General features: G+C 40.1%; 436 protein-coding genes, 2 tRNA genes and 2 pseudogenes (1 of these 440 only partly in view). 205 read left to right on the top strand and 235 right to left on the bottom strand.

Annotated elements, in window-relative coordinates:
* From HT99x_RS02205 to HT99x_RS02185, 5 genes are all read right to left on the bottom strand, one after another.
* A protein-coding gene (locus HT99x_RS02205; protein ID WP_075066972.1) for a coiled-coil domain-containing protein crosses the window boundary here: on the bottom strand, positions 1 to 4940 show its 5' portion. The gene continues 229 nt to the left of window position 1, outside the view; the window shows 4940 of its 5169 coding nt (coding positions 1–4940); the start codon lies at positions 4938 to 4940; the stop codon falls past the left edge of the window.
* Positions 4941 to 5141: 201 nt separating this feature from the next.
* Positions 5142 to 5414: a hypothetical protein gene (locus HT99x_RS02200; RefSeq protein ID WP_075066971.1), complete on the bottom strand. Its 273-nt coding sequence runs from the start codon at positions 5412 to 5414 to the stop codon at positions 5142 to 5144.
* Positions 5415 to 5505: 91 nt separating this feature from the next.
* Positions 5506 to 5928 carry a hypothetical protein gene (locus tag HT99x_RS02195; RefSeq protein WP_075066970.1) on the bottom strand — a complete coding sequence of 141 codons (423 nt, stop codon included), beginning with the start codon at positions 5926 to 5928 and terminating at the stop codon, positions 5506 to 5508.
* Between the two features lie 132 nt (positions 5929 to 6060).
* Positions 6061 to 6417, bottom strand: a complete 357-nt coding sequence (erpA, locus tag HT99x_RS02190; protein WP_075066969.1) for an iron-sulfur cluster insertion protein ErpA — start codon at positions 6415 to 6417, stop codon at positions 6061 to 6063.
* A gap of 74 nt (positions 6418 to 6491) precedes the next feature.
* Complete coding sequence (locus HT99x_RS02185; protein ID WP_075066968.1) at positions 6492 to 7190, bottom strand: DUF6776 family protein; 699 nt, start codon at positions 7188 to 7190, stop codon at positions 6492 to 6494.
* Positions 7191 to 7504: 314 nt separating this feature from the next.
* On the opposite strand from HT99x_RS02185, the gene HT99x_RS02180 reads away from it, so the two are divergent.
* Positions 7505 to 7936 (top strand): CopD family protein, encoded by a 432-nt coding sequence (locus tag HT99x_RS02180; protein ID WP_075066967.1) that lies wholly within the window; start codon positions 7505 to 7507, stop codon positions 7934 to 7936.
* On the opposite strand, the gene HT99x_RS02175 is transcribed toward HT99x_RS02180, so the two are convergent.
* Complete coding sequence (locus tag HT99x_RS02175; protein ID WP_075066966.1) at positions 7933 to 8097, bottom strand: rubredoxin; 165 nt, start codon at positions 8095 to 8097, stop codon at positions 7933 to 7935. The genes HT99x_RS02180 and HT99x_RS02175 overlap by 4 nt on opposite strands.
* 230 nt (positions 8098 to 8327) lie before the next feature.
* On the opposite strand from HT99x_RS02175, the gene thiD reads away from it, so the two are divergent.
* The 5 genes from thiD (at position 8328) to HT99x_RS02150 (ending at position 15523) form a co-directional block, all read left to right on the top strand.
* Positions 8328 to 9164, top strand: a complete 837-nt coding sequence (thiD, locus tag HT99x_RS02170) for a bifunctional hydroxymethylpyrimidine kinase/phosphomethylpyrimidine kinase (RefSeq protein WP_075066965.1) — start codon at positions 8328 to 8330, stop codon at positions 9162 to 9164.
* Positions 9165 to 9441: 277 nt separating this feature from the next.
* A complete protein-coding gene (hemL, locus tag HT99x_RS02165) occupies positions 9442 to 10725 on the top strand; it encodes a glutamate-1-semialdehyde 2,1-aminomutase (protein WP_075066964.1) in 1284 nt (427 codons plus the stop codon).
* Positions 10725 to 12275, top strand: a complete 1551-nt coding sequence (locus HT99x_RS02160; RefSeq protein WP_075066963.1) for an AAA family ATPase — start codon at positions 10725 to 10727, stop codon at positions 12273 to 12275. Before hemL ends, HT99x_RS02160 begins: the two co-directional genes overlap by 1 nt.
* Positions 12268 to 12486 carry a hypothetical protein gene (locus HT99x_RS02155; protein ID WP_075066962.1) on the top strand — a complete coding sequence of 73 codons (219 nt, stop codon included), beginning with the start codon at positions 12268 to 12270 and terminating at the stop codon, positions 12484 to 12486. The genes HT99x_RS02160 and HT99x_RS02155 overlap by 8 nt, the downstream gene beginning before the upstream one ends.
* Before the next feature lie 100 nt (positions 12487 to 12586).
* The gene (locus HT99x_RS02150; protein WP_075066961.1) at positions 12587 to 15523 is read left to right on the top strand and encodes a RasGEF domain-containing protein; all 2937 of its coding nucleotides are present in this window, start codon (positions 12587 to 12589) and stop codon (positions 15521 to 15523) included.
* Positions 15524 to 15580: 57 nt separating this feature from the next.
* On the opposite strand, the gene sfsA is transcribed toward HT99x_RS02150, so the two are convergent.
* Complete coding sequence (gene sfsA / locus HT99x_RS02145) at positions 15581 to 16342, bottom strand: DNA/RNA nuclease SfsA (protein WP_075066960.1); 762 nt, start codon at positions 16340 to 16342, stop codon at positions 15581 to 15583.
* Between the two features lie 217 nt (positions 16343 to 16559).
* On the opposite strand from sfsA, the gene dksA reads away from it, so the two are divergent.
* From dksA to HT99x_RS02130, 3 genes are all read left to right on the top strand, one after another.
* Positions 16560 to 17096: an RNA polymerase-binding protein DksA gene (gene dksA, locus HT99x_RS02140; RefSeq protein WP_445971428.1), complete on the top strand. Its 537-nt coding sequence runs from the start codon at positions 16560 to 16562 to the stop codon at positions 17094 to 17096.
* A complete protein-coding gene (locus HT99x_RS02135) occupies positions 17077 to 17784 on the top strand; it encodes a nitroreductase family protein (RefSeq protein WP_200957142.1) in 708 nt (235 codons plus the stop codon). The genes dksA and HT99x_RS02135 overlap by 20 nt, the downstream gene beginning before the upstream one ends.
* Before the next feature lie 80 nt (positions 17785 to 17864).
* On the top strand, positions 17865 to 18167 hold the full coding sequence (locus HT99x_RS02130; RefSeq protein WP_075066959.1) for a hypothetical protein: 303 nt from the start codon (positions 17865 to 17867) through the stop codon (positions 18165 to 18167).
* 10 nt (positions 18168 to 18177) lie between these two features.
* Here HT99x_RS02130 and HT99x_RS02125 read toward each other — a convergent pair whose 3' ends face one another.
* The 5 genes from HT99x_RS02125 to acs form a co-directional block, all read right to left on the bottom strand.
* The gene (locus tag HT99x_RS02125) at positions 18178 to 18516 is read right to left on the bottom strand and encodes a phasin family protein (protein WP_075066958.1); all 339 of its coding nucleotides are present in this window, start codon (positions 18514 to 18516) and stop codon (positions 18178 to 18180) included.
* Positions 18517 to 18604: 88 nt separating this feature from the next.
* Entirely contained in the window at positions 18605 to 19075 is a 471-nt protein-coding gene (gene phaR / locus HT99x_RS02120) for a polyhydroxyalkanoate synthesis repressor PhaR (protein WP_075066957.1), read from the bottom strand.
* 22 nt (positions 19076 to 19097) lie between these two features.
* A complete protein-coding gene (gene phbB, locus HT99x_RS02115) occupies positions 19098 to 19853 on the bottom strand; it encodes an acetoacetyl-CoA reductase (RefSeq protein WP_445971427.1) in 756 nt (251 codons plus the stop codon).
* A gap of 9 nt (positions 19854 to 19862) precedes the next feature.
* Positions 19863 to 21041 carry an acetyl-CoA C-acyltransferase gene (locus tag HT99x_RS02110; protein WP_075066956.1) on the bottom strand — a complete coding sequence of 393 codons (1179 nt, stop codon included), beginning with the start codon at positions 21039 to 21041 and terminating at the stop codon, positions 19863 to 19865.
* 47 nt (positions 21042 to 21088) lie between these two features.
* Positions 21089 to 22945 (bottom strand): acetate--CoA ligase, encoded by a 1857-nt coding sequence (acs, locus tag HT99x_RS02105; RefSeq protein WP_075066955.1) that lies wholly within the window; start codon positions 22943 to 22945, stop codon positions 21089 to 21091.
* Positions 22946 to 23126: 181 nt separating this feature from the next.
* Between acs and HT99x_RS02100 the strand changes: the two genes are divergently transcribed.
* Positions 23127 to 23402 (top strand): hypothetical protein, encoded by a 276-nt coding sequence (locus HT99x_RS02100; RefSeq protein ID WP_075066954.1) that lies wholly within the window; start codon positions 23127 to 23129, stop codon positions 23400 to 23402.
* 47 nt (positions 23403 to 23449) lie between these two features.
* On the opposite strand, the gene pgi is transcribed toward HT99x_RS02100, so the two are convergent.
* The 3 genes from pgi to pcnB are packed head-to-tail and all read right to left on the bottom strand — an operon-like array spanning position 23450 to position 26861.
* On the bottom strand, positions 23450 to 25015 hold the full coding sequence (pgi, locus tag HT99x_RS02095; protein WP_075066953.1) for a glucose-6-phosphate isomerase: 1566 nt from the start codon (positions 25013 to 25015) through the stop codon (positions 23450 to 23452).
* The gene (gene folK / locus HT99x_RS02090) at positions 25015 to 25518 is read right to left on the bottom strand and encodes a 2-amino-4-hydroxy-6-hydroxymethyldihydropteridine diphosphokinase (protein ID WP_200957141.1); all 504 of its coding nucleotides are present in this window, start codon (positions 25516 to 25518) and stop codon (positions 25015 to 25017) included. The genes pgi and folK overlap by 1 nt, the downstream gene beginning before the upstream one ends.
* Positions 25515 to 26861: a polynucleotide adenylyltransferase PcnB gene (gene pcnB / locus HT99x_RS02085; RefSeq protein ID WP_083482936.1), complete on the bottom strand. Its 1347-nt coding sequence runs from the start codon at positions 26859 to 26861 to the stop codon at positions 25515 to 25517. The genes folK and pcnB overlap by 4 nt, the downstream gene beginning before the upstream one ends.
* Positions 26862 to 26949: 88 nt before the next feature.
* On the opposite strand from pcnB, the gene HT99x_RS02080 reads away from it, so the two are divergent.
* Positions 26950 to 27591 carry a class I SAM-dependent methyltransferase gene (locus tag HT99x_RS02080; RefSeq protein WP_075066952.1) on the top strand — a complete coding sequence of 214 codons (642 nt, stop codon included), beginning with the start codon at positions 26950 to 26952 and terminating at the stop codon, positions 27589 to 27591.
* A gap of 7 nt (positions 27592 to 27598) precedes the next feature.
* On the opposite strand, the gene wip (HT99x_RS02075) is transcribed toward HT99x_RS02080, so the two are convergent.
* Complete coding sequence (wip, locus tag HT99x_RS02075) at positions 27599 to 28996, bottom strand: Dot/Icm T4SS effector Wip (RefSeq protein ID WP_075066951.1); 1398 nt, start codon at positions 28994 to 28996, stop codon at positions 27599 to 27601.
* A gap of 432 nt (positions 28997 to 29428) precedes the next feature.
* Here wip (HT99x_RS02075) and HT99x_RS02070 point away from each other — a divergent pair, with 432 nt between their 5' ends.
* A complete protein-coding gene (locus HT99x_RS02070) occupies positions 29429 to 29572 on the top strand; it encodes an O-methyltransferase (RefSeq protein WP_158003405.1) in 144 nt (47 codons plus the stop codon).
* Between the two features lie 96 nt (positions 29573 to 29668).
* On the opposite strand, the gene wip (HT99x_RS02065) is transcribed toward HT99x_RS02070, so the two are convergent.
* From wip (HT99x_RS02065) to sodC, 4 genes are all read right to left on the bottom strand, one after another.
* Positions 29669 to 31114 carry a Dot/Icm T4SS effector Wip gene (gene wip / locus HT99x_RS02065; protein WP_075066950.1) on the bottom strand — a complete coding sequence of 482 codons (1446 nt, stop codon included), beginning with the start codon at positions 31112 to 31114 and terminating at the stop codon, positions 29669 to 29671.
* 173 nt (positions 31115 to 31287) lie between these two features.
* Entirely contained in the window at positions 31288 to 32172 is an 885-nt protein-coding gene (locus tag HT99x_RS02060) for an ankyrin repeat domain-containing protein (protein WP_075066949.1), read from the bottom strand.
* A 194-nt stretch (positions 32173 to 32366) separates the two neighbouring features.
* Positions 32367 to 34013: a Dot/Icm T4SS effector Wip gene (wip, locus tag HT99x_RS02055; protein ID WP_075066948.1), complete on the bottom strand. Its 1647-nt coding sequence runs from the start codon at positions 34011 to 34013 to the stop codon at positions 32367 to 32369.
* 150 nt (positions 34014 to 34163) lie between these two features.
* A complete protein-coding gene (gene sodC / locus HT99x_RS02050) occupies positions 34164 to 34721 on the bottom strand; it encodes a superoxide dismutase family protein (RefSeq protein WP_075066986.1) in 558 nt (185 codons plus the stop codon).
* 118 nt (positions 34722 to 34839) lie between these two features.
* Between sodC and trhO the strand changes: the two genes are divergently transcribed.
* Positions 34840 to 35652 (top strand): oxygen-dependent tRNA uridine(34) hydroxylase TrhO, encoded by an 813-nt coding sequence (gene trhO / locus HT99x_RS02045; RefSeq protein WP_310886092.1) that lies wholly within the window; start codon positions 34840 to 34842, stop codon positions 35650 to 35652.
* A gap of 66 nt (positions 35653 to 35718) precedes the next feature.
* Here the strand turns inward: trhO and HT99x_RS02040 are convergent, their stop codons facing one another.
* Positions 35719 to 37722 carry a sodium-translocating pyrophosphatase gene (locus HT99x_RS02040; protein ID WP_075066947.1) on the bottom strand — a complete coding sequence of 668 codons (2004 nt, stop codon included), beginning with the start codon at positions 37720 to 37722 and terminating at the stop codon, positions 35719 to 35721.
* 167 nt (positions 37723 to 37889) lie between these two features.
* Here HT99x_RS02040 and ppa point away from each other — a divergent pair, with 167 nt between their 5' ends.
* The 3 genes from ppa to HT99x_RS02025 all read left to right on the top strand — a co-directional run bounded on the left by ppa (position 37890) and on the right by HT99x_RS02025 (position 40692).
* Entirely contained in the window at positions 37890 to 38435 is a 546-nt protein-coding gene (gene ppa / locus HT99x_RS02035; RefSeq protein ID WP_075066946.1) for an inorganic diphosphatase, read from the top strand.
* 117 nt (positions 38436 to 38552) lie between these two features.
* On the top strand, positions 38553 to 39689 hold the full coding sequence (locus HT99x_RS02030) for a hypothetical protein (RefSeq protein WP_075066945.1): 1137 nt from the start codon (positions 38553 to 38555) through the stop codon (positions 39687 to 39689).
* Between the two features lie 172 nt (positions 39690 to 39861).
* Positions 39862 to 40692 carry a hypothetical protein gene (locus HT99x_RS02025; RefSeq protein ID WP_075066944.1) on the top strand — a complete coding sequence of 277 codons (831 nt, stop codon included), beginning with the start codon at positions 39862 to 39864 and terminating at the stop codon, positions 40690 to 40692.
* A gap of 25 nt (positions 40693 to 40717) precedes the next feature.
* Here HT99x_RS02025 and alr read toward each other — a convergent pair whose 3' ends face one another.
* The 5 genes from alr to rpsF form a co-directional block, all read right to left on the bottom strand.
* Complete coding sequence (alr, locus tag HT99x_RS02020) at positions 40718 to 41803, bottom strand: alanine racemase (RefSeq protein ID WP_075066943.1); 1086 nt, start codon at positions 41801 to 41803, stop codon at positions 40718 to 40720.
* Complete coding sequence (gene dnaB / locus HT99x_RS02015) at positions 41800 to 43197, bottom strand: replicative DNA helicase (RefSeq protein WP_075066942.1); 1398 nt, start codon at positions 43195 to 43197, stop codon at positions 41800 to 41802. Before dnaB ends, alr begins: the two co-directional genes overlap by 4 nt.
* A gap of 82 nt (positions 43198 to 43279) precedes the next feature.
* Positions 43280 to 43735, bottom strand: coding sequence for a 50S ribosomal protein L9 (gene rplI / locus HT99x_RS02010; RefSeq protein WP_075066941.1), 456 nt, complete (start codon positions 43733 to 43735; stop codon positions 43280 to 43282).
* A gap of 80 nt (positions 43736 to 43815) precedes the next feature.
* Entirely contained in the window at positions 43816 to 44055 is a 240-nt protein-coding gene (gene rpsR / locus HT99x_RS02005) for a 30S ribosomal protein S18 (RefSeq protein WP_075066940.1), read from the bottom strand.
* An 11-nt stretch (positions 44056 to 44066) separates the two neighbouring features.
* The gene (gene rpsF, locus HT99x_RS02000) at positions 44067 to 44453 is read right to left on the bottom strand and encodes a 30S ribosomal protein S6 (RefSeq protein WP_075066939.1); all 387 of its coding nucleotides are present in this window, start codon (positions 44451 to 44453) and stop codon (positions 44067 to 44069) included.
* Positions 44454 to 44727: 274 nt separating this feature from the next.
* Between rpsF and HT99x_RS01995 the strand changes: the two genes are divergently transcribed.
* Together HT99x_RS01995 and HT99x_RS01990 are read left to right on the top strand one after the other, a co-directional pair.
* Positions 44728 to 45366: a LysE family transporter gene (locus tag HT99x_RS01995; RefSeq protein ID WP_075066938.1), complete on the top strand. Its 639-nt coding sequence runs from the start codon at positions 44728 to 44730 to the stop codon at positions 45364 to 45366.
* A gap of 13 nt (positions 45367 to 45379) precedes the next feature.
* Positions 45380 to 46240 carry a GNAT family N-acetyltransferase gene (locus HT99x_RS01990; RefSeq protein ID WP_083482934.1) on the top strand — a complete coding sequence of 287 codons (861 nt, stop codon included), beginning with the start codon at positions 45380 to 45382 and terminating at the stop codon, positions 46238 to 46240.
* Here the strand turns inward: HT99x_RS01990 and nudC are convergent.
* The 3 genes from nudC to HT99x_RS01975 form a co-directional block, all read right to left on the bottom strand.
* A complete protein-coding gene (gene nudC / locus HT99x_RS01985) occupies positions 46237 to 47055 on the bottom strand; it encodes an NAD(+) diphosphatase (RefSeq protein WP_075066936.1) in 819 nt (272 codons plus the stop codon). The genes HT99x_RS01990 and nudC overlap by 4 nt on opposite strands.
* 161 nt (positions 47056 to 47216) lie before the next feature.
* Positions 47217 to 48470, bottom strand: a complete 1254-nt coding sequence (locus HT99x_RS01980; protein ID WP_259565185.1) for a methyltransferase — start codon at positions 48468 to 48470, stop codon at positions 47217 to 47219.
* A 49-nt stretch (positions 48471 to 48519) separates the two neighbouring features.
* Complete coding sequence (locus HT99x_RS01975) at positions 48520 to 49698, bottom strand: MFS transporter (protein ID WP_075066934.1); 1179 nt, start codon at positions 49696 to 49698, stop codon at positions 48520 to 48522.
* Between the two features lie 107 nt (positions 49699 to 49805).
* Between HT99x_RS01975 and HT99x_RS01970 the strand changes: the two genes are divergently transcribed.
* From HT99x_RS01970 to HT99x_RS01960, 3 genes are read left to right on the top strand one after another with little or no spacing between them, the layout of a single operon-like run.
* Complete coding sequence (locus tag HT99x_RS01970) at positions 49806 to 50675, top strand: LysR substrate-binding domain-containing protein (protein ID WP_075066933.1); 870 nt, start codon at positions 49806 to 49808, stop codon at positions 50673 to 50675.
* Positions 50676 to 50734: 59 nt separating this feature from the next.
* Complete coding sequence (locus HT99x_RS01965; protein WP_075066932.1) at positions 50735 to 51916, top strand: aminoacetone oxidase family FAD-binding enzyme; 1182 nt, start codon at positions 50735 to 50737, stop codon at positions 51914 to 51916.
* A 54-nt stretch (positions 51917 to 51970) separates the two neighbouring features.
* A complete protein-coding gene (locus HT99x_RS01960) occupies positions 51971 to 52822 on the top strand; it encodes an HDOD domain-containing protein (protein WP_075066931.1) in 852 nt (283 codons plus the stop codon).
* A 19-nt stretch (positions 52823 to 52841) separates the two neighbouring features.
* Here the strand turns inward: HT99x_RS01960 and rlmB are convergent, their stop codons facing one another.
* Both rlmB and rnr read right to left on the bottom strand, forming a co-directional pair.
* Positions 52842 to 53588 (bottom strand): 23S rRNA (guanosine(2251)-2'-O)-methyltransferase RlmB, encoded by a 747-nt coding sequence (rlmB, locus tag HT99x_RS01955; protein ID WP_075066930.1) that lies wholly within the window; start codon positions 53586 to 53588, stop codon positions 52842 to 52844.
* Positions 53589 to 53596: 8 nt separating this feature from the next.
* Complete coding sequence (gene rnr / locus HT99x_RS01950; protein ID WP_075066929.1) at positions 53597 to 55882, bottom strand: ribonuclease R; 2286 nt, start codon at positions 55880 to 55882, stop codon at positions 53597 to 53599.
* A 51-nt stretch (positions 55883 to 55933) separates the two neighbouring features.
* Between rnr and HT99x_RS01945 the strand changes: the two genes are divergently transcribed.
* A tRNA-Leu gene (locus tag HT99x_RS01945) sits at positions 55934 to 56020 on the top strand.
* 43 nt (positions 56021 to 56063) lie between these two features.
* Here the strand turns inward: HT99x_RS01945 and HT99x_RS01940 are convergent.
* The 8 genes from HT99x_RS01940 to HT99x_RS01905 all read right to left on the bottom strand — a co-directional run bounded on the left by HT99x_RS01940 (position 56064) and on the right by HT99x_RS01905 (position 63012).
* Positions 56064 to 57353 (bottom strand): adenylosuccinate synthase, encoded by a 1290-nt coding sequence (locus HT99x_RS01940; protein WP_075066928.1) that lies wholly within the window; start codon positions 57351 to 57353, stop codon positions 56064 to 56066.
* Between the two features lie 21 nt (positions 57354 to 57374).
* Positions 57375 to 57560, bottom strand: coding sequence for a DUF2065 family protein (locus tag HT99x_RS01935; protein ID WP_075066927.1), 186 nt, complete (start codon positions 57558 to 57560; stop codon positions 57375 to 57377).
* A 149-nt stretch (positions 57561 to 57709) separates the two neighbouring features.
* Positions 57710 to 58621 carry a protease modulator HflC gene (gene hflC / locus HT99x_RS01930; protein ID WP_075066926.1) on the bottom strand — a complete coding sequence of 304 codons (912 nt, stop codon included), beginning with the start codon at positions 58619 to 58621 and terminating at the stop codon, positions 57710 to 57712.
* A 2-nt stretch (positions 58622 to 58623) separates the two neighbouring features.
* Positions 58624 to 59841 carry an FtsH protease activity modulator HflK gene (gene hflK, locus HT99x_RS01925; protein ID WP_075066925.1) on the bottom strand — a complete coding sequence of 406 codons (1218 nt, stop codon included), beginning with the start codon at positions 59839 to 59841 and terminating at the stop codon, positions 58624 to 58626.
* 2 nt (positions 59842 to 59843) lie between these two features.
* Positions 59844 to 61154 (bottom strand): ribosome rescue GTPase HflX, encoded by a 1311-nt coding sequence (hflX, locus tag HT99x_RS01920; protein WP_075066924.1) that lies wholly within the window; start codon positions 61152 to 61154, stop codon positions 59844 to 59846.
* Positions 61155 to 61186: 32 nt separating this feature from the next.
* Positions 61187 to 61450 (bottom strand): RNA chaperone Hfq, encoded by a 264-nt coding sequence (gene hfq / locus HT99x_RS01915; RefSeq protein WP_075066923.1) that lies wholly within the window; start codon positions 61448 to 61450, stop codon positions 61187 to 61189.
* 160 nt (positions 61451 to 61610) lie between these two features.
* Positions 61611 to 62327, bottom strand: a complete 717-nt coding sequence (locus HT99x_RS01910; RefSeq protein WP_075066922.1) for a TPM domain-containing protein — start codon at positions 62325 to 62327, stop codon at positions 61611 to 61613.
* Between the two features lie 94 nt (positions 62328 to 62421).
* Entirely contained in the window at positions 62422 to 63012 is a 591-nt protein-coding gene (locus tag HT99x_RS01905) for a LemA family protein (protein WP_075066921.1), read from the bottom strand.
* Positions 63013 to 63139: 127 nt separating this feature from the next.
* Here HT99x_RS01905 and HT99x_RS01900 point away from each other — a divergent pair, with 127 nt between their 5' ends.
* The 3 genes from HT99x_RS01900 to HT99x_RS01890 all read left to right on the top strand — a co-directional run bounded on the left by HT99x_RS01900 (position 63140) and on the right by HT99x_RS01890 (position 65276).
* Positions 63140 to 63916 (top strand): queuosine precursor transporter, encoded by a 777-nt coding sequence (locus HT99x_RS01900; protein ID WP_075066920.1) that lies wholly within the window; start codon positions 63140 to 63142, stop codon positions 63914 to 63916.
* Positions 63917 to 64098: 182 nt separating this feature from the next.
* Positions 64099 to 64266 carry a hypothetical protein gene (locus tag HT99x_RS01895; RefSeq protein ID WP_158003404.1) on the top strand — a complete coding sequence of 56 codons (168 nt, stop codon included), beginning with the start codon at positions 64099 to 64101 and terminating at the stop codon, positions 64264 to 64266.
* 128 nt (positions 64267 to 64394) lie between these two features.
* Entirely contained in the window at positions 64395 to 65276 is an 882-nt protein-coding gene (locus tag HT99x_RS01890; RefSeq protein ID WP_075066919.1) for a hypothetical protein, read from the top strand.
* 64 nt (positions 65277 to 65340) lie between these two features.
* Here the strand turns inward: HT99x_RS01890 and miaA are convergent, their stop codons facing one another.
* From miaA to orn, 7 genes are all read right to left on the bottom strand, one after another.
* On the bottom strand, positions 65341 to 66273 hold the full coding sequence (miaA, locus tag HT99x_RS01885; RefSeq protein WP_075066918.1) for a tRNA (adenosine(37)-N6)-dimethylallyltransferase MiaA: 933 nt from the start codon (positions 66271 to 66273) through the stop codon (positions 65341 to 65343).
* Complete coding sequence (locus HT99x_RS01880; RefSeq protein ID WP_083482931.1) at positions 66266 to 66526, bottom strand: CBU_0592 family membrane protein; 261 nt, start codon at positions 66524 to 66526, stop codon at positions 66266 to 66268. Before HT99x_RS01880 ends, miaA begins: the two co-directional genes overlap by 8 nt.
* A 299-nt stretch (positions 66527 to 66825) precedes the next feature.
* A complete protein-coding gene (mutL, locus tag HT99x_RS01875; protein ID WP_075066917.1) occupies positions 66826 to 68445 on the bottom strand; it encodes a DNA mismatch repair endonuclease MutL in 1620 nt (539 codons plus the stop codon).
* Positions 68445 to 69638, bottom strand: coding sequence for an N-acetylmuramoyl-L-alanine amidase (locus HT99x_RS01870; protein ID WP_083482930.1), 1194 nt, complete (start codon positions 69636 to 69638; stop codon positions 68445 to 68447). Before HT99x_RS01870 ends, mutL begins: the two co-directional genes overlap by 1 nt.
* A complete protein-coding gene (gene tsaE, locus HT99x_RS01865) occupies positions 69589 to 70077 on the bottom strand; it encodes a tRNA (adenosine(37)-N6)-threonylcarbamoyltransferase complex ATPase subunit type 1 TsaE (RefSeq protein WP_075066915.1) in 489 nt (162 codons plus the stop codon). The genes HT99x_RS01870 and tsaE overlap by 50 nt, the downstream gene beginning before the upstream one ends.
* Positions 70074 to 71564, bottom strand: coding sequence for an NAD(P)H-hydrate dehydratase (locus HT99x_RS01860; RefSeq protein WP_259565170.1), 1491 nt, complete (start codon positions 71562 to 71564; stop codon positions 70074 to 70076). The genes tsaE and HT99x_RS01860 overlap by 4 nt, the downstream gene beginning before the upstream one ends.
* Positions 71561 to 72130 (bottom strand): oligoribonuclease, encoded by a 570-nt coding sequence (orn, locus tag HT99x_RS01855; RefSeq protein ID WP_075066913.1) that lies wholly within the window; start codon positions 72128 to 72130, stop codon positions 71561 to 71563. Before orn ends, HT99x_RS01860 begins: the two co-directional genes overlap by 4 nt.
* Positions 72131 to 72232: 102 nt before the next feature.
* Between orn and rsgA the strand changes: the two genes are divergently transcribed.
* The 3 genes from rsgA to HT99x_RS01840 all read left to right on the top strand — a co-directional run bounded on the left by rsgA (position 72233) and on the right by HT99x_RS01840 (position 74943).
* Complete coding sequence (gene rsgA / locus HT99x_RS01850) at positions 72233 to 73207, top strand: ribosome small subunit-dependent GTPase A (protein ID WP_075066912.1); 975 nt, start codon at positions 72233 to 72235, stop codon at positions 73205 to 73207.
* 83 nt (positions 73208 to 73290) lie between these two features.
* A complete protein-coding gene (gene asd / locus HT99x_RS01845) occupies positions 73291 to 74148 on the top strand; it encodes an archaetidylserine decarboxylase (protein ID WP_075066911.1) in 858 nt (285 codons plus the stop codon).
* A 30-nt stretch (positions 74149 to 74178) separates the two neighbouring features.
* The gene (locus tag HT99x_RS01840; protein ID WP_075066910.1) at positions 74179 to 74943 is read left to right on the top strand and encodes a hypothetical protein; all 765 of its coding nucleotides are present in this window, start codon (positions 74179 to 74181) and stop codon (positions 74941 to 74943) included.
* A 14-nt stretch (positions 74944 to 74957) separates the two neighbouring features.
* Here HT99x_RS01840 and epmA read toward each other — a convergent pair whose 3' ends face one another.
* Together epmA and efp are read right to left on the bottom strand one after the other, a co-directional pair.
* Positions 74958 to 75935, bottom strand: a complete 978-nt coding sequence (gene epmA, locus HT99x_RS01835) for an EF-P lysine aminoacylase EpmA (RefSeq protein ID WP_235528450.1) — start codon at positions 75933 to 75935, stop codon at positions 74958 to 74960.
* Complete coding sequence (efp, locus tag HT99x_RS01830; RefSeq protein ID WP_075066908.1) at positions 75935 to 76501, bottom strand: elongation factor P; 567 nt, start codon at positions 76499 to 76501, stop codon at positions 75935 to 75937. Before efp ends, epmA begins: the two co-directional genes overlap by 1 nt.
* Before the next feature lie 66 nt (positions 76502 to 76567).
* On the opposite strand from efp, the gene epmB reads away from it, so the two are divergent.
* The 4 genes from epmB (at position 76568) to HT99x_RS01810 (ending at position 80362) form a co-directional block, all read left to right on the top strand.
* A complete protein-coding gene (epmB, locus tag HT99x_RS01825) occupies positions 76568 to 77590 on the top strand; it encodes an EF-P beta-lysylation protein EpmB (RefSeq protein ID WP_075066907.1) in 1023 nt (340 codons plus the stop codon).
* A gap of 51 nt (positions 77591 to 77641) precedes the next feature.
* Positions 77642 to 79297 (top strand): cyclic-di-GMP receptor FimW-related protein, encoded by a 1656-nt coding sequence (locus HT99x_RS01820; protein WP_075066906.1) that lies wholly within the window; start codon positions 77642 to 77644, stop codon positions 79295 to 79297.
* Between the two features lie 76 nt (positions 79298 to 79373).
* Positions 79374 to 79886: a hypothetical protein gene (locus HT99x_RS01815; protein ID WP_139016623.1), complete on the top strand. Its 513-nt coding sequence runs from the start codon at positions 79374 to 79376 to the stop codon at positions 79884 to 79886.
* A 119-nt stretch (positions 79887 to 80005) separates the two neighbouring features.
* Positions 80006 to 80362 carry a hypothetical protein gene (locus tag HT99x_RS01810; RefSeq protein ID WP_075066904.1) on the top strand — a complete coding sequence of 119 codons (357 nt, stop codon included), beginning with the start codon at positions 80006 to 80008 and terminating at the stop codon, positions 80360 to 80362.
* Here HT99x_RS01810 and parC read toward each other — a convergent pair.
* The 4 genes from parC to HT99x_RS01790 form a co-directional block, all read right to left on the bottom strand.
* Positions 80359 to 82611, bottom strand: a complete 2253-nt coding sequence (parC, locus tag HT99x_RS01805) for a DNA topoisomerase IV subunit A (protein WP_075066903.1) — start codon at positions 82609 to 82611, stop codon at positions 80359 to 80361. The genes HT99x_RS01810 and parC overlap by 4 nt on opposite strands.
* Before the next feature lie 190 nt (positions 82612 to 82801).
* Positions 82802 to 84694, bottom strand: coding sequence for a DNA topoisomerase IV subunit B (gene parE / locus HT99x_RS01800; RefSeq protein WP_075066902.1), 1893 nt, complete (start codon positions 84692 to 84694; stop codon positions 82802 to 82804).
* A 131-nt stretch (positions 84695 to 84825) separates the two neighbouring features.
* On the bottom strand, positions 84826 to 85167 hold the full coding sequence (locus HT99x_RS01795) for a DUF1249 domain-containing protein (RefSeq protein WP_158003403.1): 342 nt from the start codon (positions 85165 to 85167) through the stop codon (positions 84826 to 84828).
* Between the two features lie 53 nt (positions 85168 to 85220).
* Complete coding sequence (locus tag HT99x_RS01790; RefSeq protein ID WP_075066900.1) at positions 85221 to 85859, bottom strand: NUDIX domain-containing protein; 639 nt, start codon at positions 85857 to 85859, stop codon at positions 85221 to 85223.
* Positions 85860 to 86000: 141 nt separating this feature from the next.
* On the opposite strand from HT99x_RS01790, the gene HT99x_RS01785 reads away from it, so the two are divergent.
* Together HT99x_RS01785 and HT99x_RS01780 are read left to right on the top strand one after the other, a co-directional pair.
* Positions 86001 to 86654 carry a methyltransferase domain-containing protein gene (locus HT99x_RS01785; protein WP_075066899.1) on the top strand — a complete coding sequence of 218 codons (654 nt, stop codon included), beginning with the start codon at positions 86001 to 86003 and terminating at the stop codon, positions 86652 to 86654.
* Positions 86655 to 86665: 11 nt separating this feature from the next.
* Entirely contained in the window at positions 86666 to 87994 is a 1329-nt protein-coding gene (locus HT99x_RS01780) for a TolC family outer membrane protein (RefSeq protein ID WP_259565159.1), read from the top strand.
* On the opposite strand, the gene HT99x_RS01775 is transcribed toward HT99x_RS01780, so the two are convergent.
* Positions 87971 to 88957, bottom strand: coding sequence for an ankyrin repeat domain-containing protein (locus tag HT99x_RS01775; RefSeq protein ID WP_075066897.1), 987 nt, complete (start codon positions 88955 to 88957; stop codon positions 87971 to 87973). The two genes, HT99x_RS01780 and HT99x_RS01775, sit on opposite strands and share 24 nt — an antisense overlap.
* Positions 88958 to 89064: 107 nt before the next feature.
* On the opposite strand from HT99x_RS01775, the gene HT99x_RS01770 reads away from it, so the two are divergent.
* Positions 89065 to 90030 carry a hypothetical protein gene (locus HT99x_RS01770; RefSeq protein ID WP_075066896.1) on the top strand — a complete coding sequence of 322 codons (966 nt, stop codon included), beginning with the start codon at positions 89065 to 89067 and terminating at the stop codon, positions 90028 to 90030.
* Positions 90031 to 90260: 230 nt separating this feature from the next.
* Positions 90261 to 93146, top strand: coding sequence for a coiled-coil domain-containing protein (locus tag HT99x_RS01765; RefSeq protein WP_075066895.1), 2886 nt, complete (start codon positions 90261 to 90263; stop codon positions 93144 to 93146).
* Positions 93147 to 93185: 39 nt separating this feature from the next.
* Here HT99x_RS01765 and waaA read toward each other — a convergent pair whose 3' ends face one another.
* A complete protein-coding gene (gene waaA, locus HT99x_RS01760; protein ID WP_200957140.1) occupies positions 93186 to 94499 on the bottom strand; it encodes a lipid IV(A) 3-deoxy-D-manno-octulosonic acid transferase in 1314 nt (437 codons plus the stop codon).
* A gap of 146 nt (positions 94500 to 94645) precedes the next feature.
* On the opposite strand from waaA, the gene HT99x_RS01755 reads away from it, so the two are divergent.
* The 6 genes from HT99x_RS01755 to HT99x_RS01730 all read left to right on the top strand — a co-directional run bounded on the left by HT99x_RS01755 (position 94646) and on the right by HT99x_RS01730 (position 99032).
* On the top strand, positions 94646 to 95419 hold the full coding sequence (locus HT99x_RS01755; RefSeq protein ID WP_075066893.1) for a glycosyltransferase: 774 nt from the start codon (positions 94646 to 94648) through the stop codon (positions 95417 to 95419).
* A complete protein-coding gene (locus HT99x_RS01750) occupies positions 95416 to 96165 on the top strand; it encodes a polysaccharide deacetylase family protein (RefSeq protein ID WP_075067748.1) in 750 nt (249 codons plus the stop codon). Before HT99x_RS01755 ends, HT99x_RS01750 begins: the two co-directional genes overlap by 4 nt.
* A gap of 138 nt (positions 96166 to 96303) precedes the next feature.
* Complete coding sequence (locus HT99x_RS01745; protein WP_139016671.1) at positions 96304 to 97089, top strand: hypothetical protein; 786 nt, start codon at positions 96304 to 96306, stop codon at positions 97087 to 97089.
* A gap of 96 nt (positions 97090 to 97185) precedes the next feature.
* A complete protein-coding gene (locus tag HT99x_RS01740; protein WP_075067750.1) occupies positions 97186 to 97761 on the top strand; it encodes an ankyrin repeat domain-containing protein in 576 nt (191 codons plus the stop codon).
* A 144-nt stretch (positions 97762 to 97905) separates the two neighbouring features.
* Positions 97906 to 98334, top strand: coding sequence for an antitoxin Xre/MbcA/ParS toxin-binding domain-containing protein (locus HT99x_RS01735; protein WP_075067751.1), 429 nt, complete (start codon positions 97906 to 97908; stop codon positions 98332 to 98334).
* Positions 98334 to 99032: an RES domain-containing protein gene (locus HT99x_RS01730; RefSeq protein WP_075067752.1), complete on the top strand. Its 699-nt coding sequence runs from the start codon at positions 98334 to 98336 to the stop codon at positions 99030 to 99032. Before HT99x_RS01735 ends, HT99x_RS01730 begins: the two co-directional genes overlap by 1 nt.
* A gap of 5 nt (positions 99033 to 99037) precedes the next feature.
* Here HT99x_RS01730 and HT99x_RS01725 read toward each other — a convergent pair whose 3' ends face one another.
* From HT99x_RS01725 to HT99x_RS01665, 13 genes are all read right to left on the bottom strand, one after another.
* Entirely contained in the window at positions 99038 to 99223 is a 186-nt protein-coding gene (locus tag HT99x_RS01725; RefSeq protein WP_075067753.1) for a hypothetical protein, read from the bottom strand.
* A gap of 61 nt (positions 99224 to 99284) precedes the next feature.
* Complete coding sequence (gene rfaD, locus HT99x_RS01720; protein ID WP_075067754.1) at positions 99285 to 100229, bottom strand: ADP-glyceromanno-heptose 6-epimerase; 945 nt, start codon at positions 100227 to 100229, stop codon at positions 99285 to 99287.
* A complete protein-coding gene (gene hldE, locus HT99x_RS01715) occupies positions 100226 to 101671 on the bottom strand; it encodes a bifunctional D-glycero-beta-D-manno-heptose-7-phosphate kinase/D-glycero-beta-D-manno-heptose 1-phosphate adenylyltransferase HldE (RefSeq protein ID WP_075067755.1) in 1446 nt (481 codons plus the stop codon). The genes rfaD and hldE overlap by 4 nt, the downstream gene beginning before the upstream one ends.
* Before the next feature lie 95 nt (positions 101672 to 101766).
* Complete coding sequence (locus HT99x_RS01710; protein ID WP_075067756.1) at positions 101767 to 102474, bottom strand: lipopolysaccharide kinase InaA family protein; 708 nt, start codon at positions 102472 to 102474, stop codon at positions 101767 to 101769.
* Positions 102461 to 103291 (bottom strand): glycosyltransferase, encoded by an 831-nt coding sequence (locus HT99x_RS01705; protein ID WP_075067757.1) that lies wholly within the window; start codon positions 103289 to 103291, stop codon positions 102461 to 102463. Before HT99x_RS01705 ends, HT99x_RS01710 begins: the two co-directional genes overlap by 14 nt.
* A 12-nt stretch (positions 103292 to 103303) precedes the next feature.
* On the bottom strand, positions 103304 to 104587 hold the full coding sequence (locus tag HT99x_RS01700; RefSeq protein ID WP_083483010.1) for an O-antigen ligase family protein: 1284 nt from the start codon (positions 104585 to 104587) through the stop codon (positions 103304 to 103306).
* Entirely contained in the window at positions 104518 to 105597 is a 1080-nt protein-coding gene (gene waaC / locus HT99x_RS01695) for a lipopolysaccharide heptosyltransferase I (RefSeq protein ID WP_075066459.1), read from the bottom strand. Before waaC ends, HT99x_RS01700 begins: the two co-directional genes overlap by 70 nt.
* On the bottom strand, positions 105594 to 106628 hold the full coding sequence (gene waaF / locus HT99x_RS01690) for a lipopolysaccharide heptosyltransferase II (protein WP_445971441.1): 1035 nt from the start codon (positions 106626 to 106628) through the stop codon (positions 105594 to 105596). Before waaF ends, waaC begins: the two co-directional genes overlap by 4 nt.
* A gap of 142 nt (positions 106629 to 106770) precedes the next feature.
* The gene (locus HT99x_RS01685; RefSeq protein WP_075066460.1) at positions 106771 to 106980 is read right to left on the bottom strand and encodes a zinc-finger domain-containing protein; all 210 of its coding nucleotides are present in this window, start codon (positions 106978 to 106980) and stop codon (positions 106771 to 106773) included.
* A gap of 62 nt (positions 106981 to 107042) precedes the next feature.
* Entirely contained in the window at positions 107043 to 107966 is a 924-nt protein-coding gene (locus HT99x_RS01680; RefSeq protein WP_075066461.1) for a branched-chain amino acid transaminase, read from the bottom strand.
* 78 nt (positions 107967 to 108044) lie between these two features.
* Positions 108045 to 110933: a bifunctional [glutamate--ammonia ligase]-adenylyl-L-tyrosine phosphorylase/[glutamate--ammonia-ligase] adenylyltransferase gene (gene glnE, locus HT99x_RS01675; RefSeq protein WP_075066462.1), complete on the bottom strand. Its 2889-nt coding sequence runs from the start codon at positions 110931 to 110933 to the stop codon at positions 108045 to 108047.
* Between the two features lie 6 nt (positions 110934 to 110939).
* Entirely contained in the window at positions 110940 to 111389 is a 450-nt protein-coding gene (locus HT99x_RS01670; protein WP_075066463.1) for an NfeD family protein, read from the bottom strand.
* A gap of 3 nt (positions 111390 to 111392) precedes the next feature.
* Complete coding sequence (locus HT99x_RS01665; RefSeq protein ID WP_075066464.1) at positions 111393 to 112316, bottom strand: SPFH domain-containing protein; 924 nt, start codon at positions 112314 to 112316, stop codon at positions 111393 to 111395.
* Between the two features lie 149 nt (positions 112317 to 112465).
* Here HT99x_RS01665 and HT99x_RS01660 point away from each other — a divergent pair, with 149 nt between their 5' ends.
* Positions 112466 to 113620: a PilT/PilU family type 4a pilus ATPase gene (locus HT99x_RS01660; protein ID WP_102134651.1), complete on the top strand. Its 1155-nt coding sequence runs from the start codon at positions 112466 to 112468 to the stop codon at positions 113618 to 113620.
* 20 nt (positions 113621 to 113640) lie between these two features.
* On the opposite strand, the gene speD is transcribed toward HT99x_RS01660, so the two are convergent.
* The gene (gene speD / locus HT99x_RS01655) at positions 113641 to 114438 is read right to left on the bottom strand and encodes an adenosylmethionine decarboxylase (RefSeq protein ID WP_075066465.1); all 798 of its coding nucleotides are present in this window, start codon (positions 114436 to 114438) and stop codon (positions 113641 to 113643) included.
* 234 nt (positions 114439 to 114672) lie between these two features.
* Between speD and HT99x_RS01650 the strand changes: the two genes are divergently transcribed.
* Complete coding sequence (locus HT99x_RS01650) at positions 114673 to 115860, top strand: trypsin-like peptidase domain-containing protein (RefSeq protein ID WP_075066466.1); 1188 nt, start codon at positions 114673 to 114675, stop codon at positions 115858 to 115860.
* A 73-nt stretch (positions 115861 to 115933) separates the two neighbouring features.
* Positions 115934 to 116425, top strand: a complete 492-nt coding sequence (locus HT99x_RS01645) for a hypothetical protein (RefSeq protein ID WP_075066467.1) — start codon at positions 115934 to 115936, stop codon at positions 116423 to 116425.
* A gap of 3 nt (positions 116426 to 116428) precedes the next feature.
* Here HT99x_RS01645 and HT99x_RS01640 read toward each other — a convergent pair whose 3' ends face one another.
* The 4 genes from HT99x_RS01640 to HT99x_RS01625 form a co-directional block, all read right to left on the bottom strand.
* Positions 116429 to 117589 (bottom strand): acyl-CoA dehydrogenase family protein, encoded by a 1161-nt coding sequence (locus tag HT99x_RS01640; protein WP_075066468.1) that lies wholly within the window; start codon positions 117587 to 117589, stop codon positions 116429 to 116431.
* A gap of 4 nt (positions 117590 to 117593) precedes the next feature.
* Positions 117594 to 119786 carry a thiamine pyrophosphate-dependent enzyme gene (locus HT99x_RS01635; protein ID WP_075066469.1) on the bottom strand — a complete coding sequence of 731 codons (2193 nt, stop codon included), beginning with the start codon at positions 119784 to 119786 and terminating at the stop codon, positions 117594 to 117596.
* A 239-nt stretch (positions 119787 to 120025) separates the two neighbouring features.
* Positions 120026 to 120703 carry a ribulose-phosphate 3-epimerase gene (gene rpe, locus HT99x_RS01630; protein ID WP_075066471.1) on the bottom strand — a complete coding sequence of 226 codons (678 nt, stop codon included), beginning with the start codon at positions 120701 to 120703 and terminating at the stop codon, positions 120026 to 120028.
* A 63-nt stretch (positions 120704 to 120766) separates the two neighbouring features.
* Positions 120767 to 121342 (bottom strand): acyloxyacyl hydrolase, encoded by a 576-nt coding sequence (locus tag HT99x_RS01625; RefSeq protein ID WP_075066472.1) that lies wholly within the window; start codon positions 121340 to 121342, stop codon positions 120767 to 120769.
* 231 nt (positions 121343 to 121573) lie between these two features.
* Here HT99x_RS01625 and HT99x_RS01620 point away from each other — a divergent pair, with 231 nt between their 5' ends.
* Positions 121574 to 122140 carry a TetR family transcriptional regulator gene (locus HT99x_RS01620; protein WP_075066473.1) on the top strand — a complete coding sequence of 189 codons (567 nt, stop codon included), beginning with the start codon at positions 121574 to 121576 and terminating at the stop codon, positions 122138 to 122140.
* Between the two features lie 127 nt (positions 122141 to 122267).
* The gene (locus HT99x_RS01615) at positions 122268 to 124121 is read left to right on the top strand and encodes a PfkB family carbohydrate kinase (RefSeq protein ID WP_075066474.1); all 1854 of its coding nucleotides are present in this window, start codon (positions 122268 to 122270) and stop codon (positions 124119 to 124121) included.
* Here HT99x_RS01615 and djlA read toward each other — a convergent pair.
* From djlA to HT99x_RS01600, 3 genes are read right to left on the bottom strand one after another with little or no spacing between them, the layout of a single operon-like run.
* Positions 124085 to 124909, bottom strand: coding sequence for a co-chaperone DjlA (gene djlA / locus HT99x_RS01610; protein ID WP_075066475.1), 825 nt, complete (start codon positions 124907 to 124909; stop codon positions 124085 to 124087). The genes HT99x_RS01615 and djlA overlap by 37 nt on opposite strands.
* 1 nt (position 124910) lies before the next feature.
* The gene (gene murU, locus HT99x_RS01605; protein ID WP_075066476.1) at positions 124911 to 125600 is read right to left on the bottom strand and encodes an N-acetylmuramate alpha-1-phosphate uridylyltransferase MurU; all 690 of its coding nucleotides are present in this window, start codon (positions 125598 to 125600) and stop codon (positions 124911 to 124913) included.
* A gap of 13 nt (positions 125601 to 125613) precedes the next feature.
* Positions 125614 to 126639, bottom strand: coding sequence for a phosphotransferase (locus HT99x_RS01600; protein ID WP_158003386.1), 1026 nt, complete (start codon positions 126637 to 126639; stop codon positions 125614 to 125616).
* A 227-nt stretch (positions 126640 to 126866) separates the two neighbouring features.
* Between HT99x_RS01600 and HT99x_RS01595 the strand changes: the two genes are divergently transcribed.
* The 4 genes from HT99x_RS01595 to rsmA all read left to right on the top strand — a co-directional run bounded on the left by HT99x_RS01595 (position 126867) and on the right by rsmA (position 132553).
* On the top strand, positions 126867 to 129353 hold the full coding sequence (locus HT99x_RS01595; protein WP_075066478.1) for an LPS-assembly protein LptD: 2487 nt from the start codon (positions 126867 to 126869) through the stop codon (positions 129351 to 129353).
* A 134-nt stretch (positions 129354 to 129487) separates the two neighbouring features.
* Positions 129488 to 130783 carry a peptidylprolyl isomerase gene (locus tag HT99x_RS01590; RefSeq protein WP_075066479.1) on the top strand — a complete coding sequence of 432 codons (1296 nt, stop codon included), beginning with the start codon at positions 129488 to 129490 and terminating at the stop codon, positions 130781 to 130783.
* Complete coding sequence (pdxA, locus tag HT99x_RS01585; RefSeq protein ID WP_075066480.1) at positions 130770 to 131753, top strand: 4-hydroxythreonine-4-phosphate dehydrogenase PdxA; 984 nt, start codon at positions 130770 to 130772, stop codon at positions 131751 to 131753. The genes HT99x_RS01590 and pdxA overlap by 14 nt, the downstream gene beginning before the upstream one ends.
* Positions 131750 to 132553: a 16S rRNA (adenine(1518)-N(6)/adenine(1519)-N(6))-dimethyltransferase RsmA gene (rsmA, locus tag HT99x_RS01580; RefSeq protein ID WP_075066481.1), complete on the top strand. Its 804-nt coding sequence runs from the start codon at positions 131750 to 131752 to the stop codon at positions 132551 to 132553. Before pdxA ends, rsmA begins: the two co-directional genes overlap by 4 nt.
* On the opposite strand, the gene HT99x_RS01575 is transcribed toward rsmA, so the two are convergent.
* The 3 genes from HT99x_RS01575 to HT99x_RS01565 form a co-directional block, all read right to left on the bottom strand.
* The gene (locus HT99x_RS01575; protein ID WP_075066482.1) at positions 132550 to 132996 is read right to left on the bottom strand and encodes a hypothetical protein; all 447 of its coding nucleotides are present in this window, start codon (positions 132994 to 132996) and stop codon (positions 132550 to 132552) included. The two genes, rsmA and HT99x_RS01575, sit on opposite strands and share 4 nt — an antisense overlap.
* Before the next feature lie 130 nt (positions 132997 to 133126).
* The gene (locus HT99x_RS01570) at positions 133127 to 133642 is read right to left on the bottom strand and encodes a L,D-transpeptidase family protein (protein ID WP_075066483.1); all 516 of its coding nucleotides are present in this window, start codon (positions 133640 to 133642) and stop codon (positions 133127 to 133129) included.
* A 76-nt stretch (positions 133643 to 133718) separates the two neighbouring features.
* A complete protein-coding gene (locus tag HT99x_RS01565; RefSeq protein ID WP_083482891.1) occupies positions 133719 to 134930 on the bottom strand; it encodes a cation:dicarboxylate symporter family transporter in 1212 nt (403 codons plus the stop codon).
* Between the two features lie 300 nt (positions 134931 to 135230).
* On the opposite strand from HT99x_RS01565, the gene HT99x_RS01560 reads away from it, so the two are divergent.
* Complete coding sequence (locus tag HT99x_RS01560) at positions 135231 to 136853, top strand: ABC-F family ATP-binding cassette domain-containing protein (protein ID WP_075066484.1); 1623 nt, start codon at positions 135231 to 135233, stop codon at positions 136851 to 136853.
* 108 nt (positions 136854 to 136961) lie between these two features.
* On the opposite strand, the gene mscL is transcribed toward HT99x_RS01560, so the two are convergent.
* The gene (gene mscL, locus HT99x_RS01555; RefSeq protein ID WP_075066485.1) at positions 136962 to 137345 is read right to left on the bottom strand and encodes a large-conductance mechanosensitive channel protein MscL; all 384 of its coding nucleotides are present in this window, start codon (positions 137343 to 137345) and stop codon (positions 136962 to 136964) included.
* Between the two features lie 181 nt (positions 137346 to 137526).
* On the opposite strand from mscL, the gene HT99x_RS01550 reads away from it, so the two are divergent.
* Both HT99x_RS01550 and HT99x_RS01545 read left to right on the top strand, forming a co-directional pair.
* Positions 137527 to 137751, top strand: coding sequence for a hypothetical protein (locus HT99x_RS01550; RefSeq protein WP_139016602.1), 225 nt, complete (start codon positions 137527 to 137529; stop codon positions 137749 to 137751).
* A 99-nt stretch (positions 137752 to 137850) separates the two neighbouring features.
* Complete coding sequence (locus tag HT99x_RS01545) at positions 137851 to 138147, top strand: hypothetical protein (RefSeq protein ID WP_075066487.1); 297 nt, start codon at positions 137851 to 137853, stop codon at positions 138145 to 138147.
* Between the two features lie 43 nt (positions 138148 to 138190).
* On the opposite strand, the gene HT99x_RS01540 is transcribed toward HT99x_RS01545, so the two are convergent.
* Positions 138191 to 138928: a LuxR C-terminal-related transcriptional regulator gene (locus HT99x_RS01540; protein WP_075066488.1), complete on the bottom strand. Its 738-nt coding sequence runs from the start codon at positions 138926 to 138928 to the stop codon at positions 138191 to 138193.
* A gap of 183 nt (positions 138929 to 139111) precedes the next feature.
* Here HT99x_RS01540 and HT99x_RS01535 point away from each other — a divergent pair, with 183 nt between their 5' ends.
* Positions 139112 to 139642: a TIGR00645 family protein gene (locus tag HT99x_RS01535; protein ID WP_075066489.1), complete on the top strand. Its 531-nt coding sequence runs from the start codon at positions 139112 to 139114 to the stop codon at positions 139640 to 139642.
* An 88-nt stretch (positions 139643 to 139730) separates the two neighbouring features.
* On the opposite strand, the gene HT99x_RS01530 is transcribed toward HT99x_RS01535, so the two are convergent.
* From HT99x_RS01530 to HT99x_RS01520, 3 genes are all read right to left on the bottom strand, one after another.
* Positions 139731 to 140636: a bifunctional methionine sulfoxide reductase B/A protein gene (locus HT99x_RS01530; protein WP_075066490.1), complete on the bottom strand. Its 906-nt coding sequence runs from the start codon at positions 140634 to 140636 to the stop codon at positions 139731 to 139733.
* Entirely contained in the window at positions 140608 to 140877 is a 270-nt protein-coding gene (locus HT99x_RS01525) for a thrombospondin type 3 repeat-containing protein (protein ID WP_139016603.1), read from the bottom strand. Before HT99x_RS01525 ends, HT99x_RS01530 begins: the two co-directional genes overlap by 29 nt.
* An 83-nt stretch (positions 140878 to 140960) precedes the next feature.
* A complete protein-coding gene (locus HT99x_RS01520; RefSeq protein WP_075066492.1) occupies positions 140961 to 141221 on the bottom strand; it encodes a hypothetical protein in 261 nt (86 codons plus the stop codon).
* A 137-nt stretch (positions 141222 to 141358) separates the two neighbouring features.
* On the opposite strand from HT99x_RS01520, the gene HT99x_RS01515 reads away from it, so the two are divergent.
* From HT99x_RS01515 to HT99x_RS01500, 4 genes are all read left to right on the top strand, one after another.
* Positions 141359 to 143032 (top strand): hypothetical protein, encoded by a 1674-nt coding sequence (locus HT99x_RS01515; protein ID WP_075066493.1) that lies wholly within the window; start codon positions 141359 to 141361, stop codon positions 143030 to 143032.
* A 71-nt stretch (positions 143033 to 143103) separates the two neighbouring features.
* Complete coding sequence (locus HT99x_RS01510; RefSeq protein ID WP_075066494.1) at positions 143104 to 143403, top strand: BufA1 family periplasmic bufferin-type metallophore; 300 nt, start codon at positions 143104 to 143106, stop codon at positions 143401 to 143403.
* Positions 143400 to 143966, top strand: a complete 567-nt coding sequence (locus HT99x_RS01505) for a YceI family protein (protein WP_075066495.1) — start codon at positions 143400 to 143402, stop codon at positions 143964 to 143966. Before HT99x_RS01510 ends, HT99x_RS01505 begins: the two co-directional genes overlap by 4 nt.
* Positions 143967 to 144029: 63 nt before the next feature.
* Positions 144030 to 145730 (top strand): DUF885 domain-containing protein, encoded by a 1701-nt coding sequence (locus tag HT99x_RS01500; RefSeq protein WP_235528444.1) that lies wholly within the window; start codon positions 144030 to 144032, stop codon positions 145728 to 145730.
* A gap of 84 nt (positions 145731 to 145814) precedes the next feature.
* Here HT99x_RS01500 and HT99x_RS01495 read toward each other — a convergent pair whose 3' ends face one another.
* Complete coding sequence (locus HT99x_RS01495) at positions 145815 to 146051, bottom strand: hypothetical protein (protein ID WP_075066496.1); 237 nt, start codon at positions 146049 to 146051, stop codon at positions 145815 to 145817.
* Between the two features lie 176 nt (positions 146052 to 146227).
* On the opposite strand from HT99x_RS01495, the gene HT99x_RS01490 reads away from it, so the two are divergent.
* Both HT99x_RS01490 and HT99x_RS01485 read left to right on the top strand, forming a co-directional pair.
* On the top strand, positions 146228 to 147196 hold the full coding sequence (locus HT99x_RS01490; RefSeq protein WP_075066497.1) for a hypothetical protein: 969 nt from the start codon (positions 146228 to 146230) through the stop codon (positions 147194 to 147196).
* A 134-nt stretch (positions 147197 to 147330) separates the two neighbouring features.
* Positions 147331 to 150708, top strand: coding sequence for an ankyrin repeat domain-containing protein (locus tag HT99x_RS01485; protein ID WP_075066498.1), 3378 nt, complete (start codon positions 147331 to 147333; stop codon positions 150706 to 150708).
* 228 nt (positions 150709 to 150936) lie between these two features.
* Here HT99x_RS01485 and HT99x_RS01480 read toward each other — a convergent pair whose 3' ends face one another.
* The 4 genes from HT99x_RS01480 to HT99x_RS01465 all read right to left on the bottom strand — a co-directional run bounded on the left by HT99x_RS01480 (position 150937) and on the right by HT99x_RS01465 (position 153263).
* Positions 150937 to 151557, bottom strand: a complete 621-nt coding sequence (locus HT99x_RS01480) for a hypothetical protein (RefSeq protein WP_075066500.1) — start codon at positions 151555 to 151557, stop codon at positions 150937 to 150939.
* Positions 151558 to 151577: 20 nt separating this feature from the next.
* Positions 151578 to 151808: a hypothetical protein gene (locus tag HT99x_RS01475; protein WP_075066501.1), complete on the bottom strand. Its 231-nt coding sequence runs from the start codon at positions 151806 to 151808 to the stop codon at positions 151578 to 151580.
* A 79-nt stretch (positions 151809 to 151887) separates the two neighbouring features.
* Complete coding sequence (locus HT99x_RS01470; RefSeq protein ID WP_259565123.1) at positions 151888 to 152454, bottom strand: HdeD family acid-resistance protein; 567 nt, start codon at positions 152452 to 152454, stop codon at positions 151888 to 151890.
* A 2-nt stretch (positions 152455 to 152456) separates the two neighbouring features.
* A complete protein-coding gene (locus HT99x_RS01465) occupies positions 152457 to 153263 on the bottom strand; it encodes an alpha/beta fold hydrolase (RefSeq protein WP_075066503.1) in 807 nt (268 codons plus the stop codon).
* 135 nt (positions 153264 to 153398) lie between these two features.
* Here HT99x_RS01465 and apaG point away from each other — a divergent pair, with 135 nt between their 5' ends.
* The 6 genes from apaG to HT99x_RS01435 all read left to right on the top strand — a co-directional run bounded on the left by apaG (position 153399) and on the right by HT99x_RS01435 (position 159090).
* The gene (apaG, locus tag HT99x_RS01460) at positions 153399 to 153779 is read left to right on the top strand and encodes a Co2+/Mg2+ efflux facilitator ApaG/CorD (RefSeq protein ID WP_075066618.1); all 381 of its coding nucleotides are present in this window, start codon (positions 153399 to 153401) and stop codon (positions 153777 to 153779) included.
* Positions 153779 to 154591 carry a symmetrical bis(5'-nucleosyl)-tetraphosphatase gene (locus HT99x_RS01455; protein ID WP_075066504.1) on the top strand — a complete coding sequence of 271 codons (813 nt, stop codon included), beginning with the start codon at positions 153779 to 153781 and terminating at the stop codon, positions 154589 to 154591. Before apaG ends, HT99x_RS01455 begins: the two co-directional genes overlap by 1 nt.
* A 225-nt stretch (positions 154592 to 154816) precedes the next feature.
* Entirely contained in the window at positions 154817 to 156046 is a 1230-nt protein-coding gene (coxB, locus tag HT99x_RS01450; protein ID WP_075066505.1) for a cytochrome c oxidase subunit II, read from the top strand.
* Between the two features lie 14 nt (positions 156047 to 156060).
* Positions 156061 to 157662 (top strand): cytochrome c oxidase subunit I, encoded by a 1602-nt coding sequence (gene ctaD, locus HT99x_RS01445; RefSeq protein WP_075066506.1) that lies wholly within the window; start codon positions 156061 to 156063, stop codon positions 157660 to 157662.
* Complete coding sequence (locus HT99x_RS01440) at positions 157659 to 158195, top strand: cytochrome c oxidase assembly protein (RefSeq protein ID WP_075066507.1); 537 nt, start codon at positions 157659 to 157661, stop codon at positions 158193 to 158195. The genes ctaD and HT99x_RS01440 overlap by 4 nt, the downstream gene beginning before the upstream one ends.
* A gap of 10 nt (positions 158196 to 158205) precedes the next feature.
* Positions 158206 to 159090: a cytochrome c oxidase subunit 3 gene (locus tag HT99x_RS01435; RefSeq protein ID WP_075066508.1), complete on the top strand. Its 885-nt coding sequence runs from the start codon at positions 158206 to 158208 to the stop codon at positions 159088 to 159090.
* A 28-nt stretch (positions 159091 to 159118) separates the two neighbouring features.
* Here the strand turns inward: HT99x_RS01435 and HT99x_RS01430 are convergent, their stop codons facing one another.
* Entirely contained in the window at positions 159119 to 159340 is a 222-nt protein-coding gene (locus HT99x_RS01430) for a twin transmembrane helix small protein (protein WP_075066509.1), read from the bottom strand.
* Here HT99x_RS01430 and HT99x_RS01425 point away from each other — a divergent pair.
* Genes HT99x_RS01425 through HT99x_RS01405 form a run of 5 tightly spaced genes read left to right on the top strand, consistent with a single transcriptional unit; the run spans position 159339 to position 163196 of the window.
* The gene (locus tag HT99x_RS01425; RefSeq protein WP_075066510.1) at positions 159339 to 160058 is read left to right on the top strand and encodes an SURF1 family cytochrome oxidase biogenesis protein; all 720 of its coding nucleotides are present in this window, start codon (positions 159339 to 159341) and stop codon (positions 160056 to 160058) included. The genes HT99x_RS01430 and HT99x_RS01425 overlap by 2 nt on opposite strands.
* The gene (locus tag HT99x_RS01420; RefSeq protein ID WP_075066511.1) at positions 160051 to 160638 is read left to right on the top strand and encodes a redox-active disulfide-containing membrane protein; all 588 of its coding nucleotides are present in this window, start codon (positions 160051 to 160053) and stop codon (positions 160636 to 160638) included. The genes HT99x_RS01425 and HT99x_RS01420 overlap by 8 nt, the downstream gene beginning before the upstream one ends.
* Complete coding sequence (locus HT99x_RS01415) at positions 160631 to 161650, top strand: COX15/CtaA family protein (RefSeq protein ID WP_200957125.1); 1020 nt, start codon at positions 160631 to 160633, stop codon at positions 161648 to 161650. The genes HT99x_RS01420 and HT99x_RS01415 overlap by 8 nt, the downstream gene beginning before the upstream one ends.
* Positions 161643 to 162548, top strand: coding sequence for a heme o synthase (gene cyoE, locus HT99x_RS01410; protein WP_075066512.1), 906 nt, complete (start codon positions 161643 to 161645; stop codon positions 162546 to 162548). Before HT99x_RS01415 ends, cyoE begins: the two co-directional genes overlap by 8 nt.
* Positions 162549 to 162557: 9 nt before the next feature.
* Entirely contained in the window at positions 162558 to 163196 is a 639-nt protein-coding gene (locus HT99x_RS01405) for an SCO family protein (RefSeq protein WP_075066513.1), read from the top strand.
* On the opposite strand, the gene HT99x_RS01400 is transcribed toward HT99x_RS01405, so the two are convergent.
* The 5 genes from HT99x_RS01400 to HT99x_RS01380 form a co-directional block, all read right to left on the bottom strand.
* Positions 163162 to 163746, bottom strand: coding sequence for a synaptobrevin family protein (locus HT99x_RS01400; protein ID WP_075066514.1), 585 nt, complete (start codon positions 163744 to 163746; stop codon positions 163162 to 163164). The two genes, HT99x_RS01405 and HT99x_RS01400, sit on opposite strands and share 35 nt — an antisense overlap.
* A 61-nt stretch (positions 163747 to 163807) precedes the next feature.
* The gene (locus HT99x_RS01395) at positions 163808 to 165088 is read right to left on the bottom strand and encodes a F390 synthetase-related protein (protein ID WP_075066515.1); all 1281 of its coding nucleotides are present in this window, start codon (positions 165086 to 165088) and stop codon (positions 163808 to 163810) included.
* Between the two features lie 152 nt (positions 165089 to 165240).
* Complete coding sequence (locus tag HT99x_RS01390) at positions 165241 to 166632, bottom strand: hypothetical protein (protein WP_075066516.1); 1392 nt, start codon at positions 166630 to 166632, stop codon at positions 165241 to 165243.
* A 210-nt stretch (positions 166633 to 166842) separates the two neighbouring features.
* Positions 166843 to 167655 carry a metal ABC transporter permease gene (locus HT99x_RS01385; RefSeq protein WP_075066517.1) on the bottom strand — a complete coding sequence of 271 codons (813 nt, stop codon included), beginning with the start codon at positions 167653 to 167655 and terminating at the stop codon, positions 166843 to 166845.
* Entirely contained in the window at positions 167648 to 168400 is a 753-nt protein-coding gene (locus tag HT99x_RS01380; protein ID WP_075066620.1) for an ATP-binding cassette domain-containing protein, read from the bottom strand. Before HT99x_RS01380 ends, HT99x_RS01385 begins: the two co-directional genes overlap by 8 nt.
* Before the next feature lie 93 nt (positions 168401 to 168493).
* Here HT99x_RS01380 and HT99x_RS01375 point away from each other — a divergent pair, with 93 nt between their 5' ends.
* The gene (locus HT99x_RS01375) at positions 168494 to 169447 is read left to right on the top strand and encodes a metal ABC transporter solute-binding protein, Zn/Mn family (RefSeq protein ID WP_075066518.1); all 954 of its coding nucleotides are present in this window, start codon (positions 168494 to 168496) and stop codon (positions 169445 to 169447) included.
* Here the strand turns inward: HT99x_RS01375 and ubiA are convergent.
* The gene (gene ubiA, locus HT99x_RS01370; protein ID WP_075066519.1) at positions 169438 to 170310 is read right to left on the bottom strand and encodes a 4-hydroxybenzoate octaprenyltransferase; all 873 of its coding nucleotides are present in this window, start codon (positions 170308 to 170310) and stop codon (positions 169438 to 169440) included. The two genes, HT99x_RS01375 and ubiA, sit on opposite strands and share 10 nt — an antisense overlap.
* A gap of 53 nt (positions 170311 to 170363) precedes the next feature.
* Between ubiA and HT99x_RS01365 the strand changes: the two genes are divergently transcribed.
* From HT99x_RS01365 to HT99x_RS01355, 3 genes are all read left to right on the top strand, one after another.
* Positions 170364 to 171518, top strand: a complete 1155-nt coding sequence (locus HT99x_RS01365) for an FAD-dependent oxidoreductase (RefSeq protein ID WP_075066520.1) — start codon at positions 170364 to 170366, stop codon at positions 171516 to 171518.
* 161 nt (positions 171519 to 171679) lie between these two features.
* A complete protein-coding gene (locus HT99x_RS01360) occupies positions 171680 to 174748 on the top strand; it encodes a 2'-5' RNA ligase family protein (RefSeq protein ID WP_075066521.1) in 3069 nt (1022 codons plus the stop codon).
* Between the two features lie 94 nt (positions 174749 to 174842).
* Positions 174843 to 175787, top strand: coding sequence for an ankyrin repeat domain-containing protein (locus HT99x_RS01355; RefSeq protein ID WP_075066522.1), 945 nt, complete (start codon positions 174843 to 174845; stop codon positions 175785 to 175787).
* Here the strand turns inward: HT99x_RS01355 and HT99x_RS01350 are convergent.
* The gene (locus HT99x_RS01350; RefSeq protein ID WP_158003387.1) at positions 175775 to 176725 is read right to left on the bottom strand and encodes an EamA family transporter; all 951 of its coding nucleotides are present in this window, start codon (positions 176723 to 176725) and stop codon (positions 175775 to 175777) included. The two genes, HT99x_RS01355 and HT99x_RS01350, sit on opposite strands and share 13 nt — an antisense overlap.
* Positions 176726 to 176842: 117 nt before the next feature.
* Between HT99x_RS01350 and HT99x_RS01345 the strand changes: the two genes are divergently transcribed.
* On the top strand, positions 176843 to 177352 hold the full coding sequence (locus HT99x_RS01345; RefSeq protein WP_075066524.1) for a hypothetical protein: 510 nt from the start codon (positions 176843 to 176845) through the stop codon (positions 177350 to 177352).
* On the opposite strand, the gene rocD is transcribed toward HT99x_RS01345, so the two are convergent.
* The 7 genes from rocD to HT99x_RS01310 all read right to left on the bottom strand — a co-directional run bounded on the left by rocD (position 177349) and on the right by HT99x_RS01310 (position 185534).
* A complete protein-coding gene (gene rocD / locus HT99x_RS01340) occupies positions 177349 to 178548 on the bottom strand; it encodes an ornithine--oxo-acid transaminase (RefSeq protein ID WP_075066525.1) in 1200 nt (399 codons plus the stop codon). The two genes, HT99x_RS01345 and rocD, sit on opposite strands and share 4 nt — an antisense overlap.
* On the bottom strand, positions 178541 to 179425 hold the full coding sequence (locus tag HT99x_RS01335; protein WP_075066526.1) for an arginase family protein: 885 nt from the start codon (positions 179423 to 179425) through the stop codon (positions 178541 to 178543). Before HT99x_RS01335 ends, rocD begins: the two co-directional genes overlap by 8 nt.
* A 30-nt stretch (positions 179426 to 179455) precedes the next feature.
* Complete coding sequence (recG, locus tag HT99x_RS01330) at positions 179456 to 181543, bottom strand: ATP-dependent DNA helicase RecG (protein ID WP_075066527.1); 2088 nt, start codon at positions 181541 to 181543, stop codon at positions 179456 to 179458.
* A 12-nt stretch (positions 181544 to 181555) separates the two neighbouring features.
* Positions 181556 to 183667, bottom strand: a complete 2112-nt coding sequence (locus tag HT99x_RS01325; protein WP_075066528.1) for a RelA/SpoT family protein — start codon at positions 183665 to 183667, stop codon at positions 181556 to 181558.
* A gap of 29 nt (positions 183668 to 183696) precedes the next feature.
* The gene (gene rpoZ, locus HT99x_RS01320; protein WP_075066529.1) at positions 183697 to 183906 is read right to left on the bottom strand and encodes a DNA-directed RNA polymerase subunit omega; all 210 of its coding nucleotides are present in this window, start codon (positions 183904 to 183906) and stop codon (positions 183697 to 183699) included.
* Positions 183907 to 183999: 93 nt separating this feature from the next.
* Positions 184000 to 184623 (bottom strand): guanylate kinase, encoded by a 624-nt coding sequence (gmk, locus tag HT99x_RS01315; protein ID WP_075066530.1) that lies wholly within the window; start codon positions 184621 to 184623, stop codon positions 184000 to 184002.
* A gap of 59 nt (positions 184624 to 184682) precedes the next feature.
* Positions 184683 to 185534 carry a YicC/YloC family endoribonuclease gene (locus HT99x_RS01310; protein WP_158003388.1) on the bottom strand — a complete coding sequence of 284 codons (852 nt, stop codon included), beginning with the start codon at positions 185532 to 185534 and terminating at the stop codon, positions 184683 to 184685.
* A gap of 210 nt (positions 185535 to 185744) precedes the next feature.
* Here HT99x_RS01310 and rph point away from each other — a divergent pair, with 210 nt between their 5' ends.
* Entirely contained in the window at positions 185745 to 186461 is a 717-nt protein-coding gene (gene rph, locus HT99x_RS01305; protein ID WP_075066532.1) for a ribonuclease PH, read from the top strand.
* A 47-nt stretch (positions 186462 to 186508) separates the two neighbouring features.
* On the opposite strand, the gene HT99x_RS01300 is transcribed toward rph, so the two are convergent.
* Positions 186509 to 187306 carry an exodeoxyribonuclease III gene (locus tag HT99x_RS01300; RefSeq protein WP_075066533.1) on the bottom strand — a complete coding sequence of 266 codons (798 nt, stop codon included), beginning with the start codon at positions 187304 to 187306 and terminating at the stop codon, positions 186509 to 186511.
* A 66-nt stretch (positions 187307 to 187372) separates the two neighbouring features.
* Between HT99x_RS01300 and pyrE the strand changes: the two genes are divergently transcribed.
* A complete protein-coding gene (gene pyrE / locus HT99x_RS01295; protein ID WP_075066534.1) occupies positions 187373 to 188023 on the top strand; it encodes an orotate phosphoribosyltransferase in 651 nt (216 codons plus the stop codon).
* A 106-nt stretch (positions 188024 to 188129) separates the two neighbouring features.
* The gene (locus HT99x_RS01290; protein ID WP_075066535.1) at positions 188130 to 188861 is read left to right on the top strand and encodes a DUF4124 domain-containing protein; all 732 of its coding nucleotides are present in this window, start codon (positions 188130 to 188132) and stop codon (positions 188859 to 188861) included.
* Here HT99x_RS01290 and deoC read toward each other — a convergent pair.
* The 5 genes from deoC to HT99x_RS01265 form a co-directional block, all read right to left on the bottom strand.
* Positions 188833 to 189555 carry a deoxyribose-phosphate aldolase gene (gene deoC, locus HT99x_RS01285; protein ID WP_075066536.1) on the bottom strand — a complete coding sequence of 241 codons (723 nt, stop codon included), beginning with the start codon at positions 189553 to 189555 and terminating at the stop codon, positions 188833 to 188835. The two genes, HT99x_RS01290 and deoC, sit on opposite strands and share 29 nt — an antisense overlap.
* Complete coding sequence (locus tag HT99x_RS01280) at positions 189556 to 190959, bottom strand: phosphomannomutase/phosphoglucomutase (RefSeq protein WP_075066537.1); 1404 nt, start codon at positions 190957 to 190959, stop codon at positions 189556 to 189558.
* Positions 190960 to 191076: 117 nt separating this feature from the next.
* Positions 191077 to 191535, bottom strand: a complete 459-nt coding sequence (gene dut / locus HT99x_RS01275) for a dUTP diphosphatase (RefSeq protein WP_075066621.1) — start codon at positions 191533 to 191535, stop codon at positions 191077 to 191079.
* Complete coding sequence (coaBC, locus tag HT99x_RS01270; RefSeq protein ID WP_075066538.1) at positions 191513 to 192736, bottom strand: bifunctional phosphopantothenoylcysteine decarboxylase/phosphopantothenate--cysteine ligase CoaBC; 1224 nt, start codon at positions 192734 to 192736, stop codon at positions 191513 to 191515. The genes dut and coaBC overlap by 23 nt, the downstream gene beginning before the upstream one ends.
* Positions 192737 to 192818: 82 nt before the next feature.
* On the bottom strand, positions 192819 to 196571 hold the full coding sequence (locus tag HT99x_RS01265; protein WP_075066539.1) for a RhoGEF domain-containing protein: 3753 nt from the start codon (positions 196569 to 196571) through the stop codon (positions 192819 to 192821).
* A 184-nt stretch (positions 196572 to 196755) separates the two neighbouring features.
* Here HT99x_RS01265 and rpmB point away from each other — a divergent pair, with 184 nt between their 5' ends.
* Together rpmB and rpmG are read left to right on the top strand one after the other, a co-directional pair.
* Entirely contained in the window at positions 196756 to 196992 is a 237-nt protein-coding gene (gene rpmB / locus HT99x_RS01260; RefSeq protein ID WP_075066540.1) for a 50S ribosomal protein L28, read from the top strand.
* 11 nt (positions 196993 to 197003) lie between these two features.
* Positions 197004 to 197168 (top strand): 50S ribosomal protein L33, encoded by a 165-nt coding sequence (gene rpmG, locus HT99x_RS01255; RefSeq protein WP_075066541.1) that lies wholly within the window; start codon positions 197004 to 197006, stop codon positions 197166 to 197168.
* Between the two features lie 134 nt (positions 197169 to 197302).
* Here rpmG and HT99x_RS01250 read toward each other — a convergent pair whose 3' ends face one another.
* Positions 197303 to 198475: a DesA family fatty acid desaturase gene (locus tag HT99x_RS01250; protein ID WP_075066542.1), complete on the bottom strand. Its 1173-nt coding sequence runs from the start codon at positions 198473 to 198475 to the stop codon at positions 197303 to 197305.
* 105 nt (positions 198476 to 198580) lie between these two features.
* Between HT99x_RS01250 and HT99x_RS01245 the strand changes: the two genes are divergently transcribed.
* The 6 genes from HT99x_RS01245 (at position 198581) to HT99x_RS01220 (ending at position 204952) form a co-directional block, all read left to right on the top strand.
* Positions 198581 to 199237 (top strand): ATP-binding cassette domain-containing protein, encoded by a 657-nt coding sequence (locus HT99x_RS01245; protein WP_083482897.1) that lies wholly within the window; start codon positions 198581 to 198583, stop codon positions 199235 to 199237.
* Positions 199234 to 199992, top strand: coding sequence for an ABC transporter permease subunit (locus HT99x_RS01240; RefSeq protein ID WP_075066544.1), 759 nt, complete (start codon positions 199234 to 199236; stop codon positions 199990 to 199992). The genes HT99x_RS01245 and HT99x_RS01240 overlap by 4 nt, the downstream gene beginning before the upstream one ends.
* On the top strand, positions 199989 to 201320 hold the full coding sequence (locus tag HT99x_RS01235) for a GldG family protein (protein WP_075066545.1): 1332 nt from the start codon (positions 199989 to 199991) through the stop codon (positions 201318 to 201320). Before HT99x_RS01240 ends, HT99x_RS01235 begins: the two co-directional genes overlap by 4 nt.
* Positions 201321 to 201390: 70 nt before the next feature.
* Complete coding sequence (locus HT99x_RS01230) at positions 201391 to 202314, top strand: cupin domain-containing protein (protein WP_075066546.1); 924 nt, start codon at positions 201391 to 201393, stop codon at positions 202312 to 202314.
* A gap of 76 nt (positions 202315 to 202390) precedes the next feature.
* Positions 202391 to 203572 carry an RsmD family RNA methyltransferase gene (locus HT99x_RS01225; protein WP_075066547.1) on the top strand — a complete coding sequence of 394 codons (1182 nt, stop codon included), beginning with the start codon at positions 202391 to 202393 and terminating at the stop codon, positions 203570 to 203572.
* A 30-nt stretch (positions 203573 to 203602) separates the two neighbouring features.
* Positions 203603 to 204952, top strand: a complete 1350-nt coding sequence (locus HT99x_RS01220; RefSeq protein ID WP_075066548.1) for a SulP family inorganic anion transporter — start codon at positions 203603 to 203605, stop codon at positions 204950 to 204952.
* Here HT99x_RS01220 and HT99x_RS01215 read toward each other — a convergent pair.
* From HT99x_RS01215 to HT99x_RS01165, 11 genes are all read right to left on the bottom strand, one after another.
* Positions 204942 to 205190 carry a YfhL family 4Fe-4S dicluster ferredoxin gene (locus HT99x_RS01215; RefSeq protein ID WP_075066549.1) on the bottom strand — a complete coding sequence of 83 codons (249 nt, stop codon included), beginning with the start codon at positions 205188 to 205190 and terminating at the stop codon, positions 204942 to 204944. The genes HT99x_RS01220 and HT99x_RS01215 overlap by 11 nt on opposite strands.
* Positions 205191 to 205193: 3 nt before the next feature.
* Entirely contained in the window at positions 205194 to 205679 is a 486-nt protein-coding gene (coaD, locus tag HT99x_RS01210; RefSeq protein ID WP_075066550.1) for a pantetheine-phosphate adenylyltransferase, read from the bottom strand.
* Entirely contained in the window at positions 205666 to 206763 is a 1098-nt protein-coding gene (hemE, locus tag HT99x_RS01205) for a uroporphyrinogen decarboxylase (protein ID WP_075066551.1), read from the bottom strand. The genes coaD and hemE overlap by 14 nt, the downstream gene beginning before the upstream one ends.
* Before the next feature lie 128 nt (positions 206764 to 206891).
* Complete coding sequence (locus tag HT99x_RS01200; protein ID WP_075066552.1) at positions 206892 to 208406, bottom strand: AAA family ATPase; 1515 nt, start codon at positions 208404 to 208406, stop codon at positions 206892 to 206894.
* 16 nt (positions 208407 to 208422) lie between these two features.
* Positions 208423 to 209493 (bottom strand): 3-dehydroquinate synthase, encoded by a 1071-nt coding sequence (gene aroB, locus HT99x_RS01195; RefSeq protein ID WP_158003389.1) that lies wholly within the window; start codon positions 209491 to 209493, stop codon positions 208423 to 208425.
* Between the two features lie 138 nt (positions 209494 to 209631).
* A complete protein-coding gene (aroK, locus tag HT99x_RS01190) occupies positions 209632 to 210156 on the bottom strand; it encodes a shikimate kinase AroK (protein ID WP_075066554.1) in 525 nt (174 codons plus the stop codon).
* Between the two features lie 150 nt (positions 210157 to 210306).
* Positions 210307 to 212403 carry a type IV pilus secretin PilQ gene (locus tag HT99x_RS01185; protein ID WP_075066555.1) on the bottom strand — a complete coding sequence of 699 codons (2097 nt, stop codon included), beginning with the start codon at positions 212401 to 212403 and terminating at the stop codon, positions 210307 to 210309.
* A gap of 14 nt (positions 212404 to 212417) precedes the next feature.
* Entirely contained in the window at positions 212418 to 213023 is a 606-nt protein-coding gene (locus HT99x_RS01180) for a pilus assembly protein PilP (protein ID WP_075066556.1), read from the bottom strand.
* Entirely contained in the window at positions 213007 to 213615 is a 609-nt protein-coding gene (locus HT99x_RS01175) for a type 4a pilus biogenesis protein PilO (protein WP_075066557.1), read from the bottom strand. Before HT99x_RS01175 ends, HT99x_RS01180 begins: the two co-directional genes overlap by 17 nt.
* Positions 213612 to 214286 carry a PilN domain-containing protein gene (locus tag HT99x_RS01170; RefSeq protein ID WP_075066558.1) on the bottom strand — a complete coding sequence of 225 codons (675 nt, stop codon included), beginning with the start codon at positions 214284 to 214286 and terminating at the stop codon, positions 213612 to 213614. The genes HT99x_RS01175 and HT99x_RS01170 overlap by 4 nt, the downstream gene beginning before the upstream one ends.
* Positions 214283 to 215353 carry a type IV pilus assembly protein PilM gene (locus HT99x_RS01165; RefSeq protein WP_075066559.1) on the bottom strand — a complete coding sequence of 357 codons (1071 nt, stop codon included), beginning with the start codon at positions 215351 to 215353 and terminating at the stop codon, positions 214283 to 214285. The genes HT99x_RS01170 and HT99x_RS01165 overlap by 4 nt, the downstream gene beginning before the upstream one ends.
* Positions 215354 to 215681: 328 nt before the next feature.
* On the opposite strand from HT99x_RS01165, the gene HT99x_RS01160 reads away from it, so the two are divergent.
* The gene (locus tag HT99x_RS01160) at positions 215682 to 218117 is read left to right on the top strand and encodes a PBP1A family penicillin-binding protein (RefSeq protein ID WP_075066560.1); all 2436 of its coding nucleotides are present in this window, start codon (positions 215682 to 215684) and stop codon (positions 218115 to 218117) included.
* 10 nt (positions 218118 to 218127) lie between these two features.
* Positions 218128 to 218910, top strand: coding sequence for a PhzF family phenazine biosynthesis isomerase (locus HT99x_RS01155; RefSeq protein WP_075066561.1), 783 nt, complete (start codon positions 218128 to 218130; stop codon positions 218908 to 218910).
* Between the two features lie 201 nt (positions 218911 to 219111).
* On the opposite strand, the gene HT99x_RS01150 is transcribed toward HT99x_RS01155, so the two are convergent.
* The 6 genes from HT99x_RS01150 to HT99x_RS01125 form a co-directional block, all read right to left on the bottom strand.
* Positions 219112 to 219747, bottom strand: coding sequence for an alanyl-tRNA editing protein (locus tag HT99x_RS01150; protein ID WP_075066562.1), 636 nt, complete (start codon positions 219745 to 219747; stop codon positions 219112 to 219114).
* A gap of 115 nt (positions 219748 to 219862) precedes the next feature.
* Positions 219863 to 220816 carry a malate dehydrogenase gene (mdh, locus tag HT99x_RS01145; protein WP_075066563.1) on the bottom strand — a complete coding sequence of 318 codons (954 nt, stop codon included), beginning with the start codon at positions 220814 to 220816 and terminating at the stop codon, positions 219863 to 219865.
* An 82-nt stretch (positions 220817 to 220898) separates the two neighbouring features.
* On the bottom strand, positions 220899 to 222206 hold the full coding sequence (locus HT99x_RS01140) for a malic enzyme-like NAD(P)-binding protein (RefSeq protein ID WP_075066564.1): 1308 nt from the start codon (positions 222204 to 222206) through the stop codon (positions 220899 to 220901).
* Between the two features lie 97 nt (positions 222207 to 222303).
* Positions 222304 to 222546, bottom strand: coding sequence for a 50S ribosomal protein L31 (gene rpmE, locus HT99x_RS01135; protein ID WP_075066565.1), 243 nt, complete (start codon positions 222544 to 222546; stop codon positions 222304 to 222306).
* Positions 222547 to 222703: 157 nt separating this feature from the next.
* The gene (locus tag HT99x_RS01130; RefSeq protein WP_075066566.1) at positions 222704 to 222979 is read right to left on the bottom strand and encodes a hypothetical protein; all 276 of its coding nucleotides are present in this window, start codon (positions 222977 to 222979) and stop codon (positions 222704 to 222706) included.
* Positions 222980 to 222996: 17 nt separating this feature from the next.
* Entirely contained in the window at positions 222997 to 223365 is a 369-nt protein-coding gene (locus tag HT99x_RS01125) for a hypothetical protein (RefSeq protein ID WP_075066567.1), read from the bottom strand.
* 271 nt (positions 223366 to 223636) lie between these two features.
* On the opposite strand from HT99x_RS01125, the gene HT99x_RS01120 reads away from it, so the two are divergent.
* The 3 genes from HT99x_RS01120 (at position 223637) to pnuC (ending at position 225803) form a co-directional block, all read left to right on the top strand.
* Entirely contained in the window at positions 223637 to 224068 is a 432-nt protein-coding gene (locus HT99x_RS01120) for a hypothetical protein (protein ID WP_139016605.1), read from the top strand.
* Positions 224065 to 224865, top strand: a complete 801-nt coding sequence (locus tag HT99x_RS01115) for an undecaprenyl-diphosphate phosphatase (RefSeq protein WP_075066569.1) — start codon at positions 224065 to 224067, stop codon at positions 224863 to 224865. The genes HT99x_RS01120 and HT99x_RS01115 overlap by 4 nt, the downstream gene beginning before the upstream one ends.
* Positions 224866 to 225200: 335 nt before the next feature.
* Entirely contained in the window at positions 225201 to 225803 is a 603-nt protein-coding gene (pnuC, locus tag HT99x_RS01110) for a nicotinamide riboside transporter PnuC (RefSeq protein WP_075066570.1), read from the top strand.
* Here pnuC and HT99x_RS01105 read toward each other — a convergent pair.
* Positions 225790 to 227919 (bottom strand): EAL domain-containing protein, encoded by a 2130-nt coding sequence (locus HT99x_RS01105; RefSeq protein ID WP_075066571.1) that lies wholly within the window; start codon positions 227917 to 227919, stop codon positions 225790 to 225792. The genes pnuC and HT99x_RS01105 overlap by 14 nt on opposite strands.
* Before the next feature lie 131 nt (positions 227920 to 228050).
* On the opposite strand from HT99x_RS01105, the gene HT99x_RS01100 reads away from it, so the two are divergent.
* Complete coding sequence (locus HT99x_RS01100; RefSeq protein WP_075066572.1) at positions 228051 to 229130, top strand: Glu/Leu/Phe/Val dehydrogenase dimerization domain-containing protein; 1080 nt, start codon at positions 228051 to 228053, stop codon at positions 229128 to 229130.
* 112 nt (positions 229131 to 229242) lie between these two features.
* Positions 229243 to 231183: an aminotransferase class I/II-fold pyridoxal phosphate-dependent enzyme gene (locus tag HT99x_RS01095; protein WP_075066573.1), complete on the top strand. Its 1941-nt coding sequence runs from the start codon at positions 229243 to 229245 to the stop codon at positions 231181 to 231183.
* Here HT99x_RS01095 and HT99x_RS01090 read toward each other — a convergent pair.
* Together HT99x_RS01090 and HT99x_RS01085 are read right to left on the bottom strand one after the other, a co-directional pair.
* Positions 231158 to 231472 carry a chaperone modulator CbpM gene (locus HT99x_RS01090; protein ID WP_075066574.1) on the bottom strand — a complete coding sequence of 105 codons (315 nt, stop codon included), beginning with the start codon at positions 231470 to 231472 and terminating at the stop codon, positions 231158 to 231160. The two genes, HT99x_RS01095 and HT99x_RS01090, sit on opposite strands and share 26 nt — an antisense overlap.
* Positions 231473 to 231475: 3 nt before the next feature.
* Positions 231476 to 232396, bottom strand: coding sequence for a DnaJ C-terminal domain-containing protein (locus tag HT99x_RS01085; RefSeq protein ID WP_075066575.1), 921 nt, complete (start codon positions 232394 to 232396; stop codon positions 231476 to 231478).
* Positions 232397 to 232578: 182 nt separating this feature from the next.
* On the opposite strand from HT99x_RS01085, the gene HT99x_RS01080 reads away from it, so the two are divergent.
* Together HT99x_RS01080 and HT99x_RS01075 are read left to right on the top strand one after the other, a co-directional pair.
* The gene (locus HT99x_RS01080) at positions 232579 to 232824 is read left to right on the top strand and encodes a hypothetical protein (RefSeq protein ID WP_075066576.1); all 246 of its coding nucleotides are present in this window, start codon (positions 232579 to 232581) and stop codon (positions 232822 to 232824) included.
* A 102-nt stretch (positions 232825 to 232926) separates the two neighbouring features.
* Positions 232927 to 233547 (top strand): translesion error-prone DNA polymerase V autoproteolytic subunit, encoded by a 621-nt coding sequence (locus tag HT99x_RS01075; RefSeq protein WP_075066577.1) that lies wholly within the window; start codon positions 232927 to 232929, stop codon positions 233545 to 233547.
* A gap of 248 nt (positions 233548 to 233795) precedes the next feature.
* Here the strand turns inward: HT99x_RS01075 and HT99x_RS01070 are convergent, their stop codons facing one another.
* Positions 233796 to 234656 (bottom strand): M48 family metalloprotease, encoded by an 861-nt coding sequence (locus HT99x_RS01070; RefSeq protein ID WP_075066578.1) that lies wholly within the window; start codon positions 234654 to 234656, stop codon positions 233796 to 233798.
* A gap of 97 nt (positions 234657 to 234753) precedes the next feature.
* A complete protein-coding gene (locus HT99x_RS01065; RefSeq protein ID WP_158003391.1) occupies positions 234754 to 235464 on the bottom strand; it encodes a polysaccharide deacetylase family protein in 711 nt (236 codons plus the stop codon).
* 191 nt (positions 235465 to 235655) lie between these two features.
* Between HT99x_RS01065 and HT99x_RS01060 the strand changes: the two genes are divergently transcribed.
* A complete protein-coding gene (locus HT99x_RS01060) occupies positions 235656 to 236849 on the top strand; it encodes a phospholipase effector Tle1 domain-containing protein (protein WP_075066579.1) in 1194 nt (397 codons plus the stop codon).
* A gap of 49 nt (positions 236850 to 236898) precedes the next feature.
* Positions 236899 to 237606: a carbonic anhydrase gene (locus HT99x_RS01055; RefSeq protein WP_075066580.1), complete on the top strand. Its 708-nt coding sequence runs from the start codon at positions 236899 to 236901 to the stop codon at positions 237604 to 237606.
* A gap of 270 nt (positions 237607 to 237876) precedes the next feature.
* On the opposite strand, the gene HT99x_RS01050 is transcribed toward HT99x_RS01055, so the two are convergent.
* Positions 237877 to 238638, bottom strand: coding sequence for a hypothetical protein (locus HT99x_RS01050; RefSeq protein WP_075066581.1), 762 nt, complete (start codon positions 238636 to 238638; stop codon positions 237877 to 237879).
* 333 nt (positions 238639 to 238971) lie between these two features.
* Between HT99x_RS01050 and HT99x_RS01045 the strand changes: the two genes are divergently transcribed.
* Complete coding sequence (locus HT99x_RS01045) at positions 238972 to 239376, top strand: hypothetical protein (RefSeq protein WP_075066582.1); 405 nt, start codon at positions 238972 to 238974, stop codon at positions 239374 to 239376.
* Positions 239377 to 239382: 6 nt separating this feature from the next.
* Here the strand turns inward: HT99x_RS01045 and HT99x_RS01040 are convergent, their stop codons facing one another.
* The 3 genes from HT99x_RS01040 to HT99x_RS01030 form a co-directional block, all read right to left on the bottom strand.
* Positions 239383 to 241314, bottom strand: a complete 1932-nt coding sequence (locus HT99x_RS01040; RefSeq protein WP_075066583.1) for a DEAD/DEAH box helicase — start codon at positions 241312 to 241314, stop codon at positions 239383 to 239385.
* 97 nt (positions 241315 to 241411) lie between these two features.
* Positions 241412 to 241618 (bottom strand): cold shock domain-containing protein, encoded by a 207-nt coding sequence (locus tag HT99x_RS01035; RefSeq protein WP_075066584.1) that lies wholly within the window; start codon positions 241616 to 241618, stop codon positions 241412 to 241414.
* Positions 241619 to 241851: 233 nt separating this feature from the next.
* Entirely contained in the window at positions 241852 to 245286 is a 3435-nt protein-coding gene (locus HT99x_RS01030) for an acyl-[ACP]--phospholipid O-acyltransferase (protein WP_075066585.1), read from the bottom strand.
* Positions 245287 to 245463: 177 nt separating this feature from the next.
* On the opposite strand from HT99x_RS01030, the gene HT99x_RS01025 reads away from it, so the two are divergent.
* Entirely contained in the window at positions 245464 to 245754 is a 291-nt protein-coding gene (locus tag HT99x_RS01025) for a hypothetical protein (protein WP_075066586.1), read from the top strand.
* A 51-nt stretch (positions 245755 to 245805) separates the two neighbouring features.
* On the opposite strand, the gene HT99x_RS01020 is transcribed toward HT99x_RS01025, so the two are convergent.
* From HT99x_RS01020 to HT99x_RS01000, 5 genes are all read right to left on the bottom strand, one after another.
* Positions 245806 to 246228: an OsmC family peroxiredoxin gene (locus tag HT99x_RS01020; RefSeq protein ID WP_075066587.1), complete on the bottom strand. Its 423-nt coding sequence runs from the start codon at positions 246226 to 246228 to the stop codon at positions 245806 to 245808.
* A gap of 87 nt (positions 246229 to 246315) precedes the next feature.
* Positions 246316 to 246531, bottom strand: a complete 216-nt coding sequence (locus tag HT99x_RS01015; RefSeq protein ID WP_075066588.1) for a hypothetical protein — start codon at positions 246529 to 246531, stop codon at positions 246316 to 246318.
* 14 nt (positions 246532 to 246545) lie between these two features.
* Entirely contained in the window at positions 246546 to 247019 is a 474-nt protein-coding gene (locus HT99x_RS01010) for a DUF4442 domain-containing protein (protein ID WP_259565077.1), read from the bottom strand.
* A 130-nt stretch (positions 247020 to 247149) separates the two neighbouring features.
* Complete coding sequence (locus HT99x_RS01005) at positions 247150 to 247431, bottom strand: hypothetical protein (RefSeq protein ID WP_075066590.1); 282 nt, start codon at positions 247429 to 247431, stop codon at positions 247150 to 247152.
* Between the two features lie 7 nt (positions 247432 to 247438).
* Entirely contained in the window at positions 247439 to 247687 is a 249-nt protein-coding gene (locus HT99x_RS01000) for a ribbon-helix-helix protein, CopG family (RefSeq protein ID WP_075066591.1), read from the bottom strand.
* A 279-nt stretch (positions 247688 to 247966) separates the two neighbouring features.
* Here HT99x_RS01000 and HT99x_RS00995 point away from each other — a divergent pair, with 279 nt between their 5' ends.
* The gene (locus HT99x_RS00995) at positions 247967 to 248332 is read left to right on the top strand and encodes a hypothetical protein (protein WP_139016606.1); all 366 of its coding nucleotides are present in this window, start codon (positions 247967 to 247969) and stop codon (positions 248330 to 248332) included.
* A gap of 54 nt (positions 248333 to 248386) precedes the next feature.
* Here the strand turns inward: HT99x_RS00995 and HT99x_RS00990 are convergent, their stop codons facing one another.
* The 3 genes from HT99x_RS00990 to HT99x_RS00980 form a co-directional block, all read right to left on the bottom strand.
* On the bottom strand, positions 248387 to 249361 hold the full coding sequence (locus HT99x_RS00990; protein WP_075066593.1) for a hypothetical protein: 975 nt from the start codon (positions 249359 to 249361) through the stop codon (positions 248387 to 248389).
* A 60-nt stretch (positions 249362 to 249421) separates the two neighbouring features.
* The gene (locus tag HT99x_RS00985) at positions 249422 to 249646 is read right to left on the bottom strand and encodes a hypothetical protein (RefSeq protein WP_075066594.1); all 225 of its coding nucleotides are present in this window, start codon (positions 249644 to 249646) and stop codon (positions 249422 to 249424) included.
* A gap of 248 nt (positions 249647 to 249894) precedes the next feature.
* Positions 249895 to 251973: a sodium-translocating pyrophosphatase gene (locus HT99x_RS00980; protein ID WP_259565074.1), complete on the bottom strand. Its 2079-nt coding sequence runs from the start codon at positions 251971 to 251973 to the stop codon at positions 249895 to 249897.
* Between the two features lie 299 nt (positions 251974 to 252272).
* On the opposite strand from HT99x_RS00980, the gene HT99x_RS00975 reads away from it, so the two are divergent.
* Positions 252273 to 254627 carry an ankyrin repeat domain-containing protein gene (locus tag HT99x_RS00975; RefSeq protein ID WP_075066595.1) on the top strand — a complete coding sequence of 785 codons (2355 nt, stop codon included), beginning with the start codon at positions 252273 to 252275 and terminating at the stop codon, positions 254625 to 254627.
* 41 nt (positions 254628 to 254668) lie between these two features.
* Here the strand turns inward: HT99x_RS00975 and cydB are convergent, their stop codons facing one another.
* From cydB to HT99x_RS00960, 3 genes are all read right to left on the bottom strand, one after another.
* Positions 254669 to 255685 (bottom strand): cytochrome d ubiquinol oxidase subunit II, encoded by a 1017-nt coding sequence (cydB, locus tag HT99x_RS00970; RefSeq protein WP_075066596.1) that lies wholly within the window; start codon positions 255683 to 255685, stop codon positions 254669 to 254671.
* Positions 255682 to 257088, bottom strand: coding sequence for a cytochrome ubiquinol oxidase subunit I (locus tag HT99x_RS00965; protein WP_075066597.1), 1407 nt, complete (start codon positions 257086 to 257088; stop codon positions 255682 to 255684). The genes cydB and HT99x_RS00965 overlap by 4 nt, the downstream gene beginning before the upstream one ends.
* Positions 257089 to 257293: 205 nt before the next feature.
* The gene (locus tag HT99x_RS00960) at positions 257294 to 257764 is read right to left on the bottom strand and encodes a universal stress protein (protein ID WP_075066598.1); all 471 of its coding nucleotides are present in this window, start codon (positions 257762 to 257764) and stop codon (positions 257294 to 257296) included.
* A 146-nt stretch (positions 257765 to 257910) separates the two neighbouring features.
* On the opposite strand from HT99x_RS00960, the gene HT99x_RS00955 reads away from it, so the two are divergent.
* Positions 257911 to 258861 carry a TerC family protein gene (locus HT99x_RS00955; RefSeq protein WP_102134650.1) on the top strand — a complete coding sequence of 317 codons (951 nt, stop codon included), beginning with the start codon at positions 257911 to 257913 and terminating at the stop codon, positions 258859 to 258861.
* 94 nt (positions 258862 to 258955) lie between these two features.
* Positions 258956 to 259639 (top strand): peptide deformylase, encoded by a 684-nt coding sequence (def, locus tag HT99x_RS00950; RefSeq protein ID WP_075066600.1) that lies wholly within the window; start codon positions 258956 to 258958, stop codon positions 259637 to 259639.
* Between the two features lies 1 nt (position 259640).
* Here the strand turns inward: def (HT99x_RS00950) and HT99x_RS00940 are convergent, their stop codons facing one another.
* The 7 genes from HT99x_RS00940 to HT99x_RS00910 form a co-directional block, all read right to left on the bottom strand.
* Complete coding sequence (locus tag HT99x_RS00940; protein WP_075066601.1) at positions 259641 to 260351, bottom strand: HAD-IA family hydrolase; 711 nt, start codon at positions 260349 to 260351, stop codon at positions 259641 to 259643.
* A gap of 7 nt (positions 260352 to 260358) precedes the next feature.
* Positions 260359 to 260766, bottom strand: a complete 408-nt coding sequence (locus HT99x_RS00935; RefSeq protein ID WP_075066602.1) for an HIT domain-containing protein — start codon at positions 260764 to 260766, stop codon at positions 260359 to 260361.
* Positions 260756 to 261544 carry a 3-deoxy-manno-octulosonate cytidylyltransferase gene (kdsB, locus tag HT99x_RS00930; RefSeq protein ID WP_075066603.1) on the bottom strand — a complete coding sequence of 263 codons (789 nt, stop codon included), beginning with the start codon at positions 261542 to 261544 and terminating at the stop codon, positions 260756 to 260758. The genes HT99x_RS00935 and kdsB overlap by 11 nt, the downstream gene beginning before the upstream one ends.
* 73 nt (positions 261545 to 261617) lie before the next feature.
* Positions 261618 to 261995 (bottom strand): YbgC/FadM family acyl-CoA thioesterase, encoded by a 378-nt coding sequence (locus tag HT99x_RS00925; RefSeq protein ID WP_075066604.1) that lies wholly within the window; start codon positions 261993 to 261995, stop codon positions 261618 to 261620.
* Positions 261996 to 262003: 8 nt separating this feature from the next.
* Positions 262004 to 262231, bottom strand: a complete 228-nt coding sequence (locus tag HT99x_RS00920; RefSeq protein WP_075066605.1) for a hypothetical protein — start codon at positions 262229 to 262231, stop codon at positions 262004 to 262006.
* A 76-nt stretch (positions 262232 to 262307) separates the two neighbouring features.
* Positions 262308 to 263330, bottom strand: a complete 1023-nt coding sequence (locus tag HT99x_RS00915; RefSeq protein ID WP_075066606.1) for a hypothetical protein — start codon at positions 263328 to 263330, stop codon at positions 262308 to 262310.
* Positions 263317 to 265764, bottom strand: coding sequence for a hypothetical protein (locus HT99x_RS00910; protein ID WP_075066607.1), 2448 nt, complete (start codon positions 265762 to 265764; stop codon positions 263317 to 263319). Before HT99x_RS00910 ends, HT99x_RS00915 begins: the two co-directional genes overlap by 14 nt.
* A gap of 145 nt (positions 265765 to 265909) precedes the next feature.
* Here HT99x_RS00910 and HT99x_RS00905 point away from each other — a divergent pair, with 145 nt between their 5' ends.
* Positions 265910 to 266536, top strand: a complete 627-nt coding sequence (locus tag HT99x_RS00905; RefSeq protein WP_075066608.1) for a S24 family peptidase — start codon at positions 265910 to 265912, stop codon at positions 266534 to 266536.
* On the opposite strand, the gene HT99x_RS00900 is transcribed toward HT99x_RS00905, so the two are convergent.
* From HT99x_RS00900 to HT99x_RS00890, 3 genes are all read right to left on the bottom strand, one after another.
* The gene (locus tag HT99x_RS00900) at positions 266533 to 266823 is read right to left on the bottom strand and encodes a hypothetical protein (RefSeq protein WP_075066609.1); all 291 of its coding nucleotides are present in this window, start codon (positions 266821 to 266823) and stop codon (positions 266533 to 266535) included. The two genes, HT99x_RS00905 and HT99x_RS00900, sit on opposite strands and share 4 nt — an antisense overlap.
* Positions 266824 to 266926: 103 nt before the next feature.
* Positions 266927 to 267406 (bottom strand): nicotinamide-nucleotide amidohydrolase family protein, encoded by a 480-nt coding sequence (locus HT99x_RS00895; protein ID WP_075066610.1) that lies wholly within the window; start codon positions 267404 to 267406, stop codon positions 266927 to 266929.
* An 11-nt stretch (positions 267407 to 267417) separates the two neighbouring features.
* Positions 267418 to 268662, bottom strand: a complete 1245-nt coding sequence (locus tag HT99x_RS00890; protein ID WP_075066611.1) for an MFS transporter — start codon at positions 268660 to 268662, stop codon at positions 267418 to 267420.
* Between the two features lie 329 nt (positions 268663 to 268991).
* Here HT99x_RS00890 and HT99x_RS00885 point away from each other — a divergent pair, with 329 nt between their 5' ends.
* Positions 268992 to 269543 carry a YfiR/HmsC family protein gene (locus HT99x_RS00885; RefSeq protein WP_075066612.1) on the top strand — a complete coding sequence of 184 codons (552 nt, stop codon included), beginning with the start codon at positions 268992 to 268994 and terminating at the stop codon, positions 269541 to 269543.
* A gap of 165 nt (positions 269544 to 269708) precedes the next feature.
* Positions 269709 to 270050, top strand: a complete 342-nt coding sequence (locus HT99x_RS00880) for a hypothetical protein (RefSeq protein ID WP_083482902.1) — start codon at positions 269709 to 269711, stop codon at positions 270048 to 270050.
* 24 nt (positions 270051 to 270074) lie between these two features.
* On the opposite strand, the gene HT99x_RS00875 is transcribed toward HT99x_RS00880, so the two are convergent.
* Positions 270075 to 270251 carry a hypothetical protein gene (locus tag HT99x_RS00875; RefSeq protein WP_158003392.1) on the bottom strand — a complete coding sequence of 59 codons (177 nt, stop codon included), beginning with the start codon at positions 270249 to 270251 and terminating at the stop codon, positions 270075 to 270077.
* A 572-nt stretch (positions 270252 to 270823) separates the two neighbouring features.
* Between HT99x_RS00875 and HT99x_RS00870 the strand changes: the two genes are divergently transcribed.
* Together HT99x_RS00870 and HT99x_RS00865 are read left to right on the top strand one after the other, a co-directional pair.
* Entirely contained in the window at positions 270824 to 272035 is a 1212-nt protein-coding gene (locus HT99x_RS00870; protein WP_075066613.1) for a Ppx/GppA phosphatase family protein, read from the top strand.
* Positions 272029 to 272781 (top strand): HAD family hydrolase, encoded by a 753-nt coding sequence (locus HT99x_RS00865; protein WP_259565059.1) that lies wholly within the window; start codon positions 272029 to 272031, stop codon positions 272779 to 272781. Before HT99x_RS00870 ends, HT99x_RS00865 begins: the two co-directional genes overlap by 7 nt.
* Positions 272782 to 272784: 3 nt before the next feature.
* On the opposite strand, the gene HT99x_RS00860 is transcribed toward HT99x_RS00865, so the two are convergent.
* Genes HT99x_RS00860 through HT99x_RS00850 form a run of 3 tightly spaced genes read right to left on the bottom strand, consistent with a single transcriptional unit; the run spans position 272785 to position 275432 of the window.
* Entirely contained in the window at positions 272785 to 273792 is a 1008-nt protein-coding gene (locus tag HT99x_RS00860; RefSeq protein WP_075067785.1) for a hypothetical protein, read from the bottom strand.
* Between the two features lie 13 nt (positions 273793 to 273805).
* Complete coding sequence (locus HT99x_RS00855) at positions 273806 to 274333, bottom strand: GNAT family N-acetyltransferase (protein ID WP_075067786.1); 528 nt, start codon at positions 274331 to 274333, stop codon at positions 273806 to 273808.
* Position 274334: 1 nt separating this feature from the next.
* Positions 274335 to 275432: a hypothetical protein gene (locus tag HT99x_RS00850; protein WP_075067787.1), complete on the bottom strand. Its 1098-nt coding sequence runs from the start codon at positions 275430 to 275432 to the stop codon at positions 274335 to 274337.
* Positions 275433 to 275584: 152 nt separating this feature from the next.
* On the opposite strand from HT99x_RS00850, the gene HT99x_RS00845 reads away from it, so the two are divergent.
* Positions 275585 to 275932 carry a tRNA-binding protein gene (locus HT99x_RS00845; RefSeq protein ID WP_075067788.1) on the top strand — a complete coding sequence of 116 codons (348 nt, stop codon included), beginning with the start codon at positions 275585 to 275587 and terminating at the stop codon, positions 275930 to 275932.
* Positions 275933 to 275936: 4 nt separating this feature from the next.
* On the opposite strand, the gene HT99x_RS00840 is transcribed toward HT99x_RS00845, so the two are convergent.
* A complete protein-coding gene (locus HT99x_RS00840; RefSeq protein ID WP_259565054.1) occupies positions 275937 to 276920 on the bottom strand; it encodes a transposase in 984 nt (327 codons plus the stop codon).
* Between the two features lie 95 nt (positions 276921 to 277015).
* Entirely contained in the window at positions 277016 to 277243 is a 228-nt protein-coding gene (locus HT99x_RS00835; RefSeq protein WP_075067510.1) for a hypothetical protein, read from the bottom strand.
* Positions 277244 to 277691: 448 nt separating this feature from the next.
* Between HT99x_RS00835 and HT99x_RS00830 the strand changes: the two genes are divergently transcribed.
* The 7 genes from HT99x_RS00830 to HT99x_RS00800 all read left to right on the top strand — a co-directional run bounded on the left by HT99x_RS00830 (position 277692) and on the right by HT99x_RS00800 (position 285529).
* A complete protein-coding gene (locus HT99x_RS00830) occupies positions 277692 to 278447 on the top strand; it encodes a hypothetical protein (RefSeq protein WP_139016651.1) in 756 nt (251 codons plus the stop codon).
* A gap of 90 nt (positions 278448 to 278537) precedes the next feature.
* Complete coding sequence (locus tag HT99x_RS00825) at positions 278538 to 281342, top strand: alpha-amylase family protein (RefSeq protein ID WP_075067512.1); 2805 nt, start codon at positions 278538 to 278540, stop codon at positions 281340 to 281342.
* 92 nt (positions 281343 to 281434) lie between these two features.
* Positions 281435 to 282664, top strand: a complete 1230-nt coding sequence (locus tag HT99x_RS00820) for a hypothetical protein (RefSeq protein WP_075067513.1) — start codon at positions 281435 to 281437, stop codon at positions 282662 to 282664.
* Positions 282654 to 283568 carry a metal ABC transporter solute-binding protein, Zn/Mn family gene (locus HT99x_RS00815; RefSeq protein ID WP_075067514.1) on the top strand — a complete coding sequence of 305 codons (915 nt, stop codon included), beginning with the start codon at positions 282654 to 282656 and terminating at the stop codon, positions 283566 to 283568. Before HT99x_RS00820 ends, HT99x_RS00815 begins: the two co-directional genes overlap by 11 nt.
* Positions 283561 to 284310 carry a metal ABC transporter permease gene (locus tag HT99x_RS00810; protein ID WP_158003423.1) on the top strand — a complete coding sequence of 250 codons (750 nt, stop codon included), beginning with the start codon at positions 283561 to 283563 and terminating at the stop codon, positions 284308 to 284310. Before HT99x_RS00815 ends, HT99x_RS00810 begins: the two co-directional genes overlap by 8 nt.
* Position 284311: 1 nt before the next feature.
* A complete protein-coding gene (locus HT99x_RS00805; RefSeq protein WP_075067516.1) occupies positions 284312 to 284752 on the top strand; it encodes a transcriptional repressor in 441 nt (146 codons plus the stop codon).
* Positions 284753 to 284986: 234 nt separating this feature from the next.
* Complete coding sequence (locus tag HT99x_RS00800; RefSeq protein ID WP_075067517.1) at positions 284987 to 285529, top strand: hypothetical protein; 543 nt, start codon at positions 284987 to 284989, stop codon at positions 285527 to 285529.
* 24 nt (positions 285530 to 285553) lie between these two features.
* On the opposite strand, the gene HT99x_RS00795 is transcribed toward HT99x_RS00800, so the two are convergent.
* Both HT99x_RS00795 and HT99x_RS00790 read right to left on the bottom strand, forming a co-directional pair.
* A complete protein-coding gene (locus HT99x_RS00795) occupies positions 285554 to 286717 on the bottom strand; it encodes a toxic anion resistance protein (protein WP_075067518.1) in 1164 nt (387 codons plus the stop codon).
* 8 nt (positions 286718 to 286725) lie between these two features.
* The gene (locus HT99x_RS00790) at positions 286726 to 287304 is read right to left on the bottom strand and encodes a hypothetical protein (RefSeq protein WP_139016652.1); all 579 of its coding nucleotides are present in this window, start codon (positions 287302 to 287304) and stop codon (positions 286726 to 286728) included.
* Positions 287305 to 287433: 129 nt separating this feature from the next.
* Here HT99x_RS00790 and HT99x_RS00785 point away from each other — a divergent pair, with 129 nt between their 5' ends.
* Genes HT99x_RS00785 through HT99x_RS00750 form a run of 8 tightly spaced genes read left to right on the top strand, consistent with a single transcriptional unit; the run spans position 287434 to position 294807 of the window.
* Entirely contained in the window at positions 287434 to 288189 is a 756-nt protein-coding gene (locus HT99x_RS00785; protein ID WP_075067520.1) for an SPFH domain-containing protein, read from the top strand.
* Positions 288190 to 288816, top strand: a complete 627-nt coding sequence (locus HT99x_RS00780; protein WP_075067521.1) for a DUF4178 domain-containing protein — start codon at positions 288190 to 288192, stop codon at positions 288814 to 288816.
* Positions 288806 to 290149: a DUF4178 domain-containing protein gene (locus HT99x_RS00775; protein ID WP_075067522.1), complete on the top strand. Its 1344-nt coding sequence runs from the start codon at positions 288806 to 288808 to the stop codon at positions 290147 to 290149. Before HT99x_RS00780 ends, HT99x_RS00775 begins: the two co-directional genes overlap by 11 nt.
* 2 nt (positions 290150 to 290151) lie before the next feature.
* Positions 290152 to 290319 carry a hypothetical protein gene (locus HT99x_RS00770; protein ID WP_158003424.1) on the top strand — a complete coding sequence of 56 codons (168 nt, stop codon included), beginning with the start codon at positions 290152 to 290154 and terminating at the stop codon, positions 290317 to 290319.
* Between the two features lie 13 nt (positions 290320 to 290332).
* Positions 290333 to 290557, top strand: a complete 225-nt coding sequence (locus tag HT99x_RS00765; RefSeq protein ID WP_075067523.1) for a DUF350 domain-containing protein — start codon at positions 290333 to 290335, stop codon at positions 290555 to 290557.
* Position 290558: 1 nt separating this feature from the next.
* Positions 290559 to 292061, top strand: coding sequence for a polyamine aminopropyltransferase (locus HT99x_RS00760; RefSeq protein ID WP_075067524.1), 1503 nt, complete (start codon positions 290559 to 290561; stop codon positions 292059 to 292061).
* Positions 292051 to 293694, top strand: coding sequence for an FAD-dependent oxidoreductase (locus HT99x_RS00755; protein ID WP_075067525.1), 1644 nt, complete (start codon positions 292051 to 292053; stop codon positions 293692 to 293694). The genes HT99x_RS00760 and HT99x_RS00755 overlap by 11 nt, the downstream gene beginning before the upstream one ends.
* A gap of 48 nt (positions 293695 to 293742) precedes the next feature.
* Positions 293743 to 294807, top strand: a complete 1065-nt coding sequence (locus HT99x_RS00750) for a hypothetical protein (protein ID WP_075067526.1) — start codon at positions 293743 to 293745, stop codon at positions 294805 to 294807.
* Between the two features lie 149 nt (positions 294808 to 294956).
* On the opposite strand, the gene fabV is transcribed toward HT99x_RS00750, so the two are convergent.
* From fabV to HT99x_RS00735, 3 genes are all read right to left on the bottom strand, one after another.
* Complete coding sequence (fabV, locus tag HT99x_RS00745; RefSeq protein ID WP_075067527.1) at positions 294957 to 296168, bottom strand: enoyl-ACP reductase FabV; 1212 nt, start codon at positions 296166 to 296168, stop codon at positions 294957 to 294959.
* Between the two features lie 100 nt (positions 296169 to 296268).
* On the bottom strand, positions 296269 to 296706 hold the full coding sequence (locus tag HT99x_RS00740; RefSeq protein WP_139016653.1) for a hypothetical protein: 438 nt from the start codon (positions 296704 to 296706) through the stop codon (positions 296269 to 296271).
* 13 nt (positions 296707 to 296719) lie between these two features.
* Positions 296720 to 297346 carry an NUDIX hydrolase N-terminal domain-containing protein gene (locus tag HT99x_RS00735; protein ID WP_075067529.1) on the bottom strand — a complete coding sequence of 209 codons (627 nt, stop codon included), beginning with the start codon at positions 297344 to 297346 and terminating at the stop codon, positions 296720 to 296722.
* Between the two features lie 297 nt (positions 297347 to 297643).
* Between HT99x_RS00735 and HT99x_RS00730 the strand changes: the two genes are divergently transcribed.
* The gene (locus HT99x_RS00730) at positions 297644 to 298519 is read left to right on the top strand and encodes a caspase family protein (RefSeq protein ID WP_075067530.1); all 876 of its coding nucleotides are present in this window, start codon (positions 297644 to 297646) and stop codon (positions 298517 to 298519) included.
* Between the two features lie 39 nt (positions 298520 to 298558).
* On the opposite strand, the gene HT99x_RS00725 is transcribed toward HT99x_RS00730, so the two are convergent.
* Positions 298559 to 299317, bottom strand: coding sequence for a TSUP family transporter (locus HT99x_RS00725; RefSeq protein ID WP_075067531.1), 759 nt, complete (start codon positions 299315 to 299317; stop codon positions 298559 to 298561).
* A gap of 346 nt (positions 299318 to 299663) precedes the next feature.
* Between HT99x_RS00725 and HT99x_RS00720 the strand changes: the two genes are divergently transcribed.
* The 7 genes from HT99x_RS00720 (at position 299664) to HT99x_RS00690 (ending at position 308747) form a co-directional block, all read left to right on the top strand.
* Positions 299664 to 301196, top strand: coding sequence for an ankyrin repeat domain-containing protein (locus HT99x_RS00720; protein WP_075067533.1), 1533 nt, complete (start codon positions 299664 to 299666; stop codon positions 301194 to 301196).
* A gap of 142 nt (positions 301197 to 301338) precedes the next feature.
* Entirely contained in the window at positions 301339 to 304788 is a 3450-nt protein-coding gene (locus HT99x_RS00715) for a RasGEF domain-containing protein (protein ID WP_075067534.1), read from the top strand.
* Positions 304789 to 304880: 92 nt separating this feature from the next.
* The gene (locus HT99x_RS00710; RefSeq protein WP_075067535.1) at positions 304881 to 305603 is read left to right on the top strand and encodes an IQM protein middle domain-containing protein; all 723 of its coding nucleotides are present in this window, start codon (positions 304881 to 304883) and stop codon (positions 305601 to 305603) included.
* Between the two features lie 150 nt (positions 305604 to 305753).
* Positions 305754 to 306116 carry a DUF1428 family protein gene (locus HT99x_RS00705; protein WP_075067536.1) on the top strand — a complete coding sequence of 121 codons (363 nt, stop codon included), beginning with the start codon at positions 305754 to 305756 and terminating at the stop codon, positions 306114 to 306116.
* A gap of 77 nt (positions 306117 to 306193) precedes the next feature.
* A complete protein-coding gene (locus tag HT99x_RS00700) occupies positions 306194 to 306733 on the top strand; it encodes a tetratricopeptide repeat protein (protein ID WP_075067537.1) in 540 nt (179 codons plus the stop codon).
* Positions 306734 to 306879: 146 nt separating this feature from the next.
* Positions 306880 to 307533, top strand: a complete 654-nt coding sequence (locus HT99x_RS00695) for a hypothetical protein (RefSeq protein ID WP_075067538.1) — start codon at positions 306880 to 306882, stop codon at positions 307531 to 307533.
* A 149-nt stretch (positions 307534 to 307682) separates the two neighbouring features.
* The gene (locus tag HT99x_RS00690; RefSeq protein ID WP_075067539.1) at positions 307683 to 308747 is read left to right on the top strand and encodes a hypothetical protein; all 1065 of its coding nucleotides are present in this window, start codon (positions 307683 to 307685) and stop codon (positions 308745 to 308747) included.
* Here HT99x_RS00690 and HT99x_RS00685 read toward each other — a convergent pair.
* The 5 genes from HT99x_RS00685 to HT99x_RS00665 form a co-directional block, all read right to left on the bottom strand.
* On the bottom strand, positions 308739 to 309818 hold the full coding sequence (locus HT99x_RS00685; RefSeq protein ID WP_075067540.1) for a hypothetical protein: 1080 nt from the start codon (positions 309816 to 309818) through the stop codon (positions 308739 to 308741). The genes HT99x_RS00690 and HT99x_RS00685 overlap by 9 nt on opposite strands.
* 157 nt (positions 309819 to 309975) lie before the next feature.
* Positions 309976 to 311007, bottom strand: a complete 1032-nt coding sequence (locus HT99x_RS00680) for a U-box domain-containing protein (protein WP_075067541.1) — start codon at positions 311005 to 311007, stop codon at positions 309976 to 309978.
* Between the two features lie 85 nt (positions 311008 to 311092).
* Complete coding sequence (locus HT99x_RS00675; RefSeq protein WP_075067542.1) at positions 311093 to 311716, bottom strand: DUF1963 domain-containing protein; 624 nt, start codon at positions 311714 to 311716, stop codon at positions 311093 to 311095.
* A gap of 105 nt (positions 311717 to 311821) precedes the next feature.
* On the bottom strand, positions 311822 to 313360 hold the full coding sequence (locus tag HT99x_RS00670; protein WP_075067543.1) for a hypothetical protein: 1539 nt from the start codon (positions 313358 to 313360) through the stop codon (positions 311822 to 311824).
* Between the two features lie 47 nt (positions 313361 to 313407).
* On the bottom strand, positions 313408 to 314586 hold the full coding sequence (locus HT99x_RS00665) for an FAD-dependent oxidoreductase (RefSeq protein WP_075067544.1): 1179 nt from the start codon (positions 314584 to 314586) through the stop codon (positions 313408 to 313410).
* A gap of 282 nt (positions 314587 to 314868) precedes the next feature.
* On the opposite strand from HT99x_RS00665, the gene HT99x_RS00660 reads away from it, so the two are divergent.
* Complete coding sequence (locus tag HT99x_RS00660) at positions 314869 to 316458, top strand: protein kinase domain-containing protein (protein WP_075067545.1); 1590 nt, start codon at positions 314869 to 314871, stop codon at positions 316456 to 316458.
* Here HT99x_RS00660 and HT99x_RS00655 read toward each other — a convergent pair whose 3' ends face one another.
* Entirely contained in the window at positions 316459 to 317517 is a 1059-nt protein-coding gene (locus HT99x_RS00655; RefSeq protein WP_075067546.1) for a hypothetical protein, read from the bottom strand.
* Positions 317518 to 317613: 96 nt separating this feature from the next.
* Positions 317614 to 319206, bottom strand: a complete 1593-nt coding sequence (locus HT99x_RS00650) for an F-box protein (protein WP_075067547.1) — start codon at positions 319204 to 319206, stop codon at positions 317614 to 317616.
* Positions 319207 to 319493: 287 nt separating this feature from the next.
* Here HT99x_RS00650 and HT99x_RS00645 point away from each other — a divergent pair, with 287 nt between their 5' ends.
* The 4 genes from HT99x_RS00645 to HT99x_RS00630 all read left to right on the top strand — a co-directional run bounded on the left by HT99x_RS00645 (position 319494) and on the right by HT99x_RS00630 (position 322410).
* Positions 319494 to 320438, top strand: coding sequence for a zinc-binding dehydrogenase (locus tag HT99x_RS00645; RefSeq protein WP_075067548.1), 945 nt, complete (start codon positions 319494 to 319496; stop codon positions 320436 to 320438).
* Between the two features lie 195 nt (positions 320439 to 320633).
* The gene (locus tag HT99x_RS00640) at positions 320634 to 321005 is read left to right on the top strand and encodes a PRC-barrel domain-containing protein (protein WP_075067549.1); all 372 of its coding nucleotides are present in this window, start codon (positions 320634 to 320636) and stop codon (positions 321003 to 321005) included.
* 124 nt (positions 321006 to 321129) lie between these two features.
* The gene (locus tag HT99x_RS00635; RefSeq protein WP_075067550.1) at positions 321130 to 321360 is read left to right on the top strand and encodes a DUF1653 domain-containing protein; all 231 of its coding nucleotides are present in this window, start codon (positions 321130 to 321132) and stop codon (positions 321358 to 321360) included.
* Between the two features lie 114 nt (positions 321361 to 321474).
* Positions 321475 to 322410 carry a protein kinase domain-containing protein gene (locus HT99x_RS00630; protein ID WP_075067551.1) on the top strand — a complete coding sequence of 312 codons (936 nt, stop codon included), beginning with the start codon at positions 321475 to 321477 and terminating at the stop codon, positions 322408 to 322410.
* 458 nt (positions 322411 to 322868) lie between these two features.
* Here HT99x_RS00630 and HT99x_RS00625 read toward each other — a convergent pair whose 3' ends face one another.
* Both HT99x_RS00625 and HT99x_RS00620 read right to left on the bottom strand, forming a co-directional pair.
* On the bottom strand, positions 322869 to 323933 hold the full coding sequence (locus HT99x_RS00625) for a hypothetical protein (protein ID WP_139016654.1): 1065 nt from the start codon (positions 323931 to 323933) through the stop codon (positions 322869 to 322871).
* Between the two features lie 759 nt (positions 323934 to 324692).
* Positions 324693 to 324971 carry a hypothetical protein gene (locus tag HT99x_RS00620; RefSeq protein ID WP_075067553.1) on the bottom strand — a complete coding sequence of 93 codons (279 nt, stop codon included), beginning with the start codon at positions 324969 to 324971 and terminating at the stop codon, positions 324693 to 324695.
* A 251-nt stretch (positions 324972 to 325222) separates the two neighbouring features.
* On the opposite strand from HT99x_RS00620, the gene HT99x_RS00615 reads away from it, so the two are divergent.
* Complete coding sequence (locus tag HT99x_RS00615) at positions 325223 to 326182, top strand: alpha/beta hydrolase (RefSeq protein ID WP_445971440.1); 960 nt, start codon at positions 325223 to 325225, stop codon at positions 326180 to 326182.
* A 117-nt stretch (positions 326183 to 326299) separates the two neighbouring features.
* Positions 326300 to 327028, top strand: coding sequence for a protein kinase domain-containing protein (locus HT99x_RS00610; RefSeq protein WP_075067596.1), 729 nt, complete (start codon positions 326300 to 326302; stop codon positions 327026 to 327028).
* 112 nt (positions 327029 to 327140) lie between these two features.
* Here HT99x_RS00610 and HT99x_RS00605 read toward each other — a convergent pair whose 3' ends face one another.
* Positions 327141 to 327986: an efflux RND transporter periplasmic adaptor subunit gene (locus HT99x_RS00605; RefSeq protein ID WP_158003427.1), complete on the bottom strand. Its 846-nt coding sequence runs from the start codon at positions 327984 to 327986 to the stop codon at positions 327141 to 327143.
* A gap of 146 nt (positions 327987 to 328132) precedes the next feature.
* On the opposite strand from HT99x_RS00605, the gene HT99x_RS00600 reads away from it, so the two are divergent.
* The gene (locus HT99x_RS00600; protein ID WP_075067594.1) at positions 328133 to 328333 is read left to right on the top strand and encodes a hypothetical protein; all 201 of its coding nucleotides are present in this window, start codon (positions 328133 to 328135) and stop codon (positions 328331 to 328333) included.
* Positions 328334 to 328347: 14 nt separating this feature from the next.
* Here HT99x_RS00600 and HT99x_RS00595 read toward each other — a convergent pair whose 3' ends face one another.
* The 4 genes from HT99x_RS00595 to HT99x_RS00580 all read right to left on the bottom strand — a co-directional run bounded on the left by HT99x_RS00595 (position 328348) and on the right by HT99x_RS00580 (position 333117).
* Positions 328348 to 329910, bottom strand: coding sequence for a serine hydrolase (locus HT99x_RS00595; RefSeq protein WP_075067593.1), 1563 nt, complete (start codon positions 329908 to 329910; stop codon positions 328348 to 328350).
* Between the two features lie 76 nt (positions 329911 to 329986).
* Positions 329987 to 332344: an AAA family ATPase gene (locus tag HT99x_RS00590; RefSeq protein WP_075067592.1), complete on the bottom strand. Its 2358-nt coding sequence runs from the start codon at positions 332342 to 332344 to the stop codon at positions 329987 to 329989.
* A 93-nt stretch (positions 332345 to 332437) separates the two neighbouring features.
* Positions 332438 to 332905 carry a hypothetical protein gene (locus HT99x_RS00585; protein ID WP_075067591.1) on the bottom strand — a complete coding sequence of 156 codons (468 nt, stop codon included), beginning with the start codon at positions 332903 to 332905 and terminating at the stop codon, positions 332438 to 332440.
* Entirely contained in the window at positions 332890 to 333117 is a 228-nt protein-coding gene (locus HT99x_RS00580) for a hypothetical protein (protein ID WP_075067590.1), read from the bottom strand. Before HT99x_RS00580 ends, HT99x_RS00585 begins: the two co-directional genes overlap by 16 nt.
* A 143-nt stretch (positions 333118 to 333260) precedes the next feature.
* Here HT99x_RS00580 and HT99x_RS00575 point away from each other — a divergent pair, with 143 nt between their 5' ends.
* Entirely contained in the window at positions 333261 to 334085 is an 825-nt protein-coding gene (locus HT99x_RS00575) for a hypothetical protein (protein ID WP_075067589.1), read from the top strand.
* A 108-nt stretch (positions 334086 to 334193) separates the two neighbouring features.
* Here HT99x_RS00575 and HT99x_RS00570 read toward each other — a convergent pair whose 3' ends face one another.
* Positions 334194 to 335642, bottom strand: a complete 1449-nt coding sequence (locus tag HT99x_RS00570; RefSeq protein ID WP_075067588.1) for a protein adenylyltransferase SelO family protein — start codon at positions 335640 to 335642, stop codon at positions 334194 to 334196.
* 410 nt (positions 335643 to 336052) lie between these two features.
* Here HT99x_RS00570 and HT99x_RS00565 point away from each other — a divergent pair, with 410 nt between their 5' ends.
* The gene (locus HT99x_RS00565) at positions 336053 to 337930 is read left to right on the top strand and encodes a PAS domain-containing protein (protein ID WP_083482999.1); all 1878 of its coding nucleotides are present in this window, start codon (positions 336053 to 336055) and stop codon (positions 337928 to 337930) included.
* A 419-nt stretch (positions 337931 to 338349) separates the two neighbouring features.
* On the opposite strand, the gene HT99x_RS00560 is transcribed toward HT99x_RS00565, so the two are convergent.
* The 5 genes from HT99x_RS00560 to HT99x_RS00540 form a co-directional block, all read right to left on the bottom strand.
* Positions 338350 to 339582 carry an MFS transporter gene (locus HT99x_RS00560; protein WP_075067586.1) on the bottom strand — a complete coding sequence of 411 codons (1233 nt, stop codon included), beginning with the start codon at positions 339580 to 339582 and terminating at the stop codon, positions 338350 to 338352.
* 98 nt (positions 339583 to 339680) lie between these two features.
* Entirely contained in the window at positions 339681 to 340940 is a 1260-nt protein-coding gene (locus HT99x_RS00555) for a hypothetical protein (RefSeq protein ID WP_075067585.1), read from the bottom strand.
* Positions 340941 to 341063: 123 nt separating this feature from the next.
* Entirely contained in the window at positions 341064 to 341825 is a 762-nt protein-coding gene (locus HT99x_RS00550; RefSeq protein WP_075067584.1) for an ABC transporter permease, read from the bottom strand.
* Positions 341822 to 342769, bottom strand: a complete 948-nt coding sequence (locus tag HT99x_RS00545; RefSeq protein WP_075067583.1) for an ATP-binding cassette domain-containing protein — start codon at positions 342767 to 342769, stop codon at positions 341822 to 341824. The genes HT99x_RS00550 and HT99x_RS00545 overlap by 4 nt, the downstream gene beginning before the upstream one ends.
* Positions 342770 to 342873: 104 nt before the next feature.
* Positions 342874 to 343827, bottom strand: coding sequence for a MerR family transcriptional regulator (locus HT99x_RS00540; protein ID WP_075067582.1), 954 nt, complete (start codon positions 343825 to 343827; stop codon positions 342874 to 342876).
* 113 nt (positions 343828 to 343940) lie between these two features.
* On the opposite strand from HT99x_RS00540, the gene HT99x_RS00535 reads away from it, so the two are divergent.
* Both HT99x_RS00535 and HT99x_RS00530 read left to right on the top strand, forming a co-directional pair.
* On the top strand, positions 343941 to 344702 hold the full coding sequence (locus tag HT99x_RS00535; protein ID WP_075067581.1) for a methyltransferase domain-containing protein: 762 nt from the start codon (positions 343941 to 343943) through the stop codon (positions 344700 to 344702).
* A gap of 174 nt (positions 344703 to 344876) precedes the next feature.
* Positions 344877 to 345641 carry a cell division protein ZapB gene (locus tag HT99x_RS00530; RefSeq protein WP_075067580.1) on the top strand — a complete coding sequence of 255 codons (765 nt, stop codon included), beginning with the start codon at positions 344877 to 344879 and terminating at the stop codon, positions 345639 to 345641.
* Between the two features lie 40 nt (positions 345642 to 345681).
* Here the strand turns inward: HT99x_RS00530 and HT99x_RS00525 are convergent, their stop codons facing one another.
* Entirely contained in the window at positions 345682 to 347004 is a 1323-nt protein-coding gene (locus HT99x_RS00525; protein ID WP_075067579.1) for a YoaK family protein, read from the bottom strand.
* A gap of 206 nt (positions 347005 to 347210) precedes the next feature.
* On the opposite strand from HT99x_RS00525, the gene HT99x_RS00520 reads away from it, so the two are divergent.
* Positions 347211 to 347456 (top strand): hypothetical protein, encoded by a 246-nt coding sequence (locus HT99x_RS00520; protein WP_075067578.1) that lies wholly within the window; start codon positions 347211 to 347213, stop codon positions 347454 to 347456.
* 299 nt (positions 347457 to 347755) lie between these two features.
* Complete coding sequence (locus HT99x_RS00515) at positions 347756 to 349525, top strand: ATP-binding cassette domain-containing protein (RefSeq protein WP_075067577.1); 1770 nt, start codon at positions 347756 to 347758, stop codon at positions 349523 to 349525.
* Positions 349526 to 349636: 111 nt separating this feature from the next.
* On the opposite strand, the gene HT99x_RS00510 is transcribed toward HT99x_RS00515, so the two are convergent.
* Positions 349637 to 349828 carry a hypothetical protein gene (locus HT99x_RS00510; protein ID WP_075067576.1) on the bottom strand — a complete coding sequence of 64 codons (192 nt, stop codon included), beginning with the start codon at positions 349826 to 349828 and terminating at the stop codon, positions 349637 to 349639.
* A gap of 147 nt (positions 349829 to 349975) precedes the next feature.
* On the opposite strand from HT99x_RS00510, the gene HT99x_RS00505 reads away from it, so the two are divergent.
* From HT99x_RS00505 to HT99x_RS00475, 7 genes are all read left to right on the top strand, one after another.
* Entirely contained in the window at positions 349976 to 350323 is a 348-nt protein-coding gene (locus tag HT99x_RS00505; protein WP_075067575.1) for a hypothetical protein, read from the top strand.
* A gap of 185 nt (positions 350324 to 350508) precedes the next feature.
* The gene (locus tag HT99x_RS00500) at positions 350509 to 351867 is read left to right on the top strand and encodes a hypothetical protein (protein WP_075067574.1); all 1359 of its coding nucleotides are present in this window, start codon (positions 350509 to 350511) and stop codon (positions 351865 to 351867) included.
* A gap of 101 nt (positions 351868 to 351968) precedes the next feature.
* Positions 351969 to 352709 (top strand): L,D-transpeptidase family protein, encoded by a 741-nt coding sequence (locus HT99x_RS00495; RefSeq protein ID WP_158003426.1) that lies wholly within the window; start codon positions 351969 to 351971, stop codon positions 352707 to 352709.
* 233 nt (positions 352710 to 352942) lie between these two features.
* Positions 352943 to 353830, top strand: a complete 888-nt coding sequence (locus HT99x_RS00490; RefSeq protein ID WP_075067572.1) for a hypothetical protein — start codon at positions 352943 to 352945, stop codon at positions 353828 to 353830.
* A 110-nt stretch (positions 353831 to 353940) separates the two neighbouring features.
* Positions 353941 to 354906 carry an efflux RND transporter periplasmic adaptor subunit gene (locus HT99x_RS00485; RefSeq protein WP_075067571.1) on the top strand — a complete coding sequence of 322 codons (966 nt, stop codon included), beginning with the start codon at positions 353941 to 353943 and terminating at the stop codon, positions 354904 to 354906.
* A gap of 12 nt (positions 354907 to 354918) precedes the next feature.
* Complete coding sequence (locus tag HT99x_RS00480; protein ID WP_075067570.1) at positions 354919 to 358074, top strand: CusA/CzcA family heavy metal efflux RND transporter; 3156 nt, start codon at positions 354919 to 354921, stop codon at positions 358072 to 358074.
* A 224-nt stretch (positions 358075 to 358298) separates the two neighbouring features.
* The gene (locus HT99x_RS00475; protein ID WP_075067569.1) at positions 358299 to 359117 is read left to right on the top strand and encodes a hypothetical protein; all 819 of its coding nucleotides are present in this window, start codon (positions 358299 to 358301) and stop codon (positions 359115 to 359117) included.
* 107 nt (positions 359118 to 359224) lie between these two features.
* Here the strand turns inward: HT99x_RS00475 and HT99x_RS00470 are convergent, their stop codons facing one another.
* Entirely contained in the window at positions 359225 to 359428 is a 204-nt protein-coding gene (locus HT99x_RS00470; protein ID WP_075067568.1) for a hypothetical protein, read from the bottom strand.
* 563 nt (positions 359429 to 359991) lie between these two features.
* On the opposite strand from HT99x_RS00470, the gene HT99x_RS00465 reads away from it, so the two are divergent.
* The 6 genes from HT99x_RS00465 (at position 359992) to HT99x_RS00440 (ending at position 365606) form a co-directional block, all read left to right on the top strand.
* Positions 359992 to 362031, top strand: a complete 2040-nt coding sequence (locus HT99x_RS00465) for a hypothetical protein (protein WP_075067567.1) — start codon at positions 359992 to 359994, stop codon at positions 362029 to 362031.
* 141 nt (positions 362032 to 362172) lie between these two features.
* Positions 362173 to 362904: a nucleotidyltransferase domain-containing protein gene (locus HT99x_RS00460; protein ID WP_075067566.1), complete on the top strand. Its 732-nt coding sequence runs from the start codon at positions 362173 to 362175 to the stop codon at positions 362902 to 362904.
* Positions 362888 to 363751 carry a TIGR04222 domain-containing membrane protein gene (locus tag HT99x_RS00455; RefSeq protein WP_075067565.1) on the top strand — a complete coding sequence of 288 codons (864 nt, stop codon included), beginning with the start codon at positions 362888 to 362890 and terminating at the stop codon, positions 363749 to 363751. Before HT99x_RS00460 ends, HT99x_RS00455 begins: the two co-directional genes overlap by 17 nt.
* The gene (locus tag HT99x_RS00450; RefSeq protein WP_075067564.1) at positions 363739 to 364608 is read left to right on the top strand and encodes an MbnB/TglH/ChrH family RiPP precursor modification enzyme; all 870 of its coding nucleotides are present in this window, start codon (positions 363739 to 363741) and stop codon (positions 364606 to 364608) included. Before HT99x_RS00455 ends, HT99x_RS00450 begins: the two co-directional genes overlap by 13 nt.
* Positions 364589 to 364840, top strand: a complete 252-nt coding sequence (locus HT99x_RS00445) for a hypothetical protein (protein ID WP_075067563.1) — start codon at positions 364589 to 364591, stop codon at positions 364838 to 364840. The genes HT99x_RS00450 and HT99x_RS00445 overlap by 20 nt, the downstream gene beginning before the upstream one ends.
* A 100-nt stretch (positions 364841 to 364940) precedes the next feature.
* Entirely contained in the window at positions 364941 to 365606 is a 666-nt protein-coding gene (locus tag HT99x_RS00440; protein WP_075067562.1) for a gamma-glutamylcyclotransferase, read from the top strand.
* A 90-nt stretch (positions 365607 to 365696) separates the two neighbouring features.
* Here HT99x_RS00440 and HT99x_RS00435 read toward each other — a convergent pair whose 3' ends face one another.
* From HT99x_RS00435 to HT99x_RS00400, 8 genes are all read right to left on the bottom strand, one after another.
* Positions 365697 to 366800, bottom strand: coding sequence for a hypothetical protein (locus HT99x_RS00435; RefSeq protein WP_075067561.1), 1104 nt, complete (start codon positions 366798 to 366800; stop codon positions 365697 to 365699).
* Between the two features lie 554 nt (positions 366801 to 367354).
* Positions 367355 to 367849 carry a deaminase gene (locus tag HT99x_RS00430; RefSeq protein WP_075067560.1) on the bottom strand — a complete coding sequence of 165 codons (495 nt, stop codon included), beginning with the start codon at positions 367847 to 367849 and terminating at the stop codon, positions 367355 to 367357.
* 9 nt (positions 367850 to 367858) lie between these two features.
* On the bottom strand, positions 367859 to 369061 hold the full coding sequence (locus tag HT99x_RS00425; RefSeq protein WP_075067559.1) for an MFS transporter: 1203 nt from the start codon (positions 369059 to 369061) through the stop codon (positions 367859 to 367861).
* A 150-nt stretch (positions 369062 to 369211) separates the two neighbouring features.
* Positions 369212 to 369397 (bottom strand): hypothetical protein, encoded by a 186-nt coding sequence (locus tag HT99x_RS00420; protein WP_139016657.1) that lies wholly within the window; start codon positions 369395 to 369397, stop codon positions 369212 to 369214.
* An 11-nt stretch (positions 369398 to 369408) separates the two neighbouring features.
* The gene (locus HT99x_RS00415; RefSeq protein WP_139016656.1) at positions 369409 to 369600 is read right to left on the bottom strand and encodes a class IIb bacteriocin, lactobin A/cerein 7B family; all 192 of its coding nucleotides are present in this window, start codon (positions 369598 to 369600) and stop codon (positions 369409 to 369411) included.
* 9 nt (positions 369601 to 369609) lie between these two features.
* Positions 369610 to 369753 carry a hypothetical protein gene (locus HT99x_RS00410; RefSeq protein WP_158003425.1) on the bottom strand — a complete coding sequence of 48 codons (144 nt, stop codon included), beginning with the start codon at positions 369751 to 369753 and terminating at the stop codon, positions 369610 to 369612.
* A 1-nt stretch (position 369754) separates the two neighbouring features.
* Positions 369755 to 370207, bottom strand: a complete 453-nt coding sequence (locus HT99x_RS00405) for a helix-turn-helix domain-containing protein (protein ID WP_075067556.1) — start codon at positions 370205 to 370207, stop codon at positions 369755 to 369757.
* Between the two features lie 279 nt (positions 370208 to 370486).
* On the bottom strand, positions 370487 to 370798 hold the full coding sequence (locus HT99x_RS00400; RefSeq protein WP_075067555.1) for a HigA family addiction module antitoxin: 312 nt from the start codon (positions 370796 to 370798) through the stop codon (positions 370487 to 370489).
* A 145-nt stretch (positions 370799 to 370943) separates the two neighbouring features.
* Here HT99x_RS00400 and HT99x_RS00395 point away from each other — a divergent pair, with 145 nt between their 5' ends.
* The 3 genes and pseudogenes from HT99x_RS00395 to HT99x_RS00385 all read left to right on the top strand — a co-directional run bounded on the left by HT99x_RS00395 (position 370944) and on the right by HT99x_RS00385 (position 375082).
* Entirely contained in the window at positions 370944 to 371660 is a 717-nt protein-coding gene (locus HT99x_RS00395; protein ID WP_075067554.1) for a DUF4238 domain-containing protein, read from the top strand.
* An 831-nt stretch (positions 371661 to 372491) separates the two neighbouring features.
* Positions 372492 to 372674: pseudogene (locus HT99x_RS16030) on the top strand (transposase); the annotation flags it as partial.
* 341 nt (positions 372675 to 373015) lie between these two features.
* Positions 373016 to 375082, top strand: coding sequence for an ankyrin repeat domain-containing protein (locus tag HT99x_RS00385; RefSeq protein WP_075067412.1), 2067 nt, complete (start codon positions 373016 to 373018; stop codon positions 375080 to 375082).
* Positions 375083 to 375302: 220 nt separating this feature from the next.
* On the opposite strand, the gene HT99x_RS00380 is transcribed toward HT99x_RS00385, so the two are convergent.
* Together HT99x_RS00380 and HT99x_RS00375 are read right to left on the bottom strand one after the other, a co-directional pair.
* Entirely contained in the window at positions 375303 to 376658 is a 1356-nt protein-coding gene (locus HT99x_RS00380) for an MATE family efflux transporter (RefSeq protein WP_075067411.1), read from the bottom strand.
* 23 nt (positions 376659 to 376681) lie between these two features.
* Positions 376682 to 377188 carry a UCP032817 domain-containing protein gene (locus tag HT99x_RS00375; RefSeq protein ID WP_075067410.1) on the bottom strand — a complete coding sequence of 169 codons (507 nt, stop codon included), beginning with the start codon at positions 377186 to 377188 and terminating at the stop codon, positions 376682 to 376684.
* A gap of 424 nt (positions 377189 to 377612) precedes the next feature.
* Between HT99x_RS00375 and tnpA the strand changes: the two genes are divergently transcribed.
* Complete coding sequence (gene tnpA / locus HT99x_RS00370; RefSeq protein ID WP_075067409.1) at positions 377613 to 378065, top strand: IS200/IS605 family transposase; 453 nt, start codon at positions 377613 to 377615, stop codon at positions 378063 to 378065.
* A gap of 434 nt (positions 378066 to 378499) precedes the next feature.
* On the opposite strand, the gene HT99x_RS00365 is transcribed toward tnpA, so the two are convergent.
* The 5 genes and pseudogenes from HT99x_RS00365 to rpsU all read right to left on the bottom strand — a co-directional run.
* Positions 378500 to 378576: transfer RNA gene (locus HT99x_RS00365), tRNA-Ile, on the bottom strand.
* A gap of 514 nt (positions 378577 to 379090) precedes the next feature.
* The gene (rpoD, locus tag HT99x_RS00360) at positions 379091 to 381097 is read right to left on the bottom strand and encodes an RNA polymerase sigma factor RpoD (RefSeq protein WP_075067407.1); all 2007 of its coding nucleotides are present in this window, start codon (positions 381095 to 381097) and stop codon (positions 379091 to 379093) included.
* A gap of 201 nt (positions 381098 to 381298) precedes the next feature.
* On the bottom strand, positions 381299 to 383086 hold the full coding sequence (dnaG, locus tag HT99x_RS00355; RefSeq protein WP_075067406.1) for a DNA primase: 1788 nt from the start codon (positions 383084 to 383086) through the stop codon (positions 381299 to 381301).
* 4 nt (positions 383087 to 383090) lie between these two features.
* A complete protein-coding gene (locus tag HT99x_RS00350; RefSeq protein ID WP_075067405.1) occupies positions 383091 to 383549 on the bottom strand; it encodes a GatB/YqeY domain-containing protein in 459 nt (152 codons plus the stop codon).
* Positions 383550 to 383674: 125 nt separating this feature from the next.
* Positions 383675 to 383863, bottom strand: a pseudogene (gene rpsU, locus HT99x_RS00345) (30S ribosomal protein S21); the annotation flags it as partial.
* Between the two features lie 200 nt (positions 383864 to 384063).
* Between rpsU and tsaD the strand changes: the two are divergent.
* The 5 genes from tsaD to HT99x_RS00320 all read left to right on the top strand — a co-directional run bounded on the left by tsaD (position 384064) and on the right by HT99x_RS00320 (position 393925).
* Positions 384064 to 385071: a tRNA (adenosine(37)-N6)-threonylcarbamoyltransferase complex transferase subunit TsaD gene (gene tsaD, locus HT99x_RS00340; protein WP_259566982.1), complete on the top strand. Its 1008-nt coding sequence runs from the start codon at positions 384064 to 384066 to the stop codon at positions 385069 to 385071.
* 85 nt (positions 385072 to 385156) lie between these two features.
* Entirely contained in the window at positions 385157 to 386335 is a 1179-nt protein-coding gene (locus HT99x_RS00335; protein ID WP_075067402.1) for an MdtA/MuxA family multidrug efflux RND transporter periplasmic adaptor subunit, read from the top strand.
* Entirely contained in the window at positions 386332 to 389388 is a 3057-nt protein-coding gene (locus tag HT99x_RS00330; RefSeq protein WP_075067401.1) for a multidrug efflux RND transporter permease subunit, read from the top strand. Before HT99x_RS00335 ends, HT99x_RS00330 begins: the two co-directional genes overlap by 4 nt.
* Positions 389385 to 392495 carry a multidrug efflux RND transporter permease subunit gene (locus HT99x_RS00325; protein ID WP_075067400.1) on the top strand — a complete coding sequence of 1037 codons (3111 nt, stop codon included), beginning with the start codon at positions 389385 to 389387 and terminating at the stop codon, positions 392493 to 392495. The genes HT99x_RS00330 and HT99x_RS00325 overlap by 4 nt, the downstream gene beginning before the upstream one ends.
* Positions 392492 to 393925 (top strand): efflux transporter outer membrane subunit, encoded by a 1434-nt coding sequence (locus HT99x_RS00320; protein WP_075067399.1) that lies wholly within the window; start codon positions 392492 to 392494, stop codon positions 393923 to 393925. The genes HT99x_RS00325 and HT99x_RS00320 overlap by 4 nt, the downstream gene beginning before the upstream one ends.
* 25 nt (positions 393926 to 393950) lie before the next feature.
* Here the strand turns inward: HT99x_RS00320 and plsY are convergent, their stop codons facing one another.
* Complete coding sequence (plsY, locus tag HT99x_RS00315) at positions 393951 to 394556, bottom strand: glycerol-3-phosphate 1-O-acyltransferase PlsY (protein ID WP_075067398.1); 606 nt, start codon at positions 394554 to 394556, stop codon at positions 393951 to 393953.
* A gap of 152 nt (positions 394557 to 394708) precedes the next feature.
* Here plsY and folB point away from each other — a divergent pair, with 152 nt between their 5' ends.
* From folB to HT99x_RS00295, 4 genes are all read left to right on the top strand, one after another.
* Entirely contained in the window at positions 394709 to 395059 is a 351-nt protein-coding gene (folB, locus tag HT99x_RS00310) for a dihydroneopterin aldolase (protein ID WP_075067397.1), read from the top strand.
* On the top strand, positions 395059 to 396231 hold the full coding sequence (locus HT99x_RS00305) for an SAM-dependent methyltransferase (protein ID WP_075067396.1): 1173 nt from the start codon (positions 395059 to 395061) through the stop codon (positions 396229 to 396231). Before folB ends, HT99x_RS00305 begins: the two co-directional genes overlap by 1 nt.
* 95 nt (positions 396232 to 396326) lie before the next feature.
* Positions 396327 to 397874, top strand: a complete 1548-nt coding sequence (locus HT99x_RS00300; RefSeq protein WP_075067395.1) for a protein kinase domain-containing protein — start codon at positions 396327 to 396329, stop codon at positions 397872 to 397874.
* Between the two features lie 67 nt (positions 397875 to 397941).
* On the top strand, positions 397942 to 398634 hold the full coding sequence (locus tag HT99x_RS00295; RefSeq protein WP_075067394.1) for a cyclase family protein: 693 nt from the start codon (positions 397942 to 397944) through the stop codon (positions 398632 to 398634).
* A gap of 17 nt (positions 398635 to 398651) precedes the next feature.
* Here the strand turns inward: HT99x_RS00295 and HT99x_RS00290 are convergent, their stop codons facing one another.
* Entirely contained in the window at positions 398652 to 399128 is a 477-nt protein-coding gene (locus HT99x_RS00290) for a MarR family transcriptional regulator (protein WP_075067393.1), read from the bottom strand.
* 326 nt (positions 399129 to 399454) lie between these two features.
* On the opposite strand from HT99x_RS00290, the gene HT99x_RS00285 reads away from it, so the two are divergent.
* The 5 genes from HT99x_RS00285 to HT99x_RS00265 all read left to right on the top strand — a co-directional run bounded on the left by HT99x_RS00285 (position 399455) and on the right by HT99x_RS00265 (position 404957).
* Positions 399455 to 401155, top strand: a complete 1701-nt coding sequence (locus HT99x_RS00285; RefSeq protein WP_075067392.1) for a mannitol dehydrogenase family protein — start codon at positions 399455 to 399457, stop codon at positions 401153 to 401155.
* 136 nt (positions 401156 to 401291) lie between these two features.
* Positions 401292 to 401963 carry a hypothetical protein gene (locus HT99x_RS00280; RefSeq protein WP_158003418.1) on the top strand — a complete coding sequence of 224 codons (672 nt, stop codon included), beginning with the start codon at positions 401292 to 401294 and terminating at the stop codon, positions 401961 to 401963.
* A 10-nt stretch (positions 401964 to 401973) separates the two neighbouring features.
* Entirely contained in the window at positions 401974 to 402774 is an 801-nt protein-coding gene (locus HT99x_RS00275; protein ID WP_075067390.1) for a histidine phosphatase family protein, read from the top strand.
* 12 nt (positions 402775 to 402786) lie between these two features.
* Entirely contained in the window at positions 402787 to 403767 is a 981-nt protein-coding gene (locus HT99x_RS00270) for a phosphotransferase (protein WP_075067389.1), read from the top strand.
* A 50-nt stretch (positions 403768 to 403817) separates the two neighbouring features.
* On the top strand, positions 403818 to 404957 hold the full coding sequence (locus HT99x_RS00265; RefSeq protein WP_075067388.1) for a CapA family protein: 1140 nt from the start codon (positions 403818 to 403820) through the stop codon (positions 404955 to 404957).
* On the opposite strand, the gene HT99x_RS00260 is transcribed toward HT99x_RS00265, so the two are convergent.
* The 3 genes from HT99x_RS00260 to HT99x_RS00250 form a co-directional block, all read right to left on the bottom strand.
* On the bottom strand, positions 404947 to 405876 hold the full coding sequence (locus HT99x_RS00260; RefSeq protein WP_075067387.1) for a phosphotransferase: 930 nt from the start codon (positions 405874 to 405876) through the stop codon (positions 404947 to 404949). The genes HT99x_RS00265 and HT99x_RS00260 overlap by 11 nt on opposite strands.
* 84 nt (positions 405877 to 405960) lie before the next feature.
* Positions 405961 to 406896 carry a universal stress protein gene (locus HT99x_RS00255; RefSeq protein WP_075067386.1) on the bottom strand — a complete coding sequence of 312 codons (936 nt, stop codon included), beginning with the start codon at positions 406894 to 406896 and terminating at the stop codon, positions 405961 to 405963.
* A gap of 51 nt (positions 406897 to 406947) precedes the next feature.
* The gene (locus HT99x_RS00250; protein WP_075067385.1) at positions 406948 to 407859 is read right to left on the bottom strand and encodes an aminoglycoside phosphotransferase family protein; all 912 of its coding nucleotides are present in this window, start codon (positions 407857 to 407859) and stop codon (positions 406948 to 406950) included.
* Between the two features lie 195 nt (positions 407860 to 408054).
* On the opposite strand from HT99x_RS00250, the gene HT99x_RS00245 reads away from it, so the two are divergent.
* A complete protein-coding gene (locus HT99x_RS00245) occupies positions 408055 to 409467 on the top strand; it encodes an ABC-F family ATP-binding cassette domain-containing protein (RefSeq protein ID WP_075067384.1) in 1413 nt (470 codons plus the stop codon).
* On the opposite strand, the gene HT99x_RS00240 is transcribed toward HT99x_RS00245, so the two are convergent.
* Genes HT99x_RS00240 through HT99x_RS00230 form a run of 3 tightly spaced genes read right to left on the bottom strand, consistent with a single transcriptional unit; the run spans position 409450 to position 412063 of the window.
* Positions 409450 to 409746 carry a hypothetical protein gene (locus tag HT99x_RS00240; RefSeq protein ID WP_075067383.1) on the bottom strand — a complete coding sequence of 99 codons (297 nt, stop codon included), beginning with the start codon at positions 409744 to 409746 and terminating at the stop codon, positions 409450 to 409452. The two genes, HT99x_RS00245 and HT99x_RS00240, sit on opposite strands and share 18 nt — an antisense overlap.
* 2 nt (positions 409747 to 409748) lie before the next feature.
* Positions 409749 to 410264, bottom strand: a complete 516-nt coding sequence (locus tag HT99x_RS00235; RefSeq protein WP_235528471.1) for a GNAT family N-acetyltransferase — start codon at positions 410262 to 410264, stop codon at positions 409749 to 409751.
* On the bottom strand, positions 410264 to 412063 hold the full coding sequence (locus HT99x_RS00230) for an ATP-binding cassette domain-containing protein (RefSeq protein ID WP_075067382.1): 1800 nt from the start codon (positions 412061 to 412063) through the stop codon (positions 410264 to 410266). The genes HT99x_RS00235 and HT99x_RS00230 overlap by 1 nt, the downstream gene beginning before the upstream one ends.
* A 129-nt stretch (positions 412064 to 412192) precedes the next feature.
* Here HT99x_RS00230 and HT99x_RS00225 point away from each other — a divergent pair, with 129 nt between their 5' ends.
* A complete protein-coding gene (locus HT99x_RS00225) occupies positions 412193 to 412807 on the top strand; it encodes a LysE family transporter (protein ID WP_075067381.1) in 615 nt (204 codons plus the stop codon).
* Between the two features lie 98 nt (positions 412808 to 412905).
* Positions 412906 to 413268: a hypothetical protein gene (locus tag HT99x_RS00220; protein ID WP_075067380.1), complete on the top strand. Its 363-nt coding sequence runs from the start codon at positions 412906 to 412908 to the stop codon at positions 413266 to 413268.
* Here the strand turns inward: HT99x_RS00220 and HT99x_RS00215 are convergent.
* From HT99x_RS00215 to HT99x_RS00200, 4 genes are read right to left on the bottom strand one after another with little or no spacing between them, the layout of a single operon-like run.
* The gene (locus HT99x_RS00215) at positions 413265 to 414497 is read right to left on the bottom strand and encodes a multifunctional CCA addition/repair protein (protein WP_075067379.1); all 1233 of its coding nucleotides are present in this window, start codon (positions 414495 to 414497) and stop codon (positions 413265 to 413267) included. The two genes, HT99x_RS00220 and HT99x_RS00215, sit on opposite strands and share 4 nt — an antisense overlap.
* Positions 414494 to 415075 (bottom strand): 16S rRNA (guanine(966)-N(2))-methyltransferase RsmD, encoded by a 582-nt coding sequence (gene rsmD, locus HT99x_RS00210; protein WP_075067378.1) that lies wholly within the window; start codon positions 415073 to 415075, stop codon positions 414494 to 414496. Before rsmD ends, HT99x_RS00215 begins: the two co-directional genes overlap by 4 nt.
* Before the next feature lie 3 nt (positions 415076 to 415078).
* Entirely contained in the window at positions 415079 to 416554 is a 1476-nt protein-coding gene (locus HT99x_RS00205) for an insulinase family protein (RefSeq protein ID WP_083482973.1), read from the bottom strand.
* Positions 416555 to 416565: 11 nt separating this feature from the next.
* Positions 416566 to 417918: a M16 family metallopeptidase gene (locus tag HT99x_RS00200; protein WP_259564978.1), complete on the bottom strand. Its 1353-nt coding sequence runs from the start codon at positions 417916 to 417918 to the stop codon at positions 416566 to 416568.
* A gap of 97 nt (positions 417919 to 418015) precedes the next feature.
* Here HT99x_RS00200 and ftsY point away from each other — a divergent pair, with 97 nt between their 5' ends.
* From ftsY to HT99x_RS00170, 6 genes are all read left to right on the top strand, one after another.
* On the top strand, positions 418016 to 419164 hold the full coding sequence (ftsY, locus tag HT99x_RS00195) for a signal recognition particle-docking protein FtsY (RefSeq protein WP_075067377.1): 1149 nt from the start codon (positions 418016 to 418018) through the stop codon (positions 419162 to 419164).
* Between the two features lie 84 nt (positions 419165 to 419248).
* Positions 419249 to 419935: a cell division ATP-binding protein FtsE gene (locus HT99x_RS00190; protein WP_075067376.1), complete on the top strand. Its 687-nt coding sequence runs from the start codon at positions 419249 to 419251 to the stop codon at positions 419933 to 419935.
* Positions 419928 to 420566 carry a cell division protein FtsX gene (locus tag HT99x_RS00185; RefSeq protein WP_259564975.1) on the top strand — a complete coding sequence of 213 codons (639 nt, stop codon included), beginning with the start codon at positions 419928 to 419930 and terminating at the stop codon, positions 420564 to 420566. The genes HT99x_RS00190 and HT99x_RS00185 overlap by 8 nt, the downstream gene beginning before the upstream one ends.
* On the top strand, positions 420556 to 420900 hold the full coding sequence (locus HT99x_RS00180; protein ID WP_259566979.1) for a cell division protein FtsX: 345 nt from the start codon (positions 420556 to 420558) through the stop codon (positions 420898 to 420900). Before HT99x_RS00185 ends, HT99x_RS00180 begins: the two co-directional genes overlap by 11 nt.
* A gap of 11 nt (positions 420901 to 420911) precedes the next feature.
* Positions 420912 to 422120, top strand: coding sequence for an aromatic amino acid transport family protein (locus HT99x_RS00175; protein WP_075067374.1), 1209 nt, complete (start codon positions 420912 to 420914; stop codon positions 422118 to 422120).
* Positions 422121 to 422125: 5 nt separating this feature from the next.
* Positions 422126 to 422743: a class I SAM-dependent methyltransferase gene (locus tag HT99x_RS00170; RefSeq protein ID WP_075067373.1), complete on the top strand. Its 618-nt coding sequence runs from the start codon at positions 422126 to 422128 to the stop codon at positions 422741 to 422743.
* Here the strand turns inward: HT99x_RS00170 and modA are convergent.
* Both modA and HT99x_RS00160 read right to left on the bottom strand, forming a co-directional pair.
* Positions 422692 to 423462 carry a molybdate ABC transporter substrate-binding protein gene (gene modA / locus HT99x_RS00165; protein ID WP_075067372.1) on the bottom strand — a complete coding sequence of 257 codons (771 nt, stop codon included), beginning with the start codon at positions 423460 to 423462 and terminating at the stop codon, positions 422692 to 422694. The two genes, HT99x_RS00170 and modA, sit on opposite strands and share 52 nt — an antisense overlap.
* A 56-nt stretch (positions 423463 to 423518) precedes the next feature.
* Entirely contained in the window at positions 423519 to 423869 is a 351-nt protein-coding gene (locus HT99x_RS00160; RefSeq protein WP_075067371.1) for a DnaJ domain-containing protein, read from the bottom strand.
* Positions 423870 to 424132: 263 nt separating this feature from the next.
* Between HT99x_RS00160 and HT99x_RS00155 the strand changes: the two genes are divergently transcribed.
* Positions 424133 to 425277, top strand: a protein-coding gene (locus HT99x_RS00155; RefSeq protein ID WP_164468483.1) for an IS3 family transposase whose coding sequence is annotated in 2 segments (ribosomal slippage) — positions 424133 to 424385 and positions 424385 to 425277 — 1146 coding nt in all. Because the reading frame shifts where the segments join, the coding sequence is not laid out codon by codon here.
* Between the two features lie 36 nt (positions 425278 to 425313).
* Here the strand turns inward: HT99x_RS00155 and HT99x_RS00150 are convergent.
* The gene (locus tag HT99x_RS00150; protein ID WP_075067367.1) at positions 425314 to 426453 is read right to left on the bottom strand and encodes a hypothetical protein; all 1140 of its coding nucleotides are present in this window, start codon (positions 426451 to 426453) and stop codon (positions 425314 to 425316) included.
* 27 nt (positions 426454 to 426480) lie between these two features.
* Positions 426481 to 427206, bottom strand: coding sequence for a phosphoribosyltransferase family protein (locus HT99x_RS00145; RefSeq protein ID WP_075067366.1), 726 nt, complete (start codon positions 427204 to 427206; stop codon positions 426481 to 426483).
* Between the two features lie 83 nt (positions 427207 to 427289).
* Here HT99x_RS00145 and bioB point away from each other — a divergent pair, with 83 nt between their 5' ends.
* From bioB to HT99x_RS00130, 3 genes are all read left to right on the top strand, one after another.
* Entirely contained in the window at positions 427290 to 428282 is a 993-nt protein-coding gene (gene bioB, locus HT99x_RS00140) for a biotin synthase BioB (RefSeq protein WP_075067365.1), read from the top strand.
* Positions 428279 to 429151 (top strand): malonyl-ACP O-methyltransferase BioC, encoded by an 873-nt coding sequence (bioC, locus tag HT99x_RS00135; RefSeq protein WP_075067364.1) that lies wholly within the window; start codon positions 428279 to 428281, stop codon positions 429149 to 429151. The genes bioB and bioC overlap by 4 nt, the downstream gene beginning before the upstream one ends.
* Before the next feature lie 109 nt (positions 429152 to 429260).
* Complete coding sequence (locus HT99x_RS00130; protein ID WP_075067363.1) at positions 429261 to 429488, top strand: hypothetical protein; 228 nt, start codon at positions 429261 to 429263, stop codon at positions 429486 to 429488.
* Between the two features lie 49 nt (positions 429489 to 429537).
* Here the strand turns inward: HT99x_RS00130 and rmf are convergent, their stop codons facing one another.
* The gene (gene rmf / locus HT99x_RS00125; protein WP_075067362.1) at positions 429538 to 429723 is read right to left on the bottom strand and encodes a ribosome modulation factor; all 186 of its coding nucleotides are present in this window, start codon (positions 429721 to 429723) and stop codon (positions 429538 to 429540) included.
* Between the two features lie 374 nt (positions 429724 to 430097).
* Positions 430098 to 432137 (bottom strand): oligopeptidase A, encoded by a 2040-nt coding sequence (gene prlC, locus HT99x_RS00120; protein ID WP_075067764.1) that lies wholly within the window; start codon positions 432135 to 432137, stop codon positions 430098 to 430100.
* 455 nt (positions 432138 to 432592) lie between these two features.
* Here prlC and HT99x_RS00115 point away from each other — a divergent pair, with 455 nt between their 5' ends.
* Entirely contained in the window at positions 432593 to 433621 is a 1029-nt protein-coding gene (locus tag HT99x_RS00115) for a hypothetical protein (protein ID WP_075067763.1), read from the top strand.
* Positions 433621 to 434157, top strand: a complete 537-nt coding sequence (locus tag HT99x_RS00110; RefSeq protein WP_075067762.1) for a gamma carbonic anhydrase family protein — start codon at positions 433621 to 433623, stop codon at positions 434155 to 434157. The genes HT99x_RS00115 and HT99x_RS00110 overlap by 1 nt, the downstream gene beginning before the upstream one ends.
* A gap of 20 nt (positions 434158 to 434177) precedes the next feature.
* On the opposite strand, the gene aroE is transcribed toward HT99x_RS00110, so the two are convergent.
* Positions 434178 to 434978, bottom strand: a complete 801-nt coding sequence (aroE, locus tag HT99x_RS00105; protein ID WP_075067761.1) for a shikimate dehydrogenase — start codon at positions 434976 to 434978, stop codon at positions 434178 to 434180.
* A 209-nt stretch (positions 434979 to 435187) separates the two neighbouring features.
* Between aroE and HT99x_RS00100 the strand changes: the two genes are divergently transcribed.
* A complete protein-coding gene (locus HT99x_RS00100; protein ID WP_075067760.1) occupies positions 435188 to 437926 on the top strand; it encodes a hypothetical protein in 2739 nt (912 codons plus the stop codon).
* Here the strand turns inward: HT99x_RS00100 and hemF are convergent, their stop codons facing one another.
* From hemF to HT99x_RS00075, 5 genes are read right to left on the bottom strand one after another with little or no spacing between them, the layout of a single operon-like run.
* Positions 437927 to 438838 carry an oxygen-dependent coproporphyrinogen oxidase gene (gene hemF / locus HT99x_RS00095; protein ID WP_075065086.1) on the bottom strand — a complete coding sequence of 304 codons (912 nt, stop codon included), beginning with the start codon at positions 438836 to 438838 and terminating at the stop codon, positions 437927 to 437929.
* Between the two features lie 40 nt (positions 438839 to 438878).
* On the bottom strand, positions 438879 to 441167 hold the full coding sequence (gene topA, locus HT99x_RS00090; RefSeq protein ID WP_075065087.1) for a type I DNA topoisomerase: 2289 nt from the start codon (positions 441165 to 441167) through the stop codon (positions 438879 to 438881).
* 36 nt (positions 441168 to 441203) lie between these two features.
* Complete coding sequence (locus tag HT99x_RS00085) at positions 441204 to 441686, bottom strand: DUF494 family protein (protein WP_075065088.1); 483 nt, start codon at positions 441684 to 441686, stop codon at positions 441204 to 441206.
* A gap of 2 nt (positions 441687 to 441688) precedes the next feature.
* Entirely contained in the window at positions 441689 to 442807 is a 1119-nt protein-coding gene (gene dprA, locus HT99x_RS00080; RefSeq protein ID WP_259564962.1) for a DNA-processing protein DprA, read from the bottom strand.
* A gap of 22 nt (positions 442808 to 442829) precedes the next feature.
* A complete protein-coding gene (locus HT99x_RS00075) occupies positions 442830 to 443978 on the bottom strand; it encodes a LysM peptidoglycan-binding domain-containing protein (protein WP_075065090.1) in 1149 nt (382 codons plus the stop codon).
* Positions 443979 to 444126: 148 nt separating this feature from the next.
* Here HT99x_RS00075 and def (HT99x_RS00070) point away from each other — a divergent pair, with 148 nt between their 5' ends.
* From def (HT99x_RS00070) to HT99x_RS00030, 9 genes are all read left to right on the top strand, one after another.
* Positions 444127 to 444627: a peptide deformylase gene (def, locus tag HT99x_RS00070; protein WP_075065091.1), complete on the top strand. Its 501-nt coding sequence runs from the start codon at positions 444127 to 444129 to the stop codon at positions 444625 to 444627.
* Positions 444624 to 445559 carry a methionyl-tRNA formyltransferase gene (gene fmt / locus HT99x_RS00065; protein ID WP_075065092.1) on the top strand — a complete coding sequence of 312 codons (936 nt, stop codon included), beginning with the start codon at positions 444624 to 444626 and terminating at the stop codon, positions 445557 to 445559. Before def (HT99x_RS00070) ends, fmt begins: the two co-directional genes overlap by 4 nt.
* A 1-nt stretch (position 445560) precedes the next feature.
* Positions 445561 to 446856: a 16S rRNA (cytosine(967)-C(5))-methyltransferase RsmB gene (gene rsmB, locus HT99x_RS00060; protein ID WP_075065093.1), complete on the top strand. Its 1296-nt coding sequence runs from the start codon at positions 445561 to 445563 to the stop codon at positions 446854 to 446856.
* 15 nt (positions 446857 to 446871) lie between these two features.
* Positions 446872 to 448242 carry a Trk system potassium transporter TrkA gene (gene trkA, locus HT99x_RS00055; RefSeq protein ID WP_075065094.1) on the top strand — a complete coding sequence of 457 codons (1371 nt, stop codon included), beginning with the start codon at positions 446872 to 446874 and terminating at the stop codon, positions 448240 to 448242.
* Between the two features lie 60 nt (positions 448243 to 448302).
* Entirely contained in the window at positions 448303 to 449712 is a 1410-nt protein-coding gene (locus HT99x_RS00050) for a TrkH family potassium uptake protein (protein WP_075065095.1), read from the top strand.
* Positions 449713 to 449880: 168 nt separating this feature from the next.
* Complete coding sequence (gene glyQ, locus HT99x_RS00045) at positions 449881 to 450804, top strand: glycine--tRNA ligase subunit alpha (protein WP_310886090.1); 924 nt, start codon at positions 449881 to 449883, stop codon at positions 450802 to 450804.
* Positions 450797 to 452884: a glycine--tRNA ligase subunit beta gene (gene glyS / locus HT99x_RS00040; protein WP_075065096.1), complete on the top strand. Its 2088-nt coding sequence runs from the start codon at positions 450797 to 450799 to the stop codon at positions 452882 to 452884. The genes glyQ and glyS overlap by 8 nt, the downstream gene beginning before the upstream one ends.
* Positions 452881 to 453414 (top strand): D-glycero-beta-D-manno-heptose 1,7-bisphosphate 7-phosphatase, encoded by a 534-nt coding sequence (gene gmhB, locus HT99x_RS00035; protein WP_075065097.1) that lies wholly within the window; start codon positions 452881 to 452883, stop codon positions 453412 to 453414. Before glyS ends, gmhB begins: the two co-directional genes overlap by 4 nt.
* A gap of 89 nt (positions 453415 to 453503) precedes the next feature.
* A complete protein-coding gene (locus HT99x_RS00030; protein WP_445971439.1) occupies positions 453504 to 454139 on the top strand; it encodes a lysophospholipid acyltransferase family protein in 636 nt (211 codons plus the stop codon).
* Between the two features lie 112 nt (positions 454140 to 454251).
* Here the strand turns inward: HT99x_RS00030 and gyrB are convergent, their stop codons facing one another.
* On the bottom strand, positions 454252 to 456669 hold the full coding sequence (gene gyrB / locus HT99x_RS00025; RefSeq protein ID WP_075065099.1) for a DNA topoisomerase (ATP-hydrolyzing) subunit B: 2418 nt from the start codon (positions 456667 to 456669) through the stop codon (positions 454252 to 454254).
* 264 nt (positions 456670 to 456933) lie between these two features.
* Between gyrB and pgeF the strand changes: the two genes are divergently transcribed.
* On the top strand, positions 456934 to 457710 hold the full coding sequence (pgeF, locus tag HT99x_RS00020) for a peptidoglycan editing factor PgeF (RefSeq protein ID WP_075065100.1): 777 nt from the start codon (positions 456934 to 456936) through the stop codon (positions 457708 to 457710).
* 26 nt (positions 457711 to 457736) lie between these two features.
* Here the strand turns inward: pgeF and recF are convergent, their stop codons facing one another.
* The 3 genes from recF to dnaA form a co-directional block, all read right to left on the bottom strand.
* On the bottom strand, positions 457737 to 458837 hold the full coding sequence (gene recF, locus HT99x_RS00015) for a DNA replication/repair protein RecF (RefSeq protein ID WP_075065101.1): 1101 nt from the start codon (positions 458835 to 458837) through the stop codon (positions 457737 to 457739).
* Between the two features lie 69 nt (positions 458838 to 458906).
* A complete protein-coding gene (dnaN, locus tag HT99x_RS00010; protein WP_075065102.1) occupies positions 458907 to 460028 on the bottom strand; it encodes a DNA polymerase III subunit beta in 1122 nt (373 codons plus the stop codon).
* A 4-nt stretch (positions 460029 to 460032) separates the two neighbouring features.
* Positions 460033 to 461373 (bottom strand): chromosomal replication initiator protein DnaA (gene dnaA / locus HT99x_RS00005; protein WP_375338918.1); only part of this gene is annotated, 1341 nt, incomplete at its 5' end.

The following is a 461373-nucleotide window of genomic DNA, read 5'->3' as shown; positions in this document are numbered from 1 at the left end:
CTTCCTCGAGAAACCGTGGGGGATCGAGGCGGTGCCAATGCCTCAAGTTCAACCGATTTCGCTTTGGCTGCGGTAACAATATTAGTGGCCATTCGTGTTGCTTGCGTAACACTATCTTGAACCATATAAGCAATCCCTGTTTGGCTTGACATAGATGCAACATCCAGCGCGGCATTTTCTGTTAAATATTGAACCAATGTTTTTTCACCCTCTTTCGCTTTGGTTGCTAGTAAGGTATTAACATCTGGCAAAAATAATTCCGCTGCTTTCGTTGCTTTTTGTACCATATCAACTTTAGACACCAGATCATTCATCAGCGTGATAATACTCACGTAGTTCGAAGAATCTTTCAGTTTGCCCTGTTGGATTAAAGACACCACATCATTGTATTCTTTTGAAACCGTATTCATTAACGTCGCAAATGGATCACGGTTGCCAGGAGTTGGCGTTACAATAAAGGCCTCTCGTAAGCGACTAAGCTGTTCTTGGTTTAAAGGTTGCACCAAATCAGACGCCTGCAAACCAAGGCTATCCATCATATATTCTTTAATAATGGCAAAGTCATTACTGCGCAAGCGCTCCAAGCCTAGCTCTGCAAGGTACTCTTGGTTGCTTAGTTCATGCAATTGGCTGATTATTGTGACAAAAGCATCAAATGTTTGACCACGAAATGCCTTTTGACCTTCTGAAATCAAAACCTGATTAATATTTTCTTTATCGGGCGCGTTATTATACCAGTCCTTGACGCTATCCATCGTGATTTTATCTGCTTTACTGAACACAGCTCCTGCGACACTTTGCATGGTGCTAACGGTGTTGTAAAAATCTGTCGTTGCTTTTGGCCCGAGCGTTCTTTTTAACGCATAGTCTACTGCCTCTTGTGTGATCCCTGCAATCACCGGCGAAAGCAGACTTGCTCCCACCGCAAGTGCCCCTGCTTGGGCAGCTACCGGTATGGCAGCGACAGTACCTGCGGCTAACATCCCAGCAGGCCCTGAAGGTAGTGCCCACAGCGCCGCTGGTATCGCCGCCGTCACGCCTGCGGCAGCCCCTGCATATAACCCATGCATAGCAACATCTTTCCAAGAAGCATCTGCTCGCAAAGGTGGGGCTTGCAAAAAATTGTAGGCAGCTTGCACGGTTTGCAGATAACCTTGAATTTGTGCAGCCCTTTCTGGTCCCAGATGATGAACTAATACCACATTAAGAGCATCAGCACGTGAAGCAGTTTGATCGAGCAATGTACCAGCATAGGCTCCAACGATAGCATTGAACGCCGTCTTCTTTAAACTAGCACCACTCTTAAAATATTTCTCAAGCATGTAATAGACAAAATTGTAAGTAAATCCTTGTTCTTTCGCTATCTGCTCTTGACCATTTTGACGATCTTTTTCGATTTCATTAACCGTATTCGCAAGATTACTCATGCGATTCACAGTCTCAATATTATATTTTAATTCATTTTGATATTTAATTGCATTTTTATGTTTTCTACTTTCGGATTTAGCATGGCTTTCTAAGAGTGAAGGTCTGTCAAAATAAGGTTCTTTATCGTGTACCGTTTTCGTCATATTTTCTACGCGTCTTGCCAACACCGCACATTTTTTAGAATAGTCTTGCTGGCATTCCGCTCTTGCTTTTGTCTCATCAAAAATCAGTGTCGGTGCCATCTTTTGCAACTCTTTGGCGATTTCAATATTAACGAGAGGTTCTTGTCCTTTAGAGTGCACAAATTCCTCGTGAATCATCTGCATTTTTGCCTGAATTTGTTGCACCTGTTGTAATTCTGTTTCAGCATCTTTTGCAGCTTGAGAGGTTGTCCAGAAAAAATAGCCTCTTGGGTTTTGTTCTACTTTTTCCTTGGCTTTTGCGACATCCTGATCTATAGATTCAAGTAATTTATCCATCTCTTTTTTCATAGCAGTGAAATTACTTGCCATATTAGGTTCGGTGATATTAAGATAGAGAGAGACTAATCTGGCATCGGTGCTTGTTGGGTTCTCAATAAGTTTTTGCATTGCTTGAGTAATTTCAGCTTCTCTATGTTTTAAGGCATCATGAGCCTGCGTTAGCTCAGCACTCACTGCGGTATTTTCATTTATTACCTTTTCAAAATGTTCAATTTGAGAGGCAAGCCCTGCATATTCAGGCGTTTTAGAAAAATCAAAACGACCTTGTGCACTATAAGCTTTTTTATGCGGCTGAAATGCATTTTCAGTCGCTTTTAATTCTGTTTCTAATTTTGCTTTCGCTTGCTGTAACTGTTTCAACATTAAATCAGCATTGCTCACGGTGGCAGGCTGTTTTAATCCGGCTGCTGCTTTTGTTAAATCTTGTTCGATAGATTCTAATCTGCTGCGCATAGCGGTTTGTTTTGCGGGCAGTTCTTCATCAAAAAGTTGTTGCGCGGCTTGGTAATTCTTTTTTGCCTTAGCAGCATTCACTTTCAATCGTGCAATGATTGCATCTGACTGCTCAAGTATTGCAAAAACTTGTTCATAATTTTTAACAGCAAGTGTTTTGCTGGCAGCACCAGAAGCGGCGCTTAATTGATTCAATTTCTCTGCATAGTTTATTGCTTGTTTTTGTTGCAATTTAAGATCATCTAACTCCAAACCAACCAGCGATGCTCCCCATTGAAACCAGGTTTGTTTTGCTTCTACGGCTACTGGCGTTTGGGGGGAGTGCGAAAAACTAGCAGTAATAGGTGCCTCAGTGACAGTAGCAGCAAGTTTATACTGACTCCCCATCTTTTGTTCTAGAAGATAGGCTAAAGTGACTCTAGGCTCTTCAAAGTTTTTTTGTAGATAATTTGCAATGAATCTTCCGCCTTTTTCTGAAATCCATTGCATCATGAAACCGGGATCTTCATGATTTAAGCGAGCTCTGTCATTTCTCACCAGTTCATCATATGCAGCAAAAGCTGTTTCGGGAAGTGTGAGAGATGTACCCAACGAAGAAAAAGCTCGTCTCATCGCAATTGTTTTTTGTTGTTCATCAATGGATTGTGCAGCTAATGATTCTTTAGTCGAGAGTTGATTTAATCCCGTATTAAATGAAGTACACAATATTTTTAATTGTTCAAGCGAGCATTTCTTTATTTCACTGACACTATGAGGCGTAGCAAGACATCTTGTAAATTCTCTTAGGCGGGCTTCTGCTAATTGGATCACTTCTACAGGCGCATTTTGATATTTTAAATCATCGATTTCTTTCCTTAAAACGGTATCTATTTTAAGGTAAAAATTGGGATTTGATTTTTGCACAAGGGCTAATAGCTCAATAGCCTCTTTTTGCCATGCTTTTTGAAATTGTTCAAGCATAATGCGATCAACACTGTCTTCTGATGTTGTGGCTAATTTCTGAACATCGCGATTTATATCATGTGCTGTCGCCTTTTGGATAGCAGATTGCCATTCTTTGTTGGCTTCACGAATAGATTTTTTAGCAGGTCGCACCTCATTATTCAGAAAAGCGTTTCGTATATTATCAATATCACCTGTAGCAATATCTCTTGCCTCAGCGCGCTTATTATTAGCTGATTCCAGCATATATTCTGTAATATCGCCCAAGTGATTTTTCAGCATTTCTCTAGCCGTGTACTTGGCTTGTGCTCCTACTCCATAACCTACTTTCTGATTGTAGCCCATCATGTTATCAATATCGGGTAAAAGCTTAGTCACATTGGCCTTACGTTGTGTTGATTCAACATCGAGTAATGCCTGTTCTGACAAAGACATTAACATGTAATATTCTCTTGAAGAGGATAATGATTTAGCTGTTTCACATTCCTTCAAAAAAAGATCTTTTGCTCGGGTGAATTTCGCAGCCGCCTCTGGGGTATTGGTATTAGCGAAAGCTTCTCTTTTTTGGCTCAATTCTTCAGGTGAGAGGGTATGCAAGTTGGTTAAAAGGTTTGGATCGCGAATGTCAAATCCCAGATTATCTAAGGTTTTGATCATGAACTCTTTAAAACCAGGCTCTTGTAAGCGCTTAAATCCTTTCTTCTCCAAATCAATACCTTTTTCACGATGCTCGCTACTAAATTGATAGATTTGATGAGCATTGGCAACAAATTCTAATATGATATCGAAAGAAGCCAATTTAGCAGCATAATCAAAGGCATTTTTAACATGCTGATTTAGACGTTGATTATCCGTTGTTCTTTCATCAAGCTGCGACTCATTTTCAAAGAAATCAGCGATTGCATTTTGCGCGACCGTCGTTGTCAGCTGCTTTGCGGCTGCTCCTATTTCGCCTACAATGTTGTGTTGCTTTGCAAGTTTCGGCTCTGTTTGAAGTTGGCTATAGGCTTGTGTTTTGTCGAGCCTATTCAATATTCTAATAGGCTCTTGATTATCGTTAATCGCAAGCATTTCTACCCCGTACTTTACCGCTTCTTCCGTCATTTTTTTTTGCCAAGCATCAAATGTGGCCTTTTTTTTGCTCTCTATCGCTTTTTTGCTTTTCTTTTTAGCGCCAGGTACCAGTAAGTTTTTAATTTTTGTAAGCCGATTAGGTTTTATTTTTTCAATCTCGGCAGCAAGCGCCTCGTAATTCCCACTTTTTGAGAATATTTGTGCGCCCTTTTTTATATTTTCGATTTTGCTAATGTCGTTTTCTATATTGCTAATAACGACATTCGCTGCTTGAAGAAATTTTGCGTTTAAAGGGAGGCTTTGTAAATTTTCTTTCAATAGGGTATTGAAGCTTTTCAAGTCTTCTAAATTCGAAAACCGGTCTCGTTGCGCAAGCTTCGCAAAATCTGCTGGAGCGAGAATATTTTTAAGCACCGTTCGCAGATTGTTAAGATCTGCCTTGGCATGTTTTAAAAGGGTATCATCAAGAGCGTGAAAAACAATGTCATTGATTCCCCCCTCTACTTCTTCTGCTTCTCTGACATATGCGTTTTCGCCAGGTTCTCTTCTTGCTGTCACCATAGCTGGTACACCTAAAATAGGCTGCGCTTTTAAGAGCGTTCTTATTATTATCTCAGTAATGTAACAAACATTCTATAGGCATGCAAACTGAGGGTACATGTGGTGACCTATTACTAAAGATTTTACTTGAAGAATAAAGCTTGGATGGCGAGAATATTGTCAGAAAAGCCCTCTCAAAGCATTTTTTGAGACGGCTTTTAATTAAAATTGGGCACTTAATGCTCGAGCAAGCGCCGCATCTTCTTCTTCTTGTTGCAGCTTTAGGGCTAATGCAAGCGAAGTCGCTTCTTCATCTTGTGCGATCTGAGTTTTTGTTTGAAAAGCCGTAAATTGAAAATTCATTCGTTGATGATTATTGGTTGCTAAACCACGATCAGATTCGGTGCCATACTCAATACGGCTGCCTTTGGCATTATTGAGTTTACCTTCTTCAAATTTTTTTGCTAAACCTTTAACATCTGTTCCTATTGACATAGTGTAATACCTTCTCATTTCTAAAACGCCATGCTAAGAAAATGTTCTTATTTTTACTATTAATTGAAGATGTAACCGCACAAAGAGCCGACTAACAGATAGTTGCAATTACCATAAAAAGACCAAGCATGATAGGGATATCAATAAGATAAGAAACCAAAGTACCGAATAAAACCGCTTTCGCGAGTTTAAAAGAAATGTACAACTCTCGATCATAAAAATACCAAACAATTAACAACCATTCTCCTATTCGAATCATTGTTAAGAGCAAAAAGTAGATATCCGAATCACGCCCACCTAGCGGTGATCGCCCTACACCCAATTGAATATGTAAAACGCCTAGCAAGAGTGTGTTTAAGAGCGCCCCCAGAACAACACCTAATAAAGTCCTGGCAATCCCTACCTTCCAAATATTATTGGGTATTTTATAAAGATGGTTAAGATATTTTGCATAGCCTGAATAGCAAAGAAATTTCAGGAGAAAATAAAATAGCGAACCTAAGAGAATCATCATGTGCATGGTCTCATTATGTGCTAGCTAAGCAAAAGATCAGACTGTGCAAAATCTAGGCTTATTTTAAATATTGGAATATAAAAAACACTATAACCATGGAAATGCTATTCCAGCAAATAGGAATGCAACGATTTATAAGGCGAAAGAAGAGCCGCAGCTACAGGTTGTTTGTGCATTTGGATTTTTCACCACAAAGTGGGCACCTTGCAAACTTTCTTGATAATCAATTTGCGCACCAGTCAGATACATCATGCTTAAAGCATCAACCACCACATCAATGTTAACGGTGTCTCCATCGACTGCAATGGCTTTACTCACAATGGTGTCGTCTTCTTTGGTATTTTCATCAAACGCAAAACCGTATTGAAAGCCAGAACAGCCACCACCTGTAATATAAACTCGCAGTTTAAGGTTGTAATTCCCCTCTTCTGCAAGAAGCTCTTGTACTCGCTTTGCTGCCGCATCGGTGCACGAAATAACTGCGTCCATGAATTAACCTTTTTATGTACTTACTCTGTTATAACCCCATTTTACAGCAAAGTTCCTTTAAGTCACAGGAATCCTTAACCCGTTTGAATACTATTATGGACTAACCATGGAAATTGCTGCTGCACGGATGGCCATCCTCTTTCAGGTTTAACCGCAACTAAAACGCCCTCTGCCAGGAATTGGGGGGGTAAAGTTAATTCACCGCTCAACTCTTGTAAATAGCGAAACTTAAAGGACAGGCCATCATCACTACCGGAATTAACATATTTCACTGGTAATAATATGGTTTTATCTCCCACTTTTCCGACAATCGTCATTGTCACTAAACCCTCAATATATTCTGCAGAAGCAAACTGCTTACTAAGCACGACAAGATAACGGTATTGATGTTGTGCACTATTGGGAAATATCTGAAAATTTTTGATTTGCACGCCTTGCTTAACTGGCATGACACCAGAGACAGATTGATAAAGATTCATATGCTGCGCTAATTCTGCATTATTCGCTTGCAGTGTTCGAAGGTAGCCACCAAGATTTTTTTTTGCTTCTGATTCAATTTCAAAATTGCGTTTAGCAATAATCAATTCCTTTTGAATTCGCTGATTTTCATCGGTCAATTGCTGGACTTGTTCTTGCAACCCCGATTCATTGACTGCAACTTTGGGTGTCGATTCATTTGTTTTTAAAGCAGCTCTATAAGTTACGACACCAACAATAACTAACAATAAAGCACATGTGCCTAACGATAAGCGGCGACCTGGTTTTTCCCGCATGGTTTTTCCTCGCTTTACTTATCAATGATAATTAAACATTCCACTTCAAGTCATGCTTCGCATCTTGAAGTGTACTTAGTATATACCGCTTCCTACTTCAAAAGATGAGATTCAAAATGGCTAGCAAGCGGTATATCTTGTTTGAATGCTGCGCACGGAGTAAATCCGTGCTTGCAATCAGGGGGAGAATCGCGATTCTCCCCCTGATAACCCCCATCGCGTAAAGTTACACTTCAAGTCATGCTTCGCATCTTGAAGTGTACTTAGTATATACTTGGCGCCGCAATACAAGACTCGATTATAAGGATAAATCTATGTTGTGGGTAAAAGCTTTCCATATCATTGCAATGACCGCCTGGTTTGCAGGATTATTCTATTTACCCAGACTCTTTGTTTATCATGCTGACTTGCCGAAAATCGATCAAGCAGGTCACGATCGATTTTGCACAATGGAAAGACGTTTGTTTTGGGGGATTATGACACCTAACGCCATCATCACGCTTTTGTTAGGTGTCGGATTAGTACACATGATGGGTTATTCTTTTAGCGCTCCCCCATTATGGTTGTCATTGAAATTATCGGTAGTCTCTTTGGTGATTATTTATCACCTTTATTGCGGCATTCTTCTTAAGAAATTCAAACAAGGGGCCAATACTCGCTCTGCATTGTACTATCGAATATTTAATGAGCTTTCGATCGTGATGTTCAGCGCAATTGTCTTATTTGTGGTATTAAAACCGCATTAAATTTCAATCATTTCGAAATCATCTTTCATTGCGCCACAATCTGGGCAACGCCAAGTGAGGGGAACCTGCTCCCAAGTCGTTCCGGGCAATATGCCTTCATCAGGCTTGCCTAACGTTTCATCATAAATAAAGCCACATAACAAACACATAAATCGTTTCATGATAATTCTCTTAAGCTACTAGCTTGTTTTAAGGACCCGCAATTCTCTCACGAATAGCGAACTCAGGGAATATTGAATACAGATTTGAAAGCGTTTCCTTACCGGAGGCCAATGAGTGGTATATACTAAAAATCAACCAATATCCTTATTGAGAATGCTTTCTGGGTCATGTGCTGTGTAAAAGCACTGCTTTGCTATCCAAATTCAACCTGAGAGAAGATTGCAAAACCATGTATAACGCTGAACCAACCATTCCTGTCGTCATCTCTTTCTCTGCCAGCGATCCTTCTGGTGGTTCAGGTATCCAAGCCGATATTGAATCCTTAGGCTCTATGGGGTGCCATTGCGCTCCTGTTATAACCTCTATCACTGCACAAGATACAACGGATATTTATCAATTTTTCCCATGCCCCAGTCGATTAGTGCATGATCAAGCCCGTGCCGTTCTTGAAGACATTCAAGTGGCTGGTTTTAAAATTGGTATCTTAGGTTCCATTGAAAATATTCGCGCTGTACACCAAATCCTGAGTACCTATCGTGATATTCCTGTTGTATTAGATCCCTCTTTACATCTAGGGGCTAAAGCAAAATCCTTTGACCCAGGCATCTTAGAAGCGATGATTGCGCTCATTCTGCCATTTGTTACGGTGTGTACCCCTAATGCAAATGAAGCCAGATTACTCGCCTGCGAAGCCGATTCCTTAGATGCTTGTGCACAAGAAATTATGGCGCATGGTGCTGACTATGTGCTGATTACAGGCCAAAGCGTATTACCCAATAAAATTACGAATAGTTTTTATGGCAATTATCGACGCTTAGAAGTCTTTCATTGGGATCGCTTAGAAAATCATTATCAAGGTTCAGGTTGCACTTTATCTGCTGCTCTGATTGGTTTACTCGCTCAAGGTCTTGCGCCTTCTTCTGCGGTACATCAAGCTCAAGAATACACCGCAGAATGCTTAAGACAGGCTTACCGTCTGGGCATGGGGCAACATTTACCTAACCGACTTTACTGGTCAAGAGAAGCTTCTTTTGAATATGACGTTAAAAAAGAACGAAAAAATTAGTTAATTAACTTTTTTATATCTTAATCTTCGCATCTTTAATCAGGGGCGGTATATACCCATTACACTTCAAGATGCGAAGCATTATTTGAAGTACGTCCTTATGCGATGGGGGTTATCAGGGGGAGAATCGCTATTCTCCCCCTGATTGCAAGCACGGATTTACTCCGTGCACAGCATTCAAACAAGATATACTGCTCGCTAGGAATTTTGAAATCTCGCATCTTCAAGTACGAGCGGTATATACTAGCTGTCTTTTTGTCGTCTTACAGGACTAGCTATGTCGCACTCTGAAACCTTATTTGCCGAAGCTCAACAATATATCCCCGGTGGCGTCAATTCACCCGTTAGAGCCTTTAAGAGTGTCGGCGGCACCCCTTTATTTTTTGATAGCGCGAAAGGTCCCTATCTATTTGATGAAGATCATCGACAATTTATTGATTATGTTGGCTCATGGGGCCCTATGATTTTAGGACATCAAGATCCTTATGTTATTAGCGCTGTTCAAGAAGCAATGCATAAAGGGCTTTCCTTTGGCGCTCCCACCCGCTCTGAAGTAACGCTGGCAAAACTGGTATGCGAGCTTGTACCAAGCATTGAACAAGTACGCATGGTTAGCTCTGGCACAGAAGCCACCATGACGGCGTTGCGACTAGCACGCGGTTTTACTGGCAAGCATATGATTGTCAAATTTGAAGGTTGCTACCACGGACATAGCGATAGCTTGTTGATTAAAGCTGGCTCTGGCGCTTTGACATTAGGACACCCCAGTTCTCCCGGCGTACCGCCTGATGTTGCCAAATACACACTCAATCTCGAATATAACAATAGCCAATCGGTTATCGAGGCTTTCAAGCAATATGGTCCGCAAATTGCGGCAATTATCGTTGAACCTATTGCAGGTAACATTGGTTGTGTTTTACCCCATCGTGACTTTTTACGCACCTTGCGACAAATTTGCGATCAATATGGCGCTTTATTGATTTTTGATGAAATCATTACCGGTTTTAGGGTTGGGCTAGAAGGTGCTCAGGGTCTTTATCAAATTACTCCTGATCTGACTACTTTCGGAAAAATACTGGGGGGAGGTATGCCTGTCGGTGCCCTGGGTGGCAAAAAGCATATCATGTCACACTTAGCGCCCGTGGGGCCCGTCTATCAGGCGGGTACTTTATCGGGTAATCCCATTGCAATGGCAGCTGGGATTGCAACCTTAACTAAATTGAAACGCCCTGGTTTCTACCAAGAATTACAACAAATCACTGAATCCTTGGTTGATGGCTTACAAAGCCTAAGTCAAAAACATCATGTCCCACTCCAAATTAACTGGTTAACGGGGATGTTTAGCTTGTTTTTTACGGCCGAGCCTAAAGTCAGCTATTATAAAGAAGTCATGCAATGCGATGTTGAGAAATTCAACCGTTTTTATCATGGTATGCTAGCAGAAGGCATTTATTTTGGTCCTTCCGCTTTTGAAAGTGCCTTTACCTCGATTACCCATGATAAAAAATGTATTGACGAAACCTTACGAGCTGCGGATAAAGTTTTTGCGAGTTTAACTTAATGTCAAATGAACTGATTACAGCTTTAAAAAATCCAGCGTGCTATCCTCACGATAGCACAAACATTGAAGTGATTGAGACCCATTTGTCCTGGGTTATCTTAACCGGCTCTTTTGCATATAAAATAAAAAAGCCGCTTAATCTGGGATTTCAAGACTTCACCACTTTAGAGAAACGAAAGCATTATTGTGAGTTGGAAGTTAAATATAACCGTCAGCTTGCCGGTCAGCTTTATATTGGGGTTGTCGGTATTTCTGGTAATGCGTCCAATCCTTCTTTGCGAGAAGAACATGAAGCATTTGAATATGCCGTAAAAATGCACCAATTCCCCCAAGAAAACTTGTTACGAACGATGGCGCTACAAAAGAAATTGTCGGTGAACATCATCGATAACATTAGTAAGCAGCTTGCTTCATTTCATCAACAAGCCACAATTTGCCCAGCTGAACTTCCTTATGGTTCGCCCGATGAAATTTATGTACCACTGATGGAAAATTTTACAGTTTTGCGAAAATTACCACTTGCGGCTTCTCATCTAAGCTTAATTGAAAAAATCGCAAACAAAACGCAAACCACATTTGAAGAATTACGTTCTTTTATGCAACATCGAAAAGAACAGAATTATATCCGTGCTTGTCATGGCGATTTACATCTTGGCAATATTGTCCTCAACAATAACCAACCTGTTATCTTTGATTGCATCGAATTTAATGAAGGGTTTCGTTATACCGACGTCATGAGTGATGTTGCTTTTTTAGCGATGGATTTAGATCATTGCTATGCCTCTTCATTAGGTTATCATTTTATCAATGCTTATTTAGAACTCACGCAAGATTATGAAGGACTCAAGTTACTGCGTTTTTACCAATGTTATCGCGCAATGGTACGAGCAAAAGTATCTGCTTTATTGCATCAGCAACTTGCGCCAACCGATGCAGAGGCGAAACAGTTACAAACAGAATTTGTAACGATTTTAAGCCTTGCTGAGCGCTATTGCGAACTTTATAACCCTGAATTGACTATCATGATGGGGCCTTCAGGCAGCGGCAAAACACTCTACAGCCAACAACTTTTAGAAAAAAATGGCGCTATCCGTTTACGTTCGGATGTGTTGAGAAAACACTTGCATCATCTTTCTCCTTTAACCCAAAGCACTGCGTTACAAAAAGAAACGTTATACTCTGAAGAATCGACACAAACACTTTATCGTCACATGCAAAAATTGGCAGCACTTATCATGAATAGCCGTTTTTCAGTGATTATTGATGCGACTTGTTTAAAAGAATGGCAACGCGCGCTTTTTTTAACAGTTGCAAAACAACATCAATCCCGTTTTAATATTTTGCTATTTATCTGTTCCATTGATATTTTAGAGCAAAGAATAGCCCATCGTGCTAAATTGAGCGATGCCTCAGAAGCAGATAATGATGTTCTGGCGAAGCAACTTGACGAAGCAGAACCTTTAACAGATGAAGAAGAAGAATTTGTGTCGTTAGTCTCAGAAGAGCTCATCGACAATTTAATTGTTGAGAAGGAAAAACAATATGCGTGAACTCAAGCAAACTGAATGTCAAGCTATTCAAGGGGGCTCTTTAACAGCCGCTATACTGACCGGGGCTGCCGTGACTTTCATGGGATGGGTATCGATTATTTATAACAAAGATGCTTTGTATCAACTATACAAAATCGACAATGTCGCATTAGTCAGTGGTTTAGGCGCCATTGTCGGTGGCTTATCTTACACCGCTGGTATACTTTTATAAGCGCCCCTTTCATCCTATTCTAGGAATTTCTCTTAACGACTAGCTTGCTCATTTTATTGTAATCTCGCCTGCTCCTAAATTTGCAGATGGATGACTTAAAATGAGCATAAGTGGCGTTACACCTATCGAAGCCTTAGCAAACCAATTACTCAGCCTACTCTACAATGCGAATGCTGATGACGATATTCATACTCTTCTTCAAGAACAAGATCACCAGCAAATCGCTTTGCTTTATACGCATGCTGATTCCCATTTTATAAAACAATTTATTGTCATATGTTTTCAACGTTCATTATCAAAATCATTTCATTGGTTAATTGAACATCATAAAAATCGTTTTTCTATTTCAGATATCACCGACAAAAGAAATAATACACTACTGCACTTAGTTGCGATGACACAACCTCATCATGCTGCCATTGCAGAAAGTTTATTAAAAAATTGCACTCTCTCAGACTTAAAAAAGTTGAATGCTGATGGACTCTCTTTTTTACATTTGGCTGTTCAATATAAAAAGATTGATTTACTGGGTAAGACAGACCAATATTTTACCGAACGTCAGCTATATATCGATACCCGAAGCGCAAATAATGAAACACCCTTACACTTTGCGGTTAGAGATAGATATACCACCATGGTTACTTTATTGATAAGGATGGGCAGTAATCTCTATGCAAGAAATAATGATAATAGAACCCCCCTTCAATTAGCTGAAAGTGATGCTGAATTATTAGAGAGTATGATGGAAAATAAAACCCCATCACATCACACTGTTGAATTATTAACACAAATCCAAGAACGGTCTCTCAATCAAACAAAAATCGAAGCGCTTCAAAAGGAATTTAAACATCTTAGCTTATCAGGAGATAGCAGCTCTTGTGTCGCTTCTAGTAGTTCAAACGATTCATCTGTTACTGCCTCGATTCGTACCAAAGAAGACATGATTAAAATTCGTGCATTAAAATCTATCATCAAAACACATTTGGCGTTTAATTTAGAGGATGTGTTTTTAGAATCATCCCAACCGCATTGCTCATCAAGTAGCTCATCTGAAGTTTCAATGGCAGAATTACCGCTCTCTTCCAGAAGAATAAATACAGAAGCACCCAATAGTTCATCTGAACCTTCCACTTCGATCTTACCACCGTCATCGGTTAATCTTGATCGGTTCTTTAAGAAAAGTCTTTTACCGCTTACGCTCAATAAAGAGAAAGATCATTACATTAATGCCCTAAAAAAACTCGCAACTTATTTAGAGCAAATCTCTATCACTCATCTGTTGGATAAAGATGGCACCATCGATGCTTACATCACCAGCATAAGCAACAGCAAAATCACACTTTCAATTATTCATCAAGTTTTTGTCGATATAAAAAATGCTTTATCCATTAAATTAAATATTGCCAGAAAAAAGGCTTTTACTACCTTGAATGAAGAACATACCGCATTAACGACTCTCATCTATGCGTTATATAAAATAACACCTAAAGAACAGTTAGACGATCCTATCGAAGAAATGATGAGCGATACTATCTCTCCTGGAAGTCCACGTGAATCCGTTTTCAATATGATTGGCATTATTGAAAATGAGCTCCATCATGCTCCATCTATCATCCAGGGATTAGCTTACAAAATTGGCGGTTATTCTCATGTATTAGACCACGTTGTCTCTCTGTTTCCTTATTTAAATCCTTATCAAAGAAATATTGCAAATCTTATCATCTGCGAGGTGTTATATTTATCCTTTGATTCGAAAAAACTGCGCTCTCCCATAGAACATCCATTGTTAGAGCGATTTATCACCGAAAATGAACAATCTATTTCTACTAATAACTTTGAACGACAGAGAATCATCGCTCAAATCAATGGCTGTATTAGGCGCATGCACGCTATTCAAGTAGCAACTCATCCTGTATTACAAAATAATCTTGATATCTTAAATCAATGGTTCAATATCCATCCACTCTATTTGTTTACTGTCGATTTCGAAGAATTGTTTAAAACAACGCTGGATTGTGAAGGTGAAGAATATGGTTATTTTGTAAGAAGCCTTGCGCATGAATTAAGCACGCTTTCTTTAGGATTGATACAATCAATAAAAGCGCTTAAGCTGGGTAAAGCAGAATTTGCTAGCTTTCATTATGAAGTGCTTTGTTGGGAAAATCTGAGTAATCTTGTTAAGATAAGCCTACTCTCTTGTCGTGCAACTTTTGAATTTGAAAAAAACTTTAAATTGTGGGTCAATCTAGCAAATGAATTATTAAAACAACCTGATCATATAGGGCCCGACTTTCGTTCGATTAGTGCCATTGTCTCGGGTTTAGAATCACCGCCTGTATCGCGCTTAATTGAAACGATGCCTCATTTAGAATGGAATGTGACATTTCGAGAATTGAAAGCGCTTTTTACAGTAACATCCTCATCCAAGCTTAACATGACTGAAGCTTCTTACCCCTGCCCTCTTCCACGAATATTTACGCTATCAAAACAATTAACTCTTGCAAATGAAAATCAAACATTTGAAAACAAATTGACAACGATAGGGAATATTTTATTATCTCACATGATACTGCAACGCAATCTTGCTTTACATTCTGTGACCTCTTTTTCAAATTTGAAAACAACGCTTGAACGCCAATATCCTACAGATGCCGCACTTGAGATAATGTCGTATAAATTACTTGGTCCCATTATTCATCTTCACTCCAGTAGAACTGATGAGTTATTGCAAAAACTTCAGCAATGTATCGAAAATAAAGTTATTCCTCGATTCAAGTGCGGCAACACGGCTATCGCATTAGAAAGCGCTGCGCGAGAACTTAGCACTTTTATTAGTAGCGAAACCGCTAAAGGAAAACTTCAGATAGACTCGACTGATCACACCGTCGCGTCTTTTCTAGATTATTTAGATGAAATAACCTTGCCACCAGCAAAACCGCTTCTCTATTCACCAGGCTCAGCAGGTTCAAAGCCGAAGATCACACGATATAAATCGCTCAAGTCTACCCCCTCTCGGAAAAGGGCTTTTTCTCGATAGTTAACGATGGATGTGAGGAAGGGATACTTAAATGTATCCCTTTTTACTGATAACGATTTACTGGCTTTTCTCCGAACGAGACGAGCAAATCATTCTCGCTGGAATACAAACTTCCACTGGCTCTGTTAAAGAAATCGCATTAAAGCTAATATCAACTCGATAGCCAATCACTTCTACACCAGCAATGACAGCCTGACGAATTAAACCACCATATTCAGAATCGATATGATCCGCAGGAAACAAGCGATGGATCCCGGTATGCAACACACTAAACACTAACACCGCTCGATAACCACGTTGCTTCGCATAGATTAATGATTTGAGCTGCTGTACTCCCTTTTGCGTCATGGCATCTGGGAAAAATCCACGATGTATTTCATCTCCCATCGTCACGCTTTGCATCATGACAAAAGCCGTATTTTGCTCATCATCTTCATGTGCTTGATGCTTTAGCACCATATCAAAGCTACATTCATCTAAAAGTTCAGGATCATCGTCAATATGCTCGTAACAGGAAAGCTCTTGAATCACACCATTTTGAATTGCTTCGATAGTTAATTGCTTCGTGTTATGCACATTGACACAAACCAAATGCCCACCATCAACTTCGACCAGTTCCCAGGTTTCTGGGAATTTTCTTCGTGGATTTGCGCATTGCGAAAACCAAATGCGACTCCCTAAAATATCGCAGCCTGTCATTGCGCCCATATTGGGGCAATAAATAATTCGATGTTCCTGGTTATTCACAACGATCTCAGCCAGAAAGCGTTTATAACGCTTCAGCAAAATAGCTTGTGTTAACGAGCTAGGAAATTCCATACTGAATTTAACCTTTTTACTTTTTTCCTTCTGTATATGTCGGCAAATTAACTAAAAGGTTGAGTGGTGGTAGCCAAAGCTTATGTTTGCGTGTATATTCGCTCCCTCAGTGTATGGAAGCACAATCACTAGAATTCTTACTAAGAATTTGTTAGAAAGTTTCTAGGAACTTTTTTTTATGATTGCTGTTCAAACAAGAATTGATATAGATTGAACCTTGCCTGAACGAAATGTGTATCAGGAGGAGGACCCCGTGTCAGCAGAAACCAATAGCAGCTCAACGAAGAAAAAAACGACTATGAAAACACCGCAAGGAAGCCAAGAACCGACCACCACCCAAACTTTGCTCTCTTATGGGGTCAAGCCCTATGAGCCTAAAAAAGACGAAGAGTACATGAGCAAAGCGCAAAAGGAACACTTCAGAAAATTGTTGAATATTTGGAAAGCTGCCCTGCTACAAGGTGGCGATGAAACTATTCACGATTTAAAAGAATTAGCTGAAGTACCTGCTGATGTCAGCGACCAAGCCACATTAGAAGAAACGTTTGCCCTACGTCTACGAGCACGCGATCGCGAACATAAACTCATTAATAAAATTGATGAATCTATTAGAGCGATTGATAGTGGTGACTATGGCTATTGTGAGGAATGTGGTATTGAAATTGGCATTCGTCGTTTAGAGGCCAGACCGACCGCAACGCTTTGTATTGATTGCAAAACACTTGCAGAAGTCCGTGAAAAACAAGGACGATAGTCATTTTGAAAGTTCGCCCATACTTGACGTCTGTCAAGCCATGCGCGAGCGTCGCTCGGTGCGGGCTTTCTTAGATAAGCCTGTGCCTCCTCAATTAATTGAAACTATCTTAGAGGCCGCACGCTTTGCCCCTTCTGGGGTTAATACGCAGCCCTGGCACGTTGCCATTGTAGGCTCTCTACATCGACAGCGAATAACCAAAGATATTCTAAAAGCCCGAGAACAAGACCAACCTGAAAATCCTGACTATCAATACTATCCTACAGATTGGTTTGAGCCTTACAAAGAACGACGTAAAGCATGTGGCCTAGCACTTTATGGCGCTTTGCATATTCGTAAAGAGGATGTTGAACAGCGTAAACAGCAGTGGTATCGCAACTATGCCTTTTTTGAAGCGCCTACTGCCCTCATATTTTATCTTGATGCCAAGCTGTGCAAAGGCTCGTGGATGGATATGGGAATGTTCTTGCAAAATGTCATGCTAGCTGCGCGGGGGGTTGGCTTAGAAACCTGCCCACAAGCCGCCTTAGCAGAGTATCCGGATATTATCCGCCAGCATTTAAATATTAGTGAGAATTATCATATTGTATGCGGTATGGCATTGGGTTTTGCAGACTGGTCACACCCTGTAAATCAATACCGTACGGCACGCGAAGAAGTGGGACATTTTACCACATGGTATGACTAGGATGGTGTTAGTTGATAAACTTGACTTCTTTCCACTCAACACGTTACACTACCCCAACTGAAAAAATTAATGACAATAAAATGAGCAATATCAAATTTTATAGTGTATTCGCACTAATTTTCTTTGTTGTTTTGGGGTTAGGTTACGCGGTACTGATGCTCTCAATGAGCGATCCTATGCTTGGAACGATTACCTTCCTTAGCACACTGAGCTCTCTTTCTTGCTTTTTATTATTGGGACTGGGTCTTGCGATCCCTGCTGTGCTATTAGCAAGTATTTTAGGTTGGTTACAATTAGCGCTGCTTTTAAGTGGCAACATTGACCCCCACCTGTCACGTGAGGGATTTTTTACCGTCTTAAATACACTATTCAAAAAAATCTAATCGATGGTCACTATTGCGCACGTTTTACAAACGTATTTTCTAATAACTTTCGATACTGCGTCGCACCATCTAAGAAACAATCTAATGTATCTTGAGCATGCCCCATTAGCTTGGGTGAAGACTTTGCAATAAAACGAGTATGGGTTGCAACGATCTCATCCATCCCTTTAGCATGGCTTAACTGATGCATTTGCTCTGCGCTACATTGCATTAAATCATTCATAATATTCATCTGGCGTCGCACGATCTCACTGCCCAAGTGGGTCGTTAAATGATGAAATGACATTAACGGTTCATTGGACGGCGAGCTCGCAAATGCACGCCACTGTTCATAAATTGAGTTCATCATGATTCATTCCTTGGCTTGGTGATTCCGCAATGCAGCAGTTGCTTCAAGCATAGACACCAACCAAAGAAGAGTCAAGTTAGTTAACAAATTATGAGGCGGGTTGCGGATCTTCTTCTCTCTCCGCTGTCTGTTTCGCAACAAATGCATTCATCCATTGATTTTGCAGCTGTTGCCATTGTGTCATATTTTGCTGAGTCAACTGTGACATCATATTCAAGGGATCTTTCTCTTCATTAAATACCGCTTGCTGCTGTTCAAATAATTGCATACCTTGCTCGAACATTTTGCCAAACAGTGCATGCATAGAGCCGCCATAAAAGCGAATCATTTGCTGTAAAATAGGCGTTGTAAATAATGGAGGACCGTTTTCTTCTTGATCGATGATAATCTGCAATAAAGTACTATGTGTAATATCTTCTTGGCTTCTTGCATCAACGACTTTGATTGCGACTTGTTCAACAACCAAACGTTTGACATCTTCCAACGTAATATAACTGCTGATGGTTGTATCATACAAACGACGGTTCGGATATTTTTTTATAACGCGAGGTTCGCTCATTCTTAGTCACCCTGTTTAAGAACTAGTACATATGCTGCCCACCATTTACAGCAATATTAGCACCTGTGATATAACCTGCTTCTTCTGCCGCAAGAAAAGTTACAACTCGCGCAATTTCATTTGGCTCAGCAAGTCTTCCCACCGGTACCTGGGCAATTATTTTCTCCATGACATCTGCAGCTACTTTTTTAACCATATCGGTTAACACATATCCTGGCGAAATCGTATTTACAGTTACTCCTTTTGCAGCCACTTCTTGTGCTAATGCCTTGGTAAAACCATGCATACCAGCCTTTGCTGCTGAATAGTTGGTTTGTCCAAATTGGCCTTTTTGTCCATTGATCGACGAGATATTAATAATGCGACCAAAATTCCGGTCTATCATACCATTAATTACCTGGCGTGTGGTGTTAAAAACACTATCTAGATCGATCCGCATCACCGCTTGCCAATCTGTAACAGACATTTTTTTAAACATGGTGTCCTTTGTGATACCTGCGTTGTTTACTAACACATCAATTGCACCAAACTTTGCTGCGATTTCATCCACCATTGCAGTGCACGATTCAAAATTAGAAACGTCGCCATAAACAATCCCTATTTCATATCCAAGATCGGCTTGCTCTTTTTGCCACGTTAAAGCATAAGAGCTATCACCACCATGGCTATAACCTGCAACCACTTGCAATCCTGTTTTAATAAGCTGTTGACAAATTGCAGTTCCAATACCGCCTGTGCCACCTGTCACCAGTGCTACTCGTTGATGTGTGCTCATCATTTATTTTCCTTACATGCATTCAATCGCTAGTGCCATTCCTTGTCCACCACCAATACAAAGCGTCGCTAAGCCTTTCTTTACTTGACGACGTTGCATTTCATGCAACAAACTCACAAGAATTCGTGCGCCAGATGCACCAATGGGGTGCCCCAATGCAATTGCGCCTCCATTGACATTGACTTTATTGGTATCCAATTTAAGTTCACGATTGACGCAAAGTGCTTGTGCTGCAAACGCCTCATTTGCTTCGACTAAATCTAAATCGTTGACTGTCCATCCTGCTTTTTCAAGGCACTTACGGCTAGCAGGAATAGGCCCTGTGCCCATAATGGCAGGATCAACACCCGCACTTGCGGCCGCAACAATTTTAGCTAATGGTTTTAACTGTAATCGCTTACAAGCATCGCTACTGGCTAGAATTAAAATGGCCGCGCCATCATTGAGTCCAGAAGAGTTTCCTGCCGTTACTGAACCGGTTTTGTTAAATGCTGGACGCAATTGTGATAATTTTTCTAACGATGTCGAACGCGGATATTCATCTTTCTCAAAGCGTTGAATTTCATCTTTGCCTGATTTAACTTCAATGGGCATAATTTCACTAGCAAAACGATTTGATTTCAATGCCGCTTCTGCTTTTTGTTGTGAAGCCAATGCAAAAGCATCTTGATCTTCGCGTGAAACATTAAATTTTGACACAATGTTTTCAGCAGTTTGTCCCATATGGTAATCATTGAAAGCATCCCATAAACCATCAATGATCATACTGTCTTTTAATGCCCAATCGCCCATACGCTGCCCTTGGCGGGAATGCGGTAAATAATGTGGCGCTAATGACATATTTTCTTGACCACCAGCAATCACAATGTCGGCATCCTGACAAAGAATTGCTTGGTATGCTAACTGCACTGCTTTTAAACCAGAGCCACAGACTTTATTGATTGTCATTGCAGGAACCGTTGCTGGGATATTCGCCGCGATACTTGCTTGTCGAGCTGGATTTTGTCCTGTTCCTGCTGCTAATACTTGTCCCAAAATCACTTCGTCAATTTTATCGGGTGACAAGTCAAGCTGTGTGAGTAGTCCTTTAATAATTTGCGCGCTGATTTCACTAGCTGGTGTTTTAGAAAGAGAACCACCAAAACTTCCGATCGCGCTTCTTGCCGCCGCAACTATGTAAACGTCTCGCATAAGGATTCCTTCCATGGTGATAGTAAGCTAAGCCTATCAAAAAAAATTCATTTAAGCAGTAAAGATAATACGTCAGGATCTGCCAAGGTAGAAATATCACCCATTTTATCCAGCTCACCTGTTGCAATGCATCGCAAAATACGCCGCATGATTTTGCCAGAACGGGTCTTCGGTAATTTAGGTGCAAAATGAATTTCTTCCGGTATTGCAAATTTACCAATTTCTTTTGCGATTTGTTGTTTTAATTCAGCCGCTAATGCCAATGTCATCTTTTGTCCATCAATCAAGGTCACAAAAGCATAAATACCTTCTCCTTTAATGGCATGTGGGACGCTAACCACTGCTGCTTCAGCAACGAACGGATGCAACACCAACGCGCTTTCAATTTCTGCGGTTCCTAAGCGATGCCCTGAAATATTCATAACATCATCGACGCGTCCTGTTAACCAAAAGTCACCGTCACTATCTTTGTATGCGCCATCTCCTGTAAAATAATGCCCAGGAAAACGACTAAAGTAGCCATTAAAGAAACGTTGAGAATTACCGTAGATAGTGCGCGCTTGTCCGGGCCAGCTTTTTGCAATCACCAAAAAACCTTTTTCACCTGCTTTAACGGGTTCTTTATTTTCATTCAGTATAAGGGGCTCAATCCCTAAAAAAGGTGTGGTTGCCGCACCCGGTTTTTGTCGACTAACGCTTGGGATCGGCGCAATCATGATACCTCCCGTTTCCGTTTGCCACCATGTATCAACGATTTCACAGCGGCCGTTTCCAATTTTATCGTGATACCAACGCCACGCTTCTGGATTAATAGGTTCACCAACCGAACCTAAAATACGCAAACTATCACGTTTACTTGATGCTAATGGTGCATCACCGAATGCCATCAAACTACGGATAGCCGTGGGTGCCGTATAAAAAATGGTCACTTGATAATAATCCACTATTTTCCAAGCTAAATCAGGCTCTGGTGCAGTAGGAACGCCTTCATACATCACAATCGATGCACCATTCGCTAATGGTCCATATACGCCATAGCTGTGCCCTGTGATCCATCCAACATCGGCTGTACACCAAAAAATATCCTGAGGATGATAATCAAATACATAACGAAAAGTGATGGCGCTATAAAGTAAATAACCACCTGTGGTGTGCAAAATACCTTTCGGTGTGCCTGTAGAGCCTGAGGTATATAAAATAAATAAGGGATCTTCAGCATCCATGATTTGCGGTTCACATTCGCTAGGAACATTAAAAGCAAGATCATGATACCAAGCATCTCGCTGGCGATGCATTCTAACCTTTGCGCCACTATTTTTAATGACGATCACTTTTTTGACGGCAACTTTATCGAGCGCATCATCAACATTACTTTTTAAGGCAAATACTTTTCCTTGGCGTATTCCTTCATCAGCAGTGATGACCATTTTACAGCCAGAATCTTTAATCCGTTCTGCTAACGCCAAAGCAGAAAATCCAGCAAAGACAACGCAATGTACAGCCCCTATTCGAGCACAAGCTAGCATGGCAATCATGGCATCTGGAATCATCGGTAAATAGATACAAATCCTATCTCCTTTTTGAATCCCCTGCGCTTTTAACACATTCGCAAATCGACACACTCTTTCATACAATCTTTGGTAGCTAATCGCCTGACGACGATGCAAGTTATCTCCCTCCCAAAATATTGCAATCTTATCTGATTGTTTAGCCAGATGACGATCAAGGCAATTAAAACTAGCGTTTAATTTTGCTCCGCGAAACCAGGCAACTTTTCCTTCGGTAAAATCACTTTCATCAATTGCCTGCCATTTTTCATGCCAAGTTATAAAGTATTCTGCCTGCTGTGCCCAAAATTTTTGTGGGTCGGCTATGGAATGCTGATACATCGTCTCGTAGCCCATTGGTTATCCTCTTCCCATTTTAAAATTGATACTCTGTTATCAATTGAGTCTGTGTTTCTAACTTTGTGTATAACTTGAATTTTTTGACGCAACTAAAAAACCTCGGTACATTGCTCTACGTACACAATGATTGTGTACGCATATTTTCATATATCAAAACGCATTGCGAGGTCTAAATATCATGCGTGAATTATCATTACAGGAAGTAACTCATATCTCTGGTGCTGCTGATGCATCTGCCGTTGATACTTTTGTACAAGACGGCATTAAATGGATCACCGGTGCGCTGGGCGCATTCCAAGGTTATGCCACATCCAGTACAGCATACCCTTATGTACTAGCAGGTGTTGATGTTGGTAAATATGGCTTAGGCGGTGTGGGTGGTGTAGTGGGCGCTGCTGCTGGCTACTTTATCGGTAAATTACTATCTGATTATGTGGTTAAGCCTTACGCTTAATTGATTTACCAGGGAAAAGCAGAACGCTTTTCCCTGGTTTGCTTGTACTATTGACTCATCTCGCGGCATTTTTCAATAAGCGCTTGTGTTGAAACATCAATTTGCTCATCGAATTGATGATTTTTAATACTTTGATATAAGCGATCTGCTAATTTTTTACCTAACTCAACGCCAGGTTGATCAAACGAGTTAATTTGCCAAATAATTCCTTGCACGTAAACTTTATGTTCATAAAGTGCTAATAATTGCCCTAAGACAAAAGGCGTCATTTTCTTTAGCAACAATATATTACTCGGTTTATTTCCTGGCATATGTTCATGTGCAAACTTGGTATCGTCACGACCTTGCATGAGTGCTTGTGCTTGTGCAAAGCAATTCGCAATAAGCTGCTGATGCTGTTCAGTTAAACTACTATTACTATTCGCTGCCACAATAAAATCAACTGGAATAAAGTGCGTTCCTTGATGTAATAGTTGATAAAACGCATGCTGCCCATTGGTACCCACTTGTCCCCAAACAATGGGTCCCGTGGTATAAGGTGTTTGCTGGTTATGAATCGTAACCTGCTTACCATTACTTTCCATATCCAGTTGTTGTAAATAATCAGGCAAATATTGCAAGGTATTGATATAGGGTAAAACAGCTAACGTTGAGGCTTGCCAGAAATTGATATACCAAATACCCAGTAATGCCAAAATAACTGGCATATTTTGCGCAAGCTCTGCATTGGCAAAATGCTCATCCATGGCACTTGCGCCTTTTAGAAAATCTTTAAAATGAGTCATTCCAATGCTAATCGCGAGCGGTAATCCTATCGTAGACCAAATCGAATAGCGCCCACCAACCCACGGTTCAAAGGTTAATATATTATCTGAATGAACACCAAATCCTTGTGCTTTTTCAGGCGATGCGGTCACGGCTAACAAATGATTTTCTATTGATTGCCCTAATGCCGCGATTAACCAGTTTTTAGCGACTTGTGCATTCGTTAATGTTTCAGGTGTTGAAAACGATTTAGAAGAAATAATAAATAAGGTCGTTTCAGAATTAAGCTCTTTCAATAAATCTGAGATCACAACGGGATCGATATTGGAAGCAAAATGCATTTTTACCGCGGATTGTTGGTAATGCTTTAATGCTTCAACCGCCATTAAAGGGCCTAGATCAGAGCCACCAATACCGATATTAACCACATCGGTAATAGGCTTTCCCGTGGCGCCTAACCAACGTTTTGCATGCAACTTATCAACAATCGTTGCCATTTTATCAAATTGCGCGCCAATATTTTGCATAACATCTTGCTGATTAACGAGTAAGGGCTTATTTAAATCACGACGCAACGCAGTATGAAGTGCCGGCCTGTCTTCCGTGATATTAACTTTTTCTCCGGCAATCAGTCGCTTAATTGCATGCGTCAATTCAACACTATCGGCCAGCGCAAGCAACGATGCCATAACGTTTTGATCAATAAAATTTTTGGAATAATCTAAATAGATATCACCAACAGCGAATGAGTATTGTTCGACACGTTTAGGTTCTTTTAACAAATCTGCAATTTTTTGCTGTTGCATATTATTTGCTTGTTCTTGTAAACGTTGCCAAATAGGATTCATCACTCAATTTCCTCTGATGGTAAAATAAATTTTTTAATATTTTCGTCTTGGTATTTTTTAACAACTTCTGCCAAAATTTGACCTGTTGGCAAAATTAATGCCGGTGCAATTTCAAATAAAGGAATAACAACGAAAGCCCGTTCTAACAAAAAAGGATGTGGTACCTGTAAGCGCTCTGTTGTAATCATTTCATCGGCATATAACAAAATATCACAATCAATGGTGCGAGGCCCATAACGCTGTGCGCGCACTCTCTGTTGGGATACCTCTATCGCTAATAATGCATCTAGCAAATCATGCGCCGGTAAATCGGTTGCTATTTTCACCACAGCATTAATGAATGCAGGCTGTTCTTTAATTCCCCAAGGTGGCGTTAAATATAATGAAGACTCTGCTAACCAAGTCGTATGAGCTAACGCTTTTATTTGCTGTATCGCTTGTAATACTTGCTGATGAGGGATAGCAAGGTTACTGCCCAATCCTATATAGGCTATTTGCATCATGTTGGTGCAGGCTTTCTTTTGCGTCGCTTTCTTCTACCGGTCGGTTGGTTTACTTTTTTAAGCAGCTCTTTGCGTATAGCGGCATCACCATCAATATAAGCTCGCCACCATTCGTATAAGTCATTAACGTCTTCACCGATTTGTGCACGCATTTCTAAGAAATCATAAGCGGCTCTAAAACGTTGCTCTGAGATTAATTGCTGAGCACGTTTGCCATGTCGCTTTTCTAAGCGCATTTGTAACTGCCAAATTTCGCGAGCTCCCAAAGTAATTCGCTTTGGAATACTAATACGCTTTGCTTGTTGCGATAATAATTCTTCAGTTGCTTGCATTCTTGCAGGAATAAAAGGAATACCTTTTTCCATTAATGCTGTTGTGCGCTCAACGATTGGATACCATAATAAGGCTGCAACAATAAAAGAAGGCGTAACCGGTTTTTCAGCACGGATTCGATTATCGGTACTTTGAAAAACGATGCCTAGCAAAGCATCCATTGGATGAACATTTTTCTTAATGCTGTCATCCGTAATGGGAAACAATTCTGCCAATAATCCATTCGTTTTTAATTCTTGATAAATACGAGAAGCAACTCCGGAATGAAACATTTTCATCACTTCTTCGAAAAGCCTGGCAGAAGAGATGTGATGTAATAATTCTTTTAGCTCGGCAATCGGTTGGGTTAATTCTTTACTGAGTTCAATATTCGCTTTGGCGGCAAAACGAACAGCACGAAGAATACGTACGGGATCTTCGCGATAACGTTGTTTGACATCGCCAATCATGCGCATGCGCTTTGCTTTTAAATCGGCAAAACCACCGACATAATCGACAATAGAAAAATCAGCAATATTGTAATACAACGCATTTATCGTGAAATCACGGCGCCATACATCTTCGGCGATGGTGCCATAAACATTATCACGTAAAATCATGCCTTGTTCTGAATGCGAAATATCTTCGGACGGTGCATCGGTTTTACCACGAAAAGTGGCAACTTCAATGATATCATGTCCAAAATACACATGAGCAAGCCGAAACCTGCGGCCAATAAGACGGCAATTTCGAAAAACCCGTCGTACTTCTTCGGGCTTGGCATTGGTGACCACATCAAAATCTTTAGGATGCAGTCCCAGCAGCAGATCGCGCACACTACCACCCACAAGATAGGCTTCATAACCGTGTTTATTTAAGCGATAAAGGACTTTTAGCGCATTTTCACTAATCTCTTTACGTGAAATCCCATGCTGACTGCGTGGAATAACAATGGGTTGTCCAATTTTCGCTGTTGTAGGTTGAGCCTTTCCAAAAAGAAAGCCAACTTTCTTAATTAAAGCCCTGATCATGTAGGGGGGGCACCTAAATAGGATTGAGTAAGCAACTAAGGTCGGTATAATACCACTGCTAAGTAATAATGGTAGAGCGGAAATTTCCATGACACTTGACGAACTGATGAACGACGACTTACGTCAATATATTATTCAAGCAACCAGTCAAGAGCCGCCTCTTTTGGCCAATTTGCGTCATGAAACGCAAACCCAAACCCCCTTTGGTCGTATGTTAAGTGGCCCAGTTGAAGGGAAATTACTGCAGTTCCTCATTAAATTATCTAGAGCTAAAACTTGCTTAGAAGTCGGTACTTTTACTGGTTATGCCGCATTACAAATAGCGAGTGCCTTGCCTGTTGATGGCCGCCTGATTACTTGCGAATCAAGAGCCCATCATGCACAAATTGCACAAAAATATTTTGACTTAAGTCCCCATGGCCATAAAATCCAACTACTCATAGGTGATGCAACACGTACTTTACCGCGTTTAGATCAACAATTTGATTTTATTTTCATTGATGCGGATAAAATCAATTATCCTACCTATTACGATCTTTTATTACCTAAGCTATCCTCGGGTGGCTTGATGGTCATCGATAATGCTTTGTGGGGAGGTGAGGTGGTTAATCCTGTGGCAAAAGATAGCCTTGCGATTCACACCCTCAATCAAAAAGCACGACACGACTCAACTGTAGAATGTGTCATGCTTTCCGTGCGCGATGGTATATTGCTTATTCGCAAACTCTAAAACGAGATTACGTCAAGCGATTATCTTGCCCAGGCTTTGGTGGTTGCACCGTTGCGCTGTAATCAGAATCAACTATTCCCTGATCGGATTTCCAAAGCCAATTCGTTAAACTGGGAAACCAACCCGAATTCTTATTTTGAACCATTGGCAAATCTTCTTTAGGAGCTTCTACCGTCACCCATCCTTCCTCTAATTCTTCATCCAATGATGCTGGTGAGGACACAGGCTGAACCGACGCAATAGGTTTAGGCGCACGATAAAGAATGGTCCCTACAGGTGGCTCGGCAGGTATCGGAGCTGTGATTTCAGCTACGGGTGGCGTCAGAGGTGGCGTCAGAGGTGGCGTTAATTGTGTACGTAAAGTGATTTCATTTGAAAAAAGTGAATTATAAGTGCCAATATGACGCTCAGGTGCTTTACCTAATAGATTATCTAAATTAAAAATATTGTTGATGGTTTTATCTTTCATATCATGACCATGAACAAAATTGATATGCTCTGGTCTTTTCAAGCTATTTGCATCTCGATTCCATACCAAATGGGCAAAAGCAAACGCTTGCGGATCAATAGGCGCAACGCCATTGATTGCTCTAGAATCAACGCTATCAAGTTTTAATAATTCACTCACCGTGCTTTCCTTAACCTGCACGGCAAATCTTATATTTATTTCTTCAATGATCTGAGCAATCTCAATTGCTGAGCTATGCTCATCACAATGAACACCATTCATTCCTAACGCTTCGGCAATATAGTTGATATTTTCAAGGCCAATGACGCCATGGCTATAAATTGTGATCTTGTTTTTAGCCGCATTTAATGAATAATCTAATGCTCGTAACGTAGGTTTATAAGCTTTGATTAATTCTACGACTTCTTGTGTTTCAATCAAACCTTGATCGATTAACTTTTGTAAATTGCCCGCAGATCTTGCTTGAAGTCCTAATCGATTCTCATCAAATAATTTTCCTTTTTCATAACATTCAATAAATTCAGCATCATGATTAGAAATCATATTGACTACGGGAACACCATTGTCTCGTAATTTTTTTAAGATTTTTAAGGTGAAATAATCATTGGCACCACGATCGGCAACCACATCCCCTATTAATCTTAATAACGCTTGTGGTGCGCGTGTTCGAATTCTGATCTGCTTTAAAATTGCATTAAAATCTTGCACATCATAACGATCTAGCGTTTTTTTATGATAAATCGTTACAAATTTATCATAATCTCTTTTTGAGATATCAATAAACCCATGGCGAGTCAGCGTATATAATAATTTTAAGGCATTACCATGCAAATCACCCAGGGTGATCTGCTTACCCGCAACGGCCCAATGCTGTTCATCGGGCAATGGATATTGATTAATGTTAACGTTGTATTGAGTGATGTATTGATGATTCATAAGATTCCCCTCATATAATTTATTTTTTATGTTGGAAATATTACTTTCTTGTTGTTTTCAAATATACTAAAAAAGTGGCATAAAAGATGAGGTGTTAAAAAACAGCGATAAGTAAAAAGGTTCGATTGTTACTGAAACTTAGATGTTCTAAGCAGCAGTAGCAATAAAATAAGGGTGGAATTTTTATTTGAATGAGATATGCATTCTGGATCGTTTATTTAACAATTTTCTGCTATGTCAGTGGGTAATTGTTCTAAGACTTTAGCAAAGGATTGTTGTCCGTTTTACAAACTTTGTTTAAAAAAGTTGGTAAAGCGACAAAAAATTGTCCGGATGCCATCGTATCTGCAATCCTGATATTCAAAGTAATTTGCCGTTTCCGCACGTGTTGCACAATCATCAGATTCTTGTGCTAATTGACATAAAATCCAATTGCTCATAGGTGATGCAACGCACACTTTACCTCGCTTAGATGAACAATTTGATTTTATTTTTATTGATGCGGATAAAATCAATTATCCTACCTATTACGATCTTTTATTACCTAAGCTATCCTCAGGTGGCGGCAAAAGATAGCCTTGCGATTCACACTCTCAATCAAAAAGCACGACACGACTCAACTGTAGGATGTGTCATGCTTTCCGTGCGGGAGCTTATTCGCAAACTCTAAAACTAGCCTACGGCTAAACTAGGGCGTTCAGCATCTGATGTAGCTTCCAGGGTTTGAGCTGGATCAACGTGTTTACTCCCCCAAAGAAAGTTACTTAAACCAGGGAACCAACCCGAAGCATGATTAACCGGAAAATCATTAACCGCAGCATCCGTTGATGATGCCTCTTTAGGCATGATCACCCAATCATTAAATTCTCTCTCTAATTCATCATCAAATGATTGAGACTCTGATAAGGGTTTAACAGGCTCAATTGGCTTTGGTTCATATCTTTCTATCAGGCCAATTTTAGGTTCGCTCACCTCTTCCTCATTTGGTTCAATTCTACCTAACCGCAATGAACTAGTAGGTGGCGTTGTGGAAGGGACTATCATTTCTGATTCCGATTTGATTAATCGAGATTCCAATTTATTTTCATCTGTAAACAAAAGATTATAGGTACCAATATAACTGCGAGGTCCTTTGCCTAATGTATTATCTAAATTATAAATATTCTTAGCGGTTTTATCATGAATATCATGACCATGAACAAAATTGATATGCTCAGGCCTGTTTAAACCTTCTGCCTCTCGATTCCACACTAAGTGTGCAAAAGGATAGGCTTTGGCGTCCATGGTATGTCGGCCTTCACCTGCTCTGGCTTTTTTGATCTGTAATAAATCCGTAATCTTATCCTTTTGGACATATTTTTTAAATTTAGTATTGATTTTATCAATGACACCAGCAATTTCAGTAGCAGAGGTATGTTCATCACAGGTAACTTCATCTATTCCTAAGGCTTGTGCCATATAATTGATATTTTGTAAGCCAATAAGACCATGACTATAAATGGTAATTTTATCCCGCGCTTCATTTAAAGAATAATCCACAACTCGTAAAGAAGATTTGTATGCTTTCATTAATTCGTCGAGTTCAGCCGCTTCAATTAATCCAGCATTCATGAGTTTTTGAAAATTGTCTGCAGAGTTAGCTTGTCCTTCTCTTAATGGAGTTTTATCAAAATGTTTATCTTTTTCATAACATCGAATAAATTCTGCATCATGGTTTGAAATCATATTCACCACTGAAATGCCGTTATCATGTAATTTTTTTAATAATTTCAAGGTAAAATAATCATTGGCACCGCGATCAGCAAGCACATCTCCGATTAACCTTAATAGGGCTTGCGGTGCACGGGTACGAACTCTAATACGGTTTAAAAGTGCATTAAAAGCTTGTATATCGTCAAAATCGCTTTCATTTTTATAATAAAGATTTACAAAATCTTGATAATCTCTTTTAGAAATATCAACAAACCCATGGCGAGTCAGCGTATATAATAATTTTAAGGCATTACCATGCAAGTCACCCAAGGTGATCTGCTTACCGGCAACGGCCCAATGCTGTTTATCGAACAATGGATATTCTGTAATGTTGACACTGGATTGAGTGATGTATTCATGATTCATAAGATTCCCCCAAATAATTATGTCGGAAACCTTACTTGTTATTTGCTCGCAAATATACTGGGAAAACCGCATTAAAGATAAAACGTATGAAAATTGCGATAAATTAAAAAGGTTCGATTGCTACTGAAGCTTAGATGTTCTAAGCAGCAGTAGCCATCATAGAAATGGAACTTTTATTTGAATGAGATATCCATTCTGGATCGTTTATCTAACAACTTTTCTGCTATGTCAGTGGGTAATTGTTCTAATACTTTAGCAAGGGATTGATTATCCGTTTTGCAAACCTTGTTTAAACAAATTTGGTAAAGCGACAAAAGTTGACCGGATGCCATCGTATCTGCAATCGTATGATGTTCAAAGTAACTTGCTGTTTCCACAGGTGTGGCACCATCATCAGATTCTTGCGCTAATTGTTGACCAGAAAATAAAGCTGCAATGGCTTTTTTTTCTTCTTCATTATTGCAATCTGATTGCGCTAAATAATGTGCGAGTGTTCTGCCAACCCTATCAACAGCACTTATTAGCAGTGGTTCCTTTTCAAGCAGCAGCTGTACACAGGCAAGGCTACCTGCAAAACAAGCAAGATGAATCGGTAATCGTTGTTCTTGTTCAAACGAATCGGCTAATAAGTAATCCGCACCTTTCTCAAGCAACATTGCAATAATTTGATCGTTCCCACAGCTTGCGGCAATCGCTAATGCACTTTCCCCTTTAGCGGTAGTGATATTAAAATTAACCTCTTTTTGTTCGAGCAATATAGACAAAAGATCACAACGATTATACTTTGCAATTAAATGGATAACAGCCCATCCTGCTTTATCTTGTGCATTAATATTGCTTGGAGCTTGAATCAATTCACGAAAAATTTCTTCACTGCAGTTATATTTGACGGCGCCCATTAAAGCTGTTGTCTGCGATTGATTCATACATTTTTGTCGAACTTGTGGCTTTACAGTTAACACCTGACCGGCAACGGTTTCATCTCGCAATTGTAGTGCTTTCATTAGAACTATCAATGCTTGATAGTCTTCATCGATACCTGGACCTTGCTTTGCCATGAATTTCTCTCCTGTGCGACAAGCTGTGCTAAAGAACGGATAAAAGGAAGAGGCATGCTAGCATAGCAAAAAAAGCTAGTAAACTATCTATTTTGGAAAAAATACTGAATAAATACGTGTAATAGCAAAAATTGTCAAAAAAAAAGCCGTTGTTTGAACAACGGCTTTTAATTATTTGGCTAAAAGTTCTAGTCTTATTTGCACACTAAAGCCGTAGTGTACTGAACTGTCTTTGTTTCAACGGGCTGCGTTTTTTCTACTGACTTCGAACTCTGATAGTCAAATGTTAATGTTGATGATGGCACGATTCTGAGTGATTGTGACATATCCACTTTTTGCAAAGGAACACCATATTTATCAACAGCCACTTGATCTTCTTTTAGACCATAGGCATCAATGATGCTCTGGCTTTGTTGATAATGCTTGCTTGGCTTCTCCTCAGTCGATTTAATTTGTGTGGGCAAGCTCATGCGAGCACTTGTTGCCACCGGTTTAGCTTCTTCTTGCTTAGCAGGGCCCCACCACCAATTTGACAGACTCGACATCCAACCGGTCGACGTAGGCACAGAAGCAACCTCAGGCGTAGCATCGATCTTTTCCCATTCTTGCTCTAATTCTTCATCGAATGACTCTTCATTAGATGGCGACACAATTTTGACAATCGGCTTGGGTTGATAGTCTTCAATCACATTCAACATGGGTTGCTTGTCTTCTAATGTCGCGGTAGGAATGACAACCTCTGCTTCAGGTTGCACAATAGGGCCAGGGATAACCTCTTCAGCTTCTAATTGCGCGCGTAAGGTGGTCTCATTGGAACAAAGTATATTATAAATGCCGGTATGATAGCTTAACGCCTTACCTAATATGTTATCCAAATTAAAAATATTATTAATCGTTTTATCGTTCATATCATGACCATGAGCAAAATTCATATGTTCTGGTCTTTTCAGTCCATGTGCTTTTCTATTCCAAACTAAATGTGCAAAAGGAAAGGCTTTTGCATCAATGGGATATTTACCATTGATTGCATCGGTATCAACTTTATCAAGTTTTAGTAGAGCAGTTACCGTATTATTTTTGACATGATCTGCAAATCTTGCATTGATTTCTTCAATGATTATCGCCATCTCAATTGCCGGTGTATTTTCATCACAATGAACATCTTTCATCTCTAACGCTTCGGCAATGTAGTTGATATTTTCAAGGCCAATGACACCATGACTGTAAATGGTGATCTTATCTTTTGCTTCATTTAAAGAATAGTCCAATGCTCGTAAAGTAGGTTTATAAGCATCAATTAATTCTTTTAATTCAGCTTTGGAAATCAAATTAAGATCTAACAATCTCTGCAAATTAGCAGCAGAGTTTGCTTGTGGTCCTAATCTAGAAGTATCAAATCCTTTTCCTGTCTCATAAGGTTGAATAAATTCAGCATCATGATTAGATATCAAATTAACAACAGATACGCCCTTATCACGCAGCTTTTTCAGTAACTGCAACGTGAAATAATCATTGGTGCCGCGATCTGCTGTTACATCACCAATTAATCTTAATAATGCCTTTTTTGCTTCTGGTTTAACGTTAATACGTGTAAGGAGAATCTTGAATTTTTTAATATCTTCTGCATTAAGCAGGGTTTTTCGGTAAAGTTTTGCAAAAGTAGTGTAATCATCTTTGGTAATATCAATAAAACCATGGCGAGTCAGTGTATAGAGTAATTTTTGTGCATTACCATGCAAATCGCCCAAGGAAATCTGTGTGCCTGCAACAGCTAAATTGGCTTCATCTAACAATGGATATTGATCAATATTAACTTTTTCTTCAATGTATTGATGGCTCATAATAATTCCCGCTAATATAAAGTTTATGCACAGCTAGGAATTTTATTTATTTTTATAGCTTAAAAACAGGTAAAAGAGATGGAACGCATAAAGGGAAGATGAATAGCCTGTGCAAATGCATCGATCAACACAGGCTAAAAGAGGTTTTAATTATTTTGCAATCACACCGCAAGCAATGCGTGCACCACCACCACCCAATGCTTCAGGTTGATCAGAATAATTATCACCATGTTCATGAATAATAATCGAATGCCCTTCGATATTAGCAAGGGTTAAACGAGGTGCCGTAACAGTATGAGGCGTTTCGCCTTTTTTATCGACAACCAGTTTAGGCAAATCGCCTAAATGACCTTTGCCTTGTGGGCCTTCATGATGGGTTGTATGCTGCGGATCAAGGTGGCCACCTGCCGCTTGGGCTGCAACCCATTTCCCGTCCTTTTCGGCAGAATCACAACTCGGATTTTCATGAATATGAAAACCATGATCGCCCGCAGGTAATCCTTTTAAGTGAGGGCTTACCAGCAAACCGTTTTTAGACTCTTTAAAAGTAATAGTGCCGATTTTCTCACCGATCCCTTTGTTTTCAGCAGCAGCATGAACCCGATACACATCAACTGTTTTTTCAGCGGAAAAACAGACAGACACGCTACTTAAACTCACCATTAATACAACACTTTGCCAAACTCGGACATTGGAAGATTTTTTCATTTGCATTTCCCTGCTTTATTGAATCTAGGGACCACCCCTAATCGTTGAGTTTAACGGATTAAAATATCCTAAGCCATATGGTACATTGTGCCCTCAATTTCTTCGCATTTGAGAATACATGCCCATGCATTATATTAACCTTTCCGGCTATAAATTCACGAAGTTGAATGACTTGGAAAAATTTCAACACGAACTCTTAACCACTTGCCAACATCTTGGCTTGAAGGGAACTATTCTGCTAAGTTCCGAAGGCATTAATATATTTGTCTGTGTAAAGCCCGAAACACTTGCGCCCTTTTCTGCCTGTATTCATGCCATCGTTGGCCCGCTTACATTTAAAGAAAGCCCCTCAGTTGAAATCCCTTTTAAAAAAATGCTGGTCAAAATTAAACCTGAAATCATTACTTTTGGCGTAGAAGGGATTGATCCCGAAAATGCCCCCGCCCCCGGTATCAGCGCTCAAGAATTTAAAGCATGGCTTGATGCAGGCAAAGAGGTTGTTGTGTTTGATACTCGCAATGATTATGAAGTCCGTCTTGGCACTTTTAAAAATGCCATTCATTTAGATATTCAGCATTTTCGACAATTCCCCGAAGCGATTAAAAAATTACCTGAAGAATATAAAGATAAACCGGTTGTAACATTTTGTACTGGCGGCATTCGTTGTGAAAAAGCCGCGCCTTTTCTGTTACAACAAGGATTTAACAACGTTTACCAGCTTGAGGGCGGTATTTTAAAATATTTAGAAGAAAATGGGCATGCGCATTACGATGGTGAATGTTTTGTTTTTGATAAACGAATTGCTGTCGATGCAGCCCTTGAAGAAAGTGATACGATTCAATGTCATGGTTGTCGCCAACCGGTGACTTATGAAGAACAACAAAGTACTGAATTTGTAGAAGGAAAGTCTTGTCCGCGGTGTTTTGCTTAATTCAATTTCGTCATTGCGAGCGTATTTTTAAAATTGCTTCGCTTCGCTCGCAATGACAAGAATTGATTATAACAACGGCGCTATCACTAAGCTGACGATGGCCATTACGTTAATCAAAATATTCATCGAAGGCCCTGAAGTATCTTTAAAGGGATCGCCGACAGTATCACCAACCACAGTCGCTGCATGAACAGAAGAACCTTTGCCACCTAAATGGCCTTGTTCAACATATTTTTTAGCGTTATCCCAAGCACCGCCGGCATTTGCCATAAGCAAAGCAAGTAATACACAGCTTAAAAGTGCTCCGCCCAACATACCCCCTAAGGCTTGTGGAGAAATACCAAACCCCACAATGACGGGTGCGCTAATCGCAATGATCCCCGGCAAAATCATTTTCTTTAATGCCGCTTGGGTTGCGATATCAACACAGCGCGCTGTATCGGGTTCGGCTTTTCCTTCTAACAATCCCGTAATTTCACGAAATTGTCGGCGAATTTCTTCAACAATGGCAAAGGCGGCATCACCAACCGCTGTCATCGTTATCGCTGCTAACGCAAAAGGAATAATCCCACCAATGAAAATCCCCATCAGCACTTCTGGATTACTTAAATCTAAAGCAAAGTGAGGGTAATTCAGTGAAACTGTTTCAACATAAGCGGTAATAATCGCTAACGCGGCTAGCGCTGCAGCACCAATAGCAAAACCTTTACCGATGGCAGCGGTTGTATTACCTAGCTCATCTAACGAGTCGGTAATTTTACGTGTCTTTTCACCTAAGCCACTCATTTGAGCAATACCACCTGCATTATCAGCCACAGGCCCATAAGCATCGATTGCCATGGTAATGCCAACAGTAGAAAGCATACCCACTGCAGCAATACCAACCCCGTATAAACCAATCCAATGGGTTGAAAAATAGATGATGGCACAAATCGTGAGCACCGGTACAACAACCGATTCTAAGCCAACCGCAATGCCTGTAATCATCACCGTTGCTGGGCCTGTTTTGCCTGCATTGGCTATCCTGATGATGGGTTTTCCGCCAGTGTAATATTCCGTGACCAGACCAATCATAATGCCACCTAAGGCACCACAAAAGACTGCAGCCCAAACCGCAAAAGCAACGCCTACTTGCTGAATCAAACAAAACGCTGCCCCCATAAATAGCAACGTCGCGCTAATGGTGCCCATGCGTAACGCCACTTCAGGTTTTTGCCCTGACATCAAGCGCGTTATCAAAATACCTAAAACAGAACAAAGCAAGCCAACAGAAGCTAAACCCAGCGGTAAGAACATTAAAACACTTTGTTCTCCCATCAGCGCCAATTGGGTTGCATTTAAGGTTGAAGCAATTGCAATCGTTGCAATCATTGCACCACAATAAGATTCAAAAATATCAGAACCCATGCCGGCAACATCACCCACATTGTCGCCCACATTATCTGCAATCACACCCGGATTCCGAGGATCATCTTCTGGGATCCCAGCTTCAATTTTCCCAACTAAATCGGCACCAATATCCGCGCTCTTGGTGAAAATGCCGCCAGCCACTCGGGAAAAAAGCGCAACACTGGACGCTCCCATCCCAAAACCATTAATCGCCTGCAAAGTAAGAGGATCATTCGCAAAACAAAAGTACATGAGGCCTAAGCCCAACAAACCAAGCGAGGCGACCGTTAAGCCCATGACAGAGCCACCAAAAAAGGCGACCGTTAATGCTCTGGCAGCGCCATGTAAATGTGCCGCTTGTGTTGTTCGCACATTCGCATGCGTCGCCGTATACATTCCTATAAAACCTGCTGTTGCAGAGCAAAGTGCACCAACACCAAAAGCCAATGCCGTACGCCACCCTAAAAAAATGGCTAGCAGCAACGCAACGACGATTGCAAATCCTGCTAAGGTGATGTATTCACGCCTGACAAATACCATAGCGCCTAAATGAATTGCGCGACCAATTTCAGCCAATTTACCGCTACCTGCTTCATGAGCCACAATTAAACGATAAAGGTACAGCGCTGCCACTAATCCCATACAACCCAGCAAGGGTGGTATCCATTGCATTAATTCCATCTAACTCTCCAATTTGAGTGCATTAAATAACTGTATATTTATAACAGTGATGGACCAGTTTACTGATTTTTAAGTGATTAGGTAATATTTGGGAATGTGCTTAACCTAAAAAAGCGCTATAATTAACCCTATAAAATATCTCTTATTTCACTACAGGTAGTATTCAAATGGGTTTAGCACGCGTCAGTTCAGGAAGACATCTTCCTGACGATATCAATGTGATTATTGAAATTCCAGCTCACAGTGAACCAATCAAGTATGAAGTTGATAAAGAAACGGGATCGCTCTTTGTTGATCGCTTTTTATCAACCAGTATGTATTACCCTTGTGATTATGGTTATGTTCCACAAACACTTTCTGATGACGGCGATCCGGTGGATGTTTTGGTTATCACGCCAATCCCTGTCAATCATGGCTGCGTGATCCGTTGCCGCCCGGTTGGGATTTTATCGATGCGTGATGAGGCCGGAGATGATCTGAAAATACTCGCGGTGCCTATCAACAAGCTAACCCCTTTATATAATCATGTTCAGGAACCGGAAGATTTGCCGCCACTGCTCATTAACCGCATTACCCATTTTTTTGCGCATTATAAAGATCTTGAAGAAGGCAAATGGGTGACACTCAACGGATGGTTGGGCGCTGAGGAAGCTAAAAAAGAAATCTTAGCGGGCGTTAAACGCTACCATGACTCTCTGAGTGAGGCTAAATAAGCCTCGCTCGCTTATCTTTTAAACAGATGACCCTATCGCCCTAATCGTGACACCAATACACATTTATATTAAGTTAACTAAATATTAAAAAATTATGTGTAGTGTCACGAGGTTATCATGTATCAAGGTCCCACTTCCGAAGAACAACAAAAAACTATTTCTTTAGTTGAGCGTTTCTTAATCGCTTTTCGCAGGGGTGACTTCAGAATTGACTTATATGACAGTCTTGAGGAAAAAGCCGCCTATCTTAAATTCGTAGCAGCGAAGGGAAACCTTGGGCTTAGTATGGAGCAAGCTAAATTTATACTACAACACCCAGAACCCACTGTTGAAGCAATGATAAAATGGCAAACCACCTCAGAAAAACCCGTCACGACGAAAGCAATCAGTACGCCTACCTCTAAAGCAATGATGACATTGCAAACCCAAACAGCAGAACAAAAATTCATTTCAGCATTGAATGGTTTATTGACTCAGCTTCAAAGTGGTGAAATTAACATTGACTTGTATGACACTTTGGAGGAAAAAGCCGGTTATCTTAAAATAGTGGCAGCGAGGGCTGGCCTTGCACTGAATCAGAATCAAATTAAATTTATACTACAACAGCAAGAACCCACGGTTGATGCAATTATGAAATTGCAAACCAAACCCAACGATCCCAATGTACGTTTAGCGGTACAAATTTCATTAGCACTTGCAACAGCCCTGTGGAAACCAGGTGTCTCAGGCGCTGTTTTAGCGAACGTAGCAGCTAAAGATACTTTACATGGTCTATTCGATAGCTCTTTTGGGATTTACAAAAATGCGATAGAACTTGCTTTGCTGGTTGCCAATTTTGCATTAGGTGATTACAACATATCTAACTTAAGCACACAGGCAATGAATCAACTTTTTGAAACCTATGGTTCTTGGGTGTACCTTGCTATTCCTGCTGCGATGATTTTGTATGCCAAAGCGCCTGCAATCATCAAAGCACTCAATGACAGTGAATTTGTCGAAGCGGTGAGTGATTTTACCGATCTGATGTATGGGATGGCGGATGATGAAACTTATGAAAAATACGAAGGTTCTTTAGCAACCATGCCGATAGAAGAAGTAGCAAGCTCTATTGTGGGCGGAATCGGTTCAGCGCTTTGCTGGTTATGGAGTAAAACACCTTCCATTTACTACGTTAGCAGCACGCCAACAATAACACTTTCCGAGCCACCTCACGATGATGAGACGACAATCTCTCCTGTAGCAAAATTTGCATAATTAAAGGGGGCTCTAAGCCCCTTTTTTAATTATGCCTCTCACGAAATTCGAAGAAAAATGATCTAATTTAACTTATCCTTTCAAAGTCGCAAGTTATCTTATAAAGAATGAATATGATTAACTTTTGCAATAAGTTAATCATTAGTAAATTCATTCAACCTTTGGAGATAATATGCAGCAGGGTCCACTTTCTAACAGTAAAAAACTTTCTTTATTATTAAATAATGTTCAACAAGGTAAGATTGATTTGAGGGTATTTAAAGATCTTCAAGAGAAAATTTGTTTCATCAGAATTTTATCAGTAAAAGCAGGGATTCCTCTCGATAAAAAGCAAATTCAATATATGTTAGAACAACAAGGGGCAACGGTTGATGCCATCATGGCATTACAAGATGTGCCTTCTGCGATTGCTGCAAAACTTAGATTAACGATTGAAACGCTTTTAGTCATTGCCACTGTCTATTCTTCAAGATTTGGCGCAGGTCTCTTAGCCAATGCTGGTTGTAAAGCAATCTTACATTATTTATTCGATACTCAACTCGGTATTTTTAAAGATGTCGTCGAACTAGCATTAACCATTACTGAAATGGCTTTCTATTATAAACCATCACACTTAAGCACAACCATTATCAATCAATTTGAATCTGAATATGGCCCCCTTATTCATGCCGCTATTCCTATCGCCATGATATTGTACCTAAAACATACTGAAATATTAAAAACAATACATGATAGTAAATTGATGGAAACTGCTTGTGATTTTACCGATCTGATGTATGGGATGGCGGATGATGAAACTTATGAAAAATACGAAGGTTCTTTAGCAACCATGCCGATAGAAGAAGTAGCAAGCTCTATTGTGGGTGGAATCGGTTCAGCGCTTTGCTGGTTATGGAGTAAAACACCTTCCATTTACTACGTTAGCAGCACGCCAACAATAACACTTTCCGAACCACCTCACGATGATGAGACGACAATCTCTCCTGTAGCGAAATTTGCATAATTAAAGGGGGCTCTAAGCCCCTTTTTTAATTGGTCATCTCAACGGTTACGCGCTCCGTAAAACGACAAAATAATTCATAGGGAATGGTGCCTGCGTGACGTGCCACTTCTTCAATCGGCAAATCATCACCCCATAGCACAACGGGATCGCCCACTTTAACATCATTCAACGATGACACATCAACTGCCAACATATCCATGGAAATGCGGCCTACGGTGCCCACGCGCTGCTGATTCACTAAAACGGGAGTGCCATTTTTAGCATGCCAGGGGTAACCATCACCATATCCCATCGCAATAATCGCGATTTTACTGCAGTGGCCAAAACTTTCCCACATACCGCCATAACCCACTTGCTCACCCGCATTGACTTCGCGTATCGCAATCACGGTGGAATGTAATGACATCGCGGGCTTTAAATTTAAATCTCGCCCGGTACTATTGGGAAACGGCGATGCTCCGTAAAGCATCAATCCTGGACGGACCCAATCTGCATGAGATTGGGGCCAAGCTAAAATGCCCGCTGAATTAGCCAAGCAACGCAAACCCTCTTTCTCGCTTAACAAAGCATAAAATTGTTGGTATTGCCTCAGGGTGGATTCATTATCTTTTTCGTCGGCTTTGGCAAAATGGGTCATGCTACCAATGAATTCAACTTGGGGTAATCGCTTCAACATACTATAAGCATCTTGAAATTCAGCCGGTGAAAATCCTAAACGATTCATACCAGTGTTAACTTTTAACCACACTTTGAATTTTTGTAGTAGGGGCTTTTCATAGGCTTGTAGTGCTTGGATTTGAGAAAAATGATGAACCACTAAAATGAAACGATGGGTTTGCACCAGTGTTAACTCATCAGCGTTGAAAATACCTTCCATTAACACAATATCGGTTTTTACACCGGCTTGACGAATATGCAGTGCTTCTTCAATACTCGCTACACCTAAGGCATCAACCGTAGAAAGCGCTTTTGCAACTTGTACTAAACCATGGCCATAAGCATTGGCTTTAACCATCGCGAGAATTTTAGAATCTTTAGCAAGCGCACGCACAACTTCTACATTATGTAAAAGCGCTTGCTGTGACACTTTCGCTATGACTTGACGACTCATGCTTCTATTGCCGCCATCATATTGTCCGTTGTGAAGTTTTCAAAACGTGCATACTGCCCCATGAAAGTTAAGCGCACCGTCCCAATAGGACCATTACGCTGTTTACCAATAATAATTTCGGCGGTACCTTTGTCTGGACTATCTTCGTTATAGACTTCATCACGATAAATAAAAACAATCAAATCCGCATCTTGCTCAATCGCGCCTGATTCACGTAAATCAGACATAACGGGACGCTTATTGGGGCGTTGCTCTAAACTACGATTTAACTGTGATAAAGCAACCACGGGCACACGTAATTCTTTAGCTAGCTGTTTTAACGAACGCGAGATCTCAGAAATTTCTGCCGTTCGGTTATCAGTTGTACTGCTACCACGCATGAGCTGTAAATAGTCGACAACAATCAACCCGAGCCCATCACGCTCTCGGGCTACTCGTCTTGCGCGAGTGCGCATTTCCATCGGGGTTAATGCAGGGGTTTCATCAATGTAAAGCTTTGCATTACTTAATAACGATACCGCAGAGGTCAGGCGGGTCCAATCTTCTTCAACTAACCGACCTGTTCGCAATTTATTCTGATCAATACGCCCTATCGATGACAACATACGCATTGCTAGGCTTTCACCTGGCATTTCCATACTAAATACCAGCACCGCTTTTTGACTACGGATGGCAGCATGCTCAGCAATATTCATTCCTAATAAGGTTTTACCCATAGAAGGACGACCCGCCACAATGACTAAGTCACCTTCTTGCATACCGGTTGTTAATCGATCGAAATCAGCAAAACCTGTCGCGATACCCGTAACAGGGTTGTTATCATGAAATCGTTTTTCAATATTATCAATCGCTTTGGAAACAATACCTCGGATCCCCTCAGGACCTGAACCACGTGAGCCTTGTTCCGAAATATCAAAAACTTTCTTTTCTGCTTCATCGAGAATTTCTAAGCTCGCCCGACCTTGAGGATCAAACGCAGATTCAGTAATCAAGGTACCAACCGAGATCAGTTCTCTTAAAATGGCACGTTCATAAACGATTTCTGCATAAGCACCAATATTCGCAGCACTTGGCGTGTTTTTTGCAAGCTCGCCTAAATAAGCTAATCCACCGACCTCGTCATGCATTTCTAATTGCTGTAACACTTCGGAAACGGTAATGACGTCTAAAGGTTTATTTTCAGACATCAATTTAACCATGGCTCGAAAGATCAATTGATGATCACGACGATAAAAATGCTTTTCAACCAATTTGTCGGCAATTTGATCCCAAGCCTTATTATCAAGCATTAATCCGCCAAGGACCGCTTGTTCAGCATCAACAGAATGGGGAGGCACTTTTAATTTTGCGGTGAGATCTAGAGGAATGCGGGTAGCTTCAGTTTCTTTTAGCACTTTGACCTCGAAGGAAGGTAAAAGAGAGACTAGTTCATTGAGTCATTGCGAGGGTTCGTGCCTCGCAATGACATCAAAAGTTTTATTGGTTTTCTTCTTCAGGTACAACGGTAACTTTTGCAACAGCAAGGACTTCAGCATGTAGCTGTAAATCGATTGCGTATTCGCCTGTTTCACGCAGCGGACCGCTGCTCAGACGAATTTCTTGTCGCGCAATGTTTAAACCTTTGTCTTTAAAAGCTTTAACCAACTCAACAGTTCCGATAGAACCATAAAGTTTGCCTTCAGCAGCTCTTGCGGCAATCGTGATATGGGTATTATTCACTTCTGCTGCACGCTCTTGCGCTGCTTGCAAACGCGCTTTAGCCGCTTGCTCAAAGTCTGAACGTTGAGCTTCAAATTTAGCTAAATTTGCTTTGGTTGCAGGAACTGCTTTCCCTTGTGGGATTAAAAAGTTACGGCCGAAACCTTTAGCAACATCAACTTTGCTGCCAAATTTGCCTAGATTTCGGATATTTTCGAGTAATATCACTTCCATTTTAAACCTCTCTTTGTTGCTAACAACAATGCTGTTTTGCATTCATTATTGAATGCAAAATCCCAATTTTGGGGCTGCATTTAGTGTCTGTCGCAATAAGGAATTAATGCCAAAAAGCGTGCGTATTTAATCTCACGCGCCAACATATGTTGATAAATGTTTTTTACCCCGGTGATTCGGCTAGGAACAATTTTACCGGTTTCTGTAATATATTTTCGTAAAAAACGAAAATTTTTGAAATCGATAAATTCAACTGGGATTTTTTTCGATGTAAATGGGCAATATTTTTTCTTACTGCCACGTAAACGCCACGTTGCCATTCTTATTCTCCTTAGATCTCAAGCTCTTCTTCTTCAGCAATCACTCGCTCACCACCGCGTTCCATTCGATCTTTTTCTTCATCGGAACGTAGCATTGCAGATACATCAACAATGGCGGATTCACGCTCTAATATCAGGTGACGTAGGATTGAATCGTTATAACGGAAAGCATGCTTAAGAGATTCTAGCGCTTCATTGTCACATTCAACGTTCATCAAAACATAATGTGCTTTATGCATTTTTTTGATGGGGTAAGCCAATTGTCTTCGGCCCCAATCTTCTAAACGATGAATTTTACCTTCATTTTTTTCAACCATAGCGCGGTAACGCTCAACCATGGCACCAACCTGTTCGCTTTGATCAGGATGTACAAGAAAGACGATTTCGTAATGTCGCATTAAGATGCTCCTCACGGTTAAAAGCACTTGTTCAATCAAGTGCAAGGAGTTAATTATCAAACTTTATTATCTAGCACAGTCACTGCGCTTAGAGAACTGTGCAGTTTATAAGAGCTTTTTCTTGAAAACAAGCCGATCTCAAAAGTAAGTTATTGATCTGATATTACTTATCGTCAGATGTTTAGGTCTTTTAATCACTTGATGCATAGCATTATATCGCCAGTCATTTATAATGGCTTATCTGGTTGCACTTTAATGTTGTTGAGCAAACACGATGTTTCTTGAAAAAGTCCTATTAGGCGTCACCTTAGCAGCCCCCATCGGGCCTGTTTCTCTTGAAATGATTAAAAGAGGCCTGCGAAATGGCTTTTTAGGGGCCTTTATTGTTCGTTTAGGCGGCGCTATCGGTAATACCCTTTGTCTAATTGCAGCCTATTTTGGCTTGAGTTTATTCGATAATACCAGCCCTTCGCTGGCCTTTTGTAGCTTAGCTGGCTCTTTAGTCCTTATCTATCTTGGGGTTAAATCATTCTTAGATAAGCGCTCACATTTGCTTAGCCTAACGTTAGATATCCCCCGTTATAGCATTGGTAATGGCCTATTAACCGGGTTTATCTTATCTATCGCCAACCCAATTGGTATCATTTTTTGGCTGGGCATCTTTGCAGCTACACTGGATTCATCGATTGATGGTAAAACATGGCTTGGCCTGTTTGAAAACTTTGCCATTATTGCGGGTGTCTTAACCTGGGGTATTTGTTTAAGTGGCGTTTTAGAACTGGGTAAACGATTTTTTAACCAAAAGCTTATCCATAGCATTACAATGATTGCCGGATTAATGCTTATTTTCTTTGGCTTGAAATATGGATATAAGGCTGTTGGGCAATTACTGACTATTTTCCCACTCGCCTAAATAAAGGAATTGAATGATGCAAATCAATTATGCTAAGGATGGCATAACATTTGAACGCGCAATCAAATTAATTGATCACGTTTTTCCTGGCGCCAAGGACATGGTCGCCCAAGGAAAAGAATTAGGAGCCTATTGGCAAGACGCCTCCACCCCTTTTATCATTGAAAAAAATAATCAATTTATTGCTCATTTAGGCATTGTTCCCATTGATATAACCCTTGCCAACAAAGCGCAACATCTTGCTATTTTGCATGGTGTTTGCGTACACCCTAAATATCGCGGCCAAGGTTATTTTAAGCAACTCATGGAAGAAGCGCTGCCATATCTTCATAAAAATTTTGATGCTACACTTTTATTTACAGATAATCCTGAACTTTATATTCCATTTGGTTACAAGACCTACCCTCAGTATGATTTTCTTATTCCTATTCCTCAACCATCCTCATCCGAGGCATCATTAAAGCGACTTTATCTACAACAAGCAGAGGATTTAGCGTTATTTAATCGAATATATAAAAATCGTGTACCGTTAACTGCCGACGTTGATATTTCACATCGCATACTTTATTTGTTCAATAGCCTAGAAATGAAACTATTCTATGCGAAAACATTAGATGCCATCATTGTCTGTAAAGCGCATAAAAAACTCTATCTGCAAGATATTTTGAGTTCACAAACACTCTCATTTAGTGAGGTTTTATCGGTGCTCCCTCATGAATACACTGAAGTCATTTTACAGTTTCATCCGGGAAACTGGTTAGGGACACCTTATCAAACGCTTGCCGCTAAAACCAAAGGCGTGTTAATGGCTTGTGCACATTTTTCGCCAGCGGATAAGACGACATTTCGTTGGAATGAGATGGCTCGTTGTTAACGCGAACGCTTAATGAGACTTTCAATGAGTTTACGTGAAATACTCGCTTGAGAAGGTAAATTGGGTAAGTCGTTTATCGAGAACCAACGTGCATCTTCAAGCTCTGAAGTATCGATGACAAGGTCTCCTTCAGGCGCTTCGGAAGTAAATGCCATCATAAAGCTATCTGGAAAAGGCCATGTTTGACTTGCAAAATATTGCAAGCCTGTAATCGTTAACCCAAGTTCTTCGTTCACTTCTCGTTTAGCTGCTTCTTCTGCTGATTCTCCGATTTCAACAAAACCCGCAATCGCACTATAAACACCTGGCTGAAAATGGGGCGATCTCGCTAATAATAATTCATCACCACGATGCAACAAAACCATGACAGCAGGCGAAGCTTTTGGGAAAAGGGTTAGATCACATTGGTTGCAACGCTTTTCAAGCACATTAAAAGCGCCGATTAATGGTAAACCACATCGACCGCAAAACCGGGTATGACTATCCCAATTTAACCAATGATAGGCTCTTAGAATTTTAGCTTGGATTTCATTAACCGATTGATTTAAAAAGACTCTGACGGGACACAGTGTATAACCCATAGAATGCAAGACTGTCTCATCAAGAACACTACTTCCCTTAACTACCAGGATTTCTCTATCATGATGCGCCGTTTCAATCTTAAATTGCAATTTTTCAGCTGTTTGTAATAAAGGAAATAAAGCATTGGATGACTTTAATTCAGTGATAATGCCTTGTTCTGTAAAAAAAAAGGCTGGCTGCTCACCTTGTAGCAGCAATTCTTTAAGTTCATCTTGATTATCGATTAGTGACATATTTGATCACGCTCAGTTCAAAAGGAGTTCTTAAGTCCATTTGACAATACTAGCATGGTTATGACGTAAATAGGAAAAAGATGAGCCACTAAAAACTCATGGAAGTCTCGAAAGCAACAACGCCAACTAGGTACCTTGAGGATAAAATTCATGTGCGAAGACTATATGAAAAGTGCATTTTGTGCCATTAAAGCTAATGTCTCTTGGCAAATTGTCACGACATGTTGGTAACCTAAGTTTCTATCTTGGATCTCGATGCCTTGCTTATCAACTAAGACTATCGTTTCATTTTCAATTTCTTGAAAAATAAACGCGACTAAATCATTTAGATCATGATGGCTATCTAAATAAGGCAACATAATCTCGGCGACCGGGTTTAATTGAATATTCTCATGCCGTTGATTGGTCACAAAATCTTGATGACTGGCTTGATAAAGCACTAACGGGCAAACTCGCGGTTTTTGTGCAACGAAAGTGGTTTTTGCTGTCATTTCCCCTGCAAAATTAGGCACTGATTTAAGAGCTTCAAAAATCTTTGGATCGCGATTGCGTAACTTGGCTTCATTTTGCTGGCATAACAAGGAACAGCGGAAACGTCGATTTAATAAATAATCGCTTCGTTGTACCTCTTGAAAATCGGCATATAAGTCATTGCTTAAAAAAGCATCTCCAATATACCCTAGCTGAAATTGCTTGGCTTGTTCAAGAAAATCCAGAAAATAATAGGCCTCATTGAAAGGAGATAAATGTTCATGCAATAGCTGATGATCACTATGCTCTTTCATTAAGTCAATTTCATTTTTCATTAAAGACGCATAAGGTGAATAATCATTGATGAGCGCATTTTCTAACCAAACCAATACCTCTTTGGCTTTTTGAATCCTCTCAAGCGGTGATGGAATCATGGCTGTTTGCCATTTTAATAGTTCTCGAACTGTATCACCCGCTTGCCATCCTGGATAAGTATTGTAGCTAATATAGGCAAGACCTTGTGGACTTAAATATTGCCGGCAAAGTGCTAATACTTGTTCTCGGGTTTCATGCGACACCCAAGAATAAAGCCCATGACAAATAATATAATCAAACTGTTTATTTGATTGAAAATCCATTATCGATTGGGAATATAATTCAATGTTCTGCAGTTGCAAATCACTAATTTGCTGAGCCCCCTCTTCGATTTGCCGCTTTGCTAAATCGATTCCGACAAAGTTCGTTGTTGGCAGATGATAGGCCATCGGGATAAGGTTTCCACCACTGGCACAGCCTAATTCGAGTACTTTTGCCTTTGCAACGTCAACGGGAGAAAATCCATAAAGTGTTGCAACGCGATACAGATGCCAAGGGTGTGTTTGTTTTACTGCTAAACTATCGTATGGAAACTGATTATAATTTTCTGCCAGTTCATTGATACTCATAAATTCATGCCAAATTGCACGCGCAGAGTCACTCTGCGCAGCATTTAAATTAGTTATTATTAGCCAACTTCAAGGTCATCATTCCCATGAAAAGGCATACCAACACATAAACAATGGGTAATAGCATAGCATGAATTGTATAAAGCCCAAGACCTAGTACCACTAAGGTAGCAAGTCCCATATTGATAAAATTCATGACCGCAGAACCATGTGCTTTATCAGTAACATGGCTCATTGCTAACGTAGAAGCATTCGCCATTATTAAAGATAGCCCAAAATAAATCACCATCATCGGGATAAATAAGGAAAGTATCGGTGATTGATTACTCATCAATGCGATTAGCATGATAATGACGCCTAACCCACAAATCATAACGCCTGCTATGATCAATTGCTTTAAGGGATGGCGTTTTGCCAAAGCACCAGCGCATAAAGATCCACTGATTAATCCTATAGAAGGAATAATATTCGCCATCCCATAAGTTGCAGAATTCATGTGCATTAATTCTATGCCAATAAAAGGTGCTAATGCCGCAAAAACATAGACAAAGCAGGTCGCACACCCCATTAATAACCCACCCACCATTAATTGGGTATTCGCTAATTGCTGCTGATATGCATGCCTCAAATGCGATAATTGTAATGCTTGTGGATTCAAAGCAGGAGGTGCCATTTTTAAGCGTGCAACCAAGATTAACAATAATCCACCATAAAGTGCCCCGGCAACAAAGCAGCTTGTCCATCCGATATAGGTGGTTAATAGTCCCCCAAGACCCACAGCCAAACCGGGGGTGATCGCAAATGCTAGCATTAAATAAGCAATTTTTTGACTTGCTATTTTAGGCTCATACCATTCATTCACTAAGGTAAATGTCATTTTCAGCCCAACGCCTGAACCCAAGGCAACTAAAAATCGACAAATCACAAGCCAAGCAAAACTTGATTGCATCGCTGCAAAAGCACACCCGATGCTCGCCATGATCTGTAATGCGATCCCAATAAACAAGGCTTTCTTACCACCAAAACGTGCGGCTATTGGTCCATAGAGCAGTTGTCCTAATGCATAGCCTATTAAAAACCAAGTAATAGTGCCCTGTGCGGTGGTTTCTGTAATTTTTAGAAATGTCGCAATATCAGGTAATGCCGGGGTATAAAGCACTGCGTTAACCGAAGCAAATGAAATGAGCAATGTCATTGTTAACCAAGGAAACTGTTTTATCGTTGGCATAGCCTTTCTCCCAAATTTCTAGTTCTCTAGTTTAAATGCCAACTAACTTGTTAACAATGGTTAATTTTGATAATATTTGTTTACAAATATGCAACAATGATGGATTTATGAATAAACTTGAGTGTATAGCCACCTTAATTACGGTTATTGAGGAAAATGGGTTTAGCGCGGCAGCACGCAAATTGAAACTCTCTACCCCTGCCATTAGCCGGCAAATCACTGCACTTGAAAATGATCTTGGCATTACTTTACTGAAACGCACTACGCGCCAAATTGCTTTAACCGATCCGGGGCTTCGTTATTACGAAGAATGCAAACAAATAATCCATGCTTTACAACTAACGGAAACGGCTTTAAAAAGTAGCCAACAGCAAGCTAGTGGCCAATTGCATATTCTGAGCAATCGTTATTTCGCTGATAAATTCTTAATCCCCCGATTACCAGATTTTATGCAACAACACCCTTTATTAACTATCAAGATACAGCTAGCAGAACGTTTTCCCGATTTTCGAAAAGAAGATGTCGATCTTGCTTTTGGGATCTCAATGGAGGGGCCGCCTGATCTTATCCGCCGCCAAGTCGATTTAACACGATATGTCTTATGTGCTTCACCTGGTTATTTGCAAAAATATGGAACACCTCAAAATCCCAAAGAACTGATTAAACACCACTACATCACACATACCATGCGACAGCCAGATAATATGATTATGTTAGATAATCATCAGGAAATTTTAGTGAAACCTATTTTATGGCTTGATGATAGTCGTGCTATGTGTGATGCCGCTATTTCAGGGATTGGGCTTGTGCGGCTACATGATTATGTCGTACAAGATGCTTTAGCTTGTGGACAGTTGCAAGAAATATTACCGGAATATCATCAGCAAACGGTCCCCGTGTATCTTTACTATGAAAAAAGCCGCTTCTTATTACCTAAAATACGAAGATTTATTGATTATTATACTGCCCACCCATAAGATACCCCTTTTAAAGAGTAAGTCATGCTTCACATCTTGACGTATTATGGAGATTATACATGCATGAGACTGATGTAATCATTATTGGCGCTGGAGCTGCCGGGCTAATGTGTGCCATTGAAGCTGCCAAACGTCATCGTCATGTACTAATAATTGATCATGCTAATAAGCCTGGAAAGAAGATCCTGATGTCCGGCGGTGGACGATGCAATTTTACCAACTTGCGAGTTAGTCCTGAGAAATATCTTTCTCAAAACCCTCATTTTTGTAAATCTGCTCTTAGCCGGTACACGCAATGGGATTTTATTGAATTAGTCAAAAAGTATCAGGTGCCTTTTCATGAAAAAACGCTAGGACAGCTTTTTTGTGATGATAAATCCAAAGATATTGTCAACCTATTGCTGAGTGAATGTGAAAATGCAGGCGTCACTATCAATCTTGAGGAAAAAATTTATTCCATTGAACAACAATCATCTTACCGATTTAAAATCATTACCTCGAAGCAAGTTTATCGCTGCGAATCGCTGGTGATAGCAACGGGTGGCTTATCAATCCCGACAATGGGTGCTACGGCTTTTGGCTATGAAGTTGCAAAACAATTTGACATCCCTGTATTACCGGTTAAGGCCAGTCTGGTTCCCTTAACATTACATGAACATGATAAAGAACGTTTTGCGCCATTATCAGGCATTGCCAATCACTGTGCCATTTCCAATAACCATATGACCTTCCATGAGAGCTTGCTGTTTACCCATCGTGGCTTGAGTGGTCCTTGTGTATTGCAAATCTCTAATTACTGGCAACCGGGTGAAACCTTAAATATTGACTTATTACCCAACCATTCGCTCTTTGATTTACTAAAAACGGCGCAAATAGCCCACCCTAAACGTAGCCTCAAAGAATATTTAGGCGAGCACTTTGCTAAAAGAATCGTTAATAGCTTTATCCCGATAGATTTAGGCCAAATGCCCCTACAATCAATTGGACATCGTCAATTTCAAGAAGTGGCTCAACATTTTCATCGTTGGCAGGTAAAGCCTAATGGCACCGAAGGTTATCGAACGGCGGAAGTCACTTTAGGTGGTGTAGATACAAAAGAACTTTCTTCTAAAACCATGGCAGCCAATAATGTTGCTGGGCTGTATTTTATTGGAGAAGTAGTTGATGTGACTGGGTGGTTAGGCGGCTATAATTTCCAATGGGCTTGGTCTTCTGGGTGGGCAGCAGGACAAGTTGTTTAACTTCACATCATTATGCACTATGTTTAATTAAATATTGATCTAAGTGGATAATTGATGCATACACATACAATCACCAATATTGATCCAGATTTTGCCAATCATTTAATCGCAGAAATTAAAGAGAACAAATTAAAAATCCCAACCCAGCCTGAAGTTGCCGTCAGGTTACGAGAGTGTGCTGAAAATCCCAATATCACGATTGATCAACTGGCTCAGGTGATTAGTCATGATCCCGCTTTAACGGCGCGATTTATCCAGATTGCGAATAGTCCTCTGATGAGAGGACAATCTCAAATTAACTCACTACCCAACGTTATCAGTCGTTTGGGGATTAGATTTGTTTGTAATATTGCAACAGGACTCGCAATGGAACAAATTTTTCAAGCAACTGACAGCACCGTTGATAAATTATTACGTGATGTTTGGGGCGCTAGTACTCATGTAGCAGCATATGCGCATGTGATAGCAAAACTGACAAACGTTCCTGTTGAGTCTGCTTCACTAGCAGGATTAATGCATCAAATTGGCGCTTTGCCTATCCTCAGTTATGCTCAAGATCATGATGAGCTACTAGAAGATCCAGAACAACTACTCACACTCCTTGACGAGCATCATCCTAAAATCAGTGAGTTCATCTTAAAATCGTGGAAGTTTCCTGATGAAATTTCTTCTTTACCTGTACAGCTTAGAAATTTGACAACCGCACCCGAGAAACCAGAACTTGCGCATGTAGTACAAGCCTCTATTCTCAAAACCCATGAAACAAACAAACACTATTTAAAGATTCATACCAATGATATGGATGCAAAAAAATTACTTTGCTTGGAAAGTGATGACTTTCTCACTAATGAGACATTTCAATCATCTTTGGATGATACTTTGAAATTTTATTGTCATTTAAATTAGAATCTAGCGCAAAACTCATTTATTGGCGTTGACGTTGACATTCATATAAACAAATTCCTGTTGCAACAGAAACATTTAAGCTCGCTGTTTTTCCGCTTAACGGAATTTTAGCAAGATGATCACAACTACTTTGTGTGAGTTGTTTTAATCCTGTTTCTTCTGTTCCCATAATCAATGCTGTAGCGCGCTTTAGATCGAGCTTATCGAGCCGCTCACTGGCATTTAACGCCGTTCCAATGACCCACACACCTCTGTCTTGGATTTCTTTAATGAATCGGGAAAAATTATTCACTGTCACGATAGATAAACTCTGATCAGCGCCACATGAAACCTTACTAACCGTTGCATTTAATGGCGCACTATTATTTTTAGATAAAATCACCCAATCAACACCTAATGCTTCAGCGCTGCGTAAACAAGCGCCAAGATTATGAGGATCTTGAATTCCTTCAAGCAATAACAATAGTGGTTTAGCAGAGCCTTCATATTCTTCAAGCCATTGATAAACTGCTTTTTCATCAAGTTCTCTTTTGCTGCGCACTTGCACCATCACGCCTTGATGATGAGTACTATCCGTCAATTTATCAAGTTTATTTTTATTGATCATTTGCACCACAATGCCATGCTGCTTTGCTTGTTCAATGAGTGCTTTAAAGCGTGGATCGTTTTCTTTTTCTTGACAATATAAATTCAATACATTTTCAGCTTGGTGTTCTAAAACAGAAAGTACTGCATGAAACCCAAAAATTATTTTAGACTGCGCCACTTTACCACCTATGATTTCTTGCGCCGACGCTTTTTACTTTGAGAAGGTTTATTTACCTTTTTTTTCGAGTGGACTGGAGGAGACTTATCTTTTGTCCGTTTAGTTTTTTGAGGATAATCAATTAATTCAAAGTCAATTTTTTTGGCTTCGATATCTACCCGCACAACTCTAACTTCAATTGCATCTCCCAATCGATAGACAGTTCGCGTTCTCTCACCAATCATACGATGATGGGCGGGATCATAATGAAAATATTCATTCCCCAGAGCGGTTACATGAATTAAACCTTCAACGTAAATGTCTTTTAATTCGGCAAAAATACCAAAACTTGCAACCCCAGAAATGATTGCTCGGAAAGTTTGTCCTATTTTATCTTGAATATAATGACATTTTAAGGCTAATGATGCATCACGAGTGGCTTCATCGGAACGTCTTTCTGTTTCAGAGCAGTGTGCACCTAACTTTTCAATTTCGCTATAAGTTAATGCAGATTTTTTCGAATTCTTATGAGCAAGAATATCAGTAATCGTACGATGTATCACTAAATCTGGATAACGACGAATAGGCGAAGTAAAATGAGAATAGCTAGAATAAGCCAAACCAAAATGCCCAATGTTTTCAGGACTATATTGTGCTTGACTAAGTGAACGTAGCATGACCGTCTCAATAACGTGCCTATCTTCACGATTTTGTATGCTTGCAATCAGCTCAGAAAACATCTTTGGTGAAGGCTGACTGCCGCCTGGCAAGCCTAGTCCTAATTCTGCTAAAAACTGCCGCAGTGCGACCAACTTATCATGGGGAGGTCTATCATGAATACGATAAAGGTTAGGCACTTTATGTCGTTCAATAAATTTAGCAGCGCTAACATTAGCAGCCAGCATGCTTTCCTCGATCATCTTATGAGCAACATTGCGAACCTGGGGCACAATACTGTTAATTTTCCCCATGCTATCAAACAAAATTCGTGTTTCTATTGTATCGAAATCAATAGCACCACGTTGTTTGCGCGCCGCATAGAGTGCTTCATATAAATTGTGCAAAGACTCTAATGCAGGCACAAGTGGAGCATATTTATCTCGCAATGTTTTGTTGCCACGTAACATTTCAGCAACTTCAGTATAAGTTAATCTAGCCTTAGAATTCATGATGGCACGTGAGAAACGCGCTCGTGTAATAATGCCCTTTTCATTAATGCTCATTTGGCAAACGACGCATAATCGTGGCACTTGAGGTTTTAAAGAACACCATCCGTTTGACAATATTTCGGGTAACATCGGCACGACACTGCCGGGGAAATAGGTAGAGTTCCCTCGTTTAATGGCTTCTTTATCCAGTGACGATCCTGGCTTTACATAATAACCGACATCGGCAATAGCAACCCATAAACGCCAGCCACCTTGTTCGCGAGCCTCACAAAAAACCGCATCGTCAAAATCTTTGGCATCTTCACCATCAATAGTAACCAATGGTAAATCGGTGAGATCTTCGCGTTCATCATGATAAGTAATTTTTTCGTTATTTTCCCACTTTTTACATTCTTCGAGTACCGCTTGCGGCCACTCATGGGGAACATTAAATTTACGTAATGCAATATTTACTTCGATGCCAGGTGTTGAAAGATCACCCAATACTTCCACAACTTCACCAACGGGTTGAACATGAAATTGATATTTTTCATCTCGTAAAATTTTCACATGGACAATATCACCATCTTTAGCACGATGCTTATTCGTTTTTGGAATAGTAATATTCTGCGTTATTTTGCGCTCGAAAGGTAATACTTCAAATGAGGCTTCTGTTTTGATTAACCGCCCAATGACCATAGGCGTAACCGCTTCGAGTAATTGAATGATACGACCTTTAGCATTGCCAATTCTGTCGATTTGGATGATTTGCACTTGCACTTTATCACCATCGTAATAGCCTCGTAATGTCGGACCACTCAATGCAATGGTTTGATCACTTTCTGTGCGTAAATAACCTTCCCATTCTTTATCCATGACAATGATCCCCGTGCAGACTTCCATATCGGCAATGGGGATATAACCTTCATGCGTTTTCATTAATTGCCCGTCTCGTACCATCGCCTTTAAGCGACGACGAAAAGCTTCTCGTAAATCAGGCTCATGAAGTTGAAAATGCTCAAGTAAAGCTTTACGTTTAACAGCACCTTGCCATTTTGTTAATTCAGCTAAAATAAACTCTCGGCTTGGAATCGGCGTTTCATATTTGAGCGCCTCCCTGGCTTCAAAAGGATCTTGTGATATTTGGTTCGATTCTTTTTTAGACATAATGATTTATATTGACTTCTGCTCCCTCGCAAGATAGATTGCGAAATCCTTGCCGAGGTGGTGAAACTGGTAGACACGCAAGTTTCAGGTACTTGTGGAGGCAACTCCTTGGAGGTTCAAGTCCTCTTCTCGGCACCATCTCTTCTTCTCCCTGTCTTTTCATACTACCCTTTTCCCTTGGTTACAACAGTGTATTAAGTATAATCGTATCATGCCTATCAGCACCGGTGGATACCATCGCAATAGGTACACCCACGACTTCAGCCAGTCGATTAAGATATTTCTGAGCTGCCACAGGAAGTTGATCCCAAGTTCTTATTCCACGTGTATTTTGCTGCCAGCCCGGCCATGATTCATAGATAGGTTCGCATTCACCCAATGTAACCGCATCAACAGGGGGTACATCTAACGTTTGCTCTTGATAACGATATCCAATACAAATTTTTACTTCCGTTAATTCATCCAAGACATCCAATTTAGTAATGGCCAACCACGACAAACTATTTAATTGCGCAGAACGTCTCATCGCTAAAGCATCAAACCATCCACAGCGACGAGGACGACCTGTCGTTGCACCAAATTCTTGACCCACTTTCGCAATATGTTGACCAATATCGTCTTTTAATTCTGTTGGAAATGGGCCGCCCCCCACTCGCGTGCAATAAGCTTTCGTCACCCCAACAATATCCTGTAAATATCGAGGACCAAAACCGCTACCCGTTGCAACACCGCCTGCGGTGGTATTTGAAGAGGTCACATAGGGATAAGTACCATGATCAATATCTAATAAGGTCCCCTGCGCTCCTTCAAAAACAATTTTGGCATTATCGGCATAACGTGCTGCCAATAAAGCAGGAACATCCACAATAAGACCTTCTAATTGCTCACGAGCATTCGCCGCTTCTTCTAGAATCACTTCTTTAGCAATCGCAGGTTGTTGGTAGTATTGTGTCAAAATGAAATTATGATAGTCCAAAACAGGTTCTAATTTTTCAGCAAACCCTTTGGCATCAAACAGATCCATAAATCGTAAAGCGCGACGGGCTACTTTATCTTCATAAGCAGGACCTATACCACGACAAGTCGTACCAACCGCTTTAGCGCCTTGCGCAGATTCGCGCGCTTTATCTAAAGCAACATGGCTTGGTAATACTAGCGCCGCAGCACCACTAATACGTAACCGTTCTAAGACAGGGATCCCTTTTTGGATTAATAAGCGAATTTCATCCATCAATGCTTGTGGTGAAATAACAACACCTTGTCCCAGCAGACAAGTAACTCCCTCATGTAAAATACCGGAAGGAATCAAATGCAACACCATACGGTTACCGCCAAGTACCAAGGTATGACCAGCGTTATGCCCCCCTTGAAAGCGCACGACAAGATCGGCTTTCTCAGTGAGTAAATCAACAATTTTACCTTTCCCCTCATCGCCCCATTGGCTGCCGAGGATTACCATTGTTTTTGCCATTTTTAATCTCTTCCTAAATTCCTAGCGAATTACGTATAAAAGTGCGGCTCCTGCCAGCATACTGGTCAAGCCCATAATCCGTAGGGCCACATCAGGCTGTTCGGCAATTAAACGAATAGCCTGGCGCCATTTTGCTGGGTTAACGAAAGGCATAATCCCTTCAAAAACCAATACCAGCGCAATAGCTGCAAATAAATCGTTCCACATTATGACCTCTAGCAATCCTTTTAAGAATTGCTTCCCCCTTTATCTGCGAAGCAAAAAATATAGCCCTGCCCGCATCAATCTAAAATCTTTCATAGCCAAAAAAAATCGGGCGACTGGCGCCCGATGATATTTTTTAAGGTGGTGCTTTCTCAACGTGCGGTTTGGCCGTTTCCTTCCTGACTTTTACGGAAGTATTTGAAGAAAGCATCATCTGGTTTGATTACTAGCATATCATTATTGTTCTTAAAAGTCTCTCGATACGCTTCAAGACTACGGTAAAAACTATAAAATTCAGGATCTCTGCCATACACATTGGCATAAATCTCTGCTGCTTTACCGTCACCTTCACCGCGTAACTGGTTAGCTTGACGTTCTGCCTGAGCTGCCAAGACAATAACCCGTGCATCTGCATCAGCACGAATGGCCTCAGCTCGTGAACGACCTTGCGCACGATGCTCTGCTGCTACCCTCTGGCGTTCTGTACGCATTAGATTAAATACGGCTTCACTCACTTCAGGGGGCAAATCAATACGAACTATCCGCGCATCTACCACTTCCACTCCCAGCGTTTGAGCTGCATTATTGGTTTCTACACGAATTTTGTCCATTACGCTTTGTCTATCTTGGGAAACAACATCGCTCAGCTTACGTCGTCCAATTTCACCTCGTAATCCATTAACGATTTTTTCGCGTAATAGCTTTTCTGCTTTAACGGTATTGCCACCTGTTTTGATAGAGAAAGTCGCAAAATCAGAAATACGCCATTTGGTAAACAAATCGACTATTAATTCTTTCTTCTCTTTGGTTGGAATACGCGAGGAAGAAATATCAATGGTTTGAATTCGTTTATCAAGGAAGTGGACCGTATCTAAAAAAGGTAATTTAAAATGCAAACCGGCTTGAAGCACTCGAGGTTTATCGGTTTTGGAATCGGTTACCCAATTACCTAAGCGTTCAATTAGGGCGCATTCTGTTTCATCTACCACAAATAAACTAAGTGCAGCAGTGAGAAGTCCAAATACGAGAATAACTAAACCTAATGTTCTTGTTGTACGGGACATACTTATGCTCCCCCTCTTGGACGTTCAATATCGTCATATCCAGTTCTTTCTTCGATCCGACGCTGCGCAGCCATACCTTGGTTATTACGTTCTGCATTAGCCGCGGCGTTTTCTTCTTCATCTTTAGTAGCCGACGTTTCTACCGGTGCAGGCCTTGATTGCTGCATTATTTTATCTAAAGGCAGGTAAACCAAATTATTGCCTCCATTTACATCGATTAGTATTTTTGGCGTCGTAGAATAAACCTCTTGTAGCGTATCAAGATACATTCTTTCACGAGTGACTTTAGGTGCACGCTGATATTCTGGCAATAACTTAGCAAATTTTTCCGTTCTACCTTCTGCCCCTAGGATCACTTGTTGCTTATATGCTTTTGCTTCTTCTACCGTTCGAATAGCACGCCCTTCAGCGATAGGTATAATTTTATGAGCATAAGCTTGTGCTTCATTCACTAAACGTTCTTCATCTTGCTGTGCTTTAATCGCATCATCAAAAGCGGGCTTAACTGCATCAGGCGCTTTGGTCTGTTGCATTGCCAAGTCAGATACTTCTATACCTGCTTTATAATTATTTAACATCTGCTGTACTTGTTTAGAAATTTCAGCCCCGATCTCGCTACGACCACTGGTGAGCACTTCATTTAAGGTCGACTGAGCAACAACGGCTCGCAAAGCACTATCAGCAACTTGTTTTAAACTGGTTTCAGGATTCACAATGTTAAACAAGAATTCTTTAGGATTGTTAATGCGATACTGAACAGCAATATTGGCATTAACAATATTTTCATCTTTGGTTAACATTGGCCCGCCACGCTCAATGGTTTTCACCTCTTGAACGTTGACAATTTCGCGTGTTTCAATGAATGGCGCTATCCAATGAGGACCTGGTTTTTCAGTCGTTACATAACGCCCTAAACGCAATACAACCGCTTCTTCAGCAGGACCAACAATATAAATACCGCTAATCACATAAACGATTGCTAAAGCAATCGCGATTAATCCAAAACTCAGGGTTTTACCTGATCCCTGACCTGATGCATTACCTTTAAACCCCGTTGTGCCGCCCGTGCCACTTGGAGTTTCTTGTCCACCGAATAGGCCTCGAAGCTTACGCTGAAGTTGTTTAAGAGCCTCATCAATGTTAGGGGGGCCTGCTTCATTATTGCCCCATGGATCTTTTTTCTTACCCTTATCATCCCCGCCGGATTCATTCCACGACATGATTAACCTCTTTTCTTGTCTTTACCCTGAAACACTGATGCTAAACCAGCATATTGTTGGCAAAGCTTTTCCCAATGATATTTAGTTGTCTTAATCTTAATTTTCCATCCACCTTCGGAAAGGTCTTTTTCTTCAAGCACGGCTTGTAAAGCAAATAACTGCGAACGAAGCTGTCCCTGCTCAGGTGCCAAATAGACACTACCCTCGATTGTTTCGATGCTAAGCCTACCTTGCAAAGCTTCTCTCAGCAAATCTAATCCTTCTTTCGTTTGGGCAGAAACCCATATTTTGGTTATTTTACCATCTTTGTCTCGTTCACAATCCCCAGATTGAAAACCTTGCCCCACCAGTAAATCCGCCTTATTAAAAACAGTTAGCTGAGAAACATCATTAGCGCCAATATCGGCAAGTACCTGGTTCACTTCATGCATATGTTCTTCAAACTTCTCATCATGCGCATCAACCACATGTAATAGCAAATGTGCTTGACTCGTTTCTTCCAAGGTCGCTCTAAATGCATCAACCAGCGTATGGGGTAACTGACGTATAAAGCCTACCGTATCTGCCAATACGACTTTACCAATACCGGTTAGCTCTATCGCTCGCAAGGTTGGATCAAGCGTTGCAAATAATTGATTAGCAACAAAAACATGAGCCCCCGTTAAAGCATTAAATAAAGTGGATTTGCCGGCATTGGTATATCCTACCAAAGCAATCGTTGGAATTTCTGCGCGCGTTCTCGCGTGACGGCTTTGTCCGCGTTGCTGGCGAACTTTATCTAAACGTTTTTGAATCGCCATAATCCTGTCACGAATTAATCGACGATCCGTTTCTAGCTGCGTTTCACCGGGTCCTCTTAGTCCTATCCCTCCTTTTTGTCTTTCAAGGTGGGTCCATCCTCTCACTAATCGCGTAGATAAATGCTCCAATTGCGCCAATTCAACTTGGAGTTTACCTTCAAAGGTACGAGCACGTTGTGCAAAGATATCAAGAATTAAGCCCGTTCTAGAGAGTACGCGACACTTCACAAAACGTTCTACATTGCGTTCTTGTGAAGGGCTGAGCTCATGATTAAAAATAACCACTTCAGCTTCATGTAAACTAACCGCATCAAGGATCTCTGCCAATTTTCCTTGACCAATGTAATGCTTGGGGTCAGGTTTATCACGTTGTGTCGTTATCTTAGCAACCGTTGTTACTCCGGCTGCAAAAGCAAGCTCTCCAAGCTCTTGAAGATCCGCTTGCTCAGATTGACGTCGAAAGGTTACGTGGACAAGAACAGCCCGTTCACCGCGCCCTGGCCGTTCGAACAACGATGGTGCTCCCTATTTTTTTATGTAATCGTTTATTGATTACCTACTGTAAAATCATCACCGTTTTGTCCCACTAATGGTAATTTAGTAGTGATATTTCTAGCTGGGACAACTGTCGAAATGGCATGCTTATATACCATCTGACTAACGCTATTTTTTAATAAAACAACAAATTGGTCGAAAGACTCAACTTGGCCTTGTAATTTAATCCCATTGACCAGGTAAATGGAAACCGGGATTTTCTCTTTACGCAAGGCATTGAGAAAAGGGTCTTGTAATGATTGCCCTTTTGGCATTGGACCGCTCCTTATTATTTAGTTGTGTTATATACAACCGTGTCTTCCTTTAGCCTTTACAGTCTATCATGGCTTAAGGACAAGCTAAATGCCCCCAATTCCCTTAAAAAAGCTTTTGAGTTAGTTGATTATTGAAAAAATTTAGAGGGAGCCGGCTCGATTAAGAATTTCGGATATGGCGATGTGTTCGCCAATAAGCCATCTCGATACTTTGCTGTTGGTGTCTATTCAAATGCTCCTCGTCTGCAACGGATAATTCTCGCCAATGTGGGCGATGAAATAAAACCCGCAATAACATTAAAAAAGCGATAATAAGACCTAATTGTGCACCCCATTTTAACCCATTGAGCAACCAAGGCACCTCAACCGATGCAGATGGTTTAGACGACACGCCTGACCAATCTTCTAAGGCAGAAATCATTGCCATTGCAGTCAATTGTACCGCCATATTCAGCTCATTTTTTTGAATGTTGGGGATAAGAATTTTTTGCTGGATCTCCGTTAAACTTTCTTGCAATGAAAGTTCAAATAAAGTGGGATCTCCTAAAACAATAGCGGCTTGATGGGAACTTGCATTGAGAATTAAATAAACTCTCTTCTTAGGTGATTTTTTATTTTTAAGCGTTGCTTCTTTTGCCATGACAACCTGCCAAGCAAACGCACCATGATCTAAAACGGTGTCATCGTCGACAAGCATAATGGTGATATCAATCCCTTGGTCTTTAGCAGCTTGCGATAACATCGTTGCAAGATAATCATGTGTTTTAAGATCAAGAATATGCGCTTCATCGATGACCTTGTTCGTTGACAAGTATGCGTTAACGGGTGCACTTATCAAGGAAATGACGCACAGTAACAATATAACGAACACACGCATGGATGCCCCTTCATGCAAGTAGAATGGATCTGGGGCTTAGCATATCATTTTGTTACCTGACCAACAATATCATAGAACTGCCAATCGGCACCACTTATCGAATAGCGTAAGGAATTTCGATGGGATTTTTTAGCGTAAGGCGATAAGTCATCTTGTTATACCAACTTTGAGGAAACCCCTGGAGGTGGCTGTTATAACGCTGAATATAGCGATTCAAAAGCTCTCCACTCCCTGTGACCTGCACATTCACCTCATGCCAATCATTGAGTAACAAGTAAAACAATCGATTTTCCGCAAGGCCAGGATAATTTTTAGCAATGGATTGCGCTTTGTTCATATTTTCAATCAATGTCTTTTGAAGCTGAAAAAATTCTGCCGCCATCTTAGGGTTTGACAAGATTTGTTCCGGTGGCTGATAACGCATCGCATCTTCGTAGCTTTTAACAAGCTCTGCGGCTATCGCTTGCTCTTGAGGCGCATAATTTCTTAACAGTTCGAGCATTTCAGGGACAAGGCTTGCTCGCTTATTCATCGCATCTCGATAGATGCCAAAAGAGGAATGAACCTTTCGCTCGTCTTTGTGCAAGCTATCTTTCCAAGTAGCACTTCCTAAAAAGCAAAACGCCATCAGGATCACAATCCCAATAATTACCTTTCCTCTACTGTCTTGAAGCAATGAGCGCACTGTTGACCTTCTTTGATACCTATCTTTCCATATAAGCATAGGCATTCTATTCACGTCACACAACAAACTCGTTATTATTGCTTGCCTTAATATAGAATCGACGACTTTTTGAAAGGTGTCTCACTTTGTGTTAACTAAAAAATATGCCCAAAGACACGAACAAGTTTTTCTCTTGCTCGCCGGGATCTTTCTGGGCACACTTGGTATTATCAATATTCTTGGTCTAACACGTTTTATTGACCTGAGTTTTACTTTCGCCAATCAAGAAATCCCCATGATCATCCCTATTGGGGTGCTTCCCTACCCAATTACCTTTTTATGCACAGACATTATTTCTGAATTTTATGGCAAAGCACGTGCTAATCGCGTGGTCTGGATAGGTCTGATTGTCAATCTCTGGATTTTATTAATTATTTGGTTTGCAGGTTTTTTACCGCCTAGTGTTGCGCTTGATCCTGTGACGCACCTGCCTGCAACCACGCATCCTGATTATGCTTTTTTCCGTATTCGAAATTTTACAACAGGATGTGTTATTGGCTCCATGCTAGCTTACCTTATTGCGCAACTATTAGACGTTCACCTATTCCATTATTGGAAAAAAGTCACTCATGGTAAGCATCTATGGCTAAGAAATAATGCATCAACCTTGGTGAGCCAATTGGTTGATACCACCATTGTCATCTTCTCAACCCATTGGTTCTCGAATGGGTTACCCCTATCACCAGAGAAAGGCGTTCTTACACAAATTTTTACACTGATTCTCTGTTGCTACTGTTTTAAAGCTATTTGCGCATTGTTAGATACCATTCCCTTTTATTTAGTGGTTTTAGGTTTGCGTCGTTACTTTGGCATAACCGAATACGCGCAAGAAACCAACTCTCTTATTGCCATAACCTCTTCTTAACACAAGCTTTATTTGTCATTTTCTTAAAAATAACCAGTGATGAACACTGGTTATGATCACAATATCCTCTGCAAAATTATCGTCTATGATACTCACACAACACCGATTTGTGTGTAGCAAATGAATACAGCAATGTTTTCAGGTTGCAAATAATCAGTAGATCAATCGAGAGGAATGCCAGTATGAAACCAACACAACATGATCCTAAAAAAGATACAACATTTACCAAGCACGGCACGCAAGGCACGAGTCAAGATCAACAACGTCATACCCAAGATCAAAAACATCATGGTATTGATCCCAAACGTACTGATAACACCAATAAAAACAACAAAGGTAAAAAACTCTAGTTTCGAAATGAATAGTCGCTTTGATTATGAATATTAAATATTGATAATCAAAGCAACTTGAGAACACAGGTTCTCTATTTTTTTACGTGTATTGACCTATAACCAATGAAACGTTAAGGAGTATGACAATGAAACATTTTACCAAAGCAATTTCTAGAACGTGGAAAAGCATTAAACATGATCTTATCGGCTTACCCCCAACCCATACGGTTGTGCCAACAGCAGTCCCTACTTCTTCTACTGAGCCTGCGCAAACTGTATCTCTTGAACCCAAAAAATCAAAGCATCATAAAAAATCTGAAGACAAGGAAAAATCAAAACATCATAAGAAAGCTACAACTGAAGACAAAAACAAAGCGAAAGCACATGGTAAAAAACCACCTAAAAAACATCGTAAACTCACCACGGCTGATGTCATGGCTGACAATATCGCTCAACCTAAAGAGCTTGCAAGTATTGCCCTCCATACCCAATCACCAGAAATAGCACCGATTGAAACCTTAGCAGATATCACTCCAACTTCTGTGGTTGCTCCTTTGGTATCTGGTCGCAATATCGTTGAACTGCTCGGTGAAACAAATCCTAGCACGGCAGCAAATGCTTTAAGGATCATCAATAAGCAACAGGCAGGTTCGATCGTCTTTTCATCTGAAGGCAAAGATCTTTACGGGTTAAATGGTCGTCAAGTGCCAAAACATCGTAGGGTGACAAGGCAAGGGCATCACTATTTATCTACCCAAGAAGCCATTGCTGAAATGAATGAAGCACAAGGAATAACGGTTTTAGCAAAAGAACCTGTTGCCAATCTTGCTACGCAAAAGTCTTTGCTGACCACCACAAAAATACGTAAAGAGAAATCTTTAGGTAAACCACAAATGCTATCTTCATCGCTAGACTTTCTGGAAGATGAACCACATGGAAAGCGTCAACCACAAATGCGCTCGCTGTCTTCGTCGATAGATTCTTTGGAAGAGGAACCTGCTGGCAAAAAGCAACCCAAACTTAAATAAAGTAGAGTAAATATTAGGGGGAGATTAAATGCTTCCCCTAATACAGCAGTCTATTTCATAAACTTCAAATGACGATATGTTTCTCAATTTTAGTTAGTATTTCTGGATCGAGAAAATCGATACTCGTTAAATTCGGCCAACTTCTTAACCATGTTAACTGACGTTTTGCTAATTGTCGTGTTGCCGCTATTGCCTGCTCTTTCATCTCTTGTTCGTTTAAGTGTCCCGCTAAGTATTGCCATACTTGACGATAACCGACTGCACGCAATGCGGGTAAGTTAATATCTAAATCGCCGCGCTGAAAAAGAACGTTCACTTCTTCGACTAAACCGGCTGATAGCATATTTTCAAAACGCTGCGTAATACGGCGATGAAGCACCTCTCTTGGCGTTGTCATTGGCAATATACCAAGATTAACAAATGTATAATCATGTAACGTTGTACGAGGGGTTAACAGCCACTGTGACATGGTTTTACCCGTCAATTCATAGATTTCTAATGCACGCTGAATCCGTTGTGGATCAGTGGGTTTTATCTGTAGTGCACGCTCTGGATCCACTTGTTGTAATCGTTGATATAATGATTCCAACCCATTATCCTGCATTGCTTTATCTAATTGTGCGCGGATCGAAGGAGAGCTACCTGGCAGCTCTGATAATCCCTCTTGTAAAACCTTAAAATAAAGCATTGTCCCGCCAACTAATACGGGTATTCGATCTCTTGATTGGATTTCATGAATGGCTTTAATGGCATCATGACAGAACTGCCCTGCACTATAAGCTTGGGCAGGATCCAAAATATTCATTAAATGATGTGGGATTTTGGCAAGTATCTCTTTACTGGGTTTACCTGAGCCAATATCCATCATTTGATAAATTTGTGCAGAATCAACATTAATAATTTCAATAGGTAAATGTTCTGCCAAAGCGAGGCTTGCATCTGTTTTACCGCTTGCTGTTGGCCCAATAATACAAAGAATGGGTAACTGTTTAAGCATTTTTCTTAGTAATAGCTTTAAATAATGCAGCTAAACTAATAACAATCCATACTGATTCCATGATAACTGCAGGGGTGTTCCAGTCAAGGATCAATGAATATAAGATGAAGCTTGCGCCAATAACATTCATTAATGAATAACTAATGCTTTTAGAAGAAAGTCGATTAGATTGTAATAAATAGTAAGCTAAAACAAGGACAATGACACCGATAATACCAATTAAATTGGCCATTTGCGTTAGAAGTTCAATCAAGATAGCACCGTTTTTTGAATGACACCGCTCATATATGTGTAGATTTTTTTTTCAAATTAAGCGCAAGCGGTATAGGCTAATTTGAATGTTACACATGAAACCTCCCTATTATATCAAATGTGTAACATGCGACTTCCATGATGCTACGCATATTGAAGTCTTATCAATAAATTTTATTAAGCTATTTTACAAAATTTATCGAAAAATTGATAGCTCACACAAGCAACAACATCTGACTAGAATCACTGCTAGTCATTCACCTTATGAAATCTTGTCACTAAAATGACTATTGGTACGAATTAGGTGTTAAATGGTAATTCAATCAACTGTGCAAACTCATCATAAGAAAAGCGTCGCCATGCACCTTTTGGATTCATTTCAATCCATCTTCTTAAAAGCCAAGAAAATCTATCATGATCCATTGTATATAAACTCTGGATTGATAATTGTTTTGCTAAATATTCGCATAAGTTCATTTTATTTTGCTTTAACTGCATTTGCCCTAGCATCTGTAATATCAATTCGCTATTAGGTTGCGTAATGCGTGGTGCAATAAACAATGACAACGCATGATCCTGTATTTTTAATTGATATCCTAGTGCTGCAAACAATGATAAATAGGAAGATTCAAATTGAATATCATTGGCTAACGGAATAGTTAAGGGGAATAATAATGGTTGAGAAGGCACATTATCCCATAACTCACTAAAATAAATGGCTAATAGCGAATTTTTTCCTTTAATCAGATCGCAAACAAGTACCCCCTCTTCATCTTCAATAAAGGCATAGCGACGTGCTTTCGATATCATCTGTTGTGGGTATATCGCTATTTCTTTAAGATCCTTTCTTGCAAAAGACTCTGGTATTTGACGTTTGCGGGGTGCTTGAGTTTTGGTAAGCAGATTCGTTTGTACAGGATGTCCTAGCGCGTCACTAATCGCTTTTGCGATAAAGTCATGAACATGTCTTGGTTGGCTAAAACGCACTTCTTGTTTCGTTGGATGTACATTGACATCAACTTCGCTAGGCTCAATGGTCAGATATAACACATAACTAGGATGTGTCCCTTCATCCAAGCCTAGTTGTTGAAGATATAGCGTTTTAATCACATGATTTAATAATCTATCTTTAACCATACGTTGATTAACAAAAAAATACTGACAGTCTGCTTGACGTTTCAGTAATTCAGGCTTTCCTAACCAACCTCGCAATCCTAAACCATGCGCCTCCAGTTCAATCTTTAAAGCATGATTGATAAAAGTTTGGCCGCAAATTTTTTCTATCCGAGAAGCTTCTTTCGTTAAAGTAGAAACACCTGGATAATGACGGCACTGCCGGCCTTGATGGGCTAAACGAAAAGTCACGGTTGGATAACTCAGCGCTAAACGCTTGACCGTATCATCAATCGCTTGAAATTCTGATTTCTCGCTACGAATAAATTTACGTCGCACAGGAGTATTATAAAATAAATCCGCAATTTCAACGGTTGTACCTTGCGTATGGGCTACGGGATGAATGATTGGAGTCATATCACCTGACAGCTGAATTTGCCAAGCCTCTTCTTTGCCATAAGCTTTTGAAGATAATCGGCAGCGTGAAATTGAAGCAACGCTAGCCAGCGCTTCTCCACGAAAACCTAATGTAACAATCGCATTCAAATCCACAACCGAGCTAATTTTACTGGTTGCATGACGAGCAAAAGCAAGCGACAAATCTTCTTTGACAATACCTTCGCCGTTATCTCTGACACGGATAAGATGGATGCCTCCACCTTCTATATCAATTTCAATCAACGTGCTGTTTGCATCTAAGCTGTTTTCAACTAATTCTTTAACAACAGAAGCCGGTTTTTCTACAACTTCTCCTGCAGCAATTTGATTAGCTAAAACACTGCTTAACTGTGATATTCTTTTCATCATTATCGAGATGCCAATACTTCTTCTCTATTATTCCTATGCGCCATATTAGAATCATCATGCTTAACAGGCGCTGAGCGTTTGGCTGCATAAGACTTAATTCCGGTAAGTAACGCATTCGCTAATGCTTGCTGATGCGTGGCATGAGCTAATTTCTCTTCTCCTTTATGATTAGAAATGAATCCTAATTCTACCAATACCGATGGGATATCAGGTGACTTTAAAACCATAAAACCTGCACGTTGCACTGACTTATGATGAAGATCCGTCACTTTCCCCAGATTAGCAATAAGCTGAGCTGCTAATTCTTGACTGGCATTTCGACTTGCTGTTTGTGACAGATCTAACAATACCGAAGCCAGTACATCTCCCTTATCTTCTAAACTGATTCCACCCACTAAGTCTGCCCGGTTTTCTCTTTCAGCGAGCCATCTAGAAGCCTCATTACTTGCCCCTTTTTCGGATAACACATAGACAGAAGCACCGCTTGCTCTTGGATCGTTAAAACTATCGGCATGCACCGAAATAAACAAATCTGCACCTTGCTCTCTGGCTAAACTCATTCTTTTTCGCAAGCCCACATAATAATCGCCAGAGCGAATCAAATAAGCACGCATGCCTTTTTGAGCATTAATTAAAGCTTCCAATTTCTTAGAGACAGCAAAGACAACATCTTTTTCACGAAGTTTCTTTTTTAAACCTATTGCGCCTGTGTCATCGCCACCATGTCCAGGATCAATAGCAACAATGAATTCTCTGGTCGAATATTTTTTTGCATCCGCTTTTACGATAGCTGGTGTTTTGATAGCTTGTGCTAAATCCACCACTAAACGATGGTTATAAGATTGATTGGGAGACAAAATAAAACTGTTCGCTGTTGCCTTTGAATCTAAATCAAAAACAATTCTGACTCTACCATTTTCATGAGCATAACGCACTCGCTTAATGCCAGAACCTTCTAGCATCGTTTCATCTAATTTAGATTTGAGCTCGGTATCTGCTATATCAAGCACAGCACGATATGGGTTTTCTAAAATAAATAATTTGTATTTAACTTCGCCAGATAAATCCAAAACAATTCGTGTACTCTCCGGGGAAGCCCACACTCTTAAACTTTCTATTTTTTGCGCGGGCCATACCGACGAACTACTGATTGTCAGTAGTAATGCTGCGACCCAATGTTTGTAACGCATCATTTCCCCTGTTGTTATTTGCTTTAATTTCCACAAGACGTTTGTTTTCAATAATTTGTATCACTAATGTCAGATCCGGTTCCGGTAAAAGAGGTGCACCTTTTTGCGGCCACTCTACCAGGCAAATAGCATTTGCATGAAAATAATCTCGGATCCCGATACCTTCTAATTCATCACTTGAGCTAAGTCGATATAAGTCGAAATGATAAACAACAACTTGATTAAATTCATAAGGTTCAACCAAAGTATAAGTTGGACTTTTTACGGTCTGTTCATAACCTAGTGCGCGCAGAAAACCTCGCACGAATGTTGTTTTACCTGCCCCTAAATCTCCTTGCAAATAAACAATACCACCGTTAGGCAAAGCTTTAGCTAAATCATTTCCCAACAACTCCATAGCTGATGAGCTATCTATTTTATATTGCAATGTTAAATGCTTCATTGTGTATCAAATGTATTTAATAAGGTGCGAATATGGAGCAGTAAATCACTGGCTATCATGCCACGTTCGCCAAACGATTGTTCAATCAATGCCGCTTGTGTATGAGTACTCACCCCTAATAATGCAGCTTGCATCGGAGAAAGCCCTTGTGCTAATAAGCCACCGATTAAACCCGCTAAGACATCTCCTGTTCCTGCTGTTGCTAACGCAGGATAGCCACCTGGGTTAATTACCGCTTCCCCCGATTCTGAAATAATGACGGTACCTGCTCCTTTGAGCACAATAACGCCACCATAACGTTGCTGTATATCGATAGCCGCTTGTAATCTATCTGCTTGAACTTGTTCAACAGAACAATTTAATAATCTGGCTGCTTCTGCAGGGTGCGGCGTTAAGATCCAATGCATTGATTTTTGCGGATATTGCGCTAACCAATTTAATCCATCAGCATCAACTATCATCGGTTTTTTTTGTGTTAAAGTCGCTTGAAAAAATTGTTTTCCCCAAGCGGTTTGCGACAACCCGGGGCCGACGACAAATACGGTTGCACGCGTAAACAGTGTTTCGCATTCTTTTACTTTTTCAGGACCATAACACATCAATTCACGTGGCGAACGTGCAAGTAAAGGTAAACTTTCTGGGGCAACTACGGCAGAAACTAATCCTGCTCCAGCACGCATTGCAGCTTCCCCTGCTAATGCGGGGGCACCACTGTATCCGGTGATGCCGCCCCCAATAACAGCAACGTGCCCAAAATGTCCTTTATGACTAGACAGTGGGCGTTTCTTTAATGCACTCATCACTTGCTCGTGGGTTAAACGCCAAGCACAGGGTTTGATATTGGCATAAAGTGATTGATGAATACTTAAATCATCAAAGATAATCTCGCCTACATTATCAATAGCCTCTTTAAGAAATAATCCCACTTTCAAGCCAATGAAAGTGACCGTCATATCGGCTCGAATGACTGCTCCCAGATTATTTCCCGTATCAGCATGTAAGCCAGAAGGTAAATCAACCGCTAACACAGATAGACGACTTCGATTGATCTGATGAATCGCTTCTTGGAATTGCGGGGCTAACGGCGCTCTTGCACCAGTCCCTAGCATTGCATCGATAATTAAATCACCGTCAAGAGATTGGCCTGAATAAAGTGTTATATTCCCTCTTGCTAGCCAATCTTGACGCGCTTGTGTTGCCTCAAGCGTGCTGTTCTCGTTTGGCTTTTGTATTTCATAAACCGTGACATCAAGCCCATGATCTTTTGCTAAACGCGCTAAAATAAGACCATCGCCCCCATTATTACCATTACCACAAAAGACGATAATCTTTTTCACATTCGACCAGCGCGTTTGTAGTATTTGCCATAGCACAAGGCCTGCGCGATTCATTAATTGGTAACCAGAAATATTTTCTGTTTGAATTGCAAGTCGGTCTAATGCTTTAACATCTTGTCCTCGATAGAGCGCAAGAGGTAATTCTGTCATGAAGACTGACTCCCTTTATCTTCAAGATGAAAAAAATGATCGCGATAATATCGCAGCTCATCAATAGACTCTTTAATATCATCTAAGGCTAGATGTTTAGATTCTTTGTTAAGCCCTTTGAAAACAGTAGGTGCCCACATTTTTGCCAGCTCTTTTACCGTACTGACATCTAAATGCCGATAATGAAAATAAGCTTCTAAACTTGGCATTAAACGATGCAAAAAACGACGATCCTGACAGACCGTGTTTCCACACATTGGGGATGATCGTGGTGAAGTATATTGCGAAACAAAAGCCAATGTTCTTTGTTGCGCTTCTTCAAGGGTAATGGTGCTTTTACGAACGCGTTCCGTTAATCCTGATTGTTTATGTTGCTTGGTATTCCATTCGTCCATTTTTGCCAAAATCTCATCACTTTGGTGAATTGCCAAGTTTGGGCCTTCAGCGAGCACATTTAATTGGCTATCAGTAATCAGCGTTGCGATTTCAATGATCTGATCATTCTGGGTATCTAAGCCAGTCATCTCAAGGTCTATCCAAATTAAATTGCTTAGTTTTTCATTCATGATCTGTCCTTTCAGGGATATAGCCCCGTCAAAATTACTGTGAAGAGTATAAACTGACTTATACTAGCGACATAAGGCATAGAATAAATTAGTATAGGGAATATGACAAAAAATAGACTCACTCACCGGCAAATTAAGCGGCAAAAAAAGATCCAAGCTGAACGTCTCTCCCGAGCAGAAGAGGGGCATAGCCTGGAACAACCTGGCCTTTTAGTCGCGCACTACGGAACCACTTTGATTGTGGAAAACGCAAGCGGACAACTTTTTCAATGTAAGCTTCGTCAAAATCTAGGTACGCTGGTAACCGGAGATAATGTTATTTGGCAACCGATCGATGAGCATACTGGCATCGTGGTTGCCTGCAAAGAGCGGCATTCGGTCATTACCAAGCCCTACAAGCACACCACAAAACCGGTTGTTGCCAACGTTGATCGCATGATCGTCGTACTTGCATTAACGCCTATTCCGCAAGCAACCACTCTCGATCGCTATCTTGTTGTTGCCCATCATTTGCAATTACCTGTCACGATTGTGATCAATAAATGGGACTTATTTTCATCCCCCCAACACGATGCACTAGCAGCCAGAATAGAAGCTTATGCGCAGCTTGGTTATCCTTTCATAAAGGTAAGCAACAAAACTAAGGTTGGACTCGATGAATTACGTGCGCAGTTAAATCACAACACTAGCATCTTAGTTGGCCAATCGGGCGTTGGAAAATCTTCTTTACTCACAACGTTGCTCCCGGATGCCAAAGCAACGATTCAAACGCTTTCACACAATGAACGTTTAGGTCGCCAAACCACCACTGCCACCCGCCTTTATCACTTACCAGAAGGTGGAAATATTATTGATTCGCCAGGCATTCACCAATTTAAAGTACTCCATCTTAGCAAAGCCGATATTCTTGAAAGTTACACTGAGTTTGCCCCCTTTTTAGGGAGGTGCCAATTTCGAAATTGTGAGCATCAAAGTGAGCCAGGATGCGCTTTACTCACTGCTATCAAAAACCAGCAGATACCCGCTTTTCGGCTTGAAAATTACCATGCCCTACTGGCTGATCGAACGGAAAAATAATCGAAGAAGATGCAAATTGAATTTCATTGTGATACAGTTCGATAGCTAATTTTATGCAATCTAAATTGTAACAGAGGTTTATTGTGCAAGTTCCGTTTGAAGTTTGGCGTCAAAATTATTTACCACAACATTTTATTTCATGGTGCTATGGCAAGTTATCGCATTGCCAAATCCCATGGTTTAAAAATTGGGCGATTCAACGCTTTATTCGGCTCTATGGCATCAATATGCAAGAAGCGATAGAACAAGACGCCACAGCCTATCCTTCTTTCCATGATTTCTTTATCCGTCACCTTAAACCAGAATTGCGCCCTGTTGATCATACGCCTAATGCGGTTTGCGCCCCTTGTGACGGTGTGATTAGCCAAATCGGCCGAATTGAAAACGGTACCTTAGTACAAGCTAAAAATCATTCTTACAGCGTTAGCGCACTCTTAGGCGGTGATATCGATCCTAAACCATTTCAAAATGGACATTTCACCACCATCTATCTTGCTCCTAAAGATTATCACCGTGTTCATATGCCATGCCTTGGTACTTTAGAACGAATGTCTTACCTTCCTGGCGATTTATTTTCGGTTAACCCACTAACAGCCACACATGTCGATCAGCTCTTTGCTCGCAATGAACGCGTGGTTTCTCTCTTTAAAAATCAAGAGGGGCCATTTGCAATGGTGCTCGTTGGCGCCATGATTGTTGGCAACATTGCGACTCGCTGGGCAGGCCATATTAGCTCGCAAAGAAACAAAGAACCGCTTCATATTCAATACCCTCAAACGCAAGAGCAGCATATAGTGTTAGACAAAGGCGAAGAAATGGGTTATTTTTCTCTCGGTTCTACTGTAATTATGTTGTTTGCTGAGAACTTGCGATGGGAAAAGGAATATTCCCAAGATTCTCGAATTGTCGTTGGCCAGCGGATCGGTCAGTTTCTGCCATGATTTCCTTTTTTGAAAACCAAGGGGAAAGGAATGACGCCACAGCAAGTGCAATTCTGTTATGCCATCGCTCACGCTCAAACGGAGCGTGTTCGTGTTCTTGCCTCTAAAATTAATATCAATCAGCATAATGACTGTGATAATAGCCCAGCATTGATGTGTCTTTGGGCGCTCAACCGTGGGCCTAAAGCTTTGACTCAAAAGTTGGAAGAATTGTTTCCTAATATCAGGAATGATGACAGCAACCTGGTAGAAGCTTCCAAAGAAGCCATGGCAGCAACCATTCGTGAATGTGTATTCCCCTTGCTAAAGCGCGCTTTAAATCCATTACTCAAGCCAATTGGTTTGAAAGTTGTATCACCGGATAAAATCAACGATCATTTTATCGAATCTTCCTTTGCGGCGGTTAATGTCATTCTTAACGATGAATTCTTTGATGATATTAATGCCGGCCAAAGAAGCTTAGCTAAGAATCTTTTCGATAAATTGTGTCCGCGGGTTGAAAGAATAAACACTGAAACTAAGCCTACTCTACAACCCAAACCCGCTGCTGGCCAACAAAGTAAAGAGCAGCCTTATACGATTCAACTACTGATGGCAATCCTCAATGGCCAAGCGCACGAATTTCCCCATATGCCTTCACTCAATCTACAAGCCACCTTTGAAGCAGGACGCACTTATTTGCCAGGCGCATCTTCCTTGGCCAGAAAATCAATGCCAATGCCTTGTGGTTTACAGAAGCAGCGAGAAGAAGAAGAGCACAAATACTGTCACCGTATGGCGCCAGGCGTTCACTAACCTTACTGGCTTATTCAAGCCCCAGCCCATGCGAAAGGCAACACTTTCGCAATGTCTTTCTCATTGACCTTTAACATCAATAAACGATCAACGCCCAATGCAACCCCTGCGCAGGGAGGAAATCCTTCTTGTAAAGCTGCTAACAAATAATGATCGATAGGAAGCTCTGCCAAACCAAAGGCCTTTCTTTTGGTCAAATCCTCTTCAAAGCGCGCAGCTTGCTCTTTTGCGCAACATAATTCATGGTAACCATTCGCTAATTCAATCCCTTTAAAATAAAATTCAAAGCGTTCGGCCACTTGAAAAGGCACGGTTTGTTCAATCATTCTCGTCTTTGCTAAACTCGCTTGAGATGCAGGATAATCGGTTACCACTAAGGGGCGTTCTTGCCCAAGATAAGGCTCAATACCATGGCTCATCAAAAGATCTAACCAACCATCCTTATCTAATTCCGGCAAGTCTGTCGCGGCCACCCATTGTTTGGCAATGGCCGCAGCTTGTAATTGCGATAGTTCAGCAAGGTGTGGTTGAATATTAAAATAATGTAGAAATAAATCTGCGTAAGTAACCACTTGCGCAGGTAATGTTCCCAATAGCTCTTGCATTAACTCATCGACTTCTGCAATTAAAGCAAGATGATCCCAAGCAGGACGATACCACTCCAACATGGTAAATTCAGGGTTATGCTTGCGCCCGACTTCTTCTGCCCGAAATGCTTTTCCTAAATAATAAATAGGACCACTGCCTGCAGCAACCAAACGTTTCATGGCGTATTCAGGGGAAGTTTGTAAATAACGAAATGAAGGCTTTTGAGCACTGACATTAACAGCAAAAGCTTGCAGCCCTGGATCGGTCGCTACGCCAAAACAAAGCAATGGCGTATCGACTTCCATGATCTCGCGCTTGGCAAAAAAATGTCGTATATCACGCAAAAAATCAGCGCGCTCTTTTAACCTGGAAAGTGACGCGCTTGGTTGCCAGTCAATACTCACTATTTTGCTCGTGAAACATACTCTGCATTACGAGTATCAACTTTCACACTATCACCAATTTCTAAGAACAGCGGTACGCGAATGACAGCACCGGTTTCTAACGTGGCAGATTTAGTACCACCGCCTGAAGTGTCACCTCGTAAACCTGGATCGGTCTCGGTAATGGCTAATGTCACAAAATTAGGAGGCGCCACGGATAAGGGGGAACCATTCCATAAGGTCACAATGCAAATATCTTGCTCTTTCAGCCATTTTGCTGTTTCATCAACCACTTTTGCATTCATCTCATGTTGTTCGAAAGATTCAGGTACCATGAAATGCCAATGTTCACCATCGAAATACAAGAATTGCATTTCAACATCCACGACATCCGCAGCCTCAACCGTGTCACCTGATTTAAAGGTTTTTTCAAGCACACGCCCCGTTTTTAAGTTGCGGAACTTGGTTCTATTAAATGCTTGGCCTTTGCCTGGTTTAACAAATTCATTTTCGATGATGGTGCACGGATCATTATCCTGCATGATTTTTAACCCGGGACGAAACTCATTGGTACTATATGTTGCCATTAATCACCTGATTTTTTGTGTGTTGCTTGCGCTTTAGTTTATACTTTGGGCTTTTTGAAGACGCCCATGATAACCCAACCTCTTGTCTTGCAACAACAACCTGACTGGCAGCAAGCGCTACGGCAAATGATAACGGATCCAACCACCCTTCTTCAGATGCTTGATCTGTCGGAAAAAGACATTGCATGGCAATGGGATAAACAATTCCCTTTACGTGTTTCAGAGAGTTTTGTGCGTCGGATGCGAAAAGCAGACCCTAATGATCCCTTGCTTCGCCAAGTACTGAGCACCCCTGAAGAAAGCCATTCATCAAACAAATATTCTACCGATCCATTACAAGAAGCTCGTTTTAATCCAGTACCCGGTCTTTTACATAAATATCCCTCAAGAGTGCTCATCACGCTCACCAGTAGCTGTGCTATTCATTGTCGTTATTGCTTTAGACGCCACTTTCCCTATAAGAAAAATAACCCGGGACGGCAATGGGATGCTATTTTCAGTTATCTTGAAAATCAACCCGACGTATTTGAAGTTATTTTAAGTGGCGGGGATCCTTTAATGGCAAGTGATAAAACCTTGTCTGCTTTTTTACAAGAACTTGCCAAAATTCGCCATATTGAATTATTGCGTTTTCATACGCGTTTGCCGGTTGTGATCCCAGAACGTATTACCTCAACACTATTAGCAACATTAGATAATCGTTTTCATACAACGATTGTCTATCATATTAACCATGCCAGAGAACTCATTCCTCAAATAGCTGAGGGTGTCGCAAAAATAAGAAAACAAGGAATACAGGTCTTAAACCAGTCGGTTCTGTTGCGAGATATCAATGATAATGTTGAATGCCTGAAAAATTTATCATTAGCATTATTTAAATCAGGGATCATGCCTTATTATTTACATATGCTAGATAAAGTAGCAGGCAGTGAACACTTTGAAATTTCTCTTGCCAAAGCTCAACATCTTCAACAAGCATTACGAGAAAGCCTCCCGGGTTACCTCGTACCCAAATTTGTCAAAGAGCTACCAAACGCTTTCTGTAAAATTCCGCTGGAAACACTCACAGTTTCTCAATTTGAGAGTTAACAAAATAGCCGTTAATTCCTATACTTCATATATGAAGGCTAGGATATCACTATGGAATTCATTAAAAGCCGCGATGGACTTATTTTTCCTGTACAAAAGGAAAATCATGTCCCACAACACAATTTTAACCTTACTGATGTCGATACATGGCGCCGTCAATTACCTTTATCTAATTTAGCCTCCAGCGCACAAGCCTTATATCTTTTCTTACAAGATCTGCATCAAACGCCATTAAAAACACGCGAGCGATTTACGCTGATTTCTCATTTGCGGCCGACACTAAGTTATCTTGGAGAAGTCTTAGCTAAATTACATGCAGAACGAGAAGTCCTTTCAGCAAAACAACAATTGATTGCAAATCTTGTTAATGCTTTATATTTTGAAATGTTGAATGAATATAAAATTATTATTAATCAATCATCAAATTCTTTGTTTTTCAAGAAAAAGATATTAATTGCGTCTTTATACAACGCCATGATTTGTTGTGAAAAAATGCTTTTTGATGCTTATAAACAACATCGCGAACCGCCCCCAGGCATTTGGAATGAACTACATACATTATATCTTTTAGCACAAAAGAAACGGATTCATAATAAAGCTTTGAACAAATGGATTGAATGGCAAACACGTTTCAAAACCTTAGATGATCTTTATAAAAATTGCTTATTATTCGTTATTTCCAATCCTTATCGATTAGCTAAATCAGAAATTTCTAATTTAATCTATGCTTTGGAGGTATGGGCACCACTTCTAGTACTGAAGCCTCTGAATGAAAATTCATCTGGCTTATATATTCTGGATATGGAGCTTGATACGCCCCCCCTTTATTCTGCCTTACATCCCAATCCGTCTAGCAACAGCTTTATCTTAATTCTTGATAAAATTACCTTGCGACTTGAAAAATTATTGTTAGACAAAACGATTCCTAACGAAAACAAAACTTCTCATTATTTTCTCGATGCAGAACAAATGCTTCCTCAAACATTTATAGAGTCTATATTGAGCACTTGGCAATACGTAAAAGGAAGAACACAACAAAGAGATAAAATGCATGGCATCATCCCTGTTTGCTTAGGGATATCTGCTTGTCATTGGTTTATTAGTGAACATCATTTAGCCTCTGAAGGTATGAGTGAAACTTTATATGATTTAGAAGTTATTGATCTATCAGAGGATCAACAAGAACAAAGTTCTCAATCTTATCGAAATTATCACTGTGAATTAATTGATCAAAGTGAAGGCGGATATTGTTTACAATGGTCAGAAGAAATTCCGCCACAATTACAATGCGGCGAGATTATCGCTGTTCAGAAAGAATCAGCTGATCAGAAAAAAACTTGGATCATTGGCACTATTCGATGGCTGCGCCATGAAAAGGATAATACCATACTATTTGGGGTAAAAATTTTAAGTCAGCAAATTCTTGCCGTTCATGCTTTCTTTGAAGAGACGCAACACCCAACCCCAACACTTTTATTAGCTGAGGAGCCTCTTCATAGTAAACCTAAAACCTTAATTACGCCTTTATTACCTTTTAAATCAGGACAAGAAATCTCCATTGCTTTTGAACATAAAATCTATCCTACCTTATTACAAAAAAATTACAGTTTATCCCCATGCTATCAACAATTTGGTGTCGAATTCTTACTAGAGCAGTTATTATTTGCACAACCCTCCGAACCAACACATGCAAATCCCCTCTTGTAATCGTGTAGGTGCAATCCATTTCACTTATTTTTGCGTTACACTAGCTTAATAAGAGTATGCAATATCCAAAGGAGGCATGATGGCGACCAATGATGACCCCTCATCTGCCTACACGCCAGCATACGATCTTGCTATCTCACCGCAGGAAAAAAATAAACTCATGGTCGAAAAAGATTTCAGCATCATTAAAACCATCGTGGATACAGCGAATAAATTATCACAACTCAAAAAAGATATTTCTGAAAAAGACAAAGATGATCTACAAAAAGGCATTGATGCAATGCTAAAAGCCTCTGCCTATGCAATTGCCAATAACCCTGATTTGCAAGAACGCGTTAACCTTGAACGTCAAGGTAAAAACTCACCCTACGAAGGAACATTAACACAATTAATTGAATTATCAGGTTCAAATCTTGATCAAGATATTGAATTCGGTCTTTCTGTTCCTGCTAGCGTCCGCTTACAATGGCAAGCTTTAGGGATGGATCCTGATTCTGAAAATGAGGTTCAAGAATTTTTAGAACGAAATGGTATCGGTGACAGTCGCCAACCTACCAAAGAGAATACAAATACCAATAAAATGCGATAAAGCGACAAAACTCGCCCTCCGCAAGACCAAAGGTCTCCCAAACCATGCTTACGATGAGTCATTTTGCTATACTCCTTCCAGTTAAATGAATTTAGATGTAAGTACATTGAGAAAATCTTATGATGATGCAACTGCTTAATCAGTTAAATGCGCTTTATCATTCAAGCCCCCTGGATAATGGGTGGGCAACAGATGAAGCCGTGCTTATTGGGGCCGCAGTTGGTCTTGGTGCCGTGTATTTTCTGGGTTGTCCAAAGCTCGATGCGAATGGTAATCCCACCAATCAACGGGCACCTTTAACCTTTTCAGATACACTACGATGCACGCTAGGAACGGCTGTAGAAGGGCTTAAAACAGGCCTTGCAATCGACGCAGCTTGGTTGATTGCAAAACCTACTTGGAATTATCTTGTTGCACCGGCCTTACAAGTGGCCTATGAAACGGTGAGCCATTCTTTAGCTCACCATTTACGCTAGCCTTTGGGTATAGAGCTGAGAATGGTTGCTTGGGTAAAACCTTTAGGCAGTTTCTGACCACGCTTACCACGTTCTGACAAATACTCATCCAGCTCTTTTGGTTTTAAAACGAGCTGTTTACGCCCTGCTTGTAACATAAGGCTGTCTTTGTGTGAGAATGCACAACAAGCAATAATCATTTCTTCGGGACCTGATTTACCTGCCAATACCTGCGCAATCTTCATGCCCTTACCTTTAGTCATTTCGGGCACATCACTTAAATCAACCACTAATAATCGCCCATCATCGCTTAACAAAGCCAAACGGGTATCATTGGCATTTAAGATCAGAGGCGCTAATGCTTTTGCATCATTCGCAACTTTCAACAAGGCTTTGCCACTGCGATTTTTGGTTGCTAATTCTTCTACTTTAGTAATAAAGCCATAACCGTTATTAGCAAGCAATAGCACCTTCTCTTGTAAAGGAATACTCAGCATTCCTACAAAGGTAGCACCCGCTGGTGGCTTCAGCTTGGCAGTTAATGGCTCACCTTGCCCTCTTGCTGAAGGCAACGTATGAGGTAACAGCGCATAACTACGCCCTGTCGAATCTAAGAAATAAACAAATTCCGTGCTTTTACCAGGCACTTGCATAAAGAAACCATCACCCGCTTTGTAACTGAGATCAGCGCCCTTAACTTCATGACCTTTGGCTTGGCGTACCCAACCCATATTAGACAGAATAATGGTAACCGGTTCTGCTGGTGCTCTGTCAGTTTCTTTGAGTGCCTGCGCTTGCTCACGCACCACAAGCGGCGAGCGTCTTGCATCACCAAAAGTTTGTGCATCTTGTTCTAATTCTTTGCGCACTAAGGTTTTGAGCTTTGTCTCAGAATCCAACGTTTGTTGCAATTTATCACGAGTTGCTGCTAATTCTTTTTGTTCACCTTTGATTTTTTGCTCTTCCAATTTGGCCAAGTGACGTAATTTTAAATCTAAAATTGCATCTGCTTGAATATCCGATAGCGCATAACGCTTCATCAATACCGCTTTGGGATTGTCTTCATGACGGATAATGGCAATGACTTCATCAATATTTAAAAATGCAATTAACAAACCGTCTAAGATATGCAAACGCGATTTTACTTTTTCAAGCTCATACTGCAAACGTTTACGAACAGTTTCTGTTCTAAAGACCAACCACTCTGTTAATAATTCTAATAAATTCTTAACTTGCGGACGTCCATTTAAACCAATCACATTCATATTCACGCGATAGGTGCGTTCTAAATCTGTTGTGGCATACAAATGTGACATTAACGCTTCTTTGTCAATTTTCGCAGAACGGGGTTCAATAACAAGTCGAGTAGGATTCTCATGATCAGACTCATCTCGTAAATCTTCAACCATCGGTAATTTTTTCGCCTGCATTTGTGCCGCAATTTGCTCTAAAACTTTTGCGCCTGACACTTGATGAGGTAAAGCCGTGACAATAATGGTACCATCTTCATGCATAATTTTGGCACGCATCTTAATCGTGCCTTGCCCGGTTTCATAGATTTTCCTAATTTCATCCGCAGGCGTAATGATTTCCGCATCAGTTGGAAAATCAGGCCCAGGAACAAATTGCATTAAATCCTGCACCTTCGATTTAGGATTTTTTAAGATGTGAATACAAGCGTCAACAATTTCTCTCAGATTATGCGGTGGAATATCCGTTGCCATCCCAACCGCAATACCCGTCGTACCATTCAGTAAAATAGTGGGTAATCTTGCGGGAAGTGTTTTGGGTTCTTCCAACGTTCCATCAAAGTTAGGAGCCCATTCAACCGTTCCTTGGCCTAGCTCTGCTAAAAAGATTTCAGCAAATTTTGCTAGTTTTGCTTCTGTATAACGCATCGCGGCAAAGGATTTAGGATCATCTGGCGATCCCCAGTTACCTTGCCCATCAATTAATGGATAACGATAAGAGAATGGCTGTGCTAATAGCACCATCGCTTCATAGCAAGCACTATCACCATGCGGATGAAACTTACCCAACACGTCACCCACCGTACGTGCCGATTTTTTATATTTTGCCATTGCATTTAAACCCAGTTCTGACATCGCATAAATAATGCGTCTCTGAACGGGTTTCAAACCATCAGCAAGATGGGGCAACGCTCTATCCATGATGACGTACATCGAGTAATCAAGATAGGCTTTTTCAGTAAAGACTTCGATAGGCTGACGTTCTACGCCTTCAAAGGAAATAACATTGCTTTGGCTCATGCAACTTCTCTTAAAATTTAATTGCTGGTTAAATATCAGCAATTCTCGATGAGAATTGCTTCCTGCATTAATATACTGCGCAAAAGCTTAGCTTTTGCTTGCAATTAAGGGGGAGATTGTCAATTCTCCCCCTTAATAATCCCTCATTGGTTTATTTTGTCTCACCATGTAGGGATTCCAAGAATTACTGTTAAATATTGATCTCTGCTAAATCGCCTTTGTTTTCTAGCCATTGCCGACGATCGGTTGATCGCTTCTTAGCTAATAACATGTCTAGCATTGTATTAGCAGCCTCAGGATTAGGGACATGTAATTGCAATAGACGGCGCGTATCTCTTGCCATCGTTGTTTCTCGCAATTGCATGGGATTCATTTCACCCAACCCTTTAAAGCGTTGAATGCTGACTTTCCCTTTTTTCTTTTCAGCTTTGATTCTATCTAAAATGCCATCTTTTTCATCATCATCTAAGGCATAATAAACTTCTTTGCCAATATCGATTCGATAAAGTGGCGGCATTGCGACAAAAACATGGCCTTTATCCACCAAACTGGGAAAGTGCTTCAAGAATAATGCACATAATAAGGTAGCAATATGCTGTCCATCAGAATCAGCATCTGCCAAAATACAAACTTTGCCATAGCGCAATTTGCTCAAATCTTCGCTACCTGGATCGAGTCCAATGGCAACCGCAATATCATGCACCTCTTGTGAGGACAGAATTTCGTTAACATCCACTTCCCAAGTATTGAGAATTTTGCCGCGAAGTGGCATGACTGCTTGAAATACGCGATCTCGAGCTTGCTTTGCTGAACCGCCCGCAGAATCTCCTTCCACTAAAAATAATTCGCTGCGCAAGGGATCTTGACTGGAACAATCTGCCAGTTTGCCAGGTAATGCAGGCCCTTGTGTCAGTTTTTTACGAGCAACGGCTTTGCCTTGGCGCAACCTAGTTTGAGCAGCTTGAATCGCAAGTTGTGCTAATTCTTCACCTTGTTCAACATGATGATGCAGCCATAAGCTAAAAGCATCTTTGACAACACCCGAAACAAAAGCGGCACATTGTCTGGAAGCTAAACGTTCTTTGGTTTGTCCTGAAAATTGTGGTTCACGCATTTTGACAGACAATACATATTGAGCACGTTCCCACACATCTTCGGGTGCCAATTTAATGCCTCTTGGCAATAAATTACGGGTCTCACAAAATTCTCGCATCGCTTCGGCCAAACCACTACGTAACCCGTTTACATGGGTACCGCCTAATGCCGTGGGAATTAAGTTAACATAACTTTCTTGTAAGCCTTCACCGCCATCGGGTAACCAAATGACTGCCCAAGTTGCCGTTTCGGCATCCGAAGCAAAATCTCCTGCAAACGGCTCTTGTGGTAAACACACTTTATCTTGCATGCTTTCTAAGAGATAAGCGCTTAAACCATCAGCATAATACCAAGTTTGCGATTCCCCTCCTTCTTCTTGAAAGTTGATACGCAGTCCAGGACATAAGACGGCTTTGGCTTTTAAAATGTGACACAACTTGGAAATAGAGAATTTGCCATTATCAAAATATTTATGATCAGGCCAAAAACGAATAATAGTACCTGTTTCTTTCTTTGGCACTGTTCCCGTTTTTTTAAGGGGTGTATTGACCTCACCATCTTTGAAGGTCATCTGATACTCTTGGCCGTCGCGAAAAACAATAACCTCTAGTTTTTTCGATAATGCGTTCACTACCGAAACACCGACGCCATGTAATCCACCTGAAAAATTGTAACTTTTGTCGGAGAATTTAGCCCCTGCATGCAAACGGGTTAAAATCAGTTCAACTCCCGATAATTTTTCCTCCGGGTGTTTATCAACTGGCATACCACGGCCATTATCCTTAACACTTAAAGAACCATCTTTGTAATGGATGACCGTAATTTCATCCGCATGCCCTGCTAGTGCTTCATCGACACTATTATCAATGACTTCTTGTGCCAAATGATTCGGCCTTGCTGTATCGGTATACATGCCAGGACGTTTACGAACAGGATCTAACCCACTTAATACTTCAATCGCTTCTGCGTTATATGCTTGTTTTGCCATTTTGATTTTTTGTTATTCAACTAATAAATATTTGTAACCTACGGTTTACGTTAGCTTTTTGGTGAATACCATTTTTGCAGAAGTCTCGCAATGACTTTTTTATTGGCAGTGGATCATTCCAAGGAAAGTTATCACGTACCTTGATGGTTTAAACAGCATAGCAATGCATCACAAACTAAATGATTCATTTGCCATTTTTCCCAGTAAGGTAGTTTATTTGGGGCCGGCTCAGAAAAGAGTTGCATAGTGCCTTGGGGGGTCAAATAAGCGGTCACCTCTGCTAAGGAGGCGTCATGATATAATTTTAACTGCACGACAAAGTTTGTTAACCATCTAGAATTTTGTAACGCACGATAAGCAACTCGATAAACATCAGTATATGTTTGTCGAGTTTCTAAAATAACTTCAAAAAGCCCTACCGCACCTAAATCCCACCGAAATGCGTCCCCAATGTCATACTCCTTTGGGAGCAATTGACGCATCCGCTGATAATTAGCGCTGCAGCAAGCCATGTATGCATTAAAATTCATGGTTTGAGTATAGACGCAAGTTGTCGATTGCTCATCTTCTCTTTTAACCATTGTAAGGCGATAACCGTGGAAGCACTGGATGCAAATGCGCCTTGCTCCCAAGCCGTTAATACATCCTGGATGGGCAAGACATGAATGCGAATGTCTTCATGCTCCGTATGCACACCTCCTTCCTCCATTTGAGGTTGGTTTACTTGAGCACAAAACAACATGGTTTTCTCTGCAAAACCCCCTGGCGTATTATAAAACTCCCCAATTTTCACTAAATGGCTTACCTGACAATGTGCTTCCTCTTGCGCTTCGCGACGAATCGTTTCTTCTGCACTTTCACCAGGCTCCAATAAACCTGCCACGATCTCTAACATCCAAGGGCTCTTTTCTAATGTGCCCAGTAAACCAATCCGTATTTGTTCGACCATGACTAACGTTTCATGGGTTAAATCGACTAATAAAATGGCTGCAGCATCTTGACGACGGATCTGCTCCCTCACTAGCCAAGGACTCCATTCGCCTGAAAAACAACGATGACGTAAATGAAATTCCGTCATTTTAAAAAAACCATCATAAACTAAGTTTTTTTGCTTAATTTCAATATCTTTTTGTTGCCAAGCTGGCGACCAAGCCCACTTTGTCACGAACTTCTCCTTTTGTGCGTATTTTCTGGCAAAGTCTAACGTAGAAAGGTTCTACGCGCATCGCAAATAAGTATGGTAGGATGCGTGCTAAATCTTTTGTAATTATTTTAATTTATTTATTGAACTTTCTTGGATATGACAATGAATTTCATGCACGCTCGCAATAATATGGTGGCACAGCAAATAAGACCCTGGCAGGTATTTGACGAGGATGTCTTAACCGTTATGGCCAACATTCCTCGGGAGCTGTTTGTCCCTATGGAATATCAAGCGGTTGCTTATACCGATACTGATATTCCGCTAGGAGAAGGTCAAACCATGTTAGCGCCGAAAGTGGTTGGGCGCGCTTTACAAGCGATGGCTTTTTCAGGCACTGAAAAAGTATTAGAAATTGGTACGGGCACAGGATACGTTACCGCTTGCTTGAGTCAACTAGCCCAGAGTGTTGTTACAGTTGAAATTCATGAACCTTTATTAGCAAAAGCAAAGCAACTGCTTGCTCAATTGAATTGCCATAATGTCACGCCATTACATCAAGATGGGGTACTCGGCGTTGACCATTTAGCGCCTTATGATGTGATTGTCATCACAGGCTCTTATCCTTTGGGTGTTCCAGATGCCGTCTGCCAACAACTTAAGCCCAACGGAAGACTTTTTGCCATTTGTGGACAGGCTCCAGCGATGCAGGCCATTAAGATGGCACGAGAGCAAAATGCTTATCGTTTGACGACCCTATTTGAAACCGTCGTTCCAAGCCTTATCCATGCGTCACAACCCGAAAAATTTCAATTTTAAACAAGGTGTTTATGCGTTTTCGTCATTTGATATTTGTTATTGCAAGTTTTGGTGCCGTTCACATTGCTAAAGCCGAAGAAGATCTTTGGCAAGTCTATCAATTAGCAACAGAGAGCGATCCTACCTTGAAAGCGGCATATGCTAATTTGCAAGCCAATCAGCAATCATTACCTCAAGCGATTGCGCAAATGATCCCTAATTTATCGGCAAGCTATAACACAACCGGGATCAATAGTAATGCATCATTTCAAGGCGATTATAATACCCAAAATTATAGCTTGAATTTGACGCAGCCTTTATATCATCCAGAGCATTGGGCACAACTTGATCAAGCCCGCCATGTTGTTAAAGGCGCTTATGCCACCTACTATAGCGCCACACAAGCGTTAATGATTCGAGTGTCACAGCAATATTTTGCTATTTTAGGCGCTATTGATGATCTGCATTTTACGCAAGCACAGCGTAAAGCCTTTGCTCGTCAATTAGAACAAACCAAACAGCGTTTTGAAGTGGGTTTAATTGCTATCACCGATGTTGAAGAAGCAAGAGCCCGTCATGATAAAGCAGTAGCTGAAGAAATTGCGGCGCAAAATGCAGTTGCGGATCAATATGAAAAACTCCGTGAAATTACCGGAACGCCAATTAAAGAGATCACCTTATTTCAAACAACCAAACCGTTGCCTTTACTTGCACCCAATCCTGCGGCGCAAGAAACTTGGGTAGAAACAGCCGAGCACAGCAATCCTGATATCATTGCGGCAATGGAAACAACCTTGCAAGCCAAAGCGGTGATTGGCACTCAAGTGGCTGGGCACTATCCTAAATTTGACTTAACAGGCCAACTGCAACGTTCAAAGGGAGCTCCACCGTTTCCTTTTGATCAATTGGTTTATAATCGAGTCTTAGCCCTTAACGTTTCTGTGCCACTTTTTTCAGGTGGTGGTGTTTATTCTCGTACTCAGGAAGCAACGGCTCGGTATTGTGAGGCCAAAGAACGGCTTGAAATACAAAAACGTTCTACCGATAGCGCAACTCGTCAGGCCTACCGCGGTGTACTCACGACTATCAGTGAAGTACAGGCCCTCGCCCAAACTGTTGTGTCGAGTAAAAGTGCCCTACAAGCAACGCTTGCTGCCTATGAAGTGGGCACCCGTACCATGGTCGATGTATTAGATGCTGAATCTAATTTACTGAATGCCGAACGAACCCATGCGAAAGCACGTTACAACTATTTGTTTCAAGGTTTAAAACTTAAGCAAGCAGCGGGCATATTAACCGCTGAAGATATTGCAGCGGTTAATGCTTTAATTCGAGGTTTAGAACGATCGTCTGCGCGGTGAGGCGATGATAGTAGCGTTGTCTTCGGCTAAAGAAGGACTGATTCGGCGTCTGTGTCTTATATGATACGTCTCTTCTGCGGCTGTTTGATCTTCTCCTTGCCAGTTATCTAGTTCTGCTTGATATGCCTGATCTTCTTGCGCATCATCTATCATATCCTGTAAATGAGGATAAGGAAGTGGGTGATTTGTTTTTGCTGCCTCCTGAGCTGCTATCCAACTCAACGTTGGGAAACCACTACCGTGACGATAACCTTTAAATGATTGAAATAATGCTCGATGTCCTTTCAAAACAGCGACATCGATAGGCAATGCTTCCTCAATCCGATACTGATTCAATGCAGACCAAATTTGATCCGTAAATTTATTTTTTAAAACGTTATAGCAACCCTGTGCATTGCTATTTGCAATATCATGCAACAATGAATCACATGCCAACATTAAATGGCCTGTCTGGTTTTGTTTCAACTTAATGAGTTCAGGAAATTGTGCAATTGCTATTTCAAGAAAGTTGAAATTATCACGTGCAATTGCGTTGCTAAGCGCAGAGCTTCCGATTTGATTTTGTGCCACGAGTAAATCAGAGGTTGCTATAGAGAAGCAGATCGTTAGCAATTCAGGATCGGTTATTTGTGAAGCATAGTGAAATGGGTTAGAAAAAACATCCGTTTGAGCTTTGATATCAACATGCCCCTGAATGACCAATGTTTTTAGCAATTCTAATGCGGGTTTAGTGCCTACTTTGAGTACCTGATGAGCAATGGTCTCGCCTAGCACATTACGTTGATTAAAATTTTCACCTCGTGCGATGAGTGCTTTAATGATATTTTGAAAGTTTTGAGTGATGGCGGTGAATAACAAGGATTGTTCTAAACCTAGTCCCATTTCAATTTCAGCAATGCTTGTATTCGTATCTTGTAATGCAATTAAAAAAATCTCTTCTTGTAAGGGGCCAAGGTTCAGCATGATTACCTCATTGTTGTAGATACACGATGTGTCTATTGACTTATTTTACCAACTATTACCCTGAGAAGAAACTACCGATAATAATAAAAATCTTGAAAGAGTTATTCATGTTTAAAGTGCATCTTCTCTTTTTATTGGTATATACCTGTTATGCAACAGCATTATTTGCAAAAACCATTTGTGTTGATGCAAATACATCTGTATTGCATGGCAATGGGTCTTGCTGGGAGTCTCCCTATCAAGATTTACAGCAGGCATTAGATGCTGCAACAGACGATAAAGACATTCATGAAATTTGGGTCGCAAAAGGCGTGTATCGCCCCACAAAAACCTATGCTCCGGAAAATCATCAGCACATTCAAATCGTCGGCGGCGCTTTCTCGCAAAAACAATATAATCCTGGCATTACTTTCAAACAAAAATTGACTCATTATCAACAGGATGTAAAGCATTATCAGCGTTGTCTGAGAACATTTTCACTCATTGATGGCGTTAGTATTTATGGTGGCTTTAAGGGGCATGAAAAAACTCGCACACAACGCTCTCCTGACATAGAGAAAAATGCGACGATTTTAGAGGGTGATTATGCCATATGGCATGTGCTTACCGCAGGTAATGATATAACTCGCAAAGGCGTCAAAGTCACACTCGATCGTTTGGTGATCCAACATGGTGATGCTAATCAAGCGCCTTATTATCCCACGCATTTTCCATTATATGCCTCGCAAATCCCTATTTATTATCATGATGATGGCGGCGGGTTATATATTTTTGCTCATTCACAAATTACGCTGAATCATGTTCGCTTTTTGCATAATCACGCTATTGCGGGAGGGGCTATTTTTGTCCAAGACGGTTCAAAACTGATTATCAATCAGTGTGAATTTCGGCATAATCAAGCGCAAAATGGCGCTGCCATTAACATTCGTCATGGCGGCCCCAATGAATTTACACCCAATGCGAAACGCCGCACCGAAGTTATCATTCATCACACTCGATTCCTCCAAAATCATAGTGAGATAGGTCCCGCGATTTTAACGAATGATAATCAAAGCGTGATTCATCGAGAATAAGATGTAGGTAATCGTCACAACGCTTTTTTGCTATTAATACCGTTTTTAACCCCTTTACTTTGTGTATAGACACCCTATCAACTCCGTTTATCGGCACAAACTTGCCAAATACACGCTGTTTTAGCCCTTTTATCAGATGATAGTTAACCTTGTTACTTACATCCACCTTAATTTAACATGTTGTTTATTCAAACAAAAATTTAACAACTTTAGGTAATGGGGATATTCATATGCTAGGTTCATATAATTCACGTAATAACACTTACCACAAGCCAAAACTGACTATCGAAGCTTTTCATCGCTCCCAAGAGCTCGAACTTCAAAGACTAACAACAAGCCAACCGCTTGACCCTCGAGCATTACAACGCTTTGTCAATACTTATACCCAGGATTACAACCAACAATTTACGCGCCCTAATACGCAAAAAAGGAAAGCCTTATTTCAACAAGCGTCTGAGCATTACATTAAGCTTTATCATGCAAAACTAGCAAAGGCATCCTCACTCGCAGATGTCGCATTTTTAATGGAAGAATTTACGCGATTTTTTCCTGAAGGGGATAGCGCCCTTATCCATTACCAAGACAATGCGGTATTTAAATTATTTGGCAGCGCTTTACTCGAAACCTTGCAAAAGACAGTTGTGCCTGGAAACTATTCGATAACAACAAAACCCTTTCGTTGTGTTGATGCCATGCTCCTACAAAATTTGGCAAAATTACCCATCGCAATGGCAACCAAACCTATCGCGCCAACGCAAACAACCGCGCCTAAAAAGAAAGGGAAACAGAAATTTAACACGGTCATGACAGAAAAATATGGCAAAACGTTGAATGGATATGGCAAAGTGATTGCGGATTTGATTGAAAACACAACCAAATTCATTAACGATAAACCAAAGCCTAGTCCTGCCACCATCACAATGACGGCGGCTGCCCTGTCTTCTTTTGATATCGATGCTTTTGAAACAAACTTGACTAGCACGATTACGCAGAATCAGACGATTCAGAATTTCGTTAGTGCTTGCCTTGAAAAAGAGGGGACATTACCAGATGCAGCAGACGTTATTCGATTAATGCATGCCATCATTTTGCTATCCTCTGACGATAACCGAATGAAGTATTTACCGAAGGACAAAGCCGCTCAATTACTCAATAGTATTGACCAACTTAAACTTCGGTTTCCTGATGATCGCTCATTAGCGAATCAATTATTTTTTATTAAAAATGTTTATGGCGATGTATTTCCCGCTTCTCTTGAACAAGAAATCGCTCCCTTTGTTGCGTCTTTCCAAGCGCAATCGCATGGCTCCTATTTTGAGTCAGTGATTCATGGAGAAATTTTTGAAGCCGTAAAAGCACTTCAAGCCCAATACCCAGGATTAATTGACCCTACACATTTAGATTTTAATAATCCAATTAGTGCTGAGTTAGGTCTTGAATCTGATGTTGCTTATCTTGATGACGAACTGAAAGTTTGCATGCAAATTGATGGCGATAAATATCATCGTTATTTAGGTTCAGGAAGAGAAACCCAACGAACGAAATTAAGAGACTATTGCTTTGCAACTCAACAGTGGAACATTGCTAAATTTTCTGATTCCAAGCACGGTGTGTCTGAAGTGACAGAACAATTGCTAGAGACTATTGTCATCCCAACATATGAGATGAAAACCCGTCAAAACATTCAACAAATTGGCCAAAATATTGCTCACTTAGATCATGCACAACAGACATTAGCAGCATTGGTTGAAGATGACAGCGCGCAGCACCAAGTTGACGCTGTAAAAAAAGAGTTGGCAGAGGTAACGCAAACCCTCAAAAAGCAAACTCACACTGGTTCTGAACTTGTGCGTTTAGAAAAAGCCATTGCGCAAATTGAATTGCAATTACAACAAGCTAAAGTGAGCACGAATGAAATTCTTTCTGGTGAAATTGCAGCTACCCAAAAACAATTGATGCAATTTGATATGAGAGCAGCCGAACAATTAACGATGCTTTCTCGTGTGTATTCAGCCGCAAAAGAGCAACAGTTAAGCCTGCCTGCAAAACAAGCTGAGTTAATGCTCACATTATCTGATTTGGATAAAACTATTGATACACAAGCCTCTGCCCTCAACGCAATAGAAGAGAAACTGTCTATCAAAAATCAAGAAATTGCAAATCTTGGATTACAGATAAGTACCAAACAACAACTTGCAAAAGAAGCAAAATTCGCACATGACAATTATGAGGTAAATCAAAAAACAGCAACGTTTAACCGCCAAATTGCCAAAGAAAATATGATCAATACCAAAGCAGCCGTCGATTCCCTCAACATTGACCTGTATAGACTAGAGGGTGATGCAAAATTAATAAGAGCAGAAGCGACAAAATTGGAGAGTGCTTTAAAATCATTGCGCCCCAAACAAGCGGTGATGAGGAAAGAATTAGAAACAATCGATGCACAGCTATTTGAAGCCCATAGCATTATCGGAACGCTGCCAAAGACACTGCAAGAACCTGTGATGGGAAGTGCTGAGCTACAACTAAGCACGAAACTCTTACGTAAAATTGCAGCTATTGAAAGTACCAAGCAAGATGCTATTGCGCAATTAAAAGACTACAGCGCTCAAATCAAGGCGCTATCGCAACAACCTGTGACCATAACGCCGACAACGGCAAAGTCTACTGCAAAACCGCATGATTCATCTTCTTTGCAGTCAACAACGAATGCCTTTGTGCCTAAATCCGGGGTACATTCTGTTGCGCGGGCAATGCCTATGTCAATGCCGCCAATGCCGATGCCAATGATGCCGACGATGCCAGTATATCCAGTGGCATCTGGGTACCCAATGGGATTTCATTATGGTTATGGCCCAGTTGGATATCCTATGATGCCTATGTATCATCCACCGCATGGATATTATCCTGAATTCGATGGTGGTTATTATGCAGACGATCAAGGATATGATGGTGGCTATGAAGATGGTCAAGACGACACGCCATATTTTGAGCAGCAGCCACCGATGCTAACTAGTTATCAAAGTCAAAAGCTGCCGCCGTTTATCCAGCAGCAACCATCGACTTATAGTACTTCTAATACGCCTAGCACGGCATCCTGTAGCTATAGAAACTAAGTCATACCTAAAGAAGCGGTCTTTTACAAGACTGCTTCTTTACTTCGCTTGCAAGGGTGGCGTCTGATGCCACAACCGCTCAATCACTTGTAATAATTTATCAAGTGCACCTTTGTTTTCTTCTACAACTTTTTTAGCTTGCAGCCCTTGGGTATTTCGTAACTCGGTTGAGGTTAAAAGCTTGACTAAACATTGCTCTAATTCTGTTTCATCATTGACAATGGTTGCCCCTTTGGCGCCAACCAGCATTTCGCTAATAGCAACAAAATTAAACAATTGAGGCCCCGAGAGCACTGGCAAGCCAAGCGCTGCTGGCTCGAGTAAATTATGCCCCCCTACTGCGACAAAACTACCACCAACAAAAGCCACATCACTTGAGGCATAAAATAAAGGCAGTTCTCCCATGGTGTCGCCCAAGTAAATATCCGTATTGGGCATGGTCTGTTGCTTTAAACTTCTTCTTGCAATCGTAAAACCGCGATCAGTGCATAAATGTGCGACTTTATTAAATCTATCTGGATGTCTTGGCACTAAAAAAAGTAGCAATTGCGGAAAACGCGCTTTAAGTGCTTGATACACATTTAATGCGATTGCTTCTTCTGTTTCGTGTGTACTTGCTGCTATCCATATTAGTCTTTCGCTACCTAATTCCTGGCGCAGCTCCATGCCCGCGTCTTGCAAATAAGGCGGTAATTGTAAATCGAATTTAATATTACCTGTGTCGCTAATTCTATCGCTTGCGACACCTAAATGAGCAAAACGCGCCATATCCATCGCACTTTGCGCCGCCACAGCACTAATCGGGGACACTATCCAATGCATTAAACGCCCAAGCCGTTGATACCGACGCATTGAGACAGGAGAAAGTCGGCCATTCGCAATTAGCACTGGTAATTGGCGTGCTTTACAAGCTTGCAATAAATTAGGCCAAATCTCCGTTTCCATCAGGATAAGCAATTTAGGTTTAATACGTTTAAAAAAGGTATTCAGGGTAAAGGGTAAATCATATGGCAAATAGCAATGATAAATATGTTTACCCAGCATATCCTTAAAAGCCGCTTGCACTCGCTCGGAGCCTGTTGGTGTCGTGGTGGTAATCAAGATAGGAGATTTGGGAAACTGTTGATTTAATCGTCGCACCAAAGGAATAGCCGCAATCGCCTCTCCCACCGAAACGGCATGTAACCACATCACCTCTTCTAAGGGTGGTAAAGGCACTATCCCTAATCGTTCAAGCCAACGTCGGCGGTAAGCGGGCAGTCTTAGACTTCTAACCCATAAGCGAAAGAAAACAACCGGTAATAAACAGGTAAAGAGAACGGTGTAAACCCATAAAAAAATGCGCCAGATCATAGGTCGGTGTATGCTCAACATTTTGCAGTATTGATAACAGAGTCGAAGTATAACGGCTTTCTGCGCAAAAATCTGGTCTTAGTGTTCTCATTGCGGCTCAAATCAGCTACCATTTTTTTTTATATCGTAAGGGCAACATGATTTAGATGACAAAATTAAGTATTATTGTTATCACGAAAAACGAAGCGCATAACATCGGAGATTGTTTAGCCTCCGTTGCCTTTGCCGATGAGAAAATTGTTTTTGACTCAGGTAGCACCGACGACACCGTGAGCGTGTGTCAGCAGTATACTTCTCGTGTCACCGTTACCCCAGATTGGCCAGGTGATGGTCCGCAAAAAAATCGTGCATTAGCAACCGCAACAGGAGAATGGGTATTATGTCTTGATGCTGATGAGCGAGTCAGCGAGGCATTAGCTCAAGAAATATTAGCTGCCATCCAAAACGACCGTGGCTTTGCCGCTTATGAAATCCCTTATCAATCAACCTATTGTGGCAAACCATTACGCTTTGGTGATTGGCGCAATGAATCCCATGTCCGATTATTTAAACGAGGCTTGGCTTCATTTACTGAAAACATCGTACATTGTCACTTACAAGTACATGGCAAAACAGGCAAGCTAAAGCATGCGATTATTCATCATCCCTTCCATCATTTGGGTGCAATGCTTTTTAAACTAAATGATTATTCGACGCAAAGTGCTAAAGCCTTATTTGCTAAAGGACGCAAAGCAACTTTAACCACCGCACTTTCTCGCAGCCTTTGGTCTTTCTTTCGTGGTTATTTTTTAAAACTAGGACTCCTTGATGGCAAAGAAGGATTCCTACTCGCCGTTAGTAACGCGCAAGGGACTTATTATCGTTATTTGAAATTGATGTATTTATGGCAAGCACATCAAAATAAAGGCACTTGCCGATGACTTGTAAAATTATTGCGTTAATGTTCCATCGAGTAGAAGATCAAAGCCAGCATTACTCTCATGAACAATTTTCTCGTTATCTTAGTTATTTAAAACAGCATTTTCCTATTGTCGTGCCAGGCGATCCTTTACCTCAAGATGGCATTGCAATCTGTTTAACGTTTGACGATGCTTATTTTGATTTTTATCAATTTGTTTATCCGCTACTGCGCCAACATCAAATAAAAGCAATATTAGCTGTTAGCCCATATTATATCGTTGAGGAAACAGTTCTTGATAGCGCATCACGCTTAGCGGTTCCCTACCCACAAGGTATGGAAAATAATTTACATCAAACAAAAGTGCCTTTTTGCACCTGGCAAGAATTGCAAGAAATGGCCAATAGCCATTGGGTGCAAATTGCTGCGCATGGCTATAAACATGCTAATCTTGCTAGCAAAACCGCTAATTTTCAGGAAGAAGTGATTATCTCTAAAAAAATGCTAGAGAATAAGCTTCGCACTCAAGTTGCCTATTTTATTTATCCTTATGGAAAGATGTCACGATTTGCTCACAAAATGGTGAGCAGCGTCTATGACTATGGATTTAGGATCGGTAGCAGTTTGAACCAAGGATGGGATCAAAAACGCAAAATGATTTACCGTATTGATGCAGATCCACTTTGGACCGAAATGCGCCCGATTGATGATAGGCTGATAAAGCAATTATCGATTAAATATTGGCTCAATCGGCTCCGAAGGAAATAAATGATTACTCTTTCCACTTTGAATTCATGCAGCGTTAGCTGCACTCGCTCACCCCAGTCATGCACACTATGTGCACTCCTTTGGATTCGCTCATTTGCTGCCTTAGCCTACAAGGTCCCCCTTGAGGGGAAATTCAAATTGGCTCGAGTAAACTTACTCTTCGGTTTGCTATGCTTTGCTCAAGCAAGTTATGGTTTTCCTTATTATGAAGCCAATATCAGTGGTGACTTAAACTACGCTCGTATTCAAGGAATCGCTCAAACTCCTAAGGGTGGTATGCCAAATACAACCGCCTCACTTAGGCCGAAACTGCGTGAAGCAGGTATTGATGATGAATGGTATTATGATGTTGGCGCAGGAATTCAATTTTATCATTTCTTTCTTAATTTTAAATATCATCATCTACAACCACAAGGCAGTGATACACTCAAGCAAGGTTTATTAACCCATAATCAATTTATTCCACAAGGGCAAAATATTAATTTGCGTGTAGATTATGATTGGTATCGATTACAAATGGGCAACTACTTTCGCATCTTCAAGCAAGGTTATGAAATTTCTCCCATTGTTGAGGGACATTGGATCCATTATCATTATTCTTTCTCTTCTTTACCTTTTGCCAGTGCTCGTTCGTTTTCCATGGCGGCAAGTAATTTGGGCCTAGGATTTCGTTTTCCTGTGGGTGAAACAATTAAAGGCGAAATTCAAGCAACAACAACCTTACCTTTTTCGAATTTATCCATAAACCGCATCAACCTTACCTTGCATAAAAACATCCCATTATGCTCGCATATTGTGGTTAGACCCCAATTAGAATTAGGTGTTTTTCGAATTGATTATGAAGATTTTCAATTGATTGCTAATCATATGCAATATACTGCCGCGCCTAATATTGCGCTTGGCTTTACCCTGGCATTCAATTAAAGAATAGATATAAAAATACAGGTCCGAAGGTACAATTCCCCCTTATTGTGTCATCCCTTACACTGGAGACAATAATAAGAAAAACCGGGTTAGACCATGAGTATTATTATCAATGCACTTCGCCAGGGCCATACCGAACTTGCACTTGCGCTGATTCAACATGCTAAGCCTTATCAAGTTTCACAATACGATCAACAAGGTCAGACCGCATTGCATCTTGCGATACAAAAGAATTTTATGGATGTTGCAAAAGCCCTTTTAGAAAAAGGGGCAAATATCAATGCGCTAGCAACTGATCTTTCTTACACCCATATGACCCCTTTGCACTATGCAGCTTTAACCGGCAATATCAAAGCAACTCAATTATTGTTAAGTTGGGGGGCAAATATTCATCTTGAAAATGGTCAATTTCACACGGCAGCCACCATGGCTTACCAACATGGATTCTTGGAAATCGCGAGATTAATTGAACAACGTCATCGACATAACGTGAAGTATCAATGGCCTGCACACAAACCTCAACCTGCCGGTTTATCTCGTAAAATGTTGGAATTACGGAATAATACCATCGATAGTCTACAAACGCGTACTTGGTTTGGCCAATCGACTCCCGCAGTCAATAATGTGGTTGATTTTGCAGCTTATCGAAAAAAGAAAATAGGAAAACCTTAATATAGTTCTCGATGAAATACACCTTTTAGCTGCCCAACCAACAACATTATTTGAATATATAAATACAAATAATGTTTATATATATTCAAAACAATGCTATATTTACCCATAGCGCAGTGTAAATTATCCGTATAGGAGTTTTTTATGGGTAAAATAAAACCGCCAGTCCCTACTTCCTTAATTGATACCTCAGTTGATTTAGAAAGTGTTGAAGCAAGAAAAAAATTAGCATTGATGTTAATGAAGCTATTTTCACACTGGCAGCTAGATCAACGCTCGCAGTTAAATCTTTTGGGAATGAGCGAACAAAGTCGAAGTGCTTTAGATAAATATCGCAAAGGAGACAGTCCTCTGCCCAAATCAAGAGATATGCTTGATCGAGCAGGCTATTTACTTGCTATCCATAAGGCATTACGCATTCTATATCCCCACAATCCCCAAATTCGTTATTCATGGATTAATCATCGCAATAAAGCTTTTGATAATCTCACTCCTTTAGATGTTATGCAATCTCAAGGTGTACTGGGCGCCGCACGCGTCGCGCGTTATCTTGATTTTGTAAGAGGACAATAATGGATCTTTATGCTAAAAATGCCACTGTCAACGAAGATGTTAAAAGAAATATACCCTCTCTGCGAATTAGTGAAGATTTATTTGATGATCTCTACGATGATAACGATTACAAAGCCGTAGCGATTGCTGCTGAATCACGCGTAAAGCAAGATTGCGCCCCAGATTTCATCCAACGCGGTTTCCATTATACAACCAGTGTATTATTTCCCTTTGATTCTGAAAATTACCAGCGCACTCGTTATAGTGATGGCTCCTTTGGTTGCTGGTATGGCTCTATGGAGCTGGATACAACTATTTATGAAACAGCATTTCATAACTTAAAAAATGAACTGAATGTCGAGGGAATAAAAGAAGTTATTATTCGAGAAAGAGCCATTTATAATATATTTTGCGAAGGGATCTTGCTTGATTTTCGAGAACTACAAAATCATTTTCCTAAACTTATTCATGATGATTATTCTTATACACAACAAATAGGTAGACATCTTGCAACGCAAGGTCATCCAGGTCTGCTTGCCCCCTCTGCAAGAAAACCAGGTGGAGTAAATGTTGTGGTATTTAATTCACAAATCTTAAGCAATCCTAGAGTGAGTCAATACTTAACTTATTATATTGATCCCATTAATCAAACTGTAAGAGTTGAAAAAAAACCAAATGAGCTTTATCTAATGATAAAACCTTTTACCCAAACTGCTTAACCCATTTAATTAACAATTTGTATTTCACTCAATGCAAGATAATCATCAATGGCATCCCTCATCGCCATTTCTAATTTATCTAAAGTAGAAGCGCTAAAGACGATAACTTCTAAGGTATTAATGACTTCACCAATAAATACCCCAGAACGAACATCGTAGTAATATTTTGCAATCAGTCCTTTGTACTGCATAAGGATCCGTTAGTCGTTCCGTCACTGCAAGGCTCACCTTGCAATGACGGTCGTAAATGCATTATTTCGCTATCTCGTCCAAATACGCTTTCACCCCTTCTTCTACTGTTTTGAAAGGTTGGGAAAAACCTGCTTGACGTAATAAGGTAATATCCGCTTCGGTAAAGCTTTGATAGCGCCCTTTTAGATGTTCAGGAAATGGAATGTACTCAATGTGGCCTTTGCCATGCCAAGCTATGACGGCATTGGCAACATCATTAAAGCTTTGGCTTTTACCCGTACCAACATTAAAAATACCTTTGCACTGAGGATTATCCATAAACCATAAATTGACATCGACAACATCGCCAACATAAACGAAATCTCGACGTTGTTCGCCATTACCATAACCATCACAACCTTCAAATAGCTTTACCATACCATTTTTAGGTAACTGTTGATTTAAATGATAAGCAACGCTTGCCATACTGCCTTTATGATCTTCATGTGGACCATATACATTAAAATAGCGAAAACCGACAATCTGGCTTTTGGCTTCTGGTAAGAGTCTTCGCACATATTGATCAAATAAAAACTTAGAGTAACCATACACATTTAATGGTTTCTCATACGCTAATTCTTCTTTGAAAATTTGACCATCACCGTAAGTCGCAGCGCTTGATGCATACAGCAAATTAACGCCTCTGTCTAAGCAATAATGCAATACTGATTTGGAGTATTCATAATTATTCTCCATCATGTATCGGCCATTCCATTCCGTTGTGCTTGAACATGCACCTTCATGAAAAATGGCTTGAATATCTTGATTAAAACTATCTCGTTTTTCAATTAAACGTAAAAAAGCATCTTTATCAAGATAATCAGCAATTTCTACTTCGGCTAAATGCGCAAATTTTGTGCCATCGGTGAGCTCATCAACAACAATGATATCTTTTATACCTCGTTGATTTAATTTTTTGACAATATTTGAGCCAATAAAGCCTGCACCGCCAGTTACAATAATCATGATACCTCCAATTCAACGGCTGTTTGGTTTATGCGTTCTAGCATGCCTGTTGTTGAACATCCTGGAACAAAAGGCAAAATTTTAACTTGTCCACCGTGGGCAAGCACATGAGAAGCACCCGCGATTTGATGCACTTCATAATCGCCCCCCTTCACTAGAATATGGGGCGTCACTGCTTCAATAAGGGCTGCTGGCGTATCTTCACTAAAAGGAACAACAAAATCGACACATCCTAAGGCTGCCAGTACTTGCATACGTTCAGCTAAAGGATTAACTGGGCGAGTTGGTCCTTTTAATCTCTTAATCGATGCATCATCATTCACTGCCATGATTAAGCAATCACCTAATGCTCTAGCTTGTTGCAAATATGTAATATGCCCTGCATGCAAAATATCAAAACAGCCATTGGTCATGACTATTTTCTTTCTTTTTAACTTTAATTTATCTACTTCTGCCAGTAATGATTGTTGCGATAAAATATTTACAGAGGATGCATAACCTTTTGCAATATCAAGCTCATGCTTTATTTCATCACTTGTGATAGTTGCGGTCCCTAAGCGACCAACGGAAATACCAGCAGCAATATTCGCTAATTCAGCTGCATCAACGAATGAACACTTAGCGGCTATTGCACTTGCTAATACCGCAATAACGGTATCGCCCGCTCCTGTGATATCAAATACTTCTCGCGCTTTGGTAGGTATATGTTTAATGTTGCCATTTTTCTCAAGCAACGTCATACCCTGTGAACCACGCGTTACCAATAATGCATCTAAAGCCAAATGATTAACGAGTTCTAATCCTTTGCGGACGATATCTGCTTCATTGTGGCAAGCACCTACCGCCATCTCAAATTCACTCATATTTGGCGTTAAGATATTAGCACCTCGATAAATACTAAGATCTGCATTTTTAGGATCAACAATCACCTTAACACCATTTTTGCGGGCATATTCTATGATGGCTTGCGGGTAAGCCAAGACACCTTTGGCATAATCTGACAAAATTAAAACATCTGTTTTAGCAGCTAAGGGTGCAAATCGCTCAATGATTTTTTCCGCAGGCCATAACACTTTATCTTCAAAATCTAAGCGAATAAGTTGTTGATGGCGACCTAGTACTCGTAATTTTAAAGTGGTATTCAATGTGGGAGAACGAATGAAATCACATTGAACATTTTTACTTTGCAACATTCTGAATAGTTGCCGCCCTGGATCATCTTCACCAATAACACTGATTAAGGTTGTTTTACCTCCCAATGCTGTCACATTAACGGCAACATTAGCAGCGCCACCCACCCTCTCTTCGTGACGATCAATTCTCACTACGGGTACCGGCGCTTCGGGTGAAATACGTGAAGTGTCACCGTGCCAATAGCGATCAAGCATCGCATCACCAATCACAACCACATTACAGCTGGAAAAATCAGGACAATTTAACATAACGACCCTTTTTTATTTTATTTTACTTTCTTAGTTTAAATGCCGCTCACAAAATCCACTCTGCGCTTGCAATCATTATTTCTGCGAAACGCATCCTAGCACAGCAAACCCCTTGCTTGAAAATGGCTTGTAAATATTTGTGCAACTTGCGCTGAGATTTCTGGATAATCTTGCCAATTTTCCATAAAACGTTTCACCGCATGTTGAGTTGCACGATTTGCATGGAGCCGCCACCGATATTGGCGCATGCTATCTAAATCAATAAGATAAGGTTGTTCTTTAACCAATATAATATTACTTAAATTTAAATCACGATGACTCAAATGTTCATCACCTAATTGTTGAATAAGTTCAACAATCTTTTGGGCAACAACCTCCCATTGGGATTGATAATTTATCTGCGAAAAGAAGTGTAACGCATCAATACCCTTTATTAATGAGCAAATAAAATAGGAACGCTTTTTGAATGGGCCAAAACGGTCTTCAACATAAGCAATAGGTTCAAATGTTTTTATGTTGGCCAGCGCTAAACGCTTTGCATAATGCCAATTTTTTTTTGCTCTGGAGGTACAAACTAATCGACGCAACCCATGTAAAACACCTTTGGTATTAGAACGCTTAATCACGATTGGCTCATCATCAACCGAGACAACAACTACCGTCGAAGTAGGATCATCTTTCAGGATTTTCAATGGCGTTTGCATCGCTGAATCAACATCTTGCAATACAACTTGCATTTTTTGCGTATGAAATTGTGGTTGACAGATAGTCAATTTATTCCACTTGCAATCAATCATTTTCATGGCAATACTGATCAAAACCTTTTTTTGCTCTTATCTGGGTGCTTTGTAATGTCTGTGCTAGACGATAAGCATTGTCCGTTAACATGGCTCTGTTTTGTTCTTTATGCCAAAGATGCACAAGGCCTGTTGCGAATTTTCCAGATTTGCGCTTGATGGTAGATCTTAACAATCTAATAACGAGATCGGAATCTTCGAAACCCCATCCCACATAGTTTTCATCTAATCCATTGACGCGGATATAATCCTTACGCCACAGTCCTAAATTACAGGTTTTAACACCTTTCCATTTTTTAGGTGCTAATTTTCTTAATCGTCCAAGTGGTAAAGTTAAAAGGGGTAAAAATCGATTGCAATCACGCTTCATTGTTACCCATGCCCATTTGGCAAGCGTTAATTTTTCAAGGGCTATTTTTTGAGTCAATGCTTTCATTGTGAAGGGTTGGTTTAGCAGTAATCGATTACCTGCCACAAAAAAACCAGGTTCTGCTAACTGCGCATGATTACCCACAAAATGAGGCAAAGGAACACAATCCCCATCAATAAATACAAGATAATCGTACTGCGCTAATGCTGCTGCACGATTACGAATCATTGCAGCTCTAAATCCTTCATCTGGATGCCAGCAGTGCTTAATAGGAAAAGGGGCTCTCTCTTTCCATGATTGAATAACTCTCCCGGTTTCCTCTTTGGAACCATCATCAGCAATGATCACTTCAAAGTGTTTATATTGCTGCGCGCATAAACCACTTAACACCCTATCTAGCGCACTTGGCCAATTATAGGTAGTTACAATGACACTCACACCAAGCTGATTCATGGTTCAATCCCGTTAATGTAACAACACCGCTTTTGCTGTTAACTTGCGGCTCGGCAACGGAATAATTGCAAAGCAAATCGCTGTCATGAGGCAGAAAAAGTAACCTTCAGCAAAATCTTTCAACCAAGAATTTAGCATACACCCTAACATAAAGGTTAGCAGAACACCTTGGCAAAACCCCCGAATATCTAAAGGCATTTGTGACGTCAATTGCCATTGTCGATAGAATAATCCTAACAACAGCAACAACCCCACTATTCCGGATTCCACGGCAATGCGTAAATATTCATTGTGAGGATTATCAGTCAATAATGTCGCTTCGCCTTGATGGTATTGAGCATAAGCTGCCCCATAACTACCCGTTCCCCATCCTAGCAAAGGTTCTTGCATGATAAGTGCTGTACTGGTCTTGGCAAATGCTAAACGTGACCCCAAGGAAGACTCTATTAAACGACCGCCTTGGTGATAAAAATCCATATCTTGCACGAGCAAGTTAACTCGTTGTGAGAAGACAGGAGAAGTAAAATAAGTACCTACTAACATGGCGCACGCAACACAGGTGGCGAGCAAAATACCTTTTAAGCGATACCATTGCCACGCTAAAAATAGAAAACTAAATACAATCGTAATATACCCAATCCGTCCCACACTCATGAAAAGTAAATAGTAAATCATGAATCCAACGATAATCAGCAATGACCACCGATATTTTGGCAAATATTTACATTGAAAAGCTAAGAAGAAAGCCGCAATTGCCATAAAGTAACTTGTCTTAATATGACTCTTAAAAACAGCTCCCATAGGGTATTTGGTGCCAATGGGTAAACCGGCATAGACTTTACCAAAAGCAAGCACCATCGTAAAAATCATGGCACAAGCAAATGCCCACAAAGCAAGACGACCTATTTTTTTATCTTGATAAAAATACATTAAAATAGGGATTACCCCTAAACGCAGGCTGTCAATCAAACTACGCCTCATGGTTTCTTCATCGCCCGCAGAATAAAACATACCGCACAGAGCAAGTAGAATAAGTGCATAAATCCACATGACGATGGGATGTGAAGATAAGATGTCTTTCTTTTGTGCGTGATTGGGACCTAATAACCACGCCAGGAAGCAAAGGACAACCAAAATGGTAGTTATTGCGGTAGAGATAGGCACAACAAATGCCAATGCAATTGCACTTGCTTGGCCGAGCTTATCCCACTTTGGATCAGAAAGTTCTAAGAAAGATTTATTGGTTGCCATATTGATGTTTGATAATCGTTCATAAGTTTTTTTAATCCTTGCCATACCGTACTTGGCGTCATGCTCTCAAAACATGGGGGCATCACAGCAAATGATTGTCCTTGTCGGCATTCACGCCCAAAACAAGGAGAACATGCTAAAGTGCTCTTGATGTGATGCTGCCAAGGACCATAGGCCCCTGTAAGCTGTGGTGATGTAGGTCCATATAGCGATACCGTTGGCACAGCCATTGCTGCAGCCATATGACCTAAACCAGTGTCGACAGCAACGACACCTTTTGCTTGACTTAGTAATGTCGTTAATTCCGCTAAGGAATGCTTCGGCAAGACCGTCGGTACTTTACTAACCTGATGCTGCTGGCAATATTGCTGAATCGCCAATGCCCGTGATTTCTCTTGTTCATTGCCCCATGGTAATAACACATGGTAGCCACTTTGTCCGACAATATAAGCCAATTGTTCCCAAAAAGATGGCGGCCAATGCTTAGTTGACCATGTCGTACCATGTAAAAAGAAAATCGTATCATCACCATATGACAACGTCGGTAACCGCGTCGTATCCACACCATACTGCGGTGGTGTTTGGGGAACGGCATATTGAAGTGCGCCAGCAAACAGTTGCCGCACTCTTTCTACCGCATGTTGTTGCCAAGGAACTTCAACACGTTGTTCATAAAATAAGCTTGCCCATTTTTCACGAGCACTGCCATAGTGCAAACCAACGCGTTTGCCTTTTGCTAAACAGGCTATCATGGCACTTTTGATCAATCCTTGTGCATCAATGATCAAATCATAGTGTGTTTCTCGCAGTGTTTTAATAAATGCTGAGCATTCACCTTGCTGATAAGCCTGCCAAAGAGAGCGCCGCCAACGACGTAGTGGTGCCTTGATCACTTGATTAACCGCTGGATGCCATAAAGGAATTTCGGCAAATCCTGGCTCTACAACCCAATCAAATTCAATATTAGGAAAAACAGCTTTTGCATCCGTAATGGCAGGAAGTGTATGAATCACATCGCCCATAGAAGACATTTTGATGATTAAAATCTTTTTCATATACCCTTCATCTGCTGTGGGTATACATTGAGCAAATCTGCTGCGGCTTGCAACACTTTTGCAACCGATAATTGTTGCATGCATTGATGATGCATCAAGGGACAAGTTCGTTTAAAACAGGGACTACATGCAACAGATTCTTTTAAAATTTTCACCTTATCATTTAAAGGTGGCGTGAAACCTGGATCGGTTGAACCATAAAGTGCCACTAACGGAATATTTAATGCTGCGGCAATATGCATTAAACCAGAATCATTGGTAACGACCAAGGTTGCCAGTGACATTAAATCAATAGCATCCCCTAGCGATGTGCGGCCGGTAAGATCGACAACTTCCGGTGCTGTACTTTGTATTAATTTTGCGACTTCTGTATCTTTCGCAGAGCCAAAAATCCACACTTGCCAATTTTGTGCTACATAATGGTTCGCCAATTGCGCATAATAATTTTCTGGCCAACGCTTGGATGGACCAAATTCTGCACCAGGACAAATGACTAAAATAGGTTTGTTCAATGCTAATTGATACTGCTTTAATGCGACTTGCGTATTATTTTCACAAGCTTTTAATGCTGGCTTTAATAAAGGAGAAGGCAAGGGTTGTGTTTTATCATAGCCAAGCGCTAAATAACGCTCGACCATCAATGGCCAACGTTTTTTATCTAAAATACGGACTTCATTGAGCAGACCATAACGCCATTCGCCGCGCCAACCTATCCGCTTTGGAATTCTTGCCAAGAAAGGAATGAGGGCCGATTTCCAAGAATTAGGGCAAACATAACAGCGCTGATAATGATTCTCTTTTATTTTTTTAGCTAACTGCCTTCTTTGCTGCAAGCCAAATTCACCATGTTTTAAGGTCATTGAAATGCTAGCAGAAACTTCCGGCATACGTGCCGTTAATGGCGCACTCCACTGTGGTGCCAGAACATCAATCGCCGTCTGAGGGTAATGAAGCTTAATGGCTTTAAACAGCGCCTGAGCCATTACCATATCGCCCACCCAAGATGGACCAATTATTAATGTTTTATCAATCAAAGCGACCTCTGTAACCGCTGGTCCAATAGACACCTTAAGCGTAGGTTTATTGAGTGAAAACCTACCAGATTTTGTTCCAAATTTGGAGTGAAATAAGCATCTAAAGAACACATTTGTGCTCTTTGCTTAAGTAAAATGCTTAAGTCGTCGATTTAAAGTCTGTTAATTCGAATCCAGCCCCACAATACGGACAACTGGCTTTACCTGTTTTCTCAATGGGTAAATAGACTTTTGGATGTGAATTCCATAATACCATATCTGGCATTGGGCAAGATAACGGCAAATCTGACTTACTAACTTTATATAATTTTGAGGCACTTGCTGTCAATTTTTTATCGTTCGGATTCATAACGACCCTTTTAACGAAATCCTAAAGCCTCCCAGTATACCATAAGGTTTTGAAGGGACCCTTTAGGATCCGTTAACATAAGTAAGCCATTCTGGATGACTAACTTTGGTTCCGTATACTTGTTCAAAGTAAAGTGTTTGTAATTTTTCAGTTAATGGTCCGCGCAAACCATTGCCAATTTTGCGCCCATCGACTTCACGAATAGGGGTTATTTCAGCAGCAGTACCGGTAAAAAAGCATTCATCAGCAACATAGACTTCATCTCGGGTAATCGAGCGCTCTTCTACCTTAATCCCTAAATCTTGAGCGAATGTAATAATGGATGAGCGCGTAATGCCTTCTAAACAAGAAGTTAATTGAGGTGTATAAAGCGCACCATTGCGCACTAAAAAGAAATTTTCCCCACTGCCTTCGGCAACATATCCTTCAGGATCCAAAAGCAACGCCTCATCACAACCGCTTGCAAGCGCTTCTGATAATGCCAACATGGAATTAACATAATTTCCAGTTGCTTTTGCTTTGCACATCATAATATTGACATGATGTCGCGTATAAGAAGAGGTGCGCACTTTAATGCCTTTTTCTAAGGCTTCTTTTCCTAAATAAGCACCCCATTCCCATGCTGCAATTGCAACATGTGCTTTTAAATTGTCTGCACGCAATCCCATCCCTTCACTACCATAAAAACAAATCGGTCGAATATAACCGGAAGATAAATTATTTTTAGTTATCACATCACATTGCGCTTGATTTAACGTTTCTTTATCAAAAGGCATTGTCATGTTCATGATATGTGCAGAACGAAAAAAACGATCGGTATGCTCTTGCAAACGAAATATGGCGGGTCCATTAGGAGTAGGATAAGCACGCAATCCTTCGAAAATCCCCATACCATAATGTAAGCTGTGGGTTAAGACATGCACATTCGCATCCTGCCAGGGAACCCATTGGCCATCAAACCAAATAAATCCATCTTTTTGAGTCATCAATTTTTCCCTCTCTATGTGTCTCAAAGTATAACGCTTTATCTTCAAAACACAATCATTGTGAGCTTGCTCACAAAATTATCTTGCAACAGGAAAAATTTCTTGCCACATTTTTTCGACAATCGCTCGTTCTACATTTAATGTTGGTGTGTGTCCATTCATCTCAACTTTCAAAATCTGACGGCGAAGATGTATTTGAAATTGATTGTAAATAATAATCAATTGATGAGCCTTATTACTGGCAAGTAAATTCATTTTACCTAATTGCTGCAATAGATGGGTGGTACTGCGAGTATTTAATAGTGCAGGATAATCATGAGCATATCGTAATACAAGATATTGAACTATAAATTCAATATCGGCGATTCCTCCAGGCATGGATTTTAAATCAATCTGTTTTAAATGGTTACGATGTTCGTACATTTTATCACGCATTTGTTGAATATCTCTAGCTAAAGTAACATTTAGACGCTCAACACTCAGCACATTGATACGACAGGTAGAAAATTTTTCCTGTAATGACTCTGGCCCGATAATACAGCGAGCCTTTACCAACGCTTGATATTCCCAAGTCCAAGCATGTTGATACAAATAATTTTGATAGGCTTGAACATGACTGACTAAAAGGCCTGCGCTCCCTCCTGGACGCAAACGTACATCCACATCATATAATACACCTGTCGCTGTCGGCACATTGAGCATATGAATGATACGCTGTGCTAAGCGCAAGCTGAATTCTGCCGGTGTTAGCACAACTTTCCCTTGCAATACCTTATTTTTATCATCCGTATCAAAAAGAAAAACCAAATCTAAATCAGATGCATAATTCAACTCTTGAGCACCCAGATTGCCATAAGCGACAATCCCAAAAGGTATTTGCTCCATAATCGATTCTACAGGTTCTTGAATTTGATAGTGCTCAATCATAAAAGCGAGACTTAAATGATAAACTTGTTCCAAAATAACTTCTGTTATGTCACTAAGCGGTTTAGCAACCTCAATTGATTCCTTTGCTAGCAATTCATGGGCCGCCAATGACAGAAAGCATCCTAATTTGAACTGTCGCAAATGTTCCATTTGTGCTTCAAGATCATTAGCTGCTATCCTTTGTAATCGCTCATTTAATATCTGAGTCATATGTGATTTACTGGTCATTTCCTTCCAAGACGGAGGGTTAAGTAGTTCATCGAGTAATACGGGATAAAGACAGATCTGCGTTAATATCCATTCGCTTTTTCCACAAATATTAATAAGATATTTTAACACTTGTGGTTTTTCTATGAGCAATGCTAAATAAGCAGAACGGCGAACAATTGAACGCAGCAATTGCAGCATTCTATTTAATAACAATGAGGCATTTTTCTCTTTAGATAACAACACTAACAATGCAGGCATCACACTATCTAGGCGCAAAGCCGCTTGATTTTTTAATGATTGAATTAAGTGACTGTCTTTAAATAATCGCAATTGATCCCAGATTGACTGCGCATCAACATAGCCAATTTTTTGCAATATTTCTATGGAAGATTCTTTGTCATGCAATTCTGTCCATAACAGTTTATAATGTGCAGGGGAAGATAATGCAGCAATATAAATCTCTGTATTAGGCGTTGCAGAAATACGATTAAATTGCCTTGCAACATTACTCGTATGATGTTTTAAAGTCTTTTTAAAAGATTTTTCGTCAGAAAAACCCATCATATAGGCAAGACGCATTCTATCAATTTTTTCTTTTGGCAACGCATGTGTTTGCGTATCATGCATCATTTGAATACGATGCTCTGCTTGCCGTAAGAAAATGTAAGCATCATGTAACTGCAAGTATTCTTCTTGGCTAATATATTTTGCTTTAGCAATCAATGACAAAACCGTTAATAAATTTTGTTCACGAAATTGCGGCTCTTGTCCTCCTCTAAGCAACTGTATAGCCTGAGCCAAGAATTCAATTTGACGAATACCACCGTTACCCAATTTAAGATCCTTCTCTTTATTGCGTCTTTTAATTTCAGAATTAACCAATTCTTTCATCTCACGCAAAGCAGCAAAAGCGCTATAATCTAGGTAACGACGATAAACAAATGGTTGTAAAAGCGCCACAAAGCGTTCAGCATCTGCTTTTTGCCCAGTAATGACTCTTGATTTAATCAGCGCATATCTTTCCCAATCTCTTCCTTGATATTGATAATAACTTTCAAGTGCAGAATAATTCATTACTAAACTGCCACTTTGCCCATGTGGTCTCAATCGCATATCAACTCGAAAAACAAATCCATCTTTTGTCACTTCGCTCAATACTTTAATCAACTGCTGCCCGAGCTTAGTAAAAAACTGTTCATTGGTTATCGCGCGCTCTTTCCCAACCGTCGCGCCTGAATGAGGATAAGTAAATATTAAATCGATATCGGATGAAAAATTAAGTTCCTTACCGCCCAACTTGCCTAAAGCAATAACAATAAAAGGCTGCTCTTGTCCTTTTTCATTTTGTGGCCTGCCCCATTCTTCGCTTAACCATTGATATAGTTTGATAACGGCAATTTGAATGACAGAATCTGCCAATGCCGTCAATGCCTGTACATGCTGTATAAAACTATCTAATTGCAACAAGTCTCGCCATAATATCCTCACCATATGATATTGACGATAATACCGTAGGGCATCCATTAAGGTATTGATGTCGTTAATATCATTCGCAAAATCTTGCCAATTATCCATCGTAGGATATAACAGTGTTTGATAAATTCTTTCTGGGTAGTCAACAAATTTAATAAAGATGGATGCTGCATAATCGCTAAAAGCAAGTAATCGCCATAGTGCTTGCAAAAACTTAATTTCTTTTGGAAGAATATAGTGTTGTTCTAAGGTTGCACGATAATATCTTTGCCAGTTTTGCTGGCAAACCTCATGCAACTCACTAGGCAATTCATGCAAAAATGCTGAAAAAGATGTTTGCCAATCGTTGGCTTGCATAATAAATTATATTTTTTCAACTTTTAAAATGACGCCCTCAACATCAACTACTTTTACTTTTGTTCCGATCTCCATATCATTACCTTCTACCACCCATTGGGAATCATCTACTCTTACTTTACCTCGCCCATTAACAATGGGAGTATCTAAGGTAAAAATGCGTCCAATATATTGTCGTGAACGACGATTCAATTGAGGCTGATCGCTTGGTTTACGTGTTCTTTTTAATACTTGGCGCCAACCAATAAAACTTGCTAAAACCCCAATCCCAAAGATAAGAAATTGTAGCTCCCAACTCAATTTGGGAATTAGCAGCATCAAAATACCAACGAATGCAGCAGCGAAACCGCACCAAACAAATAGAAAATTTGCACCTAAGATCACATCAACAATGCCTAAAATTAAAGCTAATCCAAGCCAATGCCAAAACACAAGATGTGTCAGGAGATCTTTCATTGTTTATTCCTTTGTTTTTTCCTTTAGCGCTTGTTTCGCTATCTCACTAATACCTGCAACCGCACCAATCACATTACCCGCCTCAAGCGGCATTAAAATAAGTTTTTGATTCTCAGCACTTGCTATTTTGCCTAATGCATCCACATAACGTTGTGCCACAAAATAGTTAATTGCATTAATATCGCCAGCAGCAATTGCTCTGGATACAACATCGGTTGCTTGTGCTTCAGCTTGCGCCAAACGCTCCCTTGCTTCAGCATCACGAAAAGCTGCTTCTTTGCGCCCTTCTGCATCTAAAACAACCGCTTGTTTTTCACCTTCAGCTTTTAAAATGGCCGATGCTCGATGACCTTCCGCCTCTAAGATACGCGCTCGTTTTTCACGTTCAGCTTTCATTTGTGATGCCATTGCCGTCACCAAATCTTTAGGGGGACTAATGTCTTTAATTTCAACACGAGTCACTTTAACACCCCAGGGTGTCGTTGCTTCATCAACAACCGCTAATAATTTGATATTGATATGATCACGATTCGAAAGTGCTTCGTCAAGTTGCATTGAACCTAAAACCGTACGAATATTAGTCATGGTTAAATTACGAATTGCACGGTCAAGCTCACTAACTTCATAGGCAGCTTTTGCCGCATCAACAATCTGATAAAAACAAATACCATCGACTTTTACCATCGCATTATCTTTGGTAATCACTTCTTGTGAAGGAATATCAAGCACCTGTTCCATCATATTGAGTTTTGTGCCAATCTTGTCAATAAATGGCACAATTAATGTCAGTCCAGGATGCAACGTTTGCACATAACGTCCGAAACGTTCAACCGTCCATTCAAATCCTTGTGGTACTTGCTTAACCGCCATCGCAATCGCAACAACCGCAAATAAAACTAATAAAAAGACCACACTACCAAGATCCATGCTACGCCTCCCAGTCGTTGCTAATAAAACCACTTAAATAAACTTCAGCCTTGCTCATGTCCAATGATTATTAGCTATATTTTAAAGAATAGAGTTATTAGATGAATTATAGCAATTACTCAGAAATTCCCGCTGTCTTAAGGATATTCATTGTGCTGAAAGGTTTTCTGGAACAATTGAAGAAAATGGAAGGCTCAGATCTGTATCTAAGCACAGGGGCATTCCCTTCAATTAAAGTCAACGGTAAATTACAACCGATCAGCAATATTTCTCTAAAAAAAGGTGAAGTAAAAGCACTTGCCTATGAAATTATGGGCAAAGAAAAGATAGCTGAATTTGAAAAAGCGTTTGAAATGAATATGGCTATCGGCTTGGAAGACATTGGTCGTTTTCGAGTGAATATCTTTATTCAACGCAATGAAGTTTCAATGGTTATTCGTCGCATCCATACAGAAATTCCTTCTCTTGAATCGCTTGGATTACCCTCTATCTTGACTGAAATCATCATGGAAAAAAGTGGTTTGGTCTTGTTTGTTGGCCCAACTGGGTGTGGTAAATCAACGTCTTTAGCTTCTTTAATTGATTATCGCAATTGTGCAACCGCTGGACATATCATTTTGATTGAAGATCCGATTGAATATATGCATTCACATAAAAAATCTATTGTAAATCAACGTGAAGTCGGCTTAGATACCATGAGTTATCAAGAAGCTTTAAAAAACACCTTACGACAAGCGCCTGATGTCATTCTCATCGGAGAAATCCGTTCTCAGGACACCATGGATCACGCGATTGCTTTTGCCGAAACGGGACATTTATGTTTATCAACGCTGCACGCCAATAATGCTAATCAGGCTTTTGAGCGTATTATTAATTTCTTTCCTGATAGTCGTAAAAATCAGTTATTATTAGATTTATCATTTAATATCAAAGCTATCATCTCTCAACGACTTATTCCTACTCTTGATGGCAAGCGTATCGCTGCCTTTGAAATCCTTCTAGGGACTCCACTCATCCTTTCGCTCATCCATCGAGGTGAAATTGATAGTATTAAAGAAGTCATGGAAAAATCTAATAATTTGGGAATGCAAACTTTCGATCAATCATTAGAACGTCTTTATTTTGACAAGAAAATTAGCTTAGAAGATGCATTAAGAAACGCCGATTCTCGTAACAATTTGCGACTTAAAATTAGCTTGAGCGATAAATCTGTCTCATCACATGAAGACCAAAGCACCCAGGAGCCTAAAGCAACCCACTCCCCCTCTGAAGGAACCAGTGGGTTAAGCCTTTTAGACGATTAGCTTTGAGACAAGTTCTAACCTTATTCAGGCAGATTCGTCAAATTACAGCCGTAAAATATTTCTTGCATTTCACGCTTTAATTGCCCACGGATTTTTTGCGCTTCTTCAGGCTGCAATTGTGTACTATCCATCCCAAATAAATAGTTGTCCAATTCAAACTGCTTTAGCAACATTTTGGTATGGAAAATATTTTCAGGGTACACATTCACATCAATCATTTCATACGCTTTTAACGTATCTTGCGACAAATAATTCTGAATAGAGTGGATACTATGATCGATATAATGTTTCTTGCCATCCACATCGCGTGTAAAGCCACGAACACGATAATCAATGGTAACAATATCCGAATCAAAGCTATGAATGAGAAAATTCAATGCTTTCAAAGGAGAAATCACGCCGCAGGTTGAAACATCAATATCCGCTCGGAAAGTACTAATGCCATTATCAGGATGACTTTCAGGGTAAGTATGGACGGTAATATGGCTTTTATTTAAGTGAGCAACAACACTCTCTGGTAAAGGACCTGGTGATTCTGTTTGCTCTGGCTTTTTCTCAACAGGCTCTTCTGCAACCAGCATGGTCACGCTGGCACCCTGAGGATCATAATCTTGATGGGCAATATTGAGAATTGTCGCACCAATAATGTTTGCAACGTCAGACAATATTTCAGTTAGTCTTTTAGCATTGTAAACACCGTCAATATATTCGATATATTGCTTACGCTGCTCTGGCGTTTTGGCATAGCAAATATCATATATGTTAAAACTCAAATTTTTTGTTAGGTTGTTGAAACCATGGAGCTTCAATTTCTTCAATTCTCTAACCCACCTATTGCCAAACGCAGAACGCGGCCATTATACATATATCAAAGTTAACTGACGAGAGAAAAGCTGCTCTATTTACACATTTTGTTACTTATACAACACACGTTCTGATACCAAGCAAAATGTGGCCTATCACTGGACAAAATCCTCCTCGTTGCACGCGATATACCGCCAAGGCATAATAAGCCGTTTTGTTTTAACAACTTGAATCATGAAGTGTGTCTTATGCCTTTAATTAAATCTCGCTTATTTAAGCAAGCAAAGATGCTTGTTACCTTTTTAGTGATCGCTCTACTCTCACCCGTTGTGTTAGGTAAACTGGATTTTTGGAAAACAAGCCAGGCTAGCCCACAATTTAAAAGCCCAAATGAGTCCATCAGCTATCCTCAATCGCCTACCTCCTACTCTGAGGCTATTAGTCGAGCGTCACCGGCTGTTGTGAGCATCCATTCAACCAAAGCACTCCCTAAAGATGCCAACAATCCGCTACGTGATCCCTTCTTTCGATATTTCTTCGGAGATACACGTAACATGCAAATTCCGCAGGAGATGCAAACGGGTATTGGCTCTGGCGTGATCGTCACTAAAGATGGCTATATCTTAACGAACAATCATGTTATTCAAGATGCAGATGAAATTACCGTCAAAATGTCTGATGGGCGCTCTGCAAAAGCAAAAGCCGTTGGCTCTGATCCTGAAACCGATCTCGCTATTTTGAAGATTGACCAGAAAGATTTACCCATCATTGCAATCGGTAACTCAGAGGCTTTAAAAGTGGGTGATGTCGTTTTTGCCATTGGCAATCCATTTGGTGTTGGCCAAACGGTTACACAAGGTATTATTAGCGCAACGCATCGCACTGATCTTGGCATTAGTACTTTTGAAAATTTTATTCAAACAGACGCAGCGATTAATCCTGGCAATTCCGGTGGCGCTTTAATTGATGCCAACGGTAACTTAATTGGCATTAACAATGCCATTTATACCCGAACTGGGGGATATCAAGGCATTGGATTTGCCATTCCCATTAGTCTTGCTAAAGATGTAATGAGCGAACTCATTAATCAAGGTCATGTGACGCGGGGTTGGTTGGGTATTAGTTTAGGCAAGCTAACCGATGATATTCGTAAATCTATCAACTATCCCACAGGTGAAGGTGCGGTGATCGCAGGTATCATTCGTGGGGGCCCCGCTTTTACAGCAGGACTTCGTCCAGGTGATGTGATTATCAGTATCGATGGCAAAGAAACGAGCACTCCCTCAGAAGCATTAAGCATTACTTCAAAACTAAAACCTGATACGGCTTATCCTATTGCGATAGTTCGTAATGGAGAAACGCTAGATTTTCGTGTTGTGGTTACTAAACGTCCTGTCAAAGCAAAAATAGAACAAAACCCAACAGAACAACAATAAACGGACATTCCTCTTTTCAGAAGAAAAGGGGAATTCCTCTCCTCATAATAATAATGTTAAAACGGAGTTTGACATGCACGAAGGCCCTAAAAAAGAAAAAAAGGCTGAAAAAAAAGCAAAAGAGCTTAAACAAAAGCGTCTCATGGAAACCAAAATAACCCCAAGTGATATTGTCCCTAAACTCACCTTTGCCGAACGCATTATTAGCGAAATGCATCAAGATACATTGCCCTCACCGACAACTCCTAAAGTTGTACCTCAGATACCATTTACCCTCTCTTCTGCACCAACCATTATCATTCCTCAAATCGGATGGTTTGCAAAATTATGGAGTTGGGTTCGTGGGTATTTTCTGCGACCGATTTTCTCAAGACAACAACAAATCAATGCAACCTATACACAGCAATTGACACGTACTTTAAATGCAATTCATCGTAACAGCGCCAATGATAAAACGCATCCGCAAAAAACCTTACGATTTTCAGGACAAGCAGATGTAACAGGCCAAGAACCTAGCAGCGAGTTTGAAAATACCGAACATAAAATCAAACCTACTATTCATTGATAATTAACTAAAGGCATCTAAGCCGGTAATATGCTTCCCTACAATTAAGTGATGCATATTATCGGTCCCTTCATAAGTAAAAACGGATTCCAAATTTGCCATATGACGAATGATATGATATTCCAAGCTAATTCCATTGGCACCTAAAATATTTCTCGCTTTTCGGGCAATATGAAGCGCTTCTTTACATGCATTCATTTTCGCCAACGACACCATCACGTAATTACTGCGTTCTTGTTCATGCAAACGTCCAAGTTGTAAATTTAATGCTTGAGCTTTGACAATCTCAGTAAACATGTCAACCAGATCTGTCTGAATCAGCTGAAAGGCACCTATCGCTTTGCCAAATTGTGTACGTTCTTTTGCATAATTAAGCGCTATATCATAGCATGCCATTGCAGCGCCCATTGCTCCCCACGCAATACCATATCGCGCTTTGGTTAAACAACCTAAGGCACATGCTAAACCCTTTTCAGTACCCGGCAGATAATTCTCATCTGGTACAAAACAATCCTCTAAGACAATTTCACCGGTTATTGAAGCTCGTAATGATAATTTGTGATGGATCTCATTCGTACTGAAGCCTGGAAAATCTCTTTCAACAATAAAACCTTTAACATTGCCTTGCTCATCTTTTGCCCACACAATGGCTAAATCCGCAATCGTTGCATTGGTAATCCACATCTTAGCTCCCGTTAAGCGCCACCCCCCATTGGCCTTTTTAGCTCGAGTTTTCATACTGGCTGGATCAGAACCTGAATCTGGCTCTGTTAAACCAAAACATCCTATCAATTCGCCTTGTGCCATCTGTGGTAAAAAACGCATTTTCTGTTGTTGGGTACCATAAGCAAATATAGGGTACATACATAACGAGCTTTGTACAGAAACAAAACTACGCAATCCACTATCACCACGTTCAAGCTCTTGACAAGCTAATCCATAAGCAACAGAAGAAGCATTTGCCCCACCATAACTCTCTGGCAACGTCATGCCAAATAAGCCTAAATTAGCCATTTTTTGTATGAGTTCTCTGGGGAAATGAGCCTTCTCGTAACAATCAGCAATAATTGGCATGATCTCACTATCAATAAAACGTCGCACTGAGTCACGAACTAGTTTTTCTTCATCTGATAAATAATCATCTAAACAAAATAAATCTTCCATGAATTCAAAAACTCCGTTTCATTGAATCGAGTTGCAAAACAGTTTCTACAATATCTTGGCAATTAGGCAATATCGTTTGCCACGCATTACCGATCGGAATAAAGGTATCTTGAGCACAAATTCGTTTAATCGCAGGTAATGGCGATATATTTTCTACTATCCACGTCACTAATTGTTCACTGAGCGACCCCGTTTGCCGACACTCATCAACAATAATGATTTCTTCGATTTCGCTGAGAGCAGTTTGTAGTGCGGCGACAGGTAAGGGTGCTAGCCAGCGACAATCAATTAGTTTGATCGTCATTTGATAATTTCTTTCAAGAATATGTGCCGCTTGTCTCGCTAACAGCATGCCATTTCCATAGCTAATAATAGCTCTCTTACTTTTAATGTCACCTTCAAGACCGATTTCGCCGAAGAAAATTTCTTCTTGTTTGGGGTAATGACAAAGTGCTAAATTATCACCTTTAGCATGATAATCTTTTAACATATACAATGCGATTGGCTCAAGGAATACAACAACGCGTTGTTCAGCCTGTGCAAGTTTCACACATTGTTTTAACATTAATGCGGCATCCTTTGCCGTTGAAGGGCAAGCGATAATAAGCCCTGGGATCTCGCGCAAAAAACCAATCGCATTATCATTATGAAAATGTCCACCAAAACCTTTTTGATAAGCAAGTCCTGCAATGCGAATCACCATCGGATTGGTATATTGGCCATTTGAAAAGAAAGAGAGCGTCGCAGCTTCACCCCGGATCTGATCAGCAGCATTATGGGTATAAGCTAAGAACTGAATTTCAGGAATAGGGATAAAACCATTATGTGCTAATCCAATCGCACAACCTAAAATCGTTTGTTCATCAAGTAATGTATCAAAGACACGTATTTTGCCAAAACGAGCTTGTAAATCGGCTGTGACATGATATACACCTCCTTTTTTAGCAACATCCTCACCAAAGACTAATGTTTGTGGATACTGTAATAAGATTTCTGCCAAAGCCGCATTGATGGCTTGTGCCATATTTAATAAGCTTGTCGGCGGTATATAATCTTTGGATAAAAATTCATTCATGTTTTGTTTGGGGGGGACAATTGAAGCCATGACGGCTTCTTTGCTGGCTAATTTTGGTCGCTTTAGCGCGAGGTTTGCGCGCTCTGCTAGTGCTTTACGCACATTTTCATAAGCCTCAATTACCTCAAGCGGTGTTAACCATTGATTTTCAATAATCACTCTCGCAGTATGTAGTAAAGGATCATCACTTTCTGCTTTCTCAATTTCAACCAAAGTATGATACTGAAACTCAATATCAGAGCCTGCATGTCCCAACAATCGTACTGTCTTAAAGTGTAAAAACACGACTTGACCTTTTTTACGCGCTAAAACCTCTGCTTGTTTCGCGGCCAAATAAACATCTGCAATATTTCGCCCATCACAAGCAATATAATGAATGTCTTGATGACTTACTTTATCTTGAATCCATTGCGCTGGTGTAGGCACAGAAATACCAATGCCGTTATCTTCACAAATCCACAGCAATGAAAGCGGCAACTGTGCTTGTTGTATCCACGTTGCGGCATTTAACGCGCCTTGAGCTGTTGAATGATTGAAAGAAGCATCTCCAAAACTACAAAGCACCACACTATCATTTGGCAATGTAGATTGCGTTTCATCTCGTTTTAATGCCTTAGCGAGTGTTATCGATAACGCACAACCTAAAGCTTTAGGTAAGTGCGAAGCAATCGTGCTAGTTTGTGGTGGAATATATAATGGCACACTACCCAATACTTTGTGACGCCCGCCACTAATAGGATCTTCACTTGAAGCCACCAGTGATAATACTTGATCATACATCATATCGATTTGCGGTTCATATTTCGCACGTTGTATGACAAAAGCACCACTACGATAATGCAAGAAGCTAATGTCTGTTTTACGAAAGGCTTTTGCTATTGCTGCATTCCCTTCATGCCCTGCACTACCGATGGTATAAAAGCCTTGTTGCTGTTCACGCAATATTCTCGCGAGAAGATCAAGATGACGACTAACAAGCTGTGAATCAAATAACTCAAAGTAGGTATTTTTATCTAGCCCTGCTTGCTCTGGTGTCGTTTGACTATGGGGAATAGGAAAATCGTTAGCTAATACGCGTCGTTTAAAATTTTCATCGACTATCTTCGACCGATTCAGCTCCATTGGTATCCTTACCATGTAGGATAAAAATCCCCCGCTCGCTGTAATGCTTTGCGCCTACGCTTATGGCGCTACATTCTGCGAGCTGCCCCCTTTTATTCAAAGGGGGCAATTTTTTAAGCATTATTTTTTTAACATCTAAACCAAATTTAAATACTTCCACGAATTTTAATACAAATCCGCTTAGTACACGCCCCCTTTGAATAAAAGGGGGCGGCGAGCAAAAAGCGAGCGGGGGATTTTTATCCTGAAACCGCCTTCTCAATTTCTAAACGCATTGCCTTAATCGTATCGGCATAATTTTTACTTTGAAAAATCGCAGATCCCGCAACGAAAGTATCGGCTCCAGCTTTTGCGATTTCACCAATATTATCGACTTTGATACCGCCATCTACTTCTAAGCGAATAGGAAAACCTGATTCATCAATGATTTTTCGTGCTTCACGAATTTTTGCTATAGCACTTGGAATAAATTGTTGTCCACCAAATCCAGGATTCACTGACATAAGCAGAATCATATCAATCTTATCTAAGACATGTTGTAAAATGGTCAGCGGTGTTGCGGGATTAAACACAAGCCCTGCTTTGACACCACTTTCTTTAATTAATTGCAAACTACGATCAACATGTGAACTTGCTTCGGGATGAAACGTAATAAAGGTAGCGCCCGCTTTAGCAAATTGTGTAATTAATGCATCAACGGGACTCACCATTAAATGCACATCAATTGGCGCAGTCACCCCATATTTTCGTAATGCTTCGCAAACCATTGGGCCAATCGTCAAATTAGGCACATAATGATTGTCCATCACATCAAAGTGAATAATGTCGGCATCCGCTTTTAAGACAGCGTCAACTTCTTCCCCTAAACGGGCAAAATCAGCGGAAAGTATGGAAGGTGCAATAGCATATTTTTGCATGAAACAACTCGTGATAATTGATAAGTAGCGAAACTTTACCTGAGTCGTTTTTAAGGCGCAAGCTCACTTATTCGGCAACCAGACGCCAAAGCTTGCCATGGCTAAGTTTACACCGCTATTGGGCCTCTTAATTGATGCATTTGAGTAATGATACGCACGAATCGCCATATCATATTGTTGCTTCTTACCAAAGCGCATCCCCAGGCCAAATTTATCTTCAAACTGAAAATGTAACGACAAAACGCGGCCTTGGATCTCGGTTTCAGACAACCATGATAGTCCCACGCCCAACTCAGTGTAAGGTATCACCTGCATCCCCGTGAGTGGAGAACGTCTTTGCCATCTTAGCATGGGGCCTGTTGTTGTTGCATTTAAGTCAGTTGCTCTTCCTGGAGCTAGTTCTGGTCGCGTAGGACCACTCCAAATCGCAAAACTATTTTCCCAAGCAACATTTAATCCCCATAAATCATCTTCGCGCCACACCGGTCCAAAATCCCATGAAAGCGCTAATCGATATGGCGTGATATCGTGGATACCCTGTCCGCTGCTAAAAGCAATCCCAAGATTTGCCATTGCTGAAAGGCTGACAGTTGAGAGTAAAACTGCCGCCAACATAGTTTTCTTGATAACTAAAACCACCTTGTTCTCTTCCTTAAGATCAAGAGTTATTTGTAGTTTAGACAGAAAAATGCATAATTCCACTTTATCCGAAAAAAATGGAGTTAATGTTTTTTTTCTGATAATTCCAATGAAAATTTTTATAATGAGGCCTATGACAAGCAAGGCAACTTATGTTAATATTCCAGCCTTTCTCGTACAACTAAGTCATTTAATATCGGCTGGAACACAGTGAAGTAAAGGGAGAATACCATGCCAAGAGCAAGAAGAAATGATAAACGGGAACGGTTAATTCAAGCAGCTGATAAGCTAATTTACGAACAAACCTTTCATACCACAACCCTTGCAGACATTGCTAAATTGGCAGATGTTCCGCTAGGAAACGTTTACTACTACTTTAAAACAAAAGAAGCCATCATGGATGCTGTTTTGCAAAAACGCACCAATGAATGGCGCTCATTGTTTCAACAATGGGAACAAATTCCCGATGTTAAACAACGTCTATGTGCATTACTTGACCATAACGCAACTCAATCAGAAACATTGGCGCGTTTTGGCTGCGTGATTGGAAGCCTGTGTCAGGAACTTGGCAAACAAGGCGGCATCTTATCAAATGCAGCTTCCAAACTTATGTCTGATATCTTGAAATGGATAGAATCACAATTTAATGAATTAGGTCAGGGCGAGCGTTCTTATCAGCTTGCTTCCTATTTTCTCTCCGGTATCCAAGGCATGAACCTCTTAACGCTCACTTTCAAAGAGCCACAGTACATGCAAAAACAAAGTCAATCCTTACAAGAATGGTTGGCTACTGTTTAAAATCTCACGCTTTTTTTCCCTCTTTTTTCGCAAAAAGAGGGAAAATCAACAGTCATATTCCCCTTGTCATCTGATTGCTTTCGTCCTTAAATAAGTGAATGGCATTGCCTTTGCGCAGGACAGTTTTATGAAAAAATCAAACAAACTCTTTGATGTTATTGTATTAGGGCCAGCTCATGTTGAATTACGCGGTCAACAACAAGGCAGTGCTCTAAAAAATATGCTTTCTTTTGAAAAATCGTTAGGCAAAGATGCCGCTATGCTCGCGGTTGGACTTTCTCGCTTAGGGGCGAAATCTGCTTTGATTTCTTCCATTGGAAGAGATGCCATGGGACAATTTATTATTGATACACTCAGTGATAATGCCGTTGATATTAGCCAAGTCAATACAACCCACCATCATTTAACAGCGCTGACTATTCAAAATGGTGATCATGGTGCGGGACAAACCATCCATTACAGTCCATATAATAATGAATCAAGTGTGCAATTTAATGAAGATTTTTTATTAAAAAGCTGCTCATTACTTATCTGTAGTCAAATATTAAATGATTCGACTTTCATGTCGAAGGCGCCCGATATAATCAAACGCATTAAAGAACAACAAGTTAAAATTATATTACTACTCGATGATTTATTAGCATTAAAGAATATTAAACTACCTGAAATTACCCCTCTATTAGCAATGACTGATGTTATCATTGGTAGAGAATCTGATTATATTCAAATATTAGATAAAGCTAATATTGATGATGCGATTTCATCCTTGGCACAAATGACTAAAGCCATTTCAGTCATTAAACGTGGTCAACATTGTTATATTCCTTCACTTTGCAATCATCAAGGTTTTAATCTTGAATTTAAAGGCGTTAATATCATCGCGACTGCCATTGGTTTTGCAGCAGCTTGGCTACATGATAAAACCTTAGAACAATGTTGTGAGCATGCAAATGCTGCCGAAACCTTAATTGCACTTAATACGCAAGCTCCTAGCTTAGAGGCACTCTCTTTCTTTTTAGATCACCAAAATCAAGTTGTCGCTCACAGTATTCAATCAGCTTCTTTTGCAAACTTATGTTACAGTTCCGTACAAAAACGTCTAAAAAAACCTCTTTTTCTTGTGAGTCTTGGCGATCATAAATTGTGGCAAAAAATGGCAGAGCCTTATGGTATTAAGGAAGAAACGCTGCAGCTTGCTAAACAATTTGTAGGCGAAGCTATTATGCAAGGATTTTCGCATGAATCAATGGCTGGCCTTATTTTTGAGGATGAGAGTGCATTCAAATGCCAAGATTGGTCAGAAAAAGTATCTTGGCTTGCATGCTCTCTAGAAAAAACTGGCGAAGTACCGCTACAATTTACGTATGATGTTGAATTAACCGGAATATTGTCACAATGGCCAGAACATCATGTTGCAAAAATTTCTGTGACTTATCATCCAGACGATCGTTATAGTTTACGCGGACAACAAGAAGCTTTACTCGCACAGTTACATCATGTCTGTCGGAATACGAAACACGCCTTATTGATCGATCTTGTCATGCCCATGAACAGCTTACTCACGGCAAAAACGCATGCGCATATTTTGCAGCGTTTCTACGAATTAGGGATATATCCTGACTACTGGCAAGTTTCAATGCCACGCGATCAACGAAGTTGGGAAAATATTCATAATGTGATTCAAGACAATGCTCCTTTTTGCCAAGGTATTATTGTCAACGCGGCTTTCGCTTCTCTAGAACAATTGCCTACCTTGATTGACATTTGTGGCAAAGAAAAAATCTGTCAAGGATTAGTCGTTGGACGAGGCTTATTTCAGCATTGTGTTGAGCAATGGTTTGCTAAGAAAATTGACGATCAAATGCTAGTTCATCTCATCAGCGATGCTTTGCGACAAACGGCAAATCTTTGGTATGAGAAATGTCAGAGTGAACTATTAATTGATCATTTAATGCCACGAAGTTGGCAAATATATTCATAAGCTTTTTGTATTTTTTGTACTTTTTCTGTTGCCAATTTAATCATCTCCTCGGGTAAGCCTTTAGCAACGAGCTTATCCGGGTGATGTTGACTCATTAGCTTACGATAGGCTTTTTTGATCTCTTGGTCGGTACTCTTCGCTGTCACACCCAACATCTCATAAGCTAATTGGGACTCACTCTGCGTACTGTGATGTGGTTGATAACGATAAGTTTGTTCTTCACGTTGATGTTCATGTGCTTGTTGCTCAAAGCGTTGCTCTGCATAAAAGCGCATTTCAATTTCAGACAATAGAACTGGTGGCACATGAAGCTTTTCACACAGGCGTTCTAACACAGCGCGTTTAGCTTGATTTCCCATTCCATCGACAAAAGCAGCTTGTAATTGAATTTCAACAAACAGCTGCATGAGTTGTTGATGATGGCCACAATGCTTCAGAAATTCATCAATTTTAGCTTCAGAATCAAAATTATTGGCTTTCCCCATGTTGAAATATTCAATAGCCATCATTTTTTGTTCTGGTGTTAAGTGCAGTTGTGCCATGACATTACGAGCCATTTCAATTTCTCGTTCACTCACACGACCATCGGCTTTAGCAATATACCCCATGATCATAAATGTGGTTTTGAAAAAGATTTTTTTCGCAAGGGAGACATCACCGTTGACTAATCCCTCACGTTGCATTCCTACATCAAAAAAATGTCCTGCTAAAATGCCAATAATACAGCCCCATGGCCCTCCCATCAGACCACCAAGACTCGCACCAATCACTTTGCCCCAAATAAACATACTATGAAATTTTTTGCATAAAAGGGGTCAATGCTAAAGCATTCTCTAAGCTTTGCAAGCGTTCTATGGTTCCAACATCCGTCCAACTGCCGTTGTAATACTCTCCATAGAGCTGCTTTGCCAAAATGGCTTGATCAAGCACGACCGATAATCGAAAGATATCGCCTGGGGTATCGTTGGCAAATAATGCAGGATGCAATACGGCAATACCTGAATAAGTCAAAGTACCCCGAGTCTCACGACTTAACGCTCCATTGGCTTGAATCGCAAAATCCCCTTCTAGATGATGTAGGGGATTATCGACCAGCACCAAATGCGCATGCCCTTTTGGCTGATGCGGTAACTTTGCGAATGGATAATCTGTCCAAATATCTCCATTGACGATAGCGAAGGGTTGTGACCCTAGCAAATCTAATGCGTAACAGATGCCACCTCCTACTTCGAGTAAGGCAGGCTCATGAGAATAAGCAATGCTTACGCCCCAAGCAGCGCCATTGCCCAAATACTGCTCAATTTTTTCACCTAAATGAAATAAATTGATGACAATTTCTTTGAATCCAGCTAAAGCAAGATTTTCAATGTGGTAAACAATCAGTGGTTTATTCGCAACTGAGACCAGAGGTTTGGGGCAATGATCGGTTAATGGTCTTAATCGATTACCCCGCCCTGCCGCTAAAATCATCGCACGCATCAATAAATCATTCCTAAGCCACTTGGCTCTGTGAAGAAAGTGTATATTTAGTCAATGTTGGCATTAATATGGGTAAAACTGATTGTTTCAGCCAGCTATCGAATTCGGTTAAAAAAGAATACTGTTCGGTTATTGCTAAGACATAATCCATAATACGCGGTATATCATGCAAATAGCTTGCTTTATTATCACGAAATTTTAATCGAGAAAAAATACCCAGAACTTTCAAGTGACGTTGTAACCCAACGCAATCGAACCATTCAATAAATTGCTCCGCAGAAACATCTTTTATACGCTTTTGCTTATGTAGCATATTATAAAAATCGTGAGCCCAATGATGCACTCTGGTAAGTGGCCATGCGATATAACAATCCTTCAATAAGGAAACGAGATCGTATGTAATAGGTCCAATCATCGCATCTTGAAAATCAATAATGCCAAGATGATGATTGGGTAAGACCATAATATTACGTGAATGGTAATCTCGATGGATAACGACTTGAGGTTGTTCTGTCACAACTTGAATAAGTTGATGATAGGTATTTTCAAGTAATTGTTGTTCATTCTCTGTCGGTACAACGTTGAGTAATGTTCCTAAAAACCATTCGTCAAACAAGCTTAATTCTTGCCGAACATGAGTCGCACCAAAAGAAGGTAATCTGTAATCGGTTGGTCTTGCCATTTGCAACGGTAATAAGCTTTGCATCGCAAGGCTATAGCTCATATCAACCGTTTGTTCATTTAATGTATCTAAGAGTAAGACATCACCAAAATCAGAAAGCAGCACAAAGCCTGCCTGCTGTTGCCATGCCAGAATTTGAGGGACGCATAATCCCTGAGATTCCCAATATCGAGCAATAGCGACAAATTCATCCGTTTTTTCTTTCTCTGGAGGCGCTAACATAGCAATGTAGGTTTTATCTGCCGCTTGGATACGATAATAAGTTCGAAAACTTGCATCGCCCTTAAGTGCGGTGATTTGAAAATGCGTTGTACCCAGCGATTCGCCAATCCAGTGCTTGAAATCTGACTTTATCACTATCGTCCCCCTTTTTTTCTCACAGTATACTCTACCTTATCTGCCTGCGCGCCGCATTCAAACAAGATATGCCACTCGCTAAGATTTTCGAAATATCGCATCTTCATCACCATGCGGTATATACCTGATTGCTCACCTCGCTTACAATCTGTGCAGTTCAATCAATTGCCGAAATCGTTACATTGAAAGTCATATTTAGGTTAGTTATTATACTTTTTTCGTCTGCTGTGGCTATCGGTCATACCAAACCATCATCGCTGCCCTTTGCTGAAGAAGGCTCTGACTGGGTTGAGGCGCCGGGGAATATTAGTCTCTGCAAAGGGCATTATTTGCCTTATGAGACGCAATATGTTGCAACAGATGATTCATGGTTATTACCGGTTGAACTCTCTGCCAATGAAACGGAATTCAATTTTGATGGGACTTCTACCTTACGCGGACAAGTCACTCTCAAACAAGGTCAACGATTACTACAAGCAGATGAAATTTTTGTAGTGCGCTCTCCCAATGCCGAATGGGAAAAATTAATAGCCGATGGGCATATTCATTATACCTCTCCGGGGTTGAACATTTGGGGGCAACATGCCGAATATCTGCATGCAGAGCAACTTTTTTCCTTAGAGGGAACGTCCTATCGTTGGTATGCAAGACATGCCAGGGGGCATGCCAAACATATTACCGTGCAAAAAGATGAAATTGATCTCTATGATGCCACTTATACGACCTGCGCCCCCACGCAAAACACTTGGGAATTAAGTGCGAAAAAATTAACTTTCTTTCCTAAAACAGGTCGAGCCGTTGTTAATCATATTCGATTTGATTTGAATGAATTTCCGATTTTTTATTTCCCGTATTTTAATTATCCGATTGATAACAAACGTCATAGTGGCTTTTTATTCCCAAGTTATGGCGCAACAAGTAATTCTGGTAATGAAATAATTGTTCCTTATTACTGGAATATTGCGCCTAATTACGATGCGGTGTTCGCAGGACGTTGGCTAAGTGAGCGAGGTACGGAAGCGCAAACCAAATTACGCTATTTATTTGGTTTTGGGGAAGGAACTTTACAGTGGCACTTTTTACCTCATGATAGAAAATATAGTAATTTTAGCAAAGTAAACCGGATAAGCCCTCCAGGAGGATTACCTAACTCCGATCCGCGTATTCTTGGCTTGGATGGTAGTGATAGTCGTTATGCTGTCAATTATCGTCATACTTCTCAATTTGGGTATCACTGGCAACTTAACATGATTTTCGATCAGGTCAGTGACGATAACTATTTTGTGGATTTGGGCAATGATATTCAAACGGCTAGTACGGTCCAATTACCTCAACAAGCCAATTTATCTTATTACGGTGAGAACTGGACACATACTTTCAACATTGAGGAATATCAGGTATTACAGCCCTTATCAAAACCGATTAATGAAGAAATTTATAAACGCCAGCCACAATGGATTTTTCAAGCCGTTTATCCTGAGCAATGGTTAAACTTAACCTATAGCCTAGCCGGTGAAACCGTCAATTTTGCCCATAAACCTAATTTATTAACACGCGCCCCTGTTACTACAGGCCAGCGCTTACACTTGCGTCCAAGCTTGAGCTTACCGATAGAAGGTTCCTATTTCTTTATAACCCCACGTTATCAACTAGACTGGTTGCAATATATTCTAGATCTAGAATACGAAGCGAATCTCAAGGGATTACCGCACCATCCAAGTCGCACCATCCCACTTTACAATGTTGATAGTGGATTATTTTTCGAACGTAACTTTGTTTATCAGGAAACCCTCTTTAAACAAACGCTGGAACCACGCCTTTATTATTTGTATGTCCCCTACCGCAATCAATCTTTTTATCCTAATTTTGATACGGGTATTAACAATTTTAGCTATAGCCAACTATTTCGTGATAACCGTTTTAGTGGACATGATAGGATAAGCGATGCTAATCAAATTAGCGTGAGCTTAACTTCAAGACTCTTACCACAAGCTGGTGGTCGTGAGCTATTTCGCGGCAGTATAGGGCAGATTTTTTATTTTCAAAAAAGACGTGTTTCATTATGTGAAGAACTAGGACAAGATAATATTTGTCATTTCTTCGAAGATCAGCATGCCAATTCAGAACATTCCGATCTCATTGCCCAAGCGGAATGGAATCCAAGCGATACTTGGTCAGGCGGTGCCTTTTGGCAATTAGATGCAGAAAGTCGCAGCACAGAACAGGCTGCCTTAACGGTGCAATATCAAACCATCGATAATAAAATTATTAACATGAATTACTATTGGTTACGACACGATATTGGCCAGATTGACTTAGCAAATGGCACGCTGGGTAGTTTACGCCAAGCAGATATTTCCATATTTTGGCCCTTAAATATTCATTGGCAGGTTCTATCTCGCTGGCTGTACAACTTGGAAAAACATCAAACGATTGAAGTGTTAGGCGGCATTGAATACAGTGGTTGTTGTATTGCGGTTCAATTAATTGGATCGAGTTATCGACAATCAAATAACTCCTTCTATCCCCAAGCACATGCATCCGCTATCTTTGCACAAATTGTCTTTAAAGGTCTGAGTGCGATTGGCTTGAATAATCCCGATGGTAAACTAAAACAAAAAATCCCAGGTTATATCCCATTGCGCGAACGTCAAAATTGGATACAGACTGGAAGGGAGCAACTTTTTCCACCGAATGATATTTCCTTGTACTAGCACTTAACATCCCCCAGCTTTTAAGGGAAAATGCTCTAGAAAAAGATTTTTGTTTCAGAATGCAATTTAACTAGCTATAAGCTGTCTCAAAGAACATTTTGAGGCCCGCTTATGCAATTTTAACAAGGTTTATTATGCGCATATTGAAAGCTTTAATTGGCTGCCTGGTCGTCTCTACCTGTGTTTATGCCAAGCCACAGCCCATCGACGGCATTGCTGCTATCGTTAATGATTCCGTCATCACTCGCAGTGAGCTTCGTAATGAGCTTGAGATGGTGAAACAACAAATTCTGCACTCTGGTAACACAGCTCCAGAACATAGCATTCTTGAAAAACAAGTCCTTGAGCATTTGATTGTGAATGAAATCCAACTTCAAATGGCAAAAAAGACAGGGCTCCAAGTCGATGATAATGCCTTAGATAATGCGATATCGACGATTGCGAAACAAAATGGTTTATCGGTCACTCAATTACGTGAAGCCGTCAATTCACAGGGAATGGATTATAACCAATATCGAGACAATGTACGTCGTCAAATGACCGTTTCTCAATTACAGCAACGTGATGTTTTAAGTGGTATTCAGATCTCAGAACAAGAAATTAATCAATTTTTACAATCCCCCAATGGCTTAGGAAGCATGGTAAGTGAATATCGACTGGGTCATATTCTGCTTTCTTTACCTGAATCCCCTTCACCTGTTGAAATTGAAGCAGCTGCTCAAAAAGCACAACTGATTGTCAATAAATTACGACAAGGCGAAGATTTTGCAACACTCGCCATGGCAGAATCGCAAGGTGAAGGTGCTTTACAAGGTGGTGATTTAGGATGGCGTCGACTGCCAGAATTACCCACTTTATTTGAAAAAATTGTGCCAACTTTAAAAGCGCAAGACGTACCTGAACCTATACGTAGCAATAGCGGTATTCATATTATCAAATTGTTAGAAAAACGAACCGCTCAACAAGCGATTGCGACTATCGAAAAATTCCGTGTACGGCATATTTTGATCAAAACCAATACCGTCACATCCGATCGCGATGCTTTAGCACGTTTAAATGAGATTCGTAGTAAACTCAATAAAGGCGAAACTTTCACCCAATTAGCCAAAGCCTACTCGCAAGACTTAGCATCGGCTACTAATGGTGGTGATTTAGGTTGGATTACCAAAGATGTCCTTGTCCCAGAATTTGCAGAAGCGATGGAAAAATTAGCACTTAATGAATTAAGTGAACCTGTCAAAACGCCTTTTGGCTGGCACCTCATTGAAGTACAAGAAAAACAAGCGCATGCAAGCGATGATACGGCCTTACGGCAAAAAGCGCGTGATATGTTGCAACAACGTAAATTCGAAGAAAAACAGCAAGAATGGGTACGTCAACTTCGCGATGAAGCTTATGTGAAAATGCCGACTGATAATGTACATTCCTAGACTTGCACTCACCCCAGGTGAACCGGCAGGCATAGGGCCCGATATTTGTTTAATGTTGGCTCAAATGACCCTGCCGGCAGAAGTTGTCCTGATTGCTTCGCCTGAATTGTTACAACAACGGGCAACGCAATTAGGATTGCCGCTTGAATTAAACGAATTTGATCCTAACCAATCACCACAAGCAAATGGTCAAGGTAAACTCTCGATTGTCCCCGTTCCGCTGATAAAATCTTCGATAGCAGGGCAATTAGAGGCAGCGAATAGCCAATATGTATTAAAAACCTTAGACCGTGCCGTTGAATTGTGTCTACAAGGTCAATTAGACGCCATGGTAACGGGGCCTGTCCATAAGGCGATTATTTCCCAAAGCGGATTCTCATTCTCAGGTCATACGGAATATCTACGTGATCTTGTGGGCGTTAAAGACGTTTTAATGACTTTTTATACGCCTGCCTTTATCCTTGGCATGGCAACAACCCATTTGCCGCTTAGCACAGTCAGCAACGTGCTAACCCAGGATCGTCTCAATAGTGCTTTGTATTTGCTGCATGAGGGCTTAGATAAGTTTTTTGCTAAAAAGCAGCCTTGCATTCATGTTCTGGGACTAAACCCACATGCAGGCGAAGAAGGAACCATTGGCACCGAAGAAGTGCAAATGATTACCCCCCTCATCAAAAGATGGCAACAAAAAGGTTTTAATGTTAAAGGACCCTTAAGTGCTGACACCGCTTTTGTTGAAAAGCATCGCCTTCATGTTGATGCTATTTTAGCAATGTACCATGATCAAGGACTTGCACCGTTAAAAGCACTTTATTTTGGTGAGATTGTGAATGTCACCTTTGGTTTACCTTTTTTACGTACCTCGGTGGATCATGGCACTGCTTTACCTCTTGCAGGAACAGGTCTTGCCGAGCCTGAGAGTCTCTTACACGCTATTCAATTAGCCGCTAATCAAGTTGGAAAATCATGACTGAATCTCACCAGCCTCGCAAACGTTTTGGCCAACATTTTTTAGTCGACAATCATGCGATTAAAAAAATCATTCACGCACTCCACCCCCAACAAATGGATAATCTTGTTGAAATTGGCGCCGGCACTGGTGCATTAACGAACCATATTGTAGAACAAGTAGAACATTTACATATTGTCGAAATCGATAACGATCTCGTTATACGTTTAAAAGGAATGTATCCGCCCTCTAAAGTGAGCATTCATCATCAAGACGCACTGACGTTTGATTTTGGTGATCTTTTTCATCCCAATGCCCCTTTACGCGTGTTCGGTAATTTACCTTATAATATTTCAACACCCTTACTTTTTCATTTGCTGCAATATGCTACTAAAATTCATGACATGCTTTTTATGCTACAAAAAGAAGTGATTGTGCGGATGTGTGCCAAACCCGGCACCTCTGATTACGGTCGTTTAAGTATTATGATCCAATATGCTTGCCAAACACAGATGTTGTTTGATATTCCACCACAAGCATTTGCTCCACCTCCCAAAGTGATGTCAAGCCTTATTATCTTAAAACCTTATGGTGATAAGCGCCCTCATCCTCTGGCGAATCACTATGAAACCTTTGCGCATATCGTTAACGTTGCCTTCCAGCACCGTCGTAAAACCCTTAAGAATGCTTTGCAAACTTGTGTATCTGCAGAAGTATTTGAGAAAGTGGGCATCGATGCCATACGACGCCCTGAGACGTTGAGTGTCAGTGAATATGTGATGCTAAGTAATGCGATAGAACGCCCCTTTTTGGATACTTAATACTTATTAATAGTACCTTGTTGCAGGCCAGGGGTTCGCATGGGTGCTGGCAAAGGTTTGTCACCATTTACAAATTGATTGGCGAGCATCCGTTCTTCTTCTGAGGCATTTTGATTATTTATAATAAGCCCTAACCAATTTTTACTGACCCCTTCATTTCCTTGTTCACATTCAATGCCAGCCATATGCACTGCGGCAACATAATTACCCGATACAGCAAGCGATCGCATTCCTACCACAATACAATTTTTGAGAAAATCAGGATCTTCTGCACCTGGGCGTTCTTTGCATTTATCAACATAATCGCTCACTTGTTTAGCAAGAATCGATGATTCTGGGGGGTATTTGGGAAATTTTGCGAGCACCGACTTACAATCTTCTGTCTGTGCCTTCAAGGTCAAAGGAAGCGCAAGTAACAAAAAAGCTGTGCATAAATATCGCATATTGACGACCTTCAAATAAAATACTGTCATCAAAGTATAATCTATCGCAAACTGATTATTGTGACAGGTCGCCTCCCGCCTACGGCGATATTTTTACTTTCCCGCCTACGCTTAAAAGCTACGGCGTGGTTCACGGCGATATTTTTACTTTAGTCCCCACATCCACAAGGCGATAAATTTCATCCATTTCTTCATTGGTTACTGCGATGCAACCCAATGTCCAGTCTTTCAAAACATGCCATTTACCCGCTCGGTAAAACTCTCCTAAGCCATGGATCATAATATTACTTCCTGGATTTTGACCAAGGCGTTTTGCTCGTTGCCAATCTTGCGGAGTCGGGTAAGATAATTTGAGAGAACGATAAAACTGACTTTGAGGATTTTTATAGGTAATGCTGTAAACCCCTTCTGGCGTTTTACCATCGCCTTCCATTAATTTGGGCCCCTGCGGTGAAAAACCTAATGCAATTCTATAACTTTTTGATTTGTTATTATCAAAAAATAAGGTCATACGACGCTTTTGTTTTTCGATATGAATCAAATCAATTTTAGGTTGGGGAAGTGAGCGAAGATCGTTAATCTTTGCTATACAGCTGCAAGCAAAGAAATAGCTCAATGCGACGATGAGAAGCAAACTGCGCTTCATATACTTTCCTTGTCATTCTGAGGATCATGCAATGCATTGCATTGCATGATCTAATGTCCATTAAGATAAATTTAGATTAAGCGTTCGTCAACTTAAAATCATATAATCTTGAAAAAGCAATCGGGAAGAAACCATTTCCGGTGACATTGGTTGCAGTACCAAATGGGTCAAATAACATATAAATAGCGGTAATTAACCCAACCATTTCACTCGTAAAATGAAAATACGTTTCCAATAATGGCCCTACTACAATAATCGCACCACCAGGCACCGCGGCAACGGCAAATTTAGCTAAGGCATAAATAAGCCCAAATTCAAAAAATTCATAGAATGTGGGTAATGCATGACCAAATGCTAACAATGTCGTTAAGGACAAGATGGTAATTCCAATAGCACTACCGATTGTATGCGTATTAATTGTCGCAGGAATGACCATTTCTGCAATCGCAGGTTCTGGCAGATTTTTTTCCGTACAAAGAATTAAAATCGGCATCGTTGCAGCACTGGATAAAGTACTAAATCCAGTAATCGTCGCAGGTAAAATATTCTTAACATAATCGATGAAAGTTTTAATTGAACATTTAGCAGCAAGGAAATACAAAATTAAGAGATAACAAATCTGCGTGCCAACCACAACGAAAAACACCGGGCCATAAGTGCGTAAGGCTTTCGCTAATAGCGCCTCATGTTCTAGTTTAAAAACAAACCCCAAGATAAATAAGGGTAATAGCGGAATAAACACTTTTTTCAAGAAAGTATTAGCCCAAAAATTCAGTTTTTTTGCTACCTTTTCTGCTATCGCAATTTTGCGAAATGAAAATAAAATACCCAGAATAAAGCCTGCTATCAGAGCATATTGGTTGGGGATCCAATTTTTAAGTTGCAATGTCCATAATGGTGCCAATAATGCTTGTGCATCTGCTGGCGCATGCGCTTGAATCGCAAGTTTAGGTAAAGCAATCGATCCGACCGCAAAACCCGTAAAAATCGCTGTGCAGTTTGAAATAAAAATCATGGCAATCAGAGCTAAAATAAACTTAAAAACACCTGATTTAAGATTCATAATCGCAGAAAAAACAAAACTAAAAATAATAAAGGGCAAGATAAAGAGCAATATTGCCTTCATCGATAAACTAAGAGAATACAAAAAGGCCTTGACTTGGGGCGAAACGTATTTACCTAAAAAGAGCGGTAATATTAAGATGGCGAATAAGAGTAACGGTAAGCCCATTTTTTTGCAAAACTGCATTAACTTGCTTGGCATGGGTGAAGTTTCGGGATTGGCCATTCTATCTGCCTCTTAACGAAATTATTAAGCCGGCTATTATACGAGAATGCCGACCAAAATGAAGTATAACGATACAAAAAATATGTTTGTCAACCAAGCTAATGTATAAGTGACATTAATAGTGAGCGATTGCTGACATCAATTTGCTCGTTTAATTGATATAGTTATTCAACTAAAGACAACCATATTGAAGAGCATTCATTCCATTCTAGAGGCTGTGTGCAATGCCATCACACCAACCTGTGTTATTATGCTGTTCGCAAGCCTCAGGCCTTCTATTTCAAAATAAAAGAGCAGAAAATGATCTCATTAAATGAACTCTCCCTTCACTATGGCGACAAATTATTATTTGACGACGTCAATTTGTTACTGACTTCGGGTAAACGATATGCCATTGTTGGCGCCAATGGAACGGGTAAAAGTAGCCTACTACGCCTCATCATGGGGCAAGAAACCCCAAGCCTTGGCGACATTTTAATGCCAAAAGGGGTGACCATTGGCTGGGTGAAGCAAGATCATTTTCGCTATGAAGATCAACGCGTATTAGATGTTGTTATTCAAGGTAAAAAAGCCCTTTGGCAAGCCATGGAAGAAAAAGAAGTCCTCTTGAATGGCGAGTGGACAGATAGCGCTGCCAATAAGCTTACTTATTTGGAAGAAACCATTGCCCACTATGATGGCTATATGGCTGAAAGTATGGCTCACACTTTATTAGAAGGTGTGGGGATCCCTCTCTCTTTTCATGAAAAGCCCTTAAGTTTACTTTCAGGGGGCTTTAAAATCCGCGTTCTACTGGCACAAGCTTTATTTGAACAACCTGATATTTTGCTGCTAGATGAACCAACCAACCACTTAGATATTATGACCATTTTGTGGTTGGAGCAGTACTTAATCAACGAATATAAAGGTTTATTAGTTTTTGTCTCTCACGATATTAAATTTCTTAATAGCGTCTCGACACATATCCTGGATATCGACTATGGCGAGATCCGCGAATATCCGGGAAGCTATGATAATTTCTTAATTAAAAAGAAAGAAATTATGGATCAAAAACTAAAAGAAACCAAAAATGTTGAAGATAAAATTGCTACCATGCAACGCTTTGTTGAACGTTTCAAAGCGAAAGCTTCTAAAGCACGGCAAGCTAATTCAAGAATGAAAATGATCGACCGGATTGAAATTCCCGATATTAAGCAATCCTCAAGGGTCAGTCCCGGATTTGATTTTCAATGTAAGCGCCCTTCAGGCAAACAAGTGATTAGCGTCAGCGGCATTTCCAAAAAATTTGGTGAACGAACTGTTTTAGATGATATTAACATTAAAATTAACCGTCATGAAAAAGTGGCGATTATCGGTCATAATGGGATTGGTAAATCAACACTGCTAAAAATTATGTTAGGCTTACTGGCACCTGATAGTGGTAACGTTGAATGGGGGTATGAAACTCAAACAGCGTATTTTGCGCAAGATCATCATGAAGCATTAAAAGAAGATACTTCTATCCTTGAATGGTTAAGTCATGAAGTACCAACAGAATCTCCTGCAAAAATCCGTCATATCTTAGGCCAAGTGCTATTCACTAAAGATGATGTTGAAAAAAACATTCTTAGTATCAGTGGTGGAGAGGCGGCGAGATTGCTCATTGGTAATATCATGCTAACCAAACCCAATGTCCTCATCATGGACGAACCCACTAACCATTTAGATGTCGAAAGTATTGAAGCCTTTTCCAAAGCCTTACAAAATTATTCTGGTACTTTGCTACTTGTTAGCCATGATAGACATTTTGTTTCTAAAGTAGCGACTCGTGTTATCGCTTTAACCGAAGAAGGCATCAAAGATTTCCATGGTTCATATCAAGAATATCTAAAATATTATAAAGAAGATTATTTAAGTCGTGCGTTTTTAAAGGGTTCTAAATAACCAATAAGCATTCTGGTATTTTTTTCGTCATTGCGAGTGTAGCAACGCAATCTATGGATTGCTTCGTCGTGACACTCTCGCAATGACGATAACGTCACACAAAAAAATTTATAAATCAACACGTGAATCATGTTTTAAGATATCGCGAATTTCTGTTAGCAACTCAATTTCAGGTGGTATGGGAGCTGCAACTTCTTCTTTCTTTTGTAACCGATTAATCAGCTTAATAACAATAAAAATACAAAAAGCAATGAGAGTAAAATCAATAATGGACTGTAAAAAAACTCCCCATTTAACAACAGCGTGGCCCATTGTGAATGTTTTACCAGAAACATCAACACCACCCAACACTAACCCAATCAATGGCATGATGATACCATCAACTAAAGCAGAAATAATTTTACCAAATGCAGCACCTATCACAACTGCAACGGCCAAATCCATCACATTGCCACGCATAGCAAATGCTTTAAATTCTTTTAAAAAACTCATCACCACTTTCCTTTGTGCAATTAGCTTATTTAAAAGAAATAGCGTACCCCTCCCTAACAAGCAACCTTATCAGATAAGGTCCTGTATAAATAATCTCTGGTTCGCTCAAGGTTGTAAAATATATACCGACACACACCAAAGAGGGATTTATCAAGGACACTATCGCTATAAAGGATTTGCCATGAATAAAGGTTTAAGGAAAAGCCTCACACTGATTGGGCTGCTATTACTAGGTGGCTGTTGCCGGCCTGAAGTCATTTCCCCGCGACTACAAAAAGATCCCGGCGGTTATTATTACTATGGCTGCTGCCATTATGGCATTTACAATAACCCTAATTACGATAGAGGCGGTCCATGCAATAGAGGCTGCTATCATAGCGATTGCTCCCCTTCTGTTTGGCGATAAACATTGCTCAAGATGCTGCATGCAAATATACCCATAGCAGCATCTTGAAGTGCTCTAGGGATAGGTATAATCTTTTATCATTCGTTTAGGAGATAAAAGATGATAACTCTATCGCAGCAAGAAACAGAACGTGTTAGCGGTGGCATGGTGAGCTTTGGTGGCATCAGTTCAACCAAAGTACTCATCTTGGTAACCGATGATTCAACGTTTACAGTACCTGGGTTATTAAATGGACAACAAATTAATGCCACCTTTTCTGCGAATAATGTAAGCGATGTTAATGGCGTTTCTCTTACGACCGATTTGAGCCTTCCTTTTTCTCATAATGGCCATCTATTCCAAGCGGAGCCGATCAATGGCGGGCATATTTATACTATTTATTTTAATCAAGGATAGAACTTGCCTGCAAAATTTTCTTTTAAGGCAAGTGCTAAAATAATTAGGGAATATGATATTCAACTATTTTTGCCTGTTGTCCTTTAGTAACGAGTTCCCATTTGTTATCACACGCTAACTTTTGTTTAATCCGCGCAATATAATTTGCAACCGTCGGCAAGGCTAAATTAAGTTCTTGACCGATTTCTGCCAGCATATAGCCCTTAATAAGCAAGGTATAGCATTCCTTTTCTCTTTTAGAAAGCATTTCAAATGTTGGATCGGAAATGGCTTGTAGCCATTGCTGATTACTTTGAGGTGAGTGTACAGGCATCTGATTTGCAGTATAAGCAAATCGTCTGGCATCAGCTTTTTCAATTAAATGATGCGCTTCTCGACGGAAATAGGCGATAAATTTCTTTAATAAGTTTTGATGATTTAAATAAAAATCTAATATCATCGGATTATCAGGAGTCGAAGCAAACTCAATCACTTCGGTTTTGTTGTGATGATGTTTGATCCATAAAATACCATGATCGGCTCCGTTTTCTTGAACAAGATGTTTATGTTCTGAAGATAATATTTTATCCCAAGTATGCCAACCATCTGTTAGTTGACACCCGACTAAAGGAAAGGTCTTCTCTAATGCGCTATAGAAATATTCCGGATGCGTTGAGAGCGAAAACGCACTATCTGCATAGTTAACACCATAAGAGAAATAAGTCAGATTGGCCATTTTTTGTAACGGCGCAATCAATTGCTGGAGGGACGTCTTCGCATCAAAGAACCTATCAAACTGCATACTTGCTCACCCAGGTGTTATTTAACCAAATAAAAATATCAAAGTTCGAACAAAGATTCAATATCCTACTCCCTAGTCGGTGCCGTTGGCGACCATCATGCTCTTTTGGAAGACAGATGGTTACTTTAGTGCTTATACAGCATAAAATATTGGTCAATAAAACTAACCCAGGAGTGACATTGAATGAAAAAGAAAAACCTTGAATACTACTTAGAACAAGGTTTATTCCAGAGCCGCTGGATTATGGCGCCGATGTATGTCGGCCTTGTTGGTGCTTTGGTAGTGCTGTTCATTAGCTTCATGCAGGAATTATTTCATTTTTTCATCTCAATCCCCACACTAACGCAAACCGATGTGGTTTTAGGTGTACTATCACTTATTGACCTCTCCTTGGCAGGAAACTTAATGTTGATTGTTATTTTTTCTGGATACGAGAATTTTGTTTCCAAAATGGATACCGATGATCATGAAGATCAACCGGAATGGAAGGGAAGCGTTGATTTTTCGGCCCTCAAACTAAAACTGATTGCCTCCATTGTCGCCATATCCGGGATCCATTTACTTAAAGTATTTATGGATGTCGATAAAGTTTCCCCAACCCAAGTACAATGGATGGTTATTATTCATGTGGTTTTTGTGATCTCTGGTGTTTTACTCGCGGTGATGGATAGAATCGCCATTGCAACGAAAGAAATCAAAGGAAAGCTGCAATAGTTAACCTTTAACAGATGATTCTCAGAAGAGATAGGGCGGATATCTTTCGGCTGAAACCTTCTGAGAATTTAGCTCACCGGTAAAGACTTTATTTTGTCACTGATTTTGAAAATAAGGGGTCATAACGATGACAATAAGGTTGTTTCCCCGTTTTCTGATAATAATCTTGATGATAGCGCTCTGCTGGCCAAAATGGACTCACAGGCTTCAATGTCGTCGCAACCAAATAATCCATCGCTTGTAGTTCTTTGATGACGTTTTCTGCTACCTGCTTTTGATCATCATCATAATAAAAAGCAACACTTAAATATTGCTCACCTAAATCTGGACCTTGTCCATCCTTTTGCGAAAAATCATGGATTTCAAAAAAGAATTGACACAGTTGCTGATAAGAAAGTCGGTTTGGATCGTATAAAACCCGTATAGCTTCAACATGCCCTGTTGTGCCTTGGCAAATTTCTTCGTAAGTCGGCTGTTTGAGATGGCCGCCACTGTAACCGACTTCTGTCTTTAACACGCCAGGTAAGCGCTTAAAATAATATTCAACGCCCCAAAAACAACCACAAGCAAAAATCGCTTCTGCTGAATCAGTCACAACTTCATCTGCAACAAAATCTAAGCTGAGAGAGTTAACGCAGTGACGAAGATTTTGCTTCGTCAAACCTTCTCCTAAAAATACATGCCCTAAATGGGCATTGCAGCGAGCACAGAGAATTTCCGTTCGTTTGCCATCGGCATCTTTTAAGCGTGAAACTGCATTGGGCAGTTCATTATCAAAGCTTGGCCAACCACATCCTGAATGAAATTTATGTTCAGCACGAAAAAGTGCTAACCCACATAATCGGCAAAGATAGGTTCCTTTTTCATCAACATCATTATATTCACCCGTAAAAGGATACTCTGTTCCTTTATTTTTAACCACAGCGAGCACAACCTCCGGCAAGCTTGCCGCTTTAAAGCGCTGTTTATTTTCGATATTGTTGTTTGTCGACATTATCTGGGATCCCATCGTTGTCATCATCTTTATCCTGATAATTAGGAATACCATCATTATCATTATCACGTTGACTTGGGTGCACCCACTCACCTGGCGTTTTGGCAGGCCCTGGATCATTCCAACGCTCTGCATCTTTTGTAAAACGTGGCTGATAAGGCACTATCACATCTCGTGCTAGCAAAGTATTCGCATAAAACGTGCCGAAGAGCATGATGATTACCGGCAGAATTGGTTTCATTTTGCCACCCTGGTACCCATTATAAGGGGGTTTGCCCTTATAGACAGCCCCATCATGCAATAAGTTCTGCTTTTCGCGTTAAATTAAGAGAATATCGTCCACGCACTGGATGAAAAATATCCAAGTCCTGCGGCATAGGGTGCAAGCACCAGCGATACACCAACCCCAGCATAAGGATTGGCAAACAATCCATAAGCCATGGCAAACGTAATTGCACCTGTGATGAGAGAAAATGAAACGCCATCTCGTATTGCATGCTGTTGTAGGGTATTGAAAGTCGTGCTGTCAATGCAGCTTATCCCTGCACTAATGATTATAACTTCTGATTGAGTTAACTCTCGCATTATGTACTCCTTTGCGTCATGAGCGGTCCTTTTTTACGTGATGCAATGCCTTGTGTCAAGTATCAGCGCATATACGCTTTCTCTGTTGACAGACTATGATATTCTCAAAAGATAATGGGTACTGTGGGGGCAGCAATATGGGGCTCTTTAGTCATGTTAACCGTGGGATTGACCTCAATTTACTGTGTAAAACGACGGGATGGCATAATAATTGTGGTTTAAACTGTTTAACCCATTTTCTCTACGAAAAACTACACAGCGGTGAATTACAACGGCATTTTTCCAAAAACCCAGAATACATTGCCTTATTAGAAACTTTTCAATCTTATTATCAATTATCAGAACGTCCTACCTGGAATGAAGTCTATCAAATACTGGCAACCTATTCTAATGCAACAGATCGCGAAGCTATTCTCTCTCCCGTACTCAGACAGCATTTAGGTAAAATTTTACCCCAACATAGCGAGATGGTTTGGAACACCGATGCAGCAGGCGCTATTTCTGAATATCTTACGACAGGTGAAGTCAATGATATTGCCGCACCCTTGATTCAAGCAAATCGAGTATTTGTTGATAGCCTCAAAGCAACTTTCGAAAATCGTTTACAGAATCTAGCAACCACTCTCGCAACTGAAGAAGAAAAAGCCACTGCGGCCGTTAGACTTGCGAATGCTAAACCACCCCGCGCCATCAATGATGAAAGCGTACAAGAATATGTAGAATTTCAACGACGAAATGCCTTGGAAGATCAATTACGAGAAGAAGCAAAAGACTATTGGCTACATGAAGGTATGCAGCGTTATGCGGATTATATTGCGACGCTGGATAACTCCGTGATGGTCTCTGCTGATCAGCTTGGTCTTTTAGGTCAATCTCTCAATATTGGTATCGAGATTTATACCCCCTCTTCTATCTCTGCGGCTGAAAATAATCCTCACATCGCAGCAGCCACCCATGGTGCACAAAATTTACCTGAAGGTGATTTTAGATGGCAACTAAAAGTTTATAATGCCGGTGTACATTGGGAATATGAAGAACCCTCTCATTCTCTTACCCAAAAAAATCAGCATAATCAAAGCTACCCTGATGAATTTTCTTCAGATTCGGAACTCGGTATCTTTAAAACTTATGGTGGCACAGAAGATAACCAAGAAGAATTAGTACCTGCTTATGTACGAAGTCAATGGGAACTATTAAAATCCACCTCGAATGTTCCAATACAATCAGCTGGAGAAACTCCATCACAATTACGTTCCGATATGGCTTCACAAATCAATTTAACTTTACCCACACAACCCCATCCCACTACGTCTTCTGCCGATTATTTTCATCACCGTACTAACCTCAATACGCTGAATGCAACAGAAAGTCCTTCAGAAAACACGCAATCTAGTCGATTTAAGCCCCTAACCATGCTACGACGGTTTATTAACCATACTCGTTCTGCTCGTTTTGAGCGTCGTTATCAACAACTCCAACATCAAGCTAATCTGGGGATGGAACAACTCCTTCATAAATTACAAAATGCGATTCATAAAGGAACTATCAATGATACTGAAAAACAAGTTATCTTTGAATTTTATTACAATCTATTGGAAGATGAGTTTAAGAAAGGAGCAACAAAATCACTCAATCAACGCCGTGTTGAATCCGCTATAAAAGAAATCAAACGAAAGGATGTTTTTTCTCTTTCTCGTAATGTACTAGAAATCGGTCATAGTACCTATGATCAACGTCATGCTCGCAAAAGAACGCCTGAAGAAAGTCATGACCCCGATCCCCGCCCTACCAAAAAAAGGCGCTTGTTTTAAAAAGCCTTTTGCGCCACTCACCATTCGATAGTACACTTACAATTTGAATATTCTATGGAATGGTAAGCAAGATGAAAAACAAAGATGCATGGATGAAAACATCAATCAGTTCTGCTTTAGCTTTAGTCTGCACTCTCTCTTCTTCGGCCTATTCTGCTACCTCAACTCAAGAAACTGAAAAATGCTATGGGATTGTGAAAGCAGGTCTCAATGACTGCCAAACAGCACAAGCCGCTTGCGCCGGTTCTTCTACGGCGGACAACCAGAGCGATGCTTTTTTGCTGCTACCCAAAGGGGCTTGTGAAAAAATTGTTGGTGCTAGTCTGAAACCCATCACCTCATCTCAAAAAGGGTCAGAGGGCAAAAAATGAAAGCAAAACTTTTAATCAATACGATTCTTTTGTGCGCAGGGTTCAATACGACACTCCATGCTCAATCTTATACTTTAGATCCTTTACACAGTTATGTTGCTTGGCAAATCAGTCATTTTGATTTTTCGAACCCCAGCGGTAAATGGTTTGCAACCGGTACGCTCAATTATGATCCTAACAATCTTGCTGCCAGCAAAGTCAATGCTACCCTCAAATTAGCCGATGGGGTAACAGGGATCCCTGATCTAGATAAACATTTAAAAGGCAAATTGTTCTTTAATGTTGAACAGTTTCCTAATGCTACTTTTGTGAGTGATAAAATTGAGATCGCCGACAAACAAATCAAGAAAGTGCACGGACAATTAACACTTCATGGTGTCACCAAACCTATCACACTCTTGGTTAAGCTCAATAAAATAGGTAATAATCCCATCTCTGATAAACCATCGATTGGCTTTAGTGCAACTACCCAATTAAAGCGTTCAGATTTTGGAATCACCACCATGTTACCTGGAATTGGTGATGACGTTAATTTATCAATTGAAATTGAAGCCAGTGCTTAGTGAGAACTAATTATTATGTTGTACAGATTGATTGCTTTACTATTACTACAATGGAGCCTTATTTTGAGCGCATTTGCAATGACACCCACGGCTTATCAAGAAGAAGTTTCTCAATTAGCTACCCGCTATGAGCAAGCCTATTTTAAACATTATCCAGAAATGGGGATGTTTTGGGGTCGTGCCGATGTTGCGCAAGATAAGTTCACGGATCACTCTTTAAATGCTTTACTCACATGGCAAAAAACCGAAGATGAGTTTTTGAAGGCATTAAATGCTATTCCCGTTAAACCTTTAGAAGGAAGCGCTGCATTTATTACTTATCAATTACTCAAACAGTCATTGGAAAATAATAAAGCAGCTCGAGTATGTAAAGATGAATTATGGGATGTTAATCCATTACATGGCTGGCATAATATTTTAACCATGATTGCTGAAAAGCAGCCCGTTGGAACGCCAGAAAATCGGCAAAATGCTCTCAAACGCTGGCAAGGCGTTGAACAGATCGTTAATGATGAAATCACTAATCTGAAAATAGGGTTACAACAAGGCTATATTGCCCCCAAGCCTGCAGTCACTCGCGTTTTGCGGCAATTAGCTATCCTTTTAGATACTCCCGTCGAAAAATCCCCTTTCTTTGATTTTGCCTTACGAGATGGCGATGCGCATTTTAAAAGTGAAATGATGAAGGTCATTCATCATCAGATTTATCCTGCCATGAAACGCTATGCCGATTTTTTAGAAAAAGACTATTTATCTAAAGCGCGTACCGATATTGCGGTTTCCGCTTTACCTGGCAATATCGCTTGTTATCAAAGCAAAATTCAAAAAGAAACGACACTGACCATTTCACCTCAAGCCATTTATGATTTTGGGCTTGAGCATATGGAACAATTAAAAAAAGAAGTTGCCACCATCGGTCAACGTGAATTTGGTACTTCTGATATAGCCACTATCTTTCGTCTAGCAAAAGAAGATCCTCGAAATCGGTTTAATACCGAAGATGAAATACTCGCTTACAATCAAGCTGCTCTCAAAAAAGCTTATGATAAAGCAGGCATGTGGTTTGATTTGGTACCAAAATCCGCAGCAACGTTGAAACCTTATCCCTTACATCGTGCGATAACGGGTGCAGCAGGTGAATATCACCCTCCCAGTGAAGATGGGCAACGACCCGGGATCTTTTACATCAATACCTATGAACCTCATAAAAAATGCCGCCTTGATCATGAAGCGACTTTATTTCATGAATTAATCCCAGGGCATCATTTTCAAGTGGCGCTTTCCATAGAAGATAGTAGCCATCATAGCCTTGATAAATTTTTATGGAATGCTGGATTTGGGGAAGGTTGGGCTTTATATACGGAACGTTTGGCAGATGAAATGGGACTTTATCAAGACGATATGTCTCGGCTTGGTATGCTATCCAACGAGGCCTTACGGACTGCCCGCTTAGTGGTAGATCCAGGTATTCATGCTATGAACTGGACCCGAGAACAAGCCATTGACTATCTGAAGCAACACACGGCTTTAGAAGAGCATATTATTGAAGCCGAAGTTGATCGCTACATTATGCTCCCCGGACAAGCAACGTCCTACATGTTAGGTAAACGCGAAATTGAATCGCTGCGCACCTTGGCTAAAAAGCAATTAGGTAAACGCTTTGATATTCGCGAATATCATAATCAAGTACTCAAGCAAGGCGCTGTTACGCTACCCATGTTGCAAGCCCAAATCAAAGGGTGGTTAGCAGCATACCAAAACTAATTCAGCCAAGGCGCAGGAATTTCGAGCAGCGTAGAAATTCCTGCAACACGGGATCAATGCAAAAGGACATTTTTGAAGCCGCTTCTAATGGATTGGGACACAATAAAGCTTCCCATCAACATTCCCTTGGTAACTACAAGATCCATTGATAGAGTCTCCTTTTTCATTAACAAAAGAGCAAATATCACCTGAGCCCTTGTCTGAGCATGCCTCAAGCGCTGCCGGCGGTAATGGGTTACGATTATCAGCGCTCGCAACAAAACCCCACCATCCCGTAGCCAATAATAAAGTAACAATGCTAACTTTTGATAACTTTTTCATCATAATCCTTTATTGATATAAAACCTAAGTAATTTCATATCATACTTATAAAAATTTCGTCGCCTAACTTCTATCATTTAGCCATTTAATCCCACCATTCATCGGGTTTTTCTTCCTTCCGAGACAGAACGACGTAAAATGCACTGCATCAAAGTTAAACAACTAGGGGATAAAATATGTTAGGTCAAATTTGGGGTCAAATTAAACAAGGCGCGGCTTCAGCTGCTTCTAGCATGGGTATTACACAATCTTTTGTTAAACCAGAATTAGTCAAATTAACGGTTAAATCCAAAGATCAACTCAAAACATTCAAAGAACAATTGGCTAAAATTGACAGCCTCAAAGCAATGCCTGAATTAAAAATTACATTATCCGATTTGAGAAAAACGGCTAAAAAAATATTAGCAGAAGCAAGTTCAGCCGAAAATTTAGATGCTATCGCTAACATTATTGCTAATCATGTCAATGACTTTGCTAGCATTGAAGAAGCAAAAGAAAAACTCCCTAAAATGAAATCTGTCAAAGCATTAATGACCTTCGTTGATAAGCTGATTGACATTGAGAATTACGAAAAGCTCAGTGAGCTGTTAACTCAACTGCAAGATTTCAACGAATTAAAAAAACCTGAGCAAATTGCGCTGCTAAAAGCACTCGATGACAAAGAATTAATCAACAGCATTGAAGCTGAAAATAAAGATCTGAAAGTTGATAAGATTCAGAAAAGAGTAAAAACGATGGCGCAAGCTGTTTGTAAAGAGTTAACACTTTCTAAGAAAGAAAGCGATACATTAATCAAACTCTTTGATGAACTTTGTCAAAAGCACTTAGAGGATTTAAATCAAAGCCGTCAAGCGCTCGTTGAACACTTACCTGGCTTTCTGACAAGAGAGACAGCACGCCTTCGTAAAGAGCACCCTGAATTAGCCGTTGCAGAAAAGCCTGCGAAGAAAGTGCTGACTAAATTTAAGAAAGAAGCAGACTCTGCGAAAACTTCACCTAAAGAGAAAGTTAAAGCGGAGCCAAAAGAGACTAAATCGGACACTAAAGGCAAAGCTAAGGTGGTGGTTAAAGAAGAACCCGCTGATAGTGATGATGAAACACCGGTTATTCTAAGCTCTACTCGCAATAAGGGTAAAAAGCGCTAAATCGTTACTTAGCCTTATGTTCGAACACGGTGGCTACTCGCCGCCGTGTTTTCACCGTTTATCTTCGAATTCTTGGATCTACTTATTTGCCGTTATAAGATAATTTACGCTCTTAAATAACGGGTAGTCTCTTAATGATCGGCAAAGCGATTTCTGCATTTCACTACAATTTTTTCCATTATCCTCATACTAAAAAACTGATTGAAGCCATTACTAAAAATGATTTACCGACCTTCAAGAAAGAATTAAAAAATAGCAAAGATTGGGATGCAGACGGTTTCCCTCGCTCGCTTTTACATGAGGCGATTGCGCAACAAAAAATTGAATTTGTTGAAGCATTAATCGAAAATGATGTTGATGTAAACGAGATTTGTGAAGGCATGAGCGCCTTAGGGCGGGCGATTGAATTAAAAAATATTCCAATCATTACCCTATTATTAAAAAAGGGCGCTAATCCTCATTTTGGAAAAAGTTACGGCTTACCTACCCTGCTACCTAATTCACGCGCTACTGAAAAATTGATTTATGATTATCGTTTAAATCGCAACAATCCTCGTAAATCCAATACCTTACTTCCCTATTTAAAAGAGATTGAAGCTTTATTAAGACAGGAAAAATCCCTATTTGAACGCTATCAATCACAATTTCAGCAGGCATCCGCTATTTGGGAAACCACCTTGCTTCCTTCAATGAGTTCTATCGATCCTCCCATTATTACTGATAGCGTTGAAGTCCCAAGTATTATTATCTACTCTACCTCGCGTTATTCCCCTGTTGAAATTGCCGATTTACTAAAGACAATGCCAAGTGAATCTTCTGAATGGAAAGGCTTAAATCAACAATTACAACGAGCCCAAAACGAATCTCAAGAGATTGAGGATATTATAAAAGATTACCAAACAGCACTGACAAAGAAAGGTTTAAAAGCGAAAATTCAACTCATTCACGAATATAATCCAAAAGTCACAAACCAACTTCATGCGAAATTCATTTACCCCAATCCACAAAATTTATTTCAAAAAGAATTCCAAGCGCTTGAAAAAACAATTAACCGCTATCCCTTACCATTACTTGAAGCTCTCAAAAATAATGATTTATCAGCCGCCTGCGAATGCGTTTATCAAGAATGGCTTACACAAATTGAACCGGCTCTGCATGTTGCTTGCAGAACGCAAGCGCTTGATATCGTTGAATTGCTCCTTCAAGGCCAAACCGATGTTAATCAAGTGTTTCAAGGCATGACGCCTTTGCAAATTGCATTAGCTTCGCATAACGAACAACTTGCCATGATGCTGGTTGCTCAATATGGTGCTAACCCTAACGAGATGATACAAGACCAATCCGCTCTGCACTTTGCCGCCACTCAGAACTGGCCGCAATTAACCAATGCGTTACTCAAACACGGTGCCGACACTACCCTCACTTGTCAAAATGAAACACCTGTCGATGCTGCCATTCGCTTAAGGCACAAAGCGGTGCTGCAAGTTTATAAAAATTTTGAACAATCAGCACCAGCACATCACTTACTCAGCAAGCATAAAACCCCCAACTCCAGTGTTTTTAGTTGGCATACCGCAGCAAAATTGAATGATCTCGAACAGATGAATGCGCTTGAATCATTAAACATCGATTGCAACGCGTTTGATAGGCAAATGGGAACACCTTTGCATTACGCTATCACCTGTGGTCAACTTGAGGCTGTCTCTCGTTTATTGCGCAATGGCGCCGATGTCAGTATTAAATTAAATAACCGTGACATCATGGAACATGCCTGTCATTTAGCACGATTAGCGCCAGTAAATCATCTTAAGATCATTGAAATGCTCATCAACGAAAATGTACATCTGCACTCTTCTATCAATCGTGGTGCTTTATTAAATTTTTGTATCAACCATCATTTATGGGATAGCGTTAAACGGTTAATTTGGCAGAATGCCTCTTTTGATGATAAAACGACACCGCCTTTGCTTACAGCGATAAGCTATAGTCCCGATTATATTAATATGGAATTAGTCGCCTTATTATTATCAAAAGGCCATTTCACTCAAACGTCACTTTGGTGCATGAAGCATAATGTACCAACACCGCTCGATGAAGCTATCATGTCGGGTAATTTATCATTACTCAAACTTTTATTTCCTTATATTCGCGACTTGAAAGAAGTCACTAAACGCCCTCCTTTACATACTGCCATTCGTCATGGTGCCCCAAGGAATATTATTAGGTTTCTCATCGGACAGGGCTGCGACAGCAATGAAGTCTATCAGGATTTTACGCCGTTACAGTTGGCAATCATTCATGGTAATAAAGATCTCGCACAAGATTTAGCCATTCGCGCTGAAGATCTTAATCATCAGGATAATGACGGTAATACAGCGCTCCACCTTGCATTAGAGCATCACTCAAAGAGGCATGACCTCCAAAAATTAATACGTAATCTTATTCATTACGGTGCCAATCCTTATATTTATAATCAACAGGGCATTTGCGCCATGGATAGGATTGCCCTCAATCCTGATTTACAGGATCTTGTGACATCTCATCATGATAATGCACCGCGAAATGCTTTAACCCTTGTTTTAAATAATGAAAGAATGCATTCACAGCTACTCCATGACGAAAATTTTGGCGAAGCAGGACTTAACTGGTTTCATGAGCAAGCACAAAATAAACACAACGTGCAAGCCTGTTTAACCTGGCTCATCACGCAATACCCTGAACTATCACAATTTGTACAAGAACATTTAGATTGCGAATATCATCAACGTCTTATTGACAATCAAGCAACATTATTAGCGAAATTTGCTGAATTATGTCCGCAAACAGCCGCGCTACCCTGTGAAGAATCCGTGCAAGAAGTCAGTACAGCCGCGCTACCCTGTGAAGAATCTGCACAGGAAGAGGTAAATGAGGGTAATGAAAGCGATCCTGAAATCCTTGCTGAAGTCTATTTAACCTGGATGATGGCAAATCATAGCGACATTGCAAGCTTCATCCACAATCTATCAGAAGATTATTATCACTATCTAGAAATTCGCTACGGTGAACTTTCCCAGCACATGAGCACAATCGATGAAACACGCATCAACGGGCCCGAGTTCATACTCGCTCCTTGCAACGAGATGGATCTTGCCTGGATTAACGAACAATTTCTTCACAATGTCCCAGCCCATGCCTGCTTAACTTGGTTGATGGCTAACCATGAGACTATTGCTAACTTTGTTCAACAAAACCATAAAGATTATGCTGATTATTTAGAACAGTATTATGTTGAAACTCGCAGCACATTAGAAGCTCCCCCAGTCGAGGATACACCAGCAAATCATTATCTCGCATTACTGGAGCGCCTAGAGGCTCATTGCCACGAGGGGCGTGCGCTCTTAGCACAAATACAAATGGCCGGTTATCCCCTAACCTTAGCGTATCAACAATATCAACAAGACCTTGCACCATGGTCGCAAGCACAGCCACAACAAGACACTTATATGGACATCGTGAAATGTGAACGATAGATTATGCAGTCTTTTTTAAGTACCACTCAACTAAGTGTAATAACGGCTTAGTGAGTATAAAGGAAAAAAGATGCCACAGTAAAAACGAAGAATAAAAGATCACCATCCATACGAATACGACGATTAATAAGGCAAGCGTAATTAATTTATATTGCCAAGGCTGTTTTATAAATCGAGCCCACAATAATTTGAGGATCTCTACCCCACGGTTGGAGTTAGAGCCACCTGTCATGATGCTTCAAGAGAGGCAATGGGTAGAAATTTTTTGGTTTTTACTTTCGCAATGACTTTTCTAAGCAGTTTAAATTCATCGACTTTAGAAGTATACGTTTTGCCATTTTCTAATTCAATGACTAAGCATTTCTCAATCATTTGTCCTTTGTAATACCATTTTTTGAGATAATATTTTCCATTCTCGTAAGAAAGCAGAATATCATGTAGTATTTGTTCACCCCGATCAATTTCATCTTCATCGAACTCAATACCGTAATTATTCATGCTCACTCGCAGATACCTGGGATAACCAATCTCAATATCTAAGGTTGCAGCTTCTTCGTTTTTAGGACTAATTTTGGCAAAGTAGCTTTCTTGTTCACCAAAAGATTCGGTTGCATCCGCTAAATCATTCTCATGATTAACAACCCATTCTCGGATCAAATTGATCAGTTTGACTTCCATTGCTTCATTATCTTCAGAAGCAAACTTAACATTCATGAACATTCTGAGCATCTGAAAAGGGAGTGACAATAATTTAAATATCACAACAATGATTAGAAAACAGCTAACCAGCACATAATCGAGTACCGTAAGGGTGGCATACGTCCATTTAGCGCTGGTTGATTGCTTCATTATTTACCTGTTTTTACGAATTACCCAACGGTAGAACCATTTTCACGAATCACAATAACTTGTGGCGTGCCATCGGTGCCAAGATAAGCGCCCAGTGTCATTCCTGCAATAGCACCGGGTATCGCTGGCAATACACCGGCACAAAACCCAAGAAAGCCACCGACCCAAAAACCGATGGTTCCATAGCAGATAACACCTAGAACACTGCCACCGGCAACTTCAACCACTTCATTTGATTCTAACACTCTCATGAACAACTTCCTTAAATGACAAAAATGCTGCGATTCTTTCAAAGCTTGCCATTTTTGTCAAATTAAGGTGTTTTTCTCACTAATTTTTTTTAACCAACATTCGGCCCATTAATGCTGCCATAATGTAAGCCCAGCCACCAAAAACTAAATCGATACCAATGAACAGACCAATGACATATAAGCTCGATGCTGGCCAGCCTACCACAATTAAAATACCTAATACTAATGTTAGAATGCCACTAAATAACATCCAACCCCATTGTGGAAATCGTGTTGAGGAAGCATACATAATTCGAGCCATCCCCAATAATACAAATAAAACGGATAATAAGAGTGTGAGCGTTGCTGCGCCAACTAATGGGTTAATAATCAGCATTAAACCAAATGCAAAATATAAAATGCCCATCAATAAGTTCAAATAAAACGATTTACCCGTTCCTTTCCAATAATGAAAACTGTCAATGACAATAATCACACCACCAAAGATAAATAACCCGCCAAGAAACATGACTGAAAGGAGCGTAGTAAATATCGCAGCACCAATGGCTGCCAATCCAAGACAAAAAAGAATCAGCCCCCATGCCAGAAACCACCCCCAATTTTGGATAAAACCTGCCTTATCAAAACTTTTTATCATACTATTCATATTCATCTTGTTCCCTCATTTTTCAAAATAAACTCGATTATGGCCTGATTACAAGATGGCGCTTGATCAATAATCGTTAAGTGCCTGGAATCTTGAATAACAACCAGATGAACATTCTTAATAAATTGGCTATAAAATTGCTTGTATGCTACCGGGGTATAATCTTCATCGCCGGTGATAATCAAGGTTGGACAATTGAGTGAATGGATTCTGGCAAGCACATCCCAATGTTGAAATGCTTGTAATGAATTTAAATAAGCTTGCGGATCATTCTGACACCAACGTTCAATGAATGTCTCACGCCAAGCAGATTGTTCTGGTTTTGGAAACAAGGCATTCGCAAGATTTGCGCTTAATTTTTTCATGCCGAACCATTTGACACTTAACGTGCGCAAATAAAAATTAAATCGAGTCCGAAAAGAAGGAAATGCAACTTGTGGTGCGCTATTAATAATCGTCAATGTTTTAACCAGAGCCGGATGATCTAGCGCAAGTTGAAATGCAATCATGCCGCCCATTGAATGTCCGACAACATGCATCGTTTCTAATTTTAGCGCTTGAAGCAACAGCACAATATCTTGGGTGAACGCAAGAATGCTGTATGGCATATTCGGTTTATCGGTTTGACCATGACCACGCAAATCCAACGTGAGTACTTTGAAATGCTTGGATAAAGCAGGTATTTGATATTCCCAATCTTGTGAACTTGAGCCTAACCCATGAATCAGTAATAGCGTATCTTGGCTACTGTGCCAATCGCCCTCTTGCGCATAGTACATTCTTAGGTTGTCAACAGACTCAAAAGGCATGGTTTCATCCATGTTAATTTAGGGATGTCTTAAGCTTGGGAAAGATTAGTCGTTTAATCAAGCTGATTATGAGCTTAGTTGCAAAACCAATCAGCAATCCGTATCCTGATTGGGACTGTTTCACAAAAGGAATCCATTGTGCTGCATGTGAGTAAGATTGGAGTGGAAGTCGCTACTGAGTTTTTACGAGATCATTCTGCCCCTCATCAGAAACGTTTTGCTTTCAGCTATACCATCACCATTAAAAATCACGGTAAGGAGCCAGCCAAACTACTAAAAAGACATTGGTTTATTACAGATGCTAATGGTCAGGTTCAAGAAGTCAAAGGTGAAGGCGTGGTTGGGGAACAACCCTTAATTCAGCCGGGGCGTAGTTTTCGATATACAAGCGGCACGATTCTCAAAACCCCCGTAGGTAGCATGCATGGCACCTATCAAATGGTCTGCCCCAATGGCACTTATTATGATGCGATTATCCCTCCTTTTCGCTTAGCCGTGCCAGAGCTGGTCAACTAATGTCGACCTATGCTATTGGCGATGTCCAGGGGTGCTTTTCACAGCTAGAAGCCCTCTTAGAAGTGATTGATTATGATCGCACCCGAGACACCTTATGGTTCACGGGTGATCTGATTAACCGTGGCCCAGAGTCTTTACGCACCTTGCGTTTTATTAGTGAATTACCTGAGAATACTATTTGTGTGCTTGGTAACCACGACCTTACCCTATTAGCGGCATCCGTTGGCGCTATCTTGCCCCAGCATGGTGATACTTATGAAGAGATCTTACATGCGCCCGATCAAGAACTATTAGTTAATTGGCTTATAAACAGACCCTTAATGCATTACGATCCACAATTACAATTTGCACTCTGCCATGCAGGGATCTACCCACACTGGAGTCTTGCGCAGGCACAAGCACTCGCTGAAGAGGCGCAAACCATCCTGCAAGGTCCACATTCCTTTGAAGCGCTCCATGCTATGTTTGGCAACCATCCTAACCTTTGGGATCCCAAGCTAACCGGCTGGGATCGCTTTCGATTTATTGTCAATGCTTTCACTCGGATGCGCTTTTGTGATCTGAATGGAACGCTAGATCTCAGTAATAAAAGTGAAAAAACACATGAAGCTCGTTACCTTCCTTGGTTTTCAATTCCTACCCGCAAAACAGCTCAAGATAAATTAATCTTCGGTCACTGGGCAGCATTGCAAGGAAAAACTGAAACGCAAGGAGCCTATGCTTTAGATACCGGATGTGTTTGGGGTAATGCCCTTACTGCAATGTGTCTAGAAACAGAGCAACGCTTCCAGGTCACGTGCCATCCTAAATGACATATTTAAGAGTTAAAAAAATTACTCATTTTGTCGTCAAATAGCCGTGTAAACACATCAAGTATTCCACTCTTTTAAAAACCAAGGTAAAGTACGCCCAGCCTTAAGAAACAATGAATCAGACTAACCATCAAGCTAGATGACGTCACAAGTAGCAAGGGGTGCTTACTTGCATTTTTTGTTTTAAAAAACTAACTAATTCGGTAATTTATGGAGAGTTCTGGCATGCCTTCATGGCCTGTTTTGTCGCGTCTTACCCTCGCCTTCAGTGCATTCTTTTGTAGCAATGCCTGGGCAGATTATACCTTAAACATGACACGTGGCGCTTCGCCAACCAGTCAAGATATCTACAACCTACATATGCTCATTCTATGGGTATGCGTTGCTATTGGTATCTTGGTTTACGGGTTGATGATCTATGCGATTATTCGTCACCGTAAAGCCAATGGACATAAACCAGCGGATTTTCATGAAAGCACAACGGTTGAGATCATCTGGACCATTATTCCTTTTGTGATCTTAATTGTCATGGCCGTTCCTGCAACCCGTGTTCTGATTGCAATGGACGATACCAGCAAAGCGGAAGTCACCATTCTTGTCACAGGACATCGCTGGTACTGGCAATATGATTATATCGATGAAGGGATCAACTTTCTGAGTATGTCTTCAACGCCAGAAGATGAGCTTAATAATCTTGCGCCTAAAAACCCGCACTATCTATTAGAAGTCGATAAGCCTTTAGTCGTTCCTGTTGGTAAAAAAATTCGTTTTATCATGACAGCAAAAGATGTTATCCATTCTTGGTGGGTGCCTGCATTAGGCGTCAAAAAAGATGCTATCCCAGGTTTCACCAATGAAGTTTGGACGTTAATCGATGCCGATAAACCAGGCACTTATCGCGGCCAATGTGCTGAGCTTTGTGGTGTAAAACATGGCTTTATGCCGATTGTTGTTGAAGCAAAACCGCTAGCAGAATATCAAGCTTGGCTCGCAGAACAAAAAGCAGCCAATGCCAAAGCAGCAGAACCCGCGCCCGCGCCTGCTCCCGCTCCTACCGATAAGGCAGCAGAACAAGGAGCACCTTCTTCTGAACCTGCCGCTGCTGTGCCTGCTGAAAATAAACATTACTCCAAAGAAGAGTTAATGGCACATGGTGAAGAACAGTACAACGGCATCTGCGCAATGTGTCATAAAGCCTCCGGTGAAGGCATGCCACCGACTTTTCCTTCTTTAGTTGGCAGTAAAATTGTGACAGAGAAAGAGCATATTACTGAACAAATTCGTCAAATTATTCAAGGCAAGAATGCAATGCCCCCATTTGGTACACAAAAAAGCGATTTTGATATTGCCGCCATTGTCACTTACGAACGTAATTCATGGGGTAACAATACCGGAGATATCGTACAACCAAGTGATGTCGCCAAAGTACGCGAAGCAATACAGAAAAAGTCTTAATTTAGGGAATAACCATGAGTGTATCTAATACTGTTACATCGCACGATCATCACGCTCATGATCATCACGATCATGGTCCTGCCAAAGGATTATTACGCTGGGTATTTACGACGAATCATAAAGATATTGGCGCGATGTATCTTTGGTTTAGCTTTGCCATGTTTTTGTTTGCAGGCTCCTTGGCAATGATTATTCGTGCCGAGCTTTTTAGGCCCGGTGAACAATTAGTAAATCCCGAATTTTTTAATCAGCTAACCACTTTACACGGCCTTATCATGGTTTTTGGTGCCGTGATGCCTGCTTTTGTCGGTTTAGCAAATTGGCTTATCCCTGTCATGATTGGCGCACCAGATATGGCTTTACCACGCCTTAATAACTGGAGCTTCTGGATTTTGCCGATTGCTTTCTCCATTTTAATTAGTACGCTATTTATGGAAGGCTCCGCTCCTAATTTTGGTTGGACTTTCTATGCACCGCTTTCCTCAACATTTGGACCACCTTCGACGGATTTCTTCATCTTTTCGATTCATATGATGGGAATGTCGTCCATTCTGGGTGCTATTAACGTCGTTGCGACGATTCTAAACTTACGTGCACCTGGCATGACTTTGATGAAAATGCCTATATTCGTCTGGACTTGGCTTATCACTGCTTTCTTGTTAATTGCGGTAATGCCCGTTTTGGCAGGTTGCGTCACCATGTTATTAACAGACCGCCACTTTGGTACCAGCTTCTTTAATGCTGCAGGTGGTGGCGATCCCGTGATGTTCCAGCATGTTTTCTGGTTCTTTGGTCACCCTGAAGTTTATATTATGATTTTGCCGGCTTTTGGCATCATCTCACAAATCCTACCAACCTTTACTCGTAAGCATTTATTTGGTTACGCATCGATGGTTTACGCGACCTGTGCGATTGCGTTTTTATCCTTCATCGTATGGGCACACCATATGTTTACCACAGGCATGCCCTTAGCAGGTGAGTTGTTCTTTATGTACACCACCATGTTGATTGCTGTCCCAACCGGCGTAAAAGTTTTCAACTGGGTTGCTACCATGTTTAAAGGAGCAATGTCCTTTGAAACCCCCATGTTATTTACGCTGGCGTTTATTTTCTTATTTACCTGTGGTGGTTTTTCCGGATTGATGCTCTCTATTACTCCGGCTGACTTCCAATATCAAGATACCTACTTTGTGGTTGCTCACTTCCATTATGTACTTGTACCTGGCGCCGTCTTCTCTATTATGGCTGCTGCCTATTATTGGTTACCTAAATGGACCGGCCATTATTACAACGAAACGCTCGGGAAAACCCATTTTTGGCTTTCGTTTATCTCTATTAACGTGACTTTCTTCCCGATGCATTTCTTAGGTTTAGCGGGTATGCCTCGCCGAATTCCAGATTATGCATTGCAATTTGCTGACTTTAATCAAATTGTCAGCATTGGTGCCTTTGTATTTGGTGCTAGCCAATTGTTATTCCTTTATATCGTTATTAAAACCATTCGCGGCGGAGAAAAAGCATCAGCTCAAGTTTGGGAAAATGCACATGGTTTAGAATGGACTTTACCTTCGCCTCCTCCTTACCATACCTTCTCAACACCTCCGGAGATTAAATGAGCGAGACAGCGAATCCTCGTTTAAAAAAACAGCTTCTTATCATGCTGGCCATTGTTGCCGGCATGTTTCTGTTTTGTTTTGCATTAGTGCCTCTTTACAATGTATTTTGTAAAGTTACCGGTTTAAATGGCAAAACAGCACCAACAGCACAAGCCCCTGTGGGTAAAGTGGATAAGTCTCGCACGGTGACGGTTGAACTTCTAACAACCCTCAATCACGCGATGCCACCGGGCGAGTTTTCCGGCAAAGATAGAAAAGTAACGCTTCACCCCGGTGAATACGTGACGACATCGTATCGTGTCAAAAACTTAACCAATCAACCTAGAGTCGTCCAAGCGATTCCCAGTGTGACCCCCGGATTAGCTGCAAAGCATGTCAATAAAGTTGAATGCTTCTGTTTTGTGCATCAACCATTGAATCCATTAGAAGAAAAAGAATTTCGCTTAGTGTTTACGGTAGATCCAGCATTACCTGCTCAGTACCATACCTTAACACTGTCGTACACTTTGTTTGATGTGACTGACAAGATTTAGGGAGACTTTTGTGGCACAGACGTCAACTCAACATGAACATTATTATGTCCCCGCACAAAGCCATTGGCCTATTTTGGGTTCGCTCGGGCTTGGCGCAACGATGCTGGGGATTGTTAACCTGATACATGGCCATTGGATTGGTCATTATCTCTTTTTTATCGGAGCGCTGGCTATTGCTTCGGTTATGTTTGGCTGGTTCCGCGATGTCATTCGTGAGAGTCATCAGGGACTTTATAGCAAACAAATGGATCGGTCATTTCGTTGGGGAATGGCATGGTTTATTTTTTCTGAAGTCATGTTTTTCGCTGCCTTTTTTGGCGCTTTATTTTATGCGCGTAATTTAGCACTACCCTGGTTAGCGGGTGAGGGGGCTAAGGCTGCAACGCATACTTATCTGTGGCCAGAATTTAAACTGGCTTGGCCTTTACTACAAAATCCTGATCCTAAATTATTTGTAGGGCCTCATGACGCTATGCCAACATGGGGATTGCCAGCACTTAACACCTTATTGTTACTGACAAGCGGTGCGACGATTACCTGGGCTCATTGGGGACTTTACAAGAAAAACCGAACTCAGCTGATCGTTGGCCTTTTCCTCACCATCGCTTTGGGTCTGACCTTCTTATCATGCCAAGCTTATGAATATTATGAAGCTTATCATGTCTATAAATTAACGATGGCTTCTGGGATCTATGGTTCAACCTTTTTTATGCTAACCGGTTTTCATGGTGCTCACGTTACCATCGGTAGCATCATGTTGATTGTGATTTTACTACGCTGTATTAAAGGCCACTTCACCCCAGAACATCATTTTGCATTTGAAGCGGTTGCTTGGTATTGGCACTTTGTCGACGTTGTATGGTTATTTTTGTTTGTCTTTGTCTACTGGTTCTAATTTCTGCTAGAAACGTCCCGGGGCGTTTCTAGGGTAATAAGTTGTGGGGTCTAATCCACCCCATAGCAAAGGCAATAAATAATAAAATAAATAAACCTATCGATAGACTAATACGAACCGTTAATGCTTTAACCGTTTTTTGCGACTGCTCTTTGGCAAAAAGTAAGTAATACATTCCTGAGCCTAGCGAAAAAACAATCCCCAGCATCAGGGCATAAATAAATAATTTAATAATCCAGTGATCAGTCATGTCAAAGCACCGTTGGGTTTTTAAACCCTCATTATGGATAACACTCGTTACATTACTCGGGGTCACTTTACTTTGCGGCTTAGGGTGTTGGCAACTGCTACGTGAAAAACAAAAATTAGCATTACAAAACCAAGCAAACGAAGCGAGCACTTTAACCCCTCTTAATAACACAACCCTGTTGGCCCCCCAGCTTTCTTGGGAAATGCAGCGTTATCGCTCTGTTCACCTACAAGGCACTTTTCTGAACCAATACTCTATTTTGCTAGATAACAAAATAAAAAATGGTCAGGTAGGCTACCATCTCATTACTCCGGTTGCGCTGACAAATGATAGCTGGCTGCTAATTGACCGTGGATTTATCCCGCTTGGCAAGTCTCGTCAACAATTACCGACTATTCCAGCAATAATAGGTGAAGTTACCATTGAAGGTTATTTAGATTTCTCGTATCGTAACCCGTTCATTTCTAACCCGTTAGAAACACAAGAAATTCGATGGCCGCTGCGCATGCAACACCTTGATGTTCAACTACTTAGCACCTTATGGCATAAAAAGGTTTTTCCAATGTTAGTTGTCTTGAATTCATCACCTGAAAAGTCAACAGCTTGGTTATCACCCGAGCGACATCGTGGATATGCTGTCCAATGGTTTGGATTAGCCATTACTTTATTGCTTTTCTCATTTTTTTTCCAATTACAACGAGAAAATAACTATGTCTAAAACACCTGGCAAACATCAAAAAATCATCATTTTGCTTATTTTTTTAATTACTTTGGGCCCCTTTGGTTTCGCTTATACCCTTTATAAAAAGGGAAACAAAGCCCAACTTAAACTCAATAATCACGGTGATTTAATTACACCTGTTATTAATGTAGAAAAAAACCAGGCTATCTCAGGTGAACAATTATTGGGCAAATGGTGGTTAGTTTATGTAGGCCCTAAAAATTGCCGATTGGAGTGTCACGATATGCTTTATAATCTAAAGCAAATCCGTACGGCTTTAGGCAAAGATACTCCGCGCGTAGAGAGACTATTTATTGCACATCCTAACTGTGACAAAAGTGTCTGTGAAACGTTTATTAGCGACAACTATCCTGATATGAAACGTATTACTATGCCGCTTGCAGATTTCAATCAACTCTTCGCTGGCCTTAGCCAACATTTTGAACGTGAAATGGTCGGGGAAGTTTATATTATCGATCCCAAAGGTAATTTAATGATGCGTTATTCTGCCGATTCACAAGCACGCGATATTCTCAGCGATGTTAAACGATTATTAAGGACTTCTAAGATTGGATAATCAAGCGGCGACGATTTGGCTAAAACGCTTTTGTGTTTTTAGTGTGTTACTTGCATTCTGCGTCATTTTATTAGGCGCTTACACCAGGCTCAAAGATGCAGGTCTTGGCTGCCCTGATTGGCCTGGTTGTTATGGACAATTAGCAGCGCCAGAAACCCCTGATGCCATTGAAAAAGCAAATGCTGCGTATCCAACGATGCCTGTTGATGTCGCAAAAGCGCAAACAGAAATGACGCATCGCTATTTTGCTGAATCGCTGGGTTTAATGATCGTTATTTTAGCACTCATCACACTATTTACGCGCAAGAAACATACTTTATCGTTATGGCTTCCCGGCTCCCTGGTTTTATTAGTTATCTTCCAAGGGTTATTGGGAATGTGGACGGTCACCATGCGTTTATTCCCTTTAGCGGTGATGGGACATTTATTAGGCGGATTTTGCACGCTAGGTCTATTATGGCTTTGTGTTTTAACCATTTTTAACAAGAAAAATCCTGCACCAACCCCTATTGCACCTGGATTATCTTCATTAGCCTTGGCTACATTACTCATCGTATTTTGCCAGATTTTATTAGGTGGTTGGACCAGCGCGAATTACGCTGCTCTGATTTGCCCTGACTTTCCCACTTGCCAAGGTCATTGGTGGCCTAATACCCATTTTTCCACCGCTTTTAATTTCCTAGGTGGCATTGACATGGATAATCCGCTGGCTTTCCAAGACACTGCTGGCCGAACCACTATTCATGTCATGCATCGTCTTGGCGCACTGATTACACTTATTTTTAGCATCTTATTAATACGCAGTGCATGGCGTTATGCACCGTTACGTAAAGTAGCAGGATGCCTGGCATTATTTTTAGGCATTCAATTGGCGCTTGGCATTTCAAACATTGTTTTCTCACTGCCATTGCACGTTGCGGTTGCTCATAACGGAATGGGTGCATTGCTATTATTAACTCTCATTACTTTCAACTTCAAAATTTGCCAAGTAAAGGAGCAACAACATGGCTAAAGCAGAGCTCATCAAAGCAGCGCTTTGGCATGATTATTGGGAACTATGTAAACCCAAAGTCGTCGCGCTCATGCTGTTAACCTCCGCTATCGGTATGCTGCTTGCTTCACCGCCCAATATTTTTCCTTGGCACGCACTCTGTTTTGGCACCATTGGTATTGCAATGTCCGCAGGCTCTGCAGCGGTGATTAATCACCTTGTTGAACGACGCATTGATATTCATATGCGACGCACCCAGCAACGTCCTATTGCAAGCGGTCGCGTAGGTCCCATCCAAGCCATGTGGTTTTCATTTATCCTGGGAGCCGTGGGTTTAGGTATTCTAACAATGATGGTTAATGCCTTAACCGCTTGGCTAACCTTAATTAGTCTTGTTGGTTATGCACTCATTTATACCATGTTCCTTAAACGGGCAACGCCACAAAACATTGTGATTGGCGGAGCCGCAGGCGCTGCTCCTCCACTTTTAGGATGGACAGCGGTAACAGGACAGCTTGATCCTTCTGGCTTATTGTTAGTCCTTATCATCTTTACTTGGACCCCTCCTCATTTTTGGGCGCTCGCTATTTATCGCCATGAGGAATACGCTAAAGCTAATCTGCCAATGCTACCAGTTACGCACGGTATTCGTTTTACGAAGTTTTGCATTTTACTTTACATCGTACTCCTGATCGCATCAACTATTTTGCCGTATTTAACCGGCATGTGTGGTGTGACTTATCTCATTTTGGCATTAGGCCTTGGCTTTCATTTTCTTTATTATGGCATCAAATTATATCGCCACGATGACCCCAAAATTGCATTACATACTTTTGCTTATTCCATCATCTACTTGATGGTTTTATTCATTGGTCTGTTGATTGATCATTATTTACCTTATTTTATGCACTTCTCTTAAGGCTACGACATGAAAAAGCACACTTTATTTATTATTTTTATTATTGGCATTGCGCTGGCTATTGGGATCTGGCGTGAAAATCACGTTAGCAACACTACTTCGGGTGCTCAATCCTTAGCACCATTAAGTTCCGGCACCGCATTAGCAGGGGGGCACAAGCTTCCTGAATTTTCATTAGTTGATATGGATGGTCATCTATTTAATCGCAATGCATTTGAGTCTCGTTGGAGTTTTGTCTTTTTTGGTTATAGTTCATGCCCTGATTTATGCCCAACAACCCTACAAGCGATGCATCAAATTTCACAGCGCCTGCGCAATAACCCCATGTTGCAGTTTATTTTTATTACGATTGATCCAGAACAAGATACGCAAGCAAGGTTAAAAGATTTCTTACAACAAGATAAATTCCGTGGCACAGCTTTTGTCGGTGTAACGGGCAAAAAGGAAGATATTAGTGCTTTAACCAAAGCAATCGGTGTGCATATGGCGCAAGAAAAAGCACCCGAAGCCGATCATATTGAACACAGCGGCACAATCCTCCTCATTAACCCACAAGGTGAATTAGCCGCTATCTTCACCCAAGGCGACAAACCTCATGCCATCGCACATGATTTCAAAGAACTCTTACATCGTTACGCAACAACTTAGGAAGACGAATCGCCGCTTTTGGCGGCGGTTCTTTGCTGCGAACAGCTGAAAATTCTTGCATTAAATAATGTGGCTGAAAACCTTTGATCTCTTCCAATAAGATCTTGTGTTTTTTTGGTACGAGGCTGGTTATCGGTTGTTTTAAAGTCTCAGCAGTTGCAAGTGAGAGCTTTTGATAGTGTTTAAATATGGCTGATATCGGCCAGGTCAATGCATAAGCAAGCCCCGATCCTATTGCCATTGCAATAGGCACAACCGCTAAATGATATCCTGTAGCAAGACCATAAAGTCCAAATCCCGCTCCAACTACAGCACCAAACAATACCATGCTCCAAGTAAAATTCTTAAATGATTCAGCTCTCTTTAATGCTAAGGCTTGTTGGTTAAATAGTTGTGCTTGTAATTTTAATTCTTGTGATTTATCTTGCAAAGCGTTTAGCTTTTCTCCTCGCTCAAGTAATTTATCAATATTGTTCTCCATGATTTTTTTGGTCTTTTCAATTTCTTCTTCAATCAATTTTATTTTTGTCTTACGGGGACCTGAATGCATATTACCTCTTTCTTTATTCATAAAATGGCTGACCATTTTGTAATGAATAGACCATATTAGGTCAAAAAGGTACTGCCGTTTTCTCCAGCCTTTTTGTCGTTCGAAACATCTGATCTAATCGTGTTGGTTCTAATCTCACAAATTCCAGCTGTGGTGGCTCTACTATCTCAAGCTCCCACAATTTCTGTAATTGTTTGCTCATCGCATTTTCTGCCAAAGCAAAATCATCAGCCTTTATTTTCACCTCAAGGTGCCGCATAGAATGCTGTAGTATTTGATATTGGTGTACAAAAGGCGCAACCTCGCCTAACACTTGATTTAGCGTATCAGCATAAATAGGCTTTAATCCTGAATTCACTCGTTGTTTAAAATACAAAACATCTTCACAACGACCAACAATTTTATCGACGGCTAATGCAGGATTACCACACAAACAGGGAGAATTTCTCAATACTAAAATATCTTCCATGCGATAACGTATTAGAGGATGTAAAGTGCGCTTTAATGTGGTGATCACGGGTACAAAACGTTGGCGTTTATGATCAATCCATTCTTTTTCAATATAAAATTCATCCTCATTCAAATGCATCGTGCCATATTTGCAAGTCATTCCCAGACTTCCTTCAGCGCATTGATACAATTGATGGATCTCTTGTTGAAAAGCACTCTTAATCAAATTTTCAGCGAGCGGTGTTAGTACTTCTGCCGTTGCAATAATATGATAGCAACGTAATGAAATTTTTCCGGATAATTGCAGCTTGGCTAATTCACACAAAGTTTGCACACTCCCTACCAACACTTCAGGTTGAAAACGCTGTAGTTCATTGATCAAATCAGAAAATGAGCGATGTAAATCTAATAGTAACCAATTCATTTTCCTGGTTGAGAATTTGGTTGCTAAATAAGGTTCTGTGGAGAGATGAAAGGCTGCTATTTTTTTATTTTTCCAAAATAGCTTAGGAAACATTTTACTCAGCACGTTACCAAAAGAAGCTATTTTTTCGTACGTTGAATATAAATAAATTCCTGGTAACCCTGCTGTCCCTAACGATTGGTGAACTTCTATCGCTTGGTTGTGTCCTATTTGCGTTGCTTGCATCGATGTCAGTTTTGCCTGATTCAAATAAGGAAAATGCTCTTGCACAAATGACTTATCAATAATGGGATAATCATACAACGTTGCTCGTTTATAAGATTGGTAAAAACGAATATGGCAACTGGTATGCTCTAATAATTTGTTTATTTTACGACGCTGATAGGTACGTAAACCAGCAGCTGACTGATACCAACTTTTATAATGTCCTTTTAGCTGATGGTACCAAACTTCCCATGGCTGCCACATAACACCTTCCCCAATTCAAACCTTTTGGGCAGTGTCTACGATGTCGGCAATAGGATCAAATGCCACTGATTAGCGGTAGCAGTATTTCGATAAACGGCTTTTTAAAAAGCAAAAAAAAACGGCGCATCTAGCGCCGTTTTTTTCACGAAAGCTTAGCTGCATTTGCCGCTAAGTCTTGGCGATCTTCTGGGCTGTTTCGCTTCATCAGCCACCTGCGGTTTAGGTGCAGGATGGGCGCCAAAGCGATTCTTCCAACCTAAATAAGTCGCATTGATTTCTTTGGATAACGCTTTACGCTCGGTATCCGTAAATTCATATTTAGACTTATCTAATTTCGTTAACAATTTTTCCTGTTGTTTAGCAAGTGACGCTTTAAAATCTTTCTCTGTATTCAATACAGGTAAAGCATCTGCCACTTTCTTATCAAGGTGAATTTGATTATCAAATACACTCATGCCCCAGAAATAACGGATTGGGAATGCAGCCCCTAATACAGCACCAATACCTGCAATACCTGCAAACAAGCCAGCGAAGCCAGTTTGTAAAGCAGTAATAGCTGTTGCGCCCATACCGGTTTTTGCAAGCACGGCCCATGGCAATGCTAAACTTCCACCCCAAGTCGCGGTCACTGCAAAGAACGCAGCCACGCCAATTGCAGCAACATAAATCCCGGTTCCCAAGGCGTTCATAATGCTGAATTTACCACGATAACCCAGATCTTTTGAGGTTAACCAGCCAAGATCTCGTATTAAACCTTCAGCCACATCATATAAGCCAAAGTCATTACCCGTCTTTTTAGCCAAGTAAGTGCCAACCACCCCTAAACCTAAAACAACCGGTGAAGTCACTCCCATCAGCATCATCACTTCTATCATGGCAAGCGCAGCGCTGAAGGTTACTAAATAAGCTAAATTCTGCCCTAAGTAGTGATAGATTTTTTCACTCTTAGTTGGATTTGGGTTCAATAAATTGACTTTGCAGTTGCCCGGGAATTCTTTGAGCTCTAAACCTACTTCCTGAATATGCTGTAAATAATCAGGTCCAACACGATATTTGGAAACCATTGCAGGAAATGGTAATCGGTTATCCTGCCGGTAACGATATTCTTTCTCAACATGAAGCTCAATCGCACGCTGCTTATGTGAGGGGCAGATTGCTAATTCAAATGCACTCTTGCGAACAGGTTTTTTGCTATCCGTATCTTGACGATAAAGGGCTTTAAATAAATCGGGACGCGTCTTTTGTAAAGCGGCAACCGTTACAGGTAGCTTTTGCGCTTCGCGCGCTGCTTTCCATTCTCTTTCTTCAATTTGGCAACGCAGTGAACCTTGCTCCGTATTCGCCAATACATAAAGCTCTGGAATAAAAGTACCTACAGCTACTTTGGTTCCATCGGCTAATTTACGTACTAATGGCGCATAAGCAATGATGAGATCACGATTTGCTGGTGGTGAAGATTCAAAATCCACCGGAAAATTTGATGGCAATAATCCTTTTGCGACGTTTTGGATCCCTCCCAGGACATTCGTCAATATATTTGGCATACGCCCTCCTAAACAACTACCTATTACTCAAGACGACCCTATCGATTTATCAGACAAGACTCATCAAATCCTATTGACAATCTATCCAAACCCAACAGGGTTTTAAACACTAACACGGCCATTTTGAGAATGCAAAGAAATTAGTTACTTTTCTTAGGGAATTTTCTTATCTATTGAGAAAAAGCATCTCCCCAAAAAGCCAAAAATGGGCTAAGCGTATGATTTTTTTATAATAATACTTGAAATGATGAGTAGAACAGCGGCACTCACGACGATGGCAGGACCCGTCGGACAATCCCAAAAATGAGAAACAAAAATACCACATACCACAGAAATGAGACCTATCACGCTTGCCATAGCAGCCATTTGCTCAGGGCTACTTGATAAACGCCGAGCCGCAGCAGCAGGCACTAACAGCAAAGCCGTAATTAACAAGACACCCACAATTTTGATTGCAATGGCAACCGCAATCGCCAGTAACAAAATATAGGCTGCTTCCACTTTTTGTGTATCCACACCTTCTACTTCTGCTAGTTCAACATGTACCGTTGCTCGAAGTAGTTTTTGCCATAAGAGGGATAATAAGACGAGGATGAATAATCCACCGGCATAAATGGTAATAACATCCTTCCAAGTAATGGCTAAAATGTCACCATACAAAAAGCCCAACACATCAACGCGCACTGTATCTAGCGTTGCTAATACCAATAAACCAATCGCTAATGAGGTATGGGATAACAATCCTAATAATGTATCACGCGCAACCAATATCCGTGTTTGCAATACCAAGAGTAAAAGCGCAATGAGTACGGCTATCAAGCAAACACCCAAAGTGAGATCCCAGTTGAGTGCTAATGCCAGAGTAATTCCCAGCAATCCAGAATGTGATAACGTGTCCCCTAAATAAGCCAAACGTCGCCATACCATCAACGCACCTAAAGGCCCTGCGACCAAGGAAACGCCAATCCCGCCAGCTAGCGGAGCGAAAAGATAACGAATATCCCATGCAGCATAATCAATCATGACGATGATCCTGAGTGTCTACCACTTCCCCATGCACATCGTGATGATGATCATGACGGTGAGTGTAAAAAGCTAAATTTTGCGCAATATGACCAAATAATGCAGTGAAGGCCGGATCCTTGCTGACTTTTTCTGGATGTCCTGAACAGCAAACATGTTGGTTTAAACAAACAACAATATCGGTTTGTGCCATCACAACATTCAAATCATGGGATACCAATAAAATGGCACAGCCTTGTTGTTCGCGGATCCTTGCTATCAAGTCATAAAACTCACCTTGTCCTAATAGATCAACACCTTGTGCAGGCTCATCTAACACCAACAACTGTGGCTGACGAAGCAACGCTCTTGCCAACAATACTCTTTGCAGCTCCCCTCCAGACAAGGTGTATAGAGGATTTGCCAGAATCTGCTGTTTAATGCCCACTTCTAACAAAGTCCTTTCTAAAGAAACATCCGCCTGGCCAAGCTGCAAAAACCGTTTAACGGTTAATGGAAAAAGGGGGTCGACCTGCCAACGTTGTGGCATATACCCAATTCGCAAATGGGGGACGGTGCTAACCTTGCCCGTTGTTGGTTTGATAAGACCTAAAAGGATTTTCAGCAGGGTTGTTTTACCAGCACCATTAGGGCCAACAATGGAAACAATCTGCCCTTTCTTCAAAATTAAGCTAATATCTTGAAGAATCAGTTTGGTTCCTTCACGGTAATTCACCGCGCAGGCTTCAATAAGATTATCTGATATAATGGATTGGTTTGTCATAATATTCGATAGTATATACCCGTTACACTTCAAAATGCGAAGCATAATTTGAGTGTTTCATTCACAGGAAACCTTATGACCAGGTTGTTAAATCGCTTTTTCTTCGTCCTGTGCTGCTTTTGTGCCCTTAGCACAAATGTTCTAGCTACAGTGCCTCATGTTACCGTAACGTTAAAGCCCATCCATTCGCTAGTTGCGAGTGTTATGGAAGGTATAGGTGAACCTACGCTTATTCTCCCTGATGGTGCTTCACCACATACCTTTATGCTAAAACCTTCAACGCTCAAAACCTTAGCAGGCGCTGATTTGATCATCTGGGTGGGGCCATCCCTTGAAACGTTTATGGTTAAGCCGCTCTCTTCACTCAAACCGCAATATGGTTTCATTGAGATCGATAAACTCGACAATATCATTAAGTTACCTTTGCGAGAAGGAAGAGAATGGGAACATCATGATGCAGAAGACTCGCATGAACATGATCATCATCATGATCACGGTGATTTCGATCCACACCTTTGGTTATCAATAAACAATGCCAAAGCCATTGTGACGACAACCGCAAATCGCTTGGCGCAAATTGATCCTCAAAATGCAAAGCAATATCAAGCGAATGCACAAAAAACGCTGCAACAATTACAAGCATTAAAGAAAACGCTACAAGCACAACTTGCCAACGTACAAAGTGAACCCTTTCTGGTCTATCATGATGGCTATCAATATTTTGAAAAGGAATTTGATTTGCACGGAGCAGGTACCATGGTGCTTAATCCCCACTTACCACTGAGTGCCAATGGACTCGCGCATATCAAAGCACTGATTCAAGATCGCGGTGTAAAATGTGTTTTTAAAGAAACGGAATTTAGTGAAAAAATGATTGAAAACAGCTTGGGTGCATTGCCTATTCAAATCCGCGAACTGGATCCACTCGGTGTGCATTTTTCTAAAGGCCCTAAACTTTATGAGCAAACCTTATTGCAAATTGGCAATACGATGCAGGAATGTTTATCCAGCAAAAATACTTATAAGTAAAAATCAAATACGGTGCCTGCAAATAAAGCGGCACCTACCCATTGGTTATTCAAAAATGCGTTAAAACAAGCGTCCTTTTCACGATTTTTAATTAACCATTGCTGATAAAAAACAAAGCCCAATGCAAAAACAATACCTAAAAAATAATAGATACCTCGTTCTGTCTGCCAACCTAATATCATCATGAGGCACATCATTAACAAGTGGCATCCTAGTACCGCCTGTTTATCATAACGGCCAAAAGCAATCGCCGTTGATTTTATCCCCACTTTCAAATCATCTTCTTTATCAACCATGGCATACAAGGTATCGTAGGCAATTGCCCACAGTATTGCCGCAGCATAAAGTAACCAGCAATCCGTCGATAAGGAATGGTCTATTGCGCTATAAGCCATCGGTATCGCAAAACCAAAAGCAGCTCCCAAAATCACTTGTGGAAAATGCGTATAACGTTTCATAAAAGGATAGGCCGTTGCTAAAAGAAGCGCGACAAATGACAATCGCACCGTCATGGTATTCGTTAATAACACTAACCCAAATGCCAATAAGAGCAACACTAAAAATAAGATAAGCGCTTCGCGTGAGGAAACCTGTTTGCTCACAATAGGTCTTGCTTTCGTTCGGCTAACATGGCCGTCAAAATCTTTATCCGCAAAATCATTGATGACACAACCTGCGGCTCTCATCACTATGACACCCGCCACAAAAATCAATACTAAAGGCAATGGGGGAGTGCCTTGTGTTGCCATCCATATGGCAATCAAAGTCGGCCAGAGCAATAACAATGTGCCAATCGGGCGATGTAAGCGCATCAGCAGCGCATACTGGTATAAACGTTGTGTGAGGTGTGATAAAATCGCCATGATAATTATTTAGAAATTTATTCAACTTATAAATTGCTTGGGTTTTAAATAGTATGACACAAAGTCTTCCGATTGTTATTATTGGTACGGGGCTCGCAGGCTATAGCGTTGCTAAAGAATTCCGCAAATTAGATACACATACACCACTCATACTACTCACTCAAGATGACGGACATTTTTATTCGAAACCATTGCTATCAACTGCAATGCATCAAGCGAAATCTCCTCAAGACTTAATCATTACCGATGTTGCATTAATGCAACAACAATTAAATGCTACTATTCTCACTTATAGTAATGTAGAGCATATTGATACGCTAACCCAAACACTCTCTGTACAAACCGATAATCATTTGCAAAATCTGGCTTATCAAAAGCTCGTTTTTGCAATGGGAGCTAATCCCAAACCATTACCGATAATCGAAAAGCTGCATTCTCATTATCGTATTAATAGTTTGATGGATTATGCAAAATTCAAAAACGCTCAAGCATCATGGCAACATTTGACGATTATTGGGAGTGGTTTAGTCGGTTGTGAGTTTGCTCATGATTTTACCAAAAGCCATTTGTCTATCGAAGTTATCACGCCGGATCCTTACCCTCTTTATGGCTTAGTACCAGAACCTGTTGGTGATGCATTAAGAGCGTCACTTGCCGAGAAAGGCGTTTCATGGCACACAAAAGCGCATGTAACCGAAGCCACGCAGAATCATGATTGTTATTTAAGCCTTTCAAATGGCAAGACATTACAAACCAATGCCGTCTTAGTCGCCATTGGGCTTGCGCCCCATATTGCTATCGCAAAAACAGCTGGATTATCCGTCAATCAAGGAATTGTCGTTAACTCATTTCTGGAAAGTAGCGTGTCGAATCATTATGCATTAGGCGACTGCGCTGAATATGGCTCAGAATGTCGTCAATATGTTTCACCTATTCTTGTGTGCGCACGCGCATTGGCACAAACACTCAATGGCAATCCAACCCAAGCGGTTCTACCAAACTTACCCGTTTCATTGAAGGTAGATTGCTACCCTATTATAACAGCGCCTCCAAAACGAGGCATTGAAGGTTCATGGCAATTTGAGAATCTTGATAACCATTACCAAGGTTTGTTTTACGACAAACTGGGCGTTTTACAGGGTTATGTTCTAAGTGGTTCATTCTTGGCAAAACGCCAAGAATTTCAAGCGGCCCTCAATACTAAATAAATAAACAAAGGGGAGCTACTTGCCCCTTTTTTTCGCCATCCTTCTTTATCCAATTGATGCAGCCACACAAAAATTATCTTTTGTCCTATTACCAAATAGGCGGAATTTTTTTTTATCTTTTCAGTCGAAAAGTTAAATGAATTCCAGATAGAGGTATGTTTATGTCATCTTATACTCAAATCATGCAAGTGAATAATCTTTTTAATCCTTACCCTCGCATTAAACAAGGTTTAAGTATTCAAACAAATGAAGCGCTAGCTAATCTTGTTAGTTTAATAGAAAACAATACGCAGCTAAAAAGCGAATGGGTAAATATCATTACAGATATTGAAAAAAGGAACAAATCTTCTAATGATATAGGAATCAATATTAAACTCCTGTTTAAACAGCATCAAGATTTCAAGACGGCAATAAAAAAAATCCTTTCCACTCTTCAACCACAAAAAGCTTTGCAAACGCCGAGCCCTATTGTTATTTACCCTCCTATCGTAACCACAAGTGCATCACTGCCTAAAGCTTCGGCGACCTCTTTAGCTGCTCAACCATCATCCGTCAATAAATTTAAAGATTGGCGCAGCGATGAACCACCTGTTTTTAAAAAACCTGCTCCTGTAGCAATTCCATTAGACGAAATAAATTGCCCTAAACCGTATAGAGATCAAGTAACTCAACACTGCATACAAGAATACCAACGTGCTATAAGACTAATGGAACATTCCATGGCAGATGTAGCATTACAATATGTACATCGTAATCCACCAATAGCTCCTTTTAATGATAAATTTAGAACCCATGATAAAATGGAATCAACAAACCCGGGTGCGTTACTCCAATTTGCAAATGTCTATAGCCAACGCTACTTAGATTTGTACGATGCTTATATCGAATGGGAAATACAAAAAGGTATCCCAATGATACCTGTTACGGCAGGACAAATGAAGCTGCATGGATTTACTTCTGAAGAGATCATTGAAATGCAGCCAGCTTGTGTAACATATTCAGCAATTACCGACAACATCAAGAGTATTATAAGCTCTGATCCTAATGATGAAACCTATAATAAAATTATTGCCGCTATGGCTAACCAAGATAAGAATATAAGCTTAGATGATTTTATTAAAGATGAGCAGAAAAGAGAGAAATTCTTATCATTTATCAATAAGCAGAAAAGAAAAGAGATCGGCAAAAAACTCGTTGAAGAATTTAAAATTTATAAAGGGCTTCCAGAAAATCAAAAAAAATTACTCGATACTGCCCAATTTTTAATGCATGATTACGGACATTTAGAATATAAAGACATCGCCACGCAACTCTATTATGTCGGCATAATGAAAACTGATCCCTATGCAAGCTTTGACGAACGAAAGCAAATGGAAGTTCGTCATCGGGTTGCCGGTGATATGAGTATACATCAAAATTCTCCGGGTACGTTGGGAGGGAATCCACTGGCTTATTTAAACATGCTTGAAACAGGGGAGCCTGACAATCGTACGGCGGAATTTCGTAACAAAATGTATTTTGTTTATATGAATAATCATTTTGCTAATGCCGTTATTCGCGACCAGGAAAGAATTGATTTCATCAACAAATGGTTGAGCACTCACAAAAAAGGCTGGCATCTTGATCAAGATTTTATTGATGAAATGAACCGACGACCTGTTAGTTATATACCTCCAATTTTTCGTTATGGAGCAAATGCTGCTGTCAATCGAGAACTTCGCGACCCCAATAGTCATGATGAAGTAGCAGAATTTTACAAGCAAAACCCAAATATTACAGTGAGGGCCGTCATGGAAGGCCTTGTCGATATGAATACTTATCACCGCATGAAGTTAACTTCTCGAGAACTTATGAATCAAATTGGTGAATGGAATTGGGATCCAGAAGATAAAAATCGACCTTGGCAACCTCTTAATTTTGGCACAGGGGCTGCAGTATTTAAAGATAAACCTGAGTCAGAAATGGGTCAACGTGCTAAAGAATATCTGAAGCAAGTCCATGCTTTTAATTTACCGGTTTATGCAGGAATATCAGGTACACTTGACCAATCCACCGCAATGGCAGGACTCGTTGGCCTTGGCATCGATGACGAACTTAAACGTCGAGAGCTAGAATTACACACGATTAAAATGGCCTACCTTGCTTTTATGTTACCAGGACGTGATCATTCTGTTCACGAAATCATGCAATCATCCACAACATATGGCCTTGATTATGTACCCGGACCCGGCTATGAAAAATATGTATACCCTGTTGATCCTTATGTTGTTCAAGAATTAGAACACCAACAACAGCTTCGCGGTAGCCATTTGCCCGATTATTATCTTTCAAAAGATTATGCAGCAGAAGTATTACAAAAACTACAAGCCAGTAATCATGTAGATGTACAAAAAAATACTCATGTTCATGAGACTGTTCATTCTGAGCAATTGAATTACTACGTTGGCATTCCTATTATCGGAACAACACTTGAACAATCCATAAAGCAATGGCGAAAACCAACATCGGGCACACATTGGGTACCCCCTTCTAATTTACATATTACAATTGGTTGGTTGGAATCTCCACTTCCTGTTAAACAACAGGAAAAAATTGCGAAAAAACTTTCATCTATACTAAAAAAATATGACGATTTAGCTTTTAGTATCACGGGTGTTGAAATGTGGGGAAATGGAAAAGATGTGATTGTGACACTCAATGAAGAGTCAGAGCATTATGAAAAAATGCGCGCAGAGATCCAATCTGTTTTTAGAGACAATGGTATTCTCTTTAAATTTGATCCTAGAATCCATATCAGCATTGGACATACCGAAATTGTAACTGACTCTAAAATGGTACAAGAAGCTTTCGGAAAACCACCAATAGATCATCATCAATTTACTCACTGTAGCATTATGCATAACGATCCTAATGATAATTGGAAACAACATACTGATCGCAAGTTTCACTTCAGCAAAGGGGCAAAAAAACTACACGACATTACTTCAGAATTAGATACTCAATTTAAAGAAAATAATGAGCAAGCAAAAAAACAACAGCAGCAAATTGAACTTGAAAAAGAAAAAGCTGCCCAAGAAAAAATAAGTTCTGGCACTAAGGACAACAAGCGAGCAGGTGCATTAACCACATTAAAAGAAAAACATAAGGGTGTGACACCACCCAGAGCCAATACATCAACTAAGAACAAGACCCCAAGCAGAGGTACGACAAAACGTCCGAATCAAAGTTAAAGTACCATTTATCAGGCCAATAATACCTTTGACCATAGTTAGTTTGCGTGATAACATTCGATATAATTTAACATGTACACAGGTTACTCAGATTATGCAAGGTTATTGGCCCACTTCTTCAGATGATCAAACAGTATTTAACAATGTCGTAGATGCACTTAAATTGCGAGATGATGGGTTTATCATTCAGACTCTCAATAATAATCCTGGTTTACTGAAATCACATGATGCGAATCACAACACTTTATTTCATCATGCCGCCAAAGAAGGGTGTAGTGCCAATATTTTTAATTATTTTTTGGAACATCATGCGGATGCTTCTCTACCCAATCAGGACGGCTTTGGTGCTTTGCATTATCTTGCTTTTTACAACCGTTACACTCATCTTTATGCTTTGTTACAATATAAGCCCACACTTGACATTAATATAACAACCACTCTCGGTGAGTCTGCTGCATATCTTGCTGCATTTAACGGTAGCAGCCAGGCTTTAGAATTACTTATTAAACATCGTGCCAATATTAATTTATCTAATTGTGAGCAACAAACTCCCTTACATTTAGCCTGCTTTCAAGGCCATACCGATTGCATTATATTATTGCTAATGGCAAAAGCCGATGTTAATGCTCAAGATAGGCAAGAAAGAATCCCTTTACATTATTTAGCCCAGAATTCTACCCTGGATTCTTCAATAAAGAATAGCTTATTAGAGCTTTTCTGTTGCTTAAGGCCGGCATTAAACCAAAAATGTAGCGAAGGTTTTACTCCTGACCAACATGCAAGTGCTTTTGGTAATCTCGAATTCTCAGTAGAACTTATCAAATCAAAATTTCCAACCCTTTACAACTTATGCGTACAATACATAAGTGAAAATACCACAAGTTTCCCAAGCGAAATAACGATGTTACCTCCTGTCTGTCAAGATAGTATTTTTTTTCGATATAACGTCATTAGTTCGTCTCAACAATCTGTAGAAACAATTTCTTCTTTACCTGATAAAGTAGAGCTGGTAAAAAAATCGTTTGGTTACAGCTCATAACTGTGACCAATATTTTTTACTGCTATCTTTTTTCTAGGCTTCCTTTCAACCCCTGTAGCAATGGAAGCAAATACCAAGAGCATGCCACACAAATCATACCATCCAAAAATTTCATTTAGGAAAAAATAGCCCAGTAAAGAAATCACCACTGGTAATACACCACCAAATATTGCCGCAGTACTGGCTGGGATAATTTGTAATCCCTTTCCCCATGCCCAGTAAAAAAATGCGCCACACAAACTCCCTATGGCAATTAAACCCCAATAATGATCCGGGAAAGCTGACATATCTACATTTTCTAATGATCCCAAACATAAAGGCAATATCAACAAAAAAATCATCCAATTGACAACACATGCGCTCCCTAAAGGTGTGACACGATGGCTAATGCATTTGTTAAAAATGGAATACAGCGCTTCGGGTAAAATAGCTAACAGTACTAAAAAATCTCCAAAAAAACTGCCGGTCACGGCATCAGGATCAGTGCCATTATCTAAATTGATTACAATAATACCCAGAATAGCCAAGATAATGCCAAACACTTTTAAGCGTGTAAATTTTTCTTGTAATACAATGAAAGCGGCAATCGCTAAAAATGCAGGTAACGTACTACTAATAATACCGGCAGAGGTTGCCGTCGTTGATTCAATTCCCCAAAAGAATAAATAATTAAATAAAAAGCCCCCCGTCATTGCTTGACCTAATAAAAAAATCCAATCTCGCTTTTCAAGTCTTCTTGTGGGATGCGTTGGTGAAATCAGCGATATTCTTCCTAATACCATCAACACGCTCAAAAATACACTACTAATCAAAAAACGTACGCCAAGAAATACAAAAATGGGCATTTGTGCTTCTATCACAAATTTTCCCACAACAACATTCACCGCAATTGCAGCTTGTGCTAAAGCTAATAACGCATAAGCACTATATTGATTCATGCAAACCTCTTTAACTGTGCTTGTTTGCAGCATAAATAATTTCAATTGCTGCATTGCAAAGTTAGATTAAACTTATAAGGTAGTCGTTCTTTAAGATTTCGCCATAAGGTATAAATCATGAATCTACATGCTAAGTTACCCTTTGATCCTTTTAATGTAATGAAGAATGCATTTCCAGGCTTTCATATGCCTACGTTGGAAAATGATCCGTATCATCCCTATGCCACTTTTAACCAAGAATGGTTACAAAACTATCAAGCGATACAACAACATTTTTGGCAAGGATGGTGGGACTGGCTAACCTGGCAACAATGGTCATTGCAGCAAGCAGCACATGAAAATGCACGTTGGTTCACGCACTGTATGGAATTAAGACAGCAACCTCAAACATTATACAGATACACGAGAATGAATTGGCAAAAACCGTATCTAGGTATGAATGCCCAAATGCTAACATCAGCGCGAATATTAACCCAATTATGGACCGATACATTTAAAGCTTGGCAACACCAAGCAAGCAGTCATGCAATGAGCCCAGAACCTAGATCTAAACAAGAATTAACGACAAAACCGGCATTTAAACCGACAGCAGCCAAGCAAAGCCCTCATCAGAAACGAAAGCATTAGAACTCCTCTAACGCTTTCGCAAACTGCGCTACCGCAAAATCAATTTCGTTTTCTTTGATAATAAGTGGCGGCGCAAAACGAATAACCGTATCATGCGTTTCCTTCGCTAAAACACCTAATGTCATCATCTTCTCACAAATAGCTCGAGCAACATTAGGTTTATTTATCTCAACTCCAATCCATAATCCCCTTCCACGCACTTCTTTAATTAATGGATGTTTAATTGTACGTAACGCTTGTAATAAAATATTTCCCATCTCAAAACTATTTTTAACAATGTCTTCATCCTCAAAGACTCCAAGTGTAGCGAGTCCAATTTTAGCAGCAAGTGGATTACCGCCAAACGTTGATCCATGAGTGCCTGGCGCAAAAACATCCATGACTTCTTTTCTTGCTAAGAATGCGGATACCGGTAAAATACCGCCTCCCAATGCTTTACCTAAAATTAATCCATCAGGTTGCACATCTTCATGCTCGAAGGCAAACATTTTTCCCGTTCTTCCTAACCCGGACTGTATCTCATCTAGAATGAATAAGATGTTTTCTGCACGACAAATCTCTTCGCATTCTTTGAGCCAACCTTTAGGTGGAATTTGAATACCCGCTTCACCTTGAATAGGTTCTACGAGAAAAGCACAGGTATTTTGGGTAATCGCTCGTTTTAAGGCTTCACTATTACCAAATGGTATTGTTACAAATCCTGGCGTCAGCGGTCCAAAATGTTCTTGGTAGGCTTTTTCTGTTGAAAAGCTAATAATACTAATCGTGCGTCCATGAAAATTATCTCTAGCAACAATAATTTCTCCTTGATTATCAGGAATGCTCTTTTGTTCATAACCAAAGCGCCGTGCTGCTTTCAATGCGGTTTCAACCGCTTCTGCACCCGAATTCATCGGTAATGCCATATCCATTCCACTAACAGTGCATAATTTCTCTAGAAATGGCTGTAACGTATCTGCATGAAATGCTCTAGATACAACACAGAGTCTTTCCGCTTGTTCTTTCAATACAGAAATTAATTTAGGATGTGAGTGTCCTAAACTAATAGCAGAATAAGCTGACATCATATCTAAATAACGTTTTCCTTCAATATCCCAAAGCCAAACACCCTGGCCTTTGGTCAGCACAATGGGTAAGGGATGATAATTATGGGCACAATGTTTTTCTTCTTTAGCAATCCATTCTTGATTATTCATGTTTTACCACACTTTCCACTATATTCTGAGTTAAGATAAGTGTCTTATTGTCACTATCTTTATTAGGGTTCAATTCTGCAATCTCTAACGCACAAAAAAGAGGGTGACTCGAAATTTCTTTTAACGCAGCCAATACTTCTTTTGTAGGCAAGCCATCTGGTTCTGGCGTACCAACCCCAGGAGCCAAGGCGGGATCAAATGCATCTAAATCAACACTCACGCCAAATGCTTTAGTGCCTTGAGTTACCTGTTGTAAGGCTTTCTCAAATACGGTTTTAACACCTAATTTCTTCACATCGTCCATGTAATAAACAGTAACATTTAACTCTTTTAATAACGCAGCTTCCCCTTGTTCAAAACTACGCACCCCAATCAAGACAACATGGCGAGGATTTAATTTGGGACTTGGCCCTGCAAGATGGGTTAATGCCGACTCGCCATATCCCATTAACACCGCTAATGGCATACCATGGATAGCCATTGAGGGGGTTGTTTGTGGGGTATGTGAATCCATATGAGCATCAATCCAGATTAATCCAAAAGCTTGTGAAGCTGCCAATGCATGAACAGCACCACTCCAAGTGCCAATAGCCATCGCATGATCGCCCCCAATCACTAATGGATAATGCTTTGAGGCTATTGTTTGCTGAACTTCGCTAGCTAGTTTTTCGCATAATCCATAAACTTGCTGTAAGCGCTCTGGATAATTCAATTTGAGATTATTTTCATAAGAAACAGAAGGGCTTAGCATTGAACGCCACGATATTTTTGGCATTGTTGCAAAATCTTTAAAAACTTCAGGCCCTTGTTGAGTTAAATGATTTTGTGCGCCCCAACCCAATTTAGCGCCAATTAAATCAAATAGTCTCTCTTGCATAAGACTATCCTTAGTGTTTTCAAAACGATGTCATGCTTTAGTATAGTCATGAAAACCAAGCCATTTTGTGATAAGGCGATCTATATAGTGTGCAGGTAATAATTGCAGCTTTTGCGCTTGTTCAGTGATGGATTCTAATACAGCTTGATCGCGCTGCAAATCAGCAATTTTAAAAGAAATAGCCCCTGTCTGTTTGGTACCTAATATTTCACCAGGTCCACGCATAGCAAGATCTGCCTCAGCAATAATAAAACCATCAATATTATCTCTTAAAATACTAAGGCGCTCTTTTGCCATTTTGCTTAATGAGCCATATAACAAGATGCAAAAACTTGCTTCATTGCCTCTGCCAACCCGCCCTCGTAACTGATGCAATTGTGCTAAGCCAAAGCGCTCAGGATTTTCAATGACCATTAATGTTGCATTAGGTACATTCACACCGACTTCTATCACAGTCGTTGCAACTAAAACAGCAATTTCATTACGGTAAAAAGCTTGCATGATAGCTTCTTTTTCATCGGGATCTAACCGACCATGCACAAGACCTATTTTATATTCAGGCATCGCTTCCTGTAATGTTTGTGCAGCAACCTCTGCAGCTTGGCATGTCAGTATTTCTGATTCTTCTATTAATGCGCAAACCCAATAGATTTGCTGACCTTTTTGACAGACATGTCTCATACGTTCAATCATTTCATCACGGCGGCTTTGCGAGATAGTTAATGTGGTTATAGGTTGTCTCCCAGGAGGCAAGCTATCAATCACTGAAATATCTAAGTGTGAGTATTGGCTCATGGCTAAGGTACGAGGGATAGGTGTTGCGGTCATGATCAATTGATGGGGATGGCAAGGATTGATAGCACTGACCCCTTTTGCTTGCAGTGCTAATCGTTGATGCACCCCAAAACGATGTTGTTCATCAATAATCGCTAGGCCTAAATGATGAAATTGAATATCTTCTTGAAATAAGGCATGGGTTCCAATAATAATATGCGTCAACCCAAGCGTTATATTTTCTTTGATATTCCGCTTTTCTTTACTTTTCATTTTACTGACCAATAATTCACAGCGATATCCCAATGGTCTAAACCATTCAATAAAGTGGGATAAATGTTGTTCAGCAAGAATTTCTGTTGGCGCCATAATCGCAACTTGTGTTCCATTGGCAATCGCTTGTAATGCTGCCAATCCTGCTACAATGGTTTTGCCACATCCTACATCCCCCTGCACTAAACGCATCATGGGTGTCTCTTTTGCCAAATCTTGCGTAATATCCTGCCAAACATTCATCTGTGCATCGGTGAGTGAAAAGGGTAAGGTTGTTAAAAATGCTTGATAGGATGTTTGATGCTGCGGTAGTTTCGTTGCGCGTTGTTGATTCGTTTGTTGTCGAAGACGTGCTAAGCTTGATTGATGTGCAAATAATTCTTCTGCAATCAGACGCGTATACGCTGCATGCTTTCTATTGGTTAATGCTGCAATATCCATATCACTGGTTGGTTGATGAATATTACATAATGCATCGACCCAAGTTTGCATCGCCAATTTTTCAAGATGATTGACAAAAATATCTGTTTGATTTTTAAATCGTAGGCGGTAGGTATCTAATAACTTACCAATGGTTTTGCGCAACCATGCTTGTGATAATCCAGCAACCGTTGGATAAACCGCTGTCAATGTTGAAGGCATCGATGAATTATTATCATCAATGAATTCAACTTCTGGGTGCACCATCTGCAAAAAATGGGACTGTGCTTTTATTTGACCATAACAGCGTAAAATCCCTCCTATTTTCCATGGTTTTTGTGCAAGATAATGAAAAAAAACAACTTGAACCATACCGCCTGATTCATCAGACATGGTTAAAACACAACGTTTTTTTCGGAAATTTTCAACTTTGCTATGCAAAATCTTGCCTTGGATCACACAAGTTTTTTCTGCTTGCAAATCCTTTATCGGTGTTAGATGAGTACGATCTTCATAACGAAAAGGGCAATGAAGCAATAAATCACCCATGGTGAAAATTTGTAATTTAACAAGTTTTTCTGCTATTTTCTCACCAACCCCTTTTAGTGAGGCAATGGGCGAAAACCAATCAAATGATACTTCTGTTTGCAATTACTGAGTCCATTATTTTCCGCGAGTAATGCGCGTTACTTCATTGACCATTCTCAAGCGACGCATGATTCTTGCCAAATGGGAACGATTTCGAACCGAGACAATGAATTTAACGGTATTATGTGATCCATCTCTTTCATCAACATGAACATTAATGATATTTGCATTAGAATCAGCAATCGCATTGGCTAAAGAGGCAAGTACACCTCGCCCATTCACAACATCTACCACAACGGGAACTTGAAATTCACCAACGACTTTATCTTCCCAAGCAACATTAATGTACTCATGGCTGATCTTTTTGAGTCTAGCAATCTTATGACAACGTTCTTTATGAATGACAACACCTTGCCCTTGTGCAAGACTACCAACAATTAAATCTCCTGGAATGGGATAACAACATTTTGCATAAGTAACAACTAACCCCTCTGTTCCCTTAATGGTAAGTGGTTTTGTTTGTCGTTTGCTTTCAACACCGTCAACGGCTTGTATCGAAGCAAGCAACCTTTTTACAACTAAAGGCGCCATTCGTTTACCTAAGCCAACATCCTCATAAAGTTCCTCAACCGTTCGCAATCCCATATCTTTAACGGCATCTTCCAAGCTCTTGGTCGAGAAATTATCTAACGACTGATTTGTCTCGACCAATATACTATTGAGTAATCTTTTGCCTAATGCTTGTGATTCTGCAGATTGCTGACTCTTGAGCCAATGGCGAATATTATTGCGCGCTTTACCCGTAACCGCGAAAGTCAGCCAGGCAGGATTGGGATGAGCGCCGGTTGCGGTAATGACTTCAATCGTCTGACCACTACGTAGCCTGGTGCTTAAGGGTGCTAACCGTCTATCAATTTTACAACCAACACATGCATTGCCAATATCCGTATGCACCATATAAGCAAAATCGACTGGCGTCGCCCCTTGCGGCAATGAAAAAATGGTTCCTTTAGGCGTAAAAACGTAAACGGCTTCTGAGAATAAATCGACCTTTACATTTTCAATGAATTCGATTGGATTTCCAGTATGCTTTTGCAGCTCCAATAAATCTTTTAACCATTCTTTGGTATGAACTTGAGACGTTTCTTTTTCGGTCGTCTTATATAACCAATGTGCTGCAATACCATTTTCTGCTAAATGTTCCATTTCCTGCGTACGAATTTGCACTTCGATGGGCACACCATGTGGACCAATAAGTGTTGTATGTAATGATTGATAACCATTCGCTTTAGGAATGGCAATATAATCTTTAAAACGTCGCGCAATGGGGCGATAGATACTATGCACCACACCCAATGCAAGATAAGCATCGGACATTTTATCAACAACAATACGAAAGGCATAAACATCCATCACCTCTGACAATGACAAACGTTTTTGATGCATTTTTTTATACAAGCTATACAGATGCTTTTCTCTGCCCCAAATCGTGCCTTGGACTAGTCCTGCTTCATTGAGTCGCTTTTTTATTTCACTTTCGATGGTATGAATTAAGGCCTTACGATTGCCGCGTGCACGTTTAACCGATTCTTTTAAAACGCGATAACGCAAAGGATATAACGAAGCAAAGCCTAAATCTTCGAATTCGACTCGCATATGGTTAATGCCTAAGCGATGGGCAATGGGCGCATAGATCTCAAGTGTTTCAAGCGCAATTCGTCTTCTTTTGGGCGCAGGTAAACACGCTAATGTGCGCATATTATGTAAGCGGTCTGCTAATTTTATCAAAATGACGCGTATATCTTGCGCCATTGCTAACATCATTTTGCGGAAATTTTCGGCTTGTGCTTGTTCTCGACTTTCAAATTTAATTTGTTTTAATTTGCTAACGCCATCAACAAGCTCTGCAACCTTCTCACCAAAGCGAGCAACGATAGCTGATTTATCAATCGCCGTATCTTCAATCACATCATGAAGCATTGCCGCCATGATGCATTGATAATCCATATGCAGCCCTGCCAAAATACGTGCGACTTCGACAGGGTGTGAAATGTAGGGTTCACCTGTATAACGTTTTTGCCCCTCATGCGCTTTTTCTGCAAGCAGGTACGCATGGGTAATTTCTTCGACTTGTTCAGGGGGTAAATATAGCGCCAGTTCATCTCTTAAATCGGTAAATGCAAACACTGGCAACCTCTTTGACTAAGTGGAATGGCTTAATTATCAGGCTGTGCTAAAAACTCTTGTCCAAAATGTCCCAATGCAATTTCTCTTAATGCAACGACGGTTGGTTTATCATTTTGCCAAGCTACTAAAGGTTCTGCGCCTGTCATAGCAAGCTGTCTAGCACGCTTTGTTGCGACCAAAACCAGCTCAAAGCGATTGGCAACGTTTGATAAGCAATCTTCAACTGTAATACGAGCCATCTTTATAACCTCCACTCATTTAAAATCATGCTTGTTGTAATAACTATGTTAACCGATTCGATTGGTCTACGAACAGTGCAGTTACGCGACTCATTATTGTTCTTTGACAACCAAAGAATGGAGTAACGCCTCATATCGTACTTTCTGTTTCACAACCCGCAAACGGTTAGCGATAATAATAGACTTCAGATCATGTAGCGCTAACTCAAAATCATCATTGACGACAACATAATCATATTCTGTATGATGAGAAATTTCCTGGCTAGCTTGTTTCATCCGCACATCAATAATCGCTTGGCTATCTTGGCTACGATTCACCAATCGTTTTAACAAAACCTCACGAGAAGGGGGCAAAATGAAAATACTCGTACATTCCATTTGCTCTTTTACTGCGTGCGCACCTTGCCAATCAATTTCTAAAATAACATCTATCCCTTTCGCGAGCTGCTCTAAAACCCAGGTTTTTGAGGTACCATACCAATTGTTAAATACTTTGGCATGCTCTAAGAAAGTACCAGCCTCTTGATGATGACGAAAAGTTGCCTCATCTACAAAAAAGTAATTTTTACCCTCTATTTCTCCGACACGGGGTGCTCGTGTTGTATGCGAAATTGAAACCGTAATATTAGAAAGTTCTGCGAGCATGGCATTGACCAGGCTTGTTTTACCCCCACCAGAAGGAGCAGAAATAATATAAAGTGTTCCAGATAAATTCATAGTATGTAACCGTTTACTGCGACGTTGATTTTTGACCAAAAAGGAGCATTTATCATGGGTTATTCCACATTTTGAATCTGTTCACGCATTTGTTCAATAATCACTTTAAGCTCCACTGCTGCTTTGGTTACCAAATGATCAGAAGATTTAGCAGCCAAGGTATTCGCTTCACGGTTCATTTCTTGCATTAAAAAGTCTAAACGTCGCCCACTCGCCGGTATTTTCAAGGCTTGCTCTACTGCTTGAACATGCGTTACTAATCGATCAATTTCTTCTGCAACATCCATTCGTTGTGCATAAAAAACTAATTCTTGTTCTAATCGTTCTTTTTCAACATTGGCTTGAATATCTGCCAATCTCTGAGTGATTTTTAGCTTTTGCGCCTCTAAACATAAAGGTAATCTTTCTTTCACAATAGCAACCTGCTCTAAAATTTGAGCAGATTTGCCCTCTAGCACTATTTTTAGCGCAGCTCCCTCTTGTTGCCGATTTTGCACAAGTCGCTGTAGCGCTTGTGTTAACTCGGCCGTTAACGGTAATTTTAGCTCGGAATAATCAATAGTGCCCTGACGCACAACGTCTGGCCAGCGCAGCAATTCCATCGCTTTCATACCAGTTGCAACAGAATCATGAGTGGCCAACTGTTTGGCAGCATCAAGAAGTTGATTAACCAAATTACTGTTAATCTGTAACGCAGGGGCCGTCTTAGCGCTGGGAATAAAGCTTAAATGACATTCTACCTTACCGCGATGTAGCGTTTTAGCTAGCAAATTTCGCCACTCAACTTCATATTCTCGAAAATAATCAGGCATTTTAAAAGTAATATCGAGATAGCGATGATTAACAGAGCGTAACTCCCATGTAGCCTGTCCCCATTCTTGCAAAGCTGCCGCTCGGGCAAAGGCAGTCATACTGGCTATCATTTGCGACTTAATCTCCGAAAATAAAGTTGATTATTTAACTTTTTACGTGCCCATGAAAGGTGATGCTAACATATTTGTTATTGAGCTTCACGCTAGTGCAATAGATAACGTCCGCCCCGCTCGTACTTGAAAATATCGCATTTTCAAGTACGAGCGGTATATAATACCTTTCTTTTTTTGACCAAGGTAAAATTTTCCATGCGACCCAGTGCTAGAAACCGCGATGAACTCAGAGAAGTCAAATTTACCCGTAATTATGTTAAACATCCTGAAGGTTCTGTATTGGTCGAATTTGGCGAAACCAAAGTCATCTGTAATGCCTCGGTTGTTCCTGGCGTGCCACGCTTTCTTAAAGGCCAAGGCAAAGGTTGGGTCACTGCAGAATACGGCATGCTACCCCGCTCAACCACTGAACGCATGATGCGTGATGCAGTTACCGGGCGTCCTGCTAGCCGTTCTCAAGAAATACAACGATTAATAGGTCGTTCGCTACGCTCTTGTGTCGAATTAGAAGCACTTGGCGAGAATACCATTACAATCGATTGTGATGTATTACAAGCCGATGGCGGCACGCGCACTGCCAGCATTACCGGAGCATGCATTGCTTTAGTTGAAGCATTCAATTGGATGCAAAAACGCCGAATGATTAAAAAAAATCCACTCAAGTACCTGATTGCAGCGATTTCTGTTGGCATTTATCAAAATGAAGCCGTTCTCGATTTAGATTACGCCGAAGACGCTAATGCAGAAACAGATATGAATGTCGTCATGAATGCCAATGGCGAATTCATTGAAGTACAAGGGACTGCAGAAGGAAAACCTTTTAAAGGTACTGATCTCAGCAATATGCTAGCATTAGCGCAAAAAGGTATCCAAGAGTTAATCATTAGACAGAAACGATTATTAGATTTATAAACTTCTCGTCATTGCGACCTTGTGCGCAATGACGATCCCTCAACGAACTATTCAACCTTTCCTGTAATCATCAAATGCGATAAATCGTAATCTATTGTTAATGGTGCATGATCGGAAAATTTTTCATCTCGATAAATACTGACGTTTTTAATTGCTTGTTTCAAATCGGGAGTCACAATTTGGTAATCAATTCTCCATCCCACATTATTTTCCCAAGCACGTGATCGATTTGACCACCAGGTATATTGTTCAGCTTCTTGGTTTACAACACGAAACGCATCAACAAAACCGATTTTTTCAAATACCTTATCTAGCCAGGCACGCTCTTCTGGTAAAAATCCTGAGTTCTTTTGATTTGTTTTCCAATTTTTTAAATCAATTTGTTTATGGGCAATATTCCAATCGCCACAAATAATATGCGGACGTTTCGTCTCTAAATAACGCTGCATAATGGCTTCATAAGTATCCATAAAATGGTATTTTAATGCCTGCCTACCTTCACCGCTGGTACCCGATGGCATATATAATGAGATAATAACCAACTCACCTAGTTCAATCTGTAAATAACGCCCTTCATCATCCGCTAAACCATAATCGATATGACTAATCACATTATCGGGCTTTTGACGACTATATATCGCAACACCACTATAGCCACTTTTTTGCGCACTCTTGGCATTACAGTAATAACCTGGTAATTGAAAGGCTTCTTGCTCAAAAATAGCATCGGGTGCCCGAACTTCTTGTAAACAAATCACATCAGCGTTTTGCTTAGCAAGCCACCTAAGCGCTCCCTTTTTCTCTGCTGAGCGGATTCCGTTGACATTCATAGTGATAATGCGCATTCTTAGTCCCACAATCAAATAGGGTAAAATTCAAACTGGAAAGAGTATAACGAAAGAGAGTTGATGATGGAAACCTACCGAAAAACCTTTATTGATTTGGCTTTAGAACATAATGCACTGCGCTTTGGTGATTTTACACTTAAGTCGGGTCGTAAGAGCCCTTATTTTTTTAATGCTGGCCAATTCAATACCGGCGATTCTCTCAAAGTGTTGGGCGAATGCTATGCTGCTGCGATTATGCAATCCTCTCTTGAATTTGATGTGTTATTTGGCCCCGCTTATAAAGGGATCCCACTTGCTACCGCTACGGCAATTGGTTTGAATGAGCAATTTCAACGTAATGTACCCTACTGCTTTAATCGTAAAGAAGCAAAAGACCATGGTGAAGGCGGTTTAATTGTGGGTGCCCCACTACAAGGACGTGCATTAATTATTGATGATGTGGTAACAGCAGGAACCGCCATTAGAGAATCACTGCAAATTATTCAAGGTGCAAATGCAACCGTTGCTGGGATCATCGTCGCCTTAGATAGGCAAGAAAAAGGTCAAACCGAGCAATCTGCCATTCAAGAAATCGAATCTAGCTTGCAAGTTAGTGTTGTTTCCATCATTACTCTTACCCATATCATGGAATTTATTGAAAATGAGCCTCAATTTAGCGCGTTTCGTAAACCCATGGCCGAGTATCGCCAGCAATACGGTATCTCTTCCTCATAATACGCCATTCTCTGAGGCAGCGCAGAACCCCCCTTCTGCGCCTCTTTAATCATGCTTCGCCTCTTGGTATATACTCTAAAAATTGAGGATACAAAAAGGGTTAGTCATGAAAGCAAGTACCTGGGTGAAAATCCTGTTCATTATTAGTCATACCAGTATGACATGTGCTTTTGCTCAAGATAACTATTATCGCTATAAAGACAAAGAAGGTAATGTTGTCATATCCAATAGCGTACCTGCTGATTTCGCCAATTCAGGTTATGAAGTGATAAGTCCCACAGGCAATGTGATTGAAACCGTTTTACCTCGTAAAACTGATGAAGAAATTGCCGCTGATGCCAAAGCGGCGCAAGATCAGCGAGAGGCACAAAAACAAGTTGAACTCAAAAATCAACAAGAACAAGCACAAGCTCATAAAGATAATATTTTATTAAAATCATTTGCCAGCGTTGCAGATATTAATCGTGCAAGAGACGATAAACTCGCTTCTATTGCAGTGCTTGAAAATATCATCAAAGAAAATTTAGGTGGTCTTGAAAAACAACTCAAAGATGCTCAAGCTGCAGCATTAACTTATCAACAAAAATCACAAGCGCTTCCTGAAAGTTTGCAAAAGACCATTGCCGAAAGTGAACGTCAAATTAAAGATGGGCAAGCTTTTTTAGAACGAAAGAAGGCAGAAAAATTAGAAATTATAGAGAAATACAAATTATTAGCCGAACACTTCACCGAACTACAAACCACAAAAACAGGTTCACAAACAGCACCTAACTCAGCGTCTGAACCATCACCTAATGCCGCTCCCAGTACTACGCCTCTGGAAAAGCAATCGTTTTAAATAGATGACTTGCACCGATTCTAAATAATTTAGGGGTGAGCCAATCAACTCCCAGCATTAATTTAACCTGCTCATAATATTCCAACGCTTGTGCTTGGCTCTTAAGGCCACCCGAAACTTTCAAGCCCACTCGATGTTGCTTATGTGCCGCAAATTCTTTAATCGCTTGTAATATATTTGCCGTTGCTACCAAGGTCGCTCCTTCAATGACTTTACCCGTTGAGGTTTTAATGAAATCAACCCTTTGTTCACAACAAAGATAGCTCAACTCATAAATCATCTTGGGATCCTGAATTTCGCCTGTTTCAAGAATTAATTTTAAAAGGATCGTATTGCCCATCTGTTCACGACACATTGCAATAAAATCGCTTACTGCTATCATATTTTTTTCTTTTAAAAAAGCGCTATATGGCATGACAATATCAAGCTCTGTTGCACCTAAGTTTCGTGCTTGTTTAATTTGTTCTTTAATTTGCGCATCCGTCAAAGTGCCACTAGGAAAATTAATGGCAGCACTCCAAGCTAAAGGCAAATCTCTTAATTCACTTCTTAACAAACTCAGATGTTGCGGATAAACACAAATACCTGCAGGCAGAATGGGAGATTGGCGGACACTATGCGAAAAAGCCAACAACTGTTCAGTTGTGGCTTTTTCTTCCAGATAAGTTGCATCCATCAAAGGCAATAACAACATTTAAAAAGGAACCTTTAACTCTGGTGCCAATTGCAAAATAGCTCGTTTGAAATCTGCTTGGATCCGTCGTAAAGCTGATTCACTATCTGCTTCAAAACGTAAGACCAAACATGGGGTTGTATTAGATGCACGCACTAATCCCCAACCATCTTTAAATTCTGCTCGCAAACCATCAACCGTAATCAATTGACTATCGATAAAACCATGTTGCTGCTTTAAGGCTTCAATAAAAGCAAATTTTTTCTCTTCCGCAATGGCTATATTAATCTCTGGCGTGTTGACACTATTGGGAATATCACTAAATAGTTCATGCAATGGCTTATCTTGCTGGCTAATGATTTCTAAAAGACGAGCGGCTGCGTAGCAAGCGTCATCAAACCCGTACCAGCGCTCTTTAAAAAAGAAATGTCCGCTCATTTCTCCGCTTAAGGCTGCTTGCGTTCTTTTCATTTCACGTTTGATAAGTGCATGTCCCGTTTTATACATGATGGGTTCACCACCAAGCTCGCGAATACGCTGTGCTAGCAGTTTGGAACATTTGACATCAAAAATAATTTTGCTATGAGGAACACGTTGCAACAAATCAGCGGCAAACAGCATCATCACTCGATCTGGCCAGATAATTTCCCCTTGATTGGTTATGACTCCTAAACGATCGCCATCACCATCAAAAGCAAGTCCTAAATCACATTGTTCTTTAACAACGACTTTTATCAAATCTTGCAAGTTATCTGGTTGGCCTGGATCAGGATGATGATAAGGGAAGTTACCATCTACTTCACAATAAAGTGGCACGACCTCACAGCCTAAAGAAGCAAAAAAGCGCTCTGCTAAACAACCAACAACACCACTGCCACAATCAATCGCAACTTTTAGACGACGGTTGATGGTTATATCCTGTTGGATCTTCGCAATATACTCTCCTATCATATCTTTCGATATTAAACGCCCATTTCCCTGTGAAAATTGTTGCGTTTGAATGCAATGATAGAGTGCTTCTACGTCTTGTTCAGCCAGCGTATCTCCTGCTAGCATCATCTTAAAGCCATTATAATCTGGTGGGTTATGGCTTCCTGTAATCATTATTCCTGTCGCTGTTTTTAGCACATAGGTTGCAAAGTAAACAACCGGGGTTGGCACTTGTCCTAAATCAATAACATCGCAACCACTGGCCATTAAGCCTTGGCTTAAACTTTCGCTGAGCCAAGCTCCTGAATGTCGTCCATCACGTCCTACCACCACTTGTGATTGATTTTTTTGTAAGGCTAAAGTACCAAAACTTAATCCTAATAAATAGGCTACTTCCGGGGTTAAGGTTTTACCGACTACGCCGCGAATATCACAGGCGCGAAAAATTTCAGGTTTGACAGCAGAAATATCATAATTCATTGCTTGCTCAATCATGAGATAATTTTCCATCCATATAAAATGCAACCTGCTTTCGCCAAGGCTACGGTTGTCAACCTTGTCCACCATAGCTTGAAGCGACGGTGGAAAAGCATAAAATTCAAGAGCGAAGAGTTATTGGTGGCCAGTATGACCAAACCCCCCCACTCCTCGTAAACTCTCTTCAAAGCTTTCAACAATATCAAAGGCACAGCGCATGACAGGTACAAACATTAATTGTGCAATACGAGCAGCAACTTCAATGGTAAAAGGAGTTTGGCTACGATTCCAACAAGAAACCATTAACTCGCCTTGATAATCGGAATCAATTAAACCGACAAGGTTACCTAAAACAATACCATTTTTATGCCCAAGACCCGAGCGAGGCAAAATAACCGCTGCCAATTCAGGATCGGCAATATGAATTGCCATTCCCGTAGGAATTAAAAAGGTTTCACCTGGAGCTAATATTTTTTCGTTATCTAAACAGGCACGTAAATCCAATCCAGCTGAACCATCTGTAGCGTAGCTTGGTAATGGAATTTCTTTTCCTATTTTAGGATTAACAATTTTAAGTTTTATTTTTTGCATGATAGTACTCACTTATTAAATGTAATAATTTTATAGCAACTTCATATTTACTTTCTTTCGAAAGATGATGTGTTGCTGTATGACTCATAACAGTCATTGCATTTTCGTTCGCATCAAACCCAATGTCATGACGACTAACATCATTCAATGCAATCAAATCAATTCGTTTATCAATGAGTTTTTTCTTGGCATGGTTTTCAAACTGTTCAGTTTCAGCGGCAAATCCTACGCAGAAAGGGCGTTTTACACGCGCAGCAACAATTGCCAAAATATCAGGATTGGGTACTAAAGTAAGCTCCCATGATGTTTGCTGGCCCTTTTTAATTTTCTGCTGGGCAATCTCGGTCGGACGAAAATCAGCAACCGCTGCGGCACTAATAAAGATATCGGCTGCGTGTACTTGGCTTTCAACCGCCGCTAGCATTTCGTTGGCACTTGTGACAGCAATGGTTGATATTGCTTCTGGGATAGCTTGTTGAATCGGCCCATGCACTAAAGTCACTTTTGCACCTAAATCGATGGCGGCTTTGGCAAGCGCAATCCCCATTTTTCCTGAACTACGATTACTCAAATAACGCACCGGATCGATTGCTTCTCTTGTCGGTCCTGCTGTGATTAGGATCTGTAAACCTTGTAATGGCAATATCGATTCGCTGTAGCTTAAGTGATGATGCTCAGCTAATGCACTCATTATCGCTTGTGGTTCCAGCATCCTGCCGTAGCCCACTTCGCCACAAGCCTGCTGACCCCAATCAGGACCTAAAATCTGCACGCCTCGTGCTTTGAGCTTCTCAAGATTGGCCTTTGTTGCAGGGTGTTGCCACATTTGTTGATTCATTGCTGGCGCAACATAAAGGGGCGCGGTTGTGGCTAAACAAAGCGTTGTTAATAAATCATCCGCAAAACCATGGGCTAGGGCCGCCAAACGATTTGCACTTAAAGGTGCAATCAGAACCCCTTGCGCCCAACGTGCTAATTCAATATGTCCCATTGCTGCTTCAAAATCCGCATCTAGCAGCTCACTATAAACGGGATTGGCAGAAACCGCTTGCAACGTTAAAGGGGTTACAAAAGCTTTGGCACCTTGAGATAACACAACGCGCACTTCGCAATCTTGCTTTTTTAATAACCGCACCAATTCAGGTATTTTATAAGCTGCGATTCCGCCCGTAATCCCGACTAACCATCGTTTTATTTGCATCATTTAATGTAAACTCATTGGCTAACTATCTTGAGGGCCTAGTGACCCCTAAGATAGCATGTTTTAGAGGGGCAAATCATCGCTTTTAGGGTTGTAAGCGATGACTAACTGCTTGAGTTGGAATGCGCTCGGCAAAATCTTTAGCCATTTTTTTAATGCTATCGTCAATCACATAGTCATTAAATGGCTTCTTCGTATTATCAATTCCAGCGATATGCATGGAGGGACGCTCACCTGCTAAACGAGCAGGATTACCATTGGCCACTTGCTGTAATATTTCACGTAGCATCTCAAGTTGTTTTTCAGGTGCTTCTTTTTTAATTGTTCCCGTAATCGTGTCACAAATTTGTTTTGTATTGGTAAAAATACGATTGGGATTCGTGAATCGTCCATTATATCCAATTTGCATATCTTCAAATGCTTGTTTTTGAATCGCTTTAAAACTTTCTAATATGGTATCTACTGTCACTACCTGCGAAGCAATTGGAGTTGCAGAAACCGAACCAACCGTAGCCGATTCTGTTTGACTCATATTAGAACGTATTACAGGCGCTTGACGATGATGACTATCTAGGCGTTGCACATTGGAAGTTTTAGGATAAACTGTTTTTACGCTGGCAAGAGGTTTCGCTTTCTCTTCTAATTTTACAGGCGATGGGCTCATCTCATCAGCAGCTGTTCTTAATTCATCTGATGTTTTGCCTGTCAATAATTCAATTTGTAGTTTGGCATTTGATTCTGCCTTCTGCCAATTATTTTGTAAGAACAGTTGCGCTTTTATGGCCTCATTAGTTGGTGTTTTACTTAAACCAAACCATGTTGTTTTATGGGTTTTTTGTTCAATTTCTTTCTTCATTGCCTCTAATGAATGTAAAGAAATCGGCAGACCCGATAGCATCAATTCATTGGCAAGTGTCAATGTTTTCTCCGGGTTACCCACTTTCGTATCACTTCTAAAAAATCTGGTTTGTGTTTTTTGAATGGGGAGCATTTCTATCTGAGGTAATCGTTCATTGTGTTCCTTCGCGCGCGCTTGTTCTCTTAAGCAAGTCGCTTTGGCTAATTTTGTGATAGGCCCCACCATCATTCCTAGCTGATTCGCGACTTCAACGTTATGCTTAATGGTATGCCAACCATGCCCATGAATCGGTAAAGAGACATCATGCTTTTCACAATATTTTTTCATCATTTCCTTCTGATCAGGCGATAATTGAATTTTCAATCCTTCTTTCGCGCAGTGAATTATCCGCTCAATGAGAGCTTTGGGATTATCTCCCTGAATGTTAATATAATCTCCAGAGCTAGCTGAAAGTTCAACTAATCGTCTATTTTGGATAATAGGTATAAGACCCAAATTTAAGTATTGCTCAAACATATCCCTGGCATGAGCCGCATTTTTTGAACTAATAAAAATGTTTCTTTCGCCCTCTGCGATGCCTGCTACAATATTATTTGACAAGGTGCAGCCAATTCCTACTTGAGCAAGTTCTTTAGCATTAGCAATTTGCTCCTTTGCCGTAAAATTTTGCAAATCAATAATTGGCAAACTTCCTTTCTTGACAAATTCCTTTAGAGCTTTACTGTTAGCATCAGTAATTTTCGCACTTCTTCTCAATTGCTCATAACTTGCTTTTAGTATCGAAAAATCTCTTTGAATATTTCCACTATTAATTACCAACGGCAGAGGATTTAATTTCATGTCTTCTTTCATCAATACTTGTAAAGAATGGCTACCTAACGTTTTATCACTCGGTAACAACCCCATACCTAATAGATGATTGACAAGTTGTGCAGTGTGAGAGTGCTTAGTGGGTAAATCATATTGCAATGTAGAATCATTTGCTGGCAACGATGCAACATGTTGTTTTAATTCTAGTGTTGCTTGCGTGTTTAGATTTACAACGAAACCATCTTCTGAGGCTTTTTTTAATCTTGCTAAAACCTGCTGTCCTGAAATGGATACGGTTCCAGGAGGGATAGAAATCGTCATTTGAAAATCAGCCGCGTTATTATCCAATTGTTTTCTTAAAAAATCACCTACTTTTTTCTTAGCTTGTGCTGTAAATTCTGGGTTTAATCCCGCATTCAATGCGGCTTCATATTGCTTTATTGCCAGCAAAGGCACTTCTGTTGAAATAACAACGGCTCCACTCAAATAAGGAATAGGAAGACCTGGTTGTGGTATTAATTTCGGTACAAATAGTCCTTGGGCAATTATCGCATTGAATTTAGTTAAAATTTGATCTTGGGTATTTCCTGCGCAATTAACATGAATGATGGGCGCAAACACACCCGCCGTATTACCCGTACTATGATGTTCAAGCTGTTTATTAAATGTCTTTTTTTCTTCTGAATTTAGCGAATAAAGTGAATGGTTTGAATTGATTGCCAACTCATTTAAACGTCTTATTTTGTCTGAATTATTAGAAACAATTTCAGGTGGGGTAGCTGTTTGATTTAACGCATGAGCCAATTTGTTGATCACCCCCAGTTTGTCACTGCCAATCCCTTCTTGCGCGTGAAGCGGTTGAATCGTAAGCCCCGATTTTTTAACTTTTATAAACAGTGCATCTTGGCCATTTTCTTTCACAATAAAACCCGCCGTTTTTCCTAAAGCAGATTTTGTTTCTACAACCGTGAACTCACTAGGGGAAAGACCCGCACTTTGCAAAAATTCGGCCGATTTGTTCCTAAATTGTGATTTTATGGCTCTGCGGTTTTCGGTGCCCGCATTTTCTATTTTAACTTTTACATCTCCCATCTGTGATTTGGTGGGTTTGGGTATAACTGGCTCAGCAAGAGTGATAGCTTTTCTTTTTTCTTTATCGACAGTCATTTTTTCTGTCAAAATCTTTTCTATTTCTTCCAGTTTTGCGAGTGTCGCTTGATATTTTTTAATATCATTTTGCTGCGTGATTAATTCTTTTCCCGTCAATAAATCAATTGTTGACTGTGCTCTCTCTATTTTAATTTTCATTGCATTTTTTTGTGCCGCACATATTGCTTGTATTTTTGCGAAATCTGCCTTGGGCAGTTTGGCAAAACTCATTTGTGCAAAATGGCTCTTCCATTCTTGCGCTGAGAGCGATGATAAGCTTAATCCTTCTACGATGGGACCTAGGGTTTTTATACTGGGTTTGACCGATGCTTGGATCATTTTCTCTTTGAGCAATTCTCGCTCTTTATTCACCTCTCTTAATACCATCCCCTCTTGAATGCTCCGATTTACTTGCAAAGCGCTCTCATAAAATGGCTGAAATTGTGCTTTCTGATCTTCAGGTGATTTTTTAATGAGATCAAAGATAAGCAACTCTATTCTAGTTCCACGCTGTATGGGTGTAATCAAAATAGAACTTAGATTCAAGGAAGCATTCCCTGTATTGGTATTATGAGGGGAATTTAAAACAGCACTATGCGTGTTAATTGCTAAAGGCAAAACCGCTCCCCCTGCTGTCGTCACATAATCTCGGTATACCGCTGCTAAATTTGCAAATTCTGCAGCCCAACGCTGTGGATCTTTTTGTTGTAGTACAGCCAACATTTTTACTTGCGCATTTCTAAGGGCTGTTAATTTATCAAAAATATCTTCCAGTTGTTCTTTAGAAGCAGCTCCCTGCAGTTCTTCAGCAGAAAGCCCATCATAAACGTTTAAGAGCGTCTGCATTTCATCTGGACCGATAATAAACAGTTGATGCAAGTAAGTGGTTTCTGTTGTTAACAGTTCGCGATAAACATTCTCAGCGGCTGTATCCGTTAATTTAAAATGACTAAGCACATTCTCAATTGCAGCACTGCCAACTGTAGGAAACTCAGGCACAGGCCCGTATTGCTTACTCATTGGTACTACCCCTAACATTGAAAACTTATTTGAGTAGACTACAAAAAAAGAATTTTAGTTCATTACGACCTGTTTTGTTTCAGAAAATTAACTTAATATTAAATAGGTTATGTGGGATTAATTGCTCTAAACGCTATAATTTGATATAAAGTCTGGCTCAATAGGACCTTAGGGGGTTAAGACCATGGCAAAAGTGTGTATGGTCACGGGAAAAGGCACCGCTCGTGGCAATCATGTGGCGCACTGTAACAAAAAGATGAAACGTACGTTTCAAACCAATGTGCATTGGAAAAGATTTTGGCTAGCAGATGAAAACCGCTTTATTAGCTTAAGAGTTTCTGCTCGTGGTATGCGTACCATCGATAAAAAAGGTATTGAAGCTGTTTTGGCTGAATTGCGTAACCGCGGCGAACAAGTGTAAGGGGAAGCATCATGGCAGCTGATAATACAATCAAAATCATTATGCGTTCCAGCGCTTCACATTTTTTCTACACCACCACCAAAAATAAAAGAAACAAAAAAGAAAAGTTGGTGATGAAGCGTTATGATCCTATCGTGCGTAAGCATGTGGAATTTAACGAAGAAAAAATGAAGTAGTTACCGCTTAGACATAAAAAAACCCACTAATGTGGGTTTTTTTATGTCTATCTCCCTGCCCATTTCCGCTTCGCTCTAGGAGCTATGCAGAACAAGGCGGCGACCTCTCCCAAAAGGAGAGGTCTGTGGAAGAGTTAAACGGTTTTGAGTGTTAGACTTCTTAGATAAGCCGAAAATTCCCGTAAAGCACTGACGCCCGTTGCTTCTGCTTCCTGACACCATTTTTGTAAGGCTTCAACCAGTTCCTTTTCTTTCAAGGTCGTTTGAGACCATAGATTCTGTAAGCGCTCTTTAAATTGATAAACCACTTGTACCGCTTGATGATTCGCTAAAAACTGCTCTAATCGTTGTTTAGCATTTTCATCTAACAAAGAGGATTCACGCACTAATAATTTTTTAGCTCGAGTCAAAAAGCTCACTTGCGCATTTTCTGCCTTTTGCTTTTCTTGCTGGAATACAGGCACAATCACGTCTTTTGAATAACGTGCCATCACTTGAAAGCGATTAAGAATCAAGGCCTTCAACGTTTCCATATCAATTTGTGCTTTGCCAGGCTCTGAATGGGGAGACGGGGCAACGCGTTTAATTTTCACTAAACCTGCCGTTTCAAAAATACGAAGATAAAGCCACGCTAAATCAATTTCCCACCATTTAATAGAAAATTTCGCAGAGGTGGGGTAAGTATGGTGATTATTATGCAGCTCTTCACCGCCAATCAGAATTCCCCACGGTGTTAGGTTTCTTGCTTCATCAGGACATTCAAAATTACGATATCCCCAATAATGGCCAACACCGTTAACAATACCCGCAGCCCAAAAAGGGATCCACGCCATTTGTAATGCCCAAATAGCTAATCCTGGCACACCAAATAAAACCATATCGATAATCAACATGGCATAAATACCTTTTTTGGTATTACGTTGGTAAAAACCTTCAATCCAATCATCTGGCGTACCTTGACCATATCTTTCTAAGGTTTCTTGGTTGCGCGCTTCTTTACGATATAATTCTGCGCCACGCCACATGACTAAAGGCAACCCCATGACTTGAGGGCTGTGTGGATCGTCAACGGTTTCACATTTTGCGTGATGCTTGCGATGAATCGCCGCCCACTCTTTTGTCACCATTCCAGTTGTCATCCATAGCCAGAAGCGAAAAAAGTGGCTCAAGATGGGATGCATGTCTAAAGCACGATGGGCCTGATGACGGTGCAGATAAATAGTAACGCCAAGAATTGTTACATGCGTCAGCGCGAGCAAAACGAGTGGATAACCCCACCATGGCAAATTGCACAAACCGTAAAACATAGCCTCACCTCTCAAGATTCAACTGGCTAACAAATAAAATAGGTACTTCTCTCTAGTTTGGGCTCAAGTATACTAAAAAAACATTTTGCTTGCCTGGTTCTATGTATGAAGGGACTTCAACTTAACCATCTAGCTTTCTCAATGCGGGGACATACGCTCTTTGCTAATCTGAATGCCCGTTTTGCGCTAGGGCATATCGTTGCGCTTGCAGGTCCCAATGGCTGCGGTAAATCAACACTACTCCGTCTTTTAGCAGGATTAAATCAACCGACTCAGGGTGAAATTGCATTTAATGGATCATCACTTCGTTTTTCTGAAATTGGTTTTTTACCTAATATACCTAGCCTTTACCCCCATCTTACCGTGCAAGAAAACCTCATTTGGCTGTGTCGCCTCAGAAAAGTACCTCATTACGCGAAATTAATTCAGGCTCTTTTTGAGCAACATCAATTGAATGAATTAAAAAATAAACTCTTTAGGCAATTATCAGATGGGCAAAAAAAACGAGTTCATTTACTCTCAAGCGCTTTACATCAACCCAAACTTTTCATTCTTGATGAGCCCTGCAGTTTACTCGATCCAAAACAACGCCAAGCGCTATGGACCTTGCTCAAAGAATGGCGCCAACCCAATAGACTAATCTTCTTCAGTACTCATCATGTCACCGAAGTCACCTCATTCTGTGATGAAATCGTCTTCTTGCATCAGGGGCAATTTCATTTTGAAAAGCAATCAATTATTAGTAAGGTCACTTGTTTATGATTTTTGGAATTGCTCGTTTAGAAAGTTATAAATTATGTCGTCATCCCCTTGCGATTGTTTTAACGCTGCTCACCATGGGCCTTTTATGGTTATTTTTTTATCGATTATTAGTTGATTATTTAAGTTTAATGCAACATGCCCTGATTCAAGGCTCTCGTCATGAAAGTTTAAGTTTAAACGTCATTAAGCCCTTTTTTAGTTGGAGCATTGTGGTTCTAGCCCTGATTCTGCCTATTCTAACAACTTCCGCTTTTAGCACAGAATTCTCTCAAAAAACTTTTCAGTTATGGTTAACCTCTCAAATAACGCCTTCTCAACTTCTATTGGGAAAATGGATAAGCCTTCTTGGTTTTACCTTAATTATATTATTTACAATGCTATTGATGATTAGCTTATTACAGTTCGAAACCAATTTAGATTGGGGAATGATTATAGGTGGTTGTATCGCAACCTTCACTATTTGTGCTGCATTAATTAGTTTTGGATTGTTTATTTCTTGTCTTTTTTCTTCACCGTTGCTAGCGATGGGGGCTACCTTTATTGGCAATATCTTCTGGTTGCTGATTGAATGGCTTAACCCACTGAGTCAAACACTCTTCCCCGTGCAGTCACTTTCATTGTTAAACCACAGTTATTATTTGTTACATGGTTATATTCAAAGTCAAGATCTTCTATTTTATCTATTATTTAGCGCATTTTGGTTGGCGCTTAGCAGTCAATTCATTAAACAAAAAATGAAACAGGTTCCGCAATGATGCTATTAACCATCAGTAAAAAACTGATAACATTATGCTTACTTATTGGTTTTTTCGTTAGCATTTATCTGATAGCTAACCCCTATCATTATTCATGGAATATGACAGCAACACAAAAACTATCCCCCACCACGCTATCGTTATTGGAAAAAATGTCAGAATCCATCGAAATCGATTTATATAGCAGCGATATCGACAATTACCGTCAAGCAGAGCTTCTCATCACTCAATATCAATCTACCAAACCCAATATCGTGTTGCACTGGAAAGATAGGCCCTATTCGTTTAGCAACGATTACCAAAGTGCGGCACTGCTTGTTAAAATGGGGGAACGTCAAGAAGTCATTGATCTGCTGAAAAATCCGCTGAATGAACAAACATTGAGCCAATGCTTGTTCAAACTCTGCAATAAAGCTAATCAATGGATCGTATTTTTGCAAGGGCATAATGAACCTTCACCGTTTAATGCTCAAGCAACGGACTACAGTTTGCTAAGCATAGCTCTGCGAAATCAAGGATTTCAAATACAAACACTCTCATTAACCCATACACCACTTATTGCAGACAATACTCGTTTATTAATTATTGCAGCCCCTAGAAGCACTCTGCTGCCAGAAGAAGAAAAACTAATCATTCAGTACCTTTTGCAGGGTGGCAATCTTTTATGGCTTATCGATAACAACATGCAGCCTTTGCCGTTTTTATCTGATTTTTTTCAAGTGACTCCATTACCAGGCACAATTGTTGATTTGCACGGGTACCGTTTAGGAACGCCTCACCCGGCTATCACAATTATTGATCATTACCCTCAATCTCCTTTTGCCACGCCCAAATCACTTACCGCCTTTCCTTATGCTGTCGCACTTAAATCCAGTCCGCTTGAGAATTGGTCAACTCAATCGCTATTAATAACCCATGAACAAACCTGGACTGAAACAGGCTCATTAACTGAATCCATTGCTTTTGAACCTGAAAAAAATGAAGTCGCAGGACCACTGCTTTTAGGCATTCATTTGACAAGACCGCATCCATTACAATCTGAATCCACTCAACGAATTGCAATTATTGGCAATAGTCGTTTTTTAAGTAATGGCGTGATTGAAAACTATGGCAACCTCGCACTGGGATTAAACTTAATTCATTGGCTTGGACATGATGATGCATTGATTACGCTCAATCAGCCTATTAATCAGGATGAATTAATTCAAATGCATTTTCTCACTGCTGTTCTTATTCAATATGGAGTCCCGTCTTGTCTCTTTCTCTGCGCTTTTATCGTGACATTGATCTATCTTAAACGACTGCATAAAAAAACAGCCTTTGGATGAATACTCTAGAAAAATAAATTTACGTCGACAAATAAAGTAATACCTCTCTTCTCATAAAAGGCATTTTATTATGGACAATAAACTTCCATTATCCAAACCATTAATCATGGTTATCCTGGGCGTGATTTTTGCTATCACTATTGGCGGTTATGTCTTATTCTTTCAATCACAAAAGCGTATCGTACAAAAAGATCAAGAATATGAATTGTTAAAAAATAAAATTTCCCAAATGGAAGCCGGCTATAACGACATTCAAAAGAAGTATGATGATGCTGTTACTAAGCTTAAACAAGTCACCAAAGACCATGACCAACTTGTAAAAACAAGTCAGGAATCAAAAGCGAAATACGATGAATTGCAAGCAAAGTATGATGAGTTATTGATTTCGCAAGAAAAATTAAATAATGCCCTTAAAGAAAAATCCAATAGCCAATCAACAACGACAACAAATCCATCAACACCAACAACGCCTAAAGCTTCTGATACACACCCCATTCAAGAACTGAATCAATCTTCTCAAGATTCCGGTGTTAAAGCAGAACCGACTCCTCCAACAACAGAGCAGCCGCCTCCGCCGCCGCCATCAGATAAAAAGGCAAGTTTAAACCAACCCAGCGCTTCTAGCGCTGGTGTTACATTGGAAGGCGAATATTTTCGTTGCCCCACGCCTGAAATAGTGACCAAGAATCTAGCCAATGGCAACTGGACACAGGGCAGCATCAACTGGTGGGTAGATTATTCAAGACGTCCTTTAAACGAAAATGAAGTCGTGCATAACCTTTTTCAAATTTTATTCGAGGGCCAAACAATTGCTTGTTATTATCAGATAGCACAAGGAGATGATAGTGCTTGGATAGTGATTAAAGGATCGAGCCAAGTCAATAAAATCATTCTAAAGGAAGGTGACGGTTGGACGCCTTGCCCCACAACAGAATGTGAAGCAACTTGTGCCAAGCAAAGCATTCAACAATGTCATTTCACCCTACAAAAATAATATCCATTCCTTTGCTTTCTTAGGATAGTAGCGTTAAAATCCGTTTCTGATTTAATCATCTATTGGCGCGCCTCATATGCTCACACTCGCAGTTAAATCTTCTTGGGTCGAACGCTTGAAAAAGGGTTACCCGTGGGTATACACTCAAGCGCTGCAAACTCGACGCTTACCTGCGGCAGAGTCAGGCGAATTGGTGCTCTTAACCGATCCTAACCAAGAACCTTTTGCGAAAGCCTACTATAACCCTCATAGCAAATTAGCCTGCCGCATACTAACCAGAGATTTGTCACAAAAAATCGACGAAGCTTTTTTTATAAAACAGTTCACTTCCTCTCTTGCACGACGTGAAAAACTATTTTCAATCCCTTATTACCGTTTAGTTCACGCAGAAGGCGACAATTTACCTGGTTTAGTGATTGATAGATTCAATGACATCTTAGTTTGTCAGACAGGCACAGCGGGCATGGAAAAACTCAAACCAATCTGGTTAAGTGCTTTACAAATCACTTTAAAGCCTCAGTCTATTATTTTCCGTGATAATGTTAAAAATCGCCAAAATGAAAATCTTTCATCACAAATTACAACGCTTGGCACTCCCCTTGCTAACGATGAGCTAATACGGGTTAACGAACACGATCTAACCTTCTTTGCCGATCCTATTCATGGTCAGAAAACCGGCTGGTTCTACGATCAACGTGCTAATCGTTTTTGGTTAAGGGACCGTACCAAAGGTAAATCCGTACTTGATCTTTATACCTACAGTGGCGGATTTGGCATTAGCGCAGCCAAAGGACAAGCAAAACACGTTACTTTTGTCGATAGCTCAGAGCGCGCACTCACCCTTGCTAAAAAAGCGCTATCACATAATGGACTGTCAACACCTGCTGAGTTTATTCAAGAAGATGTTTTTTCGCTCTTACCCTCTCTGATTGAGCAACAAAAAACGTTTGATGTCGTGCTTGTTGATCCTCCTGCTTTTATTAAACAAGCCCACCAGAAAGCAGTTGGCTTAAAAGGCTATCAAAAACTAGCAAAATTAGCCGTGCAAGTTGTCGCCCCTTCAGGGATTATGATGATTGCAACGTGTTCTCATCATGCCTCAACCAACGAATTTCGTGATGCGATATTGCAAGGTATTGCCAAAGCAGGAAGACCAGCACAATTAATTCGTAAAGCAGGTGCCGATAGAGATCACCCTATTAATCCGTTTCTCCCTGAAAACCATTACTTGAAATCATTAACATTTAAATTAGACTAATAATAACTGGAATAAAAATTCATACCTAAAATGCTTAAACGCACTATCGGTTTACTGCCAATCGGTTGGGCTCTGCGCCAATCATTAGAAAAGGGCTATACTTGGCAAGACTTCCGAGCTGACTTTGGTGCAGCGCTGGTTGTTTCGCTAATCGCTTTACCCTTATCAATGGCCCTTGCTATCGCAGTGGGTCTTGCACCTGAACATGGTATTTATACGGCAATCGTTGCAGGCATTGCAGCTGCATTATTGGGCGGTTCCTTATTTCAAATTAGCGGCCCAACTGCTGCATTTGTCGTCATTCTGATTCCAATCGTAACGCAGCTTGGGTTACGAGGTATTATCTGGTGTCAAATTTTAGCTGGATTTATCTTAATTATGCTTGGTTTTGCTAAAATTGGACAATTGATTCATCGTGTTCCTTATGCCGTTACCACAGGATTTACAACCGGTATTGCGATTGTCTTAGCAACACTCTCTCTCAAGGATTTTTTAGGTATTAACATGGTTAATACGAGCACTCATTATGCTGATAAAGTAGCTAATCTTTTTGAAAACTTACCGCATACTCAATGGCCAACCGCCATTGTAGGCACACTCACTATGCTTGCAATGGTCAATGCGAAGCGTTTACCTAAATTTATTCCAGCGCCGATTCTTGGCATCTTAATAGGGGCCTTGGTTGCTTGGTTTTTGAATCATTTTGGTTATACGGTTGCAACTATTGGCAGTGAATTTAGTTATCGTTCGCACGATGGTAACATGCATATGGGAGTGCCGCCCTTTGCCCCATCATTACATCTGCCGACATTATTACCCAATGATTTATTCACTATCCCATCATTAGCTGAACTAAAAATATTGATATTTCCAGCGCTAATTATTGCCACGTTAGTTGCTTTAGAGTCTTTACTAAGTGCAGCAATCGCTGATAGCTTGACGCAAACTAAACACCAACCCAATGCAGAGCTCAAAGGAATTGGTGTTGCTAATATCCTTTGTGGACTCGCATCAGGGATCCCGGCAACTGCCGCAATTGCGCGAACTGCCGCCAATATTCATAGTGGCGCTAAAAGTCCCATTGCTTGCATATTACACAGCCTGCTCATCCTTCTTTATGTGTTACTATTTACCCCTCTTATTTGCTATATCCCAATGACAACACTCGCTGCGATACTGCTGATTACCGCTTATCGCATGTCTCACCTTGAGCATTTTATTAAGATTATCCGTCATGATGTCTTTGAGAATCGGACTATATTACTGAGCTGTTGTTTAACGACAGTTTTTATCGATATGGTTGCTGGAATTGGGCTTGGTATGGCATTGGCGGGGATTTTTTACATACGAAACCGGATGAAAAATCTTTTTAGGATTTAGTCTTTTGCAATTGGTGATATTTTTCTAACAATTGCTCTTTGGTCTCAATAATATCGACAGGAATACATTCTACCGGACACACTTGTTGGCATTGTGGTTCATTAAAATGCCCCACACATTCTGTGCAGCGATTAGGATTAATTTCATAATAAAACTCACCTTGCGAAATCGCTTGATTAGGGCATTCTGGTTCGCAGACATCACAATTTATACATTCTTCAGTAATTTTAAGTGCCATGACTCATACCTTAAACTTATTCTTCAATGCCTGTAAGACATTTGCAGGTACGAAGGTTGAAACATCTCCTCCTAACTGTGCAATCTCAGAAACTAAAGAAGATGAAATAAAAGAATGATGTTCGGCGGGCGTGAGGAAAATCGTTTCTATCTCTGGCGCTAGACGCCGATTCATATTGGCTAGTTGAAACTCATATTCAAAGTCAGATACTGCACGTAATCCTCGAATAATGGCTTTCGCATTTGCTGTACGTACAAAATCTACTAATAAAACGCTAAAACCTTGTACTTTCACATTCTTAATTGATTGTAACGCTTCTTGCGCTAATGCGACACGAGTTTGAATATCAAATGCAGGCGCTTTACGAGCATTCTCTGCCACGGCAACAATGACTTGCGAAAACATTCTGGAAGCACGTTCTACTAATTCAATGTGTCCATTGGTGATTGGATCAAACGTCCCTGGAAATACAACGTTATACTGTTCCATTTTGTGCATTATCCTTAATCATTTCTGCTTGATGATACCTTGGACTATATTTTTTAACGGCTTCAATCATTGCTGCAACATGCTCTGGGTTAACGTCGGGGAAAATACCATGTCCTAAGTTAAAAATATGACCACTGCCATAACCATAATTCGCCAATACGCCTTGTACTTCTCGCTGAATAATATCAGGACGAGCATACAACACGGTTGGATCCAAATTACCTTGAAGCGCGACTTGGCGCCCTACACGTGCTTTGGCATTGGCAAGATCTTGCGTCCAATCAATACCAATCGCATCGCATCCCGTATCCGCGATAGATTCAAGCCACTGCCCACCTTGCTTAGTAAAGAGAATGATAGGTATCGATTGCGTCAATGTTTTTGCTTTAAGATAACGTACTATTTCTTGCATGTAATGTAATGAGAATTCATGATAAGCAGCCCCAGAAAGCGCTCCACCCCATGTATCAAAAACCATGACAGCCTCTACACCGGCCTGAATTTGTGCTTCTAAATATTGGCAGCTGGCTTGTGTAACCTTTTGCAATAATCCTTTTAGAACCAGAGGCTCATTCATCATCATGGCTTTGATAATGGAAAACGTTCGACTACCTTGTCCCTCAACCATATAGGTAGCAACAGTCCATGGGCTGCCACAAAACCCAATGACGGGTGTTTTATCACCGCATTCTTTTACCGTGAGGCGCACGGCATCCATCACATAACCCAAATCAGCTTCTGGACAAGGAATGGGTAACTTTGCTACCGCTTTAGCGTCTCGAATAGGATTTTGAAAATGTGGGCCTTCATGCGTTGCAAAATATAACCCCAACCCCATCGCATCAGGAATGGTTAAAATATCGGAAAAAATAATCGCAGCATCTAAAGGAAAGCGTTTCAGCGGTTGTAAGGTAATTTCAGCAGCTATTTCTGGATTTTGACACATGCCCAAAAATCCACCAACACGCTCTCTCATTGCTCGATACTCAGGGAGATAACGACCCGCTTGACGCATAAACCACACGGGTGTGCTATCGACAGGTTGACGCTTAAGGGCTCGGATAAAACGAAATGATGAGTTCATGTTACGAAACTAACTTAAAAATAAATGGCTGTCCTATTTTACCCGTTTCTACACAAATAAAATACCATTTTGGTTTTAAGGGGCCGTGGCAAAGATACTGGCCCCTACATTTTTTTCGTATGGCGGGACTACCCTTGCTTTTTAATGTCGCTATGAATACTCGTGAATTCACGAATCCAAGGTTTAGCTGCCACCTCGCTTGATAATGAAGAAGCCGCCAACTTTGCTTCCTCCATTGTCGGATATTCACCTAATACCACAACATACCAATCTTTTCCGGATAATTTTGTGCGGTAAGTATAGGCCAATTCCTCTAATTCATGCTTTTGAATAAATCGTTGTATGCTTTGTTCATTTCGCGCCCCCACCAATTGTAGGGTGTAATAATTTTTTTCTACGGATAACAAATGTTCTTCTTCTTTACTTAACCCTTTGGGGGCAACACTCGCTTTTGCAGCCGCTGTTTTCTCAGCTTTTAACGATGTTGTTGCAGAGGTTGTGTGCGCAACTGGTTCTGCGTGAACAACCGGTTCTACATGAGCGACCGGTTCTACATGAGCGACTGGTTCTACATGAGCAACAGGTTCTGGATTAACGGGCGCAACATTCGTTGGCGCAGCTTGTGAGGTTACGGTTGTTGCTGCGATTGCTGTCGATATTTTTGTTTCAGGGGTTAAAGACATTGATGTGGTTACTGGTTGAGTCTGCACAATGGGCGCAGGCTCTTCTTCCATGGCCATTTTTTCATCGCTTGTATCCAAACGAGGTTTATTCGATGATTTTGCCCCCCAGCCTCCTTCGATTTGTGCAGCATTTATTGGGGCGTTAATCATTTCCTCTTCTTGTGCATTATTGAATAACAAGTAAGCACCGCCTAATAAGAATCCTGTCACAGCACCAAGTGCGATAGGATGCGTCCAACGCTTTGCGGTTTGTTTTGTCATGCTATTTACCTCTTCTGTAAATGAATTCTGTAGTAACTGTACTTCATGAGCAACTTGGCCTGGCATCCCTTGTGTTCTTGCAAAAATATCGGCAATACGTTCTGCACTCATCTGAGATAATTTTTCTTTTGCTACATATCGCTTTATATCATGCAATGTCCAAGGTTCTAGCTCAATACTATAGATCTTTCCTTGCGCATCCCCACAAAGCTCAGGGGTAAACAAACGAACCTCTAAGCTAGGCTCTCCCAACATCACCAAATGCAATTGTTCTCTTGTTTCTCCATTAAATTGAACAAGCTGTAGCAATGCAGCGATTTGTTCATCATTTAAAAGATGGGCATCATCAATCATTAACACCCAGGTTTCATTCGTTTGTCGATAAGAATCTAATGCCTTTGCATTTAAAGCATCAATGGTCTGGGTAGCATCTTCCCATGCTAAATCAAATCCCTGTGCCACTTCTTGCAATAAAGCTTCTACATTCGTATTTTGAGTTGCTTTCTTTGCACATATTTTCAAACTCGTACTTGGCAAGTGTGTGAAATATTCAAAAAATGTGCTTTTTCCTGATTGGCCCTGCCCTAGGATCAATAAAATATTTTGGCTAAAGTGGCAAAGATGCGTAATAAGCTCGGCATGTTGCTGCCAAGCCGACGATAGATAACATCCAAAGTTTGTCGAATTACTATTATGCATATGGTATCCTTACCTTTCACATCGACGCCCCGCTGGCCTTGAGCACATCATAAATCATTGGCAGCGGCACATTCTCGCGAAGCTGTGCTTGACCTAAAGCTTCAACGAGCACCCAACGTATCTGTCCCTGAGAATGCTTCTTATCTAGTTGTATTTTAGCCAATATTGCTTCTAACGTAATCCCATCTGGCAAGAATATTGGCAACCCAGCCTTTGTTAATAAAGCTATTAATCTATCTAATAGATTAGCGGATATTAGCCCCAATGCTAAAGATAATTGCATTGCAATGATCATCCCCATTGCAACCGCTTCTCCATGCAAATATTTTTCATAATGGTAAATACTTTCGATGGCATGAGCGATAGTATGACCAAAGTTCAAAACAGCTCGCAAATTCTGGTCTTTTTCATCTTTGGCAACAATATCGGCTTTTATCTGACTTGCCCACACAACAGCTCGTTCTAATGCTTGCGGCTTGCGAGCCAGTATCTCTACTATATGCGTTTCTAACCATTCAAATAGCGCCGCATCTAGGATGACACCGTATTTAATAAGCTCTGCTAACCCTGCGATAAATTCTCGATTTGGCAAGGTCTGTAAAGTATTGAGATCCGATAATACCATTCGAGGTTGATGAAAAAGACCGATCAGATTTTTGCTATTCTGAAGATTGACGGCTGTTTTTCCGCCAATAGCAGCATCAACTTGCGCCAATAAAGAGGTTGGGCATTGAATGACATCCAGCCCTCGCATGTAACATGCGCCACTGTAGCCAACCAGATCCCCTATCATGCCTCCTCCCAATGCAATCAAGGTAGTGTCACGATGGTAATGCAGATTTGATAAAAATGACCAAATTTTTTCGGCAAAAGCCAAGGTTTTATGTGCATCTCCAGCAGGAAGCAATAAAGAGGTGATTTTTCTTGCACCTGCTTTTTGCAATGTTTGCTCTAAGAGGGGGAAATAAGATGCTGCGATTTCTGGATGACTCACCACACAAACGGCTTTATGAAGGTGTGATTGGAAAAGGTTTGGCTGCGCTAGCAGGTCATATCCTACAAAAATAGGATATGCCTTTGCTGGCATGTTGACCCATATAGGCTCTGTCATTACTATTCTCTAACGTCATGCTTCGTATCTGAATGCAAATATACTCAAACCATTTTGTCCCTAGAGGGGACAAGGCATCCCCTAAAGGTAAAAAGTCAAAATAGGAAAAAGATATTACAACTGATCTCGCTCTAACATTTTAATGACCTCAGCAGCAACAGAGCGCACCGTACGGCCATCGGTATTGACGACAACATCAGCCACTTCCCGATAGAGCGGATCGCGGAACCCCATGAGATCCCTCAAAGTTGATTCTGGCGTTTCCGTATGTAGCAATGGACGGCGCTTATCTCGTGCCGTTCTACGCATTTGTTGTTCAACCGTAGTAAACAAATAGACAACCGTGCCTCGCGCCGCTAATCGATTACGATTATCAGCATTGAGCACAGCTCCACCCCCTGTGGCTAAAACAATTCCTTGAAGCTGGCTAAGTTCATCGATGACTTGTGCTTCCCTTTTGCGAAATCCGTCTTCTCCCTCAACATCGAAGATCCACGCGATATCCGCTCCGGAGCGTGCTTCGATTTCTTGATCCGCGTCATAGAACTCTAGCTTTAACTCTTTTGCCAGTTGTTTACCAATCGTGCTTTTTCCAGCCCCCATTGGGCCAACTAAAAATAAATTCACTGATCGTTTCATTGTTCCAACTTGATTCAACTTACGTTGGCAACAGCCAATATAAGCAAGAGATTAAACTTTATAAGTAATTGCGAATTTTAATAGCAAGGTTACAAACTAATATTAATTCACCCTAACTGGGTCATGAGTATACCATTGGAAGGCGCCATACTACACCATCCCATCCTGAATGATCTTCGGCGTCACAAAAATCAATAACTCATTCCGATGATCGCTATTGGTTTCATTTCTGAATAGCCAACCCACTACCGGCAATTTCCCTAAAAAGGGGACTTCCGTTTTGGTTTGATTTTTCTGTTGTTGATAAATTCCCCCTAATACAACGGTCTCTCCATTCGCTACTAATACTTTTGTATGGATTTCACGTGTATTAATCGCTGGCACCCCTGCTGTCACAACACCTCGAGAATCTTGGTTAACCTTTAGATCTAAGATAATGTGATCATCTGGTGTAATTTGCGGTGTTACTTCAAGTCGCAGCACTGCCTTTTTAAAGGCAATCGATGTTGCTCCACTGGATGCCGCTTCTTGATACGGAATTTCTTCACCCGATTCAATATAAGCTTGCTGTTGATTCGAAGTGACTAGACGCGGGCTCGCGACAATTTTACCTAAGCCTTCGTTTTCTAAGGCCATCAACTCTAAATCTAAAATAGTTCCCCCTGGCAAACGAGCAATCGCTAACCCAAATTGAGCAAAACCGGCAGCTCCACTGGGCAGTGCCGCAGGCAAGTTAACATTAAGTCTGTCGACTAATGCTTGTGATGCCGGGGTTGCACCTTGTGCAATATTATCCGCCCCCAGTTTGTCACCTGCAAAGCCCACCACAGGTTCATTACCTGGTCTGAATTTAGCTGCAGAACTAAATGTCACCCCCAATGCATCTTCAAAATCATCATTGGCAAATACCACACGAGATTCAATCAATACTTGACGCACTGGTACATCTAATCGTCGAATTAAAGAACGGATCTCTTCTATTTTATTGGCGGTATCTTGCACTAATAACGTATTGGTTCGTTCATCGACCGAAACAGTTCCGCGACTTGATAACATCGAATTTTTATCTGTTTTAAGCAGAGCTGCTAAATCTGCAGCTTTTGCATAATTGACCTGCATGTATTCTGAGCGCAAAGGGGATAGATCCTCAACCTGTTGCGAAGCTTGTAATTCAAGCTTTTCCCTCGCTGCGATTTCTTCACTAGGTCCCACCATCAAAACATGGCCAATTTTACGTTTTGCGAGTCCTTTTGTTTTTAGAATGATATCCAACGCTTCATCCCAAGGAACATTACGTAATCGCAAGGTCACACTACCCGTTACTGTATCACTGGTCACTAAATTCAAACCGGTGAAATCAGCAATGAGCTGTAAAACCGCTCGGACTTCAATGTCTTGAAAATTCAAGGAAAGTCTTTCACCGGTATACTTGAAATTTTTTGCTTGTAGTCGGTCTTTTTCTTCTTTGGTTAAAGGTTTTACCTCTACCGTGAATCGTTTATCTGCTTGATATGCAAGATTCTCAAAAAAACCACTCATTTGTATCGTCATTTCAACATCATCCCCTTTTTGAATGGTGTTGATAAAACTCACGGGGGTGCCAAAATCCGTCACATCCAATTTATGCTGCAAATCTTTTGGTAATTGCGCTCCAGCAAAACGAATCCGAATTTGTTGTCCTTCTTCTTTTAAATCAATTGGGATATTCGTGTGATTCAAATCAACCACAATCCTACCTTCACCCTCTTTACCCCGATGAAAATCAATCCCACCAATACAGAATTTCCCATTAGAAAAATGCGAGGATTCATATGTGTTATAGACCTGTCCTTGAAAGGGATCGGAAGCGGATTGTGCCGGTGGTATACCACCTCCCATGGTAATAATCGCCTGATTACCTTCCATTTTTACTTCAAAAGGCACTGACTCTTTCAAATCGATTACAACGCGAGATCTATCACCTGATTCAACAACCGCAACCCGTTTCATCATGCCTGTATTTAATTCACTGCGTGATTTTTCACGAGATAAACCATTCTTGGCACCTTGAAAATCTAAAACCACCCGTGCAGGGTTTTCGGTCGCAAAACTTTTCGGCGCACTGACTTTGCCATCAAATGTTAATTGAACACAAACTCGATTGCCATCAATCGCAACAACCTGTAGATCTTGAATCGTGCTAGCAGCAAAAACAACTTGCGAGAACAACATCAGTGTTATCAAGCATGTTTTTATTATCTTTCTCATATTTGCTCCAATCTCTATTGCTGCTTCGTCGGTTGCGGTTGGCTTGGACTTGGATTTTGATTTTGTTTAGTTTTCTGTAAACTATCTACCAGGCTTATTGAGGCTTTTCTTTCGCGCCAGCCTCCAGCTGGATCGGGGATAATTTCAGTTACCATGACTTTGTCATCTGAAATAGAATCAATGTGTCCATGATTTTGTCCAAGATAATTTCCTTTGGTCACTCGAAACACCGTACCTCGCGGGTCAACGACTAACACCCATTTTTTGCTGCTTTTTTCTAATGTTCCTACCATTCTTAACGAATCTAAGGGATATCCTTCCAGAGCCTCTTTGCGTCGATTCATATCCGGTTGTATACCATTTTCTACAACGACTTTTTTGGCAACCTCTTGCATCATGGTTGGAACAAACGGACTATGCAAATTCATCGCAGAATATGTCACAATTTCATACGGTTTTATTTCTGGCAATGGCTCAATTTCTTTCATTGTGCGACTTTTAATGCGCTTCACATAGGATTCTAATTCTGCACGTTTCTCACTATTGCTACAGCCATAAAATGCCAAACTCAGCAGAATGATTCCCCATAAAAGATGTCGCGTGTTATTTTTTAGCTGCATTTTCACGATCATCCGCTGTATATCGATACGTTTTTGCTGTTATATTCATAAGCAAATTATCACCCGAAGCATCTACTGACACAGGATGTATGACAAAATTATGTAATGTTACAATTCGGGGTAATGCCGCGACATTGCTGACAAATTCACCAAATTGATGGTAATTCCCTACAACCGAGATCTCAATCGGTAGTTCAACATAAAAATCAATCTCTTTTTCAGGCAGTAATCTTATCGAGCGAAATTCTAAACCTGCCGCCAAGCCTTGATGAGAAATATCTTCTATTAAACCTGGAACTTCGGTTTTTTCTGGTAATTGTCGCAATAACGCACCAAAAGAAGCTTTCATGTTAGCCATTTGTTCTTTATAGGCATCTAAATTTGCTGATTTATGCTGTTTTTCTTCAAACGTTGTTCGCAAAGCCAATTCTTCTTGTTCTGCTTTATCTAAATTCGCTAATTGTTTTTTAGTATCCGTCCAATATCCTAAAAAAAGAATGGTGAGGCTAAAAATGCCAATGGTGACAATCTTAACCGGTAAAGGCCAAACCCCAACATCGTTTAAATCTAATTCATTTAAATTTATGTTCATTTAGAAACCGTTGTACTTGTTGGTGTCGCAGCTGGTGTACTCGCTTGGGTTGCAGAAGGCGTTGTCTCATTCACTGCTGCTTTTTGCTGTGACGCATTCGAAAAACTATTTACCTCATCTACTTGCAAATTAAACCCTATCAATCTATCGATTAGCCTCGGTGAGCTTTTATCCCCTTTGCCATCGTCGGCTTGAATTAAAGTTAAATCCGGTGTTTTAAACAGGCCTGACGCTTCAATATTGCGCATAAAGGTTGAAACCCGGGTATTAGATTCGGCTTTGCCATCTAATAAAATATGGCTACCTGTTCGTGATAAATTCGTTAGATATAACCCGGGCGGAATAATTCGTACAACCGTATCAAATAATCTAACCACTTCTGGTCGGCTCGCTTGCAATTGCTGAATCACTTCCATTTTAGCCAACAGCTGCTGCTTTTCTTTTTCTAAACCTTGAATCTCAGCTATTTGATCATCTAGTTGTTTGATCTCTTGCTTTAGATAATTGTTATTCTCATTTTGAGCTGCAATCTGACGTGCCACACTCATATGCATGATCATAACCAGACCACATGAAACTACAATGCCAAAAGCCAACATCGTAAAAAATTCTTTTTTCTGTAGCTCTTTTCGCTCTTCGCGCCAAGGCAATAAATTAATATTAATGGTCATGTCGAAAAACTCCTCATTGCTAAACCACAACAGATCATCAGTGAGGGCGCATCTGCATGGATTGCTGGCACACTCACACGAGGTGCTATCGACATTTTCGCAAAAGGATTTGCAACAATCGCGGGAATTCCTAACTTTTCTTGAATTCGTTCGACCAATCCAGGTAATGCCGATGTCCCACCGGCTAATACAATATGGTCTACCTCTGAGAATTGGCTCGATGAAAAAAAGAATTGTAATGATCGACCAATTTGTTGAACAACAGCATCCTTAAAAGGTTCTAATACTTCTGTTGTATAATCGTCTGGCAATCCCCCTTGTTTTTTTGCAACCCCTGCTTCTTCAAAAGTGAGACCATAACGCCTTTGAATTTCTTCGGTCAGCTGTCTGCCACCAAAAATTTGTTCGCGGGTATAAACCGTTGCTTTATCATGCAATACGCTGAATGTTGTCATCGTCGAACCAATATCAATGACTGCTATCGTTTGATGTTCGCCTTCACTGGGTACTTGTTCTGCAATTAAACTAAACGCTCGCTCAATCGCATAAGCTTCAATCTCTATCACCTTAGCAGTGATGCCACCAATACTTAAAACTTCTACTAAATTATCAATAATTTCTGTACGAGAGGCAGCCAGTAAAACATCAACAAGCTCCGGACTTTTACTGGAAGGACCAATCACTTGAAAATCCATATTCACTTCTTGTAATGGATAAGGAATATACCGTTCGGCTTCAAGCTTTATTTGCGTTTCTAATTCTGTTTCTGTTAATCCTGTATTCATCTGGATCACTTTAGCGATGACACCAGAACCATTAACGGCAACCGCTCCATATTTCGAATGTGTCCGTGAACGTTTCACGACTCTTTCAATCGCATGCCCCACCGCTTCCACGTCTTTGATTTCTTTTTCTTGCATTGCATCGACGGGTAGATTTTCGATAGCATAACTCTCGACTCGATATCCTTGCGGACCCATGCTAAGTTCAAGCAACTTAACTGAGGCTGAGCTAATATCGACCCCAATGAGCGTTGGCGATTTACGTTGAAAAAATGCTAGCTCCACCGATCTCTTCCTTGTTCTTTGGAGGCTATTTGTCTTGATGGCTCATCCTGAACCAAACCTTTCAGATTCATTTTCGGCTGTGTAATCTTTTTTGAAAACGATTGCAACCTAAAATCCTTTTTTAATTTTAGTGCAAACACCTACCCATCACACAACCCAAAATTAACTAAGCCAAATAACTATTAATGCCTTAAAATTCAGTTTTTTCAATAACAAAATCAGTAATATTCCTTTCAATACTAGCTTCTGAACCCTATCTCGCAAATTTTTTTAAACTTTAGATGAATAACCTTCCATCTGTATTAAGACATTTTGTTATACTCATGCTATGAAAAATTTCTTTCGCATCTTTATCCATGTCCTTTTGAGCACCGGCGTCGCTGGATTGTGCGCCTTAATTGTTATTGTCTTATACACCAACGCACAATTACCTGAAGTTAACGATTTGGAAGATATCCAACTTCAAGTACCACTCAGGATATATACAGCAGATGGGAAACTCATTGGCGAATACGGTGAAAAACGACGCACCCCCATTGCCATTCAAGATGTCCCCCCCACTCTGATCAATGCTATCTTGGCAACCGAAGATAGACGTTTCTACGAACACAATGGCGTTGATATGCGAGGCATTGCTCGCGCTTCCTTACACCTTTTAGCAAGCGGAACCAAAGCACAAGGCGCGAGTACTATTACTATGCAGGTCGCTCGCAATTTCTTCCTGACACGCAAAAAGACCTTTGGTCGCAAGCTCAACGAAGCCCTCTTAGCACTCAAAATCGAAAAAGAGCTCTCAAAGGACAAAATCCTTGAGTTATACCTTAATAAAATTTATTTCGGTAAGCGCGCTTATGGGGTCCAGGCAGCAGCCCAAGTTTATTTTGGCACGACGGTTGATAAGCTTAATTTGGCACAAATGGCTATGATTGCTGGCTTACCCCAAGCACCTTCTGCGATTAACCCCATTAACAATCCGGAAGCGGCCTTAAAGCGGCGCACTCATGTTCTGCGCCGAATGTTGCACTATGGCTTTATTAATGAAGAACAATACGATCAAGTGGTCGAATCACCTGTCATTGCTAGCTACCATGGTCGCGTTATCGATATTGATGCTCCCCATGTTTCAGAAATGGCTCGCAAAGAATTAGTTGAGAAATTTGGCCCTCAAGTTTACACCTCTGGTTATATCGCCTACACCACCGTTGATAGTCGCTTACAAAGCTTAGCGCATCATGCCGTACAAGAAGGCCTCCTTGAGTACGATAAAAGACATGGTTATCGAGGTCCAATTGGTCAATTAACGGTTTCTGCTAAAGGTGCTATCGATAAAGCATCCTGGGCTGAACAATTAAAAGGTTTTCCAAAAACAGCATTTACATGGCCAGCCGCCATCCTGAGTGTCGATAATCACGGCGCTAAAGCGCTATTACCCAACAATCAGGAAATTGAGATCTCTTTTGATAGTATGAAATGGGCTGCTAGACAATTTTCTCGATTACGTCTGGGCTCTGAGCCACAATCGCCTTCTGATGTTGTTGCCGTCGGAGACGTCATTTATACCGAACCCAGTGGCAATAACGAATGGGCGTTTAGCCAACTTCCTGATGTACAAGGCGCCCTTGTCGCGTTACATCCTAAAAATGGCGCTATCCTTGCCATGATCGGTGGTTTTGATTTTAATTTGTCGCATTTTAATCGAGCAACTCAGTCCTCAAGACAACCAGGCTCTAATTTCAAACCCTTTATTTATGCCGCCGCACTGGAACACGGTTACACAGCCGCCTCTATCATCAATGATGCCCCTATTGTTTACCGTGATGCTAACGTTGAAGACGCATGGCGCCCACAAAATGATTCTCGCCGTTTTTATGGCCCAACACGTTTGCGTGTGGGTTTAACAAAATCTAGGAACCTAGTCTCTATTCGATTATTGCAAGCGTTGGGCATTGGCAAAGCACTCAAAGTCATTCAACGTTTTGGTTTTGAACGTCGTAATCTGCCACGCACCTTGTCATTAGCGTTAGGCACAGCAAATGCTTCTCCTTTAGATATCGCGACAGGCTATGCTGTGTTTGCCAATGGGGGCTATAAAGTTACTCCTCATATCATCCAAAAAGTGACCGATAGCCAAAATAATCTCGTTTACGAAGCAGCACCTGTCACTGCGGGTCTTGAACTTGCGAATAAGTATGATCCTGAATCTGAAGATGATGATAATGCGATTGATGAGCTGGTCAACAAGAAATCTTCTACCAACAATAAACAACCTGATGCCGCACGCGCCATTTCACCGCAAACGGCTTATATCATGACATCCATCTTACAAGATGCTATTCAAACAGGGACAGCTCGATTAGCACGTAATTTAAATCGTTCTGATTTAGCCGGCAAAACCGGCACAACAAACAATCAAATGGATGCTTGGTTTACAGGGTTTAATCAATCATTAGTCGCATCGACTTGGGTTGGCTTTGATGAACCACAATCTTTACAAGAATATGGCTCACAAGCAGCTCTTCCCATCTGGATGAAATTTATGGGCGCAGCCCTTCAAGGCGTTCCAGAAACAAAACCTGAACAACCTCGCGGCATTATTACCGTTCGTATCGATCCCAGCACCGGCATGTTAGCTCGCCCCGGACAACCCAATGCTATTTTTGAAATTTTTAGTCAAAATTCCATGCCTAATCGCACTGCCGTTGCTTCAGGCCATGAACGTAATATCATTACGCCTAGCAGCAGTAGTGGTGATTCCTTATTCTAGGTAGTGGTAGATGAACCCGATTTGGATTGTCGATGCTTTCGCTCATGCACCTTATACCGGCAATCCTGCTGCTGTCATGGTTGTTGCTGAATTTCCCGAACAGATGCAACGTATTGCGGCAGAAATGAATCTGTCTGAAACGGTTTTTGTTAAAAAGATAAACGAAAACCATTTTCATATTCGCTGGTTTACCCCCTTGGTTGAAGTTAAACTTTGTGGTCATGCAACCATGGCTGCCGCCCATATTCTATTTCAGGAAAAGCTTGTCACTAAGAATGAAATTACTTTTGATTCCCTTTCAGGTCCCTTAACCGTGACCCAAAAAGAATCGACTATTATCTTAAATTTCCCCTTACAACAAATAGGCCAAACACTTGCCAAAGCAACGTTTGATACTCTCTTAGATTTACCTTCACAAATTCATGAGGTTGTTCAAGCGTATGATGATGTGATTGTCGCGCTTCATGATGAACAAACTTTAAGAAATCTCCAGCCTCATTTTGATAAAGTGAAACAAATTGAAGCAAGAGGCCTGATTGTCACCGCTCCCTCCAAACAATATGATTTTGTTTCTCGCTTTTTTGCACCGCGCGTGGGCGTCAATGAAGATCCTGTAACAGGCTCTGCGCATTGCAAACTGGCTGATTATTGGGCAAAGCGTTTAGGAAAAAATACTTTTCATGCTTATCAAGCGAGTCATCGAGGCGGTGAATTACGGATTCAGGTAGAAAATAATCGTGTCTTTTTACAAGGACAAGCAATTACGATTATGCAAGGACAATGGTTGGTGTAACTGTCGTTTATATGAATTAAGATAAAAATCCCCCGCTCGCTTAAAAGCGAGCCGCCCCCTTTTATTCAAAGGGGGCAATAATCCAATACTTACAAATTTAACTGCGACTTAAGTCCAAATAAGGTGAAATATTTGCCCCCCTTTGAATAAAAGGGGGGCAGCTCACAAATGCGTAGCATATCGTGAGCGGGGGATTTTATCTTAATTTATCAATCGAATCTCAATTCGCTCAACTCCTTTGCCTACCAACTCTCTTTTCAGTTTAACCAAACCGACTTCCGCTGTGGACTTAACATGCGTGCCCCCACAAGGAACCTGTGCAAATCCATCAATCTTCCAAAAACGTCGTTGGTTGGTCTCATCTGAAAAACCAGTTTGAATCGGCAAATCACGTTCAATAATCGCGTTATAATCTGAAAGGATCTCATCAAAGTAGGTTTTAATATTCTGGGTGGATTTAAAATCAATTCGTGCTTTCGATTCGCTAATATGGGCACCGACTTTTTCTAACTGATAGCGCTTAGTCACGATTTCAAGCACCAATTCAGCTGCGAAATGTAAGCGCATTAATTTTAAGCGTCTTACCCAATCAATCATGACAACGACTTCATCGCCTTCTTTTAAACCATGTCCATCTGGCATGGTGTAATAAATCAACAAACCTTCCTTTTTGGAATCGATAATCGGTAAGCCATTAATCGTCGCTTTATCACTTTCTTGACCGCCGGAAAAAGAATAGACAATGGTTTGCGCCAATAAGAGTTGATTACCCTTTACCGCTGTAATGGTGGTGTGCAATTCTTGTTGATAAGGATTATCCCAGAAAACTTTGCGCATAAGGCTAAATGAGCTCCGCAAGATCATTTCTATTTACCGCGGCTTGTCCGCGGTATCTAGACTATCACTGGATGCTGCGAACAAGTCGCAGCAAGTAGAAGGAAACGGTATGTTATTAAAGCTTTGCGGCCGCTTCACACAATTCAATCACCGCATCAATGGAGACTTGGAGATTTTTTTGTTCTGCATCGTTTAACGTGACTTCAATAATTTGTTCAACACCTTTACCGCCAATTTTCGCTGGAACCCCAACAAAAAGCGGTTGTTTTACGCCGTATTGACCAACTTTTAATTTAGCCGCACAAGGCAAAATGGCTTTGGTATCTTGCAGATACGCTTGTGCCATTGAAATCGCAGCGGTAGCAGGCGCATAAAAAGCGGAACCTGTTTTTAGCAAACCAACGATTTCGCCGCCGCCATTACGGGTTCTTGTCACAATTTCATCCAGTTTAGCTTGGCTCATGGTGCCTTTTTTAACCAGTTCTTGTAACGAAACACCAGCAACATTACTCATACCAACTAATGGCACCATCGCATCACCATGGCCACCTAGCACATAAGCTTGCACCTGATTAATGGAAACGCCCAACTCCCACGCTAAGAACGTACGAAAACGTGAAGAATCTAATACTCCAGCCATACCGACAATCATATTATCAGGTACGCCTGCAGCATCTTGTAATACTTTAACCATGACATCTAAAGGATTAGTGACACAAATCACAAAAGCCTTAGGACAATATTGTTTGATCCCTTCACCTACTGCTTTCATGACTTTGCCATTGATTGCTAATAAGTCATCACGACTCATACCCGGTTTACGTGGGATCCCAGCAGTCACAATGACAACATCACAACCTGCAATGTCTTTATAATCATTGGTGCCCATGACTGTTGCATCAAACCCATCAATAGGGCCACATTGCGCCAAATCTAATGCTTTACCTTGAGGGGTTCCTTCAGCAATATCATACAAAACAACATCGCCTAATTTTTTTTGCAAAATAAGATGCGCTAATGTACCACCAATATTACCCGCACCAATTAATCCAATTTTTGCTCTTGCCATGCTTACTCTCCTTAATATCCTTGCACGATACCCAAGTCTTGCCTCAATACCGTTGCTTGAGGCAAGGCGCTAGATTTTAATTTTAAAGACTTGCTTCTTCTTCTAAAACTCTTGTGCTCATTTTGGCCGATGCTTCCATCGGGCTTAAAGGATAGTTTTGCGGATAGGGTATCCGCGCCACCCCTGTCTCAACCGCGGCTTTAGCAACGGCTGCAGAAACAACTGGTAACAATCTTGGATCGGTTGGCTTAGGTAAAATATAATCTTTACCAAAAGACATCGTTCCACAAACATTGTAGCCTTTTAATACCACTTCAGGCACTGGCTCTTTCGCTAAGCTTCGAATAGCATTAACTGCAGCGATCATCATTTCTTGATTAATACGGCTTGCTCTTACATCTAATGCACCACGAAATATATAGGGAAAACATAATACATTGTTAACTTGATTTGGATAATCACTACGTCCCGTAGCCATGAGAAGATCGCTTCTAGCTTCATGTGCTATTTTTGGCTCAATTTCTGGATCAGGATTGGATAAAGCAAAAACAATGGGATAAGGTGCCATTGTTTTTAACATCTGGGCTGTTATTAAATTTGGGCCAGATACGCCAACAATAACGTCAGCCCCAATCATTGCTTCTTCTAAGGTACGCTTATCTGTTTGAGCTGCGAATGCAAATTTATGCGTATTCAAATCGGTTCTACCCGTATGGATAATACCTGTTCTATCCACCATGGTAATTTGATCGCGACGCAACCCAATTGCCATTAACAGTCGCATTGAAGCGATACCTGCAGCCCCCGCTCCTAAACAAACGACCTTGATATCTTCTAAGGATTTTTCTTGTAGTTCAATTGCATTTAATAATCCAGCGACAACAATAATCGCCGTACCATGTTGATCATCATGAAAAACAGGGATATCTAAACGTTCAATCAATGCCTGTTCAATTTCAAAGCATTGTGGTCCTTTGATATCTTCTAAATTAATGCCACCAAATGTCGGTGAAATATTGGCTACTGTATTAACAAAGGTTTGAGGATCAGAAGCTTCAATTTCAATATCAAACACATCTAAATTAGCAAAACGTTTAAAAAGGACGGCTTTGCCTTCCATCACGGGTTTTGCCGCAAGTGGCCCAACATCGCCCAATCCCAAAACAGCTGTGCCATTGGTAATAACACCGACCAAATTGGATTTTAGGGTATAACGAAACGCTTCATTGGGATCGGCTTTTATCGCTCTGACAGGCTCGGCAACACCTGGGGTATAAGCTAAAGCCAAATCCTTTTGGGTTTCTGTTGGTTTGGTTAAAGCAATACATAATTTGCCTGGCGTTGGCAGCGCATGATATTCCAGCGCGGCTTTTTTTAAATCATTTGTCATAAAACTCACCCAATACTACGATTTGTCTCGATTTTAATGCTTCTGAGACAAAAAAAGGGCGCCAACGCGCCCTTCTTCATACAATTAATATGTGCAATTACTTGCTTTCACTGGTTTGTGCACTTTCAATTTTATTTTTTGCACCATATCGACGATAGAATTTATCAATACGACCTTCGGTATCGACAACTTTATGTTTGCCGGTATAGAAAGGATGGCATTCATTACAGATATCAACTCGCATTGTTTCTTGACGATAGGTTGAACGCGTTTCGAAGGTGTTTCCGCAGTTACAGACCACTGAAACGACTTTATAATCTGGATGGATATCGGCTTTCATGTCACTGTCCTCTACAAAGCATCGCCACACTTTCTAAGTGCACCATGCAAAATGGTTGTTTTTATCGAAAATATCAGTAGGGCTGCCATGATAGCCGACCTCCCCTCTCCAAGCAAGGCAGCAAATCGCTACCTTATCGAATGGGTTGGTAAGATTACTAGAATTTGTCCCAATTTTCAGGTTCGCCTTCTGCCCACTCATGCACATCTTCAGGCACAACACTTGAACGCGCTTCATCCCATTTTAGCTGTCCTGTTGATTGCTCCCGAATATCCTTAATGGCATCTTCAATCCGTTTATAGCAACCCAATGAATCACTATCCATGCCTAAGTAGTACTGATGGTTTTCTTCAGATTCTACAATCCAAAAAGTGCCTAGTTTGGTTTTATGATGCCACATGATTTCTTCTCCTAAGCTATCAATCCTTGCCATTTCTCTATCCTTAATGATTAGACATTTTTTTTGTGTAAAGTTCGCAAAAATATTCCGGGTAATATCACGATCATCGCCCCTAATAACCACCATGACATCAGGCTAAGCAGCGGTAGCGGATAAGGTACAATTCGTATGAATAAACAGCTCATCATGGTTGTGTTGTGCAGCGCTTTTACTGGTTGAGATTTTTCAACTTGCGCTTGATAAAAGGCATAGCTTGCAATGCTAAGTGGTGCAGGCGCATCGTCAAGAAAACAACCTATTGGGCGTTTTACGATGATTTCCTGTGCCGTTTCAGAAGAGAGATTTTCTTTTGCAATCGTGCTTAATGCACAACCCACTATTAAAAAGACCCCTACCAATACCATTAATTTTGTTTTCATTTTTTTATATCATCTTTTTATGTTTTACATTTCTTTATGCAACCTTGATGCCAATATTTTTATTTTGTGGGCTTCATGGTTTATCACACTGAAATTACATTGAAAATTTTTGATGGCTTAAGCTTTTCTAAAACAAATGTCGAGCAATCGACTACCGTTTTGGTGATTTATGTAAAAAGTGTCGACAACCACTCTGAGTTTGTTGCTCAACCAGTGCTAACCTGGGTCATATTCGTTATACTCAGAGCACGATGCTTCACTAAGGGATCTTATGCAAATAATAGCTATAATACTAACTTTCATGATAGGTAGTTTTCTTGAGTTTGCTTGGGCTGGCGAACCTATCCTTGGGCCTGTCAAAGCACCTGCTGCATCTGCATCTTCCACGAACAATTTAGTCAATAAAAAAGCGTGGATAGAAAATATGCAAAATAATCTACCTTCATTACTTTGCAAAAAAGATCAACATTTTATGACCTGTTTTAAGATCACAGAAAATGAATGCGTCGATCTTAATAAATTATTTGTCCAAGCTTGCCTAAATAATGTCTCCTTAGCATTGCCAGCAGAATTGAATTCCGATGAAGCAACCCGTTGGGGCTCTGTGATTGGCCAATGTACTTTTGATTTATATGAAAAATTTATGCAATCGAAAAAAGTGTCTAAACCCGAATGTAATCAACAAGCGAAAACAAAACCATGAGCGAATTAATGCAAGTGATTACCTTGGCTATTGTGCAAGGCTTAACAGAATTTCTACCTATTTCTAGCTCAGCTCATTTGATATTAGTGCCTTTATTAACTGGGTGGCGCGATCAAGGGCTTGCATTTGATGTTGCTGTTCATGTCGGCACTTTATTTGCGGTTTGTTTTTATTTTCGTCAAGAGTTAATACGCCTGCAAGCCGGTTTTTGGCGCTCCATTCAAGGTAAACCATCTCGTTTTTATAGCAAACTTGCTTGGCAATTAATTATTGCCTCATTTCCTATTGCACTGGTCGGATGGCTTGCACATGATTTCATTGCAACCACGTTGCGCTCTCCATTAGTGATTGCATGTTCCACCATTTCATTTGGTTTGCTATTACTGGCTAGCGATCGGTTTTCAAGTCATAGCAAACTGATGGGACAATTACGGTGGAAAGATGTACTGATCATTGGTTTTGCCCAAATTTTAGCATTGATTCCAGGTACCTCTCGCTCTGGCATTACCTTAACTGCAGGATTAGGCTTAGGATACAATCGAGCAACTAGCGCTAAATTTTCCTTTTTACTTTCTATTCCACTTATTGTATTAGCTGGCAGCTATGAAGGTTTAAAAATTATTCGTTCACCCGATCCGGTGGCTTGGAGTTACCTTGCTATTGGTATCTTATTTGCCGCGATTAGTGCTTACTTTTGTATTAAGGCCTTCTTGGGTCTAATTGGCAGAATAGGTGTACTACCCTTTGTCTGCTATCGACTCGCACTGGGTGGTATTTTACTCTTTATGTTTTGGTAAAATCTGTTACACTCTCCCGACTAAATTTAATCACTATTTTTGGGGTGCTGCTTGCTCGTTTGTTTTTTGCTGAAAGCAAAATGAGAGCATACGTTCAACTAATTTAGCTTTAGGCTAGGCGCCAAGGACCGAACAACCCAGCCTACGCTAAGAGCTACGGCGGACTCGTAATAAGAGACCCGGCGTAGCTTCAGCGAAGACGGGCCGAAGTTTACGTTAGTAAATGAGGATTGTAAGGATCCGCAGGCAACAACGCATAAAGCTAAAGTAGGCAGAACGGTGGCTGAGAATAAACCCGTTGAACCTGTCTGGGTAATGCCAGCGAAGGGAGTTGTATGAATTGGCTTGATTTTACAGGCGCCAGCCTATCTTTGCTTTCCACCTATTATTTTACACAAGCGCGTCGCCTTGCTTGGCTTGTCGGCATTTTTGCGATAACACTCAATGTTACTTTGTATTGGCAAAAAGGCATTTATGGCCATTTAATACTCGAAGGGATTTATTTCATATCGATGTTATATGGTTGGTTTCAATGGTCAGCAAAAGCAACGAGCAAACCTTCTCGTGCTATTCGTTATTTATCATGGAAAGAGATCTCTTACTATGCCCTACTTGCTGCCAGTGGAATCATCTTAATGGCACAAACTTTATCAGCTCATACTGATTCAACCATTCCTTATTGGGATGCTTCTACAACTATTTTAAGTCTGATTGCCCAATGGTTATTGTGCATTAAGATCATTCATTGCTGGATACTTTGGTTTATCGTTGACGTCCTGGTTGCGCTTTTACAACTTTATAAAGGCTTACCATTTCATAGCGCTGTCCATTGGCTTTATTTGATTATGGCGGTTGTGGGCTATTATCGTTGGCGAAAATTATTTCATCAACAAACCACTGTACTTGAGGTGCACGCGGAGCATGCTAGCCCCTATTAAAAGACTGATTTGCAATATGATGATTTTTGAGAAATTGGGTAGCATCAACAAAGGGCATTGGTTTTGCGATTAAAAAGCCTTGAAATTGATCGCATGCTAGTGAACGCAGATATTCTGCTTGTTCATTTGTTTCAACCCCTTCTGCAAGAGTCGCAATATTCAAGCATTTAGCCAGTTCAAAGATAGCAGCGAGAATGGCTTTATGGCGTTCATTATTTTGTAGGCTAATGGCCTGCACGAAGGATTGATCTATCTTAATCACATCAATGGGTAGATCTCTTAAATAGCTTAAACAAGAATAACCTGTACCAAAATCATCCATCGCAATTTTGAAACCTAGTTGTTTCAACTGGTAAAGTTTATCAATGATTTCTTGAGTATTATGTGCAAAAATGGATTCTGTAATCTCTAATTGAAAACGATTAGGATTCACTTTCTGTTCATAAATCATTTCAGCAAGCTCTGCAACGAAGTCACCTTGCTGTAGATCTTTAATTGACAAATTAACACTAAACAAAAAATGAGATAACCCTTGACCTTCCCAAATGAGGTAATATTCGCAAGCCTTCTTGAAAACCCAACGCCCAATATCTGAAATAATACCAATATCCTCTGCCAATGAAATGAAGACGGTTGGTGGGATATCTCCTAAAATGGGATGATGCCAACGACTTAATGCTTCAAAGCCTGTTAGTTCACCTGTTTTGGCGTCGATTTGTGGTTGAAAATATAAATCAAATTGCTCAGTTTGTACGGCAGTACGCAAATCATTTGACAAGCGCATAAGACGTTCAGCTTCTAAATTTAAATCCGATTGAAAATATTGATAATGATTTCTTCCTTTTTTCTTGGCCAAACTCATTGCAAAATCAGCATATTGCAACAACTTTTCTGGATCTTCACTATCATCAGGATTTAGAGCAATACCAATGCTTGCGGTAATTTGATATTTTTCACCATTTAATTCAAAAAAAGGTAACAAAGCACGATTGATCTTCACTGCAACTTTACTTGCATCATTCGTATGTTTGATATGTGTGAGCAACACGATAAATTCATCGCTTCCCGTTCTTGCCATATAGTCTACTTTTCGGATAACACTGCGAATCCGTTCGCTGACTTTAAATAATAATTCATCCCCACAATCATGGCCTAACGCATCATTAAATGTCTTAAAACCATCTAAATCGATAAATAGCACTGCGCACTTAGTACGATAACGCTGACAATAGGCTACAGAATACTTTAGCTGATTTAACAATGATTTACGCGTTAGAAGTCCTGTTAAGTGATCTTGTTCGTCATTAGCCATCATCTCTTCTTGTGATTTGTGCGTTCCGGTTATATCACGAAATGAAAGCACATACCCTTCAATATGCATTAACTCATCAAATATGGGTGTTAAATAGACTTTTATTTCATTTTTTGAACTCGATTCATTAAAGGAAAGTATATATTGTCCAATAGCTGTTAAATCGTTTGTTTTCTCAACTGTTTCTATTGCTTTTTTAAGCGATACCAAGAATTCATCGCTCACATTTTCAGCGAAATTTTCAATAGGGTGATTAATGAGATCTTGCAACGATTGTTTAAGATACATTGCTGCAACAGGATTTGCAAAGGTAATGGTTCCTTGTAAGTTAATCCCTATAATGCCATCTGAAATAGAGGCTAAAATAGCTTCATTATTCTTTTTAATCCTTGTGTTGTCGCGATACCGACATTCATCTCTTAGTACCTTTTCGATGACTAATGGAAGTCTCTGCAAGTAATGGTTACTTTTGTCTTTGATAACAAAATCTTTGGCGCCTTTACGAAAGGATTGTATGGCATATTTTTCATCTGCTTCTTCTGCAACGATAATAATAGGTAACATTCTTACGGTTAAATGACTCAATGCATTTAACAAATCTGTTGCTGCACCATCAACCAGATGAAACTCACATAAGATCAAATCAATCGATTTTTCTAATATTATCTTTATCGCATCTTTTAATGATTTAGTCGAAATAACTTGTACTTGAAAACCATGAACACTCGATGCTTGTGAGACAGGCAACCCTTCTCGTTTAGGATCGCCAATAATTAAAATAGTAGCTATCGTCAATTCATTCATGCGCTTCACTTTTTCAACAATTGGTCGATGATCTTTTTGTATCTTATTTTGAAGCTAAACTGCTTTTTATATCAGGGCAAAAGCAAAGTAGAGTTTCATACAGAATAATCATCGGCACTTAATGGTAGACTATGAAATCCTTTACCGATCATTTTACGAGTAATGCGAACAATCCTGAATTTTATTCGGTTTTTCAGCAGCTCCAATATGGTGAATTGCATATTAAACGCGATACGGCATCTGGTCTTTTAGCCATTATTGCGATTCACAGTACTCGCCTAGGTCCCGCCTTAGGTGGGTGTCGTTTTCAACCCTATCATTCTCTAGAAGCCGCGATCATTGACTGTCTGCGTTTAGCGCAAGGTATGAGTTACAAAGCAGCGATTAGCCATTTACCATTAGGTGGCGGGAAAGCTGTTTTAATTAAGCCTAACAAAACGTATGATCGAACTCATCTGTTTCGACTCTTCGGTCAAACCGTCAATGAACTGGGAGGTCGCTATATTACTGCTGAAGATAGCGGTACTCATATGATGGATATGGATATTATTAGAACTGTTACGCCTTATGTTACGGGTAATAGCCAACAATCATTTATACAAAAAGATCCTTCTATCTTAACTGCTTTTGGTGTACGTCGTGGCATTGAAGCGGCTGTAAAATATCAATTACAAAAAGATTCTTTGCAAAACATTCATGTCGCTATTCAAGGCGTTGGTAATGTGGGATATCGACTTGCCAAAGAACTCCATCAGCATGGCGCAATTTTAACTATCTGTGATATCAATCCCGAAAATGTAAAACGATGTGTTGCTGAATTTTCAGCCAAAGTGATTGCTCCGGAGCAAATTCATCAAGTAGCGTGTGATGTTTTTGCACCTTGCGCTCTTAGCAACCCGGTCAACACTCAGAATATCAATGAGATCAATGCTCCGATTATTGCAGGCTCTGCTAACAATCAATTAGAAAATTTAGAACTTGCTGTTCGCCTAAAAGAACGTGGTATTTTATATGCACCAGATTATGTCATTAATGCTGGTGGACTCATTCATGTGTATGCACAATATTACGGCAAGCAAGAAAGTATCGCGAAAGAAAATGTCAATAATATTTATAATACGTTGCTTATCATCTTTGAATGTGCAACAAAAGAAAATTTACCTACCACAACGATTGCTAATCGGCTCGCTGAGCAGCGTTTATATTCTTAAACCTTAAATATCCTAAAAATACCAATATATTCATTCGAACATGTCTCTTATTACTTTACATCATTCAGAAACATCGGTAGCATTCAAACTTTTTTCAAGTGTGCTATTTTTCATGTTGCATTCAAAGTTGTTAACAAATTACAGCAAATTTGCTGAATCTCACTCATCAGAACCTTTAGCAAAATCCCCAGATTATACTGCCAAAATGAAGCGATTAGGAGATGTTCAACATGAATGGCAACAAGGTGTTGGCATAAATTATGTGATTAAATCATGGCAACAACTGCATAAACGCCCTATTGATGCGAGTACTGGCAGCAGTGGCTTTTTATTGCCGGAAGCTGTTGAAGCAGAATTACATTCTATCGCGGCACATGAAATGGCAGATTATATTGACCATCTCCCTTTAAAAAAACTAGCCAAGGCTGCAAAAACACACTTTACTGAACTCGAAATTATTGATAAAGACACCACGATTGGTCGTGACCCTTATGAAGAGAATGCAAAAGAAGATTTATATGTCATGCATGGACATGGCACCAGTGAATTATTTTCTTTTTTAATGAAAGCCATCATTAAAACATCTGAAGATGCTATTATCGCTGCGACCCCAACTTATGGACTGTTTGTTGATTCTATCTCACAAGCAAAAGCACAATTGGTTACTTTTCCTTTAACGGAAAAAAATCATTATAAACCGACAACAACGCAACTACGCAAACTGATTTTGCAAACCAATGCCAATCTTCTCAAAAAATATAACGAGATACTTGAGATAACAAAGAATGTACTCTCTGTATTAGGCAATCAAAAAGCCATTCCTCAATTATATAAGCAACATGCTAAATTATTGACGCTTGTCACAAAACATAATCAACTTGTCTATACCGAACTCGATGCAGCAACTGAAGATTTCAATACAATGCTTGAGCAATACCTTGCTTCGCGATCTTTGAAAACACTTTGGCAGGAAAAATTAGCATTGCCGCTATGCCCGCGTGTTAGAAGTTATTTTCACATCAATCCTCATATGCCATTTGGCAGCATTATGACGCAGCTAGAAATAGAACGCTTAGCCACAGAGCTTGAAAAATTCCCTGACATTACCGTCATTGATGATATTACTTATTATGAGCTTATTTTACCACCTAGCAAAAAAAGACCGGGGACTTTCGCAAAAACAGCGATGCAACAGCGCAGCGTAACTTTATATAGCCTTTCTAAACAATATGGCTTAGCGGCGGTAAGAGCAGGCATTGCGCTAGGTCCTAAAGATCTGATTAAAGCTATTGCGCATCAGGTTTTTATGCATGTTAATATGCCCTCTATTTACACTCAAAAAGCTTTATATTCTGTTTTTAATATGCCAGAAAACGACAAACAAGCACACATTGAAGAAACCAGCACAGAATATGCTTTTCGTCGAGATTTCACCCTTGCCTTGGTCAAAGGGATTTCAGATATTGCCAATAAAACCTTGCAAAAAAAAATAACAACCATCTTAACGGAACAGAAAATTTCATCCAAACAACAAGAAGACATTTTAAAAGGTATTCCAGGATTAAAAGTCGTTATTACACCTGAATCTGGTTTTTTTCTCTTATTAGATTTTAGTGCTTTTCAAGGCAAATATATCGGCAACACCGAATTGCAGACCAGTATGGACATGCAAAAATTTATCTATTGTTTGACGGATGTTAACATGATCCCGAATGAAGTGAATTTTGAATTTTCCAAACCTTGGCTGCGGTTTTCATTTTGCATGCCGACTATCGATATTTTAGAAGCAATGCTTAGACTCAGAAAAGCATTAGCAAATTGCACCCTGGTACCGGTAACAGAACTGATAGAAAAACCTAAAGGACTTTCTGTGCCTAAAAAAGTGGCTCCTTCATATCAAAAAACAGGCCCATCGTTAACGCCGCTTTTTGACAAAGTCAAAAAGCAAACCAAACCATCTAACGCCATGAAACCCAAACAACATTACACGCGCTCTCAAGAAAATAAGTTGATGAATGCCTCTAATATTAATCCCTTTGCAAAATTGCGATAGTTTGTCGTAATTGTTCTAGCTCATCTAAAAGCTCTAAGGCCAGTGCAACACCTGGCCAATTGATGGCTAAGTCTTTATGTAAGCGAAGTGCTTTTTGAGTACGATTGAGTGCTGTGCATTGAAATACCCATGTTTCATAACTTAAACCTTGAGGTTCTAAAATACCAAGCTCAACCATTTCTTCTATTTCATGGCGTTCAACCACACAAAGCGTTTCAATTTCAGTGATAGAATAGGTAATACTTTCATCTTGCAAGATACCTTCATGAATCGATCCTTCCTGTTTCATCGCTTACACTCCTAACGCTGCACGCGGATTAAATGCCATTTCTTGCGCCATTTTTTCATACAACGCTTTTGCTTGTTCATTATTTGCTTGCGGTACTTTAATTTCTAATACCACATATTGATCACCCGCTGGATTACCCGGTAACCCGCGCTCTTTTAAGCGCATTTTTTGTCCTGTTTGCGATCCCGGTTGAATTTTTAAATTAACTGAACCTCCAAGTGTTGGCACAGCTACGGTTGCGCCCAATGCGGCTTCCCAGGGTGCAATCGGTAAATTAAGGTAAATATCTTTTTGCTTTGCGGTAAAAAAAGCATGGGGCGCTAACTGAATTTCAATGTATAAATCACCATGGTTCCCTTTTGCATTTGCATGTCCTTGCCCTTTCAGACGGATCTGACTCCCTTGTGCCACGCCTTTGGGGATTTTAATTTGCAATGTCTTACTTTGTGGATGTCTTGCATCTAGTTGTACCATTTGGGTCCCGCCACTATAGGCAACCTCTAATGGAATGGTGATTTTCGCATGAATATCTTTGCCACGACTGGGATGATGAGATGACGCCTCTGCCTGCCCCTTGTGCCCAAAGAGCTGTTCAAAAAAATCACTAAAGTCTCCACCGCCAGTAAACGTATAATCTTCGGGGTGATCGCCTGAATAAAAATCATATTGGGGTTGGCGAAAACCTTCTTTGGCTTGCTGTTGCTGCCAGCCTCCTTGACGTAATGCATCGTACTGTGCACGTTTTTCGGGATCTTTGAGCACTTCCCAAGCTTCATTAATTTCTTTGAATTTTTGTTCTGCATCAGGCAACTTGCTGACATCAGGATGATACTGACGAGCCAGTTTGCGAAACGCTTTTTTCATCTCATCATGAGAGGTTTGTGGGGTTACTCCCAAAACAGCATAGTAGTCTTTAAATTCCATAATTGATCCATGATTTAACTGAGGCTTATTCCACTTTACGAAAAGGAAGAATCAGGCGCCAGTCCAAAAGTGTGCATACACAATAATTCATTGATTTTTATTACATTTTTAAAAATAAGATTTTATTTGCTTAACTGTTGGGCTAGTATCTTGGCGTATATTCGAACTTAAGGAGCCATGTTATGTCATTAACTTTTTTAGATAATTTACTAGAATCCGCCACAGAAAATCCTGAGATTGCCAGCGCGGCCATACTGACCACCACCGCCGTTTTAGCAGCAACAGCGTACCTTACTTGTTTTAACCGTTCTGCAAAAACAATGACCACAGAAGAAAAAGCAAAACGTTTACATGACGCCGGTTTACGTAGCCAAGGGATTACGCCTGACAACGACCCTCTTCTTCGTCGCGCTGCCCCTTCTAAATAACCTGCTTTCTCTATGGCAAGGATGCCATTTCAAACTCGATTGCATTTCATTTCCAGACTGCTATAATTTTGAAATTAGTACAAAATTCTATTAATTATTTAAATGACCCAACAAAAACTTCCAGCTCGTAAAGGTAAATGGCAATCTCCTCCCCGTGGTGGCAAGCGCGATGGCGCGGGTCGTCCTCATGGTAGTGGTAAATATGGCGAGCCCACTCGAGCTATCCGTGTCCCTCATAGTTTGGTTGAAGAATTACAGCAATTTCTCGTTGCCTATGGGCAAAAGGATTCTGTCATGCCCCCTTCTGCCCTACCAGCGGCGCTGACACCGCACAATAAGGCTGTTCCGCTTTATGGTCATAAGATTGCTGCAGGTTTCCCTTCTCCAGCTGACGATCATCAAGACACACCGCTTGATTTAAATGAGCATCTCATTAAAAACCCCGCAACGACTTTCTTTGTCAGAGTGGAGGGTGACTCCATGATCAATGCTGGGATCTTTCCCAATGATATGTTGGTAGTGGATTTATCGCTTGAACCCCAAGATAGCAACGTAGTCATCGCCTTCGTTAATGGTGAATTTACGGTTAAACGCCTGAAAATTGCGAAAAATCAGCAAGTCACCTTATTGCCTGAAAATGAAAAATATAATCCCATTGTCATTAAAGAAGAAATGGAGTTTCGCCTTTGGGGCGTGGTAACCAATGTTATCCATGCTTTGTGAAGCCTAGGCCTCGCTGAAACATTTATGCGTAGGTGGGCACCAACAATTTATTGATGATAACTTAGTCGAAGTAAATGAATTGATGGCTAGGCGGCAAGCCCTGAGCAATCCGCCGTCGCTAAGAACTATGGCGGACTTTACTATCTAGACCCGGCGTAGCTTTAGCGAAGACGGGCCGGAGTGTATACAAGATACATGAGGATTGCGAAGAGGCGAAGCCAACAACGCCAGCAATTTATTTACAAAGACTAAGCAAGGATTTCTAAACGATTAATCCTCTCTTGCACCGGCGGATGTGTCGCAAATAACATAGACCACTGCCGATTATGCAACGGATTAATGGCAAATAATGAGGCAGTGGCAGGATGTTGCTCAACTGCGGTCAGTTCATGATGCTCTTTTGCACGTTCTAATTTATACAACGCATTCACTAACCACATAGGATTGCCACACAGCTCAGCTGCTTTTGCATCCGCAACATATTCTCGGGTGCGCGAAAGAGAAAGCTGAATCAACAACGCTAAAGCTGGCGCCAGCGTATTTAAAATAATTTTCCCTAGCCAATTAGGTTGGGTATGAGGCGTTCTTGCACCCAAATAAACTACAACCTGTGCCATATTGGCCAATGCACTCACCGCACTCCCCATACCCGCTGCCAAAGTTGCAAGCTGTGTATCTCGGTGAATAATATGAGCCAACTCATGCGCCATTACCCCCGCTAATTCATCCTTTTGTAAAGCTTTTAATAACCCTGTCGTCACAACAATCGCAGCATTCTCAGGGTTGCGCCCGGTTGCAAAAGCATTTGGGAATTTATGGTTAATACGATAAATCTTAGGCATTGGAATATCGGCTTTCTCGGCTAAATAAGCAACCGTTCCATGCAGCAATGGTTCATCGTCTGAAATAATCGGTTCAGCTTCTAGTAATTTAAAAAGGATGGTTTCTGAAAACCAATAAATAATGGCATTCAAAACAATCGCTAAGAGGAAGGCAATTTGGATCCCGGTTAGTCCACCTAAGCTTTTTCCAGCAATTAAGAGTAAACCTGTCACAGCCCCTAAGAATAAGGTTACATTCAAATGAGGTGATTGAGGAGATGTTGCCATTATTTAACCTACACGATAATAAGCCCTACAAGAGGGCCTATTATCGCTATTTAGGGGTTAATAGACAATAAATTTTGTATGCTAACCAGATAAAAAATTACTCGTGTAAGCTCACGGCATTTTGACCGCGCAAAGCCAGTAATTCGGAAACCGTTACCAAGCGATAGCCTTTTTGCTGCAAACTATCGATTAGCATTTGTGTCGCTTTCACTGTATTTTCACGCCTTTTACCACCATCATGCAGTGTAATAATCAAGCCCGGTCTTAACTCTTTCATCACGTTATCATGAATTTGCTGAGAAGAAATATTAGTCCAATCCTGAGGCAAAAAGGTAAATAGCACCATTTGCTTATTCAATTTTGCTAAAGCTTCTCTTAAATTATCAGAAGTGATCCCAAAAGGTGCTCGAAAAGGGATCTCTTTTTGATAGCCTAAATTTCTTAAAATCGTATCCACTGATTTAATATCATTATAGATTTTATCAACAGAACGATTTTTCATTTTATCATGATACATGGAATGATTACCCAGTTCATGACCGTCCTTCATAATTTCTTTAACGATATTGGGATATTCTTTAGCATTGCCGCCTAATACAAAGAAAGTACCTTTAACATGATTCTTATTCAATACATCTAAAATTTGCTGGGTATAAGGTTCACTTGGACCATCATCAAATGTTAAAGCAACTACCTTTTGCGTGGTTTTTACATGTCGAATGGTTTCACTGGTTGATTTTTCAGCCAACACATTCCAGGATATCATGCTTAACAATGAAAAAAGTGCGATCTGCTTTACGTGTTTCATAAATGCCTTCCTATAGCCCAGGTTTACATTCAAGCTAACGGCATTTTTCATAGAAAATTTACCCTTATATCTCTTTTTTATGAAGAATATCTTTGTCAGGAAAATGCGACGAATTTGACCTGTATGAATAATGAGTAGTGGGGGTTATTGTTTTGTGTATAATTCACGAAACTGTTTCAATGGAGTTCGTCATGGCAGACATTCACTTCGTTATTCTCTTTAATGGAACCAGTAACGATGATAAAGATGTAAGTGTTACTAATATCGTTAAAATGCGCGACGGACTCAAACAAAATGATAAACAATTCATTATTTATCGAGATGGTATCGGTAACGATAAACAATGGCGATGGTTTTTGCCACGGCTCTTTGCCGAAATAACAGGATATGGCAGTGGCTGGATTATGCACCAAGCCTATCGAGAGTTACAACAAACCCTAACGCAAGCTATCAATAATGGAAAAATAAAATCCGGTGATACCCTACATTTTTCAGTTGGTGGCTTTAGTCGAGGCGCTGCAATCGCAAGAGATTTTGCTAATCATTTGACACAACGTGTTACTCGAGTCATACGTTCTAAGTTCCAATTGGCGATAAATATTAAACTCGATTGTGAATATCTTTTTGATACAGTGCCTTCATTTGGGATCCCCATTAACCTATGGCTTTTAGAGAAATTTTTTGGCATCCGCAACCAATTGATTGATTTAGGGTGGAATTTTAGCATTCCTTCAGGCACTAAAGTATATCATGCCGTCGCCGCAGATGAGCGACGTAATGCCTTTACTCCTAATCTGGTTAATTTCAAAGCTAGGGAAACAGAAGAAGTATGGTTTGATGGCGATCATTCGAGTATTGGTGGGGGATATACGCCTCCTACTAAAGAGACCAAGATGGCTGATGAAAATACGCTTCGCTATATGGTACGTCGCGCAATCAATAATGGATTGCAATTTGAAACGTCTTTCTTGCAAAAATTTGCACTTTCCCAGCCCGATCATTCTTTAGGTATGATTAAAGCCCCCACTTATGATGTGCTACCTTCAACACAACGCGGCCCTCGAACCATTACGGTTAAAGAAAACGATAGTCCCAGTCAACGTATTCCGCAGATTTCCGTCAGTATCATTGAACGCATGAGAATTGATCCCACTTATCGCCCTGAAAACATTATGCAACTTCAAGCATTAGACCTTGTGAAAGAAAGTGGGGAAATAGAATCCTATTCGGCAGAACGTCTTAAACAACTATGGAAAACTTTAACGTCGAATAAAGTACTACGCTTTCATCCAGCCACTACGCCAAAAGCAAAAATCGCTGCGCCCTCCCTTAAATCGCCAAGCAATCCCTCTAAGACAAAACGCCGTACGGCTACTGGGGTTTAATTTGATTTTTTGACTATAATAGTCATACGTTATCTATAGGAAAACCATTATGACAAATAAAGCTTTTGGATTGTTGATTTCAAGTTTGTTATTTTTTTCTCCTGTCATATTAGCCAATGAATCTGCTCAATTTTCAGAACACGTTCGAGAATTTGTAAAAAACATGGTGTTAGATAATAATAAACACGTCACCAATATCGCCCATGATGATTTTAAATTACTGTCAGAAGGCCAAAATCCACGTGCCACCGTTGTTTCTTGTTCTGATTCACGCGTACAAACTAAAGCATTTAATCAAAGCCCTGTGAATGATCTTTTTTTCATTCGCAATATTGGCAATCAGATCAAAAGCGCCGAAGGTTCTGTTGAATATGGCATCAATCATTTACATACACCGATTCTTTTAATTATTGGGCATTCGCATTGTGGTGCAATTCAAGCCGCGTTGAGTGATTACAGCAAAGAGTCGCCCGCCATTCGTCAAGAATTAGATAATTTACATCTTCCCAAAGCAACCGAATTAAATCATGGTGTTGTGGAAAATGTGAATCAACAAGTTGAATATGCTTTGAACAAATTTAAGCATAAAATCGATGCAAAGGAACTCATGGTCATTGGTGCCCTTTATGATTTTCGAGATGACTATCATCAAGGACATGGCAGACTCATTATCATTAATTTAAATGGTGAAGAAGATGCAAAGAAAATCAAAGCAGATTCAATCATGAAAGGATTAGCAGTACATACGTTAGAATAAGTGCTCATCCATGATGAGTCTTGGTTCCCACGGACAAGCCCTGAGAGATCCCCAGAAACATTTTGAATTTTTCCTACGCCCCTACGGGGCTTGGGAGAGGGGGATGGGCTCACCCGCGTAAGATTTAAGCACGTAGCGATTAAATCGCAGCGTAGGGAAATAGAATAAATCCACATCAACAGCCCCATCGGGGCGCAGGAGAATAGCCCCGCGTAAGATTGATTTGCACAGCGAAGCAATCGCTGCGTGGGGTTAATTGCAGCGTGCCTTTTAGATCCGATTCCCTGGCTTAGTGTCAGATGCACTAGTAGCAAGGCTTTGGCAAGCTTCAGCTCTAGCCTCTAAGAAACGTTTTAGCAGCATTTTATGATACGGTAATGGTGCTTGTTGTTTCAAGTGGGGTACTTCTACAGCAATTTCCTGCGAAGAATGATTATCCTGTTTTTCTTCATTTAAGAAATATTTCAATTCAACAAGCTTTTTATTACACGCTAATATATCTCTCTGTGCTGATTTTGGATAATGCAGTAATGCTTGTTTCACTTGCAAGACCGCTTGCTCTTTCATCAGGAGTGCTTGCGTTAAATTCTGTTTAGCGATAGCACTTGCTTGAGAAATATTGGCCATCGCCAGGTTCCAATAGGCATCAGCTAAATCTGTCGGTGTTTTATGTTTAAAATCGCTTAATAAATTAATTAAATCCGCATAGGCTTCTATTGCTTGGGCAAACTGATTTTGCGCAAAGCTCTTTTGTGCGACCAATTGTTTTTCTTTAATCACTTGAGATTGGCGTGTGCGTTGTTGATTTAAAACTTTCAACTCATGCTTTTGTTGTTGGGTTACGGCATACCCCACAGGATCAGTGATTCTTTGGATATAAGAGCTCACCTTTTGATTGAGTTTACTCTTGCCCCTTTTCTCTGCTAACAACAGATTTAATGTTTGAAATTGTTCTAATGCTTGCTCAGGCTTCTTCTTTTCATGAAAAAGTTCTTTGGCTTGCGAAAAGAGCATTAACAACTGTTGGCGCATATACAACTCTGCTTTTAGAAAACTAACAAAATAAGGATGCTATCAAACAAAAATAAAGTTATCAATATAAAAGCGATTGATAACATCATGATTTTTTAGTGCATTTACACTTAGTTTTTAATAAAAAATATTGCTGTTTTTGATATTGCGCTTTTCAATTTGCACTTATATGATAGCCTCACTTCAAAAAGCACAAGCAGATCTAAACCTTCTCCATTCGATCTTTTAACTCAAAACCAAAACAACAAAACCATCCTATACCGCAAACTTGAAATTCAAATAACAGTTAGCAAAATAGGTAGCCGTAATTTGTAATACCCAAAGGGGGAAATAATGATGATAAAGCAACTAATCGTTAGCGCATTACTGCTAGGCGCAAGTGTCTGTCATGCCGTCACGATTGGCGCACAATCCACAACGCAATTGCCTAAAACCGGAGAATGTTGTGTACAGCCGAAAAAGACTTCGCCAACTCAGGTAAAAAAAGTAGTACAACCCGCAACAGGAAAAAAGAAGCAGGTTACAACACCAAAAGTCGCTCAGGTAAAACACCATCACCACCACCATCATTACTATCATTATCCTAAAAAACCGGTGGGACGTATGGTGCGAAGAGAAGTGTATTATCGCCCTTACCATCAACCGGTAAGAGCAAGATCATATCGTCCGATGCCTGCGCGCGTGGTGTATCCAGCACCCGTTGTTGGAGGCGCTGGAATACAATTCACTATTCGCTAAAGCAATTTACGAAGACGCGTCATTTTTGTAAACAACGGTGGCGCGTTTCTTTATTGAACGTTGTTCGGAAAAAGCCGCTGCTTTATGGGCTTCTAAACGTTTAGGCTTTTCAACTCTGACCCGAGGATCTCTAAGTTTCTCATCCCAACTCTTTTTCTCAACACGACCATTGTCTTCTTTTTTGCCTCTAAAAGGTTTAGAGCCGAACTCTTCGTTTTTAGCGCGATAAGGTCGTTTAGATTCACCCGATTCTTCTTTTTTACCTCTAAAACCTCTCGCTTGCGAAGAAGCCCCAGCTTCTTTTTTACGATATGTTTTAACGCCAAAACCTGCGGTTGATTCTTCGCGTTTAGCATAACTTCTGCCCGCGCCTTCCGCATTATCACGTCGAGCACCACGATTACCTCCACGTGATTCTGAAGCGCCCTCTTCACGTCGACCACGATAACCTTGGGATTCGGATGCGGCACCATCACGTCGGCCACGGTAGCCTTGGGATTCGGAAGCAGCACCATCACGTCGACCACGGTAACCTTGGGATTCGGAAGCAGCACCATCACGTCGACCACGGTAACCTTGGGATTCACCACGATAGCCACCACGAGATTCTGAAGCGCCTTCTTCACGCCGACCACGATAGCCACCACGAGATTCTGAAGTGCTTTCATCACGTCGACCACGATAACCACCACGAGATTCAGATGCACCTTCATCACGTCGACCACGATAACCACCACGAGATTCGGAACCACGATAGCCGCCTCTAGCGCCATCACGCTGTCCAGAATAACCACCTCTTCTGTTATCTCGACCACCACGCGAACCCCCTCGTGAGGTTCCTTCTGTTTCTTCACCCGCATGGATTAAACGATGAATAGCCTTCCATTTATGACGTTCATCCGGCGAGACAAAAGATAATGCAAAACCTGTCATACCTGCGCGGCCTGTACGACCAATACGATGGATATAATCTTCAGGGCATTGAGGTAAATCATAGTTAATAACGTGCATAATGTGCGGAATATCAATACCGCGTGCAGCAATATCCGTTGCCACTAAAATACGACATTTATTATTACGAAACTCACGGATCACGCGATCTCGTTTACGCTGGTTTAAATCACCATGAATCGCATCTGCGGCATGATCTTTTTCTTGTAATTTTTCGGCAAGCTTATCCGCGCTAATTTTAGTTTTAACAAAGATAATGACCGAGCCTTCACGCTCTTCTAACGCCGTTAACAGGGTTGTAAATTTACTGCCTGATGAAACTTGTATCGTCTCTTGTTTGATTTGGCGGCTAGGCTCTGTCGTTGAACCAATTGCAATTCGTTGTGCATTTTCTGCTAAATACTTTTTAGATAATTTAACAATGGCCTGTGGCAATGTCGCAGAAAAAAGCAGGGTTTGACGCTCATCTTGTAAATTGCCCAGAATGGTTTCAATATCTTGGCTAAATCCCATATCCAACATGCGATCGGTTTCATCCAACACAAGATAACGAACGGATTGTAAATTTAAAGTTCTACGCTGCAAATGATCAATGATACGACCTGGCGTACCAATAATAATACGTGGGCGTCTCTTTAAAGCAGCAAATTGTTTAAAAATAGGTTCGCCACCAATCAACAATGCCATGTTTAATGAACGCATTCTTTTAATAAAGTGTAAAACGCTATCTTTTACTTGGGTTGCTAATTCGCGAGTGGGTGTTAAAATTAAAACACTTTCGTCAGGATTTTCGTCTAATTTGCTAATAATAGGTAGTAAATATGCGATAGTTTTGCCGGTACCTGTTTGCGCAGACGCTAATAAGTCGTTGCCAGCCAGGATGGTTGGGATTGCTTCTGTTTGAATAGGGGTCGGTTCGGTGATCCCCATCTGCTCCAAAGAATTCAATAGGACAGCAGGCAGCCCAAACGCATTAAAGTTTTGCATGATGATTTCCAAAAACAAAAAATTAAAGCGCTGCTGTCACTGTGGTAGCAGCGCTTAAAGATGATGTGGCAAGATGAGCTAGGGATTAGCTAGGCTATCAGTCAATCGTCTTAAGATTTACAGCAGAGACTTTACCTTTGCTGGTTTCTAATTCAAAGCTGAGGCGTTGGCCTTCTTTGAGGGCAGGGATCCCTGAATTTTGAACGGCGCTAATATGAACGAATACATCTTTATCGCCTTGATCTTGCTGAATAAACCCATATCCTTTAGTAGGATTGAACCATTTTACGATTCCGGTAGGCATTGGAATTCCTCTATATAGTCAAATTTAAGTGTAAATACAAAGAGTTATTGATGTCTTTTAAGACCTAAACTCTTGGACAGACACTTTATTTAACGTTTGGCAGGAGCCATGGTCTATGCTAAGAGTTTTATCAAACTCACTAGAATCGTACACATAATACAAGCCCATGTCAATTTTTCAATGAGAATATCCATGCAAAGGGGCCATAGAAGGTGGTACGGACGCTTACCTTCTTACATCATAAATTGATTTTTTAATAACTGTGCAATGGCCACATAATCCACCTTGCCACTTCCCAATAAAGGCAATTTATCAACCCAGTGGATGGCCTTGGGTACCGCAAGTTCAGAAATACCATTAGCGCGTGCATAACGTACAATATCTGCCTTATCCGCATTCATTCGCGTTGTTACCAGCACAAGCTGCTCTCCCTTTTTCTCATCAGGAATCGTGGCAACCGCATGCGCATGCTCTGGCCATAATTTATCTAACATTAATTCAACAAAAGTGAGAGAAACCATTTCACCACCAATCTTTGCAAAGCGTTTTGCCCGTCCCTTGATAGTGATGTAACCTTCTTTATCAAACTCAACAATATCACCGGTATCATACCAACCTTCAAGCGGAGGATTGATAACACCAGGATGATCGTAAAACATATAACCCAACATGATATTGGGCCCTTTAACACTTAACCTACCACCATCGGTAATTTCAGGCACAACACTCAGCTGATATTCCATGCCTGGCATCATTTGCCCCACTGTACCGGGTCGATTATGCATCGGTGTGTTCACAGAAATCACAGGCGATGTTTCTGTTGCACCATAACCTTCAAAAATTCGTACGCCATATTTGTCAGCCCATAAACGGCGATTTTCTTCTCGTAGCTTTTCTGCCCCAGAAAAAACATAACGAATACTATAAAAATCATAGGCATTAGCATAACGTGCGTAGCCTGCTAAAAAAGTATTCGTGCCAAATAAGATGGTTGCATTAATATCATAAGACAACTCAGGAATAACACGGTAATGAAGCGGTGAGGGATAAAAGAAAACTTTCATTCCATACAAGATAGGTAAAATAGTGCCTGCCGTTAAACCAAAGGAATGAAACATCGGCAACGCATTAAGAACAATATCAATGGGACTAAAATCCACGCGACTTGCCATTTGATTCTTATTTGCCTGGATATTTCGACTGCTCAAGACAACCGCTTTTGGGGTGCCCTCAGAGCCTGAGGTAAATAAAATAACGGCCGGTTGATTGGGATCGTTTTTGGAAGAAATAAAACCAAATAACTTAGGCATTGCACAGGCAAGCAAACCATAACCTTTATCGAATGTGCTAATTTCTTTACGCAAATCCTCTAAATAAACAATTTTAATGCCCTTTTCACTTAAAGCATCTATCATTCCTTGCAATCTAGCTGTCGCAATGAAAGCCCGAGCAGTACACACGACTTTAATTTGCGCTGTATGACATGCCAAAACCACATTATGTGTCCCTGTCGAAAAATTGAGTAATGCCACAACACGGCGATAGGCTAGTAAACCAAAGAATGTGACCACCGTGGCAGATAAATTGGGTAACAATAATCCAACCACTTCTTGTTCTGTAGTTAACTTTGCCAATTTTTTACCTAAAATTAGACTGCCCATCGTTAATCGTCGATAGGTGAGTGGTTGGCGATTGATATCTTCAATAATAATATGTTGACTACCATGAATATCTTTTGCTTGTAATAATCCCTCAAACAACGTGACATCCAAATTATTCCCAAGAAATAACATTTTCGCCATGATTTGATACAGTTGCTCACCAATCACTTGACGTCGTTTACGCCCTTTACATTCTTGCTCTACCAAAATTTTTTCGGATGGAAAGATGGTTAAGGTAATCTTAGGAAACCATCTGATATGAATGCGTCCTTTAAGCCTAGAAAAGGGTGTGTACTGTGCACCTTGAATTAATATTGGCAAAAGCACTGCATCTGCTTTATCCGCAATCATCCCTGGCCCTTCATAAATTTTCATTAAAGCCCCAGTAACCGTGATACGCCCTTCGGGAAATATCACCATCTGTTTGTTCTGTCTCACATACTTAATAATACTTTTCAACGAGAATGGATTAGCAGGCTCAATACCAAAAATTTCGACAAATAAAGTAACAGGTTTTACCCACCATTTTTTGGCATAACCACTATACATCGCGAAAGATAATTTCCCTGGCAAAAATGCAGCCAGTAATACCGCATCTATAAAGGAAGTGTGGTTTGGTACAATCACGACTCGCTCACCCGCTTTATCGTAATGTTCTAAGCCATTCACCTCGACACGATAGATAGCTTGCAACAACATTCGCATAATTGACTTCACTAATGCTCCTGGCAGCAAGCGACAACTTTGAATCACTACAATGATATTTAAAATAGCAATGGTTAAAAAAATCTGCGGAATTGTATAATTTTGTTTTAACATAATCATGACAACAACTGCTGCAATTGACATAAAAACCGCATTTATAATATTATTGCTGGCAATGATTCTGGCTTTATGTGACTCAGCCGAGCGATGCTGCAAAATGGCGTATAGCGGAACGATATAGATACCGCCACAAATAGCAATCATCAACACATCAAATAAGATACGCCAGTTTGGTATGGATTTTAAAAATTCCCAGGGTGTTTGCAATACCGTTGTGTTTAGATGGTTTACGACATATAGAGTAGAAAAATATAAATCAACCGTAAATAGTGTGATACCCAGCGCCGAAAGAGGCACAAAGGTTGCTTCAATTCTTCCTTTAACTAAACGATTACAAAAGATAGAGCCAATCCCTACGCCCACAGAAAAAATCGTTAAAAATAAAACAAAGACTTGCTCATTACCTTTAATATAATCTTTTGCATAGTTAGGAAATTCAGCCAAAAAAACAAAACCAATTAACCAAAACCATGAAATACCTAAAATGCTTAAATAGATATCTTTGGATTTGGTTGAAAATTTGACAATATCAATAGTATCCTTAACAACATTGAACGACACGCCCAAAAAGGGAGCTGGTGGTAAAGCTTGTGGGATATAACAACTACTGATATAACCTAATATCGCAGTCAACAATACCGTTGCGCAAATAATCATGCTGCCCAAGGGCATGACGATTAACATCACCCCTAAAATATTACCTAGTAGAATAGCAATAAACGTTCCTGTTTCTATTAAGGCTGTCCCTCCCACCAATTCATCTTCTGCTAAATGTGCGGGTAAAATACTATATTTGAGTGGGCCAAAAAATGTTGATTGCACGCCTAATAAAAAAAGTACCGTCATTAACACAGTGACATTATGAAAAATAAATCCCAAAGCTCCCAACAGCATTAGAACAATTTCTGCCATTTTGATTATTCGAATTAATTTAGCTTTCTCATACTTATCAGCAAGCGCACCCGCCAGCGCAGAAAAGATAAACATCGGCGCAATTAACAAGCAACTTGCTAAAGTAACTAAAATTTTGGGATCTACCGGTAACTCATTGACGATAACAAAGGTAACCAGCACCACGAGGGCGCTTTTAAATACATTATCATTGAAAGCACCCAGGAACTGAGTCAAAAAAAGTGGCAGAAATCTTTGTTTCGTTAATAGCGAAAATTGATTTTTGTACATGTTAATTCAAACCTATGCACGCATCTTTTAAATATCGGCATTGCTAGTCGCCACTTCATGAGTAACTACATTATTTTTATCGTCACCATTTGTCCACTAGTCGATTTTGACTGTCAGCAAAGGCAGCAAACCTGTTATTTTGCTATTCAAGATAAATAAAGCCGCGAAGAGGTGCACATGTCCAAAATTAATAAAGATTTACTTAACTATGCAAATGAAGTAGCAGATGCATTGAATGATGTTTATGCACAAAATCATAAAATGCAATTTTGGAGCCAAGTTGGCAATTTCATGCTAGGTCTTGTTGATATCGCCCTTCATGGTTTTAAGGCAAAAACGCCTTTGCTAGGACTTTATCATTTGTATCAAGCTGCGCAAAAACCAGCGCCTACTTTAAAGCCTTCAATGGATCTCGATTTGGCGCCACGCCCACGTCAAGAACCATTACCAAGACCTCGTCCTTATTAAGGTTCCATAAAAAAGGAGGGTAATACCCTCCTTTTGTTTCTCTCTTATTCGTTATTGTAGTTCTGCTTTTAAGCTGATTTTCGTGTTAAGTAAACGAGAAATGGGGCAATTCTGTTTTGCTTGTGTTGCTAACTCTTGAAATTTTGTATTATCAATTCCAGGAATTTTTCCTGTCAAACTTAAATCAATCGCTGTTACTGTCCAATTACCTTCCACTTGATCTAATTCTACTACAGCTTGGGTTTGTAACGATTCGGCAACAAAGCCTGCTTGACCTAACATGGCAGACAGCGCCATCGTAAAACAACCTGCATGGGCTGCAGCAATCAATTCTTCTGGATTCGTGCCTTTTTCACCAGCAAAACGCGTTGTAAATGAATAGGGTGTATTTTTGAGCACATTACTTTCAGAAGTTAATTGACCTTTGCCTTGCTTTAAATCACCGGTCCAATGTGCAGATGCTGTTCTTTTCATATTGCTGTTCCTTCTAATAGCGTGTTAGGTATTTATACTCGAACCAGTTTGATTTTAGACGCATAAATTCAAAATGGCAGTAGTATATCAACTATAGATGACTGAATGTACTATAGCACAACCAACACCAACGCCTGCTCCCATTAAAAAACCATTACCAATGGTTGCAGCGGTTACACCATTTAACACAATGTTGAACAAAACGCCCAATGCACCATAATCAATGGCTTCATTAAAAACATAAGGTAAATTAATACCCGCAGCTGCGACTTCCATCAATTCTTGATTGGTTATAATTCTCATAAATACCTCATGTTTTATTTATATTTGACTGATAAAGTTAATGTAAATCGAGCCACCGGATCTAAAGCAGAAAGACTCGGTGTCGTTGCAATGATATTGACCAATACGTTTTCACGTTCTTTACTTAGAGCCGCATTTTTTAAAGTGGCTTCTATTAAGGGGCCATCTTCGCAAGTAAAATACACATCGGCTTCGGGACGTCGTATAAATTCTGCTGAAAAATCTTTAAAGGCAAAAGAAACTTTGCCTAATTGCGCGCTTAAAAAATGCATCATGTGGATGCCGCCGGTAATATCTGCGCCCACACACAATGCCCCAAAATACATGGAATGTAAATGATTTTTAGTGCGGCGGGATAAGGCAATTTTAATGACGGCTCGCTGATTATCTAAGAATAATACTTTAGGTCTTACCCAAGCAATCAGCGGAATTTTCCACCACGCAAAAGCCCACAGTTTTAACGTGGTCCCCCATTGGGTTTTATTCATCGTTTTCATCATCCTTGTGTAAGCATTGTTATGTCAAACTAATAACTATTTTTGAAAACAGGATTCATCTATTCTGCGATTTCTTTAGTGATTACTCAATAGTGAATAAATTCAAAATGGAAAGAGTATCTTAGCATTTGTCTGCTGCATTGTTTCGTAGCTGTACATGTAAAATTTTGATCTGATGACGTTCATAGTCAATTTGGGCAAAAATCATGACCACACCAATGAGGGTCGTTCTTGAAAAAGTGGTAATACCCTTAATCTCACCTTGTTGATCGGCATGTCGTACAGGCTGCGTTAATCCTGCAAGATGTTGCTCCAAATAATGCAATAGGTCTTTGGCAATACTTTCTTCATAGAATTGCAAAGTTTCTATGACAGTTGGATCAACTAAAATTTCCCATGCCATTACTTACTCACTTATCACGAGATTCGCGTTTTTGCTGGATAAGCCCATGTGTTTTATGAATAGGGATATACTCGCTTTCAGGTGTATTGCGCAAACGCTGAGAGGCAATATAAAACCCAATAAGTTCGTCGAGATAATTATCAATCAGTTCATTAATAATATAAGCTCTGGAACGTGCGGTTAGTTTTGCAATTTTATCTATTTTTTTAAGATTTTTTTCGCTCATATCGAGGCTCACTTTTTTGAGCTTACTCATGTCTATGCTTCCCTCTTATTCGCGAATACATTCTATTACCATATATGAGTGAAGAGGGTTCTGCAATTTCCACAATGAATATGATAATTTGCACTTACACTCTTTTTCTTTAACAGACTGCATAAAAACACTATGATTGATAATATTACCTATCCTTATTAAATAAACTGAACGTTCAGTACTTCTGTAAAAAAATGCTGCAGTGACCTTTCAGCAAACAGGCAAATGTCTTTTGTTAATTTTTGATATACTTTATTTAAAGAAGAAGCGGAGATGGATATGGTTGTTCAACAAGATACCGTACTGGATAAGCCTTTAAAGCAAATGCTAAAAGAATTTGAAGAATTAAAAAATCAGATCACACAGCAAGAAAGCAATCCGCAAATCTTAGAAACCTTTCTTGTCTTGAAAGCGTCTTTATTAAGTGCTTTAGAACAAAAGGAATTAGAATCTTATGCCGAAATTGAGCGCAGCAAAACAAGAAAAAATATGCTCGCTCGAAAACTAGATGCCTTAAAACAAAGCGAGCAAAAAATGCGCGATGAGATTATCAAAGAGATGGAAGAATACAATCGTATTAAGCGATTTCGACATGCGCAACTTGCCAGTATTCAACGCAATATTGATGAAATAAAAAAACAATAATGCTACTTGTTCTAACTTATCTCACAGGCTAGATAATAACCTCTTAGCTAAATCTTAACTTGATCTAGAGCGGATTATTGAAGTAGTCCCTCCAGGAAAGTCTTTATGCAACAAATGAAGACCCGTTTCATACTGAGCATCTGGTATTTGCGCCTTGATAGAAGGTGCACTTTTTAAAGCACGCTCATAGCCAATGGGCCTGAGTAAGGGGGTAACATTTGATAACGATAGCAAAGCATTCGGTTTTTCATCTTCATGAATCATCATTTCACTTAAGCTTTTTATAATATCACATTCATGGTCTAGCAACGGCACTGGTTGCCCTCGGTGTTTAGACGCTTCATAAAAATCTATAATACAATCATGGAGTATTTTATCGCTGGTATAAAGCTCATCGAAACTAGCACTATAATGATCAACCAATTTGCTGATAGCTTCACCATGACGTTGCTGATAAGCGTATTGCAACAATACCCATCCTTTATTGACACTTTTATCAACAAAATCAACCCGAGATTTATCTTCATTAAGAATTGCGTAAACGTTATTCCACTGCCCTTTTTCCGCTGCCTGAAAAAGCAATTCTGATACAATGCCTAATTCTAATATGGTTTTTGCACCTCGCTCTCGCAGCGCATAAGCAAAAGTATGATGTCCGTGATGAATGACCATGTCTAATAAAGTAAAATAAAGACCGGAAGCGCAAAATTTTGTATTAATATCTAAATTTTTCTTTTCTTCTAATAATTCGAACAACGATGACCATCTTTGCGTGCTAATAAGTGCTTCAAGCATTCGAAAGTGAGGAAGCACCCATAATCCAAATTTATTTTGCAACAAAAACAATTCTGTTACTTTGCTTTGATAGATAGCATGATCGCTCAAACTCCATCCTAAAGTCGAAAAATGATAATCCTTTTGCGTTACCAGAGCGCGATTCATTTCTAATTGGGTAAAAACACTATGCCAATCTCCTGCTCTAGCAAAATCATGAAGGCTGAGTATTGTTTTGCGTGGACCTGTTAGCATGAAGAGATACCTTGGTGTTCTGATAAAGAAGCGCATTGTATCTGTTTAAATAACTTGGATTCAAGTTTCTTCAAAGGCAATAGGATGAAAAGTGGTGTAAAAAAATTCGCCGAGTCGATGGCCAAGCTGTTGGTAAATAGCCGTTGCCTCAAATAAAGTAACCTCTTTTTGAATAAAGACTTTTGCTAAACTCGTATAAACCAATGAAAAAGTAGCTAGGGATTGAATAAATAATACATTCCCCCCCGCGATATTGCCCCACTCAGATTCTTCAAGCACAACCATTGCATTCTCCTTGCTGGCGTAGTATTGAGTGCTCCTTTACTGCTTCTCAAAGTGAGACATCCCTACTTCACTTTGCTGCTTCAAAAAAGCACTCATGCTACCGCTTTCACTGCTGTCTCTTGCAAACAATCGCGACTTGCTGCAATTCGCAGGATATTAAATCAGCACTTTACTAAAAACAAGTCTTTTAGGATTTTTATTTTAAAGTTCCCCTCATCCTACGAAAGATGAGGGGAACAAAGAGCGGATTAATGATTCGCTAATATTGCTAACATTAATAATGCGACGATGTTAATGATTTTAATCATCGGATTCACGGCAGGGCCTGCAGTATCTTTGTAGGGATCGCCAACGGTATCACCCGTGATAGAAGCTTTATGCGCATCGGAGCCTTTGCCACCATGATGACCATCTTCAATATATTTTTTAGCATTATCCCAAGCACCACCACCGGAAGTCATTGCAATCGCGACAAATAAACCAGTCACAATCGTACCTAATAACATGGCACCTAATGCAGTGAAGGCTGCAGCTTGTCCTGCTACCATCCGAATGGTAAACCACATAATCGCTGGCGCTAATACCGGCAATAAAGAAGGTAAAATCATTTCTTTGATTGCTGTTTTGGTTAGCATATCAACCGCACGACCATATTCTGGTTTCGCTTTGCCTTCCATAATGCCTTTAATGTCACGAAACTGACGCCTTACTTCAACCACCACTTGGCCACCAGCCCGTCCAACAGCCATCATGCCCATTGCACCAAAAAGGTAAGGCAGCAAACCACCGACAAATAAGCCAACAACCACGAAAGGATCATTCAACGTAAATTGAATGTTAAGATCCGGAAAATAATATTTCAAATCTTCGGTATAAGCGGCAAATAACACTAACGCAGCAAGACCTGCTGAACCAATGGCATAACCTTTAGTAACGGCTTTGGTTGTATTGCCTACGGCATCTAATGCATCAGTGACCACTCTCACATCAGCAGGTAATTCTGACATTTCTGCAATACCACCCGCATTATCAGTAATCGGCCCATAAGCATCTAAGGCAACAATCATACCGGCTAATGCCAGCATAGCGGTTGCAGCGATGGCAACGCCCAATAATCCGGCATTGATATAAGAAACTAAAATACCGACGCAGATGACCAACACGGGTAATGCGCAAGCTTCCATCGAAATCGCCAAACCCTGAATAATGTTGGTCGCATGGCCTGTTTCAGAGGCAGCCGCAACACTACGAACAGGACGATAACGGGTGGAAGTATAATACTCGGTGATCCAAACAATTAACCCGGTCACACCAAGACCCGTTAACGCACAAATCAGCAATTTCATACCGTTGGTTGAACCTGTATTCAATGCAATTTCTTGGTTCAAACCAAATAGGTAATGTGTTGCGCCAATAATTAAGCCAGCAGATACTAATGTGCAAACAATAAGACCTTTATAAAGTGCCCCCATGATATTGTTGCTTGAGCCTAATTTGACGGCAAAGGTACCAATAATGGATCCTAAAATGCACACACCACCAATTAATAATGGATACATCATTAATTTTTCAGCTTGGATCCCTGTGGCAAAAATAGCGCCTAACACCATGGTAGCAACAATGGTAACAACATAGGTTTCAAACAAATCGGCTGCCATTCCCGCACAATCACCCACATTATCGCCAACGTTATCAGCAATCACTGCTGGGTTGCGTGGATCATCTTCTGGAATACCCGCTTCAATTTTACCTACCAAATCAGCACCAACATCCGCACCTTTGGTGAAAATGCCGCCGCCTAATCGCGCGAAAATCGATATTAAAGAAGCACCAAAGCTTAACGCGATTAATGCTTCCATCATGGCGCGTTGTGCTAAGCCTTGTTTTTGCAGAAAAAGGAAATAACCTGTAACGCCCAACAATCCTAAACCAACGACGAGCATGCCTGTAATGGCACCGCCTTTGAAGGCAACATTTAGCGCTTTAGCTAAACTGGTGCGAGCAGCTTCAGCCGTACGCACATTTGCTCGAACAGAAACATTCATACCGATGTAACCTGCCAAACTTGAAAGTGCTGCTCCAATCACAAAACCAATTCCAACATATTGACCTAATAAATAGGTTAACAATGCGGTAACAAATAATCCCACTATCGCAATCGTGCTGTACTGACGATTGAGATAAGCACTCGCCCCTTCTTGAATAGCAGATGCAATTTCAGCCATCCGTGCATTGCCGGTTGGTGCAAGGCAAACTTGCCGTACAGCATAAATGCCATAGAGCAGGGCCATGCAAGCACATCCCAGAATAAAAACATTAAGTTCCATTACCAATCCCTCTTATTTGTTATCAACCTTTCTGCTAGCGCAAGATTAATGCAGCATCGCGGTTTACAAGAATAAAATAAATTTACTTGAACGGATACAAAATTGAAGTGTTGTTAGGATTTGGGAAACGCATTTTTATTGCTTAACCTATTTTTGTTGTAAATAACAGACCTTTTGTCGGATCCACTTGTCGGATTTTTATTTAAATAACTTTCCATCAATACCTTTACTTGTTAGGCTCCCATCTCAAATTTTTTCAATAAAATTAATAATTTAACTGACTTATAGGGGTTTTCAGCATGAATTCCGGACCGCAGAGAGACAATCGAAGTCGATTAGGTCGACTCAGAGATGGTGTTGCCGATTTTTTCATTGGCACCAAAAACATATTAGTTAACTGGCTTTATAGCATGACGCGTCGAAAAATTCTGTTCTATTTACTTGTCTCTTTATTCACCTTAGGAATTTTAGCTGCTTACCCTTTAAGCACCGTTGCACTGTTATCCATTTCAGCAGCTATGCCGATTGCTTTAGAAATCACTTGGGGTATTACCAAATTCATTACCAACCGAATCTTTTCTTCTGTTAGAGGTCGTGTTAATCGTGCGCTAGGACGCCGCGCTGATGGCGATGATACTATTGGCGAAACGCCAGATGTTACAGATCGAGATAATACTTCTGACTTACGTACGGATCCCGGCGTTATTATTAATGCACTCACAAGTGGTAATAATGAACGTGCATTACAATTAGTGGCTAATGTGAACGTACGTCATACCAACTCATTGATGACGCTGGTCGCAGAAACCATTCGCCGCAATGCAATTGAGGTATTCAATCGATTAATCGTGTTACCCGAAGTCGAACAGCGCCTCTCACATACCAATAACCGACTTTTGTTAGTTGCGGTACGCGAACGACGTCCAGAGATGGTAACCGCTTTACTGCGTAATGAACGTGTCAGAAACAACGCAGAAATCTCTAACAATGAAGCATTACGCGAAGCCTGCAGCTTAGGGGCTTTAGATATTGTGAATGCTTTACTTGACTGTCCTAATGTCGTCAATCGCATTACTTTCAATCATAATGAAGCCGTGCGCCTTGCCCAAGAAAATGGACATTTTGATGTGGTAGCACGCTTATTAGAAATCGAGGCGGTTGCTAATTATCAAGTGCCTGAAAACATTCCCTTACATTTTACGCCACGTACCACTGAACGTTTGCACGTTCCTGCCGATCCTTTACGGTTTAATCCTTATGCGCCACAAAATCTTGGGGTATTTGATCTTTTTGGGGTATTGAATAATCTTGACCGTTTGAACCGTCATAACGTACCCAATCGAAATGAAGACGATAATGCGCTTCGCAATTTTGCCAACAACCGTGAAAATGCGATGGCTGGCTTAGATGCAAACCAACAGCGTGAATTAGGTGTTCTGCAACAACGTTATCAAGCTGAGTTTCAATCTCGAGGACTTGATGCGATTATGGCAGAAATCCGCGGTTTCTTAATTGAAAAATATAACGCGAATCCGATCCGACATAATGGTAGAGCCATTCCGATTGATGAATATAACGCGTCACTGCCTGCCAATGTGAAAGCCCAATATTTCACGCATAAAATTCATACGGCTTATCGCTATTTATTTAAACATCCTAATCCTTGGATTAGCCAGAATGCAATCCATGTTCAACATCACATGGGTGGTGGTCGTTCAGCCAGCATTTCAAACGATCATAAAATTAAAATAGCTTATCTGTGGTTGGCCGCATCGAATGCACAAACTGCTGCTGTTGTTGCCGCTGATGCCAATCCTAGCCGAAGGGTCCCACAAGCAGAAGCTATCGATAGTTTGAAAACGGTTTTTGCTGAGCTCATTTTAGCCGGTGCAGCCCGTGGTCATAACTATGATAATCATATTGCCAATGCTCGCGCAGGTCAGGAAGTGGATGATGGTGAAGGCGATAAACCGACTTGCGGTATGGGTGTTTCCCAATGGGTAACTCAGTTTTTAACCTTGGTTTCAAACGATCCTGCATCCCGTCCTTTAAATGTGGATACCTTGAGAGCAAAATTCAAATCGATTTTAGTGGCGGATGAAAATAATCGTGACGCTTTATTTACTAAATTAGAAAGAATGGACAAAGCGACGCTTACAAAAACCAAAGACGCCATGGAAGATTATATGATCGTCAATATTGGCAATCTTGACGGTGTTGAAGAAGAGAATCGTCCGCTGATTGAAGCACTCAAACCTTCTGCTGACGCGATTGAAGCGATGGTGCAAGAGTGTAAAACCTTCTTTAGTGAGCAACGAATCACGGCACAAGAACGCGTTCGCATTGGAACGGACTACCATGCTTCTTATGAAGCTTGTCTGCGACATTGGGCCACTAATTTAGTGCAGGATTGCTATCAAGAAATCAATCACAAAATTGAACAATTACAAAAAGCACCTGCTAAAAAGCCAGCTGGTAAAGACAGCCCTACAAGGAAAGGCAAAGCGGTGGACAAAGATAATCATGGAAAAACACTGACCTTCATTCCCCGAAATCAGCGCGGCAAAAAATCCAGCACCGATAAAGAGAATGATAGTTCAAGTGCAAATGATGACTCCGCTAAACCAAAGAACAAAAGTACTAAGAAACGATAAGTCTAAAAAAACGCCCCTATATAGGGGCGTTTTTTTTCATTCTAATGATAGCCTTCACCCTCTCGTAACTTCCCTCGAAACGTCCAATAAACAAAAACGGTATATCCTAAAATCATCGGCAATAAGACTAACGTACCTAGCAATAAAAATAATTGCGATTCTGGTGCTGCCGCTGCTTGCCAAACGGTTAATGAGGGAGGAACCAGATAAGGAACATTCGAGATCACTAAGCCAATATACGCTAATAAAAAGAGCACGACCGCACTAAAAAAGGCTTGCATGGTATGACGGTTGTCACTAATCCCTAACCAACACAAAATAAACAATAAAATCGTTAATATTGGCACAGGTGAAAGATAATAGAAATTGGGCAACGTAAACCACACTTCTGCAATTCGCGGAATAATCATGGGTGTCCAAAGACTGATGATCAAAATGATACCCGATAGTGCTAATAAGAAAGGACGAGCAATAACACGAGATTGATTGGCCACTTCCCCTTCGGTTTTCATGATCAACCAAGTCGCACCGAGCAATGCATAACCACAGCACATACCCAGGCCGCACATCATGCTAAATGGGGTGAGCCAATCTAAGGGGCCTCCCGCAAAATGGTTATCAACGACTTTAATACCTTGTAATAACCCACCTAAAACAACCCCTTGTGCGAAAGCAGCAAAAAGTGATCCTAACGTAAAAGCCACATTCCATTTGAAATGATGAGGTTTGGCAACCCAACGAAATTCAAAAGCCACACCGCGAAAAACCAAGGCTAATAACATCACAATAATTGGGATATATAGAGCAGGCATGATAATGGCATAGGCTTTAGGAAAAGCGACCCATAAACCACCGCCCCCTAATACTAGCCATGTTTCATTACCATCCCAAAAAGGCGCAACGGTATTCATCATTTGATCATGGGCTGCTTCAGTTTTGAAAAAGGGGTACAAAATACCTACGCCCAAATCAAAACCATCGAGAATGATATAAAGTGCCACAGCCGTACCAATCAAAGCCGCCCAAATCAGTGGCAAACCAAATTCAATTAAGTTCATATAACAGCACCTCCTTCAAAGGATTCTCGCGCTGAATGTTGAGCAGCTGAGAGTGGACGATTAGCAACGCCATCATCACCAGGGGCAATGGCTGCACCTTGTGGACCTTTTTGAATCATTTTACGAATGTAAAGTATTCCGGTGGTGAACACGACGGAATACACCAACACAAACAACGTCAGTGAAATCGCCACGCTTGTACCATCAATCGGAGACACGGCATCTGCGGTGCGTAAAATGCCTTGCGCTATCCAAGGTTGCCGCCCACTTTCGGTGACCATCCAACCCGATAAAATCGCAATAAAGCCTAAGGGCCAACTATAACCCACTGCCCCTAAGAAAAATCGTTGGGTGAACAAGCGTTTGGTTAACCACAAAATACCACCGACTACGCCTATCAATAGCAAGAGCAGACCAATACCGACCATCACACGAAAGGCAAAGAAAACTGAGATTAAAGGAGGTCTATCTTCTTTGGGGAAATCCAATAATCCTGGGAATAACCCATCCCAATGATGCGTAATAATCAAACTACTTAAATTGGGGATCGCAATTTCATACAGATTTTTTTCCGCTTTGGCATCAGGAATAGCAAATAACACTAATGAACCAGGTTTACTGCCATCCCAATGTGCTTCCATGGCTGCAATTTTTGCGGGTTGATATTTTGCTGTGTTTAATCCATGTAAATCACCCAGAAAGATTTGTACAGGCGCTAAGACAATCACCATGCCAAGCCCCATGCGCACCATCGTTTTGGCTTCTTCGGTAAAACGTTGTGCCAATAAATAGCGAGCACCAATGGCCAACACCACAACGGATGTTGTCAAATAAGCCGCCGTCATCATATGCATAAAGCGATAAGGGAAACTAGGGTTGAAGACAATGGCAAACCAATCTTTGGGATTAGCGACCCCATTGACGACTTCGTGACCTGCCGGCGTATGCATCCAGCTATTTGCAGATAAGATCCAAAAGCCTGACATACAGGTACCGACCGCCACTAAAATAGCGGACAAGGTATGCAGCCAAGGTGGCACACGCTTCCAACCAAATAGCATGACCCCTAAGAAAGTTGCTTCTAAAAAGAAGGCCGTTAAAACTTCATAGCCAATTAAAGGACCAATCACATTGCCAATGGCGACTGAAAATTGGCTCCAGTTAGTTCCAAACTGATAAGACAACACGATGCCAGAAACCACCCCCATCGCAAAAGAGACCGCAAATATCTTGGTCCAAAATCGAGCCAGTGTTTGGTAATGTTCCTTTTTACGCCACTGCCACAGCACTAACAACGATGCGATATAGGCAGAAAGTCCAATCGTAAAAGCAGGGAAGATAATGTGAAAACTGACCGTAAAACCAAATTGAATGCGACTTAGTAAGAGGGGATCAAATGTCATGCTGTTTTCCCGATAGCAAATGTTTAGTTATCAGCATAATTAAATGCAACCTATTTATACCTCTAAAAAAATACGCCTTTTATCACGCTTCAGCAAGTTACCAAAAGACAATATTCATACTAAGAAATTCGCTATTGGAATGCGAATCATTCGTATAATCATTTATTGGATGAATAAATTCGTTCAAAGACAACAAATCGCCTCTCTAAGTACGAGCGCGTTTGGCCTTTTTCTTGTCGGGCACTATCAAGACGGGAATACTGCTATGACGTATCACGTAATCGGTTACACTGCCTAAGACAATTCTCACCAATCCTCGTAAACCTTGCGTTCCCATCACGAGCAGTTGTGCTCGAGAAGTGATGGCTTGCGCTAAAATTTTTTCTGCAATCTGCTCTTGATAATCATTTAATTCGATGAGGATCGTTTGTGCATTAATCTTTTTCTTTTGTGCTTGTTGTTTTGCTTGGGCAAGCACTTTTTCTGCTTGATTGCACACCATATCGTTCAATGAGTCATTTCGTAAATGTTTAAACCCCCCAGAGATCCCCGCAAAATCGATGACATGAATAATCACTAATTTGGCATCATGAACACTTGCCAATGCAATTGCTTGACTGAGTGCTGCTTTTGCAGGATTGCTGCCATCGATTGCAACCAGAATTCTTTTATACATAGTGTCTAACCTTAATCTCTCTCATTCTTGAAGTGTAATCGAAATCATTATCCACAGCATAGACGCTTCGTATTGGAAGCCTGTGACCCGCTATACTTCATAATGAATCTTTTAAAGCAACAAACCCTGTATATATTGGAGGTGGTGTGGTAACTGTTGGCCAGTGGTGGATGTGGATCATCTTTTTTACCATCATAGGACTCATGTTATTTGCTGACATCTTCTTATTAGGTGGTGGAAAATCACATCGTGTCTCTACCAAAGAAGCTTCGATTTGGATCATCGTTTGGGTCAGCATTGCGCTTTGCTTTAATGTGGGTTTATGGTTTTATTTACTTGAAACGGCTAACCAGCAAATTGCGAATACCAAAGCAGCTGAATTTTTAACCGGTTATTTGATAGAGCTGTCATTATCTGTTGATAACTTATTTGTCTTCATCTTAATCTTTAACTATTTTAAATTGCCACTAGAGCTGCAACGGCGCACATTGCTTTTTGGTATTATTGGCGCCATTGTTATGCGGCTTATTTTTATCACCCTAGGTGTTTGGCTCGTTGCAAAATTCCACTGGATACTTTATCTGTTTGGCGGTTTTCTGGTTTACACGGGTATCAAAATTTTAGTCACTCGAGATGAAGAGCCGCATCTTGAAAATAACCCCGTGTTGCTTTGGTCAAGAAAACATTTAAGAATTACCGAACACTTAGAAGGTGAACGGTTTTTCGTGCGAAAAGAAGGTTTGCTTTATGTGACACCGCTTTTTATCATTTTAATGTTGATTGAGCTCAGTGATGTTATTTTTGCCATTGACAGCATCCCTGCTATTTTTGCTATTACAACCGATCCTTTTATTATTTATACCTCTAATATCTTCGCTATTTTAGGCCTTCGTGCCATGTATTTTCTCTTAGCACGTCTCGCTGAACTGTTTCATTATCTCAAATATGGCGTTGCCCTCATTTTAATCTTTATTGGCGTCAAAATGCTTATCGCTTACTGGTTTAAAGTGCCCATTTACATTACGCTCAGTTTGATAGTCATAACGCTGGGTACGTGTATTATCATTAGTCGAGTACATAAACCGCAGCCCAAATAGAGTTATTTGTTAAACTTATATTTGATTCTTGCGATGATCATTTCCTATTTTGCGGTATAATCGCTCCAGTTTTTTTATCTGCGGAATATCACTCATGACATGCTTAAAAGTTCTTCGTTTTCCCAATCCCATTTTACGTCAAGGGCTTCCCCTTACCACGGTTTTTGATGAAGCACTCAAAACAGCAGCAGATGATTTATTTGAAAGCCTTTATGCTGCTAAAGGATGGGGACTCGCCGCAACCCAAGTTGGGTTGACACAACGTCTGTTTGTTTTAGATATGGGCCCAGAAAACAGTGAACCACTTTGCATGGTGAATCCTATTATCACGACAAAAGAGACCCCCGTATTATCCGATGAAGATTGCTTGTCTTTCCCTGGCGTTCATATGACGTTAGAGCGCGCTCGTGATATCACCGTAGAATACCAAGATCTCACCGGTGCAAAACAAACGTATCAAGCAACTGGCGTTACTGCTTGCGGTATTCAACATCTCATCGATTTATTAAATGGCGTTTTGATCATTGATTCTTTATCAAAACTTAAACGCGATAGACTCTTAAAACAATATAAGAAATTTATTGCCAGCGGTGGACACATGCATAGCCACGATCATGTCCATGGTCCAAATTGCAATCATGAACATGAACATCATCATGTCCATGATCATGTACACGGTCCAGATTGCAATCATGATCATGAACATCATCACGTCCATGATCATGTACACGGTCCTCATTGTCATCATGAACATGAGGAAGAACTCGAACACGCTTAGATTACGATAGCTTTGCTAGTATGGCAGGCATTTGGCGCCAATCGTCAAATGCCGCTTTACAGCCTAAAGCTTGTAGTGTCTGCGCTTGTTCTTGTGGATTTTCCGCAAACCCTGTAAAAGCTAATGTCGTTAATCCTGCCGCTAACGCTGCTTTGGCACCGGTTATACTATCTTCCACTGCAATGCTATTTTCACTTAAAGCGTCTACTTGTTGCATCGCCCGTAAATAAACTTCAGGATGTGGTTTTTGAATGTTACCTGCTTCAAAAAAGCGAGTGCCAAACAAAGACGCTAATGCATCTCCTTGCTGATTGTTCGCAAAGCGCATGGCGCATAATGCGCGTTGGATTGGATTGTTAGAAACCAATGAAAGGATGACTCCTTGAGAAGAAAGCGGTGCTAATGTCTCAATGAGATGAGGGGCCATTGCAATACCTTCGGGTATTTCCTTCAGATATTGCATCATTCTCGCCTCTCGCGATTCATAAAGCGTTTTATAGTCTACGGTAATACCAAAATAGTCACTTAAATTCTGACATAAGGTTTCTCTTGCTTGACCATGAAAATATTGCTTGAATACGGATAAGGTTAATTCTTTACCTGCGCTTTGGGCATAAAGCGCATTAAATCGCGCGATTAAAGAAGGGACTGCATACTGCTCTGTCGCCATTAACGTATTATCAAAATCCAAAAAAAGCCAATATTTTTGCATAGCTTACTTATCCTTGAAAAGCGGTGATCAATTGGGTAATACGATGTTGCTTTTCCTCTTCTTCATACGATGCCTCGATTTGGCTATTCCAGACTGGATTGGGCCAAGCCTTGTCAGATGAAAAACGTGCGATCACATGAATATGTAATTGTGAAACCATATTCCCTAAATTAGCGATGTTCAATTTGGTCGGTTGAAAAAGCTTGCGCATCACATGAGAGACTAATCGTATTTCTTTTAATAATTGTTCTTGATCGTTCAACGATAAATCAATGATTTCAGTCATATCTGCTTGTTTGGGAATTAAGATAATCCAAGGAAAAGCAGCATTATGGCTCAATCTTACCTGAGATAACGATAAGTCATAAACAAATGTTGAGTCTGCTGCTAATCGAGGATGCAATTCAAAGGTCATTGGCTTGACTCCTTCGTTGATGCCTTTTTAAAAAGGATTCGTAATCTGCACGAGTATCAATACCTGGTGTGGCATTGGCAACAATACCAGCCACAATGGAGTAACCGTGTTCTAAAATACGCAACTGCTCGAGCTTTTCTAACATTTCTAATCGCGTTTGCGGCAATTTAACATATTCTTGTAAGAAAGTCGGCGAATACGCATAAATCCCTAAATGCAGATAATAATCTTCAGGACGCTGTATCTGTCCATTTGCATCACGAGGATAAGGCACTAAGCTTCTTGAAAAATATAATGCTTGAAAACCAGGTCCTACTTTCGCTCCCAAAACGGCTTTAACACAATTGGGATCCAGTGGAGAGCCCGTGCCTTGGGTTAGATGTGAGGCAAAAGGCGTTACTAATGTCCCCATTGCAGCATCACTTGCTTGTGCTAATTGAATTAACAAGTCAATTTTTTCTGGCTCTAATTCAGGCTCATCACCTTGGACGTTAATAATCAGCTCTGCATTTTGCAAATGATTAGCCGCAACTTCGGCTAGCCTATCGGTACCTGTGGGATGGTCCGCAGAAGTCATCACCACATTGCCACCAAATTGTTTCACTGCTTGGAAAATGCGTTCATCATCGGTTGCAACTAGCACGCTTTGCGCTAATTTTGCTTTTTTTGCTTGCTCATAAGTATGGCGAATCAGAGGCCAACCGGTTTCATCTAACAACATTTTTTCAGGCAAGCGTGTAGATGCCCTTCTAGCCGGTATAACAATCGCAACGGTCATACAATGAATATCCTTCATCGATAAAATAGCCGATGATTATAAAAAATTTAATTTATTTTTGATATGGGGTTAATCAGCTAATTTTTTCTAAAATGGGGAAACGAGTGGGTTTACCATGTTCATTTAAAGAAACAACATAAGTCTTGGCATTGGCCATCACTTTGTCTTCAATCATGATCGTTTGCTCAAAAACATAGCGTATGGGACTGCTTTTCTCTATGTTAACGGTGACAGAAAAGATATCGCCGCTTTTAAGAGAACGTTTGTAATCGACTTCAACTCGTGTAGCGACTAAAACGATATTCTGTAAAAGCAGCGCTTTAAAATCCAGTCCGATTGAATGCAAATATTCATGTCTTGCATGTTCAAAATAATTAAGATAGACAGCATTGTTTACAATGCCTTGCATATCGCATTCATAATCACGGACTGATAACGTTATCTGGAACATATTAGGTTTTAATGTGGCGCTATTAACAAGTATTCAACCAAAGAACCACCTGCTTGACTCACCGCATCAGCAATTGTACTAGGATCACTTTGCCCGCTTAAAAGTCTGCCAACTAAAACGGCAACTTGCGGCGCCATGCCAGGATCCATAATATCAACAGCAACAAAAGTCAGACGATAACCATCACTAGCAGCACCATTTACCGCTAAACAATCTTGTTGATTTAGTGTTCTCATTAATAACTCCTTTTATCTTTTTCGTACCTGAAATGAAAGTCTAAGAGAAACTCGATTATTACATTCCTTTTTAGTGTCAGCAAGCGCCAAGCCATCCCCACAAACGTCTGGTTGGTGCAGGTTTAGGAGGAGGCTTTCCTGCAGGCTCTGGTGTGGTGAGATCAATAACCATATTCTGTAATCGTTTCCAAGTCAGCCAAAAAACGGTAATAGGATCCGGTGGTATCATCAACACAACATGCCTCGTTCGACTCGTTACGGGTGGTTGGGGAGCAAAGGCTTCTTTAGAAAAATGGCGCGTTACTCGATTGTTAAGCAGTACTTTTTTAAATTCAGGATATTTTTTTTGTAATAGCGGCAGCTTTCTTTCCAAATAGAGTCTATCTTCTTGGCAAAGCGGATAATTTTCAAAATAATGCATCCAATCATTAGCAATCGCCTGTCGCAGTCGTGGATGTAAATCGACATACCCTGATGATATCGGGAAATAACCACGACTATTGGTCAAATCTTTTAGAATAAATTGTGCAATTTTCCTCTGATAACTTCCTAAAGTAATAATCCGCGCTATCGGCAATGTCTTACACTTTGCAATAAATCCTGCAACATAAAGAAAATTTTGTTCACTTCCCCCTTGTCTGACAAGGCGATAACTGAAGTCTTTGTTTGAGAAAGGATCTTTTGCATGATGCACTAACTGATGTTGGCGGATTAACGCAATTAATACTTCTCGGTACCAAATAGCACTTTTACCTAATAATAAAAGATCGGATGGTTCAAGAGCCTGTAAAAAATTTTCATTCTCTAACATCGCTCTTTGTAAAAGAGTCAGCGATTTTTGCGTGCCTTTATCTAAGACCTTCCATTTTGACGGTGTCATATGGCTGATAACCCGCCATAATTCTTGCATATGCGTTGGCTCTAGTTTTTGCTTGAGCTTATCTTGGGTTGCGCTAATATACTTTTTATCCTGTCCTTTCGCTGTTCTTTGAAATCGATATAGATCGGCTAATAAATAATTAGCTGTCAACGCTGATTTTTTTAATACCCTAAAGAAATTTTTATCGATTTTTTGGCATAGCGCTTTAACGGCTGACACAAGCGTTTTTCCTTGTTAATTCTTTTATCGGTAATGTAGGTAAGAATTTCTTCAACTTATGTTGGTTTAACACAAATGTTTTTATTCGTTTATTTTTGGCTTGATATTGCGTCAGTAATTTTCCAGAATCTAATCCATCATTGCGGCAACTCGCTAAGAACTTTTCCATGTTAGCTGACCACGGCTTAGAAAATTCAGCGCTATTGCTAATCATTTGAGCAACATTAAAAAGAGCGTGCTGTTTTGATAGGTCATGATGGAGAAAAAATTCAATATCAACATCATTGAATGGTTTTTCTGGGTCGACTTTTTTATTAAGATTCGTCAGTATCCAAGTCAAACGCTTGCAAGCGACTCCGGGCAACAACTTACCTTTAACTGGTTCCGGTAAGAATCTTAATAAGCGAAAGGCACGACTAGATTGTCCTTGGTACGACTCAAAATACGCTTTTGCTAGATTATGTCTTGTCACCCGATGTTCTTTTTGCGCCTTGGCAAAATAGTAAATATCAGCGCCTTCTAATAATTCATAGCAACGTGCCAACTGAGTATTGGTTAGTCTTTCAAATCGATTACACTTTTGCTTATCGGCAAATGCTTGTTGCATAATATGATTAGCCCAATTAATCCGTGTTTGATTCTGATGATACCAATTCGAAATCAATTGCTTTTGAGCTTGCGACAAGCATTTTGCTTGAGCTGCATTTCTGTCAGGCAAGGTATTAAAAATCAACATTTGAATTTTTTGCAATAAAATGGTCGATTTTTCCTTAGCAACTTGCTCTATCGACTGCGTCAGCGCTTCAAGCGACATATCGCGCTTGCCACAAAGCAGCTTATGAATCTCTAATGCCTGTTTTGAAGGACCATTCACATCACCTAACTCTGCTAATAAGATCTGCCAACCTCTCATGACATCTTTACGTATAATGTGCCCTCCCCAAGGTTGGCTTAACATCAATTGATGTTGATTGCCATGTTTTTCCCTTAAAGAGAAATGCTCTAATCGCCGACACCAAAGATGCGTAATATTCGCTTGTGCTTCATAGTGCTCTACATCTTCTTTAGTACCATATTTTTCGATAAATTGCTTAATGTTATTATATTGGTTTGCCGGAAAGACGGGCCTCAACGCTTGGTGATAAACCGCTTTTTCAAGTAGCGTCAATTCTTCTTTAACACGCGAAGTGATATGTTTAATCATTCTTTTCACGGTCATTTGTAATTGCGTTTCGGTTTGACACAATTTTTTACTAATTACAGCCGTTTGACTTTTCAGTTGTGCATGACAGAATAAACGTTCCCACCAAGAATAATGCTGTAATTTTGCATCTAAGGTTTTTAAAGCTTGAAGATGACTCTCTATTTTTTCATTTAATAAAGAAAAATCATGGTAAGTAATATCCACAATGACTTGACTGAGTCGGTGGTAAATTAATTGATGTGAACGCTCAAGAAGATGCAGCGCTTCAACAACTTGATCTTGCTTAATGTTAAGATACCCATTGCGAGTCGCTTTGAAAGCATGATGCAATTTCTCTCCTAATAACCACCATAAAGGCAATAAGCCAACGGTATAAAATAAACCACTAGATAATAAAGCAAACCATTTCTCACTCAATATAATGACGGCGAGCGGACTACAAGTTTGTAACAGCAAAGCGTACGCCCCCAAACTCAATAGAAAATAGAGTAAATAACGGGCTTGCCATAACAATGGCAATAAAGGCCATTGCCCTATCTGTGATAAGGCTGGTTGCAATTGTTGTTGAAGGTGCAGAACCTGAGTTGAAAACCAGCCTGGGGGACTTGGTTTTAGCTTTAATGCTTCATTAACGTGGTGAGTGAATTGATAAATTTGTGTCAATGCTTTTTTAATGGCTTGTGGTTTGCGTACCGTTTTATAGCTGCGTTTAGGGATCACCGCAATCACATCTTGGTAAAGAATTTGTTTGTCATATCCTGCTTCGCATAATAAATCATAAATAATCAATCGACTGTCATCATCTAACGAAGCGATTGATATTTGAGTATTTCGTTTTGCATAGGCTTTTAAATCATCGACTTGTCTTGGCAAATGCAAGGCTTCACTCACTTTACAACGCAAATGTAACCCTTGATAAATCTCGTGCTTTAATGAATGCAACTTTTGCTGATTTTCATCGAGTGTTTGCTGTGAAAGATCGGCTTGTTGTTGTAAATATTCATAACGTTGTATTAGAGGGAGCACCGAATCTTCTAAAAGCGTTAATAGCTCTCTTGTTGATAAGTGGGCTAAGGAGCGAACCTCTTGCGTGAGCTGTTCAAGCCAAGGCTGTTTCTTTTGTTTTAAAGCCAAATTGATTGTGGTGACATATTGATTATAAAGCGAAAGCGTTAAATGATTATCGTCCTTGATACTTAATAACTTCAGTGCTGAATTGTTATCTTTCATGATTCCCTACTTAGAATGGTTATCCTGCTAACGTATATACTTTATGACCTTATAACAAATGCAATTTGCAGCATGTTAATTGGTTGTAAATCAATCCGCAACTCATTAGAATGTATGTATAAAACAAACTAAATTCAGATGTGCCATGTCCTTAGAAACACCAGAATCCAAATTAAAATCTAAAATCTGTGAACGTTTGAAACGAGCACGTCAAGAAGCAGGTTATTCTACTGCCAAATCTTTTTCAGAGCGGAATAACGTTAAAATATCGACGTATGCGCTACATGAAGCTGGCACTCGCAGTATGTCTTTTGAAATCATTGAGCATTATTCTCAGCTCTTAGATATCAATGCATCATGGTTATTAACCGGCATAGGGCCCAAGAGCGCTCAACACACAAGACGTGTACCCATTATTGACTGGAATGAAGTACCCCTCTTTCCCAAAGGCATTTTGCTTGAAACCAAACAATATACGTATTCAGATATCGATCTGAGTATGCGTGCTTTTGCGCTGGTAGTGCAAAATGATGCGATGGAGCCACGCTACCCACAAGGCACAATCATCATTGTTGATTGCGAACAAACGCCTGCTTCCGAAGATTATGCCATTGTTTTACCGGCCGATCAGAAAACGCCTCTGTTCACGCAACTGATTGCAACAGAGAACGAACTCTTTGCAAGATCCTTAAATCCTCTTTATGAAACACAGAACTTAGCACGAAATACCAAAAAAATTGGCAAAGTCGTGCAAGCAAAATTGGTTTGCTAAGTTTTCTTATAAGCGGATACTGCAAGCGCATCTTGGTGGCCTAATAAATAGCCTAATAAGTGCGCATCTTGAGCGGAAAACTGTCGAATATACTGTTGGCTGCGAGCAATCGTTGCCAACCTTTCTTTAAAAATAGTCCCCACTTTGTCTTTGATAATTACCATGGTGTTGGTCTTGTCTTCGTAGTGTGAAAGTAAATGCAGCGTCGGAGAAGGGTTTTTGCGCAGCCGGCATCTATGTAACCAACTCTTAATTAAGTCGATACCCGTAAATTTTAAACTCAACATTGCTTCATCCTCGCTGAATCAGAACTTCTTGTTCCCTGAAAAAAGCAGCGAATTTAACTCTATTCCGCAAAAAATAAAAGTGTAAGTGCAAATCTGAAGCTTGTCATTTCAATAGCGCTAAACATTTTTCTAAGGCCAGAAAAATAGTCTGTTCACGGATCTGCTGACGATTGCCTTGTAAGGAAAGCGGGATCGCCTGGGTTGTAAAAGAGGGACCTGCCAATCCAAGCCATATCGTACCAACCGGCTTTTCAGGCGTGCCGCCACCAGGACCTGCAACCCCTGTGACGGAAATACTTACATCGGCATGGCTATGCATTAAAGCGCCTTGTGCCATTGCTAAAGCAACCGCTTCACTCACTGCACCATGCAGGGTTAAAAGGTTGGCTTCAATACCTAATAATTCTTGCTTAGATTCGTTACTGTAAGTCACAAAACCTCGTTCAAACCAATCAGAGCAACCTTCAATCTGGGTAATCGCAAAAGCAATGCCACCGCCAGTACAAGACTCAGCGGTGACTAATTTATATTCCTTTTCCTTTAATCGGCTACCAAGCTTGCGTGCCAGGTGTTCAATTGCCATTCAATCTCCTTTTACGCAGGAATGACTTTGCGTTTCTTCGCCATTGAAGCTAACAACATATAACCCATGCTTGCTAATATTAACCCTGCGGGGATCACCATCAAGCCTTGGGTATAAGCACTCGCATCATAGTAAGGCACGCCTTCGGCATTAAAACGCCCTTCCCAACGCGCTGACATGATTTTTCCAATCGCACTATGAAAAACGTAACCAAATGTCATGATGATCATGTTGGCGCACGCTGTTGTTAAACCAACCAGTCGTTCTCCAACAAAAGTACTGGCTAAATAAATGGCTAAAATTTGATAAGCACAGAATACGCCGACAATAACAAATAAAGCAGCTAACCAGGTAACAGGGACATCACCTGTTAACAACCAAATGAATGCCGCTCCCATCACTAAACCACTAATAATAATAAAACCATAATAGGCTTTTGTTTTAGCGGTTACCCAGCTCAAAATGGGTGAACCAAAACACATGCCTAGGAAGATCAAAGAAGGTAATGATGCAGCCACTTGCTCGCTCAAATGATAGGCTGACTTGAGATACTCTTTACCCCAGACATCGGCAAAGCCTTCCAACGGCCCAACCATCAACCCGGCCAAGAAACACACTAACATGATTTGTGGATTAGAAAGCACTGCTTTAACGCTCGCCAACCAACTTTCTTGTGTTTTGTCGATAGGCTGAGAAGGGACGATAAAGAACGTTGCTACCGCCATGACAATGCCCAATAAAATAATGACCTGCAAAACGCTTTCCCAACCAAACAAATGCATTAATGCATTAACGGGTTGGCCACCATAAATGGCTCCTAGCAAACCAATAGTCACTGAAAATCCGAGAAACAGCGTAAAGCGCTCTTCTGGAAATGACATACGGATAATTTTAAAAACACCTAAAATAGCAGCAGATGATCCCATACCGATGATTAATCGACCCAAAGCGGGATAAATCCAATGTTGCGCAAATAACAATGGCAATAATCCCATCACGGTTAAAATCATACAAACGGGTAGCACTCGTTTAGGGCCATACCTATCTAACATGATACCCACAGGAATATGCATGCCCGCGTAGCCTATGTAATAAAGTCCTGAATATTGACCAAAAATGGCGGCATCAATATGAAATTTCTCAAGAATATCAACCATCATAATATTGGGCAGGACACGCAAAATATATTGATAGGCATAAAAGAATGAGGCCAAAAGCCACATTGACCAAATTGTAACTGAACTTCTTTGCTGCATAGCACTATCCCGGACTAAACCAAATTAAGTTAAATATTAAAGTTAAAAGCACAGATATTAAATAGGGTGATGATTCTTAGCAGCTTAAGCCGCTAAGCAGGAGAAGAGATAGATTTAAGTGAAGGTTCTTAGTTTTCATAACTTTTTTACCTTAACAATTTCTTTAGGCAAAAACAAGCATAAATGAACAAGTCAGTTATTGAAATACAATAGCATCATCATAACGACGTAAGGTTACAAAAGTATGATTAAGGAAGAATTGGCAGCATCAAGATGTTGAATTACACTATTCACCTATCCATGAGCATCAACTTAGGAACTCAGTCGTGATGATAACCTTGCGAAAAATATTCTTCCTGTTGCTGACCGTTATTTCCTTCAATGGTTATTGTTTAACTAATGAAGTCATCTCTCAAGAAAAAGCCAAACTAATTAAATTCATCATCAATAAGACAAGTTGGCCATCAGGCTCAATTCCAAAAGATCGATTCACGATCTGTCTATTAGGTGAACCTGAAAATGCCAAAATACTTCAGCAAGCATTTTCTAAAACACAAATCAAAAATCGTTCTTTGCTTGTAAAAGCACTTAACAAGAATGAAAAAGCCTTTCCTTCTTGTCAAATACTTTATATTACTGAAGCAGAAATGGAACCCAATGAACAAAAACAACTGATTGATCAATATGCTAAGTATCCTCTACTGCTCTTAAGCGATATGGAACATTTTGCACACAATGGTGGCTCCATGAATTTTGTTATTTTACAAAAAGCGGTAGCATTGACCGTTAATATGGAAAGCTTAAACAAAGCAAAACTAAGTTTTGATCTGAAAGAACTTGATCAAGTCATCGTTGTACCTGATAACGATGATCTAAAATAAATCACTCTTCACATCCACCCATGTTTTTTCAAGAAACATGGGTGAAATATCTCGACTTCATCACAAAAATGACTAAATAGGTATATACACATCTATAAGTGATAGGTTTAAACCAAGCTGCCGATAACAGTTTATTAGCTTTCACCGAATGATGTGGGTATTGGTATGAGAGGTCGTATTTGTATTTCTGCTATCTTGTCAGGGGTGCTGTTAACGCTTGCTCCCATCATCTCACATAGTCAAAATTATCTTGGTGAACCAAACTATCCTACACAATTAACCAATGATGAAGTACGTGAATTAATGATCCAAATGAGCATCCGAGGTTATCGCGGTAAGTGTGCATGTCCTTACAGTCCTGATGCAATAGGCGGCATTTGTGGAACAGAAAGCGCTTACTATCGACCGGGGGGATTTAAAATATATTGCTTCTATCGCGATATTTCTTCTGAAGAAGTTTATTTCTGGAAGTTAAAATATGCGACGCCTAGAGCTCGTATTTTCTAGATGTGCAGCTACACTGCAATAAGATTAATCTTCTTTACGTTGTTGGCAACCACTACATTCTTTTGAAAGATTGACTTCAATATACCAATCCAGTTCTTCATCCCAATATTTAACAAGGAAACGTTGCTGACATTGACTGCATTCAGTCCAACAATCATCAGGTAACGCTGTCGTGCAATTATCCATATATTGAATGTCCATTATCCCCCCACTTTTTATATTTTAAAGATGGCGGCAAGTTTATACGCAATTAAATTGAATTGGAATCATTGACACTACGAAATATTTCAAGCGCTCTATGTTATTCAGCGTTATGCTTAATGACTAATTCAATTTGCTTAAATACACGTTCTGTTACGTGTGAATCATTTTGCACTCACCTTTTTAAAAACTAGTTTTTTTATTTACAACTTCTTAAAAAATATCTGTCACATTTTATGAATACAAATTGTATTAACGTGTGAAGGTTTTCACTGAGAGTATTCATCTGTTAATTAAAAGCAATAATGACAATTACACTGAAATTACCAAGGAAGTGCGACTTAACTTTATCTGCATTCGAACAACAAGAAAATATTCATTTTCATTGTGATATTAAGCCATGAGATTAAAAACTGATTTCGATAAATATTTTGATTAACCATTTCATAGATCTCACATGAAAAAAACAATAAATGGGGGTATTTACAGGTAATTATTTTACTAGTTGAATAGATTTCTTTAATTTGTTACTCTGCCCTAGCACAAGCTCACGACTCTTTAAGGAAAGTAAAATGGATATGCTTGCTTCAAATCCCGAAACATTTGCAATGGATGCTTCACAATTCTTATCTCCCACTTTTTCAACATTTATACCAACACTTCCCTCAACTCAGGAGACCTCTAATAGTATAGTTGCGTGCGCTGCCTATGATATAGGTTCAGGCGCGACAAAATATATGGGAGCCCTTATCAATGTTGGCAACATGACCATTGAGCAAATTTTTAGCCAAGGTTCCTTTAATGTGCCTTATCGAGAAGATTTACATCAATCTAGCAACAATCAATTTTCAGATTTAATTCAAGAAATGGGATTGCAAGCACTAACGCAAGCGCACCTACAAATTGAACAAGATTATGTCGGACAAAATCTGTCAGGATATGGAGAAATACAGCACTTTGCAGTTGCTACCGCTGCTTTTCGTGCAGCCGATAATGGTACATTTGTCGCTGAAAATTTTAGCGATAAATTAGAAATGCCTATTAATATTATTTCACAAGAAGAAGAAGGCAAACTCGCTTATTATAGCGCTCTTAGCAAAATACCAAACAATGATACCTTACCGATCGTTTGGGATATTGGTGGCGGTAGCATGCAGCTAACCTTTAAAGATAGTTCTGATACCTTCCATATTATGGAAGGCGAAATGGCTTCACAAACATTTCAAGCTTTGGTCACAACTCACATCAAAGGTGCAGAAGATGGTAGCGCCTCTCCCAATCCATTGAACGCAGCAAATGTCGATGCCGCTATTGAATTAGCCAAAGCACATTTGCAATTTGATATCACCAGCACTGAGATCATTAGCAATCAAATTAAGCAAGAAACACCTATTTTTGCTGTTGGTACAGTGCACAATATGGTTATTAGCCCTTTGTGCCATTTAGCAGGTATTGAATCTAATGCTGACCACTATACGAAATCGGATCTTCGTTTAGCAATTGAATTGCTTACTGATAAAACCGATCACGATATCGTACAACTTAATCATCTTCCTACCCTTTCTCTTGCGAAGAATCAATTGACGAATTTAATTTTAGTTTATGCAATGATGGATTTGATGGGCATTGAACAAGTTCAAACCATGAAAGTTTCCAATGTTGAAGGCTTAATGGTTATGAATGCAACACCACCTAAACTACCTATTGCATCACCCATTTTTGCCCTGGATGAACTTGATTTGATTCATTCGTCGAGCTATAGACATTTTGACATTAAATGTTAACGAGATTTTTCAACCTGCTTGGTATTGCGTTATTGGCGGTGAGTTTAACCGCCAATGCCGCCTATCAGGCTCTCATCTTTGATTGTGATGGTGTTTTAGTCGATACCGAGCAATTAAAATTTCAAGCATGGCAACAAGCGCTTAATCATATCGCTATTGATTTTCAAGAAGCGGATTACCTTCCTTTAGTAGGATTTGATTCAGCTTATATTGCCAAAGCCATTCGTTTACAAAAACAAACTGCTTTTGATCAAAAGAAAATTATTAACAACAAACAACATATTTACCATCAGCTGCAAAAACAAGGCGTTGTTGCTTTACCTGATGCAGTCGCATTTTTAAAATTAGCCATCTCTAAAAAGCAGGAGTTGAATCTTAAAGTTGCCATTGCTTCTTCTGCTTCTCAAAAAGAGATTTTAGAGAACCTTAGACAACTTGATATAAATCCCAAAGAACTTGATCATATTATTTCGGGCAGTGATGATCTTCGCCATATTCATGACCCAGAAGGTGTTAATAAACCTAAGCCTTATATCTATCAGCGTTGTGCACAAGCTTTAAACGTTCCTCCGAAACTTTGTCTTGTTTTTGAAGATAGTCATGCAGGTGTCGTCGCTGCAGATCGTGCTGGCATGAACGTGATTGCAATACCCAATCGCTATACAATGCACCAAGATTTTTCAATGGCAAAGAAAATCGTCACCTTCAATGAAATCGATTTATTCGCTATTCAAGCGCTTGTCTAATCATTAGGTATTTTTAAAATGCGCTCTGGGTGTTTCATCTGCATCCGCGATAAATTCTGCTGCTGGCGGACAAAACAACATTCCAGAAAATGCCCACGTTAATGCACTCTTGAGACATTTCAGCGGTCCACATTCACACTCAGATTCTGTGATCTCAAGAGAAATACGGTGATGCTCATCACAATTCACCCCTACTGCTTCAGCGGCATGAATGGTGATCATCGTTTCTGATGGTGATTCATAAAGCCGTCTGGGTGCCAAGGTTGGTGCAGAGGCACTCGTTAAAAGCGGCAGCGGATTATTGATATTCCTTCTTACAGGCGCCAAGGTTGGTGCAGAGGTGCTAGTTGGGAATAGTAAAGGTAAAGCCTGATTATCGAGATAAAACAATTCTGCTGGTGCTGATGTTCCTCTAGAGCGAGATATTGGTTGATCATGAACATTCAAATGAATTTTCATGACCGATGCAAATGATGAAAGATGACTGCTCAAATATTGCTTTGTCTCATTATCCAGAATATCACAATCAATAAAAAGTGCGTTTAGTGATGCATGCCAGAGGGCAGTTACTAATGTCACTGCTTGCAAATACTGCATCGAGCGATAATCAATGACTAATGTATGTTGGTCCTTGTAAACCCCTGAGATTAAATGATCATAAATATCATTTATCTCCTTTTTTGATAAGGCATCCTTTGAGAAAAATACAAGAAACTGTTCGCCCAAATCTAATTTCATTTTTGAGGGATGAACGTTTAATTTTGCAACATCAAAAATAGCTTTTGCAGTTTCATAGGATGTTCTCCCAATATATACCTCTAGTTCTTTACAATTGATTGTCTGGAGAAATTGGTGAAATGCGTTAATAGCATTAGGACGAATGGTATTACAGTGAATTTCAATCGAGGCTCTGCTTGAGAAAGACTCTTGATTAAGGCTAACAACATCCAAGAGGGTAAGTTCATCACTTTTACAAAGAATGGATGAATCTGCTTGATGAGTTATGTACATTCAAGTTCCTCTTTTATGGCTTGGAAGAAAACCTAAAAATGATTTTTTCACTATTTTGTAGGTGTGATACTACCTGATGTGATTCTTTGTAATCATCGGTATATTGCTGAATACATTTTTGCCAAAATTGATAAGCCCCAATATTACTTGGGATCACCATCACTTCCCAATTACCCTTATATTGTTCAAAACAAAAATGAGCAATATATTTGCCGAGCCCCAATCCCTTAAACCGACGCAGAATATAAAACTGTGCCATATTAAAGTCGGTTGTCGCATGAAATCCTTTTTTATCAATAATAACAAAGCCTGCCAATTCATTGTTGTATCGTATGAAGTATGGCCAGGCGTGCTCAGTCTGCCAGTATTTCTTAAAATCAATACACTCATAAAGCCCGTTATCGGGCATGCTCCATCCGTCATCATGAATGTATTCGCTCATATCATAAACATAAAATCGTCCCATATTTTGCATCGTTGGGTAATCTTCCAACGATGCAGCAACGAGTTTACATTGTGTAAGCACAATTTCATGCTTCATATTATTGTATTCCGCAACCTATTCCTTTTTCAGCATCAATTTCCAGACTGAAATATCGATTGAGTAATGGTGCAAAATCGTCCTGATTTATATTATGTTTTAATGCATGTTCTGCAAGCACTTGATTGAGCCCTGCATTTTGTAAGAAACCACAAACCTTTGCCATTCTCTTGCTCACTTCAAGAACGGGATGCGAACGATTTTGCATCCAAACACCCCACTGCGCATCATCACGTGGTTGAATTGCTTGCACACCTTGATTGGTCATTTCAAAACGTTGACCGTAGGTATCTTCAATTAAATAAGTTGCACCTATCATCTCATCAGGATATACCGCGGCATTAAGCCCGAGTTTAGCTTGTCGAGTCTTAAGATCCATTGGAAAATCGATGATTTGTGTTGGGAATTGTTCTTTTAATTTTTCAAAGATTTCAATTTGTACTTTGGTTCGACCTGACGAAACAACCGTACCATCTTCCGCTAATTTCTCTTCACGTTGAGCACCATCATAAGCCGTTATTAAAACACCACCTGCAGCCAAATAATCGCGGATAATCGCAGCTCGGGATAAAGTTAAATTGCGGCGTGCATCATCTTTTATAATTTCTTCGGCAACCAGTTTCGGGGTCGGGGTGCCATCCGTAACGCAAGGCGTGGCAATCATTGGCGTATGGATAATCCAAATGGATTTGGCAATACGTCCCAGATCTTTTACCGCATTTAATCTATCAACAATGACTTTTTCTGATACGGTTTGTAACTCAACATAAGCCTTACGTATAACCTTATCTTCAGCAATCGCGGTACTTGAACTTGGAACGCTTGAACTAGAAGAACTCGTTTGGGTAGCTTCGGCTGTTGTCGTACCAGTTGCTTTTGCCACATCATCCACTGCTTTTCGTTCCGCAGAAGCTTGTATGGTCACAAAAACATTACGCGCTTGTTTGTCTAATAGATGTTTTCTGACAACAAAACCCTTCGCCTTGATTTCACCTAAAACTTCTTTACCACTCTCACGTACCGCCTCATCTGTTATCATTTGAGGATTATCAAACACTGCCATGGTAAATGATTGTAATTCTTCTAAAAGTGAACTCATTTGCTACTCCAATCCAGTTTTTTTACTGGCGTCAATCATAGCAAATCATCCTACTTAGAGGGAAGTAGTCAAATCTTGACATCAGACTAAATTACCTATTCAATCATAGGACATCCATATTTTTATTTCCCCCTTTCATCTCAGGAGAAGTCATGAGTCATCATTCAAATATTATTGATTTTAATGATTTTACAAAAGTAAGAATGCACGCAGGTACTATCATTACTGCAATCATGAACCATAAGGCTCGCAAACCTGCTTATGTATTAGAAATTGATTTCGGAGATTTAGGAATAAAGACAAGTTCTGCACAGATTACAGAACATTACTCACCAGATGATCTTATTGGATGTCAAATTATTGCTGTCATGAATTTTATGCCCAAAAATATCGCTGGCATTACTTCTGAAGTGCTGGTGCTTGCTTGCGTATCGAAAGAAAATGGTACTATCTTGTTACATCCTTCAAAGCAAGTACCTAACGGCAGCCCAGTCTTGTAGAGTGTTATGCAATACAATAACTATTTCTTGCCGTGCTGATGCCCTTGGGTCCATGATGTCGTCTCTCACAATTGAACTCAAGTAATATAGCACTATGTCCAATGGCATAAGAAAAGCGATTTTGTAAATGTTCAACCATGTTAACCCACTCTTTAGAATTCAAATTTAAACGAGATAATATCGGTAATACTTTTTGAGGGATCACACCTCTTTTTCCTTCACGTATTACACGTCCTGTTGAATCAACTAAATCTAGATAATCCTTTAATGCAAAATCAATCTTTGGCATTCGATGTTGGTGAGGTGTTTTTAATGGCATTAAGTGCTTTGGTTGTTGTGTTTTATTAATAGCTTTCTTTTGCTTTAATTGTTTAGCCAACATCCGCAAACGTTCTTGAATGGAAGTAAAATCAGAAGTTTCTAATGCTTCAGCTGTTTTAGCACGAATAGGATTTAAATCGACATAAGCCATGGCACTTAAAACTGCTCCTTCATCTAATAATGCTTGGGATTTAAAGCGTCCTTCCCAAAAGCGACCTTTGGTTTCATCTTCCTTATTTGATGCTCTTGCAATTTTTTCATTTAGACAACGCATAAACCAACTAATATCCATTAAACGATGCCGCCATAAAGAGACTTTATAAGCTGCTTCCTTCTTTGAATAGCTGCTTAATGATTTTGCATCTTGAGGAAAAATCTGGCCCCAGCGTGACTGCACTTCTTCTTCGCTCCATTGCGAAGCCAATGTGTCATTAACAAATAAGACGAGATGATAATGATTACTCATGACGGCATAAGCACAGATATGAATAGCAAAAATATCAGCTAAATATTTAATTCGTGAGACTATCCAATCTTTACGATAGGAATAATCTTTTCCTGTCTCCTTATTATGACCGCATAAGTAAGCACGGCGCACGCAGCGGGTCATGCAATGATAATAAGGCGTAGCGCTTAAATCGATTTGATGGGAGCGAGCGGTTGTCATACATCAACATCCTGTACTGCAATATGTGTAATATAAACACAAAGAGTACAGATATCAACTTGAATTTTTGGATGTCCTGCAATTAAAAATTCAAGTTAGAAGCAATGATAATTGCAATAATATAAGGCATGCGTTATGCCTAATTCATATGCTTCTTCTGAAGACAAAGAGGAAAGATCGATAGCTTCAAAAGTTAAGCGAGTATGAGTGAGAAAATAAGTTTCTATTGCCATGATTAAAACAGCAGTCCCTGCTAATGCTAAAACAAGTGCGGCGTCTCCACCACTGACATGATAGATTTCTTCTGAATTTAATATATTCATTAAATTATTTGCTCCTGCATCTTACTCTTTTATCATAGACCTATAAGCGGATTTCATTGCTAATTTATCTATAGTTGAGCAAAATATTTTTGAAGCCAATGGTTGCAATTTTTCAATCTATTTTTACATGTGCATAATAAAATAAATTGCTCTTGAACACGGCAAATTTAAGCTGTGCATTTCTCGCAAATGAAAAATGATATATTACTGAAATCATCCTGTTATGAATTGATCAAGATTATTTAATATCTGATGTGTAAGTTCCATCGCAATCAGTTATTCATAGGAAAGTATACACGTAATTTTAATCTCTAGCGTGAGGCCATCAACTAACATTATTCTCGTTGATATTCACCTAAAGTAAATTATGCTCTTAAATTGATATCTTTTTGATTCAAGAGCGCATCTTCTCTATAATAGTTGGTTATCGTTTTAGCTTTGGATATTAATGATGTATAGCGGCCCTGCAAGTAGTGCCTTAAATTATGATGAAGCACCTGAGGTAGGGGCTCCTATATTGCCTTATTTTCAAGCCGGACAAAATGCTCTCGTTGATACACAAAAATCGGTTCTGAAAAGCTATTTTGAAAAACATCTCCTTCCTCATTTTGAAGATTTTGTTGCCGCTGCGCCAAGTAGTCATCCTGATATGCGTCCTCTGCGTCAATTTATCATTATCAAAGCTGTTTCCTTATCTTCTCATACATTCGAACAGTTATTAGCAAAATATTATCCAATCGTTACTAATACAGACAACACTTTCATTCAAAACGTCTCTTTCAGAAATGTTTTGCTCGCATTTAATAAATTGTGTTTAGGTGAAATCGATATTAATCATGCGTTATATAACTATGTTTTTGATCCACGATACTCGCCAACAAAAACCAGTTCCCCTACCAAGCGAAATCTAGTAACCGCATTTCTTCACCAAAAGCTATGCAAAAAATTCCCTAGCTCTTCCTACGTAAATGATCTTTTGGTCAAACACGCCCTTTCATGGATAGAGCAAGCTGATATGCCAAAGCACATGACACTGATGCAAACAGCGCCTCCTTCTATTGAGTGTAGCCCTTATTCAACTGATGACGAAAAGCTTAATAGCGATGATTTAGAAAGCAGCGAAGATCCTGACAGCGACAGCTCTGTTGATGAAAGTCGTTCAAAGCCTTCCTCTTCTACTTGTAAACGCCTTTTTTTTGGTTAAACACAAACCGCTTATCTGAAAAAGTTTTGTCTGTTGTCTAATGTGTTAAAATAATTTACCTCACTCTTTTAGTTAGTTAGAAAAACCATTATGTTAAATGCTCCTTCTGCTGGCAATGGCAATCTGCGTTGCTATAACATGTTTCCTGCTCATTTCAAAAATATCGACGAAATGACAAAATATTTATCTCGCCTTCATCAATATCGTATTAATGCAGTCTGGATTAATCCTGTTCATCTCTCTGGTGAATTCGTACTCAATAAAACGGACATGTTGACAGGCCAAAGCCAACAACTAAAAGGCAGCCTCTATGCCATGGCTGATGCGACTTTAATTGATCCACGATTTAGTGTCGTTGCGCGTGACGAAGAAGGAGACATGACTCCTACGCGAAAACAAATTAGAAAGTTGGGTAATTACGATCCTAAAATTATTGAACAATGTAAAGACTTACGACTCAAGCTAAGAAGGCTTAAAATAAACATCTCGCAGAAAGAACAAGAAGTTGCTCGCAATACCAGCTCTAATAAAAGAAAAAATTCAAGCGAAGTGGCAAAAACAATTACCTCTCTTAGCTCACAACTCACCACATTAGAGACTAAAAAACATTCGCTCGAAGAAAATTATAATCACGTAATGGCTCAACAACAAACCTGGATCAGGCTGTTAGATAGCCGCGCGATGAAGGCTTTTACAACACGTGCTAAACAATTGGGTATTACACCCATGTTTGATGTGGTGCTTAATCATCTTGCTGTTGATGCACCCTTCATTGAACAAAATAAAGAATTATTTAACTTTGATGATAAAACATATCCTGACACTACCGCATTTTCTTATAGCAAATTGCTAGGCACACTACGAGGTGCACCTTATCCTGTTGCGGAACAAGAACTCGCTCTACAGCAAATTCCTCAGATTATTAATGTTTATTGGCGCCCATTTATTGATCTCTACGTGAAGCAGTGGGGATTTAGTGCTGCTCGCATTGATTGTGTAGGAAAAATCCCTCAACAACTACGTTCTGCTGTTTATGATCTCATCCGCCAAGGCGTTGCAGAACAAGAGAATCCTGGGCCTGTTATTATTCTTGAAGAGGCCTTATTCTCAAATATGACACCTCAAGAATTTGTAAGCAAAGTAAAAAATGCTGGCGCCACCCATATCACCGGCAGTTCCTATTATGCTGAACGCGAATGGCATGGTGGCTTAAGAGGTAATTATAATCAGGAAGATTATTATAAACAGACGATGGCGCAACATGGTGTTGTGAACTTTACTGGAAATCATGATCATTACAGTTGTGCAATGACCGTTTGTCGTCAACTTGCTTTTGAAAGATTGCGTGACAACCAATCATTGTATGATTCTTATCAAGCGTTCATACAAGAAAAAGAGACTGCTAATTATGCCCCACTGTCCGAAGCGGCTTTAGAGGTTATCAAATCAACCTTTATTCATTTCTATGTGCAACAAATTATCGCTGAATTACATGACCCTGATCATTACAATGATACCATTAATCGTTTTGGTATCGCCTTCAGAGATCGATTTTTAACAAATGTGTATGCAGGCAGTGGTGGTTATTTCATGCTATCGGGGGATGAATTCGCAAGTTTCGATCAGCCTAGCGTTTTTATTCGTGCTAACGGTGAACCCGTATACCCCAATAAACAACTTGGTATTTTTACTTCACCCCTTAAAAACATCGCAGCACGTGTTGTCCATGATATGGCAGTGCAAGCAGTGACTAACAAGAAATTCAATACGGTTTTTACAAGATTAACCGCAGCTGATCAAGAAATATTTCTGAGTTCTTTTATCGCCAATATTTATAATGAGCTGAATGCTGGCATTGAAAAAACAACCGATAGATTTTGGGATGCCATAGAAAGCAAAGCAGATGCCATCTCTCCTGCTATGCGTGATTATTATGATATCCCCTGTTCTTTTGAAAACCGCTGGAATGCACCACAAAGTTTACAAGCTTTTGCTAGCGTTGGCTTTTTAGCCGAAACTAACAATATTATGAGTAGACTGCCTCCCAGTAAAATAGGGTTCTGGTCAGAAATCTTTAAAGCGGTTAATAACGAAATTTTAATCGCTGTGAGACTCAATGGACCCGGATATGATGCACGCCCTGATGTTATCATCCAAAATATGAATCCGCATAAGCCGATTCATTTTAGCAGACAAGATTTGGAAAAAATTGCACTTTGGTTACAAAAGCGAGGATTCCCTCAAGAAGATGCAAGCTCTGTCGCTCAACAATCTGCAGATTATCATAAAGCATATGGTTGCATTATGGGTTCAACGACCTATCAACAACGTCCAGCCAATCTTTATTTTGCCGGTCGTCTTGAACTGGATAGTGATATTGAAGAGTATCATGTTGATATTGATGGCACTCAGCATACTTTTGACATTGTTGTTGAACCTTTACCTGAACAACAAGAACCATTGTTATCTCCGGCGCTACCCAAAGTCATTCCTGAGACCTATTCAAATGAAATCTTAAAGTCTATTTTCGGTAGTGCGATGACTGGCCAATCACCAACACTTGAATTACTTGATTCACCACAAACAGAACAAAATGATGTTTCTAAAGATTTACTCCTTCGTTTTAGTGCAATGAAATTGCAATGCGCTATGCTGCCCGAGGTACCAAAATCAACATCGACGCCCGTCGCAACTTCTTCTGCATCGCATTCAGAATCAGAAAGCAGTGATTTTTTTGATAGCAGTTTTGATGATGAGAATAAGTCATGGAGTGATTGCTCGTCCGAAGGCGGTGAAGATAGAGGCATGGCTACTTTTGATGAGGATTCTGATGAAGATGAACTCTTAAGGGATATTCGTAAACTCTCAGGTCAACGCTCTGCCTTTTTTAAATAAACAATGGGATGCCAATGGCATCCCGTTTCCTTTCAAATTGTTATGTTGTAACATACCAACCCGATAATAATAACCATTGAGGGTCAAATTACGTGCGCGGTCAGTTGCTTAAATTTATTTTGCTTAGTCTACCTACTTTGCTGCTAGCGCAGGAATCAACTCAAGTTAACCATTCCCATTCTTTTAATCCCCAACTCTCATTGGTATTAAACGGCGGTTTTACTTGGTCAAGCTTTGATCCGGATGATTATTATTTACCCGGTTTTCAACGTGGCAATGAAGCAACGATCACCCCACCCGGGTTTGCCATTAATGAAGCTGAACTTAACATTCAATCAAGCATCGATCCCTATTTTTATGGCAATGCGACCATTGCTTTACATCAACATGATGGTGATGTCGAAATTGATCTCGAAGAAGCCTATATTCGCACTCAAACTCTTCCTTATGGGTTTGCTGCCACCGCTGGACGTTTTTATTCAGGCTTTGGTTATTTAAATCATCATCATAAACATCAATGGGATTTTGTTGATCCTCCCCTTATTTATAGAGCCTTTTATAATAATCAATACTATGATGATGGTGTGCAATTACGTTGGCTTGCGCCTACGCCTGTCTATTGGGAACTAGGAGCAGAAGCGTTCCCTGGTCAAAATTTTCCTGCTGCAGGTTCAGGTAACCATTTAGGATCTTGCAGTCTTTATACCCATATCGGCGATGACTTTGGGCAAAATAGTAGTTGGTTATGGGGAATTTCTTTCCTTCATACCGCCCCCAGTGAAAGAGAAGCTTTGCTACAAGGTGGACATTATCACGATCATCACCACGAGCATGGTCACGAACATGGTGATTTTGCCTTCTCAGGAAAAAGTAATACTATCGGCATGGATGTTATCTGGAAATGGGCTCCCAATGGCAATCCTTATGCACGTCAATTAACCTTACAAGGTGAAATCTATCACCGAAAAGAAAAAGGATTAGTTGCTCTGGATGCCGATGAAGCCAGCACACTCATCAGCAATCAAAATGGCTATTATATGCAAGCTATTTACAAATTTATGCCACGTTGGCGAGCAGGGCTTCGTTACGACAGATTATGGAGCAGCAACCAAGGTAACGATGAAGAAGTTCTCACCGAAACATTCTTATTGCCTAATGGATATCAACCGCATCAAACAACGGCCATGATCGATTTTAGCCCAAGCGAATTTAGTCGAATTCGTTTCCAGCATAATCTCGACCATTCACTTCCTACGCTTAACAAACAATATATGTTGCAATTTATCGTTAATTTAGGAGCGCATGGTGCACATGATTTTTAAAAAAATAACCTTATTTTTATGTGCACTAGGGTTTTCATTGCCCGTTTTTGCAAACTTAAAAGTATTTGCTTGTGAACCAGAATGGGCAGCCTTAGTTAACACGCTAGGCGCGCCACATGTAAGCGTGACGCAAGCGACCACCGCATTACAAGATCCTCATCAAATCGAGGCGCGTCCAAGCTTAACGGCTCAGGCTCGCCGCGCGGATTTAATCGTTTGTACCGGCGCAGAACTAGAGAGTGGTTGGTTGCCGATGATACAAGCAAAAGCCAATAATCCTAAAATTCTCAGTGGACAGCCTGGTTATTTCATGGCGGCTGATTATGTAAAATTGCTTGACGTACCTACCTCATTAGATCGTATCCACGGTGATGTCCATGCCAGTGGTAACCCCCATATTCAACTGGATCCTCGCAATTATCTACCGATTGCTAAAGCACTCAGTGCAAGACTTTCCCAGCTCGATCCTAAGCATGCCAATGCCTATGAGGCAAACTATCAACATTTTAAACAAGATTGGGAAAAAGCGCTGATTAGTTGGCAGCAACAAGCAAAACAATTACAAGCGATGCCTATTGTGGTTTATCATCACAGTTGGATCTATTTAAATGACTGGTTAGGTTTAAAGCAAGTGTCAACTTTAGAGCCAAAACCTGGGATCCCACCCTCAGCTTCACATCTTAGCAATCTTTACGCTCAAATCCAGGATCAAAAGATAAAGGCTATCATTTGCTCGCCTTATGAATCACAAAATGCAGCGAAATGGTTGAGCCAAAAAACCAATATTCCTGTTATTGTTTTGCCTTTTACCGTCGGTGGCTCTAAAGATGCTTCCGATCTGAAAGCCTTGTTTGATGTCACCTTAGCACAATTATCGATGGCAACAGCGCATGATCATGGATAATTTAACTTTATGGCTGCCTGCCTGGTTGGCAGGTTGTCTTGTGATGTTAACGCATGTGCCATTGGGGCAACGAGTATTACAACAGGGTGTGATATTTCTTGATCTAGCAATAGCACAGGCAGCAGGGCTTGGCGTGATCATTGCCTATGCGCTTGAACTGAATACGCAGATCTATGCCATACAAGCCATTGCTCTTATCAGTGCTCTTATCATGGCTTTCATTTTCCAATTACTAGAGAAATATCAAAGCCATCATCTGGAAGCTTGGATAGGTTGTAGCTTTGTGATTACCGCCAGTATCGGTTTATGGATTTTATCGGGTAGCGCGCATGCAGGAGAACATCTTCGAGAAATTTTGATGGGACAGATCTTATGGGTAACCCCTTATCAACTTAGCATCACACTCTTATTTTACCTTTTTGCTAGCATTTTATTGTGGTTCAATCGTCAGCATTTTTATCTCATCTTTGCTATTTGTATTACTGCCACCGTGCAACTGGTTGGGATTTATTTGGTATTCGCTACTTTAATTATGCCGGCTTTAGCAACCGCCCACTTATCTTCTGTATCCAATAAATTATGGCGCGGGTATGGATTATGCTTATTTGCTTATACTTCTGGCATTTTATTATCACAATGCTTTGATGCACCTGCCAGCCCGATGATTATTATTAGCATGGCGGCTGGAACTATCGGTTTATTATCCATCCATTACTTTAAGCGTCGTATTGCTGGAGTTTAATGTGCAGCTAAATATCCAACAACGAATAGAGATTGCTGAAGCGATTTGTCGAAAACAAAGCGTCAAACTCACTCCTTTGCGCAAAATGTTGCTAGAGATCCTTTATGAGCAAGCCATCCCATTAACGGCCTATGAATTGCTGCGTTTAATGCGCGAACATAATCCTAAAACAGAGGCAATGACAGTTTATCGAATTTTGAGTTTCCTGGAAGAACATCAGTTAGTTCATCGCTTGCATAGCTGCCAAGCTTATGCAGCATGCAATATGCCAGAGCATGAGCATCATGCCCAACTATTGCTTTGTGAGAAATGTCATCGCTCAGAAGAAATCGCAACGCCTGCCTTAAAGCAATCCATTGATACTATTCTCAAAGAACATTCTTTTTGCTTTTCTAGAAAATCGATTGAAATTTTTGGGATCTGCCAAAGCTGTATTGCTTAATCTTAAAAATAGGACACCCAATTCTTTTGTCCTATTTTTGGTTAAATAGGACATCCAAATAGATTTTTTTGGGTGTCCTATCTCACCTATCTCAATTTTAATTTTGATTGCTCACTATACTCTAATCTAAAAAGGGATGGCCCCATTTTTATTCGAACTTTTTTTGGGTGTCCTATTATTTTTCTTTATGAGATGTGTTAAAAAGCCTCAGGAATTTAGAGAAGGAGTTATTCTATGGCATGGGGCACTATTCCTTGGTACGACGCGGCTGAAAGTACACTTAATAGCTGGTTGCAACCTATCACTCATACCTTTCAAGGTGGCATCGTTCCAGGTATTGAAACCGTCACCAGCGCATCCTGGCTTTTTATGCAAACACATCCCTTACTGAGCATATCTGCTGCTCTCATTGGCACGGGTGTACTTATTGCTTATCGACGCCGAGGAGTGGGTATCGGGCTAGGGCGAGTATCTGTCAGTGCTGAAAACTTCTTAGGACATTTTCATGCTGACGCAGGGTTTGGTCCCAGTCCTAAAAGTCAGCTGAAAGAAATAAAACAAAACCTCACAACTGTTATGACAAAGCTTAATATGACCGCTGCTCAAGCGGCCATAAACCAACAAACCAATTCACAAAACAACTTAACGCTTTTGAATGCATTTACTGAAAATCAAAGAGCAACGCAAGGTGAGTTAAGAAAACTAACCGCTGCAGCAGCTGCGACTCAAGAAGGTGTTGCTGAATTAGTTAAGCACCGCCGAACAAAATCGACATAACGTTATCAAAGAACACAAGAGCGGTTAGTCTTTGCGCTCTTGCCGCTCAATCCGTTTTAAAGGTTCAGCGGTTTCCTGAATTAAATGGTCAAGATCTTTAATGACATTGGCCATTTCAGGCAAGGCTTTCTGACGGAAGGTGCTAATATCATCAATCGCACTTTTCAAATCATTTAGAGCAGATTTTAGAGCGTTCACATCGATTTGTGCGGAAGCGGCACCTTTATGAATTTGGGTGCCTTGGGTTTTTAAACGCTTGGCACTATCAGCAATTAATTTAGCGGTTGTTTCATTAATCTTCTCAACCTTTTGCAAGACTTTTTCTTGATTTGCCAGCGCCAACGCAATGGTGGTTGCGTTCCGTAAAGCGGTGATAGTGACATTCAGCGCACGATTAACCCCGCGCACCAGTTCTTTGTTATTGCGAATTATTAATTCTGTTGCCACAATGGATTGTTGTGTTACCGCAAGCTGCTGCTGCAAATCGATAACGCGTTGTCTCACAGGGAATAACATATATTCATCAATAATCTTGCCTTGGCTGGGATCAGAACTTTTCAAAGCATTACTTTTGGCATCTAATTTTTGATCGACTGAATTAGCAAATACCAGCGTTTTTTCTAGTTGATCGCTGGTTTTCCAAAATTCTTTCTGATCTTCACCTAAGGTAATATTATCGCGTAATAATTGATCTCGGCCTGCCTCCAGTGAGTGTACAATCGCATCAATCACCGTTTGCGCACTTTCAAATTTGGTTATATATCGTTTAATGGATGAGCCCACACCAGGAATGTAGCCTAAAAGACGTGAAAACCAACCCGGTGAAAAATTCACTTTTTCAGGATCTAGTGATTCAACCGTCATTTTTAAATCAATCAATGCATTGGCAACTTCGCCCCCATCTTCGGCACGGCGTGACAAAGTGGAAATGGGTTGCTTGAGCATATTCATCTGCTGCGCTGATTGACGCTGAAGATCGGTACCAATATTTTCAACTTTGGTAATTGATAATTGCTGACTTTCAATTTGGCTTAAATCATTGGCTAATAAAGCATTCACAAACTCATCTGCCGTGAGTGCAATTTGTTGCTGTTCGGTTGGAGCAACATGTTCTTTAAGCAACAGATCCTGCTTCACCTCTTGGGTTGAAACCAATTGTAGCTTTTGTGATTCATCTGTATTTTCCATGATGTATCCTAATAAAGTTTGGCACGTTCAGTCATTGATTTAATATTATCGAGCAAGAAATCGATTGTTTTTTGATCTGGACCTGTCAGATTTTTAATATCTGATAAATTCGTTACCAGTTCATTCAACTTGTCTAAAAGCGTTTGATTAAGTGTTAATAGACCTTCAGTCCGCTGGATGTAATCTTGTTTCTTTGGTGTGTTTTGGCTAGCAACACTATCAAGTGCTTCTAATAAAGGGACTATTTTCGATAGATTATCTGCCAAGACACTATTGGTTTCAAAAAGTGTCTTTTCATAGCGCTCAAAGGTTAATTCTCCTACCGCAAATTTTTGCCGCAAGACGTCAAAGCTTAGTTTTCCGAGTTGACGGCACATCTGGTACTGCGCTGCTAAACGTGTGCCTAAATCATCTACATTTTCTAGATATTTACACCAGCTGATCTTAGGTTGTAATAATAGCAATGGTAATTGATCAGCGTCTTCAAGGGCGACAGGGGAGGAAGCTTGTGCTCGTTGGCGATGGTAGACTTTATAGGCAATCACACCCATAACAGCAACCAACAAAACGACTATAATCTCTATCAATATTTATCCTAGTGCTTTCTTTAATAGTGTTGTTTAACTATATAAGTGTAGTTTAGATTGTGGCATTCATGATGAATATCATATTATATGAATTCTATTAAAAGTTAATACACTTTCTGCATGGGTTTTATGGCTAAACAATCCTGGTTGCCCTTTTCTAGACCTACCACTATTCAAAGTAGTGTGAATGATCCTGCTGTTGTCAGTTGGAATGCTGATATAGCATCTTGGACACCTCAAACAATGGTTGTCATTGAAGAGGGACAACTTTGCATGATGTTGCTCAATCAAACGATTGTCGCGATTGTTGAAAAAGGATCTTACCCACTTGATTGGATTATTCCGCCAGAAAAGCTAAAACCCGCAGCAACATTACAAAACTATTTCTTTTCGACTAAAATATTTTCTAATCAACGTTGGGGAACCCCCACGCCTATCATTGTTAAAGATACCAGCATTGGCATGAATGCATTACGAGCACACGGCACTTTTTCTTTTACGCTCGATAATCCTAAACGCCTATGGCAACACTTACCAAATGATTATAAGCAATTTACAACGGACGATCTTGCTGGACAATTACGTTCTATGATCTTGGATCATTTCACCGCCATTGTCAGTGAAAATCAAAATAATATTTTGCAATTCTTAACCGAGCGCCAACGTTTTTCTGAAGTCATCAAACAAGAACTGACAACTGATTTTAAAGCCTTTGGCTTACAGCTTGTTGATTTCATTGTACAAAGCGTTTCGGCTCCTGAAAGTCAAGCAGACAGCATGGCTGCCTTTGCCAAAATTGAGAAGCTCAATGACATGTTACGCCAAGGGCTGATTACACAAGCCGAGTTTGAAGAAAAAAAGCAACAATTATTAAAGGACATCTAAATGCAATTAACTTGTCCTGCCTGTGGCGGAGAATTAGAATTTAAAAGCCGCTTTTCAACCATGAGCATTTGTCCTTATTGTCAATCTATTTTAAAACGAAATGGTGAAATGTGGCAGCAACAAGGTAAAATGGCTGTTTTACCCTCCGACATGTCGCCTTTTCAAATTGGTACCCAAGGCAAGTATTTCGGCAAATCATTTGAGATGATAGGTCAGCTCAAAGTCGCATGGCAAGATGGCTCTTGGAATGAATGGTATCTAATTGAACCCAATGGTGATGCAGCATGGCTTGCTGAAGCAATGGGGTTTTTAAGTTATTCGCAAGAAATTATTTTAAACGAAACACTCAATGAACCCACCTTTTTAAATGCAGGTCAAGCCATTACCATTGAGAATATGTCTTATACAATCAGTGACATCAAAGAGTTTGAATGTGTCGGTTGCGTGGGAGAATTACCCTTTGAATTTACAACCGGCATGAAAGGCATCTCGATTGATTTATTAACCACTGATAATAACTGTGCTTATTTAGAATACACGCACGGAAAATACCGTTTTTTTAAAGGTAAAAATGTTTCGTTTGAGGATCTGCAGTTGACCAATTTAAGAGCGCTTGATGGCTGGTAAATATCTACATCCTGATCACAAAGCAACGCCACCACAGGTAGAACAGCTTACCTGTGTTAAATGTGGCGGTGCCTTAACCTTACGCGCTAAGGGATACACAACCACTTTAGTTTGTCCATATTGCGCAGCACTTTACAATGTCACTGTAAATGGGTTAGAAATCGAAGGGCTTTCAGCCAATAAAAGCAATGTTACTCCTTATATCCCACTTGGAACCCGTGGCAAGTTACATGGCGCCACTTGGGAAGTGATTGGCTTTATGCAACGTCGCTCACCCATGACCACCTGGCAAGAATATTTATTATTTAATCCTTACAAAGGCTTTCGTTGGCTCACAGAATGCCTTGGACATTGGAATTATGTTGTTACGCTTCATGATGTACCTAAAAAAAACATCATCGGTAATAAATTAACGTATCTTGATCTCACTTATCAGTATTATGCGCGTTATAATGCGGTCGTGACTTATGTCGTCGGCGAATTTTATTGGCGGGTTAAAGCTAATGATGCTTGTCAGATTGAAGATTATGTTTGTGCTCCGAATATTCTTACACAAGAGAAAGGAGCAGATGAACAAAATTGGTCGTTAGCAGAATACATTGAACCTGAAACGATTAAAACTGCTTTCAACTTAGATGCCAATTTGCCCGCTAAAGTTGGCGCTACCATTAATCAACCGTTCAAACGCAAACAAGAACTCTCAGCGATGGTTTCTGTTGGCGTAATAGGCACTATTATCCTTGCCGTATTCACGTTTATATTAATAGCTGCTAATCATGAGAAAACGCTTTCGACGGGGGAATTTTCTGCGATTTCTAATCAAGTGCTTTCGCAATCTACGCCAATATTACCCTATAATGCAACGACTGCTAATTCTGAACCTGTATCACCTAACAATCAAACGCCTGTCAATACTGAGACCGTATCACCGACTTTTGAGATTACCGATAACAAAGCATTTTTACACTTTTATCTGTATGCACCAGTGAATAACAGCTGGGTTGATCTGGACGCCAAGCTCATTAATGAAGAAACGGGGAAATCGGTTTATTTTGAGAGTGGCGTTGAATATTACCATGGCTATGATGAAGGTTATTGGAGTGAAGGTTCAACAACGAATAGTATGACTTTTTCTGCGCTGCCCAAAGGTAAATATCATCTGGTATTCAATGCAACCACCAATGCTTATGGTTCACTGCCTGTTAAATATAGCTTAAAACAAGGTGGTATTAATGGCGGTAGTTTCTTTTTTACTATTTTCCTGATGCTCTTACCCAGTGTGGTAGGACTTGGATATTATTTCTACTTTGAATATAAACGAAGGATCTCTTAAAAATGAACCCCTTTCGTAATAAAGGTCTTATCTTTGGTATCGCTTATAGTTTAGCTGTATTTGGCTGGTTCTCTTATACCACCTTGCATGGTATCGATATGCTGTCTTTTGCCAAATCAGGTTCATCTTGGAGCGCAAAAGGTTATTCACACTCATTATCACATAAATAAGGAATGATTGATTATGGCTGCAGCAACTTGGTTTAATTTACATCCACTGATTAATTCCATTGTTTATTCTGTTGTGGGATTTGTCATGTTAGGACTTGGTTTTTATGTCTACGACAAGTTAACCCCTTGGCGGATGTGGAAAGAAATAATTGATGAGCACAATATTGCTCTTGCGGTGATTGTTGGAGCCATGGTACTGGGTATTTCTAATATTATTGCAGCAGCAATCTCGGGATAGTATGGCGCTCTTATTACTGTTTTCAGTCTTTGTGGTTTCAACTTGTGGATTAATCTATGAGCTCATATGCGGTACCTTAGCCAGTTACTTATTGGGTGATTCTATCACACAATTTTCAACCATCATTGGGGTCTATTTATTTTCCATGGGGGTTGGTTCTTATCTGTCTAAGTTTATTGATAAAAACCTTATTGAGTTCTTTATTAAAATTGAATTGCTGATAGGCCTTTTAGGTGGATTCTCTGCACTGCTGTTGTTTGTCGCTTTTGAATTTATAAATCACTTTCGACCGTTACTTTATAGTATCGTCTTTTTAATCGGTTGCTGTGTTGGATTAGAGATCCCATTAATGATGCGGATCTTAAAAGAACATTACACAGATTTTAAAGATCTGGTTTCTAAAGTATTCACCTTTGATTATATCGGTGCACTGCTTGCCTCTTTGCTATTTCCATTGCTGCTTGTACCCCATTTAGGGTTAGTGCGCTCTGCCTTGCTATTTGGGTTGATTAATACCAGTGTGGGAATGCTTGCCATTTGGTCTTTTAGAAATACGCTCAACCAACATCGGTTATGGTATATCAAAGCCATGGGCTGTTCAGTGGTACTTGCCATAGCGTTTATTTTTTCGAATACCTTGACCACCTTTGCTGAAGCACAAAATTATGAAGGAAAAATTCTCTATAGCAAATCGACACCTTATCAACGTATTGTCTTAACGCGTAATCAAAATGATATTCGACTGTTTTTAAATGGTAATCTCCAATTTAGTTCTCGTGATGAATACCGATATCATGAGGCTTTAGTTCACCTTGGATTATCACAAATTGCATCGCCTAAAAAGGTGTTGGTCCTTGGCGGTGGCGATGGGTTTGCGGTTCGTGAAATCCTTAAATATCCGTCGGTCGAAGAAATTACGCTGGTTGATCTTGATCCAGCGATGACAGAACTCTTTCGCTGCGTCCCTTTACTATATGACTTGAACGAAAAAGCGTTACAATCGAATAAAGTTAAAATTATCCATGATGATGCTTTTTTATGGCTACGAAAAAATCAGCAATTTTTTGATTTCATTGTGGTCGATTTCCCCGATCCTTCTAATTTTTCATTGGGAAAACTCTATTCCAATGCATTTTACCGCACGCTTTATGCAGCGCTGAATCAAAACGGTATGGCGGTTATCCAATCTACCTCACCTTTAGTTGCTCGTAAAAGCTACTGGTGCATTGCCAATACGCTAAGCAGCGTTGGCTTTTTTGTGAAACCTTATGTTACGTATGTCCCCGCATTTGGATTATGGGGTTACCATTTGGTTGCAAAATCTGAACAGTTTTCGCCAACTTATCGTTTACCGCATTCATTGAAATATCTAACACAGAATTTAATTCCTAGTCTTTTTAACATTCCACACGATATGGATTATTTGTCTACTGAAATAAACGCTTTAAATAACCAAGCACTGGTGCGTTATTTTGAAGATGAATGGTTAAACTATGTCGGATAGCCATTCTCGCCGTCAATTCCTCAAATGGCTGGGTTTAGCAGGGCTTGGGGCACTGGCGTGGCCTTTAGGAAAATATGCTTATCAACAAGCTTTTTCCGCGCCTAGAATAACATCTCAAGGGATATCACCCGAATATGCTCATCGATTACGTAACGCTGCTTTCCCGCCCGTGCAAAAGACATACCGAACACAAGTGGCGATTATCGGTAGTGGGGTTGCAGGTCTTAGCGCTGCCTTGCACCTTCAACAACAAGGGATCAGAGATTTTCGAGTTTTAGAATTAGAATCTATCATCGGTGGCAACGCTGCAAGTGGCCAGAATGATGTCTCTGCCTTTCCTTGGGGAGCCCATTATTTACCCGTGTTAAGTGAGGAAAGTGCATTTTTATACCCTTTTCTACAAGCAGCTAATATTATCACGGGGTTTAATCAGCAAGGGTTGCCTTATTATAATGAATTTTATTTATGCCATGATTTAAAAGAACGTCTTTATTTAAATGGCTCTTGGCAAGAAGGTTTAGTGCCGCATCAAGGCTTAACACCCGCTGAGCAAGCAGAAATAGAGCGTTTCTTTGCATTAATGAAATATTACAAGCATATCAAGGGAGTGGATGGCCGTAATGCGTTTGCTATCCCGGTTGATTTATCTTCAACCGATGAAAGCTTTGTGCGGTTGGATGCTCTCACCATGGCCGATTTCTTGAATCAACAACATTTTTATTCCCCTTACTTGCGTTGGTATATCAACTATTGTTGCCGCGATGATTTCGGCGGTGGCATTGATACGGTTTCTGCCTGGGCAGGTATTCATTATTTTGCCGCCAGACGCCCTCGCATTGCTAATGGCGATGATGATGCCATTCTGGTTTGGCCAGAAGGAAATGGCTTTCTGGTTAACCAATTAGCCAAAGGCTTTCAAGACAAAATTCAAACTGATTGTTTAGTTTATAACGTACAAGTCCAAGATGAAAAAATAGCTATCCATTATTTTGATGGCAAAAGTCAGCAATCGGCTGCTTATCTTGCCGATTATGTCATTATGGCTATTCCTCGTTTTGTGGCAAAACAAATCTGTCATCTTGATTTTGCTCCCTGCTTTGCAAACCATGATAAACTGCAATATGCCCCATGGATAGTGGCAAATATCACTTTAACAGGTGAACCCAAAAGAAATGGTGCTGATATTGCTTGGGATAATGTTTCCTATTACAGCCCTTCTTTAGGTTATATTCATGCAAAGCATCAATCCTTACAAGCAAGACGGCATAACACGGTTATTACCTATTATTTGCCTTTGGACGATGTTACCCCCAAACTTGCAAGACAAACAGCGCTCAATCGCACTCCACAAGAATGGCGACAACATATTGTCAATGATTTAGAAAATATGCACCCTGGGATATCACTCCTTATCAGCGATATTCAATACCGTGTATTAGGGCACGGCATGATTTGCCCTACCCCCCACCTTGTTTGGCGCGAACGCCAGCAGCTCCAACGCGCACAAGGTAAACTCTTTTTTGCCCATTCCGATATGAGCGGTCTTTCCTTATTTGAAGAAGCTTTTTGGCAAGGAATGCAAACCGCAAATGCTGTCATTCGAACTTTAGGATCTACACTAGTTCAAAGCTAGCTTTGCTGCTAACATGAGCGCCTTCTCAATTATGCTAGGAAAGTTGTGATGCCACGCTCTGCGAAAACCTTACAAATTGCTCATATTGTTCATACAGGCATACCTGCTTATGAAATGATTACCATCAATGGGATGCCTTTTTATCAATCATCAGGCAACTCTTCTACCTATGCAAACACCTGGTTTCCTTTTTTTGGCTTATTAGAAAAGAAGATAGGACCTTATCCCATAGGCCTTTTCCTAAAAGCTTTTTCTACAGAATTACCGCAAAATGTTGTGCAACGTATTCGCGAACTTTTCCCAAGTTACGGTAGTGCCGATGCAGGAGCACAACTACCGCTGCGTTTTTGGCGGGTGCCTTGCTTGTTAATCTCATCAACCTTAGGTGGTGGATTATGGGATACCGATAACGGTCGAGAATTAAAAGCCTTCTTACAACAGCAATATCCCGCTTATTATCAAGCAGAACCCAGATTAGCCATTAAGCCTGCAACCGCTAGATTGAGTGAACCTAAGGCGGTTAATACTTGGCTGTGTCGTCAAGCGAACATTAAAAATATTAAGGCACTCGCAGGGAAATATCCTAAAACTGCTAACGATCTGATCTCTTTACTTAAGCCTGCTCGCAAAGTCAATTTTGCTGAATTAGATACCCAAAACGGCAAGCGTTTGTTTAATCTTAGAAATAAATTAAGAGAAGAACAAAAACGACCTGCACCTGTCAGAAACGATCAAGAAAAACCGCTTAAGCGTTTTTTGAAAAAGAATCCTGAGCTTAAAAATCAGATTGCCACTCCTGCAAACAGATTCTCAACGTTTACCTATACCATATTGGCACTGTGTTTGGTTGGAATGGGTCTTTGCATGTCGCCTTGGCCTATGATGGGCTTGTATGTGATGGGCTTCAGCGGTGCCGCTTTGTTGTGTGAAAAACTCCATCAATCAAGACAAGAAGCACAGACACCGCTTGTCTCACCATCATCAACCACAACCTTGATTGAGAAGACACTACCCACGAGCAATTCACCCAAGGCAACCGTTCCCCACTCTTCGGCAAAAGCCACAACTAATCAAGAAACCATCAAATCGATCTTAAGAAAACGACGTCTTTAAAAGGTGGCAAGGTGAGTTGTTTATACTCAAAGTAGTCGATTTTTAGGTGAGGCGGCAAACGAGTGAAGCCCCCGGAGTGCACACTTAGTGCATGACGGGGGTGAGTGAGAGCTGCCAACAAAACCTAAAATTCGAATGCGAAGAGTATATCAGCTCACCATCTCCTGTAATGAAGCAATACTGACTTCGGGTTCACATTCTGCCTGATAATCAATCCCACTCACTTCAAAGCCAAATAATTTATGAAATTCATGACGATACCCTGCTAAATCGGAAATGCTCATCACGTTTTCACTGTTCACTTGTTCCCATAACTGGGACACGGCAGCTTGTACATCGGGTTTCATTTCATAATCATCAATACGAATTAAACCCTGAGCATCAACAGGAACCTGTGAATTGCCGCTATAGAGCCTATCTTGGAATAAGCGAACGATTTGCTCAATACAGCCTTCATGCAATTGTTTTTCTTTCATCACTTTATAAAGCAAAGAAATGTACAAAGGCACAACAGGAATGGCAGCGCTTGCTTGCGTGACAAGTGCTTTATTAACCGAAACAAAAGCTTGACCATCAATAGCGCTCAGTGTTTTGTTCAAATGGTGAGCGGTTGCTTCAAGATGATTTTTTGCCTTACCAATCGTTCCTTCACGATAAATTGGGTACGTTAATTGGGGACCAATATAAGAATAGGCAATGGTTTTAACCCCTGCCGCCAGTACATCGGCTTCTAGCAAAGCGTCTATCCACATTTGCCAGTCTTCGCCCCCCATCACGGTGACGGTCTGATCAATGTCCTGCTCGCTTGCTGGTGGCAACGTAATGTCTGAGATTTGACCACTCATCACATCAATCGTTTTACTGGTATAGGATTGACCAATTGGTTTTAAAGTAGAATTAAAGAGTTCGCCCGTTTTAGGATGTTTGCGCCGAGGTGATGCTAAGCTGTAAACGACCAAATCAACACCGCCTTGCCAGTCTTGTTGAATCAGCTCTATCGTTTTCGCTTTTATCTCATCGGAAAAAGCATCACCATTAATACTTTTGGCATAGAGGCCTTTTTGCTTGGCTGCATTTTCAAAACCTGCACTATTATACCAACCCGCTGAAGCGGTTCTTTTGCCCTCTGCCTCTTTTTCAAAGAAAACACCGATAGTCTTTGCATTTGCACCAAAGGCCGCTGCAATGCGGCTCGCCAAGCCATAGCCTGTAGAAGCACCGATAATTAAAACCTTTTTAGGTCCTTGAGATAATAAGCCATGTTGTTTTACATAGTCGATTTGTTCATTAACACTTTGCATGCAGCCTTGGGGATGCGCTGTTGTACAGATAAAGCCGCGAATTTTAGGTTGAATGATCATAGCAGGCCCTTTTATTTTTATTAATATAAATAACTAATATCTATCTCTTGAGATGCCCCATTTAGCATCAAAAAGCAGAAAAATTCAATTTTGATCGTGCTTAATTAAAGGACAAACGATCTTTTGGGTTCTTTTCTGCAGATTCTTGTGCGTCAGTAAACAATTTTTCCCAATGATTTAAGGCGCTGTAATTGGGTGTAGAAGGAGAAGATGGAGAGGAAAATTCTAGTTCATCTTGAGGCCAACGCTTAACTTCATTTTCAAGATCGGCCCGTAAATCACTCGCACCCTTCAAGCCGATAAGCCATTTAGCCGTGGTAACAAATTGCGGCGAAATTTCTGCTAATACATAATTTCGTATTTCTTGCACTGAATACGCTTTTGCTAAATGTCCTTCCAATAAAAAACGATAGGAAAATTGATTTAATGCTATTTCAGCTTGCGCAACCCAGCTAAAAGATTGATTTTTATGTCGCAAAATATACGTTGATAGTATTGCTTTTATTTTTTTGATGGCTATTTCTGATGTAATCATCATTTACCTATATTGTTCAATCAAAATCAGTGGCTAAGGTTTTATTTTGATAATGGGTAAAAGCCAATGCGATTTGCGCAGGCGTCACTCGATTTATCGATAACACGGGTAATTCGTCTTTATGAAAGAACTGGACTTGTGTTGTTTCTATACTGGTTTTGATTTCACCGCCGATAATCTCCCCTAGAAAAAAGGCTTTATAAGCATGCGGTAGCTCTGGTGGGTGGGTGTGCTTGAGCTTATCAAATAAAGCAAATAATTTAGTGATCGCCACTTGCAAACCGGTTTCCTCCAAGACTTCTTTGATGCCATTTTCAGCGGGTGATTCATTCACATCTGCCCAGCCACCGGGTAATGACCATTTTCCATCAGATATTTCTTTGACTAAAAGAATGTTTTCTTCTTGGATAATGGCAACACGCACATCTAGTTTGGGTGTCAGATAGTGCTTTTCGCTGGCAAATAATTGTTGAATTTTTTCAAAAGCATCAAATGATTGATAGGCAACCATTTCAGCTGCTAATTGTTGTAAACGTTGGTAACGTTGTAAATCAAAAGGATCTTTAGCGTAGGTTAATCCGGCTTGCGAAATGCCTTGTATTTCATTAGCCCATAATAACCATTGATGTTTATGACGTAACATATTTTTTCCCAATCTATTGACTGCATTTTTACACAGAGTTTAACCCAAATAAAACATTTTAGTTCACACACTAATTGTATCACTTTCTATATAAATCAACGTTTTTTATAAATCATTTATGTTGCTCATTAAAAACAATGCTTCAACGCATGATGAAAAATGGTTGCGAAGAAGATGTGATTCATTGCATATTGACAATTGAACATACTGCAAAGAGGTGTTTGCTCTATGTTCAGCAGCCGTCATGCAATGATGGCTGAATAAATAGATAGGAAGACAATCACAAGGAGATCTGACATGGCTAAAAAAGCATTGTTGATTGGCATTAATTATATTGGCACTTCAAATCGACTCAATGGGTGTGCCAATGATATGTTGGCAATGAGACAAGAACTGCAAAAAAATGGCTACACTGATATCACCTTAATTTCAGATGATTATGCAAGGGCAAACTATACTCCTTCTCGGGAAAATATTCTTGCGCAGTTGAGAAAGATTGTTGATAACGCACAACCTGGTGATGAGATTTTCTTCCATTATAGTGGTCATGGTTCCTATACTCGCGATTTAAATGCGGATGAGCCTGATGGTCGAGATGAAACCATTTGTGCAATCTCTGATGGCGAGATTACTGACATTACCGATGATGAATTAAAGAAAATACTGCAAAACTTACCCTATGGCGTGAAACTTGCTGCAATCATGGATTGCTGCCATTCCGCGTCCGTTTTCGATTTAAAAAATAATATAGACAAACCCACCACCAAGATCACCACAGAGCGGCCACATGGCTATACAGTGATGTTAAGCGGTTGTCAAGATAACCAAACATCTGCAGATGCATTTCTTAGCGGTAAATACCAAGGAGCAATGACTGCCTCCTTTTTAGCTGAAGTAAAAAAGAACGGCTTTAAAAGTGTTCTTGATACCCTTTATAGTAACTCTCGTAGCCAATTAACCAAATTGCGCACTTCACTTTATTCATGGTTAAGAACCAATTCTTTTGTGCAAAAGCCAGATATTTCTTATGAAGGTTTACTGCCTAAGAGTGTACCCGTTCTTCCTTCTTATAGAGCAGCACAAAGCCGTTATCCATTACGACAAACGCAAGCTCGGCAAGAAAGAGAACATCAGTATAAAGAAATGCATGCGCCTCTTTTAAAACTAGCGTAAAAATAAGATAGCGTTCCAGTGGCAATGCCACTGGAACGTTTACAATAGATTCATTAAGGGTCTAAAAACGAGTTTGATGCCACCGGCAAAGCTGAGCCATTCTACCAAACGACGAAACTGTTGATTGGAGATCCATCTTAGAAAAGCAATGCCTGCAAAACCGCCAACGATCATTAAAGGCATCATCACTAAACTTAGCTTTAAACTGGTGTACGTCACTACTTCAGACCAAAGGTTGATAGGAATTTTAATCACATCAACAAAGAAAAAGAACACGGAAAGCGTGCCTATTAAATGGAATTTATCTTCTTTTTGCATGAGTAAATAGATGGCCAATATCGGTGAACCTGAATTGGCTAACACGGAGCTAAAGCCTATCACCATGCCAAAAAGGCTAGCAATGAAGAAATTTTTCTTAGGCGCGAAAGAAGATGCAACTTCACTTTGAATTGCATTAAATGCCAACATTGTCAAGATAATCATGCCAATGATGAGTTTAATACTATCGTTAGAGGCATCTTGCATAAAACAAGTACCAACGAATAACCCCGTTATCACGCCTGGTGCAAGCATCGGAAAATAATGCCATCGTACATAATGACGATAATGGTAGACGGCATGAAAGGTTGCAAAGAAAAAAGCGAGGCTTAGAATACCGGTGGCTTCTTTAGCAGGAAAGGCATCAACCATAATGGGAATGATCACCGAGCTTAAGCTTGTGCCTGCCGTTTTACTAAATCCGACCAAAAAAGCACATACCAGTAACACGATAGACTGGAATAAGGTTAAATCAAACATCAGCAGAAACTATCAAAAATACGAGTAGCAAAGTCTATCATAAGTTTCATTTGTAGTAAAAAAATAAGCCGGCTGACTTTTTGTATTTTTAGTAATTTCCCGTGATTTTTAAGTATTTCCGGACCTTCTCTTGCGCTACCATTTCAACAATAGCAATTTTTATACCCACTTTTTTCAAGTTCCTGTTTATATTCATTTTTATTAAATGCATTCCATTTAAATAAAAATTTTGAATGGAAGTTCTTGCCTCAATAAATAAATTTTGATATTGCTTGAACGTAATATTAAAAAATCCTGTCCACATCATAATAAAAATAACAGTGGATTATTTGCCAAGGAGGCAATTATGTCATTAGATATGTCATCAGAATCCATCTGGGATATTTTACCATTTGAAGTACAACTACTCTTGACCGAACATCTTATTCATACCGATATTCCCCTGAAAACTTTATTTAATCTTTCACTTACTTCACGCAGAGGATACGATTTATTTAATCATGCTGGCACTTGGCGCGAGGCAGTCAATACCTATTTCGCACCCATTGCTGCACAAAAAAGAACGGTAATGAAACAGGATCCCAAGAAGCTTTTTCTACAGCTCTATCAAGCGACCTCAACGCTGTTAAAAGAACAGGATTTATCATTTATCCATTTTGTCAATGCTTGCTATAACCAAACACAACCCGTTCAATTAAATGAAGCACAAATAGATTGTTTACAAGGCTTGTTGTTATGTGTCGGCAGAACAATACCACAAGAACCTGTGCCGATTGAGCCCACCGCGCTCGCTGAATATACCAAAAGACAACTTAACATTCATACCCAAGGCTTGCACTTTGCAAGCGCATTGGGTAATACGCACTTTGTGCGTGAACACCTGGAAAATCACAAAACAGCCTTTGCCACACCGATGCTATCCAAAGCGGCTATTTTATGTGCACAAACAGGCCATCATCTGATTTTCAATCTATTGCTTACCCATAAACCACAAGCTTTTGATGCCTCTACAAGACGCAGTGCACTCATGTTAGCAGCCGATGGTGGTTTTACTAAAATTGTTGCTCAGTTTTTCCACCTCCCCGCTGACAGAGTCATTGCTTTCACCTTAAAAAAAGTAGTCAGTACAGCAATTACTAAAAACTATCCTGAGATCCTGACCTTAACCTTACGCGGAGCCAATCATAATCGATTCGCTCCTGATATTCGTTTAGCGGTTATTTTTGCAACCGAAAAGGACAACGATACGATTGTAACCAAAGCCTATGAACTTGCTCCTAAATCATTTAATAGTGTCACCATCCAACAAATTGTGCTGATTGCTGCTAAGCAAGGAAACCTACCTTTAGTTACCCTGTTTGCTAAGCATCCAGATTTGCTTTGCTCATCACAGACCGTGCAATCGGCAATAAAAATAGCAATGCAACATCGGCATGAGGCGATTGCTTTAGAATTAATCACAGCGGCGCACGCTATATTGCGCCTTTCTGTTAAGCGGGATCTACTTGAAATGGCTGTAGCGTTTGGCTTTAACTCAATAATACGAGAATTATTCAATCAAGATATAAAAATGGAACCCCGTTTTTATGATCGTCTCATCAGCATCGCCAAAGCGAATCTTCATAGTGATACCGTTCGTTTGATAAAACGAAAAATGGATGGTTTACCGCTTGAAGAAGAAAAAGAAAATAGAACACCCGATTGGCTTGATACCTTGTCTGACACTTTTTGCCAACTGAAACTTTCATCTTCTTCCTATCAGCCCACTTTATTTGAAACAACCAATGTTTATACGCCTATTGCCAGAACCAGCACTCGCAATCAACCTCTTGCAATCACCACAGAAGAAAAGCGTATATTAAGAAATGTACTCTTGTAACTCGCCTTAGATTAACGCGCCACCAAGGTGCGCGTTAATCTTTTTTGCATTATCACAAATGCACTGATCTTTTCAGCAGGCTCAACATTTAGCGTACTTCATATATCATAAGGCTAATAAAAATAATGAAAAGGATAGCATCATGAAATATGGCCCTACCAATGAACAATCCGTTGCTGCATTGCATGCCATTTTTGATAGCGCCGAAGATGAAAAGAACAAAGTTAAGAAAATTCTAGAACTATTAAAAACAAATCCAAGCCTCATCAATCATCGATATTTACGCAATCGTAGTATTTTACAAATTGCGATGATCAGACAACTTCCCTTATTGGTTCGTAAACTAATTGAAAAACACAAACCGATTATCACATTCGTTGATAATGCTGGTAATGGAGCGTATCACTATGCCATCCTTCACTACCATGAAGAAATTCTCGCCACTCTGATTGAGCTTGCACCTGAATTTCGTGATGAAAAAAATACCAAGGGTCGAACACCATTGTATTTAGCGACAGAACGAAAAATGATACCGGCTATTCGCTTATTAGTTAAGGCAAATGCCAATATTCATGAAAAAGATAACGAAGGAATTTGCGCCAGAATGCTAGCAAAGGATAATCCTTCATTACTGATCGAATTAAAAGCTTTTAGCATTGATTTGAGCAAAGTAAAAAAAGTTTTTCCCACCTTAAGTTCAAGACAAATTAATGAAGATGCTCTTAGTCAACTTGCCAGTAAATTCACGGCACTCCGATTAGGCAGTGCAAAAGATACCCCAAGCAGCGATGGTAAACCATCTCCTAACAAAACAAGCACACCACCTGAGACGGAGCGAGCATTAAACACACCACCTTCAGTGAATCCATCTCATAGCAGAATAGCGGGAAGACTGGCACCAGAAACGGTGAGTTTAACAACATCCGCTATGACTCGTAACTTGACTTTAGATTCTTTTCGTACGGGGGATATTGAAACGTTAAAATCATATTTAGAAAGTGGTGGCGATCCGAATGCTGCTATTTTTCTGGGCCGTCCTTTAATTATACAAGCTTTTCATGTAGCCAGTTCTATTGCAGAAGAATTTAAATCCAGAGAGCTTATTGCTGCGCAAACTGAAATGTTCCAAATGCTCGCTAAAGTCGCTAAGCTTGATGCACAAGACAGAAAAGGGGATAGCATAGTTCAGCATCTACAAGACAATACCTTAGCAAAGGTAATGCTATTAAAAAGCACTTTCAGAGCGCTGAATTCTGAAATGATTATCCTGCTAAAACAGGCAAATTTTCGTCTTGCTGAACTTGAGTTGTTATTTGAGCAAACACTTTATGATGCGGGATTAACGCAAGAGACCTTTGCAACACCCAGCAATAACAAAATGCCTTCAGATCGTGAATTGTTAAGGTTAAAACATCAGAAATATATGACTGATGAATATGGCAAAATCTGCTGGGATCTGTGTAGTGGGTTTCGACCAGTTGAGTTGCCAATTGATGGCACACAAACGATTCGCCCCAATCTAAATAAAGCCTTCGACAAACACCACGTCTGCAATATGGTTCAAGGACTTCTAGCAAAGTATGATCGTACCGATATTTTAATGATCATTCGCAGATTTTGGAAACATCTTGATACTCATCAACAATTACGTGCCAATTTAATTATAAAAGAACTACTGATATCTGATATTTATCAAATGACCCAAGATGGAAACTTTAAAACCTATTTAACCTTTCATGAAGAAAGAAATAAGAGAGCATTTGATCATCCACAAAGTTCTATCCAAGAAAAGGCGCAAAAGCTTAACCATGGCACCCTGCTCAATTGCTACCTCAAAGAGATGCATCAAATAAGATGCCATTTAGCAGCAAATAGTCTGCTTAAGAATTATGATATTTTGTTAGCATGGTTAACGCGAAATGAATGTCATTGCAATTCACCTGATTTTAATGTTGTTGTGCGACATGCTATCGGCTTAAATGATCGTCAACAAAAGGACCAAGTGGCTTTTATTGCAAATGAATTTCGTACAATGACATTGACTTGTTTGCAAAAAGTAAGATTATCTGAGTTTTACGATAAAGCGTGGTCAGATTTAAAGAATCCTCATCGTGCTCCTAATATTAAAGAATGCATCAAAATTACCAATACTCTCTCTTGGTATTTACAAGAATTGTTACTTAATGAGGATAATACGACCAATCGCATTAAAATTATTACGCTCTTTGTCAAAGTTGCAGCAAATCTTTGCCATCCTCAACAAGGAATTGGCCCTGATCTTCTTTGTATCATGGGGATTACCTCTGCTTTGAATTCCTCTGCCATTTCCAGATTGAAAAATTGTTTCGACGCACTTGATAAAAAAACAAGAGCCAAGCTTGCCGAGTTAAATGAACTGGTGGATGGCGCTAGAAATTTTTATTGGTTGCGCTCGATTGAAAGTGCGTCAGCAACGCCATTGCCCCATGTTGGGAACATGCTAACAAAAATCACCTTTATGTATGATGGAAACAAGGAAAATCCCTATGCCATGTGTGAATTGCTAGGAATAGAATTCAGAAATTTTCAGCAACTACAAACTGCTATTTTAATGCACGCTTGTCTTCCTGAAACAAATTTATACACGGCTTTAGTGCATGGTTCATTCTTAGAAGATGATGTACGCTATTATCTTTCCTGTTCTCGCTTTGGCGTTAAAGCGACTTTAGATAAAACTTCTATATCCCTTGTTTTAGAAAGAGTCAACGAAAGTCTGGAAAAACAAACATTACCTAGGATCGAATACCAAAGCGTCGAATATGAAGCTTTAGAAGCGATTGATGTTTATTTTAAATATCTTAGAAATGAATTATGTCATAAACCTGTGACTACCGAACATCATCAATTGCTTTTACAAGCTAAAGATAATCTCGGAGAATTAATACGAATAGCGCATGCTCATTACGGCTATAATCTCTGTGATTTTGAAAAATGTCACCCTTCATTACTACATCTTGAAACTAAAATCATCCTTGATAATGCGGCTGTGCCAAATGTTTTAAGTGAGATAAGAAATTGTTTACAGCTTGAATCTTTACCAAGGGTACTATTTGGTGGCGTCGACTATGAACCCATTGATGTCGTTAAAGGCTTCACTCATTATCTCAAAAATGCATTGAATGGAAAACCTGCAACAACTGAACATAATCAATGGCTTTTACAATCTAGAAAATTATTAGGCGATATAATACAAGTCGCTAAACTGCATTATCAGATTAGCATCAATTATCCTTATTACTATGGACTCTTACCTAAGCTCACTGTGCTTGTTAATCAAACATCGACGCCTGGTAATGCTAGAGCATCTCTTGTTAATCAAACATCGATGCTTGGTACCGCTCGAGCATCCGTGTCACTTGCTGCGCCAATTTCATCAGGCTCTGAAATACTTTCTGTCTCAGATTTCCTCGCGGAACCACCACCCGCAACATTACCCATACCCTCTTCTATTCCCCCGGCACTGTCGTTAGCGACTTGGTCTCATCATAAAAGACCAACCGGCTTAACAAACAGTGATAAGTCTACCAAAAGAAAATCAGGCTTAGATATATAGTGCATATACTACTTAAGAGTAAATAAATGATTTCATGCATCAGCTTTGTTAAAATGCTGCGCTATCACAGCATTCATTTTAATAGGTAATTTATGAAAAAGGGTCCTTTACGTTATCCTCATTTTCCCGATATCACACAATCTTATTGTTATATCCCTTTTTTCAAACAGTTATTTGCTCGCCAACCTGAATTAGGCAACCCCGTTAAAATTCAGCAGATCTATCCGAATGTCTTCTTCACGGATTTAGCCCCTGTTTATTATTGGTTTACTTATGTTAGTGGTTATCTTAGCTGTGGCTTAAACGGTGGAAAAGGTACGCAATTAAACGCAACACAAAAACAACAATATAAAGTGCATCTTCATAACAAGCGATGCACCTTCAAAATAAATCCTAAAAAAGAACCTATTTGCACAGGTTATTATCGATATATTGTTTCTCCCAAAGGAGGCTTATATATTTTTGATGCCATTGATGACAGCATATTTCATAATTCGATACGTGCATCACAGCCTGTACAATGTGCTGGTACGCTTTATATGGATAATGGTTTTATTACTTATATCAACAATGCTAGCGGACACTATCGACCCACACGCGCTCAATTGATGCGTACGTTAGGAGGACTTTATGCAGCTGGGTTTATCGATGAAGCTACAGAGGTTTCTAGTTTTCATGTCAAGCATCTATTCTCCGGTTCGCTCAAGAAAGAAGGGGACGTGGGTGATTTAATGTCAACAAATGACATTCAAATTCCCGAACCTTGGCAAGCAACAAAATTCGTGCATGACAAAATGAAAAGAAGAATGTGTTAATACATGAAGCTGCAGTATACTCCTATCCAAAATATCACCGCTGTTATTATAGAAGGATATTTCTTCTGTGTTTAGTTCATTTATTTGAACTAAACACTTCGCCAAATAGTCGTACCATCAATTCTATCAAAACTATCATTAGGAGTTTTTATGAGCTACGTTGATGGATTTGTTGTTCCTGTTCCTAAAAAAAATCTTGCTGCTTATCGTCGCTTAGCCAATAAAATGGGAAAAATATGGCGTGAATATGGCGCGCTTGAATACATCGAAGCGGCTGCTGATGATGTTAAACGCGGAAAACATACTTCCTTTCCACAAAGCGTAAAACTAAAACCCAGTGAGATTGTGGTCTTCTCATATATTGTTTATAAATCTCGTGCACATCGTAACAAAGTTAACAAACAAGTGATGAACGATCCGCGTGTGAAGAAAGCCTGTGCCGATATGAAAGCAATGCCCTTTGATGGTAAGCGTATGTTCTGGGGCGGGTTTAAAGTGATCGTCAATCTTTAAAAACGTAAACAAGGCATTATCGACTATCTTTATCAAACTTGATAAAATCTGCGATTTTTTATCAATAAGGATGTCGCATGTCACAAATAAAACAAGCTTTCGAACTTTTAGAAGCTGAGAAGCATCTTGAAGCGTATAATCAGTTCTATCATATCTGTACCACCACAAAAAAAACCGACATGTATAATCGTGCTTTCTATGGACAAGCCCGCGCTTTAATTGGCTTGGCACGTAACAATCGACGTGAAGCTGAAATATTGCTTGAAACGAATCCTAGTGAAGCTTGCGCATTAAAACATTCTGCCCTACATTATGATGCGAGTGCAGAATCATTATTAACTCAACTTATCACAACTGCACCTCAATATGCCGCCGCTTATATTGCGCTGGGAAGACTTTATGAAGCGCAAAATCGAATGAGTGAAGCCCAAAAAGTTTATCAATCAGGCCTGCAAGCGAATAACCACAACCAAAATCTACAACATACTTATAATTGGTTTGCAACTTACACACCCGGTTTCAATCTGCAAGCTGTGACCGCCCAACAAAATAGCATGCCCTTACCATCATACGATCCTCAACCACCTTCAGAAAGCAAGCGAAAAACCCAACCTTAGTATCAATAACCTGCGACCCCGATGAAAATCGGGGCTATATTGCATTTGAGTAATTAGCAAGTTAAAGTCAGCTCGAATTAGCTGAACTCATTTGTAAATTTCAGCTAATTAAATCATGTCTGTATCGGTTTTAAGGGCGAGAAGTTATGGAAAAAAATGACAATGATCCAAGTAATTCAAACAATGAAGGCCAATCTAACCCTCAAAACAACCCTGAAGCACAAAATAATTTATCGCAACAAACAAAAGTCGTTTCCTCTGGCATCAGACAGCGTCGCGTTCCAGCGTCTTGGGAAGGCAGACTCATGCCAAGCATTTTAAGAGGCAGCACTGCGCATAACCAAAAAATACGGGAGCAGCTGGCGAAAGAATCTGAGCAACAAACAAAAGCATCTGCCCCCGTATCATCTGCTGTGACGTTGAGAGAGCCTTCTGCTCTATCAAGAGCACAACGCTTGCCCATATCATCTGGCACAACGTTGAGAGGGCCTGACGTTCTATCAACAGAGCAACTCATTGCAGCAGCCAGAAGATATCTACTTTCTAGAACAAAGGCTTTATCCACTACTTCATCGTCAAATGCAAAATTACCTAGCAAGCCAACCCAGAAAGTGGTCCCAGAAATCTCAAAAAATGTATCCATATTAACTGGTTATGAAACGCTCTCTGAAAGAAGCCTGCAAAAAAAATACCCTACAAGTCCAACTGCAACAGAGGCTAGTACCACTTTAAAAGAAGAAGCGCTTAATCAAAACCCATCCAGCATGACCAACGCACCCGCAACAAAGCGCTTACGATAAAACCGACGATAGGACACCCATATTTTGATGAGACTTCATTTTTTGGGTGTCCTTTATTCTAATTTTGATGATATTTAATTTTTGGATGTCCTTTTTTTTTATTTTGTTATAATCAGCAAAAATGTCAGTAAAATAAAAAAGGATTGACCATGACAGGGATTATTAAAAATTTTAGTCAGTTTGTGAAACAGCTGGAACCGTTCCTGAATGTAGAGGCGATTAAAAGCGAACCAATGGACTCTGCTTTATTGCAGTGCTTGATTGACGCACTTAAGGCTGCCCTTAAAGATATCCCTGAAGATATACCTGAAGATGCCTCTGAAGATGCCTCTGAAGATGCTGTTAAAGATAAATTGGATGATTGGAAAATCACTCATGCGCATTTAATAGAAGTCAAAACGAGCTGCACTACTTTTAATCATCCTGCTTTAAATGATATTGTGCAACGTACCATTTCACCCTTTTGTGCAGCTGCATTGGAAGAACGCAAGAATTTATGTCTTAATACCTTAGATTTTGTTTATGATTATAAAACCGCGAGCAAAATATTACACATTAATTGTGAGTCATATCATCCCAAGACTTTCGAACTGCTACAATTCGTCTTGAAACAACAAGACAATATTTTACCGACACTTGCTCGATATTCATTAGATGAGCTCATTACACAAGTTGAAAGATCGCACCTGTTTTCATCAACGGCATTCTGTCATTGGAATAGAACACACCTTAAAAAATTACAAGATTCCTTAAAAGCGCTAATGCATATTTCTAGCACTCATGAAACGCCTCATGAAGCAGGCACTTTTATACTGTCACCCCTTGTTACGGAACGATTCCGAAGAATGAGTTTATACCCACAAGAGTTATCACGCTCAAGTCCAAGCGTCTTCTCTGACTCGAGTTCGAGCGCTAGCGCCATGCAAAATTCTTCTAACAGCTCAACAGATGTTCAAGAGCGTAACACACAATCTCTACCCACAACACCAACATCATCTATGCCGATTTCTAGACCACCTTCTTCATTTCCAGCTTCTTCTTCTCCACCATCGCTTTCATTCTCGCCACCTTATGTTCCACGCCTACCACTTTATCAATTAACCAGTGAAAGAGTGACATTAACGGTGGTACCCACCGCTAATGTACCAGAAGATATGAAGCCCCCAGCGCAAAAAACAAAGAGAACAAGCAAAAGAAATAAGAGGTTAACGTAAAAGCTCACGCAGCCTTGAAGGTAACACTTGCTCTTCAACCTTTTGGCGCTGCGCTTGAGTTTGATAAACCGCTTTTAAATTAACTAACAATTGAGCATTTTTATTATTAGTTAATGTCTCTCTTCCTTTGTTTGCTGAATCTTTATCTAATGGATAAAACTTACCATCGGTTAAGCCTTTCGCTTGCCTTTGCATATGCTTAAAACCTGTGATGCCATCTTTGAGTGGCGGAACAGGCAAAGTAGTGGATGGCTGTGCGTGCATGGATATTGATACGGATCTCATTCCACCCAAATCATGACTTTCAGATTCATCTTCATCGTCTATCTCTTCACGCCTGACTTGACCATCCGAAACAAATTGTGCTCCTCGATCACTTAGGTATTTCGCTTTGACGACAGAAAGCTGCTTGCGCATTTCACGTTTGGCATTATTCGCTGCCCATAATTCCATCGCGGGATCAAGATTAGAGGTGCGTAGTGCACTTAAGAAAGCCAGCTTGTAACTATCATGAGCCGTTGATTCTTCGTCCTTATGATCGACGATATTATCGCGCAAAAAATTCAACAGATTTTTTAATTCAGCAACGTGTTGTGCTTTTTCTTCTGCTGATAAGTCACCACCACCCTGTTCTAAATCTTTGGTAGGTGGATAATAGTGAGGATTATTAGCAATAATACGGTTTATGTCTTCATCGGTATAAACATAGGCACTATTACTGACATCATATCGTCTACTATAAAATTCTTGAGCGACAAATTTCGCCCCATTATGACCAACAGAGCCCCCTGCCCAAGCACCGATGGTGCCTACCGCAATTTTAGTTCCAACGGTCCCTAAAAATGGCAGTGCTTGTAAAACGATGGGACCAAAATAACCGTAAGTCGTACTCTCTGCGACAAATAATGCAGCGCAACCTGCTCCCACGAACACCGTTGAACCAAGGCACCATATTGCTCGCGGGCGTTTAAAATTATAATAGATATCAGAGATGTCATCTGAGACTTCTTTAGCAACATTGGTCTGCAAACTATCCTGAATAAATTTACCCAATGTTTGTAGTATTCCCATGATGTCGCCCCTATTCACTGATAAAAATATGAAGATATTGGGAAAAACAACAAAATTTGCCCGAATGCTAAATCCTGTGAACCATAATGCTTTGAATGAAGAGTGTCAACCCTTTCTGCTTTGTATATCGTTAAGACTCTAACTAAGCATTGAGTGATTACATTCTTCGTTTTTGATTGGTGCCTTCAAATGATTCCATCAATTTCACACGACACTCTGGCCACGCTTTAAGAAATCTATCCAAGGAAATATTGGGTACAACATCCGTTTTATCAAATCGCTTATTGGTATTAGGACATTTTAGTGTACGACCAGAATTAATCATTCCCTCAATCGTTTCTCGACTATAGGAATGGGTTGAAGGAAGAATCATGGGATCTTCTAATGTTGTGAGCAAAACAGGATCCAGCAGGCGTTCTTCATCTAGTCTTTCTATCAAGCCTTGATCATTGCAACCTAAGCGATCAATAATTTTCATTAAATTAAAATTGATATAGTAATTCTCTTCTTTGAGCCCAATGCTCTTCAATGCAGATTCTTCATAGGATTTTCCCTTTTGCAAGATCATAAAAAGTTTCCCATCTTTTTGATTTATTCTGATGTCGTGATTCATCACAGCAGGTGTTCTAAAAATTTTCCCGGTCAACTCACAAGTTAGCGCTTGAATCACACCCGGCATTAATACCACACTCTTTACTTCTTCAGGAGTAGGATTTCTGGTATCGACGTACTTGGAATAAATGCCGCTGACGGCTTGTTGCTCATTATTAGGATTTAATCGATTCTCGATTAATAATTTAACGGTGGATAGCTTAGAAATAAATTCATACAATGAATCTTCATGCAGCCCCGCAGACTCTGCAGAAACATGTTCAATTTCCTTCAATGCTTCTTTCACCTCTGGATCTTCAAGATTATTTGCCTTAATCCAACCCTTGTCTTTATGCAATGCCATTCGCTGGCTACCCGTTGTCCAGCGCATATTTTGATTATTCCAATAGAGAAAATCGATAGTGAGTAATCCCTTTTGCGTATTACTCTCGCGCAATAACCAATAAACTGTTTCATCACTTTTGATCTTTTCTAAATTATTATATTTACCAACCGCATTAATTAAATAACGATATCCCGCTTTGCGATCCATCGCTTGAAATATATAAATTTGCGGTGTTGGTCCGGATCTTAACATGAGATGTCCTTCGTTATACTGTAGATTACTAATGATTTTGAGTATAGGTCATGCCAAACCCAAAGGTAGAGAATTTATACTTGTATTAATAACACTGCCACAAAAATTTACCCTGTGAAGCATTGGCATTAATAAACAGATACCCAGTGCCACTATCACCAAAATTAATATCAAAGGGGATGGCCGTGGAATCAAGCTGCAATAATAACCGCTCATACCCTTTAGGATATTCATCTCCTTGAATAAAGAGCGGTGTACCACCTATTTTGTTACCACTTAAGTGTCGGAAATATTCAGTGTAGGCCTCTTCATCTAATAGCTCAGGAGCAATTTGATAAGCTTCTTCTTTAAGACGAAGTGATACCTCGTATTCTCCATCGATGAGCGTGGGTCCTTCCGGATTATTCTCATATTTAATGGAAGGTAGTGGTATTCCTGGTTGAATAATAACCGCGGTATCTCCCGCATTAGGATCCCACGTTTGTGCCTCATCTTCGTTAGACATGAATAAATATGCAATTTTTCCTTGTGCATTTTCAAATAATTGAGTATCAATCATAATTTGACAGACAAAATGAAGCGGTTTTCCCTTCAAATCTAAGGGCCATTGTGGTTCTTCTAACCATGTAGGCTGCCCACCAAACTTTGTTTTGTGTGAGGTGATAGGCGTCGTTACTTGATTAAATTGAATTGCTGTAATTTTTTTCATTATTTACTCGCAATAAAGCCAATTTAATAAGCTTAGCACGAGAGGATCCATCAATAACACAAGCGCTTATTCATGCAAAATACTTGTATCACCTCATATTACAACTTATTGAATATTACATTTTCTTTTTTGCGATGAATTCTCTTCTTGTGCTAATGCAAACATGCCTTTTTCATCTATTAAGCTTGGGTTTTCAATAATCGCATCAATATCAATCATGACAGGCGCATCTTTAAAGAATTGCACAAGCAATGCTTTCTCTTTTCTGCGAGCCGCTTCTTTCACTATATAATTTAATTCTTGAATGTTTCTGTTACGCATAAGTACCTGTGCCATCAAATCACTGAAATCGACAGTATTAAAACGTCTAGATATAGCCAAAACACCAAAAGCTTCATCGATTGTACAGCGAATAACGCCTTTTCGTTCTTTATAGATCACATGGGCTAAAGTAAAATTACCTTGAGAAGCACATGCCAGAAAATTCGCATCACTAAATATTGAACGTGGTATAGCAGGGAATTTTTCTGCCATCATTTTTTTAGCAATCTCAACAAAACGAAAATCGCAATCGTAAGCATCACATAATTGATTGGTTGCGCTTCTCATGACTTCAATAAAGTTAATGCTGCCAGTATCACTTAATGCCATTAATATTACCGTTATGAGTTCAATATCTCCATTTTTACATGCTGCTGCTAAGATATCGCTATAGGTACTTTCTGTTTGACCATAAAATTCTTTAATCAGTGCATCCATCATTGCATGATTACAAAATGCACTTGAAAAGATCATTAAATCAGCTAATGTTTCAGCATCAAATTGATGAAAATGATATTGCTCTGATTGATTGGCAACAGCAAGCATATAAAGTGTTTGTTTTTGCGCTTCATCTAATTGCATCGCATTCTCTATAGCAAGTAGATTACCTTGTAATGCCAATTCGATGTATTGCAACGCTGGATGATATTGATCCCATTGATATCGTCCTCTTATTATTGCTTTTAATACGATATGAAATATCTCTTTATTAGCTTGCATTTTCGCAAAGATGAGAATATCTAGCATTTCGTTTTCTCTCATCTTAAAATGAGCTAACTGCTCAATCAACTCAATATTGTAAAGTTCGATAGCCACTTTTATCAGCAAAACGGCATAATGGGGAATTTGTAAATGATGACCTACTTGTGCACCACGGTGACCTGCTAGCGACACCATATAAAGCCGATTGAGTGTATCTTGTCTAAGCGGAATATTGGTTAAAGCCTCTATATTTCCTTCTAAGGCCTGCAAAAGATAGGGGCTACCTTCTCCATCTGGACTGACAATACTCTTCTGGCGTAGCATTTTATTGTACAGTGCCAAAAACATCTGACGAAATTTTCCTTTTGGAAAATTTGGATTTAATCCATAGCTTGGCAAACTATTACTGAGTTTTAAACTCCATGGTGCAGGATCTGTTTTTAATAGTGTATACCAATTCGTGCAAACGGCCTCAGCCGTTTGCAATGAATCAAAATCAAAGCAACCAAAAAGATAGGTTTTAAGATCATGCGACAGCATGTTAATCCTGTCTATTTCTTGGCGTTCTTGTCCTTTATGCTTTCCTTTCTTATCTTTGGCTTTTTGAAAACTGTGTAGCATTAATCATCCTTTATATTATTGTCCATAAAAAAATGCTACGTACCTCTTCATTCTTTTATGCCATAAAATGTTTTAGCATTCTTAACCAAAATATCAAACTCTTCCTCATTGGGTGTTTCAGGTGTTGCACCTAACACATACGTTCCCCCTAAAACGCCTACATCATTTTTAGCCGATTTGGGTGAACGTTTTGGAAATAGATAAAATACTCGAATGACTTTTTGGCCTCGTTCATTGACTGCATTTGCCTCAAAAAGATAAACCATCAATTGCTCTAAATCTTTTGGGTTTTGATTTTTTAACATAATCAAGTGGCCTTGTGCAGGAATGACTTCATTATCAGAAACCAACTCTCTTGCACCTAGTCCTGAACAATTGATAATAACGTTATCTTTAATTTCTGAAAATGCGGTAATTTTCTTCTTCACAAATTTTACTTTATTTTTTTTAAGGTAGCGTGTCAGTTGATGCATCATCCCTTCAACATCAATAAATAGACCATCATCATAGACAACCATCGATTGCGTTTTACCATTGCCAAAATCTAAGACAACAGGCTTATGCGGCAGTATTCCATCTCCCACAAACGGTTCCAAAGTCGATTCCGTGGTATCTTGAAAATAGGCAGGCAATGTTCTTGCACCTGTTTTAAAGATGGGATGCTGCTGATGTGCAATGCTCCTGTAAAAACGTAATGATTCTATTGCCATATTATATTTTTGTGTTTTTTGCTGGCGATCTTTCATTCTCACTTCAGGAGAGAATGTGCCACCGGCATAGTAAGAAGGCATTTGATTAAATTTCTCTGCAACAACCGTTATATGTTTATAGCCTTGCTGTTCTAACATGTATGCCGTATATAACCCAATAACACCGGCTCCAATAATAGTGATAGGTGTTTCTTTGGTCAGACTTTTAGCCTGCTCCGATCCTTTTAACAATTCCACTAATTGCTTTGCTGAGCCTGGCCCCAAACTCCAGCCGGCACCACCATGGCCGTAATGATGTGCAATAATTTTGTTTTCTGTTGTTTCAATACTGAGTCTGGGAGCCTCTTGATATTTAGGACGGTAACATAAAATCTTTTTACCCAGATGTGCATCACTTAAATTCGGCGGATTCATTTTACGTACTTCAATGTTTGATGAAGCCTGTTGCGCATATCCCGCAGACTGCATCAAACATAAACTCAAACCTAATGTAAAACCTGTTAATAACTTCTTCATTATTTGATTCTTCTGCTGTTGATAAAATGGTAATGATTTTAACGAATTTTTTGTGATAAGCACATAGTTTAAACTAACATGACAGCGCTCTCACTTACTGCATTGATTGACAGCAAATTTCTTTCAACATTCCTTCTCCTTTGGCAAAAATTACCGAGAAGGAATATTAGAAATGAGTATTGGTGATGTAGTGACCGATTGACTGTATATCCCCCTCTCTAGGAACTTCGCATAATAAGACGGAGTCTCACTCATAACATACTGCAAATAAGCAGGATATTTATGGCAGCACATGGGCCTGGGGAAGGATTTGAAGAAGAAGGCCAGGTTATAAAAGATCGAAATGGGACGGAATTTACCCTGGGTAAAGAATTGGGTCATGGTGTTGTCGGAAAAACCTATCGTGGCACTGTCAGCAAAGTGGGCAAAGGCGATTTTAAACTAGGTCAGGAAGTGGCAATAAAAAGCCAACCACTATCCACTGATCCCGATGAAATTGCAGCACAGCAAAGAGAGCTTGCTGCAGCTAAAAAGGAAGGCATTCTCCTTGCCACACCCAATGAAACAGCTGAACGTTCTTATATGGTGCAACCTATCTTTCCTGGGGTAGATTTACGTAGCGCTATCTACCAACTGACCGGAGAAAAGGGTTTCGAAACTGTTGCTGGCAAGGCCAAATTACCTGATCCTGAAAAGGAAATGATTGCGATTGGCATCTTGCGTGAATACGATGTGATGCAAAAACTGAATATTGTCCATGCCGATGTTAAACCTGATAATTTTCTCTATGATAAAGCAAGTGGTACGGTAAAATTGCTTGATCTAGGGCAAGCATTTGATGGTACCCAAGGCAGTCCTCATGACCTTTTTGCTGCGCCAGGGGTTATTTATACGCCTCCTGAACGACATAATAATCGGGAATTAGCTAATTCTTCAAAAACCGATCTCTACAATATCGGGATTATCATTGCATCATTGTATTCAGAAAATTGCTTCGAACGAGATGCTGATACGGGTGAAATTGGAGAGAATAGCGCAGTTAAAGTCAGAGAAGCGCTAAAAGATGTGTTAGATTCTACTAAACCAGTTGCTGGAATGCCGCCTGAATTGCTTAAAATGGTACAACATCTTACTGCGGTTGATCCCGCTAGCAGAGCACAAAATATTGCCTTAGCGCATGGTGCCACTGATTATCATGCCATGACATCAATTACACAATCACAGCAACGCGCCATGTTACAAATCAATGATATCAAATCGATAGCAGACAGTTACATTAAAAATGCGAATGAGCCCCTTAAAAGCCAAGTCAGAGCAGCGGTTAACCAACTTGATCTGACAACAATAGCGAATGACTTAAGTAAAATTGCCAGAGAAAATTCAGCTGATAAAAAACTAAAAACCATGGTCTCTGATGCGGTAAAAAGAATTGATAAATTCAATACTCAAGAAGCCAAAGCCATACAATCGACTCGGATAGAAGCCGCAGAAAAATCGAAACAAGCACAATCTTATTCTCAATCTCTAAAAAATATTGCAACAACGCTGAATGACGTTGCAAACCAACACAAAAAACCAAGTACAGACGGCACTCTTCTCATGAGTGCCACTTTTGCCAGTCAATATGATGAGGTAGGGAAAGTATTTAACTATATGGCAAAAACGGTTGCAGCGCAAACAACCCCTGAAGGCGTTGATAGAACGCTTCAGATGTTATCCGAACAAGTCAAAAAGATGCCTGCTGAAACTTTTGGCCAAGGTGGTGAAAACAAAAGGCAGCAACTCTTATCTATTGTTGATAATGCAAGCAAAATGCATGCGCAAATACGTCAAGAACAAAAGCCTGCTGCCACACCCGCTAAGCTTCGCTAGTTAGCCTAACTTAAGGGACATTAATCCTTTACGCAGATCCGCTTCATAATCTTGTTCAATGTGACTGACCTGAGAATAATAGTCATCACTGCTAACAGAAATATTATGCTTTGCTAAAGACGCCAATCTTAATTGCCGATTTTGCAGCGCCTTATTGTGTGATAAATATAAGGGTAAACAGGCAACCTGGATATCAGGCAACATAACGCTGGGGATTTGCGAAATAGCCTCGGGCCTCCCTACTAATTTCTGTGCGACTAATGTAAACAAGGTGGGTATTCTATTTTTACTCAAGTCATCGATTTCCTGAGCTTGTGGAACCAATTCGACAAATCCACCCCAGTCTTCTTTGGTAACACGTAACTGCTTATTAGAGGCTTTGATGGCATCGATAAGATATTGCAAGCCGATTTCTGACAACTCGGGTTGTACACTCACCGTGAGGTGAAAGGGTCTTGTGATAGTCGATAAATAATAAGCAAGCCATCTTGCCGCTTCATCATTAATACTGGTTAAAGAGAGTGATTGCAAGGGCCCATCTAATAGCGCCTGACAAAATTGTGCATAGTGTGCACTACTTGCTTCTACTTGAATTGGATTAAAGTTTAAATTCAATGCGTTTACATTCGTGGTCACTAACGCTTGAATGAATGCGGTTGCAGAGGGTGTATCAAGGCCTGCCGATGGCAAAGCCAATCTTGATAACATCGGGCTTAATAGTGCTTTGATAGTGGCGATACTTTCTGGCGTAAGCGGCCCATCAATGGTGAGATTTTCCAACCCTTGACAAAAAGGAAGCGCTAAAAGTGGAGAAAGATTTTGTGCTTCACCAAATGGCGCAAGCGTTATCACCAATTGTTTCAGCGGTATTGCAGAAACAATCGGGGCAAGCCTCGAAGCAATTTTTTGCCAAATGCTCTCTGAAAGTTGGGTGTTGCTTAGCAATGCGAGCCCCTGCAGATCGGGGCTCTTTACAAAGGCATCGCTGATTAAATCAAAACGTGCAAGGGTAGGATCATTTTCTAAATCAATTTCAATCGCAAATAGTTGCCCTTGCATACTTGTCTCCAATAAAGGATATTGCTCAACAGTTAGGCGGCAACCTTACATTAATTTAGTTCGAACTGTCAACTGCATTTGCATGGATATGCACCATTACTGGATAGCACAGGTATTTCCATGTTTTCGTGACGCTCTCTCTTGTTGCGGCTCTTCATCTATTAACGATAAATGCTGTAACTGCTTATTGAGTACATATTGTTGCATAAAATCATCAATCAACCATAAATCATCTTCCGCTTCTTCAATTGAAAATGCCATGTCAAGATGATGGATAAAAGCCGTCGCAAGCGCTCTATGATTACCCACGATTAACGTTTTGATAATCCTAGCAATATCTTGAGGATCATGATCAGGATTTCCCAATATTAAGAAGACAACCATATCATTAAGATTGATACTATGAAAACTCTTAGAGGTTTCTACGGCAGCAAGCAAATCATTCGCAGGACACTGTAGATTTTCGCTTTGTTCCAAGATAATAGATGCTAAAGTAATGTTACCTTGACGCAGGCATTCTAAAAAATTATTCGCACTAAAAATAGAAAACTCTGTTAATTTAAATTCATTTTTTAACAATGAAACAAAGTTTTTATCAAAATCATATTGAACTGCCAAATAATCAACCGCTTGCTTTGTTGCATATCGAAATGCATAGAGTCCTTTTTGCTTAACTAAAGACAAAATAAGTGCTGCTAAATCAAGCTCACCATTACGAAATGCAGATGACATCACATGGCAATAAAAAATAGGAAATTCATTTTCTCGATCACCCATTAAATAGGGAATACGTTTCATATTTTGAAATAAACAGGTAAAGATGAAAAATTCTTGAAGCAGGGCAGAATCGCATTTTTCTTCTAATGCGTGAGGCTCATTATGAGCCAAAGCTAACATCCATAATATTTTTTTTACGCGTCCTTGCCATTTATTTGGATCAATTTTTTCTATGTGACCTTCCAATGCTAAGGATATATCCTGTACGGTCAAGGCCGTATCTTGTAATTGATAGCATTTTTTCAAAATAGCCGTTAACGCAATTAAAAACGTTTGCGGCACCGCATGCTTTTTAGTATAAAATAGCATTTCCGTTAGATAGAATTTTTTTACATTAGGTTCCAATTCTTCAATCAAGTCTAGCATGATCTCAACATTGTTGAATCTCACCGCAATTTCATAAGCTAATAATTGATACGCCTCTTCACTTTGATGAATACTTTTATGCAGCTCTTGTGCTGCTGCTTTACAGCCATTGGCTAATGCCAGTGCGAACAGTCGATTCTTGGTATCCATCTTTATGCTCGCTTGATTAATAGCGTCGAGTTTTCCTTCTAAGGCGCTAAAAACATAGGGTGCGCCTTCTTTATCTTGGCTCACAATACTTAACGTATTAAAACAATAATGACGATTTTGAACTAAACGATTGCGACTCTCTTCTGCTTTGAGCATCGGTATATATGATGTAGGGAAATCATGATTTAGCCGGTAACTCCATGGGGAATAGGTTGCGGAGAGTAAAGCGCTATTCCAAGTATGACAGACTCGATGTACGGTTAGTAAATCACTTGAATCCAGTAAATCAAAGACAACCATTTTGAGATCATCTACGAGATCGTTGAAGGTAGTCGCTTTTTTTAATGATGCATTTTGTTCTGTTTTGGTGGGATGTTTCTTTCTTCTAAAAAACATAAATCAATCTCTTTATCGGACTTGATAGTTACCATCTCGTTAAACCTGTTTTGCATTAAGAATAGTCAATAAACGCTCAGCTATAGCCAGCAAATTTTTGGATGGAGAAATTAAACAGATTCAAAAGCGAACAAAAAAGCATATGATTTATATATTTATTTGAAAAACTGAGGAAGTTTACTTGTTTTGACACCTAAGTCAAGAATGTCGGGTAAATTCCCTTAGATACTTGAGTAACTTCAATTCTTTAACGTTTAATACCACGTGTTTTTCATCAGGAGGTTGAAATGAAAATTGCTCAATACCATTCATTCGGCAACATCGATGTTGTCAAACTGGAAAATATCAATAAACCAACCATTAAAGGCGATGAAGTACTCGTTGCAGTTCATGCAGCAAGCATAAATCCTATCGACTGGAAAGTCAGAGAAGGTCATTATGCCGATCCTAAAACGGATACTTTCCCCAAGCCCATGGGCTGGGATTTTTCAGGCACCGTCGTTGAAGCAGGAAGCCAAGCAACCCCGTATAAAGTCGGCGATGAAGTATTTGGCTTAATTCGTTTTCCACAACCAGCAGGCTGTTTTGCTGAATTTGTTGCAGCACCAGCTAATGAAATTGCGCTCAAACCAGCCTCCCTTGATCATGAGCATGCTGCGGGCGTGCCTTTGGTTGCATTAACGGCCTGGCAGGCACTCTTTGCGACGACCCATCTTAAAGCAGGGCAAAAAGTCCTGATTCATGCCGCAGCTGGTGCAGTAGGACAAATGGCAATTCAAATGGCCAAATATAAAGGGGCAACCGTCGTTGCAACAGGCTCTGCTGCGACTAAAGCTTTTTGTCTTTCATTAGGCGCTGATGAATTTATTGATTATCAAACAGAAAAATTTGAAGACAAAGTGAATGATGTTGATATTACGCTCGATCTGATTGGTAAAGATGTGACGATACGTTCTTTGAAAACCATGAAGCCTGGCGGTCAGCTCATCTGCTTTACACAGCCTATTCCAAGCGATGCGGCTAAAGTAGCCAGTGAAAATAATATTACCGCGCAATTTACCATTGTGAGTCCTAATGGTGAACAATTAAAGCAAATTGCTCATCTTATCGATGATCAATTGCTTAAAACGAAGATCGAGAAAATCTTTCCATTAGAGCAAATTAAAGAAGCATTAACTTTGCAACAAACAGGTCACTGTCATGGTAAGATTATCTTAAAAATTAAATCCTAACATCGTTTGCTAGGTTTTTATTAACGAAAACCTAGCTATTTCCTGCCTTATCATTATCAGTCCTTATAAAATCACTGTTTATAATTTTTAAATTAAACCGTTTATTTTAGGCTAAAGTAAAGGTGAGCAAAATGCATTTTCGACTGCATAAATACTCATTTTTATTAATTACAAGTATTTTAGGAGGAACATATTATGGGCAGGGCATCAAATGTTGTAAAAGCAAATGACGAAATTATTAGTGTCAAAGTAATGAATAATGCTAATGAGGATTTAGGCAAAATCACTGAAGTGATGTTAGATAAACAAACGGGTGATGTTGCTTATGTAGTATTAGAAAGTGGTGCTTTTTTAGGCTTGGGAGGAAAATTATTTGCCCTTCCTTGGAATGCACTTCATTACGATACGCAAAAAGATTGTTTTAAAGTCGATATTGATAAACAGCGTTTAGAAAATGCACCGGGTTTTGATAAAGATCATTGGCCTGACATGGCTGATAGAACCTGGGGACAATCTATCTATACCTACTATAAAACAACACCCTACTGGGAACAAAGACACTTCTAAAGTTCCCCTTTTTTAAATGCTATATCACATCAAATGATATAGCATTTATTTGTTGCGTTCGCTATTTACTTTTAACGTATTATCAGCAATGATTGTGTACTTTACATACCATTAAGTATCTGAAATGCAAAAAGTAATCCCCGGCAAATATCGACATTATAAAAATAAATTCTATCGTGTCATTGGCACTGGATGGCATACAGATACACTGGAAGAGCTTGTTATTTATCAGTCTCTATATGATTGTGAACAATTTGGACACCAAGCACTTTGGACTCGCCCCATTGCCGATTTTTTAGGCACCATACAGATCGATGGCATTGAAATGCCTCGATTTACTTTTATAGCAGAGTAAATTGTAGAACATTCGATGAACGATGATAAATAATGGATTAACTGCCTTAAAATCCTTGATGAATTATTAAAACTCACATAACATATTTAGTTTATTCTCTTTTGTTGCATCATTATGAGACGCTACTTACCCGCATTTGTTCAGCATTCTCAACCAAAAGCTTCCCTTTCATTAGATAGCGAAGATTTTCAAACGAGGTGGCAATCTATTTTGAAAGCTTCGACGGTCAACAAACTGATTGGCCACGCTAAAGTAAAGCTGCAATCAACTGGTACTTTTTTTGATGACACAGTATTAGAAGCTATTCAAACTGTATTCAAAGCATCTGATACCGTTAAGCTTCCTAAAAATGAATCGTGCAATTATTCTGTGATAGCTGATATATTTCGCAATGTATACGCAGTTTATCATCCTGAAAATTTCAACAATAATCCTAGCAGTGCGGTTAAACTCATACAAAACCTTAACACACATGAATTTTGTGTACTGAAAGTGAATACTGATAAGCAAGAATTCTTAACTGAATGTGAGTTTCTGCAAAAATATAATCAGCTACTTGGCGTTCAAATGCACCATAATGAAAACGACACCTGTAAATATTACATTATGATGAAGCTTGTTCCTGGAGTGTCATGGGATGAATTTTTAAAACTTTTAGCCAGTAGCAATGATGAATTATCAACGCAAGAGCAAGCCCAAATATTACTCTCACTACTTGAGGCACTGCAAGCCATGTTTGCCAAAAAAATCCATCACCATGATCTTCATCAGTATAATGTCATGTTTGATCCACTATGCATGGCAACCTCATTCATTGATTTTGCTGAAGCTAAAAACATAATACCTGAGGAAGAAGATGCCTGTTGTGCGAATGATCTTGCTAAGATCATTCCTCATTATCAATTGATTATTAGCGATCTTATATTACACAAGATAATTAACGAGCATCTTTTAACACAGCATCACGTTGCTGACAATCTTGCTCAAGCAATCGAAAAAATTCAATCCATCGCACAAATCAAGCCATCATTAACTAAACTCGCTTGTTAATATCAGTCTGTTTATACTTATCTCAACACAGTAAAATTCTTCTTTTCATCCATCTCGTGAAAATGAGAACGCATCAAAAAAATCAAACATCTTACTTACGCAATCTTTTGCTAGGCAGTTCTGAGACTCTCGGTGCCATTATTTCATTACATCCAACCATATAAGCATTTTATTGCCCTTGGAGCCGCCACATAGTAGGAGGTTTGCCTTGTAGCGCATCTTGACGATCTTTTTTTGTGCTTTATGTAATCTTTCAAGAAACCTAATATTAGGTGCAGATTTCATAAGCTGTGTGTTCTTGCACAGAGCATTGGTGAATTATCTACTATCAATTTTTATCAATCGTAAAATTTAATCAAAGGCGTTCTGACTAAATGTTTTGTCACTTAGACAAAACGCAGATAAATTACTGATTGAGCTAAAAAGCAGCTTCTCGCTCTAATTCTTCAAATGCTTCTCTATGCTAATCGTCTTTTAGACGGTGAACTATGCTCTGCTGCTTGTGTGCAAGAAGTATCACTCGGCGTATTATGTTTACAGCTCGAGAATAGCAAAAGCGAAGCTTCTTCATCGTTAACCATCCTATCTTCTGAGTCATCAAACACTGCTCTACTTCGTTTAGCTATCCGTTTTTCTGAATCGTCATTTGGATTAATTTCTTCTTTAGACATAGCTTCTCGCACCTTGGTAAGCAGCTTCTGCACTTTTTTATCAAGCGTCATTTGGTAAGACTGCAAAAAAGCGGTGATTTGTTCTTCGCTATAACCTTTTTCTTTTAACTTTTCCTCTGTAGGGAGTGGACGACAACGATATGCTTGCTCTTGTGCATCATATCGAGCTTTTCTTAGCGCTTGTTCTTGCTCTGTTCCTTTAGCTGCTTCATAGGTAGCAAGATAGATAGTGATCTGTTCATCCGTATAGCCTGCCTTCTTTAATGCTTCCTCTGAAGCACAAGCGCGGGCATGATAGGCAGATGTCCGTGCATGACCCCGTGTTAACCTTTTCGCCTGTTCTTCTTGTGTGCTCTCAGATTGCTTATATGCCGCTTGGTATGCTTCTATTTCTTTTTCTGAATATCCTTTCTTTTTTAATGCTTCATCTGAATAACAAGAATGACCTAGAGATGCTGTGCCTTGTGCTGATTTACGTGCTTTTCTCAATGCTTGTTGTTCTTTGCTGCGCTCAAGTTCTTTATATTTCTCCAGATAGACCTTGACTTGTTCAGCGGTATATTTCATTCTTTTTTTCAAATATTCTTCGGTAGGACAAGCTCGCCCATGAGCAACCGCATCAACTGCGGCCTTTCGAGCTTTTTTTAACGCCTGCTCTTCAGGGGTGCCGACATTCTTATTAAACGTTGAAATATAAACATCTGCTTGTTCATCCGTATATCCAAGTTTGGCTTTAAGCGCTGTTTTGTCAAGACAAAGACGACCTTGTTTAACAGCAGTTTTTGCTGATTTTCGAATTTGTTGCAATGCTTTTTCTGGTGTTAAATTTTTAATATCTGTATTTCTTGGCATAACAAAGCCTCCAAAAAGTTGATAAACGCCATTGTCGGCAATGCATGAATGCTCAATTAGATAGATGGAAATAAACATAGATGGACTATGGGCAAAGCATTGCAGTTACTTTGTTTCAGGAATGCAAACCCCAGCCTATTGTGCTGATATGAAAACTTTTGATTCAATATCATCTATATCTTTTATATCCACCCACAATTTGGGCCTCATTCGTTGCGAACATTGTCATGCTCCATTGATTTTTATTCGAACTTTCCTGTCATGAATTGCTTTATACCAGAACAGAAGTTAGTCTTCAACATAATTATGAAAAATCGGATATTATCTTGACTAGGGGCGCAGTTTTTATGACATTTTAGTGATTTCAGCCCCCATCTCCCTATTTGAAAACCCCACCCGCGCCTTTCTTCTTTGCTTATTTCGTGAGCTACGCAGGACAAGCCGGGCACCCTCACGGTGTGAAGGAGAGGGGGAAAGTAGTACCCCTCTCACCAAAGATGAGCGTCTAAGATGAGAGGTGGGGGGTTTTAAATTTAGGAGGTGTGATTTAGGGCATCCAAAATGATGCTTAGAAGATTGGCAGGCGATAGGCCTATCCTATCCTTTAATTATTCGAGGCCGCTTAGAGGACGGGCATGACCCATAACCTCCGAAGCTGTTAAACGCAAAGAAGGTCGAGAAATATCAGCATGATTCAATTTGATCTTTTTTAAAGACGTCTTAAATACCTTCTACGGTAGAACGCCTCATTTTAACTATTTATTGATCGTTTGTTTGATTAGCTTGATTTTTTCTCTCACGCACTCTTTCACGAAACTTAACTTCACCACCTCCATCACGTTGAAAATAGCCACGATAGGGAAGCGCATTTTTTTCTTCTTGAGCTCGTTCTTGCATGGGTTTAGGCAAAACCGAAGGATCCGTTTTTTGAATAAAGCTTTTGGAATGAGCAGGACCAATGATTTCATTATCATCGGCCATGCCAACTTGAGAAAAAAATAAGATGGATGCAATCAATGTTGTAGTTAATTTATTCATCGTTACGCCTGTGACAACTTACTCCCATTTTATTTTAGTTTCATTTTTCCAATATTCACGTGCATATCAAATGATATGATCAATACTAGATATCCTTTCCACTGCACAAAAATCTTGCCAAAAATAGTGTATCTTTTATAAACGTGACGATAAATGGCTACTGAATTTATATTCCTATCAGAAGGATTGTGTTAATGAAATTAACAAGAACCTTATTCATCACTTATGTAGTGTGCTTTGCTAGCAACCTTATGGCTGCTGATGCCGGATGGGTTGAACACAATACTCGTAAATTCTTAGACACCCTGGCAACCAATAAAGGTAAAGCGATTGAAGAATTGTCACCCCAAGATGCACGTGCGGTTTTAGCCAATGCGCAAAAATTAGTTAAAACAGACACCTCCAAAATCGATATTCAAGAGAAGATGATTACGGTTGATGGCAAACCTATTATACTCACCATTGTACGACCTAAAGGGCATGATAAACCGCTACCTGTCTTTATGTTTTTTCATGGTGGTGGTTGGGTATTGGGCGATTTCCCAACCCATGAACGTTTTGTGCGAGATCTGGTGCTAAATAGTGGCATGGCAGCTGTTTTTGTTAATTATACGCCATCTCCTGAAGCAAAATTTCCAGTCGCCATCAATCAAGCTTATGGCGCAACTTCATGGGTTGCAGATCATGGTCATGAAATAAATGTCGATGGTAAAAAATTAGCGGTTGTCGGCAATAGTGCCGGTGGTAATATTGCAAATGCGGTTAGCATCATGGCCAAAGAAAAGGGCACTCCCAAAATTATGGCACAAGTTTTATTCTGGCCAGTGACCGATGCTAATTTTGATACCGAATCTTATAACAAATTCTCACATGGTTATTTCCTCACTAAAAATATGATGAAATGGTTCTGGGATAACTATACAACGGATGAAAAAGAACGTGCTGACGTTCTTGCTTCACCTTTGCGTGGCACCAATGCTCAATTGAGTGGTTTACCCCCTACCATGATTCAAACGGCTGAAAACGATCCCCTACGCGATGAAGGAGAAGCCTATGCACAAAAACTGGATACTGCTGGCGTTGATGTAATTGCCATCCGTTATAATGGCATGATTCATGATTATGGCTTACTTAATGCACTCAGTGAAATTCCTGCCGTTCAAGAGTCTTTAGAACATGGTGCATCGCATTTGAAAAAATATGTGAAATAGCCACGCTGCTTTTATTTGATTTTATACACCAATTTCCTTAAAATTCGCTACCTCAAGCAGCCAAATTCTAGAGTGATTTTAATGAAAAATGGTGTTAATTCTAACAATTCTTGATCTTTGTCGCCGGTTAAATTATTTTGCCCACAATTTCAGCATACTAAGAGTGCTCCTACTCTTAATGATATTTGGCAGACCATTTTAGCAAAGAATTCTACTTACAAAATAATTGAACAAGCCAAAAATGACTTCCTGAAAGATGGTACCTGGCTTGGTGAACCAGCTCTAAAATGGGTTTGCCAAAAAATAAAAGAGTCACCTCTCAAAATATATACTTTTGTTCGCTTGAGACACATTATTCTTGCTGATCAAGATGGCACACCTTATGCCATCTATCATGATGGTAAAATTGGCAAAGGTGCTGTTGGGTGCATTAAATTGGCACAAAATTTAATCACTAAGGAACTTTGTGTTGTAAAAACCATGCTAGATGATGAGGAAAAGGCTTTAGATGAAAGTGAAATTTTAAAAAAGCTTAATTTATTTAATGGGATACGGTTTCGTACTACCAAAGATGGATCGCATAAAAGTTATCTTTTTATGAAATTACTGCCTGGTATTACTCTGCATCAATTCAAAAAGCACTGCAAAAATGATTTGAATGTTCTTTCTCCCCAATATCAAGCTCAAATATTACATTCGTTACTGGAGGCGATACAATTTCTCATTAAAAATCAAATTAATCATGCAGATGTTTCTAGTAGAAACATCCTCATTGATCCACTGACACTTCAGGCTCATTTTATCGATTTTGGCGATGCTTGCACGCTCACTTTATACTTGGCGTAACTTGGAGCAAACGTTGCAACATGCCATTGATATGGCAAGCAAATTTGCTGATCCTCCTAAAGAGAATCATGAATGCGCACATCCATCCCCTAAAAGAATGAAGCTAGCCTAGCTAGCTTTTATTTGATACGGTTTTAGCTGGCATTTTATCAGAAATCATTAATTCCACTTTTACTTCATCACCGGGATGCCATTGATGTTTAGTATTATCAAGCTCAACGATGGCGCGACCATTTCTGCTTTTATCATTAACAGGACTGATATACATAATTTCGGCATGAGCAATGGTCGAATTATCATGTGAGTAAATAGTTGCTTTTTGTCCTTTATGTATTTTGCGCATATCTTTACCATCAATAGCAAGATTGACCCAAACGGTGTCTAAATCGCCAATGACATAAATTTGCTTATCTTTATCAATCGCACATCCACGTGTCAAATGACGTTCAATAATCACGCCATCTAAGGGTGAATGGATATGGCATAAATTTAAAGGTTCTTTCTCTTCAGGTAAATGATTGATTTCATCGATGCTAAGACCTAAAGCTAATAGTTTTTGCTTTGCTTGTTCTAAATGAATTTTGGCTGTTTCAACACCAATTTTTGTTTTAGCAAATTCAATTTCTGCTTTTACATGCGTTTTACAAAGCTTTTCTTCACGTTTTAAAATTTCATTTTTCAATTGGATTTCTTGATAAGCAGCTAAATAGGCGGCTTTAATTTCAGCCATTTCACGGCTTTGAAATGAAACCAGACGCTCTCCCTTTTCAACAGGTTCACCTAAGTTTTTATAAATGTCTTTGACATGCCCTTGTACGGCAGAGACGACATGCGTTACTTTATTTTCATTTAACGTAATTTCACCCGGTAAAGATAATTTTTGCGCATCAACTGCACAAAGCATTTTTGAGATCGCTAATAACGCTAAGCCCATCAACCATTTTGTTTTTACATGCATAAAATTTATCCTGGAAAAAGTGATTGCTTTCAAGTATAGCTCAAGATCTTTCATCAAATGCATATGCATGACCTATTAGCAAACATTGAAATTGTTGTCATTGAAGCCCAAAATATTGAAAGCGTCGTAACTAAAAGGCATTTATTATGAAACCTGATGATAAAAACAAAGAACATGAAGAAGAGTTGCTCAAGCGCCATAAGCCACTTGAATTTCACAAGATAAAACCCGAAACGCAGAAGAGCAAAGAACACAAGAAGGAAGCCAACCCTTCACCTAATGCACCACTAGTACCTTGCATTAGATGTGGCAAAACGCATCGTAAAGGTGCCAAATGTCAACCATGAGGATGCATGGCTGTTCATTTACCCAATTTATTCCCGCTATCTTTTTTAACTTCTAAAGAGGTTTCTTCAACAGGTTGCGAGGTGCTCGCTAAGGACAATGCCCTATCATAGGCGGGAGAAACTGGCCTTACCTGGGGTGTTATTTCAAATTCAGTAGCGATTCGTTGCGATTTATACCATGTCGTTTGTTTTAATATCATATCCGCTAAATTTGTTGCCGCTCGTTCGCCTTGATCTGACAATATACAAATCGTGGTACCATTTCTCAAAGAAGTATAAAAATGTGCGGTATCCGCATGAATGCCACTGTGTTCAACTGCTTGCTTTTGGGGGTTGTAAAATTCGGCGCCATATCTTTCTATGAGTTGTTTAAAACGAGAATCACGCTCACATTCTGCTCTTATCCATTGTGCAAATCTTTGTAAATCTTCATTGGTTGTCCAGTATCCCCCGGCGGTGCTTGCATATCTTGCTGACACATATTGTTTAATATAATCAGGTTTTTTATCTTGCAAGTTTCGTTGTTTCTCAGCGTAATATCCTTTTTCAGGTCGTTTATTTTCAAATACTTTTAAGCCAACATCCTCTTTAACAAAATGGCGCATGATTTCATCGATACCCAGCGATGGCGTTTCACCCTTGGCTTGTTGTGCATCTTGATATTTTTTCTCAATCGCAAATCCAAGTAACAACATACCTAGATTGCTATAACTGAATTGACCTAATGGATTTAATACTTTCTTTTCACCATATTTCAACAGATCGTGGCTTGATTTAATTTCAGGCACCGCTTGCCCTGCATTGAGCTTTTGCTCGATATCAGCAGCATGTCCCGATGCATTATCAAGATAATCACCCAACCCATTTTGATGCAGCATAATTTGTTTTAATGTTGCGTGTGATAAGCGTTCTTGCACTGCTGGTGAGAGTTCTTGTAAAACCGAATCGCTTAATTGAATGGGTTTATCGATATCGTCCTCAGAAATAATGCCATCCCTTATCATTTTCATCAGTAATATACCGGTAAATACTTTCGCGACTGAATGAATAGAGAATATAGGATTATCACCAAATTTTTCTTGCTCAAGTGGCGGATACATTTGATCGCGATTAAAAATAGATACGGAACCTGAAAATTGAATTTCATCCATATATTCTTTCAAGTCAGCAATATCTTCTGGCGTAATCATGGGATCAACTTCATCAACCAACGGCATACTTAAATGTTCACCGCTTTGGATCTCTGCTAATGTTTTATCGACTTCATCTTCAATATCACCTAATGTAACGCTATCACTTGTTCTAGATAATACTTTTTTCTTTGCTGTTCGTCGCAATGTGTTTTCAATGATTTGCTGAAATGTCATAAAATCATCTTTGTGTACCGCTTCATCAAATTTTCTCGAATACTCAGTTTCAAGATAACCTTGTTCTATTGGTTCAAGTAGTCCTAGCACTATCTTCAAAATATTGAATTGTTCAAGCCCATTAACCTTAATTTTTTCCCATAAGGCTTTAATAATCTCTTGTCTAACGCTTGATCTCATTAAAGCTTCATTATCTGACCATTTTCCCATATAAAATTCCTAAAAATCTGGATCAATAAACGAATAATCAACTGCATCATTGATGTTTAAAAACTGGCAGTTCCACTTAGTCCTCTGGCGGAAGAAAATTATTGCCAATCTTTGAAAATTGAGTCAAATTTTCTTCACACAATTTGTGGATATCATCCGGGTCTTTCCCCATTAAGAGACTCAACGCGACATCAACCGAGGGTACTGCATAAAGATGGAAGTGGCCCTGCTTACACGCATCCACCACCTCTTGCTTGAGCATTAAATTCTTTACATTGCTTGGTGGAATCAGTACGCCTTGTTTGCCAGTTAACCCTTGTAATTGACAAATATCGAAAAATCCTTCAACTTTTTCGTTCACGTTACCTATCGCCTGCACGGCACCATGCTGATTGATAGAACCCGTGACCGCATAATATTGCTTTATCGGGATCTGAGTAATGGATGAAATTAAGGCGCACAATTCCGCAAGTGAAGCACTATCACCATCAACCACCCCATAGGTTTGTTCTAATACCAAACTTGCAGAGAGGAAAAACGGCAACGTGTTAATATACCTTCCTTTTAAATATCCTGAAAGAATTAAAACACCTTTGGAATGGTTCGCCCCCCCTAAATTCACTTCCCTTTGAATATCAATCATGGCTTGTTTACCAGCACGTGTTGAAGCCGTAATTCGCGTTGGCAAACCAAACGCAAAATTAGGCAAGTGAATAACCGTTATCGCATTAATCTGGCCGACGACTTCATTTTCTAAATCAATTAAAATATCTTCCGATAAAATATCTTGATAATATTCTTTGCGAACTTTATCAATACGATACATCCTTGCAGATTCTGCTTTATCGACATCTTCCTTCATGACACAAGACTGTGACCGCACTGTTGCCCAATAACTTGATTCTTCTAACATTTCAACAATGCTGCTACGTTGTAAAGCTATTTTGAGCGAATTTCCTGACGCGCGAATACAATTATCAATAATTGCAGCGACGGCATTTCGATGAAAAGGTAATAACTTTCTTTTTTTAATGATTCTTGCAATATAGCGTATGAATTGCTGCACATGCTGATCACTTCGTTCAATGGTTGTTTCAAAATCGACTAGCACTTGAAATAGTTTATTAAAATCGTCATCATCTTGCCCTAATTCATCGTAAAGATAACGATCGCCAAGCAAAATGACTTTGGTTTTTAAAGGGATCGGCTCTGGTTGCAATTGAGTTGAATTAGAACCACTTTGTGATTGCAGAGGTTCTATCGCAATTTTTTGCTCTAACAGAATGCGTTTTAAGCTGTTCCAAGCATGGATGTCATTCATCAATTTTTTGATTTCTAACATCAAATAGCCACCATTCGCTTTATGCAATGCACCTGGTTTAATTAAAGTATGATCGCTAATCGGTACTCCATGTTGAGCCGTGCCTTCAAGCTGCCCAATCAAATTAATATAATTAGGGTGTCGTTCAAATACGATGGGCGCATGCTTTTCTTTATGATTACTAACAATCACATTCACTTCATAACGAAGTAATGCTTCATTTTTATATGGGCCATCAATATTATGCTCATTGTCGCTGACATCTTTATGCATAAAATTTTCTGGGAATTCGATAATATCTTTTTGTACATCTCTTAAATAACTAAGCACTTTCAAATCCGTATATTTTTCTTTAATGGGGCCGATTAAAGAACTAACCAATGTATTACAAAAGTCATTTCTGATCTCTTTGAGTTGTTCATGCTTTTGCTTATACCATACTGGCATATCTTCCTTAATTTTATCTAAACGTGCTCTTATTTTATTCATTTTATTTTTGAGCTCTTTAATTTCGCTTTCACTCAGTGCATTTAATTGTGCCTCTGTCATTTGCTCATCATTGACTAAAGGCACCACTTCATAATTACCTAGCGTTTCAACAATCCCTAAAGCATTTTTTTTAGCTTCTTTTTGTATTTTTGAAAAATATCTATCTTCCATGCTTTTATATTTCAATTCTATTTTTTCAATACGTGAGCGATACTCTCTGCTATTAAATAAATAAGGAATGGCATAATGCAAATGATCGGTCAATTCTTTCATTTGCTGTTTAAATATTTCACCGACACCCGGTGGAAATTGCAAAGCAATCGGCTTTTGCGGCAAATGAAAATTGTAAACGTAGCACCAATCATCTGGCGAAATTTCTTTGCTGGTTACATTGCGTAGATAATGGCGAATGAAGTAGTTTTTACCAAAACCTGAAGGCCCGGCTGCAAACATATGATATCCCCGCTGACGCATTTGGATACCAAATGAAAGTGCCTCTAGTGCTCTTGTTTGGCCAATATTTTCAAGTAGCTCATCGATTTGATCGGTAGAATCAAATTGAAATTGAACAGGATTGCAAGCGGGGCGTAATGCCGCTAGAGGTATGGGAATTATTTTCTTCATACTTATAAAGTATAGCGTGCAGCTATCTTTGAAAGTGCCTGCAAATATTTCAGGTAAAACTGCTACCAGTATGAATTGACAGCTTATGTAGAATTATCCCTTACAGGTTCTAATTGGCATACTTCTACCTTTAATCGTGTCATTAATTAAATGCGGTAAAAGCAGTGAAATACAAGTTAACTTTTCATCTTCAAACTTCAGAGAGAACCAATAGTTTCCATGATTGTAAAGCCATTGTTCTTGTACACCCATACTAATGGGATAGGGAATAGAAACAGTGGGAACACCGATTTTGCTAAGTACTTGCCCCTTTAGTGGGGGATTACCATCGAGGTGATATTGTGTAAGCCAGGATTGTGCCCAGCTTCCAGGTAATCGCATTTCGATTTTTACCAGCTTATCATCCACATCAAATGTTAAAGCACTCACCGGTATTGGCAAATGTAATGTCACACTTTCTCCCGATAGGGTACTGGAAAAATCAAACGCTCCCTCGATCAAAGGGAGCACGTCAATTCGTAATTTTCCTAGCCATGCAGTAAATTCTAGCTGGGATAACATAGGACACCCACGTTAACACTCACGAGGGAGGTATCAAGCCCTGCCTCTCTTAACGCTTGTAACATCGCATTAGGATCAAATTGATGTTTATTCAGCAATTTAAGGTGGGCGGCAACAATCGGCAAATAATCGAGTGGTACATTGGCTTCATAAAATTCTTCACAAATCCCACCAGCAACGAAATTTAATTGTGTGTAGTTTAACGTTTTCATTGATTGATCCCTTTTATTTTTTCAAACGAGATTGCCATTTTCTGTTTTTTTAATTCTTTTCACAACTTACCATTCTCCAATTGTATTCGAACAACTTCATTGTTAGTATCTCATTTTTCTAACGAAATTAAGGACTTTATCAGATGTTAAGTAGTGTCTTGTCACCAGATTCTATGTTAGCTACCTTAGGGGTGGCAGAGGAAGATCGTGCTGCCTTAAGACAAATTTGGCAAACGTTATCTAATGTCACTTTCGGCTTAGCGGCACGTATTTATAATGAATACCGCGCATTAACCCCAGAACAGCGCACTGCCATTCGTCAAAATATTGTGAGTGGCGTTAATAATCTAGCCCAGGAGTTAAATGCCGCTTTTAATCGCAACGATATTCGTGCCGGACTCGCCTTGTTAGCTCATTCACAACCTAGAATTGAAGCGCTTCCTGATGAAGACACTTTAAGACCAAGACCCACAGCCGTTCCTGCGATTACTTATTCCACCCCAACTCGCCTATCCCACCACTCTTCAATAAACTCACGAATAGAAAATATTGATGCCGCTTTAACTGCAGCGCACCCCAGAGAATCGCAACTTTCCGATCATTTATTGCAACAAGCTTTGGCACAATCAGAAGCAGATGCTTTTGATGCCGATTTAGCGGAAGCATTGCGTCAATCTGTCGCAGCTCATCAAGCTCAGCAGTCACAAGAAGATGATGAACGCCCAGTAACACTCGCATCAACCAGAAAAAATACACCTAAGAAATCTGAAAAGAAAGCCACCGCCCCAGTCGCTACTGATGAAAGTGATGATGAAGATTTCCAAAAAGCCATTGCCGCTTCTTTAGAAGAGCTACCCAAAGCTATCACGCCAAACCTTAAAAAACATCATACGAATGCACGCAATGAAGAGAAAAATGCTGAGGACGAAGATTTAGCGCGTAAAAAGAAAGCACGTCGCAAAAAGTAACTCATTCAGAGAGGTTCTTATCAAAGAGAACCTCTCTTCCCTTTAGAGCTTTCCATCTTCAAATCATTCAACCTCAAAAGAGAAATTACCTAAATCATCAATATTCATTTATGTACCACAAAAAGTTTCACCGATTTTTTCTTCACTGGTTGGTGGTTGTCTTAGATCATCAAACTTGGGATTATCGTGATACGGTTCCTGATAGGCTTCTAAACATCGATTGAACCATGATAAATCGCCTGTAATCGCCCTCTTCAATGCTTTGTCAACTTGATGATTTCGTGGAATGAGCGCTGGGTTCTTCATTTTCATTAAATGTGTCACTTCCTGCAGCGATAATCCTTGAGTTGCAAGGCGCGCTTGCCAGCTCTGACACCAATCTCGCAAATGAGGTGATAACGAGGCATTTACCCCCCCTTCACCTATTGAAGATAATGCCCTAAAGGTGTTGGTATAATCTAATGTTTGCTGTTGCATGATAGTTAACAATCGTTGAATCAGTAGCTCGTCTTGATTTTCCTCACTCACTAAACCCAATTTTTGGCGCATCATCTGCAGCCACTGTTTTGCAAAAAGTTGTGCAAATTCTTCAATCTGCTGTTGTGCTATGTTAATTGCTTTATCTTTATTTTCATGTAAAAATGGTAATAAACATTCTGCTAAACGAATAAAATTCCACTGCGCGATATTGGGTTGATTGGCAAAGGCATAGCGCCCATGATGATCAATAGAGCTAAAAACTGTTTCAGGATGATATTCATCCATAAACGCACAAGGGCCATAATCGATGGTTTGTCCACTAATTGCCATGTTATCAGTGTTCATCACACCATGAATAAACCCCACTCTCAACCACTCACAGATTAATGTTACTTGTGCTTGCTTGACATACTCTAACAATCCCAAAGCACCTTGGGATTGTAGCTCCTCTGGAACATGACGTTTTATCGTATAATCAAGTAATGATTGCAGGGACGCAGGAGAGGCTAAGGTTGCAGCATATTCAAAAGTCCCTACGCGGATATGACTTGCAGCAATTCGAGTGAGTACAGCCCCTGGCTGCAATGTGCCTCGATATATCTGCTCACCCGTGCTAGTCACTGCTAAACTTCGTGTGGTTGAGATTTTAAGTGCATGCATGGCTTCGCTAATGAGATACTCTCTTAACATTGGGCCTAAGGTTGCTTTACCATCACCTCGCCTTGCATAAGGGGTTGGTCCTGAACCCTTTAATTGAACATCGTATCGCTTTCCATTGGGTGCGACTTGTTCGCCTAACCACATCGCACGGCCATCGCCCAATAAGGTAAAATAACCAAATTGGTGCCCCGCATAAGCTAAAGCTGCAGCCTTCGCGCCATGGGGTAAGACGCTGCCACTTAATATTTGTGCATCGAAATTCTCAAGTCCTAACTCGTTTGCCAAAGGCTGATTCCATAGGATAATTTCAGGTAAAGGCACAGACTGTGTCTGAATAACAGAATAAAATTCATTGGGAAGCTCAAGATAACTATGTTCCCATTGGTTATTTATTGGCGCAACGTTTGATTTATTCATGCATTCCCTCATCAAATCTTTTCCAATAGATTACTGCAAATTCTCTCTTTATCCAAGTTTCACTTAATAAGTAAATACACTGATAACACCTCACGGATTAATAGCATAAATGACTCGATAAATAGCAAATTATCATTGATAGAGAATCACCTTGAAGATGATCTATTCTTGGTGGGAAACTTTTACATTAGCTGGTTGTTATTTATTTGTCATTTGATTTAGCATTTACAAAACTCATTAATTTAGCAGCAAATTTTCTAGCATTTTTTCCTGCAAGGAAATTGCTAAATTCGTTAAAATAATGTGATCAAGATGTACGACATTTCAGGAATATTTTCCTAAAAATAAGTTTTTTATCCAGTCTATTTTCTCGTAATCTTTACTAAGGTTTTACTAGAGGTTTAATTTTTATGAAGATAATGAGATTAAACATTAAATTTATACTATTTATTCTCACAACCTTGATGATAATTCAAGGGTATTTATTCTATCGTTTTATTGAGGATATGCAATCTACTCGCCAATGGACTCAACATACCTATGATGTCATCATGAATCTTACACAGTTACAAAGTGAGTTACGACAAAATAATCTCAATTATATTCATTATTTGCGCAGCAGCAATAAATCATTTATCGACAACAACGCCGATGTGCTCGCCAAATTAAATGCCATTCAACAATTAACGAATGACAATCCTATTCAACAACAAACCGTCGCTGCTATCAAGCCATTACTCCATGAGCAGTATGTCAGTTTTAAACAATTGATTGAGAAAAATTCAACCACTCCATTGGCGGTAGAAAACAACATTGACAATAGCCATTTTTTAAGCATTGACACAAAAATTTCACAGCTTATCAATAACATGATCAATGTCGAACAAACTTTATTAAAAAACCGAAACACATTGAGTGACCACGCAAGAGATCGATTCTTTCATTTTAACTTTTATGCGGCCATTTCATCTTATTTGATCCTTTTTGGATTTATCATTCTTTTAATGCGCGGAATTAATGAGCAAAAACAATTACAAAAAGAAAAAATAAAGGCAAATGATCGATTCCAAAAAATCTTTGAACTCTCTACCGATGCACATCTTATCTTTGACGATGAAGGTATTATCGAATGTAATGATGCCGTCCTTAAGATGCTAAAATGTTATGACAAAGAGCAACTTAAACACCACCACCCTTCTGAATTTTCACCGGTTACTCAAGCAGACAATATCTCTCCTCAGGTTAAGAGAACAGCTATCGAAGCAAAACTCAAAGAAGCAGGCTATGTTAAATTTAATTGGATCTTAAAAAGATTCGATGGAGTAGAGATCCCTATCGAGGTAAGCATAACTTCTATTATGCTTGATGAAAAGGAAGTTTCACTAGCAATCTGGCATGATATTTCCGAGCAAAAGAAATATCAACACATGTTAGAGCAGTTGCATAATATTAATGCAAACAAATCCTTGCCATTACCTCAAAAGATAAAACAAATTATTCAATTAGGTTGTTCTTATTTTCATATGCCCAAAGGTATCATGGGCAAGGTTGAAGATCATACCTTTCTTGCCTTTTATACTTCAGAAGACGATTCTGTCATGCGCGCCGGCGGTCACTTTGCTTTAAATGCGAATACCACACGATTTTTTAATCCACATATTTTAGTCGCTTATGAAAGAATTCCTGACAAGCAACCTTTGATATTAAATGATTATAAAATTGGTTGTTTAATTGCATGCCCTATTTATGTTCACGGCAAGCCCTATGGCACAATTTGCTACTTTAAAGGCAAACCCCATTTAGAACCTTTTTCAGAATCTGAAAAAACTTTTATTCATATTATTTCCCAATGGATAGGAAGTGAAATTGAAAGTAATTTGGTTTTAAAAGAATTGGAGAGCAATAAATATCGGCTTGAACGTGCGATCAAAAATGTGCAAGATGGATTATGGGAATGGAATTGCATTACTAATAAAATATATATTAATGAGCGATATAAAGAAATTTTAGGATATACGGCAAAGGAGGATTTTCAATTGAATGATTTGGAATCATTCTCCAAACTCATCCATCCTGATGATGCCGACCAAGTGTGGGACTCGGTTAAGCAAGCTTTTGAAAATGATGCTCCCTTCAATATTAAATTTCGTCTGCTCTGCAAAAATGGCACTTATATTTGGACACATTCTCGTGGTAATGTCTATCGAGATCATAATGGCAAACCGACTTCTGTTTCAGGAATTTTAACGCCTTTATCAGATGAGAAAATAACTCAAGCAAGAAAATAGCAGGGTGTATGCAGCTTGTTAAAACACTTCTAACACGATAAGCTTCTTCATTCTTTCGATGTAGGCATCTCCATTATTTTTATCGCACGCCAGAGCAAGATGAAAAAATAAAAGCACTGAAAATCCCTGTTGAAATATGCCCATCATGCCATCAACAACTGAATTGGTGGAAAGAAGGACAACCTCATCCTATCTTAACGCTATATCAACACCGAACCCGGGTACTGCCTGGCACGGATGATAATATTTTATTTAATTGTGATGATGAACAAGAACAGAAGAAATTAGATGACATTTTACTTGTTCCTGAAAAATATGCGCATCTGAGTGAAGCTGAACAACAGCAAAAGGTAGCAGAAAAAAGAAAGGGCTATATGTTTAGTTAAGCCACGAAGGCTCGCAATTATTGCGAGCCTTTCTTATGCTGTGATACTTGTTTGTCGCACAAAATGCATTCCACGTTTATATAAGCAGGCATATAGCGATATGCTAATGCCACTACTGACAATGGCTAAAAGACTCATTGGTATAGTACTACCATCAAAGTAATGAGCGGCAATCCAAATCAAACCCGATGTTAATAATAGCCTTAATGATTGGGTTAGTGACATCGCAGAACCTTTAAGGTTATCACCAATGAAATTCATAGAATAACTAAAACTAATGGTTATTGCAGCGGCACAACCAAAGCTGGCCAACGTCATTGAAGCAATAAGCCAATTAGGTGATTCATTATGACTAAATGAAAGGATACTTAAGCTCATAATACCCACTAAATAAAAACCATTTCCGATCATTTTAGTTCTAAACATCCCTCGTGTTTTAATAAGGCGTGCACCCGCTAAGCTACCTACAAAGAAAGCTCCCATAATGCTTGCTTGATAATAACCAAATATTTTTTTATCAACCTGTAAGTAATCAATAAAAATCAAAGAGAGATTAGCGATAAATACAATGATGACACTAAAAGTTAAGCACCAAATCATATTATGTGCTACGAAAGGAAAATTACTCAGTAAAGAAGCATAGTTGCGACAAATGGTAGAAACACGTAATGGCGTTCTTTTTTCTTTAGGTAACGTTTCTTTAATGTAAAAAAGATAGGCAAAAAACACCAACGTTACCAAAGCGGCAATGAGATAAAAATTCACTCGCCATCCCCATCGTAATCCAATCCAATTACCTATCATCGGAGCAAGTGCCATTAATCCCCCAACTAAACCATTGCATAAAGCAACCAATCGTGCTGACTTCTCTGCTGTGAATACATCAAAAAACATTGCCAAACCTGCACTCACAATGGCTCCGCAACCTAGTCCTTGTAGTAGGCGATAAAATACCATCCAAGCAAAAGAGCTGGTGAGCGAACACCCAAAGCTTCCTAGCATAAAGATGAATAAACCTGTGCATAAAATAGCTTTTCTGCCATAAGCATCGGATGCTGGACCAAAAAAGAGGCTAGATAGGCACAATCCTAAAAAATTCATGCTTATTAACAACTGGATTGCTTGCTCATTGGTTGCAAAATAGCTCATCATAGCTGGAAAAGTTGGTGTATAAATATCGGTTTCCACATAAAAAGCAATAAAGGCAAATAGGACAATTCCAATAAAAGAAAGCTCTTGCGCTTTGCTCTGAAAATAGGGCTTCATTATTATATTTTCCTTCAATGAGTCATCCGACCCAAATAAGAAATGACTGTGCCAGCTCTCAATAATATCACTCAAAATGGTTTTAATGTACTACTCGTTTAAGGCGTTGTATTTCTTGAAAGCTTGTGAATTTCTCTTGCTTTTTGCACCATGATTTGATTGGTAGCATACAATTTTTTAGCGTAAGGATGGTTAGAAAATAGTAATACCTTTTCTATTTGATTATGAATGGGATGATTTTTTCTTTCATGAATCATTTGCCTAAATGCTTCTGTATCTATTGGTTCTTCAGTATACGATTGACATTGCTGATCAGCTCTATCTACTGTTGATAGTGGCAATATATGATAATGGTCTACTAATGGAGTGTCTAATAGCATACCATCCACGTGACAAATCCCAACGATAGCAATCACGGGGTCTTTTCCCTTTGATGCAATCGCAACATCAACCATCACTTCATTTCTTACTTTCATTCCCTCAACGGATGTACTTGTTCGTGAATTTTTATAATTGTGCTGCGTGCTTTCACATTCAGGCGGATCGATAAAATGGATATGCCCACAAGCCGCATAATCCATTGGAACTTTATTAAAACCTAAAGATTTTGCTTCGTCTTCAAGATGATTTGCGACAGGATTTTCAGAGATATCTAAATAATATTGCTTAAAAAATGCTTCCGTTAACAATAGCTTAGAAATTTGTTTTTCAGCAAGGATGTGTAATATTAAATCTTCAGCAAGCAATGCATTTCGATCATAGTGATTTTCACCAATTAATATCATGAGAGGTTTATTTAATCTTTGTGCTTCTTTTATTGCTTGGTCAATTTTAGTAGATAACTTTTTATACTGTGCATATAAATCTCGATCAAATGAACTTAGATCTTCTAATGCATTTTTTAAGTATTCTCTCACGTATCGATTGGGATGCTCTGAAAATGCTCTAAGCATTGATAAATCATTCGTTAAAATCGCGTCATCAATTGATCTGGTGTCACTGTTCATCCAATTAACATAATCAATAACATAATTCACTTGTGAAAATGCCTGACTCGCCATGCTTGAAACTTGATGGCATATATTGTCAACGGCAACTCGCGCTAGTTTCCCCAGAATATAAAATGGTTGTGATTCAAAGCGTTTTTTCGCCCAATAGTCATCATAAGAAATAATATTGCCAGTTTGCTCATCAATGTACTCATAGATCCCATCTTCTCTGTCGATTTCAGCTTGAATGGTGATGAAATCTTGCAATATATTATTGCCATTAGCTAACGCAGCGCAAGTTGGTGCATTTGCAATATCAAGATGATTATTATCTTGAGTGGCGGTAAGATTACCGTTTAAGTTTAACATTATTAAATCTCAGCTGGATGCTATTCGAAAGTATTCTATAGATAATCATCTTCGAATAACACAAAAGCAAGATAAACATTATTCTATACACGATAAATGCATAATATTCGAACTTTTATGCGGTTAACTCTTCAGCCGATAACCTGTTTTGAATATCCAATATAAAATAGCTAAACACGCGATTAGAAATAAGCTAATCATAATTAAGCTTATCTCAATATTGAGATCGGCTGAACCATAAAAGCTCCAACGAAAGCCGCTGATTAAATACACCACCGGATTAATTAAAGATACCTTTTGCCAAAAAGGAGGGAGCATTTTAATAGAGTAAAAACTGCCTCCCAAAAAAGATAAAGGCATAATGATGAGTAAAGGAATATTTTGCAGCTGTTGAAAGCCATTGGCCCATACGCCAATAATGAAACCCAGTAAACTAAAAGAAATAGCCGTTAATATTAAAAAGCCAAGCATATAAAACGGATGGACAATGTTGATATCAACAAAAAAACTTGAGGTTAATAAAATAATAAGACCGACCATGATGGATTTGCTTGCTGCTGCACCCACATAGCCTAAAATAATTTCCACAAAAGAAATGGGAGCAGATAATACTTCGTAAATAGTGCCTGTAAAACGCGGGAAATAAATACCGAAGGCCGCATTGGATACGCTTTCTGAGAGTACCGTTAACATCATAAGGCCAGGTACAATATATGCCCCATAAGCAATGCCATCTATATTAGCGATTTGATTGCCCAAAGCTGAACCAAACACAATAAAATATAATACGGTAAGTAAAACCGGAGCCGCAATACTTTGCCCGATGGTTCTGAAAGTTCTAGCCATTTCAAATTGATAAATAGACAGGACGCCTCGATAGTTCATGTTTCACTCGTTATTTGAACAAAGATATCTTCTAAAGATGTTTGTGTGGTACTCAAATCATAAAAATGAATACCCTGTGCATTTAAGCTATTAATCAATTCCACAATATGATTATCATTTTTCTGTGCATCAAATGTATACATCAAGGTGAGTCCTTCATCCATTAACTTAAGATTAAAGGAAGACAACCCTTCGGGGATTATGGTCAGCGCATGCTTGAGTTGCAAATGAAGCTGCTTCTTGCCTAATTTTTTCATCAACTGCTTTTTTTCATCAGTCAATACAAGCTCACCTTGATGAATAATACCAATTCGATCAGCCATCTCTTCGGCTTCTTCAATATAGTGTGTTGTTAAAATGATAGTGACGCCAGATGCTTTTAATTGATGAACCAATCCCCACAGCGCTCTTCGCAACTCAACATCGACACCTGCCGTTGGCTCATCTAAGAATAAAATTTCAGGTTCATGTGCAAGCGCTTTTGCAATCATAAGCCTTCTTTTCATTCCACCAGAAAGTGTCATTATTTTTTCTTTACGCTTTTCCCACAAAAATAATGATTTTAATAATTTTTCAATATATTCTGGATTTCTTGGTTTGCCAAATAAGCTTCTGCTATGGTTAACCGTATCCCAAACCGTTTCAAAAGACTCTGTTGCTATCTCTTGGGGCACCAATCCAATTAAGGAACGCGTTTTTCGATAATCTGCCAGAATGTCATACCCTTTGACATAAATGTCTCCATTGGTACGATTAACGATCCCACAAATAATGCTAATTAAGGTTGTTTTACCTGCGCCATTGGGCCCAAGTAGTGCAAAAATTTCTCCCTTATTTATCTCGAGATGAATATTTTTTAAGGCATGCAACCCACTCGCATACGTCTTATTCAGGTTGGTAATTGACAGTATGGCCGAAGCATGGTTTTGAGACGTATTGCTCACGGTCTATGTTCCTCAAAAGAAATGATTAGAACATTTATAGCATGATAATGAAGTGCTGTCGCTTAGATTTAAGAGGCATCAAGTACGACTTGACACCCCTAATATCACAAAGCTACTTTTGAGTATTTTTTAAGCCAACTTTTAATCAATTGGCTTGTCGTATTCGCCTGCATGATTTCATCAATAATCTCATTTTGAGGATTTGGCTCATCGCCGTGCATATCCATCAGCAACTCATCCCATTGCTTTATTAGTGTTAGATGAGGAAGTGTTTCAATTTGCTTGAGCAGCTGCAGAATACGGTCTCGATAGTATGCTGAAATTGCTTTATCAAGCCAGATAGAACCCTCTACAGATAAGCCATTGGTTTCTTCAGCTTGCCCACTTTTTAACCCCTTTTCCCAAATTGCGTTTCGTAGTGCAACATGCTTTTTACCGTAATAAGCATTGACCCAGTCCATGCAACGTTTGCCCAAAGCGATACCAATCTCGCTATTAGGGTCATTATGTAGATTGGTTTTGATTTCAAATATGATATCAGCCCATTGCTGCTCAAACGATTGTATTTCAGAAATCGTCAATCGTTTGTTTAATTCATGCTCAAAAATTGCATATTCTTTTAATTCAACTGGCGTTAATATCTTGCCTACCCATGTTTGTTCGAGTTGCTGTGTCATACGATATACCTCAATTAATTGAATCATTTTTTCCCAAGGAATAGACTCATCTTGACCACAATTTACAAGAATATTTTTTAGTGTTTGACTTGCCTCAAATAATGCAGTTGCTTTTTGTTCCAGTAATTTTGATTGAACGGAAAAATGTTCCATCATGCCAACATCTGTACTGAGTAACGTTTTAATTTGTGCCAATTCAAAACCAAAGAATTTTAATGCGATAATTCTCTGTAGTGTTAACAAGTCTTTCTCAGAGTACAAACGATACCCATTGGCAAGTCTAAGAGAGGGTTTAAGCAAACCAATGCGATCGTAATGATGCAATGTTTGCACCGACACCTGCGTCAATTTGCTTAACTCTTTTACATACCACCGGGACATTATTTTTCCTCTTGGTTTAAGATAGGGTATATAGTAACTATAAGGTCAATGGATTTTTAAGAATATTATATATGTTAGTAAAATTTCATAATTCTGAATGCATGGAACAATGAATGAGTGAGAAAGAGCAATATAAACAAGAAGCAAACGAAGTCGCTCAATCCTATAATGCTTTTGGTAAAGCTTATCATGAATCGAGAACTGGTAAAGGGCGGTTATTTAACGAATATCTAGAAGTACCAGCAACTTTAGCTTTATTGAATGAGGATCTGGCTGGCAAAACGCTATTAGACGCCGGCTGCGGTTCGGGCATTTATGCGACACGGTTAGCTCAAAGAGGGGCTAGGGTGATTGGCATTGATATTAGCGAGACGATGATTAATATTGCCAAGAACGAAAAACCTGCTGAATTAGATATTACTTACCACTTGGGTAATCTTTATGAAACCCATCTATCAGAAAATAGCATTGATTATATTATATGCAATTATGTTTTAGAGAATATACACAACCTCAGCGCTGTTTTTAATGAATATTATCGGATCTTAAAACCACAGGGAGAATGCTTATTTTCTATTTCACATCCACTGCGCGCTCATGCGATTAAAGAAAGCAAAAATAACATAGATACATGGATACTTGAAAATTATTATGACAAAGGCGAACGAATTTCTGATTTGGGGGAAGGTTTAAAAGTCAAAAAATATAAGCGTACAATTTCTGATTACCTGAATGCTGGCATGACGTCTGGTTTCTTAATCAATCATTTTGCAGAGCCTCAACCTATTCCTGAAGGAAAAGTAAGTGATGCCAATGCTTATGAAATGGCGATGAGATTACCACAATTACTACTAGTTAAAATGATTAAACTTTAAAACAAGGAGCGGATATGAATTACAAAGAAGAGGTAACATCCTTTTTGGTTTAACCAAAGCACAAGCTAACAGCATGATGAAAGTTTTGCCGCATAGAGGGTGAGACTTTCTATAAATAATTTGAAATAGGCAATAAAGCTTCTATAATGCAACTCCGTTATTAGGAGGATAATCATGCCAACTGAAAATAAACCTGTCTTTTTCGCTGCATGGACAATAAACTCAAGCCAAGACACTATCCAAAAGGGTGAACATACAATCGATAAAAGTTCCTCTACTTCTTCACATGTTGAGGGTCTTCGAAATATTGTACTGTCATTTAATAATGATATTAAAGGCATGAAAAAAAGAGATACATTAATCATTACAGATTGCCATCTTCCTCAAGACTGGCCAAACAAAATAATTACTTTAATTGAAAGGAATCCCGAGGCAACTTTTGTCACTTTTCCTAAAGACCTATTAAGCTCAAAAGAACAGAAACGCTTAGATGCCATTTTAAAACCTCGCCGAGAACAAGTAAAACAAGAACTAAAAGCAAAAGAAGACCAGAAAGCTATTGATAATGAGCGTCTAAAACAATTAGAGCAAGACAGAGCATCGTCAAGAAATCGCTATCTCATCGCTGGCGCACTGTTTGGCCTCGGTATCAGTTATGCTATTTTCCCCGTCTTTTTATCTTTAACAACTTTTTTTGTTTGTGCCGCAGGAATGGGTTTCGGTTTTATTGCCTCAATGTTAAGAACATCCGAAACACCAGTTTCACAACCTTCAACCAGTAGCACTGCAACAACCGTTGCAGCGGATGCGATTAAGGCAACCATGCCACCAACAACCTCATCTAGCTATTTGGTTAATCATGCAAAACGTGATAATCACAAAAATACGACCGATAGTGAACTTGAATCGACTCGTCAATTTATCGCAAAGCTAAGATAATGGATATGCGCCAACTTGCGTTGGCGCTTTCCAAAGTTGATTATCGATGACGAGGTTTAACCACCTGTCTTTTAGCCGGCGTCATCGCCACCTGATTTTTTGTTTGCTTTTTATGCAAATTCAAGTAATGAGGATCATTCTTACTGATATTTCGCTCATGAGAAGGTGCGCCACCAACAGAAACCCTCTTTGACAAAGGGGTGCTTGGTTTATTCTCTCTCATTTTATTTACCAACGTCGACAGCATATAGGTTGCTAAAAAACCAGCTAACAAGCCTAAGAATGCGAAGCTTGTTGCAAATAGCCCCGTTGCAAGACTAATACCAGCATACACAATAACACCAGTTAACATGCTTAATTTAATCGGATGCTGAATAACCAAAGAGTTTTCAACATCCTGATGTAATTTGTCAGCATTTTCCATTTTGGCCGTAAGGCGACTTTTCATAAACTCATGAAAATGCTCTCTCATCAATTTAGCACGATTGGCTGCATCTTTATGGACCAGGCCCTTTTCTTTAAGTAAAAGATACCACAATCCCTGAAGCACAGAGAGTGGGCTAAAGATAGCACAATTCATATTTTGGGTTTGTGTATCCAATTGATACCGCGGTTTTTTATTTTGTGTGATTTTATTAATTAAATTTTGATGTGCTACTGAACCTTGAGGACAACGCAGTAACGCCCGAATATCAGCATGATTAATCGTGCTTGGTTTGACATCATAAATGGCAATTTGATTGTGTAAACCATCTCCGACAATCAAATGATTTTTATGAAATATAACCCCAATCACATGATCGATGTCGCCTTGCCACCCAGAATTCACATATGTTGTTTTACCGCTTATTATTTGTTCAAAAATGGCTTGTGAATTAAAAACAGATTCACAAAAATAGTTTTCTAATGATTGTGTTAATAACTGTTTTGTTCTTTGAAAAATGGCTGCGTCTATTTTCTTATTTTTATCTTGATAATAAGCTTTTAAGCCTTGCTTGATAAGGCCAATTCCGTATGTTGGAAGTGAGACTGATCTCGAAATCGAACATTCTACCGTTGTGTTATCAGCAAGTCTCTTTTGGGTTTTCAATACTTTATTATGAGCAAGAAATAAACTGTAGGATTGCAAAAGGTCATGTCGCTCTGCGAATGACTGATTAGCCTTGTATTTTAATAAGAGCTGAATGCACTCTTTACGATTGAGCATTTTAGCGACCGAAAGCGCAGGGATATTTTTAATTTTATTGGGATCATATATTTTTAAATGCTGCTTTAAAGTAAGCAAATCATTTTGCCAAATGCTAACTAAGATTGCGCTTTCAGAGTTTGAGTACGAGGAGAATAGCCATTTTTGTTCTAACATGAAGAAAACTCTATGTGCAAAATAGAGCACTTTAACATAATATTTGGATTATTTGTGCGGTATTGTGTGAGTTTTTTCATGCTTGATACTGAATTTATATAGTATTTTTCATTAATTGGCATTCTCACTTCTTTTTCTCAACTATATTTTAAGAGAACCCATATTTTATAACGAGTAAATACACTTCATTTATCAGGAGATTAATAATGTTTAAAAACAAATTTATTTTTCTGTTCACGTTATGTTCACTAGCAATGAGCAGCACATTTGCAGCTAACAATCCCAACAATCCACCACCCCCTTCGATGGATAATATTGCAACACAAGCCTATCAGGCCTGTGAAGCGAGCAAAGAAGGTGCTGGCTGCATGTATATTAAAGATGATACTAAGTTCACGGGGACTTGCCAAAAACATGAAGGCAAGTTGCATTGTCGAACCATTAAAGATTAAAAACAGAAAATAGGTAATTTGTCGCAATACAAATTACCTATTTACGAAATCGAGTTTGTAGCGCTTCTGCCGTTGATAGGCTTAAAATCCACACTTATCCTCACTCGCTAGACAATGTTCATGTTTGTTGCTAGCATTGCAACTACAACTTATCAGGAGTTAATCCCATGAGAATTCTTATCAACCTTTAAAAGTATCACACCTATTTGTGGCTTAGTTGATAGTCATTGTTAATCAATACGAATAAACCCTTTTGTGTGATACCAATTCCCTTTGGACTTGTTACTCAAGAGGTTTATATGTACTTCGAACACTTTTTAAAAAATCCTTATTTCAGCTTAATTGCCGCAGTTTGGCATTATGGCGCTTCTATGCGTAAGGCCATTATCGGGTATTACATCGCTTATGTACTTGCGCAAGGCGCATTGAGCCTAAGCCCTTATGCTTTTGGTCGTGCTATTGATGTTTTGCAACACTTTGAAGCGCATCAATTAAATCAGGTTATTTATTGGCTGGTCTTTGGGGTTGCGGTATTGCTCATCTTCTGGGCCTTTCATGGACCGGCACGAGTGATAGAACGTAAAGTTGCACTTAAAATACAACAATCCTTAAGATCAAATCTGTATGAACAGCTCACGCATCTTCCGTTGAAATGGCACCATGACCATCACTCCGGCAATACGATTACTCGAATAAATCGTGCTTCAACCGCATTACATCGATTTGCTGAAAATCAATTTATCTACATCGAAACTATTGTTAGATTTGTCGCTTCTATCAGCTTTTTATTATGGATCTCTTTACCGGTTGGGCTAATCAGTTTGTTTTCATCAATGATCGTCATAGCCATCGTGTTTTTATTTGATAAAAGATTGATCCCGCTTTATGCGGCTGAAAACGATGTTGAAAACAAAGTAGGCGCTGTTATCTTTGATTACATTAGTAATATGACAACTGTGTTAACTTTGCGTTTAGGAGAATTAACCCATAATAATCTATTAACCCGAATGTCAATGATTTGGCCATTTTTTCATAAAGAAAATGTCTTAAATGAAATAAAATGGTTTACGATGATGAACTCGCTGTCTATCATTCAAGCGATTATTCTCATTACTTATATTGTACAAAACTTACATACCAACAACGCCATCATGATTGGTTTGGTTGTCATGATTTTCCGCTATCAATGGGAATTGAATAGTGTTTTTCAAGATTTAAGCTATCATTGTGGCGAAATTGTGCGCATGAATACGGACATCAGTAGCATCGACCCTATTTTAACGGATATTAAGCAATTAGCTCATTTACCCCAAGGTGCAAAAACAGCACGACTATGGCATACATTAGAGATTAATCATCTTACGTTTGCGCATGCTTCAACCCCAAGACAAGCGAAAATTTTTGACCAAATCGCTTTTAATATTAAACGCGGCGAAAAAATTGCTCTGATTGGCAAAAGTGGTGGCGGCAAAAGTACTTTATTAAACTTGCTGTGTAGTCTTTATACACCAAACCACGTTAGTTTAAAAATTGATGGCATTGATTTTGATACGCTTGAACCATTGCAAGCGATAACTACCTTAATACCTCAAGACCCAGAATTATTTGAAAATACCATTTTATTCAACATTACGATGGATTTGCCTGCATCTCACCGTGACATTCAACAAGTGGTTAAACTTGCGCGCTTTGGTAACGTTTTGGAAACATTGCCACAAGGGCTTGATACTGACATTCGTGAAAAAGGCTTAAACCTTTCTGTTGGGCAAAAGCAACGCCTCGCTTTAGCCAGAGGATTATTTGCTGCGCGATTTAGCTCACTACTATTAATGGATGAACCAACCAGTAGTGTTGATTTACCCACCGAAAAAGATATTCTATCGGGTGTTATTGAGGCATTTCCTGAAACTGCCATGCTAGTCTCTTTACATCGACTCCATTTACTCCCCAAATTCGATAGCATTATTATGTTAAGCGATGGAAAAGTGATAGCAAATGGTCCAACAACACAATTATTGAATACACCAGGTCCCGTACGCGATCTATGGTTATCTTACCTGCAAGAGTAAGTAACCTGTTTATCCGTAGTGACGTACCGCTGAACTTAGTGAAAAGGGCCCCATCAGTGATTTATGGTTATCTTATCAACAAGAATAAGTCTGTGGGGTTTCTCGCGATATTCACTTTGCTTTATAATGTTCATAAACACTAATGCTCAGTTTTCCTAAAATACCAATAATGAGGGGAGGTAATAACATAATCATCCAGCTATAAAGATCTTCATCATCCAAAAATAGCTCCCCAATAATGAATATCCAAATTATCGAGATAAAGGCCCAAAGTTTAGCAAGTGCTTTTTTCTGAATCATCATTTAAAGTACTTAACCCCTGCATTAAGGCTGTATGTGCGCCAATATATTCTGGGATCTGCTTATACATAACATAACATAACATATAGTATGCATTATTGTTTTTATTTTGTAAGATAGCTATAATTTTAAATTTAATTGGGAATAACAATGTCTCTCGATTTTATGCAATGCCAAGAAACGCTGCTAGCTCAACTCAAACGTACCAAACTTAAATGTGAAAAATTATCCCAAGGGGTAGAAAATCAAGAACGATATCTTAATGTCGCCGTCGTTCCTCATGTGGTTGAAAATCGTGTCAAAGCATCTACAGCCTACAAAGAAACTAAAGCACAAATTAAATTCATCGCTAACATTTCTGGTTTAGAAGCATTTTCTTGCGCTCTTGCAGTAAAACAAGGATTATTCTTTAGAATTTTCAGAGGAAGAATGAATAAGCATTTTACGGCCAAACTCGACGATCAAACCCTGCAAAGCAAAATTACCTTTAAAAAATAGCCTTAGAGAAAACTCTTGGCCAAAGCTATCCAAGGCATGCGGCGGCCATCCTCTACATCAACGATAATACACTCTTCTTTTCTACCAAAAATATTTTATGACAACGCAGCAATCACTTTGCCATTTCGTATTTCTTTGAACTAGCTTATGAAATAAGCACTCCTCATTAAACATTGAGGTAACAAATGGCAGCAGAAGGTCCACCCCCCGCCAAAAATGATGCGCCTGTGACACTGCAAACAGGTGCCAAAATGCCAGAGGCGCCAAATCCAACAGGCGCAACCCTTTCTGTTGCCCCGAGCATGCCGCCGCCAACAACAGAACAAGCACAAATAAAGGGAAATGAACCCCCTGTAGCCTCTATGACGGTTGCTATGGGAGGACCTCAAGCATCAACAACCGTAGACTTCACGAGCATACAGGAAACTGTAAAAGCGCAATACACCGCATTAAGTATGAATCCAAAAGGTATTCTAGGCGAAGGTTCTTTTAAACGTATTATTCAAGTAACCCCCGATTTAGCTGTTGCTGTCGTCAAAGAAGCAGGGCCTAAATCATTAGCGATGTTGAAGAGTGAATGTGAGAATTTAACGCTTTTATCCAAAGCGGGACTACCTGCGCTTACCGTTCATGGCAATATCTTTGATATTAATGGTAAAGATAAATACGCAGTACTCATGGAAGCGATCCCTAATCATACTTTTGTTGATGCTAAAGATCCCAAAACAATTAAAACCACACTTCCTTCGGTTTTGTTAGGTGTTGAAATGCCTTCGAATGAAGCATGGTTCTTCAAAAAAACACAAATCGAAAAGAACATTGCACAGAACTTAGCCAATCCAACCGCAGTTGCTGCAGCAAAAGATAAAGCCGGATTATTATATCGACAATTAGAAGACATTCGTGCCAAGCTGGAAAAAAATGAAATCGTTATCGTTGATTTACAACTTTTAATTGATTCTCGAGGCATGATCAAAATTATTGATCCACTTGAAGTGATGAAGCTTGGAGCCAAACCCGGCACTTATCTGACGCTTGATGGAAAACCGGCGGATACGGGTCCTCAATTTGAGCGCTCGATGCTCAGTACCCGTCAAATGCTGATGGATATGATCAAGTTTTGTCATACCGTTTCGGTAACTACCAATCCTTTGAAACTTCAAGCTTTAATTACGCCTCTGCTTGAAACAGGCTCTGCTCCTAGCTTTGATGATGAGCTGCCTGCACCCTCTTCTTTAAAGGGCAAAATGCCACCGAGCCTATTTCAATCGAGTCATCATTCAAGAGTAGGAGGCCCGGGATCTCATGCTAGTGCGGCAGGCGGTGGATATCGACCCAGTTCAAGGGCAGGACTTCACTTCTCATCCATGCCTCCTCCTATTCCTCTACCCGTCTCAGTCACTGCTGCTAACACACCACAACAAAATGCAGCGCCTAATCAGTCACAAACAGCAACGGGGACACGCGTCGCAGCCAAAGATGCCGATAATAAACCACCAATCCCACCTCCTAGCAAAGGAAGCCCCCCTCCTTCTCCGCGTTAATAACGATCACTTACCTGGATTTTTAACAGTCTTATTTTCAGGAACTTTTGAACACTTGATGTTGTCATTCAGGAAGTTTACATCGGAGTATGGAGTTTACTTTGAATAAATATCTAACTTGCCTGATAGGAACAACAGCCATTTTATTGTCTTTGCCATCTCATGCTTATTATGACGATGAAGACAGTTATTATGAAAATCGTTATGAGAATCGATATGAAAACCGGCACGAAAACCGGCAATATCGTTGGATTTGTGATCCCTACACCAATGTGTGCCATAAAGTTTATTACTCACCTTATAGCCACAACTGGCATAGTCATGTCAGAAAGAAGGTCGTCCCCGAACCTAAATTTGTGTTCAAAGAACCTCCAGCAAAAATAAAAGACAGCAATATTATTAATGTTAATTTAAGCCATGGCACCTGGGCCGCCTATGATTCTCAAGGGGAACTCGTGAATTCAGGGCGCGTTTCTGGGGGTAGAAGTTACTGCTCTGATATTAATAAAAAATGTAAAACGGCCACCGGTACTTTTAAGGTTTATGAGAAGCGAGGAGCTGGTTGCAAATCAAAGATTTTCCCGGTTGGTAAAGGTGGGGCCCCCATGCCCTATTGCATGTTTTTTCATCAAGGCTTTGCCATGCATGGCTCTAACGCCGTCCCCAATTATAATGCCAGTCACGGCTGCGTTAGAATGAAAGCAGAAGATGCAAAATGGCTGCATCAAAATTTTGTCAATGTGGGTACCACTCGTGTCAATGTCACTTATGAAAATACCCTACCCAAAGAGCAAGACAAAAAACTGCTCTCACAAACTGAGGTCAAAACAAAAACGAAGTAGGCTTGCTTTTATGTATCATCTAGCTAATGTTTGACTGCATTAGCTAAGATGGTCAGTAGGCTTTCTAGTATTTTTCCTGTAAGAAAAATCAAGTTTTGTGTCTCGTTATCGTGTAAGGAAATCCCCTAAAAAATATCTTTACGCATTCATTATCTATGATATGCTTCTCTTCATTTCTGCGGATCAAAAATTCGAATCGAACACCTTTTCAAACTATAGAGGGATATATCAAAATGTTACTTGGCGCAGAACAAACACTCATCACTAAACTTCATGAAAAACTAACCGCGTTATTGGATCAGTGCCAAAGGGCTGAAGAAGAGCATAAAGCTAAAATTTCGATTGCTCTTAAAAGCTTTAATATGTTTCACCCTAGCCAAATTTCTACGACGTATGAAAAGTCTCTTGAAGTCCAATTACTGTCTCTTAAGCTAGAGCAATATTCTGCGCATGTTAATGCGACATTAAAAATTAATACCTTTAATATCAATGATATTTTAAAAAGGTTTGAACAGCATACAGAAGGCTTAACGGCATTATTAAGCGATGTTTTAACGAATCAATCTCTATTACAATTTGCTCGCGATAAAGCGACAATCTGCTTGAAGCTTGCCGACGCTAAAGAAAAAATCAAAGCATGCAAGTTTAGTTTTGAAGCCCACAAAATGGATACTCCCCTTAGCGCTTGTGCAAATGACTCTCTTACGCTTAATATGAGTCTTCTGGCGTTATTAGGAAATATTCCCGATCTTTATAGTGATTTGTTTGAAAAAAAATCAAGCGAAGAAAAATTCCTTTGCGAATGCTATGAAAGTATTCATCTCGCTGAAAATGCGCTAGAAAAATGTCAACAATATCAATCTGTTCTTGAACAATTACCCGTATTAAACGAGACGCCACGTCAGATGCAAAAATCTTCCTCATCAAGTTCTGATCTTGATTGGGGATCTAGTTCTAGCGATTCAGTAGAGGATAATACTGGCAAACAGCCAAATAATCCTGCTATTTTGAATCAATATCAACAGGGAGTCGCTGCTAATCAAATGGACGATGTCAATTCTGCAATGGCTACTTTAGCTATTGATAATAGTAGCGAGAAACAACGTATCATCCCTAAATAACCTTTCTTACTTATTCGCTTTGTTCGTGAGAGGGCTCCCCTCTCACAAATCCCCTGACTTGCAAGCTAACTACGCACTATAATATAGGTATGAAAACAAGGAAGTTATTCATGCGAACAATAAAGTGCCTTGGCGTCTGGGCTACATGTCATTTTATGACTCATCATTTTTTCCCTGCGCCTGATTATCCATTCAGCTTTATTAACACTTCATTCGCAGCGGAGCACAGTGAATCCGGCTCAAAGCTCGATCAACCCCATGAAGAGCGCATAACCATTTCACCTGCCGCCGCAGAAGCGGCAGGTATTAAAACGGAAATCGCAGGACCTGCGCCAATCAGCGACAAGGTTAATCTGACAGGTCAAATTGTACTCAATGCCAATAAAACGGTTGATGTAAGAGCCAGGTTTCCCGGTGTTGTAAATGAAATTTTTACCAACGTCGGAGAATCGGTCAAGAAAGATCAATCGCTTATTAAAATTGAAAGCAACGGTACTTTAGAATCGTATAACATTAATGCACCACAAGATGGAATTATCATCACCCGCAACACCAATATCGGTGATGTAGCATTAGATAAACCTTTATTTACCATCTCTGATTTATCGACGATTTGGGCGAAATTTCATGTCTTCACAAAGGACATCTCTCAAATCAAAATCGGCGACCCTGTGATCGTTCAAACGTTAGATGAAAGGCAAAGTGCTAATGCAACGATCAATTTCTTATCTCCCACTGTTGATCCCGCAACCCAATCAGTTTTAGCAATTGCAGAACTTGCCAATAATCAAAATGCTTGGAAAGCAGGAATGATTATAAAAGGGAGTGTGCTTATTTCAAAAGTTGAAGTTCCACTCGCCGTTAAAACATCTGCTTTACAAAAGATTCGTGATAATACCGTTGTCTTCGCGAAGGAAGGCTCCTATTATGAAGCAAAAATTTTAACACTTGGCAGAAGTGATGGAGAATGGGTAGAAGTTCTCAATGGCATTAAACCGGGAACACCTTATGTCACTCAAAATAGCTTTGTCATCAAGTCAGAGCTTGAAAAGAGTGGGGTAGATCATGACCATTAATGAGCTGCTTAAATGCTAAAATCGATTGTCCATTTCTCTATTGTGCACCGTTGGTTAGTCTTATTGGGTATTTTAGCGTTATGCGGATTAGGTATATATCATTTCAAGCAATTTTCAATCGATGCTGTTCCTGATATTACCAATATCCAAGTACAGGTGAACACCGAAGCACCAGGGTACTCACCACTAGAAATTGAGCAACGAATTACATACCCTATAGAAACTGGATTAGCAGGCTTGCCTAAGCTTGATTATACGCGCTCAATCTCGCGCTATGGCCTTTCTCAAGTTACCGTGGTTTTTCAAGAAAAGACCGATATTTACTTTGCAAGGCAACTGATCACTGAAAGATTACAGCAACTCAAAACTGAATTACCCCCCAACATTGAGCCTACGCTTGGACCTATAGCAACGGGGCTTGGTGAAATCTTTATGTACGTCGTTGAAGCACAGCCTGGCGCCAAAAAATCGGATGGTACTTCTTACACACCGATGGATTTACGAACCTTACAAGATTGGGTCATTCGTCCCCAGCTGCGTAATATTAAGGGCGTGATTGAGGTAAATACCATTGGTGGCTATGAAAAACAGTTACACATCCTTCCTGATCTGAATAAATTGCTTGCTTATGATTTGACTATATCTGAGGTTATCGCCGCACTAGAAAAAAATAACAACAACATTGGTGCGGGGTACATTGAAAAAAATGGTGAACAATACCTTATTCGAGTTCCAGGGCAGGTAAAAAATATCGAAGATATCAAAAATATTCCGATCGCTAATCGTGATGAAATTACCATTAAAATTAGTGACATTTCCACGGTTGAACTTGGGTATCCCCTGAGAACAGGAGCTGCGACCCAAAATGCAAATGAGATTGTTCTTGGAACAGTCATGATGTTAATCGGTGAAAATAGCAAAGAAGTTGCAACTAGCGTAGCGAATAAGCTTAAGCAAATTAATCAAAATTTACCGAAGGGCGTCGTTGCCAAGGAAGTGTATAACCGTAAATTCTTGGTAGACAAAACGATTGCAACCGTGACTAAAAATCTAGTTGAAGGAGCAATGCTGGTTATTGTTATTTTATCTTTGCTGCTTGGAAACATAAGAGCTGCATTAATCACTGCCGCCGTTATTCCCATTTCAATGCTGATGACGATTACTGGCATGGTAGCCAACAAAGTTTCTGGCAATCTGATGAGTCTTGGCGCATTAGATTTTGGATTAATTGTCGATGGCGCCGTTATTATCGTTGAAAACTGTCTACGGCGCATCAGTGCTGCACAAAAAGAACGAGCTATACCACTTAGCAAAGAAGAGCGGTTTCATTTAGTTTCTTCCGCCAGTGCAGAGGTTATCAAACCCAGTATCTTTGGTATTATTATTATCACTGTCGTTTATTTACCTATTTTTTCACTAACCGGCATTGAGGGGAAAATGTTCCACCCAATGGCATTCACGGTTGTTATTGCCCTTATTTCTTCTCTTATCTTATGTCTGACTTTTGTTCCTGCAAGTGTTGCATTATTCATGAACGGGCGAGTCAGCGAAGAAGAAAATATTATCATTAGAAAGTTTAAAACTTTATATTCACCTATTTTAAAATGGACTTTGAAATACCCATTAGCCATTATTGCCTCTTCATTATTGATTGTCATCATCAGCATTTTTACCTTTTTGAGCTTAGGCAGAGAGTTTATGCCTAACTTGGAGGAAGGCGATATTGCTTTACATGCTATGCGGATCCCAGGCACCAGTTTGTCTCAGTCGATACAAATGCAAGCACAGGTAGAAACCGCTATACAGAAAATACCTGAAGTGAAGGAAACCTTTGCAAAAATTGGCACCCCAGACATTGCAACCGACCCAATGCCACCCAACGTTGCCGATACCTATGTCATGCTAAAACCACGTGCACAATGGCTAAATCCTAAAAAAACGCAAGCCGACTTAGTTAAAGAAATAGAAGCGGCTCTTAAAGAAGTGCCTGGCAATAATTATGAGTTTTCACAACCTATTCAGATGCGCTTTAATGAGCTTATCTCTGGCGTAAGAAGCGATTTAGCAGTGAAGATTTTTGGAGATGATCCCGAAATTCTTTCACAACTTGCAAATGAAGTTGAATCCTTACTCAAAGTAACGCAAGGAGCGAAGGATATTAAGATCGAACAAACAACGGGTTTACCGCTTCTGAATATCACCCCTAATCAAATGGCACTTAAGCAATTTGGTTTAGATTTAGCGACCGTGCAAGATGTCGTCAGCACGGCAATGAACGGTAAAGTTGCTGGCAAAATATTTGAAGGCGATAAACGATTTGATTTGATTGTAAAATTACCTGATTACTTACGATCGGATTTAAATGCGCTAGAGCTTTTGACCATTCCATTGCCTTATAAAACCGATACCAATCAACCCGATCGCATCCCGCTTAAAGAAGTAGCCGATATTACGATTAGCTATGGACCCAATCAAATTAGTCGAGAAAATGGTAAACGCAAAATTATCGTTTCTGCCAATGTTCGCGATAGAGATTTAGGCAGCTTTGTAAAGGAAGTGCAATCTCTAGCAAAATCTAACATTAAATTACCTACCGGTTACTGGATTGAGTATGGTGGCACCTTTGAACAGCTAATTTCAGCGCAAAATCGCCTAATGATTGTCGTACCTATCGCTCTCTTATTAGTATTCATTCTTTTATTTGTCGCTTTCGATTCAGTATTAATTTCACTCATTATTTTTACGGGTGTTCCTCTGGCACTCACCGGTGGTGTTGCTGGGCTTTGGCTCAGAAATATGCCATTCTCCATTTCAGCTGGCGTAGGATTTATTGCGCTTTCTGGTATAGCGGTATTAAATGGGCTTGTTATGGTCGCCTTTATTAAAAAATTACAAGCACAAGGATATACGCTGGATGAAGCGATTATTGAGGGGGCCCTTACCCGAACAAGAGCCATTCTGATGACAGCTTTAGTCGCCAGCCTAGGCTTTTTGCCTATGGCTATCAATGTGGGGGCAGGTTCAGAAATTCAAAAACCTCTTGCAACGGTTGTTATTGGTGGGATTGTTTCTTCTACGATATTAACACTACTGGTACTCCCAGCAATTTATAAAATCTTTAATAAAAAGATAACGTTCTCTCCTAAAGAGAAAAAGCTTATCGCCTGAAGCCAAAATCTATTTTATATTCGAACTTTTGGCCTATATTAATGACAGCGCAATAGTATACAACCGTGTTGCTACAAATATTAGAAAGTATTGCAGTTGGCCAACTCTTTCTGATAGTATTCGCTTCCAATGATAGGTCGTTTTCAATTTTACTGGCTTTTAACTGAATAAACGGGTTTATCGATAATGAATTCGTTTACAAGAATATTCAGTATGGGCTGCGAATGAAATTAATCTCAACCAACAGCATGATTGATGAAATCATTACCCTATTAAATCATCGACAACCCAAAGTGTGTGAATGGTATTTTAGAACGTTAATAGAGAAGTTTAAATTTATTTCGCCAGCGTTACCTTTGCACGCACAATGTGATTCGGCTTTAGCCATAATGAAAGGAATGGTACTATCCATCACAGAAGAAAAAGAAAATGAAGGCCCTCTTTTACAAGAGGATGCTGATTATATCATTGAACAAATACAATTATTAGCCGAGACTTTGTTCAACATTCGATTTGATCTGCCGACCATTATTCATCCTTGGATTTTACGTCAGTTTTGTGCAATGCATTTGAAAGGAACCATTCCATCGAGAGATTTTGATTATGCTATGTTGAACTCCTTCAATATCGCCAGAAACTGTGTAAGATTAATTGATGTGCATGTGAATCATCTTCAAGAAATATATAATGAATATCGCGGCAAACCTGTCGATACAACCATTCTTTATCGTAAAAGAGAACTAGAAAGAATAAAGTTCCAACTAGAACAAATTTATAACAATCCGCAAATAAATTTGATTATAAAACTAGAAGCAGCGTACGACCTGTTCGCTAAATATGCCGAGAAAGATAATACCCGATCTTCATTCAAACAATTCTGCCATGACAAAGCTCAAGAGATTGCATTTTTGCATGGCGAACTGGTTCAAGATATTGCTTCTAATCCCCATATTGAAATTATTTTTGATGATGAAGCTGCGCACCCTTCAGAAACCTCCGAAAGCAAACGTGAGAGAATCAGACGCCGATTCACAAATAAATAACACATCGCCACAGAGGTATGTTGCGGCAAAAAATGGGGATTTCTTTTAATGCATTTCATATCGAGCAAATATTTAAGCACCTCTTTGCGATTGTGCCCTGCCGCCAGTTAAGTCGCCGTGATGATCGATTTAATATTATCTTCAATAAAATCAGGCGTTAATATCGCTTGCACAACACTCAAGTGTCCCTTTTCAGCCGCAAGTTCTAATAGAAAAATTCCTCTTAGATCATGGGGAAAATCATTGAGCAACGTTTTTTCAATCAGCAAGAAGAGTAATTCTGGTGAATCGCAAGTAGTGGTCTCCAACACATTCTCTAGCTCTTTTATAAGAAAGTGACTACCGTTTTTTAGCAAGTCATTAAGCGCTGCAACGTTTTTTGCTCTAATGCTTCTTGAAGAAGTTGAGTATTCATAAACTACCTATCTTGTTGATAATCACTGATTCAAAATATTCGAATATCCTGTCATGTTTTGCTTTATACAAGAAACAAAGTTAGGTTTCAACGTAATTTAAAAACAAACCCTTTATTCGCATATTCTTTGATTTTTTTAATCAAATTCGTGATGAGCTACACATTGAGGTATGTGCAAAGAGGTAGTATGAGTCGAGATACAAGTTTGATAACTATTTTTAATGGCTGGCCTGGCTAACATTGATGTCTGCTTAACATCCAGATCTTCAGGGGCTGTTGAAATTCATACTTTTTTCTCTTTCCATGTGAACATCATGTCATCATTGCGTTTCAATTTAATTTGTTCGACAGATAATAAATTATTTGTAATAAAAAATTATTATCTGTCGAAATACTTCTTATAAATTTATTTTTCGACTATTATCCTCACCATACAATTAACGAGGATGAACTAAACTTATGTATCATTTATTACAACAAAATAAACCTATTCGAACGAGTCTCATTGAAAAATTTGAAGCAAGGCTAGAAGCTCGAAATTTTAAAGACTCAAATGAACCTTATTATTTGCTGCATTTACCTTTAGTTCATACAAGGTTAAACATCAACGGTAAAGAAATGAGGATTGTTAATCAACATTTCACGATGCCTCAAAAAGAAGATGAAAAAACCAAATCTTGCTACCATTACACCTTAGTATTAGCCGATACACAAACAGGTGAAGAATATGTAACCCACTTATATTGTGATGCGCTTGATCGAATCACGATGGACCCCATGCTTGTTTCAGGAGAGAGAGATTTTACTTCGTTAGATATTGCAAGCTTAGAAGCTATTCGTGCTTATTCGATTAATGCCTTTTCTGTCATACTATTTATACGTGAAATGCAAAATAATCAAATTCAATCTATTCTTGAGCAAGTCAATATAACAGAACTGAAGCTAAAGGAACTTAGTCCTTATTTAGACGATATTAATACAAGAAGTACTTATATAGAATTACTTAAAGCACAAATTCAAGCGTTAAAGTTGTTGCAAATATTAGGCTATAGCTTACGTAATAGTGAGATGCGCTTTTACAGCAGAATGCTGAAAACATTGCAGGATTGGAATCGTGATGAATTAGCAGCAACTGCCGTTGTTCAACAAAGTACCAACGTTTCTTCTCAAGAAGAAAACTCATCAGAATCAGTTGAAGAACAACCAACACCAAAAAAGGTAACTCGCCAAAAGCGGAAAGAATCTGCATTAGAACAATTACAAAAGAGCTGTTTAAGATGCATGACCCATTTTGATACTGCTAAAACAATTGATGCTAAAGCTAAAATAATTGAAACGATGGTAAATAAAGTGTTTGAATGTCACAATTCCACTTTTATGTCTCAAAAAGATTGCTTTACTTTACTAAACATTAAACAACGGTTAGTGGAAATAATCATTGATTTTATCACAGCAACAGGACCTTCTAGTTGTCCCAGAGAATATATTCTAGCTGTTAAAGCAGGTATTTTGCCGCTTCAAGATGATTTTTTAGCTGAGGTTCTACAAAGAGACAGTGTTGATACCTTAAAATTATTAATGACATTTAATTTAATCTCAGACACCACTTTGCTTAAACTATCAAACGAGCCTAAGAGCCTAACTTTTCCGCAATGGTGCTTTCATTTCGGCGCAGTCAAGTGTTTAAATGAGTTGTCGAATAATAACTTTGCTATTGATCACAGAAACAGCGATGCCAATGAGCTTTTTACAGAGCTAGCCCTTGATCCGCTTAAAAGTCATGATAATTTATCCCACGAATTAAATTTAAATACGCGCATTAGATTAGCTAGAAAATTTGAGGAAGTTCTGAACATTAAAACTCAATCTGCTACTGGAATGGAATTAGAACTGCTCAGGGCACGAATTGAATTTTTATATGAAGCCCAACAATATTATGCCTTTGCCTTAGGTAATAGATTGCTTAAGACAAAAGAAGATGATACTCAAGTAAATGTACCCTATCCTCGTGAATTACTCAAAGAAATGAATACCAATATCAGGTTCATCAGAATATCAACCCAGCATCTTAAATTACAAGCTGAATTACATATGAGAACTTCAAAATCAATGATGTTAGGGGTTTTAAGAAATCAGTCTCGAGATGATGCTAAACAAGGTACCCTTGAATTTTTAGCATCGGGTTTATCTACTAAACAAATGGTACAAGCCATTATTGAAGATCTGGAAAATCAAGTTCAAGGTCTATTTCTTGTTGTGTTAAAATTACGACTAGCAGATGAAAATAGCTCCCAACGACATATATCGAAAATGAATGCTAAAAGTCGGCAAAATAAAACTTTAGTAACCGCATTTAATCAGCTTAAATTGGATGATAAGAAATCGATTAGCAGTGTTGCAACAAGTACAACTCGTAGTACCTCTACCAATACTTCAGAAAAGAAAACGGATGATAAAAAACCTCGAAAAAGAAAACATCGAGCCAAAAAGACAGGATAAAAAGATAAAGGGGTTAAGTCACTACGCTTAACTCCTTTATTTGACAACCCCAATAAGTCAACATGCTGACCTTTAAATAAGAACATTGCACTTCGAAACCGCATTTGTCAGAATAACTGGAATTCTTGAGAAAGGTGATGAATGCAGAATCAAATCCAAGATTTACCCATGAATGTACAACAAAGTCTTATCGATTTTGTCAACAGTGCTAAAGATTTTTGCCAAAACAGCCTGACCTCCATTGTACTTTACGGCTCTGCTGCCGAAGGGCGTTTACGCCTTACTTCTGATGTCAATCTGATCCTCGTTTTAAAATCCTTCGACACAACACACATTAACCCTTTGCGTGAAAAGCTGCGCCTTTACCACGCAGCTATTCGTTTAAATGTGATGTTTATTCTGGAATCTGAAATCCCCATTGCAGTCGATGCATTCGCGGTAAAGTTTACGGATATTCTGAGTCGCCATCGCGTGCTTTTTGGCCCCGATCCGTTTAGCGACATTAAAGTGTCAAAAGAAGCGACACTTGCACGTTTAAAACAAGTCATCATCAATCTTACTTTACGTTTACGCGAAAATTATGCATTAGTCAGCTTGCGCGAAGAGCAGCTAGTGCACATTATTGCCGATATTAGCGGTCCTATTCGTGCTTGCGCCGTGGCGATTTTAGAACTAGAAGGCAAGCATGAAATTCATCCCAAAGAAGCCTTACAAACCCTGACCCAACAATTAAATGGCAACTGGACTACCCTGTTGCAAAACATATCACGTTCAAGGCAAGAACAAACATTAGGTTCTGGCGAAGAATCCGCTACCGTATTAGAGCTTCTTGCGTTGTTAAAAGCGATGTATAGCTATGTTCAATCCGCTTAATTTCACAGGTCCTGAATTTCTTATTTTTTATTTTGTGTTAGGCTCTGTGACATTGTTTATTGTTAACAAGATCATTCGCAAACATGAAATACCACGTAATCCACCTAAAATCGTCTTGGATGATCCTTATGAAATTGCTATTTTGCGTGATGGTGAAGATGAAGCGCTTAAGATAGCAACCATTTCTTTAATCTCTAGAGGATTGCTGGTGCTAACGGATGATAAGCTTCAGACCCAAAACGAAGAAGCCATTGCTCATGCACGCCGCGACATCGAAAAAGCGATCCTAACAAAATTTTTAAAGCAAGGTACCTTAAAATCCATAGAAGGCGATCTTAATCTTCATGGCGCTTGTTTACATTATCGTTTCTCTTTACAAGATCTGAAACTGGTTCCCGCCTCGAGTGATTATTCTTATAGAATGAAATGGATCATCATCAGTGGCTTATTGCTTGGCGGTCTTGCGCTTGCCAAATTAGGGATTGCTTTGTCGCGTGGTTATACCAACGTTGAATTTTTGATTTTATTGGCCAGTGGATTTTTATATTTTTTGTATAAAATGTATGGTCATGAAAGAACGGCCTTAGGTGATCAAACCATCGAAGATTTGAAATGCCTATTTATGGGGTTACAAGCCCGTTCCTCTTGGATTAAATCCGATGGCAAAACCAATGAAATCGCTTTATTAGCTGCAGTTTTCGGTATAGCCGCCCTTTCTGCCAGAAATTTCCCCTTCATTAGTTCGTTTTTACCTAAACCATCATCCTCTTCATTGGATGTTGATTTCTCATGCAGTAGCAGTTGCGGCAGTGGTTGTGGTGGAGGCTGCGGCGGATGTGGCAGCTAACGCAACGTGACCGCGTTGGTTTAAGCTGGCGAACCGAACTTGCTGCTTCTATTTTATGCCATCTTGATCATATCGATGTGGTCGAAGTGATCATCGATGATTATCTTAAGCAACCTCTCGATAAATTGCGCTCTTTAAAACTGTTAGAGAGCCAAGTTGACGTTATTTACCATAGTGTCAGTCTTGGACTGGCTTCTTCACTTCCTGTACCGCAAAAAAATCTGGACAAACTCGCGAGGGTTTTTGATTATTTAACACCCACTTGTTGGTCAGAACATTTGGCCTTTGTACGGGCAGGTAATATTGAAATTGGCCATTTGGCGGCGCCACCACGCACGATTGCGACCATTGAAGGAGCGCTTGCCAACTTAGCGCGTGTTAAAAAGACCGTGGGAAGTTTACCTGTCCTTGAAAATATCGCTACCTTACTCGAGCCCCCTGGAGCTTTCATGTCAGAAGGCGAATGGACAACCAAGATTTTACAAGCTTCTAACACGAAGCTGTTATTAGATTTGAATAATCTGTATTCGAATGCGATTAATTTTGGTGTTGATCCCATCTTATACTTACATTCTTTTCCCTTACACCTAGTGCAAATAGTGCATTTAAGTGGCGGTAAGTGGATAGATGAACCGGCAGGTTTCAGTGGTAAACGATTGTTGGATGATCATATTCACGATGTGCCCGATCCCGTTTTTGAATTATTAGATGTCCTGGCACGTACTGTAGAGCAACCTTTAGCGGTGATTATCGAGCGCGATGGTAATTATCCTCCCTTTCCACAGCTACTGCAGGAAATACAACGAGCGAAACGCATTTTACGAGAGGCAAGAAGTCATGAGTGCACAGTCGTTTGAATTAACCTTAGCACGGCTTTATACTGACCAAGCTTTTCGTCAGCTTTTTTTAGCTGCGCCTGAAAAAGCCTTAGCAGAATGTGATTTAAGCATGGATGAAAAAACGCAATTGATGACCATCGATAAAGCAGGATTAATCATGGCAGCGCATAGCTTCATGCATAAACGTCATAAACGAAAACGATCGCTTAAAGCACGCTTGGTAAATTTTATTCTTGCTCTGTTTGCATAACCTGTATACTCACCTATTTTTTCGAACATTTTCCCTTGTCTTTCATTCTCTCGAGCTTTATATTTGCGCATCACAGCAATATTTATTTTACTGGGATACTATGATCACTTATTTCGCCTATGGCTCAAATTTAGATGTTGAACAAATGCGGGAACGAGTTGGATTCAACTCTCTACCAATGCCCGCTCAATTAAGCGGGTATAAGCTCGTGTTTGATAAATATTCTATAAATAGACATTGTGGTGTCGCGAATTTAAGATACACAGGCATAGTAACAGATACTGTAGAGGGTCTTGTTTATCAACTAAATGCTGAACAACTTGCTACCTTAGATCGATTCGAAGGTTTCAGACCATCCAGACCTAGCCCAACAGGATATCGTCGACAAGAAGTTTCTTTAACTGATGGCACAACTGCCATAACCTATATTGCCCCACGTGGCGATATGTCTCTCAAACCTTCTGTTGCTTATTTACAACATTTTTTAAAAGGAAAAAATGCACTTAGCCCAGATTATTATGGCGCATTCTTTAGACTGCCAGTTAATGACGGTAATCAATTACGAGATCATCTTCCTCAAAAATATCTTGAATATTGCGTCGAACATGGCAAACAACTAGGGATCTTACATGCGTTAGCAAATCATGCCACTTTAACAACGCAAATGCTAAGCACCATTAATTCCCCAGCTTACAGAGCGAATAATCCGCTTACCATTGCAGCCCTGCAACCTTACCTTGATTCAAGTCGAAGATTAGTTCTTTAAACTTTACACGCTGCGTGAGGTAACACGCGTAATTACGCAGCGTATCAAAGTTGGGCATTTTAAATGAGATTAAAATGCCCCCAATGAGCCCTATTTATGACGAGATGTCATCCAAGGGCAAATGCCCTTAGAGGGTTCTTGCATTTTCCTAGCTATCCATGCTTTACCCTCAGCAGACAAAATATCTTTTTGCATTGCATCAGGATCATTTAAATTTTCTTGCCCTATTTTTCTATTATGAATAGAAACAAGGATAAGTTCTTTGATATAGCTCTTTTCTAGGATATCAGGATCCGGTGAAGATAATTGTGAAGGTAATGCTTCTGTTGGATACACATAATGATTTAATATCTGTTTAGCATCTTCAATATTGAGATACTTTTGGTAAACGGAAGTAAGATATTGAGTTTCAATTAATTCTCGACGCGGACCTTTAGTCGAAACAATTGCGGTTCTTGTCTTATCTAGATTTAATTGATGATGTGACATCCATTTTGAAACGACTGCTTCAAATCTCGAGAGTACTTCATCTGTGGCTATTTCCTTCATTATTTCTATCGTTGGCTTAGTTTGGGCGAGATAATCGGAACTTATCTCCCCGCCTTTTGCAGGTTCTGCTGCAGCTTTTTCAATTGCCGTCAGACAAGTATCGATATAAGGTATATAGGCTTGATAAAGGCTCCTTGCTGTTGAGGCAAGTTTTTTTACTTTCTTCAATACCTGATAGGTTTTTATTAATTCTTCTTGTGCATTATACTTGATGTTTTGAGTAATCTTTAGAGACAGATGCGCCAAATGCTTCAAGATATGATATTTATCTGTTAGCATCTTTTGACGTTCAATCAATTCCCAATCTTTCCCTATGGAGTGCCATAGGGATAAATGTCCATCAACATACACCATACAATATTCCAAACCATGGTGTTTTTCAGAATCTTTTCGTAAGCCTTTTAATAAACTATCATTCAAACCTGTCAGAAGTTCATTGATTATATTGTCTGGCTCTGCTGGCACAGCAATCGATTGACGATGCCGGTTATATTGAAGAAGGTGCGGAGAGTAAATAGGTGTAGTTAAAGTGGTACTTAATCTTTGACTCTGCGTGTATTCACTAATGGATAATTCACTAGTTTTGTCACTTAAATCATTAATGTCATTATCAGAAAAGTAACCCCCTAGATACCTTCGTTGCATCTTGATGATGGGATTTAACTTTAGGTTTTTGATGGATACGTGTTTTTCTAAGTGTGTTTAACATAATAAACTCCATATAACTATTTTATTTAGATATCGTTAAAATTAGGTAACATTTATTTTTTGTTTCAATAAAATGATTTTTTCATAAATACCTCCAGTCAATTTTAAACTCAGCATCTTCTGGGGATTTTTGATGAATAAAGAGAAACCCCAGCTTAAGCTGGGGTTCAGATAAATGGAATTCCCAGCTTTATTTAATTTCTAAAGAAGAAACAAAAGCGGGTAAAGAATGAGGTAATGTTGCTCAACTTAGAAGCATTGATGCTATCAATATTTAAATTGTACATACAAATTACCTGAAAAATGGTGATTAATTAATTCAAGATATTATTTAACTAAAATGATGTCAAGCTTGCTTGCTAAAATTTTCTTCAATGCAATTGAAGCAAGTGTTTAAAACAAGTGTGGATTCACCCTGTGTACTTTTAGAAGTTCGAATGCCTCAAAAGACTAGCACCCGAACCCAATTTAACAAGCCGTCATATTTCTGATCAGTAATGTATTCTGCCAGGCATTTCAGAATAGGCTTTCCAAATTTTAACTGCTTCAGGGCGTAGTTCTTTAATTTCAATGCATTGAATCGTTCGTTCCTCAGGTTTCTTGGCAAATTCAGCATAAATGCTACCATCATCAAATTCACCATATTTGATGGCATCTTCAACACGAGCAGCATAATAGATGTGATCTAAATGCGCCCAATAAGCAGTTGCTAAGCACATAGGACAAGGTTCAGCACTGGTATAAAGTGTACAACCCTCAAGATGAGGAGATTTTAATTTCTTGCAAGCTTCACGAATAGCCTGCATTTCGCCATGCCAGGTTGGATCATTGTGTTTTATCACTTGATTGTAACCTTCCGCAATGATTTCATCATTTTTGACAATGACACTACCAAACACGCCGCCAGATTTTTCTTTAATGGAGGCAATTTCACTTAACTCAATCGCGCGGCGCATGAATTTATCGTTAGGTTTTTTGTCGGTCATAAAACCTCCTTAAGAAGATGTGTTAAGATAACTATCTTTAATAAAATAAACGACTAGAATTGAAACTAAGATACAACAAGGTAATATCCACAGATAAGTAAAGAAGGTGGTAGAGCTGGCCGTGATTAATAAATAAGGCACAAACATCATCACTGCATTTAGCATAAATACGCCTGTGTTTGTCACGCTTAAGGCGACACCTCGTGAACTGTCAGAGGCTAATTCACTGACCATGGTAAAAAATAGCATCGATCCTGAGAGCAAAAAGCCAATTAAGAAGGAAACCACTTTAATCAGTAGCAAAGAATCGTTATTGAAGTGCGGCAAATAGATCCCTGCTAATAAAAACATCGTGCCAACTACCAAGGTGATGTGAATGAGTAGGATCCTTGATTGCAACCAATTAGATATAAAGCCTAATACTGGCGTGCCAATCCCAATGCCGGCAAAAATAAGCGCACTGATAACGTATGCATCAGTCACTTTTACTGCATAAAATTTTTCAATACTCATATACCAAAAGCTGGCATAAGATAAAAGAATGCCAAAGGAAGTCGTTGCAGCCAGTGCACAAAGCATGATTTGTTTATTTTTACAGACTGCAGCTAATGTTGCTCCTAATGAACTTTGAGAAACAATACGTCTGTCAGATGGGCTTTTAATAACCATGATGCTGATAATAAATAGGGCCATTCCACACAGACTTAAGAATTGATAGATAGTATTCCAAGTTGTTAATTGCAATTGTTTTGCCATCACAGAATGAATAACGCCAGCTAAAATACAGGATAAAGTTTGCGTTAGGCCAAATAAAATAGGAAAGCTTTTCATCGAAAACCATTGTGAAATCAGAACTGCTGCAGCAATAAAGGCAAATGAACCACCCATGCCTTGCAGTAGGTTTGATATTCCAAACATGACGATATTAGGAGAAATGGAGGTTAAAAAATTACCGGCTGCTAATAATAACACGCCTGCAGAAACAACATATCTAGCATTAAATCTGTCTAATAAATACCCAGCTGGGATCTGCATACAGGCAAATCCGACAATGAATGCTCCCATCGCGATAGAAACGTCGACATTAGAGGCATGTAGAGAAGCTTGTATGGATTCTTGGAATACGGAAGCGGCTGTGTTTAGGCAAAATGCGTAAATAACGAATAAGGTGGCAATAAACCACACTAATACACCATAAGCCGAATTTTTCATCAACGTTCAACATTCAGAGGGAGAGGTACAGAGAAATATAGTATAACCAGGTTAAGATTGTTGGAGGTGTCACCTATTCAGCGAGTTCGGTTATCATCTGTCGCACTTCGACACATAGTGCTTTCACATCACGGTAACCACATTCTTTCTCTAGCGCTTCCACTTCGTTAATTTTTTCCACATCACTCGATGAGCATTATTAGCGTAGCCTACTGCAAACATCGCAATAAGCGATGCTTGCAGTTTGCCACTATAGCTAATCCCGGGTGAAAAAGATTCAGCCAGCACCCAGGTTGCTATCCAAGAAAATAAGAGCAATTGTAATAGCGTCATCATCAAATACCTTATCAAGAACCTGACGAATACAAATCATGTAAATTATTAATACCCTGCGTCATGATGATACCCGATGCTGCAAAACCTAGCCCAATAGGTCCTCCTACCACAAACCCCACCACTAAGCTTGAAATCATGCCACCTATATGAAATTTACCACCATTGACTTCATGCAATGCTTCATCATTTACTTCTAACATCATTTCCTTTCCTTATAAACTGACTATTTCGATATACGTTTGATTTACTATAGTGCAATAAAAGTGATTCACTAAATCTTGAAAACCCTTTTCAGTGTAGTCGTAAGGCCATTCTTGATAACCACCACTGACCAGTAAACATTGTTCTTCAGTCATATTAGCTCCTTGTGTTGAAACGATTATGTAATAAATTAATATTGATAGGTTTTCTCTTGGGATATTCTGTTGATAACTTCGGTGTTTTTTTCAATGCTAATAAGCCTTCTAACGGTAACTGCACCGAAAATAAGCAACCTTTCATTAACTTGAGCGGCGTGAAAGAATCGATAAGATCTTCCGTCTCTAAAAAGCCCATGGCTACTAAATACTTAAGAGCAACATGCACAGTTTCTGATGGTAAATTGAGGCAAAACGACAATTGCATATAAGAAAACTGGCAGTTGAAATTTTCATCGGCATGCGTCGCCAAAAATAACCAAAGTATTTTTTCGATTTCATTTAATTGTGTATGACTGAAAACAAATAACACTTCAGCCAACGATATTTTTGCCGTACGTGTGAATTGACGTGCATCAGAAATGATGCGCGAAAAAGAATAATATGCTTGCATAGCAATACATCCTACTGATTAGTAAGTGAACAAAATCCTACAAAAACCGGAGGTTGAAAACGGTTTAGGTGAAGATTTTCTGCTTAAAAAACAATAGGTTATCGAATCGCTTGAATGCGAGCTTTTGAACTCTGAAAGAATGTAATAAAATGCGCATAGCCATGGGCTTAAACTCCAGTAAAGTTTTGCTTGTGGTTAGTGGCTGTAAAATGTTTGCCGCACTTTGCAGTCACGATTCGTGTACATTATCAAATTTTAAATTGGGTTGTAAATAGGTTTTTATTTTTTACAATTTTTTTCTTTTTGTAGCATTTCATTCTCTTTCTTACACGCAAGATATTCTCGATAGCGAAATTCTCTTGAATTCCAGAATTCTGCAGGAGTACCTAATACTCTTTGAAATTGCAATGCTATCTCTGGTGAAATTGAAAACTTAGCTTCAATAACTTCATTAATTGTCTTTTCAGGTAGCTCACATCTTTTAGCAAAGTCTTTCTGGCTCATCCCGATTTCTTCAAGCAGTTCTGCAAGTGTGTTTCCAGGTGGCGAAATACTATTTGGCTCATAGGTATTTTTAAATTGCTTCTTCATGATAATCCAAAAAATTAATTGTGATAATAAATATTAAGTTGCTTTTTTTCGTAATCAAGAACGAATTCTTGTTTAGTTTATATGTAGCAACGGTTATTGTATAATCTGTATGAACTGTTTCTAGTTTAATTACGATGTAGCAAAAATGGCGATTGATCATTACATTTCACAAGTTTATCTCAGGGGTTTTTCTATTAAAAAAAATGAACTCTTTACCATATGCAAGCATACCTTGCGAAAAACACGATGCTCAATTCAGAGTATATGCGGCATCGAAGAAGGTAATACTAATTTTTATTTTACTGAGCCGAGAGCTATCGAAAAATTCTTAATTCCCATCGAAAACAATTATAACAGCGTCATTGAGCAATTACTTAATGGGAAAATTGATAATGAAACAATTTATACTATTTCAGGATGGATTGCTTATGTACATTCATGTTCGCTAACCGGTGTTAGACTATCTCAAGGAATGTTCCAAAATTTAGTTGATGAGATAGAAAGTGTATCGGAGATAGATAATAGTCTTTTTCCTATTTGGACAACTGCAGACAAAGTGCCAAATATGAAATCATTAAAAAAAGGCTATGTGAGCGCTGATCCAAAATACGCACAAGCTAATGGAATTTATACCGTCGAAAAGTTAGCCTATACAATAGGAAACTTAAAATGGGAACTTCTAAGAAACCCTTTCCCTGATAGCCCATTCTTTACTAGTGATAACCCCATTGCAATGGAACCTAAAAAGCATTCGCATTTGCCAAATATTATTGTTCCCTTAACTCCACAATTAGCTCTTCGTATTCATATGACATATAAAAGCCCTCGTGTTTACGATGAAGATTTAGTAGTAATACCATAAAATTTAGAACACTTCGTTGCGGCCCATTCGCTTCCGGCTTCGCTCTTTGAGCTACGCCGGACAAGCGCGCGAATGTTCCTTACGCGGGGCCATTTTCCTACGCGGCTACGCCGCTAAAAATCAAGATCAACAGCCCCGTAGGGGCGTGGGATAATAGCCCCGTGTAAGCTTGGCGAGCAAAGCGAGATAAGCGCGACATGGGGAACAGCGTAAGATGGATTCGCGTAGCGAAGCAATCGCGACGTGGGTTACAACAAGCTCGTGTTCCTTAGATTGTGAATGATGCGGAAGAAGCACTATTTACCAGCTTTTTTATGATGTACGACTTTGATTTTTTCTTCCTTTTCTTCTTGTGATAAAAATATGCCTGTTGCCCAATGCGGAGTTTCATTAGCTTGTTGCTTTGAAGCGGTATTTAAAAAGCCCGCAGAAAACCAAGATAATTGCTTTCTTTTGTTGTATTAAGCCTTGTAATAGGAGGCAAGTTGCAATGAGAAACCGTAGAGTTGTGAAGATTAAGTGCAATTGGTTGAGCGCTCTCACTTTTATTAAATGCCCCTTTGTAACAAATTAAAGCAAGCCAATAAACTTGCCTGAATGAGAGGTGGATCGAGGTCGACACAGGACACTCTCTCCCAACCGCCTCCTCGTCTCATAAAGCGGTTTAATCTTTAATCTAGTAGCGCCTTCACGCTATAACCTTAGGCAACATCGTATCTTTGATATTGTACAGGGCCAACCTGCCTCCGAAATCATACAGTCCTTTGCCATATCGCAGGCATAGAGCGTGTAAAAATCGCTTGTATTGATTTAAGTGTGACTTATCGCAACTTCATTAAACAGTATGGCATCACCGAGGGCTTTCATCGAAAGATGAAGCTGATACGAAGGAGAGCTTATGGATTTAGGAATTTTGAGAATTATCGATTAAGCGTTAGTGTTCGTTATAATCATCATCATAAGCATCATTACAAGCATCATCACAAAGCTACCTATTCCTGTGGATGCCAATAACAACGTAAGAGATCAAGTATCCCGAGGATCATAGTCGATATACCTGATCTTTTTCGTCATTTAATCATGCGATCATTCTACAACTGAATGTAGTCATGCGCACGCATTCGATGCCCTCACCGTTATATTTAATGAGTAAAAGCTGTGCTCTGAGCCCCAATCCGGCTCAACGGCAAAGATATAGCTCCACTCGGTATACCTCCGTTCTTGAATGGTTGGCTTTTACCTTGCTTGCAGAGAGAAGCGTGTAAAAATCCGACAAAGCGCTATTAGAAACCAAGGTGTTTTCCTGACAACATGTTATCATTTTGCTTTTCAATATTATTTTATAGGTTGATAAAATGAAGGATTTTAATAATACAGTTACACCTATTGACCGGGGTGACGAGATTGAGACTCATCTTTACTCTGAAAAACCTTCTGATATCGCCGAGCTAACTGAATCAGAGGAAGACGAGCAAAGTAATTATGAAATGGACGAAGATGTAGATGTAGATGTAGTTGTGATTGAAAATCAGAGTCACACTGGCAAAAAAGTAGCGAATTTTGGATCATCTAACAACACAGAAATAAGATATCGCACACTAACGACACCCACCATTAAACTATCCGATTACTTCCCTTCATTGCAAGGAATGAAAAGCATACTTGGCAACAGTTTATTTGCAAGAAAGGCCTTGGAATTGTCATCGAATCTGCACAATCCGCTAGTTGCCAGATATTGCATGAAAATGGGTGCTCATCCTAATCAATGGACATCAAAAGGACAAACTCCATTACATTTAGCGGTTATAAATAATAATATAGAATTCGTAAAAGAGTGCATTCGTCAAAAAGAAGAACTCTCCATTACGTTTAATGAAGCAAACTCACAAGGGCAGCTATTGGTTCATTTAGCGTTAGCTCACAATCCCACCAGAGAAATTTTTCATTTACTCATGGCCGAAGGAAATAATGCCAAGCCACGTTTTGTAACGGAAGATTTTTTTCTGGCGTTTATCATTAACGAAACATCTAAAACATCTAATAGAACACCGTTTCATACCGCAGTTTTGGTAAGTGATGTAGACGTAATCAATCGTGATATTACCCAAGCTATCGCCGAAAATTCAGTAAATGACTTAAATTCAACTGAACGTTTAAGTGGCCAAACGGTACTACATACAGCAGCTATGGTAGGCAACCCCGAAGTGCTTCGAGCATTACTCAGCGTGAATGCTATAAAAAATGATATTAATTTAGAAATAACCGAGGGAGGAAGACAAGGTCTTACGCCATTATATATTGCAGCCGGTTATGGCCACATAGAAGCGGTTGAATTATTAATAGCAAATGGCGCGAATGTTAACCAAGCAGCAATGAATGGTGAGACACCCATAGCTGCAGCATTTCGTCAGCGATTTTTTGATGTGGTTGCTTATTTGAGAGAACATGGCGCAAGGTTACCTGATACTATTCAAAACCCCGTTAACCCCGCGCAAAGTACCCATGAAGATACCATTCATGAAACAGTCGCTCAAGCAGCCATCAATTTAAAATCTCATTATTCACAACACAATTTGACCCGTGCATTGAGAGAATTAGAAACTTGGCTTCAAGATCTTGATCACACAGATACAAAAGTAAGTGCTGCTCTGGATGCGTTTGCTTGGTTAAATGAACTCTCATACGTTGAACCTATTTCTAAGGTTTCTTTTAATGAAGCTTTAGCATTAACTTGGATAGGGTTAAATGACGTCGCGCAAATTATTCGAAGTGCACCGCACGCAGCGTCAGATGATAATGAGCTAGATTCACTTATTAATGCTCGACGCAAATTGCTGGTGCAGCATTTATATGAAATAGAACGCGGTGGTAATCTGGATGAAGATGGAAGGGATAACAATCGACTTGCCTCAAGGATTTGTACGGGTGGGGCATTTAATAAACTCATCCATACTTTACATGGTCATGAAAAAGTCTTCATCATAATTGTGAATAATGAGACAATCTTGCGCAAAGCTGAAGCACTATGTAAAGAGCGCTTCTTCGCGTTGCCGTTAATACGGCAACAAGAATTAGCAAAATTATGGACTATGCAAAATGGCTTTCCATCTCATTTATGGAATGAAGTTCGTGAATCAGTCGTTACCGATCTCAAAGACGCTTACAATCACTTAGTGTCAAATGCCCATCTGCAATCTTTAATTGATATTAAAGTAAACCGATGCATAGAGCGCCAGTTAGAGCACGCTATTCCGTATATGAACCCTCCGCAAGCGGTGGAACAGATAACGCAGCAAGCACCAGAGGTGGCCTCATCATCGAATGGATACTTACCAGCATTAAATTCGAAAAAAGAAAAGCGAAAGAAAAGTGGATCTCAAGCTACTGCTAAAACTTCCAAAAAATTTAAAAACTCCCCCTAAGGGGGAAGGGGGAGGGATCCCCACAGAATTTAAAATAATTCAAAGTCGCTTTAGCGACACTAAATCTTCCCTTGAAAAGGGAAGAGGCTGCTTTAGCAGCCAGATGGATTTTCTCTAGATAAAATCTCTCTGGTGCTCCTTGCTACGCCTGCAGCTTCGCAAAAGAAAAGGGGTCAGGTATACCGATGACCTTTCTTAATTAAAATAAGCGTCACTAGGGTCATCGGTATATCTGACCCCTTTCTTCAATCTGTAATATCGCTATTTCATTTTTCTGCATTGTTACCATTCGTTTAAAAAGAAAAAATGCTGCTATCAGACCTGCTATGCTAAATATCAAAAGAATTCCCGAAATACCCAATGTTGCAGGTGAAATTAAATAGATGGCAATAACGCCTAACGATAAAATAGCTAAAATCATTAATTGTGGTGTCAGTGTATCTGAATATCCTCTAAGCCCGCTCATACAGAAAGTTAATGCCGCATTCATAACAAAGTAGACCATGATTATCCATTGTAATGAGTTTAATAATTGCAGTATTTCAATATCATCTGTCATTTGCGGCAAAATAAGTGGCAACAAGCAATAAAAAACGAAACCAATCACACAGAGCTCTAAAGTAAATAATTTAATAAATGCTAGAAAAGTTTTTTGCAGCCCTAAATGTCTTTTTTCACCTAATGAATTTCCAATTTTAATCGTCATTAAGTGTGCCACTCCCATTAAAGGTATTTGAAAGAAAAATATGACTGAATTAAGAATCGAAAACGATGACATCTGTAAGATACCCAAAGATGCAATATAATTTGCATAACAATAGAAAAGCATCCTTTGCCCTATCATGCCTACCATAACAGGACTCCCCAATCTCGTTACTTCATATATCATACTTTTTGAAATGTTTGATTTTGTTTCTATTTGAGGATAAGTCCTGAACTCTCTTCTAATATGCATAAAAAGTAACATAATGCCTATCATTAACATGCATAAATCACTTAATAGATACATTATCGCTATATGCGATGCAGATACTTCTAGATTTAACCACCCCTTTTCTTTAAACCATACAAAAAATACAATAAAACCAACTTGAAGAAAAACTTGAGCCGTTCTTAGAAAGACCACTTTTTTAGTTTTACCTGTACTTTCTAAAAGAAAGGTAATGGTTGTTAAAGTTGCAACCAAGGGTAAGCTAAGCACTAATATTTTTAATGTTTTCATCGCTTGTCGCGCAAGCTCAACATCGCCCGCACTTGAAAATGGATTTGGTAATATCCATATTGCGACTGCAATAATGCAGGCCACGATATTAACAACGATCAATGTTGACTTAAAAAGATCAAACATCTTGCTGATGTTTTTTTCTGCAAATCGTTTACCTAGTTCAGCTTGTGTGCCCATCTGAACTGTCGTCACTATTGCAAACAAAATTGCCGCAAACGTGAGTGCAAGACTAAATTCTGCAAGCACTTGTATACTATATAAACCCAAGATAGCCGTAATTATAATGGAAGCAACTTGCGTTGCACTTCTATTCACTGCAATTCCAAAAGATTGAAATAACGTTGAAATCATTTTATATCCATTTATTTTGGTTATTACACATAATTCACTTCAACTTCAATGTCTTCTGTTTCAAACGATAATATTGGCTCGTTAAATTCCTTCATATGTAATGCTTGCGTTATTTTGAATGTTCTTTCCAATTCAGCATAATCTGATTCTCCCCTCATACCAAAATAGGGGTAATGGTGCAAATATTGCCCAAAAATGGCTAAGCAATCTTCATGGTATTTATATGTATCCAAAATATGATGATGCCATATTTCATCAATATCAGTAGAAGGTGGTATAACAGGATAATCTCGTGAATATCTTCTCAGTATCCATAAATAATTTTGGTAATAGCGGACTACTTTTAGGGCGCTTTCTTCATCCCAAATTCTAGCAATATTAGGATCAGACTTTGTTATTTTATAAATCAACATTGAGAAGTCAATATTATAAATATATTCTCGTGATTGTTCTAAAGAAGGAATTGTTGAATTCGACTCATCGAGTCTTAAAGAATGAACTTGACGATTAAAATCAATATCAGAGAGCATTTTCTTTCCTTGAAATTTTCAGTGACTCCGCAAGCATCACTTGCGGAGTCTCGCACTTTACCAGCCACCACCACCTTGGCAGTGCCCTCCCGGGGCGGTTATCGCTATTTTTGAAATTTTAACTTGTTTCTTAATCATTTTAACTCTTTTCATAGGTACTCCTATTGAATAATACATTAAAGTTAAAGTACTAAGTTGATATCAACTTGTTTCACACTGATTCCCTGTGTGATTTATAGGCGTTTACCTGATGTAATCTATAGATGCAAGAATTTTTAACATGTGCAAACAAATTATTCCTTGATTGGATAACTACGTGACAATCATAATGCGAAATATAGATAAAATTTTGACAATGACCTTGCCATTTTCAGTATTTTGATGATATTGGAGACCAAGCTTTGGATGGCATAGGATGTTAGGGATGTCTCACTCATTTCGTTCTCATTATTTTCATATAGTTTGGTCAACTAAAAACCGTGCTGATTTAATCACTAACAATATTCAGTCTCGGTTATATGCCTATATCGGTGGAATTGTTAAGTCTCATCAAGGCGTGCTTTTGCAAATCGGCGGAACAGCAAATCATTTACATTTACTGATTTCAATTAGAAACATTGATAAACTTAGTTATCTTATTCGTGAAATAAAATCGAGAACATCTGTTTGGGTACATTCCAATTTTATTAATTGCAAGCAATTTGCTTGGCAGGAAGGATATGGTTCATTTTCGGTGAGCCATTCAGCATATGAAAATATTATTTGTTACATTCGCAATCAAGAAGAACACCATAAAATAATGACGTTTGAAGATGAATTTAGAACAATATTAAAAAAACATAATATAGAATGTGAAGAGAAATTTATTTTTGGATGAATTTTTTCCTACGCCCCTACGGGGCTTAGGGTGTGGGGGATGGGCTCATAACCCCACGTTGCGGCCCCGTAGGGGCACAGGATAATAGCCCCGCGTAAGATTTAGCGCGTAGCGATAAATCGCTGCGTGGGGTAACACGCGTAATCGCGCAACATGGGAAATAAAATAACCAATTCAACAGCCCCGTAGGGGCGCAGGATAATAGCCCCGCGTAAGATTTAGCGCGTAGCGATAAATCGCTGCGTGGGGTAATACGATAAGAGAAGAGTCGGAGTTTCGATATAAGTAATCAAGCGCAATGCTGAAAGTCTGAGTCCGCCTTCGCTTGCAAAGCTACAGGTAATTTTAAAGTTTAGTGGAAAGCTACGGCGGATCACCATTTTGCTACAATCATTTTACGCGACTGACAGTCGCTAGAAATGATTAAGCAAAATTGGTGGGCCCACTAGGACTTGAACCTAGGACCAAGGGATTATGAGTCCCCTGCTCTAACCAACTGAGCTATGGGCCCGTAGAAAAGGGTTTTGAAAGAACCTCCCCACGAGGAGGAAGGTAGCATACCAGAACACTCGCCAACAGAAAACCAGGTAGCGCACCTAAAAGCCAAGCCACTCGTAAGCAAGCTAAAAAGCCAACATACGAAGTCACAAAGGCCCGCACACTACAGGGCTGCCAAGCTAGCAGGGACAGGCGCAGAGCCTACCGCCACCAGGGCAACCACACCTTGGCATCCGCCCCCCACGGAACATAGCCCCCGACAGGCCACAATTCCGAGAAGAAAAGGCTACCAAAGCCAGCCTCACGTCAGGAGAGGTAACAAGTACCTGACTCCTTCCCCACATGGGGATTTTGAGGGTACTCTCTCCCCCGGAACAAGCGGGTGGATTTCGAGAGTACAGTCGCTTCCCTCAAAAGAGGGAATTTTGTGCCCCAGTTTACCTCTATCCATTGCACCTATATGGGGGCTTAGCATTTTCATATCCACCCCCAGGCCAGGCTAAAAGCAAACTGGCGCGAGTTTTGTCTTACTTTAACGGATTATCTTCTTCATCGTCGCCATCTACTAAGAAGCTACGCAAATCATCAGCCCGGCTGGGTTGACGTAATTTACGTAATGCTTTGGCTTCGATTTGTCTAATCCGTTCGCGGGTCACGTCAAACTGTTTACCCACTTCTTCTAACGTATGATCGGTATTCATATCAATACCAAAACGCATGCGTAACACTTTAGCTTCGCGCGCAGTTAAGGTTGATAAAATACGGCGGGTCGCTTCACGCAAACCTGCGGTAGTCGCCGAATCGGCCGGTGAAGAAATCACGGTGTCTTCAATAAAGTCACCCAAGTGAGAATCTTCATCGTCACCAATCGGTGTTTCCATAGAAATGGGCTCTTTCGCAATCTTTAAGACTTTGCGGATTTTATCTTCCGGCATCGCCATGCGTTTACCCAATTCTTCCGGCGTGGGCTCTCGGCCCATTTCCTGTAACATCTGTCTGGCCACACGATTTAACTTATTAATTGTTTCAATCATGTGCACAGGAATACGAATGGTACGTGCTTGATCGGCAATTGAACGTGTAATGGCTTGTCGAATCCACCAAGTCGCATAGGTTGAGAATTTATAACCACGGCGATATTCAAACTTATCAACCGCTTTCATTAAACCAATGTTACCTTCTTGAATCAGATCCAAGAATTGCAAGCCACGATTGGTATATTTTTTCGCAATCGAAATAACCAAACGTAAGTTTGCTTCCACCATTTCTTTCTTTGCACGACGTGCTTTAGCTTCACCAATAGACATATTACGGTGTAACTCTTTAATCGCCACAATAGAGCGATTAGCACGAATTTCAACGGCACGCAGTTGTTTTTGATGTTCGATAACATCATCTTTAATTTTACGTAAATTTTCGACATAGGGCTTGGTTGAATCTAATTGACGTTCAATCCACGTGGTATCCACTTCAAACCCGGGGAAGCTTGTCACAAAATTTTGACGTGGCATTTTGCCTTTTTGTACACAAAGCCCCATGATGGCTCTTTCATGTGAACGCACATCTTCTAGCATATTACGCATGAAGCCAACGAGCTCTTCAAATAATCGGGGGACAAATTTAAATACCCCAAAGACCGTTGCAAGATCAGCATAGGCTTGCTGTGTTTCAGGATGATCAAGGCCGAGATTTGCTTCGACTTTTACAACTTTATCGTAAGCATCGCGTAAACGACCAAAATGCATTGCTGCTAGCTCAGGATCAGGACCTGATTCTAGTTCATCAGAATCGCTAGCTTCGCCGCCCTCAGATTCTTCACCCTCTTCATCACTCTTTGCTTCTGCTGGCGCAGCTTTCGCACCATTGGCAGGAGCCGGTGTTGCGTTTTTGGCAGCAACGCCTTTAGCAGCAACCATCGGTGGTGGAATAAATTCTTCTGCATCCAGATCCACTTCCGTGTCATCATTTTCAACTTCTGCAACAGGAACAATGTCATTACCATCGCTATCAATTTCAATAAAGCCGCTGATAATTTCGCCTAATCGAATTTGTTCAGCTAAAGCACGATCATACTCTTTCAGCACATGGGCAACATTAGGGGGATAAGCAGCTAGTGCACTTAATACTTGTCTGGTGCCCACTTCAATTCGTTTTGCAATTTCAATTTCGCCTTGGCGAGTTAATAACTCAACCGTACCCATTTCACGCATGTACATACGTACTGGATCGGTCGTGCGACCAAATTCAGCGTCGGGTGAAAAGGCCAGTGATTCAACCGCATCGCGTGCTAAATCATCTTCATCTGCAATTTCATCAGTTAATGTCAGTGCTTCTTCATCTGGAGCATCTTCATAAACATCAATACCCATGTCATTAATCATGCTAATGATGTCTTCGACCTGCTCTGGATCGACAATATGATAGGGCAACATATCGCTGACTTCAGCGTATGTTAAATACCCTTTCTCCTTGCCCGCTGCGATTAAATCCTGCAGCTGCGTTGCTGCTTGTTGCTCTTGGTCAACATAACTCATAATAGAAGCTCACCTTAAGGCCGCAAGGTTGATAACTTTATAGATACTTTTTTGATTACCCCGAAGGTAACCGCCAATTCTATCCATAAACCCCTCTTTAAGCTAGATCAATTTGGTTAGTAAGCATTCCATTTTAAAAGCGTTGAACTACTCGTTTAAAAAACTGTTAATTTAACGCTTCTTACTTAATTAGATGGAAAACTACTTAATTGATTCCCGAAATTTTAAAATTTCTTTTAGCTTTTGTTTTTCTTCATCGGTTAGACCGACTTCTTTCGCTTTTTGTAGCAATCGTTCTGCAATTTCCTGCTGACCTATAACGGCTAGCCGATGAACGGTCCCAACAAATTCTGCAGTTAATCCTTCTAGCGGAATCATGGCAACTTTATGCTCGCATTCAGCGATGCGTTGCTCACTAAATCCACGCGCTTGTAATTGTTTCTTTAATAAAGCAGGAGACAGTAATGTTCCTGGTTGGTTCAACAATTCTAATATCACGCGCAACATATCCATTCCCGATGAGGATGCTGCTTGAAAAAGCGACTCCATTGCATTGAGATTCGCAATTAATGCAGGTTCTCTCAGCAACAAACCACAAGCAAAATAGGGAGTCGACAATAGCTGCTTGGGCGGTTGCTTTGGCTGCTGTTTTGCCGGCTTATATTTCGCTTTTTGTAACGGACGATCATAAGATGGGCGAGCTGCTTTTTCACCTCGCACCACCTGTAACGAACTCGATACAATTTCTGCCAGCTGCTCATACATCATTTCTTTATAAATGCCAGCTGGGATCTGTTCTAATAATTCTTTTGCCGTCGTTGCAAGATGCGCCCGATTATCGATAGAGTCAGGCTTAATATCTGCGCTTAATGTTGCAAATAAGTATTCAGACAACGGCGTACTATTTGCCAATAACGTCTGAAAATGTGCACTGCCATTACTTCTGACAAATGAGTCTGGATCTTCTCCTTCGGGCAAAAAGGTAAATCGCACATGGCGATCTTTGGTCAGAAAAGGCAATACTAATTGTAATGCTTTCCACGCTGCGGCTTGCCCGGCTTTATCGCCATCAAAACAAAATATGACTTCTGGTACTTGTTGAAATAAATAGGTTAAATGGTGGCTGGTAATAGCCGTTCCTTGCGTTGCCAGTGCTCCTTTAATACCGTATTGGGCCAACATGACAACATCAAAAAAACCTTCCACCACAATCGCTTTTTGCCAGCGTTCACCTTGTAATGCTTCATAAATGCCATATAAACAATGGCCCTTTTGAAACAACGGCGAGTCCGGTGAATTAAGATATTTAGGCTGTGATTTATCCATCACTCGCCCACCAAACCCTAAAACATTTCCTTTACGATCGCGTATTGGAAACATGATGCGATTACGAAAGCGATCATAAAACCGTCCGCTTTCATGTTTTATAATTAAACCTGCTTCTTCTAATACTTTTAAAGCCTGGGGTTCGCCTTGAAAGTGCGAAAGCAAATTATCCCAACCTTCTGGCGCAAAGCCCATTCCAAAGGCTTTTGCGGTGAGGCCTGTCAAACCCCGCGTTTTTAAATACGTTACCGCCTGAGCTGCTTTGGGATGTTTAAATTGCGCACTATAAAATTCTGCTACGCGATTCAGTACACTGGTATGCTCATTGCGTTGTTTCGCTTTGGCTTCATCTTTGGGATCTTTAGGAACCGTCATTCCCACCCGCGCTGCTAAACGCTCAACCGCTTCAACAAAGTTGAGCGATTGATGCTCCATTAAAAACCGAATAGCATCACCATGGGCCTGGCAACCAAAACAATGATAAAACTGTTTTGTTGCGCTCACCGTAAACGAAGGTGTTTTTTCATGATGAAAGGGACAACACGCACTATAATTTGCCCCTGCTTTTTTGAGTTTAACGCTTTCTTGAATTAGCGAAACAATATCTGTCTTGGCAAGGATCGCTTCGATGAAACTCTCCGGAATGCGCCCTTGCGTAGACATGAATTTATGGTTGTCCGGATAATAACGCTTTGATTATGGCACTGACTTGACCCATATCGGCACGCCCTTGTAATTGCGGCTTCAAAATAGCCATCACCTTACCCATGTCTTGGATAGAGGCAGCGGAAGATTCTTTAATGGCTGCTGCCACTAAGTCTTTTACAGCTGCTTCAGATAATGCTTCGGGCTTGAACGATTGGATGACATCGATTTCAAATTGTTCTTTTTCAGCCAATTCATTTCGATTCGCCGCTTTGTATTGTTCAATAGAATCGCGGCGCTGCTTTTGCATTTTATCTAAAATAGCCAATTCACGTGTACTATCCAACACGATGCGCTCGTCTACTTCTACTCGCTTAAATTCCGAAGAAATTAAGCGCAGAACCATCAAGCGCTCTTTATCCTGAGCCTTCATCGCCGCTTTGGTTTCTTCTAACACTTTTTCTTTAATAGTTTGCGACATTGAGGACTCCTTGTAATTGATTAATTGCTTTGCTGGCGACCACGTCCACCATTCGCACCACCACTTCGGCCTTGTGAGCTTGAAGAGGAAGAGCTACCGCGTGAACGATCACGTTCACCACGAACTTCACGTAATTGCTTTTTGCGGAAACGCTTAACAGCGGCTGCTAAGGCACGCTTCTTCTTTTCGGAAGGAGTTTCATGGAATTCACGGCGACGCATTTCGGATAAAATGCCTGATTTTTCCACAACCCGTTTAAAACGACGAATTGCCGAATCAAACCCTTCGTTATCGCGAACTTTAATTCCTGGCATGAATAGTCTCACCTCTTGAAAATATGTTATGTAATAAACAAAATACGCCCGTCTAGAGAAATTAATTTTAGCTGGCTGTTGAACTTTATATCAAATTATGGACAATAAAGCAGCAACTGGCGATATTCCTCCCCAGGTGGGCGGCCATTTTACAACGAATTAGTGTTAAATGTTAACCAAAAGTAGAGATTTTGATCAAAATGCAGGTTTTGGGTATTGAAACTTCTTGTGATGAAACCGGGATCGCCCTCTATCACAGCGAAAAAGGTCTACTTGCCCATCATATTTTCAGTCAGGTATCCCATGAAGAGTATGGTGGCGTTGTCCCAGAACTGGCTTCTCGCGATCATGTGCACAAAGTTATTCCACTTATTCAAAGTTTATTAGCCGAGAAAAAACTTAATGCAGCCGATATCGATGGTATTGCCTATACAGCGGGGCCCGGTCTTGCCGGCGCTTTGCTGGTGGGAGCCACCGTTGCTAAAGGCCTAGCCTTTGCCTTAGGAATACCGGCAATTGGTGTTCACCACCTAGAGGGGCATTTATTAGCCCCCATGCTAGAAGAAACCAAGCCTTCATTCCCCTTCCTGACCCTTTTAGTCTCAGGTGGTCATACCTTACTGATCAAAACCACGGCGCTGGGTGAATATGAGATTTTGGGAGAATCGCTTGATGATGCTGCGGGTGAAGCCTTTGATAAAACCGCCAAATTATTGGGATTACCCTATCCTGGCGGGCCACACCTCGCTGTTTTAGCAAGCAAAGGCGAAAGGCATCGCTTTAAATTGCCTCGTCCCTTGATTGATAGAGGCCTGGATTTTAGTTTCAGCGGCCTTAAAACAGCCGTTTCTCAGCTGATTGAAAAAAGCCCCCGTGATGAAAAGACCCAAGCTGATATTGCAGCCGCTTTCGAGCAAGCCGTTATTGATACCCTTATCGTCAAAGCGACTCGCGCCTTGGCTATCACAGGATTCAATCAATTGGTGGTTGCAGGTGGGGTCGGCGCTAATCAGCATTTGCGCCAAAGTTTGACCCAACTTGCCCATTCACAAGGCTTTCAAGTCTTTTACCCTCGCCCCAGTTTCTGTACCGATAATGGCGCGATGATAGCCTATGCAGGTTGTCAGCGACTCCTTAAAGGAGAAAAAAGCCATGAGTTACAAGTTCGTGCCAGATGGCCACTAAGCGAATTGCGTCCCCCTCTCTAATCTTTGAATGCTTACTAAATACATCCTATATTCAAAGATGAACCCGTGGAACTACTACAATATTAGTTAATTGGATTACTACTGAATGGAATCAGGTGATCAACAACCAGCCGAGATTGCTCAACCTCGAGCGTTCTCCTTGCGCCACAAAATGATCTTTTTGATCAGTTTAGTCGTTCTTATTGTCATTTTTATCAGCTGGTATGGATACCACAACAAAAAACACAAGCAACCAACCAAACCCCCCATTTCGGTGGTGAGCACGAAAGTGCAATATAAAAATGTCCCCGTTTATCTCACCGCCTTAGGTTCGGTTATTCCCACCGATACGGTGACCGTGCGAACGCAAATTAATGGTCAACTGCAAAAAGTGCTCTTTCGTGAAGGGCAAATGGTCAAGCAAGGTGAAATATTAGCGCTAATTGACGAAAGACCCTATCAAGCACAATTGACACAATTTGAAGGGCAATTAATGCGCGATAAAGCATTGCTTGCCAATGCTAAGATCGATCTCGTGCGCTACCAAACGCTATTTCAAGAAGACTCGGTTGCAAAGCAAGTGCTTGATACACAACAGTCTTTGGTTAATCAATATGAAGGCGCGGTTATTTCAGATGAAGGCCAAGTTCAAAACGCTCGCGTTAACCTAATTTATTGTAAACTCATTTCTCCGATTAATGGACGCGTAGGATTACGCTTAGTTGATCCGGGTAATTATGTACAAACATCTGATACCAATGGCTTATTTGTGATCAATACCGTACATCCTATCACCGTCGTTTTTTCTTTGCCTGAAGATAACTTGCCACAAATCGTGCCTAAATTAAAAGATCTTAAACAATTTAAAGTCGATGCATTTGATCGCACAGGAAAAACATTATTAGCCACTGGCACACTGTTATCTTTAGATAATCAAATCGATCCCACGACAGGAACAGTGAAATTAAAAGCGACTTTTGCTAACAAAGATGACAAATTATTTCCCAATCAATTTGTGAACATTCGTTTGCAAGTTGATGATTTGCAAAATGCAATGGTTATTCCCACTGCGGCAGTACAGCTAGGTTCTAAAGGTACTTTTGTTTATTTGGTGAGTCACGATGAAACAGTTTCCATACAACCTGTCACAACGGGCGTTACCTATTTAGATGATACTGTCATATTATCTGGATTAGATAAGCAGGCAGAAGTCATCACCGCAGGCACTGATAAACTTACCCATGGCTCTCGTGTGATTGTGCAAAATAAGCGTGAAAAATCATGAACCCCTCACGCATCTTTATTTTGCGCCCCATAGCGACTTCTCTTTTGATGGTTGCTTTACTATTAGCAGGCCTTTTTGCATATCGTTTATTACCTGTTTCAGCATTGCCTCAAGTTGATTATCCTATTATCCGTGTCTCTACTTTTTTCCCTGGTGCAAGCCCAGAAGTGATGACTTCTTTGATCACGGCGCCCCTTGAACGTCAGTTTGGACAAATGCCAGGTCTTAATCAAATGACCTCAAGCAGTGCCAATGGTGCTTCCTTAATTACCTTGCAATTTAACTTAGACATGCCTTTAGATATTGCCGAACAAGAAGTCCAAGCAGCGATTAATGCTGCTTCCGGCTTTTTACCAAGCGATCTGCCTAATCCACCCGTTTATAATAAAGTGAATCCTGCTGATGCGCCGATTATGACATTAGCGTTAACCTCAAAGACGTTACCCTTGCCTCAAGTGCAAGATTTCGCAGAAACGCGCTTTGCCCAACGCATTTCTCAAATAAAAGGCGTTGGTTTTGTTAATATCAGTGGGGGACAACGCAAAGCGGTTCGCATTCAAGTGAATCCCACGAAGCTTGCCGCTTTAGGTCTGACGCTGGAAGATCTCAGAGCCACTATCGATAGCGCCAATAGTAACCAAGCCAAAGGCAGTTTTGATGGCAAAAGTATTGCCTATACCATCAACGCCAACGATCAATTATTAAAAAGCGAAGATTATCGACAAATTATTGTTGCCTTTAGAAATGATGCTCCCGTACGTTTGCAAGATGTTGCCAATGTGATTGATGGCGCTGAAAATGTAAATCAAGCGGCGTGGTATAATCAGACTCAAGCTATCATCTTGAATATTCAACGACAACCTGGCGCCAATGTTATCGAAGTTGTTGATAGCATTAAAACCTTACTACCTAAGCTCGAATCCACTTTACCTAACGATGTCAACGTGACTATTGTTGCTGATCGCACCAATACCATACGCGCTTCTGTCAAAGAGGCACAAATTGAAATGATGATTGCCATTGCTTTAGTGGTAGTCATTATTTTTTTATTTTTACGCAATGCTTCAGCGATTTTCATCCCTAGTATTGCCGTGCCATTATCCTTAATTGGCACCTTCGGTATGATGTATTTATTAGATTTTAGCTTGAATAATTTAACGATTATGGCACTTACCATCGCGACGGGGTTCGTGGTAGATGATGCTATTGTCATGATTGAAAATATCAGCCGCCATATTGAGATGGGCGAAAAGCCACTCGATGCTGCACTTAAAGGTGCTAAACAAATCGGCTTTACCATTATGTCACTCACCGTGTCATTAATTGCCGTCATGATCCCTTTATTATTTATGCAAGATGTGGTGGGACGCCTTTTTCGTGAATTTGCCATTACTTTATCAGTGACTGTCATTATTTCAGCAATGGTGTCTTTAACCTTAACTCCGATGCTTTGTGCGAGATTATTAAGCCATAATGAAACAGCCAAACAACCCATTTTAGGATTTTATCGTCGCTCATTGACATGGGTATTAAACCATCAAGGTTTGATGTTGGGGGTATTTATCTTGACTTTATTGGTCATGACTTTATTTATTTATACTATTCCAAAAGGCTTTTTCCCTTTACAAGATACCGGTGTTATTCAAGGGATCTCTGAAGCACCTGCTTCCATTTCATTTGTCGAAATGAAAAAACGACAAGTTGACCTCTCAGACATTATTATGGCTGATCCTGCCGTTGAAAATATTACGTCATTTGTTGGGATTGATAGCACGAATATGACTCAAAATACGGGTCTGATTCAAATACTGCTAAAACCAACGGCAAAACGCCAAGAAAATATTAATACTGTTATTCAGCGCATACAACAACAAGTGCAAAAGGTAATGGGTATTACCCTTTTCATGCAACCTTTACAAGATATTACAATTGATGATCGCGTTAGCCGCACCCAATATCAATACAGTATTACTGCACCTAATTTAAATGATGTTGAGCATTGGACCAATGAATTTTATCAAAGCATGCAACATTTACCTAGCTTACGAGATATCGCCAGTGATTTAAGCGATAAAGGGCAACAAACATATATTAAGTTTGATCGCGACACCGCTTCCCGCCTAGGATTAAGTGCACAAACCATAGACAATATTTTGTATGATGCTTTTGGTCAACGTCAAATTTCAACGATGTACACACAGTTTAATCAATATTATGTCATTTTAGAGGTTCTACCTGAATTACAACAACAACAAAAAGCACTTAATACACTTTACATTAATACTGCTTCTGGTTTACCCGTGCCTTTACGTGCGTTTACTGAAATATCAGAACAATTGGGTCCTTTAGTGATTCATCGCCAAAATCAATTTCCCAGTGCAACACTTTCGTTTAATTTAGCCGCCGGCTACGCATTAGGAGATGCTTTAACAGCTATTGAAAATATTCGCGAACAATTGCCTATTCCATTACAAGTACAAACACAACCAGAGGGCTCTGCTAAAACATTTCAAAATGCGCTTGCTAATGAAGGTTGGCTAGTACTTTCAGCGATTATCGTTGTTTATATTGTGCTGGGAGTTCTGTATGAAAGTTATATCCATCCATTAACCATTTTATCAACACTCCCCTCAGCAGGTTTGGGTGCGCTGATTGCTTTGCGTCTTTTCAATCAGGAGCTGACTGTTATTGCTTTGATTGGCATTATTTTACTTATCGGTATTGTCATGAAAAACGCTATCATGATGATTGATTTTGCCCTGGAGCTTGAGCGCAAAGCACAAAAGCAAGCTGAGGCTGCCATTTATGAAGCCTGTTTATTACGATTTCGACCCATTCTAATGACTACACTTGCTGCAATGCTGGGCGCTTTGCCATTGGCATTTGGCCAAGGTATGGGACATGAATTACGACAACCTTTAGGTATTGCGATTATCGGCGGACTCATTCTGAGTCAATTACTCACGCTTTTCACCACCCCCGTGATCTACCTAGCATTTGATCGCTTACAGCAGACTTGGCAAAACCGACAATTTAAAACGGAGATGGCATGAATTTATCCACCCCGTTTATTCAACGTCCTATTGCTACCTCACTGCTTGCATTAGGTCTTACGATTGCAGGTATCGTTGCCTTTCATTTTCTCAGTGTGTCAGCCTTGCCGCAAATTGAATTTCCAACCATTAGTGTTCAAGCGAATTTACCTGGAGCGAGTCCAGAAATTATGGCATCATCCGTTGCTGCGCCCTTAGAGCGTCAACTCGGTCGTATTGCCAGTGTCACGGATATGACGTCAAGTTCCAGCAGGGGCGCGACACGAATTACGATTCAATTTGATTTATCTAGAAATATTGATGGTGCAGCAAGAGATGTGCAAGCAGCAATTAATGCCGCCGCGAGTCAATTACCAACGGATCTGCCGAGCAACCCTACTTATCGTAAAGTGAATCCTGCTGATTCGCCCATCATGATTATTGCTTTAACATCGGATGTTGTCCCAATTGCTGATCTTTATGATATTGCTTCAACGCAATTGCAACAGACTATTTCTCAAGTCAATGGGGTCGGGCAAGTGTTAGTCAGTGGTGGTTCGTTACCCGCTATCCGGGTAGAGCTAAATCCCACCATTTTAAATCAATACGGTATCGGCCTTGAAACGGTGAGAAAAACCATTGCTAGCGCCAACACTAACATGCCAACTGGACAACTGACCGATGGCATATTTACCAGCAATATCGTCACCAATGATCAGTTATTTGCCGCGCAAGATTATGAATCACTGATTATTCGTTATCAAAATGGCAGTCCCGTGCGAATCAAGGATGTGGGTAATGTTGAAAGAAGCGTGGAAGATTTACGCAATGCAGGTCTATCCAATGGCAAACCTTCCGTCGCCATTATCATTTTCAAACAACCTGGCGCCAATGTGATTCAAACGGTTGATAGGGTACGAGATCTATTACCGGTACTAGAAGCGTCTGTTAATCCTAATATCAAACTAAAAATCATGATGGATAGAACCACCACCATACGTGCCTCGCTACATGATGTTGAGTTAACCTTATTTTTATCTATGATCTTAGTCGTATTGGTGATTTATTTTTTCTTACAAAATCCGCAATCTGCGCTTATTGCAAGTGCGGCTTTACCGCTTTCTTTATTTGGCACACTTGCCATTATGTATTTATGTGGGTTTAGTTTAAATAATCTTTCGTTAATGGCCTTAACCATTGCCGCGGGTTTTGTTATCGATGATGCGGTAGTGGTAATTGAAAATATTAATCGCTATCGCGAGAAGGGGCTAAGCGCCTTAGAAGCCGCTTTAATTGGCGTCAAAGAAGTAGAATTTACCGTGATATCAATGAGCATATCATTGATTGCTGTATTCATTCCTATTCTGTTGATGGGTGGTATTGTAGGACGGCTTTTAATGGAGTTTTCATTTACGCTGGCCATTGCTATTTTAGTATCATTGGTCGTCTCACTCACCGTAACCCCCATGCTGTGCGCGCAAAAATGGCTCTCCTCACCCAATCATGCTGCAGAAAAATCTTCCTCTTCAATGATTGGCAGATTACGAGAACATTATCGCTCTTCTTTATCTTGGGCATTAGCTCATCCTAAACTGATGTTAGTGATTACCTTAATGGCCGTCATCATTAATATCCTTTTATACACCATTATTCCTCAGGGATTTTTTCCTGAACAAGATACAGGAAGAATTATGGGCAGTATTCAAGCTGATCAGAATATTTCTTTTCAAGCAATGAAAGAAAAGTTTCAGCAATTTGCGAAGATAGTGCAAGAAGATCCTGCGGTTGATAATGTCACAGGCTATGTGGGTGGAGGCAGCTCCAGTAATTCGGGCTCGCTGTTTATTGCATTAAAACCACTCGCTGAACGCAAAATATCATCGGCCCAAGTGATCGATCGCTTACGAAAAAGTCTTGCAATAGTGCCTGCTGCTACACTTTATTTACGCTCTGCTCAAGATCTGGTTATTGGCGGTCGTCAAGGTAATGCTCAATTTCAATATACTTTATATGCTTATGATCTGGATACCCTAAATACATGGGTACCGCAAATCATGGCAGAATTAAGCACTTTGCCAGGATTGGCTGATATGAATAGTGATCAGCTAAGTAATGGTCTTGAAGTTTATGTCACCATCGATCGCGATATGGCATCGCGTTTTGGAATATCATCGGACGTTATTGATAATACGCTCTATAACGCTTTTGGCCAACGACAAGTCTCTACCTTATATGCCAATATGAATCAATATCATGTTGTGATGGAAGTCGCGCCTCAATACTGGCAAAGGCCCAAAACCTTAGATGAGATCTATGTTCCAGCCAAAGATGGTAAGTTAATACCACTTTCCGCCATTGCGCAATTCACTCCTAATAAAACTTTGTTATCCGTTAATCATCAAGGCCAATTTCCATCGGCAACCCTTTCGTTTAATCTCTTGCCAGGTGCAGCTTTAGGTGATGCGGTCGCGGCTTTAGATGCTAAAGTTGCTAAATTGAAACTCCCGGCAGGAAGTATTATCGGTTCCTTTCGTGGCACGGCACAAGCATTTAAAGATTCTTTATCGACCATACCTTATTTGATATTGGCTGCATTACTTGCGGTCTATGTGGTTCTTGGCATACTTTACGAAAGTACATTACATCCCATTACAATTTTATCAACGCTTCCCTCTGCCGGGATAGGTGCATTATTAGCGCTCATGCTCACCGGAACACAATTTAATATTATTGGCTTAATTGGCATCATTTTACTGATTGGTATCGTCAAGAAAAATGCCATCATGATGATAGATTTTGCTTTAGAATTACAAAGAAACAACCATGTCAGTCCGCGTGATGCTATTTTTGAAGCTTGTGTATTACGATTTAGACCCATCATGATGACGACGATGGCTGCCATTTTTAGCGCTGTACCACTTGCTATTGGTTTTGGTGTCGGCGCAGAATTACGCCAACCTTTGGGAATTGCGATTATTGGCGGCTTAATTGTTAGCCAATTACTCACACTTTATACCACTCCCGTGATTTATTTGAGTTTTGAAAATCTTCATCAACGTACATCACGCTGGTGGCAACAGCACCGGATCTCTCACCATCCCACAATCAATGAGGGAATGCCATCGTGAGAAATAAAATAGTCGTACTCATCACTCTTTTGCTGTTACAAGGTTGCACTGTGGGGCCTGATTATGTCAGGCCAGAAACCATTGTTCCAATCGAATATAAAGAAGCGCCGCCTAATGGTTGGAAGACGGCATCTCCTCAAGATGATTGTGAGCGTGGGCCCTGGTGGGAAGTTTTTAACGACCCTGTTTTAAATGCATTGATTAACCAAGTCGAAATTTCTAATCAAAATATTCAAGTGGCACAAGCACAGTATCGCCAAGCACAAGCGCTGGTTGCACAAGCCAGAGCCAATTATTTTCCCGTCATAACAACCAATGCCAGTGTCTCGCGTAGCAAAACGCCAACCTTCAATAATTTAAATAAAGAATCTAATAGCGATTCTGATTTTGGTGACAATGTCAGTAATGAGTATTTGGTGACTGCCGGCACAACGTGGGAACCCGATCTCTGGGGCAGTGTCAGGCGTTTAGTTGAAGCAAACAAAGCAGCGCGTGATGCCAGTAAAGCGCAATTGGCATTAACGACCTTATTGATGCAAAGTTCGCTTGCTCAAACCTATTTTCAGCTACGAGGTTTAGATGGTGATCAGCGCGTTTTCGATGAAACAGTTAATAACTATCAAAAATTATACAAAATTACTTATAATCGTTATCAAGTGGGCGTTGCTTCTAAAGGCGATGTCTTGCAAGTCAAAAGTTTGTTAGAGCAAGCTCAAGCCAGTGCGATCGATAATCGCATTAATCGAGCACTTTATGAACATGCGATTGCGGTGCTAATCGGAGAAGTCCCTGCAAATTTCACCTTAGCACCTTGCGATACCATTTATCCTGTTGCTTATATTCCTATTGAAATTCCTTCAGCCTTGCTTGAAAGAAGACCCGACATTGCGCAAGCTGAACGCCAAGTAGCACAAGCCAACGCCGAAATCGGTGTTGCAATGGCGGCCTATTTTCCCGTTCTTACTTTAAATGGCGAATATGGCTATGATACGAATCAGTTCTTAAAATTGTTCTCAGGTCCTGCAAGCCTGTGGTCCATCGGCGCACAACTGGCACAAACCGTGTTCGATGGTGGAGCTCGTAAGGCTAATGTACAAATTGCGACCGCCAACTACGATGCAACGATTGCAAATTATCGCCAAGTTGTTTTGGCTGCCTTTCAAGATGTTGAAGACAATTTAGCAACACTGAGGATCCTGAATCAAGAACTCATTGTGCAAGAAGCTTCTCTGAAAACCGCCGAACAAGCTTTAACTATCATTACCAACGAATATAAAGCAGGTACAGCAGCACTGGCGGATATTTTAAATGCAGAAATTACGACCTTTAATGCAAGCAAGGGTGTCAATGATGTGAGGTATCGGCGCTTGTATGCGGCTGTCGGATTAATCAATGCCTTGGGGGGAGATTATCCGACAGAGGAGGATTAGGAAGCTTGAAACGCAAGCAGATGCTTCAGTTTCGCTTTGAAGAAAATGAGGATTTTTCTTCTTTACCTTCGAGTAATCGTTTCACGTTGCTACGATGTCGCCAAATAATCACTAACGCTAAAAGCGCTAACACAACCGCATAACGTTTATCGAGAAATCCCCATGCAAACAAGGGTACGGCACTAATGGCAATTAACGCAGAGAGTGATGAATAACGTGTTAACGCAAAAATACCTAACCAGGTGAAAATAAAAATACTACCCAAGGTCAAAGACAACCCCAATAAGCCGCCCACAGCGGTTGCAACCCCTTTGCCACCTTTAAATTGAAAAAAGAGAGGAAATATATGCCCCATCACTGCAGCTAACAGAACACTGCTAATAATCCAAGGATCGGTTGTAAAGTATTTCACCAACATGACAGGCAACCAGCCTTTGGCGACATCTCCTAATAGCACTAAAATGGCAGGGCCCTTACCACCAATACGTAACACATTGGTTGCGCCGGGATTCCCAGAACCTTCCGTGCGGGGATCGGGTAGACGTAATATTTTAGAAACCAAAATGGCACTTGAAATAGAGCCTAGTAAATAAGCCCCAATCACACCAACAATGAGTATTAAGAGTTGCATATAACATCCTAATGATTAACAGGCAGCTATTGTAGAAGGCTTTTTCACAGAATGCTACGCCCTATTAGTTAGTTAGCATTATTTTTGATGAGGAAGATAATTTGCGATACTATCCGTTTCTGACAAGTTTTTAACTGAGTACATGTCACTTTATGGACACTATCACGCTAAGCGATATCGCATTAAAAACCATTATCGGTATACATGATTGGGAAAAGACCATTCCACAAACCTTGCGACTTGATATCACATTTCAAACGGATGCGGCGAGTATTGCTGTCTCAGATAATATTGCCGAGGCTATCGATTATGAAAAAGTGGTACAGCATATCATCGCTTTTGCGCATTCTCAGCAATTTCAATTGATTGAATCCTTTGCCGATCGACTAGCAAATGATTTATTAAATCATTTTCCAACGACGAGTATTGCCCTCACAGTACATAAACCGGGCGCACTCAAAGAAGCCAAAGATGTGGCCATACGTGTGGTGAGAAGCCGTTGATGTTACCCGCTCCTTCTGCCGATGCCTTAGCACACCAAGCTAAATTACTTGATCATCTCTTCATGCTTAACCAGCAACAAAGAGGACAACTTTCTTTTGCTGAGTTTATGCATAACGCTTTATATGCACCCGGCTTAGGTTACTATAGTGCAGGTCTTGCTAAAATCGGTGAGGCCGGTGATTTTGTGACGGCACCAGTTATTTCCAGTTTATTTTCTCAAGCCCTTGCAAATCAGTGTCTGCAAATTCTGCGCAGTTTAGCTAATGAAGCTCCTTGCATATTGGAACTTGGCGCAGGTACAGGTCGTATGGCAGGCGATCTGATGCTTTATCTTGCCACACAAGATGTCCTACCTTTGCATTACTATATTTTAGAAGTCAGTGCGGATTTAAAATCACGTCAGCAAGCTTATTTACAAGCGTATTGCCCAGAACAATACCATCGCTTTATCTGGCTTGATACCCTACCCAGTGAACCCTTCACGGGCATTATTTTAGGCAATGAAGTGATTGATGCATTACCTTGCCACTTATTTAAAATAAGTGATGATCACACGATTTTAGAGGGTTTTGTTGAAATCACGCCTACGCAAACGCAACTTTGTTTTGACACACCCAAAAGCCAAGGCTTACAAGAAGCGATCATTGCATTACAAGAGCGTCTAGGCCTGACTTTTACGCCAGGCTATCTTTCTGAAATTCATTTGCAATTAAACGCCTGGATAGCAAGTTTAAGTGCCTGTTTGCACCAGGGTGTAATGTTATTTATCGATTATGGTTTTCCAAGCCATGAATATTATCATCCCTCTCGCACCTGCGGCACCTTAATGTGTCATTATCGGCATCATGCACATAGCGATCCGTTGCAATATATTGGCCTGCAAGACATCACCGCCCATGTCGATTTCACTGCCCTGGCACTGGCTGCTATAGCACATGATCTTGAAGTTGCTGGTTTTACCAATCAAGGCGCCTTTTTGCTCAACAATGGGATCTTAACGCTCGCAGAAGCTGCACGCAATGACGGGCAACGTATTGCTTTCTCTCAACAATTACAAAAACTCATCCAACCGCATGAAATGGGCGAATTATTTAAAGTAATGGCTCTCAGTAAACAATTTGATGAGTCTTTACAAGGATTTGTCGCTTTTGATCAGCGGCATCGCTTGTAGTTCAGGAACTTTTTCCTTTTAAGCTAAATCCTAAGAATATCTTTAGCAATTTGTTTTAATAAAGTGCTGATATACACGATATTTAGGAGCTTACCATGGCACGTGTTCATCCCAAAATTGCTCATAAAGAAGCGCAAAAAGTCATTAATAATGAGTCATTATTGAGCGATGCCGATCGCGAGCTGGTTGAAGAAGTGCGTAAGCAAATCAGTGACTTTCAAAAAACCGTTACCCCGACATTAGAAGATCTCAATGCAACACAGCAGGAATCGTTAGAAATAGGGCAGCAGTTACAAAATGCCAACTTTATTTTATCTGCCGTATCCGAACAACGTAGCGACTTAGCAGATGATTATAAGCCAGTAGATGCTGTACTAACGACCATTGAAGAATACATTGAATCGGGTGATCTTAATTTAGGCAATAATGTAAAAACGATTAATGACCTTATTCGTTATTTCGGGCTTACCGCAGATAATCTCAATAGCAATCATAATAAACTCCAATTAGTTGAGAGATTAACTACTCTTGAAACTGAAAAGCAAACGCAATATGAGAAAATTCAAGAGAAACATGATCAACTAGAAGAGACCTCACGTGAGCTGGAAGAAAAAATTAACACTTATCATGAACAACTTGCACAGCTCGAAACCACCCTTGGGGTAAAATGTGATGTTAATAATAAATTTGAACTCACTAAAATCAGCAAAGGTGCCAAAGGCCCTGAATTTTCAGTCATTTTTGCCAACACTGAGAATGGAACAAAACCTTTTATTCTTTATCGTGGCAAAGAATATGAAGGCAAAGTTCGGCAATTAGGAGCAGGCGGCTTTGGTAAAGTAAAATTAGGCCAAGATTATGAAACCAATGAATTAGTCGCGATAAAAGTGCAAATAGCTTCTAATCTTCCTGAAAGCGTTTTAGCAAAAGAAAAGGCCATGTTACAGCAAGTCGGACATCTAAAAGGTGACTTGTTGCGTACGACAAATCAAAAGGATTATATCGTTCAAGAATTACATTATGGCAAAGAATTAGAATCGATTATTAAAGGCGGCGAGCTAAGCGATCTTGAGGCTTTGGTTTTGCTAAATCAGGCAGCAGCAGAATTACAAATACTACATGATAAAGATCTTATTCATCGCGACATTAAACTAGAAAATTTCATCTGGGATAGTGAAATGTCAAAATGTGTTTTGATTGATCTTGCCTTTATTGAAAAAGTGGATGGTGATGAAGTACTTCGTATGCGTGATGAAGCGGGTTCACAATCTTATTTATCACCGGAAGCATTAGAAGGAAACTACAGTAAGCGTTCCGATATTTTTGCATTGGGGACCATGATGAATGAAATATTAGAAAATCATCCTAATATTCATGCACTGTTAAAAGATGAAATTAATTCACTCACCAATCCTAATGTAAATGAACGTGCAAAGAGCCTACATAATGTCATTAATAAAATAAACGTAGTCCATCAAGAATTAACAAAACCCACCGTCGCATCGACAAACAGACCTGCTCCCATTACCACACAGCTGCATGAATCAAAGTCTCGTGAAAAACAAGAACGTCAGAATGAACAAGAGACGAAACCTAAGCACGATGTTGCTATATCCAGACATCCATCCAATAACAAAAGATAATTTCGTCTTTCGCATGAAAATGAATATGCTAGAATGGCATATTCATTTTTGATGATAAGTCTATCGTATGATACCGTTACCTTTTACCATCATCGACTTAACACACTCCTTAAACTCAAGCATTCCTACTTGGGATGGCCATTGTGGTTTTAGTCATCAGCCAATCTTGGAGCATAATCCAGCTTTGCCTTATTCCTTTCGTACTCGCAGCATTAACATGGAAGAAGGCATTGGCACGCATCTGGATGCGCCTTTACATGTAATCGCTGATGGGCGGGATGTCGCCTCATTAACACTAGAAGAATTGATTGCGCCTGCAGTCATCATTGATGTATCACAGCAAAGCCATGAACGTTACCGTGTTTCTCCAGAAACCATTCTGATATTTGAAGAACAACATGGCAAAATAATGCCTGGCAGCTTGGTGATTATTTATACGGGCTGGTCAAGGCATTGGTCAACGCCATCTCTATATCATAACAATCATGTTTTTCCGAGTATTTCAGCCAGTGCTGCTGAATTACTCGTTCATGAGCGACAAATCATCGGTCTTGGGATTGATACGCTTTCTCCTGATTGTCCTGAAAATGATGAATATCCTGTGCATAACATGGTGTTAGGCGCCAATAAATACATCATCGAAAATATTGCTAATGCGAATTTACTCCCTGCTACGGGGAGTTACGTTTTTGCACTCCCCATGAAAATAGCCCAAGGCTCTGAAGCGCCCATACGATTAATTGGCTTACAACTTAAATAAATATTGAATATGTCCCATTATTCAATATCATGATTGATAAGAACAGGTGAAGCATCGATATTCGTTGCTTTCATCATCGTTGCGATACGTTGTAAGCTAGAAAGTAATAGGGTTTGCTCCCAATCAGACAACTTCATAAATTGGTTAACAAAACTCTCTTGTAATAAAGTCGGAGATTGACTAATTAATTGCTTTGCTTCATCACTTGCTTGCACATATATTTTTCTTTTGTCATCACTATCACGCACTCTCAAAATATATTGTTTTTTTGCCAACCTATCTAATATGGATGTGACCGTGGCATGGCTTAAATTAACATTTTTTGCTAAGGAGCTAATCGGCATTCGTTCTGCTTTAATAATTTCTTTCAATAAAATCATCTGAGGGCCTGTTAATCCACATGCCTGCATTAATTTTTTAGAATGCAAATCAATGGCTCTAATTATTTTTCGCAATTCAACTAACACATTATTACAGATATTCTGCTCTTGCATAATCCTTTCTCTTCAAAGCAATTTTTAAGACTAGATCTTATCTATTATAAGAAATTATAAGTTATAACCGATTGTATTATCAGCGCATTTTTGACAAAGCTTAAAATAATACTTAGACTACAAAGTATCTGATATGAAAAAATACTTCATACACAAACAATTAATATCCAGCAATAGTCTTTTATTTGGATAAAAATGCCTATTTTATAGTGTTAAGGGTCGTTAATACCATACACACTATTTAGCTGGCTTTCATTGTTTGTTATGAATATTCAATGGAGGTTTGCATGTTTTCATCAGAAAACTCCCGTGCTAAGGGAGAATGTATGGATCTTTCAAGTGAAGTTCTCTTAGATTATGCCTGCGTCGCATCAATTATTAAAAATACAAGCTTTCTTGAAACACTGATATTACCCAAATTAAGAAAAGAGAGTGCCGAAACGATTCTCGACATTCTCAATGAAGCCACTATCGAGAATTCTACCCTAACAGATATCAAATTAAACTTATCTCAATTTGGTAATAGTCTACCACCGAAGATGAATACCATTTGTAAAAAAATTCGCTCACGTTTAGAGCGAAATAAAAAGCGTATTTTTGCAATTCATGGTGGAGGATACATTGGTCTTGGTTTAATGGCTGATATCATTTCACAGAGTCCCTTTGAATATAATATTGTGGCGACTTCTAGCGATAAATTTACTAATTTGCTAATCAATAGCAATCATCAATTTTGGATCCAGCATGATGATGGCGCGCAAAATAAAAAAACGTGTGTCAATAATATTAATATGATTTATTCAAGGCACAGCAAAAACATCGAAAATTTATATCTTCATGCGAATATAATGGCTATTTGTTTGACTGAAGAAGGCGTTTTAGCTTCTGCAAATCAAATTGCCAAAGGGCTTATTGAACGCTACAAACATGATCAAGCAGGTCTTAAAATTTTTGTCTTGATGAACAAACCTGATTGTGCCAAGTTTATTAAAAAACAAGTTTTTAATGCAATGCTGCAAGAGCTACATGATCAAGATTACTGTAAACGAATTCTTGCAAATATCCGATTTATCCCCACAATGGTAGACCGAATTGTCAGCAAAATCGATAGAAAATTGCTTCTCCAACAATTAAAAAAGCAAATTTCCAATCAAATTTCCTTAACCAATTGTTTTGATCGAAAAAGAAGTAAAGAACAACAAATTGATGAGTTACTATCTTCTCCTCTAAAGTTAATTAAAATGATAAAAAGGAAGAAACTCCAATTTAATCTTTTTAATGCTGAACTCAGTTTTGTTTTATATGCTCCTAACGATATCCCAGAAATACCAAGATTACCTGCCATTAAAGCGGTTAAGAATTTAGATCAATATATATCATTAAAAAATAAATTCATAAACGGACCCCATGCTACCCTGGCATGGTTAGGTGGGTTAATGGGATATGATACTATTGCAAGTGCCATTAAAAATCCTTACATTCTTACTTATATTCAAGAAATGATGAAGTATGAAATTGCACCAATTTTACAGGCTGAATATCCTGATATAAAACAACATGAATTTGAATTTCTTAAATCAACATTTCTTAAGCATTGCAAAAGTAGTACTCATGATCCCATCATTCGCGTTGCAAGGGATCCTCTTAGGAAATTAATAAAAGATGGATGCATTAGAGGCGTATTAGATCTTCATAAAAAGCATTCTCTAAAAATTGCAACACCTCGCTTAGAAGGAGCAATTGCTGCAGGCATTTTATATGCCATAAAACAAATTGATCCGAATAATTCTGAATGCCAAAAAATTCAAAACATTTTCAACAAATCGAATAATGTAATGGATATTATTTGTTATACAGGCCCTTATGGAAAGGGTAGTTATCCTGGATATGTTTATCAAGAAGATTACCTTTTAGTTAATCGTATTTTAAACAAATTTAAACAATTGGAAATTCGGACTGATGAAAACTATCAATACCAAAATGAATCACTCATTTCAAGGAAACGATTTTATACTCAACAGGTCTAACATTGAGGATACTGAATCGACATATCCACTAAGTTTGCTTTCAATTGCGTCATTACATGCAAATAAAGCGGCATTATCTCATTTGCTTGAAAGCGGGCACCGCCCGAATGTTTCTCAGAGCAAAGATTGCAATTTATTGAGTTGGTGTGTACTTTTTTATGAAAAGGAGCATACATTATCTTTCATTAAATATATTAAAAAAAATAATATATTTGCTCTATTTGAAGATGGCACTCAAGAGCGACATGTCAATATGTTGCTCAATGAGCATTCTCACAAACTCGATTATCGAGATGAAGGGTTTAGAACATCAGATGGTTTAAGTCTTTTATATTATCTATTGTTGTCTCCGCTTGTGTCTGCCAAAGTAATTCATTCACTCTTCGAAACAGCCACGATAGAGACGATTATTAAATCGAACATTTCAAATTCTAGTGATAATAACCATAGACGGATTGGGAGATACTATTACTTTGCTGGCTTTTACCTCGCTCAATACAAACTCTATAAATTAGCCATACAGGCGTATCAACGAAGCATCATCCAGTATAATGCTATCACAAATAAACAACCGGATGATCTGAAAGAACTTGCGTTTTTTCACAACAGTCTAGGACGGCTTTATTGTGCTAATAAGCAATGGGAAGATGCTATTCAAAACTATCAATTGGCTGTCACCACCCACAGCAAAATTCAGATCAAAAATTTATCCGATCATCAAGATTTAGCAAATTATCGTAGCAATTTATCAGGATATTTATGCGAAGAAGTAGAAGAACATTACTTTAGTCGCTTTATCGTCGAATAGGAGACATGTCATGGATACGATGCATCAACTTGGATTGCTAGTAGATGCCGCAAGAGGTCATTTAAGATATGCCAAACATTTCACTCCCTTTCATTTAAACTTTGAATTGGTATTTATAAGACATGGAGAAACCTTTGGCAATTGCGGTCAAATTTCTTCTTTTGGCACAATTGATAAAGAAATGGTCGCCACTAATATCAAAAATTATGCACATCGAATATATCAAGGGGATGTTGATGAACAAATCAATCAGCTTACCGAACTTGGCAAACAACAAGCCATTAACGCTGCAAATAACATTGAGCAGCAATTTTTAAACCGGGGATGGGAACCCGATATTATTTTTCATAGTCCACTTGCAAGAGCCAAAGAGACAGGTATTCCATTGATAGAACGTTATAATTTATGGCATAAATACCATGTTTTAAATGATTCAAGAGAATTATCCTTTGGATCTTGGGATAACCGCCGCATTTGCGATTTGGATGATGATGATGCTTGCCATTTATTTTACAAAGATCAAAATGCTTTAATCAAAAGTTCCGGCTTCAATGGCTCTGGAAAGTATCAAGTTGCAGAAAGTTTCTGTAATCTTCTTGTACGAGCAGCCAGGGTTCTACAATGGTTAGAAAGTAACTATACTCATAAAAAAATAATCTTATTTTCACATTCTATGTTTGGTGCTGCATGTTGTATTTTGTTAGGCAAAGGGAATTTTGTGGAGAATGAAGATTATCTTGCATTTGATGGAAAAAAATCAGATGGTACATCTTATATCATGCCGCACGCTGAACCTCTGAAATTAATATAGCTATAAATCAAAATGAATACATCTCTATTCAAAATAGATTGGGAACGAGCAAGTGAAACCTTCTTTATCAAAGATGATGAATTGCTTGCTTTGCTCGCACCTTTTACTCAGGAGCCGATACAATCTTGCTTTTTGATGGGCAGCGGCTGTGCCAATGCTAATTACAAAGTCATCTTTCGCTCGGGGCTCACTGTATTGCTTCGCATTTATCTACGTGATCAATTTGCTCTTTCACGTGAAATCCAAATTCATCAACTTGTTCAGGACAAAATTCCTATCCCAAAAATTCACTATACTGATAGCTCTTTTAAAAACCTAGCCTATCCCTATGCCATTATGGAATGGGTAGAAGGTGAATTAATGCGCGATGTGATAGTTAAGGGCAGCACAACGGATATAGTCGAATGTGCGTTCAGTGCTGGCAAGCTTTTGAATCAGTTACGACATATTCCATTTCAACAAGCCGGTTTTTTTAATCCCGATTTAAGCATTCAACCTTTTAGTGCTGACCATACTTTAGATGCACTATTCAATCTCTGTTGCAATGAACCCATCATTGCTCATTATTTAGGAGATTCTTTGCTTCAAGCACTAGCGGATTATATTAAGGAACATGCGTTCTTATTATTGGATCAAACCAAAGCAAACTTAACCCATGCTGACTTCGATCCTAGTAATATCTTAGTCAAAAAGCATAACGATACTTATCAAATTGCTGCTTTGCTGGATTGGGAATTTGCATTAGCAGATTCTTATTTATTAGATATGGGGCTCTTTCTTCGTTATAGCCATCGATTACCTCGCATCTATCAAGATTCGTTTATTCAAGGCATTGAAGATAAAGCAGAATCTTTACCAGCGCATTGGCAAACCCGCATTAAATTAAAAGAATTGATTTGTTTGCTCAGCCTCCTTTACGATAATCGCCATCAAACTCGTCCTAATATGAAGAAGGATGTTAAACGTTTATTAGAAGACATTGTCATTGTATAACTGCTCATTCATGCGGTATATAAAGAAGCAAAGCGTGCCGATAAAAAGGTGTGAAAACCATAGCCTGCCTAGCATTATTGTGCTTTCATTGTTCATTTTCTTTGGCTCGTGAAGCCCTACAATTTCCCCATGCCTGTGATAAGGGTAAACAACTCACCATTGCTGCGGTGGGCGATTTGTTGTTTCACTATCCTTTACAGCGAAAGGCCGCCGATCACGGTTTTGCCAGTTTATGGCCTGATCTTATACCTTACTTTGAAGCTGCTGATATCACTTATGGTAATTTAGAAGGGCCAATTGGGGTTGGATTATTGCCTAATGGGCAGCAAGTAGCTGATCCACTGCTATGGAAAACTTATTTTCTTTCTCGTTTCCCTTCTTTTAATTATCATCCCAGTGTTGCGGCTTCGCTTAAAACCTCTGGCTTTGATATTGTTTCGAATGCCAATAATCACATTCTTGATCGTGACTCATTAGGCATTGATAAAACGATTGAAACTTTAGATCAACACCAGCTTGCACATATTGGAGCAAAAGCCAAGAATGCCACAACAAGCTGGTATACTCTTCTAGAGCGCAAAGGATTTAAAATTGCGTGGCTTGCTTGTGCTGAACACACCAATGGGATCCCTGATAAACATCATCAAGTATTTAATTGCTACCATAGTGCTGATCGAAGCACGATGATTAATACGATCCGTGATCTGAAGAAACAAGTTGATATTATTATTGTATCGCCGCATTGGGGCGAAGAATATCAAACCTTTCCTAATCGTGCACAAAAGGAATTTGCAAAGGACGTCTTAAATGCTGGCGCCAGCGCGGTGATTGGTTCACATCCTCATGTATTACAACCCGTTGAAACCTTTTCTACCAACGATGGACGTCAAACGTTAATCAGCTATTCATTAGGAAACTTCGTCAGCTATCAAGGTTCCCCTAAAAATCGCAGCAGCATGGTACTGTTGCTAGGTTTTACCAAGACACCCACACAAACGATTATCAATGGTGTACGTTTTGTGCCTATTTATATGAACAATCGCAGTGGTATTGACAACATTCAGATCAATGCCCTCTCTCAAGAGCAATTTAATCGATATTTTCAATCATTATATGCACCGATTATCCCATTTGATCATGCATTATTTTCACTACCTATTGTTACCAATCCAGAATGCATTATGAAGTAAGCAAGTGCAACGCATTCCGAATAGCCGCTTCAGTCCACCACATTGTTGAAAAATCATTGATCTGGCAGAAATAGGCATAAGCAACCACCGCGTGACTTAATGCTCTAAATATAGCGATGTCGATGAGCGCATGGTCGACCGCCCCATAGGTATCAAAAAAAGCTTGTAGTGCTTCTTGTTCAAATAGCATGATAGCTACTGATAAATCGATGGCTGGATGACCAATATGCGTATCACCCCAGTCAATCAATCCAAGCGGCTTACCCTCTTGAGTGACCATAATATGCTTTGCATATAAATCACCATGTAAATAAACTTTTTGGGAATCAAAAATGTGCAGGTGTTCAAATGAATGCATACATTCATTAATCTGCGTCGCATCTAATCCTGCTGCTAAAAAATAATCACCATATTGTTCTAAGGTATCAGCAATCTTCGCAATTCGTCCTGTAATATCTAAACGCCAGCCTTGATCACCTTCAAGCTTACTTTCATGTTCAGAAAGGATAGGTAACTGATGTAATTCTTTTAGCCACTGGCCCAGTGAGCTCGCGAAGTGATGATCTTTGACGAAAGGGCGTTGCGCTTGACACAAAAATTGCCCTGATAGTTGTCTATATCCTGCAAATGGATACGGATATTCGCTGGTTGCTTGGCCAATATAAGTTAAATCAGGTAACGCAAATGATAAGTGCTTTTTAAAATAGGGCAGCAACATGATCTCATTTAGCATAGGATGATAAGCTTCTTTACGATGGGGAAACCGAAAGACCCATTCATTGTTAATTAAAAATGCACTATTATCAAATCCCTCACCCAGTATCGAAAAGTTTTCTACCGTTAGAGCAAACTGTTCTTTTAACAGATGACGTACCAGTCCTTCATGGATATCGATTGTTTTATCCCAGATATTGCTCATTTTGCTTCTCATCAGAAATCTTTAAGGGCAGCATTGTGCCATATTCAAAGCATGACTTGAAGTATAAAGCTGCGCGATTGAGCATTAACTAGATTTGACGGGAGAAATAAAACCATTTGGCTTTAAGGCAAGTAACGAGCAGCTAATTTTTTGCAAGACATTTTCAGCGGTATTGCCAATAATGAAGCCTGGGATCCCAGTTCGTCCAATCGTACCCATGATTAAAACATCAATATTGAGCTCGGTTATTAATTGTGGGATCACCATGTCTGGCAACCCTCTTTTATGATATATCTGCATCGGCCCTACCAGATTTGCTTGATTAATTAAGAAATCTAGCGATTTTCGATGATTAATATCTTGTTCATGCACAATCGTTTCTATATGTTCTGGCTCTATCCCAATAAATGGGCTGTTTCTCAAGGTATTTTCTAAGGGGTAGTCCCAACAGGTAATGATTGAAAGTTCAGATTTTAAAGTGGCCGACAATGAATCAGCAACTTGCAATAATTTAATCGAAAGCTCTTCTTCTCTTTTTTCTTCGATCTCTGGATCAATCGCAACGGCAACTCGTGCCGTTTCTAACAATGGGTTGCGAGCACGAAATAGCCAAACAGGGCATGGGCATTTTCGAACTAATTCCATATCTAATGCTTTGAATCCTTCATTCTCATCATTGGATTCAACTGCCTTGATCAGTAAATCATATCCCTCACGAATGACTCGTTGAATAATATGAATTTCTTGTGGCTTGGTTGTTTCAAAAGCAATATCGATAGCTTGGGATATATGAATACCGAGTTCTGCTTGAAGTGATATCGCAGATTTTTGTAATTTTTCAACCAGCGCCTGTTGATAAGCCGTTTTATAAGCATCTAACGCCCGAGGAAAAGGGGGAGTCACAATAAGGATATTCAGTTGTGCTTGATTATTATGGGCAAGGCTCAGTGCTTGTTTCATTGCATTGAGATCATGTTCTATGCCATGACTCACAAATAAAATATGTTGAAACTGTTGCATGAGCTCACCTCTAGAGATAAGGACTAACTTGATAATGGTATAATAATAGCATTAGCCATGTTTTAAAAACTTAGCACAACGCATGAAGTAATCCGCACTAGCCTTATCATTTTCTTCAATAGACCAACAAGCAGCGAGGACGGCTTGAACAAAAGCCCACTGGATAACCCTATCCGGATCGAATTTTAAAATACTGGCTAAGCCTGCAATTCGTTGGCGCATAATGGCCTTTGCATCACTTTGTTGCAATAATTGGGGGATAGGATTACGAATGAAGGCACCCACTTCATAAGTAGGATCGCCAATAATTCCTTTAGGATCGATTGCAAGCCAGGTATTATTTTTACCAACTAAAATATTGTCATGATGTAAATCACCATGCAATAACACGGTTTTTGTTTGCGTTGCAATTAATTGCTCTGACAATTGTTGTGCTTGCGCCAATATGTCTTCGGGTATGAATGTTGAAGCTTTTGCAAGCATTAAACTTCGATGCCATTGTTGAATCGTTACAAAATCAGTACTGTCTGGCATTTTAACAAGGTGTAATTGTTGAATGACTTTAGCGACAATAGGCAACGTTGCTGCTTCATGCAAAGGAAAATAGCTTTTTAAGGTCGTCCCTGGCACAACGGCATCCATGAGCAAAGCGCCTTGTTTTGCATCATGTTCAATTAATAAAGGAGCACCTTTTCCATGATACTGTCTCAATGCGGATATTTCTCTTGATAATTCTGGATTGGGAACGCCTAATTTTAAAACCACTGGCTGTGCATAGTCTTTTTTATGGGCGCTTAATACATAATGATAAGTTAAAGGAGATAATGCATTTAATTGCGTCAAACCCCATATTTTAGCAAAATGATCAACTCTCTCATTAAGAGAGGCAAGCCATTCTTCTCCAACCTTGCCATGCACTTTGACAATATTTGAGAGTAATTGTGATGGAAAATTTTTTGCCATGACCCCAAACCATACGGCTTCTTTGCTCTTTATATCGCCAAAAATACAAAATACTTGATTTTTTTACAAAGGTGTACTAAAAATATTCACATCTGCGTAAAATCGGAGCATAACGTATCATGAATCACCTCTCTCATTAAATAGCTGTTACACGTTTCAATACCCCAAGGGGTAAAACAGAATGAGAGATTATTCATGCATCCGATTTTATTACAAGCAATTGCACTTGTTTTCCCCCATAAAACTTGTTTTTCTGAATTTTCGTCGCAAATTAACCCAGGCGATCGAATTGCGATTGTAGGCCCCAATGGCGCAGGCAAAAGCAGCTTATTACAAATGCTTGCTGGAAATTCCCTTCCCTCTCAAGGCGAGATCCGCTTCCCTCCTGCGCTCGCTATTGGCTATGTCCCACAACTTATTGATAATAATCATCCCATGAGTGGCAGTGAGCATTTCCAACACGCTTTAACGCAGGCGTTGCGTCAACAGCCTGATTTACTCCTATTAGATGAACCAACCAATCACCTTGATAGCAAAAAGCGCCACTCATTAATGAAAATGCTTAACCGCTATCAAGGCACCTTAATTGTTATTTCGCATGATTTAACCTTCATTAACACCTGTTGCGAAAGGATATGGCATATTGAATCAGAGAAAATTCAAATTTTTCTCGGAAATTATCAAGATTTTTTAAACAATCAAGCAAAAGCACTCAACGCCGTTGAGGAAAAACGCAAAATACTTCGTCAACAACAGATTGCCTGTCATCAATCTTTAATGCAAGCAGAGCAGCGCGCAGCACAAAGTCGACAACGTGGTGAAAAAAATATTCAACAGCGTAAATGGCCAACGGTTACCAGTAAAACCAAAGCAGCTCGTCACATCAAATCCCATGTTAATAGACAAGCCTTGATTGCTAATCAAAAACAGGTGCTAGCACAAGAGCGTGCAGCTTTAACAATTCCAACGCTTGCACCCCATTTTCAGCTGCCTGCAAGACAATGCGATAAAACGTCTTTGGTCTACATTGATAACGGGAGTTTTGGCTATGAAAGGCAAATCCTGTGTGAGCGGCTCTCGTTAACGGTTAATCGTCATGATCGTATTCTCATTCAAGGTGACAATGGCTGTGGCAAAACAACGTTACTCAAGGCAATAATGAATGATCCAGAAGTTATTAAAACAGGATTTTGGCAATTACCTAAAATAGATGAAATAGGCTATTACGATCAGCATTATCAATCTTTGCCCATAGAAAGTACACCGCTTTGTGCATTACAAAAAGTATGTCATTGGCCTCTGACTAAATTGAGACAACACCTTGCTGATTTTCTTTTTAAGGAAAATGAGATTGTCTATGCTCCAATGACGACACTTTCAGGTGGTGAGAAAGCAAGATTGATGCTTGCCATGATTGCTGCAAAAATGCCTTCTCTTTTGCTGCTTGATGAAATAACCAACAATCTTGACTTATCCACAAAAAACCATTTGATTACAACCTTGAATCAATATCCTGGAACCATGATCATCGTTTCGCACGATGATCATTTCCTCAACTCGATAAAAGGTGCAACTTATTATCCAATGCCATCATCCTTGATTAAATAATATTTTATAGATATGGCCACCATCAATCGCGTTGGCCATGATCTTGTGACCATTATAATAGACGGGTTCACTAAGATTAAAAGGTAATAGTTGATCATTTAAATCATGTATTTCATTGGCATAAATGATCATATTGAGCCGATGTCCACCATAAGTTCCTGAGCCAACGAACCTTGTTGAATGGGTCACTAAAATATCCATTTCAACTGCGGTTAATTTTAAAACCGTGGTATTAGCACCACTCACTTGGTGAATTTCATTTTTATTTAAATTTCTCATCTTTACCTTCCTTGATTTTGCCAGTCTTCAATTGTTATTGCCCATCGCTCATGATCGCGCCATTCATTATCTATTTGTAAATAGCGCTCAGAAAATCCCTCTTTACGAAAACCACAACGTTTTACCAATGCGATAGATCGGATATTTTGTGGTTGAATATTCGCTTCTATACGATGAAGCGCAAGTGTGGTGAAAATTTCACGCAATACTAATTGTAATCCTTGGCTCATTAAGCCTTGGCCTTGAAAGGATAAGGCGCCGTAAAAACCCAAATAGGCGCTCTGAAAACCACCCCTCACAATCTCACTGATATTAAAAACGCCAACCAGCTCATGATTCATACCAAAAACCAAAAAATTTTTCTGATTGGGCAGCGCTTGACGCACTAAATACTGAACATAATCTTCATGGGTTAATGGTGCGTTAACCCATGGGTGATGCAGTTTTCGACTTGCCTGCGTCATTGCCAAGAAAATAGCTTCATCTTGTACACTGGGTTCACGAATCGAAAGCATCATTATGCAAGGCTTTCCTCTAATTCTTGCGTTTCTTCCGCATTATCCACAATGAATCCACCCACTTGTGCATCCCATAGCGCTTTGTATAAGCCATTGCTCGCTAATAATTCCTGATGCGTGCCATCCTCAACGATTTTGCCTTTTTCAAATACTAAAATTCTGTCCATATGCAACAAGGTGGATAAGCGGTGAGCAATCACAATCGTTGTTTTATCTTGCATCAACTCCCACAAACTCTGTTGAATCATATTTTCGGTGACTGAATCTAGCTGACTAGTGGCTTCATCTAGAATAAGGATAGGCGCATTTTTTAAGAAGGCTCTTGCAATCGCAACTCGCTGACGTTGCCCCCCTGACAATTTAACACCCCGATCGCCCACTAATGCATCATATCCAAGCGGTAATTTATTGATAAACTCATCCGCATGGGCTTTACGTGCGGCATTAACCACATCCTCTTCACTGGCATCTAAACGCCCATAACGTATATTCTCTTTGAGCGTACGATGAAACAGCGAAGGATCTTGTGGAATCAAGCCAATCGCTTTATTGAGTGAATCTTGGGTAACCTCTTTAATGTCTTTGCCATCAATCAGAATCCGACCTTGTTTGATATCATAAAGGCGCATAATCAAGTTAGCGAAAGTCGTTTTGCCGCCCCCAGAATAACCAACCAATCCCACTTTTTGTCCAGGCTCAATCGTTACCGATTTATCTTCAAATAATCCTTGTGCGCCCTTGTAATGAAATTTTACTTTATCAAAGACAATTTGACCCTTGGTTACCATCAAGGGTTCTGCATTTTCACGGTCTTGTATATCCAGCGGTTTATAAAGAGACACTAAGCATTGCTGACACTTTCCATAATAACTATGTAAATGATTGATCTGCTCAGTTAGCCACCAGGAATGATCAGTAACATAAATGGTTAAGGTTAATATCAACGCAAAATCACCTGTCGTTACTAACCCTTTTGATTTTAAATGAATCAAAATGTATAACATAGCCGCAATCAGAACCGAAATCGAGATCCCTTGCATTAAATAGAAAATAAGCAAAAACCGTTCTTTGACTTGAAAGCGATTTTTCATAATGGAAAGAAATTTTTCCAAATAGCTTCTCTCATAACGTGCTGCAGAAAAAATGCGCACATTTTGCGCGTTGGTAATACTATCAACAATGCGCCCTGAAACCTCCGATTGGCTTCTCGCATAAGCATCGGAAAATTGTTTCACTTTCTTTGAGACAAAAAAACTAATCGAAACAAAACCTACCATCCAAGCCAACAGCGTAATAAAAAATAAAGGATTCACAAAATACATACTAATAAGCGATGCTACTAATAATATGGTACCACGCACAACATGCATCAAATGATGATGCAATGCCATCTCAATACTTTCGACTAAAATGTGAATGTTACTTGCAATGCTGCCGGCAAAAGTATCATGAAAAAACTGATAGGCTTGTTTATGCACCATGGTGAAAGTGTGTTTGATAATACTTTCTTTAATCGGTGCTTGTATTCTTAAATTGACAAAATTGGCGCCGCGCCAGGAAAGGTTATGTATCTCATAACCAATAATAAAAAATATTGCCGGCCACAGTGCTGCTTGAAAAACATTGCTTCCATTGGTTTTATCAACTGAATCAATAATTATCTTGGTTAGGTAGGAATGAATAACGCCATGTAAGCCAGACACTATCATACACAACAAAAAGAGCAGCATGTACCCTTGGTAAGGCTTAATGAAATGGGCGATAAATCGGATGGGTGTTTTCGGTATTTCAGCAGGCATTCTTCATATTCCGTCAGGTTATCTCTGGGTGTCCTATTTTTAAGTCCCGGATTATAAAACGATTTTGCTTAGATTGCACAATTCCCTGACATCAGACATAGTATAAGTTTTAGTTCGGCAAATAGGATTATGCTGCTTCTATTATTCCTTAAGGGCTTTATCATTGGTTTCTCCATCGCGGCCCCTGTTGGTCCAATTGGTATCCTCTGCATAAACCGTACATTGAAAGCAGGCATCGCTGCTGGGCTACTATCTGGCTTAGGAGCCGCCTTTGCTGATGCATTCTATGGCTGCATTGCAGGCGCCGGCTTTGTTGCCGTTTCCACACTGTTGCTGCGATATGAAATACTTATTCGCATATTAGGTGGGCTTTTTCTCGGATATCTTGGGCTTAAGATCTTTTTTTCTCCACATAAACCCAATGCTCCCCAAGACGCCGCCAAGAGCCTATGGCAAGATTTCTTCTCTACCTTTCTCTTAACTATCACTAACCCAGCCACTATTTTATCCTTTCTTGCCATCTATTCAGGCTTAGGTATTATTCAAAATGGCGCTCATTTTCAGGAAGCTAGTTTAATTGTTCTTGGTGTTTTTATGGGCTCATTACTGTGGTGGGTCATTCTGTGTGGTGGTATTCATCTTGTGCACCACAAGTTACCTGAATCTGCCATGCAATGGTTAAATCGCACAAGTGGCTTCATTTTAATCTTATTTGGGCTCTTTGCGCTTATATCTTTAAAGTAGCTAACTTAAATATCTATACTGCATATCTCACCAATCATTGCAGATCACCAATCCCTTTTTATACTTAAACCAATGATAGGTATGCTATGAGGTCGGATATGTTTGCATTTATTGATCGCTGTTTGTCAACAATGTCGCACTTGCCACGAATGTTACGAAACAAAGCGCACTTACAACTGCTTGCTTGGTTCCCCTCTTTACTGCCACCCCTTTGTCATCCCGGAGACATTTTATGTCATGAAACCAATGGGCTCTTTAAATTAGAAGAGCTACTTCCTACTCGCGTCATGGAAGGGTTAGATTGGTGTAGTGAAAATTCAAATCTCTGTGGTGGTGTTGCTTGTGCCATGCTGGTGGGTGGGGGTTTGCTCTACCTTTATAAAAGACGCCCTGTAAAAAAGACCGAAACAGCTAAGCAACCCAACATTATACGCAAATCGAAGCTCGTTGCTACTGACTAATGGATAGCTATCTTTAATGCATTGGCAATGGCTGCGACTCGCAACGCTTTGATTGTATCTGCGATAACAAGGCCTGACTTATCAGGAAGTTTTGCGATAGCTTGTGAAAGATCGAGGTCTTTAGCAGCATAAAACGCTTCTTCCAGGATTTTTCCTGGTGGATACTCTTTGTCTTCAAACCCTGGACGCCCTTTAAAATCTGCTGTGCAGGCGATGATCATTTGCATAAATCGAGCAGGACGACGAAAAGCATCGCAACGCTCTAATAAATCAAGCAAAGCGCTTGCCGAGAGCGAAGGCGCGCTATAGCAATCGCCATGATATCTCGCAACGATTTCCGCTAAACCTTGATACTCTTTAGGTACATGTAAACGTTCACATAATTGCTTAACCAATTGTGCGCTTTTAAGTTCATGTTGAGGATGCTTGGGCAAATATTCAGCCGGCGTTAAAGCTTTGCCTAGATCGTGCAGTAACGCCGCAAAGCGTATCTGTGGGTCCTGACTTAAACGCGTTGCTTGTGCTAAAACTAATTCAGTATGGACACCTGTATCAATTTCAGGATGAGATGTCGGTGATTGAGGCACGCCATAGAGCGCATCCACTTCAGGCAAAATCACTTTCAAGGCGCCTGATTCTCGCAACACCTGAATAAAAGCCACAGGATTGGGCTCTGTTAAAGCGCGCTGCATTTCCTTCCAGATCCGCTCTTTTACTAAATAATCAATTTCACCTTGTTTCACCATCTTTTGCATCAACATCATCGTCTGCGGTGCAACAGTAAAACCTAATTGAGCATAGCGCGCAGCAAAACGAGCAACTCTTAACACTCTAACGGGATCTTCGATAAACGCAGGAGAAACGTGTCGCAATAATTTTTGCTGGAGATCTTGTTGTCCACCATAAGGATCAATAATTTCTCCTGATTCAGACTTTGCCATTGCGTTAATGGTCAAATCACGTCTCATCAAATCTTCTTCTAATGTCACATGAGAGATATCAAAATCAAAGCCATGATATCCCCCTGCTGTTTTACGCTCGATACGAGCAAGAGCATATTCTTCTTTAGTCACTGGATGCAAAAAAACAGGAAAGGATTTACCCACATTGATAAAACCTAAATCAAGCAATTCCTGGGCTTTAGCACCAACCACAACCCAATCGCGTTCGGTGACATTTAATCCTAAAAGTTCATCGCGCACAGCGCCACCCACTAAATAAGTCTTCATGGGTTTGCACCTTGCACTAAATGATAGGCCACTTCTCCTGCCACTTTTTGCTTCAATAATTGCCATCCTGATGGTAATTTTTCTGGCAATATCGGTTTATCCGTTTCTATATAAAGAAGAGTATTTTCACTGACCAGTGGATGACAAGCTAGTAATGATAAACATTTACTCAATAGATCGGTCGCAAAGGGTGGATCAAGAAAGATAATATCTAAGGGTTGCTGATTGGAGGGTAAATGACGTAAATAACGCAAGCCATCCGATAAAATAATTTCACATTCTCTGTGTGCTTCTAAACGAAGAGCTGTATCATTTAAATTTTTGACAATCGGCGTTTGAGCATCAACGAAGGTGACTTTTTTAGCACCACGCGATAAAGCTTCAAATCCCAAAGCACCGCTGCCAGCAAATAGATCTAGGCACTGTGCATCTATCAGATGTCCTATGAGCCAATTAAAAACGGTCTCACGAACACGAGAAGGCGTCGGTCTAACACCAATATGCGGTAGCACCTTAATTTGTCGACCACGCCATTTCCCGCCGATAATGCGTATCGTACCTTGATCTTTTGTACGCATCCGTTAAGTTTTGGGTACTTCGGGCTTCTGCTCGCCACCCACCATCACAACGACCATATTCTTCGTTAAGATATGTTTTTGGAATGCCTCTTTAATATCTTTAGCATCGACTTTTTCAATGGCAGGCTTAAATTTGTCAAAGTGATCAAGCGGTAAACCATAAAAAGCAAGCGCTGAGATCTGTTGACTAATCGAAGCATTACTATCAAAACGTAGTGCATAACCGCCTAATAAATTTTTCTTTGCTTGTTCTATCTCAGCATCGCTTGGGCCTTTTTCGACAAAATCATGTAATAGGCCTTGCATCAATTCTAGCGCTTTATCGGCTTGATCATTACGGGTTTGACAACCTAAAACAAAAGGCCCACGTTCTCGCATGGGTACAAAATAGCTATAAGCAGAATAAGCTAAACCATTCTTATTACGGATAATGTCAAAGATACGAGTTACTGAGCCATTGCCACCTAAGATATGATTACCTAAATACAACGCATAGTATTCTGGATCGCCATGCTTAACACCTGGTTCACCTAACAAAATATGGGTTTGCGCAGAAGGAAAATTAACTTTTTTTACAACGTTCTGCTGTAAATTAGTTACTTCTGGAATCGCTTTCGGTTTTTCCCCTAATGCCATATCTTTTACTAACGTTTGTGCAATCGAATCTGCCTCAGTAGAAGTTAAATCCCCAACAATTGTCACTGCAACATTTTTAGCAACATAATATTGGTTAAAGAACGCTTTAACATCTGCCACCGTTAAGGCTGCAATAGAAGCCTCATCCCCTAAAACCCAGTTTGAATAAGGTTGATTAGGATAAAGAGCGCTATAAAATGCTTTACTCGCAACTTGATTAGGACTTTGTGATTGTTGTTTCAAAGCACTCAATGCATTTTGTTGTTCGCGTTTAAAGCCTTGTTCAGGAAAGGATGGATGGCTGACAAGCTCCGCTAAAGTTTGTACTGCAGGTACTAATTGTGCCGGTTCTGACAAGCTTCGCAAATGAAGTGAGGCCATATCACGTTGTGACTCCGCACTATATTGTGCCCCTAATTTCTCGAAATTTTCAGCAATTTGATCGGCGCTTAGTTTTGCTGTGCCTTCTGATAATAAGGTATTGGTAAGATAGGCTAACCCACCTTTGTCGCCATTTCGCGCAGCACCCGCATCAAAAACTAGTTGAATATCAACCATGGGTAAGGTTGGTACTGGCACAAAATAAACCGGTACCCCTTGTGGCGTTACCCAATATTGAATATTTAAAACACCTTTAACTTCTTTGTATGAATCCAATTTTTGAGGCGCTTTATTCTGAATGCCCATCATCTTTGCCAACTCTCCCCCTTGCGCCGGTAATGTTTCTGGCGATGGATAATATTTATATTTAACAAATAACAATACACCTACAAGCGCAATAGCAATCAGCGCAATTGCAAGCCACCGGCCTAAATGTGATTTTTCTGCTGTCTCACTTGTCATGGTACTGTTCCTTAGTTAACCATTTCTTTTTCAGGAATAAGCTCAGCGACGGTAATGTTCTGAACATTAAAATATTTTTTAGCAGCTGCTTGTACATCATGTACTGTCACCGCTTTTACTTTTTCAGTAAATTGATCTGCTAATTGCCAAGGCAAACCAACCGTTTCTAACAATCCTAAAAAGGTTGCTTGTTGGGACATCGAATCTTTCTCAAAGATTTCTTGCGCTAAAATTTGCGTTTTAACCTTTTGTAATTCTTCGAGGCTGACTGGCTCATTTTGCAATTTTTCTAATTGGGCAAGCACTTTGCCTTCAAGCTCAGCGATGGTATGTCCTTGCGTTGGAACACCGGTGATTATAAATTGTGAACCATATTGTTTAAAAATATCGTAATTGGTGTTTAATGCTGCCGCAACTTGTTCGCCTCGCACCAAGAACCTAGAAAAACGAGAACTTTCGCCCCCATCTAAGATGGCGCTTGCCACTAAAAGCGCATAAACCTCTTTTTCGTCTTTAGCGGTTTTAATGCTGGGCGCATCAAATCCCCAGATAGCATAGGGTAATTTTGCTGGTAGATGTACCTTAATCCGCTTTTCACCTAATGCGGTTAATTCATTCTTTGTTTTAGTTTTAGGTGCAGGTCTTGCAGGTATTTTTCCAAAATATTTGTCTGCTAATGAAAATACTTTATCTGCTTCAACATCACCAACAACCACAATCGTCGCATTGCTGGGTGTATACCATTGTTGATACCACGCTTTTAAATCTTGCGCACTCATATGATCCAAATCATCTTGCCAACCAATGACTGGATGATGATAAGGACCCATGACATTGGCAATCGCCATAAAGCGTTCCCAAGTTAAATTCTGTGGATTATCATCCGTACGCATGCGTCGCTCTTCCATCACGACTTTAATTTCTTTGGCAAACGCTTCAGGTGCAATCAACAGATTGGTCATTCTATCAGCCTCAGATTTGAAGCTAATATCAAGGTGTGATGCGTCTAGCTCTTCGTAGTAAGCGGTATAATCATCACCGGTAAAAGCATTATTTTGCCCGCCATACTCAGAGATTAGCTGTGCAAATCCATCGCCAGGTAAGGTTGGCGTTCCTTGAAACATCATATGCTCTAAAGCATGTGAAATCCCGGTAATACCTCGATACTCATCAGAAGACCCGACTTTGTACCAGATTTGCGAAACAACGACTGGCGCCCGATGGTCTTCTCTCACTAAAATCTTAAGGCCATTTTGTAATTGATGTTCTTTCGTAATGGGTTTTTCCGTTGCCACGCTTTGTAAACTCCACGTTAATATGACCCCAAAAATTAAGCTAGCCGACTTCATCATCCTTGTTTTCATGCGATTAAACCACCTTTGGCTCTTTACCTCTAAGTAACTAATGGTAGGATACCCTATTTTCTTTGTTTAGCCAGTACTATCACCTTTAGGCCCATGTATGCTGAGATTTTTCCGACGTAAAAAGGACGATGGATCATCCCCCAAAGATCCCAATGATTCGAGTGATAAAACCCCTTCCTTAGAAGGTGAGAGCGCTGTTGAGTGCCCCTCTGAAAGCGACAATCCGCTACCAGCCGGCACACTACCAGATATTAAAGAAGAAGCACCACAAGAAGTTGCAAAACAAACTGAAGAAAGTGCACAAGCGCCAGCCTCGACCTCATGGTTCTCTCGCCTTAAAAGCTCTTTATCGCGCACCCGATCGTCATTGACCGAAGGGTTAGCGAGTCTCTTTCTAGGAAAGAAGGAAATTGATGATGATCTTTTAGAGCAAATTGAAACCCAACTCTTAACAGCCGATGTCGGCGTTGAAGCAACGCAACTGATTATTGAAAAATTAACCAAAGGGATAAGCCGCAAAGAATTAAATGACCCTCAAGCTGTCTATCGCGCTTTGCAAAAAGCTTTAACGGATATGCTATTGCCCTGTGAACAACCTCTCACCATGGGACTTATTCGTCCTTTTGTGATTCTCATGATTGGTGTCAATGGTGCAGGAAAAACAACCACCATTGGCAAATTGGCTAAAAAGTGCCAAAAAGATGGCTACAGCGTCATGTTAGCGGCAGGTGACACCTTCCGCGCCGCCGCAATTGAACAATTATCGGTCTGGGGAGAGCGTAACCAAGTACCCGTTACTGCACAACATACCGGTGCTGATAGCGCTTCGGTTATCTTTGATGCTTTTCAATCTGCCAAAGCAAAACAAATCGATGTTCTCATTGCTGACACCGCCGGTCGGCTACATACGCGTGACAATTTGATGGATGAACTCAAAAAAGTTAAACGGGTTTTGCAAAAATTAGACCCTAATGCTCCGCATGAAGTCCTCCTTGTTTTGGATGCAAGCCAAGGTCAAAATGCCTTAGCGCAAGCACAAAAATTTCACGAAGTGATGGGTGTAACCGGCATTGCGCTTACCAAACTCGATGGCACCGCAAAAGGTGGCATTATTTTTGCTATCGCTAATAAATTGAATTTACCTATTCGCTTTATCGGCGTCGGTGAAAAAGTGGATGACCTGCGTCCCTTTGAAGCCAATGCTTTTGTGAATGCCTTGTTTGATTCCAATGCGAATGAAGAATAAGTTTTCTTTCTAACAATGGGTTGTGCTTTCCAAAATACAACGTTGCTTGTTATGATTAATATTTAGGTTATCCAAGGAAGGCACGTGATCACATTTTTCAATGTTACGAAAAAGTATCCCAACGGCCACATTGCCCTTAGCAATGTTTCCCTTGAAATTACAAGTGGCGAAATGGTTTTTTTGCAAGGGCATTCTGGTGCGGGTAAATCAACTTTACTGAAATTAATTGCATTGTTAGAAGAACCGACTAGGGGCCACATTGTGGTGGGTGGCAAAAATTTATCACAAATCGTCCCTGCTAAAATTCCCTTTTATCGACGAAAACTCGGATTTATCTCGCAAAACCCTAAACTATTAAGCAATTATACGATTTTTGAAAACGTTGCCATGCCCCTCATGATTGCAGGATTCGACCGTTACGATACTTCAAGACGAGTACGCGCAGCACTTGAAAGAGTCGGATTACTCGAAAAAGAACATTTTAAACCGCCCATGCTCTCAGAAGGCGAACAACAACGCGTTGGTATAGCACGAGCTGTGGTCCATAAACCGCGTTTTTTACTCGCTGATGAGCCAACTGGAAACCTTGATCCTGAGCTTTCATTAGAAATTATGAAATTATTTGAACGTTTCCACCAAGTCGGTGTCACCGTGCTAATTGCCTCACATGATATACGCCTGCTTGATAGCTTCCCTTACCGAAAAATTAATCTTGCTCAGGGTCAGTTGCTCACCACCACAGAATCGGAAAATGAGGTAGTCCATGGCTAATGCGAAAATGAAAAAACGCAGCTCCGCCCCCACCACACCATGGCGTGAATCACTGAAGCGATATTTGACCGCGCATTTTATGGCGTGCAAATTAAGTTTGCGAAATCTTTCTATTTCTCCGTTAACAACGGTTTTTTCGATTTTAGCGATGGGAATTTGTTTATCACTTCCCATGAGCCTATATTTATTCGTTAAAAATATTTCGCATCTCAGCCAAGGTTTTGATCAAAGCTCTGCGATTACACTCTATTTGAATCAAAATGCGACAACCAAAGAAATTGATACCATTTTACAAAAAATCAAAGAATATCCTTTCGTCAAAAAAGCAGCTTATTTAGGCCCTGAAAAAACACTGCAAGAATTTGAAGCCGCATCAGGGTTAACAGATACGTTATTACTGCTAGGTGAAAACCCTTTACCTGGTGTTGTGACCATGGAACTCAATACTAAACAAACCACGCGCTCAGAATTATTGTTGATGAAAAATACGCTTGGCAAAATGAATGCCGTAAAAAGCGCTGCTTTTGATTATGATTGGTTAGAAAAACTTACCCTCTTTCTTCTTTGGCAAAACACTAGCGCATCTTTTGTATTTATTAATTGGCTTTGGTGTGGTCTTGATGGTGGGTAATACCATTCGCTTATCACTTGAACGCCATCACGAAGAAATGGAAGTATTAAATTTGATTGGTGCAACTCAGGCCTTTATTCGACGTCCTTTCTTATATCGCGGTATGCTTTATGGCACTTTTGGCGGCATGATTGCCCTTTTAGTCACCTATTGTGTCGTGCATGCGCTGACTTCTCCCACTGAGCAGCTTCTATCGTTGTATCAGGGGATATTCACCTTGGAAAACCTAACGTTCTACGATACAGTTGCCTTCCTAGTGGCCAGCATCTTATTAGGCTGGCTTGGAGCGGTGTTTGCCTTTGTGCAACAACGCCGAGCACTTAACGAATACTAAAAAGGTTTACTATGTCTTTAAAAAACGCTGTTGGCGGCGTGGCATTAATCGCTGGTACTGCTATTGGTGCCGCGGTCCTTGCCCTACCCGTTGCAACTGCACACTTAGGTTTTGCCCAAACAGCGCTCAGTTATATCGTTTGTTGGTTCTTTATGACCATTGGCGCCCTATTCCTCTTAGAGGCTAATCTCACGGTTGGGTATGGTTCCAATTTAATCACGATGGCTGAAAAAACACTGGGTAAACCTGGCAAAATGTTTACCTGGCTGGTTTATTTAATCCTTTTATATGCGCTCACCGCAGCTTACTTAGGAGGCTTAGGGGTCTGGGTACAACAGGGATTGAAAGTACTGGGTCACGTTCCTTCTTCTTTTACCGCAGCACTTGCTGGCACCTTTCTTACCATTATTGTGATTAGTTTAGGTACTGCTGTCACTGATTGGGTAAACCGGTTATTGATGATAGGGTTAATTGGTGCGTTTTTTAGCTTGCTTGGTTTAACGATTGGACATGTTGATCCCATGCTACTTTTTTCACAACCGGCAAAATGGGATCTGCGCCCTATTCCCTTAATGATTACGGCTTTTGGCTCCGCGATTGTGATACCCAGCCTTACTGAATATTTGCATGGCAAAGAAAAACAACTTTACCATGTTGTACTGATTGGAAGTTTAATTCCCTTACTCGTGTATCTTTTATGGGAAATTTGCATTATTGGGATCATTCCGTTGTCAGGAAATCCTGGTTTATTGCAAATTCAACAGCAAGGGCATCCTGTTACCGATGTGCCCAAAGCATTAGAAATGCTTTTGCAAAGCCCTAAAATTACGACCGCCTCTTCTTATTTTTCGATTTTTGCTCTTATTACTTCACTGTTAGGCGTTTGCTTATCACTGTTCGATTTTTTAGCCGATGGACTTCATATTCAAAAGAAGCTCAAAGGTAAACTGTTACTATCCGTGATTACTTTTATTCCACCATTACTATTTGTGCTCTATTTTCCAAGAGGATTTACGTTCGCGCTAAGTTTTGCTGGGCTATTTGTTGCCATATTGCTTGGGATTCTACCGGCTATCATGGTATGGCGAGGTCGTTATCGTTTAGCATTAGAAAGTCCCATCGAGCCTTGGCTTGGTAAGCCTATTTTAATACTGACTATTCTCTTTTTCGTTAGTGTTATTGGCATAGAATGCTTTAATCAGTGGGAACGGTTTTTCTAATTGCTATGCGCGTTGATTTTGCAGATAGTCGCTTACGCTACCGCTTACAGCATTTACAAGGAACAAATGAGCTCATTGCTAAAGCAATTGGTCTGAAAAAAAATGGCCCTTGTACCGTTTTTGATACCACCGCAGGCCTTGGTAAAGAATCTTTCTTAATGGCCGCTTTAGGCTGCGAGGTTACCTTATTTGAACGCAATCCCACCGTTGCGGCCTCACTGCAGGAAGGTCTGTTACAGGCAAAAAACCAACCGGACCTCGCTCCTATTATCGCTAGAATGCACTTTAAAGCGATGTGTGCTATTCAATATTTACGCGATAACCCACAAGTGACCCCAGCCGTCATTTATTGTGACCCAATGTTTCCAGGCAGAACCAAATCCGCTTTAGTTAAAAAAGAAATGCAATGGTTACAAACGTTAGTTAATCCCGATGAAGATAGCGAAACATTGATAGAACTCAGTCTTACGCGGGCAACACAACGAGTGGTTGTCAAACGTCCTGTCAATGCGCCCTGGCTTATTAGAAAACCGGATTTTGATTATCGTGGCCGTAGCCATCGCTTTGATGTTTATATTTTGCACCCAGCGCCATGTTCAAAGCCCGCATCTTGTAATATCTGACGAGTTTGACTGCTTTTTAAGAAAGCCATAAAAGCAGCCGTGGCTTTAGGATGTTGAGGATGTCTTAAGGTTACCACTTCATGAACAACAGGTTTATAAGATTTGGGATCAGGTTCCCAATAATGATGTTTAGCTCTTTCATCCGCAGATAGCTGTGCCAAAGAGACAAAACCTAACGAAGCTTTCTGGCTTTCAATAAGCTCATAAGTATGACGAATGTTTCTTGCGTAAATCAATCGTCCTTGAATATGGGCCCATAAATCATATTTTTGTAATACTTCTTTTGCTGCCGCGCCATAGCTTGAGGCACCTGGGTTTGCAAGGACAATCGCTGCATTCGGTTCGTGTAATAATTTATTTTTTAGCACTTGTGGATCGAGTGTTTTGTCAGCACTCCACAAAACAATTTTGCCCATTGCTAATACAATCCGACTTAAGGGATCCACCTTATTCGCATTAATAAGCCCTTGCGTATATTCAACATCAGAAGATAAAAATAAATCATATGCCATACCATGCATCACATGAGCATATAAGTGTCCGGTTGGAGCCGTTGTCATTTTGCAGCGATAGGGAGTAGTTTGACTAAACTTGGCACAAATGATGTCTAAAGGACTTTGAATGGTGGTTGAAACAGCAAGATGCACTTCATCATCACTGGCTTTTGCAGCAGTTATTGCGAATAAAAGAGTTATGAAACTAATCTTTAACCAGCGCATGGAACTATCCCTGTTGTTGCGCAATTGCTTTAGAATGTCAAAAATTAAGCTTCGGATCAAGCTTCTTTATCAGAATTACTGATTCGTTCAATACTCGTATAAACCCAATAACTGCGTACAGCCACTGGAATACGGTTCGTTAATGTATGATGCGGTAAGAAATGGAGGGTCTCTTGGATAGCCGAATAATGTTCCATGATATATAAAAATGCTGCTTGAATAGATTGCATTCGCTCATTCAACATCGACTCCTCATAATGGAGATCAAACCGATGTTTATCGGGATGAAATTTAGCGATTAATTTATTACGAGCACGGCGCATATCTTCTTTAGTTGCATCTAACGGCAAACCTAAGATTTGATACATTTTGGTGACCTCATTGAGATCAACTTCTGGCTGATTCATTTTCGACCAAGCTCCCGAAAATTAGCCTCTTCTCTATATCTTGCCTGTGCTTGCATAACGTTTGCATAAATACTCAAGGTGTCAGGCTTAATGACTTTAGGCTGGCAATCAATGTGATGCCTTTGTCCATTTTGATCTTCCAACGTATACGCTATTTGAATACTCTCCAAGGCATCTTCCGTCACATCCTCTGTGTAGTGGTCTAATGATTTTGGACACGCAAAAAGATGTTAAAATAGCGTGCTAAATCATGAGGTATAAAAATGGGAAGACGAGTATTTACGCCTGATTTTAAGAATAATTCAGCCAGCTTGGTTTTAGATGAAGGTTATAGCACCAAAGAAGCCTGCAAAGCGGTGGGTGTGGGTTTATCAACAATGGAACGCTGGGTGAGCCAACTTCGGCAGGAGCGTAAAGGTATAACGCCTGCAAAAGGCACAGCCTTAACGGCTGAGCAACGCAGGATTCAAGAACTCGAAGCTAAAATTAGAAAAATAGAGCGAGAAAAAGAAATATTAAAAAAGGCTACAGCTCTCTTAATGTCAGATTCTCTGAATCAGTGACTGTAATTGATAAGTTAAGGGAGCAATACCCAGTTACAGAATTATGTTCTGTGTTTGGGATTAATCGTAGCAGCTATAATTATCAGAGAGTAGCGAAAAAGCGAGCTCCCTGCTTTGAACGAGAAATGCTAAAAGCAAAAGTTGTTGATATACATTCTAAAAGTCGAGGTTCTGCAGGCTCAAGAACAATATCAAAACGGTTACAATTCGAGAATGTTTCAGTTGGCCGCTATAAAATCAGAAAATTAATGAAAGAAATTGGTCTTGTGAGCAAGCAACCAGGAGCGCACCGGTATAAACCAATAAGACAAGAAGCTTTAATAGCGCCGAATTTACTCAAACAAGAATTTAAAGTTCACAAACCCAATCAAGTATGGTGCAGTGATGTAACATTTATATGGGCAGGTAAACAATGGATATATCTGGCTGTGGTATTAGATCTTTATGCAAGAAGAGTTGTTGGCTGGAGCTTGTCAAAGCAAGCAGATTCAGAACTCACCAAAAGAGCGTTAGATATGGCTTACGAAAGTCGTGGACGGCCAGCGGGAGTTCTCTTTCATTCAGACCAAGGCTGTCAATATACTAGTCTGAGCTTTCGGCAACGACTTTGGCAATATCGCATGGTACAAAGTATGAGTAGGCGTGGTAATTGCTGGGATAATTCTCCAATGGAACGATTTTTTAGAAGCTTAAAATCTGAATGGTTCCCATCAACTGGTTATGAAAGCATTGAATATGCTAAAAGCGACATACTCCGTTATGTTGCACAGTATTACAACTGGAATAGAGTTCATAGTTACAATAATTACCTTACACCAGCAGCTTGCGAACAAGCTGCTGGGTAAGCTTTCTCTAACACAGTGTCCAAAATTACTTGACCACTACACTGGCAATTGGAATGTTGCATTAAATAGTGGCTCACGTAATGAAATGAATTCATCCAATGCATCAACAAATGTTTCTAATGAAGGTTGTCTTAACATAGCTTTAAACACGGCTCTGTCTTGCTCATCCCATGTACTACTCAGCTGTTCAAGACTCTTGCTTTCATGAGCATTTTCATTAAAGAAAGCTTGTAATGCCATTAATGGTAACGATTGATCGAGAATGCTGTTAATAAGATGTCTATAAAAAGTGTTTTTAAATGATAAAGATTGATCATATCGATTCTGTGTACATCCTTGAGGATACTGAGTCAATCTTTCAAAAAATGTTGATAATGGTATAAGATGCATGAGTAAGGCACTCAGTGATGTATAGCTTAATCCAGCATAATGCTTTATACGTACCATAGAATCTTTCAACAATAGCTCACCTTCCCAACAAGCTCTAAAATAGGCATTAGGATCGGCTACTTTTGCCTCACAATGAATCTCACGATGGTGGAAGAAATAAGCCTTCGGTTGAAAATGATGTGTTGGATAATATCCAACCTGTTTCGTCTGTAAAATCTCTCCTTGCTGATTAAGCACTTCCATGAGAAAAATGAGAGGCGTTTGATTTCGATAAAATAATAGCCACTCCATTTTTCCCACTAATGCAGAACTAAACGATGGCACTAAGTCACAACCTTGTAATTGTTGCATACTAAAAACATAGCTTATAGAATCAAGGGTCGTAAAAAACAGCTGTCCTTGTCGATGCATTTCAATCAGTGACAAATCAATTTTTCCGTCAGGATTGGTGAGCAATGGATAATCATTGCCAGCAATATCTTTTCCCCATGCCATTATTTTTGCCGGTATTTTATTATTTTCATTGGCGACATAGCCATTCACACTGAGTGGAATCGCAAAACGCGGCCAAGGTGCATAATCGAGTATAAGATCAGTAAAACCTATCGTAGGCACGGTGATGCGCAAGGTTGAACCTGGCATACTGGCCAACAATGATATCTCTTTTTGTATGTCAAATATTACCCTATCAAAGGGTTTTTGCTTTAAGAGCCGATACGCTTTTAAGGTTGGCAAGATTGCAAATGATTGTCCCTGCAATCCATATTTTGCATACAACGTACTCATTTAGAAACCCTATTAAAACGCTATTGATTATATGGACTTAGCATTTTTAAGCGTACGGCAACAACACCAAATTTCTACAGTCTTTACACCCTGATGCTTTAAACAACGGCTCAATGCGCTAATGGTCGCCCCCGTTGTTACCACATCATCAATAACCAACACATGTTTAGCCTGAAAATTCGGTTTGAGATGAAAAGTGGAGGTACGAATATTCTTCGCGCGTTTTTGTGCGGTTAATTGTGATTGTGAAACCGTATGAGTTACACGCGTGCAGCTCCATCTATCTAAAGGGACTCTAAGCGCATGCGCAATTTGCGAGGCAAGTTCAACGCTCTGATTAAAACCGCGTTGACGCAATCGCTTGGGATGAAGCGGCATCGCAAGAACACAATCAGGCAGATAAGCCGGTGTTAGCCGTTTAACCATAAAATGGGCTAGCATTTTTGCAAAGGCTAGCTGTTCCCCGTATTTCCACTGCGAAATAAACAGATTAAGGGGCCATGCATAATCAAATAGCGCTTGTAAACGCTCATAAGGCAGCGTTTTATCTGCACAAATACAGTCATTTGCATCAGAATGCGATGGCATGGCACAACGGGGACACAGTTGAGGAAGCCAAGGCAACTTTTGCTCACAGGCTAAACATAAGGCAAAATCTCGCTCGCTTTGTTGGCAACACAACAGACAATATGCGGGTAACTGTAGACAACGCTTAATTCCACGTTGTACAATTTTTAACCACTTGTTCACCATCTAACCTTATGAAGTTGATCCTCTCGGTGTCAGCGCCTACGATGAGCGACTTAATAACTTAATATGAGCCTAAAAAGCACTTTATGTTGACATTACGTAACAATTGGACTTTTGCAGAAGCCCAACAAATTTATCAGCAGCCTTTTATGGATTTGGTTTTACAAGCTCAACAGATCCATCGCCTTTCATTCGCGGCTAACACCATACAAGTGTGCGGGATATATAATATGAAAGTCGGTGGCTGTCCAGAAGATTGTGCTTGGTGTGGACAAAGTGTTTATAACGAAACAGGCGTCAAAAATAAACCGCTCGCAAATTTAGAAACCATTGTGAATCAAGCCAAAGCTGCAAAAGCAAGTGGTGCGACTCGACTATGTTTAGCGGCTTCTTGGCGCGGCCCCACTGAACGCAATTTAGCCGAAGTGCTCGAAATGGTTAAGACTATTAAATCGTTTGGTTTAGAAGCTTGCATTACCATTGGTAAGTTAAAGCCTTCACAAGCATTAGCTCTCAAAGAAGCAGGTCTTGATTATTACAATCATAATTTAGAAAGCTCCGAGGAACATTTTGCAAAAGTTTCTACCACTCGCCAATATCAAGATAGACTTGATACACTTGAACATGTCAGAAATGCTGGCATTAATGTCTGCAGTGGTGGGATCCTGGGTATGGGCGAAACCCTAGAAGATCGTATTAACTTATTGCTTACTTTAGCTAATCTGCCAGAACATCCACAAAGCGTTCCCATTAATCAATTGGTACCCATTGCGGGAACACCGTTGCAAAATGCAGAGAAAGTAGATGAATTTGATTTTATTCGTGCGATTGCGTTAGCGCGTATTCTGATGCCCAAAGCTTATGTACGCTTATCAGGCGGACGTGTACAAATGTCAAACACGATGCAAGCATTATGTTTTATGGCCGGCGCGAATTCTATTCATCATAGTGAAAATTTACTGGTTACACCGAATGTCGACATGGCTAAAGATACCGATCTCTTTCAAATGCTAGGCATTCAAGCAGAGCCTCCTTCAGCAGCTGCCAAAACTATTCCTTGCCAGGTAATCCATTCATGAACAAAAATGATATAGCACGCTCATTTAGTCTTGCTGCCAAAACCTATGATCATCACGCCTTTGTGCAACAAGAAATTGGACATCGTTTAATTGAGCGTCTTGATTATATCAAACAAACTCCGCGGCTTATTTTAGATGTCGGCTCAGGCACCGGGCACCTTACGCGAATTTTACAGCAAAAATTTCCGGACAGTATGGTGCTTGGACTCGACATTGCACAGGGTATGGCCCAATTTGCTAAAAGCAAACAATCATGGCAATTTTGGAAAAATAATCCGCATTATCTTTGTGCCGATGCTGAATCCTTGCCGTTTGCCAATGCATCGATTGACTTCATTTTTTCTAACTTTACTTTGCAATGGTGTGCTAATCTGTCACAGACTTTCGCAGAATTTAAACGCGTATTAAAACCCGAAGGAATGATTTTCTTTTCTACGTTAGGGCCACAAACCTTGCATGAACTTAAAAGCAGTTTTGCTGCGGTTGATAACAAAACGCATGTAAATGAATTTGTCGACATGCATGATATTGGCGATCATTTGCTGAATTTACGCTTTAGTGATCCTGTCATTGATATGGAGATGCTAACGATTGAATACCCTGATGTTAATACCTTATTAACCGATCTCAAGGGTACGGGTGCCCATAATATGAATGTTGATCGTCCAGAAGGATGTATATCAAAACACATGTTTCAACGAATGATTGAAGCTTATAGTCATTTTAAACAGCCCAATGGATGTATTCCAGCAAGCTACGAAATCATTTATGGACATGCTTGGCAACAACAACCCTCGCATTTATATTCTGAAGATAAAGATGGTTTTATCAGAATTCCTGCAAACAAAATCCCTCGACTTGAAATTTAATTATCGCGCATTAGAAATACCTGTCTAAAAATACGCCCACATTTATTATGAACTTTTTAAGAGGGAAATGAGTCCTTTTATTATTCATCTCATTATCAGGAGATCAAGCATGAATTCGATTTCCGATACTATACGCATAGCCAATCAAGCTATTGAAAATGCACTCACAACAACTGGCACCCGTAAAATTGCAGCAACGAATCAATCTCGAATTATAGAAAAGCAAAAGCATTCATCGCATGACTCTTCTGAAAATAAGGATATGAATGAAAGTGAAGAAAATGACGCACAAGCAACCGATGATACGTCAATAAAGCATATTGATTTAAGAATATAACCGCCATAAAAAACCCCGCAAATGCGGGGTTTTTAATATCCTTACGAGTTCATGTCTCCGATACCGACCGATAGCCTGCTACGTATTCTGCATGTCCAATTCTCCAGCCGCCCATCCATTGACCACGCTTATCCGTCTCAAAGAAAGGGCAGGTTTCCTTGTTGTGACCTTTAACGCCTTGATTGTAGCCTAATTTATACGCACGGTGGGTCATGTCTCGCTTAGCTCTTTTCATGGTTACCTCGATTTAGTCTTTTACTACTGACCATACTGCAAACATGTATCTAAGTAGGTAAGCATGTTTGTATTCATAACTGGATGTGATCACGTAAGTGACATCTTTTAGTGTACGCCTTCCCTATAATAAAATATAGTTGAGTTACCTCATTTTTTCTTCTACTCCAAGTTAATAATATAGTGCAAACCTTTTACAGTTACTGTGTAACTGCTAAGGGTAAAATGGTGCAAAATCACCTAGGTTTACCTCATTTTCAGCAATTCGATAAATTCAAAAAATTGTATTTAAATATAACAATGGGGGTTATTAAGGGGGAGAATTGACACTCTCCCCCTTAATTGCGAGCAAAAGCTTAGCTTGTGTGAAGCATATTAACTAGATAAACCTCGATGTTTTAGTAAAGGTGCAAGTTCTGGATCACGACCACGAAAATCTTTAAACAAAATATCAGGATCTTCGCTGCCACCTTTCTCTAAGATTTTATGTAAAAAGTCAGCACCTGTTTTTTGGTTAAAAATACCTTCTTCTTCAAATCGAGAAAATGCATCACTCGATAACACTTCTGCCCATAGATAGCTGTAATAGCCAGCAGCATAGCCACCTGCAAAAATATGACTAAAGCTATGTGGAAAACGAGAATAGGCAGCAACTGGCACGACACTATATTGTAACCGTACATTATCTAAAATAGGTTGTATTCTTCCCCCTTCTTTAGGGTCATATTCTAAATGAATACGAAAATCGAATAAGGCAAATTCCAATTGGCGCATCAGCATCATCGCTGATTGGAAGTTTTTCGCTTTCATCATTTTCTGCAGTAAATCTTGGGGTAAAGGCTCTTTGGTTTGATAATGACTTGAAATAAAGGCTAAAGCTTCTTCTTGCCAACACCAATTTTCCATAAACTGACTCGGTAATTCTACCGCATCCCAAGGAACACCATTAATTCCAGAAACACTGGGATAATCAATTTTAGTTAAGAGATGATGTAAACCATGACCAAATTCATGAAATAAGGTAATGACTTCATCATGGGTTAGCAGAGCTTGCTCATCTTTAAGGGGTGCACGAAAATTACAGGTTAAATAAGCGACTGGAATTTGCAGTTTTCCTGCTTGCACGCGACGCACACAAGCTTCATCCATCCAAGCACCGCCTCGCTTTTGATTGCGGGCATACAAATCTAAATAGAATTTACCTAACAGTTGCTGCTCTTTATCATAAATCGCAAAAAATCGCACATCCGGGTGCCAGGTTTCAAATGTTGTTTCTTCAACAATATGCAATCCATATAGGCGCTTTACAACTTCAAATAACCCATTGATTACTTGAGGGGCAGGAAAATAAGGCCGTAATAGCTCCTCTGATAAGCTATACTGTGCTTGTTGTAATTTTTCGCTATAGTACGCAATATCCCAAGGTTCTAGCGTTTGCATGTCGTATTTTTCTTTGGCAAAAGCTTTTAGTTCTGCAAATTCTTTTTCAGCAAATGGCTTTGCAAGTTTTGCTAAATCATTTAAAAAGTTCATGACCCTGTCGGTTTTTTTAGCCATCTTTTTAATCAATGAGCGCTCTGCGAAATTCGCAAATCCTAATAAACGTGCAAGCTCATGTCTGGTTGCAAGAATTTGCTCCATCAGTGCTGCATTATTCCATTTTTCTGGATTTTCACCAAGCTCAGAAGCGCGGGTGTTGTATGCCTTGTGAATCATTTTTCGCAATTCACGATTATTGGCATGCGTAATGACCGCATAATAACAAGGAAAATCTAACGTTAAACGCCAACCAGCAACTTGTGCTTTTTCTGCCACTTGTTTGGCTAATGCAATAGATTCTTTTGGAATACCCATTAATTCATTTTCATCTTTCACATCAAAGTGCCAACTATCCGTCGCATCCATGACATTATCTTGAAAACGGCTTTGTAATTCCGATAATTTTTTACTGAGCTGTGCAAATTGTTCTTTTTGAGCCGCAGGTAAAGCAACACCTGATAATTCAAAATCACGTATTGCGTTAGTTATTGTCTTTTGCTGAGCTTTTTCTAAAGCAGAAAAAGAGCCTGCTGATTTTATGGCAATATACGCATCATAAAGATTTTTATTTTGGCCAACGGTAGTTCCATATTCCGATAATTTAGGCAAACATTGATGATAAGCTTCTCGTAATTCTTTGGTATTAAGCACAGAATTTAAATGTGAGACAGGCGACCAAGCTTTATTTAACTCATCATCTAACGCTTCGATAGGAGCGATGAGACTATCCCACGTTGGATTTTGTTGTGCTTTGGTCAGCTCATCAATTTGTTTTAAATTACGCTCAATTAATGTATTAATTGCTGGCGTAACGTGCTCTGCTTGAATACGAGCAAACGGGGGTAAATCAAAGGGTTCTAATAATGGATTCTTCATGGGAAAATTCTGCCTTAAGTTAGCTTGTGTTCAAAAATACTACTGAAGTCGCTCATTTCATTTTAGCGCTTTCCTATCACTTGTATATACCGCTCGTGCTTGAAGATACGAGATTCTCCAATTCCTCGCGAGCGGTATAATCTTGTTTAAATGCTACGCGCAGAGCGGCTCTGCGCTTGCAATCAGCCGGTTAATCTCGATTATCCTGTAATAACCCCCATCGCGTAAGAAAGTACTTCAAGTCATGCTTCGCATCTTGAAGTGAAATGGGTATATAGGAGAGTCTAAATTCAAACTGGGTATGTATACTCGAACCAGTTTGAATTTAGACAAGGCGGCAAGTGAGGAAAGCCCCAAGAGTGCACATAGCGTGCATGATTGGGGTGAGTGAATGCAGCCAACACAGTATAAATTTAAACTGGGAAGAGTATAATGTGTGCTTTTGGTGTTTTCTCATGTCGCGCCCTCTCTTGGTTATGCTTTGGCAACCTCCTCTTGAGCAAACGTGTCTCTTTCCATTAGAACAAAAACTATCGCTTTTAATCGGTGTATTAAATCGTGCTTATGAGATTTTCACTGCTCATCTAAAAACAGTCTCACAAGCAGAACCTCACCCTACCTTGTTGTTTGTTGCGCCAGAGCATTATTTTGTCGGAAAGCATCAAAATGCCTATCGACGAGCACAAAAGCAACACATTCAAGCAATATTAGCACTTTGGTCAAAAGACAAGGAACATTGCATCTTGCTACCAGGCACTATTAAATGGCGCCAAGTTGCTTTGCCAAACTCAATTGAGCAACAAGATGCCATTGATGCATTTCGCCAAATTGGTTTTCAATATTATAAGAACCTAAAGCGTGACCCCTTACAAGAGCCTAGCTGGTTTTATACTCTGGATAATAGGACGGATAGAAATTTCATTTTTAATACCAGCTCGGTTTTCCATCATGGAAAAATCTATGAATACAGCAAACAAACCGATTGTAAAGATCTGAATGAATCAGAACACCAACGGGCGACTTTTCGTTTTGGCAGCCAATCTCCCATGATTGAAATCGATGGGTTACGTTTGGGGCTAGAGATCTGTGCTGATCACGATCATTGTCTTTTACGTAAAAAAATTGATGAAAGCCATCAGCTTATTGATATACACATTGTGCAATCTAATGGGTTGTCAAATCTCATTGATGCCATTGCTTGCCATCATCATGGTGTTTATGTTCATTGTGATTCCAATGCGTTCACTAATTCGCTCGTTCTCTCTTTCCAAGACGGCAAAGGCCAAGAACATCACTGTTTGAATACCGAACCTGAGAATGGATTAATTTGGTGGCAAACCCATACCAAATCGATTACGCTATGTAATGAAGAGACTGATAAACTTACCAGTGCTTTCTCTGCTATTGATATAGTATCACTACGTCCTGCTGTAAACGTAAGTGAGAATAAACAAATTATTAACCCTGTTAAAAGGACAATGTGATGCCTCTACGTCCCTACCTACAATACCAACCCATCATTGGACAGGGTACTTATGTTGATGAAAATGCCGTTATTATCGGTCAAGTGACGATTGGAGAAGATTGCTCTATCTGGCCATTTGCTTCTCTTCGAGGTGACATGCATCATATCCATATTGGCGATAGAACCAGTGTGCAAGATGGCTGCGTGTTACATATTACGCATGCGGGTGATTTTAATCCTAATGGTGCACCATTGACGATTGGCAGTGATGTCACCATCGGGCATAAAGTCATGTTGCATGGCTGCACCATTTATGACGCTTGTTTAATTGGAATGGGCTCTATTGTCCTAGATGGTGCCATCATCGAAACGGAAGTGATACTCGGCGCAGGTAGCCTTGTCCCTCCCGGCAAAACGTTACAAAGTGGTTATTTATGGGTTGGAAGTCCTGCCATCAAGAAACGGGCGCTTACTCAAGAAGAAAAAATTTATATTCGCTATAGCGCAAGCAACTATGTCAAACTCAAAAATACCTATCTTCAAGGAAATGATTAAACACGCAACCTCTACATTTTTTATTGACGAAGCTGTTTTATCACCGATTGAGTCTCTGGTACTTTTGCATGCCATTTGGCAAAACCCAGCGCGGCTTGTTCAACCAACATACCCAGGCCATCATAGATGTAGCTTGCCCCGTGATCTTTGGCAACTTGTAAAAACACCGTGGGTTCCTTTAGACGATAGGCTAAATCGATACAACAAGTTTTTTCAAAATAATGCAAAGGAATAGGAGGAATTTCATTATACAAACTCGCTGATGTTGCATTGATAATATAATCAAATACATTTTCTTCATCTGCTAACATTTCGTAGAGCACGCTCTTTATTTTAAACGGTAGCATTTTTTTTGCTTTCTCTAGATCACGGCTTGCCACCGTTAAGCTTGGTGAAAAGGATAATAACGGTTCCAAAATGCCTGCCGCTGCGCCACCTGAGCCTAATAGGAGAATGCTTTTGTGTGTTAAGGTTAATTGATGGTTAACAGTGAGATCTCGTATTAGCCCTTCACCATCGGTATTATCCCCCCATAATTCACCTTGCTCTGTCCACCCAATCGTGTTAACCGCTTGTGCTTTGGTGGCTCTGGCAGAGACTTGCTGGCATAGTTGAAAAGCCTCGTGTTTTAAAGGTACGGTAATATTCGCACCCAGACCGCCTTGTTGTTTAAATTTTGCTAAGGCAATTTGTAATTCACCGGCTCGCGTGTGAATGCGTTCATACCGAATCTTCAAATCAAATTGTTTGCCAAAGGCTTCATGAATTTGTGGAGATAAACTATGGCTAATCGGATCACCAAAGACTGCAAACTCAAACATGCTTATTCCCTGCAAAAACTTAAATTATAAAAGATATCTTTTGCGTTATACAGCATACGCGAAGTTATTGTTGTAAATACAATTTATTTAACTTCTTCATTTTCAATGAATATTTTAGATGAACTATTCTATTTCGTCTCAGTCTATACATGTAATGAATCCTCAACCTTGGCATCCAGACGAATGTATATGCTTTTAGGAGTTAAATCATGAGTTCAGGAAATAATATCCCACCTCCTCCCAAAGGAGGGCCCATTCCCCCACCACCTAAAGGCGGCCCCGGTGGACCTGGCGGACCACCTCCTGCTATGAAACCTGTTAAAAAACTGGCTGAGATGACCAAAGATGAGAGAATTGCATGGATTGATGCAGGTGCCGGCCTTAATCTTAAGGTATTAAAAGCAGGCCGTTATCCTAATGAAACCGATATTCTAGCACGCATTGGTGCCAGAGAAAGTGATGCAGGAAAAGGGATCCCAGATAGTGATGCAGAAATGCAAAAGAAACTCGCTGCAGAATTACAAGCCATCTTGAAAGCGAAACTCATTGAGTTATTTACCCTCGCAGAAACCGATCCAACCAAAGCAGCGCCACTTATCAAGAAAATTGAAGATAACATGAAGCGCTGGAAAGGAAGTGCGGTGGGGTTAAATGATTATCATGATTTGTTACAAAAAGAGCTGCCCTCTTCAACCGCAAAAGCAAAATCGAGTACCAGGCCTTTACCGCCGCCTGATACAAACGATAAGGAATATCAAAAACTGGTCAGTCTTGAAGAAAAGGTAAAACAGGAAAGTGCCGCGTTAACCAAAGAATATGAAAAATTGTATAAGCAATACCAAACAGCAGGAGCGGAACACAAATCAGCACTCTATGAGCAATTAGCGGCGGTGGTACAAAAAATCAATGAGCAGCGCGGTAATATTGCTAATTTTAAAGGCAGAGTCAGAGAAAGCGAAGAAAAAATCAAACAAATTGAAATGCAAATCGCTGCCCCAGAAAAAGCAAAACAAATTGCTATTAATAAAATACGCGATGAAATAGCTGCACTTAAAAATGAACAAGGTTATACCGATCCTGATACCAAAGCGGAAAATCAAAAACATATTGCGAAATTAGAAAAGAAAATAAAGATCGAGGAAGTTAAGCCAAGTCACACGACAGAGGTACTTGCGGAATATGAAGAAGCTTTAAAAAAAGGTGAACAAACTTTAGCAAACAATCAAGAAAAAGCGAAAAAGGCTAATGAAATTATTGCGCTTTTTACAGTACCTTCCACTTGGGCTAAAGTTAACTCTGAAGAACGCAAACGTGCTGAGGCAGGTAATCAAAAACCTAAACTAACCGGTGAATTTGATCCCAAAGGTATGATCATTGGAGATAAAGGACAAAGACAAATTGACCTTCGTTCATTAGATGCCAATCAATTATCACGCTTAGCACGCTTTTTCTCACATACTCGTAATGAATTTTCCATTAGTGATAATGACAGCATCATTGCACTCACTAAAGAAATTAATGGCGTCCTAGGTGTTAATCCTCTTGTGAATTTTGATGTATTAATGGATATCGCCGAAGGTAAATTAAGAAGAAAAGAAAATACTTTTGCCCCCTACACTGCCCAACAGTATTTTAATGAAGACGGTTTAGTACGAGATAATAGTCGAAAACCCAATTACGATAAATTATTGCAACGTAATGAAAATTTACGAGATGTTGAGCTTAATAAAAAACGTGGTATTACGTTTTCTGGAAAAGACTATTTAAATCGTAAACGCACTATCGAGCTTAATTATCTGACCGATACACAAATGCAAAAGCTACAACAATTTTTCGCAACAGCGAAGGGTGAGTTACAAACACCTGAAGGCGGTGTTAACCGAGAAGCCGTTACTAACCGTATTAATCAATTACTGAATCAAACTAATTTAACCTATGAAGATATTGCAGATATCGCAGAGGGTCATTTAGTACGAAAATCTGCTCATGCTCCTTCTGATCATTTTACAGTTTTATCAAAGGATGTCGAACGTAAAGGAAACGCCCCGAGTTACGATGCGCTTGTGCAACAACGAACTGATTTCATAGCAGAACAAGCAAGATTACAACGAGAAGCTCGTGAATTAGAAAGAAAGCAAGCGAAAGAAGAGAGAGAGCAAGCAGTTGCCGCTGTGCAAGGTGAAGCAACTGCTTTTATTCAAACACAACGCGAGCAATTCGAAGCTGATTTGCAAGAGATAAGTCCCGGCTTTACCCTGGATGTGAATAATATTAAGCTATTTCAACGTTTTGTTGATTCGGTGCAAATTGAAGCCAATAGACAGGAGTTGTCAAGTGCGTTACAAGACGCTATCGTGCAACAATTACAACAAATGAATCCTCAAGTAAAATTAGCATCTGATCTACCTCAACCTAAGAGAGTTGATACACCAAGCACCCAACCTTCTCAAACCGTAACGCCACCTGATGTACCAAAACCACCTCAATCTGATGGCGGACAACCAAAACCCAATTCACCTACCTCTTCACTTAAAAACGATCAAACAGCATTAAAGATTGTGAAAAATATTCTCAGTGATATAGATATCAAATCTCGCTTTAAAAAAGCCGATACAAATAAAAAATTTGGCTTCGCTAGTTATAAGATGTTTCAGAATAAAAAACGTGGCGGGCAGCTTAAAGCACTTGATGATGCAATAAAGGAAGCGCGCACTTTAGTGATGACCGATCCCGATGCCGCTTTTACTAAAATTGATCAAGCTATCGCAAATGTAAAATCTGATCTAGATAAAGAACACAAAGGAGGTAAGCGTAAATTAGGCGAATCTCGTTTAGAAAAAGCGGTCAACGATCTGAGTAAAGAAATTGATAAGATGAAATCTGCATTGGGGGTAACGGTTGCCGCACAAGAACCTCAAAAAGCACCCAAGCGGAGAAAAAATAATTAATTAGGCAAGCCAGTTCTGTGCTTTTAAATAATGCTCATATAACAGGGCTTCTTGGCTGCCGGGTTTTGGCTGCCATTGATATTCAAATGATACCCGAGGTGGCAAGGACATTAATATCGATTCTGTGCGGCCACCTGATTGCAAACCAAATAAGGTGCCTCGATCATACACTAAATTAAATTCAACATAGCGACCACGACGATATCGTTGAAAATCTTGTTCACGCTGACCATAGGGCATTTGGTAGCGTTTTGCCAATAAAGGCCCATACGCTTGCCAAAAATGAGAACCAACCGATTGCATAAAAGCAAAGCACTTTGCAAAATCCCAACCCCAAGTCTGTTGATTCAGATCATCAAAAAATAATCCACCCACACCGCGTGTCTCTTGACGATGAGGCAAATAAAAATATCGGTCAGCCCAGTCCTTATAATGTGGATAAACTGCATCACCAAAATCTTGGCAGGCTTTCTTTGCTATCTGATGCCAAAACAAAACATCTTCATGAAAGGGATAATAGGGGGTTAAATCAAAGCCACCACCAAACCACCAAATAGGTTCTTCATTGTCTTTAAAGGCGCTAAAAAAACGCACATTCATATGACAAGTCGGTACATAAGGATTCACAGGATGAATCACCGATGAAATACCCATTGCCTCGAAGCGTCGCCCCGCTAAGTCAGGTCGGTGATTTGTTGCTGAAGATGGGAGATTCTCACCACTGACATGTGAAAAATTGACACCCGCACTATCAAAAACATCGCCATGTCGTAGTACTCGTGTTATGCCGCCGCCTCCAGCAGGGCGCTGCCATTCATCGGTTATAATGTGAACCTTCTGCTCATAGCGCTGTAATTCATCACACAGTTGCTGTTGCAATGCGAGTAGATAGTTTTTTACTTCACCATTCATTAGGAGATACAAACCCCATTCTTTTACAACTCAATAATCACTATGTAGGTGGTGTCTCGTCATATGGCTCAGAGAACTTACAACTTTGCTGAGGACAAACTCGCTCTGTACCATTTTTCTTTGTTATTTTCACCGCGGTAATAGGCCATTCACATAACGGGCATGGCTCATTTAACGGTTGATACCATAAAGCATATTTGCAATCTGGATAACGCGCGCAAGAATAAAATATTTTTCCTTGCCGCGATTTACGCTTTAAAATATTACCTTCCTTACAAGAAGGACACTCTACTCCTGTATCTTCAGGTTTTTCAAGTGGTTCGATAAATTTACAATCAGGATAACTACTACATCCTATAAATTTACCGTATTTGCCCTTTTTAATCTGTAAAGGAGATTCACAGGTTGGGCATAAACGCCCTTCAACTATTTCAGGTTTGGCATCCTGGCTTGTGCCATCTTCTAAGCTACGCGTGTAATCACATTCTGGATAACTCGTGCAACCAATAAAACGTCCGCGCCGACCTAAACGAATCGATAAAGCAGAGCCACATTGCGGACATTTTTCATCAATAGGCTCTTGCGTTACATCTTTTCGTTGCACATTTTCTTGTGTTTCTTTAACCAAATCGATAAACGGTTGCCAAAATTCTCGCAACACTGGGCGCCATTCTTTTTCACCGAGTGAAATTTCATCGAGCTCATTTTCAAGCTGTGCGGTAAACCCATAGTCTACATACTGTTGAAAATAGGTAGTTAAAAACCGATTAACAACACGCCCCACATCGGTTGGATGAAATCGTTTGTTCTCTAAGACGGCATACTCACGCTGTTGCAAGGTGCTAATAATGGTCGCATAAGTAGAAGGACGACCAATACCATACTCTTCCATGGTTTTAACTAAGGTTGCTTCAGAATAGCGTGGTGGTGGCTCCGTAAAATGCTGCTCTCCTCGAATATTAAGGATGGGCAAGATATCGCCCTCTTTTAATAGCGGTAACATTTTACCGTCTTCTTTTTTGGCGTCATCAATCCCTTCTTCATAAACTTGCAAAAAGCCAGGGATAGCAATAATAGAACCATTTGCACGGAAAATATGGTGTTCACCACAGGTAAAATCAACGGCAACTGTATCAATCGTGGCAGGAATCATTTGACAAGCAATGGTTCGTTTCCATACCAAGTTATACAATTTGTATTGGTCTGGGCTTAACGCATGTTTAATATCATCTGGGTGAAGCGCTGCTGAGGTAGGCCGAATGGCTTCATGCGCTTCTTGTGCATTTTTTGCTTTCGTCTTATAAACATGTGCTTCGCTAGGTAAGGTATCCTTGCCATAACGCGCTGCAATCACTTCGCGAATTTCTTCAACCGCAACACTCGCCAAATTCACCGAGTCGGTACGCATATAGGTGATTAACCCCTGCGCCCCTTCACCAATATCAATACCTTCATAGAGCTGCTGTGCAATACGCATGGTACGCGCGGCACCAAATCCTAATTTTCGAGAAGCTTCCTGTTGTAGCGTTGAAGTCGTAAACGGTGCAGAAGGATTTCTTTTGCGTTTCTTCTTCTCAATATTTTTAACAATCAGCTTACCTTTGCCAGCTTTTTTCAAGTCAGCAATGATCTGGTTTGCCATATCGCCATCAGTCACTGAAAATTGTTTGAGCTTCTCTTCCGAGAATTCTACTAATTTTGCAGTAAAGGGTTGTTCATCTTTAGTGACATCCGCTTCGATAGTCCAATATTCTCTTGCTTGGAATTTCTCAATTTCAAGTTCACGTTCAACTATCATGCGCAATGCGGGACTTTGCACTCGGCCTGCTGATAAGCCAGGGCGCACTTTCCGCCATAATAGCGGTGAGAGATTAAACCCCACTAAATAATCTAATGCTCTTCTTGCTTGCTGCGCGTTAACCAAATCCATGGAAAGATCTCGCGCATGATTAATCGCTTCTAAAATAGCTGTTTTGGTAATTTCATGAAACACCACTCGATGCACAGGTTTTTCTTTTAATAACCCTTTCTCTCGCATCAGTTCACAAAGATGATAAGCAATCGCTTCGCCTTCGCGATCAGGGTCGGTTGCGAGTAATAATTCATCTACTTTTTTGAGTGATTCTGCAATGGTTTTAACCTGATTCGCATTTTTTTCAATCACTACATACTTCATCGCAAAGTCGCTTGCAGGGTCAACCGCACCTTCTTTAGGCAATAGATCACGGACATGGCCATAAGACGCCAAGACTTGATAACCTTTGCCCAAATACTTTTTAATAGTTTTGGCTTTGGCGGGAGACTCAACCACGACCAAACGATTTACCATGTTAGCATTAACCTCTTTGTTTATTTCGAAAAAGCATTAATGAATAATGCTATCTGCTTTTTCATCGTTCATGAGTTCTTCTATCCAAGGCAACATTTCTTCTTGTGGCGCTTTATTAAGCATCACAAGACCAATAATGCGCTTGAATTGCTGTAAGCTTAAATTATCGGCTTCAATCGCCATTGCTCTATCAATAATGATTTCTCGAACAGTTGCATCTAGCAAGCCCATTGCTTCTAAACTATGTAAGTAGCCCCGGCAAGCTATGTCAAGCTTAACCTGTTCTTCGTATGCATAGACACGGATAGAATTTCCGGGTACTTGCACCAATGTTGCAGCAAGCCTTTCTATTTCAGCTAACTCTCCTAGCCAGTCAAAAGCAAGACTTATTTCTTGGGGATCAAAACCCGCCTCTTCTAATTCACAGGTCAATGACTTCTCATCTAGCAAGGTGTCTTCACTAACACTTAGGTAGTTATCAAATAAAAACATCAATACTTCAATGACATTTGCTTTCATGGTTAGTCTCCCGTTGCAACTCGGATATAACCGCCGGGTACGGCGCGAACCTTTCCCCGGAGCTCTAATTCTAATAGCATCGAGGAAACCTCTTGCGCGGTCAATCCTGTTTTCGACACAATATCATCAATCGAGATACATTCATCGAAGATATGGGCTAAGAGTCCTCCTTGCTCCTCATCATTGTCAGTTAATTTACTAACGTTTTTAGCGGAGATTCTTTGCTGTAATACCAGCTCTTCCAAAATATGTTCGACGCTTTCCACACATTTTGCCCCTTGCCGTATCAAATGATGGCAACCTTTGGCCATCGGGCTATGAATAGAGCCTGGCAATGCAAAAATTTCCCTTCCCTGTTCTAAAGCATAGTTCGCTGTTATCAAAGAACCACTTTTGATAGTAGACTCAATTACTAGCACCCCCAACGATAAACCACTGATGATTCGATTGCGCCTTGGAAAGTGTGCCGGCTTTGGCGCAGTACCTAAGGGAAATTCTGAAACCAATGCCCCCTGCATTTGTATACGTTCTGCCAAAGCATGGTGAGAACGCGGATAGATCCTATCAAGACTATTACCCAATACGGCAATGGTTTGTCCTCCGCCTAATAATGCACCTTCATGGCTTGCAGCATCAATGCCAAGCGCCAATCCACTTGTAACGACTAATCCCTGGGCCACCAAAGCACTTGCAAAATGCTTAGCATTCTCTTTGCCTTGAGGTGAGGCATGGCGGCTGCCAACCATCGCGACTTGCGGCGCTTTGAGGGCCTCTACATTCCCCTTTACAAACAAGACAGGCGGACAAGCATGAATATTTTTCAACTGCGCCGGATATTCACTGTGCTCCCATGTCATGATTCTCGCATGCTGACTTTGCCAAGCGAGATCTTGGTTAACCCCTTGCCAATCGAGGATTAACTTATGAATGCCATGCGCTTCACACCAATGGCGAAAGGATTGTGTTGGAGATCCCTGTGAAAAGCAATTCGATAATACTTTCTCTTCTTGGCATAACTGAGCAAATCGCCTTGGGCCAAATCCCAGCATCCGATTTAGCACCAGCCAATAAGGAAGCTCTTGCTGATATGTATTTAATTCGCTCAACGACATCCACTTCATTCATGCTGCGAAAAGCGGCATTCTATGACCTAGCGACGTCATCAAGCAAATAAATTGGTCGAGTCGCCTTCATGACAAGTGCGTAACTTACTTTATCAAACACCCTAAAAACCACACATTGCCCAATATTCAGTGGCGGGAAACATAATTTACGATTTAATGCTTCAATTAAACGCGGCGGTAAATCTTTTTGAGTTTGGAAAATAGTTAATACATCGCCCACTTCTCGTTCCAGATCACACCCACCGGTAATTACAATCACCTGATATTGACCAATTTGCGTGATCCCACCAAAGACCGAGACAATTTGTCCTAATGCTTGATTGTTGGGAAATCGGGGCATGAAATAGGGCTCAACGGGTTCATAAAGGGTTTCAATAATACGATCGCCCACTTTCACTTCAGCATAACTCTCACTTAAAATCATACTGGAAGGCTCGCTGAGCTTTTCAATCTTGGCTTTACCCACCACCATCCCTTCGATGCCAATCCGCTTTTCCTTACAGCATGGTTCTAAATAATCTTTGCCAGGACGAACGACGGTAAAGACCTTGTTCTCATCTTCAGGACATAAATTGCTCACATAGACCCTGTCTCTCTCACCTACGACGATATGATCGTCATCCAAGGCAACGATTTGTGGACACTTACCCGATTCACAAGGCGTAATCACCCGAGAATGGTTAAAGAAAGGGCTAATAACGCTAAGGGCTATCGTTGGTATAGGCTTATCAACTGGTAGCACCTGCATTCGAGGACGAAGCTTGATGGTTCCAGTGCGGGCATCACGCGTCGCTGTGGCATGCTGATTTCTGTATCCCCGCTCCAGTCGTAAGCAAGGCTCGCCATTTTCATAAACAAGACTGATAATATCTCCAGGATAGATGCGGTCAGGATCTCGAATTTCAGGGTTAGATCGCCAAAGTTGCTCCCATCTTCCGGGATCGTTCAGAAATTTGCAGGCAATTTCCCATAACGTGTCGCCATCTTGCACGATATACATTTGTGGGGCTCGCTCATGAATCCAGGAGCGACTGTGTGAAATTTCAGGCATGGAAGTGGTTTCATGCTCTGAGACTTGATGCCCGATTTCTACGGCAAAAGCAAAAGTTACCCCCGCAGATAATACGACAGCCAATGCCATTCTTAATAGCATGGTGCACCTTGTCATAAGCTCACTCCTTCGCTACTTTATCGGTCCTTGTATTTACAATAGCTAAATATTTATCAAGAGCACGACTTTTATCACAAAAAATAAAATTTGCTACAAAACTAACATTTATATAAAATTCGACGAAAACTCTAGGAAGTTTCTCTTTATGACATTAAAAATTTATCATTATCCCCATAAGGTGCTGCGAGAAGTTACCCCTGTCATTACCGTTTTCGATGACAAGCTGGAAACGACGACAAAACAAATGATAGAGACCATGTATGCAGGCGATGGTTGTGGGCTTGCTGCGCCTCAAGTCGGTTTATCGTTACGCTTATTTGTGATGGACATTTCTAAAGAGGCTAATCAGCCACAATGTTTTATCAATCCCGAAATTCTAGAAAGTGAGGGAGCCATTGCTCGGGAAGAAGGCTGTCTTTCCTTACCGGGGGTGTATGCCAAAATAGAGCGTGCGGCAAAAATTACCGTGCGTTATCAAGATGTCAAAGGACAAAGCCACACTATCAGCGTTGATGGCATTGCAGCCCACTGCATTCAACATGAACTTGATCATCTTAACGGCGTTTTAAATATTGATAGACTTTCCAAGCTCAAACGCGCACTCTTGCTTAAAAAATTAGAAAAGGTGCAAAAAGCAACCTCATGAGAATCATTTTCGCCGGAACACCCACGTTTGCAGAAATACAATTAGAGGCCTTATTAACTACAGGGCATGAGATTGTTGCTGTCTATACCCAGCCCGATAAGCCAGCGGGTCGTGGACAACAATTGCAAATGAGTCCCGTTAAAACACTTGCACTATCTCATCAATTACCGATAGAACAACCGACTTCTTTAAAAACACCAGAAGCCTTAGCAACCTTGACAAGCTATCAACCCGATGTGATGGTCGTTGCTGCTTATGGTCTTTTATTACCGGAAGCGGTTTTAGCGCTACCTCGTTTTGGCTGCATCAATGTCCATGCTTCATTACTACCACGCTGGCGAGGCGCCTCTCCCATTCAGCAAGCCATTCTTGCAGGCGATAAAGAAACCGGCATTACCTTAATGCGAATGGATAAAGGTTTAGATACTGGCAATTCACTTGCCAATGGCATCATCCCTATTGCCCATGATGATACTAGCGAATCACTCCATGACAAGCTCGCTGTTTTAGGGGCAAAAATGTTGTTTCATGCTTTAGAAGAAGTGGTCGATTCTCCTGGAGAACAACAAAATGAAGCCCAAGTAACGCATGCACCCAAAATAGCGAAATCAGCCGCATTGATTGATTGGCAACAAAGTGCACAGCAAATTGAGCGGCAAGTGCGCGCTTATTTTCCTTGGCCAGTTGCGTATACGCTCATTCATGGGCAAATATTACGGATCTTCAAGGCCCAAGTAGTCAAACGCGATGTCAATCGTTTTCCTGCTGGCACGATCATTGAACAAACACCACAAGGGATTATCGTGAGCACAGCGGAACAAGCCCTATTAATCACACACGCCCAGTTACCCGGAAAAAAAGCTTTGCCGATGAGTGAAATCTTAAAAGGGCATGCAGCCTTATTTACTTTGTCAAAGCAGATGGGAATTTAATATGGGACAAACTGTGAATTGTCGTGCGTTAGCCTATGAAATTCTGATTGACGTGGCTCGCCATGGACGCTCTTTTAATCCTCAATTAGTATCAAAGCGTTATCCTTCATTAGATGCTCGCAACCAAGCTTTTACCGTTCATTTATGCTTTGGGGTTTTGCGGTTCTATTTTGTATTGCAAAGTGCTTTAAACCTGTTACTCGACAAACCTCTCAAAGAGAAAGACAAAGATTTACAATTGCTGTTAATGATAGGTTTATATCAGTTATTTTATACTGACATTCCTCATCATGCTTCGATTCATGCCACCGTAGAGGCTTGTAAACGGATTGCGCCATTTGCTAAAGGGCTTATTAATGGCGTATTACGCAATGCCTTGCGCCTGGATGCTAAAGTCAAACATTGCTTGGACAAGAGCGCATCACATCCAGCATGGCTTGAGAAGCGCTGGCAACATCAATGGCCTCAATATTGGCAAACGTTGCTAGAAGCAAACCAGCAACATCCTCCCTTTGTGTTGCGAGTCAATCAACGCAAAATGAATCGGGAAGATTATCTTGCCCTGTTAAATAAAGAAAATATTCCAGCGAACATCTTAGAGCACGCCGCAATGGGCATTGAGATAGCCGAAGATGTGCCCATCCAACGGTTACCGGGTTTTCTAGAGGGCTTGGTTAGCGTGCAAGACGGTAGCGCACAGCTGGCTGCAACACTATTAGAACTTACTCCTAAACTTCGTGTTTTGGATGCTTGCGCCGCGCCCGGCGGAAAAACGGCCCACATGCTGGAGCTTGAACCTTCTCTTGAGGTTGTTGCGCTTGAAAAAGAAGCGCCTCGTGTTCATTTGTTAAAAAGTACCTTAGAACGTCTGGCACTGCCCGCAACCGTTCTCTGTGCCGATGCGAGCTCCCCGAACGATTGGTGGGATCAGCAATTATTTGATCGCATTCTGCTCGATGCGCCTTGCTCTGCAACCGGTGTGATTCGGCGCCATCCTGATATCAAATTGCACCGACAAGAATCCGATCTTAAGCAGCTAACAAAACTACAAGCTGATTTACTGTCGCAATTATGGCCATTGCTTAAACCCGGTGGCATACTGTTATATGCAACTTGTTCAACCCTTGCAGCAGAAAATGAGGAGCAGATTTCCCAGTTTCTTGCTACGCAACAGGATGCAGCGGTATTGCCTATTGAAGCCAGCTGGGGCATCACGCAAGCAGCAGGACGTCAAATATTACCAGGTCAAGATGGCATGGATGGCTTCTACTACGCTAGACTCATAAAGTGCGCCTAAACAAAGTGAATACCAATGAAAATTATTATATTGGGTGCCGGCCAAGTCGGCGGCACATTAGCAGAGCACTTAAGTCTCGAAAACGACGTGACTATCGTCGATATTAATCCCGATCGCCTGAATGATTTGCAAGAACGTCTTGATATCCGCACGGTTTGCGGACCAGCTTCCTATCCCAATGTGCTCTTAAATGCCGGCGCCGAAGATGCTGATTTATTGATTGCGGTTACCAATTCCGATGAAGCGAATATGGTTGCTTGCCAAGTTGCTTATAGTCTGTTCAGAACCCCAACAAAAATAGCGCGCGTCAGAGCGACACAATATGTCGCTTATGAAGAATTATTTGGCAGCGGCGCATTAGCGGTGGATATGTTAATAAGCCCTGAACATTTGGTGATGCAGCATATTAAGCGATTGATTGAACATCCTGATGCTTTACAAGTCGTCAATTTTGCACAAGGACGTGTGCAAATGGCGGCAGTACGCGCCTTTTATGGTGGCACCTTAGTTGGGCATGCCTTAGGTGACATGAAAAAGCATATGCCACAAATTGATACAAAAGTGGTTGCTATCTTTCGCCGCAATAAAGCCATTATTCCAAGCGATGACACGATTATCGAGCCTGATGATGAAGTCTTTTTCTTAGCAACGCCATTACATATCGATGCCGTCATGAGCGAGCTTCGTCAGCTCGATCAACCTTATAAACGGGTGATTATCGCGGGCGGCGGCAATATTGGCGCCAAACTTGCTGAAGCATTGGAACATCAATTTAATGTTAAGATTATTGAAAAATCGGTACCTCGCACTCAACGACTCGCCGCAGAACTCAATAAAGCGGTTGTCTTATTAGGCGATGCCGCCGATCGTGAATTATTACTTGATGAAAACATTCAAGAAACCGATGTTTTTTGTGCGGTCACCAATCAAGATGAAGCCAATATTATGTCGGCGATTCTGGCTAAACGATTAGGCGCTCACAAAGTGATGGCGCTTGTTAATCGTTCAGCCTATGTGGATGTGATTGAAGGCGGTGATATTGATATTGCTATCTCTCCCCAGCAAGCAACCATTGGCAGTCTATTAACCCATGTCAGACGAGGCGATGTAGTCAATGTCCACTCCTTACGAAGGGGAGCAGCAGAAGCCATTGAAGCGGTTGCGCATGGTGATAAACAGACTTCACAAGTCATTGGTCGCAAAATTCGTGATATCCATTTACCCAAAGGCACAACCATTGGTGCCATTGTCAGAGAAGATCAGGTGATCATTGCACATGACGATTGTGAAATTGCCCCAGAAGATCACGTCATCTTATTCGTCATAGACAAAAGTCGCATTCAACATGTTGAACGCCTATTCCAAGTGGGCATTACATTTATCTAATAAAGAGGCGCACCACATTTTATGGCGGTAGCAAATTTTAGAATTTTAGGTCTTTTGCTCATGATGTTGAGCCTTACCTTCGTTCCGCCACTCTTTGTTGAACTCTGGTATCAAGATGGTTATACCCTGACTTTCCATTTATCGTTTGCGGTGACTTTTGGATTGGGATTCTTGCTGTGGTTCCCTGTTCGCAACCGCGCTCAACCTTTACGAACCCACGATGGCTTTTTGATTGTGCTTCTTTTTTGGTTAACCGCAAGCTTTGTTGGCGCCTTGCCCCTTTATTGGAATATCGATCCTGATTTATCGTTTACTGACGCCTTTTTTGAATCGGTTTCGGGCTTTACCACAACCGGTTCAACTATTTTTCATCATTTAGATCATTTACCGCATTCTATTTTATATTATCGACAGCAATTACAGTTTTTAGGCGGTATTAGTATTGTTATTTTAGCGGTGGCTATTTTACCTGCTTTAGGCATTGGTGGGATGCAGCTTTTTCGCACGGAAATTACAGGCCCTGTTAAAGATGACAAATTAACGCCACGAATTACTCAATCGGCTAAAGCCATTTGGTTGCTTTATGTTGGCATGACCATCACCTGTGCACTTTGTTATTGGCTAGCGGGCATGCCTTGTTTTGATGCGATTGTTCATAGCTTTAGCACCGTTTCAACCGGTGGTTTTTCAACCCACGATCAAAGTCTTGGATTCTATCAAAGTGAAGCCATTGAATGTGTGGCTATCATTTTTATGATATTAGGTGCGATTAGTTTTAATTTACATTACTTAATGCTAAAAAATCAAAAATTGCGGATTTATTTTAATGATCCTGAATTTAGATTATTTGCTAAAATCATTTTAAGTGCCACCATTTTAGTGTGGGTGTTTTTAGTCATTGCCGCTGATAATAATAAATCCCCTGATTTGCTATTCGATGCCCTTTTTCAAGCCGTCTCGCTTTCAACCACCACCGGTTTCCTATCCACCGATTTTTCTTTATGGCCCTTATTTGTCGGTTTGTTGCTCCTATTTTGTGGCGTAATAGGGGGCTGTGCCGGTTCAACCACCGGTGGCGTAAAAATCATTCGGGTATTGCTGTTACAAAAACAAGGGACGCGAGAAATTAAACGCTTAGTTCATCCCCATGGGCAATATGTTATTAAATTAGGTGAAAAAGCGATTTCATCCCGCGTTATTGAAGCCATTTGGGGATTCTTCGCTATTTATTTTGTGATATTTATTGTTTTATTGCTTTTACTATTAATGGTTGAACAAGATTTTTTTACCGCCTATTCCGCCTTATTGGTCACTATTTCTAATTCAGGCCCCGGGCTTGGCCGTGTTGCGAGCGATTTTTCAACCTTAAGCTCCCCTGCAAAATGGATCTTGAGTTTTGCGATGCTAGCAGGACGTCTTGAGATCTTTACAATCCTCGTCCTGCTATCACCGACTTTCTGGCGCCGTTAGCAAGGGTCTGGGTAGTCTTCTTGATACTTCTTTGTCAGCGAGTGAATATTCGATATTTAATAAAGTGTTATTTAGTTAACATATTACTTATATTCAATACCCACAGCTTAAGAGCCGGTGTATACTATTTGGCATTTTCCAGTTTATTCTCTGCCAAGGTTACTCTGAATGACAGAAATTCAACGACCCTATACATTTGCTGAAATAATTCAAACCCTGCATCGATTTTGGGCCAAACAAGGTTGCGTTATCCTACAACCATTAGACATGGAAGTGGGCGCAGGCACCTTTCATCCAGGTACCTTCTTGCGCGCAATTGGTCCTGAGCCATGGTTTGCCGCCCATGTGCAACCTAGTCGGCGTCCAACCGATGGCCGCTATGGCGATAACCCCAATCGCACCCAATTATTTCATCAATATCAGGTGGTATTAAAACCCTCGCCGCTTGAAATTCAAGCATTATGCGTCGAGTCACTGCAGGCAATTGGTATCGATCCTAAAGAAAATGATATTCGTTTTGTTGAAGATAACTGGGAATCACCCACGCTGGGAGCCTGGGGCTTAGGCTGGGAAGTTTGGCTTAACGGCATGGAAACCATTCAATTTACCTATTTCCAACAAGTGGGCGGTTTAGAATGCAAACCGGTGATGGGTGAATTAGCTTATGGCCTTGAACGCTTGGCCATGCATATTCAAAACAAAAATAGTATGTTTGATTTGTTGTGGGCAAAAACCCCTTTAGGCGATGTCACCTATGGTGATGTCTTTCATCAAAATGAAGTCGAAATGTCAGAATACAATTTCGAATTAGCCAATACCGAGATGCTCTTCACCCATTTTGATGACTATGAAAAAGAATGCCAAAAATTAATTGCTGCCAATTTACCATTACCGGCTTACGAAATGGTTTTAAAAGCCTCACATACCTTTAATCTTCTCGATGCCAGAAGCGCCATCGCGGTGACAGAAAGACAGCGCTATATTTTGCGCGTTAGAACACTCGCGCGTGATGTCGCTGCTGCTTATTATGCCGCCCGAGAAAAGCTCGGATTCCCTTTAGCAAAACAAAAAGAAGAGAACTCTTATGCCTAATACTGGGTTAGCAACACTCTTAATTGAAATTGGAACGGAAGAACTCCCACCACATCACTTAAGCAAATTATCAGGCACTTTTTCTAAAGTGTTAGCGCAAGGATTAACAGATGCAGGTATCACCTATAGTAAGGTTGAACATTTTGTGACGCCACGGCGAATTTCGGCACGTTTACAGGATGTTCCTGCAACCCAGCCACAACGCCTTGTGCAAAAACGCGGGCCTGCGATTGCCAATGCTTATGATGCAAGTGGTAATCCAACACCTGCCGCTTTAGGCTTTGCCAAAAGCTGTAAAGTGTCTATCGAACAATTAAAAGTCTTGGAATCACCACAAGGTTCTTGGTTGGTATTTGAACAACAAGAAGGCGGTATGCCTTTAGAACATATTTTGCCAGCCATTATCGAAAAAGCGATTAATGAAATCCCTGCTAAAAAACGGATGCGCTGGGGAGATAATACCTTAGAATTTTTACGCCCCATTCATTGGTTAACTATCGTTCACGGCTCAAATGGTTTGCCAATAAAAGTCATGGGTATCAACGCAACCCAACATACGCACGGGCATCGCGTGCATGCGCCGCAAGCGATTTTAATTAACAATGCTGATGAGTATTTACCCATTCTACGCGACGCAAAAGTCATTGCTGATTTTGAAGAACGAAAGCAAATCATTAAAAACACGATTGAATTTCTCGGAAAAAATCACGGTGGTAATACGGTGATTGAACCTGAGTTGCTAGATGAAGTGAACGGCTTAGTCGAATGGCCTGTTACTTTATCTGCAGAGTTTAATAAAGCATTTTTAGAAGTGCCACAAGAAGCGCTGATTTCTTCTATGCAAAATCATCAAAAATGTTTTGCCATCAAAAATCCTTCTGGAAAATTATTAAATACCTTTGTCTTGGTAAGTAATACTGAAGCGATTCCCCCTGATAATATCAGGATAGGCAATGAGCGCGTGATGCAAGCAAGACTTGCAGATGCGAAATTCTTCTACGATCAAGACAGAAAGCATCCGCTCAATTCACGCCTGGAAGGTCTAAAAAATATGATTTTCCAGAAAAAACTAGGTACTTTGTATGATAAATCACAGCGTATTTCTAAATTAGCAGGACATATTGCCAAATTAATCGATGCATCCCCTAGATTATGTGAAACGGCAGGAAAATTATGCAAGGCCGATTTACTGACCGAAATGGTTTTTGAATTTCCTGAATTACAAGGCATTATGGGCAATTATTATGCTCGCAATGATGGCGAACCCATTGAAGTTTGCACCGCTATTCAAGAAAGCTATTTACCCCGTTTTGCAAAGGATTCGCTTCCTGAGTCCCCCACTGGGATCTGTGTTGCTCTCGCTGACAGGCTTGATACGTTGATTGGTATTTTCGGCATTGGGCAATTACCCAGTGGTGATAAAGATCCTTTTGGATTACGTCGTCAAGCATTAGCTATTTTGCGCATTTTAATTGAGAAAAAGCTGCCTTTAGATCTTGAGGAGCTCTGCCAAATTGCGCGCCATGGCTATGGCGGGCTCTTCGATGAAGAAGTCGTACAACAAGTACTTAATTTTTGCTTCGAACGGTTTAAAGCGTGGTATCAAGAACAAGGTATCAGCCCACAAACCATTGAAGCGGTCATGGCAAATCGCTTAACCGAGCCCTATGATTGTAGTCAACGCATTCTGGCAATTAGCCATTTTCAAACATTACCCCAAGCAGAACATCTGGCCAGCGCTAACAAACGGGTGCGAAATATTCTGCAAAAATCCAACATTCTTTTTAATCTGCAACAGCTTCCGCCAATCAATCAAGATTTACTGGCCGAACCCGCAGAAAAAGATCTGTTCCTTGCAATAGAAGCTTTAAAAGGACAAACTGCTCCCCTGATTTCTGAAGGTCAATATCAAGAAGCACTAGTTGAACTCGCTAATTTGCAACAAGTGGTTGATAATTTCTTCACGCAAGTCATGGTCATGTGTGAAGATGACGATTTGCGTAATAATCGTATACGCTTGTTAGGTCATTTATCAGCCCTATTTATGCAGATTGCTGATATTTCAAAATTGGCCTTATGAAATTAATCATTTTAGACAGGGATGGGGTTATCAATGAAGATTCCCCCGATTACATTAAATCGGTTGATGAATGGCATCCTATCCCTGGCAGTTTAGAAGCCATCGCGCTATTAAATCAGTTCGGTTATACCGTTGCGGTTGCGACCAACCAATCTGGGTTAGCACGCGGTTTCTATGATGAAACTACCCTGAACGCTATTCACGATAAAATGCGCTTAAGCGCGAAAACCGTGGGTGGTCATATTGATAGCATTTTCTATTGCCCACACGGACCCAATGATCATTGCGATTGCCGCAAACCCAAACCGGGCTTATTACAGCAAATAGCAGCACACTATCAGATCTCACTAACAACCGTTCCCTATGTTGGTGATTCTTATCGTGATCTAGACGCTGCTAATCGTGCTGGCGCTGTTCCGATTTTAGTGTTAACCGGTAATGGCCACAAAGCATTATCAGTCGATTCAGCTTTTGATTTTGCTCACTTTGATAATTTATTAGCTTTCGCTAAAACATTGAAAAATTCATGATTTAAGGAGCGCGTATTATTTTGTTTTTGAGATCACTCTTGTTTGCTGTAGGACAGATTCTCAGCGCGATTATCCTTGCAACAATTGGAATGCTCTTGTTTTTTTGCCCCTATGCAATACGTTATCGTGTTATCACCTCTTGGTCTCATTTTATTATTTGGTGGGCAAAAATAGTTTGTGGTATTCAATATGAAATCACAGGACTTGAGAATCTTCCCCATAAAAATGCGGTTGTTCTTTGTAAGCATCAATCGACTTGGGAAACCCTTTTTCTGCAAACCATTTTGGGACAACAAACCTGGGTACTTAAAAAACAGCTTTTAACGATCCCTTTCTTCGGTTGGGCATTGCGCTTGATCGAACCCATTGCGATTGATAGAGAAAAATCGAGCTCGATTAAGCAGCTATTAGAACAGGGCAAAACACGCCTACAACAAGGTCGTTGGGTGGTTATCTTCCCAGAAGGCTCACGTATAGCCGTCGGAAAATCCGGGCGCTATTCAAGAAGCGGAGCCGTATTGGCAAAAGAAACCGGCTTTTCGGTGGTACCTATTGCCCATAATGCGGGCGTTTTATGGCCAAGAAAAGCCTTTGTGAAGAAACCCGGCATCATTCATGTCGTGATTGGGCCAGAAATAAAAGCTGATAATTTAACCGCGGATGAGATCCATGATAAAGCCAGAGAATGGATTGAAACCACGATGACAAGCTTGCCAGTTAAATGACAAATAATAAATGGTATTTATCGTTGGCTTATTTTGAACAAAAAAAGAACGTTCTTGCCCCTTTTTGACCCATTTTTTGTTCAAAATAGGCCAAAAAGGAACGTTCTATAAACTATACGTCCAAATTTTCGACATGCAACGCATTCGCTTCGATAAAATCACGCCGCGGCTCAACCTGATCGCCCATTAGCGTCGTAAAGATCTGATCCGCCGAAATAGCATCTTCTACCCGAACTTGTAGCAAACGTCGAGTTGTTGGATCCATGGTGGTTGACCATAATTGATCAGCGTTCATTTCTCCCAACCCTTTATAGCGTTGAATTTGCTGTCCCTTTTTAGCTTCTTGCATCAACCATTCTAAAATCGCTTTAAAATCTTCCGAAGCAAACTGCTTATCGCCACGCATCACATAAGCACCAGGCTCTAGCAGGTTTTGGAATTCTGCACCGGCTTGCATTAAAAACTGATATTCATTGGCTTGGAAAAATTCTGGATATACACGATAAATATTTTCTACACCATGAAGTGAAACATGAATGGTTGGAATAAATCCATGCAATTCATTTTCTTTCTCGATGCTAAATTGGTATGACTGCCCATTTTGCTTCTCAAGGACCATATTCTTTTCAAGCTCTGCAAGCCATTCTTTCAAAGAAGCTTCATCTTTTACAGCCGTGCTGGATAAAACAGAAGTGCGCATCATGGCTTGTAAAATAACGGATGGATAGCGCTGTGAAAGTCGAGCAATCAACGTTTGTGTCTTATTAAAACGCATCACCAGCTGCTCCAACGCAACACCCGAAATGGATGGCGCATGAGGATTCATGAATAACCGAGCATCTTCCAGCGCAATTTGCGTTAAATACTGTTGTAATGCTTCATCATCTTTAACATAGCTTTCTTGTTTACCGCGTTTCACTCGATATAACGGTGGCTGAGCAATATAGATATAGCCTCTTTCAATCAATTCTGGCATTTGTCGATAGAAAAAGGTTAATAACAGTGTACGGATGTGCGAACCATCGACGTCAGCGTCAGTCATGATAATAATATGGTGATAACGTAATTTATCAGGATTGTAATCTTCTCGCCCAATACCACAACCTAATGCAATAATCAGTGTGCCCACCTCTTGTGAAGAAAGCATTTTGTCATAACGTGCTTTTTCAACGTTAAGGATTTTACCTTTAAGTGGCAAAATAGCTTGAGAGCGACGATCGCGTCCTTGTTTTGCAGAGCCTCCCGCAGAATCACCCTCTACTAAATATAATTCTGATAAAGCAGGATCACGTTCTTGGCAATCTGCTAATTTTCCAGGTAACCCGGCAATATCTAAAGCACCCTTGCGTCTTGTCATATCACGCGCTTTACGTGCAGCTTCTCGCGCTCTTGCTGCCTCGATCATCTTATTCACAATGGCTTTAGCTTGAGCCGGATTTTCCATTAAGAACGTGTTAAAGGCATCACTGAGTGTTGATTCAACAACCGATTTCACTTCAGATGAAACCAATTTATCTTTGGTTTGTGACGAGAATTTTGGATCCGGCACTTTAACGGACAATACCGCCGTTAAGCCTTCTCTAGCATCATCGCCCGTGGTCGATACTTTATCTTTCTTTAAGATCCCTTCTTGCTCTAAATATTGGTTGAGCGTTCGAGTCATGGCACCTCTGAAACCCGATAAATGGGTACCACCATCCCGCTGCGGAATATTATTGGTAAAGCAGAAGATATTCTCAGAATAGGTATCATTCCATTGAAGCGCCACTTCAACGGTAATATTGTCCTTCTCTTTAATAAAAGAAAAAATATTAGGATGAATAGCGGTCTTGTTGGTATTTAAAAACTCAACAAAGGCTTTAATACCACCCTCATAACAAAATTCATCTTTTTTGCCAGTGCGTTCATCTTTGAGTTGAATTTTAACGCCAGAATTTAAGAATGAAAGCTCTCGCAAACGTCTTGCCAGAATGTCGTAATGGAATTCAATGTTGTTAAAGGTTTCTGCGCTGGGCTTAAACCAAATCTCGGTTCCGGTGGTTTCTGACTCACCAACCACTTTTAAAGGCTCTGTGGGCTCACCGTGGCTATAAGATTGGGTATGTAATTTACCCTCGCGACGAATCGCCAAACGTAGTTCTGCGGATAGCGCATTCACCACGGAAACCCCTACACCATGCAAGCCACCAGAGACTTTATAGGAGTTATCATCAAATTTACCGCCAGCATGAAGGACGGTCATAATCACTTCAGCAGCAGACACCCCTTCTTCAGGATGGATGTCGACAGGGATACCTCTGCCATTATCTTTAACAGAAATAGACTCATCAGGATGGATAGTGACTTGAATCAAAGAGCAGTGGCCAGCCAATGCCTCGTCAACCGAGTTATCAACCACCTCAAACACCATATGGTGTAAACCGGTACCATCATCGGTATCACCGATATACATCCCTGGACGCTTTCTAACCGCGTCTAATCCTTTTAGAACTTTAATACTTGATGAATCATAGGTCATCTCTGAAGTCATGCGTTACTCCATTAGCGATGAAACAATCGCATATGTAAATTGTTTCACGTGAAACATCCCCATCTTCTTTGCGTTCATTAAGAGGGCCCTATTTCTTTAAAAAAGGGCTCAAAGGGGTACCCTGAAATGTGCATTTATTTTACCATATTCAGCCGTTTAGCTCTTCATTTTTCTGATATTTTTGATGATTAGTCGTCACAGCTCGATATATAGAGATATCTGACAAACTTACTAGTGGACTATCCATGAAAAAGGGAGCAGTCTATGCTCAAAACGATTCAAAACCCGCTCTTAAAACAGTTTGAAGGTATTGGCCATGCATTCTTCACGCGTCAAGGAGGCGTAAGCACCGGTATCTATCAAGGCTTAAATTGCAATCTCGCATCAGGGGATGATCCAAAGCATGTTATTGAGAATCAAAAACGTGCGCTTGCTCATCTTGGGCTCCAACATTCAACGCTAGCAAGTTACGATGCCCAACATGCCAACCTGGCTGTGATTATTGAAAAGCCTGGGCAGGCTATGCCACAAGCAGATGCTATCATTACCAATCATCCTCAGGTTGTACTGGGCGCCGATAGCGCGGATTGCCCTACTATTTTATTGGCCGATCCGAACGCCCGAGTCATTGGATTAGCCCATGCTGGCTGGCGCAGTGCATTGGGCGGGATTGTAGAGGCAACCTTGCAACAAATGTTGTCTCTTGGAGCCCGTGCGGCGCACATGACGGCCGTTATTGGCCCAGGTATTGCCCAAGCAAGCTATGAAGTCAGTGAACCTTTCATTCAACAGTTCCTAGAGAGCGATCCTAACAATCAAATCTTCTTCCTCCCGACCTTGAAGCCACAACATTGGCTATTTGATTTACCAGGCTATATCCAGATGCGCTTAAAGCGCCTTGCGCTTGGGCAAATCGCCTGTATTACTCTCGACACCTATACACACGACGATCTGTTTTACAGCTGTAGGCGCTCATTCCATCAAGGGTTGGGTGACTTTGGAGGGCACCTAGCCTGCATTTACTTAGACAGTTGCCGATGAGGTTCTTTATGTCCTTTCTTGGGAACTCAGGCAGGGATGGCGTCTTCGAGAGAGCAAAGGGTTCCTTGTTCCACGTGGAACATTTTGCGGCGCTCAGGCGGTATAACTTCTTGCCAGTCCTTTGCGGTTACCCCGGTCAAAAAGACCTGGTGTCCTTGCGCATCTAAGAGCTGTAAAAGACGCTGTTGATTGGCCACATCAAGCTCTGAGGTCAAATCATCGAGTAAATAGAGGCAACGCTTTCCATGACAAGCCGCCAAATGCTCCGCTTGAGCAAGATAAAGCGCCGTAATCCATAGCTTCTGCTGCCCACGAGATAATACCTGCCCTACAGGGAACCCTTCCAACGTCATTAAGATATCAGCGCGATGTGGACCAACACTGGTATAGCCATAGCGCCTATCTTGGCTTAAAGCCTTTGCTAGAGCGTCTGCCAGGGATAAATGCGTGTCCCAACCAGCAACATACTGGGTCTGGATGGGTAGACAACTCGGCAATAGTTTCTCTTGCATGGCTAGCAGGAAAGGCATCAGCTCAAGTAAGTATTGCTGTCGATACTGAGCCAATTGCTCCCCTACTTGCGCCAAATCATGGTCCCATGCCGCCAGTTGTGACGGAACAGCCTGCTTAAGGGCTGCATTACGTTGCTTTAAGAGGCGTAAATAGCGCTGGCATGTCTGGCCAAATCGAGGTTCCACGTGGAACACCCCCCAGTCTAGGAGCTTACGACGTTCTTCAGAGCCTGCATGAAGCACTTTAAAAGCTTCTGGGGTAATGAGCTGTAAGGGCAAGACAGTTGCAAACTCTGACATTCGCGTACAAATTTCCCCCCGCACCTTGCAAATCACTTCACCTTGACGAAATTTTTCAATTCCTACTGAAAATTTACTCCCAGCAAGATCCATAATCTCGCCAAAACAAGCGAGCCTCGCTTGCTGGTAAGTAATTATTGAATGGATCTGCCGTGCTCGAAACGATCGCCCCACCCCCAACAAGTGAATTGCTTCTAAAACACTAGTTTTGCCACTGCCATTATGTCCGGTAAAAACATTAAATTGTGGATGTAGATGAAGAATAATTTCTTGTAGATTACGTACAGAATGGATATGGAGACGATTTAATTTCATTTATACTCCTGTACTTTCCACTCCAGCCAAGAGCCTTTCTGAGCACTAATGCGAGTATTGAGTAAAGCGCTATAGGCGCATTGGCATTACAACATACTGTAACCCAACCCGATCGACACCTTGTTCTTGCGTTTCAAATAATACCACTTGGCTAGGATCTGAAAAGGTTACTTTCACTTGCTCTGTTTTAATAATACTGAGGAATTCGATGATATAGCTCGCATTAACGCCAATTTCCATGCTGGGGCCGTCATAAGGAATTTCGACTTCATCTTCTACTTCGTCTTTATCTGCAGTCACAGCTACGATTCTCAGTAGCTGCGATGAGAATTGTAGCCCCACACCACGAAATTTATCAGAAAATAGCGCGGAAACGCGCAATAATGCTTGTCTTAACGGTTCGCGGGCAACAACCACTTGATATCCTGTTGGATTGGTTGGCATCACTCGACGATAATCTGGGAATTTTCCTTCTATCAGCTTCGTAATAAAACTCGAATGCATCATGACTGCGCGTAAATGGTTTTTCCCAATTACCAAGCCAATTTCTTCTTCACCCTCTTGGAATAACCGCTGCATTTCCAAAATTGCTTTTCGTGGAACAATAACCGCCAAATTTTCTGATAAATGCGGGGCTTTTATCGGTAATGCCATGGTTGCCAAGCGGTGGCCATCGGTTGCAACCGCGCGTATTTCATCGTTGGAAAAAATTAAATAAACACCATTTAAATAATAACGCACGTCTTGGTGTGCCATTGCGAAGCTTGACAAGTCAAGTAACTGACGAATAACTGCTTGCCCTACGGATAGCTCTATATCCCCCGGCATCTCTTCTACTCGGGGAAAATTTTCACCTGGCATGCAGGCTAAAACAAAGCGACTACGATTCGCGCGAACAGCGACTTTATTGTCGGTCAATTCAAAAGAAATCTGCGCAGAATCGGGTAATGCTTTACAAATATCTATCAATTTTTTTCCAGGGATCGTTGTTGTGCCCCCCATTGATCCTTGCGTCAATGGAATACGAGCAATCATCTCAATTTCTAGATCAGTGCCCGTTAACGATAACAACTGGTTTTTTACAGAAACCAGAATATTCGCTAAAATAGGCAGAGTTTGTCGCTTTTCGACAGCCCCTGCTACGCGTAATAATGGCTTTAACAACGCTTCTCGCGAGATAGTAAATTGCATAATGTTAAGTTGATAAAATACGCATCAAATTAGAAAAATCTTCGCCAATATCAGCATCTGTTTCACGCATTTTCTTAATTGTACGACATGCATGTAAAACCGTTGTATGATCTCGACCACCAAAAGCATCGCCAATTTCAGGCAAACTGTGATTTGTTAATTCTTTACAAAGCGACATTGCAACTTGACGAGGTCTTGCAACGGAACGATTTCTTCGTTTAGAAAGTAAATCCGCCACTTTGATTTTGTAATATTCTGCGACGGTTCGTAAGATATTATCAATGGAAACTAATTTATCTTGCAGCGCTAATACATCTTTTAGTGCTTCTTGTACAAACTCTAAGGTTATCGCACTACCTGTAAATTGGGCATTCGCCACAATACGTTTTAAAGCGCCCTCTAATTCACGCACGTTGGAGCGAATTCGTTTAGCAATAAAAAAGGCGACTTCATGTGGCAACACCATACCACTATGCTCTGCTTTGCTCATTAAAATGGCAACGCGTGTCTCAAGTTCGGGTGGTTCAATCGCAACGGTTAAGCCAGAGCCAAAACGAGATTGTAAGCGTTCTTCAATCCCGTTGATTTCTTTAGGATATCTATCCGATGTTAAAATAATTTGTTGTTGCCCTTCTAAGAGCGCATTAAAGGTATGGAAGAATTCTTCTTGTGATCGCTCTTTGCCCGCAAAAAATTGAATATCGTCAATTAATAATGCATCAACAGAACGATAAAAACGCTTAAATTCATTAATCGCATTACTTTGTAAGGCTTTAACCATATCTGCCACAAAACGCTCAGAATGTAGATAAATAACATTAGCGCCTTTGCGATTGGCAGTGATCGCATTACCAATGGCATGCATTAGGTGTGTTTTGCCTAACCCTACTCCGCCATATAAGAATAAGGGATTATAAGCACCACCTGGATTTTCAGCGACTTGCTTTGCTGCAGCCTCAGCTAGTTGGTTAGATTTTCCAACAACGAAGTTATCAAAGACAAAATTCGTGTTTAAGTTACATTGATGCGAGACTTTGGGAGCACTGGTTGGCTGTCGCTGCGTGCTGGCTGGTGTTGTCTCTTCAACCACAGGTTCGACCATACGCTCACCGATACCTATCATAACGCGCAGCTGTTGGCCTCTATTGAGCTCTGTCAACATCTGGCCTATCCGGGCAAGATAATCCTGAGTAACGCCATCTAAGACGTATTGGTTAGGCGCCCACAAGGTCAACCCTGTGCCTGATTCTTCTGCCTGCAGGGGGCTGATCCATTGATTGAATGCAGATTGTGCAATTTCTTCTTTTAATCGCTGCAAACATTGCTGCCAAAGTGATTGACTCAC

Origin of the sequence: Candidatus Berkiella aquae (assembly GCF_001431295.2) — a bacterium.
GTDB lineage: Bacteria > Pseudomonadota > Gammaproteobacteria > Berkiellales > Berkiellaceae > Berkiella > Berkiella aquae.
The sequence above is the reverse complement of the archived record's forward strand: the minus strand, read 5'-3'. Positions and strand labels throughout refer to the sequence as shown.

Coding starts and splice junctions, on each gene's coding strand:
- HT99x_RS00350 (WP_075067405.1), bottom strand. CDS start 383,549: ATGTCGCAAACTATTAAAGAAAAAGTGTTAGAAGAAACCAAAGCGGCG.
- HT99x_RS00655 (WP_075067546.1), bottom strand. CDS start 317,517: ATGCAAGGGCAACTATTTGCGATTGAAATTGATTTAGAAAATGATCCT.
- HT99x_RS01225 (WP_075066547.1), top strand. CDS start 202,391: ATGCTCACACTCGCAGTTAAATCTTCTTGGGTCGAACGCTTGAAAAAG.
- mutL (WP_075066917.1), bottom strand. CDS start 68,445: ATGATGAAAAGAATATCACAGTTAAGCAGTGTTTTAGCTAATCAAATT.
- HT99x_RS01750 (WP_075067748.1), top strand. CDS start 95,416: ATGACTTGTAAAATTATTGCGTTAATGTTCCATCGAGTAGAAGATCAA.
- HT99x_RS01505 (WP_075066495.1), top strand. CDS start 143,400: ATGAAAGCAAAACTTTTAATCAATACGATTCTTTTGTGCGCAGGGTTC.
- rocD (WP_075066525.1), bottom strand. CDS start 178,548: ATGAATAATCAAGAATGGATTGCTAAAGAAGAAAAACATTGTGCCCAT.
- HT99x_RS01025 (WP_075066586.1), top strand. CDS start 245,464: ATGTCCAAAATTAATAAAGATTTACTTAACTATGCAAATGAAGTAGCA.
- HT99x_RS01735 (WP_075067751.1), top strand. CDS start 97,906: ATGGGTAAAATAAAACCGCCAGTCCCTACTTCCTTAATTGATACCTCA.
- HT99x_RS01280 (WP_075066537.1), bottom strand. CDS start 190,959: ATGATTGAGCAAGCAATGAATTATGATATTTCTGCTGTCAAACCTGAA.
- coxB (WP_075066505.1), top strand. CDS start 154,817: ATGCCTTCATGGCCTGTTTTGTCGCGTCTTACCCTCGCCTTCAGTGCA.
- HT99x_RS00130 (WP_075067363.1), top strand. CDS start 429,261: ATGAATTCGATTTCCGATACTATACGCATAGCCAATCAAGCTATTGAA.
- HT99x_RS01075 (WP_075066577.1), top strand. CDS start 232,927: ATGACCCAACAAAAACTTCCAGCTCGTAAAGGTAAATGGCAATCTCCT.
- HT99x_RS00840 (WP_259565054.1), bottom strand. CDS start 276,920: ATGACAACCGCTCGCTCCCATCAAATCGATTTAAGCGCTACGCCTTAT.
- cyoE (WP_075066512.1), top strand. CDS start 161,643: ATGGCTAAAGCAGAGCTCATCAAAGCAGCGCTTTGGCATGATTATTGG.
- HT99x_RS00960 (WP_075066598.1), bottom strand. CDS start 257,764: ATGTATAAAAGAATTCTGGTTGCAATCGATGGCAGCAATCCTGCAAAA.
- HT99x_RS00650 (WP_075067547.1), bottom strand. CDS start 319,206: ATGTTTTTTAGAAGAAAGAAACATCCCACCAAAACAGAACAAAATGCA.
- HT99x_RS00925 (WP_075066604.1), bottom strand. CDS start 261,995: ATGTTCCAGATAACGTTATCAGTCCGTGATTATGAATGCGATATGCAA.
- HT99x_RS01020 (WP_075066587.1), bottom strand. CDS start 246,228: ATGAAAAGAACAGCATCTGCACATTGGACCGGTGATTTAAAGCAAGGC.
- HT99x_RS00520 (WP_075067578.1), top strand. CDS start 347,211: ATGTTTAAAAACAAATTTATTTTTCTGTTCACGTTATGTTCACTAGCA.
- hemE (WP_075066551.1), bottom strand. CDS start 206,763: ATGAACTCATCATTTCGTTTTATCCGAGCCCTTAAGCGTCAACCTGTC.
- HT99x_RS00255 (WP_075067386.1), bottom strand. CDS start 406,896: ATGCAACAGTTTCAACATATTTTATTTGTGAGTCATGGCATAGAACAT.
- HT99x_RS00465 (WP_075067567.1), top strand. CDS start 359,992: ATGTATCATTTATTACAACAAAATAAACCTATTCGAACGAGTCTCATT.
- wip (WP_075066950.1), bottom strand. CDS start 31,114: ATGAATCATGAATACATCACTCAATCCAGTGTCAACATTACAGAATAT.
- HT99x_RS00305 (WP_075067396.1), top strand. CDS start 395,059: ATGTTACCCGCTCCTTCTGCCGATGCCTTAGCACACCAAGCTAAATTA.
- HT99x_RS00475 (WP_075067569.1), top strand. CDS start 358,299: ATGAAATTAATCTCAACCAACAGCATGATTGATGAAATCATTACCCTA.
- HT99x_RS01520 (WP_075066492.1), bottom strand. CDS start 141,221: ATGCGAGAGTTAACTCAATCAGAAGTTATAATCATTAGTGCAGGGATA.
- HT99x_RS00660 (WP_075067545.1), top strand. CDS start 314,869: ATGGCAGCACATGGGCCTGGGGAAGGATTTGAAGAAGAAGGCCAGGTT.
- dnaG (WP_075067406.1), bottom strand. CDS start 383,086: ATGTCTACGCAAGGGCGCATTCCGGAGAGTTTCATCGAAGCGATCCTT.
- HT99x_RS00380 (WP_075067411.1), bottom strand. CDS start 376,658: ATGATTTCAACGTTATTTCAATCTTTTGGAATTGCAGTGAATAGAAGT.
- HT99x_RS00680 (WP_075067541.1), bottom strand. CDS start 311,007: ATGTTAAGATCCGGACCAACACCGCAAATTTATATATTTCAAGCGATG.
- HT99x_RS00760 (WP_075067524.1), top strand. CDS start 290,559: ATGGCGCTCTTATTACTGTTTTCAGTCTTTGTGGTTTCAACTTGTGGA.
- HT99x_RS01645 (WP_075066467.1), top strand. CDS start 115,934: ATGCACGAAGGCCCTAAAAAAGAAAAAAAGGCTGAAAAAAAAGCAAAA.
- HT99x_RS00550 (WP_075067584.1), bottom strand. CDS start 341,825: ATGAACTATCGAGGCGTCCTGTCTATTTATCAATTTGAAATGGCTAGA.
- HT99x_RS01155 (WP_075066561.1), top strand. CDS start 218,128: ATGAACCCGATTTGGATTGTCGATGCTTTCGCTCATGCACCTTATACC.
- HT99x_RS01575 (WP_075066482.1), bottom strand. CDS start 132,996: ATGCGATATTTATGCACAGCTTTTTTGTTACTTGCGCTTCCTTTGACC.
- rpsF (WP_075066939.1), bottom strand. CDS start 44,453: ATGCGACATTACGAAATCGTCTTTCTTGTACATCCTGATCAAAGCGAA.
- HT99x_RS01560 (WP_075066484.1), top strand. CDS start 135,231: ATGATCTCATTAAATGAACTCTCCCTTCACTATGGCGACAAATTATTA.
- HT99x_RS00400 (WP_075067555.1), bottom strand. CDS start 370,798: ATGAAGAAGCAATTTAAAAATACCTATGAGCCAAATAGTATTTCGCCA.
- HT99x_RS01350 (WP_158003387.1), bottom strand. CDS start 176,725: ATGAATCAATATAGTGCTTATGCGTTATTAGCTTTAGCACAAGCTGCA.
- HT99x_RS01140 (WP_075066564.1), bottom strand. CDS start 222,206: ATGACAAATGATTTAAAAAAAGCCGCGCTGGAATATCATGCGCTGCCA.
- HT99x_RS00865 (WP_259565059.1), top strand. CDS start 272,029: ATGTTAACGAGATTTTTCAACCTGCTTGGTATTGCGTTATTGGCGGTG.
- HT99x_RS00585 (WP_075067591.1), bottom strand. CDS start 332,905: ATGTTATCCCAGCTAGAATTTACTGCATGGCTAGGAAAATTACGAATT.
- HT99x_RS01820 (WP_075066906.1), top strand. CDS start 77,642: ATGGAATTCATTAAAAGCCGCGATGGACTTATTTTTCCTGTACAAAAG.
- HT99x_RS00625 (WP_139016654.1), bottom strand. CDS start 323,933: ATGCCAAGAAATACAGATATTAAAAATTTAACACCAGAAAAAGCATTG.
- HT99x_RS00395 (WP_075067554.1), top strand. CDS start 370,944: ATGGCGATTGATCATTACATTTCACAAGTTTATCTCAGGGGTTTTTCT.
- HT99x_RS01015 (WP_075066588.1), bottom strand. CDS start 246,531: ATGAGAATTATAACCAATCAAGAATTGATGGAAGTCGCAGCTGCGGGT.
- HT99x_RS02060 (WP_075066949.1), bottom strand. CDS start 32,172: ATGGCAAAGCAAGGTCCAGGTATCGATGAAGACTATCAAGCATTGATA.
- HT99x_RS00050 (WP_075065095.1), top strand. CDS start 448,303: ATGATGTTGAGCCTTACCTTCGTTCCGCCACTCTTTGTTGAACTCTGG.
- HT99x_RS00770 (WP_158003424.1), top strand. CDS start 290,152: ATGAACCCCTTTCGTAATAAAGGTCTTATCTTTGGTATCGCTTATAGT.
- HT99x_RS01090 (WP_075066574.1), bottom strand. CDS start 231,472: ATGAAACAGGAAGGATCGATTCATGAAGGTATCTTGCAAGATGAAAGT.
- HT99x_RS01685 (WP_075066460.1), bottom strand. CDS start 106,980: ATGAATCCGAACGATAAAAAATTGACAGCAAGTGCCTCAAAATTATAT.
- HT99x_RS01250 (WP_075066542.1), bottom strand. CDS start 198,475: ATGTTTTACGGTTTGTGCAATTTGCCATGGTGGGGTTATCCACTCGTT.
- HT99x_RS00185 (WP_259564975.1), top strand. CDS start 419,928: ATGGCTAATGCGAAAATGAAAAAACGCAGCTCCGCCCCCACCACACCA.
- deoC (WP_075066536.1), bottom strand. CDS start 189,555: ATGTTGTTATTGCCTTTGATGGATGCAACTTATCTGGAAGAAAAAGCC.
- HT99x_RS02025 (WP_075066944.1), top strand. CDS start 39,862: ATGCAGCAGGGTCCACTTTCTAACAGTAAAAAACTTTCTTTATTATTA.
- HT99x_RS00900 (WP_075066609.1), bottom strand. CDS start 266,823: ATGTTGAGTTTAAAATTTACGGGTATCGACTTAATTAAGAGTTGGTTA.
- HT99x_RS01725 (WP_075067753.1), bottom strand. CDS start 99,223: ATGCAGTACAAAGGACTGATTGCAAAATATTACTACGATGTTCGTTCT.
- HT99x_RS00445 (WP_075067563.1), top strand. CDS start 364,589: ATGAGTGCACAGTCGTTTGAATTAACCTTAGCACGGCTTTATACTGAC.
- waaA (WP_200957140.1), bottom strand. CDS start 94,499: ATGATCTGGCGCATTTTTTTATGGGTTTACACCGTTCTCTTTACCTGT.
- HT99x_RS01310 (WP_158003388.1), bottom strand. CDS start 185,534: ATGACTGCCTTTGCCCGAGCGGCAGCTTTGCAAGAATGGGGACAGGCT.
- HT99x_RS02150 (WP_075066961.1), top strand. CDS start 12,587: ATGAGCATAAGTGGCGTTACACCTATCGAAGCCTTAGCAAACCAATTA.
- HT99x_RS01665 (WP_075066464.1), bottom strand. CDS start 112,316: ATGGATCTTGGTAGTGTGGTCTTTTTATTAGTTTTATTTGCGGTTGTT.
- HT99x_RS02130 (WP_075066959.1), top strand. CDS start 17,865: ATGAGCAATATCAAATTTTATAGTGTATTCGCACTAATTTTCTTTGTT.
- HT99x_RS00100 (WP_075067760.1), top strand. CDS start 435,188: ATGAGTTCAGGAAATAATATCCCACCTCCTCCCAAAGGAGGGCCCATT.
- murU (WP_075066476.1), bottom strand. CDS start 125,600: ATGCGTGCGATGATTTTAGCGGCAGGGCGGGGTAATCGATTAAGACCA.
- HT99x_RS00685 (WP_075067540.1), bottom strand. CDS start 309,818: ATGGGAATACTACAAACATTGGGTAAATTTATTCAGGATAGTTTGCAG.
- HT99x_RS01385 (WP_075066517.1), bottom strand. CDS start 167,655: ATGATTGATTATGCTGCATGGGATATTCGTTATCTTTTCGCTCCGCTA.
- HT99x_RS01040 (WP_075066583.1), bottom strand. CDS start 241,314: ATGCAAAACTTTAATGCGTTTGGGCTGCCTGCTGTCCTATTGAATTCT.
- HT99x_RS00215 (WP_075067379.1), bottom strand. CDS start 414,497: ATGAAGACTTATTTAGTGGGTGGCGCTGTGCGCGATGAACTTTTAGGA.
- HT99x_RS00300 (WP_075067395.1), top strand. CDS start 396,327: ATGGCACGTGTTCATCCCAAAATTGCTCATAAAGAAGCGCAAAAAGTC.
- HT99x_RS00205 (WP_083482973.1), bottom strand. CDS start 416,554: ATGACAAGTGAGACAGCAGAAAAATCACATTTAGGCCGGTGGCTTGCA.
- erpA (WP_075066969.1), bottom strand. CDS start 6,417: ATGGACGCAGTTATTTCGTGCACCGATGCGGCAGCAAAGCGAGTACAA.
- HT99x_RS01290 (WP_075066535.1), top strand. CDS start 188,130: ATGAAAGCAAGTACCTGGGTGAAAATCCTGTTCATTATTAGTCATACC.
- HT99x_RS01085 (WP_075066575.1), bottom strand. CDS start 232,396: ATGGAATTTAAAGACTACTATGCTGTTTTGGGAGTAACCCCACAAACC.
- HT99x_RS01030 (WP_075066585.1), bottom strand. CDS start 245,286: ATGTACAAAAATCAATTTTCGCTATTAACGAAACAAAGATTTCTGCCA.
- rmf (WP_075067362.1), bottom strand. CDS start 429,723: ATGAAAAGAGCTAAGCGAGACATGACCCACCGTGCGTATAAATTAGGC.
- HT99x_RS01770 (WP_075066896.1), top strand. CDS start 89,065: ATGTTTAAAGTGCATCTTCTCTTTTTATTGGTATATACCTGTTATGCA.
- HT99x_RS01050 (WP_075066581.1), bottom strand. CDS start 238,638: ATGCGCCAACAGTTGTTAATGCTCTTTTCGCAAGCCAAAGAACTTTTT.
- HT99x_RS02155 (WP_075066962.1), top strand. CDS start 12,268: ATGCGTGAACTCAAGCAAACTGAATGTCAAGCTATTCAAGGGGGCTCT.
- HT99x_RS00435 (WP_075067561.1), bottom strand. CDS start 366,800: ATGCAACGAAGGTATCTAGGGGGTTACTTTTCTGATAATGACATTAAT.
- HT99x_RS00995 (WP_139016606.1), top strand. CDS start 247,967: ATGGTTGTTCAACAAGATACCGTACTGGATAAGCCTTTAAAGCAAATG.
- HT99x_RS02100 (WP_075066954.1), top strand. CDS start 23,127: ATGCGTGAATTATCATTACAGGAAGTAACTCATATCTCTGGTGCTGCT.
- HT99x_RS00985 (WP_075066594.1), bottom strand. CDS start 249,646: ATGGTTGTGCTTGAAGAATCTGAGTGGGGCAATATCGCGGGGGGGAAT.
- HT99x_RS01115 (WP_075066569.1), top strand. CDS start 224,065: ATGAGCGAATTAATGCAAGTGATTACCTTGGCTATTGTGCAAGGCTTA.
- HT99x_RS00330 (WP_075067401.1), top strand. CDS start 386,332: ATGAACCCCTCACGCATCTTTATTTTGCGCCCCATAGCGACTTCTCTT.
- HT99x_RS02195 (WP_075066970.1), bottom strand. CDS start 5,928: ATGATGATTCTCTTAGGTTCGCTATTTTATTTTCTCCTGAAATTTCTT.
- HT99x_RS00515 (WP_075067577.1), top strand. CDS start 347,756: ATGTACTTCGAACACTTTTTAAAAAATCCTTATTTCAGCTTAATTGCC.
- HT99x_RS01400 (WP_075066514.1), bottom strand. CDS start 163,746: ATGCATTCAGGTCCCCGTAAGACAAAAATAAAATTGATTGAAGAAGAA.
- HT99x_RS01345 (WP_075066524.1), top strand. CDS start 176,843: ATGAATCTACATGCTAAGTTACCCTTTGATCCTTTTAATGTAATGAAG.
- HT99x_RS01615 (WP_075066474.1), top strand. CDS start 122,268: ATGAAAAAATCAAACAAACTCTTTGATGTTATTGTATTAGGGCCAGCT.
- rsgA (WP_075066912.1), top strand. CDS start 72,233: ATGACAAAAAATAGACTCACTCACCGGCAAATTAAGCGGCAAAAAAAG.
- HT99x_RS00430 (WP_075067560.1), bottom strand. CDS start 367,849: ATGACCGACAAAAAACCTAACGATAAATTCATGCGCCGCGCGATTGAG.
- HT99x_RS00765 (WP_075067523.1), top strand. CDS start 290,333: ATGGCTGCAGCAACTTGGTTTAATTTACATCCACTGATTAATTCCATT.
- HT99x_RS00700 (WP_075067537.1), top strand. CDS start 306,194: ATGTCACAAATAAAACAAGCTTTCGAACTTTTAGAAGCTGAGAAGCAT.
- HT99x_RS00720 (WP_075067533.1), top strand. CDS start 299,664: ATGTCATTAGATATGTCATCAGAATCCATCTGGGATATTTTACCATTT.
- HT99x_RS00675 (WP_075067542.1), bottom strand. CDS start 311,716: ATGAAAAAAATTACAGCAATTCAATTTAATCAAGTAACGACGCCTATC.
- pyrE (WP_075066534.1), top strand. CDS start 187,373: ATGGAAACCTACCGAAAAACCTTTATTGATTTGGCTTTAGAACATAAT.
- HT99x_RS00490 (WP_075067572.1), top strand. CDS start 352,943: ATGTTACTTGGCGCAGAACAAACACTCATCACTAAACTTCATGAAAAA.
- HT99x_RS01980 (WP_259565185.1), bottom strand. CDS start 48,470: ATGAGTATCAATGAACTGGCAGAAAATTATAATCAGTTTCCATACGAT.
- HT99x_RS02040 (WP_075066947.1), bottom strand. CDS start 37,722: ATGGAATTAATGCAATGGATACCACCCTTGCTGGGTTGTATGGGATTA.
- HT99x_RS00250 (WP_075067385.1), bottom strand. CDS start 407,859: ATGGCAAAAAATTTTCCATCACAATTACTCTCAAATATTGTCAAAGTG.
- HT99x_RS00075 (WP_075065090.1), bottom strand. CDS start 443,978: ATGACAAGGTGCACCATGCTATTAAGAATGGCATTGGCTGTCGTATTA.
- HT99x_RS00115 (WP_075067763.1), top strand. CDS start 432,593: ATGTCGCGCCCTCTCTTGGTTATGCTTTGGCAACCTCCTCTTGAGCAA.
- HT99x_RS01180 (WP_075066556.1), bottom strand. CDS start 213,023: ATGCAGCTAAAAAATAACACGCGACATCTTTTATGGGGAATCATTCTG.
- HT99x_RS00740 (WP_139016653.1), bottom strand. CDS start 296,706: ATGATGATTACATCAGAAATAGCCATCAAAAAAATAAAAGCAATACTA.
- HT99x_RS00785 (WP_075067520.1), top strand. CDS start 287,434: ATGGCTAAACAATCCTGGTTGCCCTTTTCTAGACCTACCACTATTCAA.
- rpmG (WP_075066541.1), top strand. CDS start 197,004: ATGGCAGCTGATAATACAATCAAAATCATTATGCGTTCCAGCGCTTCA.
- HT99x_RS01010 (WP_259565077.1), bottom strand. CDS start 247,019: ATGAATAAAACCCAATGGGGGACCACGTTAAAACTGTGGGCTTTTGCG.
- prlC (WP_075067764.1), bottom strand. CDS start 432,137: ATGAAGAATCCATTATTAGAACCCTTTGATTTACCCCCGTTTGCTCGT.
- HT99x_RS00385 (WP_075067412.1), top strand. CDS start 373,016: ATGAAGGATTTTAATAATACAGTTACACCTATTGACCGGGGTGACGAG.
- HT99x_RS01860 (WP_259565170.1), bottom strand. CDS start 71,564: ATGACAGAATTACCTCTTGCGCTCTATCGAGGACAAGATGTTAAAGCA.
- hldE (WP_075067755.1), bottom strand. CDS start 101,671: ATGTTAAATTGTCCTGATTTTTCCAGCTGTAATGTGGTTGTGATTGGT.
- glyQ (WP_310886090.1), top strand. CDS start 449,881: ATGACAGAAATTCAACGACCCTATACATTTGCTGAAATAATTCAAACC.
- HT99x_RS01080 (WP_075066576.1), top strand. CDS start 232,579: ATGTCATTAACTTTTTTAGATAATTTACTAGAATCCGCCACAGAAAAT.
- HT99x_RS01890 (WP_075066919.1), top strand. CDS start 64,395: ATGAAACATTTTACCAAAGCAATTTCTAGAACGTGGAAAAGCATTAAA.
- HT99x_RS00230 (WP_075067382.1), bottom strand. CDS start 412,063: ATGCCTGCTGAAATACCGAAAACACCCATCCGATTTATCGCCCATTTC.
- HT99x_RS00535 (WP_075067581.1), top strand. CDS start 343,941: ATGAGTGAGAAAGAGCAATATAAACAAGAAGCAAACGAAGTCGCTCAA.
- HT99x_RS00260 (WP_075067387.1), bottom strand. CDS start 405,876: ATGAGCAATATCTGGGATAAAACAATCGATATCCATGAAGGACTGGTA.
- HT99x_RS01170 (WP_075066558.1), bottom strand. CDS start 214,286: ATGACCATTAATATTAATTTATTGCCTTGGCGCGAAGAGCGAAAAGAG.
- waaC (WP_075066459.1), bottom strand. CDS start 105,597: ATGAAAAAGATTTTAATCATCAAAATGTCTTCTATGGGCGATGTGATT.
- HT99x_RS00415 (WP_139016656.1), bottom strand. CDS start 369,600: ATGATGTTAGAAGTAAATGATGAAGCATTGCATGAAGTCAATGGTGGT.
- HT99x_RS00920 (WP_075066605.1), bottom strand. CDS start 262,231: ATGAGAACACTAAATCAACAAGATTGTTTAGCGGTAAATGGTGCTGCT.
- HT99x_RS00160 (WP_075067371.1), bottom strand. CDS start 423,869: ATGAATCAGCCAGAAGTTGATCTCAATGAGGTCACCAAAATGTATCAA.
- dnaN (WP_075065102.1), bottom strand. CDS start 460,028: ATGCAATTTACTATCTCGCGAGAAGCGTTGTTAAAGCCATTATTACGC.
- HT99x_RS01510 (WP_075066494.1), top strand. CDS start 143,104: ATGAAAAACAAAGATGCATGGATGAAAACATCAATCAGTTCTGCTTTA.
- HT99x_RS00855 (WP_075067786.1), bottom strand. CDS start 274,333: ATGAAGCATGAAATTGTGCTTACACAATGTAAACTCGTTGCTGCATCG.
- HT99x_RS01705 (WP_075067757.1), bottom strand. CDS start 103,291: ATGAATCAGCTTGGTGTGAGTGTCATTGTAACTACCTATAATTGGCCA.
- HT99x_RS01485 (WP_075066498.1), top strand. CDS start 147,331: ATGATCGGCAAAGCGATTTCTGCATTTCACTACAATTTTTTCCATTAT.
- HT99x_RS00890 (WP_075066611.1), bottom strand. CDS start 268,662: ATGCAGCAAAGAAGTTCAGTTACAATTTGGTCAATGTGGCTTTTGGCC.
- pnuC (WP_075066570.1), top strand. CDS start 225,201: ATGAATTGGCTTGATTTTACAGGCGCCAGCCTATCTTTGCTTTCCACC.
- HT99x_RS01895 (WP_158003404.1), top strand. CDS start 64,099: ATGAAACCAACACAACATGATCCTAAAAAAGATACAACATTTACCAAG.
- HT99x_RS01480 (WP_075066500.1), bottom strand. CDS start 151,557: ATGAAGCAATCAACCAGCGCTAAATGGACGTATGCCACCCTTACGGTA.
- HT99x_RS01185 (WP_075066555.1), bottom strand. CDS start 212,403: ATGAGAAAGATAATAAAAACATGCTTGATAACACTGATGTTGTTCTCG.
- HT99x_RS00295 (WP_075067394.1), top strand. CDS start 397,942: ATGATACCGTTACCTTTTACCATCATCGACTTAACACACTCCTTAAAC.
- HT99x_RS01515 (WP_075066493.1), top strand. CDS start 141,359: ATGGGGCTCTTTAGTCATGTTAACCGTGGGATTGACCTCAATTTACTG.
- ftsY (WP_075067377.1), top strand. CDS start 418,016: ATGCTGAGATTTTTCCGACGTAAAAAGGACGATGGATCATCCCCCAAA.
- HT99x_RS00815 (WP_075067514.1), top strand. CDS start 282,654: ATGATTTTTAAAAAAATAACCTTATTTTTATGTGCACTAGGGTTTTCA.
- tsaE (WP_075066915.1), bottom strand. CDS start 70,077: ATGAAGCATTTAACATTGCAATATAAAATAGATAGCTCATCAGCTATG.
- HT99x_RS00630 (WP_075067551.1), top strand. CDS start 321,475: ATGAGACGCTACTTACCCGCATTTGTTCAGCATTCTCAACCAAAAGCT.
- bioB (WP_075067365.1), top strand. CDS start 427,290: ATGTTGACATTACGTAACAATTGGACTTTTGCAGAAGCCCAACAAATT.
- HT99x_RS00910 (WP_075066607.1), bottom strand. CDS start 265,764: ATGAAAGATAACAATTCAGCACTGAAGTTATTAAGTATCAAGGACGAT.
- HT99x_RS00880 (WP_083482902.1), top strand. CDS start 269,709: ATGAGAGGTCGTATTTGTATTTCTGCTATCTTGTCAGGGGTGCTGTTA.
- HT99x_RS01105 (WP_075066571.1), bottom strand. CDS start 227,919: ATGAATGAATTGACGATAGCTACTATTTTAATTATTGGCGATCCTAAA.
- hfq (WP_075066923.1), bottom strand. CDS start 61,450: ATGCCAAAAGGGCAATCATTACAAGACCCTTTTCTCAATGCCTTGCGT.
- HT99x_RS01960 (WP_075066931.1), top strand. CDS start 51,971: ATGCATACACATACAATCACCAATATTGATCCAGATTTTGCCAATCAT.
- HT99x_RS01940 (WP_075066928.1), bottom strand. CDS start 57,353: ATGGCAAAAACAATGGTAATCCTCGGCAGCCAATGGGGCGATGAGGGG.
- HT99x_RS01990 (WP_083482934.1), top strand. CDS start 45,380: ATGATGCAAATCAATTATGCTAAGGATGGCATAACATTTGAACGCGCA.
- glyS (WP_075065096.1), top strand. CDS start 450,797: ATGCCTAATACTGGGTTAGCAACACTCTTAATTGAAATTGGAACGGAA.
- HT99x_RS01765 (WP_075066895.1), top strand. CDS start 90,261: ATGCTAGGTTCATATAATTCACGTAATAACACTTACCACAAGCCAAAA.
- rpoZ (WP_075066529.1), bottom strand. CDS start 183,906: ATGGCTCGTATTACAGTTGAAGATTGCTTATCAAACGTTGCCAATCGC.
- HT99x_RS00695 (WP_075067538.1), top strand. CDS start 306,880: ATGGAAAAAAATGACAATGATCCAAGTAATTCAAACAATGAAGGCCAA.
- HT99x_RS00200 (WP_259564978.1), bottom strand. CDS start 417,918: ATGAAAACAAGGATGATGAAGTCGGCTAGCTTAATTTTTGGGGTCATA.
- HT99x_RS01455 (WP_075066504.1), top strand. CDS start 153,779: ATGTCGACCTATGCTATTGGCGATGTCCAGGGGTGCTTTTCACAGCTA.
- ppa (WP_075066946.1), top strand. CDS start 37,890: ATGGGTTTAGCACGCGTCAGTTCAGGAAGACATCTTCCTGACGATATC.
- HT99x_RS00405 (WP_075067556.1), bottom strand. CDS start 370,207: ATGCAAGCATATTATTCTTTTTCGCGCATCATTTCTGATGCACGTCAA.
- HT99x_RS01565 (WP_083482891.1), bottom strand. CDS start 134,930: ATGGCCAATCCCGAAACTTCACCCATGCCAAGCAAGTTAATGCAGTTT.
- HT99x_RS00455 (WP_075067565.1), top strand. CDS start 362,888: ATGTTCAATCCGCTTAATTTCACAGGTCCTGAATTTCTTATTTTTTAT.
- recF (WP_075065101.1), bottom strand. CDS start 458,837: ATGAAATTAAATCGTCTCCATATCCATTCTGTACGTAATCTACAAGAA.
- HT99x_RS01440 (WP_075066507.1), top strand. CDS start 157,659: ATGAGCGAGACAGCGAATCCTCGTTTAAAAAAACAGCTTCTTATCATG.
- nudC (WP_075066936.1), bottom strand. CDS start 47,055: ATGTCACTAATCGATAATCAAGATGAACTTAAAGAATTGCTGCTACAA.
- cydB (WP_075066596.1), bottom strand. CDS start 255,685: ATGAACTTAATTGAATTTGGTTTGCCACTGATTTGGGCGGCTTTGATT.
- HT99x_RS00935 (WP_075066602.1), bottom strand. CDS start 260,766: ATGACCTTTGAATTGCATCCTCGATTAGCAGCAGACTCAACATTTGTT.
- HT99x_RS00540 (WP_075067582.1), bottom strand. CDS start 343,827: ATGTCCCGGTGGTATGTAAAAGAGTTAAGCAAATTGACGCAGGTGTCG.
- HT99x_RS01620 (WP_075066473.1), top strand. CDS start 121,574: ATGCCAAGAGCAAGAAGAAATGATAAACGGGAACGGTTAATTCAAGCA.
- HT99x_RS01815 (WP_139016623.1), top strand. CDS start 79,374: ATGATGGCGACCAATGATGACCCCTCATCTGCCTACACGCCAGCATAC.
- rfaD (WP_075067754.1), bottom strand. CDS start 100,229: ATGATTATTGTAACTGGCGGTGCAGGCTTTATTGGCTCAAATATTGTC.
- HT99x_RS01970 (WP_075066933.1), top strand. CDS start 49,806: ATGAATAAACTTGAGTGTATAGCCACCTTAATTACGGTTATTGAGGAA.
- HT99x_RS00570 (WP_075067588.1), bottom strand. CDS start 335,642: ATGAATAAATCAAACGTTGCGCCAATAAATAACCAATGGGAACATAGT.
- HT99x_RS01975 (WP_075066934.1), bottom strand. CDS start 49,698: ATGCCAACGATAAAACAGTTTCCTTGGTTAACAATGACATTGCTCATT.
- topA (WP_075065087.1), bottom strand. CDS start 441,167: ATGGTAAATCGTTTGGTCGTGGTTGAGTCTCCCGCCAAAGCCAAAACT.
- HT99x_RS00665 (WP_075067544.1), bottom strand. CDS start 314,586: ATGAAGAAGTTATTAACAGGTTTTACATTAGGTTTGAGTTTATGTTTG.
- HT99x_RS00755 (WP_075067525.1), top strand. CDS start 292,051: ATGTCGGATAGCCATTCTCGCCGTCAATTCCTCAAATGGCTGGGTTTA.
- HT99x_RS01590 (WP_075066479.1), top strand. CDS start 129,488: ATGCGCATATTGAAAGCTTTAATTGGCTGCCTGGTCGTCTCTACCTGT.
- HT99x_RS00555 (WP_075067585.1), bottom strand. CDS start 340,940: ATGTTAAACTTAAACGGTAATCTTACCGCCACTCAAGATAATAATCAT.
- def (WP_075065091.1), top strand. CDS start 444,127: ATGACATTAAAAATTTATCATTATCCCCATAAGGTGCTGCGAGAAGTT.
- HT99x_RS01360 (WP_075066521.1), top strand. CDS start 171,680: ATGTCATCTTATACTCAAATCATGCAAGTGAATAATCTTTTTAATCCT.
- HT99x_RS01775 (WP_075066897.1), bottom strand. CDS start 88,957: ATGCTGAACCTTGGCCCCTTACAAGAAGAGATTTTTTTAATTGCATTA.
- HT99x_RS01780 (WP_259565159.1), top strand. CDS start 86,666: ATGCGTTTTCGTCATTTGATATTTGTTATTGCAAGTTTTGGTGCCGTT.
- HT99x_RS01045 (WP_075066582.1), top strand. CDS start 238,972: ATGATGATAAAGCAACTAATCGTTAGCGCATTACTGCTAGGCGCAAGT.
- HT99x_RS00375 (WP_075067410.1), bottom strand. CDS start 377,188: ATGCTCTCTGATATTGATTTTAATCGTCAAGTTCATTCTTTAAGACTC.
- HT99x_RS00750 (WP_075067526.1), top strand. CDS start 293,743: ATGCCACGCTCTGCGAAAACCTTACAAATTGCTCATATTGTTCATACA.
- HT99x_RS01545 (WP_075066487.1), top strand. CDS start 137,851: ATGATAACTCTATCGCAGCAAGAAACAGAACGTGTTAGCGGTGGCATG.
- HT99x_RS01395 (WP_075066515.1), bottom strand. CDS start 165,088: ATGTGGCAGCCATGGGAAGTTTGGTACCATCAGCTAAAAGGACATTAT.
- trkA (WP_075065094.1), top strand. CDS start 446,872: ATGAAAATTATTATATTGGGTGCCGGCCAAGTCGGCGGCACATTAGCA.
- HT99x_RS00275 (WP_075067390.1), top strand. CDS start 401,974: ATGGATACGATGCATCAACTTGGATTGCTAGTAGATGCCGCAAGAGGT.
- rpe (WP_075066471.1), bottom strand. CDS start 120,703: ATGCAAAAATATGCTATTGCACCTTCCATACTTTCCGCTGATTTTGCC.
- HT99x_RS00600 (WP_075067594.1), top strand. CDS start 328,133: ATGAAACCTGATGATAAAAACAAAGAACATGAAGAAGAGTTGCTCAAG.
- coaD (WP_075066550.1), bottom strand. CDS start 205,679: ATGGAACAGTATAACGTTGTATTTCCAGGGACGTTTGATCCAATCACC.
- HT99x_RS02030 (WP_075066945.1), top strand. CDS start 38,553: ATGTATCAAGGTCCCACTTCCGAAGAACAACAAAAAACTATTTCTTTA.
- HT99x_RS00875 (WP_158003392.1), bottom strand. CDS start 270,251: ATGGACATTCAATATATGGATAATTGCACGACAGCGTTACCTGATGAT.
- HT99x_RS00885 (WP_075066612.1), top strand. CDS start 268,992: ATGATAACCTTGCGAAAAATATTCTTCCTGTTGCTGACCGTTATTTCC.
- HT99x_RS01120 (WP_139016605.1), top strand. CDS start 223,637: ATGCAAATAATAGCTATAATACTAACTTTCATGATAGGTAGTTTTCTT.
- parE (WP_075066902.1), bottom strand. CDS start 84,694: ATGGCAAAACAAGCATATAACGCAGAAGCGATTGAAGTATTAAGTGGG.
- HT99x_RS00285 (WP_075067392.1), top strand. CDS start 399,455: ATGGATCTTTCAAGTGAAGTTCTCTTAGATTATGCCTGCGTCGCATCA.
- HT99x_RS01535 (WP_075066489.1), top strand. CDS start 139,112: ATGAAAAAGAAAAACCTTGAATACTACTTAGAACAAGGTTTATTCCAG.
- HT99x_RS00690 (WP_075067539.1), top strand. CDS start 307,683: ATGACAGGGATTATTAAAAATTTTAGTCAGTTTGTGAAACAGCTGGAA.
- djlA (WP_075066475.1), bottom strand. CDS start 124,909: ATGTTTATTTGGGGCAAAGTGATTGGTGCGAGTCTTGGTGGTCTGATG.
- HT99x_RS00560 (WP_075067586.1), bottom strand. CDS start 339,582: ATGAAGCCCTATTTTCAGAGCAAAGCGCAAGAGCTTTCTTTTATTGGA.
- HT99x_RS01265 (WP_075066539.1), bottom strand. CDS start 196,571: ATGAGTAAGCAATACGGGCCTGTGCCTGAGTTTCCTACAGTTGGCAGT.
- HT99x_RS00670 (WP_075067543.1), bottom strand. CDS start 313,360: ATGCTACACAGTTTTCAAAAAGCCAAAGATAAGAAAGGAAAGCATAAA.
- HT99x_RS00290 (WP_075067393.1), bottom strand. CDS start 399,128: ATGCAAGAGCAGAATATCTGTAATAATGTGTTAGTTGAATTGCGAAAA.
- HT99x_RS00450 (WP_075067564.1), top strand. CDS start 363,739: ATGTGGCAGCTAACGCAACGTGACCGCGTTGGTTTAAGCTGGCGAACC.
- HT99x_RS00835 (WP_075067510.1), bottom strand. CDS start 277,243: ATGAATATATTAAATTCAGAAGAAATCTATCATGTCAGTGGTGGAGAC.
- HT99x_RS00595 (WP_075067593.1), bottom strand. CDS start 329,910: ATGGGAAAATGGTCAGATAATGAAGCTTTAATGAGATCAAGCGTTAGA.
- HT99x_RS01635 (WP_075066469.1), bottom strand. CDS start 119,786: ATGGAGCTGAATCGGTCGAAGATAGTCGATGAAAATTTTAAACGACGC.
- miaA (WP_075066918.1), bottom strand. CDS start 66,273: ATGCTTAAACAGTTACCCATTCTTTGTATTATTGGGCCAACAGCAAGC.
- HT99x_RS00505 (WP_075067575.1), top strand. CDS start 349,976: ATGTCTCTCGATTTTATGCAATGCCAAGAAACGCTGCTAGCTCAACTC.
- HT99x_RS01680 (WP_075066461.1), bottom strand. CDS start 107,966: ATGACTCAAAAAGATGGATTTATTTGGTTTGATGGCCAATGGGTTCCC.
- HT99x_RS01530 (WP_075066490.1), bottom strand. CDS start 140,636: ATGTCGACAAACAACAATATCGAAAATAAACAGCGCTTTAAAGCGGCA.
- wip (WP_075066948.1), bottom strand. CDS start 34,013: ATGAGCCATCAATACATTGAAGAAAAAGTTAATATTGATCAATATCCA.
- efp (WP_075066908.1), bottom strand. CDS start 76,501: ATGGCAACATATAGTACCAATGAGTTTCGTCCCGGGTTAAAAATCATG.
- HT99x_RS01200 (WP_075066552.1), bottom strand. CDS start 208,406: ATGCATAATAGTAATTCGACAAACTTTGGATGTTATCTATCGTCGGCT.
- ubiA (WP_075066519.1), bottom strand. CDS start 170,310: ATGGCGATTTTATCACACCTCACACAACGTTTATACCAGTATGCGCTG.
- HT99x_RS01035 (WP_075066584.1), bottom strand. CDS start 241,618: ATGCCTACCGGAATCGTAAAATGGTTCAATCCTACTAAAGGATATGGG.
- HT99x_RS01420 (WP_075066511.1), top strand. CDS start 160,051: ATGTCTAAAACACCTGGCAAACATCAAAAAATCATCATTTTGCTTATT.
- HT99x_RS01785 (WP_075066899.1), top strand. CDS start 86,001: ATGAATTTCATGCACGCTCGCAATAATATGGTGGCACAGCAAATAAGA.
- HT99x_RS00485 (WP_075067571.1), top strand. CDS start 353,941: ATGCGAACAATAAAGTGCCTTGGCGTCTGGGCTACATGTCATTTTATG.
- HT99x_RS00735 (WP_075067529.1), bottom strand. CDS start 297,346: ATGTTACGTCATAAACATCAATGGTTATTATGGGCTAATGAAATACAA.
- gmhB (WP_075065097.1), top strand. CDS start 452,881: ATGAAATTAATCATTTTAGACAGGGATGGGGTTATCAATGAAGATTCC.
- orn (WP_075066913.1), bottom strand. CDS start 72,130: ATGAATGAAAAACTAAGCAATTTAATTTGGATAGACCTTGAGATGACT.
- HT99x_RS01230 (WP_075066546.1), top strand. CDS start 201,391: ATGGACAATAAACTTCCATTATCCAAACCATTAATCATGGTTATCCTG.
- HT99x_RS00845 (WP_075067788.1), top strand. CDS start 275,585: ATGAGTCATCATTCAAATATTATTGATTTTAATGATTTTACAAAAGTA.
- HT99x_RS00780 (WP_075067521.1), top strand. CDS start 288,190: ATGCAATTAACTTGTCCTGCCTGTGGCGGAGAATTAGAATTTAAAAGC.
- HT99x_RS00325 (WP_075067400.1), top strand. CDS start 389,385: ATGAATTTATCCACCCCGTTTATTCAACGTCCTATTGCTACCTCACTG.
- HT99x_RS00565 (WP_083482999.1), top strand. CDS start 336,053: ATGAAGATAATGAGATTAAACATTAAATTTATACTATTTATTCTCACA.
- HT99x_RS01475 (WP_075066501.1), bottom strand. CDS start 151,808: ATGAGAGTGTTAGAATCAAATGAAGTGGTTGAAGTTGCCGGTGGCAGT.
- HT99x_RS00800 (WP_075067517.1), top strand. CDS start 284,987: ATGGCATGGGGCACTATTCCTTGGTACGACGCGGCTGAAAGTACACTT.
- HT99x_RS00245 (WP_075067384.1), top strand. CDS start 408,055: ATGCATCCGATTTTATTACAAGCAATTGCACTTGTTTTCCCCCATAAA.
- HT99x_RS00180 (WP_259566979.1), top strand. CDS start 420,556: ATGGTGGGTAATACCATTCGCTTATCACTTGAACGCCATCACGAAGAA.
- HT99x_RS01095 (WP_075066573.1), top strand. CDS start 229,243: ATGTTGCATTCAAAGTTGTTAACAAATTACAGCAAATTTGCTGAATCT.
- HT99x_RS02110 (WP_075066956.1), bottom strand. CDS start 21,041: ATGCGAGACGTTTACATAGTTGCGGCGGCAAGAAGCGCGATCGGAAGT.
- acs (WP_075066955.1), bottom strand. CDS start 22,945: ATGGGCTACGAGACGATGTATCAGCATTCCATAGCCGACCCACAAAAA.
- folK (WP_200957141.1), bottom strand. CDS start 25,518: ATGATGCAAATAGCCTATATAGGATTGGGCAGTAACCTTGCTATCCCT.
- HT99x_RS01065 (WP_158003391.1), bottom strand. CDS start 235,464: ATGAAACACGTAAAGCAGATCGCACTTTTTTCATTGTTAAGCATGATA.
- HT99x_RS00235 (WP_235528471.1), bottom strand. CDS start 410,264: ATGATGCTTTCGATTCGTGAACCCAGTGTACAAGATGAAGCTATTTTC.
- kdsB (WP_075066603.1), bottom strand. CDS start 261,544: ATGACCGTTGCGATTGTTATACCGGCTAGAAGGGCATCTACACGCTTG.
- ctaD (WP_075066506.1), top strand. CDS start 156,061: ATGAGTGTATCTAATACTGTTACATCGCACGATCATCACGCTCATGAT.
- HT99x_RS01060 (WP_075066579.1), top strand. CDS start 235,656: ATGGCAGACATTCACTTCGTTATTCTCTTTAATGGAACCAGTAACGAT.
- HT99x_RS01910 (WP_075066922.1), bottom strand. CDS start 62,327: ATGCGTGTGTTCGTTATATTGTTACTGTGCGTCATTTCCTTGATAAGT.
- HT99x_RS01525 (WP_139016603.1), bottom strand. CDS start 140,877: ATGAAACCAATTCTGCCGGTAATCATCATGCTCTTCGGCACGTTTTAT.
- plsY (WP_075067398.1), bottom strand. CDS start 394,556: ATGCAACTCTTAATACTCATTGTTGGTGTGATTGGGGCTTATTTACTA.
- HT99x_RS00480 (WP_075067570.1), top strand. CDS start 354,919: ATGCTAAAATCGATTGTCCATTTCTCTATTGTGCACCGTTGGTTAGTC.
- HT99x_RS00905 (WP_075066608.1), top strand. CDS start 265,910: ATGTCCTTAGAAACACCAGAATCCAAATTAAAATCTAAAATCTGTGAA.
- HT99x_RS00460 (WP_075067566.1), top strand. CDS start 362,173: ATGCAGAATCAAATCCAAGATTTACCCATGAATGTACAACAAAGTCTT.
- HT99x_RS01220 (WP_075066548.1), top strand. CDS start 203,603: ATGCTTAAACGCACTATCGGTTTACTGCCAATCGGTTGGGCTCTGCGC.
- HT99x_RS01540 (WP_075066488.1), bottom strand. CDS start 138,928: ATGCAGTTTGATAGGTTCTTTGATGCGAAGACGTCCCTCCAGCAATTG.
- gmk (WP_075066530.1), bottom strand. CDS start 184,623: ATGAATTTATCTGGAACACTTTATATTATTTCTGCTCCTTCTGGTGGG.
- gyrB (WP_075065099.1), bottom strand. CDS start 456,669: ATGACTTCAGAGATGACCTATGATTCATCAAGTATTAAAGTTCTAAAA.
- HT99x_RS00895 (WP_075066610.1), bottom strand. CDS start 267,406: ATGGCAATTGAACACCTGGCACGCAAGCTTGGTAGCCGATTAAAGGAA.
- HT99x_RS01740 (WP_075067750.1), top strand. CDS start 97,186: ATGAGTATTATTATCAATGCACTTCGCCAGGGCCATACCGAACTTGCA.
- rnr (WP_075066929.1), bottom strand. CDS start 55,882: ATGTCTAAAAAAGAATCGAACCAAATATCACAAGATCCTTTTGAAGCC.
- HT99x_RS00825 (WP_075067512.1), top strand. CDS start 278,538: ATGTTAAATGCTCCTTCTGCTGGCAATGGCAATCTGCGTTGCTATAAC.
- pcnB (WP_083482936.1), bottom strand. CDS start 26,861: ATGATCAGGGCTTTAATTAAGAAAGTTGGCTTTCTTTTTGGAAAGGCT.
- HT99x_RS01390 (WP_075066516.1), bottom strand. CDS start 166,632: ATGCCAAATATATTGACGAATGTCCTGGGAGGGATCCAAAACGTCGCA.
- HT99x_RS01070 (WP_075066578.1), bottom strand. CDS start 234,656: ATGGCAACATCTCCTCAATCACCTCATTTGAATGTAACCTTATTCTTA.
- HT99x_RS00525 (WP_075067579.1), bottom strand. CDS start 347,004: ATGTTAGAACAAAAATGGCTATTCTCCTCGTACTCAAACTCTGAAAGC.
- HT99x_RS01425 (WP_075066510.1), top strand. CDS start 159,339: ATGTCAAAGCACCGTTGGGTTTTTAAACCCTCATTATGGATAACACTC.
- HT99x_RS00225 (WP_075067381.1), top strand. CDS start 412,193: ATGCTGCTTCTATTATTCCTTAAGGGCTTTATCATTGGTTTCTCCATC.
- HT99x_RS00425 (WP_075067559.1), bottom strand. CDS start 369,061: ATGAAAAATTCGGCTTATGGTGTATTAGTGTGGTTTATTGCCACCTTA.
- aroE (WP_075067761.1), bottom strand. CDS start 434,978: ATGTTTGAGTTTGCAGTCTTTGGTGATCCGATTAGCCATAGTTTATCT.
- hflK (WP_075066925.1), bottom strand. CDS start 59,841: ATGTCGTGGAATGAATCCGGCGGGGATGATAAGGGTAAGAAAAAAGAT.
- HT99x_RS01005 (WP_075066590.1), bottom strand. CDS start 247,431: ATGGCATGGGAAATTTTAGTTGATCCAACTGTCATAGAAACTTTGCAA.
- HT99x_RS01240 (WP_075066544.1), top strand. CDS start 199,234: ATGATTTTTGGAATTGCTCGTTTAGAAAGTTATAAATTATGTCGTCAT.
- HT99x_RS01235 (WP_075066545.1), top strand. CDS start 199,989: ATGATGCTATTAACCATCAGTAAAAAACTGATAACATTATGCTTACTT.
- HT99x_RS01755 (WP_075066893.1), top strand. CDS start 94,646: ATGACAAAATTAAGTATTATTGTTATCACGAAAAACGAAGCGCATAAC.
- HT99x_RS01365 (WP_075066520.1), top strand. CDS start 170,364: ATGACACAAAGTCTTCCGATTGTTATTATTGGTACGGGGCTCGCAGGC.
- glnE (WP_075066462.1), bottom strand. CDS start 110,933: ATGCAAGCCAACGATTGGCAAACATCTTTTTCAGCATTTTTGCATGAA.
- HT99x_RS01000 (WP_075066591.1), bottom strand. CDS start 247,687: ATGAGTAAGCTCAAAAAAGTGAGCCTCGATATGAGCGAAAAAAATCTT.
- HT99x_RS01245 (WP_083482897.1), top strand. CDS start 198,581: ATGAAGGGACTTCAACTTAACCATCTAGCTTTCTCAATGCGGGGACAT.
- rsmD (WP_075067378.1), bottom strand. CDS start 415,075: ATGCGTACAAAAGATCAAGGTACGATACGCATTATCGGCGGGAAATGG.
- pdxA (WP_075066480.1), top strand. CDS start 130,770: ATGTACATTCCTAGACTTGCACTCACCCCAGGTGAACCGGCAGGCATA.
- folB (WP_075067397.1), top strand. CDS start 394,709: ATGGACACTATCACGCTAAGCGATATCGCATTAAAAACCATTATCGGT.
- HT99x_RS01935 (WP_075066927.1), bottom strand. CDS start 57,560: ATGTGGAACGATTTATTTGCAGCTATTGCGCTGGTATTGGTTTTTGAA.
- HT99x_RS00530 (WP_075067580.1), top strand. CDS start 344,877: ATGCCAACTGAAAATAAACCTGTCTTTTTCGCTGCATGGACAATAAAC.
- rsmB (WP_075065093.1), top strand. CDS start 445,561: ATGGGACAAACTGTGAATTGTCGTGCGTTAGCCTATGAAATTCTGATT.
- HT99x_RS01215 (WP_075066549.1), bottom strand. CDS start 205,190: ATGGCACTTAAAATTACTGAAGAATGTATAAATTGTGATGTCTGCGAA.
- hflC (WP_075066926.1), bottom strand. CDS start 58,621: ATGTCCCGTACAACAAGAACATTAGGTTTAGTTATTCTCGTATTTGGA.
- HT99x_RS01465 (WP_075066503.1), bottom strand. CDS start 153,263: ATGCCTTTTGAGTCTGTTGACAACCTAAGAATGTACTATGCGCAAGAG.
- rpmE (WP_075066565.1), bottom strand. CDS start 222,546: ATGAAAGCCGATATCCATCCAGATTATAAAGTCGTTTCAGTGGTCTGT.
- HT99x_RS00270 (WP_075067389.1), top strand. CDS start 402,787: ATGAATACATCTCTATTCAAAATAGATTGGGAACGAGCAAGTGAAACC.
- HT99x_RS00410 (WP_158003425.1), bottom strand. CDS start 369,753: ATGACTGAAGAACAATGTTTACTGGTCAGTGGTGGTTATCAAGAATGG.
- sfsA (WP_075066960.1), bottom strand. CDS start 16,342: ATGGAATTTCCTAGCTCGTTAACACAAGCTATTTTGCTGAAGCGTTAT.
- HT99x_RS01100 (WP_075066572.1), top strand. CDS start 228,051: ATGAAATCCTTTACCGATCATTTTACGAGTAATGCGAACAATCCTGAA.
- HT99x_RS00795 (WP_075067518.1), bottom strand. CDS start 286,717: ATGGAAAATACAGATGAATCACAAAAGCTACAATTGGTTTCAACCCAA.
- fabV (WP_075067527.1), bottom strand. CDS start 296,168: ATGATCATTCAACCTAAAATTCGCGGCTTTATCTGTACAACAGCGCAT.
- HT99x_RS02180 (WP_075066967.1), top strand. CDS start 7,505: ATGTTGTGGGTAAAAGCTTTCCATATCATTGCAATGACCGCCTGGTTT.
- parC (WP_075066903.1), bottom strand. CDS start 82,611: ATGAGCCAAAGCAATGTTATTTCCTTTGAAGGCGTAGAACGTCAGCCT.
- HT99x_RS00220 (WP_075067380.1), top strand. CDS start 412,906: ATGTTTGCATTTATTGATCGCTGTTTGTCAACAATGTCGCACTTGCCA.
- thiD (WP_075066965.1), top strand. CDS start 8,328: ATGTATAACGCTGAACCAACCATTCCTGTCGTCATCTCTTTCTCTGCC.
- HT99x_RS00940 (WP_075066601.1), bottom strand. CDS start 260,351: ATGCAAAAATATTGGCTTTTTTTGGATTTTGATAATACGTTAATGGCG.
- HT99x_RS00635 (WP_075067550.1), top strand. CDS start 321,130: ATGCAAAAAGTAATCCCCGGCAAATATCGACATTATAAAAATAAATTC.
- HT99x_RS00870 (WP_075066613.1), top strand. CDS start 270,824: ATGGATATGCTTGCTTCAAATCCCGAAACATTTGCAATGGATGCTTCA.
- HT99x_RS00110 (WP_075067762.1), top strand. CDS start 433,621: ATGCCTCTACGTCCCTACCTACAATACCAACCCATCATTGGACAGGGT.
- dprA (WP_259564962.1), bottom strand. CDS start 442,807: ATGAAGTGGATGTCGTTGAGCGAATTAAATACATATCAGCAAGAGCTT.
- HT99x_RS01870 (WP_083482930.1), bottom strand. CDS start 69,638: ATGATGCGTTACAAACATTGGGTCGCAGCATTACTACTGACAATCAGT.
- rpsR (WP_075066940.1), bottom strand. CDS start 44,055: ATGGCAACGTGGCGTTTACGTGGCAGTAAGAAAAAATATTGCCCATTT.
- wip (WP_075066951.1), bottom strand. CDS start 28,996: ATGAATCATCAATACATCACTCAATACAACGTTAACATTAATCAATAT.
- HT99x_RS00605 (WP_158003427.1), bottom strand. CDS start 327,986: ATGCATGTAAAAACAAAATGGTTGATGGGCTTAGCGTTATTAGCGATC.
- HT99x_RS01175 (WP_075066557.1), bottom strand. CDS start 213,615: ATGAACATAAATTTAAATGAATTAGATTTAAACGATGTTGGGGTTTGG.
- HT99x_RS00615 (WP_445971440.1), top strand. CDS start 325,223: ATGGCTGCTGATGCCGGATGGGTTGAACACAATACTCGTAAATTCTTA.
- phaR (WP_075066957.1), bottom strand. CDS start 19,075: ATGAGCGAACCTCGCGTTATAAAAAAATATCCGAACCGTCGTTTGTAT.
- rpmB (WP_075066540.1), top strand. CDS start 196,756: ATGGCAAAAGTGTGTATGGTCACGGGAAAAGGCACCGCTCGTGGCAAT.
- def (WP_075066600.1), top strand. CDS start 258,956: ATGACATGCTTAAAAGTTCTTCGTTTTCCCAATCCCATTTTACGTCAA.
- fmt (WP_075065092.1), top strand. CDS start 444,624: ATGAGAATCATTTTCGCCGGAACACCCACGTTTGCAGAAATACAATTA.
- HT99x_RS02200 (WP_075066971.1), bottom strand. CDS start 5,414: ATGTCAATAGGAACAGATGTTAAAGGTTTAGCAAAAAAATTTGAAGAA.
- HT99x_RS00440 (WP_075067562.1), top strand. CDS start 364,941: ATGATCACTTATTTCGCCTATGGCTCAAATTTAGATGTTGAACAAATG.
- HT99x_RS00030 (WP_445971439.1), top strand. CDS start 453,504: ATGCTCTTGTTTTTTTGCCCCTATGCAATACGTTATCGTGTTATCACC.
- HT99x_RS00150 (WP_075067367.1), bottom strand. CDS start 426,453: ATGAGTACGTTGTATGCAAAATATGGATTGCAGGGACAATCATTTGCA.
- HT99x_RS00860 (WP_075067785.1), bottom strand. CDS start 273,792: ATGTACATAACTCATCAAGCAGATTCATCCATTCTTTGTAAAAGTGAT.
- HT99x_RS00850 (WP_075067787.1), bottom strand. CDS start 275,432: ATGAGTTCACTTTTAGAAGAATTACAATCATTTACCATGGCAGTGTTT.
- HT99x_RS01375 (WP_075066518.1), top strand. CDS start 168,494: ATGACCAGGTTGTTAAATCGCTTTTTCTTCGTCCTGTGCTGCTTTTGT.
- HT99x_RS02175 (WP_075066966.1), bottom strand. CDS start 8,097: ATGAAACGATTTATGTGTTTGTTATGTGGCTTTATTTATGATGAAACG.
- HT99x_RS00240 (WP_075067383.1), bottom strand. CDS start 409,746: ATGAGAAATTTAAATAAAAATGAAATTCACCAAGTGAGTGGTGCTAAT.
- HT99x_RS01640 (WP_075066468.1), bottom strand. CDS start 117,589: ATGGAAGATTTATTTTGTTTAGATGATTATTTATCAGATGAAGAAAAA.
- HT99x_RS01470 (WP_259565123.1), bottom strand. CDS start 152,454: ATGAATAGTATGATAAAAAGTTTTGATAAGGCAGGTTTTATCCAAAAT.
- HT99x_RS02125 (WP_075066958.1), bottom strand. CDS start 18,516: ATGATGAACTCAATTTATGAACAGTGGCGTGCATTTGCGAGCTCGCCG.
- HT99x_RS01055 (WP_075066580.1), top strand. CDS start 236,899: ATGACAAATAAAGCTTTTGGATTGTTGATTTCAAGTTTGTTATTTTTT.
- HT99x_RS00705 (WP_075067536.1), top strand. CDS start 305,754: ATGAGCTACGTTGATGGATTTGTTGTTCCTGTTCCTAAAAAAAATCTT.
- HT99x_RS01405 (WP_075066513.1), top strand. CDS start 162,558: ATGAAAAAGCACACTTTATTTATTATTTTTATTATTGGCATTGCGCTG.
- HT99x_RS00965 (WP_075066597.1), bottom strand. CDS start 257,088: ATGACATTTGATCCCCTCTTACTAAGTCGCATTCAATTTGGTTTTACG.
- HT99x_RS00730 (WP_075067530.1), top strand. CDS start 297,644: ATGGCTAAAAAAGCATTGTTGATTGGCATTAATTATATTGGCACTTCA.
- HT99x_RS00175 (WP_075067374.1), top strand. CDS start 420,912: ATGTCTTTAAAAAACGCTGTTGGCGGCGTGGCATTAATCGCTGGTACT.
- rph (WP_075066532.1), top strand. CDS start 185,745: ATGCGACCCAGTGCTAGAAACCGCGATGAACTCAGAGAAGTCAAATTT.
- HT99x_RS00725 (WP_075067531.1), bottom strand. CDS start 299,317: ATGTTTGATTTAACCTTATTCCAGTCTATCGTGTTACTGGTATGTGCT.
- sodC (WP_075066986.1), bottom strand. CDS start 34,721: ATGAAAAAATCTTCCAATGTCCGAGTTTGGCAAAGTGTTGTATTAATG.
- HT99x_RS00640 (WP_075067549.1), top strand. CDS start 320,634: ATGGGCAGGGCATCAAATGTTGTAAAAGCAAATGACGAAATTATTAGT.
- tsaD (WP_259566982.1), top strand. CDS start 384,064: ATGCAGGTTTTGGGTATTGAAACTTCTTGTGATGAAACCGGGATCGCC.
- phbB (WP_445971427.1), bottom strand. CDS start 19,853: ATGATGAGCACACATCAACGAGTAGCACTGGTGACAGGTGGCACAGGC.
- HT99x_RS01995 (WP_075066938.1), top strand. CDS start 44,728: ATGTTTCTTGAAAAAGTCCTATTAGGCGTCACCTTAGCAGCCCCCATC.
- HT99x_RS00975 (WP_075066595.1), top strand. CDS start 252,273: ATGAATTCCGGACCGCAGAGAGACAATCGAAGTCGATTAGGTCGACTC.
- HT99x_RS02185 (WP_075066968.1), bottom strand. CDS start 7,190: ATGCGGGAAAAACCAGGTCGCCGCTTATCGTTAGGCACATGTGCTTTA.
- HT99x_RS01355 (WP_075066522.1), top strand. CDS start 174,843: ATGCAAGGTTATTGGCCCACTTCTTCAGATGATCAAACAGTATTTAAC.
- tnpA (WP_075067409.1), top strand. CDS start 377,613: ATGTCTCACTCATTTCGTTCTCATTATTTTCATATAGTTTGGTCAACT.
- HT99x_RS01550 (WP_139016602.1), top strand. CDS start 137,527: ATGAATAAAGGTTTAAGGAAAAGCCTCACACTGATTGGGCTGCTATTA.
- rplI (WP_075066941.1), bottom strand. CDS start 43,735: ATGGAAGTGATATTACTCGAAAATATCCGAAATCTAGGCAAATTTGGC.
- HT99x_RS01130 (WP_075066566.1), bottom strand. CDS start 222,979: ATGGCAAGGATTGATAGCTTAGGAGAAGAAATCATGTGGCATCATAAA.
- HT99x_RS01150 (WP_075066562.1), bottom strand. CDS start 219,747: ATGCGCAAAGTTTTCTGGGATAATCCTTATCAACAAGAATTGCACACC.
- HT99x_RS00590 (WP_075067592.1), bottom strand. CDS start 332,344: ATGAAGAAAATAATTCCCATACCTCTAGCGGCATTACGCCCCGCTTGC.
- HT99x_RS00580 (WP_075067590.1), bottom strand. CDS start 333,117: ATGAAAACGTTAAACTACACACAATTAAATTTCGTTGCTGGTGGGATT.
- HT99x_RS00775 (WP_075067522.1), top strand. CDS start 288,806: ATGGCTGGTAAATATCTACATCCTGATCACAAAGCAACGCCACCACAG.
- HT99x_RS01650 (WP_075066466.1), top strand. CDS start 114,673: ATGCCTTTAATTAAATCTCGCTTATTTAAGCAAGCAAAGATGCTTGTT.
- HT99x_RS01670 (WP_075066463.1), bottom strand. CDS start 111,389: ATGAAAGATCTCCTGACACATCTTGTGTTTTGGCATTGGCTTGGATTA.
- HT99x_RS01570 (WP_075066483.1), bottom strand. CDS start 133,642: ATGAAGCGCAGTTTGCTTCTCATCGTCGCATTGAGCTATTTCTTTGCT.
- HT99x_RS01490 (WP_075066497.1), top strand. CDS start 146,228: ATGTTAGGTCAAATTTGGGGTCAAATTAAACAAGGCGCGGCTTCAGCT.
- coaBC (WP_075066538.1), bottom strand. CDS start 192,736: ATGATGCAAATAAAACGATGGTTAGTCGGGATTACGGGCGGAATCGCA.
- trhO (WP_310886092.1), top strand. CDS start 34,840: ATGCCCATGCATTATATTAACCTTTCCGGCTATAAATTCACGAAGTTG.
- HT99x_RS01965 (WP_075066932.1), top strand. CDS start 50,735: ATGCATGAGACTGATGTAATCATTATTGGCGCTGGAGCTGCCGGGCTA.
- HT99x_RS00500 (WP_075067574.1), top strand. CDS start 350,509: ATGGCAGCAGAAGGTCCACCCCCCGCCAAAAATGATGCGCCTGTGACA.
- mscL (WP_075066485.1), bottom strand. CDS start 137,345: ATGAGTTTTTTAAAAGAATTTAAAGCATTTGCTATGCGTGGCAATGTG.
- HT99x_RS01430 (WP_075066509.1), bottom strand. CDS start 159,340: ATGACTGATCACTGGATTATTAAATTATTTATTTATGCCCTGATGCTG.
- HT99x_RS00620 (WP_075067553.1), bottom strand. CDS start 324,971: ATGAATAAATTAACTACAACATTGATTGCATCCATCTTATTTTTTTCT.
- alr (WP_075066943.1), bottom strand. CDS start 41,803: ATGAGTCGTCAAGTCATAGCGAAAGTGTCACAGCAAGCGCTTTTACAT.
- hemL (WP_075066964.1), top strand. CDS start 9,442: ATGTCGCACTCTGAAACCTTATTTGCCGAAGCTCAACAATATATCCCC.
- HT99x_RS00085 (WP_075065088.1), bottom strand. CDS start 441,686: ATGAAAGCAAATGTCATTGAAGTATTGATGTTTTTATTTGATAACTAC.
- HT99x_RS01495 (WP_075066496.1), bottom strand. CDS start 146,051: ATGAAAAAGTTATCAAAAGTTAGCATTGTTACTTTATTATTGGCTACG.
- bioC (WP_075067364.1), top strand. CDS start 428,279: ATGAACAAAAATGATATAGCACGCTCATTTAGTCTTGCTGCCAAAACC.
- pgi (WP_075066953.1), bottom strand. CDS start 25,015: ATGAATCCTATTTGGCAACGTTTACAAGAACAAGCAAATAATATGCAA.
- HT99x_RS01700 (WP_083483010.1), bottom strand. CDS start 104,587: ATGGCAAGGATTAAAAAAACTTATGAACGATTATCAAACATCAATATG.
- HT99x_RS00645 (WP_075067548.1), top strand. CDS start 319,494: ATGAAAATTGCTCAATACCATTCATTCGGCAACATCGATGTTGTCAAA.
- hemF (WP_075065086.1), bottom strand. CDS start 438,838: ATGAATGGTGAAGTAAAAAACTATCTACTCGCATTGCAACAGCAACTG.
- HT99x_RS00145 (WP_075067366.1), bottom strand. CDS start 427,206: ATGGTGAACAAGTGGTTAAAAATTGTACAACGTGGAATTAAGCGTTGT.
- HT99x_RS01810 (WP_075066904.1), top strand. CDS start 80,006: ATGATGATGCAACTGCTTAATCAGTTAAATGCGCTTTATCATTCAAGC.
- HT99x_RS00990 (WP_075066593.1), bottom strand. CDS start 249,361: ATGCTAACAGGTCCACGCAAAACAATACTCAGCCTTCATGATTTTGCT.
- HT99x_RS02080 (WP_075066952.1), top strand. CDS start 26,950: ATGACACTTGACGAACTGATGAACGACGACTTACGTCAATATATTATT.
- aroB (WP_158003389.1), bottom strand. CDS start 209,493: ATGCCAGCAAAGGCATATCCTATTTTTGTAGGATATGACCTGCTAGCG.
- HT99x_RS02160 (WP_075066963.1), top strand. CDS start 10,725: ATGTCAAATGAACTGATTACAGCTTTAAAAAATCCAGCGTGCTATCCT.
- HT99x_RS01335 (WP_075066526.1), bottom strand. CDS start 179,425: ATGCAAGAGAGACTATTTGATTTAATTGGCGCTAAATTGGGTTGGGGC.
- HT99x_RS01160 (WP_075066560.1), top strand. CDS start 215,682: ATGAAAAATTTCTTTCGCATCTTTATCCATGTCCTTTTGAGCACCGGC.
- modA (WP_075067372.1), bottom strand. CDS start 423,462: ATGCGCTGGTTAAAGATTAGTTTCATAACTCTTTTATTCGCAATAACT.
- HT99x_RS00170 (WP_075067373.1), top strand. CDS start 422,126: ATGCGCGTTGATTTTGCAGATAGTCGCTTACGCTACCGCTTACAGCAT.
- HT99x_RS01125 (WP_075066567.1), bottom strand. CDS start 223,365: ATGAAAACAAAATTAATGGTATTGGTAGGGGTCTTTTTAATAGTGGGT.
- HT99x_RS00830 (WP_139016651.1), top strand. CDS start 277,692: ATGATGTATAGCGGCCCTGCAAGTAGTGCCTTAAATTATGATGAAGCA.
- HT99x_RS00575 (WP_075067589.1), top strand. CDS start 333,261: ATGTTAAGTAGTGTCTTGTCACCAGATTCTATGTTAGCTACCTTAGGG.
- HT99x_RS00810 (WP_158003423.1), top strand. CDS start 283,561: ATGGATAATTTAACTTTATGGCTGCCTGCCTGGTTGGCAGGTTGTCTT.
- epmB (WP_075066907.1), top strand. CDS start 76,568: ATGATAACCCAACCTCTTGTCTTGCAACAACAACCTGACTGGCAGCAA.
- HT99x_RS01710 (WP_075067756.1), bottom strand. CDS start 102,474: ATGAAAATGATTGATTGCAAGTGGAATAAATTGACTATCTGTCAACCA.
- aroK (WP_075066554.1), bottom strand. CDS start 210,156: ATGAAACGATCAGTGAATTTATTTTTAGTTGGCCCAATGGGGGCTGGA.
- pgeF (WP_075065100.1), top strand. CDS start 456,934: ATGCTCAAAACGATTCAAAACCCGCTCTTAAAACAGTTTGAAGGTATT.
- HT99x_RS00510 (WP_075067576.1), bottom strand. CDS start 349,828: ATGATGATTCAGAAAAAAGCACTTGCTAAACTTTGGGCCTTTATCTCG.
- HT99x_RS00335 (WP_075067402.1), top strand. CDS start 385,157: ATGGAATCAGGTGATCAACAACCAGCCGAGATTGCTCAACCTCGAGCG.
- HT99x_RS00420 (WP_139016657.1), bottom strand. CDS start 369,397: ATGATGACGCTATTACAATTGCTCTTATTTTCTTGGATAGCAACCTGG.
- rpoD (WP_075067407.1), bottom strand. CDS start 381,097: ATGAGTTATGTTGACCAAGAGCAACAAGCAGCAACGCAGCTGCAGGAT.
- mdh (WP_075066563.1), bottom strand. CDS start 220,816: ATGGCAAGAGCAAAAATTGGATTAATTGGTGCGGGTAATATTGGTGGT.
- HT99x_RS01300 (WP_075066533.1), bottom strand. CDS start 187,306: ATGCGCATTATCACTATGAATGTCAACGGAATCCGCTCAGCAGAGAAA.
- rsmA (WP_075066481.1), top strand. CDS start 131,750: ATGACTGAATCTCACCAGCCTCGCAAACGTTTTGGCCAACATTTTTTA.
- HT99x_RS00710 (WP_075067535.1), top strand. CDS start 304,881: ATGAAAAAGGGTCCTTTACGTTATCCTCATTTTCCCGATATCACACAA.
- HT99x_RS01730 (WP_075067752.1), top strand. CDS start 98,334: ATGGATCTTTATGCTAAAAATGCCACTGTCAACGAAGATGTTAAAAGA.
- HT99x_RS00980 (WP_259565074.1), bottom strand. CDS start 251,973: ATGGAACTTAATGTTTTTATTCTGGGATGTGCTTGCATGGCCCTGCTC.
- HT99x_RS01840 (WP_075066910.1), top strand. CDS start 74,179: ATGACGCCACAGCAAGTGCAATTCTGTTATGCCATCGCTCACGCTCAA.
- HT99x_RS00715 (WP_075067534.1), top strand. CDS start 301,339: ATGAAATATGGCCCTACCAATGAACAATCCGTTGCTGCATTGCATGCC.